This is a genomic window from Aromatoleum bremense, from assembly GCF_017894365.1.
Lineage (GTDB): Bacteria > Pseudomonadota > Gammaproteobacteria > Burkholderiales > Rhodocyclaceae > Aromatoleum > Aromatoleum bremense.
Map to the genome: position 1 here is coordinate 3906541 of NZ_CP059467.1, position 457133 is coordinate 4363673.

General features: G+C 64.9%; 411 protein-coding genes and 8 pseudogenes (2 of these 419 only partly in view). 153 read left to right on the plus strand and 266 right to left on the minus strand.

Going from position 1 to position 457133, the window contains the following annotated elements:
- From pbN1_RS18480 to pbN1_RS18490, 3 genes are all read right to left on the minus strand, one after another.
- On the minus strand, positions 1 to 206 hold the beginning of the coding sequence (locus tag pbN1_RS18480) for an alpha/beta fold hydrolase (protein ID WP_169202595.1). The gene continues 907 nt to the left of window position 1, outside the view; the window shows 206 of its 1113 coding nt (coding positions 1-206); the start codon lies at positions 204 to 206; the stop codon falls past the left edge of the window.
- 205 nt (positions 207 to 411) lie between these two features.
- On the minus strand, positions 412 to 2208 hold the full coding sequence (locus pbN1_RS18485; RefSeq protein ID WP_169202596.1) for an EAL domain-containing protein: 1797 nt from the start codon (positions 2206 to 2208) through the stop codon (positions 412 to 414).
- A 164-nt stretch (positions 2209 to 2372) separates the two neighbouring features.
- Complete coding sequence (locus tag pbN1_RS18490) at positions 2373 to 4373, minus strand: methyl-accepting chemotaxis protein (RefSeq protein ID WP_169202597.1); 2001 nt, start codon at positions 4371 to 4373, stop codon at positions 2373 to 2375.
- Between the two features lie 209 nt (positions 4374 to 4582).
- Here pbN1_RS18490 and pbN1_RS18495 point away from each other — a divergent pair, with 209 nt between their 5' ends.
- The 3 genes from pbN1_RS18495 (at position 4583) to pbN1_RS18505 (ending at position 9107) form a co-directional block, all read left to right on the plus strand.
- Positions 4583 to 4999, plus strand: a complete 417-nt coding sequence (locus pbN1_RS18495; protein WP_169202598.1) for a hypothetical protein — start codon at positions 4583 to 4585, stop codon at positions 4997 to 4999.
- 169 nt (positions 5000 to 5168) lie between these two features.
- Positions 5169 to 6431, plus strand: a complete 1263-nt coding sequence (locus tag pbN1_RS18500) for a putative Na+/H+ antiporter (protein WP_169202599.1) — start codon at positions 5169 to 5171, stop codon at positions 6429 to 6431.
- A gap of 9 nt (positions 6432 to 6440) precedes the next feature.
- Complete coding sequence (locus pbN1_RS18505) at positions 6441 to 9107, plus strand: cation-transporting P-type ATPase (protein WP_169202600.1); 2667 nt, start codon at positions 6441 to 6443, stop codon at positions 9105 to 9107.
- 92 nt (positions 9108 to 9199) lie between these two features.
- Here pbN1_RS18505 and pbN1_RS18510 read toward each other — a convergent pair whose 3' ends face one another.
- Entirely contained in the window at positions 9200 to 9340 is a 141-nt protein-coding gene (locus pbN1_RS18510; RefSeq protein WP_169202601.1) for a hypothetical protein, read from the minus strand.
- 105 nt (positions 9341 to 9445) lie between these two features.
- Here pbN1_RS18510 and pbN1_RS18515 point away from each other — a divergent pair, with 105 nt between their 5' ends.
- Positions 9446 to 9724 (plus strand): DnaJ domain-containing protein, encoded by a 279-nt coding sequence (locus tag pbN1_RS18515; RefSeq protein ID WP_169202602.1) that lies wholly within the window; start codon positions 9446 to 9448, stop codon positions 9722 to 9724.
- Between the two features lie 335 nt (positions 9725 to 10059).
- Here pbN1_RS18515 and pbN1_RS18520 read toward each other — a convergent pair.
- Positions 10060 to 11195, minus strand: a protein-coding gene (locus pbN1_RS18520; RefSeq protein ID WP_085938645.1) for an IS3-like element ISAzo18 family transposase whose coding sequence is annotated in 2 segments (ribosomal slippage) — positions 10060 to 10943 and positions 10943 to 11195 — 1137 coding nt in all. Because the reading frame shifts where the segments join, the coding sequence is not laid out codon by codon here.
- 137 nt (positions 11196 to 11332) lie between these two features.
- Here pbN1_RS18520 and pbN1_RS18525 point away from each other — a divergent pair.
- The 5 genes from pbN1_RS18525 (at position 11333) to pbN1_RS18545 (ending at position 15983) form a co-directional block, all read left to right on the plus strand.
- Positions 11333 to 11704, plus strand: coding sequence for a hypothetical protein (locus pbN1_RS18525; protein WP_169202322.1), 372 nt, complete (start codon positions 11333 to 11335; stop codon positions 11702 to 11704).
- An 11-nt stretch (positions 11705 to 11715) separates the two neighbouring features.
- Positions 11716 to 12489, plus strand: coding sequence for a hypothetical protein (locus pbN1_RS18530; RefSeq protein WP_169202323.1), 774 nt, complete (start codon positions 11716 to 11718; stop codon positions 12487 to 12489).
- Entirely contained in the window at positions 12486 to 13757 is a 1272-nt protein-coding gene (locus pbN1_RS18535; protein ID WP_210147580.1) for a hypothetical protein, read from the plus strand. Before pbN1_RS18530 ends, pbN1_RS18535 begins: the two co-directional genes overlap by 4 nt.
- A gap of 52 nt (positions 13758 to 13809) precedes the next feature.
- Positions 13810 to 15015 carry a cyclic di-GMP phosphodiesterase gene (locus pbN1_RS18540; protein WP_169202325.1) on the plus strand — a complete coding sequence of 402 codons (1206 nt, stop codon included), beginning with the start codon at positions 13810 to 13812 and terminating at the stop codon, positions 15013 to 15015.
- A gap of 140 nt (positions 15016 to 15155) precedes the next feature.
- Positions 15156 to 15983, plus strand: coding sequence for an HDOD domain-containing protein (locus tag pbN1_RS18545; protein WP_244857020.1), 828 nt, complete (start codon positions 15156 to 15158; stop codon positions 15981 to 15983).
- Positions 15984 to 16060: 77 nt separating this feature from the next.
- Here pbN1_RS18545 and glgP read toward each other — a convergent pair whose 3' ends face one another.
- The 8 genes from glgP to pbN1_RS18585 form a co-directional block, all read right to left on the minus strand.
- Complete coding sequence (gene glgP / locus pbN1_RS18550) at positions 16061 to 17767, minus strand: alpha-glucan family phosphorylase (protein WP_169202327.1); 1707 nt, start codon at positions 17765 to 17767, stop codon at positions 16061 to 16063.
- Between the two features lie 101 nt (positions 17768 to 17868).
- On the minus strand, positions 17869 to 19338 hold the full coding sequence (locus tag pbN1_RS18555) for an ATP-binding protein (RefSeq protein ID WP_169202328.1): 1470 nt from the start codon (positions 19336 to 19338) through the stop codon (positions 17869 to 17871).
- Complete coding sequence (locus pbN1_RS18560; protein WP_169202329.1) at positions 19338 to 19997, minus strand: response regulator; 660 nt, start codon at positions 19995 to 19997, stop codon at positions 19338 to 19340. Before pbN1_RS18560 ends, pbN1_RS18555 begins: the two co-directional genes overlap by 1 nt.
- Before the next feature lie 44 nt (positions 19998 to 20041).
- A complete protein-coding gene (locus pbN1_RS18565) occupies positions 20042 to 20692 on the minus strand; it encodes a tetratricopeptide repeat protein (RefSeq protein WP_169202330.1) in 651 nt (216 codons plus the stop codon).
- 15 nt (positions 20693 to 20707) lie between these two features.
- The gene (locus pbN1_RS18570; RefSeq protein WP_169118352.1) at positions 20708 to 21499 is read right to left on the minus strand and encodes an SDR family oxidoreductase; all 792 of its coding nucleotides are present in this window, start codon (positions 21497 to 21499) and stop codon (positions 20708 to 20710) included.
- 10 nt (positions 21500 to 21509) lie between these two features.
- On the minus strand, positions 21510 to 22163 hold the full coding sequence (locus tag pbN1_RS18575) for an iron-containing redox enzyme family protein (protein WP_169118351.1): 654 nt from the start codon (positions 22161 to 22163) through the stop codon (positions 21510 to 21512).
- Positions 22164 to 22174: 11 nt separating this feature from the next.
- Positions 22175 to 23653 (minus strand): AMP-binding protein, encoded by a 1479-nt coding sequence (locus tag pbN1_RS18580; protein ID WP_244857022.1) that lies wholly within the window; start codon positions 23651 to 23653, stop codon positions 22175 to 22177.
- Positions 23619 to 24311 carry a thermostable hemolysin gene (locus pbN1_RS18585; RefSeq protein ID WP_169202331.1) on the minus strand — a complete coding sequence of 231 codons (693 nt, stop codon included), beginning with the start codon at positions 24309 to 24311 and terminating at the stop codon, positions 23619 to 23621. The genes pbN1_RS18580 and pbN1_RS18585 overlap by 35 nt, the downstream gene beginning before the upstream one ends.
- Before the next feature lie 167 nt (positions 24312 to 24478).
- Here pbN1_RS18585 and pbN1_RS18590 point away from each other — a divergent pair, with 167 nt between their 5' ends.
- The 6 genes from pbN1_RS18590 (at position 24479) to pbN1_RS18615 (ending at position 29836) form a co-directional block, all read left to right on the plus strand.
- On the plus strand, positions 24479 to 25087 hold the full coding sequence (locus pbN1_RS18590) for a TetR/AcrR family transcriptional regulator (protein WP_169202332.1): 609 nt from the start codon (positions 24479 to 24481) through the stop codon (positions 25085 to 25087).
- A complete protein-coding gene (locus pbN1_RS18595) occupies positions 25084 to 26235 on the plus strand; it encodes an efflux RND transporter periplasmic adaptor subunit (protein WP_169202333.1) in 1152 nt (383 codons plus the stop codon). The genes pbN1_RS18590 and pbN1_RS18595 overlap by 4 nt, the downstream gene beginning before the upstream one ends.
- The gene (locus tag pbN1_RS18600) at positions 26232 to 27434 is read left to right on the plus strand and encodes an ABC transporter permease (protein ID WP_169202334.1); all 1203 of its coding nucleotides are present in this window, start codon (positions 26232 to 26234) and stop codon (positions 27432 to 27434) included. Before pbN1_RS18595 ends, pbN1_RS18600 begins: the two co-directional genes overlap by 4 nt.
- A gap of 1 nt (position 27435) precedes the next feature.
- Positions 27436 to 28146, plus strand: a complete 711-nt coding sequence (locus pbN1_RS18605; protein ID WP_169202335.1) for an ABC transporter ATP-binding protein — start codon at positions 27436 to 27438, stop codon at positions 28144 to 28146.
- 155 nt (positions 28147 to 28301) lie between these two features.
- Positions 28302 to 28625, plus strand: a complete 324-nt coding sequence (locus pbN1_RS18610; RefSeq protein WP_169202336.1) for a metal-sulfur cluster assembly factor — start codon at positions 28302 to 28304, stop codon at positions 28623 to 28625.
- Positions 28626 to 28750: 125 nt separating this feature from the next.
- On the plus strand, positions 28751 to 29836 hold the full coding sequence (locus pbN1_RS18615; RefSeq protein ID WP_169202368.1) for a hypothetical protein: 1086 nt from the start codon (positions 28751 to 28753) through the stop codon (positions 29834 to 29836).
- Positions 29837 to 29930: 94 nt separating this feature from the next.
- Here the strand turns inward: pbN1_RS18615 and pbN1_RS18620 are convergent, their stop codons facing one another.
- On the minus strand, positions 29931 to 30692 hold the full coding sequence (locus pbN1_RS18620; protein WP_169202337.1) for a DUF2189 domain-containing protein: 762 nt from the start codon (positions 30690 to 30692) through the stop codon (positions 29931 to 29933).
- 240 nt (positions 30693 to 30932) lie between these two features.
- Between pbN1_RS18620 and pbN1_RS18625 the strand changes: the two genes are divergently transcribed.
- A complete protein-coding gene (locus tag pbN1_RS18625) occupies positions 30933 to 31418 on the plus strand; it encodes a c-type cytochrome (protein ID WP_169202338.1) in 486 nt (161 codons plus the stop codon).
- 130 nt (positions 31419 to 31548) lie between these two features.
- On the opposite strand, the gene pbN1_RS18630 is transcribed toward pbN1_RS18625, so the two are convergent.
- From pbN1_RS18630 to pbN1_RS18735, 22 genes are all read right to left on the minus strand, one after another.
- A complete protein-coding gene (locus pbN1_RS18630; RefSeq protein ID WP_169202339.1) occupies positions 31549 to 31914 on the minus strand; it encodes a toxin-antitoxin system TumE family protein in 366 nt (121 codons plus the stop codon).
- Complete coding sequence (locus tag pbN1_RS18635; RefSeq protein WP_169202340.1) at positions 31911 to 32183, minus strand: hypothetical protein; 273 nt, start codon at positions 32181 to 32183, stop codon at positions 31911 to 31913. The genes pbN1_RS18630 and pbN1_RS18635 overlap by 4 nt, the downstream gene beginning before the upstream one ends.
- Before the next feature lie 2 nt (positions 32184 to 32185).
- On the minus strand, positions 32186 to 32743 hold the full coding sequence (locus tag pbN1_RS18640) for a nitrous oxide reductase accessory protein NosL (protein ID WP_169202341.1): 558 nt from the start codon (positions 32741 to 32743) through the stop codon (positions 32186 to 32188).
- A complete protein-coding gene (locus tag pbN1_RS18645; RefSeq protein WP_169202342.1) occupies positions 32740 to 33555 on the minus strand; it encodes an ABC transporter permease in 816 nt (271 codons plus the stop codon). Before pbN1_RS18645 ends, pbN1_RS18640 begins: the two co-directional genes overlap by 4 nt.
- Before the next feature lie 4 nt (positions 33556 to 33559).
- Positions 33560 to 34459 (minus strand): ABC transporter ATP-binding protein, encoded by a 900-nt coding sequence (locus tag pbN1_RS18650; protein ID WP_169202369.1) that lies wholly within the window; start codon positions 34457 to 34459, stop codon positions 33560 to 33562.
- 25 nt (positions 34460 to 34484) lie between these two features.
- Positions 34485 to 35771 (minus strand): nitrous oxide reductase family maturation protein NosD, encoded by a 1287-nt coding sequence (locus pbN1_RS18655; protein ID WP_169202343.1) that lies wholly within the window; start codon positions 35769 to 35771, stop codon positions 34485 to 34487.
- A 16-nt stretch (positions 35772 to 35787) separates the two neighbouring features.
- Positions 35788 to 36216: a transcription regulator gene (locus pbN1_RS18660; protein ID WP_169202344.1), complete on the minus strand. Its 429-nt coding sequence runs from the start codon at positions 36214 to 36216 to the stop codon at positions 35788 to 35790.
- A gap of 26 nt (positions 36217 to 36242) precedes the next feature.
- Entirely contained in the window at positions 36243 to 38417 is a 2175-nt protein-coding gene (locus pbN1_RS18665; RefSeq protein WP_169202345.1) for a NosR/NirI family protein, read from the minus strand.
- A gap of 221 nt (positions 38418 to 38638) precedes the next feature.
- Entirely contained in the window at positions 38639 to 40591 is a 1953-nt protein-coding gene (nosZ, locus tag pbN1_RS18670; protein ID WP_169202346.1) for a TAT-dependent nitrous-oxide reductase, read from the minus strand.
- 247 nt (positions 40592 to 40838) lie between these two features.
- Positions 40839 to 41279, minus strand: coding sequence for a hypothetical protein (locus tag pbN1_RS18675; RefSeq protein WP_210147582.1), 441 nt, complete (start codon positions 41277 to 41279; stop codon positions 40839 to 40841).
- 97 nt (positions 41280 to 41376) lie between these two features.
- Complete coding sequence (locus tag pbN1_RS18680) at positions 41377 to 42057, minus strand: response regulator (RefSeq protein ID WP_169202348.1); 681 nt, start codon at positions 42055 to 42057, stop codon at positions 41377 to 41379.
- A complete protein-coding gene (locus pbN1_RS18685; protein WP_169202349.1) occupies positions 42050 to 44005 on the minus strand; it encodes a type IV pili methyl-accepting chemotaxis transducer N-terminal domain-containing protein in 1956 nt (651 codons plus the stop codon). The genes pbN1_RS18680 and pbN1_RS18685 overlap by 8 nt, the downstream gene beginning before the upstream one ends.
- Positions 44006 to 44125: 120 nt before the next feature.
- Positions 44126 to 44824, minus strand: coding sequence for a respiratory nitrate reductase subunit gamma (narI, locus tag pbN1_RS18690; protein ID WP_169202350.1), 699 nt, complete (start codon positions 44822 to 44824; stop codon positions 44126 to 44128).
- Positions 44825 to 44833: 9 nt separating this feature from the next.
- Positions 44834 to 45376 (minus strand): nitrate reductase molybdenum cofactor assembly chaperone, encoded by a 543-nt coding sequence (gene narJ, locus pbN1_RS18695; protein WP_169202351.1) that lies wholly within the window; start codon positions 45374 to 45376, stop codon positions 44834 to 44836.
- Between the two features lie 11 nt (positions 45377 to 45387).
- Entirely contained in the window at positions 45388 to 46938 is a 1551-nt protein-coding gene (gene narH / locus pbN1_RS18700) for a nitrate reductase subunit beta (RefSeq protein WP_169202352.1), read from the minus strand.
- 162 nt (positions 46939 to 47100) lie between these two features.
- Positions 47101 to 50856 carry a nitrate reductase subunit alpha gene (locus pbN1_RS18705; RefSeq protein WP_169202353.1) on the minus strand — a complete coding sequence of 1252 codons (3756 nt, stop codon included), beginning with the start codon at positions 50854 to 50856 and terminating at the stop codon, positions 47101 to 47103.
- A gap of 57 nt (positions 50857 to 50913) precedes the next feature.
- Positions 50914 to 52617 carry an MFS transporter gene (locus tag pbN1_RS18710; protein ID WP_210147583.1) on the minus strand — a complete coding sequence of 568 codons (1704 nt, stop codon included), beginning with the start codon at positions 52615 to 52617 and terminating at the stop codon, positions 50914 to 50916.
- 27 nt (positions 52618 to 52644) lie between these two features.
- Positions 52645 to 53928 carry an MFS transporter gene (locus pbN1_RS18715; protein ID WP_169202354.1) on the minus strand — a complete coding sequence of 428 codons (1284 nt, stop codon included), beginning with the start codon at positions 53926 to 53928 and terminating at the stop codon, positions 52645 to 52647.
- Positions 53929 to 54196: 268 nt separating this feature from the next.
- Entirely contained in the window at positions 54197 to 55459 is a 1263-nt protein-coding gene (locus tag pbN1_RS18720; protein ID WP_169202355.1) for a hypothetical protein, read from the minus strand.
- On the minus strand, positions 55456 to 55671 hold the full coding sequence (locus pbN1_RS18725) for a DUF2249 domain-containing protein (protein WP_011239382.1): 216 nt from the start codon (positions 55669 to 55671) through the stop codon (positions 55456 to 55458). Before pbN1_RS18725 ends, pbN1_RS18720 begins: the two co-directional genes overlap by 4 nt.
- A complete protein-coding gene (locus pbN1_RS18730; RefSeq protein WP_169202356.1) occupies positions 55668 to 56117 on the minus strand; it encodes a hemerythrin domain-containing protein in 450 nt (149 codons plus the stop codon). The genes pbN1_RS18725 and pbN1_RS18730 overlap by 4 nt, the downstream gene beginning before the upstream one ends.
- A 160-nt stretch (positions 56118 to 56277) precedes the next feature.
- Positions 56278 to 57486 carry a BaiN/RdsA family NAD(P)/FAD-dependent oxidoreductase gene (locus pbN1_RS18735; RefSeq protein ID WP_169202357.1) on the minus strand — a complete coding sequence of 403 codons (1209 nt, stop codon included), beginning with the start codon at positions 57484 to 57486 and terminating at the stop codon, positions 56278 to 56280.
- A gap of 171 nt (positions 57487 to 57657) precedes the next feature.
- Here pbN1_RS18735 and pbN1_RS18740 point away from each other — a divergent pair, with 171 nt between their 5' ends.
- Entirely contained in the window at positions 57658 to 61320 is a 3663-nt protein-coding gene (locus pbN1_RS18740; protein WP_244857025.1) for a DUF748 domain-containing protein, read from the plus strand.
- Positions 61321 to 61393: 73 nt separating this feature from the next.
- Here pbN1_RS18740 and pbN1_RS18745 read toward each other — a convergent pair whose 3' ends face one another.
- Positions 61394 to 62665, minus strand: coding sequence for an O-acetylhomoserine aminocarboxypropyltransferase/cysteine synthase family protein (locus pbN1_RS18745; RefSeq protein WP_169202359.1), 1272 nt, complete (start codon positions 62663 to 62665; stop codon positions 61394 to 61396).
- A 265-nt stretch (positions 62666 to 62930) separates the two neighbouring features.
- Here pbN1_RS18745 and pbN1_RS18750 point away from each other — a divergent pair, with 265 nt between their 5' ends.
- Entirely contained in the window at positions 62931 to 63284 is a 354-nt protein-coding gene (locus pbN1_RS18750) for a hypothetical protein (protein WP_169202360.1), read from the plus strand.
- Here pbN1_RS18750 and pabB read toward each other — a convergent pair.
- Positions 63272 to 65188, minus strand: coding sequence for an aminodeoxychorismate synthase component I (pabB, locus tag pbN1_RS18755; protein ID WP_244857027.1), 1917 nt, complete (start codon positions 65186 to 65188; stop codon positions 63272 to 63274). The genes pbN1_RS18750 and pabB overlap by 13 nt on opposite strands.
- Positions 65086 to 66303, minus strand: coding sequence for an MFS transporter (locus tag pbN1_RS18760; protein ID WP_169202362.1), 1218 nt, complete (start codon positions 66301 to 66303; stop codon positions 65086 to 65088). Before pbN1_RS18760 ends, pabB begins: the two co-directional genes overlap by 103 nt.
- 312 nt (positions 66304 to 66615) lie before the next feature.
- Between pbN1_RS18760 and pbN1_RS18765 the strand changes: the two genes are divergently transcribed.
- The 3 genes from pbN1_RS18765 to pbN1_RS18775 all read left to right on the plus strand — a co-directional run bounded on the left by pbN1_RS18765 (position 66616) and on the right by pbN1_RS18775 (position 69593).
- A complete protein-coding gene (locus pbN1_RS18765) occupies positions 66616 to 66984 on the plus strand; it encodes a hypothetical protein (RefSeq protein WP_157866651.1) in 369 nt (122 codons plus the stop codon).
- Positions 66985 to 67100: 116 nt separating this feature from the next.
- Entirely contained in the window at positions 67101 to 67553 is a 453-nt protein-coding gene (locus pbN1_RS18770; protein WP_011239391.1) for a YaiI/YqxD family protein, read from the plus strand.
- A 228-nt stretch (positions 67554 to 67781) separates the two neighbouring features.
- Positions 67782 to 69593: a M61 family metallopeptidase gene (locus pbN1_RS18775; protein ID WP_169202363.1), complete on the plus strand. Its 1812-nt coding sequence runs from the start codon at positions 67782 to 67784 to the stop codon at positions 69591 to 69593.
- Positions 69594 to 69597: 4 nt separating this feature from the next.
- Here pbN1_RS18775 and pbN1_RS18780 read toward each other — a convergent pair whose 3' ends face one another.
- Both pbN1_RS18780 and pbN1_RS18785 read right to left on the minus strand, forming a co-directional pair.
- Positions 69598 to 70989, minus strand: a complete 1392-nt coding sequence (locus pbN1_RS18780) for an MATE family efflux transporter (protein ID WP_169202364.1) — start codon at positions 70987 to 70989, stop codon at positions 69598 to 69600.
- Between the two features lie 138 nt (positions 70990 to 71127).
- Complete coding sequence (locus tag pbN1_RS18785) at positions 71128 to 72219, minus strand: DNA-binding protein (RefSeq protein ID WP_169202365.1); 1092 nt, start codon at positions 72217 to 72219, stop codon at positions 71128 to 71130.
- 119 nt (positions 72220 to 72338) lie between these two features.
- Between pbN1_RS18785 and pbN1_RS18790 the strand changes: the two genes are divergently transcribed.
- Positions 72339 to 73454 (plus strand): site-specific integrase, encoded by a 1116-nt coding sequence (locus pbN1_RS18790; RefSeq protein WP_169202366.1) that lies wholly within the window; start codon positions 72339 to 72341, stop codon positions 73452 to 73454.
- Between the two features lie 561 nt (positions 73455 to 74015).
- Here the strand turns inward: pbN1_RS18790 and pbN1_RS18795 are convergent.
- A protein-coding gene (locus tag pbN1_RS18795) for an IS3-like element ISAzo18 family transposase (protein WP_085938645.1) occupies positions 74016 to 75151 on the minus strand; the annotation gives its coding sequence in 2 pieces (ribosomal slippage) (positions 74016 to 74899 and positions 74899 to 75151; 1137 coding nt in all).
- Here pbN1_RS18795 and pbN1_RS18800 point away from each other — a divergent pair.
- Positions 75150 to 76370, plus strand: a complete 1221-nt coding sequence (locus tag pbN1_RS18800) for an HD-GYP domain-containing protein (RefSeq protein ID WP_244857278.1) — start codon at positions 75150 to 75152, stop codon at positions 76368 to 76370. The genes pbN1_RS18795 and pbN1_RS18800 overlap by 2 nt on opposite strands.
- On the opposite strand, the gene pbN1_RS18805 is transcribed toward pbN1_RS18800, so the two are convergent.
- A complete protein-coding gene (locus tag pbN1_RS18805; RefSeq protein ID WP_169203237.1) occupies positions 76319 to 79042 on the minus strand; it encodes a PhnD/SsuA/transferrin family substrate-binding protein in 2724 nt (907 codons plus the stop codon). The genes pbN1_RS18800 and pbN1_RS18805 overlap by 52 nt on opposite strands.
- A gap of 4 nt (positions 79043 to 79046) precedes the next feature.
- Complete coding sequence (locus pbN1_RS18810) at positions 79047 to 80072, minus strand: ABC transporter substrate-binding protein (RefSeq protein ID WP_169203238.1); 1026 nt, start codon at positions 80070 to 80072, stop codon at positions 79047 to 79049.
- Positions 80073 to 80565: 493 nt separating this feature from the next.
- Here pbN1_RS18810 and pbN1_RS18815 point away from each other — a divergent pair, with 493 nt between their 5' ends.
- Entirely contained in the window at positions 80566 to 84303 is a 3738-nt protein-coding gene (locus pbN1_RS18815) for an EAL domain-containing protein (protein ID WP_169203239.1), read from the plus strand.
- 26 nt (positions 84304 to 84329) lie between these two features.
- On the opposite strand, the gene pbN1_RS18820 is transcribed toward pbN1_RS18815, so the two are convergent.
- Entirely contained in the window at positions 84330 to 84776 is a 447-nt protein-coding gene (locus tag pbN1_RS18820) for an oxidoreductase (RefSeq protein ID WP_169203240.1), read from the minus strand.
- 211 nt (positions 84777 to 84987) lie between these two features.
- Here pbN1_RS18820 and pbN1_RS18825 point away from each other — a divergent pair, with 211 nt between their 5' ends.
- On the plus strand, positions 84988 to 86763 hold the full coding sequence (locus pbN1_RS18825) for an ATP-binding protein (protein WP_169203241.1): 1776 nt from the start codon (positions 84988 to 84990) through the stop codon (positions 86761 to 86763).
- Here pbN1_RS18825 and pbN1_RS18830 read toward each other — a convergent pair.
- The 4 genes from pbN1_RS18830 to pbN1_RS18845 form a co-directional block, all read right to left on the minus strand.
- Positions 86760 to 87875, minus strand: coding sequence for an ATP-binding protein (locus pbN1_RS18830; protein ID WP_169203242.1), 1116 nt, complete (start codon positions 87873 to 87875; stop codon positions 86760 to 86762). The two genes, pbN1_RS18825 and pbN1_RS18830, sit on opposite strands and share 4 nt — an antisense overlap.
- 31 nt (positions 87876 to 87906) lie before the next feature.
- Positions 87907 to 88488, minus strand: coding sequence for a response regulator (locus tag pbN1_RS18835; protein ID WP_169203243.1), 582 nt, complete (start codon positions 88486 to 88488; stop codon positions 87907 to 87909).
- Between the two features lie 55 nt (positions 88489 to 88543).
- Positions 88544 to 89854: a response regulator c-di-GMP phosphodiesterase, NosR family gene (nosR, locus tag pbN1_RS18840; protein WP_169203244.1), complete on the minus strand. Its 1311-nt coding sequence runs from the start codon at positions 89852 to 89854 to the stop codon at positions 88544 to 88546.
- Between the two features lie 135 nt (positions 89855 to 89989).
- Positions 89990 to 90502: a CHRD domain-containing protein gene (locus pbN1_RS18845; RefSeq protein ID WP_169203245.1), complete on the minus strand. Its 513-nt coding sequence runs from the start codon at positions 90500 to 90502 to the stop codon at positions 89990 to 89992.
- Positions 90503 to 90702: 200 nt separating this feature from the next.
- Between pbN1_RS18845 and pbN1_RS21175 the strand changes: the two are divergent.
- Positions 90703 to 90762, plus strand: a pseudogene (locus pbN1_RS21175) (hypothetical protein); the annotation flags it as partial.
- An 86-nt stretch (positions 90763 to 90848) separates the two neighbouring features.
- Here the strand turns inward: pbN1_RS21175 and pbN1_RS20875 are convergent.
- A pseudogene (locus pbN1_RS20875) lies at positions 90849 to 91328 on the minus strand (BCAM0308 family protein); the annotation flags it as partial.
- Positions 91329 to 91360: 32 nt separating this feature from the next.
- A complete protein-coding gene (locus pbN1_RS18855) occupies positions 91361 to 91642 on the minus strand; it encodes a hypothetical protein (protein WP_169203246.1) in 282 nt (93 codons plus the stop codon).
- 149 nt (positions 91643 to 91791) lie between these two features.
- Here pbN1_RS18855 and pbN1_RS18860 point away from each other — a divergent pair, with 149 nt between their 5' ends.
- The 7 genes from pbN1_RS18860 to pbN1_RS18890 all read left to right on the plus strand — a co-directional run bounded on the left by pbN1_RS18860 (position 91792) and on the right by pbN1_RS18890 (position 99351).
- Positions 91792 to 92979, plus strand: a complete 1188-nt coding sequence (locus tag pbN1_RS18860) for a CapA family protein (RefSeq protein ID WP_169203247.1) — start codon at positions 91792 to 91794, stop codon at positions 92977 to 92979.
- A gap of 363 nt (positions 92980 to 93342) precedes the next feature.
- Positions 93343 to 95202 carry a molecular chaperone DnaK gene (dnaK, locus tag pbN1_RS18865; RefSeq protein WP_169203248.1) on the plus strand — a complete coding sequence of 620 codons (1860 nt, stop codon included), beginning with the start codon at positions 93343 to 93345 and terminating at the stop codon, positions 95200 to 95202.
- A 23-nt stretch (positions 95203 to 95225) separates the two neighbouring features.
- Positions 95226 to 96311, plus strand: a complete 1086-nt coding sequence (locus pbN1_RS21020) for a DnaJ C-terminal domain-containing protein (RefSeq protein WP_280516167.1) — start codon at positions 95226 to 95228, stop codon at positions 96309 to 96311.
- 110 nt (positions 96312 to 96421) lie between these two features.
- On the plus strand, positions 96422 to 96727 hold the full coding sequence (locus pbN1_RS18875; protein WP_169203249.1) for a GYD domain-containing protein: 306 nt from the start codon (positions 96422 to 96424) through the stop codon (positions 96725 to 96727).
- Between the two features lie 55 nt (positions 96728 to 96782).
- A complete protein-coding gene (locus tag pbN1_RS18880) occupies positions 96783 to 97232 on the plus strand; it encodes a CBS domain-containing protein (RefSeq protein WP_169203250.1) in 450 nt (149 codons plus the stop codon).
- Positions 97233 to 97273: 41 nt separating this feature from the next.
- Positions 97274 to 97534, plus strand: coding sequence for a hypothetical protein (locus pbN1_RS18885; RefSeq protein ID WP_169203251.1), 261 nt, complete (start codon positions 97274 to 97276; stop codon positions 97532 to 97534).
- Positions 97535 to 97818: 284 nt separating this feature from the next.
- A complete protein-coding gene (locus pbN1_RS18890; protein WP_244857030.1) occupies positions 97819 to 99351 on the plus strand; it encodes an IS1096 element passenger TnpR family protein in 1533 nt (510 codons plus the stop codon).
- A 150-nt stretch (positions 99352 to 99501) separates the two neighbouring features.
- Here pbN1_RS18890 and pbN1_RS18895 read toward each other — a convergent pair whose 3' ends face one another.
- From pbN1_RS18895 to pbN1_RS18965, 15 genes are all read right to left on the minus strand, one after another.
- On the minus strand, positions 99502 to 99975 hold the full coding sequence (locus pbN1_RS18895; RefSeq protein WP_169203252.1) for a putative toxin-antitoxin system toxin component, PIN family: 474 nt from the start codon (positions 99973 to 99975) through the stop codon (positions 99502 to 99504).
- A 2-nt stretch (positions 99976 to 99977) separates the two neighbouring features.
- Positions 99978 to 100223, minus strand: a complete 246-nt coding sequence (locus pbN1_RS18900; protein ID WP_169203253.1) for an AbrB/MazE/SpoVT family DNA-binding domain-containing protein — start codon at positions 100221 to 100223, stop codon at positions 99978 to 99980.
- A 219-nt stretch (positions 100224 to 100442) separates the two neighbouring features.
- Positions 100443 to 102638, minus strand: a complete 2196-nt coding sequence (gene katG / locus pbN1_RS18905) for a catalase/peroxidase HPI (RefSeq protein ID WP_169203254.1) — start codon at positions 102636 to 102638, stop codon at positions 100443 to 100445.
- Positions 102639 to 102683: 45 nt separating this feature from the next.
- Positions 102684 to 102980 (minus strand): hypothetical protein, encoded by a 297-nt coding sequence (locus pbN1_RS18910; protein WP_169203235.1) that lies wholly within the window; start codon positions 102978 to 102980, stop codon positions 102684 to 102686.
- Between the two features lie 57 nt (positions 102981 to 103037).
- Positions 103038 to 105110: a 3'-5' exonuclease gene (locus tag pbN1_RS18915; protein WP_169203255.1), complete on the minus strand. Its 2073-nt coding sequence runs from the start codon at positions 105108 to 105110 to the stop codon at positions 103038 to 103040.
- Positions 105111 to 105466: 356 nt separating this feature from the next.
- Complete coding sequence (locus tag pbN1_RS18920) at positions 105467 to 106273, minus strand: hypothetical protein (RefSeq protein WP_169203256.1); 807 nt, start codon at positions 106271 to 106273, stop codon at positions 105467 to 105469.
- A 166-nt stretch (positions 106274 to 106439) separates the two neighbouring features.
- Entirely contained in the window at positions 106440 to 107579 is a 1140-nt protein-coding gene (locus tag pbN1_RS18925; protein ID WP_169203257.1) for an AAA family ATPase, read from the minus strand.
- Positions 107572 to 108042 carry a hypothetical protein gene (locus pbN1_RS18930; protein WP_169203258.1) on the minus strand — a complete coding sequence of 157 codons (471 nt, stop codon included), beginning with the start codon at positions 108040 to 108042 and terminating at the stop codon, positions 107572 to 107574. Before pbN1_RS18930 ends, pbN1_RS18925 begins: the two co-directional genes overlap by 8 nt.
- A 134-nt stretch (positions 108043 to 108176) precedes the next feature.
- Complete coding sequence (locus pbN1_RS18935) at positions 108177 to 109793, minus strand: IS66-like element ISAzo19 family transposase (RefSeq protein ID WP_169204297.1); 1617 nt, start codon at positions 109791 to 109793, stop codon at positions 108177 to 108179.
- A gap of 28 nt (positions 109794 to 109821) precedes the next feature.
- On the minus strand, positions 109822 to 110181 hold the full coding sequence (tnpB, locus tag pbN1_RS18940) for an IS66 family insertion sequence element accessory protein TnpB (protein ID WP_011236213.1): 360 nt from the start codon (positions 110179 to 110181) through the stop codon (positions 109822 to 109824).
- Positions 110181 to 110486, minus strand: coding sequence for an IS66 family insertion sequence element accessory protein TnpA (tnpA, locus tag pbN1_RS18945; protein WP_169204298.1), 306 nt, complete (start codon positions 110484 to 110486; stop codon positions 110181 to 110183). Before tnpA (pbN1_RS18945) ends, tnpB (pbN1_RS18940) begins: the two co-directional genes overlap by 1 nt.
- Positions 110487 to 110560: 74 nt before the next feature.
- Positions 110561 to 111097, minus strand: a complete 537-nt coding sequence (locus pbN1_RS18950; RefSeq protein ID WP_169203371.1) for a DUF262 domain-containing protein — start codon at positions 111095 to 111097, stop codon at positions 110561 to 110563.
- 35 nt (positions 111098 to 111132) lie between these two features.
- Positions 111133 to 113967 (minus strand): DNA methyltransferase, encoded by a 2835-nt coding sequence (locus pbN1_RS18955; RefSeq protein ID WP_169203370.1) that lies wholly within the window; start codon positions 113965 to 113967, stop codon positions 111133 to 111135.
- Between the two features lie 17 nt (positions 113968 to 113984).
- Positions 113985 to 115076: a Fic family protein gene (locus tag pbN1_RS18960; protein ID WP_169203369.1), complete on the minus strand. Its 1092-nt coding sequence runs from the start codon at positions 115074 to 115076 to the stop codon at positions 113985 to 113987.
- A gap of 148 nt (positions 115077 to 115224) precedes the next feature.
- Complete coding sequence (locus pbN1_RS18965; protein WP_169203368.1) at positions 115225 to 118296, minus strand: BPTD_3080 family restriction endonuclease; 3072 nt, start codon at positions 118294 to 118296, stop codon at positions 115225 to 115227.
- A gap of 455 nt (positions 118297 to 118751) precedes the next feature.
- On the opposite strand from pbN1_RS18965, the gene pbN1_RS18970 reads away from it, so the two are divergent.
- Positions 118752 to 118964, plus strand: coding sequence for a DUF3079 domain-containing protein (locus pbN1_RS18970; RefSeq protein WP_169203367.1), 213 nt, complete (start codon positions 118752 to 118754; stop codon positions 118962 to 118964).
- A 136-nt stretch (positions 118965 to 119100) separates the two neighbouring features.
- On the opposite strand, the gene pbN1_RS18980 is transcribed toward pbN1_RS18970, so the two are convergent.
- The 8 genes from pbN1_RS18980 to sufB all read right to left on the minus strand — a co-directional run bounded on the left by pbN1_RS18980 (position 119101) and on the right by sufB (position 126413).
- Entirely contained in the window at positions 119101 to 120228 is a 1128-nt protein-coding gene (locus pbN1_RS18980) for an aminotransferase class V-fold PLP-dependent enzyme (RefSeq protein WP_169203365.1), read from the minus strand.
- 165 nt (positions 120229 to 120393) lie between these two features.
- Entirely contained in the window at positions 120394 to 120717 is a 324-nt protein-coding gene (locus pbN1_RS18985) for a Rieske (2Fe-2S) protein (protein WP_169203364.1), read from the minus strand.
- A gap of 13 nt (positions 120718 to 120730) precedes the next feature.
- A complete protein-coding gene (locus tag pbN1_RS18990) occupies positions 120731 to 121102 on the minus strand; it encodes an SUF system Fe-S cluster assembly protein (protein WP_169203363.1) in 372 nt (123 codons plus the stop codon).
- 3 nt (positions 121103 to 121105) lie between these two features.
- Positions 121106 to 121558 carry a Fe-S cluster assembly sulfur transfer protein SufU gene (sufU, locus tag pbN1_RS18995; protein WP_169203362.1) on the minus strand — a complete coding sequence of 151 codons (453 nt, stop codon included), beginning with the start codon at positions 121556 to 121558 and terminating at the stop codon, positions 121106 to 121108.
- Positions 121551 to 122837, minus strand: coding sequence for a cysteine desulfurase (locus pbN1_RS19000; RefSeq protein ID WP_244857032.1), 1287 nt, complete (start codon positions 122835 to 122837; stop codon positions 121551 to 121553). Before pbN1_RS19000 ends, sufU begins: the two co-directional genes overlap by 8 nt.
- A complete protein-coding gene (sufD, locus tag pbN1_RS19005; RefSeq protein ID WP_169203361.1) occupies positions 122813 to 124171 on the minus strand; it encodes a Fe-S cluster assembly protein SufD in 1359 nt (452 codons plus the stop codon). Before sufD ends, pbN1_RS19000 begins: the two co-directional genes overlap by 25 nt.
- Positions 124168 to 124953: a Fe-S cluster assembly ATPase SufC gene (gene sufC / locus pbN1_RS19010; RefSeq protein ID WP_169203360.1), complete on the minus strand. Its 786-nt coding sequence runs from the start codon at positions 124951 to 124953 to the stop codon at positions 124168 to 124170. The genes sufD and sufC overlap by 4 nt, the downstream gene beginning before the upstream one ends.
- A gap of 11 nt (positions 124954 to 124964) precedes the next feature.
- Complete coding sequence (gene sufB / locus pbN1_RS19015; RefSeq protein ID WP_169203372.1) at positions 124965 to 126413, minus strand: Fe-S cluster assembly protein SufB; 1449 nt, start codon at positions 126411 to 126413, stop codon at positions 124965 to 124967.
- Positions 126414 to 126776: 363 nt separating this feature from the next.
- Here sufB and pbN1_RS19020 point away from each other — a divergent pair, with 363 nt between their 5' ends.
- The 5 genes from pbN1_RS19020 (at position 126777) to pbN1_RS19040 (ending at position 132409) form a co-directional block, all read left to right on the plus strand.
- The gene (locus pbN1_RS19020) at positions 126777 to 129227 is read left to right on the plus strand and encodes a Lon protease family protein (RefSeq protein ID WP_169203359.1); all 2451 of its coding nucleotides are present in this window, start codon (positions 126777 to 126779) and stop codon (positions 129225 to 129227) included.
- Positions 129228 to 129253: 26 nt separating this feature from the next.
- Positions 129254 to 129853, plus strand: coding sequence for an isochorismatase family protein (locus pbN1_RS19025; RefSeq protein WP_169203358.1), 600 nt, complete (start codon positions 129254 to 129256; stop codon positions 129851 to 129853).
- A 4-nt stretch (positions 129854 to 129857) separates the two neighbouring features.
- Positions 129858 to 131252, plus strand: a complete 1395-nt coding sequence (locus pbN1_RS19030) for a nicotinate phosphoribosyltransferase (protein ID WP_169203357.1) — start codon at positions 129858 to 129860, stop codon at positions 131250 to 131252.
- 49 nt (positions 131253 to 131301) lie between these two features.
- Positions 131302 to 131775, plus strand: a complete 474-nt coding sequence (locus pbN1_RS19035) for a YbhB/YbcL family Raf kinase inhibitor-like protein (protein ID WP_169203356.1) — start codon at positions 131302 to 131304, stop codon at positions 131773 to 131775.
- 217 nt (positions 131776 to 131992) lie between these two features.
- Complete coding sequence (locus pbN1_RS19040) at positions 131993 to 132409, plus strand: peptidase associated/transthyretin-like domain-containing protein (protein ID WP_169203355.1); 417 nt, start codon at positions 131993 to 131995, stop codon at positions 132407 to 132409.
- A 43-nt stretch (positions 132410 to 132452) separates the two neighbouring features.
- Here the strand turns inward: pbN1_RS19040 and pbN1_RS19045 are convergent, their stop codons facing one another.
- Positions 132453 to 133190: an S-methyl-5'-thioinosine phosphorylase gene (locus pbN1_RS19045; protein WP_169203354.1), complete on the minus strand. Its 738-nt coding sequence runs from the start codon at positions 133188 to 133190 to the stop codon at positions 132453 to 132455.
- 149 nt (positions 133191 to 133339) lie between these two features.
- On the opposite strand from pbN1_RS19045, the gene typA reads away from it, so the two are divergent.
- On the plus strand, positions 133340 to 135157 hold the full coding sequence (gene typA / locus pbN1_RS19050; protein ID WP_169203353.1) for a translational GTPase TypA: 1818 nt from the start codon (positions 133340 to 133342) through the stop codon (positions 135155 to 135157).
- A gap of 121 nt (positions 135158 to 135278) precedes the next feature.
- Here the strand turns inward: typA and pbN1_RS19055 are convergent, their stop codons facing one another.
- The 8 genes from pbN1_RS19055 to pbN1_RS20890 all read right to left on the minus strand — a co-directional run bounded on the left by pbN1_RS19055 (position 135279) and on the right by pbN1_RS20890 (position 143193).
- A complete protein-coding gene (locus pbN1_RS19055; RefSeq protein WP_169203352.1) occupies positions 135279 to 136604 on the minus strand; it encodes a TRAP transporter large permease in 1326 nt (441 codons plus the stop codon).
- Entirely contained in the window at positions 136601 to 137128 is a 528-nt protein-coding gene (locus tag pbN1_RS19060; RefSeq protein ID WP_169203351.1) for a TRAP transporter small permease, read from the minus strand. The genes pbN1_RS19055 and pbN1_RS19060 overlap by 4 nt, the downstream gene beginning before the upstream one ends.
- A gap of 76 nt (positions 137129 to 137204) precedes the next feature.
- Entirely contained in the window at positions 137205 to 138230 is a 1026-nt protein-coding gene (locus pbN1_RS19065) for a TRAP transporter substrate-binding protein (RefSeq protein ID WP_169203350.1), read from the minus strand.
- A 64-nt stretch (positions 138231 to 138294) separates the two neighbouring features.
- On the minus strand, positions 138295 to 139482 hold the full coding sequence (gene pobA / locus pbN1_RS19070) for a 4-hydroxybenzoate 3-monooxygenase (protein ID WP_169203349.1): 1188 nt from the start codon (positions 139480 to 139482) through the stop codon (positions 138295 to 138297).
- A gap of 23 nt (positions 139483 to 139505) precedes the next feature.
- Positions 139506 to 140516, minus strand: coding sequence for an aldo/keto reductase (locus pbN1_RS19075; protein WP_169203348.1), 1011 nt, complete (start codon positions 140514 to 140516; stop codon positions 139506 to 139508).
- A 2-nt stretch (positions 140517 to 140518) separates the two neighbouring features.
- Positions 140519 to 141484, minus strand: coding sequence for a Gfo/Idh/MocA family oxidoreductase (locus tag pbN1_RS19080; protein WP_169203347.1), 966 nt, complete (start codon positions 141482 to 141484; stop codon positions 140519 to 140521).
- 144 nt (positions 141485 to 141628) lie between these two features.
- Complete coding sequence (locus tag pbN1_RS19085; RefSeq protein ID WP_169204311.1) at positions 141629 to 142930, minus strand: IS1182 family transposase; 1302 nt, start codon at positions 142928 to 142930, stop codon at positions 141629 to 141631.
- A 77-nt stretch (positions 142931 to 143007) separates the two neighbouring features.
- Positions 143008 to 143193, minus strand: coding sequence for a class III extradiol ring-cleavage dioxygenase family protein (locus tag pbN1_RS20890; RefSeq protein WP_244857034.1), 186 nt, complete (start codon positions 143191 to 143193; stop codon positions 143008 to 143010).
- Positions 143194 to 143258: 65 nt separating this feature from the next.
- Between pbN1_RS20890 and pbN1_RS20895 the strand changes: the two are divergent.
- Positions 143259 to 144556, plus strand: a pseudogene (locus pbN1_RS20895) (ISAzo13 family transposase).
- On the opposite strand, the gene pbN1_RS19100 reads toward pbN1_RS20895, so the two are convergent.
- From pbN1_RS19100 to pbN1_RS19130, 7 genes are read right to left on the minus strand one after another with little or no spacing between them, the layout of a single operon-like run.
- Complete coding sequence (locus pbN1_RS19100; RefSeq protein WP_169200948.1) at positions 144557 to 145291, minus strand: class III extradiol dioxygenase subunit beta; 735 nt, start codon at positions 145289 to 145291, stop codon at positions 144557 to 144559.
- Positions 145292 to 145293: 2 nt separating this feature from the next.
- Positions 145294 to 145737, minus strand: a complete 444-nt coding sequence (gene ligA, locus pbN1_RS19105) for a protocatechuate 4,5-dioxygenase subunit alpha (RefSeq protein WP_169200949.1) — start codon at positions 145735 to 145737, stop codon at positions 145294 to 145296.
- A gap of 23 nt (positions 145738 to 145760) precedes the next feature.
- Complete coding sequence (locus pbN1_RS19110; protein ID WP_169200950.1) at positions 145761 to 146675, minus strand: amidohydrolase family protein; 915 nt, start codon at positions 146673 to 146675, stop codon at positions 145761 to 145763.
- A gap of 31 nt (positions 146676 to 146706) precedes the next feature.
- A complete protein-coding gene (locus tag pbN1_RS19115; protein ID WP_169200951.1) occupies positions 146707 to 147642 on the minus strand; it encodes an NAD(P)-dependent oxidoreductase in 936 nt (311 codons plus the stop codon).
- 8 nt (positions 147643 to 147650) lie between these two features.
- Positions 147651 to 148340, minus strand: a complete 690-nt coding sequence (ligK, locus tag pbN1_RS19120; RefSeq protein WP_210147587.1) for a 4-carboxy-4-hydroxy-2-oxoadipate aldolase/oxaloacetate decarboxylase — start codon at positions 148338 to 148340, stop codon at positions 147651 to 147653.
- Positions 148341 to 148355: 15 nt separating this feature from the next.
- Positions 148356 to 149381 (minus strand): amidohydrolase family protein, encoded by a 1026-nt coding sequence (locus tag pbN1_RS19125; protein WP_169200952.1) that lies wholly within the window; start codon positions 149379 to 149381, stop codon positions 148356 to 148358.
- A complete protein-coding gene (locus pbN1_RS19130) occupies positions 149378 to 150475 on the minus strand; it encodes a 4-oxalomesaconate tautomerase (protein WP_169200953.1) in 1098 nt (365 codons plus the stop codon). Before pbN1_RS19130 ends, pbN1_RS19125 begins: the two co-directional genes overlap by 4 nt.
- Before the next feature lie 242 nt (positions 150476 to 150717).
- Between pbN1_RS19130 and pbN1_RS19135 the strand changes: the two genes are divergently transcribed.
- Positions 150718 to 151617, plus strand: a complete 900-nt coding sequence (locus tag pbN1_RS19135) for a LysR substrate-binding domain-containing protein (protein WP_169200954.1) — start codon at positions 150718 to 150720, stop codon at positions 151615 to 151617.
- Between the two features lie 193 nt (positions 151618 to 151810).
- Here pbN1_RS19135 and pbN1_RS19140 read toward each other — a convergent pair whose 3' ends face one another.
- A complete protein-coding gene (locus pbN1_RS19140; RefSeq protein ID WP_169200955.1) occupies positions 151811 to 153154 on the minus strand; it encodes an undecaprenyl-phosphate glucose phosphotransferase in 1344 nt (447 codons plus the stop codon).
- A gap of 174 nt (positions 153155 to 153328) precedes the next feature.
- On the opposite strand from pbN1_RS19140, the gene epsL reads away from it, so the two are divergent.
- From epsL to pbN1_RS19215, 15 genes are all read left to right on the plus strand, one after another.
- Positions 153329 to 154591, plus strand: coding sequence for an XrtB/PEP-CTERM-associated polysaccharide biosynthesis outer membrane protein EpsL (gene epsL, locus pbN1_RS19145; RefSeq protein WP_169200956.1), 1263 nt, complete (start codon positions 153329 to 153331; stop codon positions 154589 to 154591).
- Positions 154592 to 154788: 197 nt separating this feature from the next.
- Positions 154789 to 155220: a hypothetical protein gene (locus tag pbN1_RS19150; RefSeq protein WP_169200957.1), complete on the plus strand. Its 432-nt coding sequence runs from the start codon at positions 154789 to 154791 to the stop codon at positions 155218 to 155220.
- A gap of 11 nt (positions 155221 to 155231) precedes the next feature.
- Entirely contained in the window at positions 155232 to 156125 is an 894-nt protein-coding gene (locus pbN1_RS19155) for an EpsD family peptidyl-prolyl cis-trans isomerase (RefSeq protein WP_169200958.1), read from the plus strand.
- A 46-nt stretch (positions 156126 to 156171) separates the two neighbouring features.
- Positions 156172 to 156966: a polysaccharide export protein EpsE gene (gene epsE / locus pbN1_RS19160; protein WP_169200959.1), complete on the plus strand. Its 795-nt coding sequence runs from the start codon at positions 156172 to 156174 to the stop codon at positions 156964 to 156966.
- Positions 156967 to 156976: 10 nt separating this feature from the next.
- A complete protein-coding gene (gene epsF / locus pbN1_RS19165; protein ID WP_169200960.1) occupies positions 156977 to 158338 on the plus strand; it encodes a chain length determinant protein EpsF in 1362 nt (453 codons plus the stop codon).
- 43 nt (positions 158339 to 158381) lie between these two features.
- The gene (gene epsG / locus pbN1_RS19170) at positions 158382 to 159254 is read left to right on the plus strand and encodes a chain length determinant protein tyrosine kinase EpsG (protein ID WP_169200961.1); all 873 of its coding nucleotides are present in this window, start codon (positions 158382 to 158384) and stop codon (positions 159252 to 159254) included.
- 43 nt (positions 159255 to 159297) lie between these two features.
- The gene (locus pbN1_RS19175) at positions 159298 to 160599 is read left to right on the plus strand and encodes a polysaccharide polymerase (RefSeq protein ID WP_169200962.1); all 1302 of its coding nucleotides are present in this window, start codon (positions 159298 to 159300) and stop codon (positions 160597 to 160599) included.
- Positions 160600 to 160601: 2 nt separating this feature from the next.
- The gene (locus tag pbN1_RS19180) at positions 160602 to 161720 is read left to right on the plus strand and encodes a glycosyltransferase family 4 protein (RefSeq protein WP_169200963.1); all 1119 of its coding nucleotides are present in this window, start codon (positions 160602 to 160604) and stop codon (positions 161718 to 161720) included.
- A gap of 71 nt (positions 161721 to 161791) precedes the next feature.
- On the plus strand, positions 161792 to 162733 hold the full coding sequence (locus pbN1_RS19185) for a glycoside hydrolase family 5 protein (protein ID WP_169200964.1): 942 nt from the start codon (positions 161792 to 161794) through the stop codon (positions 162731 to 162733).
- 139 nt (positions 162734 to 162872) lie between these two features.
- A complete protein-coding gene (locus pbN1_RS19190) occupies positions 162873 to 164132 on the plus strand; it encodes a glycosyltransferase (RefSeq protein ID WP_169200965.1) in 1260 nt (419 codons plus the stop codon).
- Between the two features lie 11 nt (positions 164133 to 164143).
- Positions 164144 to 165289, plus strand: coding sequence for a glycosyltransferase (locus pbN1_RS19195; RefSeq protein ID WP_169200966.1), 1146 nt, complete (start codon positions 164144 to 164146; stop codon positions 165287 to 165289).
- Positions 165286 to 166074, plus strand: coding sequence for a WecB/TagA/CpsF family glycosyltransferase (locus pbN1_RS19200; RefSeq protein WP_169200967.1), 789 nt, complete (start codon positions 165286 to 165288; stop codon positions 166072 to 166074). Before pbN1_RS19195 ends, pbN1_RS19200 begins: the two co-directional genes overlap by 4 nt.
- A 144-nt stretch (positions 166075 to 166218) precedes the next feature.
- Positions 166219 to 167232: a glycosyltransferase family 2 protein gene (locus pbN1_RS19205; protein WP_169200968.1), complete on the plus strand. Its 1014-nt coding sequence runs from the start codon at positions 166219 to 166221 to the stop codon at positions 167230 to 167232.
- On the plus strand, positions 167229 to 168689 hold the full coding sequence (locus pbN1_RS19210; protein WP_280516190.1) for a lipopolysaccharide biosynthesis protein: 1461 nt from the start codon (positions 167229 to 167231) through the stop codon (positions 168687 to 168689). Before pbN1_RS19205 ends, pbN1_RS19210 begins: the two co-directional genes overlap by 4 nt.
- The gene (locus tag pbN1_RS19215) at positions 168686 to 169759 is read left to right on the plus strand and encodes a polysaccharide pyruvyl transferase family protein (protein ID WP_169200970.1); all 1074 of its coding nucleotides are present in this window, start codon (positions 168686 to 168688) and stop codon (positions 169757 to 169759) included. The genes pbN1_RS19210 and pbN1_RS19215 overlap by 4 nt, the downstream gene beginning before the upstream one ends.
- Positions 169760 to 169950: 191 nt before the next feature.
- Here the strand turns inward: pbN1_RS19215 and galU are convergent, their stop codons facing one another.
- The 4 genes from galU to smc all read right to left on the minus strand — a co-directional run bounded on the left by galU (position 169951) and on the right by smc (position 177720).
- Positions 169951 to 170823, minus strand: coding sequence for a UTP--glucose-1-phosphate uridylyltransferase GalU (gene galU, locus pbN1_RS19220; protein WP_169200971.1), 873 nt, complete (start codon positions 170821 to 170823; stop codon positions 169951 to 169953).
- A gap of 44 nt (positions 170824 to 170867) precedes the next feature.
- The gene (gene ligA, locus pbN1_RS19225; RefSeq protein ID WP_169200972.1) at positions 170868 to 172904 is read right to left on the minus strand and encodes an NAD-dependent DNA ligase LigA; all 2037 of its coding nucleotides are present in this window, start codon (positions 172902 to 172904) and stop codon (positions 170868 to 170870) included.
- Positions 172904 to 174013, minus strand: a complete 1110-nt coding sequence (locus pbN1_RS19230) for a cell division protein ZipA (protein ID WP_169200973.1) — start codon at positions 174011 to 174013, stop codon at positions 172904 to 172906. Before pbN1_RS19230 ends, ligA (pbN1_RS19225) begins: the two co-directional genes overlap by 1 nt.
- A 122-nt stretch (positions 174014 to 174135) precedes the next feature.
- Positions 174136 to 177720: a chromosome segregation protein SMC gene (gene smc, locus pbN1_RS19235; RefSeq protein WP_169200974.1), complete on the minus strand. Its 3585-nt coding sequence runs from the start codon at positions 177718 to 177720 to the stop codon at positions 174136 to 174138.
- A 54-nt stretch (positions 177721 to 177774) separates the two neighbouring features.
- Between smc and dapC the strand changes: the two genes are divergently transcribed.
- From dapC to pbN1_RS19265, 6 genes are all read left to right on the plus strand, one after another.
- Complete coding sequence (gene dapC / locus pbN1_RS19240; protein ID WP_169201072.1) at positions 177775 to 178971, plus strand: succinyldiaminopimelate transaminase; 1197 nt, start codon at positions 177775 to 177777, stop codon at positions 178969 to 178971.
- 13 nt (positions 178972 to 178984) lie between these two features.
- On the plus strand, positions 178985 to 179806 hold the full coding sequence (gene dapD / locus pbN1_RS19245) for a 2,3,4,5-tetrahydropyridine-2,6-dicarboxylate N-succinyltransferase (protein WP_169200975.1): 822 nt from the start codon (positions 178985 to 178987) through the stop codon (positions 179804 to 179806).
- Between the two features lie 95 nt (positions 179807 to 179901).
- Positions 179902 to 181086, plus strand: coding sequence for a PilT/PilU family type 4a pilus ATPase (locus pbN1_RS19250; RefSeq protein ID WP_169200976.1), 1185 nt, complete (start codon positions 179902 to 179904; stop codon positions 181084 to 181086).
- A gap of 36 nt (positions 181087 to 181122) precedes the next feature.
- Positions 181123 to 182277 (plus strand): succinyl-diaminopimelate desuccinylase, encoded by a 1155-nt coding sequence (dapE, locus tag pbN1_RS19255; protein ID WP_169200977.1) that lies wholly within the window; start codon positions 181123 to 181125, stop codon positions 182275 to 182277.
- A gap of 2 nt (positions 182278 to 182279) precedes the next feature.
- Positions 182280 to 183209: a 50S ribosomal protein L3 N(5)-glutamine methyltransferase gene (gene prmB / locus pbN1_RS19260; RefSeq protein WP_169200978.1), complete on the plus strand. Its 930-nt coding sequence runs from the start codon at positions 182280 to 182282 to the stop codon at positions 183207 to 183209.
- A 4-nt stretch (positions 183210 to 183213) separates the two neighbouring features.
- Entirely contained in the window at positions 183214 to 183672 is a 459-nt protein-coding gene (locus tag pbN1_RS19265) for a response regulator (RefSeq protein WP_169200979.1), read from the plus strand.
- 83 nt (positions 183673 to 183755) lie between these two features.
- Here pbN1_RS19265 and pbN1_RS19270 read toward each other — a convergent pair whose 3' ends face one another.
- The 12 genes from pbN1_RS19270 to pbN1_RS19325 all read right to left on the minus strand — a co-directional run bounded on the left by pbN1_RS19270 (position 183756) and on the right by pbN1_RS19325 (position 192485).
- Positions 183756 to 184244, minus strand: a complete 489-nt coding sequence (locus pbN1_RS19270) for a glutathione peroxidase (protein WP_169200980.1) — start codon at positions 184242 to 184244, stop codon at positions 183756 to 183758.
- Position 184245: 1 nt separating this feature from the next.
- Positions 184246 to 184440: a Fe-S cluster assembly protein IscX gene (iscX, locus tag pbN1_RS19275; protein ID WP_169117153.1), complete on the minus strand. Its 195-nt coding sequence runs from the start codon at positions 184438 to 184440 to the stop codon at positions 184246 to 184248.
- Positions 184440 to 184781: an ISC system 2Fe-2S type ferredoxin gene (gene fdx / locus pbN1_RS19280; protein WP_169117152.1), complete on the minus strand. Its 342-nt coding sequence runs from the start codon at positions 184779 to 184781 to the stop codon at positions 184440 to 184442. The genes iscX and fdx overlap by 1 nt, the downstream gene beginning before the upstream one ends.
- Positions 184778 to 186646, minus strand: coding sequence for a Fe-S protein assembly chaperone HscA (gene hscA / locus pbN1_RS19285; protein ID WP_169117151.1), 1869 nt, complete (start codon positions 186644 to 186646; stop codon positions 184778 to 184780). Before hscA ends, fdx begins: the two co-directional genes overlap by 4 nt.
- Positions 186646 to 187179 (minus strand): Fe-S protein assembly co-chaperone HscB, encoded by a 534-nt coding sequence (gene hscB / locus pbN1_RS19290; RefSeq protein ID WP_169200981.1) that lies wholly within the window; start codon positions 187177 to 187179, stop codon positions 186646 to 186648. Before hscB ends, hscA begins: the two co-directional genes overlap by 1 nt.
- 16 nt (positions 187180 to 187195) lie before the next feature.
- Complete coding sequence (iscA, locus tag pbN1_RS19295; RefSeq protein ID WP_169117149.1) at positions 187196 to 187519, minus strand: iron-sulfur cluster assembly protein IscA; 324 nt, start codon at positions 187517 to 187519, stop codon at positions 187196 to 187198.
- A gap of 16 nt (positions 187520 to 187535) precedes the next feature.
- Positions 187536 to 187916, minus strand: coding sequence for a Fe-S cluster assembly scaffold IscU (iscU, locus tag pbN1_RS19300; RefSeq protein WP_053421769.1), 381 nt, complete (start codon positions 187914 to 187916; stop codon positions 187536 to 187538).
- A gap of 25 nt (positions 187917 to 187941) precedes the next feature.
- Positions 187942 to 189153: an IscS subfamily cysteine desulfurase gene (locus tag pbN1_RS19305; RefSeq protein ID WP_169200982.1), complete on the minus strand. Its 1212-nt coding sequence runs from the start codon at positions 189151 to 189153 to the stop codon at positions 187942 to 187944.
- Positions 189154 to 189176: 23 nt separating this feature from the next.
- The gene (locus pbN1_RS19310) at positions 189177 to 190331 is read right to left on the minus strand and encodes a cysteine desulfurase family protein (RefSeq protein WP_169200983.1); all 1155 of its coding nucleotides are present in this window, start codon (positions 190329 to 190331) and stop codon (positions 189177 to 189179) included.
- Between the two features lie 9 nt (positions 190332 to 190340).
- Positions 190341 to 190823: a Fe-S cluster assembly transcriptional regulator IscR gene (gene iscR / locus pbN1_RS19315; RefSeq protein ID WP_169200984.1), complete on the minus strand. Its 483-nt coding sequence runs from the start codon at positions 190821 to 190823 to the stop codon at positions 190341 to 190343.
- A 114-nt stretch (positions 190824 to 190937) separates the two neighbouring features.
- Positions 190938 to 191705, minus strand: a complete 768-nt coding sequence (gene cysE / locus pbN1_RS19320; protein ID WP_169200985.1) for a serine O-acetyltransferase — start codon at positions 191703 to 191705, stop codon at positions 190938 to 190940.
- A gap of 51 nt (positions 191706 to 191756) precedes the next feature.
- Positions 191757 to 192485, minus strand: a complete 729-nt coding sequence (locus tag pbN1_RS19325; RefSeq protein WP_169200986.1) for an RNA methyltransferase — start codon at positions 192483 to 192485, stop codon at positions 191757 to 191759.
- 79 nt (positions 192486 to 192564) lie between these two features.
- On the opposite strand from pbN1_RS19325, the gene pbN1_RS19330 reads away from it, so the two are divergent.
- Entirely contained in the window at positions 192565 to 193371 is an 807-nt protein-coding gene (locus pbN1_RS19330) for an inositol monophosphatase family protein (RefSeq protein WP_169200987.1), read from the plus strand.
- Positions 193372 to 193813: 442 nt separating this feature from the next.
- Complete coding sequence (locus pbN1_RS19335) at positions 193814 to 195289, plus strand: SulP family inorganic anion transporter (RefSeq protein ID WP_169200988.1); 1476 nt, start codon at positions 193814 to 193816, stop codon at positions 195287 to 195289.
- Positions 195290 to 195355: 66 nt separating this feature from the next.
- Here pbN1_RS19335 and pbN1_RS19340 read toward each other — a convergent pair whose 3' ends face one another.
- From pbN1_RS19340 to pbN1_RS19355, 4 genes are all read right to left on the minus strand, one after another.
- Complete coding sequence (locus tag pbN1_RS19340) at positions 195356 to 196060, minus strand: glutamine amidotransferase (RefSeq protein ID WP_169200989.1); 705 nt, start codon at positions 196058 to 196060, stop codon at positions 195356 to 195358.
- 150 nt (positions 196061 to 196210) lie between these two features.
- A complete protein-coding gene (locus tag pbN1_RS19345) occupies positions 196211 to 197392 on the minus strand; it encodes an MFS transporter (protein WP_169200990.1) in 1182 nt (393 codons plus the stop codon).
- Between the two features lie 29 nt (positions 197393 to 197421).
- Positions 197422 to 197772, minus strand: a complete 351-nt coding sequence (locus pbN1_RS19350) for a DsrE/DsrF/TusD sulfur relay family protein (protein ID WP_169200991.1) — start codon at positions 197770 to 197772, stop codon at positions 197422 to 197424.
- 63 nt (positions 197773 to 197835) lie between these two features.
- The gene (locus tag pbN1_RS19355; RefSeq protein ID WP_210147588.1) at positions 197836 to 198492 is read right to left on the minus strand and encodes an ArsR/SmtB family transcription factor; all 657 of its coding nucleotides are present in this window, start codon (positions 198490 to 198492) and stop codon (positions 197836 to 197838) included.
- Positions 198493 to 198536: 44 nt separating this feature from the next.
- On the opposite strand from pbN1_RS19355, the pseudogene pbN1_RS21025 reads away from it, so the two are divergent.
- Positions 198537 to 198788, plus strand: a pseudogene (locus pbN1_RS21025) (YeeE/YedE thiosulfate transporter family protein); the annotation flags it as partial.
- Positions 198789 to 198865: 77 nt separating this feature from the next.
- Here the strand turns inward: pbN1_RS21025 and pbN1_RS19365 are convergent.
- Genes pbN1_RS19365 through pbN1_RS19405 form a run of 9 tightly spaced genes read right to left on the minus strand, consistent with a single transcriptional unit; the run spans position 198866 to position 207095 of the window.
- A complete protein-coding gene (locus pbN1_RS19365; protein WP_169200993.1) occupies positions 198866 to 199249 on the minus strand; it encodes a hypothetical protein in 384 nt (127 codons plus the stop codon).
- A gap of 25 nt (positions 199250 to 199274) precedes the next feature.
- Positions 199275 to 200390, minus strand: coding sequence for an NADH-quinone oxidoreductase subunit I (locus pbN1_RS19370; RefSeq protein ID WP_169200994.1), 1116 nt, complete (start codon positions 200388 to 200390; stop codon positions 199275 to 199277).
- Positions 200387 to 200851 (minus strand): hypothetical protein, encoded by a 465-nt coding sequence (locus tag pbN1_RS19375; RefSeq protein ID WP_169200995.1) that lies wholly within the window; start codon positions 200849 to 200851, stop codon positions 200387 to 200389. Before pbN1_RS19375 ends, pbN1_RS19370 begins: the two co-directional genes overlap by 4 nt.
- 2 nt (positions 200852 to 200853) lie before the next feature.
- Complete coding sequence (locus pbN1_RS19380; protein ID WP_244857036.1) at positions 200854 to 201483, minus strand: HisA/HisF-related TIM barrel protein; 630 nt, start codon at positions 201481 to 201483, stop codon at positions 200854 to 200856.
- Positions 201484 to 201539: 56 nt separating this feature from the next.
- Positions 201540 to 201992 (minus strand): DUF309 domain-containing protein, encoded by a 453-nt coding sequence (locus pbN1_RS19385; protein ID WP_169200997.1) that lies wholly within the window; start codon positions 201990 to 201992, stop codon positions 201540 to 201542.
- Positions 201993 to 202009: 17 nt separating this feature from the next.
- Complete coding sequence (locus pbN1_RS19390; protein WP_169200998.1) at positions 202010 to 202846, minus strand: TorD/DmsD family molecular chaperone; 837 nt, start codon at positions 202844 to 202846, stop codon at positions 202010 to 202012.
- A gap of 12 nt (positions 202847 to 202858) precedes the next feature.
- Positions 202859 to 205492: a molybdopterin-dependent oxidoreductase gene (locus pbN1_RS19395; protein WP_169200999.1), complete on the minus strand. Its 2634-nt coding sequence runs from the start codon at positions 205490 to 205492 to the stop codon at positions 202859 to 202861.
- A 24-nt stretch (positions 205493 to 205516) separates the two neighbouring features.
- Positions 205517 to 206374, minus strand: a complete 858-nt coding sequence (gene nrfD / locus pbN1_RS19400; protein WP_169201000.1) for an NrfD/PsrC family molybdoenzyme membrane anchor subunit — start codon at positions 206372 to 206374, stop codon at positions 205517 to 205519.
- A gap of 10 nt (positions 206375 to 206384) precedes the next feature.
- Entirely contained in the window at positions 206385 to 207095 is a 711-nt protein-coding gene (locus pbN1_RS19405) for a 4Fe-4S dicluster domain-containing protein (protein WP_169201001.1), read from the minus strand.
- 317 nt (positions 207096 to 207412) lie between these two features.
- On the opposite strand from pbN1_RS19405, the gene pbN1_RS19410 reads away from it, so the two are divergent.
- The 3 genes from pbN1_RS19410 to pbN1_RS19420 are packed head-to-tail and all read left to right on the plus strand — an operon-like array spanning position 207413 to position 211075.
- The gene (locus tag pbN1_RS19410) at positions 207413 to 208291 is read left to right on the plus strand and encodes a substrate-binding domain-containing protein (protein WP_169201002.1); all 879 of its coding nucleotides are present in this window, start codon (positions 207413 to 207415) and stop codon (positions 208289 to 208291) included.
- On the plus strand, positions 208288 to 209736 hold the full coding sequence (locus tag pbN1_RS19415) for a sensor histidine kinase (protein ID WP_169201003.1): 1449 nt from the start codon (positions 208288 to 208290) through the stop codon (positions 209734 to 209736). The genes pbN1_RS19410 and pbN1_RS19415 overlap by 4 nt, the downstream gene beginning before the upstream one ends.
- Complete coding sequence (locus tag pbN1_RS19420; RefSeq protein WP_169201004.1) at positions 209723 to 211075, plus strand: sigma-54-dependent transcriptional regulator; 1353 nt, start codon at positions 209723 to 209725, stop codon at positions 211073 to 211075. Before pbN1_RS19415 ends, pbN1_RS19420 begins: the two co-directional genes overlap by 14 nt.
- Before the next feature lie 182 nt (positions 211076 to 211257).
- Here pbN1_RS19420 and pbN1_RS19425 read toward each other — a convergent pair whose 3' ends face one another.
- Positions 211258 to 213936 carry a cation-translocating P-type ATPase gene (locus pbN1_RS19425; RefSeq protein WP_169201005.1) on the minus strand — a complete coding sequence of 893 codons (2679 nt, stop codon included), beginning with the start codon at positions 213934 to 213936 and terminating at the stop codon, positions 211258 to 211260.
- Between the two features lie 474 nt (positions 213937 to 214410).
- Here pbN1_RS19425 and pbN1_RS19430 point away from each other — a divergent pair, with 474 nt between their 5' ends.
- Both pbN1_RS19430 and pbN1_RS19435 read left to right on the plus strand, forming a co-directional pair.
- Positions 214411 to 214827, plus strand: coding sequence for an archease (locus tag pbN1_RS19430; RefSeq protein ID WP_169201006.1), 417 nt, complete (start codon positions 214411 to 214413; stop codon positions 214825 to 214827).
- A gap of 5 nt (positions 214828 to 214832) precedes the next feature.
- Positions 214833 to 216263 (plus strand): RtcB family protein, encoded by a 1431-nt coding sequence (locus tag pbN1_RS19435; RefSeq protein WP_169201007.1) that lies wholly within the window; start codon positions 214833 to 214835, stop codon positions 216261 to 216263.
- A gap of 151 nt (positions 216264 to 216414) precedes the next feature.
- Here the strand turns inward: pbN1_RS19435 and pbN1_RS19440 are convergent, their stop codons facing one another.
- The 5 genes from pbN1_RS19440 to pbN1_RS19460 form a co-directional block, all read right to left on the minus strand.
- A complete protein-coding gene (locus tag pbN1_RS19440) occupies positions 216415 to 216903 on the minus strand; it encodes a hypothetical protein (RefSeq protein ID WP_169201008.1) in 489 nt (162 codons plus the stop codon).
- 259 nt (positions 216904 to 217162) lie between these two features.
- A complete protein-coding gene (locus pbN1_RS19445; RefSeq protein ID WP_169201009.1) occupies positions 217163 to 217708 on the minus strand; it encodes an HPF/RaiA family ribosome-associated protein in 546 nt (181 codons plus the stop codon).
- A gap of 133 nt (positions 217709 to 217841) precedes the next feature.
- The gene (ftsH, locus tag pbN1_RS19450) at positions 217842 to 219728 is read right to left on the minus strand and encodes an ATP-dependent zinc metalloprotease FtsH (protein ID WP_169201010.1); all 1887 of its coding nucleotides are present in this window, start codon (positions 219726 to 219728) and stop codon (positions 217842 to 217844) included.
- An 87-nt stretch (positions 219729 to 219815) separates the two neighbouring features.
- On the minus strand, positions 219816 to 220157 hold the full coding sequence (locus tag pbN1_RS19455) for a hypothetical protein (protein WP_169201011.1): 342 nt from the start codon (positions 220155 to 220157) through the stop codon (positions 219816 to 219818).
- 31 nt (positions 220158 to 220188) lie between these two features.
- Positions 220189 to 220533, minus strand: a complete 345-nt coding sequence (locus pbN1_RS19460) for a hypothetical protein (protein WP_169201012.1) — start codon at positions 220531 to 220533, stop codon at positions 220189 to 220191.
- Between the two features lie 193 nt (positions 220534 to 220726).
- Between pbN1_RS19460 and acsA the strand changes: the two genes are divergently transcribed.
- The 8 genes from acsA to pbN1_RS19500 all read left to right on the plus strand — a co-directional run bounded on the left by acsA (position 220727) and on the right by pbN1_RS19500 (position 229753).
- The gene (gene acsA / locus pbN1_RS19465; protein ID WP_169201013.1) at positions 220727 to 222487 is read left to right on the plus strand and encodes an acetate--CoA ligase; all 1761 of its coding nucleotides are present in this window, start codon (positions 220727 to 220729) and stop codon (positions 222485 to 222487) included.
- Positions 222484 to 223458 (plus strand): pyruvate dehydrogenase (acetyl-transferring) E1 component subunit alpha, encoded by a 975-nt coding sequence (pdhA, locus tag pbN1_RS19470; RefSeq protein WP_244857038.1) that lies wholly within the window; start codon positions 222484 to 222486, stop codon positions 223456 to 223458. The genes acsA and pdhA overlap by 4 nt, the downstream gene beginning before the upstream one ends.
- Positions 223455 to 224444, plus strand: coding sequence for an alpha-ketoacid dehydrogenase subunit beta (locus pbN1_RS19475; RefSeq protein ID WP_169201014.1), 990 nt, complete (start codon positions 223455 to 223457; stop codon positions 224442 to 224444). The genes pdhA and pbN1_RS19475 overlap by 4 nt, the downstream gene beginning before the upstream one ends.
- A complete protein-coding gene (locus pbN1_RS19480; RefSeq protein WP_169201015.1) occupies positions 224437 to 225594 on the plus strand; it encodes a dihydrolipoamide acetyltransferase family protein in 1158 nt (385 codons plus the stop codon). The genes pbN1_RS19475 and pbN1_RS19480 overlap by 8 nt, the downstream gene beginning before the upstream one ends.
- Complete coding sequence (locus pbN1_RS19485; protein ID WP_169201016.1) at positions 225591 to 225839, plus strand: acyl carrier protein; 249 nt, start codon at positions 225591 to 225593, stop codon at positions 225837 to 225839. The genes pbN1_RS19480 and pbN1_RS19485 overlap by 4 nt, the downstream gene beginning before the upstream one ends.
- Before the next feature lie 55 nt (positions 225840 to 225894).
- Entirely contained in the window at positions 225895 to 226092 is a 198-nt protein-coding gene (locus tag pbN1_RS19490; protein WP_169200947.1) for a hypothetical protein, read from the plus strand.
- A 204-nt stretch (positions 226093 to 226296) separates the two neighbouring features.
- Positions 226297 to 228855 carry a DNA mismatch repair protein MutS gene (gene mutS, locus pbN1_RS19495; protein WP_425305744.1) on the plus strand — a complete coding sequence of 853 codons (2559 nt, stop codon included), beginning with the start codon at positions 226297 to 226299 and terminating at the stop codon, positions 228853 to 228855.
- Between the two features lie 142 nt (positions 228856 to 228997).
- Positions 228998 to 229753: a fused MFS/spermidine synthase gene (locus pbN1_RS19500; RefSeq protein ID WP_169201018.1), complete on the plus strand. Its 756-nt coding sequence runs from the start codon at positions 228998 to 229000 to the stop codon at positions 229751 to 229753.
- A 33-nt stretch (positions 229754 to 229786) separates the two neighbouring features.
- Here pbN1_RS19500 and dnaQ read toward each other — a convergent pair whose 3' ends face one another.
- Genes dnaQ through pbN1_RS19515 form a run of 3 tightly spaced genes read right to left on the minus strand, consistent with a single transcriptional unit; the run spans position 229787 to position 231742 of the window.
- On the minus strand, positions 229787 to 230506 hold the full coding sequence (dnaQ, locus tag pbN1_RS19505; protein WP_169201019.1) for a DNA polymerase III subunit epsilon: 720 nt from the start codon (positions 230504 to 230506) through the stop codon (positions 229787 to 229789).
- A 37-nt stretch (positions 230507 to 230543) separates the two neighbouring features.
- Positions 230544 to 231005: a ribonuclease HI gene (gene rnhA, locus pbN1_RS19510; RefSeq protein ID WP_169201020.1), complete on the minus strand. Its 462-nt coding sequence runs from the start codon at positions 231003 to 231005 to the stop codon at positions 230544 to 230546.
- On the minus strand, positions 231002 to 231742 hold the full coding sequence (locus tag pbN1_RS19515; protein WP_169201021.1) for a class I SAM-dependent methyltransferase: 741 nt from the start codon (positions 231740 to 231742) through the stop codon (positions 231002 to 231004). The genes rnhA and pbN1_RS19515 overlap by 4 nt, the downstream gene beginning before the upstream one ends.
- Between pbN1_RS19515 and gloB the strand changes: the two genes are divergently transcribed.
- The gene (gene gloB, locus pbN1_RS19520) at positions 231741 to 232532 is read left to right on the plus strand and encodes a hydroxyacylglutathione hydrolase (RefSeq protein ID WP_210147589.1); all 792 of its coding nucleotides are present in this window, start codon (positions 231741 to 231743) and stop codon (positions 232530 to 232532) included. The genes pbN1_RS19515 and gloB overlap by 2 nt on opposite strands.
- Before the next feature lie 182 nt (positions 232533 to 232714).
- Complete coding sequence (locus pbN1_RS19525) at positions 232715 to 234202, plus strand: transglycosylase SLT domain-containing protein (protein ID WP_210147590.1); 1488 nt, start codon at positions 232715 to 232717, stop codon at positions 234200 to 234202.
- 98 nt (positions 234203 to 234300) lie between these two features.
- Here the strand turns inward: pbN1_RS19525 and pbN1_RS19530 are convergent, their stop codons facing one another.
- From pbN1_RS19530 to pbN1_RS19545, 4 genes are all read right to left on the minus strand, one after another.
- Positions 234301 to 236358, minus strand: a complete 2058-nt coding sequence (locus tag pbN1_RS19530; RefSeq protein WP_169201022.1) for an ABC transporter ATP-binding protein — start codon at positions 236356 to 236358, stop codon at positions 234301 to 234303.
- A gap of 72 nt (positions 236359 to 236430) precedes the next feature.
- On the minus strand, positions 236431 to 236916 hold the full coding sequence (locus pbN1_RS19535) for an FKBP-type peptidyl-prolyl cis-trans isomerase (protein ID WP_169201023.1): 486 nt from the start codon (positions 236914 to 236916) through the stop codon (positions 236431 to 236433).
- On the minus strand, positions 236876 to 237388 hold the full coding sequence (locus pbN1_RS19540; protein ID WP_169201024.1) for a peroxiredoxin: 513 nt from the start codon (positions 237386 to 237388) through the stop codon (positions 236876 to 236878). The genes pbN1_RS19535 and pbN1_RS19540 overlap by 41 nt, the downstream gene beginning before the upstream one ends.
- Positions 237389 to 237480: 92 nt before the next feature.
- The gene (locus pbN1_RS19545) at positions 237481 to 238476 is read right to left on the minus strand and encodes an AraC family transcriptional regulator (RefSeq protein ID WP_169201025.1); all 996 of its coding nucleotides are present in this window, start codon (positions 238474 to 238476) and stop codon (positions 237481 to 237483) included.
- Between the two features lie 207 nt (positions 238477 to 238683).
- Between pbN1_RS19545 and pbN1_RS19550 the strand changes: the two genes are divergently transcribed.
- On the plus strand, positions 238684 to 239541 hold the full coding sequence (locus tag pbN1_RS19550) for a class I SAM-dependent methyltransferase (protein WP_169201026.1): 858 nt from the start codon (positions 238684 to 238686) through the stop codon (positions 239539 to 239541).
- 145 nt (positions 239542 to 239686) lie between these two features.
- On the opposite strand, the gene pbN1_RS19555 is transcribed toward pbN1_RS19550, so the two are convergent.
- The 5 genes from pbN1_RS19555 to pbN1_RS19575 form a co-directional block, all read right to left on the minus strand.
- A complete protein-coding gene (locus pbN1_RS19555) occupies positions 239687 to 243085 on the minus strand; it encodes an EAL domain-containing protein (RefSeq protein WP_244857041.1) in 3399 nt (1132 codons plus the stop codon).
- Positions 243082 to 243477: a response regulator gene (locus pbN1_RS19560; RefSeq protein ID WP_169201028.1), complete on the minus strand. Its 396-nt coding sequence runs from the start codon at positions 243475 to 243477 to the stop codon at positions 243082 to 243084. Before pbN1_RS19560 ends, pbN1_RS19555 begins: the two co-directional genes overlap by 4 nt.
- 3 nt (positions 243478 to 243480) lie before the next feature.
- Entirely contained in the window at positions 243481 to 244959 is a 1479-nt protein-coding gene (locus tag pbN1_RS19565; protein WP_169201029.1) for a PAS domain-containing sensor histidine kinase, read from the minus strand.
- 152 nt (positions 244960 to 245111) lie between these two features.
- The gene (radA, locus tag pbN1_RS19570) at positions 245112 to 246482 is read right to left on the minus strand and encodes a DNA repair protein RadA (protein ID WP_169201030.1); all 1371 of its coding nucleotides are present in this window, start codon (positions 246480 to 246482) and stop codon (positions 245112 to 245114) included.
- A complete protein-coding gene (locus pbN1_RS19575) occupies positions 246482 to 247402 on the minus strand; it encodes a LysR family transcriptional regulator (RefSeq protein WP_169201031.1) in 921 nt (306 codons plus the stop codon). Before pbN1_RS19575 ends, radA begins: the two co-directional genes overlap by 1 nt.
- Positions 247403 to 247581: 179 nt before the next feature.
- Between pbN1_RS19575 and lplT the strand changes: the two genes are divergently transcribed.
- Positions 247582 to 248832 carry a lysophospholipid transporter LplT gene (lplT, locus tag pbN1_RS19580; RefSeq protein ID WP_169201032.1) on the plus strand — a complete coding sequence of 417 codons (1251 nt, stop codon included), beginning with the start codon at positions 247582 to 247584 and terminating at the stop codon, positions 248830 to 248832.
- Between the two features lie 24 nt (positions 248833 to 248856).
- On the opposite strand, the gene pbN1_RS19585 is transcribed toward lplT, so the two are convergent.
- The 4 genes from pbN1_RS19585 to pbN1_RS19600 are packed head-to-tail and all read right to left on the minus strand — an operon-like array spanning position 248857 to position 251158.
- Entirely contained in the window at positions 248857 to 249693 is an 837-nt protein-coding gene (locus pbN1_RS19585) for a uracil-DNA glycosylase (RefSeq protein WP_169201033.1), read from the minus strand.
- Positions 249690 to 250145 (minus strand): ribosomal protein S18-alanine N-acetyltransferase, encoded by a 456-nt coding sequence (rimI, locus tag pbN1_RS19590; protein ID WP_244857043.1) that lies wholly within the window; start codon positions 250143 to 250145, stop codon positions 249690 to 249692. Before rimI ends, pbN1_RS19585 begins: the two co-directional genes overlap by 4 nt.
- Positions 250142 to 250834, minus strand: a complete 693-nt coding sequence (gene tsaB / locus pbN1_RS19595; RefSeq protein ID WP_169201034.1) for a tRNA (adenosine(37)-N6)-threonylcarbamoyltransferase complex dimerization subunit type 1 TsaB — start codon at positions 250832 to 250834, stop codon at positions 250142 to 250144. Before tsaB ends, rimI begins: the two co-directional genes overlap by 4 nt.
- A gap of 60 nt (positions 250835 to 250894) precedes the next feature.
- Positions 250895 to 251158, minus strand: coding sequence for a hypothetical protein (locus pbN1_RS19600; RefSeq protein WP_169201035.1), 264 nt, complete (start codon positions 251156 to 251158; stop codon positions 250895 to 250897).
- A 323-nt stretch (positions 251159 to 251481) separates the two neighbouring features.
- On the opposite strand from pbN1_RS19600, the gene ompR reads away from it, so the two are divergent.
- The 6 genes from ompR to pbN1_RS19630 all read left to right on the plus strand — a co-directional run bounded on the left by ompR (position 251482) and on the right by pbN1_RS19630 (position 255765).
- On the plus strand, positions 251482 to 252219 hold the full coding sequence (gene ompR / locus pbN1_RS19605; protein ID WP_053421820.1) for an osmolarity response regulator transcription factor OmpR: 738 nt from the start codon (positions 251482 to 251484) through the stop codon (positions 252217 to 252219).
- Positions 252176 to 253645 (plus strand): ATP-binding protein, encoded by a 1470-nt coding sequence (locus tag pbN1_RS19610; protein ID WP_244857044.1) that lies wholly within the window; start codon positions 252176 to 252178, stop codon positions 253643 to 253645. The genes ompR and pbN1_RS19610 overlap by 44 nt, the downstream gene beginning before the upstream one ends.
- Before the next feature lie 143 nt (positions 253646 to 253788).
- Positions 253789 to 254397, plus strand: a complete 609-nt coding sequence (locus pbN1_RS19615; protein ID WP_169201036.1) for a septation protein A — start codon at positions 253789 to 253791, stop codon at positions 254395 to 254397.
- Positions 254397 to 254696, plus strand: a complete 300-nt coding sequence (locus pbN1_RS19620; RefSeq protein ID WP_169117110.1) for a YciI family protein — start codon at positions 254397 to 254399, stop codon at positions 254694 to 254696. The genes pbN1_RS19615 and pbN1_RS19620 overlap by 1 nt, the downstream gene beginning before the upstream one ends.
- Complete coding sequence (locus tag pbN1_RS19625; RefSeq protein ID WP_169117109.1) at positions 254693 to 254956, plus strand: BolA family protein; 264 nt, start codon at positions 254693 to 254695, stop codon at positions 254954 to 254956. Before pbN1_RS19620 ends, pbN1_RS19625 begins: the two co-directional genes overlap by 4 nt.
- 26 nt (positions 254957 to 254982) lie before the next feature.
- On the plus strand, positions 254983 to 255765 hold the full coding sequence (locus pbN1_RS19630; RefSeq protein ID WP_169201037.1) for a peptidylprolyl isomerase: 783 nt from the start codon (positions 254983 to 254985) through the stop codon (positions 255763 to 255765).
- A gap of 98 nt (positions 255766 to 255863) precedes the next feature.
- On the opposite strand, the gene pbN1_RS19635 is transcribed toward pbN1_RS19630, so the two are convergent.
- Genes pbN1_RS19635 through pbN1_RS19650 form a run of 4 tightly spaced genes read right to left on the minus strand, consistent with a single transcriptional unit; the run spans position 255864 to position 260147 of the window.
- The gene (locus pbN1_RS19635) at positions 255864 to 257657 is read right to left on the minus strand and encodes an acyl-CoA dehydrogenase (RefSeq protein WP_169201038.1); all 1794 of its coding nucleotides are present in this window, start codon (positions 257655 to 257657) and stop codon (positions 255864 to 255866) included.
- A 55-nt stretch (positions 257658 to 257712) separates the two neighbouring features.
- Positions 257713 to 258378, minus strand: coding sequence for an energy-coupling factor ABC transporter permease (locus pbN1_RS19640; RefSeq protein WP_169201039.1), 666 nt, complete (start codon positions 258376 to 258378; stop codon positions 257713 to 257715).
- Positions 258379 to 258432: 54 nt separating this feature from the next.
- The gene (locus tag pbN1_RS19645; protein ID WP_169117105.1) at positions 258433 to 259395 is read right to left on the minus strand and encodes an electron transfer flavoprotein subunit alpha/FixB family protein; all 963 of its coding nucleotides are present in this window, start codon (positions 259393 to 259395) and stop codon (positions 258433 to 258435) included.
- Positions 259396 to 259397: 2 nt separating this feature from the next.
- The gene (locus tag pbN1_RS19650; RefSeq protein WP_169201040.1) at positions 259398 to 260147 is read right to left on the minus strand and encodes an electron transfer flavoprotein subunit beta/FixA family protein; all 750 of its coding nucleotides are present in this window, start codon (positions 260145 to 260147) and stop codon (positions 259398 to 259400) included.
- 167 nt (positions 260148 to 260314) lie between these two features.
- On the opposite strand from pbN1_RS19650, the gene pbN1_RS19655 reads away from it, so the two are divergent.
- On the plus strand, positions 260315 to 260917 hold the full coding sequence (locus pbN1_RS19655) for a TetR/AcrR family transcriptional regulator (RefSeq protein WP_169117103.1): 603 nt from the start codon (positions 260315 to 260317) through the stop codon (positions 260915 to 260917).
- Here pbN1_RS19655 and pbN1_RS19660 read toward each other — a convergent pair.
- Genes pbN1_RS19660 through ppx form a run of 8 tightly spaced genes read right to left on the minus strand, consistent with a single transcriptional unit; the run spans position 260914 to position 269247 of the window.
- Positions 260914 to 261684: a TatD family hydrolase gene (locus pbN1_RS19660; RefSeq protein ID WP_169117102.1), complete on the minus strand. Its 771-nt coding sequence runs from the start codon at positions 261682 to 261684 to the stop codon at positions 260914 to 260916. The genes pbN1_RS19655 and pbN1_RS19660 overlap by 4 nt on opposite strands.
- 43 nt (positions 261685 to 261727) lie before the next feature.
- On the minus strand, positions 261728 to 262528 hold the full coding sequence (locus pbN1_RS19665) for an enoyl-CoA hydratase (RefSeq protein ID WP_169201041.1): 801 nt from the start codon (positions 262526 to 262528) through the stop codon (positions 261728 to 261730).
- Positions 262529 to 262548: 20 nt separating this feature from the next.
- Complete coding sequence (locus pbN1_RS19670; protein ID WP_169201042.1) at positions 262549 to 264201, minus strand: acyl-CoA synthetase; 1653 nt, start codon at positions 264199 to 264201, stop codon at positions 262549 to 262551.
- Positions 264202 to 264247: 46 nt separating this feature from the next.
- Complete coding sequence (locus tag pbN1_RS19675) at positions 264248 to 264880, minus strand: ABC-type transport auxiliary lipoprotein family protein (RefSeq protein WP_169201043.1); 633 nt, start codon at positions 264878 to 264880, stop codon at positions 264248 to 264250.
- Positions 264881 to 264899: 19 nt separating this feature from the next.
- On the minus strand, positions 264900 to 265835 hold the full coding sequence (locus pbN1_RS19680) for an MlaD family protein (RefSeq protein WP_169117098.1): 936 nt from the start codon (positions 265833 to 265835) through the stop codon (positions 264900 to 264902).
- The gene (locus tag pbN1_RS19685; RefSeq protein WP_169201044.1) at positions 265835 to 266614 is read right to left on the minus strand and encodes an ABC transporter ATP-binding protein; all 780 of its coding nucleotides are present in this window, start codon (positions 266612 to 266614) and stop codon (positions 265835 to 265837) included. Before pbN1_RS19685 ends, pbN1_RS19680 begins: the two co-directional genes overlap by 1 nt.
- Positions 266611 to 267735: an MlaE family ABC transporter permease gene (locus pbN1_RS19690; RefSeq protein WP_169201045.1), complete on the minus strand. Its 1125-nt coding sequence runs from the start codon at positions 267733 to 267735 to the stop codon at positions 266611 to 266613. The genes pbN1_RS19685 and pbN1_RS19690 overlap by 4 nt, the downstream gene beginning before the upstream one ends.
- Positions 267736 to 267744: 9 nt before the next feature.
- A complete protein-coding gene (gene ppx / locus pbN1_RS19695) occupies positions 267745 to 269247 on the minus strand; it encodes an exopolyphosphatase (protein WP_169117095.1) in 1503 nt (500 codons plus the stop codon).
- 194 nt (positions 269248 to 269441) lie between these two features.
- Between ppx and ppk1 the strand changes: the two genes are divergently transcribed.
- Positions 269442 to 271523 (plus strand): polyphosphate kinase 1, encoded by a 2082-nt coding sequence (gene ppk1 / locus pbN1_RS19700; RefSeq protein ID WP_169117094.1) that lies wholly within the window; start codon positions 269442 to 269444, stop codon positions 271521 to 271523.
- Positions 271524 to 271599: 76 nt separating this feature from the next.
- On the plus strand, positions 271600 to 271752 hold the full coding sequence (locus tag pbN1_RS19705; RefSeq protein WP_169201046.1) for a hypothetical protein: 153 nt from the start codon (positions 271600 to 271602) through the stop codon (positions 271750 to 271752).
- 238 nt (positions 271753 to 271990) lie between these two features.
- Here pbN1_RS19705 and ssb read toward each other — a convergent pair whose 3' ends face one another.
- The gene (gene ssb / locus pbN1_RS19710; protein ID WP_169201047.1) at positions 271991 to 272446 is read right to left on the minus strand and encodes a single-stranded DNA-binding protein; all 456 of its coding nucleotides are present in this window, start codon (positions 272444 to 272446) and stop codon (positions 271991 to 271993) included.
- 92 nt (positions 272447 to 272538) lie between these two features.
- On the opposite strand from ssb, the gene pbN1_RS19715 reads away from it, so the two are divergent.
- Positions 272539 to 273093 (plus strand): hypothetical protein, encoded by a 555-nt coding sequence (locus tag pbN1_RS19715; protein ID WP_169201048.1) that lies wholly within the window; start codon positions 272539 to 272541, stop codon positions 273091 to 273093.
- Positions 273094 to 273209: 116 nt separating this feature from the next.
- Here the strand turns inward: pbN1_RS19715 and pbN1_RS19720 are convergent, their stop codons facing one another.
- Positions 273210 to 274535, minus strand: coding sequence for an IS4 family transposase (locus pbN1_RS19720; protein ID WP_169201049.1), 1326 nt, complete (start codon positions 274533 to 274535; stop codon positions 273210 to 273212).
- 144 nt (positions 274536 to 274679) lie between these two features.
- On the opposite strand from pbN1_RS19720, the gene pbN1_RS19725 reads away from it, so the two are divergent.
- From pbN1_RS19725 to pbN1_RS19755, 7 genes and pseudogenes are all read left to right on the plus strand, one after another.
- Entirely contained in the window at positions 274680 to 275552 is an 873-nt protein-coding gene (locus pbN1_RS19725) for a hypothetical protein (RefSeq protein WP_169201050.1), read from the plus strand.
- Between the two features lie 17 nt (positions 275553 to 275569).
- On the plus strand, positions 275570 to 276550 hold the full coding sequence (locus pbN1_RS19730) for a hypothetical protein (RefSeq protein WP_169201051.1): 981 nt from the start codon (positions 275570 to 275572) through the stop codon (positions 276548 to 276550).
- Between the two features lie 79 nt (positions 276551 to 276629).
- Positions 276630 to 277655 carry a DUF4433 domain-containing protein gene (locus tag pbN1_RS19735; protein WP_169201052.1) on the plus strand — a complete coding sequence of 342 codons (1026 nt, stop codon included), beginning with the start codon at positions 276630 to 276632 and terminating at the stop codon, positions 277653 to 277655.
- A gap of 7 nt (positions 277656 to 277662) precedes the next feature.
- Complete coding sequence (locus pbN1_RS19740) at positions 277663 to 278367, plus strand: macro domain-containing protein (protein WP_169201053.1); 705 nt, start codon at positions 277663 to 277665, stop codon at positions 278365 to 278367.
- Between the two features lie 129 nt (positions 278368 to 278496).
- Positions 278497 to 278871: pseudogene (locus pbN1_RS19745) on the plus strand (transposase); the annotation flags it as partial.
- 20 nt (positions 278872 to 278891) lie between these two features.
- Positions 278892 to 279386 carry an IS66 family transposase gene (locus tag pbN1_RS19750; protein ID WP_244857282.1) on the plus strand — a complete coding sequence of 165 codons (495 nt, stop codon included), beginning with the start codon at positions 278892 to 278894 and terminating at the stop codon, positions 279384 to 279386.
- Between the two features lie 16 nt (positions 279387 to 279402).
- A pseudogene (locus tag pbN1_RS19755) lies at positions 279403 to 280073 on the plus strand (IS5 family transposase); the annotation flags it as partial.
- A 291-nt stretch (positions 280074 to 280364) separates the two neighbouring features.
- On the opposite strand, the gene pbN1_RS19760 reads toward pbN1_RS19755, so the two are convergent.
- The gene (locus pbN1_RS19760) at positions 280365 to 282566 is read right to left on the minus strand and encodes a RelA/SpoT family protein (protein WP_169201055.1); all 2202 of its coding nucleotides are present in this window, start codon (positions 282564 to 282566) and stop codon (positions 280365 to 280367) included.
- Between the two features lie 94 nt (positions 282567 to 282660).
- On the opposite strand from pbN1_RS19760, the gene pbN1_RS19765 reads away from it, so the two are divergent.
- The 3 genes from pbN1_RS19765 (at position 282661) to pbN1_RS19775 (ending at position 285111) form a co-directional block, all read left to right on the plus strand.
- Complete coding sequence (locus tag pbN1_RS19765; RefSeq protein ID WP_169201056.1) at positions 282661 to 283554, plus strand: DMT family transporter; 894 nt, start codon at positions 282661 to 282663, stop codon at positions 283552 to 283554.
- A gap of 5 nt (positions 283555 to 283559) precedes the next feature.
- The gene (locus pbN1_RS19770; protein ID WP_169201057.1) at positions 283560 to 284396 is read left to right on the plus strand and encodes a M90 family metallopeptidase; all 837 of its coding nucleotides are present in this window, start codon (positions 283560 to 283562) and stop codon (positions 284394 to 284396) included.
- Positions 284397 to 284670: 274 nt separating this feature from the next.
- Complete coding sequence (locus pbN1_RS19775; protein ID WP_169117090.1) at positions 284671 to 285111, plus strand: host attachment protein; 441 nt, start codon at positions 284671 to 284673, stop codon at positions 285109 to 285111.
- 125 nt (positions 285112 to 285236) lie between these two features.
- On the opposite strand, the gene pbN1_RS19780 is transcribed toward pbN1_RS19775, so the two are convergent.
- A complete protein-coding gene (locus pbN1_RS19780; protein WP_169201058.1) occupies positions 285237 to 285716 on the minus strand; it encodes an aminoacyl-tRNA deacylase in 480 nt (159 codons plus the stop codon).
- Between the two features lie 242 nt (positions 285717 to 285958).
- Here pbN1_RS19780 and pbN1_RS19785 point away from each other — a divergent pair, with 242 nt between their 5' ends.
- A complete protein-coding gene (locus pbN1_RS19785) occupies positions 285959 to 286600 on the plus strand; it encodes a glutathione S-transferase family protein (RefSeq protein ID WP_169201059.1) in 642 nt (213 codons plus the stop codon).
- 19 nt (positions 286601 to 286619) lie between these two features.
- On the opposite strand, the gene thpR is transcribed toward pbN1_RS19785, so the two are convergent.
- From thpR to pbN1_RS19810, 5 genes are all read right to left on the minus strand, one after another.
- Positions 286620 to 287201 (minus strand): RNA 2',3'-cyclic phosphodiesterase, encoded by a 582-nt coding sequence (gene thpR / locus pbN1_RS19790; protein ID WP_169201060.1) that lies wholly within the window; start codon positions 287199 to 287201, stop codon positions 286620 to 286622.
- Complete coding sequence (gene ispF / locus pbN1_RS19795) at positions 287191 to 287688, minus strand: 2-C-methyl-D-erythritol 2,4-cyclodiphosphate synthase (protein WP_169201061.1); 498 nt, start codon at positions 287686 to 287688, stop codon at positions 287191 to 287193. The genes thpR and ispF overlap by 11 nt, the downstream gene beginning before the upstream one ends.
- Before the next feature lies 1 nt (position 287689).
- Positions 287690 to 288391 (minus strand): 2-C-methyl-D-erythritol 4-phosphate cytidylyltransferase, encoded by a 702-nt coding sequence (ispD, locus tag pbN1_RS19800; RefSeq protein ID WP_210147591.1) that lies wholly within the window; start codon positions 288389 to 288391, stop codon positions 287690 to 287692.
- 69 nt (positions 288392 to 288460) lie between these two features.
- The gene (ipdC, locus tag pbN1_RS19805; RefSeq protein WP_169117085.1) at positions 288461 to 290080 is read right to left on the minus strand and encodes an indolepyruvate/phenylpyruvate decarboxylase; all 1620 of its coding nucleotides are present in this window, start codon (positions 290078 to 290080) and stop codon (positions 288461 to 288463) included.
- 112 nt (positions 290081 to 290192) lie between these two features.
- Positions 290193 to 291221: a type I glyceraldehyde-3-phosphate dehydrogenase gene (locus pbN1_RS19810; RefSeq protein WP_169201062.1), complete on the minus strand. Its 1029-nt coding sequence runs from the start codon at positions 291219 to 291221 to the stop codon at positions 290193 to 290195.
- 243 nt (positions 291222 to 291464) lie between these two features.
- Between pbN1_RS19810 and pbN1_RS19815 the strand changes: the two genes are divergently transcribed.
- The 8 genes from pbN1_RS19815 (at position 291465) to pbN1_RS19850 (ending at position 300376) form a co-directional block, all read left to right on the plus strand.
- Positions 291465 to 292736: an MgtC/SapB family protein gene (locus tag pbN1_RS19815; protein ID WP_169201063.1), complete on the plus strand. Its 1272-nt coding sequence runs from the start codon at positions 291465 to 291467 to the stop codon at positions 292734 to 292736.
- A gap of 41 nt (positions 292737 to 292777) precedes the next feature.
- The gene (gene amrB, locus pbN1_RS19820; RefSeq protein ID WP_169201064.1) at positions 292778 to 293605 is read left to right on the plus strand and encodes an AmmeMemoRadiSam system protein B; all 828 of its coding nucleotides are present in this window, start codon (positions 292778 to 292780) and stop codon (positions 293603 to 293605) included.
- A complete protein-coding gene (gene amrA, locus pbN1_RS19825) occupies positions 293583 to 294137 on the plus strand; it encodes an AmmeMemoRadiSam system protein A (protein WP_210147592.1) in 555 nt (184 codons plus the stop codon). The genes amrB and amrA overlap by 23 nt, the downstream gene beginning before the upstream one ends.
- A gap of 107 nt (positions 294138 to 294244) precedes the next feature.
- Positions 294245 to 295318 carry an AmmeMemoRadiSam system radical SAM enzyme gene (gene amrS, locus pbN1_RS19830; protein WP_169201065.1) on the plus strand — a complete coding sequence of 358 codons (1074 nt, stop codon included), beginning with the start codon at positions 294245 to 294247 and terminating at the stop codon, positions 295316 to 295318.
- A gap of 118 nt (positions 295319 to 295436) precedes the next feature.
- Positions 295437 to 296144: a dienelactone hydrolase family protein gene (locus pbN1_RS19835; protein ID WP_169201066.1), complete on the plus strand. Its 708-nt coding sequence runs from the start codon at positions 295437 to 295439 to the stop codon at positions 296142 to 296144.
- A 44-nt stretch (positions 296145 to 296188) separates the two neighbouring features.
- Positions 296189 to 299647 (plus strand): transcription-repair coupling factor, encoded by a 3459-nt coding sequence (mfd, locus tag pbN1_RS19840; protein WP_169201067.1) that lies wholly within the window; start codon positions 296189 to 296191, stop codon positions 299645 to 299647.
- A gap of 38 nt (positions 299648 to 299685) precedes the next feature.
- Positions 299686 to 300009 (plus strand): nucleotidyltransferase domain-containing protein, encoded by a 324-nt coding sequence (locus tag pbN1_RS19845; protein WP_169201068.1) that lies wholly within the window; start codon positions 299686 to 299688, stop codon positions 300007 to 300009.
- A complete protein-coding gene (locus pbN1_RS19850) occupies positions 299993 to 300376 on the plus strand; it encodes a HEPN domain-containing protein (protein ID WP_169117077.1) in 384 nt (127 codons plus the stop codon). Before pbN1_RS19845 ends, pbN1_RS19850 begins: the two co-directional genes overlap by 17 nt.
- A gap of 57 nt (positions 300377 to 300433) precedes the next feature.
- Here pbN1_RS19850 and pbN1_RS19855 read toward each other — a convergent pair whose 3' ends face one another.
- Positions 300434 to 301009, minus strand: coding sequence for a phage integrase N-terminal SAM-like domain-containing protein (locus pbN1_RS19855; protein ID WP_342343972.1), 576 nt, complete (start codon positions 301007 to 301009; stop codon positions 300434 to 300436).
- 691 nt (positions 301010 to 301700) lie between these two features.
- Here pbN1_RS19855 and pbN1_RS19860 point away from each other — a divergent pair.
- The gene (locus pbN1_RS19860) at positions 301701 to 302201 is read left to right on the plus strand and encodes a hypothetical protein (RefSeq protein ID WP_210147593.1); all 501 of its coding nucleotides are present in this window, start codon (positions 301701 to 301703) and stop codon (positions 302199 to 302201) included.
- A 143-nt stretch (positions 302202 to 302344) separates the two neighbouring features.
- Here pbN1_RS19860 and pbN1_RS21180 read toward each other — a convergent pair whose 3' ends face one another.
- The 4 genes from pbN1_RS21180 to pbN1_RS19880 all read right to left on the minus strand — a co-directional run bounded on the left by pbN1_RS21180 (position 302345) and on the right by pbN1_RS19880 (position 304867).
- Positions 302345 to 302428, minus strand: coding sequence for a BrnA antitoxin family protein (locus pbN1_RS21180; RefSeq protein WP_210147780.1), 84 nt, complete (start codon positions 302426 to 302428; stop codon positions 302345 to 302347).
- 50 nt (positions 302429 to 302478) lie between these two features.
- On the minus strand, positions 302479 to 304179 hold the full coding sequence (locus tag pbN1_RS19870; RefSeq protein ID WP_169201070.1) for an IS1634 family transposase: 1701 nt from the start codon (positions 304177 to 304179) through the stop codon (positions 302479 to 302481).
- A gap of 120 nt (positions 304180 to 304299) precedes the next feature.
- Complete coding sequence (locus tag pbN1_RS19875) at positions 304300 to 304590, minus strand: BrnA antitoxin family protein (protein ID WP_210147594.1); 291 nt, start codon at positions 304588 to 304590, stop codon at positions 304300 to 304302.
- The gene (locus tag pbN1_RS19880; protein WP_169204201.1) at positions 304577 to 304867 is read right to left on the minus strand and encodes a BrnT family toxin; all 291 of its coding nucleotides are present in this window, start codon (positions 304865 to 304867) and stop codon (positions 304577 to 304579) included. Before pbN1_RS19880 ends, pbN1_RS19875 begins: the two co-directional genes overlap by 14 nt.
- Before the next feature lie 113 nt (positions 304868 to 304980).
- Between pbN1_RS19880 and pbN1_RS19885 the strand changes: the two genes are divergently transcribed.
- Positions 304981 to 305460, plus strand: a complete 480-nt coding sequence (locus pbN1_RS19885) for a pyrimidine dimer DNA glycosylase/endonuclease V (protein WP_244857046.1) — start codon at positions 304981 to 304983, stop codon at positions 305458 to 305460.
- Positions 305461 to 305533: 73 nt separating this feature from the next.
- On the opposite strand, the gene vapC is transcribed toward pbN1_RS19885, so the two are convergent.
- Both vapC and pbN1_RS19895 read right to left on the minus strand, forming a co-directional pair.
- A complete protein-coding gene (gene vapC / locus pbN1_RS19890; RefSeq protein WP_169204200.1) occupies positions 305534 to 305935 on the minus strand; it encodes a type II toxin-antitoxin system VapC family toxin in 402 nt (133 codons plus the stop codon).
- A complete protein-coding gene (locus pbN1_RS19895) occupies positions 305932 to 306126 on the minus strand; it encodes a type II toxin-antitoxin system VapB family antitoxin (protein WP_169204199.1) in 195 nt (64 codons plus the stop codon). The genes vapC and pbN1_RS19895 overlap by 4 nt, the downstream gene beginning before the upstream one ends.
- A 288-nt stretch (positions 306127 to 306414) precedes the next feature.
- Here pbN1_RS19895 and pbN1_RS19900 point away from each other — a divergent pair, with 288 nt between their 5' ends.
- Positions 306415 to 306987: a YIP1 family protein gene (locus pbN1_RS19900; protein ID WP_169204198.1), complete on the plus strand. Its 573-nt coding sequence runs from the start codon at positions 306415 to 306417 to the stop codon at positions 306985 to 306987.
- A gap of 482 nt (positions 306988 to 307469) precedes the next feature.
- Here pbN1_RS19900 and pbN1_RS19905 read toward each other — a convergent pair whose 3' ends face one another.
- Positions 307470 to 307841, minus strand: a complete 372-nt coding sequence (locus pbN1_RS19905; protein ID WP_169204197.1) for a helix-turn-helix domain-containing protein — start codon at positions 307839 to 307841, stop codon at positions 307470 to 307472.
- A gap of 18 nt (positions 307842 to 307859) precedes the next feature.
- On the minus strand, positions 307860 to 308162 hold the full coding sequence (locus tag pbN1_RS19910) for a type II toxin-antitoxin system HigB family toxin (protein WP_169204196.1): 303 nt from the start codon (positions 308160 to 308162) through the stop codon (positions 307860 to 307862).
- Between the two features lie 136 nt (positions 308163 to 308298).
- Here pbN1_RS19910 and pbN1_RS19915 point away from each other — a divergent pair, with 136 nt between their 5' ends.
- Both pbN1_RS19915 and pbN1_RS19920 read left to right on the plus strand, forming a co-directional pair.
- Positions 308299 to 309810: a TIGR02677 family protein gene (locus pbN1_RS19915; protein ID WP_169204195.1), complete on the plus strand. Its 1512-nt coding sequence runs from the start codon at positions 308299 to 308301 to the stop codon at positions 309808 to 309810.
- A complete protein-coding gene (locus pbN1_RS19920) occupies positions 309807 to 311054 on the plus strand; it encodes a TIGR02678 family protein (RefSeq protein ID WP_244857047.1) in 1248 nt (415 codons plus the stop codon). The genes pbN1_RS19915 and pbN1_RS19920 overlap by 4 nt, the downstream gene beginning before the upstream one ends.
- Positions 311055 to 311250: 196 nt before the next feature.
- Here the strand turns inward: pbN1_RS19920 and pbN1_RS19925 are convergent, their stop codons facing one another.
- Complete coding sequence (locus pbN1_RS19925; protein ID WP_169204314.1) at positions 311251 to 312420, minus strand: transposase; 1170 nt, start codon at positions 312418 to 312420, stop codon at positions 311251 to 311253.
- Positions 312421 to 312696: 276 nt separating this feature from the next.
- Here pbN1_RS19925 and pbN1_RS19930 point away from each other — a divergent pair, with 276 nt between their 5' ends.
- Positions 312697 to 316869, plus strand: coding sequence for a TIGR02680 family protein (locus tag pbN1_RS19930; RefSeq protein ID WP_169202094.1), 4173 nt, complete (start codon positions 312697 to 312699; stop codon positions 316867 to 316869).
- Positions 316870 to 316871: 2 nt separating this feature from the next.
- Complete coding sequence (locus pbN1_RS19935; RefSeq protein ID WP_244857048.1) at positions 316872 to 318068, plus strand: TIGR02679 family protein; 1197 nt, start codon at positions 316872 to 316874, stop codon at positions 318066 to 318068.
- A gap of 103 nt (positions 318069 to 318171) precedes the next feature.
- Here the strand turns inward: pbN1_RS19935 and pbN1_RS19940 are convergent, their stop codons facing one another.
- Together pbN1_RS19940 and pbN1_RS19945 are read right to left on the minus strand one after the other, a co-directional pair.
- Entirely contained in the window at positions 318172 to 318795 is a 624-nt protein-coding gene (locus pbN1_RS19940; protein WP_169202092.1) for a GNAT family N-acetyltransferase, read from the minus strand.
- Between the two features lie 6 nt (positions 318796 to 318801).
- Entirely contained in the window at positions 318802 to 319062 is a 261-nt protein-coding gene (locus tag pbN1_RS19945; RefSeq protein ID WP_169202091.1) for an acyl carrier protein, read from the minus strand.
- 198 nt (positions 319063 to 319260) lie between these two features.
- Here pbN1_RS19945 and pbN1_RS19950 point away from each other — a divergent pair, with 198 nt between their 5' ends.
- On the plus strand, positions 319261 to 321114 hold the full coding sequence (locus tag pbN1_RS19950) for an AMP-dependent synthetase/ligase (protein WP_210147595.1): 1854 nt from the start codon (positions 319261 to 319263) through the stop codon (positions 321112 to 321114).
- A gap of 139 nt (positions 321115 to 321253) precedes the next feature.
- Here the strand turns inward: pbN1_RS19950 and pbN1_RS19955 are convergent, their stop codons facing one another.
- The 10 genes from pbN1_RS19955 to guaB form a co-directional block, all read right to left on the minus strand.
- A complete protein-coding gene (locus pbN1_RS19955) occupies positions 321254 to 321658 on the minus strand; it encodes a cytidine deaminase (RefSeq protein WP_169202090.1) in 405 nt (134 codons plus the stop codon).
- Positions 321655 to 323040 carry a thymidine phosphorylase gene (gene deoA / locus pbN1_RS19960; protein WP_244857049.1) on the minus strand — a complete coding sequence of 462 codons (1386 nt, stop codon included), beginning with the start codon at positions 323038 to 323040 and terminating at the stop codon, positions 321655 to 321657. The genes pbN1_RS19955 and deoA overlap by 4 nt, the downstream gene beginning before the upstream one ends.
- Before the next feature lie 7 nt (positions 323041 to 323047).
- Entirely contained in the window at positions 323048 to 323842 is a 795-nt protein-coding gene (gene deoC, locus pbN1_RS19965) for a deoxyribose-phosphate aldolase (protein WP_169202089.1), read from the minus strand.
- Between the two features lie 44 nt (positions 323843 to 323886).
- The gene (locus tag pbN1_RS19970) at positions 323887 to 324582 is read right to left on the minus strand and encodes a WbqC family protein (protein WP_169202088.1); all 696 of its coding nucleotides are present in this window, start codon (positions 324580 to 324582) and stop codon (positions 323887 to 323889) included.
- A 153-nt stretch (positions 324583 to 324735) separates the two neighbouring features.
- A complete protein-coding gene (gene polX, locus pbN1_RS19975) occupies positions 324736 to 326466 on the minus strand; it encodes a DNA polymerase/3'-5' exonuclease PolX (protein ID WP_169202087.1) in 1731 nt (576 codons plus the stop codon).
- Positions 326467 to 326480: 14 nt separating this feature from the next.
- Entirely contained in the window at positions 326481 to 327017 is a 537-nt protein-coding gene (locus pbN1_RS19980) for a hypothetical protein (RefSeq protein WP_169202086.1), read from the minus strand.
- 249 nt (positions 327018 to 327266) lie between these two features.
- On the minus strand, positions 327267 to 327500 hold the full coding sequence (locus tag pbN1_RS19985) for a hypothetical protein (RefSeq protein ID WP_169202085.1): 234 nt from the start codon (positions 327498 to 327500) through the stop codon (positions 327267 to 327269).
- A 249-nt stretch (positions 327501 to 327749) separates the two neighbouring features.
- On the minus strand, positions 327750 to 327950 hold the full coding sequence (locus pbN1_RS19990; RefSeq protein ID WP_169202084.1) for a hypothetical protein: 201 nt from the start codon (positions 327948 to 327950) through the stop codon (positions 327750 to 327752).
- 29 nt (positions 327951 to 327979) lie between these two features.
- The gene (gene guaA / locus pbN1_RS19995; protein WP_169202083.1) at positions 327980 to 329557 is read right to left on the minus strand and encodes a glutamine-hydrolyzing GMP synthase; all 1578 of its coding nucleotides are present in this window, start codon (positions 329555 to 329557) and stop codon (positions 327980 to 327982) included.
- A 57-nt stretch (positions 329558 to 329614) separates the two neighbouring features.
- Positions 329615 to 331075 carry an IMP dehydrogenase gene (gene guaB / locus pbN1_RS20000; protein ID WP_169202082.1) on the minus strand — a complete coding sequence of 487 codons (1461 nt, stop codon included), beginning with the start codon at positions 331073 to 331075 and terminating at the stop codon, positions 329615 to 329617.
- A gap of 83 nt (positions 331076 to 331158) precedes the next feature.
- On the opposite strand from guaB, the gene pbN1_RS20005 reads away from it, so the two are divergent.
- Positions 331159 to 331668, plus strand: coding sequence for a DUF4124 domain-containing protein (locus pbN1_RS20005; protein WP_169202081.1), 510 nt, complete (start codon positions 331159 to 331161; stop codon positions 331666 to 331668).
- Between the two features lie 18 nt (positions 331669 to 331686).
- Here the strand turns inward: pbN1_RS20005 and pbN1_RS20010 are convergent, their stop codons facing one another.
- Together pbN1_RS20010 and pbN1_RS20015 are read right to left on the minus strand one after the other, a co-directional pair.
- Complete coding sequence (locus pbN1_RS20010) at positions 331687 to 332010, minus strand: RnfH family protein (RefSeq protein ID WP_169202080.1); 324 nt, start codon at positions 332008 to 332010, stop codon at positions 331687 to 331689.
- A gap of 2 nt (positions 332011 to 332012) precedes the next feature.
- Positions 332013 to 332450 (minus strand): type II toxin-antitoxin system RatA family toxin, encoded by a 438-nt coding sequence (locus pbN1_RS20015; protein WP_011239574.1) that lies wholly within the window; start codon positions 332448 to 332450, stop codon positions 332013 to 332015.
- Positions 332451 to 332558: 108 nt separating this feature from the next.
- Between pbN1_RS20015 and smpB the strand changes: the two genes are divergently transcribed.
- Positions 332559 to 333005, plus strand: coding sequence for an SsrA-binding protein SmpB (gene smpB / locus pbN1_RS20020; protein WP_169202079.1), 447 nt, complete (start codon positions 332559 to 332561; stop codon positions 333003 to 333005).
- Between the two features lie 81 nt (positions 333006 to 333086).
- On the opposite strand, the gene pbN1_RS20025 is transcribed toward smpB, so the two are convergent.
- The 6 genes from pbN1_RS20025 to pbN1_RS20050 all read right to left on the minus strand — a co-directional run bounded on the left by pbN1_RS20025 (position 333087) and on the right by pbN1_RS20050 (position 343253).
- Positions 333087 to 334658: a protein adenylyltransferase SelO gene (locus tag pbN1_RS20025; protein ID WP_169202078.1), complete on the minus strand. Its 1572-nt coding sequence runs from the start codon at positions 334656 to 334658 to the stop codon at positions 333087 to 333089.
- Positions 334659 to 334729: 71 nt separating this feature from the next.
- The gene (ligD, locus tag pbN1_RS20030) at positions 334730 to 337423 is read right to left on the minus strand and encodes a DNA ligase D (protein WP_169202077.1); all 2694 of its coding nucleotides are present in this window, start codon (positions 337421 to 337423) and stop codon (positions 334730 to 334732) included.
- On the minus strand, positions 337420 to 338469 hold the full coding sequence (gene ku / locus pbN1_RS20035; protein WP_169202076.1) for a non-homologous end joining protein Ku: 1050 nt from the start codon (positions 338467 to 338469) through the stop codon (positions 337420 to 337422). The genes ligD and ku overlap by 4 nt, the downstream gene beginning before the upstream one ends.
- Positions 338470 to 338669: 200 nt before the next feature.
- Positions 338670 to 340100 (minus strand): ABC transporter permease, encoded by a 1431-nt coding sequence (locus pbN1_RS20040; RefSeq protein WP_169202075.1) that lies wholly within the window; start codon positions 340098 to 340100, stop codon positions 338670 to 338672.
- A 4-nt stretch (positions 340101 to 340104) separates the two neighbouring features.
- The gene (locus pbN1_RS20045; RefSeq protein ID WP_169202074.1) at positions 340105 to 341082 is read right to left on the minus strand and encodes an ABC transporter permease; all 978 of its coding nucleotides are present in this window, start codon (positions 341080 to 341082) and stop codon (positions 340105 to 340107) included.
- Entirely contained in the window at positions 341082 to 343253 is a 2172-nt protein-coding gene (locus pbN1_RS20050; RefSeq protein WP_169202073.1) for an ABC transporter substrate-binding protein, read from the minus strand. Before pbN1_RS20050 ends, pbN1_RS20045 begins: the two co-directional genes overlap by 1 nt.
- A 153-nt stretch (positions 343254 to 343406) precedes the next feature.
- Here pbN1_RS20050 and fabI point away from each other — a divergent pair, with 153 nt between their 5' ends.
- Positions 343407 to 344198, plus strand: coding sequence for an enoyl-ACP reductase FabI (gene fabI, locus pbN1_RS20055; RefSeq protein WP_169202072.1), 792 nt, complete (start codon positions 343407 to 343409; stop codon positions 344196 to 344198).
- Between the two features lie 78 nt (positions 344199 to 344276).
- Here fabI and pbN1_RS20060 read toward each other — a convergent pair whose 3' ends face one another.
- Both pbN1_RS20060 and clpB read right to left on the minus strand, forming a co-directional pair.
- Positions 344277 to 346178 (minus strand): SurA N-terminal domain-containing protein, encoded by a 1902-nt coding sequence (locus pbN1_RS20060; RefSeq protein WP_169202071.1) that lies wholly within the window; start codon positions 346176 to 346178, stop codon positions 344277 to 344279.
- 207 nt (positions 346179 to 346385) lie between these two features.
- Entirely contained in the window at positions 346386 to 348968 is a 2583-nt protein-coding gene (clpB, locus tag pbN1_RS20065; protein WP_169202070.1) for an ATP-dependent chaperone ClpB, read from the minus strand.
- A 280-nt stretch (positions 348969 to 349248) separates the two neighbouring features.
- Between clpB and pbN1_RS20070 the strand changes: the two genes are divergently transcribed.
- Positions 349249 to 349758, plus strand: coding sequence for a phasin family protein (locus pbN1_RS20070; RefSeq protein WP_169202069.1), 510 nt, complete (start codon positions 349249 to 349251; stop codon positions 349756 to 349758).
- A gap of 113 nt (positions 349759 to 349871) precedes the next feature.
- On the opposite strand, the gene moaE is transcribed toward pbN1_RS20070, so the two are convergent.
- The 18 genes from moaE to pbN1_RS20160 all read right to left on the minus strand — a co-directional run bounded on the left by moaE (position 349872) and on the right by pbN1_RS20160 (position 369184).
- Positions 349872 to 350348, minus strand: coding sequence for a molybdopterin synthase catalytic subunit MoaE (gene moaE, locus pbN1_RS20075; protein ID WP_169202068.1), 477 nt, complete (start codon positions 350346 to 350348; stop codon positions 349872 to 349874).
- Between the two features lie 3 nt (positions 350349 to 350351).
- The gene (gene moaD / locus pbN1_RS20080; protein WP_168953506.1) at positions 350352 to 350606 is read right to left on the minus strand and encodes a molybdopterin converting factor subunit 1; all 255 of its coding nucleotides are present in this window, start codon (positions 350604 to 350606) and stop codon (positions 350352 to 350354) included.
- Between the two features lie 4 nt (positions 350607 to 350610).
- A complete protein-coding gene (locus pbN1_RS20085; RefSeq protein ID WP_169202067.1) occupies positions 350611 to 351816 on the minus strand; it encodes a molybdopterin molybdotransferase MoeA in 1206 nt (401 codons plus the stop codon).
- A gap of 3 nt (positions 351817 to 351819) precedes the next feature.
- Positions 351820 to 352317: a molybdopterin-guanine dinucleotide biosynthesis protein B gene (gene mobB / locus pbN1_RS20090; RefSeq protein WP_169202066.1), complete on the minus strand. Its 498-nt coding sequence runs from the start codon at positions 352315 to 352317 to the stop codon at positions 351820 to 351822.
- Between the two features lie 43 nt (positions 352318 to 352360).
- A complete protein-coding gene (locus pbN1_RS20095) occupies positions 352361 to 353701 on the minus strand; it encodes a hypothetical protein (RefSeq protein WP_244857050.1) in 1341 nt (446 codons plus the stop codon).
- A 32-nt stretch (positions 353702 to 353733) separates the two neighbouring features.
- The gene (yoaA, locus tag pbN1_RS20100; RefSeq protein ID WP_169202064.1) at positions 353734 to 355689 is read right to left on the minus strand and encodes a DNA repair helicase YoaA; all 1956 of its coding nucleotides are present in this window, start codon (positions 355687 to 355689) and stop codon (positions 353734 to 353736) included.
- A 188-nt stretch (positions 355690 to 355877) separates the two neighbouring features.
- Positions 355878 to 356495 (minus strand): class I SAM-dependent methyltransferase, encoded by a 618-nt coding sequence (locus tag pbN1_RS20105; protein WP_169202063.1) that lies wholly within the window; start codon positions 356493 to 356495, stop codon positions 355878 to 355880.
- A gap of 95 nt (positions 356496 to 356590) precedes the next feature.
- Complete coding sequence (gene zapE, locus pbN1_RS20110; protein ID WP_169202062.1) at positions 356591 to 357703, minus strand: cell division protein ZapE; 1113 nt, start codon at positions 357701 to 357703, stop codon at positions 356591 to 356593.
- Between the two features lie 89 nt (positions 357704 to 357792).
- On the minus strand, positions 357793 to 359223 hold the full coding sequence (lpdA, locus tag pbN1_RS20115) for a dihydrolipoyl dehydrogenase (RefSeq protein ID WP_169202061.1): 1431 nt from the start codon (positions 359221 to 359223) through the stop codon (positions 357793 to 357795).
- A gap of 80 nt (positions 359224 to 359303) precedes the next feature.
- Entirely contained in the window at positions 359304 to 360485 is a 1182-nt protein-coding gene (gene odhB / locus pbN1_RS20120) for a 2-oxoglutarate dehydrogenase complex dihydrolipoyllysine-residue succinyltransferase (RefSeq protein ID WP_169202060.1), read from the minus strand.
- 49 nt (positions 360486 to 360534) lie between these two features.
- Complete coding sequence (locus tag pbN1_RS20125; protein WP_169202059.1) at positions 360535 to 363363, minus strand: 2-oxoglutarate dehydrogenase E1 component; 2829 nt, start codon at positions 363361 to 363363, stop codon at positions 360535 to 360537.
- A gap of 140 nt (positions 363364 to 363503) precedes the next feature.
- On the minus strand, positions 363504 to 364799 hold the full coding sequence (gene gltA, locus pbN1_RS20130; RefSeq protein WP_169202058.1) for a citrate synthase: 1296 nt from the start codon (positions 364797 to 364799) through the stop codon (positions 363504 to 363506).
- Positions 364800 to 364860: 61 nt separating this feature from the next.
- Positions 364861 to 365097 (minus strand): FAD assembly factor SdhE, encoded by a 237-nt coding sequence (locus pbN1_RS20135; protein WP_053421898.1) that lies wholly within the window; start codon positions 365095 to 365097, stop codon positions 364861 to 364863.
- A complete protein-coding gene (locus pbN1_RS20140; RefSeq protein WP_169202057.1) occupies positions 365094 to 365804 on the minus strand; it encodes a succinate dehydrogenase iron-sulfur subunit in 711 nt (236 codons plus the stop codon). The genes pbN1_RS20135 and pbN1_RS20140 overlap by 4 nt, the downstream gene beginning before the upstream one ends.
- Before the next feature lie 19 nt (positions 365805 to 365823).
- Positions 365824 to 367617 (minus strand): succinate dehydrogenase flavoprotein subunit, encoded by a 1794-nt coding sequence (gene sdhA, locus pbN1_RS20145; protein WP_169202056.1) that lies wholly within the window; start codon positions 367615 to 367617, stop codon positions 365824 to 365826.
- A 2-nt stretch (positions 367618 to 367619) separates the two neighbouring features.
- The gene (sdhD, locus tag pbN1_RS20150) at positions 367620 to 367967 is read right to left on the minus strand and encodes a succinate dehydrogenase, hydrophobic membrane anchor protein (RefSeq protein WP_169118340.1); all 348 of its coding nucleotides are present in this window, start codon (positions 367965 to 367967) and stop codon (positions 367620 to 367622) included.
- Positions 367961 to 368350 (minus strand): succinate dehydrogenase, cytochrome b556 subunit, encoded by a 390-nt coding sequence (gene sdhC, locus pbN1_RS20155; protein ID WP_169202055.1) that lies wholly within the window; start codon positions 368348 to 368350, stop codon positions 367961 to 367963. The genes sdhD and sdhC overlap by 7 nt, the downstream gene beginning before the upstream one ends.
- Before the next feature lie 105 nt (positions 368351 to 368455).
- Positions 368456 to 369184 carry a GntR family transcriptional regulator gene (locus pbN1_RS20160; protein WP_169118342.1) on the minus strand — a complete coding sequence of 243 codons (729 nt, stop codon included), beginning with the start codon at positions 369182 to 369184 and terminating at the stop codon, positions 368456 to 368458.
- 219 nt (positions 369185 to 369403) lie between these two features.
- Between pbN1_RS20160 and pbN1_RS20165 the strand changes: the two genes are divergently transcribed.
- Positions 369404 to 370393 (plus strand): malate dehydrogenase, encoded by a 990-nt coding sequence (locus pbN1_RS20165; protein WP_169202054.1) that lies wholly within the window; start codon positions 369404 to 369406, stop codon positions 370391 to 370393.
- 118 nt (positions 370394 to 370511) lie between these two features.
- Positions 370512 to 371495 carry an HpcH/HpaI aldolase/citrate lyase family protein gene (locus tag pbN1_RS20170; protein ID WP_169202053.1) on the plus strand — a complete coding sequence of 328 codons (984 nt, stop codon included), beginning with the start codon at positions 370512 to 370514 and terminating at the stop codon, positions 371493 to 371495.
- A gap of 37 nt (positions 371496 to 371532) precedes the next feature.
- Here the strand turns inward: pbN1_RS20170 and infA are convergent, their stop codons facing one another.
- Positions 371533 to 371802 carry a translation initiation factor IF-1 gene (infA, locus tag pbN1_RS20175; protein ID WP_053421905.1) on the minus strand — a complete coding sequence of 90 codons (270 nt, stop codon included), beginning with the start codon at positions 371800 to 371802 and terminating at the stop codon, positions 371533 to 371535.
- Positions 371803 to 372179: 377 nt separating this feature from the next.
- On the opposite strand from infA, the gene pbN1_RS20180 reads away from it, so the two are divergent.
- Positions 372180 to 373076 (plus strand): adenylate/guanylate cyclase domain-containing protein, encoded by an 897-nt coding sequence (locus tag pbN1_RS20180; protein WP_169202095.1) that lies wholly within the window; start codon positions 372180 to 372182, stop codon positions 373074 to 373076.
- Positions 373077 to 373155: 79 nt separating this feature from the next.
- Here the strand turns inward: pbN1_RS20180 and pbN1_RS20185 are convergent, their stop codons facing one another.
- On the minus strand, positions 373156 to 373623 hold the full coding sequence (locus tag pbN1_RS20185; RefSeq protein ID WP_169202052.1) for a hypothetical protein: 468 nt from the start codon (positions 373621 to 373623) through the stop codon (positions 373156 to 373158).
- A 261-nt stretch (positions 373624 to 373884) separates the two neighbouring features.
- Between pbN1_RS20185 and pbN1_RS20190 the strand changes: the two genes are divergently transcribed.
- The 3 genes and pseudogenes from pbN1_RS20190 to gcvA all read left to right on the plus strand — a co-directional run bounded on the left by pbN1_RS20190 (position 373885) and on the right by gcvA (position 379219).
- Positions 373885 to 375681: an ABC transporter transmembrane domain-containing protein gene (locus pbN1_RS20190; protein ID WP_169202051.1), complete on the plus strand. Its 1797-nt coding sequence runs from the start codon at positions 373885 to 373887 to the stop codon at positions 375679 to 375681.
- A 438-nt stretch (positions 375682 to 376119) separates the two neighbouring features.
- On the plus strand, positions 376120 to 378093 hold the full coding sequence (locus tag pbN1_RS20195) for a putative bifunctional diguanylate cyclase/phosphodiesterase (protein ID WP_244857052.1): 1974 nt from the start codon (positions 376120 to 376122) through the stop codon (positions 378091 to 378093).
- A 227-nt stretch (positions 378094 to 378320) separates the two neighbouring features.
- Positions 378321 to 379219 (plus strand): annotated as a pseudogene (gene gcvA, locus pbN1_RS20200) (transcriptional regulator GcvA).
- 50 nt (positions 379220 to 379269) lie between these two features.
- Here gcvA and pbN1_RS20210 read toward each other — a convergent pair.
- From pbN1_RS20210 to pbN1_RS20270, 13 genes are all read right to left on the minus strand, one after another.
- The gene (locus pbN1_RS20210; RefSeq protein WP_169202049.1) at positions 379270 to 380508 is read right to left on the minus strand and encodes a CaiB/BaiF CoA transferase family protein; all 1239 of its coding nucleotides are present in this window, start codon (positions 380506 to 380508) and stop codon (positions 379270 to 379272) included.
- A gap of 323 nt (positions 380509 to 380831) precedes the next feature.
- Positions 380832 to 381905 carry a TRAP transporter substrate-binding protein gene (locus pbN1_RS20215; protein WP_169202048.1) on the minus strand — a complete coding sequence of 358 codons (1074 nt, stop codon included), beginning with the start codon at positions 381903 to 381905 and terminating at the stop codon, positions 380832 to 380834.
- 43 nt (positions 381906 to 381948) lie between these two features.
- Positions 381949 to 383235 carry a TRAP transporter large permease gene (locus pbN1_RS20220; protein WP_169202047.1) on the minus strand — a complete coding sequence of 429 codons (1287 nt, stop codon included), beginning with the start codon at positions 383233 to 383235 and terminating at the stop codon, positions 381949 to 381951.
- Entirely contained in the window at positions 383232 to 383777 is a 546-nt protein-coding gene (locus pbN1_RS20225; RefSeq protein ID WP_169202046.1) for a TRAP transporter small permease, read from the minus strand. The genes pbN1_RS20220 and pbN1_RS20225 overlap by 4 nt, the downstream gene beginning before the upstream one ends.
- Before the next feature lie 48 nt (positions 383778 to 383825).
- Positions 383826 to 384629, minus strand: a complete 804-nt coding sequence (locus pbN1_RS20230; RefSeq protein ID WP_169202045.1) for an enoyl-CoA hydratase/isomerase family protein — start codon at positions 384627 to 384629, stop codon at positions 383826 to 383828.
- Between the two features lie 11 nt (positions 384630 to 384640).
- On the minus strand, positions 384641 to 385405 hold the full coding sequence (locus pbN1_RS20235; protein WP_210147599.1) for an SDR family NAD(P)-dependent oxidoreductase: 765 nt from the start codon (positions 385403 to 385405) through the stop codon (positions 384641 to 384643).
- A gap of 1 nt (position 385406) precedes the next feature.
- Positions 385407 to 386552, minus strand: a complete 1146-nt coding sequence (locus pbN1_RS20240; RefSeq protein WP_210147600.1) for a thiolase family protein — start codon at positions 386550 to 386552, stop codon at positions 385407 to 385409.
- 19 nt (positions 386553 to 386571) lie between these two features.
- The gene (locus tag pbN1_RS20245) at positions 386572 to 386925 is read right to left on the minus strand and encodes a Zn-ribbon domain-containing OB-fold protein (protein WP_169204150.1); all 354 of its coding nucleotides are present in this window, start codon (positions 386923 to 386925) and stop codon (positions 386572 to 386574) included.
- Between the two features lie 597 nt (positions 386926 to 387522).
- Positions 387523 to 388770, minus strand: a complete 1248-nt coding sequence (locus pbN1_RS20250) for an NnrS family protein (protein WP_169204151.1) — start codon at positions 388768 to 388770, stop codon at positions 387523 to 387525.
- Positions 388764 to 389621: an ABC transporter ATP-binding protein gene (locus tag pbN1_RS20255; protein ID WP_169204152.1), complete on the minus strand. Its 858-nt coding sequence runs from the start codon at positions 389619 to 389621 to the stop codon at positions 388764 to 388766. Before pbN1_RS20255 ends, pbN1_RS20250 begins: the two co-directional genes overlap by 7 nt.
- Positions 389618 to 390409 carry an ABC transporter permease gene (locus tag pbN1_RS20260; RefSeq protein ID WP_169204153.1) on the minus strand — a complete coding sequence of 264 codons (792 nt, stop codon included), beginning with the start codon at positions 390407 to 390409 and terminating at the stop codon, positions 389618 to 389620. Before pbN1_RS20260 ends, pbN1_RS20255 begins: the two co-directional genes overlap by 4 nt.
- Before the next feature lie 10 nt (positions 390410 to 390419).
- The gene (locus tag pbN1_RS20265) at positions 390420 to 391433 is read right to left on the minus strand and encodes an ABC transporter substrate-binding protein (protein ID WP_210147782.1); all 1014 of its coding nucleotides are present in this window, start codon (positions 391431 to 391433) and stop codon (positions 390420 to 390422) included.
- Entirely contained in the window at positions 391433 to 393493 is a 2061-nt protein-coding gene (locus pbN1_RS20270) for a TonB-dependent receptor (RefSeq protein ID WP_169204154.1), read from the minus strand. The genes pbN1_RS20265 and pbN1_RS20270 overlap by 1 nt, the downstream gene beginning before the upstream one ends.
- A gap of 802 nt (positions 393494 to 394295) precedes the next feature.
- On the opposite strand from pbN1_RS20270, the gene pbN1_RS20275 reads away from it, so the two are divergent.
- The 6 genes from pbN1_RS20275 (at position 394296) to pbN1_RS21070 (ending at position 398631) form a co-directional block, all read left to right on the plus strand.
- Complete coding sequence (locus pbN1_RS20275) at positions 394296 to 394511, plus strand: DUF6746 family protein (protein WP_169204149.1); 216 nt, start codon at positions 394296 to 394298, stop codon at positions 394509 to 394511.
- 108 nt (positions 394512 to 394619) lie between these two features.
- A complete protein-coding gene (locus pbN1_RS20280) occupies positions 394620 to 395060 on the plus strand; it encodes a hypothetical protein (protein WP_169204273.1) in 441 nt (146 codons plus the stop codon).
- Positions 395061 to 395116: 56 nt separating this feature from the next.
- The gene (locus tag pbN1_RS20285; RefSeq protein WP_169204272.1) at positions 395117 to 396109 is read left to right on the plus strand and encodes a ParB/RepB/Spo0J family partition protein; all 993 of its coding nucleotides are present in this window, start codon (positions 395117 to 395119) and stop codon (positions 396107 to 396109) included.
- The gene (locus pbN1_RS20290; protein ID WP_169204271.1) at positions 396015 to 397403 is read left to right on the plus strand and encodes a Mu transposase domain-containing protein; all 1389 of its coding nucleotides are present in this window, start codon (positions 396015 to 396017) and stop codon (positions 397401 to 397403) included. The genes pbN1_RS20285 and pbN1_RS20290 overlap by 95 nt, the downstream gene beginning before the upstream one ends.
- A complete protein-coding gene (gene istB, locus pbN1_RS20295) occupies positions 397390 to 398184 on the plus strand; it encodes an IS21-like element helper ATPase IstB (RefSeq protein ID WP_169204270.1) in 795 nt (264 codons plus the stop codon). Before pbN1_RS20290 ends, istB (pbN1_RS20295) begins: the two co-directional genes overlap by 14 nt.
- Positions 398185 to 398457: 273 nt before the next feature.
- On the plus strand, positions 398458 to 398631 hold the full coding sequence (locus tag pbN1_RS21070; protein WP_342343986.1) for a DUF6746 family protein: 174 nt from the start codon (positions 398458 to 398460) through the stop codon (positions 398629 to 398631).
- Here the strand turns inward: pbN1_RS21070 and pbN1_RS20300 are convergent.
- Entirely contained in the window at positions 398582 to 399394 is an 813-nt protein-coding gene (locus tag pbN1_RS20300) for an IS5-like element ISAzo23 family transposase (RefSeq protein WP_041646779.1), read from the minus strand. The two genes, pbN1_RS21070 and pbN1_RS20300, sit on opposite strands and share 50 nt — an antisense overlap.
- Positions 399395 to 399453: 59 nt before the next feature.
- On the opposite strand from pbN1_RS20300, the gene pbN1_RS21075 reads away from it, so the two are divergent.
- The gene (locus tag pbN1_RS21075) at positions 399454 to 399543 is read left to right on the plus strand and encodes a hypothetical protein (protein ID WP_342343987.1); all 90 of its coding nucleotides are present in this window, start codon (positions 399454 to 399456) and stop codon (positions 399541 to 399543) included.
- Positions 399544 to 399607: 64 nt separating this feature from the next.
- A complete protein-coding gene (locus tag pbN1_RS20305; protein ID WP_169203606.1) occupies positions 399608 to 399862 on the plus strand; it encodes a hypothetical protein in 255 nt (84 codons plus the stop codon).
- A gap of 260 nt (positions 399863 to 400122) precedes the next feature.
- On the opposite strand, the gene pbN1_RS20310 is transcribed toward pbN1_RS20305, so the two are convergent.
- From pbN1_RS20310 to pbN1_RS20335, 6 genes are all read right to left on the minus strand, one after another.
- On the minus strand, positions 400123 to 400500 hold the full coding sequence (locus tag pbN1_RS20310) for a type II toxin-antitoxin system RelE/ParE family toxin (protein ID WP_169203605.1): 378 nt from the start codon (positions 400498 to 400500) through the stop codon (positions 400123 to 400125).
- 6 nt (positions 400501 to 400506) lie between these two features.
- Positions 400507 to 400782 carry a type II toxin-antitoxin system Phd/YefM family antitoxin gene (locus tag pbN1_RS20315; RefSeq protein ID WP_169203604.1) on the minus strand — a complete coding sequence of 92 codons (276 nt, stop codon included), beginning with the start codon at positions 400780 to 400782 and terminating at the stop codon, positions 400507 to 400509.
- A gap of 726 nt (positions 400783 to 401508) precedes the next feature.
- Positions 401509 to 403875, minus strand: coding sequence for a TOTE conflict system archaeo-eukaryotic primase domain-containing protein (locus tag pbN1_RS20320; protein ID WP_169203603.1), 2367 nt, complete (start codon positions 403873 to 403875; stop codon positions 401509 to 401511).
- The gene (locus tag pbN1_RS20325; protein WP_244857054.1) at positions 403859 to 404446 is read right to left on the minus strand and encodes a hypothetical protein; all 588 of its coding nucleotides are present in this window, start codon (positions 404444 to 404446) and stop codon (positions 403859 to 403861) included. The genes pbN1_RS20320 and pbN1_RS20325 overlap by 17 nt, the downstream gene beginning before the upstream one ends.
- The gene (locus tag pbN1_RS20330) at positions 404335 to 404853 is read right to left on the minus strand and encodes a restriction endonuclease subunit S (protein ID WP_169203602.1); all 519 of its coding nucleotides are present in this window, start codon (positions 404851 to 404853) and stop codon (positions 404335 to 404337) included. Before pbN1_RS20330 ends, pbN1_RS20325 begins: the two co-directional genes overlap by 112 nt.
- Positions 404854 to 405003: 150 nt before the next feature.
- Positions 405004 to 406179, minus strand: a complete 1176-nt coding sequence (locus tag pbN1_RS20335; protein ID WP_169203601.1) for a PDDEXK nuclease domain-containing protein — start codon at positions 406177 to 406179, stop codon at positions 405004 to 405006.
- 660 nt (positions 406180 to 406839) lie between these two features.
- On the opposite strand from pbN1_RS20335, the gene pbN1_RS20340 reads away from it, so the two are divergent.
- On the plus strand, positions 406840 to 407217 hold the full coding sequence (locus pbN1_RS20340) for an HU family DNA-binding protein (protein WP_342343973.1): 378 nt from the start codon (positions 406840 to 406842) through the stop codon (positions 407215 to 407217).
- 1079 nt (positions 407218 to 408296) lie between these two features.
- On the opposite strand, the gene pbN1_RS20345 is transcribed toward pbN1_RS20340, so the two are convergent.
- From pbN1_RS20345 to pbN1_RS20360, 4 genes and pseudogenes are all read right to left on the minus strand, one after another.
- Positions 408297 to 408806 (minus strand): PIN domain-containing protein, encoded by a 510-nt coding sequence (locus pbN1_RS20345; RefSeq protein ID WP_169203600.1) that lies wholly within the window; start codon positions 408804 to 408806, stop codon positions 408297 to 408299.
- Positions 408787 to 409866 (minus strand): helix-turn-helix domain-containing protein, encoded by a 1080-nt coding sequence (locus pbN1_RS20350; protein WP_169203599.1) that lies wholly within the window; start codon positions 409864 to 409866, stop codon positions 408787 to 408789. Before pbN1_RS20350 ends, pbN1_RS20345 begins: the two co-directional genes overlap by 20 nt.
- Positions 409867 to 410330: 464 nt before the next feature.
- A pseudogene (locus pbN1_RS20355) lies at positions 410331 to 411254 on the minus strand (IS4 family transposase); the annotation flags it as partial.
- A gap of 313 nt (positions 411255 to 411567) precedes the next feature.
- Positions 411568 to 412119 (minus strand): IS110 family RNA-guided transposase, encoded by a 552-nt coding sequence (locus pbN1_RS20360; RefSeq protein WP_342343988.1) that lies wholly within the window; start codon positions 412117 to 412119, stop codon positions 411568 to 411570.
- An 86-nt stretch (positions 412120 to 412205) separates the two neighbouring features.
- Here pbN1_RS20360 and tnpA (pbN1_RS20365) point away from each other — a divergent pair, with 86 nt between their 5' ends.
- Genes tnpA (pbN1_RS20365) through tnpC form a run of 3 tightly spaced genes read left to right on the plus strand, consistent with a single transcriptional unit; the run spans position 412206 to position 414514 of the window.
- Complete coding sequence (tnpA, locus tag pbN1_RS20365; protein WP_169203598.1) at positions 412206 to 412514, plus strand: IS66 family insertion sequence element accessory protein TnpA; 309 nt, start codon at positions 412206 to 412208, stop codon at positions 412512 to 412514.
- Complete coding sequence (tnpB, locus tag pbN1_RS20370; RefSeq protein ID WP_169203597.1) at positions 412514 to 412888, plus strand: IS66 family insertion sequence element accessory protein TnpB; 375 nt, start codon at positions 412514 to 412516, stop codon at positions 412886 to 412888. Before tnpA (pbN1_RS20365) ends, tnpB (pbN1_RS20370) begins: the two co-directional genes overlap by 1 nt.
- Positions 412889 to 412903: 15 nt before the next feature.
- Positions 412904 to 414514: an IS66 family transposase gene (gene tnpC, locus pbN1_RS20375; RefSeq protein ID WP_169203596.1), complete on the plus strand. Its 1611-nt coding sequence runs from the start codon at positions 412904 to 412906 to the stop codon at positions 414512 to 414514.
- On the opposite strand, the gene pbN1_RS20380 is transcribed toward tnpC, so the two are convergent.
- From pbN1_RS20380 to pbN1_RS20420, 9 genes are all read right to left on the minus strand, one after another.
- Complete coding sequence (locus tag pbN1_RS20380; protein ID WP_244857059.1) at positions 414511 to 414891, minus strand: aldehyde dehydrogenase family protein; 381 nt, start codon at positions 414889 to 414891, stop codon at positions 414511 to 414513. The two genes, tnpC and pbN1_RS20380, sit on opposite strands and share 4 nt — an antisense overlap.
- A 35-nt stretch (positions 414892 to 414926) precedes the next feature.
- A complete protein-coding gene (locus pbN1_RS20385; RefSeq protein WP_169203595.1) occupies positions 414927 to 415901 on the minus strand; it encodes a WD40/YVTN/BNR-like repeat-containing protein in 975 nt (324 codons plus the stop codon).
- A 16-nt stretch (positions 415902 to 415917) separates the two neighbouring features.
- Positions 415918 to 418314: an efflux RND transporter permease subunit gene (locus tag pbN1_RS20390; protein ID WP_169203594.1), complete on the minus strand. Its 2397-nt coding sequence runs from the start codon at positions 418312 to 418314 to the stop codon at positions 415918 to 415920.
- Between the two features lie 46 nt (positions 418315 to 418360).
- The gene (locus pbN1_RS20395) at positions 418361 to 420112 is read right to left on the minus strand and encodes a DUF1302 domain-containing protein (RefSeq protein WP_169203593.1); all 1752 of its coding nucleotides are present in this window, start codon (positions 420110 to 420112) and stop codon (positions 418361 to 418363) included.
- Between the two features lie 39 nt (positions 420113 to 420151).
- Positions 420152 to 421525: a DUF1329 domain-containing protein gene (locus pbN1_RS20400; protein WP_169203592.1), complete on the minus strand. Its 1374-nt coding sequence runs from the start codon at positions 421523 to 421525 to the stop codon at positions 420152 to 420154.
- Between the two features lie 71 nt (positions 421526 to 421596).
- Positions 421597 to 422049, minus strand: a complete 453-nt coding sequence (locus tag pbN1_RS20405) for a YybH family protein (RefSeq protein WP_169203591.1) — start codon at positions 422047 to 422049, stop codon at positions 421597 to 421599.
- Between the two features lie 41 nt (positions 422050 to 422090).
- The gene (locus pbN1_RS20410; RefSeq protein ID WP_169203590.1) at positions 422091 to 422459 is read right to left on the minus strand and encodes a c-type cytochrome; all 369 of its coding nucleotides are present in this window, start codon (positions 422457 to 422459) and stop codon (positions 422091 to 422093) included.
- A gap of 10 nt (positions 422460 to 422469) precedes the next feature.
- Positions 422470 to 423807 (minus strand): flavin monoamine oxidase family protein, encoded by a 1338-nt coding sequence (locus tag pbN1_RS20415; RefSeq protein WP_244857060.1) that lies wholly within the window; start codon positions 423805 to 423807, stop codon positions 422470 to 422472.
- Between the two features lie 301 nt (positions 423808 to 424108).
- Positions 424109 to 425137, minus strand: a complete 1029-nt coding sequence (locus pbN1_RS20420) for a helix-turn-helix domain-containing protein (protein ID WP_169203588.1) — start codon at positions 425135 to 425137, stop codon at positions 424109 to 424111.
- 1475 nt (positions 425138 to 426612) lie between these two features.
- On the opposite strand from pbN1_RS20420, the gene istA reads away from it, so the two are divergent.
- Genes istA through pbN1_RS20435 form a run of 3 tightly spaced genes read left to right on the plus strand, consistent with a single transcriptional unit; the run spans position 426613 to position 429075 of the window.
- Positions 426613 to 428112, plus strand: a complete 1500-nt coding sequence (gene istA / locus pbN1_RS20425) for an IS21 family transposase (protein ID WP_169204279.1) — start codon at positions 426613 to 426615, stop codon at positions 428110 to 428112.
- A complete protein-coding gene (gene istB / locus pbN1_RS20430; protein WP_169204280.1) occupies positions 428099 to 428851 on the plus strand; it encodes an IS21-like element helper ATPase IstB in 753 nt (250 codons plus the stop codon). The genes istA and istB (pbN1_RS20430) overlap by 14 nt, the downstream gene beginning before the upstream one ends.
- On the plus strand, positions 428848 to 429075 hold the full coding sequence (locus tag pbN1_RS20435) for a hypothetical protein (RefSeq protein ID WP_169204281.1): 228 nt from the start codon (positions 428848 to 428850) through the stop codon (positions 429073 to 429075). The genes istB (pbN1_RS20430) and pbN1_RS20435 overlap by 4 nt, the downstream gene beginning before the upstream one ends.
- Positions 429076 to 429250: 175 nt before the next feature.
- On the opposite strand, the gene pbN1_RS20440 is transcribed toward pbN1_RS20435, so the two are convergent.
- Positions 429251 to 429553 carry an addiction module antidote protein gene (locus tag pbN1_RS20440; protein WP_169204102.1) on the minus strand — a complete coding sequence of 101 codons (303 nt, stop codon included), beginning with the start codon at positions 429551 to 429553 and terminating at the stop codon, positions 429251 to 429253.
- 504 nt (positions 429554 to 430057) lie between these two features.
- Between pbN1_RS20440 and pbN1_RS20445 the strand changes: the two genes are divergently transcribed.
- On the plus strand, positions 430058 to 430753 hold the full coding sequence (locus tag pbN1_RS20445; RefSeq protein WP_169204101.1) for a gamma-glutamylcyclotransferase: 696 nt from the start codon (positions 430058 to 430060) through the stop codon (positions 430751 to 430753).
- 149 nt (positions 430754 to 430902) lie between these two features.
- Here pbN1_RS20445 and pbN1_RS20450 read toward each other — a convergent pair whose 3' ends face one another.
- Positions 430903 to 432105 carry a 3-oxoadipyl-CoA thiolase gene (locus tag pbN1_RS20450; RefSeq protein ID WP_169204100.1) on the minus strand — a complete coding sequence of 401 codons (1203 nt, stop codon included), beginning with the start codon at positions 432103 to 432105 and terminating at the stop codon, positions 430903 to 430905.
- Between the two features lie 31 nt (positions 432106 to 432136).
- Positions 432137 to 433657, minus strand: coding sequence for a 3-hydroxyacyl-CoA dehydrogenase (locus tag pbN1_RS20455; protein WP_169204099.1), 1521 nt, complete (start codon positions 433655 to 433657; stop codon positions 432137 to 432139).
- 293 nt (positions 433658 to 433950) lie between these two features.
- Between pbN1_RS20455 and pbN1_RS20460 the strand changes: the two genes are divergently transcribed.
- The 5 genes from pbN1_RS20460 to pbN1_RS20480 all read left to right on the plus strand — a co-directional run bounded on the left by pbN1_RS20460 (position 433951) and on the right by pbN1_RS20480 (position 438816).
- Positions 433951 to 435105: an acyl-CoA dehydrogenase family protein gene (locus pbN1_RS20460; RefSeq protein ID WP_169204098.1), complete on the plus strand. Its 1155-nt coding sequence runs from the start codon at positions 433951 to 433953 to the stop codon at positions 435103 to 435105.
- Between the two features lie 14 nt (positions 435106 to 435119).
- Entirely contained in the window at positions 435120 to 435869 is a 750-nt protein-coding gene (locus pbN1_RS20465) for an electron transfer flavoprotein subunit beta/FixA family protein (RefSeq protein WP_169204097.1), read from the plus strand.
- A 13-nt stretch (positions 435870 to 435882) separates the two neighbouring features.
- Positions 435883 to 436815 (plus strand): electron transfer flavoprotein subunit alpha/FixB family protein, encoded by a 933-nt coding sequence (locus tag pbN1_RS20470; RefSeq protein ID WP_169204096.1) that lies wholly within the window; start codon positions 435883 to 435885, stop codon positions 436813 to 436815.
- 82 nt (positions 436816 to 436897) lie between these two features.
- A complete protein-coding gene (locus pbN1_RS20475; protein ID WP_169204095.1) occupies positions 436898 to 438541 on the plus strand; it encodes an electron transfer flavoprotein-ubiquinone oxidoreductase in 1644 nt (547 codons plus the stop codon).
- A 92-nt stretch (positions 438542 to 438633) separates the two neighbouring features.
- Complete coding sequence (locus tag pbN1_RS20480) at positions 438634 to 438816, plus strand: hypothetical protein (RefSeq protein WP_210147602.1); 183 nt, start codon at positions 438634 to 438636, stop codon at positions 438814 to 438816.
- Between the two features lie 61 nt (positions 438817 to 438877).
- On the opposite strand, the gene pbN1_RS20485 is transcribed toward pbN1_RS20480, so the two are convergent.
- The gene (locus pbN1_RS20485) at positions 438878 to 440047 is read right to left on the minus strand and encodes a transposase (protein ID WP_169204314.1); all 1170 of its coding nucleotides are present in this window, start codon (positions 440045 to 440047) and stop codon (positions 438878 to 438880) included.
- A 70-nt stretch (positions 440048 to 440117) separates the two neighbouring features.
- On the opposite strand from pbN1_RS20485, the gene pbN1_RS20490 reads away from it, so the two are divergent.
- Complete coding sequence (locus pbN1_RS20490; RefSeq protein ID WP_169203564.1) at positions 440118 to 440675, plus strand: pyridoxamine 5'-phosphate oxidase family protein; 558 nt, start codon at positions 440118 to 440120, stop codon at positions 440673 to 440675.
- A 131-nt stretch (positions 440676 to 440806) separates the two neighbouring features.
- Here the strand turns inward: pbN1_RS20490 and pbN1_RS20495 are convergent, their stop codons facing one another.
- The 14 genes from pbN1_RS20495 to pbN1_RS20560 all read right to left on the minus strand — a co-directional run bounded on the left by pbN1_RS20495 (position 440807) and on the right by pbN1_RS20560 (position 455745).
- The gene (locus pbN1_RS20495) at positions 440807 to 441943 is read right to left on the minus strand and encodes an MBL fold metallo-hydrolase (RefSeq protein WP_244857064.1); all 1137 of its coding nucleotides are present in this window, start codon (positions 441941 to 441943) and stop codon (positions 440807 to 440809) included.
- A complete protein-coding gene (locus tag pbN1_RS20500; RefSeq protein ID WP_169203565.1) occupies positions 441882 to 442358 on the minus strand; it encodes a MaoC family dehydratase in 477 nt (158 codons plus the stop codon). Before pbN1_RS20500 ends, pbN1_RS20495 begins: the two co-directional genes overlap by 62 nt.
- 32 nt (positions 442359 to 442390) lie before the next feature.
- The gene (locus tag pbN1_RS20505) at positions 442391 to 443686 is read right to left on the minus strand and encodes an acetyl-CoA hydrolase/transferase family protein (RefSeq protein WP_169203566.1); all 1296 of its coding nucleotides are present in this window, start codon (positions 443684 to 443686) and stop codon (positions 442391 to 442393) included.
- Positions 443687 to 443867: 181 nt separating this feature from the next.
- Positions 443868 to 444791 (minus strand): branched-chain amino acid ABC transporter permease, encoded by a 924-nt coding sequence (locus tag pbN1_RS20510; protein ID WP_244857066.1) that lies wholly within the window; start codon positions 444789 to 444791, stop codon positions 443868 to 443870.
- A gap of 49 nt (positions 444792 to 444840) precedes the next feature.
- Positions 444841 to 445722, minus strand: coding sequence for a branched-chain amino acid ABC transporter permease (locus pbN1_RS20515; RefSeq protein WP_169203567.1), 882 nt, complete (start codon positions 445720 to 445722; stop codon positions 444841 to 444843).
- Positions 445723 to 445788: 66 nt separating this feature from the next.
- Positions 445789 to 446997, minus strand: coding sequence for an ABC transporter substrate-binding protein (locus tag pbN1_RS20520; RefSeq protein WP_169203568.1), 1209 nt, complete (start codon positions 446995 to 446997; stop codon positions 445789 to 445791).
- A 36-nt stretch (positions 446998 to 447033) separates the two neighbouring features.
- Positions 447034 to 447762 (minus strand): ABC transporter ATP-binding protein, encoded by a 729-nt coding sequence (locus pbN1_RS20525; RefSeq protein WP_244857067.1) that lies wholly within the window; start codon positions 447760 to 447762, stop codon positions 447034 to 447036.
- Positions 447763 to 447769: 7 nt separating this feature from the next.
- Positions 447770 to 448537 carry an ABC transporter ATP-binding protein gene (locus pbN1_RS20530; protein ID WP_169203569.1) on the minus strand — a complete coding sequence of 256 codons (768 nt, stop codon included), beginning with the start codon at positions 448535 to 448537 and terminating at the stop codon, positions 447770 to 447772.
- Between the two features lie 27 nt (positions 448538 to 448564).
- A complete protein-coding gene (locus pbN1_RS20535) occupies positions 448565 to 449560 on the minus strand; it encodes an oxidoreductase (protein WP_169203570.1) in 996 nt (331 codons plus the stop codon).
- A 160-nt stretch (positions 449561 to 449720) separates the two neighbouring features.
- Entirely contained in the window at positions 449721 to 450491 is a 771-nt protein-coding gene (locus pbN1_RS20540; RefSeq protein WP_169203571.1) for an enoyl-CoA hydratase/isomerase family protein, read from the minus strand.
- Positions 450491 to 451291 carry an enoyl-CoA hydratase-related protein gene (locus tag pbN1_RS20545; RefSeq protein ID WP_169203572.1) on the minus strand — a complete coding sequence of 267 codons (801 nt, stop codon included), beginning with the start codon at positions 451289 to 451291 and terminating at the stop codon, positions 450491 to 450493. Before pbN1_RS20545 ends, pbN1_RS20540 begins: the two co-directional genes overlap by 1 nt.
- Before the next feature lie 8 nt (positions 451292 to 451299).
- Positions 451300 to 452067: a glucose 1-dehydrogenase gene (locus tag pbN1_RS20550; protein ID WP_169203573.1), complete on the minus strand. Its 768-nt coding sequence runs from the start codon at positions 452065 to 452067 to the stop codon at positions 451300 to 451302.
- 21 nt (positions 452068 to 452088) lie between these two features.
- A complete protein-coding gene (locus pbN1_RS20555; protein WP_210147603.1) occupies positions 452089 to 453735 on the minus strand; it encodes an AMP-binding protein in 1647 nt (548 codons plus the stop codon).
- A 27-nt stretch (positions 453736 to 453762) separates the two neighbouring features.
- A complete protein-coding gene (locus pbN1_RS20560; protein WP_280516168.1) occupies positions 453763 to 455745 on the minus strand; it encodes an oxidoreductase in 1983 nt (660 codons plus the stop codon).
- Between the two features lie 267 nt (positions 455746 to 456012).
- Here pbN1_RS20560 and pbN1_RS20565 point away from each other — a divergent pair, with 267 nt between their 5' ends.
- A protein-coding gene (locus tag pbN1_RS20565) for an acyl-CoA dehydrogenase (RefSeq protein WP_169203576.1) crosses the window boundary here: on the plus strand, positions 456013 to 457133 show its 5' portion. It continues 676 nt past the right edge of the window; 1121 of the gene's 1797 nt are visible here — the first part of the coding sequence; its start codon is at positions 456013 to 456015; its stop codon lies beyond the right edge, outside the window.

Consider the following 457133-nt stretch of genomic DNA (forward strand, 5'->3'; position numbering starts at 1 on the left):
CGTGACTTTCCATAGACGCGCAGACGGACCGCCGGCCGCGAAAAAACAACCTCGAACCCGGTTTCCTGCCGACCGAGGTTGATGCGATCGAGCGCTCTGCCGGCGTGCCTTCGCATCTCGTCAAGCGCTTCGAACCACCACCGGACCGCGGGCGGAACGCCGGGACGAACTTCGGGGGTGTCGATGTACACGAAGGGCTCGGACATGGTGGACCGCTTCTTGATGCTCGTGCCGGCTGCGCCTGACGGGCGACCGGCCTCGCGCGAAGGAAAATGCTTCCATTGGACGGGACGTGGCACGTGAGAGTTCAGGCGCCGGCACCACGTCATCGTCGGACGGACAGAATTTCAATGCGCAGCGCGCGACGACAGCGCCACCCCGTGCGGGACGCGAAGCTTGGCCTGAATTGCGCTACGCGGTCGCCTCACGCAGCGCGATCACCTTCGCCAGGCATGCGCGATGCACACCGCTCGGCGCCAGCTTCGCGATCTTCTTCGCCGCGGCGGCAGCCGAGGCGACCTCTTCGGGGTGCCGAAACTGGCCCGGCGACACGCTGACTTCGCCCGCCGCGATTGTCGTCAGCGGGAAAAAACTCGGGAAGCCGCGGCGATCCTCGCTGTGGAAGCCTCCCTGCTGGAGCTCCCGCGGGTCGAACAGCGAGCGCGCCTCGCAATTGAACTGCTCGACGATGCGCTCGCAGCGGTCCGCCCAGTTCTCACTCTGGAACAACACCACGAAGTCATCCCCGCCGACGTGGCCGACGAAGTCCTGCGTCGGATTGCAGTGGTGCGCGACGATTTTCGCCGCCAGCTTGATCATCTCGTCGCCGCGCCAGTAACCGTAAAGATCGTTAAAGGGCTTGAAGTTGTTCAGATCGAAATAGCAGGCGGCGAACGACACGCTGGCGTGGAGCAGCCGGCCGATATGCTCCGTGAGCGGAATGTTGCCGGGCAGGAGCGTCAGCGGGTTCGCGTGGCGCGCCGCTTCGATCCGCAGCTCGGTGACCGCGCGCACGAGACTCTCGCCGGTTGCAATGCCCGCGTAACGGCCGTCTTCGGTGACGATGATGCCATCGCGCAGGTAGCGCTGATCGTCGCCGGTGAGCACGTTGATCAGCGAATCGAGCGGAGAGGAGCGTTCCGCGCAGATCGGACTCGCATTCATGAACTGCACCACCGGCCGCTTGCTGTAGAGCTCGCGGTGGAACGGTTGGATGTATTTCTCGATGAAATCGCGACGGTTCACCAGGCCCAGGGGCACGGTGCCATCGACAACCGCGACCGCATGCAAGTCCGGATTCGCGCCGAAGATGCGAAACAGCTCGCTGCTCGCGAGTTGCGGTTCGACCGCGGGGGCGGACACTTTCAGCCGGTCGACCGAATGCCCGATGCGCTGCGGGCGCGCGAGCGCCGGCAGCACCGAGATTTTTCCCGACGTCAGCACATTCACCACCGCGTCCGGCAGCGTGACGTCCGGCGCCGCGGTCGGACGGCCGATACAGTAACCCTGTGCGTAATGACAGCCGAGGTCGCGCAGCACCGCGAGTTCGGCCGCATCCTCGATGCCTTCGGCGACGAGCGGCGTGGCGAGTACTTCGGCCAGCCGCAGCACGCTGCGGATCACCTCGATCTTGCGGCTGTCGCCCTGCAGGCCCCGCACGAAATACTTGTCGAGTTTGACGATCTGCGGCTTCAGTTGCACCCACAAGCGCAGGCTTGAGCGGCCATCGCCGAAATCGTCGAGCGCGAGCGTGACGCCGAGCGCGGCGAGGGTCTTCATTGCCGCCTGCAGCCCCTCGACATCCTCGACGCGCTCGTGCTCGGTTAGTTCGAGCACGAGCCGGCCCGGAGAGAGTCCGGCCTGCTGAGCGCGGTCCAGCATCTGGCGTCCGTTGTCTCGCGCAAAGTGCTCGATCATCGATCCCGACAGGTTCAGGAACAGCTTTCCGGGCACGCCCACTCGCCCAAACGCGCTGATCGCTCCGAGGCAGGCCTCGCGCTCGAGGTCCGCCATGCGCCCGGCGCTTTTTGCGACACGCAGCAGGTCGTCGGGCGAGCGCAACGCGGAGCCGAGCGGCCCGCGCATCAGCGCTTCGTAGCCCAGCACCGACGCCCGGCCGATGTCGGCAATCGGCTGGAATTCGTATTCGAGCGCATGAGTCTCGAGGAGAGCGTCGAACAGGACAAAAAGGTCGGATTTCGAAAGCATGATGTTCCTCGAGGCAGATAAAGATCTTTCCGGGCGATCGAGCCGCGACGCGGCAAGAGGGCAGGGCATCCGCCCGCGCGCTGCCGCGACCCGCATGGGGACATCGTGCTCACGTATCGTTGCAAAGCAATGAAGGTGACGAGGAGCCTCGCGCACCGCAGTCCTCACACCCTCAGTCCGGCGACCGCGACCCGCAGGCTGTCCGAGAGCTGCAGCAGGTCGCTGATTGCGGTTCCCGTTCGGCGCGCCGTGCTGTGATTTTCGTCGGCCATCACCGCCATGGTCTCGATGCTGCATGCGATGTCGTGGCTGGCGTCGGTCTGCGCCCGGGTGACGGAGACGATATCGCCGACCAGCATCGCCGAGCGCGTGACTTCGCCGTGGATCGCGTCGAGCGCGCTCAGCACCTTCGCGAATAGCACCGAACTCTCGCCGACCCGCGCGCTGCCCTGCCGGATGCCGGCGACAACGTCCTGGATTCCGTTGCGCATCTCGCGGATCGTCGCGGCGATCTCGCGTGTGGAACTGCCGGTGCGGTCCGCGAGCTTGCGCACTTCGTCGGCGACGACCGCGAACCCGCGTCCGACTTCGCCGGCCCGCGCCGCCTCGATCGCCGCGTTCAGTGCGAGCAGGTTTGTCTGCTCGGCGATCTCCGCGATCACATGGACCACTCGATCGATGGTGCGCGAACGCTCCTCGAGCGCCAGCACCGCGGCCACGGCGGCGGCGATGTCGTCGACGATGCACTGCATGCCGGCGGCGGCCTGATCGGCGACGGCCCGGCCGTCGGCAGAAAGTTCCGCCGCCTGCCGGGCAATCCGGCTCGTGTCCTCGGCGTGCGTGGCGACCTGCTGCACGCTGACTGCGAGCGCCTGCACCGAACTCGACGAGCGGGCGGCCGATTCGCTCTGGCGGGCTGACGCCGCGGTCACCTGCGCGACCTGGTCGGTGAGCTCGCTCGCAGCTGACCGGGTATTGCCGGCCGCCCCGGCGACCTTGGCGATCAGCGCCGAAAAGCTCTCCGCCATCGCATTGAATCCGTTGCCGACGTGACCGATCTCGTCGTGCGTGCGTACCACCACGCGGGCCCGCAGGTCGCCCGCTGCCATCGCGCGAGCGGCCTCTTCGAGTTCGCGGATCGAACGCAGGATCGACGTATAGGCGCCGGCGAAGAGATACGCGATCAATGCGACGGCGATCGCGAATGCGAGCAGTGCGGACTGGAACGCGCTGCGGGTTTCCTGCTCGCGGGTGGCCATCAACTGGTCGATCCCGGGTATCAAGCGCGCGGCGAAGGCCATCCCCGCTTCGAGTGCTGCGCTGCCCTTGGCGTGGTAGGAGGCGGGGGCAATGTCGAAATCGCTTGTGTTGATCAGCTTCGTCGTCAGGTATTCCTGGACCCCGAGCGTGGCGCCGTTCAGCGCGGCGAACGGCTCGGCGAGTGCGCCCTTCAGTTCCGGGCGGATGACTCCAGTTTTCTCCACGCTGCGGTCCATCCACGTGAGCAGTGTGTCGAAACTGCCGCGAACGATGCTCATTGCCTCGCGCTGCGACATGCTGATCCGCCCGCGGGCGATGATGCCGACGCCGGCGTCGCGTGCCTGTCCGAGGTTCTGGATCAGCGGCACCAACTGCGTGTTGAGAAGATCGGTCAGGACCTGGACCCCCGCGTCGTCGTTGAGGCTCAATCCGCTCCGATCGACGACGGTCTCGCGCAGCCGGAACAGATCGCCGAGGATCGCCTCATGGGCGTTCCGGCTCGCGTCGGCATCCGTGGGGGGTGTCGCGGCGAGCGCCTGCCATTGCCGGGCGATCTGCGCGCCCTCTTGGCCAGCCAGCGGATGCTCGAACACCCCCGGTGCACCACGCTCGAACTCGATCATCGCCGCCGTCATGCGCGAGCGCATCGACGCCTCGCCGTGAATCGTCGCCAGCGACGCTGCGTAGTGATCCTGGACGCTACGCACGAGGTTGAGTAGCGGCAACTGCAGCGCAAGCCCCTCGCGCTGCCTGTCGATGCGAGCGATCGAATGCCTCGCCTCCAGCACCAGCAGCGCCGTCGCTGCGGTCAGCAGAATCGCGAAGAGCAGAAAGGTGCCGAACAGTTTCCAGCGGAAATCGAATCGGGCGGAAAGCCAGATCGCGGGGTGCAGGAGGTGCGTCATCGTGGAGTCTCTCGGACCGAGGTGAAGCGAACCGACGCCAGACTGATGGGACTGCGGGTCCGCCGATGACAGCGGGGCGAGCAGGGACGAATCCGGCACGTGGTCGCTGAGGCGCTCTGTGACCCCCATCACTCTTTGCCGGATTTGTGATTACAGCTCGCCGTGGACTCGCCACCGCGGGCTTGTCGGTACGGTGTATCAGGCACGGAATGATCAACTGGTTCGGCGCTGATTCAGTCTCTCGCCCACCGGGCACCCTCCTGCTTCTCCGGCAGGCGAAAGCGCCTCAGGATGTTCTGGTAGGTACGGTGGCTCGCATGCGGGTCGTAGCACTGGAAGACTTTCTCCTGCCGTGCGCGGACTGTTGGCGAAACGGCATCGAGCAGGACCTGTCGTTCATACTCGATGCACTGACGCATCCGGTCGGTGACGAATGCGAAGAGAATAGGCTGATACAGGCCATCGTCCCGGGGCAAATGGAAGCGCGGGACCGGAGGCACAAGTTTCTCGGTAATGTGACGAATCATGGCTGTCTGGCAGGAAGTCTCGGTTTCACCACAATAGTTGAGGAATATGACTTCCATATTAATGAAGCTGGCGGGTGGGACTTGTGCGCCATCGGTTGACGCCCGGGCGCGGTGACGCTTCGATAGCTCGCTATCTGGCCGTTCCGGAATGGGTAGGGTGCCGTTTCGAAATCAATAAATTTGCGTTAGACTCGGGCCGGGTGCTCACGCAATCAAGCGTGGCAGGTTGATGCGATGGTCGGGCCGCCACGCGGCTTTTCTACGATCCATGAACGCACCCACGCTCATTCAGTTCGTCGCCACTGCCTTGTTCGCGGTGGCGATTCTGCACACCTTCTCGACCCGAATCTTCGAGCGCCTCGCCCACACGCGGCCGACGCATGCGGGCATCTGGCATTTGTTGGGCGAAATCGAAGTGGTATTCGGCTTCTGGGCGCTGATCCTGGTTTTAAGCATGTTCGCGATCGAAGGCCCGTCGATCGCCATCGGCTACATCGACTCGCGCAACTTCACCGAGCCCTTGTTCGTGTTCGCCATCATGGTGATCGCGGCCACGCGCCCGATCCTGCAGACGGCGATGAGCGCCACGAGCCTGATCGCACGCGCACTGCCCTTGCCAGGCAGCCTGGGCTATTACTTGACGGTAATGGCGGTGGTGCCACTGCTCGGCTCGTTCATCACCGAGCCTGCTGCGATGACCCTGGCCGCCCTGATCCTGGTCAACGGCTTCTTTTCGCGAGGCATCTCGTCGCGGCTGAAATACGCCACGCTGGGTGTGCTGTTCGTGAATGTCTCGATCGGGGGCACCCTGACCCCTTTCGCTGCGCCGCCGGTGCTGATGGTCGCGGGCAAATGGGGCTGGGACATCAGTTTCATGCTGGCGACGTTTGGCTGGAAAGCCGCGATCGCGGTCGTGGTCAACGCCATCGGCGTCGCCCTGCTGTTTCGCAAGGAACTTGCCAATTTACCCTTGGCTGGCGGCAGCAAGGGTGCGGTCCCGGTGCCGCCAGCGCTGGTCGTCGCTCATCTGGGTTTCCTGGCCGGGGTCGTCGTATTCGCCCACCATCCCGCGATCTTCATGGGCCTGTTCCTGTTCTTTCTCGGCGTGGCCAGCGCCTACCAGCATCATCAGAATCCCCTGATCCTGCGCGAAGGACTGCTGGTTGCCTTCTTCCTGGCCGGCTTGGTGGTGTTGGGCGGGCAGCAGCAATGGTGGCTGCAGCCGGTGCTGATGAGCATGAGCAGCGAGGCGGTATTCTTCGGTGCAACCGCGCTGACGGCATTCACGGACAATGCGGCGCTGACGTACCTCGGCTCCCTGGTCGAAGGCTTGTCCGATGAGTTCAAGTACGCCCTGGTCGCCGGCGCAGTATCGGGGGGCGGACTCACCGTCATCGCCAACGCGCCCAATCCGGCAGGCGTCGCGATTCTCAAGGGGCACCTCGACGACGAGGCGGTCAACCCGCTCAGTCTGCTGTTGGCCGCCTTGCCGCCGACTTTCATTGCGATGCTGAGTTTTACCGTTCTCTAAGAGCGCTTCATGCCCCGACCCAGTTGGCATGCGATGAAAGCGGGCGAGGTGGCCGGGTATTTGAGAGTCGACCCTGCCCGGGGGCTCGACGAAGCGGAGGCTGCTGCACGACTGGAAATTTATGGTCCCAACCGGCCCAGTGCCGCTCCGGGACGAAGCGCATTCGCCCGATTCGTCGCTCAACTCTTTCAACCGCTGGTCCTGGTTTTGATCGTCGCGGGGTTGGTGACTACGCTGCTCGGCGAGTGGGTCGAGTCAGGCGTAATCCTCGGAGTGGTGCTGATCAATGCAGCCGCCGGTTTCATGCAGGAAGGCAAGGCCGAAGCGGCACTGCTGGCGCTTGCCAGAGCGATCGCATCGGAGGCAACCGCTTTACGTGCCGGCATGCGACGTCGGCTCGACGCGACGGAGTTGGTGCCAGGCGACGTGGTCATTCTGTCGGCCGGAGACAAGGTGCCTGCCGATATGCGCCTGCTCGGCGGTAAGGAACTGCGTATGGCCGAGGCAGCCCTCACCGGCGAATCGACTCCCGTAGAAAAGCACCTCGCCGCGCTTGCGCCCGATACCGTACTGGCCGATCGTTCCAGTATGGCCTATTGCGGCACCCTGGTCGTGGGCGGGCAAGGAACGGGTATCGTGATCGCTACCGGCGACAATACCGAGACAGGGCGCATTTCCCGTCTCATTGCCCAAACGGCCGACTTGACGACGCCGCTGATGCGCAAGATGAACGCATTCGCTCAGCGCCTTCTGATCGCGATTCTGGCCCTCGCCACCCTCACCTTCGTCATCGGCATGCTGCGGGGGGAGTCCTTCTTCGATATGTTCATGGCTGCCGTGGCCTTGTCGGTAGGCGCAATTCCCGAGGGACTGCCCGCGGCCCTGACCATCACGCTGGCGATAGGCGTGGCGCGCATGGCAAAGCGGCGCGCCATCATCCGGAAGTTGCCCGCCGTAGAGACGTTGGGCAGCACAACCGTCATCTGCTCCGATAAAACCGGGACATTGACCGAGAACGCGATGACGGTCCGCGAGATCTGGACGGGGGGCGAAACGTTTGTTGTGACTGGAAGCGGTTACAGCCCGACCGGCAGCATCGAGGAAGGCGGGGAGCCGGTTGATGAAGCAACTATCCTGAGAGAAACACTTCTGGCCGGCGTACTGTGCAACGATGCCCGGCTCGTGCACGAAGAGCGCCAATGGCGCATTGTCGGCGATCCTACCGAAGGGGCCTTGCTGGTGCTGGCGCGCAAGGGAGGCTTGGACGAAGTCACGCTGACTTCAATCTTTCCCCGGCTTGACGAATTGCCATTCGACTCGAGCCGACAATACATGGCGACCCTGCACGAACTCGAGGGGGCGCGGATCATTTACCTGAAAGGAGCGGTGGAAAAACTGCTGCCTGGATGCTCGAGCATGCTGGATCGTCAGTCGCGCGAGATGCCGGTTGACGTCGCAGGGATTCTGGCGGCTTCGGTTCGCATGGCGGAAGCGGGTTTGCGCGTCCTCGCAATGGCCCGCTCGGTAGTCGGTGCAGATCAGTCGCTGGATCAAGTGCGGATTGACGGGAACCTGGTATTCCTCGGAATCGTCGGCATGATCGATCCCCCACGTCCGCGTGCCATCGCGGCCGTACGAACCTGCCACACAGCAGGCATTCGGGTAAAAATGATCACCGGTGACCATCCCGGCACGGCGATGGCAATCGCTCGTCAGTTGAAGATCATCGACGACGGGGCCAAAGCACTTAGCGGGCGAGAACTGGCCGAACTCGACGACAGTGCCCTGCGCACGGCAGCGGCTGAAGTCGACGTGTTCGCCCGCGTCGAGCCCGAACAGAAATTGCGCTTGGTCAGGGCGCTGCAGGCCAACGGCGAAGTGGTGGCAATGACCGGCGACGGCGTCAACGACGCCCCTGCGCTCAAGCAGGCCGATATCGGCATCGCCATGGGACTGGGGGGCACAGACGTGGCGAAGGAGGCGGCAGCGATGGTGTTGACCGATGACAACTTCGCCACCATCGAGGCCGCCATCGAGGAAGGTCGCGGTATCTACGACAACGTAGTGAAGTTCATCACCTGGACCATTCCAACCAACGCCGGCGAGGGGATGGTCATCCTGGTCGCGATCCTGACTGGAAGTCCATTGCCAATCACGCCGCTGCAGATCCTGTGGATCAACATGAGCACTGCGATCCTGCTTGGACTTACGCTCGCATTCGAGCCGGCCGAAGCTCACATCATGCGTCGTCCTCCGCGTTCACCCGCAGCGCCGATTCTTGACCGCAAGCTGCTTTGGCGCATTCTGCTCGTGAGCCTGATGATGCTGGGCGCGAGCTTCGGCCTGTTCAAGTTCGCCTTGTCAAACGGCCAGTCGGCAGAGGTGGCGCGCACGATCGCTGTAAATGTGTTCGTGATGATCGAGATCACCTATCTCTTTAACTGTCGGTCGTTACAGCGGAGCGCCTGGCAGGGCGGCGGGTGGGGAAATCCGTGGCCATGGGTCGGTAGCGTCCTGATGATCGCGCTACAGTTGGCCTTCACCTACATACCGGTGTTCAACGAGATTTTCCAGACCGCACCAATCGATATGCAGGACTGGGGCCTGATTGCCCTGATCGCCTTTTGCAGCTTCGTGGTCGTAGAAATGGACAAGCGTTGGCAGAGCCGTTGGTAAGGGGCGTCAGTGAGGAAGGAGGTTTTCGGCCGCAACAGTTTGGCGGGAGTGCGGCGGGGCTCCGGCATATTCGTCAATCATGCCTCAGAGCGTTACCCTGGCACCTGCTTGCCGAAGTACAGTTCCGCGTAGGTGTTGTCCGCGATCAACGGCACGTCGTGTGCCGCGACCACCCCGAGCGCCTCCTGGAACTGGAGCGCAAGGCGATCATCGAACGGCTCACGCGCCGTCACGTTCCCGTCTCGTCGTAGGTGCCACGGAAGCTGACTCTCCCGCAAGGGTGCGATAGTTCGTTGTTATACTGACGACCATAAACCCGGCTGATTAATAATCGTAAAATGAGAGATCCCTACGAAGTCCTTGATATTTCGCCTGTTGCATCTCTTGATGAAATCAAATCGGCCTACCGGAAGGCTGCCCGTCTGTACCATCCCGACAAAAACCCCTCGGCCGACGCTGCGGCGCGTTTTCGGGAAGTGCAGACGGCTTACGAGTTGCTGGGGGACGAGGCCAGGCGTCGCGAATACGATGCGCTGCGGCGTCGCAACCTGATCGACGACCCACTGCAGGAAGCGGCCTCGCTGTGGAACACATATATCGAGAAAGTGATTACATGACGTCGTTTTATTTCGAGGATCTTTCCGAGCGCTATAACAGCGAACTGGATGATCTGCGCACCGATTCAGAAAACAGGAACGTGCTCGCCAAGAGGTGGCCCCGATTGTCTGGACAGGGAATCCGGTTCGATAAGTGGAGCCTTGCCGGTTAGGGCCGGGGGCCCGAGGTCTGGGTTGGTTTTGACTTTCTCATATTTTATAAAAATCGGTTCGAGCTCGGTGGAGCTTGTGGGCGAAGGGCTGCGCGGTGGGAAAGTCGTCAGACTTTTCCACGGCAAGCGGCCCGGTGCGCGAAGCGCATCGTCCATAAATCCACGGAGCCAGCCTTTGTGCCGTCATGCCGCCAGCGGCGTCTCATCGCGGAGCGCGCCGAAGTACGCCTGGTCGGGGGTGCGCCCGTCGTGAGCGCGGTGCGGCCGGCGTTCGTTGTAGAAGCGCAGGTAGGCGCCCAGGTGGGCCTTGGCCTCGGCGACGCTGTCATAGGCCTTGAGGTACACCTCTTCGTATTTCACGCTCTTCCACAGCCGCTCGACGAAGACGTTGTCGCGCCAGCAGCCCTTGCCGTCCATGCTGATCTGGATGCCGTTGTCTTTGAGCAGGTCGGTGAAATCGGTGCTGGTGAACTGGCATCCCTGATCGGTGTTGAAGATCTCCGGGCGGCCGTAGCGATGCAGCGCTTCGCGCACCGCATCGAGGCAGAAGTCGGTGGTCAGCGTGTTCGACAGCCGCCACGCCAGCACTCGGCGCGAGGACCAATCGATGATGGCGAACAGATACACGAAACCCTTGCGCATCGGGATGTAGGTGATGTCGGCGGCCCACGCCTGGTTGGGGCGTTCGATCTTCAGATCCCGCAGCAGGTACGGATAGATCTCGTCACCGCGGCGGCGCCGGGACGTGTTGGGCTTGCGATAGAGCGCCTCGATGCCCATGCGGCGCATCAGCGTGCCGACGTGCTTGCGCCCGATCGCATGCCCCTCGGCGCGCAGCAAATCCCGCAGCATCCGCGCTCCGGCAAACGGGTGCTCGAGATGCAGTTCGTCCATCCGGCGCATCAGCGCCAGATCGTGCGCCGACACTTCTCGCGGCGTGTAGTACATCGACGAGCGCGCCAGACGCAGAATCCGGCATTGCTGCGTCAGCGGCAGTTCATGGGTGCGGTCGATCATTTTCTTGCGCTCAGCAGGCCCGCCTTGGTGAGCGCGCTTTCTAAAAAATCATTCTCCAGCGTCAGCTGCCCGATCTTGGCGTGCAGCTTCGTCAGATCCGGTGCGGCGGTCGCGGTCGCCGAGGCGTCACCGAACACGTGCGCGGCGCGCTCCATCAACTGGCTCTTCCAGTCGGCGATCTGGTTCGGATGGACGTCGAACTGCTGCGCCAGCTCGGCCAGCGTCTTGTCTCCTTTGAGCGCGGCCACCGCCACTTGCGCCTTGAACGCCGGCGAGTGGTTTCGCCGTTTCCTTCTCGTCATGCTCTTGCTCCATTTCAGGGCCGCTCACGCGGCCATCGCTGGGGCAAGGCTACCACCTATCCGGCTGTCCGAATTTCCGGGGCCCGCTCTCCAGGCGCCTGCAGGAAAAGCGCCAGTGCCTGAAGGATCTGTTGCCGATGATCGAGGAGGCGCCGGAAATGGTCGCGCCGGCGCTGCACGGGGCCTATACGTTCAACGACCGCAGGATTCTTGACCGGGCGGCCAACAGCACTCCGGGGCTCGGTCGCTTTCCCCGCTGGGCCGAAATGGAAAAGACCCTGGACATCGAACCTTGGGCGCGTCCGCTCATCGAAATGTGCCTGCGCAACGCCGATGGCGAAGTGTTCCTCACCACGACCGCGGTGCTCGAGTGGATGCTGACCGAAGACATCCGCAGGCCTGACTCGACCTTTCACGTCGACGATGAAGATGAAGACGATACGGAAGACCTTGGCGAGGCCGGCGAAGGCTGGATGGCCGAACAAGGCTTCGATACCCCTGACCGTTGAGCATTAAATCCATGACCCACCCCGTCGTCCTCCAGACCCAAGCCCTGATCCTCGCCGGCGAAATCGCCGAGGCGGAATCCCAACTGGTCGCCATCGCGGAAGCGGGAGGCGACCAGGCGCTGGTGAGCGTCCTCGACGAGATGGAACCGAAGGATCTGCTGGCCATCATGCGCGAGTTCGACTCCAGCAAGGAGTCGGTGATCAACCTGGTGGTCAGTCCGGAACAGTTTGTCGACGCCATCCTGCTCGAACGCAAATATGGCGAGCCGATCGAAAAATACGTGCCGCGCCTGCGCAACACGATGAACGCCGTGATGCACCGGACGCCGGCGTCCTGCGCCGAGATCCTCGAATGCCTCACCGAGCGCGATGAAGGCATTCGCCTGCTGGCCGACTACTTCACCGATTACCACGATCTGCTGCAGAACTTCGCCTTCCACGGCCGGTTCGAAGAAGACTTCGATCTCGAGAAGGCGATGGCGCCGAAACGGATGCACACTTTCGATGCGGAGCAGTTCGACGACATGGAGCAGGGGCTCGAAGCCGGCGACTCGATGGAACTCGCACGTCCGGCGATGTCGCGCTCCGAAGTGGCCGACGGCGACTGGATGGAAACGGCGTGGGTTCTTCGCCACGAGTTCCAGGACAGCTTCGAATTGCTGATCATCGAAATCCAGGATCGCAGTCGTCGCGAACTGGAAGCCGCTCATGTGCCATCGCCGCTCCCGGCCGGGGAGCCGGGCGTGCCGAAGATTCCGGAAGACGAAGAAGAATCCGCCATTTGACAGGGAAGCGCGAAGCCGTCGCGCTTCGCGCGCCAGACACGATGTCCAGCAATACCGATCTCGCAACCGTCGATACCCGCCCCTATTTCGAGCAGGTGCTCCGTTATGGCTTGAGTCAGCGCCTCATCGACAGTGAGCGCCTCGCCGCCATCAGGCGTGAAGGCGCAAAGGGGGTCGTCCAGCTGGCCAGCTTTTTCGGCACGGCCAACCTTCGCCCCGAACTCGAGGCGGCGCGTACTCGCCTGGTGACGCTGGTCAGCCTGGCGCTCGAGTCGACATCCGGCGGAAAACTCGGGCCGGCCGCCGACCTGCTGCGCCAGAAAAGTCTCCTCTCGCTGTCGAAGGCCGGCGCCGACGCGCTGCGTGCCTTGCTGCGCCTGCCGGAAGACCTGATCCTGGAACCCCCGCACGCCGTCCCCCAGTTGGAAAAGCAGATGCTGTCCTTGTGGACGCTCGACGAGCCGATGACTCATGCCCGTTACCAGGAGGAACGGAACCGCCGCGAGAGCATCCTGGCCCAGCACGAGTTGAGCTATTGGCTGGCCGGAAAGCTGGGCGTGGCGCGCCAGGAACTCCAGATGAACGAGTCCTGCGAAGCAGTCATCAACAGCGCATTGTTGGTGCTCTTCGTCGAGAAGAAGCCAAAAAAGCTGTTTTCCGCTGGCCAGTTCATGGCACTCCATGCACTGGCCAGCAAGAAAAAGAAGCATGACTGCCCGGTCCTGGACGAATGGAGCGAAGAAGCTCCAGCGACGATCCAGGGCGCGCTGCGTGAAGCGCGTGAAAACTTCCTCGGCAACGTCTTGCCGACCCTCAGGACGCACCCCGCCGCGGATTTCATTCCCAGGGAAGATATCGGCGCGCTGGCAGGCGTTTTCTTCTTCACCAACAGCGGTCTCGACGAGCTGACTCACCACGACCAGGAGGCGGAAGAGGCGTGGCGGAAAATCACCGGCGGCAAGGGGGAACACCCGGACGTGATGTGCACCGTCCTGCTGATGGTCGCCACGGGCCTCGAACCCCGTCCCGGTTTGCGCAAGAAGGATGCGGTCAGCGTGTGGGAAAACTTCCGCAGCACCGGCTTCGACGAGGCGGCCGTCTCCGACTTCATCCACCGCGTCGTCCCTTTCCAGTATCAGTCCGACATCCGGCACCTGTGGGCTGAAGACCTCGGTCCGGAAGCTCGCATCGAGCTGAACGACGAGGATGAGGATCACGTACTGGCTTACCTGCACGAAACGTGCAGGGCGACTTACAAGTTGTCCTAGTCAAATATCACGAGCAAAGCCGGCGGTATCTGGCTTGAAGGGGAGAAACAGGTTGGAGAAGCGCATTCCCGTATCCGAGCTTCGGCTTGGCATGTATATCCACAAGCTGGGCGGCTCATGGCTTGATCACCCTTTCATGCGCAGCAGTTTCCTGTTGAGCGATCCGCAAGATCTCGCCACCATTCGCGAATGCGGGATCGAGGACGTATGGGTTGACTCGGCCCCGGCCGGTCCCACAGCCCGGAGCGCAGAGCCAGACTCCGAAAAATTGCCGGAGGCGTCCTCTGCGCCGTCTGGCCTTGCGGGCAGGAAAAATGGCGGCGCCGGGTCAATGGCCGATAAAGTGGTCCGCGCCAAACGCATCTGCCTCGCAGCCAAGGAACAGATCAGGGATCTGTTCCAGGAGGCGCGCCTGGGCAAGGCCATCGATCCAAACTCCACTCTTCCCCTGGTCCGGGAAATCGCCGCCTCGGTCGAGCGTCAGCCCCTCGCGCTGCTCAGCGTGGCGCGCCTCAAGACTCACGACGACTACACCTACCTGCATTCGGTTGCCGTCTGCGCCTTGATGCTGGCCCTGGCGCGACAACTCGGCCTGGACGAGAGACAAACGCGCCTGGCAGGCTTCGGCGGACTGATGCACGATCTCGGCAAAGCCGCAATGCCGCTGGAAGTGCTCAACAAACCCGGCAAGCTCACCGATGCCGAGTTCGAGCTTATAAAACGCCATCCGGCAGCAGGGGCCGAGTTGCTGCGCGCGGGCGGTGCCGAAGCGCAGATACAAGCTATTGCCCTGCATCATCACGAGAAGATCAATGGAACGGGCTACCCGGGGCGGCTGACTGGGGACGAAATCCCGTTGCTGGCCCGCATGGGCGCGATCTGCGATGTCTATGACGCGGTGACTTCGGAGCGGGCCTACAAGAAGGCCTGGGACCCGGCAGGCACGATACACAAGATGGCCCAGTGGGAAGGGCATTTCGACAAGCGTATCTTCACCGCTTTCGTCAAGACCATTGGCATCTACCCGGTCGGCTCCCTGGTGCGCCTGAGATCCCAGCGGCTGGCCGTGGTGATCGAGCCAGGAGCCGAATCCCTGCTTGCACCGAAAGTACGGGCGTTTTTCTCGTTGCGCTCCAAGGAGCCCATCCGGATGCAGACGATCGATTTGGCCGCGCGAGGATGCAAGGACAGCATCGCAGGGCCGGAAGATCCGGAAAAGTGGGGATTCCGCAATCTGGATGACTTGTGGATGCAGTAACGACGCGGATCGGCGCCGGCGATCAGCGCATCCGGCGAAAGCTTCCTTAAATTTTAAAGTAACGGCAAATGAATATTTCTTCTCCCCCCCCGGCAATCGAAATCAATAGCAGAGAGACCCAGCAGCAGCTGGATTCAAAGATGATCAAAGGGTTGATGGAGCGCGGCCTCAAGCTGCCGCCCCAGCCCCGGGTCGTCGACGAGCTGCAGAAGTGCCAGCGCCGCCAGGAGCGCAATGTGCGCGTGGTCGCACGGATCATCAGCCAGGATGCCGGAATCACCGCCATGTTGTTCCGGGCGGTCGAGTCGCCCGTTTATCGCCACCATCGGCCGTTCGTCTCAGTAGAGAAGATTGTCCAGGCTCTCGGCATCGACCAAGTGGTCAATATCGTTCAGGCGATCGCGCTGGCCACAGCCGGCAATGCGCGTACCCACCGCAAGATCTACGAGCGCTTCTGGGCCAACTCGACAGCCATCGCCCAACTCGCGATGTTGGTGGCCGAAGACCTGGTCAGCGTGTGCAACATCTTTCCAGACCAGGCGTACTTGGCCGGCGTCTTCCACGATTGCGGCGTTCCGCTGCTCATGGAGCGCTTCCCGACGTATTGTCAGGCCGCCGCCCCCCTTGATCAGCAGGCGACTTGGTTCGGCCTGACCGACGAGGATCGCAAGTACCAGACCGACCACGCTGTTGTCGGCTACTTCGTGGCGAAACACTGGAAGCTGCCTGATTTCATTTGCGACGCGATCCGTTTCCATCACGACCTGCTCCGGCTCGAAGACCACAGCGCGAGAACCATGGTGGCGATCCTGCAAATGGCCTTCCATCTTTATTGCCGCAGCCTGTATATCGAGAATCCTGAATGGCCCCATACCAGCGCCACGGTGCTCTACGAACTGGGGATGGATGAGATCACCGCCCAGGAATTCATGGACGAGATGCTGGACCGCTATAACGCAGTGCAATAGGAATGCGGAACAGCCTTCCGGAATAGCCTCTCGCAGGTCCGTTCCCGCGCCGTACCCAGGGACCACCCGGCACGTGCTCAGCGCATATAGGCCTCGGCGACGTAGCGGCGCATCATGCGGTGGCTGTTGAAGTACGCGGCGTTCTTGCTGATCGCGCCCTTCATCACCGTGATCCAGCCGCTGCGGTCGTCGCCGTTGCCGTTGCCGTTGCCGTGGTACAGCGGCAGCACGACGTTCTCGAGCTTGTCGTACAGCGACTGGGCGTCGTCCTCGCTTGTTGCGCAGTTGCCGATCGCCCAGCCGGTTACGCCCTCGATGCAACCCTCGATCCACCAGCCGTCTAGCACACTCAGGCTCGGGACGCCGTTGAATGCCGCCTTCATGCCGCTCGTGCCCGACGCTTCGAGCGGGCACAGCGGGGTATTGAGCCAGACGTCGACGCCGGACACGAGCGTCAGCGCGGTGTCCAGATCGTAGTTCGGCAGGAATGCGATCGGGATGGCGCCGTACAGGTCGCGCCTATGCGCGTGCAGTGTTTCGATCAGGCGTTTGCCTTCGTCGTCACGCGGGTGCGCCTTGCCGGCGAGGACGATCTGGAACGGATGCCGGCGGGCGATCGCCTTCAGCCGTTCGAGATCGGAGAACAGCAGGTCTGGACGCTTGTAGGCGGTCATGCGCCGCGCGAATCCGAGGATCGGCCAGTGCGGCTGCAGCGTGACGCCGCACGCCGTGCGCACCCGCTCGATCAGCTGCTCTTTGGCCTGCTGGTGGACATTCTGGATCGCCGCGTCGGCGATCCGGTCGGCGCGGGCGAGCAGTTCAGGCTCGCAGCACCACCCCGGAAGGTGCGCGTCATAGAGCTTCGCGAAGCCGGAGCTTGTCCAGCTCGCCGGATGCACGCCGTTCGTGATCGACCGGACGTGATAACCCGGAAACATCAGCCGCGACACTTCGGCATGACGCTTGGCGACGCCGTTGACGTATTCGCTGAGGTTCAGCGCGAGGTGGGTCATGTTCAGGCGCTCGGGTCCGGCGAGGGATTGGAGCATCGCGATGTCGATGAAATCTCCGAGCACGCGCTGCACGAGCTCGTACGAGAACTGGTCGTGGCCGGCGTCGACCGGCGTGTGCGTCGTGAAATTGCACAGCGTGCGCACCCGCGGGATGTCGTAGCGCTGTTCGCCGGGGCGCAGGTTTTCAGCTGCATAGGCATGACGGCGCAGCAGCTCCAGCGTCAGCAACGCCGAATGCCCCTCGTTCATGTGGTACTGGCGCAGCCGGTAGCCGAGCGCGCGCAGCATCCGCGTGCCGCCGATGCCCAGCACGATCTCCTGCTTGAGCCGGTAGGCCGCATCGCCGCCGTACAGGTAATGCGTCAGTTCGCGGTCCGCGGCAAGATTTTCGGGCAGGTCGGTGTCGAGCAGGATGACCGGTTGCCTTCCGCCCATATGTCCTTCCAGCACGTAGAGCCAGCCGCCGACCCATACGTCGCGGCCCTCGATCGGCACCGTGATTTTCGCCTCGAGCGGCCTCGCGTGCTGCGCCGGGTCCCATGGGTCGGCAAGTTCGACCTGCCGGCCGCGCCCGTCGAACTCCTGGCGGAAATAGCCTTTGCGGCTCACGAGGCTGACGGCGACGAGCGGTAGTTCGAGGTCGGCGGCGGCGTGGATCGTGTCGCCCGCGAGCACCCCGAGGCCGCCGCTGTACGTGGAGATGTCGTTGCGCAAGGCGATCTCCATCGAGAAGTACGCGATGCGCGAGCGGTCGATGAAGGATTCAGGCATCGTGCGTCTCCGTGGGCGACGGTAGGTGAAAAACAGGCTTGCGGATGAAACTCCGGGCTATCCGGCAGGCGCGCACTTCAAACCGGCAATATCGATCGGCTTCATTCTAAGCCTGAGCGGTCGCGGTGGCGGTGGCGGTGGCGGGGCAGGTCGACCTGGACGTCGAGGCCGCCGAGCTCCGCATCGCCCAGCGTGATCGTGCCGCCGTGCAGTTCGACGACGCGCTGCACGATCGACAGGCCGAGGCCGGCGCCGGTGCCGGCGCCGGTGTCGCCGCGCAGGAAACGCTCGAAGAGTCTCGCTTTCATCGCGTCGGGCACGCCCGGGCCGCTGTCCTGCACGTGCAGCGTCAGGCTTTGCGGGGCTGCCTGCAGGGTCACGCGCAGGTGGCCGTGCTCGGGGGTGTACTGGATCGCGTTGCCGACGAGGTTCTGCAGCAGCACGGCGAAGCTCGTGCGGTCGGCTTGGATGCGGTAATCGCCCGTTTCGTCGGCGACGAAGGTCAGCTCCTGCCCGCGTTCGAGCGCCAGCGGGATGATTTCCGCCAGTTCGTTGCGGATGAAGACGTGCAGGTCGAGCGTCTCCACGCCCAGCTCGACCGCGTCGGGTTCCAGGCGCGCCAGCGTCAGAAGTTGCGCGACCAGGCGGGTGGAGCGATCGACGCCGCGCACGAGCTGGCGCAAGGATTTGGCGCGGTCGGCCGGATCGGGGGCGTCGAGCGCGTTCTGCGCGTGAATGCGCAGCACCGCCAGCGGCGTGCGCAGTTCGTGCGCGGCGTCGGCGAGGAAGCGTTTCTCCCGTTCGAGCAGCGAATTCAGCTGTTGCAGCAGCCGGTTCAACGCGGCGACCATCGGCTCGAGTTCCTGCGGCAGCCGGCCGATGACGAGCGGGGCGAGATGGTCCGGGTTGCGGGCCTTGATCAGCGCCGCCATCTGCTTGAGCGGGCGCAGGCTCCAGCCGATCGCGACCCACATCAGGACGGCGAGCAGCGGCAGCCCGATCACGTCCGGCAGCAGGCTGCGCAACGCGATCTTGCCGACCAGCTCGCCGCGCACATCCTCGCGCTCACCGACGACGATCCATGACGCATCGCGCACATCCTGCAACACGAACACGCGCCAGCGATGAGCGTCGATCGGCACGTTGTGGTAGCCGACGAGCCGGCTCGGCGCCACCTTGGGCGGCGCGACTTGCGGCGGCAGCTCGGCGGCGAGCGTGGAGACGAGACGGGCGAACAGGTCGGCCGGCGCGCTGGCCGACTGCAGCACGATGCCGGCCCTGTCGTCCAGCACCTGAAACGCCAGCTTGCTTTCGTACGGATGGCCGGGTCGCTTCGCCTCCCGTGCGCTGGAAGCCTGGTTCAGCGTATGTTGCAGGGATTCGCGTGCGGACGGCGTCATGTCGCGGTCGACCATGCCTTCGAGCAACCGTGCGGTCTGAGCCAGCTGGGCGTCGAACAGCTCCTCGATCTCGTGTTGCGCGTCGGAATAGCTTTTCCACGAGATCGCCGCCATCGATGTCGCGAGCAGCCCCAGCACGAGGACCAGCGTGCGTGTGCGGATGGAGCCCATCAGGCCTTGTCGACGAGATAGCCGACGCCGCGCACGGTGCGGATCAGTTCCGGGAAGAATTTCTTCCGCAGGTGATGGATATGGACTTCAAGCGCGTTGCTCTCGGCTTCCTCGCCCCAGCCGTAGAGCACCTGCTGCAGCTTGTCGCGCGTCAGCACGCGGCCGGGTTGCGCGATCAGTTCGTGGAGCAGGATGAATTCCTTGCGCTGCAGGCTTACTGTCTGTCCGTTCCACGTTACAGACTGGCTGGCGGGGTCGAGCGTGATGCCGCGATATTCGAGCGCCGACTGCGGACGATTGAAGCTGCGCCGCAGCAGCGCCCGCAGCCTGGCCTTGAGCTCGGCGACGTCGAAAGGCTTGACGAGATAGTCGTCCGCGCCGGCATCGAGCCCGGCGATGCGGTCGGCGATGGTGTCGCGCGCAGTCAGCACCAGCACCGGGGTCGGATTCTCGGCGGTCCGCAGCTGGCGCAGCACTTCGAGCCCGTCGAGCCGGGGTAGGCCGAGATCGAGCACTGCCAGCCCGAAACTCTCATGGGTCAGGGCGTGCAGCGCGCTGCTGCCGTCCCGCACCCAGTCGACCGTGTAGCCCTCGGGCTTTAGCGAGGTGAGGATCCCCTCGCCAAGGCTCGCATCGTCTTCCACCAACAGAATCCGCATCGAGCGTTTTTCCCTTCGTGTCCTGTTCGTATCGTCGTGCCGAATCAGTGAAGTTCGGCCTCGACCTTGCTCAGCAGCGCGCGGATCTCGGCACGGCGTCCTTCGTCGGCCAGCTTCCTCCCCGGGCGATCCGGGGCCGCTTGGGCGCGTACCAGCGCTTCCCGGGCCTGAGCATAACGCTTCTGGCGAAACAGGTAATCCCCGTAGAAATAATTCGGGTCGATGCCGTTCGGGTTGAGCTCGAGCGCTTTTTGCAGCAGCGCTTCGGCCTGTTTCTTGTCGCCGAAACCGATCGGCCAGCCGGGGACCTGGTAGTACAGCGAACCGAGGCTGGTGTAGGCTGACCCGTTGAGCGCCTGCGGATCGATCGCGACGGCGGCCTCGAGGCTCGACCGGGCCTGCTTGACCAGGCTCAGCGCACCGAGCCCGCCTTTGGCGCCAGCCCAGGTGCTCAGGATGATGCCGCGCCAGATCAGCAACTCGGCCGCGTTCGGCTCCGCTTTCACCGCCTGGCCCGCCGCCTCGCCGAGCTTCTCGAAGGCGGCTTCGCGCTCGTCCTGCGGCAGCCGGTAGTTGATTTCGGCCCAGCGCGACTGCAGCTCGACGAGGTGCTGGCGGGCTTCGTCGCTGAGGGCGAAGGCTGGCAGACTGCACAGGCAGGCGAGGGCCAGGACGAGATTGCGCAGGATTTGCATTGGTGTTTTCTCCATTCAGGTTCGTGTGCGGGCAAAACGCTTGATGACGGGCAGCTGCTTGCGCAGCGCCTGGTCAACCTGTCGCGGCAGCAGGTTGTTCAGGCGCACGAAGAGCTTTTCCGGCCAGCCGAGAAAAAGCTCTTCGCGTTCGTCGCGCAGCGCCTTCACGACGGCCGCGGCGACGACCGACGCGTCGTCCATCGTGACGCCGAGTTCCGCGTTCATCGCGACGATCTCGGTACTGTTCATCGGCGTGCGCGTGGCGCGCGGTGCGATATACAGCACCTTGACGCGGGTGTCGGCGAGTTCGCGGCGCAAGGCTTCGGAGAATCCGCGCAGCGCAAACTTGCTCGCGCAGTACACGCTGAAACCGGGATAACCGATCGAGCCGAAAGTCGAGCCGAGGTTGAGCACGAGCGACTTTTCGCGCTGGCACAGCTCCCGCAGCAGGCGGTGCGTGAGTTGCAGCGTGCTGGTGACGTTGAGTCCGATCAGCTCGGCGATCGCATCCTCGTCGTGGTGTTCGAGCAGGCTGAAGCGGTTCGTCCCGGCGGCGTTGATGAGGCAGTTCATGCCGCCGAAGCGCCGCACGGCGGCCTGCACCGTGTCGCGTCCGGCAGCGGTGTGAATGTCGGCCTGGACGACCTCGACCTGGCCGGGAAAGCGCCGGGACAACGCGTCGAGCGGCTCCGGGCGGCGCCCGGCCACGAGCAGGTGGGCACCCCGGCGGCACAATTCGTCCGCTACGGCCTGCCCGATCCCGCCGCTAGCACCGGTGATCAGGACCCGGCAATCTTCGATCTTCATCGCTGTCTCCTCACGCCGCCGCAGGCAGGCTGCGGAAAATGTCGCCGTACAGGCGATAGACGACGCGCGCCGTGTGCACCACGGCTGCCTTGTCAGCCGCGTCGTCGAGGCGATTCATCAGGTTCTTGAACAGCTCGATGTGTTCCAGGTCCAGGCTGCCGTGCGAGTTGAGGTAGCTGAAGGCCTGCGGCGGCAGGCCGAGCCGGTCCTGGATGATGCCGGCGGCGCGGGTCGCGAGCGTGACGCTGGTGCCTTCGAGGACATTCACCATGCCGAAGAAGCTCACCGGGTTGTCGCGGGCGATGCGGTCGTAAACGTAGGCGACCATCAGTTCGGTGGGCAGGCTCGGTGTCGCGCGGCGCACTGCGTCGGCGTCGCCGCCGCACGCGCGGATGTCATCTAGGATCCACTTTTCATGGCCGTTTTCCTCCTCGATGTATTCGGCGACCGCCGAGCGCAGCCATTCGAGCCGCTCCGGCAGACGGGCGCCGCACGCCATCAGCAAGGGCACCGTGTGCTTGACGTGGTGGTAGGCCTGGCCGAGAAAGGCGACGTAGCTTTCCAGCTTCACGTCGCCGCTCATCGCCTGCCGGATGATCGGCGCGCTCAACAGGTGGTCGCGCTCGCTGGCGGTCTGTTCGAGCAGGGATTCGTAGAACGACATCAAGTGTCTCCTCAGAGGGTTGCGGCGGCGATGCGCCGGTCGATGGCTCCCCGGTAGCGTTCAAGCAGCGCGGAGCGCCGCAGCCGGCCGTTCGGGGTCGCGAGGCCGTTGGCCGCGCTGAAGGGTTCGTCGGCTCGCAGCCAATGGTGCACGCGGGCGTAATCTGGCAGTTCGCGGTTTACCGCCGTCACCGCGGCAGCCAGCGTGTCGTCGGAAAACCCGGGCCCGCGCGGCACAAGCACCGCGACGTTGGCGGGCAGGGCTTCGCCGTGCAGCCACGCCTGCGCGATCGGCAGCTGCTGCACGAGCTCGGCTTCGACCCACTCCGGATTCACGTTGCGCCCGTAGGCGGTGACGAACTGGTGCTTGCTGCGCCCGTGCAGCACGAGAAAGCCGTCTTCGAAATGGCCGAGGTCGCCGCTGTCGAGCCAGTCGTCCGCGGCTCCGGCTTCACCGAGGTAGCCGAGCATGCGCGCGCCGCGAACCAGCACTTCGCCGCCGGGGCCGATGCGCACGTCGGCGTGCGGCAGCGGCCGGCCGACCGTGCCGATGCGCCGCTGCTCCGGGGTATTGAGGCAGACCACCGAGGCGCATTCGGACAAGCCGTAGCCTTCGAACACCGGCAGGCCGAGCGCGTCGGCGCGCTGCAGCAGCCCGGGCGAGACGCGCCCGCCGCCGACTGCGATGAAGCGCAGCGACGCCGGCAGCGCCGCGCCCCGCTCAGCCGCGGCGACGAGCACCAGCAACAGCTGCGGCAACAGGATCAGGCTGTTCGGCTGGCTGCGCTGCAGCGCGGCGAGAAAACGCTTGACATCGAACCCGGTGGCACCGGAGAGGCCGATGTCGCCCATCGGCATCAGGTCGACCGCCGCGCCCGAAAGCAGCGGTGTGTACAGGCCGGCAATGTTTTCCAGCAGCGTCGCGAGCGGCAGCACGCACAGGTGGCGCTCGATTGCGCACGAGCGGCTTGCCTGCCACAGGCTGCATGCGACCGCCATCTGTGCCCCGGCGCCGAGGCAGACGCCTTTGGGCTGTCCGGTGCTGCCGGACGTGTAGGTGATCTTCACGGTGCCGGCGGGCAGCGCGGGCGGATGGTCGACGTGGCGTTGCGCAATCTGCCCTTCGGTCGCGCCGAAACCGGCGGGGTCGAAGGCGGTGCTGTCGTCGAGGATCAGCGTGTCGACGCCCGCGCTGTCGAGCACGTGCGCCTGCTGCGCGGCCGAGAAGAAACCCGGCAGCGGCACGCATACGAGCCCCGCCTGCAGCGCGGCGAGATCCCAAAGGGCCCAGTCGACGCCGTTGTCGAGCGCGATCGCGACGCGGCGGCAACCGGCGCTGCGCAGGCGCTCGGCGCGCAGCGCGACTTCGTGCAGCGTCTCGCGATAGCTCAGGCGACGGTCGCCCTGTTGCAGCGCGGGCCGCTCGCCCTGCGCCCGCATCGCCGCGAACAGCATTTCAGGCGACGGCGGCATCGTGAGTTCCCGTGTCATGGAGAATCCTCTGGTGGCCGAGGCGGTGATAGACGCCCTTGCTCGTCAGGCGCTCGTGGCCGGTGCGAAGGTCGCCGGCCATCAACTTCGGGTGAGTCGCGTAGTAGCTGCCCCAGTCGGCGACTTCGTCACCCATGCGCAGCGGATCGGCATCACCCAGCGACAGCGGCGTCAGGTGGAGGCGACGGACGCTGTTCAGCACCTCGGCCGTGCCGGTGAACACCACCCAGTCGAAACCGTGCGCGACCAGCAAATCGGCGAGGGCGACGATCAGCAGCCGGGCGCGCCCCGTGCCGCGGGCGGCGAGGTTGCCGACTTCGACGATGCGTTCGCGCGCCGGACGAAGGCCCGACAGGCGGGCGATCTCGGTCTCGACCGGACGATCGAGATAACGCTCGAGGAACAGCGTGTCATCGGCCGCGCTGCGCACGCCCACAACCCCGTGCAGCTGTCCGGCGTCATCCTCGAGCTGGAGCAGGGTGGGCATGAAGTGACGCACCCGGGCGCCATAACGAGCGGCGAAACGTTCGCGGATGAACGCTTGCGCGGCGGTGCAGGGACCTTCCGGCTCCCGTCCGTCGACGGCGCGCAAAGTCAGCGACGGATCGCGGCCGATTCGCGCTATCGCCTTGTAACAGCAGCCGTTTCGAGGGTTCATTTGGGCATCGCAGTCGAAGATTTGAGGCTCATTGTTGCGGCTCTGTCTTAAGCGAGCCTTAAGCGGACACCGTGCGGCGCGCCGGCAACAGTTCATCCACGTCACTCTTGCATATTCCGTCCTGCAGGATTAAGTTAGTAAGCAGTTACTTACTTAAAGGGGCGCACGTGAGCACCCATGTAAAGCATCTTCCTGCGGATGAACGGCGGGCCGGGACGGTCGAAGCCGTGGTCGAGCTGGCGGGGTCGCAAAACCCCAGCGACATCACGACTTCGGCGATTGCCAAACACATGAACCTGACGCAGGGCGCATTGTTTCGGCATTTTCCGACGAAGGACGCGATCTGGCAGGCGGTCATGGAATGGGTCGCCGAACGTCTCCTGGCGCGAATTGACCGGGCCGCACAGGGGACCGAATCGCCGCTGGCGGCAATGCAGGCGATGTTCATGGCGCACGTCGAATTCGTGGCCGAGCATCCAGGCGTCCCGCGGATGATGTTCGGCGAGCTTCAGCGCGCAGAATCGACGCCGGCCAGACGCATGGTGCAGACCTTGATCCAGCGTTACGGTGAGCGTCTGCACCGGCTCATCGAGAACGGCAAGGCCTGCGGAGAGCTGTCCGCGACGCTCGACAGCGAGGCCGCGGCCACGCTGTTCATCGGCACGATCCAGGGACTCGTCATGCAGTCGCTGCTGGCCGGCGACGTGGCGCGTATCCGCCGGGAAGCGCCGAGAGTGTTCGCGATCTACCGGCGCGGAATCGGGGCTGCGCAATGAAACGCCTGCCTCTCCAGGGCCGTACCGTCGCCCTCGTGGCGGTGATCTTTCCGCTGCTCGCGCTGTTCATCTACGTCGCGCTGCGCTCCGGCCCGTTGGCGCCGGTGTCCGTGACGATCGCAAGCGTCGAGACCCGGCCGATCACGCCGGCGCTGTTCGGCATCGGCACCGTGCAGACGCGTTACACGTACAGGATCGGCCCCACTTTTGCCGGACGGGTGAAGCGGCTGGATGTCCACGTCGGCGACCGCGTGAAGGCGGGCCAGGTGCTCGGCGAGATGGACCCGGTGGACCTCGATCAGCGTATCCGGGCGCAGGGGGCGGCGCTCAAGCGCGCCGAGGCGGCGCTGCGCGAAGCGGCGGCGCGTCAGACTTTCGCCCGCAGCCAGGCACGCCGCTATGAGCAGCTCTTCGCCGTGCGCTCGATCAGCGAGGAACTCGCGACGACGAAACACCAGGAACTGCAGATCGCCGACGCGGCGTTGTCCGGCGCCCAGGAAGAGCTGATCCGGACCCGTTCCGACGGCGAAGCCCTGGTCGCGCAGCGGAACAATCTGCGCCTGGTCGCGCCGGTCGACGGCCTCGTCGCGGTTCGCGACGTCGACCCCGGTACGACGATCGTTGCAGGGCAGTCGGTCGTCGAAGTGATCGCGCCCGAAAGCCTGTGGATCAACGCCCGTTTCGACCAGATCAGCGCGTCTGGGCTGGCCGCCGGACTTCCCGCGCGTATCGTGCTGCGCTCCCACAACGGGCAGACGTTGACCGGCCGTGTGCTGAGGGTCGAGCCGATGGCTGACGCGGTGACCGAGGAGACCCTCGCGAAAGTCGCGTTCGATTCGCGGCCGGAGCCGTTGCCACCGATCGGCGAGCTCGCCGAGGTGACGATCGTGCTGCCGACGCTCCCCGCCGCGCCGGTGATCCCGAACGCAGCGGTGCGCCGCGAAGCGGGGCAGGTCGGCGTGTGGAAGATCGTCGATGGCGATGCACGCTTCACGCCAGTGAAGCTCGGTGCCGGCGACCTCGATGGCCATGTGCAGGCGCTCGAAGGAGTCAAGCACGGCGAGCAGGTCGTCGTGTACAGCGAAAAGGCGCTTACCGCGCGCAGCCGGATCGATGTCGTCGACCACATTCCCGGAGTGTCGCGATGATCAGCCTGGCCGGCCGCGACATCCTCCATGCGTGGGGAAAATTCGTTTTTACCGGCATCGGCCTGGGATTGCTGATCGGCGTGACGCTGACCATGGCCGGCGTGTACCGCGGCATGGTCGACGACGGCTGGGCGCTGCTCGACAACAGCGGTGCCGACCTGTGGGTCGTGCAAAAGGACACGCTGGGCCCTTACGCGGAGTCGTCCAGCGTCAATGACGATGTGTACCGCAGCCTCCTTGCGATGCCCGGAATCGCGCAGGCGGTCAACGTCACGTATCTGACGATGCAGGTCCGCAGGGGGGACAGCGACGTACGGGCGATGGTGGTCGGCATCGCGCCCGGCGAGCCGGGAACTCCCGGCTGGCCGCCTTATCTCGTCGCCGGCCGGCAGATCACGCGCGGGCACTACGAGGCGGTCGCCGATATCGCGACCGGTTTCAGGGTCGGTGACCGCCTCACGATCCGCCGCAATCATTACGTCGTGGTGGGGCTGACCCGGCGCATGGTGTCGTCGAGCGGCGACCCGATGGTGTTCATTCCGCTCAAGGACGCACAGGAAGCGCAGTTCCTCAAGGACAACGACGCGATCTGGCAAAGCCGTCGGCGCACCGGCGCGAACCCGGCCTTCAACCGTCCCGGCGTGCCGGACCTGCTGGACGCGGTGATCGCCTCGCAAAGCACCAACGCTTTCGTCAATGCAGTCCTCGTGACCATCGAGCCTGGCCATGCACCGGACGAGGTCGCCCGGTCGGTGGGTCGCTGGAAGCGCCTGACGGCCTATACCCGGCTGCAGATGGAAGACATCCTCGTCGGCAAGCTGATCGCGACCTCCGCGCGGCAGATCGGCATGTTCCTCGTCATCCTCGCCGTCGTCAGCGCCGCCATCGTCGCGTTCATCATCTACACGCTGACGATGGACAAGATCCGCGAGATCGCAGTGCTGAAGCTCATCGGCACGCGCAACCGCACGATTGCCGCGATGATCATGCAGCAGGCGCTTGCGCTGGGTCTGATCGGATTCATCGTCGGCAAGATCACTGCGACGTTCGCGGCACCGCTGTTTCCCAAATACGTGCTGCTCGACCCGTACGACTCGATCGCAGGCTTTTTCGCCGTGCTCGCGATCTGCGTGCTCGCGAGCGTCATCGCGATCCGCATGGCGCTCAGGGTCGATCCGGCCGAAGCGATCGGAGGTTGACGTGAGCAGCAAGGGGATCCGTATCGAAGGCCTGAAAAAGCGTTACGGCGGGGGCGACACTGCCGTCGATGCGCTGAAGGACGTGGCGATGGACGTGGCGCCGGGAGAGGTCGTGGGTCTCATCGGTCCGTCGGGCTCCGGCAAAAGCACGCTGCTGAAGTGCCTCGGCGCGGTGATCGATCCCACTGCCGGCCGCATGACGCTGGGCGATGAAGTGATTTACGACGACGGCTGGAAAGTGCGCGACCTGCGCGCGCTGCGGCGCGACAGGATCGGCTTCGTGTTCCAGGCGCCTTACCTGATCCCGTTTCTCGATGTCACCGACAACGTGGCGCTGCTGCCGATGCTGGCCGGCGTGCCGAACGCCGAGGCCCGCGCGCAGGCGCTCGAACTGCTCACGGCGCTGGATGTGCAGCACCGTGCGCGCGCGATGCCGGCACAGCTTTCCGGCGGCGAGCAGCAGCGGGTCGCCATCGCCCGCGGACTGGTCAACCGCCCGCCGGTGATCTTGGCCGACGAGCCGACGGCACCGCTCGACAGCGAGCGCGCGATGGCCGTCATCCGCATCCTCAACGACATGGCGCGCAAGTTCGAGACGGCCGTCATCGTTGTCACCCACGACGAAAAAATCATCCCCACGTTCAAGCGCATCTATCACATCCGCGACGGCGTGACCCATGAGGAAGCGGGTGAGGGCAGGGGATTCGATTGAGCGAACGGCCCGCCGCCCTGCACCAGGCCATCGGCGGGTGTGCAAGCCGAGGAAGGGCTGCTGGGTTCCGTCGGCCTCCAGGAGTGGCGCGCCGGCTGGCGCCGTGCCTTGAAACATGCGCTAATGGTGCACCTTGAAATGTTGGCGTGATTACGATGACAGCTCCTGCGTCTCTTCCCGATGTCGAATCCGTGCGCGCACTGCTGCGCCGTGTCATCGACCCTGAGGTCGGGGTCAATATCGTCGATCTCGGGCTCGTCTACCGCATCGACGTGACGGCCGAAGAAGTGCTCATCGAGATGACAATGACTTCACCCGCGTGCCCGATGGGAGACATGATCATGGACGACATCGATGCCGTTCTCGATGCCGCGTTGCCGGAAAACCTGCGGGTGGTCGTAAAAATGGTGTGGGACCCGCCGTGGAATCCGGGAATGATGAATGCGGAAGCGCGCGAGCATTTCGGCTGGGAAAAGTGAGCATTTCCCGAAGGATTGTGTAGTAGAGATCTTGCAGGCGGAAGGCGAAGCGCAGGCTTGACTTCCCGGCCCGGCATGCCGGCGTGCTCCCGGCATCGCCAGAAAAAATAACCAGGTTCCCGATGATGCAGGATTTACGCCCGCCCGCGCGTCTTCCATTACTCGTGCTCGGAATGCTTTCGCTGGTCGGAGGCGTCCTGGCGGGGCTGTCGCGACTGGCGCTCGACATGCCGGTTTTTGCTGCGACCCAGGCCGGCCTGCACGGCGCGCTGATGATCGCCGCGTTCTTCGGCACGGTGATCAGCCTCGAGCGCGCGGTCGCTCTGGCAAGGATGTGGGCCTACCTCGCACCCGCTTGTGCGGGGACGGGCGGATTCGTCCTTCTCGCCGGGGCGCCCACGCTGCTTGCGCAGGGGTTTTTCGTTGCGGCTGCGCTGATACTCGTCCTCGGCAGCGTTCAGGTGATGCGGCGGCAAACAGTGCTGTTTACCGTCGTGCTGGCGGTTGGAGCGCTGTGCTGGCTGGCCGGTAATCTGGCCTGGCTGATCGAAAACAATGTTCAGGCCGCAGTGCCGTGGTGGCTCGGATTCCTGGTGCTGACGATTGCCGGCGAGCGCCTGGAGTTGACACGGTTCTTGCCCTCGCGACCTGCGGCGGCTCCGCTCTTCAGCGTCGCGGTCGCAGTCGTCCTGGGCGGCGCCGCGACGACGCTGTGGCGTGAGGAGGCCGGCCTGGCGATCTTTGCCGGCGGACTGCTTTTCCTGGCCGCGTGGTTGCTGCGCTACGACATCGCGCGTCACAACGCGCGCCAGAAGGGGCTGACACGCTTCATCGCGATCTGTCTGCTGTCGGGTTACGCGTGGCTCGCGGCGGGAGCCCTGTTGGGTCTGGGGAACGGTTTCGCGCCGGGCGCTGCGATGCGCGACGCCGCACTGCATGCGATTGCACTCGGGTTCGTGTTCGCGATGGTATTCGGCCACGCGCCGATCATTTTCCCCGCGATTGCGAGGGTAAAGCTTCCGTATCACCCGGTGTTTTACTTGCCGCTCGCGGCGCTGCACGTGTCGCTCGCGGCCCGCATCGCCGGAAGCGCTGGGGAGTGGTACGCGCTGCGGCAGCTGGGAGGGGTGCTGAACGGCCTGGCGTTGCTGCTGTTCATCGTGACGATGGTCACGAGCGTGCTGCGGGGACGAAAGCGGGGCAGGGCGTGAGGCTCCGGGTCCGCTGGAGGGAGATAAGGGGACGGGGTCCCCGCCCTCACCGCGGTGCAGGCTCCCGCCGTGGGCGAATCGAACGGCCGGACGATCAGGAGGGCGTCGGCGTCGCGGTCGGGAAGACCTTGCGGTAGATCGATTCGCTGGCGTAAGCCATCACGGGAAGGGCCGCCGTGAGGAGCAGGGGTATCGCAATCGACAGCATGATCGTCGACGCGAGGACGAAAGCCCACAGCATGTTCGCGACAAGGCTGTGGAAAACCGCACGAACGCTCGCATTGACCGCAACGACGAGGCCGGCCCGGCGCTCGATCAGCAGTGGTACCGCGTACGCGGTGACGAAGAACACGATCAGCGCGAAAAATCCTCCTGCGATCGACACCCCGAGATGAAACCGCAGCACAGTGCCCGACAGCGGAAGCAGCAAACTCCAGCCGGAACTGTTGTCACCGACCATGAAACTGTACAGGATGCCGGCGTCGGTCATCCAGATCACGAATACGAAGCCGCAAACCAGCATCAAGCCCCAAAGATCCCGCGGCGTATTCACAAACCCGGCGGCGATGTCTCGAATCCCCGGTTTGCCACCCCTGCGGCGCACCCTTGAAATCGCAAAAAATCCGGCCAGCAGGCCTGGGGCGATGAGCATGAATCCGCCAATAAGCGGTAGTCCCATGGGGCCGAACCCGAGGCTCGCCAGCGCGCCCAACAGTCCGAGGCCTGCAAGCATGAAAGTTCCGGCGTACACGACGCTGATCAGCGGCGCCGACAGGAATACGCGCAAACCCTCGCCCACCGCCGTGGCGATTTGCACGGGACGGATATGCTGCGGTTGCAGGCGGCTGGCATTCATCCGGGAGGCTCACAACGGTTCGGGATCAATTTCGGTCCCACGCGCTTTCACTCCACGATACACATCAATTGCGCGAGATGACTGGAAAAGTTGTAGGGTTGACGAGGCCCCGACTGGAGCGCTTGAATAGAATTTTCCGACTTGATTTACATCAACCTGGATCGCATACGTACACGATAGGATCACGGGTTTTAATTCGGGGCAATGCAAATATTCATCCCCATATAACAGGAGATTATAATGAGAAAATCCACAGTGATTCTTGCAGCATCGCTCGCCGCCCTTTTGTCCGCCTGCGGACAAAAGGAAAGCGACGTTCCTGCAGCCCCCGCGACGACCCCCGCACCCGCAGCAGCCCCTGCCGCACCCGAGGCGCCAGTGACTCCGCCTGCATCGGAAGCTCCGGCGGCTCCTGCAGCACCGGCTGCTTCCGAAGCACCCGCAGCAGCCCCGGCCGCACCGGTCGCGTCGGCAGCAAACGGGGCCAGCGTCTATAACAAGACGTGTTCGCTGTGCCATGCAGCAGGTGTGGCCGGCGCACCGAAGCCGGGCGACAAGGCCGACTGGGGCCCGCGTATCGCCCAGGGCAAGGACACCCTTTACAAGCACGCACTCGAAGGTTTCACTGGCTCGAAAGGCATGATGCCCCCGCGCGGCGGCGGTGCTTCGCTGACCGACGAGGAAGTCAAGGCAGCCGTCGATTACATGGTTGGAAAGTCGAGCTGAGTTCGACGAGGAACCACGGTCGTCGCGCCCTGCGTGACGGCCGGCAGCAAATGAGGGGCGATCCAATCGCCCCCCCTTTTTTTTGGCTGCAGCAGCGGGGTGCGCCCGCTCCTGCAGGCAGGCGCACGGCTCAGGGTTCGCTCTCGATTCCCAGCATGGGATTGTCGAGCAGCGCGTGAATCAGTTGTGCGACGTTATCGACGGGAGCCCGGTCGGGACGCGTCACCGGATCGGCGTGCACCTGACCGCCGGCGTCGTGAAGGTGGTTTGGAAAACTTGCAAGGTCGCGGTGCAGCGGGGCGGTGTCGATACCGGCTTCGGCGTCGCCGTATGTCCAGCGCAGCGAATAGGCGTCGGGCGCGGCGTAGCGGATGGTCAGCGTGACGCCGTTTTCGAGGGTCGCGATCAGTGCGTCCTGTTTCTGCTCGACGGGCACTGCGAGCCGTTCCCCGAAGTCCTTTTCGATGGCTGCCGCGAGTTCGATGTGCAGGCTCATTTGCGACCGACCTCCTTCAGGCATTCAGCAAGCATCGCGCGTACCGTCTCGCGGGTGTCGGAGAGGATGCGCGCACCGAGGTAGTGTTCATAGGCGGGATGTTCCGGAACCGCGCCGGTGTAGATCTGCTCGAGCAGCGCGATCTCGTCCGCCACGCCGTAGCCTTTCAGGATGGTGCTGCGGTTCTCGCGCAGTTCGTAGATCAGGCGCGAGAGCTGTTCGAGCTGGATCGCGTCTTCAGGCTCAAAGTCGTCGTAGAAATTCGCCATGGTCACATACCCTGGTCATGGAGCACGCCGCCGTCCAGTATTGCCATGGCAGGCGTGACGTCGGCAAATGCGAGGACCTTGCCGCCATGCTCTGTGGCGAATTTCTGCGCGTCCCCTTCGAGCGCGAACGAAGCGATCGTCGGCCCCATCGAACCGTGACGCGAGCTGCCGTGGACGTACCAAGCGGCTTTCGCGTCGATCCAGTGGTCGCGCGGTTCGGCCCAGTCAGCCTTGCCCATGTCCTGGACAAACAGTGCGCGCACCTGCCTCACCTGCTCCGGCTTGAAGTAGATCGCGAACATTTCCACCGTGTCGCAGAAGAAATCGGGTTCAGTGCGGTCGGCGTAGTGAATCTGCGCTTTCGGTCCCGGGTAGTCGGCGAGCAACATGCCGTCGAGCGTGCAGGAGGTGCTGCGGTCGATCTCGACCGGGACGAGCGGAGCAGGCCCATTGGTTTTCCCGCACGCGGCGAGCAGGGTCGCGGCAAAACAGACAACGAGCAGGTGGCGTACGAGTGAGCTGCGTAGCGGATTGGCGTGCGGGCGTCTTTGCGCGTTCATTTGCGAAATCTCCAGGTGGCGACAGCGAGCGGTGTCACGATCCATGCCAGCATCACCAGGCCGAGCAGCCAGGGCTCTGCGAGCGTGCGGGGGAAAACGGTGGCGAGTCCGTACAGCGTGCGGACGTCGTCGAGCGTGAAGATGTTGAGGATGCGGAACACATCGGCGGGGTTGAGCAGCAGTAGGTACGGGAAAATCTCGCCGCCGTAGCTGCCGCCCGTGACGACCAGGGCGCCGAGCAGCAGCAAGTCGAACACCAGCACGAAGAAGAACCAGGCCGCGATCGCGAGGCCGGAGGCGCGGGTACGGTCGGCAGCGAACACCGACAGCATTACCGCGATGCTCAGAAAAGCCATTCCGAGCAGCACCGAGCTCGCCATGAAGCCGAAATAATGGAACAGCGCGGGGAGGTCGAGTTGCGCCGACAGCACGACGGCAACGAGGCCGAAGCCGGCAATCGTCGAAAAAGCGAGCGCCGCCGCGAGGCCGAGATATTTGCCGAGCAGCAGCTCGAAGCGAGTGATCGGCATCGACAGCAGCAGGTCGAGCGAACCGCGCTCGCGCTCGCCGACGATCGCATCGAAGCCGAGCACTAGCGCGATCAGCGGGATCAGGTAGATCACGAGGCTCACGAGACTCGCGATCGTCACGCCGATCGAACGAAACCCGACCGCGCCCTGCTGCGCGCCGCCGAAATACGCGATCACCAGCGCGAACACCGTGAATACGAGTGCCACCGCGAGCACCCAGCGGTTGCGGATGCGGTCCCAGAATTCCTTGCCGGCGATCGTGCCGACCTGTCGCAGTTCCATGGGCCTAATCCGAAAAACCGAAGAACACGTCTTCGAGCGACGGCTCGTGGACGTGAAGGTCGAGCACCTTGTCGCCGAGCGACGCGAGTGCCTGCAGCACGAGCATCTTCGCGTCGCGCCGGCATTGCACGGCGACGTGATCCTCGCGCGCTTCGACCGCGGTGACCGGCAGATGCCCCAGCACCGTGCGGACGCGCTCGAAATCGGCCCGCGGCAGCCGCACGTGAAACCACAGCGGCAGGTCCATCTTCTCGCGCAGTGCCTGCACCGTGCCGATCGCTTGCACCTTGCCGGCCGCCATGATCGCCAGCCGATCGACCCGCTCCTGGATCTCGGCGAGGATGTGCGAGGTCAGGATCATCGTCACGCCGTCGGCCTTGAGGCCGCGCAGGATCAGGTAGAACTCGCGGATCGCTTCGGGATCGAGGCCGTTGGTCGGCTCGTCGAGGAACAGGAGCTGCGGGTGGCCGAGCAGGGCCTGCGCGAAGCCGAGCCGCTGGCGCATGCCTTTCGAGTATTCCCGGACGCGCCGCCTGGCCGCGTGCATGAGGCCGACGCGCTCGAGGACCGGCGCGCACGCGCTCGCCGGCACGCGCTTGAGGCGGGCGAAGAACTGCAGCGTCTCGAGGCCGGTGAGGTTGTCGTACAGCACGACGTTTTCCGGCAGATAACCGATCTTGCGCCGCACGGCGCGAAAGCCGCCGCCGCTCACCGGCGCGCCGTCGATGCGGATGTCGCCGGAGGTCAGGGGGACCAGTCCGAGCATCATCTTGAACAGCGTGCTCTTGCCCGCGCCATTGTGCCCGATCAGCCCGAACAGCTCGCCGCGGCCGACGTCGAGGTCGACGCCGTCAACGGCATGAACCGCACCGTAATGCCTGGTCGCGCCACGCACCGCGACGATCGCGGCCGGGCCGGCGCTGCTGCGCTCAGCGCGCGGCGGGGTAGTGCTTGTCACGCCATTTGCTCCAGTTCTCGTGTTCTGGCCGCATGCGCGGCTTCGGGTCGACGATGCTCGGGGCGCGCAGCAGCGGGAACTGCTGGCCGACGAGACGCAACGTCTGAACCGCGGGGCTGGCGAGCAGAAGTTTCATCATCGGGTGCTGCCAGGACAGGCGATCGACCATGTCGTTGGCCTCGTACGGCACGTCGCCGTGGCCGTCGCCATTGCGGTCCCAGCCAAGATAATTGCTCCAGTAATTGCCGTCCTTGACGCCCCACAATTCGTCGCGCGCCGCGACGTAGCGGACCTGCTCGCGATTCGTGATGAAATCGTTGCCCTCGACCTGGTTGTGCTTCGAGCCAGCCCACAGGTGCGTGCCGACGACGTTGTCGACGACGAGGTTGTTTCGCAGCACATTGAATTCGGCGTCGTAGATGAAGAAACCACGCTGATTGCCGGCGACGATGTTGCCTTCGACGACCGAGTCCTGCAGCGTGCGCAGCATGATACCGTGGTCGGAATTGCCCCACGCGCGGTTGTTCCGGACGATCTGCCGGCGCGCCATCATCAGCGCGAGTCCGCCGCGGTTGTGATAGGACTCGTTGTCCTCCCAGCGGTTGTCGTTCGAATTCATGTAATGCGTCCCGTAGCGGACGTCGTGGATGCGATTGCCGACGAATTCCGCATGGTGGGAGACGTCGACATAGATGCCGTCGCGGACGAAGCTGACGTGGTTGTTGCGGATTCTCGCCCCGGTCGTGTTGTAGAGCTGGATGCCGTTGCCGCGGCTCGCGGACCGGTAATCGCGCTTGCCGGTGATCACGTTCCCCTCGATCACGACGTCCTTGACGCCCTCGATCCACACTCCGAACAGGTTGTACGTGAGGTCGCAGTTACGCACCACCGCGCGCTCGGCGCCCGCTTTCATATAGATGCCCGCGTTCTGTTCGCCCAGTTTGTCCCCGGAGTTCGACAGGATGAGGCCTTCGATCGTCACGTCCGGTGCGGTGATGCGGATGACGTCCCCGACCCCGCCCGCGTCGAGCGTGGGGCGGTCGATGCCGCGCAGCGTGAGCGGCTTGTCGATCCGCAGTCCGCCTGGGTAATGGCCGCGGGCGAGGGTGATCGTGTCGCCCGCGGCAGCGCGGTCGATTGCCGGCTGCACCGGTTCTCCCGGCATGAGTTTCCAGGTTGCCGCATGCGCCGAGCCGCCGAGGAACAGCGCGAGCAGTGCCAGCCGCGCCGCGGCGCGGGCTCCGAAAAGCAGCTTCATTGCACTCTTGGCCGGCTCACAGCACAGGCAGGCCGAGCGACTTCAGCGCAATGAAGAGAGCCGCGCCGATCAGGAGGTTCTTGAAACCGACGTAGCAGATCATGTCCATCGTGTTCGCGACACGATAGCGCCGCCCCCACCACGGCCCTTCCTTGACGTACGGCTTCGAGCCGAGGCGCACGACGACTTCGAACACGCTCCAGCCGAACCACCAGCCGATGACCGCACCGGCGTGAAGCTGGCCCATCGCCGCGAGCACCCAGACGAGGCTGGCGGCAACGGCAAGGGCCAGGCCGGCGGCCTGGACTGCGCGCTGCTGCTGGAAACCGGCGCGGCTCCACGGCCAGAGGTGATCCCATATTTCTGCGGCAAGGTGGCCGATCACGCCTTCATGGTCCGCGTAAGGCGGCTTGGCGGGATCGGTGGGCATTGTCGGATTAACCATTTCGGACTCTCCACATCTTGCAGCGATCAGGCCGCTTGCGCCTTGTCGGCGGACACCGGCTTGATCGGAATATAGTAACCGTCGGTGCCGATCGGGGTCAGCGGCAAGCCGGCCTTGGTACGGCGCTTGCGTTCCTGCGACAGCGGCGGACACGCATGGCAATCCGTATAGAGCACCATGCAATCGAGGCAGTGCAGGCATTCGCGGTGATCGATGCGTCCATTCGCGTCGATCGCCAGCGAGCCGCAGCCCACCGCGCAGGCCTTGCAGCCGCTGCATTCCTGCTTGCGGTCGAGGCCGAACCAGCGGAACGTCGACGGCATCGCGAGCGATGCGCCGAGCGGGCACAGGTACTTGCAGAAGGGGCGCTCGGTGAAAATCGACAGGCCGAGCAGGCCGGCCGCGAAGAGCGTATAGGGCCAGCTGCGGTTGAACATTCCGACAAGGAAGGTCGTCTTGAACGGTTCGATTTCGGCGAGCTTCTCGGCGAGCCCCATCGAGAAGAAGGACACGGCGAGCAGGCTGAAAAACACTCCGTACTTCACCCACTTCAGACGGTCATGCCACTTCCGCGACAGGTGGAACTGGAAGCGCTTGAGCCCCACCGCGCCGCCGACCTTGTACAGCAATTCCGACAGCGAACCGAACGGGCACAGCCAGCCACAGAACAGCCCGCGTCCCCACATGAACACCGTCACGATGATGAAGATCCAGAACAGGAAGATGAACGGATCGGTGAGGAACAATTCCCACGTCCATTGGAACAGCAGGGCGTGGAACCATGTCAGCACCTGCGTGATCGACGGTTGCGCGAGCAGGCCGAATCCGACAAAGCCGATGCTGATGAGCCAGGCGCTGTACTTGAAGATGTTGACCGGCCACTTGTTGTTGCGGCTGGCACGACGGGTGAGGCGGTCGCGGAACCCGTAGAGCGTGCCGACGGCGACCAGCAGCGCCGCAAACAGGCCGATTTCGATGGCGCGCGCCTTCCACACGCGGACCCACGGCGCATCGGGCTTGATGACTTCGGGGCGGCCGCCTTCGAGGTAGATTTCCGGCAGCCAGTATTCGGAGTCGAAGTTCACAAAGCTGCGCGTGCCGGTCGCACGGTCGACGCGGTTGCCGAGGAACACGAATTTCCACGGGTAGGCTGCGGAGAAAGCTTTCGAGCGGATGATGAAAATCGACGACTCGTTGAATGCCGGTGCGCCGGCCGCTTCGAGACCGTAAAGATTGACCGCGTCGAGGTCGCGGAACGTGAAGGAGTCCGCGCCCTGGCGGACCTGGACGCGATCGTAGATGCCGCCCCGGACGAAACCCGAGCCCTTGAAGGATTCGATCCCCCCGGCACGAATCACGAACAGTGCGTGCTCGCCTTCCTTCAGGCGGCTCATCAGGCTGCGCCACGGGCCGTCGCCGAGAACGGCGCGGCCGACGTCCGGCTGATTGAGGTACCCGAACCAGAGATCGATGAACGGCTTGCCGCCGCGCGGCAGTCCGACCTGTTCCGGAGTCACGACGAGGCGTTGGACGCTGCCTTCATTCACCAGCTTCGTCCAGTCGGGCTTGACGCCGGTTTGGACGAACTTCGCCGGTTCGCGCACCGTCGGCTTGAGGATGCCGACCTGGCGGGCGACGTTCGTCCCGGAGGTCATCATCACCTGGTTCTGGGCGATCACGGTGACCGTCGCGCCGGAGATCGCGTCGAGGCCGATGAGGTTCTCCTCTGGACGGGACTGGCCGATCTCGATGTTGTCGCCGACGAACTTGCCGAGGTATTGCTGGTTGAAGCCGATCAGTGCCGATTCCGGAATCCCGAGCAGGAGGATCGGTTCGGAATGCTTCAGCACCTTCACGCCGGTAAAGCGACCCGCGGTGTCCATGCCAATCAGCGTGACGACCGGTTTGCCGGAGTACGCGGGGGTATCGGTGATGTCGGTCGACAGCATCACGTAGCCGATCTTGCGCTTCTGGCCGTTTTCTTCAGCGTAACCCTCGACGTACGGCGGCTGTCCCTTGCGTTCCGAGAAGGACGTCGCGCCCGGCAACACTTCCGCACAGGGCACGTAGTCGCACATCTTGGGCGAAGTGCCGAGTTCGTCCGGAAGGTTCGCCTCATACGCGTCGGCGAGGGCGACGGATGCAGGCAGGACCAGGGCGAGGGACAGCAGGATGCTACGAAATACAGCGGGGAATTTCATGATGCTTACCGTTTGGAGGGGTTTAGGGCGCAGTGTAAAAAACCCTATTCCCTGTGTAATTGTTCCTGGTCAATTAATAAATTAACGACTGCTGAAATACCAGGAAAAACAACGCTCGTTCGGGGGTCTCGAGCACCAGCGCGCTTCCGGTTCAGACGTGTGGGAGTATTGATACTGCCGGAGACGACGAGTCTCCGGCAGGTCATGCAAGATCGGAAAGCTTACGCCTCGACGATCATGCGGCTGCGCATTTCCAGATGCAGCGCGTGACAGAAGTGGGTGCAGTAGCACCAGTACACGCCGGGCTTGTCGGCGATGAACGTGACCGACTTCGTTTCCTGCGGGCTGACGACGAAATTGATGTCGTGCTTCGGGATGGCGAAGCCGTGAGTCAAGTCCTCGACCTTGTCGTGGTTGGTCAGGATGATCGTCACTTCGTCACCCTTCTTGACCCTGAATTCGCGCAGGCTGTAAGCGGGCGCCTGGCTCGTCAGCTTGACCGTGACTTTCTTGCCTTCGCGGAACACGCCGGATTCCTTCGGATCCTTCACCGCGTTCGGGAATTCGTCGAGGGTGTACACCTGGCGCGTCTTGATGATGTCGCGCCGGATGACGATCGAATCGTGTGGTTCGGACGTCACCGAATGGTCGGCGACCAGCATCATCTTGTCGCCGCTGATGTCGATCATCTGTGCCGTTTCCGGATGCAGCGGACCGACCGGCAGGAAGCGGTCCTTGGAGAACTTGTTGTCCGAGATGAAGTACTTGCCGTCCGCCTCTTTGGTCTCGCCCATCGACGTGAAGCCGTGGCCCGGCTGGTAGTGCACATCGATCCGGTCGACGACCGGAGTAGCGGTCTTGTCGCCTTGATACGACTTGATCGCTGCTTCGACGTTCCACTTGACGATCTGGCTGTCAAGGAACAGCGTGGTGTACGCATTGCCCTTGTTGTCGAAACCGGTGTGCAGCGGGCCAAGGCCGATTTCCGGCTCGGCGACGACGCATTCGCGCGCTTCCTTCACGCCGCCCTCAAACCATTTCAGGATCTGCTCATGGGAGATCACGGTCGCTGTCGGAGAAAGCTTGCCCGAGCAGGCGTAGTATTTTCCGTCCGGGCTGATATTGACACCATGCGGGTTCTTCGGAATCGGCACGTAGCAGGTCAGCGCGGTCTTCGGATCGGCGTTCGACGCCCTCAGGCCGTCGACCACGGGGACCTTGGAATCGCCGATGTAGGTGACTTTCCCCGCCTTGACTGCTTCCTCGATGCGCGCGATGTTGAAGAACAGGCACGCATCCCACTCGGCGGCCATCGTTTCTTCGTAGTGGACACCCATTTCGATGTTGTACTGGTTCGTGCAGGCAAGCTTGCCGTCGTACGAACCGGCGACGAGGTCGCAGTTACCGTCGATCAGCACCTGCCAGCGTACTTCCATCGATTCCGCGTCGACGCATGAAAACACCGAACGGTATGCGGCGACGTCGTCGAGGCCGTGCCCGTCGTTCGGCAGCGGAATCGAAAATTCCGTGCCGCAGAAGACGCGCGTGGTGTGGTTGATCGCGGGATCGACCGGGTCGCGCTTGTCAGGGAACGTGCCGTGAAAGCCCTGGACGTTTGGCAACTCGGTGATCTTGTCGCACTCCATCGTGTCAAGACGCACGCGGGCGAGCCGACCGTGGATCTTGTCGTTCACCCAGAGGTATTTGCCGTCATAGGTGCCGTCGGTATACGACGGGTGCACGTGGTGGGTGTCGCCGGTCCGATACTTCACGCTGCCGTCGGGCTTGGTGCCGATGATCGCCTTCGATTCGTTGGTGATGCCCCAGCCGACCATGCAGTCCATGTTGAACACCGGGATGCTTTTCAGCTGGCGCCCGGACGGCAGACCGTAGATGCGCACGTCGCCCGAGTGGCCGCCACTCGAGAATGAATAATAGGTATCGAGCTGACCAGGCGCGACTTCATACTTGCCGACCTCGTGGGCAGGCGCGGCTTCGGCAGGCGCCGCAGCCGCGGGCGCGGCGGACGGCGCCTGCTCCTGTTTGCACGCGGACAGTCCGACCGCTAGCCCGGCCCCGGCAAGACCGGTAAATGCTGCGGTATTGAGGAATTTTCGACGGCCGGGGTCCGGCTGGCCGTCAAGCTTTTGATCCTGGTTTTGATCCTGGCTCATGTGGTCGACTCCGTTCTACAAGATGATCAATATTCGCTGAGGCCTGCTCTCTTGCCGGGAGAGTGGCAGAGCGCACAGTAACATGCTGTTACAACAAACGTCATATTCCTTCGTGCGACGTACTAATGAAGGTGTCTAATGAGTTCCTTGATCGAGGACAAGGACGCCGGTGATGCAGAATTTGCCCGCGCTCGGCAGGGTATGGGTGGGCGTTGCTGCCGCCTGACCGGGCGCGACCCATCGGAATTCACGCTTGTGCAACGGAGACGAAAATCATCACCATGAGCGGTATCCAGAGGACCACGGCGACGCTGTATACCATGTATGTCACGTGCAGCGCCTCGAGATCGCCCCCGATTTGCAGCTCCCTGCGGATATCGCGATAAAGGGTGCGCAGCGCGACGAAATGTGCGAGCAGATGCACCGCGACGAGTGCGGCGAGGCTTGGAATCGCAAGGACGATTGCCGACGCCCAGAGCGGGGACGCAGCGCGCGCGGCGATCAGGTAAGCCTGTCCGGGCGCCGGACGCGGTTTGTCGACGGGAGTCGTGAGACGCAACATTCCGGCGAAGAGGTGGACCGAGGCTATTTCGGCGGCAAAAACCAGCAGCGCAGCCCATTCCCAATTCGACGACGCCGGGTTCACGCGGTAGATCCCGGGGTGATCGCGCATCGCCAAGACGATCATGAAGGGCGGAATCAACGCAAAAGGGAGTACCGCGCGACCGAATATAGTGAGACGTGAAGGGCCTGATGTTTCCAATCGATTCTCCGTCAACTGCGCATCAGCCCTCGGAATCCTGCACGATTCCCTGTTCAACGGCAAAAACCGCGGCCTGCACGCGACTCGTCAGGTTGAGTTTGCGCAGGATGTTCTGTACGTGGATCTTGACGGTACTTTCAGCCAATTCGAGCTGGCGCGCGATTTCCTTGTTGCTTTGCCCGCGCGCAATGAAAGTGAGGATTTCGCGCTCGCGCGGGGACAGCTTGTTGAGTTCCGATGCGACCACCGTCTGGACCGCGGTTTTCGGCGGCAGTTCGCCGCGTACGCCTTTCAGAAGTTTCCCCATCATCTGCGGCGAGATCACGGATTCGCCCGCGGCTGCCTTGTTGATGGCCGCGATCAGCGCGTCGGCCTCGATATTCTTGAGAAGATAGCCGCAGGCTCCCGCGCGCAAGGTTTCGATGAGATCCTCGGCATCTTCCGACACCGTGAGCATCAGGACGTGCGAACCCGGCGACTCTTCCGCCATCATCGCGGCGGCGTCACGCCCCGACAGGCCGGGCATGTGCAGGTCGAGCAGCACGACATCGGGCTTGAGTTGGCCGGCGCGCTTGACCCCCTCCATGCCGTCTCCGGCCTCGCCGACGATTTCGAACTCCGCATGGCGCTGCAGCAGCGACTTGATACCGCTGCGGAAAAGGGCGTGGTCGTCGACCAGGAGAACGCGGATCGGATCAGGCATCGATGAGGCTTTCCTTTTTGGTGCGGGAAAGTTCGACGCGGATTTCGGTGCCTTTGCCGCGTGCGGAACGTATCGAGAATCGCCCGCCGATGCGCAGCGTCCGCTCCCTCATGATTTCGAGCCCGATGTGGGCTTCCTGCGCCGCGGTGCTGCGGTCGGTTTCATCGAAACCGACGCCGTCGTCGCGAACGACCACCGAAAGTCCGTCGACGCCGCGGCGGATCACCACTTTCACGGATCGGGCATTCGCGTGCTTGCGCACGTTCGACAGCGCTTCCTGAACGATATAGAGAACCTGGGTCTCGGCTTCCGCATCGAGCGGAGCCGCATCACCCAGCACGTCGAGGTCGGTAGCGATGCCGGTCTGTTCGGCCAGGCGTCGCAGGGTCGCGGTGATCGCCAGGCCCAAGTCCTGTTTTTCGACGCGCGTGCGGAAATGCACCAGCAGTTCGCGCACGTCGTCATAGCTCTCCTGCACGCCCTGGCGCAGCATCGCCAGCGTGTCGCGCGCTTGGCCGGCCTCATTGCGGTCGAGCGCGTCCTCCAGCATCTGCACTTGCAAGTTCATGAAGGCGAGACCTTGTGCAATCGAATCGTGCAGTTCGCGCGCGAGCAGGTTGCGCTCCTCCGACACGGCCAGTTCGCGCCCGCTCGCCTGCAGGCGCTGATTCTCGATCGCGATGCCCAACTGCTGGCCCAGCGTTTCGAGCAGCAGCCGGTCGGAGTCGGAAAGGGACCGGGCGTCGGCGAAATATAAATTGTAGATGCCGAGGGTCTGTTTGTTCGCGGTAACCGCCGTGGCCGTGATGACCTGGAAACCCGCCCGCCGGCATACCCACAGCGTCAGGGACGGATCCGGGGCGCTCAATTCGGACACCAGTGATGTCCCGCGCCTCACCGCTTCGCCGCACAGGCATTCGCCGCATTGGAGCACCGCCTCGCGTTCGATGAAATCGCGGTCGAGTCCGTTGTGCACGGTCAGGCAGAGATTCTCGGAGCCGCTGTCGAGCAAGCGCACCGAACTCGCAGCGGCCCCGAACGTCCCCTGGACGCGCCGCAAAAAGCCCCGGCAGAGGCTGTCCACGTCATTGGGCTCACGCAGAAAAGCGCCGATATCGTAGAGGATTTCGAGTTCGCGGTTCTTTTCCTCAAGGCTGCGCGTCTTTGCCGCGACCCGCTCTCCGAGCGTGGCGTAGAGCCCCTGCAGGTGGACCGCCATGCGGTTGAAGCCTTCCGACAGTTCGCCGAATTCATCGCTCGCGAGCACCGGTACGCGGGCGTTGAAATCCTCCTCCTCCATGCGCTTCATGCCGTCCTGCAGTTCGCACACCGGCTGGATCACCAGCACGAAAAAGAAACGGATCAAAACCAGCGTACCGATGATCGCCAGCGCGATCAGGGACACTTGCGAGGCGCGCAGGATATCGGTATTGCGGGCGTAGCTGCGCTCCATCTTGAGCACGACTTCGTTGATCCCGGCGACGAAGTTTTTGACGGTGCGATCGAATTCGGGCAGACCCGCGCGGCGGCGCACGGGGTCGGGTACGGTAATCAGATCGGTAAGCACCGGGCGCAGATGCAATGACCAGAATTCAGCCATGTCGTCGAGGTCCGCGGGAATGTCGTTGTCGCGCGGAATGAAAAGCGGCCGGTGCGGGTCGCCGCGGCGAAGTTCGCCGAGCACCCGTTCGAAGTCGTCGAGTTCAGATTTCAGGGAAGCGGCAAAGGCGACCTGATCGTTCGAGGTCGCGGCCGAGCCGCGCGCCAGCAGGTGGTCGATGCGATAGGCTCGCATCCGCAGACTGCCGGCATCGTTGATCGCGGCGGCAGCCCCTTCGAGTTGCCAGGAGATGAACAGCGTCAGGCCGATCGCGGTGAGTGCGACGAGAAAAAACACCAGCAGAATGCCGGTGATCTTGGTGGCCAGACTGTTGCGCAGACGCAGCATGAACGCTCATTGCGAAAGAAGGCTAGCAGACTACGATGCAAGTCCTTCTCGAGCAAGAGCGGGCAGCACAAAAATGTGCTGCCCGGTACTACTTTCGACTTAGAGCCAGACTGTCTGGATTCAGGCTGCCTTGACCTGCCGCTTGGTCCGCACGATCTGGTAGGCACGACCCAGATAGTTGATCGGCGCGGTCCAGATATGGACGAGGCGCGAGAACGGGAACAGCAGGAAGACCGTCATGCCGAAGAACATGTGCAGGCGGAACACCGGTTCGACGTTATCGAGCAGCGCCGGCTGCGGATTGAGCGTCAGCACGCTCTGCACCCAGCCCGACAGCGCCAGCATCACGCCCGGGTTGCCATGGTTCGCATGGCCGATCGAGGTCGGCAGCGTGGACAAGCCCAGCAGCAGCGTGATCATCAGCCAAGTGATGATGAAGACGTCCATCGTACGGCTCGCCGCACGCACGCGCGCGTTGAACATGCGGCGCAACCATAGGATGCTGCCGCCGATCAGGCACATCGTGCCGAACACGCTGCCGGCGACGATCGCGAGCCACTGGTGGTCGAGATCGGAGAAGCCGAGCGCGATCCACATCGCATGGGGCAGCACCAGGCCGGCGAAATGGCCGCCGAAGATGGCCAGGATGCCGACGTGGAACAGGTTGCTCGCGACCCACATGTAGCGCTTGGACAGCAGCAGCGACGAGTCGGTCTTCCACGTGTATTGCTCGTTGTCGTAACGGATCCAGCTTCCGACAATGAACACCGTCAGCGCGATGTAGGGGTACACCCCGAAAAAGAAGTTTTGCAGATTCATGGTATCTCCTCAGGCGGCCAGGCGAGCGAGGCTGCCCTGTTTCTCGATGATCCGGACCAGCTTCGCGTGATCGCTGCCGGATTTTTCCAGGTTGTCGGCGAGCACTTTCAGCACCTTCGCGACGTCGGCGAGGAACACCCGCGCCTCGTCGAGCCCGATCGTCGATACGAACTCGAGCATCACCGGCAGGTAGTCCGGCAGTTCCTTCTCGTCGACCTTCAGCCCGTAGCTGCGGTAGAACTCGCCCAGATCGATCAGGGCGGGTCCGCGCGTCTTCTCCTCGCCGAACAGGTGGTGGGTCAGGTGCAGGCTGTGCTCGGCGGTGAGATCGAAGCACTGGACATAGTTGCCCTGCAGTTCGAGCGGCTCGGCAGCAAGCATCGCGGTGATGAATTCCGCAACCTGGCCCGCTTCGTCGGCGTCGAGGACGTTTTCTTCGTCGAGACCATTGACGAAGGCGTGGACGTCATTGCCAGCCATTTCGCGCAGCGCCGCGAGGAACTCGTCGTTCGGGTAGTCGAGGAGGGCGGAAAGCAGTCTGAAAATTTTCATCGTCATCTCCTTTAGTCGCGCGGGCCGGCGAGCGGGGCGGGTTCGCGCGACTCGGCGCTCTCCTTGCGGCGCTCCGGGAACAGCGAGTTGCGCGTCATGCCGGTCGAGGAATCGTTACCGAACGTGAAACCGTTCTGGCCCTGGAAGCCATGGTAGTCGTCGAGGCGGATTTCCTCGTGCGCAGTCGGCACGACGAAGCGGTCCTCGTAGTTCGCGATCGCCAGATAGCGGTACATCTCCTTCGCGATGTTCTCGTCGATGCCGGCGCGCGTCAGCGGTCCGACGTCCGGCTTGCCTTCGACATGGATCGAGCGCATGTAGGAGCGCATCGCCAGCAGGCGGTTGAGTGCCCCCGTGATGTATTCGGTCTTGCCCGCGGTCAGCAGGTTCGCGAGGTACTGCACCGGCAGACGCATCGCTTCGGCCTTCGGGATCACGCCGTCGGCTTCGGTCGGCAGCTTCTTCTGGTCGATCTGCGACTGCACCGGCGAGAGCGGCGGCACATACCAGATCATCGGCAGCGTGCGGAACTCGGGGTGCAGCGGGAACGCGATCTTCCACTCGACCGCCATCTTGTAGATCGGGGATTTCTGCGCGGCGTCGATCCAGGTTTGCGGCACGCCGTCCCTCAGCGCCTGCGCGATGATGGTCGGATCGTACGGGTCGACGAAGAGATCGAGGTGGGCTTTGTACAGGTCCTGCTCGTTGTTGGTCGAAGCGGCGTCCAGCAGCTTGTCGGCATCATAGAGGATGATGCCGTTGTAACGGATGCGGCCGACGCAGGATTCCGAGCACACGGTCGGCAGGCCGGATTCGACGCGCGGGTAGCAGCCGATGCACTTTTCGGCCTTCGACGATTCCCAGTTGAAGAACACTTTCTTGTACGGGCAGCCGGAGATGCACATCCGCCAGCCGCGGCAGCGGTCCTGGTCGGCGAGCACGATGCCGTCTTCCTCGCGCTTGTACATCGCGCCGGACGGGCAGGACGCGACACAGGCGGGGTTGATGCAGTGATTGCAGATGCGCGGCAGGTACAGGTGGAAGGTGTTCTCGAATTGCTTGTACATCTCCTTCTGCATGTTCGCGAAGTTGGCGTCCTGCGCGCGCGCGGCGAATTCGCCGGCGAGGTCGTCTTCCCAGTTCGGCCCCCAGGTGATCTTGTCCATCTTCTGGCCGGTGATCTGCGACACCGGGCGAGCGGTCGGCGTGGCTTCCGACAGCGGCGCGTTCTGCAGCCGGGCGTAATCGTAGGTGAAGGGCTCGTAGTAGTCGTCGATCTCCGGCATGTTCGGGTTGGCGAAAATCTGCACGATCTTCTTCAGCCGGCCGCCGGCCTTCAGTTCGAGCTTGCCGTTGACCTTCTCCCAGCCGCCTTTCCACTTTTCCTGGTTTTCCCACTGCTTCGGGTAGCCGATGCCGGGCTTGGATTCAACGTTGTTGAACCAGGCGTATTCGATGCCCTTGCGGTTCGACCAGACGTTCTTGCAGGTCACCGAGCAGGTATGGCAACCGATGCACTTGTCCAGGTTGAACACCATCGCGAATTGCGCGCGTATTTTCATTTATATCTCCAGTTCCTTTTGCCTTGTTGGCCGGATGCGGGCTATTTCGTCGCAGGTGAGGTAGGGCGGAAAAGCGAAGCGCCTTCCGCCGCGGGGCCATGCCCGTCATGCGGCGGATAGCGCCGCTACGCGGCTCATCCGCCCTACGCCCGAGCTACGAATTCACCGGGGTCCGACTCCGACCGGATTGCGTTGTTCTTCCCGCTCAGCGGTCAGCGGCCGTTCAAGCCAGTCGATGTCCTGATCGGCGACCTTGTGCAGCACCACCACCTCGTCACGCTGGCAACCGACGGTGCCGTAGTAGTTGAAGCTGTACGCGAGCTGGGCGTAGCCGCCGACCATGTTGGTCGGCTTGACGATTACGCGCGTCACGGAGTTGAGGATGCCGCCGCGCTTGCCGGTGGAAGGCGAGCCGGGGACGTTCACCGTCTTTTCCTGTGCGTGATACATCAGCGCCATGCCGCGCGGTACGCGCTGCGACACCACCGCCCGGGCCATCGTCGCGCCGTTCGCGTTGATCGCCTCGACCCAGTCGTTGTCCTTGAGGCCGATTTCCTTCGCGTCGTCTTCCGACACCCACACGTACGGGCCGCCACGGAACAGCGACAGCATGCGCAGGTTGTCCTGGTACGACGAGTGGATACCCCACTTCGAGTGCGGGGTGATCCACGACAGCGTCAGGTGCGGCTTGCGGCGCACCGAATCGGGGATCACGTTCTGCGCCTTCATGTCGACCGGCGGACGGAACGCGCAGAAACCTTCGCCGAAGTCGAGGAACCACTCGTGATCCTGGTAGAAGTGTGCGCGGCCGGTCAGCGTGCGGAACGGGATGTGCTCGTGGATGTTCGTGTAGCCAGCGGTGTAGCTGACCGTCTCCGATTCGATCCCGGACCACGTCGGCGCGGTGATGATCTTGCGCGGCTGGGCCTGGATGTCGCGGAACGTGATCTTGTCCTCGTGACGGCCGGCGTACAGGTGGTGGTGATCGATACCGGTCTTTTTCGACAGCGCCGACCACGACTTGTGCGCGACTTCACCGTTGGTTTCGGGGGCCATGCGCATCACCGCATCGCAGACCGAAATGTCTTCTTCCAGCGAAGGCATGCCGAACGAGATGCCGGGCAGCTTCACGGTGTAGTTGCACTTCTTGAGCTCTTCGTACTCCTGCTCGGTGTTCCAGTCGATGCCCTTGACGTTGTTGCCGATCTTCGTCATCAGCGGGCCGAGCGCGATGTATTTCCGGTAGGTGTTGGCGAAATCACGCTCGACGAGCTTGAGCAGCGGCAGTGTCTTGCCCGGAACCGGCTCGCATTCGCCGCGCTTCCAGTCCTTGATGCCGCCCATCGGCTGCGCCAGTTCGAACGGCGAGTCGTGCTGCATCGGCAGCGCAACGATGTCCTTGACGACGCCGAGGTGCTTCTCCGCGAGGTCGGAGAACGTCTTCGCGATCGTCCTGAAGATCTGCCAGTCGGACTTCGACTCCCAGCCCGGCGTCACGGCTTCCGACAGCGGGTGGATGAACGGGTGCATGTCGGTGGTGTTGAGGTCGTTCTTCTCGTACCACGTCGCCGTCGGCAGGATGATGTCCGAGTAGGCGCCGGTCGAGTTGAGACGGAAGTTGATGTCCACCATCAGGTCGAGCTTGCCGACCGGAGCGTCGCCGTGCCACTTCACTTCCTTCGTGCCGGCGCCGTCGCCGCCTTCCTGCAGCACGCCGTTCTGCGCGCCCAGCAGGTGCTTGAGGAAGTACTCGTGGCCCTTCGCCGACGAGCCGATGAGGTTCGCGCGCCAGACGAAGAGGTTGCGCGGCCAGTTTTCCGGTGCGTCCGGATCGGCGAACGCGACGTCGAGCTTGCCGGATTTCAGCTCATCGACGATGTACTGCGCGACACCGGCCTCATCGGTCGCGCCGGCCTTCTCGGCCGCGGCGACGAGCTCGAGCGGGTTGCGGTTGAAGTGCGGCGCCGACGGCAGCCAGCCCAGGCGTGCGGCGACGACGTTGTAGTCGGCAAGCTTGTAGCCCTTGTACTTGCCCTTCGCAGCCGGCTGCAGCAGCTCGTCGGCGTCGACCGTCTCGTAGCGCCACTGGTCGGTGTGGAAGTACCAGTACGACGTCGAGTTCTGGTGGCGCGGCGGACGCTGCCAGTCGGTCGCGAACGCGATCGGCGCCCAGCCAGCCTGCGGCCGCAGCTTTTCCTGGCCGACGTAGTGCGCCCAGCCGCCGCCGCTCTGGCCGACGCAGCCGCACATGTGCAGCAGGTTCATGATCGACCGGTACTGCATGTCGTTGTGGTACCAGTGGTTGATCGCCGCGCCCATGATGATCATCGACTTGCCGCGCGTCTTCGACGCGTTGTCGGCGAATTCGCGGCCGGTGCGCTCGATGTCCGCCGCCTTGACGCCGGTGACCTTCGCCGCCCACGCGGGCGTGTAGGCAACCGACGCGTCGTCGTACGAACGGGCGACGTTGGCGCCGCCGAGACCGCGGTCGATGCCGTACTGCGCCACCTGCATGTCGAACACCGAGGTGACATAGACGCTCTCGCCGGAGGCGAGCGTCAGCTTGCGCACCGGGACGTTGCGGTACAGCAGGCCCGGTTCGCCGGGCTGGAAGTGCGGGAAACCGACCGACACGACGTCGTCGCTGGCATTAATGCACGACAACTCGGCCTCGATCTCGTCCTGCGTCGCGGCGTTCTTCGCCAGCAGGTTCCACTTGCCTTCCTCGCCCCAGCGGAAGCCGATCGAGCCGTTCGGCGCGACATACGTCTTGGTGCGCGCGTCGTAGACGATCGTCTTCCAGTCGGGGTTGTTCGCTTCGCCGAGACTGCCTTCGAAGTCGATCGCCCGCAGGTTGCGGTCCGACACGTAGCCGTCACCGTACGGACGCAGGATCACCTGCATCGGCAGGTCGGTGTACTTGCGCGCGTATTCGGCGAAGTAGGGCTCCTGGCGATCGATGAAGTATTCCTTCAGTGCGACGTGACCCATCGCGAGGAAGGCGGCCGCGTCGGTGCCCTGCTTGACGGGCATCCACAGGTCGGCGAACTTCACGTACTCGGCGTAGTCCGGCGCCATCGACACGATCTTCGTGCCCTTGTAGCGGACTTCGGTCGCGAAGTGCGCGTCCGGGGTACGCGTCATCGGCAGGTTTGCGCCGGTGATGATGAGATACGTCGAGTTGTACCAGTCGGCCGCTTCCGGCACGTCGGTCTGCTCGCCCCAGGTCTGCGGGCTCGCCGCCGGCAGGTCACAGTACCAGTCGTAGAACGAACCGCAGGCGGCGCCGATCAGCGACAGGTAACGCGCGCCCGCCGCGTACGAGATCATCGACATCGCCGGGATCGGCGAGAAACCGTAGATGCGGTCCGGACCCCACTTCTTGATCGTGTAGATGTTCGCCGCGGCGATGATTTCGTTGACTTCCTGCCAGTCGGTGCGCACGAAGCCGCCCAGGCCGCGCACCTTGATGTACTTGTCGCGCTTGGCGTTGTCGGCCTGGATCGCGGCCCAGGCTTCGACCGGATCCTTGCCGGTCTTGCGCTCGGCACGATACAGATCGAGCAACCGCGCGCGGATCATCGGGTGCTTGATGCGGTGCGGCGAATAGAGGTACCACGAGAACGACGCGCCGCGCTGGCAACCACGGGGTTCGTGGTTCGGCAGGTCTTCACGCGTGCGCGGGTAGTCGGTCTGCTGCATCTCGAACGACACCAGGCCGTTCTTGACGAAGATCTTCCACGAACAGCCACCGGTGCAGTTCACGCCGTGCGTCGAGCGCACGACCTTGTCGTGACGCCACCGGTTGCGGTAGGCGTCTTCCCAGTTGCGATCTTCGTTCGTGACGATGCCGTGGCCGCCGGCGAACGTGTCCTTGACCTTGTCGAAGAACTTCAGGCGGTCGAGAAAATGACTCATTGCTTGCTCCTGTGAATCCGGGTTGCGTTAGCGGTTCGTTCTTGAAAAAGACGGGAATCAGGGGTTGCGGATGTAGGCGTTCTTGCGCAGGTAGAACCACCAGTTGATGACCACGCACAGCGCGTAGAACACCGCGAAGCCGTACATCGCGTTCTCCGGCGTGCCGGCCTTGATCTGGCCGCCGATCACCACCGGCGCGATGAAGGATCCATAGGCCGCCACTGCCGAGGTCCAGCCCAGCACCGGGCCGGCCTGATCGCGGTCGAACACGAAGCCGACGGTGCGGAACGTCGAGCCGTTGCCGATGCCGGACGCGGCGAACAGCAGGATGAACAGCAGCATGAAGGCCAGGAAGTAGCTCTCCGGCGTCGCCGACTGGTAGGCCAGGTGCATCACGTAGCCGGTCACTGCGGAGGTGGCCACGAGCACGATCGAGATCACCTGGGTAACGATGGAGCCGCCCAGCTTGTCGGAGATCCAGCCGCCCACCGGACGGATAAGGGCGCCGACGAACGGGCCGATCCACGCATACATCAACGCCGACGGGGCATTCGGGTTTTTCGCGTGCACCCAGGTGTTGGTGGCGGCATCGAGCACGTGCGTGTTGCCGAAGATCACCGTGATCGACAGCGGCAGCGCCATCGAAAAGCCGATGAACGAGCCGAAGGTGACGACATAGAGCGCCGTCATCGACCAGGTGTGCTTGTTGCGGAAGATGCCGAACTGCTTGTTCAGGTTGGTCTTCATGTCGCCGGTCGCGACCAGCTTCATCGCGAACAGCGTGCCGAAGATCACCAGCGGCAGCACGATCCACATGCCGTTACCCGCCAGCAGGCCCGAGCCGGTCGGAGCCGGCAGGTAGAGATACAGGCCGATGCCGGCGACGACCAGCGCCAGCGTGTACAGCATCAGGATCTTGCCCAGCGCGGCGGCGGTAGAGCCGATGTTGGGCGACACGACGAGTAGGTTGTTCATGCCGAACCAGCCCACGACGGCAAGCGGCACCAGCAGCAGCAGCCACACGAAGCCGGCGTTCTGGACGTAGGTCGGCGTGCCGGCAGCGATCTTGCCGATCAGCGTGGCCGAATCCTTCACCAGCGGAATCGCATCGCCGCCGATCGCACCGAACAGGCCCAGCGTCATCACCGCGGGAATCAGCAGCTGCGAGGTCGTGACGCCGAAATTGCCCAGACCGGCATTGAGCCCGAGCGCCGTGCCCTGCAGGCGCTTCGGGTAGAAGGTGCTGATGTTGGCCATCGAGCAGGCGAAGTTGCCGCCGCCGATGCCGGACAGCAGGGCCATCAACTGGAACACCCACAGCGGCGTGTTCTTGTCCTGCAGCGCGATGCCGGTACCGATGGCCGGGATGATCAGCAGCGCGGTCGTCAGCCACACCGTGTTGCGGCCGCCGCAGATGCGGATGAAGAACGACGCCGGGATGCGCAGCGTGGCGCCCGAAAGACCGGAAATGGCGGCGATGGAAAAGAGCTGGTCGGGCGCGAACGGGAAGCCGGCGTTGGCCATTTGCACCGTGATGATGCCCCACATCAGCCAGACGGCGAAGCCACAGAGCAGGCTGGGGATCGAGATCCACAGGTTGCGGTTCGCAATGCGGCTGCCTTCGCGTGCCCAGAACTGCGCATCCTCGGGATGCCATTCGGCGATGTCGGGACCGCGCTGGTGCTCTCCCGGACGTACGCCGGCGGTGCCGCCGGCGGCTCCCGGAGTCGCGGTAATCGGACGCAGTTTTGCAGGTGACATGGAATTACTCCTGTTTCAGGGGTTCGTTCACTTCGTTGCGGCCACGGCCGCCGTGCCGCCGTGCAGCACATCCGCCTCGCCGCCGTGCATCACGTCGGTGCGGCGCACTTCGGTCCAGTACATCCAGATCAGCGAAACCCAGGTGACGCCGTAGAGCAGCATGAACGCGCTCGAGCGCACGCCGGTCAGGTCGAGCAGCGCGCCGAACATGATCGGCAGCAGGAAGCCGCCCAGTCCGCCGACGAGGCCGACGATTCCCGACACCGCGCCGATGTCATGCGGGAACTCGTCCGAGATGTACTTGAACACCGATGCCTTGCCGAACGCCCAGGCCACGCCGACGGTGAACATCAGCACGGTGAAGAACCAGATGTTGTGGTGGATCGCGAACGTCTTCGGCCCGGCCATCGTCATGACCGTGAATTCGGTGTGCGGGTAGGACAGCAGGAACAGGCACACCCAGGACACCCACATCACCCACCAGGTGACCTTGTGCGCGCCGAAGCGGTCCGAGAACCAGCCGCCGACCGCGCGCAGCACGCCGCCGGGCAGGGAGAAGCAGGCCGCGAGCAGCGCCGCCGTCTCGAGGCCGAGGCCGAATTCCCCGACGTAATATTTCGTCATCCACAGCGCCAGCGCGACATAGCCGCCGAAAACGATCGAGTAGTACTGGCAGTATTTCCACACGCGCGGATTTTTCAGCACGCGCAACTGGTCGGAGAACTTCACGCTCGACGAGACGCGGTGCTTCGGGTCGTCGTAGGTGAAGAACCAGAACGCGATCGCGATGATCAGCATCGCCGTGGCGAACGCCTTCGGCACGAACTGCCAGCCGTAGGCGACGACCAGCGCCGGGGCGACGAACTTCGTCAGCGCGGCCCCCGAGTTGCCAGCTCCGAACACGCCCATCGCGAAGCCCTGGTTCTTGCGCTCGAACCAGCGCGCGCAGTACGCGATGCCGACCGAGAACGAGCCACCGACGAGGCCGACGAAGAGGCCGGCCACCAGGAACTGCCAGTATTGCGTCGCCTCGCCGATCAGGTAGATCGGCACGACCGTTGCCAGCATCAGCAGGAAGAACACCACCCGGCCGCCGAACTTGTCGGTCAGCAGCCCCAGCGGCAGACGCACCAGCGACCCGGTCAGCACGGGGGTTGCCGCGAGCAGGCCGAACTGGGTTTCGTTGAGGCCCAACTGCGCCTTGATCGGGATCCCGATTACGGCGAACAGCATCCATGCGGCAAAGCACATCGTGAATGCCGCGGTGCTCATCACCAGAACAGAGAACTGCTTTTGACGTTGTGAGGGCATGTTCCTTCCATCCTCGAATGCGGAGCGGATGTCGCTCCAGGCTGGGAGGAAGCGTATGCCTTGCGGGAGCCGTCCGCCATTCGCCAAAAGCATGGGAAGGGGGTAGTCCTCCGTCCCGGGAACTAGTCATTTAGGACTAGTCCCTGAGCGCTTCCCGGCGCGAGGCGATCGATCAGGGAGGGGAAAGCCGGGCGGCCCGCGGCGATCCGAGCGCCGGAATGGCGAAGGCCGCCAGGACGGCGGCCTTTGAGGATCCCCGCGCGGCGCGTCAGGTGTTGCGGGCGATCCGGTACGCGCCGAGGACGCGCATCAGGTTGGCGAACAGCAGGCCGAACTCGAGCATCACCAGCACCCCTGCGGCCCGGACGACGAGCGTGCTGCCGCTGAGCGCCGCGATCAGGAGCACTGCGAGAGCCACCGTGTGGGCGATGAGATGCTTGCGGATCGGCCCGTCCGGTTGCAGCTTCTTCATGTTCGGCGCCTTCATCCCTGCCTGCGAAAGATGCAGCCACGCGAGGAACGGAACGATCTTGTAGAGCATGCCGACAATCGCAGTGACGAAGCCGCCGTGCAGGATCAGGATGCCGGCGACTACCGGCCAAACGTCATGATCGAAGCGGTGCGCGGCGACGATGCACAGAAGTCCGGCGATCATGCACGACATCGCGAGCTGGAACGCACGCGTCGTGTTGTCCGGAACCGAACGCCGGGAGCGGCTCTGCAGGCGCAGTGTCGTGATCGCAAACGCGCCGGACAGGGCGGCCAGCACGATCGCCAGAATGAACTCGAGCGACGAGAGCCCGGCGAGCACCGCCGTGCTCCAGGCGGCAAGCGCGGCGCAGGTCAGCAGCGCCCAGTAGCGTGTGAGCCGGGCCGGATAATTCGGTGTGATCTGGAACATCGGCACGACGACCCAGCTCGTCGCCGCCAGCAGCAGGCCCGACCCGCCAAGCCACGCCCAGCCGACATGCAGCTTGACGACGGTCGCCAGCGGCAGCGACAGCCCGCCCGACAGGATCATCGCCAGCGCCATTCCGAGCGTGGCCGCGATGCCGAAGCCGAGCAACGCGAAGCGCAGGTCGCGGGGCGTGGCCTGGGCGATCGGCGTGCGTCGCAATCCATACCCCGCGGCCACCAGAAACACCCCGAACGTGATCCCCAGCAGCACGACCGCAGCCGTCAGGAACGGTGGCGAGCCGGCCCCGAGCCCCCACGTCAGGCTCGCCGCGCCCGTCGCGAGACCGACGTGAACGATTCCCGCGACGATCCGCGCGTTCGGAATCGCCGCCCCGGCCACCACTGGCAGGATCTGGAACAGGGCCCCGAACATGATGTTCAGCATGAACCCCACGGCGATCAGGTGGGTCAGCGCGAGCGCCCCGGGAGTCCATCGCGACCCGAGCAGGTCGGGAACGAAAAGGAGCACCAGTCCTGCAACCGCTCCGAACAGCGGCGCCGTCAGGAAAAACCTGAGCGGCGTCGAGAAGGTGGGCGCGGCTTCGTAGCTGAGGCTGAGGTCGGCGGTAGTCATGGGGCGACGATGTCGATTTCGACCACACCGTCGTCGCGAACCCGGCTCTCATAGCGATAGCGGTCGCGGTCGAGGATGCGGAACAGTGGATAGGGCATGCGATCGAGGAGCAGCTTCACGCCTTCCCCGGGACGCAGGTCGGCGATCGCCTCCATGACGAGTTCGAAAGGCTGTGGGGGCTCCAGCCCCCGCGCATCGATGACCTGCTTCATGCTGCCTGTTCGCGGCCCAGCTGCTTCGTGAGCGTGGGCGGGAGGTTTTCCCCCGCAAGCTGCGCATCGCACATCGGGTAGAGAACGTTCTCTTCCTTCATGTTGTGCTGCTGCATCAGGATCAGCAGCGTTTCGGCTTCGCCCGCGTAGTCGTCCTTGTCGCGCTGGGCGACCGCGTCGCGCATGCGCTCGAGCGCTTCGCGCATGTCCGCGTGCTCGCCGCGCATCACTTTGGTCGGACCTTCGGTCATGCCGGTGACGGATTCGAAACGCGGGAACAGGATCGATTCCTCGGCGGTGAAATGCGTCTCGAGTTCGGCGATGAATTTTTCCAGTTCGGCAGTCCCCTCATCCCACTTGCCGCGCGAGATGGCAGTTTCAGCACGAGCGAAGGATTCGTCGCAGCTGCGGTGATCGTGGGTCATAAGCGTGGTGATGTCGTTCATGGTCGGCGTCTCCTTTAAGGTGACCCCATTCTCCGAATTCACACACTGGCGACCTTGATTAGAGTCAAATGATCCGGGAAGCCAACTTTAATTCGTACGTTGCCGGCGTGCCCGGCAATGCAGGCGGGATTATCGCGCGAGCGTCCCGCGGGTCTCGCCGTCACACGAACTGACCGGCCGCGTGCCCGGAAGACCACGCCCACTGGAAATTGAAACCGCCGAGATGGCCGGTGATGTCCATCACCTCGCCGACGAAATGAAGGCCCTTGCACGTGCTCGCCTCCATCGTCTTCGAGGACAGCGCGCGGGTGTCGACGCCGCCCAGTGTCACTTCCGCCTTCGCGTAGCCCTGCGTGCCGGACGGCATGATCTCCCATGCCGACAATGCGGTGGCGACGGCCTTCAGCTCGGCTGGGCGGAACTGGTTCAGTGGCCGCTCCCAGCCGTGCAAGGCGCACCACGCGTGCGCGAAGCGCCGCGGCAGGCGCTCGGCGAGGAGGTTCGCGAGCAGCCCGCGCTCGCCCGCGTGCTGCTCCAGCCAGGCCTGCGCGTCGATTCCGGGCAGGAGGTTGAAACATACCGGCGCCCAGTCGTCGTCGTCGTACGCCTGCGCCTGCCAGTAGCTCGACACCTGCAGCACGACCGGGCCTGACAGTCCGCGGTGGGTGATCAGCGCGGCTTCGCGAAAGCGTCCGCCGTTACATTGCGCTTCGATGTCGAGCGAAGAGCCGGCAAACGACGCGAAGCGCTGCAGCGTCTCGGGCGGCAGCGTCAGCGGCACCAGGGCCGGGCGCGGCGGCACGATCGGAATGCCGAATTGTTCAGCGATGCGGTAACCGAACGGCGTGGCGCCGATCTTCGGAATCGACAGCCCGCCGGACGCGATCACCAGGCTGGTGCACGTATATCGTCCCCGGGCCGTATCGACCGCGAAGCGGGCGAGCGCGTCTTCCTGACGGGCGACCGCATCGACCCGCAGCGGCATCGCGAAGCGCACGCCGCCGTCTTCGCACTCGGCCCGCAGCATGTCGATGATCTGCTGCGCCGAGTCGTCGCAGAAAAGCTGCCCGAGATTGCGTTCGTGATAGCGAATGCCGTGGCGCTCAACGAGTTCGACGAAGTCGGCCGAGCCATAGCGCGCCAGCGCGGAACGGGCGAAATGCGGATTGCGCGACAGGAAGTTTTCCGGCCCGACGCGGCGGTTCGTGAAATTGCAGCGGCCGCCGCCCGAGATGCGGATCTTTTCTGCGAGCTTCTCGGCGTGATCGATGACGAGCACCTTGCGGCCGCGCCGGCCCGCCTGGGCTGCGCACATCATCCCGGCCGCCCCTGCACCGATCACAATCACATCGAAATTCAGCTCGGCCAACGGAGTTGCTCGATTCGTGGAAAGCGGCGCAGCATACGCCGCCGCGCCGGGTGCGGCAATTCACACACCACATTCACAGGCCACGCTCCGCCTGCTAGATTGCCGTCATAGACGGCGCGGGTCCGGCAACAATGAGGATAGGCTGTGGCGAAAGCGCGAGAGACTGGGGGAGTGGACGATCTTGCAGCGAAGCTGAAGAGGCCTACGCAATGGATCGTGGGTATCGTCGCGACCATCGGGATCGTCGGATTCCTGGTTCTGCCGCCAGCGGTACGTTACTTCGGTGCGCGCCTCCTCAGCGACTCGCTCGGACGCACGGTCACGATCGAGAAGGTGCGCATCAATCCCTTTGCGCTGTCCATCACGGCCAGCGGCTTCGACATCGCCGAAGCGGACGGGCAGGGCAGCGCCTTCTCGTTCGCGAGGCTGTACGCGAATCTCGAAGCCGAATCGCTGTTCCGGGGCGGCCCGGTGCTGCGCGAGTTGCGGCTCGAACGCCCGCAGGCGCATTTCGTGCGGCTCGACTCCGGGCGCAACAACTGGTCCGACGTGCTCGACCGCTTTGCCGCGAAGCCGCCGTCGGAGCAGGAGGAGAAAATGGGCGAGGCGCGCTTCTCGCTCAACAATATCCGCGTCATCGACGGGAAGCTGCTGGTCGAGGATCGTCCGGTCGGGCTCGAGCACGAACTGTCGGCAATCAATATCGGCGTGCCGTTTTTGTCGAACCTGCCGTCGAAAGTCGAGCTGTTCGTCGAGCCGGACCTGTCGGCGCTCGTCAATGGCCGACCTCTGCATGTCGCCGGGCAGTCCCGGCCGTTCGCGAAGGACCGCGAGACCGCGCTCGACATCGTGCTGGACAGTTTCGATTTCACGCCGTATCTCGCCTACCTGCCGTTCGAAGCCGCATTCAGGGTGCCTGAAGGGCGGCTCACGACGCGCTTGCGGCTGGCTTTCTCCCAGCTACCCGAGGCTACACCGAAAGTCGCGCTGACCGGCTCAGTGGAGCTTGCGGACTTGCGGCTGGAGGGAGCGAAAGGGGAGCCGATGCTGAATGTTCCGGCGCTCGCACTGAGCCTCGCCGACGTCCAGCCGCTGGTCGGCAAGTGGCATTTCGGGCGCCTCGAAATCTCGCAGCCCGAGGTCGACGTGGTCCGCCTCGCCGACGGCCAGATCAACTTCCAGCAGATCATTCCCCGTCCGGATCCCGCTGTGGCGGCCGAGCAGCCGGCAGATAGCGGCGCAACGACTGCGTCGCCGGACGAGGCAGCCAAGGATGCCGAGGCGAAGTCGCCTCCCGTATTCATGCTCGACGAGGTGAAGATCTCGGGGGCGACCGTGCGTTTCGAGGACCGCACCGCCGCGGCGCCATTTCGCACCGAGCTGAAGGATCTCGTCCTCGAAGCGAAGAATGTCGGCTCGGCGCCGGACGCCGTTGCCGAGATCGCGCTGGATTTCGTCACCGACGCGGGCGAGAAGAGCAGCCACCGTGATCGCCTGCGCCTGAACCCGTTCGAACTCGATGGCCGGATCGTCGCGGAGAACTTCCAGGCCAGCCGCTATGCGCCGTACTACGCGGCGGCGCTGCCGGGCGGCGAGATCCGTGACGGACGCCTCGACGCGACCGTCGGGTACAAGGTGAGGTTCGGCGAGAAGGAAACGGCGATCGACGTGCTCGCCGAGTCGGTCGTGCTGCGCCAGTTCGAGCTCGCGCTGAAAAGTCAGAAGCAGCCGCTCGTCAAGCTGCCGCGGCTTGCGCTCCAGACAGTCGCGGTGTCGCCGACGCAACGGACGGTGACGATCGGTGCGGTCGAATCGAAGGGCGCATCGTTCGCGCTGGTGAAGGCACGCAACGGCAAGCTGGACGCGCTCGCGCTGTTCGACGAGCCCGCCGGGCCAAAAGGGCAGACCGGCGGGCGTTCGGCGAGCGAGAACGCGAACGCGGCCGCGTCCGAAAAACCGTGGTCGCTCGCGCTCGAACGACTCGCGCTCGACGATTGGGCGGTCCGCTTCGAGGATCGCACCCAGGATGCGCCGATCGTGCTGCAGGCCATCGCGATCAAACTGAAGGCGGACGGACTCAGCACCGCAAAGGGCACCGCGACGAAATTCGAGCTCGATGCGCGCGTCAACAAAAGGGGACGGGCGGCAGTCAATGGAACAGTCGCGCTCGATCCGTTGAAAGGAAACCTTCGTCTCGATCTGCGCAGCGTCGACCTGTTGCCGCTGCAGCCCTACGTCGTCGAACAGCTCAACATCGCCATCTCGCGCGGCACCGTGACCACGCGCGGCACGCTCGCTTTCGAGTCCGCGCGCGACGGCAACGTGAAAGGGCGCTTCCGCGGCAATCTGGGTATCGCGGACTTTTCGTCCATCGACAAGAACCATGCAACCGATTTCCTGCGCTGGCGCAGCCTCGCGCTCGCAGAGGTGGATGTGCAGACCGCGCCGCTGGCGGTTTCGATCGGCGAAGTCGCGCTGACCGATTTCTATACTCGCCTGATCCTCGACGAGACCGGCCAGCTCAATCTGCGCGAAATCCGCCAGCAGCCCGAGGCAGGCCCTGCCGCCGGTGAAACGAACCCTGCGCCGGAATCCTCGGGCGGTACGACGAGCGTCGAAGTTCCGCCTCCGGCGACTCCGCCACCGCCGATCTCGATCGGCAAGATACTGATTAAGCAAGGCAACATCGCGTTCAGCGACCGCTTCATCCGTCCGAACTACGACGCGAACCTGACCGGAATGGAAGGCCAGCTGGCCGGGCTGTCGTCCGACCCGGCAACGCTGGCGCGGCTCGACCTGCAGGGCAAGGTCGATGACACTGCGCCCGTCACGATCGGCGGCGAATTCAATCCGTTCAGGGAGGACCGCTACCTCGATATTGCCGCGTCGGTGAAGGATTTCGAGCTGATCGGCGTCTCGCCCTATTCGAGCAAGTACGTGGGCTACGGGATCGAGAAAGGCAAGCTGTCGGCCGACCTGACCTACAAGATCGAGGACCGCAAGCTGACTGCGACGAACCGGCTGTTCCTTGACCAGCTCACGTTCGGCAACCGTGCGGACAGCCCGGATGCGCCGAATCTGCCGGTGCAGCTCGCCGTGTCGCTGCTCAAGAACCGGGCCGGCGAGATCAACCTCAACCTGCCGATCAGCGGTTCGCTCGACGACCCCCAGTTCAGCATCGGCGGTCTCGTCGTCAAGGCGATTCTGAACCTGATCGGCAAGGCCCTCACTGCACCCTTCGCGTTGCTCGGATCGATGTTCGGTGGCGGGGAAGAGCTGTCGCAGCTCGATTTCGCGTCCGGGCGCAGCAGCTTCGATGCTGCGGCGCAACGGAAGCTCGAGACGTTGGCGAAGGCGCTGACCGAGCGGCCGGCGCTGCGGCTCGAAATCACCGGCCAGGCTGATCGCGCCAGCGACACGGCGGGGCTGAAGAAAATGATCCTGTTGCGAATGATGAAAGCGGCGAAGCTCAAGGAATCGGTCCGGCGCGGTGACGAGGCACCTCCGCTCGAAGACGTCGTCATCGACGCGGAGGAGTATCCGAAATGGCTCGAGCGCGTGTATCGGGACGCGGATTTCAAGCGGCCGCGCAACGCGATCGGTCTGCTCAAGAATCTGCCGGAAGCCGAGATGGAAGCGCTGATGCTCGCCAATATCCCGGTCGATGACGAGGCGCTGCGCCACCTCGCGCAGGAGCGGGCGCAGTCGGTCAAGAATCGCCTGCTCGAAAAAGGCGAGATCGCTGCGAACCGGGTCTTCCTGCTGGCGCCGAAAGTCGAACCGGCGCAGGACGCGGAGGGCGGCGGGCGCAGCGCGGTTTTCTCGCTGCGCTGAAGGAATTTTCCGCCCTGGTCCGGATCGCGCCGCGCCCGGCGCCCCGACATCGGCACCCCGGGCGCGGCGTCCGTCAGGCCGCGGCGAGCGCGCCGTCGAGGTCGGCGATCAGGTCGTCGATATGCTCGATGCCGACCGACAGCCGGATCATGTCTTCGGAAACGCCGGCCTTCGCCATCTCGTCCGCCGACAGCTGGCGATGCGTCGTCGATGCCGGGTGGCACGCCAGCGTCTTGCAGTCGCCGATATTGACGAGGCGGGTGACCAGTTTCAGCGCGTCCTGGAAGCGTGCGCCGGCAGCGCTTCCGCCCTGCACGCCGAACGTGAGGATGCCCGACGCGCGCCCGCCCATGTAGCGCTGCACCAGCCCATGGTCCTCGTGATCCGGCAGGCCGGCGTAGTTCACCCAGCTCACTTTCGGATGGTTCTTCAGGAAGCTCGCGATCCTGACGCTGTTTTCGCAGATGCGGTCCATCCGCAGCGCGAGCGTCTCGATGCCCTGCAGGATCAGGAACGCATTGAACGGCAAGATCGCCGCGCCCATGTTGCGCAGCGGCACGACGCGTGCGCGGGCGATGTAGGCGGCGGCGCCGAGCGCTTCGGTATACACGACGCCGTGGTACGAGACGTCCGGCTCGTTGAGCCGCCTGAACCTCGCCTTGTGTTGCGCCCACGGGAACTTGCCGGAATCGACGATGATGCCGCCGAGCGAGTTGCCGTGCCCGCCGAGATATTTCGTCAGCGCATGAACGACGATGTCCGCGCCGTGCTCGAACGGGCGGCACAGGTACGGCGACGGGACGGTGTTGTCGACGATCAGCGGCACGCCGTTGCGGTGCGCGACCTCGGCGAGCTTCTCGAAGTCGGTGATGTTGCCGAGCGGGTTGCCGACCGATTCGCAGAACACCGCTTTCGTGCGTCCGTCGATCAGGCGCTCGAACGCTTCCGGGTCGCGGTAATCGGCAAAGCGCACCTCGACGCCGTATTGCGGCAGCGTGTGCGCGAACAGATTGTAGGTGCCGCCGTAGAGCGTGCTCGACGTGACGATGTTGTCGCCGGCTTCGGCGATCGTCTGGATCGCCGCCGTGATCGCCGCCATGCCGGATGCCATCGCCAGGCCGGCGATCCCGCCTTCGAGCGCCGCGACCCGCTTTTCGAGCACGTCCTGGGTCGGGTTCATGATGCGCGTGTAGATGTTGCCTTGCACCTTGAGGTCGAACAGGTCGGCGCCGTGCTGGGTGTCGTCGAACGCGTACGAGGTGGTCTGGTAGATCGGTACCGCGACCGCCTTGGTGGTCGGGTCGGGACTGTAGCCGCCGTGGACGGCGAGCGTTTCGAGCTTCATTCGGGAGTTCCTCGGGGGGATGACCGGAAAAGTATAACCATCGGCGTTTCGAATCCGGAACATCGATTGATGCGCGCATAGGGATCGCGAGGCACGGCGGGCGGCTCGCCGCGTTCGCTTCGCCTCGTTGCGGGGAATTCTGAAACTCCTCTTTGTCATAGTTCTTGCATTCCGGATTGCGTATTCCATACTGGGAATTCAGTCCGCTCCAGAGCCCAGCAAAGGAAAATTCAATCAGGGACCGGAGCTCACCGGGAGAGGGGAGATGGCGACATCAGGACGCATAGCGACATGGCTGGAACTCGCGGTTGCACCTCAGTGGCGGCAGACCTCATGCAGGATCCGGGTCCATGCGGTCGGCGGCAAGGAGGGGGGGTGTTTCGCGATCTCGATGAATGAGCGCTGGTTATGCTCGAGCAGCGGTGGACTCACCGTTTTCTGCGGGCTGGGCACGGCGCGGCGGTTCCTGAAACTCCTCCGGATCGAGAAATTCGAGCAGGGCGAATCCCCGGACGTATCCGTTCCGTGCGACGGTTCGCGCTACTGCCTGCGCATGGACAACAACAACGGCTTGCGACGCTGTCTGCCGAGTCAGGAGGTCGGCCGCTACGCCGCCTGATCGGGGATAACGAGGTCGACCCGGACGAGCCCGCGCACGGCGTTCGCGACGTAGATCGCTTCGGCCGCGAGGAGATCGCGGCGCGTAAGACGGGCTTCCCGCGAGCGGCCGTCGATCAGCAGCCGGCGCCGATAGACGCCATCGAGCGCGCCGCTCGCCAGAGGCGGCGTCAGCAGCATCCCGTCACCCGGGTCCAGGAACACGTTCGTGCGGGCGCCCTCCGCGAGCTCGCCGAGTTCGTTGAAGAACAGTGCGTCGAAATGGCCCTGCCGGCCGATACGCTCGAGTTCCGTGTCGTACAGCTCGCGCGCAGTGGTCTTGTGCCGCATCAGGGGATCGCGGCTCGAGATGCGGATCGGAGACACGACAACACTCGGCCTCGACCCCGCTTCCGGCTCCTCCAGCCGGGCCGAACCGATCCGGAAGCTCCCTGACGGGTTGAGCACCAGACGGACGCGATGAGCTTCGACGAGTGATGCTGCGGTGTGCATCAGTGCCGCACGGAGCGCCTCCTGGTCGAGCCGAAAGCCGAAATGCGCGGCTGATGCCGCGAGACGCGCGAGGTGCAGCGCGAGCAACGGGTAGGGCTCGGGTGAGGCGGGCTCGCAGCGCAGGGTCTCGATCAGGCTGAAACGGGGCACGAGATCGGTGAAAAAACGCCCTTTCAGCAACGATTCGTCCCACTCTCCATCGGCATACGAATCGGCAACGATTCCGCTGCCGAGGCCGAGGCGGACGTCCCCGGTGCTGCCGATCTCGATCGTCCGGATCGGCACACTGAAGCGAAAATCCCCGTCCGGTGCGATCCATCCCAACGCCCCGCAATACAGCCCGCGCGGGCCGGGTTCGAGTTCGCGAATGATCTCCATGGCGCGGATTTTTGGCGCCCCCGTGATCGAGCCGCAGGGGAAGAGCGCGCGAAAGATCGTCGACAGCGTTGCACGCACCGGCTCGGCGACGACGGTCGAGGTCATCTGCCAGACGCTGGGGTAGGACTCGATCGCACACAGCCCCGACACCCGTACCGCTCCGGGGGACGCGAGGCGCCCGAGGTCATTGCGGATCAGGTCGACGATCATGACGTTTTCGGCGCGGTTCTTTTCCGACGCGGCGAGCAGCGCGGGGTCGGAATCGCGGGGCGCGGTGCCCTTCATCGGCCGGCACGTCAGGCGCGTACCCTGGCGCTCCACGAACAGCTCCGGCGAACGCGAAAGGATCGCGCTGCCGGCGTGGCGGACGAAAGCGCCGTAGCGGACCGGCTGGGCCTCGCGCAGTCTGCCGTAGAGCGCGAGCGGGTCGCCGTATGCCTCGCCGCGGAGCGCGAAGGTGAAATTCACCTGGTAGCAGTCCCCCGCATCGATGAGGTTGCGGATGCGCGTCACCGCGGCTCGGTGTCCGGACTGCGCGATATCGCTCGCGATTGCGGCGACACCGGCAAGACGTTCGTGTTCACCCAGGGCGGCGATGGCGCGATCGAGCAGCGCGGCGGTCTGCGCCGCCGTTTTTCGCTCGGCCTGGCCGAACACCCACGCGCTCAGCAGCGGACCGGGGGCCGCCGGCAGCAACGGCGTGAGTCGGGGCTCGAGGGCATAGCCGAGCTCGTAGGTCGCGGCGAGCGCGATCCAGCCTCCGCGCGAGCGTGCCTCGTCGATCGCTTCGAAAGCCTGCGCGACGTCATCGGGACCGCTGCAGGTGATGCACGCGCGAAGCTCCGACAGCAGCAGGTCACCGGTGTTGGCGAGGTTGTCGTCGAACAGCGCGAAGGGAGCCGAATCAGGCAGCATCGGGAAAGCCGTCGGATTCAGGCCGTTACTACGGCAGTCGTGCGCAACCGCGCTTCGCGGATCGGCAGATTGACCAGCGCCGCCGCGGCTGCGAGCGCCATGTCCGCGTACCACATCCACGTGAAATCGCCGCGCTGCGTGATCGCCAGCCCGCCAAGATACGCGCCGAGGAAGCCGCCGATCTGGTGCGACAGCAGCGTCAGGCCGAACAGCGTCCCCAGGTAGCGAATGCCGAACAGCTTGCCGACGAGCGCGGCCGTCGGCGGCACAGTCGCGAGCCAGGTGAAACCGAGACCCGCGGCGAACAGGTAGAACGTCAGGTCGGTTTTCGGCATCAGCAGGTAGGCACCGACCAGCAGCGCGCGCGAACCGTACATCGCCGCGAGCACGTATTTGCTGCGATAGCGCGACACCCATGCGCCCGCATAGAGGCTGCCGACGATGTTGGCCAGGCCGATGATCGCCAGCGACCAGCTCGCCACCGACGGCGGCAGGCCGCACAGATCGACTTCGCCCGGCAGGTGGGTGACGAGAAAGGCAATGTGGAAGCCGCAGGTGAAAAAGCCCGCATGCAGCAGCAGATAGCTGCGATCGCCCATCGCGCTGCAGACGCTGTTCCACAATCCGGTGTCGTCGTGGACGTGCCGGACCGGCGCCTTGCCGGACGTCGTCAGCCTGCCGACGAGCGGCAGGGCGGCGAGCGTCATCAGCGCGAGCGCCCACATCGCCCCCGTCCAGCCGACGCCCTGGATCAATTTCTGCAGCACCGGCGCGAACACGAACTGGCCGAACGAACCGCCGGCGTTGATGACTCCGGAAGCCGAGCCGCGCGCTTCGAGCGGCAGCCGCTGGGCGGCTGCGCCGATCAGCACCGAGAAGCTGCCCGCACCCGAGCCGATCGCCGACAGCAGGCCGAGCGAGACGATCAGGCCGACCCCGGAAGTCATGAACGGAGTGACTGCGCTGCCCAGCGCCAGCACCAGCAGCCCGGCGACCAACACTTTCGCGGGGCCGTAACGGTCGGCGGCCGCGCCCGCGAGCGGCTGGATCGCACCCCACATGAATTGGCCGATCGCGAGCGCGAGACTGATCGTCGCGACACCGAGCCCCGTCGAAGTGTTGAGCGGCGACACGAACAGGCCCATCGACTGCCGGGCGCCCATCGTCACCATCAGGATGCCGGCCGCAGACAGGGTGACGATCAGCACATCGCGTTTTACGAGAGAACGAAGCATGAAGAAAATTCCAATGAAGTGCCGCGGGCGACGCCAACGTAGCACACTAACTCGCGGGTGGCGCCTGAACAGACATGTTCCTTTCCGGGGCGCCATTCCTTGTTGTTGACCGGATCGGATAGAAGCGGCACACCTTCGACGAGACGGGAAACGGCTTTGCAAAGCCGTGCTCCTGGTTCGTTTTTCCGTTTCCTGAAACAATCCAGAATTGCGCAAGCTCAATGAACCGTTCGTGCCATTCCTGCACTGTGCAGCATTTCCTCCCGCCGACTTCCCGGTGGGCTGTACACATCGGCTTGAAGGAAGACATCCGTGAAATCGACTCTCCCTGCGTTGCTCGCATCTTTCTCCGCGGTCATCCTGGCCGCATGTTCCGGTCCCACGGAATCGACCGGGCCGAGCGAGCCGGGAGCCTATGTGATGAACCTGGGGAACGGGAAAGCTGAACTGCGCATCATCCGCGCGGACCGGACGTCGATGTCGGTGCCGGGAACGTGGATGAAGGACGGCTCGATGTATCAGGTCGAGGTGGCCGGGTGCGGTGCCCTCGGCTTCAGGGAGCAGGGCCTCATTACCTACTGTGACCAGTGTGTGCAGATCAAAAAGGAACCGGACCGCTACCCGGACTGTAAAATCGCCGGCGAGTCCTTCCCCGACACGTGGATCAGCTCCGGATTCTGATTCCTCCCGGAAACAGGGAGATGGCGGAGTCAAGCTCTGACGCAGCGGGTCTGCGCACGCTCGCTGCCCAATGCAATGTATCGTGACGCCCTGGCAGTCCTGACGGGAGTACGCACATGCAGATCTGGGTCGACGCCGATGCTTGTCCGAAAGTGATCAAGGAAATCCTCTACCGTGCGGCGGAACGGACCGGCGTGCTGTTGACGCTGGTCGCCAACCAGCCGCTGTTTCCGCCACGCTCGCTGTGGATCAAGACCCTGCAGGTGCCACCCGGCTTCGACGTCGCGGACAATGAAATCGTCAGGCGGCTCGCCACGGGCGACCTCGTGGTCACTGCGGACATTCCGCTGGCGGCCGAAGTCATCGCGTGCGGCGGCCATGCGCTGAACCCGCGGGGCGAGTTCTATTCGACGGAGAACATCCGCGAGCTGCTGAACCTGCGCGATTTCATGGATACCTTGCGTTCGTCGGGCGTACAGACCGGCGGCCCGGCAGCGCTGACGCAGGCTGACCGGCAGGTGTTCGCGAACCGTCTCGACCAGTTTCTCGCCCGGATCGTGTCGGACTGAGCGAGGGGGCTGCGGGCCGCTTTCCCGGCCGTCCCTTATCCCCATGCGCCGTGGGCAGGTATGTGGACAACTTGTGGGGATGCCGGGCAGGCCGTTGAACACAAAGGAAATGTTGCGTCTGCACAAAAATGAGGCATTCGCGCCACAATTCACTCGGGAGAGCGAGGCAGGCGGTCCGGGCGCATTCCCGCGCTAGAATCCCGGGCCACCTTTTTCGCGGAATTGCACATGACCGGTCTGCCGCCCATCCGTTACACCATCGCGCCGATCCGGCCTGCCTCGCATCTGTTCGAAGTCACGTGCACGGTCAGCGATCCGGCCCCCGGCGGGCAGGTGTTCCGCCTGCCGGCGTGGATTCCGGGCAGCTACATGATCCGGGAATTTGCCCGCAACATTGTCACGTTGCGGGCCGAATGCGAGGGCAGGGCGGTTGCGGTCGACAAGCTCGACAAACACACCTGGCGCGCAGCGCACGTTGCGCCCGGTCGTGCGCTGACGCTGGTGTACGACGTCTATGCGTGGGATCTGTCGGTGCGGGCCGCGCACCTCGACCCGACCCACGGATTCTTCAACGGCACAAGCATGTTCCTCGCCGTCGAAGGGCATGCTGACCGGCGCTGCCTCGTCGAGATCCTTCCGCCGCCCGCCACAACTTTCCGAGGCTGGAAAGTGGCGACGACGCTGCCGCGGGCGGCCGGCGAGATCGGTGTCGCGATGCCGATGGGGTTCGGATGCTACCGTGCCGACAGCTACGACGAACTCGTCGATCATCCGGTCGAGATGGGAACCTTCACCCACGAGGTGTTCGAGGCGGCGGGCGTGCCGCACGAAATCGCGCTCACCGGCCGCCACGACTGCGACACCCGACGTCTGTGCGCGGACCTCGCGCGCATCTGCGCCTGGCAGATCGAGCTCTTCGGCCTGCCGGCGCCGGTCGATCGCTACCTGTTCCTGACGATGCTCGTCGGCGACGGCTACGGCGGTCTCGAACACCGCGCCTCGACCGCGTTGCTGGCGAGCCGCAACGACCTGCCATACGTCGGCATGAGCGGTCTGCCCGACGGCTACAAGGCTTTTCTCGGGCTATGCAGCCACGAGTATTTCCACACCTGGAACGTGAAGCGGATCAGGCCTGCCGCCTTCACGCCGTATGACCTGCAGAGCGAGAACTACACGCGCCTGCTGTGGGCTTTCGAAGGCTTCACGTCGTATTACGACGACCTCGCGCTCGTCCGTTCGGGCGTGATCCCGATCGAGGACTATCTCGGCCTGCTGGGCAAGACAGTCTCGAACGTGCTGCGCGGCAGCGGCCGGCTCAAGCAGAGCGTCGCCGAGTCGTCGTTCGATGCGTGGATCAAGTACTACCGCCAGGATGAGAACGCGCCGAACGCGATCGTCAGCTATTACGCGAAAGGCTCGCTGATCGCCCTGGCGCTGGACCTGCAGCTGCGTGCCGCGAGCGCAGGCAGGACCAGTCTTGACGACGTGATGCGCCTGCTGTGGCAGCGGCACGGCCGGACCGGCGTCGGGGTCGAGGAGGACGGGCTGTTCGCGCTCGTCGAGGAAGTCGGCGAACGCGACCGGAAAGGCGCGGGGCGGCGACTCGCACGCTGGCTCGCGAAAGCCGTGCACGGGACCGAAGACCTGCCGCTCGCCCGCCTGCTGAAGCCTTTCGGTGTCGCCTGCGGTGTCGAGGCGGCATCGAAAAGCCCGACGCTCGGCGCGAAGCTCGCCACGACTTCGGGCGAGGCGCAGCTCGGCAGCGTCTACGATGACGGACCCGCGCAGGTGGCGGGACTGTCGGCCGGCGACGTGCTTGTCGCGATGGATGGTCTGAAAGTGACGGGAAGCTCGCTCGAGGCGCAGCTGGCGCGTCGCAAGGCGGGCGACCGGGTCGAGATCCATGCCTTTCGCCGCGACGAGCTGATGAGCTTTGACGTCGAACTGGCTGCACCGCCGGCCGATACGGCAAAGCTTACGCTCGCCGCCAAGCCCGTGGCGGCGGCGCTGGCGCTGCGCAAAGGTTGGCTGGGCGGCTGAGCGGTCAGGCCCGTGCGGCTTGCGGGCGCCGCATCACGACGCGCAGCAGCCAGCCGAACAGCACCGACGCGAGGATCGTGGCGACGACGCTGGCTTCCCAGAAGCCGGCCACGGTAGGCGACTGCTCGCGATCGGGGGCGTGGAACGCGAGCCAGTAGCCTCCGGCCAGCGCGATCCCCCAGAAACACAGCGCGTGCAGCAGCATCGGCATGAAGGTCACCTTGTAGCCTCGCAGCGCGTGGGCCGCGACCGTCTGCACGGCGTCGAAGATCTGGTAGATGCAGATGTAGAACACCAGCCCGAGTGCCACCGCGCGTACTGCCGGGTCTTCGGAAAACAGCGCGACGACCGGCTCGCGCCCGACCCACAGCAGCACGCCGATCAAGGCGACGAGGGCGACCGTCAGACCCATTCCGACGCGGACTGTCGCCCGCGCGCGCGCCGGGTCATGCGCGCCGGCAGCCTGCCCGACGAGCACCAGGATCGCGATCGATATCGCCAGCGGAAGCATGTAGATCAGCGCGGCGAGGTTTGCGACGACGCGGTGTCCCGCCACCGCCTCGGCACCGAGCCGGGCGGCGAACAGCGCGATCAGCGTGAACGACGACACTTCGATGAACGTCGACAGCCCCATCGGGATGCCCAGTTTCAGCAGGGCAAGGAGGTCGCGCCGGCGGGGCGGCTGCCAGTTGGCAAACAGCCGGTAGGGACGGTAATCGCGGTTGTGGGCGAGGTAGCCCGCGCCGCACGCGAACGCGATCCAGTTCACGATTGCAGTCGAGATGCCGCAGCCGATCGCGCCCAGGGGGGGCAGGCCGAAGGCGCCGTGCACCAGTGCCCAGGCGAGCGGAATATGGGTCGAGGTGACGATGAAGCTGATCATCATCAGGGCGCGGGGGCGGCCCAGCGCGTTGTTGAAGGCGTAGAAAGTGCGGTACAGCAGGACCGCGGGCAGGCCGAACGCGGTCGCGAGCAGATAATCTCGGGTCTTCCCGGCCACGTCGGCAGGCACGCTGCTGAGTTCGAGCAGGAAACCGGGGAACGCGAGCAGCGCGATGCCGGGTAGCGCGAGCATCAGCGCCAGCCAGAATCCCTGCTGCAGCGCCGGGCCGATGGCGTCGACCCGGCGCGCGCCGAAATGATGGGCGACAGTCGGAGCGACCGCCTGCAGCACGCCGACGAGCAGCATCACGATCGAAATGTAGACGCCGCTGCCGACCGCAACTGCGGCCAGGTCGAGCGTGCCGTAGCGTCCGGTGATGACGGTGTCGGCAATCAGCATGCTCATCGACAACAGCTGGGCGACGAGCACCGGCCAGGCGTGATGAAACAGGCGGTAGGCGATGGTGAGCGACGACTCGGGAGCGCTCAATGGGAAAAAAACCGGGGCGGACATCGAGCGGGGTTCCCGGTCGGTTGCGGAAGAAGGCGGAGTTTAGCCAAAAAAACCATGTACATACCAGCCGCCCCGGCGGATCCAATTCCTGGTGCAGCACGCGGGCCTCTCCGGCACTGCGCCGGGAGACCGCTCCTCTTATCGCAGCGGGACTCCCCGCTTTCTTTTGGTGGTTCGGCGACGGGGATCAAGTCCGGCCGGCGAGTCTTTTTTCGACTGCTCCAGGGAACGCAGAGCCTGAACGATTTCCCCTTGGCTGGTGGTAAGGAGGAGGGCGAGTTCACCGGCGCGTGAGCGCTCGGCGTCGAGCGCAGCCTGCAGGGTTGCCTGAACCGCCTCGGCTTGCCGGAGTTCTGTCTCGAGGGTTTGCACCTTGCTTCTGGCTTCCAGAGCCTCCGCCTTTTCGGCTGCCAGAGCGTCCTCCAGCGTGACATTTGCCTGAATGGCGATTTCTCGATCAGCGCCCGCCACGGCCAGCTGCTTCGTCATGGAAGCGAGGGTGGTGTCCTGCGCAGAAACGTGCTGACGAAGTTCCGCCAGCGCGTTTTGTGCAACCCGAGCTTCGCTGCGCGCCTGATCGAAGCGAAGGAGGGCCTCCTTGATATCGCGGTCGCAACCCGACTTGACGGCGCTGATCTCGTTTTGCATGGCGACCAGCTTTTCGCCGGCTGCATCGAGCCTCTCTTTAAGCGTTTCCCGCTCCGCGTCGAGTTGCGCAATTTGTCGTTCATGACTTGCAGTCATGGACACGCGTTCCTCGGCGGTGGCGTTGAGGGCTGCTCTGGCGTCCTCCACTTGCGTCTTCAGCGTGTCGATAAGCGTCTGTTGTGTTTCGGCTGCGTCGGCTAGACGAATCCGTTGTCCAGCCAAATCGACACGTTCCTTCTCGATGCTGGAGGCTTCCTGCGCAAGGGCCTCGCGATCCTGGGTCAATTCATCCGTGCACACCTGGCGCGCCGTGGTCAAGGCCGCATTCCAAAACGTCCGGGCGGCCTGGCTGACTGCATCGGGCGCCTCGGGCGGTGCACAAAAGGCCGAAGGATCCTGAATTCGGCCACCGAGCGCCTTGAACCACGAATCCAGATGCGGTCCGACCGTGTTCGGCGAACCTCGTCCGATCTGGGCCCGGATGCGTTCGACAGTGGGCCGGAATCCCTTCAGCAACAACGTATCCGCAGCCTCCCATACATCCCGTTCTCCGACGCCGCCACGCTTCCCACTTTCGAGCATTACGCTTGACCTCCCCTCTTTCTTACATTCATTATTACATACGATAATCGAAAGTTATCGTGAGTAATAATCACAGTAGTGTAAAATACACTACACTTTACAGCATACAAACGTGAAAAATGAACCTTGACAACGACGCCCTTGACGACGACACGCTGCCTGCGCTGGCAAACACTGTTGCAGTGTTGAATCCCGACGCTCTGGCGCCGATGACGCAACAGGCTGTCGATGAAATCCTCGCCGAAGGAACGTCCGCCAACACCGATGCCAGCTACCGCGCCGCGCTTCGCTATTGGGCGGCCTGGTTTGCCTTGCGGTATCGAAAGCCGCTCAAGTTCCCGGTGCCGGTCCCGGCGGTGATCCAGTTCATCGTCGATCACGCGCAGCGAACGACCGCCGACGGACTCCGGGGCGAGTTGCCCGCAGCGCTCGACGCGATCCTGGTAGAAAAAAAATACAAGGCGAAAATCGGCCCCATGGCGCTGTCCACCCTCAATCACCGGCTGTCGGTCCTGTCATCGCTGCATAACCGCAGTCCCGAACTCGATAACCCTTGCCAAAGCCCCGCGGTGCGGGATCTCATTGCCCGCACCCGGCGTTCCTACGCAAGACGCGGCGAACGCCCCAAAGGAAAGGCCGCGCTGACCCGCGAACTGCTCGAGCAACTGGTGGGCACGTGCGACGACTCGCTCAAGGGCTTGCGGGACCGGGCGATCTTGCTGCTGGGCTGGGCGTCCGGCGGACGCCGCCGCTCCGAGATCGTGGGCCTGCGGGTGGAAGACCTGAAAAGGATCGGCGCCGACGAATTCATCTTTGAACTCGGCGCCTCGAAAACCAACCAGTCAGGAACCGTCAAGGCGGATGATCTCAAGCCCGTCGTCGGCGCGGCCGGCGTCGCCCTGGCCGATTGGCTTGCCGCGACGGGCCTGGCTTCGGGACCCTTGTTCCGCCAGATTGGCAAGAACGGAAACTTGCGCGGGGCTCTGTCCGCTTCCGCAGTGCGCACGATCGTCCAGGAGCGGTGCCTGCTTGCCGGTCTCGACGGCGATTTCAGCGCTCACTCCCTGCGCTCCGGATTCGTGACCGAGGCTGCGAAACAGCAGATTTCCCTGGGCGAAACCATGGCGCTGACCGGACATCGCAGCATACCGTCCGTGATGCGCTACTTCCGGGCGGGATCAGTCACCACAAGCAAGGCGGCCAAGCTTTTCGACGAGGGTGACAAGACCAAGTAGCTCACAGGTTTTGTCCGTGTTTCGGATGACTGTGGCGGTTATGCACGAGCGCGTACGCCCCCTCGGCCCGTGCGTCTGGGTCCAGGAATAAGCCCTTGGAATGCATCAGGATGCGCAGGAAGTGTATTAACATCGAGCCCCTGAATCGTCTTTCGACCACCATGCAACAACCGCCCTGTCCGTTGAACGATCTGGCCGAACTTCCGGGGGAAAGCCCTCATTACATACGGTCGTTGACGGAGATGGGCGAAGAACGCGAGGTCGTCGCGCACGAGGACGTCTTCGCTGCGAACGGTACGAAGCTCATTGCCAAGGGAGAGGTGGCCCCGATTGTCTGGACAGGGAATCCGGTTCGATAAGTGGAGCCTTGCCGGTTAGGGCCGGGGGCCCGAGGTCTGGGTTGGTTTTGACTTTCTCATATTTTATAAAAATCGGTTCGAGCTCGGTGGAGCTTGTGGGCGAAGGGCTGCGCGGTGGGAAAGTCGTCAGACTTTTCCACGGCAAGCGGCCCGGTGCGCGAAGCGCATCGTCCATAAATCCACGGAGCCAGCCTTTGTGCCGTCATGCCGCCAGCGGCGTCTCATCGCGGAGCGCGCCGAAGTACGCCTGGTCGGGGGTGCGCCCGTCGTGAGCGCGGTGCGGCCGGCGTTCGTTGTAGAAGCGCAGGTAGGCGCCCAGGTGGGCCTTGGCCTCGGCGACGCTGTCATAGGCCTTGAGGTACACCTCTTCGTATTTCACGCTCTTCCACAGCCGCTCGACGAAGACGTTGTCGCGCCAGCAGCCCTTGCCGTCCATGCTGATCTGGATGCCGTTGTCTTTGAGCAGGTCGGTGAAATCGGTGCTGGTGAACTGGCATCCCTGATCGGTGTTGAAGATCTCCGGGCGGCCGTAGCGATGCAGCGCTTCGCGCACCGCATCGAGGCAGAAGTCGGTGGTCAGCGTGTTCGACAGCCGCCACGCCAGCACTCGGCGCGAGGACCAATCGATGATGGCGAACAGATACACGAAACCCTTGCGCATCGGGATGTAGGTGATGTCGGCGGCCCACGCCTGGTTGGGGCGTTCGATCTTCAGATCCCGCAGCAGGTACGGATAGATCTCGTCACCGCGGCGGCGCCGGGACGTGTTGGGCTTGCGATAGAGCGCCTCGATGCCCATGCGGCGCATCAGCGTGCCGACGTGCTTGCGCCCGATCGCATGCCCCTCGGCGCGCAGCAAATCCCGCAGCATCCGCGCTCCGGCAAACGGGTGCTCGAGATGCAGTTCGTCCATCCGGCGCATCAGCGCCAGATCGTGCGCCGACACTTCTCGCGGCGTGTAGTACATCGACGAGCGCGCCAGACGCAGAATCCGGCATTGCTGCGTCAGCGGCAGTTCATGGGTGCGGTCGATCATTTTCTTGCGCTCAGCAGGCCCGCCTTGGTGAGCGCGCTTTCTAAAAAATCATTCTCCAGCGTCAGCTGCCCGATCTTGGCGTGCAGCTTCGTCAGATCCGGTGCGGCGGTCGCGGTCGCCGAGGCGTCACCGAACACGTGCGCGGCGCGCTCCATCAACTGGCTCTTCCAGTCGGCGATCTGGTTCGGATGGACGTCGAACTGCTGCGCCAGCTCGGCCAGCGTCTTGTCTCCTTTGAGCGCGGCCACCGCCACTTGCGCCTTGAACGCCGGCGAGTGGTTTCGCCGTTTCCTTCTCGTCATGCTCTTGCTCCATTTCAGGGCCGCTCACGCGGCCATCGCTGGGGCAAGGCTACCACCTATCCGGCTGTCCGAATTTCCGGGGCCCGCTCTGGGCGCGCGCATAAACCGCAGCCAGTGCGACCGGCTGAACCTGCACAAATTGCGTGTTCCGCTCGATCAGGTGCTGTCGACCGAAAACCCGGTGAATGCGGCCCAGCTCGCGAACGAGGCCAGCAAGATGCTCGCGGCAGATACGGCAATGGCCCGGGTGGCGCAGCGCACCGGCGATCCGCTGGGTTTCCGGCAAGGATTGGCAGCGCTTGCATTGCCGCGGCCGCTGGCTTTCCGGCTGACAGTGATGCGGGAAAAACGCAGCGGCCTTTTCCACCATTCCATGAATATGGCGTTGATCACCTACTCGATCGCCTCTCGCCTGGGGCTGTCGAACCGGGACAAGCAGGACTCGCTGCTGGCGGCGCTGTGTCACGACATTGGTGAAATGCACACGGATCCGGCGCTGCTGGCGCCCGGCCACCAGGTGACGCCCGGGCAGCGGCGCTTCATCCACGTCCATCCGATCACCAGCTACGTTGTGCTGCGCGACCTTCCCGGTGTGTCTTCGCACGCGATGCGGGCCGTGCTGCACCATCACGAGCGCCTCGACGGCAGCGGTTATCCATACGGCTTGCGCGCCGGGCAGATTCATCCGCTTGCCAGCCTGCTGTGTGTCGCCGAAGTGATGGAAGCTCTGGTACGCCGTTCCGAGATGCAACGACTGGACGTCCTGCTGCGGCTGAATCAGCGCCGGTTCGATCCGGCGGCTGTCGGCGCGCTGCGTGAATTGCTGCATGCCGACCCGAATGCCTCTCAAGATACGCCCTCTGACCACGACGCGACCATGCAGTTGACCCGCGTCGCCGAAGTCCTTGGAAGCTGGCCCACCCTGTGTGGTCGCCTCGACGCGCAGATCGCGCCCCCGGAACTCGCGTTTCTGAAGGAGCGGATGGCGATGCTGCGCTCATTGGTGCTGCAGTCGGGCATCAATCCTGACGACCTCGAGGCTTTGCTCGAGATTGCGCGCGAAGACAGCATCGTGCTGAACGAACTGCGGGCGACGCTCGATGAGCTGGACTGGCTGATGGCCGATATCGCGAACGAGATCGAGCGCCGGACGGCAGCGCTGGATGTTCAGTCCCGGAGCGCGGTGGAGGAACTTGTCGTGCTGCTGCGCGCCGCTTGAGATGAGTCCCGCAGGGATAGCGTGTCGAAGAACCGGTAAGTGTTCTTGCCCGCCCTCTTCGCCCGGTACATCGCTGTGTCGGCGTGGTGTACAAGCTGGTCGGCATCGACCTTGTCCTGAGGGAAAAGCGTCACCCCGATACTGGCGGAAACGCTCAGCATGAGCGTGCCGACTGGAACCGGATCGGCCGCGGCGTGGAGCAGACGCTCGAGCACCGGCTGGCAGTCCGCTGGATTGTCGAGGTCGACGAGCACGGTAGCGAACTCGTCCCCGCCGAGGCGCGCCAGCGTGTCCCCTTCCCGCAGCACTTCCCTCAGGCGCAGCGCAATACTGACCAGCAACTGGTCGCCAATGTGGTGGCCATGGTTGTCGTTGACGGCCTTGAAGCCATCCAGGTCGATATACGCTATTGCCACGTGCTGGCCGCGCCGGCTGCACTGGGCCATCGCTTGTTGCAGGCGGTCCGAGTACAGCGCGCGGTTGGGCAGGTTCGTCAGCGGGTCATGGTAGGCGATGCGCTCCAGCTGCTTCTGGTGGTCTTTCAGCGGCGTGATGTCGGTAAATAGCGCGACGTAGTTCTGGGTTCGCCCGCGGGAATCGCGGACTGCGCTGATGTCCAGCATTTCGGCATATACCTCGCCATTCTTGCGCCGGCTCCACATCTCGCCGTGCCAGTGCCCGCTTTCGAGGAGCGCACGCCATATCGCTTTGTAATACTCCTTTGGATGGAGCCCGGACTGGAGGACCTGCAGCGACTGGCCTGACACCTCGTCGCGTCGATAGCCCGTGACGGCGGTGAAGGCGTCGTTGACTTCGATGATCCTGGCCTGGGCGTCGGTGATGACGATCCCCTCCCGGGCATGCGTGAACACGCTTGCGGCGAGGCGCAGGCGGGCTTCGGTATTGCGCTTGTCGGTGACGTCGATGTGCGCGACGACCACTCCGTAAAGCGGGTGTTCCAGCGGCGTTGCGCTGACGCGCAGCCAGGTGCTGCTGCCGGGCGTGCGCACTTCCATGCTGCTGTAATGAATCGGGCGCTGCTCGGCGAGCGCGCGCGCACCGGCATACTCGGCCGGCGCCATCGGGTTGCCGTCCGCGCCGAAAACGTCCCATTCGGCGTCGCCGACAGACTGCGTGAGCAATTGCGACTTGCCGATTCCGAGCATTCGTTCGGAGGCGGAGTTGCACTCGACGATCCGCCCCTCGCGATCGGTCAGCAGGATGCCGACGGGCATGATCTCGAAGATCGTGTGCAGCCGCTCCTTGTCGTCGGCGACGAGCGCTGCGGCCTTTTTCTGCGCACTGATGTCCTGGCGCGTTCCCGACATCCGGCGCGGCTGGCCGTCGTGCGTCCACTCCACTACGCGGCCTCGATCGAGTACCCAGACCCAGCTGCCGTTCTTGTGGCGGGTGCGGATTTCGCACTCGTAGGTTTTGCTTTCACGCCTGAAGCAGCGCTCCAGCAGAGCTTTCGAGCGTTCGAGATCGTCGGGATGCGAAAGACTCCTGCCGCTGTTGATGTCGGTCGGAGAGATTTCGCCGAGCGTGTACCCGCTGATTTCTGCCCAGCGCTCGTTGAACGTAGCGAGGCCCGTCTGGACCTCCCATTCCCAGGTGCCGATATTGGTGCCCCAGATCACTTCAGCGAGACGCTGGCTCTGTTCGCGCAACCTGCGCTCGCCACGGGCCATGCGGATCGTCATGGCCGTCAGCAGCAGCAGGAGCGCCGACAGCGCGAGGATCCAGCCCCGGTAGTTTTGCCACAGGTCGATGACCGTGATCTCCGGGGCGGTGTCGAAAGGAGGCAAATGCAGCGCCTTGGCGAGCTTCTCGACCGGCAGGTAATCGGCAGCGATCGTGAAACCAGCGATGCCGGCGGCACGTGCAGCGGGATGGTCGTGCTCCAGGGCGAGCAGCGCCCCGGCGATGCGCCGACTTGCGTGGGCGTCTACATGAGGCAGCGCGAGCAGCGGCCATTCCGGATACAGGCGGGTCGATACTTGATACGGAAAACCGGGCAGATGCTGGCGGTTGATGACCTTGAAATCCGCGGGATCAATTCTGCCCGCTGCAGCCAGCGATTCGAGAATGCCGGAGCGGATGAAACCCACCTCGGACGTGCCGGACAGTACCGCGTCGATCACTGCGTCGTGGTTGCCGACTTCGACGAGTTCGGCGTCCATGGGCAGGCGGATGCCGCGCTGCAGGAGCTCGTAGGCCTGCACCTGGTGACCTGCCAGGTATTCCTGGCTGGGAATGGCGATCTTGCGGCCATCCAGGTCGTCGAGACCCTGGATGTACTTTCGTCCCGATGCGGTGATGATCACGCCTCCCAGTGAATCCGCCGCCTCGCCCACCCTGCGGCTGACCACGGTGGCCAATGCGCCGGTGAGCGCGTTCTGGGCGCGCAGGGCAAGATAGTGGCTCGGAGTCGTGAAAGCCAGGTCGAGACGATTGTTGGCCATCGCCGCTTTCATCTCGTGTTCGTCGAGCACGGCGAGGACAACCCGGGTGTCCCGCAGCTCGGTGCTCAGATATTCGGCCAGCGGCTGGTAGCTTGCTTCGACGAGGGGCTTGGGCCGATAGGCCAATACTCCCAGTGTCAGGGTTTCGCCTGCTGCGGCAGGCAGTACCGAAATCACCAGCAGGAGGGCGGCAAGGAGATATTTCATCCGCTTAAACAGATCCTGGCAGACAGCAGTCCGAGAAAAGATTCCGGCCGGAATCCGCATGCGCGAGGAGTCCCTGTTCGGTCATGAGTGCGGAGAGCACACCGGCCGCGCGCGACAGGCGTGAGCCCGACGACGCAAGAAAGGCGCGATTGGCGGAAAGCGAAGGGAGGACGACTCCTGCGAGTGCCCGGTTCGCCTCCTCCGGGCTCACGTTGTGACGCGCAGCAATGCGATAAAGCGCGTCCTGGCGGTTGCTGCGGATGTGCTCGAGCGCCTCGAAATGACTCGTCACGATCCGACGCAGCGCGTTTTCGTGCCGGTCGAGCCGGTCGCTGCGCACGGCCAGTACGTCGAAGATCGTTTCCGGAATCTGCCGGCTGTCGAACAGACGCCGCGCCCCTGCCCTCATCAGGTGTGTGGCGGTCGGCTCGTAGGTGACGACAGCATCGATTTCACCCGCCTCCCAGGCAGCGTACTGACGATTCACGGGTACGTGGATCACCGTCAGGGCGGAAGCGTCCAGCCCCGCCTCTTCCTGCATCTTGCCAAACATGAGTGCGCCGACCGCACCTTTTTCAACGCCGATCCGCTTCCCCGACAAGTCGGTGAGGTTCTTGATACCGGGGCGGGCAAGCACGACATCGGCGCCGGAAGAGACGTTGAACACCAGCACGACGGTCAGCGCAATGCCCGCGGCCCGCGCATGCAGGACTTCATCGAGCGTCAGGCAGGCGGCGTCGGCATGCCCGGTTTTGAGGGCCTGCAGCGAGTCAACCGCCGTGAGCCCTTCACGAAGCGCGACACCAGGAGGAAGGAGGTTGAAATCGCGGGCGAGATAGAGGGTTTCGTAGCCGATCCAGTGGTGGATCGCGATGACCGGCGAACGCTGAAGTGTCGCGCACGCTCCAAGGGCGGGGAGTGTCGCCAGCACGGGCAATGAAGCCAGGCCGAAAATGAATTCTCGCCGTCGCGCGTCGAGAACAAAAGGCCGGTCGCCGTCCGGCACAAAGCTAGAATTCTGATTGGACATCGTTGAAAATCTGCTGTCGGCGATAACGGTTCGGGAGCAATTCTTGGTCGATGAAGGAATGGAATGGAGCGGAGTTCTTCAATGGTGGCGTGCATGTCCAAGGTCCATCGACCAGAATAAGCGAAATAGATAATTTTGAGTGCATTTTCGGATGAGGAACCGCCGGCGCCAGGGACCGGCGGGACGGACCTTCGATATTTTCAATGCATGCGCCCTCGGCGGCGCGGGCCCGCAGGGTTGACCGACGCGGACAATCGTAGCCGAGCCGAAGTTCATGCAGGAGGAATTGTCGGGCGCGACGTGCAGGACTTCACAATTACCATCAAGGCAGTACCGTATATTGGCGCCCTCGCAGGCTGGACACACGAGTACGCCGACCTGCGGCACACGCCAGGCGTGCTTCCTGGAGCCCCCTGCCCTGTCGCCCTGCCCGGCCCCCCCTTGAAAACGGAGCCGCTGCCCTGAACCGGAATGCAAAGGACGTGGAAAGAACATGATCGGCAAGTGGCTTTCCAGAATGCACGTCCGCCTGCTGCTGCTGATCCTGATCACGGCGCTCCCTGCCCTGGCGATCATCGTCAATACGGGTCTCGAGCAACGCAGGGAGGCGAGTGCTGCTGCCGAGAAAATGGCACTGCTCACGGCGCGGCAGATCGCCACTCGCCAGCGGGACATGGTGAGCCATCTCCACCGGCTGCTCGAAGGCCTCGCGCAGTCTCCGGAAGTGCGCCAGCTCCATTCCGTCGAAGAATGCAATGCGTGGCTCGCGAAACTGGCCAGGCTCCACGAGCTGTATACGGAAGTCTTCGTCGCCGGACTCGACGGCAAGATCACCTGCCGCTCGCGGTCCTTCAGCCATACCGTCGACATCTCCGATCGCAGCTATTTCCGCCGCGCCCTGGAGCGGCGGGATTTCGCCATGGGCGATTACCAGAACAGCCGTTTCGATGGCCAACCGGTCGTCATCTCGGCGCATCCGGTGTTCGATGACGACGACGAGATCACGGCGGTAGTCGGGGTCGGCGTAACCCCGAGCGCGTTCGCCGCACTGCTGCGCGAAACCACCCTGCCCGACGGCTCGGTGGTGACGATCGTCGACAAGCAGGGCGTCATCCTCGCTCGCCTCCCCGATCCGACGGGTCTGGCCGGGAGCACGATTCCCGAACTGAGCCAGTTCAAGGCTGCGCTCACCGGCGCCGGCGACCTGCTGATGAAATCGGTATGGCTCGACGGGGTGTCGCGGATCATGGCGATCGCACCCGTGCTGAGCAGGTTCGGCGACCTCTACGTGCGTGTCGGCATTCCCTCGGCGATCGTCGAGAACGCAGGGGCCGTTGTCGCCCGGCGCAACCTCCTGCTCCTCGCCGGCGCCGCGGTGCCGCTGCTGCTGCTCGGCTGGTTCGTCGCGCAGCGGCTCGTGTTGCGGCCGCTGCAGGATCTCACCGAGACCGCAAGACGCCTGGGCGAGGGGGATCTGCAGGCTCGCACCCGCATACCTCCCGGGAGCGGCGAACTCGGAGACCTCGCCCGGACGCTGGACCAGATGGCGGACGGCATCGGACAGTCAATGGCGCGGATCGAGACCGCAGAGCGGGAGCTGCGCCGCAGCAACCGCGCGTTGCGGGTGCTCAATGAAGTCACCCGCGCGGTCGCGCAGGCCGACGATGAAGTACAGCTGATGGGGCTGATCTGCAGCGCGGCCGTGGGTGCGGGTGGTTATCGCATGACTTGGGTCGGTCTGGCCGTGCAGGATGCCGGAAAATTCATGCGGCCGGTGGCGTGGGCGGGGCATGAAGCGGGTTTTCTCGACATGGTGAAAGAGCCCCTGAACGATAGCGAAAGCGCACTGTGTCCATCGTCGATCACCCTCGGCACCGGCCGGACCTGCCTCGTCAGGGATATCGCGAACGACTGCCGCTTCGCCGCCTGGCGTGACGAGGCGCTGCGGCGCGGGTATGTCTCCGCAATCAGCGTTCCGCTGGTGGCCGACGAAGCGTTCGGCGTGCTCACGGTGCTGGCCGACGAAGCGGGGGCTTTCGACGCGGAGGAAACGCGCCTGCTGGAGAATGCCGCGCGCGAACTCGCGTTCGGCATCGTCACGCTGCGCAGGCGGGCCGCGCACGAGAAGGCCGAAGCCGCGGTGCAACTGCGCAACCGCGCGATCCAGGCGAGCTACAACGGCCTGCTCATCTACCGCTATGCGCCGCCGGCCGGCATCGTCAGCGCCAACCCGGCGCTCCTTCGGCTGCTGGGGATGGACGAAGAGCAGCTCATCTCCACGGACCTGCCGACGCTCGGACGACAGGGTTTCGACGCAGGCGACTGGGAACAGCTCGATGCGCTGGTGACTGCCCGGCGAGCCGGCGAAGTGTCGCTGAACCTGTCACGCGGCCCCCAGGACGTGGCGTGGCTTGACGCCAGCGTGACGCTGGTCGGCAACGACGCGGCCGGTGACGACCATGCGGTCATCGAATTCCGCGATGTCACGGAAAGACGCCGCTATCAGGAACAGCTGGCTTACCAGGCCAACCACGATGCGCTGACCGGCTTGCCGAACCGCAACCTGCTCGGCGACCGCCTGCAGCAGTCGCTCACGCTCGCGGCACGCAACCAGAGCGCGTGTTTCGTGCTGTGGGTCGATATCGACCGCTTCCAGGTCGTCCATGACAGCTTCGGCAACGAAATCGCCAACGCCACGCTGATCGTCATCAGCCAGCGCCTCGTCGCCGCGGCAGCCGGCTGCAGCACCGTCGCGCGGGTCGCCAGCGACGAATTCGTCCTGATCACCGAGGAGCTGCCGAGCCAGCAGGCCGTGGTGTCGCTCGCCACCCGGCTTCTCGACGCCTTGCGGACGCCGATTTCAGCCGGAGGCGAGGAACTGTGGCTTACCGGCAGCATCGGCGTCGCCGCGATGGCGGGGATCGACCTCGGCGTCGATACGCTGCTGCGCAACGCCAACGTGGCCCTGTTCCGTGCCAAAGAAATGGGGCGTGACACATTTTGCTTCTACGAGATGGACCTGAACGCGCGGGCGGCGCCGCGGCTGCGTCTCGAACTCGCGCTGCGGCGCGCCATCGAGCAGGACGAGCTGTTTCTTGCCTACCAGCCGAAGGTCGATCTGCTGACCGGCGAAGTGGTGGGCAGCGAGGCGCTGTGCCGCTGGCGGCATCCTGAACTGGGACTGGTGTCGCCGGGTGAATTCATTCCGATCGCCGAGGAAAGCGGGCTCATCCTGCCGATCGGCCGCTGGGTGCTGGAAACCGCCTGCGCCCAGGCCCGCCGCTGGATTGACGACGGCATCGACTACCGCAGCGTCGCGGTGAACGTCTCGCCGCTGCAGTTCTTCCGTGACGATCTCGTCGCCGACGTCGCGGCATTGCTGTCCCGCTATCGCCTCGAACCCGCGTCGCTGATGCTCGAGATCACCGAAAGCGCGCTCATGGGCAACCCTGCGCGGGCCATCGTGATGATGCAGCAGCTGAAGGCGATCGGTGTGAAGCTGGCGATCGACGATTTCGGCACCGGCTATTCGTCGCTCAGCGCGCTCAAGCGCTTCCCCATCGATTACCTGAAAATCGACCGCGCCTTCGTCACCGACCTCACCACCAATGCGAGCGATGCGGCAATCGCCGTGTCGATCATTTCCCTCGCCCACAGTCTCAACTTGCGCGTGATCGCGGAAGGGGTCGAAACGGAAGGGCAGGTCCTCTACCTGCGTGGCCGCGGGTGCGACGAGATGCAGGGTTACCATTTTTCCCCGCCGGTCGCGCCCGAGACGTTGGCTTTGATGATCCGGGACCACCAGCGGCTGGTTTTCCCGATGCAGATCGACCGGCCCGACCGCACGTTGCTGCTGGTCGATGACGAGCCGTCGATCCAGTCTGCGCTGCGCCGGATCCTGCGCAGCGAAGGCTACATCCTGCTGTTCGCCGGCAACGCAGCCGAAGCCCTCGATCTGCTCGCAAAGCACGCCGTCGGGGTGGTCATGTCGGACTTCCGCATGCCGGGCATGGATGGCATCCAGCTGCTCGACAAGGTCAAAAACCTGTATCCGGACACCGTGCGCCTGGTCCTCTCCGGCTATGCCGATATCGGAACCATCACCAACGCGATCAACCGCGGATCGATTTTCCGCTTCCTGCACAAACCGTGGGACGACCGCGAGCTGCTGCAGTCGGTGCGCGACGCGTTCGAGCGTTTTGACCGCCGCAGGAATACGCTGGCCGGTTGAGCGGCAAAGCCTGCTGCGGAATCCGGCTACGATTTCTCCAGGGGGCATGCCGCGGCGCACAGGAGCGCACTCGATTTGCCCCGCAGGATGTTGAGCAGTTCCGCACGCGCCCGTTCGCGTTCGAGCCCCTTGGCCACCAGCGAGTCGACCAGCTCGCTGAAACGCGCGCGCCGCCGCAGCCCCGCCTCGCTGGTGTCGCGGCGATTATTGAAGCAGTCCATCAACGTCGAGCCGCAGACGCAATTGCGGAAGAGCTCCAGGATCACCTGTCCGTCGTCGTCCGTCGTCTGCCTGAGGCCGCTCCGCCCCGAGCCGACGCGCTGCGTTTGAGCGACGTAATCGTCGACGTCCCGATAGCTTCGGCCGCACAGTGCACAATGCTTCGGAAACGTGCCCGCGGCGACCGCCTGCAGGCCGGCATAAAGCTCGGCGTCTATCGCAGAAATGTCGCACCGAACTGGTTTTTTGGTCATGTCTGTCCCCGATGGTTGTTATCGGCGACATATTAAGAACGAACGGCACGTTCCAGACAAGAGCGAAGTCGGCGGTCGCCGGGCCCGGTCCTGCCGCGCAAAGCTGCTCGACATCCACAAAAATTCATCCGTCCTGCCTGTCCTGAAATCGTGCCCCGCTGCACAGGAAATCTCCTACACTCCCCTGCTGTTTTTTTCGCCCTGATTGACAATGGCAAGACGGCTCAGCATTCGACAACGTCTCACGCTTCACGCACTCCTCACCGGCTTCGTGATGCTTTGCCTGTCGCTGGTATTCCTCTCGTCCCAATGGCACGAAAGCCGTGCGGAAAAGCGTATTTTCGACAGCGAGCTGGCGCCTGCCGCGGCCCTGCGGGACGTGGAGCGGGTGCTGCTGACGGCCCACAGTCGGATGCAGAGCGTGCTGCTCGGCCACATCACGGCCATGGCCGCACAGGAGCAACTCGTGCGCGCACGGGCGCTGATCTTCTCCGGCTGGCAAGACTATCGGCGCCAGCTTTCGAACTGGTCGCAGGACCCCGACGAGACACGGCTGATCGAGAACATCGAAAACCGGCTGCCCGAGCTGCAACGTTTTCTCGAACAGACCGACGCTGCATATCGTCGCGACGACCATGCCGAGCTTGAAAGACTCGTGAACGCGGACTGGATGGCGCTCGAGAACTCCTTTTCCAGCGCGGTCGCAAACCTGTCGGCGCTGCAGAATCACCATGTGGTGCGGGCGCGCGAGGAACTCGCGCAATCACGGCAACGTTCGCGCCTGCTGTTCGGCACCCTGCTGTTCGCGGGTGTCCTGCTCCTCAGCGGTTTCGCGACCGGATTGTCGCGCTACATCATGCGGCGCATTCTCAACATCGAGGCAGCGCTGGAAGAGGTCGCTGCCGGAAAGGCGGGGACGGTTCCCCATCACGATGGCGAGACCGAAATGTCGCACATCGCCCACGCGATCAACCGCACCGTTGCCGACCTGACCAGCAACCACGACGCGATTGCCGAACTGATGCACACGCGACAGACGATCTTGGCGTCCGTCGCACAACTGAAGGAAACGAACGCGCAGCTCGGTGAAGCCCAGAGCCAGTTGCTGCAGACGGAAAAACTCGCCGGTCTCGGCCAACTGGCGGGGGGAATCGCGCACGAGATCAACAACCCGATTGGTTTCATCCACTCGAACCTCGGCACGCTGGACAATTACCTGAAGGATCTCTTCGAACTGATTTCAGGTTACGAGGGCCTGATACATCGGGGCCTGGATGCCCGCGGGCAGGTCGAGGCAGCGTACCTGCGCGAGCGGGCCGACTACGATTTTCTTCGCGAAGACATGACCAAGCTGGTCATCGAGACGCGCGACGGCGTCCGGCGGGTCGCGCGTATCGTCGCCGACCTCAAGGATTTTTCCCGTATCGACAGCGGTGAAGATTGGACCGATGCCGATCTGCTGCACGGCCTGGAGAGCACTCTCAACGTTGTGCACGCGGCGATCGCCGGAAAAGCCGACCTGATCCGCGACGACCACCCATTACCCGCGGTCCATTGTCACCCTGGACAAATCAACCAGGTGTTCATGAATCTGTTGTTGAACGCGGCGGACGCGATCGAAACCCGCGGGACGATCACCTTGCGTACGCGCCAGCACGGCGACGAAGTTTGCGTGGAGGTGCACGATACCGGCCGCGGCATGAACACCCAGGAACGGGAACGCATGTTCGACCCGTTCTTCACCACCAAGCCGGTCGGCAAAGGGACCGGGCTGGGCCTGTCGGTGAGTCACAGCATCGTGCAGCGGCACGGCGGGCGTTTCGACGTCGACAGCGAACCCGGACGCGGTACCGCCGTGCGTCTGTGGTTGCCGGTCAGCGGCCGGCGGCGGGTCGCGGGCCGGAGGTCGGGGCGTAGCGCTGCGGTGCTGATTGCAGAATCCGGATGTTCAGGCGAGGCGCAAAAGACCTCCCGGGTTCTGTCCTAGCGTCGTTGACCGGGATGTAGCGGCAGCAGGATGCGGAACGTGGTTCCCCGGCCGGACTGACTGCGAATCTCGATGCGGCCGTTATGCCGCTTCACGATATCGGCGGAAATCGACAGGCCGAGCCCGGTTCCTTTGCCGATCGGCTTGGTCGTGAAGAACGGTTCGAAAATGCGTTGCTGCACTTCGGGCGGCATCCCCTTGCCGGTATCCGCAATCTCCACCCACGCATGCCCGTCCATCGTTCCGCTGCGCAAGGTGATCGTCCCGGAGGTTTCGATGGCCTGGGCGGCGTTTACCAGCAGATTCATGAACACCTGGTTCATCTGCGCGGGAATGCAGCGCACCGGGGGCAAGTCGCCCAACTCCCGCACCACCTCCGCCTTGTACTTGATTTCGTTCCACACGATATTGAGCGTGCTCTCGAGGCCGCGGTTGAGATCCGCGTCCTGCCACTCGCCTTCGTCGGCGTGCGAAAAATCCTTGAGGTCGGCGACGATGTGCTTGATCCGCGCCAGCCCGTCGACCGATTCGCGCAGCAGATCCGGGATGTCGGCGCGCAAGTAGTCGATCTCGGCTATCGTGCGCGCTTTTTGGGCCGTAGCACGCGCCGGGTGATCGGCGGGCAATTCGCTTTCGAGACGCTCGTAGGCCTCGATGACCCTGAACAGGCGATCCACGTACGAGGTCAGCGAACCGAGATTGGAACTCACGAACCCGACCGGATTATTGATCTCGTGGGCGACCCCTGCAGCCAGTTGTCCCACCGCAGCCAACTTCTCCGACTGCAGCAGCTGGTTCTGCGTCTGTTCGACGCGCGTCGCCGCTTCCGCCAGCACCCGGCGCTCGCGCTCGCGTTCGCACACCTGCTCTGCAAGCTGCGCGTCGAGCTGCTCGTTGGCCACGGCAAGTGCCCGGCATCGTTCGGCGAGCAGGCCGACGAGCCCCATCAAATGCGCTTCGATTCCGGTTTCGGCCGGATCTTCGCCCTGGGCATCGTCCGTGCCCCGGCCGCGCTGCAGAGCGAGGGCATTGATCCGGCCGATCGCCTCGCTGATCCGCTCGTCCGTCCGGGCAATTGCGCCCAGCTCTTCACACCATGCACCCGCTGTCATTCGCCCTGCTCCTCCCGCCCGGACTCCGGCATCAGGATTGCCTCTCGCCCGGATCGTCGAGCAGGGACTCGTCGAGCAGCACCGAACCGTCCTCCCCCCATATGACGGACGTAATGCCGGGCTCCTCGGACTCGAGGCGCTTGCGCTCGAATTCCTCGACCGACAGCGTGCCCATCGCGACACGGGCCTGATCCGCGAGGCGCTGGTTCTCCAGCGTCAGTTCGCGCAGCGCCAGCACCTGGCCGATCGCCGAAACGAGCTCGTAGTCGTTCCACGGCTTGGAGAGAAAGCGGCTGATCCCGACCTCGTTGATGGCGCCTATCAGACCATTGAGATCGGCATATCCCGAAAGGATCAGTCGCCCGGCATCGGGCTGTATTGCCTTGAAGGCTTTCAGGAAGCTTACGCCGTCCATGCCGGGCATCCGGTAGTCCGAGAGGACCAGGTCGTAGGCGGTGTGACGGGCCTTCTCCAGCGCAGCATCGGCGACGTTAAACGTATCGACGGCGAGCGGATAGATCTTGTTGCCGGCAAAGCACGGGGTCAGCGAGAGCACCCGGCGCAACGCCTTGAGGATCAACTCTTCGTCATCGACGATCAGAATGCGACTCATCAGGTCTCCGAAAAAGCGCCCATACCGGCAACGCGTGTCGCATTCTGCAGCGACATCACAGTTTGTCGCGGCGGACGTGCAGCGTCAGGGGGATGCCTTCGCGGCGGGCGTAGTCCTGGATCTGCCGCACCAAAGAGGCGTCGAGGATATATTCGGCGGCGAGCAGCAGTGTGCCGTCGCGGCCGACGAGATCGCGCGCGAGGACCATCCCCGCCTGCAGGTTGAGCACCGGCACAGCGACATCCCGCGAAGGCGGTTCCTGCGCAACTCCGCCCAGCATCTCGACGAGCGCGTCCACCACCTGCGGATCGTAGCGCCGGTTGCGCGACTGCACGAGCATCGCTTTCGCTTCATCCGCGCTCAGGCGGTTCTCGGCCAGCGTGCCGGCCTGCAATCCATCGAAGTCATTGACGACCGACAGGATGCGCGCGCCCAGCGGAATCGCAAGCCCCCGCAGACCGTCGGGAAAACCCTGTCCGTCGAAACGTTCATGGTGCGAGCGCACGATGCGCGCGGCTTCCTTCAGCTCGTCGAGCGGCATCAGCGCGGATTCGCCGGCGATCGCATGCTTGCGGTAGTACCCCATCTCGTCGCCGTTCATTTTCGAGACAGGCTTTGCGAGCAGCGTGTCGGAGAAACCGATCTTGCCGATGTCGTGCAGCAGGCCGGCAAGGAAGATGTCCTGCTGGCTCTTGGTGTCGATGTCGAGGCGGGCGGCAAGCTTGCGGGCGAGATCGGCGACCCGCCGCGAATGACCCGCGACCCCGCCTCCGCGCAATTCCATCAGGCCGGAGAAGGTCTTGATCGAGACCATGAAGTTCTGCTTGAGCCGCTCGTTGGCCTGCTTGAGCGAGTCGTTCGTCTGTTCGAGGGCGGCGGTGCGTTCCTGGACCTTGCGTTCGAGGTCGGTGTTGAGTTCCTTCAATTCATCGTTCTGCTGCTGCGTCAGTATCTGCAGCCGCGTGTTTTCCGCCTGCAGCCGCTGCCGGTCGAGCGCATCGCGAATGATCAGCGTGAGATCGTTGTCGTCCCACGGCTTGGCAATGTAGCGGTAGATCTCGCCGCGGTTGATCGCGTCGATCGTCGAGCCGACATCCGCATAGCCGGTGAGCAGCACGCGCGTGACCTCCGGCCAGCGGTTGCGCACGTGTTCAAGGAACTTGGCACCGTCCATTTCGGGCATGCGCATGTCGGAGATCACGAGGTCGATGTGTTCCCGCTCGAGAACATCAAGCCCCGCCTTGCCACTCTCGGCAAGATGCACTTTGTAGCCGGCCGGCCGCAGCAGTCGCCGGAGCGAAGAAAGGATGCTTGCCTCGTCGTCGACGAGCAGCAGGCTTGGTGCGCTGTCAATGATCTCGATCATCGGATTCGCTGTGTGTATCGCCCGCCTCGTCGCGGAGGCTTCCGGGCCGGGCTGTGGGGCGCGATTATACTCCGTCGTCACGCGCCGGACGCCCATTGGCGGCGCCGATTCGCCGCCGTGCGTCGTCGGGCGGGTCTATCTGAGCTGTCCGCGAATCTCGCCGCCCGGCCACTTCGTCGAATGCACGTTCGCGTAGGCCGTGCCCTCGCGAATTGCCGCGACGAGTTCATCGAACGCGCCAGGCTCGATCCCCTGCCCCTCCGGTCCGATGACGTCGGACGGACGGATCGTTCCGGCGATCGTCGCAGGCGGCGGTGGGCAGGCCGGCACGGGTATCGTGCTGTTGCCCAGATTGGTGCACAGAAACACGCTGATGCCGCCGTTGACGCCCCGCTGCCCGAAATGGATATGGGCCTGCGTGACGGTGCCTTCGAGCTCATCGTAGCTCAGCTCGAAGTCGATGGCCTCGCCGCGCTTGTCGAGGTGCGCCTTGAAGCGGCCCTCCCCGGTCGTCGAAACGGCTACCACCTCCTCGTAGCCGGCCAGGTGTGCGTGCAGGGTTTCGGCCCGAACCTGCGGGGGCGTGGCCACGACGACGGCGACGAGCGCCAGCGGGGATGCAAACAGGCCAAGTCTCGATCCGGTCATGTTGTTCTCCTTCATGAAGTTACCCGGCTACGGCGCGATCAGGCCGCGGCGGATCCGGGATAGCTTCACCATAGACAGCGCATCGTCATCTGCATACGGGGTTTTCGTCAGCGGCTGCAACCGGCGGGCGGAATTACCGCGATCGGGTCGGGTCGACTTTCCAGCCGGCCTTGCCCGGCGAGGAGGTCGAGATCGGCCGGATGATCGGCTGCAAAAAATCCTTCCGCTACCTGTACGACTTCGGCGACGGCTGGAGCCACCGCATCACCATCGAACAGCGCCTGCCATCGACGCCGAGCATGAGGCGGCCGGGGCGCTGCCGCCGCAATGGCCGCGCGATGACGCGCTCGATCGGATGCCCGGCCGCCTCCGCACAGGCCTCGTGCTCGACGATGCGCAGGTACTCGTCCTTCTCTGCGGTATCGAAATCACCGCCGATCAGGACCACGCCCGCCGGAAACTTGTCGCGGACGCGGCGGCAGGCCGGGCACAGGTGGGCGTGCGCGTTGGCCGGTGCCGTACCCCAGCGCCAGCGGCCGTCGTGAAAAATCGCCCCGCACTCCGGGCAAGCCGACGGTTCGCGCGGCTTGGCACGCTCCGCGTAGGGGTCGTCCCGCTGTTCCTGGATCAGCCGGTCGTGCCTGACCGGGTGGGTGGATGTTGCTTTCGACCTGTGCGAGATGATGACCTCCTCGATGTCGTGTTCAACAGCCGATACCGGACGCTCCCGCGACCGGACCATCCGCAGCGGATGGCCAACGGGGGAACGCTCCTCGAAACCGGTTCCAGTCCGGAACCTTCGCCTTCTGCCGCCGCAGGACCGCATTCGCGGCGCCTGCCGGCGCGCCGCGCACGGCCTCAGTGGTCCTCGATGCGGGGCACGCCCGCCTCGGCGGGCAGCCCCGTTTCCGGATCGATCCAGTCGGCGATGCCGACTTCATCCTCGGCCTCCTCGGTGGTCTCGCCGACCTCGACGCCGCTGTCCGCGTTGTATTCCATGTCCTTCACCGCCTCCAGCAGGGTCGCGAAGGGGCCGAACTCTTTGCCGTCTTCCGTGCTCTGCCAGTAGAAGCCGCCGGGCCGTTCGATGATGCGCGTCGTGTCGTATTCGGCGGGCGTTTGCGGAATGGGGTTTGTCATGGTGCTCTCCTTGCTATCGCTGTGCCGTCGCTGCGCCCGCGGTCGCCGGGGCGCGCCGCGGGGCCGGCCGCGGGGTTCGGACGATCGGGCGGCCGTTGCCGGCTCCCGGATCGGTGCGCATCGAAGCGCCAGGTTCTCGTGAGGTAGATATGGCCGAAGAAACGCTGCAAATCACCTTCTTCATGTGCGGTGACGTGATGACCGGCCGCGGCATCGACCAGATCCTGCCGCATCCTTCGCACCCGCAGCTCTTCGAACCGCACGTCACCTCGGCGCTCGACTACGTCGCCCTCGCCGAGCGCCGCTGCGGCCCGATCCCGCGTGCGGTGACCCCGGCCTGGATCTGGGGCGACGCGCTGGCCGTCCTCGACAGCATGCGCCCCGACGTACGCCTCATCAACCTGGAAACCGCGGTGACCGCGAGCGACGACGCCTGGCCCGCCAAGGGGATCCACTACCGCATGCATCCGGCCAACATCGCCGCCCTCACCGCGCTGCGGCCGGACTGCTGCGCCCTCGCCAACAACCACGTGCTGGACTGGGGACGCCGCGGCCTGTGCGAGACGCTCGACGTGCTCCACGCCGCGGGCATCCCCACCGCGGGGGCCGGACGCGACCTGGCCGAAGCCACCCGGCCGACCTGCATCGCCCCGCGCACGGCCCGGGCGCGTGATGACGGCGCTGGCAGCGGCCACGGCGCCGCGCCGGCTGCAACGCCGCGCGCCATGGCGGGCCCACGCGTGCTCGTGTTCGCAGTGGCCGTCGAGAGCAGCGGCGTGCCGCACGCATGGGCGGCGACGGCGGGCCGCCCCGGCGTCGCCTGGCTCGCCGCCCCGTCGCCGGCCGCGGCCGCCGTCATCCTCGACACCGTCGCCGCCCGCCGGCAGCCCGGCGACGTGGTCGTGGTGTCGATCCATTGGGGGCCGAACTGGGTGGCGCGCATCCCGACCGAGCACCGCGCCTTCGCGCACCTGCTGGTGGAAGGCGGCGTCGACGTGGTGCACGGCCACTCCTCGCACCACCCGCTCGCCATCGAGGTCTACCGCGAGCGCCTCATCCTCTACGGCTGCGGGGACTTTCTCAACGACTACGAAGGCATCTCGGGCCATGCGGCGTTTCGCCCCGATCTCGCGCTGATGTACTTCCCGGTGCTCGACGCGGGCAGCGGGCGCCTGCTGCGCCTCACCCTGGTGCCGACGCGGATCGACCGGCTGCGCGTCAATCGTGCCAACGACGAGGAAATCGCCTGGTTGCAGGCCACGCTCGACCGCGAGTGCCAGCCCTTCGGCACGCGGGTGGTGCGCGAGGGGGACGTGCTGCGGGTGAGCGGGCGGTGAGCGGTCGCATGCCGGCGTGCCAGCCGGAGCGCCCCGCATAAAGCGCTCGGCAAGCTGCAACGCGACCTCATCAGGGGCCCACGACATGGCCGCCTCCCGGCAAGACGGTACATCTTTCGCACTCGACCGCGGCGCATACTGCCGCCACTGCCACCACGTTATGCGCATCTTCGACGGGCCGGTTTGCCCAGGGTCAAAATAGTCCGTCGTACCGCAGCGCATCATGGTGAAGCGTAGAGCAGGCATCGAGATCGTGCCGCTCCTTCCTGTGCTGCAGCGGTCGCGCGGCGCAGGACCGGCACGGAATCGTGAACCGCAGCGCAATGCACGCAGGCACGCAGCGCGCGACATCGGGAGGCCATCATGGCGATCATCGGAATCGATTTGGGCACATCCAATTCCGCGGCGGCGGTGCTGCGCGGAGGCAGGCCGGTAATGATCCCCAGCGGCGAAGGCGTGAGCCTGGGCGGCAAGGCGTTTCCCAGTTACGTCGCAATCACCACCGACGGCCAGATGCTGGTGGGCGAGCCCGCCCGCCGCCAGGCTGCCGCCAACCCGCAGGGCACCGCCACCGGGTTCAAGCGCCGCATGGGCGTGCGCGAGCGGATCGCGCTGCGCGAGCGGGAGTTCTCCCCGGAACAGCTGTCGGCCTTCCTGCTGCAGAAGATCAAGCGCGACGCCGAGGCCTTCCTCGGCGAACCGGTCACCCAGGCGGTCGTCACCGTGCCCGCCTATTTCGACGACAACCAGCGCACCGCGACCAAGGACGCCTGCGCCATCGCCGGCCTGGAGGTGGCGCGGCTGGTGAACGAGCCCACCGCGGCCTCGCTCGCCTACGGGCTGGACCGCCTCGGGCAGGAGCTGCGCATCGCGGTCATCGACCTGGGCGGCGGCACGCTCGACGTGACCATCATGGAATTCGGCAAGGGCGTGTTCGAGGTCAAGGCCACCAGCGGTGACACCCGGCTGGGCGGCACCGACATGAATGCGGCGATCTTCGATGCCCTGGCCGAGCGCTTCCGGCGCGACACGGGGCTGGACGTGCGCGACGACGTCAAGGCGCGGGCGCGCCTGCTGGAGGCGGCCGAGATCGCCAAGATCGAACTCTCCACCAGCGCCACCACCCACCTGAGCCTGCCCTACATCGGGGCGACGGGCGGCGAACCGTGCCACCTCGAGATGGATCTCTCGCGCAGCGACATGGAGCGCATGGTGCGCCCCGTCATCGAACGCTGCCGCGGCCCGGTGGAGCAGGCCTTGCGCGACGCCGGGGTGAGCCCGAAGGAGGTGGACCGTCTCGTCTTCGTCGGCGGGCCGACGCGGATGCCGGCCGTGCGCAGCTTCTTCGAGGATCTCCTCGGGCGCAAGGCCGAGCTCGGGGTCGACCCGATGGAGTGCGTCGCGGCCGGTGCGGCCATCCAGGCCGGCGTGCTCTCCGGCGAGGTGAGCGACATCGTGCTGGTCGACGTCACCCCACTCACCCTCGGAGTCGAGACCCTGGGCGGGGTCGCGACCGCGCTGATCGCGCGCAACACGCCGGTGCCGGTGAAAAAGACCGAAATCTTCACCACCGCGGCCGACATGCAGACCAGCGTGACGGTCCACGTCGTGCAGGGCGAGCGCAGCATGGCCGCCGCCAACGTGAGCCTCGGCCAGTTCAACCTCGACGGCCTGCCGCCAGCCCCGCGCGGCGTCCCCAAGATCGAGGTGAGCTTCGACATCGACGCCAGCGGCATCCTCGACGTCGCCGCGCGCGACACCGCCACCGGCAAGTCCCAGTCGATCCGCATCAGCGGCTCGACCCGCCTGCCGGCCGACGCCAGGCAGCGCATGGTCGACGAGGCCGAGCGCTACGCCGAGGAGGACAAGGCCCGGCGCGCCGAGGCCGAGCAGCTCAACGACGCCGATGCCGTGTGCTATCAGGCCGAAAAGCTCCTGGCCGACTTCCCCGACAAGCTCACCGCCGAGATGAAGGACGGCATCGAGGCGGCGCGCCGTGCCACCTTTGATGCCTGCGTCAAGCACGACGCGGCCGCCGCCCGCGACAAGGCCGAGGCGTTGAAGAAGCTCCTCAAGGAGGCCGGGGCGGTGATCTACGCCCAGATGCCGGGCTCCGCCTACAAGGAATACCGCTACGACGAGGCCACCCGCCCGGGCGAGACCCCCGGCGCCGGCCACGGCACGCAGGGCCGTGTGGTGGATGCCGACTACCGCGAACGTTGAGGCCCCGCCCCGGAGGGTGATCCGTGGATACGACCGCGCGCAAGGACTACTACGAAGTGCTCGGGGTGCCGCGCGACGCGGACGAGAAGGCGATCAAGGACGCCTTCCGCACGCTGGCGATGAAGTACCACCCCGATCGCAACAAGTCGCCCGACGCGGAGGCGCGCTTCAAGGAGATCGCCGAGGCCTACGCGGTGCTCTCCGACCGCGGCAAGCGGGCGCAGTACGACGCCGGCGGCTTCGCCGGGGTGGGCGATTTCGACGCGCAGGATCTCTTCAGCGGAATCGACTTCGAAGACCTCTTCGGCGGCGGCCTCGGCGCGGGACTGGATGCGGGGCTGTTCGAGCGCTTCTTCGGCGGCCGCCGGCGCGGGCCGCGCCAGGGCGAGAGCATTCGCGTCGCGATCACGGTGCCGCTCGCCACCATCGCCAGCGGCGGCGAGGAGACCATCCGCCTCGCCCATCCGGTCGCCTGCGCCGCCTGTCACGGGAGCGGTGCCAAGGCGGGCACTGCGCCGCGCAAGTGCCCAGCCTGCCATGGAAGCGGCCGCCAGGTGCGGTCGGAATCGCGCGACGGCGTGCACGTCGAGCACGCCACCACCTGTCCCGTGTGCGGGGGGCGCGGCAGCGTCATCGACGAGCCGTGCCCGGACTGCCACGGCAGCGGCGTCGCCGAGCGCAGCGAATCCCTGGTGGTACGCATTCCGAAGGGGACGGAAGAAGGCATGACGCTGCGCATCGCGGGCCACGGACTGCCCGCCTCCGCCCCGGGCGGCGCCGCCGGCGACCTGCTGGTGACCGTCTACAGCGCGCCCGACGAACGCTTCGCGCGCGACGGCGCGGACCTGTGGCGGGAGGAGGCGATCGCCCTCACCGACGCGGTGCTCGGCGCCACGCGCACGGTTCCGACCCTGCAGGGCACGGCGTCGGTGCGCATCGCGCCGGGCACCGCGACTGACGCCGTCCTGCGGCTGCGCGGCAAGGGGCTGCCGCGGTTCGGCGAAGGCCGCCACGGCGATCTCCTGATACGGCTGCGCGTGCTCATTCCGGCCAGGCTCAGCGCCGCGCAGCGCGAGCTGTTCGAACGCCTGCGCGCCACCGGATGCTGAGCCCGCCGCGGCGCGGGAAAATCCGTAACAGATGAGCCCGGCGGCATGCGGCGCGGAGACTACGATGAAAGCAGGGGCATTCCTCCGCCCGTTTCGCAAAGGAGCCGAACATGACCACCTTCATCATGATCACCCGCCTGTCCCCCGAGGCGCTGCGCAACCCCAGGGCCCTGGAAGACTTCGAAAAGCGCGTCATGGGGCACATCCGCAACGATTGCCCGTCCGTGCATTGGCTGCACAGCTGGGCGGTGCTCGGGCCCAGCGACTACGTGGACGTCTTCCAGGCGCCCGACATCGACACCGCGATGCAGGTGTCGACCATCTTCCGCACCTTCGGGCGCGTCCATTCGGAGATCTGGCCCGCGACCGAATGGGACCGGTTCAAGGCCCTGCTCCACGCTTTGCCGGACAACTGATGACGGCGGCGCACGCGGGCCCTGTCGTTCAAATCATCGAATTTGGGAGATCATCATGGACGTTGGCGAAATCTGTACCCGGACCGTCGTATACGCGCACAGGGAGCTCGTGCTGAGCGAAGCCGCGCGGCTGATGCGCAACCATCACGTCGGCAGCATCGTGGTGGTGCAGGAGACCGACGCCGGGCGCGTCCCGATCGGCATGCTGACCGACCGCGACATCGTGATCGGGGTGGTTGCGGCGGAAGTCGATGCGCGAACGCTGTCGGTCGGCGAAGTGATGAGCGCCGATCTCGTTTGCGTGCGCGAACAGGATTCGGTGTTCGACGCCCTGCGCGCGATGCGCGGCCGCGGTATCCGTCGCGTGCCGGTCACCGACGCGGCCGGCGCACTGGCGGGCATCCTGGCGGTCGACGACGTGCTCGAGATCATCTCGGAGCAGCTGCGCGACATCGTCCGCGCGATCGGCAGCGAGCGCACCCACGAAACGCAGACCCGCGGGTGAGACGGCGTTGAGCGACCGGCTGCGCGGCCAGCATCCTCGCGGTGCCGCCGGCGCTCGGCGACACGCTCGCCGACACGCCGGCCGAATCGCTCTCCGCCGCCCTGCGCGAGCGCGTCGAGGCGCTGCGCGACGGGCACCCGCTGCGCGCTGCGGGCGGCGTCATCGCCGCGCGGCGCCTCATCCCCCGCTTCTACGAGGCACGCGGGTTCCGCCCCGCGTGGGACCACCCGGAACGCCGCCTCGCGCCACCCCGCTTTCCCCCGAGGCCCGCGCGGATGCGCGACGCCGGATTGCGGCTATGAGCATCTCCAGCACCCCCGCGACGAGCGGCGCCACCTCGACGCGCCACATGAGATGGTCGCGAAGCTTGGCCTGCGCGAGGCGGGTCACCGTAGTCCGGTGGCGAGAAAAGCACGCGGTGGAGTAAAAATCGGCAGGCGCACCCACCCCTTGCGGTAGACTTTCCGGTCGTGCCCGGCGGCGGTACCGCGCGCCGACGCCTGCGCGGGCCGGGCGCAGTCCGGCGCGGCTCGCTTCACCCGATCTTCCTTCGGCAGACACCCCCACTCGACACGAACTGATCCTCATGCATCAAGACGACACCAACGACATGGACGCGCTCCATGAACTCTTTGACTACATCATCGACGAAGGCGTCGGGGTCATCCTCGACACAGGCTCCTTCGACGCCCTGCACACCCGCCTGCGCGAGTTGATGCGGCCGTTGGCCCAAGCCATCGTCAGCGAGGCGGGCGAGGACGCCGACGACAGCCAGGTGGACCAGGCCGCCCGCGCAATCGCCACGCGCGCCGCGCTCGACCTGTGGAACCACACGCCGATTCCCGACAACCACTTCCGGCCGCACAAGATGGACAAGCCGGAGCGCAATGCCCCGTGCCCGTGCGGCTCGCAGCGCAAGTACAAGCAGTGTTGCGGGGCGGTCGAGTCGCCGAGCCTCACGCTGCCCCCGGACGAGATGGCCGCGCGGGTGCTCAAGCGCCTGCCGAAGGAGCGTATCGGCGAGATCAGCGCCCTCGGCGTGCCGGTGCAGACGCTCGGCATGGTGGCGCAGGCCTGGTTCGAGCAGGAACGATTCGACGACGTCGTCACCTTGCTCGAACCCCTGTTCAAGGATGTGCGCGGGCTCGACGAGCGCGCCGAACTGGCCGCCGACGTGCTGGGCAACGCCTGGCTCGCCCTCGGCGACGAAGCACGGCGGCTGGCGCTCATCACCACGTTGAAGCGTGCGCCGGACAAGACGCTGAAGAGCGCGGCATTTCAACGCGAGGCCACGCTGAACTGCGACCGCGGCGACTTCCCGGCCGCGTGGGCCGCCTTCGGGCAGGCACAGCGCCTGACACCGAACAACCCGGCGCTCGCTCACCTCGAAGTCCTGCTGCTGCTCGCCGAGGGTCGGCAGGCCGAAGCGCGGGCGCGGGTCGATTTTTGGGCCGCAAAACTTGCCCGCGACCCCGAGTTCGACCATTCGGAGCTCATCGGCCTGCTCCACCAGATGCTCGACGTCGGCCGGGTGGACGAGCGCCTCGCAGCGCTGCCCGAAGACTACCCGGAACGGCGCCTGCTGCTGCACATCGAACTCGAGGGCATCGAGCCGCCGATCTGGCGCCGGCTGGAAGTCGAGAACAGCCTGACTTTCGCCGAGCTGCACGACATCCTGCAGACTGCAATGGGCTGGGACGACGCGCATCTTCACGAGTTCATCGTCGGCGAGTACCGCATCGGGCCCGCGTTCGAAACCGAGTGGGACGAGCCGACCTTGCCCGGCGAAGATGTCGAGCTTGGCCAGGTGATCGGCCGCAAAAAGTCCTTCCGCTACCTGTACGACTTCGGCGACAGCTGGAGCCACCGCATCACCATCGAACAGCGCCTGCCATCGACGCCGACCGAGCGGCCCGCCGTCCTCCTCGCCGGCAAGCGCGCCTGCCCGCCGGAAGACTGCGGCGGCGTGCCGGGTTATTACCGGCTCCTCGATGCCCTCGCCAGGCCGGACAGCGAAGAAAACCGCGAAACGCTCGAGTGGCTGGGCGACTACAAGCCGGACGCATTCAGCCTCGCGAGCGTTCGCAAGGCAGTGGCGTCGCTGTTTACGTGCATCTGAGTTTCGAGCGCGCGAGGATGCGCGGCCTCAGGCGCTCGAAATCCTGTCCGAATGCTCGCCGCGCCAGAAGCGAAGCACATCGGGCGCAATGCGCATCGCCTATTGCGCCCGATGCGTCCTGATCCTCGATGACGCGCCATGCCGCCGCCGTTACGCGTCGGGTCGTCTCAGATGCTCGAGGAAGGACGCCGCATTGACGATCGGACAAATGAAACCCGCCGCCACGGCATGCAGGTCCGCATCGCCCGTCACGAGCCAAGCCGCATCGCCAGCAATCGCCAACTCGAGAAAGGGCAGGTCATGCGCGTCACGACAGGCCGGCGTGCGTGGCGGCGGATCGGGGATGGTGACCGTCTCGCAGAACGGCAGGTAATCGGCGAGCAGTTCTTCCTGCTCGGCGGCGCCCAGTTTGAACTTGGGGTAGGTCAGCACCCGCACGAGCTCGGCCGCGGTGACGCGCGAGACCAGCGGCAGGAAGTCCCCACTCTGCCATGCCCTTCGCAGCGCACCGGGAACCCCGCCGCCGAAAACCAGCGCGGACAGCACCACGTTGGTGTCGAGCACTGCGCGGGGCACGGCGGCCGCCGAGTCCCGCCCCTTGACCTGCCCCTTGACCTGCCCCATCGTCACTGCTTGCCGCGCGGCGAATCGACGTGCTCGCGCGCCCAGGCGACGGCATCGGCCACATCCTGCTCCGTAAGGTCGAGCTCGGCGAGCTTGGCGCGCACCGCGTCGGCACGCTGAATGCGCACAGGCGTGAGGATGATCTGGCCATTGCGGGCTTCCACCTCGAAGTACGGGCCGGCACCGACCGCCTCGGTCACGCTCTTCGGAAGAGTGAGCTGGTTCTTGGAAGTCATTTTGGCGAGCATCTCGGCAACCCCGTAGGTAAGGTTTCCTTACTTTATCGCCGTATGTGAATCAATGCAATGCGCTTGACGGTGCCGACACGGCCCTGACGTTGCCTCTTCGCGAATCACAAAGTCAGATGCCTTCGAGGATCGCCGGCGGGTCGCCCGGCAACTGCTCCCCGAAGCATTCCGGACGTCTGCGCAACCGCGCGCGCGGCGCCCGGAACGCCTTCCCCGGCATCACTGCAAGTCGAAGCGATCCAGGTTCATCACCTTGCTCCAGGCCGCGACGAAGTCACGCACGAATTTCTCGCCGCCATCGTCCTGCGCATAGACTTCGGCCAAGGCGCGCAGCTGCGAGTTGGAACCGAAGATCAGGTCCACCCGGGTGCCCGTCCACTTGAGTTCGCCGGTCTTGCGATCCCGCCCTTCGAAGCTGTCCCCGCCATCCGCTTTCGGCGTCCACACCGTGCCCATGTCGAGCAGGTTGACGAAGAAGTCGTTGGTCAGGGTCTGGGGCCGTTTCGTGAACACCCCATGCTGCGATTGACCCGCGTTGGCGCCGAGCACGCGCAGGCCGCCGACGAGCACCGTCATTTCGGGGGCACTCAGGGTCAGGAGCTGGGCCTTGTCCACCAGCATTTCCTCGGCCGGCACGGTGTACTGCTGCCGCTGGTAGTTGCGGAAACCGTCGGCCTGGGGTTCCAGCACGGCGAACGACTCCACGTCGGTCTGCGCCTGCGTGGCGTCGGTGCGGCCTGGGGTGAAGGGCGCCTCCACCGCGTGACCGGCCTCCTTCGCCGCCGCTTCGATCGCGGCGCAACCGCCCAGCACGACGAGGTCGGCCATCGAGACTTTCTTGCCATCCTTTTGGGCGCCGTTGAAGGCCTGCTGGATGCCCTCCAGCGCGGCCAGCACCTGGGCGAGTTGCTCCGGCTGGTTGGCCTCCCATTCCCGTTGCGGGGCCAGGCGGATGCGCGCGCCGTTCGCGCCGCCGCGCTTGTCCGAGCCGCGGAAGGTGGAGGCCGAGGCCCATGCAGTGGAGACCAGCTCGGCGACCGACAGGCCCGAGGCCAGGATCGCCGTCTTGAGCTCGGCGATGTCCTTGCCGTCGATCAGGGGGTGATCGACGGCGGGAAGCGGGTCCTGCCAGATCAGGTCTTCGGCCGGAACTTCAGGACCGAGATAGAGCGCCTTGGGGCCCATGTCGCGGTGGGTGAGCTTGAACCAGGCGCGGGCAAAGGCGTCGGCGAAGGCCTGCGGGTCCTGGTGGAAGCGGCGCGCGATAGGCTCGTAGATCGGGTCGAAGCGCAGCGACAGGTCCGCCGTGGTCATCATCGGCGGGTGCTTCGTGCCCGGGTCGTGCGCGTCCGGAATCATGTGCTCTTCCCTGACGTTCCTGGCGACCCACTGGTGGGCGCCGGCGGGACTCTTGGTCAGCTCCCACTCGTAGCCGAAGAGCATGTCGAAGTAGCCGTTGTCCCATTGCGTGGGGTTGGGCTTCCAGGCGCCTTCGATGCCGCTGGTGGTGGTGTGCACGCCCTTGCCCGAGCCGAAGCGGTTGATCCAGCCCAGGCCCTGCTCCTCGATGGGGGCGCCTTCGGGTGCCGGGCCTACCAGGGCCGGGTCGCCTGCGCCGTGCGCCTTGCCGAAAGTGTGGCCGCCGGCGACCAGGGCCACGGTTTCCTCGTCGTTCATGGCCATACGGGCGAACGTTTCGCGCACGTCATGCCCCGAAGCCACGGGATCCGGGTTGCCGTTCGGGCCTTCGGGGTTCACGTAGATCAGGCCCATCTGCACGGCGGCCAAGGGGTTCTCCAGCTCCCGGTCGCCGCTGTAGCGCTTGTCGCCCAGCCAGGTGTCCTCGTTGCCCCAGTAGATGTCCTCTTCAGGCTGCCAGATGTCGACGCGGCCACCACCGAAGCCGAAGGTCTTGAAACCCATGGACTCGAGCGCGCAGTTCCCGGCCAGGATCATCAGGTCGGCCCAGGAGATCCGGTTGCCGTACTTCTGCTTGATCGGCCAGAGCAGGCGGCGTGCCTTGTCCAGGTTGCCGTTGTCGGGCCAGCTGTTGACCGGCGCAAAGCGCTGGTTGCCGGTGCCCGCGCCCCCGCGGCCGTCGGCGGTGCGGTAGGTCCCCGCGCTATGCCAGGCCATGCGGACGAACAGGCCGCCATAGTGCCCCCAGTCGGCGGGCCACCAATCCTGCGAGTCGGTCATCAGGGCGTACAAATCCTTCTTCACGGCGGCCACGTCGAGCGTCTTGAAGGCTTCGGCGTAGTCGAAGCCCGGGTCCATCGGGCTGGAGACCGGTGCGTGCTGGTGCAGGACGTTCAGGTTCAGCTGGTTCGGCCACCAATCCCGGTTCGACCGGGCGCGGGCAGTGCTCCGGGCGCCCTGCGTGGCGGTGAACGGACATTTTTGTTCGCTGCTCATGATCTTCTCCTCTCCAAGGTGTAACAGGTGTTGCACCTTTGCACCTTAACCGGATCGGCTCGCGGTTCCCATTGACTTCGTCCAATGACGGCGATGCCCAGGCTCAATCGAGGCAGAGGGCCGCGCGGGCGGGGGGGGCGGAAGAAGCGCCCGTTCGACCAAGACACCAAGACGGCCACTGCCCCACTTCTTGAACTGCTGCTCCCGCTTCACGAGTCTGAACAGCACCGGGAATAGCCGCCGCATCGCGCCGTGCTCGTTGATGCCGGCCACGCAGGAAGTCTCGACATACTGAGCGCTGGTCTTGGCAAGGATCAGGATGCGTTCAACGCAGGATGCCATTCAAGCCCCCTCCTCCACTCAACCCGCCTTCCTGAATGCCCGTTCACCGCTCGCGAACTACATCCGCAAGTCGTCAAGGAATTCGGACGCAGGTTCCACACTGGTCACCAGCAAATGGTCGCGCGCCCGGGTGCAGGCGACGTAGAGCAAGTGCCGCTCGGTGTTGTAGACGTCCTCCAGATCGGCATCATCGGCAACGGTCTCGATCCGCGCCTGCGACGGGATTACTTCGTCGTCGCAGGCCATCACCACCACGGCACGGAACTCCAACCCTTTGGCCAGATGCATGGTGCTGATCGACACCTGCCCGCTCGTCGTTTCTACGTGTTCGTCGAGCACCCTCGCAGGTAGCCCTACCCGTTCCACCGCCGCGCAGGCCCGCGCGAGTTCCGATTCGGAACGCACGAACATGCCCATCTCGTGCGGCATTACCCCTTCAGCGGTCCGCGCAGCTAGCCAGGCGGCAACCGCGCAGCTTTCGTCATACGCGCTCGCGTAACGTTCACACACAGGCGCAGGACCGTTGAATACCGACACCGTCCCGCGCCGGTTTTCGGTGTTGCCGTCCACATCGGCCAGTTCGGGCCCCAAGAGGCGATCGGCCTGGCTGCGGATCTGGTGCGAGGTACGGTAGTTGATGTGCAGCGTTCGCGATCGGCCCCGCACGTCCACGCCGAGAGCCTTCCACGAGAATGGCTGCTGAAAGATCCGCTGGCCCAGGTCCCCGGCGAAGAACAGGCCATTGGGCCGCGCCGCCCCCACCGCCGCGAGAAAGCGCAACTGGGCGACGCTCACGTCCTGCGCTTCGTCGACCACCACGAAATCGTAGGGCGGGTGCTTGCGCGCGGCGGTGTGCTCGGCGAGCCGGCTGAAGATGCCCGCATGGGTCACCAGCCCCTCATCCTGCAGTTGCCCTCGCAGCGCATCGAAAACCGCCCACAGCGCAGTGCGCTGGGCCTCGGGCAAGCGCGTCTTGCGGCCCAGGCGCTTGATATCGCGATACGCCTCCCAACCGTCTAGTTGCCACGCATCGACGATTTCTTCCCATTCCGACAGCAGGAAGCGCGCGCTGAAGCGGTCCGCGCCGCCACTCTTTGCCGTCGCGACAAGCCGCTCGCGGATCCAGTCGCGGCTCACGATGTTCGGGCGTCCGAAATGGCGTTCGAACAGCCGCTCGCCAACCGCGTTCAGCGCATGCACTTCCAGCCGCTCCGCCAGGCGTGGCTCGTTGCTGATCATTCGCCTCAGCCTGGTGCGCAGGGCGTTCCCGAGCGTGTCGGAAAAGGTCGTCAGCAGCACCCGCGCCTCCGGGTTGGACCGGGCCAGGAACACCGCCCGATGCAGAGCCACGATGGTCTTGCCCGTTCCCGCCGAACCGGCGATCCGCGCAGGACCGGCATAGTCGCGCTCCACCCACTGGCGCTGCGCCGGATGCAGAAAGAGCATCCACTTGTCCCACGGGTAGGCGAGCGCCCGCTCCAGTTCCTCGACGTCGTTCATCACCCGGAAGCGGCGCAGCGCGTCCGGATGGCTGAAGGGGTCCGCGCCTGCCGCCACCGGGGCCGCAGGCTGAGGCGTGCCGCCGGTGGCCAGTTCCAGCAAGGCCTCCGCCGCCTCGCTCGGCAAGTGATCTACGAGTTCCAGCAGGCTGTCCTCGTCGGCCCGGCGCACGTCGTCCAGCCACTCGGCTGGCACGCCATACGACAGCAGCGCACTATCGGCGACCCCGCAGAACAAGGCCTGCTTCGTGCTGACCAGCGCTGCCGCCTCGACGTATTTCGGAACGGTGATTTCCTGCACCGTCTCGCGGATTTCGACCAACTGCGCCGCGCCGGTTGTCGGATGCGCCTCCAGCTTGCGCCGCTCGGCCCAACTGTAGGCCTTATCGTGGTGATCGACATAGCACAGCAGCAGGCTGCTCGCGGTCTTGTGCACGATGATCCGCAGATCGCTGCTCACCCGCAGCGACCAGAAGTGCTTGTCGCGCGCCTGGTCGAGCTTGTGGAAGCTCATGCCCGGGCTTGCCGGATTTAGCTGCAGGTCGAAGGCCGTCGTCTTGACCGTCTTCTGCTCCTCGCCGGTGAGCCGGGCGAGGCTGTCGGTGAAGGTGTCGGCGATGCGAAATTCCATGTCCTGCGGTTCCTGTGCTGGCCGAACTCGAAGATGACCCCGATGGCTATTACCCTCTCTATTACCCGTTATTGGGGGTAATTACCCCTTCTTCATCCATGCAGCCCCCGGCCCCCGTCCCCGACACTCGACCACGCCGGCCGCCAGCTGCTCGCGCAGAACACGCCGCACCATGTCGCGGCTCACGCCCGGGCAGGTGTGTTCGAGTTCGCTAATCGTGAATCCGCCGCCGCGCGATCGCGGCCACCACCTGATCCCGCTTGGCACCGCGCGGCGCTTTCACCTCGCCGACGCGTTCCGAAAACTCGCGATACGCGGTCTTCATAATCGACAGCACGTAGTTGATATATGGCCAGCTATTGCTTAGTGATCTTCGGGCCGACGTACACAACATAGACGGGCTCGTCCGCCCGAATCGGCCAGGAGAAGTGGACACGCAATTGCGGCGTCTGGACTTTGCCATGCCACGAACAGAACAAACTCATTGTATTGTCTGCAGGGTGTTGAAACGTCATCTCAGATCTGAACTTACTCTTCTCCTCGTCAGACGAATCGGAGAAAAGTGCACCGCGCCCCCCCTCCTCTTTCTTTCCGGTGAAGAAATCGTGATAGATCTCGTGCCCCTCTGGAGTGCGCTGTCCCGCCACATCGAAGCAGGACTTGAATCGATTCAACGTTTCGAGAACGAATAGCAGGCGTTGTGCGGCGCCTGAAACGAAGGGAAGTCCGTTTAACGGAGCAAAGGCATCCGCAGCGAACGTGAGCCGGGTGCACCGGGCAATAGCCAACGCGTCCAACTGGCTCCATGAGATCAGTGGCGCAGGTTCGGCCTGAAGAGCTGCCTCGATGGCGGCGGGCGTCCAGTGGTTCACAACCCCCGTGCTCTTCTTGTCACCGGTGTTCGATACCCAATCGACGGGCACGGGCGAAAACTCCCAGCTAGATGGCGTCAAACTCACGAGACTCTGTTTAATACCGTTCAAACAACACCAAGCTGCCTCGCCGACTGCACTGTCCGTTACGATGCTGCCATTGCACTCAATCCAGTCGTCCGGTCCATGCTTACGCGAGTCCTCCCAGAACGGCCCGTGTTGCGTAAGCCAGAGCATAAATGCACGCCGCTTTTCGAATGCCAGAGCCTGAATAGCTTGGGGCATCGTCATTGTGGCTGTCACGCGAGCGTGCGCAAGGCTCCTGTGACAATGCAGCGTTCGACCGAAGCGGAGTGAAATCTGTCGGATAACCATCAATCGCTCGATTGCCTCTGCGAATGAACCGAGGTCTGCGAACTGCCCATGGACGGATAAGTCGTTGACCAGGAGTCCCACGTCATCTCCCCCAGCCAGCAAAGTGGTTCATGTCCTTGTCGAACTGGTCGAAAAATCCATCTGGCCAGACATCAATATTGCCGGTTTTGTCCAACTGAGGACTCACGATCTGGGCTCCTTCGGAGGTACGCGAACGAAAGAAGTGAATTGCGACCTGCTCCGGCTTCAACCGCTGTGCCTTAACGGATCTCCGTACGCCATTGAGGATGTGGTCACTATGCGTTTCGACGATGACTTGGACACCTGCGCAAGAGACATCTGCCAAGAATTGGCCCATTAAAGCCTGTCCAGCAGGATGGAGATGCACCTCTGGGTTCTCGATCAAGAGTATGTCTCCCACCTTTGCAGAGAGAGCCGCTACGACAATTGGGAAAACCTGGGTAAGTCCGAACCCGACATGAATAGGGCGATGGAAATCCGTGTCATCTGATGTGCGCAGACCGAGGGTTACTGCGTTGGCCTGCGGCACCTGCTGCACAACTAGGGCACAACCTGGGAAAAACGTACCCATACGTGCCTCGACTTGCCGCAACAACGTTGCCGCGACATCGTCGATTGCGAGCTGTTGGAGCACGTGCTCGTCACGCCTCCAATGCAAAACGCTTACGGCATGCTCCCCCGCAGGCCCAACTACGGTAGCAACCTGCCGATCCTCAAGTGCATATACCTCTCGCGGCCCCACTCTTTCCGCCGTTATGTATGTGAGATCTCGCAACCGATTAGCCAACTCAAGCGTTCCGTTGCCTTCTTCGTATGGAAGCAAGTAGCGCAACTTGCCTGGTCGGTCATGTACCGAGTCACCGACAACGATTCGATCAACCGCTAGGGACATCTCGGGTCGCTCACCGGAGAACGTCCAACGACAGTTCAAGCTGTCGTCCACTACTCCGATCTCGAAACTGTGTCGTCCGTGCACCTTATCGACCACATCGGACACCGTTCCCAAAGAGATCGCACCGCCGTTCAACATAAGGCGTCTCGACCATTCGTGTTCGCGCATTGTCTGGTGCAACAATACGAGCGCCTGAAGGACCGATGACTTACCGGACGCGTTGGAGCCGGAAAGTAGCGTCAAATCGGCAAGCGGGAGCTTCAGTAGCTCAAAGCACTTGAAGTGCTGGAGATCAAGTCGATTAAGCATCGAACACCTTCCGAAATACTGCGCCCGTTACGTTGAACCGATGTTTCACTTTCTTAACGTCGTTAGGCCCGTATGTGACCGATCGAACGAACTCGTCGTCTTTCATCAATGGATAAAACTCGTTCCTGAGCTCGTCTGCGCGAGCCTCAACTACGTGTTCAGGGTAACGCGCAAGCCCAGTCGTCATTACGTCCCAAAGCGATGCATTTAGCACACTACGACTTTCCTGACCGGGGAGATGCTTCCTGAAGGCATGCCGGTCAAACACTTTGTAGTTGTTGATAAGGCCGCTTCGAAAATGAGCGGATAATTTATCGATTTCTCCTGGTGTAAGGCCATTCATCTTCTTCAATGCGCGCGCGAGAAACTCATCCATATCCCCTCTGTACTCGTCCAGCGGCTGAAGCTGGAAAGCGCAGAAACGATTGACGAACTCGCGATCTCTCATGGTCGCGGCGCTCAAGCTATTCCCTGTCGACTTAAGGAAAATCTCTGTGGACGACTCCTCCTTAAGGAAACGGGTTGCCGGGCCTGTATAGAGGGAGTTTCTCATCTGTTGCCGGGTAAGCGTAAGCGGTAACTGACGAGCGTCCTTGCCTACTTCGAGATTTCGAAGAGATCGGATCGCAGCGGGTGGGCCGCGAAGTGCTGCTTCCACAGACGGGGGGTGAGTTGCGCGACGTCGGCAGCGGGGTGTTGGCCGACACGCTGCAGCACATCGACCAGATAGTCGTACGGATCGATGTCGTGCAGCCGGCAGGTGGCGATCAGGCTCTGCGCGATACCGACGTATTTGGCACCGACCTCGGTCCAGCAAAAGAGCCAGTTGCGACGACCCATCGGCACCACGCGCAACGCCCGCTCGAGATGGTTTGTGTCGATCGCCACTTCAGGATCGCGCAGGTACACCTCGAGGGCGGCCCGGCGCTCCCGCACATAAGCCATGGCGGTGGTGAGCGGCGAGCTGGGCAGCAAGCCGTGGGTGTCGAACTGGGCATCGACCCAGGCGAAGAACTCGTGGACCACGGGCTGTGCATGCTCGATCCGGTACGCCCGGCACGCCTCGCCGACGAGCGTGGCCTCGCGGATGCGTTTTTCGACCGCATAGAGCTTGCCGATCATCTCCAGCGCCCGGCCCGCGCGCTCGGGCTCGACCGACTGGGCGTCGAAGAACTTCCTCCTCGAGTGCGCCCAGCATTGCGCGTGCGTGAGCCCGCACTTCTCGGCATAGCGTTCGTAGGCGCCATAGCCATCGGTGAGCAGCACCGCCCCCTCGGGCGGCGGGTCGGTGCCCAGGATCTGCTCGATGTGCTGCGCCTTGCGGCTCTCGCGATAGACGAAACAGATCTCGTCACGTTCGCCATAGACCGGCCAGAAGTAGCCGCCCTTCATCTTGCCGGGGCCCGCACGGCCGGCCTTGATCGGGGTCTCGTCCATCGCCTTGATGCGGCTCGCGCGGATCGAGTCGAGTTGGGCCGTAAAGATCGGTTCGAGCAGCGCGAGCGCCCCGTGGGTGAGCTGCGTGAGCCACGGGCGCGACACCCTGATGCCATTGTCGCCGAGCCGCTGGTGCTGGCGGTAGAGCGGCTGGTGGTAGCAGAACTTGTCCGTGATGAGCCCGGCGACGAAGCTCACATCGGCGCGGCTGCCGCGAATCACCCCCCCGGGTGCCGCCGGGCAGGAAATCGCCTGGGTGTCGAGGCGCTTGATCACCGGGCGCACGTACTTGAGGATCACGTAGCTGCCCGGGCGCTGCGCCAGGCGGTGACTGACCTTTTCGCCGATCACCTCGAACTGGTCGGGGGCGAGCCCCTCGGCCTCGGGGTTGGGCACCTCGATGGTCTCGACCGGCACGCGGGCCTCGTCGAAGAACAGCGCCGATGCGTCGCCCTTGGCGCAGTCGCTGGTGCGGGCCCGGCGGGTGTGGGCGGCAATGTCCTGACCGGGGGGCGGCGGCGAGGATTCGGGCACCGGCAACTCGCCCAGGCTCATCTGATGCGGGTTGGCGTCCACGAGGCGCTTCTCGCTCTTCGCCCCGAAGAGCTGGCGCCGGAACCAGTCGAGCTGGTGGCGCATCGCCTCGCATTCGCCTTTGATGACCTCGAACTGGCGCTGCTGCGCCAGATGCGCGCCCGCCAGTTCGACGACCTGATCGGCCGTCCACCGGGCGGCTTCTTCACGGGTCGGCAGCTGCGTCAAAGGCGTCGGAGGCATGGCGTCATTTTACCAAAAAAGCCAGCATTCATGCGGGTTTGCGGTGACTTGCGGGCAGCGCGAAGCGCTTTTTGAAGCGTGCCGGCTCGATGCCTTCGAGCAACAGCTTCAGCCCCGTCCAGTCCATCTCGCGGCTCGTCGCCCGCGACCAGTCCGACACGAAGCGACCCGACTCGAGCCGCTTGGCCCAGATGCAAAACCCGCTGCGGTCCCAGTACAACACCTTCATCTGGGTCGCGCGCCGGTTGATGAACACGAACAGATGCCCCGACAACGGATCCTGTCCCACGCCGTGGCGCGCCAGCGCATACAAGCCGTCGAAGGATTTGCGCATGTCGACCGGGCGCCCGTACAGATGCACCCGCACCGCGCCTTCGGGAAAGAACATCAGCCGCGCACCAGGTGCAGCACCACGCCGTCACCCAGGTCAAGCTTCAACTCCCAGCGCGAAGCGCCGCCCGAACCCAGCACTCCCAGATCGACGAACGCCTCTTGCCGAGCCGGCCCCACCGCGACGGCCTTGCCGCACACCGGCCCGACGATCGCACGCCAGCGCTGAAAGCTCGAGACGCTGATCGACTCGCGCGCGCAGAATGCCGCCACGCTCAGCCCGCTCGAACCGTGGCGGGCGAACACCTCCTGCCACTCCTCTCGGCTGCGCCGGCGCCATTTGCGCTTGAGCACCCCTGCCATGAACGATCCCTCCATTGTTGAACCTGGAGGCAATTGTCCACGTCGATCACGTGCCCTGGAATAACGCCGGTCAGTTACCGCTTACGGGTAAGCGGCACGCCGCTGTTCACACGTTCGAAGATATCCAGCCTCGCACGTTCCGGCACCTTAGCGTCAATCACATACAGCACTAGATTGCAGTCTTCGATGCGGTTCTGCAGCTTCGGGGAGAGATCTCGGAAGTGCTTTAGATGAAGCTCAGCCTGATCGGGAAGTCTCAACCGTAGATTGTTATTCACAAATCGCTGAAAAGTTGACAGTCGTTGCAGTCCGTCGACGACAACCATTCTCCCCTGTGCATCCTCGGCCAAGTAGAAAACGGGCAGCGGAATCCTCATGAGTACTGACTCTATGAGCTTACTCTGCTTATCCTCTGGCCAGATGAAGTCGCGCTGGAACTCGGGGTCCATAACAAACGACCCCTTCTCAATCCGGCGAAGAACGTCGTGGACCGTGCGATTCTCGTTGCGAATTAGAACGGTGTCTATCGGGTAATCACCCCAAGACGCGTCCTCATCACCGCCAATGCCCTCAATCTCTTCGTCGGTCGGATTAGTATTCTGAGTATTCATTGGACTCTCAAACGATCATTGTGCCGGTCGACATTCTACGCAGTTACCCGAAAGACCTTCATCACCTCATCCCCCAGGTGATTAATCACCTTCACCGCAATCCTTCCCGACTTCGGCTTCTCGAACGGCCGTGAGGTATCGCTGTTCAACGTCGCCCACGCCTCCGCATCGATCTCCGCCTTCAGCGTCGTCTTCAGCGCCTTGTACGGGTCGTTGGCGCCGAGGAAGTAGGCGTGGCGGACGAAGAAGGATTCCATGTTGTAGTCGGTGTCGATGAACCAGCAGGCAATGCCTGCGGGGCCGTCGCTGCGGACTTCGCCGGTGTTGGGGTGGAAGACGTCGACGCCGTTGACCTTGACCTGGAGCTTGCCGTCTCCGGATTCGAGGATGTCGATATCGGGCTCGCCAAAGATGACGAAGAGGTTGCCCTTGCCGGTGTTCTTGAGGTCGTCGGCCATGTGGAGGTCGGCATTCATGCGGGCTTTGAGGACCGGGATGCGGCCGAGCTTCTCGAACTCGCTGGAGTGGGCGTCGTAGTTGAAGGCGCAGGCGATGAGCACGTCGAAGTCGGCGTCGCCGGCTTCGCGGGCGGCTTCGACGAGGTCGGGGCGGGAGACGGTGCCGAATTCGGGGCCAATGAAGATGGCAGCGCGGCGTTCCTTGCCTGATTCGGGGTCGCCTTCGATGTAGCGGCCTTCGGCGCAGATCAGCTCGCCGGGCCAGGGCACGAGCGAGGTGAAGGCGATGCGATCTTCCTTGTGCGCCTGTTGTACGCCGGCGGTCTTGAGGTTTTCGAGGATCATGCGGGTGAAGTCGCGTTCCTCGCCTCCGTCGCCATAATCCGCTCCGGGTTCGGCGGTGCGGTTGTGGTCGTCGATGATGTCGCCGTTCTCGTCGACGCCGAGCATGCGGTGGGGCGACAGGCTCTCGACGGTGAAGGGGCCGGCGACGCGGACCTTCTTCCTGTCCTCGTAGGGCTTGTCGTAGAGGTATTCGGTGTCGGCCTTGGCGGCGATGGAGGCGTCGATCTCCTTCTGGCGGGCGACGCGGGCCTGCCACCAGTCGGCGTGCGCCTGCTTGGCCGTATCCGGCCATTCGGCGTCGGCCTCGAGCGTGATTTCCCATTCTTCCCAGGTTTTGCCGAGCACTTGGTTGAGCTGTTGGCGCAGCGGTTCGAGGGTCTGCTGGTATTGCTCCCAGATGACGTCGATCTCGGCGTTGTTGGCGATGGACTTCAGCGTGATGTGGGGGACGCGCTCGTAGACGAAGCCGTGGGCGATGCTGCCACGGGTGGGCTGGCTCGACGGGGCGCTGCGGGCGAGCTCGGCTTCCTTCAGCTGACCTTCGCGGCTGTCCGCGAGGAGGTAGTAGGGGTAGCGGGCGCCCATGATGCGGGCGCGGGCCAGCGCCAGGGCGACGCGGGAGGTGTCGATGGTGATCCAGCGGCGGCCCCATTGCTCGGCGACGTAAGCCGTGGTGCCGGAGCCGCAGGTTGGATCGAGTACGAGGTCGCCAGGGTCGGTAGCCATGAGGAGGCAGCGCTGAATGACCTTTGTGTCAGTCTGAACTACATACAAACGAGCGTCACCAACGAATCCACCTCCGGCGGTGTCTAGCCAAACGTTGTTTCTTTTCTGCGTTGCATAGTCCTTCCAATAACGAACAAATCGCAGTGTGTTTCCTTTCCGAATGAGGCGCGCAGCCTTCGAAAGTCGACACATATTCGCTTCGGTCGTCGTCCAGTGCCGGTTCTTTGGCACTGAGTACCGAGCCCCTTCGAACTGAAATTCATATCCCAGCGATTCAATCCAACCATCCGAATTCAATGGATTTCGAGCGAGCAACTCGCCTTGCTTCCACAACTCTCTTGCAGTCGCAGCGCCAAACTCGCTCTTCGGCCGCCGATCGAACGGCCTCACTTCCACTGTATCGAAGAACGCCAAGTCCTCGTCCGAGAGGTCCTTAACCTCAGGAACCGAACGAAACTTCAGCTCAGACTGTTTCTTCGCAAACCAGACTATGTGGTCAAAATTGGATTGCAGATAGTTTGTGTCGAAAGCGCCAGATTTCTTAAATGAAATAACAGCGACGAGATTCTCATCGCCAAACACCTCATCCATCACCGCCCGCACCCGGTGCACGTTCTCGTCCCCAATCTGCACGAAGATCGACCCCGACTCCGTCAACAAATCCCGCGCCACCGTCAGCCGGTCGCGCAGATAGGTGAGATATGAGTGAATCCCGTCGCGCCAGGTATCGCGAAACGCCTTGACCTGCTCCGGCTCGCGGGTGATGTGCTCGGCATTGCCGTCCTTGACGTCGCGGCTGGTGGTGCTCCACTGGAAGTTGCTGTTGAATTTGATGCCGTAGGGCGGATCGAAGTAGATGCATTGCACCTTGCCGCGCAGGCCTTCGCGCTCGGCGAGGCTGGCCATGACCTGCAGACTGTCGCCGAGGATCATGCGGTTGGACCAGTGGCCGTCGTGGCGGTAGAACTCGGTCTTGGCGTTGTCGTCCGGCAGGCCGTTGAAATCCGCAAAGAGGTCGGGCTGGGCGTCGGCGTATTCCGACCGCCTCTCGCTCTGTCGGCGCAGGTCGTCGATCAGCGCCTTGGGGTGGACCTTTTCCTGGATGTAGAGCGGCGGAGCGTTGACGACGAGGTCGGACCAGTCCTGCTGGTCCTTGCCGCGCCAGACAAGTTGCGGGTCAAGATCGCGGTTGCGGCGCTCGTAGGCGACGCGCACCGCCGAGCGCTCGTCCTTCTGCATCACCGACTGGTATTCGGCGGTGGGGATGTTGCGGCGGGTCGCGTCGTCGTGGGTGAGGGTGTCGACGGTCAGCGGCGCCGACTTGTTGTTCTGCTTCGCCATGGATTGGATTCCGGTACTCAGGTCGTGCTGTCGCGTTGCATGACGGGTGCCGTCAGGATCGCGTAGAGCGGGGTGTTGATGTAGTAGTTGGTGCGCCCGATCCTGCGCTTTTCGAGTAGCCCGTCCGCCGCCAGCGTGTCGAGATACTTGGTGGCGGTCAGCCGCGACACCTTGAGATCGTTCTGCAGGAACTCGATCTTGGTGTACGGGTGGGTGAACAGATTGTTGATGAGATCCTGGCTATAGAAGCGGTAGTTCGAGCGGATGCGGTGCTTGACGTCGAGCAGCGTCGTCCGGATCGCGTGGATGGTGGCGATGGTCTCGGCCGCGGTTTCCTCAACCGCGGTGAGCATGTACATGACCCACTCCTCCCAGCTGTCGCGATCCCGCACCTCCTGCAGCAGCCGGTAGTAGTCCGGCTTGGTGCGGACGATGTAGCGACTCAGGTAGAGCACCGGAATGTCGAGCAGCCCCTGCTTGACGAGATACAGGACGTTGACGATCCGCCCGGTGCGGCCGTTGCCGTCGTAGAAGGGGTGGATGCTTTCGAACTGATGGTGGATCAGCGCCATCTTGATCAGGGGGTCGGCATCGAACGCAGCCTCGTCGTTGATGAAGCGCTCGAGGTCGTCCATCAAGCCGGTAATGTGCTCGGGGTGCTGCGGCGGGGTATAGACAACCTCACCCATGCCGTTCTTGAGCGCGGTTCCGGGCAGCTTGCGGAACCCGGCATGGTTGCACTCGAGCTCGGCCTGAACCTGCAGGATGTGGTTGTTGGTCAGCAGGCCGGTCTCACGCACCAGCTGGTAGCCCTGCCACAGTGCCTGGCGGTAACGCAGGACTTCCTTGGTTGCCGGCGATGCGCCATCGTCTGCAGCGGCCTCGTCCTTGAACAACTCGTCATGCGTGGTGACGATGTTTTCGATCGCGGAGCTATCCTTGGCTTCCTGGATGCCGAGGGTGTTGATCAGGATGCCCTGGTGGGGGATGGTCGCTGCGACGCCCTTCAGTTCGGCCAGTTGACGGCTGGCTGTGGCGAGCTTCTTGAGAATGGCGGGGGTATCGAAGCGACCCGGGACGAGCGCCTGGAGCGGTGCGAGATCGATCATCGTTGCAGCCCCGTACACTGGACGTATATAGGAAAAGCCGGATTCCTATATACGTCGTTCTCGACTTGTATAGAAAGGCGCAGTTCTCGATACACGTCGCGCCAGGAGGCCCCGGAGATTCGGCACACGCTCCGACTATTGGCAGCGCTCATTGGACAGCCTCGCCGGCGACTGCGTCGATCATCCGCTCGAATTCCGCCTCCACCTTCTTGGCGAAGTCGTCCTGCATCTGCCAAACGTCGGTGAACTCGGCGAAAGCCCAGCGGCCGTACTTGGTAAGGTTGTTCACGCCGGGCACCCAATAGGTGTCCATGGTGGCCTTCTTCTCCTTGGCGTCCTCGCGGCGGTAGCCCTTGATCTCGACGACGAGGTGCAGCGGGTCGCTCATTTGGCCGCTCTCGCCGCTACCGTCGTCGACGAGGACGACGAAGTCCGGCAGGTACTTGCGCGTTTCGGAGCCGTAACGGTAGGGCACCTCGAGGCCGAGATTGTGGTTCTTGACGTAGGCCAGCACCTTCGGGTGCGCCTCGGCGACGCGACAGAATTCGGCCTCCCAGTCGCTGTCGAGGATCACCCAGTTGAGGTGGCTGCGGCGCGGGTCGGTTTGCCAGCGCTCGGTCTTCGAGGTATTGAAGCTGACGTGCGCGGTGGAGCCGGTGGGGTTGTAGGGGTCGAGCACGGCCTTGATCGGGCGCTCGCCTTCTAGCGCGCGGGTGATACCGGCGGTGATGCGCTCGCAGGCCATGTCGGCGAGTTCCTGGTACATGAGCTGGGCAGGGTAAGTCCCGCCCTTGCACTCCAGGCAGGCGTCGAGCCATTGCTTGGTGATGCGCTTCAACTGGCCGAAGAGGTGGAGCTTGGGCTCCTCGCCGTGATCGCGCCACTTGTTGTAGAGCAGGCGCTTGGTGAGGTGCATCAGCAAGGTGGAATGACGCATGTCGCCGAGGTGTTCCACCGAGAGCACGACGCTCTCGCCGATGATGCCGCGGTTCTCGTTCTGGGTGGGGCCAACCAGGTCGGGGGTGAGCACCATCACCGAGTCATCGTTGAAGACGGCAGTGAGGCGTTCTTCGGGGAGTTCGACGCGATAACCTTGGACGCGCGGAAAGCGGATTTCGAGCGCATCGCGATCCGGTCGCATCGCCTTAACATGAACAGTTTCGCGCGGCGGCTGTGGTGGCGCAACGACCGGCTTGGCGGTGAAATCGAAGGGGATGCCGAGCACGTCGGCGTACTCGGTGTTGAAGAAACCCTCTTCGTTGAGATCGTAGGACTGGCGGCGCAGTGCGCGGCCGATGACCTGCTCACACAGCAACTGGGTGCCGAAGGCGCGCACACCCAGCACGTGGGTGACGGTGTTGGCGTCCCAGCCTTCGGTAAGCATCGACACCGACACTACGCAGCGGATGGATTCGCCGAGTCGCCCTTCCTTGCCAACGGTGTTCATGACCTCGCGCAGCAAGTCCTGGTCGGTGATGTTCTCGGCGCGCTGACGGTCGCCGGTGCGCTTGATGATCTCGCGGCGGAAGCGCTCGATCTCGTCGGTGGCCATCTCGCGAAAGTTCTTGTCCAGCGCTTCGCCGGATTCGAGTTGTTCGCTGTCGATCAGCAGGGTGCGCGGGCGGGCCAGCGGATTGCCGTGCTCGTCGAAGTTGCGGAACAGCGGCAGACGGCCGTTCTCCGGCGTTGCCGAACCGTCATCGTTCTCCCGCATGAAGCCGGAGATGTAGTCGTACACCAGCTTGGAGGTTGAAGTGTTGTTGCAGACGACGATGAAGCAGGGCGGCACGCGGATGCCCGCTTTCTCCCAAAGCTCGTAGGTCTTCTGGTAGTGGCCGTAGAGGGCTTCGAGCGCGGTCTGCAGTTCCACCGGCAGGCTGAGCGGGTCGAGCGTCTTGGCCTTGCCGCGGCCCTTCTTCGGCATGCGGCTGCGGATGTGTTCCCACAGGTTGCGAAACTTGGGCATTTCGCCGCCGGGAATGTTGTCGGCGACCGGCACGCGCGGCAGCTTGACGATGCCACACTCGATCGCGTCCATCAGCGAAAAGTCGCTCATGGTCCAGGGGAACAGGGTGCCCTCGGCATAGCCGGAACCGCGCAGGAAAAACGGCGTGGCGGAGAGATCCATTACCCGGGCAATGCCGAGCTTGCGCTTGACCGCTTCGAGGCCCGAGATCCACAGGCGGGCGGCCTCGTTATTGTGTTCGGCTTCCTTCTTCTCGTCGCCCTTCAGGTCGTCGCCACCGAGGGTGTCGGCCTTCTCGCGATAACAATGGTGGGCTTCGTCATTGATGACCATGACGTTCTTCATGCCCATCAGTTCGGGTATGACGCGCTGGAGCATCTGCCCTTCGGTTTCGAGTGTGTCAAGGGGCGCACCGTCGCGGCCCTGCAGCAGCAGCCGGCCACCCTTCGACAACGGCATGCGCTCGCGCAGCTTGAAGGCGTGGTAGTTGGTAATGACGATCCGGGCGCGATCCAGTTCGCCCAGCATGTCGCTGGGCAGAAGCTCGCGACTGGCGTAGTAGCTGTCGGGGTCGTTGGGCTGCAACACGCGCAGGCGGTCGCGGATGGTCAATCCCGGGGCAACGAGCAGGAAACCGCGGGTGAAGCGGCGGCTGTTGGGATAGCGGACGGCATTGATGGTTTGCCAGGCAATAAGCATGGCCATCACCGTGGTCTTCCCTGCGCCGGTGGCGAGCTTGAGCGCGAGGCGCATCAGCTCGGGGTTGGCTTCGGCGTTGGCGTTGGCGAGGTGATCGAGGAAACGTTGCCCGTTCTTGCCGATCTGCGGGGCGACCTCGGTCAGCCAGATGGCGGTTTCGACGGCCTCGATCTGGCAGAAAAAAGGGCGGATACCGCTGAAGGGGTGATGCCGCCAGTGTTGGAGGAGGCGAGCCGTCTCGGGGGTGACGCGCCAATCACTGGGATTGGGTAGCTGGCGCCACTTGTCGACTTCCGCACGCACTGCGTTGATCGTGGCAGTGTGGTCGTATTGCTGAGCTTCGGAGGAAAGCCCCTTGCCCTCGTCGAACAGCAGCGCCGCCTGCTGACCGCCTTTTTGCTTACGGGGCTTGGGTATCGGCGTGATGAACTCGGCCCGGCGCCGGCTTTCGACGATTCGTTGGGTCGGCTGCCCCTGCTCGTCCAACTCCCAGTGGCTTGCCGGATAGCCGTAGGGCGAGTTGAGGATGGGATGTTCGAAGAATGGATTATTCATGCGCGCTTGCGGTCATCCGTTCGCAGGTTTCTACCTCGCGAGACACATTTACGGGGATCTCGCGATCGTTGCGGAATGGAATACCAGCGTCCGCTTCGTTCAGCGCCAGCAATTATGCCAATGTTTATCGCGTACCCCCGAAATTCCCTTACCCGTTCATGCGCCTCGTATCCTCCGGCCACAAGAAGCAGGGGCCGAACTTCGAACTCATCCGAAACTCCGGCACGCCATCAGGATGAATCGCTCACCCGTCCGACATCATTTTTTTGTGGAAACGGGATGAATAGTACATAACCGCAATCGAGTTTGAACGGCACAAAGTCACGGCGGGGCGGACTGGCTGGGGCGCCGGCGGGCCGCCAGTGCCGCCTTTCTTGACGTCACTCAAGTACTTGTCCGCTTGGCCGAGTATCTTGCTCACCACATCCCGCCCTGCCCGTCCTGTCACCCCGAGAATGGCCAAGAAATTCCCGCTGCATCCCAAACATCCCGAACGCATCTGCTGGGGGTGCGACAAGTATTGCCCGACGGATTCGCTTGCGTGTGGGAACGGCTCCGGGCGGACGATGCACCCGGCGGAGATGCTCGGCGACGACTGGTACACCTACGGCGACTGGGACCTGGAGCCCGCCGAGGAAGCGAAGAAGCCGGAGGACAGCTCGTCCTGATAGCCGGGTAGCCGCCAGAAGGTTTCCGGCACGATGCCCAGATCGGCCGTCGCCGGGGGGCGCTTCGGATTGAAGGGTTCGTCGTCGCTGCCGGTCCACGACGGCATGACCAGCGTGCCGTCGGGGCCGAGGCCGGTCAGCCGGCGCGGTTCAGCGCCTCATCGAGGTAGCGGACGGTGCGCTCGACGTCGTGCAGCTTGTCCAGGCCGAAGAGGCCGATGCGGAACGTGCGGAAGTCCGCCGGTTCGTCGCACTGCAGCGGCACCCCGGCGGCGATCTGCAGGCCCTGTGCGGATAATGCCCGGCCGGACTGCATTTCCCCGTCGTCGGTGTAGCTGACCACCACGCCGGGCGCCTGGAACCCTTCGGCGGCGACGCTCCTGAAACCTTTGCGGGTCAGCAGCGCACGCACGCTGTCGCCCAGTTCCTGCTGTTCGCGGCGCACCTTGTCGAAGCCGTAGTCGCGGGTCTCCTTCATCACGTCGCGAAGCGTCGTCAGCGCGTCGGTCGGCATCGTGGCGTGATACATGTGGCCGCCGTTCTCGTAGGCTTCCATGATCTGCAGCCACTTGCGCAGGTCGCACGCAAAGCTGGTGCTCGTGGTGGTCTCGATTTTCGCGCGGGCGCCTTCGCCCAGCATCACGAGCGCGCAGCACGGCGAACCGCTCCAGCCTTTCTGCGGCGCGCTGATCAGGATGTCGATGCCAGTGGCCTGCATATCCACCCAGATCGTGCCGGACGCGATGCAGTCGAGCACGAACAGGCCGCCGACCGAATGAACCGCGTCGGCGACCGCCCGCAGGTAGGCGTCGGGCAGCATCATGCCGCTGGAGGTCTCGACGTGCGGGGCGAAGACGACGTCGGGCTTCTGCTCCCGTATCGTCCGGACGACTTCCTCGACCGGAGCCGGTGCGAACGCGGCCTGCGGCCCGTCCTCGACGGGGCGCGCCTTCAGGACGATCGATTCGGCGGGGATGTTCCCCATGTCGAAGATCTGCGTCCAGCGATAACTGAACCAGCCGTTGCGGATGACGAGGCACTTGCGGCCGGTGGCGAACTGACGGGCGACGGCTTCCATGCCGAAGGTGCCGCTGCCGGGGACGACGATCGCGGACTTCGCGTTGTAGACTTCCTTGAGCATGCGCGAGATGTCGTTCATGACACCCTGGAAGGCCCGCGACATGTGATTGAGCGAGCGGTCGGTATAGACCACCGAATATTCGAGCAACCCGTCCGGGTCGGGATGGCGCAACAAGCCTGGCACAGTGAGCTCCTGCAAGAGAAACGGAAAGGACGGGGCGAGGATACCCGGACTAACTGCCGCGGACCATCCCCTGCCGGCGGCTACGGGGGGCACGGGCTGTTGGCGATGCGTGGCGGGCGGGCGAAGTCCCGCGGCGAGGGGTCTCGCCGCCGGTGACGAAGGCATTCACGTTCCGCTGTCGGCGTCGATCTGGACGATGCCGCGTACGACGCGGACCGCGAAAGTCGCGACCGGCTCGTAAGCGGGGGGCGACAGCGCCGCGCCGGTCCGCAGCGAGAAGTGCGCGCCGTGGCGCGGGCAGATGACCTCATCGCCTTCGACGACGCCCCACGACAGGTTCTCGTCCTCGTGGCTGCAGCGGTCCTCGAGCGCGTGGAACTGCCCGCCGGCATTAAACACCGCGATCTGCCGGCCGTCATCGAGCATGACCACCCGGGCGGAACCTTCCGGGAAATCGTCGACCGCGGCGACGTCGAGCCAGAGTGCCATGTCGCGTTTGCGCTCAAAGTAGCCCGAGTTCGAAAAGCGCGATCTCGCTCATCAATTCGCGCGACCACGGCGGATCCCAGACGAGTTCGACATGCGCTTCCTGCACCCCTTCGACGGCCTTCACCGCCTCCTCGACGGTGCCGGGAAAAGTCGCCGCGACCGGGCAGCCCGGCGCGGTCAGCGTCATGCGGATGTCGACCCTGCCGCTCGCGTCGTCGATATCGAGGCCGTAGATCAGCCCCAGATCGTAGATGTTGACCGGGATTTCCGGGTCGTACACGGTGCGCAGCGCAGCGATGACATCGGTGCGCAGTTCTTCGCCCGGCGCGCTGCCCTCGCCTGCCGTCTGCTTTTTATCCTGGTGCAGCCAGTCGAACACGCTCATATATCACGCCTCCGTCGACACCGGCTGCGTGTCGCCGCGCAGCGCCGCCTGCAGCGTGTGCCAGGCAAGGGTCGCGCATTTGACCCGCATCGGGAACTCCGCGACGCCGCCGAGCACTTCGAGCTTGCCCAGCGCAGGCCCGCCCTGCTCCGCGGCATGGCCGGTCACGAGCGCATGGAAGGTGTCGAACATTGCCGCCGCCTGCGCTGGCGTCTTGCCTTTCAGCGTTTCGCTCATCAGCGACGCCGACGCGATCGAAATCGCACACCCGGCGCCTTCGAAATGCACGTCCTCGATGACGCCGTCGCGCGTTTTCAGGTGCAGCGTGATCCTGTCGCCGCACAGCGGGTTGAAGCCTTCCGCGTGCCGGTCAGCGTCCGGCAGCGGACCGAAATTGCGCGGCCGCCGGCCGTGATCGAGGATCACTTCCTGGTACAGGTCGCGCAGCTCACCCATCGAACACCTCCCGCACGCGGCGCAAGGCGGCAAACAGCGCATCGACCTCGTCGTGCGTGTTGTACATCGCGAACGACGCGCGCACCGTCGCCGGCAGGCCGAAGCGCTCCATCAGCGGCATCGCGCAGTGGTGCCCGGTGCGGACGGCGACCCCTTCGTGGTCGAGGATCGTGCCGACGTCGTGCGCATGGATGTCGTCGAACACGAACGACAGGATCGCGGCCTTGTTGCGTGCGGTGCCGACGAGGCGCAGGCCCGGCATCGCGCGCGCCTGCCGGGTGGCGTGCTCGAGCAGCGCGTGTTCGTGCGCGGCGATCGCGGCGATTCCCGTTTCCTCGACGTAGCGGATCGCCGCGCCGAGCGCGATCGCGCCGGCGATGTCCGGCGTGCCCGCTTCGAACTTGTACGGCAGCTCGTTGTACGTCGTGCCCGCGAAGCTCACCTGCCGGATCATGTCGCCCCCGCCCTGCCACGGCGGCATCGCGTCGAGCAGCGCAGCCTTGCCGTACAGCACGCCGATGCCGGTCGGCCCATAGAGCTTGTGCGCCGAGAACGCGTAGAAGTCGCAGTCGAGCGCCTGCACGTCGACCGCGACATGCGGCACCGCCTGCGCGCCGTCGAGCAGCACCGGCACGCCGCGCGCGTGCGCCATGTCGATGAGCTCGAGCACCGGGTTGATCGTGCCGAGCGCGTTCGACACATGCGACAGCGCGACGATCCGCGTGCGGTTCCCGAGCAGATGCTCGAACTCCGCGACGAGCAGTTCACCCTCGTCATTGACGGGCGCGACTTTCAGCACCGCGCCGCTCCGCTCGCAGGCGAGTTGCCACGGCACGATGTTCGAGTGGTGTTCCATTGCGGTGATGAGGATCTCGTCGCCCGGGCGGAAACGTCCGCCGAAACTGTTCGCGACGAGGTTGATCGCTTCGGTCGTGCCGCGCACGAAGACGATCTCCTCGCGCCGCGCGGCGTTCACGAAGCGCTGCACCGTGTCGCGCGCGGCCTCGAAAGCGTCGGTCGCCTCCTGGCTCAGGCGATGCACGCCGCGGTGCACGTTCGCGTTGAGTTGGGCGTAGTAATGCGCCTGTGCGTCGATCACGCAACGCGGTTTCTGGCTCGTCGCCGCGTTATCGAGATAGACGAGCGGCTTGCCATTGACCTCGCGGGCGAGGATCGGGAAGTCGGCGCGCAGCCGGGCGACGTCGAGCGGCGGGGCGATCCCGCCCGCAGCGGGTGCCGCGACACGCAGCGCGTTCAACTCGTTGGCAGAAGTTCGCATTCCAGTTCCCCCATGTCCTCAGGCAGTTGTCCGGGCAGGAGCGTGGACAGCCGCGCCCGCAGCCCGGCGTGAGTAATATCACGAAGCACGTCGGCCGCGAACGCGTGAATCAGCAATCCGCGCGCCGTCGCCGCGTCGAGGCCGCGTGCGCGCAGGTAGTGCAGCCGGTCGGCGTCGAGCTGTCCGACGGTCGCGCCATGCGCGCATTGGACGTCGTCGGCCCAGATTTCCAGTTGCGGCTTGGTATCGACCTCGGCGCCATCCGACAACAGCAGGTTGTGGTTCGACTGCTGCGCGTCGGTGCGCTGGGCGCCGGGGCGCACGATGACGCGGCCGTTGAAGACCGCGCGCGACGCGTCGTCGAGCACGCCCTTGTAGAGCTCGCGGCTCGTGCCGCGCGGGCGGGCGTGATCGATGCAGGTGTGGTGATCGTGATGCTGGCGTGCGCTGCCGACATACAGCCCGGCGAGCTTCGCGTTGCAGCCTTCGCCGTCGAGCCGGGTCGCGATGTCGTTGCGCGCGAGCTGGCCGCCGAACGCGAACGAATGCGACGCGAAGCGACTGTCCGCCGCCTGGATGGTGTGGATGCCGGCAATATGGAAACCCCGCCGGCTCTCCTGTTGCACTTTCGCATGCGTGACGCGCGCACCCGCGCCGGCGTCGATCCGGGTGAGCGCGTCGGTGAGGTAGACCGCGTCGTCGCTGCCCGCGTAATGCTCGATCACCGTTGCTTCGGCGCCCGCCCCTGCGCGCACGACGGTACGCGGGAAGCTCGCGAGATCCATGCGGGTGGCGACGAACAGCAGGTGGACCGGCGCGTCGACCGCAACGCCGGGCGCAAGGTCGATATACGCGCCGTCCGTCCAGAACGCCGCATTCAGCGCCGCAAAACCGTTCGCCTCGGCCTCCGGATCGGTGTCGAGAAGCTCTGCCGCGACCTCCGGGCGAGTCGCGACCAGTTCCGCGAGGCTGCCGACGTCGGCACCACGCGGCAGCGAGGCGACATGCGACAGCCCCGGCGCGTAGCGGCCATCGACGAACACCAGGCGGTGCGTGCCGTCGAGCGCGTGACGCGCGAGTTCGCGCTCGGCGACGCCATTGCCGAGGCCTGAAAACCGCGTGCCGTCGGCCACGACGTCGAACAGCCGCCGCTCGAGCGCCGACAGGTTCGTGTATTTCCAGTCTTCCTCGCGGGTCGTCGGCAGGCCGAGTTCGGCGAAGCGCTCGATCGCCGCGTCGCGCAGGCGCTGCAGCCAGGGCAGCGACGCGCCCGGAAGCCGCGCCCGGTGCGCGGCGAACCGGCCGAGATAGTGCTCGCGCGCGCCGGTCGTCATGGCCGGGCTCCTGCGGCCGTCTCCAGCGCTTTCGCCTCGACCCAGCCGTAGCCGCGCCGTTCCAGTTCGAGCGCGAGCTCCGCTCCGCCGGACAGCGCGATGCGCCCATGCGCCAGCACGTGTACGCGGTCCGGCCGGATATGGTCGAGCAAACGCTGGTAATGCGTCACGAGGATCATCGCGCGCTCGGGGCTGCGCATCGCATTGACGCCGTTCGCGACGACTTTCAGCGCGTCGATGTCGAGCCCGGAGTCGGTCTCGTCGAGGATCGCCAGCCGCGGCTCGAGCACCGCCATCTGCAGGATCTCGTTGCGCTTCTTCTCGCCGCCGGAGAAACCTTCATTCACCGCGCGGTACAGCAGGCTCTCGTCCATCTGCATCAGGCGCAGCTTCGCTTTGACCAGCGCGAGGAAATCCATCGCATCGAGCTCCGCTTCGCCGCGGTGCTTGCGCGCGGCGTTGAGTGCCGCCTTCAGCAGATAGATGTTCGCGACGCCGGGAATCTCGACCGGGTACTGGAACGCGAGGAAGATCCCTTCGCGGGCGCGCGTCTCGGGTGGCAGATCGAGCAGGTTCGCGCCGCGGTAAAGGACCTCGCCCGCGGTCACGATGTAGCCGTCGCGTCCGGCGAGCACGTGCGCGAGCGTGCTCTTGCCCGAGCCGTTCGGACCCATGATCGCGTGCACTTCGCCCGCCTGCACGCTGAGGTCGAGGCCGCGCAGGATCGGCCGCTTTGTCGTCCCCTCGTCCACCGTCACGTGCAGGTTGCGGATCTCCAGCATTTCTCACTCCTTCACCCGATGCTGCCTTCGAGGCTCACGCCGAGGAGCTTCTGCGCTTCCACCGCGAACTCCATCGGCAGTTCCTTGAACACTTCCCTGCAGAAACCGGAAACGATGAGCGACACCGCGTCCTCGGCGCTGACGCCGCGGCTCTGGCAGTAGAACAGCTGGTCCTCGCCGATGCGCGAGGTCGAGGCTTCATGCTCGACGCGCGCGGTCGCGTTCTTCACCTCGATGTACGGAAAAGTGTGCGCCGCGCAGCGGTCGCCGAGCAGCAGCGAGTCGCACTGCGTGTAGTTGCGCGCGTTCGCCGCGCTCTTCGCGACCTTCACGAGGCCGCGATACGCGTTGCTGCCGTGGCCGGCCGAAATGCCTTTCGACAGGATCGTGCTCTTCGTGTTGCGGCCGAGGTGGATCATCTTCGTGCCGGTGTCGGCCTGCTGCCAGTGGTTCGTCAGCGCCACCGAATGGAATTCGCCGACCGAGTTGTCGCCTTGCAGGATCACGCTCGGGTACTTCCACGTGATCGCCGAGCCGGTCTCGACCTGCGTCCACGAGATCTTCGAGTTCGCCTCGCGGCAGTCGCCGCGCTTGGTGACGAAGTTGTAGATGCCGCCCTTGCCTTCCCTGTCGCCGGGATACCAGTTCTGCACCGTCGAATACTTGATCTGCGCGCCTTCGAGCGCGATCAGCTCGACGACCGCCGCGTGCAGCTGGTTCTCGTCGCGCATCGGCGCGGTGCAGCCTTCGAGGTAGCTCACGTACGCGCCGCGGTCGGCGATGATCAGCGTGCGTTCGAACTGCCCGGTGTTCTTCGCGTTGATGCGGAAATACGTCGACAGCTCCATCGGGCAGCGCACGCCCGGCGGGATGTAGCAGAACGAACCGTCCGAGAACACCGCCGAATTGAGCGTCGCGAAGAAGTTGTCGGTGTAGGGCACGACCGAGCCGAGATACTGCCGCACGAGCTCCGGGTGGTGCTGCACCGCTTCCGAGAACGAGCAGAAGATGATGCCCAGCTCGCCGAGCTTTTCCTTGAATGTCGTCGCGACCGAGACGCTGTCGAACACCGCATCCACCGCGACGCCCGCGAGGAGTTCGCGCTCCTCCAGCGGCACGCCGAGTTTCTCGTAGGTGCGCAGCAGCTCCGGATCGACCTCCGCGAGGCTCTTCGGCCCGTCCGTCCTCGACTTCGGCGCTGAGTAATAGACGATGGCCTGGTAGTCGATCGGCGGGTGGTGCACCGCCGCCCAGCGGGGTTCGGTCATCGTCAGCCAGTGGCGAAAGGCTTTGAGCCGCCAGTCGAGCATGAAATCCGGCTCGTTCTTCTTCGCCGAGATCAGGCGGATCACGTCTTCCGACAGTCCGGCCGGCGCGCTGTCGACTTCCATCGGCGTGTAGAAGCCATGCCGGTAGTCCTGACTGATCAGTTCATCGAGTTGAAACGCCTGATTGCCCATCTTTCCACCCCGCTTCATGCCGGTGCTTCGAAGGCGGACCGCACCTCGCGCCCGCGCGAGGCCGGATCGGGACGGACGCCGGCTGCGCGAACGCCGCGAGCCTCACCCCTTCGACGGCGCGGCAGCCGCTGAAATTCCCATCATCGTCGCCTGCGAGCCGTCCGCCCGCTGGCCGAAAGTGCGGTGGAATCATGGACAACGCCGCGAAAATCCAGTACGACTATCCGCGCGTGCCCCGGATCGAATATTTGCGGCAAGCGCGGCCAGGCCCGCCTGTCGTCATCGCGGTGAGGTGCAAGCCGGCGATTCGCAAGCGTCTTGCGCACTGCACGGCCCCTCGTCCGTTCAAGGAGAATCGCCACCATGCCGGAAGTTCCGCCGCTCGACCCGCAAATCCTCTACACCCGATGCGACCCTCGCCTGTTCGATTTCGAGACGACCGAAAATTTGCCGGAACCCGACGAGGTCTTCGGGCAGGCCCGCGCAGTCGATGCCGTGCAACTCGCCATCGAGATCGATGCGCCCGGCTACAACCTGTTTGTGCTGGGCGAGCCAGGCAGCAACCGGCATGGCGCGGTCCGCCGCATTCTCGAAGCCCATGCGGCCACCCGTCCGTCGCCGGGCGACTGGTGCTACACCAACAACTTCGCCGAGCCGAACCGGCCGCACGCACTGCAGTTGCCCGCCGGCCGGGGCGTGCAACTGCGTGACGACATGCAGCGCTTCGTCTCGGAGCTCGGCCAGGCGATCGGCGCAGGTTTCGACAGCGAGGAATACCGCGCGCGCGTCGAGGCAATCCAGGAGGAATTCAAGAAACGCGAAGAGCTCGCATTGAGCGAACTCGGCGACGCTGCCCTCGCCGAGAGCGTCGCCTTTGTGCGAACTCCTCAGGGCTTTGCGTTCCTGCCGATGAAGGACAAGGACACACTCGATCCCGAAGCTTTCGCGAACCTGCCCGACGACGAGCGCGAGCGCCTCGGCCATTCGATCGAAGCACTGCGGGAACGCCTGCACAAGCTCCTGCAACAATTTCCGCGCTGGCGCCGGGAGATGCAGGTGCAGGTTCGCGAGGCCAGCCGCGAAACGCTGAAACTCGCGGTGGGACACCTGATCGAGGAGATCAAGGAGCACTATCCTGACCTCCCCGCGGTGCAGTCGTTTCTCGACGACGTGCTGTGCGACGTTGTCGAAGTCGGCCAGGAGCTACGCGAGCAGGCGGCGAAAAGCGGCGATGCCGCGGCGTCCGAGGGCGGCATTTCGGCGCAACGCTACCAGGTGAACCTGATCGTCGACCAGGACGCGCGTCCTTTTGCACCGCTGGTGTTCGAGGATCACCCGACCTATCCGAACCTCGTCGGCCGTATCGACCAGTTCGCGCACATGGGCATGCTGGTGACGAACTTCACGCTGATCAAGCCGGGTGCGCTGCACCGCGCCAATGGCGGTTACCTGATGCTCGACGCGGAAAAAGTGCTGATCCAGCCCTACGCGTGGGAAGGCCTGAAGCGTGCGCTGAAGTCGCGCCGGATCCGCATCGAATCACTCGCCCAGGTATTGGGCTGGGTCGGCGCCCTGCCCCTCGAGCCGGACCCGATCCCGTTGTCGGTCAAGCTGGTCCTGTTCGGTGAGCGCCGGCATTATTACCTGCTGAAGGCACTCGATGCGGAGTTCGCCGAGCTGTTCAAGATCGCCGCGGACTTCGAGGACACGGTCGAACGCAATGTCGACAACACGCAGCGCTATAGCCGGATGCTCGGGGCGCTCGTGCGACGTCAGGGCCTGAAGCCGCTCGCATGCGGCGGCGTGGCGCGGCTGGTCGAATATGGTTCCCGTCTCGCCGGCGACGCCGGAAAGTTGTCGACCCGGACACGCGATCTCGCCGACCTGCTGCAGGAAGCCGACCACTACGCCGGCAAGGCGGGCCGGCAGACGGTGCTGCGTGACGACGTGGAAGCGGCGCTGGCCGCGCGGGTGCGCCGCGCCGACCGGCTGCGGGACTCGGTCTACGACGCCGTACTGCGGGAAACGGTATTGATCTCGACGAGCGGCAGCCACGCCGGGCAGATCAATGGACTGGCGGTGATCGATCTCGGTGATTTCAGGTTTGCGCGCCCGATGCGCGTCACCGCGACGGCCCGGGTGGGCGACGGCGATGTCATCGACATCGAACGCAAGGCCGAACTGGGCGGCTCGCTGCACTCGAAGGGCGTGATGATCCTGTCGGCGTTCCTCGCAGCGCGCTATTCACGCAACGCGCCGCTGTCGCTGTCGGCGAGTCTGGTGTTCGAGCAGTCCTACGGCCCGGTCGAAGGCGACAGCGCGTCGCTCGCCGAACTGTGTGCGCTGCTCTCCGCCCTTTCGGGCGTACCGATCAGGCAGTCCCTGGCTGTGACCGGGTCGGTGAATCAGCACGGCAAGGTGCAGGCGATCGGCGGTGTGAACGAGAAGATCGAAGGGTTTTTCGACATCTGCAAGGCGCGCGGCCTGAGCGGCGAGCAGGGAGTCCTGATCCCGCAGGCCAACGTGAAGCACCTGATGCTGCGCGCCGACGTCGTCGAGGCCGCCGCGGCCGGCCGCTTCGGCGTCTACGCGGTCGCGGACCTCGATGAGGCGATCGGCCTGCTGACCGGCATCCCGGCAGGCGTGGCGGATGCAGCGGGCGCATATCCGCAAGGATCGGTCAATCACCGCATCGAAGCGCGGCTCGCACAGTTCTGTGCACTGCGCGAAGAGTTCGGTGCCGGCGACCGCCGGCGCAAGGGCAGCAACGCCACGCGATCGCGCGGGCAGGAGTCGGGTGGCGGTCTACAGTAAGAGCGTCACCCACCGGGAGGCTTGCCATGCAGGGCACGGACGTATCGATCGACTTGAAGGCAGGCGATGCGCTGGTACTGGTCGACGTTCAGCGGGATTTCCTTCCCGGCGGCAGCCTTGCGGTGCCCGGCGGCGATGAAGTCGTACCGCCGTTGAATCGGCTGATCGCCGGTTTCGTGCGCCGTGGCCTCGCGGTCATCGCCACGCGCGACTGGCATCCGGCCGGCCACTGCTCGTTCCGCGACCGCGGCGGCCCTTGGCCCCCGCACTGTGTTGCCGACAGCCCCGGAGCCGCTTTCCCGCCGGAGCTGGCGCTGCCCGCCTCGGCCGCCATCGTGTCCAAGGCCACCGCCGCAGACGCCGATGCGTATTCCGGTTTCGACCGCACCGACCTCGACGAACGCCTGCGCGCCGCGGGCGTGCAGCGCCTCTTCGTCGGTGGGCTGGCGACCGACTACTGCGTGCTCAACACCGTCAGGGACGGGCTCGCAAAGGGATACGCGGTGATGTTGCTGACCGACGCGATCCGTGCCGTCGAGGCTGCGCCCGGGGACGGCGCGAAGGCGATTGCGCAGATGCTGCGGCTCGGCGCCCTTCCTGTCGCGAGCGGCGCTGTGGCCGTTTGATGCCATGACCGATCTGCCTCCCGCGCCCGCCCTGTTGACCGATCTCTATCAGCTGACGATGCTGCAGGCCTATTTCGACGGCGGCATGACGCAGACCGCGGCGTTCGAGTTCTTTGTCCGCAAGCTGCCCCCGCAGCGCAATTTCCTCATCGCGGCCGGCCTCGAGCAGGTGCTCGACTACCTCGAAACGCTGCGCTTTTCCGACGCCGAACTCGAGTGGCTTGCCGCCTGCGGCCGCTTCCGGCAGGAGTTCATCGACCGGCTCGCGGCGCTGCGCTTCACCGGCGACGTCGACGCGATGGCCGAAGGCACGGTGTTCTTCGCCGACGAGCCGATCCTGCGCGTGACCGCCCCGCTGCCGCAGGCGCAGCTCGTCGAAACGCGGATCATCAATCTGCTGCAGTACCAGAGCATGGTCGCGTCGAAGGCGGTGCGCTGCGCGATCGCCGCCGGAGGCCGGCTGCTCGTCGACTTCGGGCTGCGTCGCGCGCATGGCGCCGAAGCCGGGCTGCTGTCGGCGCGCGCGAGCTACCTCGCCGGTTTCAGCGGCACCGCGACGGTGCTCGCCGGCGTCAAATGGGACGTTCCGCTGTACGGCACGATGGCCCATTCCTTCATCCAGGCGCACGAGGATGAAGTGTCCGCATTCGAACATTTCGCGCGCTCGCAGCCACGCGCGAACACGATGCTGATCGACACTTACGACACCGAGGCGGCGGCCCGCCAGCTCGTGGCGTTGGCCCAACGGCTGCGGCCGGATGGCATTGCGATCCAGGCGGTGCGCATCGACAGCGGAGACCTCGCGGAACTGGCACGGCGCGTGCGCGTGATTCTCGATGCCGGCGGACTGGACGGCGTACGGATCTTCGTCAGCGGCAATCTCGACGAGCATGCGGTGCGCGACCTCGTCGCCGCGCAGGCGCCGATCGACGGCTTTGGCGTCGGCACGCGGATGAACACCTCGGCCGATTACCCGTATCTCGACTGCGCCTACAAACTGCAGGAATACGCGGGGCAGCCACGACGCAAGCGCTCCGAAGGCAAGGCCACGTGGCCGGGACGCAAGCAGGTCTACCGCAGCCATGACGCGCAGGACCGTTTCAGCGGCGATCTGCTGACCACCGTGGATGAGCCCGCTTCCGGCGAACCGTTGTTGCGGCCGATGATGCGCGCGGGCAGCCGGCTGGAGGCGGCGCCTGCGCTGGCCGCATTGCGCCGGCACGCCGCCGCCCAGGTCGCGGCGCTGCCCGACGCGCTGCGCGGGCTCGATCCGGCAGCGCCCTATCCGGTCACAGTGGCCGACCGGCTGCGTGCCCTTGCCGACGCCGTCGACCGGCGGGTGCGCCGTGGGCAACAGGGATCGGCATCCCCCGCTCCCGACGCACCGGATCACCCCTGACGGGCGAGTCGCAAGCCGGTCCACGTAACCAACAACCGGAGCCACGAACATGAGCCTGAATCTGAGTTCCACGGCGTTTCCCCACGGCGGCGCCATTCCGGCCACCTACACTTGCGACGGGCGGGACGTGTCTCCGCCCCTGGGCTGGTCCGGCATCCCCGAAAACACTCGCAGCCTGGCGCTGATCGTCGATGACCCCGATGCGCCGGATCCGGCCGCCCCCCAGCGGACGTGGGTGCATTGGGTGCTGTACAACCTCCCGCCGACAACGGCCGGCCTGCCCGAAGCCGTCGCCATGGCCGATCTGCCGCCCGGCACGCGCGAAGGGACGAACGACTGGAAGCGCACCGGCTACGGCGGCCCTTGCCCGCCGATCGGCCGGCACCGCTACTTCCACAAGCTCTACGCCCTCGACGTCGTCCTCGCCGCCCTCGGCGCACCGACGAAGGCCGGCTTGGAACACGCCATGCAGGGCCACATTCTTGCCCAGGCGGAACTTGTCGGAACGTACCAGCGGCCGTGAGCCTGGGCGAAGGCCGCGGGCCATGCCGTGCAGGCGAATTCAAAATCGAGGCGACCGGAACTCGCCTTCGGCCGGCCAGTCGCATGAAGACGCGAGCTGTGGCCCTGCCGGAGGGTTGGATATACCGCGCCCCGATTTCCGTCGCGGCCGGCGCGCTCGGCCGCACGCGGCGGCGGAGCGCGTCGTTCGGGCGATTTCCACCACAGGAGGTATCCCGATGAACAAACACAAAATCGCCGCCGGTCTGCTGGTTCTCGCCGCCGGGTTGTGGGGCGGCGCCGCAACGGCGCAGGAAGCGGGTCCGGCACTCGACGTGCGGGAGTTCGAGGGGGTGCGCTACATGACCGGCGGCGTCGGCGAGGAGGAGCGCAACCAGCTTCTCGCGTCCGCGCAGGACTTCAGCATGAAACTCGTTTTCGCCGAAAAATCAGGCGATTATCTCGCTGACATCAACGTCGCGATCGCCGATTCGGCGGGCCGCAAGGTTCTCGAAGCGAGAGCCGACGGTCCGCTCATGCTGGCGCAACTGCCTCCCGGCAACTACCGCGTCACGGCGATGGCGAACGGACGCGAGCAAACCCGGAACGCCAGCGTTGCGCGCACCGGACAGCAATCGCTGACCTTCTACTGGTAGCCCGGACGATGCCGGCGCGCGCCCGGGCGGGCACGTGCCGTCGTCAGGACTTGCAGACTTCCTCGAGGACGCGGCGCACGCGCACCATCGCATCCTGCAGTACCACTTCGATGCTGTCGAAGAGGATGCCCCTCTCGCTCGCGCCGCGCCCGGCGGCGTAGTTCGCGATGACATTGATCGCGGCATAGGGCAGGCTGATTTCGCGCGCGAGCGCGGCTTCGGGCATCCCGGTCATGCCGACCAGTTCGGCACCATCGCGCTCGAGCCGGTTGACCTCCGCCGCCGTCTCGAGGCGCGGCCCCTGCGTCGCGGCGTACACGCCGCCATTGACGATGTGTTCCCCCGTCGCCATGCCCGCGGCGAGAATCCGCTGGCGCAACGGCTCGTCGTACGGATGGGTGAAATCGATGTGATGCACCCCCTCGTCGCCACCCTCGAAGAACGTGCTCTTGCGTCCCCACGTGTAGTCGATGATCTGGTGAGGCACGACCAGTGCGCCGGGGCCGAAATCGTCGCGGATGCCGCCGACCGAGGCCACCGAGATGACGCCGGTCGCCTTGACATGCTTCAGCGCCCACAGGTTTGCGCGGTAATTGACCAGATGCGGCGGGATCGTGTGTCCATAGCCGTGGCGCGCGAGAAAGACCACCGGCCGCTCGCGCAAGCGGCCGAACGTCAGCGCTCCGGACGGTTCTCCGTAAGGGGTGCGTACCACTTCGCGGCGGGCGATCTCGAGCGTCGAAAGCTGCGTGAGTCCGCTACCGCCAATGATTGCGAGCATCGGGTCGGTCTCCAGAAAAACGGCGCCGATTCTAGCATGAGCCCTGCCGCCCCCTCGCTCGCGCCCCGCACGAAAAGGGTGAAGGGCGCGATGCTGCAATGCGGCGTCCGTGCTAAAATTAAAAACTTTTCAAAGACTTCTGGACCCAAATGTCCCGCTCCATCCGCAACATCGCCATCATCGCCCACGTCGACCACGGCAAGACCACGCTCGTCGACCAGCTCCTGCGCCAGTCCGGCACCTTCCGCGAGAACCAGCAGGTTTCCGAACGGGTGATGGATTCGAACGATCTGGAGAAGGAGCGCGGCATCACGATCCTGTCGAAGAACTGCGCAATCCAGTACGGCGACACCCACATCAACATCGTCGACACCCCGGGACACGCCGACTTCGGCGGCGAGGTCGAGCGCGTGCTGTCGATGGTCGATGGCGTGCTGCTACTGGTCGACGCGGTCGAGGGCCCGATGCCGCAGACGCGCTTCGTCACGCGCAAGGCGCTCGCGCTGGGCCTGAAGCCGATCGTCGTCATCAACAAGATCGACCGCCCGGGCAGCCGCCCGGACTGGGTCATCAACCACACGTTCGATCTCTTCGACAAGCTCGGCGCGACCGAAGAGCAGCTCGATTTCCCCGTGGTGTATGCGTCGGCGCTCAACGGCTACGCGATGCTCGACGCGAACCAGCCCGGGACCGACATGACCCCGCTGTACGAAGCGATCCTCGAGCACGTGCCCCAGCCCGAAGTCGATTCCGACGGCCCGCTGCAGCTGCAGGTCTGTTCGCTCGACTATTCGACGTATATCGGCCAGCTCGGCATCGGCCGCATCAAGCGCGGCCGCATCCGTCCGAACCAGGAAGTCGTCGTGATGTACGGCGACGAGAACCGCGGCCGCGCCAAGATCGGCCAGGTGCTGACCTTCAAGGGCCTCGAGCGCACCCAGGCCGAATCGGCCGAAGCCGGCGACATCGTGCTGGTGTCGGGCGTCGATCAGGTCAATATCGGCGTCACGCTGTGCGATCCCGAGAAACTCGACGGCATGAAGCCGATCGCGGTCGATGAACCGACGCTGACGATGAACTTCATGGTCAACTCGTCGCCGCTGGCCGGGCGCGAAGGCAAGTTCGTCACGAGCCGCCAGATCCGCGAGCGGCTCGAACGCGAACTGCTGAAGAACGTCGCGCTGCGCGTCGAATACACCAACGACTCGGACGTGTTCCTGGTTTCGGGCCGCGGCGAACTGCATCTGACCATCCTGCTCGAGAACATGCGCCGCGAAGGCTTCGAACTCGCGGTCGGCCGTCCGCGCGTGGTGTTCCGCGAGATCGACGGCGTCAAGTGCGAGCCGTATGAAATGCTCACCGTCGACGTCGAGGAAGACCACCAGGGCGGCGTGATGGAAGAACTCGGCCGGCGCCGTGGCGAGCTGCAGGACATGCAGTCCGACGGCAAGGGCCGTGCCCGCCTCGAATACCGCATCCCCGCCCGCGGCCTGATCGGCTTCCAGGGCGAGTTCCTGACGCTGACGCGCGGCACCGGCCTCGCGAGCCATGTCTTCGACGACTACGGTCCGATGGCGGGGCCGATGGGCGAGCGGCGCAACGGCGTGCTGATCTCGCAGGACAACGGCCACGCGGTCGCCTACGCGCTGTGGAAGCTGCAGGATCGCGGCCGGATGTTCCTCACGCACAACGACCCGGTGTACGAAGGCATCATCATCGGTATCCATTCGCGCGACAATGATCTCGTCGTCAATCCGATCAAGGGCAAGCAGCTCACCAACGTGCGCTCTTCGGGCACCGACGAAGCCGTGCGCCTGATCCCGCCGATCCAGCTGACGCTCGAGTCCGCGATCGAATTCATCGCCGACGACGAACTCGTCGAGATCACGCCGAAGTCGATCCGGCTGCGCAAGCGTTACCTGACCGAGAACGAGCGCAAGCGCGCGGCGAAGGCCGACAACGCCTGATCGATCGGCCTCGCGCATGAGGATCGCGAAGGGGAGGCACCGGCGGGTGCCTCCCCTTCGTTCTTTCAGCCTTCGCCCGACTCGCCTGCCGATGCACCCATCGGCCGGAACCGCCGCCCCGTCAGGCCAGCAGGCGCAACAGGAACAACGAGAGGCCCGGGAACAGCACGAGAATGACGATGCGCGCGAGATCCGACGCAAGAAACGGCATTACCCCGCGGAAGATCGTCGCCATCGGGATATCCCGCGCCACCCCGCTGATGATGTAGACATTCATCCCGACCGGTGGCGTGATCAGGCCGATCTCCATCACCACCAGCGCCACCATGCCGAACCAGATGGCCTTGTCTTCGAGCCCGAGGCCCCAATAGTCCAGGCCGAGCACGATGGGCAGGAAGATCGGCACGGTCAGCAGGATCATCGACAGGCTGTCCATCACACAACCGAGCAGCATGTAGATGATGATGATCACCATCAGCACGGTGAAGGGACCAAAGCCCATGCCCTGCACCCATGCAGCCGCCTCGGCCGGCATCTGGCTCACGGCCATGAAGGAGTTGAGCATATCGGCCCCGAGCAGGATCAGGAACATCATGCCCGTCCCCGTGGCCGTGCCGTAGAAGCATTGGATCAACCCCTGGCCCTTCAGCCCGCCCGACTTCCATGCCGTGACACCGGTGGCAAGCACGCCGATCGATGCGGCTTCGGTGGGCGTGAACAGCCCGCCGTAAATGCCGCCGATCACCACCACGAAGATCAGCAGCACCGGCCAGGTGTCGATCACCGTGGAGAGCCGCTCGGCCCAGGTATGCCTGGGCGTGCCTGGTCCGCCCGCCGCCGGGTCGACCCGGGTGACGATCGCGACCACCAGCATGTAGCCCAGCGCCGCGAGGATGCCGGGGATGAAGGCCGCGACGAACAGCTTGGCGATGTTCTGCTCGGCAAGGATCGCATAGATCACCAGCGGCACCGAGGGCGGTATCAGGATGCCGAGGGTGCCGCCCGCGGCGAGCGAGCCGGCGGCGAGACCGGGTTTGTACTGATGACGCTTGAGTTCCGGCAGGACCACGTGCGACATCGTCGCCGCGGTCGCCAGCGAGGAGCCGCAGATCGCGCCGAAACCTGCGCAGGAGGCGATCCCGGCCATCGCCATGCCGCCGCGCCAATGGCCGATGAAGGCATTGGCGGCGCGGAACAGCGCACGCGACAGGCCGCCGTGGGTGGCGAACTGGCCCATCAACAGGAAGAGCGGCACGACCGACAGGTCGTACAGCGAGAAGCGGCCGTAAGGCGCGTTCTTCAGGTAGGCGAGCAGCGGGTCCCAGCCCGACACCCAGATGTAGCCGATGGCACCGGTGAGAAACATCGCGATGCCGATCTGCACCCGCAGCGCCAGCATGGCCATCATCGCCGCGCCCATGGTCAGGCCGATTGCCGTTCCGGTCATGATTGGTGCTCCTCCCGGGCGAGTTCGTGCACGAAGCTCTGGAGTGCGGCGATGCCGAGCAACACGAATGAGGGCGAAACCGGGATATAGCCCCACCATACCGGCAGCGCGATCACCATCGACGTTTCACCGTATTCGCGCATTTCCAGCATGCCCTCCCAGATCCGCCACGCGAGGAAAAAGGCCGAGCCCGACAACAGCAGCGCCGCGACCGCATCGAGAAAGCGCTTGATCGCCGCAGGCGCCCACAGGGTGAAGAAATCGACGAACACATGCCCTTTCTTCAACTGGCAATACGGCAGGCACATCGCAATCCCCATTGCCGACAGCATCTGCACCAGCTCGTAGTCGCCCGGCACCGGCAGGTTGAACAATGCCCGCCCGAGCACGCTGGCGACCGACATGACCGCCTCGACGATGAACAAGGCACCGCCGAGTATCGCGATGGCTCGGCATGCCAATTCGACGGCCTTGGCGACCGGCCCGATGGCGACAGCCACCGGATGAACCATGGACTGCGCCATGAGCGCCTCTCCCGTTCGATAAAAAAATCGCCCTTGACCGGCGGCGCAAGGCGCTGCCACCGGCCCGCGGCAACGCTCACTTGGAATACTGCTTCACCAGCGCGGCGGCTTCATCATGGAGCTTCTTGCCATCGGCGCCCTTCGCGGAGATTTCCCTGATCCACTCGTCGGCGACCGGCCGGGTGGCGGCCTGCCATTTCGCCATCTCCGCGGCGGGAAGCTGGTAGACCGTGTTGCCGTGCGCCACCGCGGCTTCGCGCCCGGCTGCGTCGGCGCCCTTGAACTGGGCGGCCACCCAGGCCGAGACCTCGCGGCCGCTGTTGTCGTCGATGACCTTCTTCAGCTCGGCGGGCAGGCTGTCGTATTTCTTCTGGTTCATGACGAAAATCATCGTCGCGGTGGTCATCGCATACTCGCCGCCCGCCTCGGCGTGGAACCGGGTCAGCTCATGGGTCTTGGTTGCGGGTACCACTTCCCATGGGATCAGCGCGCCTTCGATCACGCCTTTGGCGAGGCTCTCGGCCATCTGCGGCACCGGCATCCCCACCGGGGTCGCACCGAGCGAGGCGAGCAGCTTGTTGCCGAGGCGCGACGGGGCGCGCACCTTCATGCCTTTGATATCGTCCAGGGTGTTCACCCGCTTGTCGCGGAAATGAAGCTGGTTGGGGCCGTTCACCCAGACGGCGATCGGCTTGAGGCCGGCGAACTCGTTCATCGCGTTGTTCTGCACGAAGTCCCACATCGCCCGCGAAGACGCCTCGTGGGTAGTGGTGAAGAACGGCAGCTCGAACACTTCCGAGACCGGGAAGCGCCCCGGCGTATAGCCTGGCAGCGTCCACACGATGTCGGCCACGCCGTCACGGGCCTGATTCAGGAGCTGCGGCGGCGTGCCGCCCAACTGCATCGCCGGGTAGATCTGGCACTTGAGCTTGCCCTGGGACTCGGCGGCGATCTTGTCGCACCACGGGGTGATGAACTTGGTGTGCGCCGGCGACACCGGCGGCAGGAAGTGCGCGACCTTCAGTACGACCTCCTGCGCCTGCGCGGCGAAGGGAATCAGGGTGGCGGCGACAATGCCGAATGCCAGGCTGCGAATTTTCATTGGTGTCTCCTCATCAACGGCTGCGAATCACGAAAGGCCCCAGCCGGGGGATTCCGGGGGATTGTTACTTGAATGTCGGATCGAACGGCAGCCCGACGTAGTTCTCCGCGATGGTGGTCTTGCCCGCGGTCGAACTCATCAGGTACTCGAGTTCGGCAAGCTGGATCTTGTGCTCGATCGGGTCGTCGTTGAACTTGTGCGAGATCGACGTGAACCACCACGAGAAGCGCACCGCAGCCCAGACCCGGCGCAGCGCGGTTTCCGAGTAGCGGTCGAGCAGGTCGCTGCGGCCCTCGTCATAGAAGGCGATCAGCGCGGTCGCCAGGTAGTACATGTCCGAGGCGGCGAGATTCAGGCCCTTGGCGCCGGTCGGCGGCACGATGTGGGCCGCGTCGCCGACAAGGAACATGTTGCCGAAGCGCATCGGCTCGGTGACGAAGCTGCGCAGCGGGGCGATGCTCTTCTCGATCGACGGGCCGGTCACCATCTTCTGCGCGATGTGCTCGGGGAGCCGCCGGCGGATCTCGTCCCAGAAGCGCTCGTCCGACCAGTCCTCGACCTTTTCGTCGAGACCGACCTGGAGGTAGTAGCGGCTTCGCGTGTGCGAGCGCATCGAGCACAGCGCGAAGCCGCGCCGGTGGTTGGCGTAGATGAGCTCCTCATGCACCGGCGGCGTATCCGACAGCAGGCCCAGCCAGCCAAAGGGGTAGATCCGCTCGTATTCGGTGATCATCTCGCGCGGCACCGCGGCGCGCGAGGCGCCGTGATAGCCGTCGCAGCCGGCGATGTAGTCGCAGGTGACGATCTGCTGCCTGCCATCCTTGACGAATTCCAGTTTCGGCTTGCCGTCGAGGTAGCCGACCGGATGCACGTCGCGGGCCTCGAACACCACGGTGACGTTCTCGTCCTTCAGCACCGCGTCGTAGAGGTCGCGCGTCAGCTCGGTCTGGCCGTACACCATCACCCGCTTGCCGCCGGTCAGCGCAGCCATGTCGATGCGTTCCTCGCGGCCGTTGAAGGCGAGCACGATGCCGTCGTGCACCAGGCCCTCGCGATCCATGCGCTCGCTCACCTTGGCGCGGCGCATCAGATCGACCATGCCCTGTTCGAGGATGCCGGCGCGGATGCGCGCTTCGACATATTCGCGGGTCTGCCGCTCGAGGATGATGCTCTTGATGCCCGCGAGGCTGAGCAGGCGCGCGAGGCACAGCCCCGAGGGGCCGCCGCCGATGATGCCGATCTGGGTTTGCATGGTGTCTCTTTCCACTGTTTTCATCAGAACTCCTCGGTATCGATGTCGGCCTGCGCCGCCGCGTTGTAACGCACGCCGGCCACGGTGCGCTGATTGATCAGCGCATCCAGCCGCGCCACGCTATCCGCGCCGAGTGCAACGCCGGCGGCGCCGAGGTTCTCTTCCAGGTGGTCGATGCGGGTGGTGCCGGGGATCGGCAGGATGTGCTCGCCCTTTGCCAGCAGCCAGGCGAGCGCGAGCTGGGCCGGCGTGCAGCCGAGTTCCTCGGCGATCGCGGCGTATTCCTCCAGCAGGCGCAGGTTGGCGGCGAAGTTCGCCCCCTGAAAGCGCGGCATCGCGCGACGCAGGTCCCTGGCGTCGAGGGCGTCGACGTCGGCCGGGTCATGCAGCGCCCCGGCGAGAAAACCCCGCGCGAGCGGGGCGAAGGCGACGAAGACGACGCCCAGTTCCCGGCATGCATCGAGCACCGCGATCTCGGCGTTGCGCGTCCATAGCGAGTATTCCGTCTGCACCGCGGCGACCGGATGTACCGCATGGGCGCGGCGCAAGGTGTCCGCGGACACTTCCGACAGACCGATCGCGCGGATCTTGCCCTCGCGCACGAGATCGGCGAGCGCGCCGATGCTGTCCTCGACCGGCACCTGCCTGTCCAGACGATGCAGATAGTAGAGGTCGATCACCTCCGTCTGCAGCCGCCCGAGCGCCTCTTCGCAGGTACGCTTCAGTGTCGCCGGACGCCCGTCGATGGCCCGCTTGCCGTCCACGCCGGTCATGCCGCACTTGCTCGCCAGCGTGAAGCGCGAGCGGTGGCGCCCGAGCACCTTGCCCACCAGCGTCTCGTTCGCACCGAAGCCGTACAGCGCGGCGGTGTCGAAATGCGTGACGCCAAGATCGAGCGCCTTCAACAGCAGCGCCTCCGCCGCCTCGGGCGATGGCGGCACGCCATAGGCGTGGCTCAGGTTCATGCAGCCCAGGCCGATCGCCGACACGGCGAAGGGCCCGAGGGCGCGCTGCGGAAGCTGCGATCCGCTCATCGTCAGACGCCCGCGGCCTCGAGCTGCTGCTCGAGCTGGTGCAGCACGCGGTAGCACGGCAGCACCTGCGCGACGCTGGCGTTGGGCTCGCGGCCTTCGCGGATCGCGGCGAAGAACTCGCGGTCCTGCAGCTCGATGCCGTTCATCGACACGTCGACGCGGCTGACGTCGATCTTCTCTTCCTTGCCGTTCATCAGGTCGTCGTAGCGGGCGATGTAGGTGCCGGTGTCGCCGATATAGCGGAAGAAGGTGCCGAGCGGACCGTCGTTGTTGAACGACAGCGACAGCGTGCAGATCGCGCCGGTCGAGCTCTTCAGCTGAATCGACATGTCCATCGCGATGCCCAACTCCGGATGGATCGGCCCCTGGATCGCGTTGGCCTGCACGATCTCGCCACCGCTCTGGTACGCGAACAGGTCGACCGTGTGCGCGGCGTGGTGCCACAGCAGGTGATCCGTCCAGCTGCGCGGCTGGCCGAGCGCGTTCATGTTCGTGCGACGGAAGAAGTAGGTCTGCACATCCATCTGCTGGATGTTGAATTCGCCCGCCCGGATCTTCTTGTGCACCCACTGGTGGCTGGGGTTGAAGCGACGGGTGTGGCCGACCATCGCAACCAGCCCCGTTTCCTTCTGCATGCGGGCGACTTCATCCGCGCCCTTCAGGGTGTCGGCGAGCGGAATCTCGACCTGCACGTGCTTGCCGGCCTTCAGGCACTGGATCGACTGGTCTGCGTGCATCTCGGTCGGCGTGCACAGGATCACCGCATCGACTTCCGGCAGCGCGAGGCTGTCGGCCAGGTCGGTGGCGATGTGGCCGATGCCGTACTTGTCGGCGACTTCCCGGGTCTTGTCCAGATCGCGGCTCACCAGCGAGACGACCTCGACGCCGTCGATGTTCGTGATGCCGTCCAGGTGCTTGATGCCGAATGCGCCGGCGCCGGCCAGCGCGACCTTGATCGTGTTGGTCATGTCAGAGTTTGTGAATCTTTCGTTCGCAGGACCGATTAGACGCGCGAGCGAGGTTGACGCCGTTTTGCTTGGCGCGAGAGGTTTTTTGCATCATTTGTAGCGCTATCGACCGTTCATTTGGCGTTTTTCCCCATTTTTCGCCCCTTAAACCCCGATTCCGGGAACTGCGGACGCACCTGTCCCTAGCCCGAGCAATTCCGGTGCGAGGCTGACCATGCGCATCAGGTTGTGCGCCAAAGCAAAGATCAGCATCACACACTTGACCTTCGCCAGACCCCGCACCCGGAACTGCTGCAGGCCGCGGTTGCGGCTGTGCGCATTGACGCATTCGGCCGTCGCCGCTCGCCGCTTGTAAATGACCTTGGCCTCGTCCGTGCCCATCCGCTGCCGCCAGGCCGCCACCGCTTCGCTGTCGCTGGCCTTCGCCTGGTGCGGATCGACCGCCTTGTCCTTGGGTTGCGGCACCGGCCCATAAACGACGGTGCTTTGGCTCGCCTGCTCGATCTGCTCGTGCCCGACGTAGCCGCCATCGACCAACCAAGCTTCGGGCAGCTGACCGCAGCGCGCGGTGACCTGCTCGATCATCGGCACCATCTGCCCTTGGTCGCTGCCGACGGTGGCCACCTCGACCCCCACGATCACCAGCGAGTCGGCGTCGCTCGCCAGTTGCGGGTTGTACGCCGGCCGAAAGCCGCCGTCGCCCATCTTCATCACCGTCGCTTCGGCATCGGTCATCGACGCGCGCGCCTGGTCGGGGTTTTTGCCTTGCCGCTGCTTGATCGCTTCGATCTCGGGCAGCCGCGCCAGCGCCTTCTCAAGACGCGCTTCACGCTCTTTCGCCGCCCGTAGCCGGGCCGCTTCCCGCGCCCGTTCGGCCTGCGCCGGGTCCGCCTCCGCCTCGGCTTTGAGCCGCGCCACGGCCGCGCGCGCCGCCTCCAGGTAGCCTTCGAGCTTCTCCTTGCGGCGAAACGAGCCCGCCCCGGCGCTCGCCCGCACCCGCATCCCGTCCTGCGCCACCTGTTTGAGCTTGACCACCCCGGCCGCCATCAGGCTGGCGATGCTCACACTCAGCAACTCGTCCAGCCCTTCGCCCTGATCCTTGCGAAAGTCCGAAAGGGTGTGGTGATTGACCTGAACACCGCCGCACAACCAGCGGTAGGCGTCATGCGATTCGAGCAGCCGTGACACCGCCCGCGCGCTGCCCACCCCGTCGAGCGTGGCGTACAACCACAGCGCCAGCAAAATCTCCGGCGCGATTGCCGAGCGGCCCACCCCGCCATCGACCGCACGAATCCCGGCGTAGAACCGTGACAGGTCTTGCCGCTCGACGTACGCCCACACCAGGCGCGCCCGATGCCCCTCCGGCAGCAGTGACTCCAGGTCACTCGCCCGAAACTCCATCTGCCCCCGGTTGGGCCGCAGCACCCGTGCTCGCGTCTTCGTCATCGGCGCAAATCCAGACCTCGTAGCAAGACCTGATTATACCAAAGACATATAACTGGCCGGGGATTTTTCACAGCCTCTCAGTTGTTCTCCAGGATCAGGTGTCCGACCGCGGTATTCGAGGCGGGCACGTGGTAGAAACGATGCTTCACGGTCGGCGCGGGGCCGCCGGCGACATCGCTCATCGCGCCGCGCGCGATCAGCCACATCACGAGTTCGACGCCTTCGGAACCGGCCTCGCGCACATAGGGGACGTCGGATAACAATTTCCCGTTGAGGGATCGCAGAGCGGGGATTGCGGTCACACCTTCCAAGCGGTTGGAGGTGCGCCATGTCTCACTTTGTCGTTCATGTTTGTAGTTGCCCGGCCTGCCAGTCGGAAGCGGAAGAGCACGCGGTGACGCGCGCGCTGCATCATCAAGCCAATCTGTTCGTGAGTCGCCTGGACGAGCAGCAACGGCGCTGGTATTGCGCGCTGGAATCGAAACGCCTCGGTCATGGGGGCGAGCAGTTGATCGCTCGCATCACCGGCGTCAGCGAGAAGACGATCCGCCGCGGTCGGCGGGAGCTTGCAGCCGAGCTGGCCGAGTGTCCCGTTGGCCGAATCCGGCACGCCGGCGGGGGTCGCCCCGCCGCCGAAGTCCGCGATCCCGAGCTGGAGAGTACGCTCGAGCGCTTGCTCGCCCCGGAGACGGCTGGCAATCCGCAGGGGCGCGGCAAATACAAGCGTAGCTCGTTGCGCCAGCTGAGCCGTCGCCTCGCGCAAGGCGGGCATCGAGCCAGCGCCGATACGGTTGGGCGCCTGGTCAGAAAGCTCGGCTATTCGCCGCGCGTCAATGCCCGGCGCAAGGAGGCAAAATCGTCGCCACCGGAACGCGATGCCCAGTTCAACTACATCGATGAACGAAAGGAAGAGTTCCTCGCGAAGGGTGAGCCGGTGATCAGCGTCGACACGAAAAAAAAGAGTTGATTGGCAACTTCAGGAATGCCGGGCAGACTTGGTGTCGAGAGCCAGAAGCCGTGCTGGTGCATGACTTTCCGCAAGATGCCGTCGGCCGGGCCATTCCATACGGCATCTACAGCCTCAATGACAATCACGGGTATGTGGGCGTCGGCGACTGCTTCGACACGCCGCGCTTTGCCGTGGAAACCATTCGTGACTGGTGGGGATACGAAGGCTATCGCCATTACCCGCAGGCGAAGCGGCTCCTGATTCTGGCTGATGCGGGCGGTTCGAACAGCTGCCGCTCGCGGGTCTGGAAAGCCCAGCTCCAGGAACAGCTCTGCGATGGCTGTGGACTGGATGTTACGGTTTGTCATTACCCGACGGGCTGTTCGAAGTGGAACCCGATCGAGCATCGGCTGTTCAGTCAGATCAGCCTGAACTGGGCGGGCAAGCCGCTGCGCAGCTTCGAGATGCTGACGAGCTACATCGCAGCGACGAGCACGCGAACCGGGCTCACGGTCACCGGAGTGCTCAAGCGCGGCGGCAACGAACTGGGCGAGCGCGTTACCGACGACGAAATGAAGCGGCTTCGGCTGACCCGACATTCCGTCTGCCCGCAGTGGAACTACACGCTGCGGCCCCGCAATCCGAAGGCACGGCGCTGGGCGAAAATAGGGAGGTAATTATCCGGCGTCCCCATAGTCGATGTGCGGCACCTGCGACAGCTCGGCCGGATCGGCGATCAGGCGGTCGAGGAAGGCGTTGTCCCACTCGCGGTTGATCAGGCCGGCGCGCGCGCCCTGCAGCTGGTGGCTCATGCCGCCGGTGCCCCAGATCTGCACCTTCAGGTCCTGGTCATAGGACTCGACCGCGCGGCGGATCGCCTGGCCGAGCTGGAAGCAGCGGCGGCCAGACGGCACCGGGTACTGCACGACGTTGACCGCGAACGGGATCACCGGGCAGGGCCAGGAGGGAGCGCCCCCACGCTCGGCTTCGCCTTGCTGCGGTTCCCCGCACAGCAGCGACAGCGGCACGGTGAGGCCATGATCGACGTCCATCTTGTTGACGATCGTGAGGTCGAAGTCGTCCTGGATCACGCTCTGCGCGATATGCGCGGCGAGTTCCGGATGGCCGATGACCTTCGGCACCGGACGAGGGCCCCAGCCTTCATCGGCGGGCATGAATTCAGCGGCGCAGCCGATCGCGAAGGTCGGGATGAAGTCCAGGCTGAACGCGGTCGCGTGGTCGTTGTAGACGAGGAAGATCACGTCGGGCGTGTTCTCCTTCATCCACTGCTTCGACGGCTCGTAGCCGGCGAAGAGCGGCTGCCAGTAGGCTTCGCCGGTCTTCTTCATGTCGATCGCGGCGCCGATCGCCGGAACGTGCGAGGTGTAAACGGATGCGGTGATTCTTGCCATCGTCAGGCTCCCTTGTTCTTGCCGGCGGCGCCCTGCGGCTGGCGATGTTCCTGGGCGTCGCCGTCTTCGCCGATGTAGCGGTTGCCTTCGATCGAGCGGCCGCCCCTGATCATCATGTCGCGGTATTCCTCTTCGGTCATGCCGGTCATGCTGCCCGCCATCTGCTGGAAGCTCTTGCCGTCGGTGGCACCGATCTTGGCGAGGAAGTAGATGTTGCCGCCGGTGCGCATGCACCAGTTGAGGTCGCGCGCGAGGACGGCCTGCTTTTGCTCCTCGGTCATCGGCCACTCGTCCAGGTAGGCGCGCTCGTCGGCCTTGAAGCGCTCGCGGTTCTCGGCCTTCATCAGCGACATGCAGAACTGGTTGAGCCAGTAACCCTTGCGCGACTGATCGGCATCGAAAATGATCGTGCCGGGAATGTCCCTATAGGGCTTTTCGAGTGCCATTCCGGTTCTCCTCCTCTAAAAAATCAGACCTCTTCGGGCCAGTACAGGCGCATCGGGTTGTCCACCAGCAGCTTCCGCTGCAATTCGGCGGTCGGCGCGACATGCGGGATAAAGTCCACCAGCAGGCCGTCGTCCGGCATATGGTCCTTCAGGTTCGGATGCGGCCAGTCGGTGCCCCACAGCACGCGGTCGGGGAACGCCTCGACGATACGCTTCGCGAACGGCACCACGTCGCGGTAAGCGGCCCGCTCGCCGTCCAGCGCCTGCGGCCCGGTCACCGACAGCCGCTCCGGGCAGCTCACCTTGGACCACACGTTCGGGTTGTCGCGCATGAACTTCACGAACAGCTCGAACTCCGGCCCATCGACGGGCTTCGTCACGTCCGGACGGCCCATGTGATCGACGACCACCGCCGTCGGCAGCGCAATGAAGAAATCCCACAGCTCGGGCAGATCCACCGCCTCGAAATAGATCACGACATGCCAGCCCAGCGGCGCGATGCGGTTGGCGATCTCCAGCAGCTCGTCCTTCGGCGTGAAATCCACCAGCCGCTTGACGAAATTGAAGCGTACCCCGCGCACGCCGGCGGCATGCAGATCCTGCAGTTCCCGGTCGGTGATCGTGCGACGCACCGTCGCGACGCCGCGCGCGCGGCCATCCGAGTTGACCAGCGCATCGACCATCGCGCGGTTGTCGGCGCCGTGGCAGGTCGCCTGCACGACCACGTTGCGTGCGAAGCCGAGATGGTCGCGTAGCGCGTACAACTGCGCCTTGCCCGCATCGCAGGGCGTGTACTTGCGCTCTGGCGCATAGGGGAACTCGGCGCCCGGGCCGAAGACATGGCAATGCGCATCGACCGCGCCCGCCGGCAACTGGAAGCGGGGCCTGGAGGGGCGCGCGTACCAATCGAGCCAGCCGGGGGTTTTCTGGAATTCCATGATTGTCCTTTGATTCAGCCGGCCGGCGGCTTCAGACCTTGCCGTCCGGTCTTGCCGACGCGAGGATGCGGTCGGCTTCCGTCCGCCAGTCGGGGCTGCGGGCAAAGCTCTGGTCGGCCCGGTCGCCGAACACGCCCGCGTCGGCCTGATCGGCCATCCACGCCTGGCGCTCGGCGGTGCCGGCGGCGCACCACGGCTCGAGGCCGGCCTCCCGCACCGTCTGCGCCACTTCCCGCATTTCCTCGGCGCGGCGCCGGCCGTGCTCGATGACCCGCTGGAAGAAGTAGCTCGCCTGCTGTTCCCAGTCGATGTCGGGAAAGGTCTCGTACAGCGAGGCGACGACCGCATCCTCGACGCCGTAGGCGCGCGCGGCGGTGAAGCTCTCGATGACCATTGCTTCGAGCCCCTTGATCATCACGCTGCGGCACATCTTCGTCGCCGAGGCGACGCCGAGCCGCTCCGACGCGAGCTTCGCGGAAAATCCAAGCGCATCGAGCGCCGGCAGCAGCAGGGCGGCGTTCCCGCCGCCGAGCCGCAGCGGCACGCGGATGCGGTAGGGCGGCACCGAAGTCATCACCGCGCCTTCGACGTAGCGCCCCCCTGCCCCGTCGATCAACCCGGCGGCGCGGATCTTGGCACCGGGCGAAGCGGAGTTGAAGTCAAGGAAGAAGCTGCCCGGCCGCAGCGCCGACGCGCACGCTTCGGCCACCGCCACGGTCTGGCTGGCGGTCACCGCGGACACGATGAGGTCCGCCTGCGCGGCCAGTTCGGTGTGGGACGCGGCCAGCGTCACGCCGTGCCGCGCGGCGTGCTCGCGCAGCGGCGCTTCGAGCGGGCCGCCGAGCTTGAGGTCGCAGGCGACGATCCGCACGCCCTGCGCGCGCAGATCTTCGGCGAGGATGCGCCCGACCTCGCCGTAACCGACGAGGCCGACGCACCAGTGCAGAGGATTGGTGGGCGCGCTCATGGCGGACGTCAGTCGACGTACTTCAGGCCGGCCTTGGCGAGCGGCTCGCGCAGGGAGTACATGTCGAGCCCGAGTTCGCCGGCGGCAAAACGCGCGCGCTTGGCGGCTTCGTTGGCTTCGCGCGCTTCGGCGGCGGCGGCCACCTGGGCGGCGACCGCGCGTGGCACGACGACCACGCCGTCGTCGTCGGCGATGATGACGTCACCCGGCGTCACCAGCGCCCCGGCACAGACGACCGGCACGTTGACCGAGCCCAGCGTCGCGCGCACACAGCCTTTGGCGCTGATCGCGCGCGAGAACACCGGGAACTGCATCGCGGTGAGGTCCTTCACGTCGCGCACGCCGGCGTCGGTGATCAGGCCGCGGGCGCCGCGGGCGCGGTAGGACGTCGCGAGCAGGTCGCCGAACATGCCGTCGGTGCTGTCGGCAGTGCAGGCGACGACTGCGACGTCGCCGTCCTGCAGCTGCTCGGCCGCGACGTGCAGCATCCAGTTGTCGCCGGGCTGGGCGAGGATCGTCACCGCGGTGCCGCACACGTAGGCGCCGGTGTAGATCGGCCGCAGGTAGGGCCTCATCAGGCCGGCGCGGCCCATCGCTTCGTGGATCGTGGCGACGCCGAACTTCGACAGGCGTTCGACGGTGGCGCGGTCGGTGCGCTCGATGTTGCGCCTGACGATGCCGAGATTATTCAGGGACATAAGGATGGTCTCCGGTTACAGGCCCTTGGCCTTCAATGCGGCATCGAGCCGCGGATAGACGCGGCGGGCGTTGGCCTCAAAGATCTTGAAACGGTCTTCGGCGCTGATGTTGGCGGTCTCGATGTAACGCCTGGTGTCGTCGTAGTAGTGCCCTGTCTCCGGGTCGATGCCGCGCACCGCGCCGATCATCTCGGAGGCGAACAGCACGTTGTCGACCGGGATCACCTTCGTCAGCAGGTCGATGCCCGGCTGGTGATAGACGCAGGTGTCGAAGAAGATGTTGTTGAGCAGGTGGTCCTTCAGCAGCGGCTTCTTCAGCTCCTGCGCGAGGCCGCGGAAACGGCCCCAGTGATAGGGCACCGCGCCGCCGCCGTGGGGGATCACGAACTTCAGCGTCGGGAAATCCTTGAACAGGTCCGAGGTCAGGCACTGCATGAAGGCCGTGGTGTCCGCGTTCAGGTAGTGCGCGCCGGTGGTGTGGAAGCAGGCGTTGCAGCTCGTGCTCACATGCACCATCGCCGGGATGTCGTGCTCGACCATCTTTTCGTAGATCGGATACCAGTGGCGGTCCGACAGCGGCGGCTCCTTCCAGTGGCCGCCGGACGGGTCCGGGTTCAGGTTGATGCCGACAAAGCCGTATTCCTTCACGCAGCGTTCAAGCTCCGGAACGCAGGTCTTGGGATCGACGCCGGGCGACTGCGGCAACATCGCCGCGCCGATGAAGTTGTCCGGGAACAGTTGCGCGACGCGGTAGCACAGTTCGTTGCAGATCGCCGCCCAGGTCGAGCTCGCGTTGAAGTCGCCGATGTGGTGGGCCATGAAGCTCGCGCGCGGCGAGAAGATCGTCAGGTCGGAGCCGCGCTCCTTCATCAGGCGCAGCTGGTTCTGCTCGATCGTCTCGCGCAGTTCGTCGTCGCTGATCTTCAACTCCGACGCGCGGGGGGCGACCGACGGGTCCTCGAGGCCGGCGATCTGGCGGTTGCGCCACGCTTCGAGCGCCTTGGGCGCGGTGGTGTAGTGGCCGTGGCAGTCGATGATCATTGTTTGTCTCCTTCCTTGTTCCACACGGTGGCGGGAATCATCACTTCGCCGCGCATGATGAGACGCGCAGTACGCAGCAGCGCCGCGCGCGTGACGTTTTGCGGATCGGCGGGATCGATTTCGAGCTCCACGGAGAACTCGCCGGTCGGATGCTCGACCGACACCGTCTTGGGGTTGCCTTCCGGCACCACCGCGATGCCCTGTGTCACCGCCCCATCGAGCACGCAGGCGGTAGCGACAGTGACCGCTGCGAGCACGCCGATCGCGTCGTGGCACACATGCGGGATGAAGCTGCGCGTGGCGAGGCTGCCGCCGTTGCGCGGCGGCGCGATCAGCGTCATCTTCGGATAGTTCCTGGCCGTCACATCGCCCAGACCCATCGCATGGCCACACGCGATGCGCAGCCGCTCGAGGCGGGCCTTCAGCTCGCGGTCGGCGTTGAGCTCGGCCACGCTCTCGTAGCCGCTGCGGCCGGCATCGGCGGCGCGGAAGATCACCAGCGGCATGCCGTTGTCGATGCAGGTGACTTCGATGCCGTCGATGACGTCGCGGACATGGCCGGTGGGGAGCAGTCCCGAGCACACCGAGCCGGCGGTATCGAGAAAGTTGATCTTGATCGGCGCCGAGGTGCCCGGCACGCCGTCGATGCGCGCATCGCCCTCGTAGCTCACCTGCCCGCCCGGCGTCTGCACGGTGATGTCGCACTGCATGTCGGTGTTCAGCGTGAGCACGCGCAGCGTGGTGGTGCCGCCCTGCGGCTGCACCATACCGGTCTCGAGCGCGAAGGGCACCACTGCGGCGAGCATGTTGCCGCAGTTCGGCGTGGTATCGACCGTGTCCTTGTCCGGCTGCAGTTGCGCGAACAGGAAGTCGAGATCGACGCCCGGCACGCCGCTCTTGCGCACGATGCCAACCTTGCTGGTGAGCGGATGGGCGCCGCCCAGACCGTCGATCTGGCGCCGGTCGGGCGAACCCATCGCGGCGAGCAGCACGCGGTCGCGCAGCGTGGTGTCGGCGGGCAGGTCGGCCGCGTCGAAGAACGGCCCGCGCGACGTGCCGCCGCGCATGAAGAGAGTTGGGATGGCGGTTTGCATGAGTCCATTCTGGTCCCGCCAACCAGAACTCGACAGACCTCTAGCGCTCTAGCTGTTATCGCATTTTGCGATATATAAAGCCAAGCTATTCCGGAATCGCTTGAGCGTCCGCGACCAATCGGACGGCGTGTTGCGCACTGCGGCCGGCAGGGGAAACAGGCGTTGATCGCGCCATCAGCTATTCAATTTCGCGATATCAGCTGCTATATTCTCAACATTTTACGATCGACTGCGCTCCCGCCATGGATCTCAAACAGCTTGAATATTTCGTGCGGGTGGCTGAACTCGGGAGCTTCACGCGCGCCTCGATCGAGTTGAACATCGCCCAGCCCGCATTGAGCCGACAGGTGCGCCTGCTGGAAGTCGAGTTGCGCCAGAACCTGCTGATCCGCAACGGGCGCGGCGTCACCACCACGGACGCGGGCAAGCTGCTCCTCGAGCACGGCCGCGGCATCCTCCATCAGGTCGAACGTGCGCGCGAGGAGCTGACGCGCGTGCGCGGCGCGCTTGCCGGGCGCGTGGCCCTGGGGCTACCGCCGAGTCTGTCGAAGGTCCTCACCGTTCCCCTAACGCGCATCTTCCGGGCCCGCCTGCCCGAGGCCTCGCTCTCGATCAGCGAGGGGCTGTCGGCCAACATGCAGGAAGCGCTGATCAACGGGCGGCTCGACATCGCCCTGCTGTACAACGCCGCCCCGTCGCTCGATGTCGACACCACGCCGCTGCTGGAGGAAGACCTGTTCCTGGTGCAGTCCCGGCGCGGCGCGGACTCGTCCGCCCCGATCCCGCTGCGCGAGGTCGCCGATCTGCCGCTGGTGATTCCCAGCCGGCACAACGCGATTCGCGTGCTTCTCGAAGCCGAACTCGCCAGTCTGGGCTGCCGCCCGCAGATCGCGCTCGAGATCGACAGCATCGCGGCGATTCTTGACCTGGTCGCCGATGGCGCGGGCAGTGCGGTGCTCTCGATGAATGCCGTCACGTCCCTGGGGAAACCCGGTGCGTTCGTCGTACGCCCGATCGTGGAGCCGCAGCTGCACAGCAAGCTCTCGCTCGCGGTGAGTTCGCGGCGACCCGCCACGCTCACGCAGCAGGCGATGATCGAGCTGATCCGCCACACCGCAGCCGAGCTCCTGCTGCCTGTGTGACCCGACCGCCGGCCGGCACCATGCCGGTCGCAGCCGCCACCGGGTTGCCCCGGCGCAGCGGTCGTCGTCTCCCGGACAGGCGCAATCGGGCAGAAGACATTTCACGGCGTGGCCAACGCGTCCCCGATAGTTGTATACATCCAACGCAATCGAGGCCGATGTCCGTTTCCACGATCTGGTGCATTACTACGCGTTAATACGCGTGCGCGTCACGAATCACGAGCCGGATCGTCATCAGGATGATCTTCAGGTCCAGTGACAGCGACCAGTGACGCAGGTAGTCGAGGTCGTATTCGATCCGCCGCGCCATTTTTCCCACGGTGTCGGTTTCGCCCCTGCAGCCGTTTACTTGCGCCCAGCCGGTGATGCCGGGTTTGACCTTGTGGCGGATCATGTAGCCTTTGATGACTTGCCGGTAGGTCTCATTGTGCGCCACCGCGTGCGGACGCGGCCCGACGATGCTCATGCGGCCCTGCAGCACGTTGATGAACTGCGGCAGTTCGTCCATCGAGGTGCGCCGCAGCCAGACGCCGAAACGCGTCACGCGCGTGTCTTCCCTGACGGCCTGGACGATCTCCGGGCCATCCTCGCAGACCGTCATCGTGCGGAATTTGTAGACCAGGATCTTGCGCCCGTCGAGCCCGTAGCGGTTCTGCTTGAAGATGACCGGCCCTGGCGAGCCGAGCTTCACGCCGATCGCGATCAGCACCATCAGCGGGGCGATGAGGATCAGGATCGCGGTCGCGAGGACGATGTCGGACAGCCGCTTGACGAGCCGGTTGACGCCGGTGAAGGGCGTCTCGCAGACCGCGACGACCGGTGTGCCGGCAAAATGATCGACGCGGCCCTGGATCAGGTCGGTCACGAACATGTCGGGTACGAAGAAGATCGACGCGGTGGTGTCCTTCAGGTCGTCGAGGATCCGCAGGATACGCGGCTGGCTCACCATCGGCAGCGCGATGTAGATATGGCCGACGGCATGCTCCTTCGCGTAGGCGGCAAGCTCGCGAAGATGCCCGAGGCGTACGCCCGTGGTCGTCCCGGACGTGCGTGCGGGGGTTCGGTCGTCGAAGAATCCGAGCAGATGCACACCGAGAAAAGGGTTTTCCTCGATGCCGCGCGCGAGTTGCATCGCGATGTCGTTCGAGCCGACGATCACTGCGCGGCGTTGCGTCCCGGCCCTCGACATGAGCCGCGGCAGCGCAACGCGCGACACCGCGTGCGCCGCGATGAGGGCAAGCGGCGTGCCGGCGAGCCACACCGCCAGCACCGGCACCGCAAAATAATGGATATAGCCGGTGACATACCCGAACAGCACCAGCGCGCCTGCGATCAGCAGCCAGTTGAGCGCCGTCCTGCGCACCATCACCCGCCTTCCGTCACGCAGGTGGCTGTCTCCGGGAAACGTCAGTGAAAACGTCAGGAGCGCGAGAATCACATAGTGGCTGTCGGGAACGACCTCGTAGAAATATGCCGAAGCAAATAGCAGACCGACCGCGATGAACGGGTCGACGACCGATTCGATTATGCTTGCCATCGAAAAACTCCCGTAGAAAAACGCGGCATTCGTCTCCGCGACGGGAGCCGATTCGGGAGGATGAGTGAAGATCGACGAGTTCGGCACGGCTTGCTCCTGACACAGGCCGAGGCGGACGCGCCTCCGAGTGGATTATTCATAGCATCACCCACCAGCCAGGGGAGCTTGCGAGTCATGACGGATGTAACAATTCTTTATCGTGCCCGGGCGCGGACTTCCTGCCGGGTTCACGGCTCGCGCCGCCGGGCCGCACGCCATGTCTTGCACGTGCTCGCCGCGACCTGGGCGCTCCACGGTTGCGCTGCCGCAGCCGCGGCGGACGACGTGGAGGCGGAGGAAGGTTTCACGGTGGGGCTCGGGCACTCCGTCTCTCGGGAAGACAATCTGTTCCGGCTGCCCGACGACGTCCGGCCCCCGGAAGGAGGATCGAGGAGCGATCGCATCAGCCGCACGACAGCCGCGCTGGGATTCGAACACACCTACAGCCTGCAGCACGTCATTGCGGGAGTGGAGGTGACCCACCGCAACTACGATCGACACAATCAGCTCGACCGCACGACCGCCAGCGGCACGCTGCGCTGGGACTGGGCGGCGGGACGGCATTGGACGGGGACGGCGACACTGCTGCAGCGCCAGGCGCCGCGAAGCTTCGCCGATACCGACCGGCGCATCCGCAGCATCAACACGCTGCGCAGGATCGGGGCCGACGCGGACTACTGGTGGCATCCCGACTGGTCCTTTCTCGTTGGTGCGGAACACACGCGCAGCCGCTATTCGGATGAGCGTTCGGACGCTTCGGAATACGACGAGACCGCAGTCGAAGCGGGGATCGGATACCGCCCGAAGTCCGGCAACCGGCTGTCACTGGTGGCCCGCCAGGCCGACGGCGACTATCCGAATCGCACCCCTTCCGCACGGGTCGATTCGGGCTACGAACAGCGCGACGTGCGGCTGCGGGGAAGCTGGGTATTGTCGGGAATCAGCAGTTTTTCCGGCTACGTCGGCTACACCCGGCGGGAATACGAACACGTGAGCAGCCTCGACTTCAACGGGCCGACCGCGCGCATCGCGTTCGGCTGGGAGCCGACCGGCAAGTTGTCGTTCCAGGTCATTGCGCGACGGGAGATCGGCTCCGAATACGAAGTCATCGACAACTACGTCGTCACCCGCGGAGTCGCCGTCGAGGGGACGTGGAAGGCCACCGACAAAATCACCGTCGGCGCGCGCGGCGAGCAATATCGCAGGGGCCGCGGCGACGTCGAGCTGTCGGCACTCGACGACGACCGAACGCGGGTTTACGGCCTGAGCGTCGGCTACGCGCCCTTGCGCAAACTGACGATCACGGCATCGGTGCAGCGCGCGAAACGCTCGGCGGCCGGGGAGCGGTTCGACTACACGGCGAAAATCCACGGGATCGACGTAAGGCTCGACTTCTGACCTGCCCGTTTGCGCGTCTTTGGGGCTCGCGACGCGTCTTCGGAGAGCAGGCCAGCCCGCCGCGCAATAAAAAAGTTTCGGAATATTTCTGAGCCGGTCTTCGGCTAAATCCAAGTAAAAAGCATTTACGTTTTATCACTTTCAGGAGCTTGGGAAGCGGCGGCGGATCACTACTCTTATCTGCGTGAGGTGCCCATATGGCGATCCTGTGCAGAGTGTTCCGTATCCTGGTTGGGGCGATCTTCATCTGGATTTCGTATCCGGCCCAGGCAGTCCGGACGATTGAACTTGTTCCTGACGAGGAATTGGCTCTCGTGACCGGGGGAGCCGGGTGGGTTCCCGCATCATCGTCGGCCCTGGCGCCGCTTTCCGGCAGCTCCGGGGACGCCGATGTCTCCTTCGCATTACTGGAGCGGGAACAGGCGAAGCCCGCCGCGGCGCTGCGCGCTGCGGGCGACGTCTGGCGCCTCGACGAACCGGAGGTCGTCGACATTCCGGGAATCCTCGACGACTCGCGCCCTGCCAGCCGCGCATACCGCTCGCGGCGCGCCGATGGCTGGATTGCAGAAGCGATTGCCGCGCTGGCAGTCGGTGCACTCGTGGCGCGGCGTCGGCTGGGCAGGCATTGAGGCGCAAGGACATGCCGCCAAAGCGGAGTCCCGCGGGCCCGGCGGTCGCCGCAGTCCTGGCGATCGTGCTCGCGGCGTGTTACCCGGCGCCTCCCGAAGATGTCGCGGCGCGCGTCAACGGGACGGTGATTTCGGCCGCGGAGCTCGATCTCACACTGCAGCACATCGGGGTGGCGCAACACGACCACGAGATTCGTCGGCGCCAGCTGGAGAAACTCGTCATCGAGGAACTGCTGGCGCAGCAGTTCCTGCGCAGCACTCCCGGGAGTGCCCGGGTGGACGAATTCGCGGTGAGCGCGGCGCGGCGCGAGATCCTTGCGCGGCGCTACATCACCGACCTCGTCAATCGCATTCCGCCCCCGCAGGACGCCGAGATCGAGGCGTTTTACCAAGCCAATCCGGCGATGTTCGGGCAGCGGCAGATATTTGCACTGCGGGAGTTCGAAATCTCCGCGCCGGCATCGAGGGAAACGGAACTGCGCCGGCACCTCCGCGCGGTGCACTCGCTCGAAGAGTTTGCGGACTGGCTGCGCCGCGAGGAGTTGCCTTTCGTCATCACCGAAGCCGAACGCGGGGCGGAGGAGTTTCCACCGGAGGTGGCGGCGCAACTGGCGACGCTGAAGGAAGGCGAGGTCGCACTGCTGTCCGCCCCCACCGGCCTGCGCGTGATCGAGATTGTCCGCGCGAGCGCCTCCGCGCTCGACGAGAACGCCGCACGGCCGCTGATCGAGCACCGCCTGTGGACCGAGAAACGGATCGCGGCAGTCGACGCCGAGGTTCGCCGCCTGAGCCGGATGGCGGCGATCTCGATACTGGACGGCACCGGCCGCAAGGACGCCGGCGGCATTCCAGGGCTTTCCCCGGGAACGGCGGCAGTGCTGGCGCCGGCGCTTTCGTTCCCGTGAGCGCCGGCGCAGCGAAGGTTCGACAACAGGCGAAGGAGACAGAGCAATGCGAGGGCTGGCGAAAACAGCGGCAATCTGCGTCGTGACGGGATGGGCGGTCTGTGCGTCGGCGGGGGGCGAATACCTGCTTTCCCCCGGGGACGTGATCCGCATCACCGTCTTCGAGAATCCCGATCTGACGACGGAGGCGCGCGTCTCCGAATCCGGCCAGGTGTCGTTTCCACTGGTGGGCGCGACACAGGTCGGCGGCATGAGTGTCGCCGCGGCCGAGAAACGGATCGCGGGCGGGCTCAAGAAAGGCGGTTATGTGCTGGAACCCCAGGTGATCATTTTTCCGCTCGAGATCCGCGGCAACCAGGTATCGGTACTGGGCCGTGTCAATCGCGCCGGCCGCTTCCCGCTGGAGACATCGAACATGCGCGTCGCCGACCTGCTCGCGCTCGCGGGTGGAGTCGCCCCCGATGGCGCCGATGTCGTGGTCCTGACGGGAATGCGCGACGGGCAGCCGATGCGCCAGGAGATTCCGCTGACGCAGCTTTTCTCGCGCGATCCGGCCGCCAATGTCGAACTGGCCGGCGGAGACATCCTGTTCGTCGACCGGGCGCCGATTTTCTACGTCTATGGCGAAGTCCAGAAACCCGGCGCCTACCGCATCGAGCCTGGCATGACGCTGATCCAGGCGCTCGCGACCGGCGGCGGCCTGACGAACCGCGGCACGGAACGCGGTATGCAGGTCCATCGCCGCGACGCGTCCTCCGGCAAGGTCGATGTGCTGTCGATCGACCGCAACGCTCCGCTGCGCGCGGACGACGTGATCTACGTGAAGCAGAGCCTCTTCTGAGGACGCGGCCATGACGATCCGCCAGATTTTCGTGATCCTGCGGGCGCGCAGCCGGCTGATCCTCGCGGTGTTCATCGCCGTGGTTGCGCTCGGCGCCGTCGTCGCGGTGATCCTGCCGCGCAACTACACCGCGAACGTGGCGCTCGTCATCGACGCCAAGTCCGCCAATGCGCTGCTCGGGCAGATGCTGTCATCGCAGATGCTGGGCGGATACATGGCCACGCAGGTCGACATCATCGGCAGCCGGCGGGTCGTCGAGCGTGCCGCGGCTGCGCCGGAAGTGGCCGACGACGAGGCATTGCGCGCGGCCTGGCGGGCGGAAACCGGGGAGGAAGTTGCATTCCCGCTGTGGCTCGCCGATGAAATCGAGAGCAATCTCGACGTCCAGCCTTCGCGCGACAGCAACGTCGTGCAGATCGCCTACACATGCGCGGTCGCGGAGCAATGCGCAAACGTCGCCAACGCGGTGGCGAACGCGTACATCGCCACCAATCTCGAAATGAAGGTGCAGCCGGCGCGGCAATACGCGCAGTGGTTCGAATCGCGCAACTCGAGCCTGCGCGAGACCGTCGAAGCGGCGCGCCGCAGGCTGTCGGACTATCAGCGCGAACACGGCATCGTCACGACCGACGAGCGGCTCGATGTCGAGACCGCACGCCTCGACGAGCTTTCCCGCCAGCTCGTCGCGGCGCAGTCGGACCGCAGCGACAGCCGTTCGCGGCGCAATCAGTCCGGTAGCGGCGAGATGCTTCCCGAGGTCGTGCAAAGTTCGCTGCTCGCCAGCCTGAAAGGCGAACTGGCGCGGCTCGAAGCGCAGCGTGACCAGGCCACCGCACGGCTGGGGCCCCGCCACCCTGAGATCGTGCGGGCCGATCGCGAGATCGCCTCGCTGCAGCGGCGCATCGCGCTCGAGACGAGCCGCATCGTCGGATCGATCGACACGACCGACCGGGTGAACGCGGGCCGCGTCGCCGAAATGCGCCAGGCGGTGGACGAACAGAAAGCGAAGGTGCTCAAGCTCAAGGCGCAGCGCGACCAGATCGCGGTGCTGCAGAAGGACCTCGACAGCGCGCAGCAGGCCTACGACGTGGTCAATGGGCGCCTCGCCGAAACGAACCTGGAAAGCCAGGCACAGCAGACGAACGTCTTCGTGCTCGCATCCGCGGCACCGCCACGCCTCCCCTCGTCGCCGCGGCGCGCGCTGATCGTCGCTTTGGCGGCCGTGCTCGGCGCGCTGCTCGGCGTGAGCCTTGCGCTCGGCCTCGAGATGGTCCGGCGCCGCGTGCGATCCGCGTCGGACGTCGTCGATGTGCTCGGAATTCCGGTGCTGGGCGCGTTGCCGCGCGCCAAAAACACCCTGCTGCTGCGCTAGCCCGTCGAGCGCGCACCGTCTCCGACCTGAACCGGGAGCTGCAATGGACGCGACACCGAACATCATGGACATGAGGCCCGCCGCCGAAGAGCAGTCGATCGGTGCGATTCTCGTCGAAACCGGCCGCCTCACGGCCGAGGACACCCAGGTTGTGCTGCGCGAGCAGAAGGCAAAAGGCGTTCCGTTCGGCGTGGCGGCGATCGAGCTCGGGCTGATCAGCCAGGCGGACGTCGATTTCGCGCTCGCGCGGCAGTTCGACTATCCGTACCTGCCGGCGCGCAGCGGCATCGTCGCGCGCGAGGTTGTCGCCGCGTATGCCCCGTTCGGGCCGGTCGCGGAGAGCCTGCGCCAGTTGCGCAGCCAAGTGTCGCTGCGCTGGGCGAACAGCCGCTACGGCGCGCGGGCGCTGGCGCTCACCGGCGTCAATCGCGGCGAAGGACGCAGCTTCGTCGCCGCGAACCTTGCGGTGGTGTTCGCGCAGATGGGCCTGCGCACGCTCCTGGTCGACGCCGACCTGAGGCATCCGACACAGCACACGCTGTTCCACCTCGACAACCGCTTCGGGCTGTCGAACATGCTCGCGGGGCGCGTCGGCAGCGAAGCGATCGTGCGGATCGGCGCGCTGCGCAACCTGTTCGTGCTGCCCGCCGGCCCGACGCCGCCGAATCCGCAGGAGCTGCTCGCGCGGCCGCTGCTCGCCAAGCGCCTGCGGGCGCTGGAGGACCTGTTCGACGTCGTGATACAGGATACCTCGGCGGCCCGCGTCGGCGCGGACGCGCAGGTCGTCGCCGCCGCAAGCGGCAACACGATGCTGGTCGTGCGCAAGAATATGACGCCGTTGAAGGAACTACGCGAATTCCAGGTGTCGCTCGAAGCGAGCGGCAGCCGGATACTCGGCGCCGTGGTGAACGAATGACGCTGCGCCGGCACATTTTCCGTCGCGGGCGGAATGGCGTGCGATGCTGACCGCGCTCTATCCCGGAAAGCTGCCGTCTGCAGCAGTGTCACGAGGCCGCTCCGGCGAGCCTGCGCTTCGCTACGTGAATGCGCTGATGCTGGTTGCCGTCAGCCACCAGTTGTGGCTGTGCCTGCTGTACACGCAGTTCGGCATCGGCGGAAAGAGCACCGTGATGATCGCCGAAATTCTCATGCTCGCAGCCGCCCTGCCGCTGCTGTTGAAGCGCCTGCCGCTGGGGTTCTACCTGGCCGCAGCGCTGCTCGTTGCCAACGCCGTCACGCTCGCGCTGCTGCGCGACTCGCTCGACCCGAAGCCGCTGCGCGATCTCCTCGTTCCGCTGGTCTTTCTCGGCGTCGGCATGAGCGTGGGCGGCGAAGGCAACGCCGACCGCCTGCTCAAGCGCGTCGTGTGGCTGGTCCTCGCCTTCGCGATGTTCGAATTCATGGCGCTCGGCGTGTTCACGCGCTTCTTCGACATCCAGTCGTTCTATTTGGCACGCGGCGTCGGCGCCCCCGAAATGGGCCTCTACCGGCCGGACAAGCTCGTTGCGAGCGGCATGCGTCCGGACGCGATCGGGCGCATGCTGGCTGCGTTCCTCGGCCCGCACCGGGTTTCATCGATCTTCATCGAGCCGGTGTCGCTCGGCAATTTCGCGGTGATCTGCGCAGCCTGGGGCCTGGCGAAAGCACGCGAACAGTGGCGGGAGGCAGCCTTCTTCGTCGCCGCCGCGGTCGTGATGACGGTGCTGAGCGACTCGCGTTTCGCCACGCTGACGATCGGCGTGCTGCTCCTGCTGCGGCTGGTGCCGCTGCGCGGCGCCGAAACGCTCCTGATGCCCCTCCCGTTCCTGTGCGTCGGCGCGCTGGCGCTCGTCGCCTTTGCGACTGGCGGTGAGTATTCCGACTCCCTCGTCGGGCGCCTCACGCTGACCGGCAGGACGCTGATGACGATGGGCGGCGGCGAGCTGTTCGGGTTCGATCAGCCTGCACAGCGTTATTTCGATATGGGATACCCCTACGTACTGGCCAATTTCGGCCTGTTCGCGTGTCTGCTGCTGTGGGCCGCCTTCTGGCTGCTGCCGGCGCAAGGAACCGCCACCACGCGCCGCTTCCATGCGTTTGTTGCCATATATCTGGTGCTGATCCTGTGCGTCAGCGGCAATTCGGCGTTCGCCTTCAAAACCTCCGCCGTGCTGTGGTACCTGCTCGGCAGCCTCGTGGTCAGCAGTCAAACCCCGCTCCGCAAATCCGTCGGGGCGGTGGCGTCCGCCGAGCGACGCGGCCTCGACGGGCCCGGAGGATGAACATGCGGATCGCGCACGTCGTCCGCCAGTACCACCCGTCCGTCGGCGGCATGGAGGACGTCGTGCGCAATATCGCCCGGCACCAGCTCGAATCGGGGTTCCGGCCGGTGGTCGTCACGCTCGACCGGCTGTTCCGTGATCGGGAGCAGGTGCTGCCGGCGCAGGACGAAGTGGATCGGGTGCCGGTGCGGCGCCTGTCCTACGCCGGATCGTCCCGGTATCCGCTGTGTCCGCAGGTGCTGCGGCTACTCGGCGACGCCGACGTGATCCATGTGCATGGCGTGGACTTCTTCTTCGACTACCTCGCAGCGACGCGCTGGCTGCATCATCGTCCGCTGGTCGCCTCGACTCATGGCGGCTTCTTCCATACGCACTTCGCGGCGTCGCTGAAGAAAGTCTTTTTCCACACCGTGACGCGGAGCAGCGCGCGGGGCTACGACCGCATCATCGCGACCAGCGACAGCGACGGGCGGATCTTCGCGCCGATCGTCGGCAACGGGCGGCTGCAGGTCATCGAAAACGGCGTCAACGTCGGCAAGTTCCGCGCTTGCAGTGCATCGGACCCGGTGCCCACGCTGATCTACTTTGGCCGCTGGTCGGAAAACAAGGGCCTCCCTGCGGCGCTCGATCTGCTCGCGCGACTGCGCCGCACCGACCCGGCCTGGCGGCTGATCGTCGCGGGGCGCGAGTACGACTACTCCGCCGCCGCGCTGCGTGCCCTGATTGCCGCGCGGAATCTCGCGGCGGCAGTCGAGGTCGTGCCGAATCCGGCCGACGCCGAGCTGGCGGCGCTGATCGGACGCGCGAGCTACTTCATCTGCCTGTCGCGCCACGAGGGCTTCGGGCTGGCCGCACTCGAGGCGATGAGTGCCGGGCTGGTGCCGGTTCTGAGCGACATTCCGCCGTTCCGCTCGCTCGTCGAGCGCTCGCAGGTCGGCGTGGTCGTCGAAAGCGGCAGGGAGGACGACGCTGTCGCGTCGCTGAACCGGGAACATCGCTTGCCCCGCGAGCGCCAGTGCAGACGGCGCGAGCGGGCGATCGCGTTCGCCGAGCCGTACGACTGGCGGCATGTGGCGGGCTGCTACCTGCGCGTCTATCGAGAAGTGGAGAGGGCGACATGAGCATACGGCGGCTGCGAAGGGTTGCAATCGCAGGAGGTTTTCTTGCGGCGTCCACCTCGTGGGCGGGGTGCGTGGATGTCAGCCCCCTGACCGGCGTCAATATGGCCGGCGCGGAATTCAACTCGAAGCGCCTCCCCGGCACGATGTACAAGGACTACGTCTATCCCACGGCGCAGGATCTGGGCTATTTCGCATCGAAAGGCGCGACCGTGATCCGGCTGCCGTTTCGCTGGGAACGGGCCCAGCCCAGCCTCATGGAAGCACTCGATGCGGCGCAGATGAGCGCGATCGCGAAAGTCGTCGCCGCTGCGGCCCCGCTCGGCCTGTGCGTGATTCTCGATGCGCATAATTACGGCACGTATCACGGCAAGACGATCGGGTCCGCGGAAGTGCCCACGGCGGCGTTCTTCGATTTCTGGACCAGGATGGCCCAGCGCTTTCCCGATGCCTCGCAGGTCGCGTTCGGCCTGATGAACGAGCCGAAAGCATTGCCGATCCCGCAGTGGGCGGAGGTCGCGCGAGGAACCGTCGCGGCGCTGCGCGAGGCCGGCGCGGACAACCTGATCCTGGTTGGGGGCGGGCGGTGGAGCGGCGTCCACGAGTGGTTCAAGCAGTTTTCCGGCGCCTCGAACGCGCAGGCGTTCGCCGACTTGCCGGACCCGCTCGGCCGCACGCTCATCGAAGTCCACCAGTACGCCAATCTCGGCTATTCCGGCACGACCACCGACTGCCTGCCGCCGTCGCATTTCGACCGGATGTTCGCGTCGATCTCGGACTGGGCCCGGGCGAACGGACACAAACTCTTCCTCGGCGAATTCGGAACGCCTGGCACTCCCGAGTGCCTCGCAACCCTCGATCGCCTGCTGGCGCTGGGGAGCAACCGCGACGTCTGGCGCGGCTGGGCCGTGTGGGCGGCCGGGCGCTGGTGGGGCAGCTATCCGTTGAGCATCCACCCGAAGGACGGCGTCGACGCGCCGCAGATGAGCGTCGTGTCGCCATACCTCGGAAAATGAGTAGTGGCGATGATGCTCGCCGTGACCGTCGGCCTCGCCACCGCCATCGCCGCGGTGGTCCACCTGCCGCCCCTCGGCCTGACCACCGCCGAACGCCATATCGGAGCACCGGCGCGGAACTGAAGAGGCCTGTATCCCCGTGAAAATTGCCTTTTTCACCGCCCGCTTTCCGGTCTTGTCCGAGACCTTCGTGATTCGTCAGGTCGCGGGGCTGAAGCGACTCGGCCATGACGTCAGCGTCATCACCGCCGAATGGGGCGACCCAGGGCTCGCGCACGCGGTCTATTGCAACAACGAGTTGGGCAAGCATGTGCGCGCGCTTCGAATGGTCCACGGGCTGCGCTGGCGGATGCTGACGCTTGCCCGCTTTCTCGTCGGGAGCCTTGTCAGCACGGCGGGGCTGCGCCGGCTCGGCGTCGCTCTGCGCGCCGCGCTGACCGGCAGCTCCGCGGCCCTGCTGGATATCGCCGCCCAGACTCCGCACGGTTCGATCGGCCATTTCGACGCCATCGTCGCGCACTTCGGACCAATGGGCGTGCGCGCGATGTATTTGCGCGAGGCCGGGCTCGTCGAAGGGCCGATCGCAACGATCTTCCACGGCCACGACATGAGCGACCGGAACACGGTCGCGCGCCACCTCGGCAATTACCGGCGGCTGTTCGCCGACACCGAACGCATGTTGCCGATCAGCGCCCTGTGGGGACACCAACTGCAGAAGTGGGACTGCCCGCCGTCCCGCATCAAGGTGCTGCGCATGGGCGTCGATGTCGATGCGCTGCCCGCGCTGCCGCCCGAGCGCCCGCTCGGACGCCCGCTGCGCGTGCTCAGCGTCGCACGCTTCACCGAAAAGAAAGGGCTCGACTACGCCATTCGCGGGGTCATCGGCGCACGGGCCGATGTTCGCCTCGAGATCATCGGCGGCGGCCCGCTGGCAGCCGAATTGCGCGCGCTCGCCGCGCCGGCCGGCGAGCGCGTCGGTTTTCTCGGCGAGCAGCCGCAGCAGGCGGTGTTCGCCGCGCTCGCGCGCGCCGACGTCTTTCTGCTGCCGTCAGTGACCGCTGCCGACGGGGATATGGAGGGCATTCCGGTCGCGCTGATGGAAGCGATGGCGAGCGGAACGCTCGTACTGACGACGCGGCACAGCGCCATCCCCGAGCTCGTCGAGCATGGGGTCTCCGGTCTGCTCGTCGACGAGCGCGACGCCGGAGCGATCAGCACGTGGGTCGAGCGCATCGCTGCAGGAGCCGTCGATGCCGTCGCGATGCGCACTGCGGCGCGGTGCAAGGTCGTGCGCGAATTCAACAATGCCCTGCTCGATAAGGAGCTCGCGCGACACTGTGCCGAACTCGGCTGCGTGTCCGCGAAGCCCGATGATCAATGCGTGGCGGCCAAGGTATGAAGGAGTCCGGCATGAATCGAGACCTGCAGGATGCAATGCGCGGCCCGGAAAGCTTCCTCGTCCTCTCCGCGCACGACTACCGCTCGCCGCGCAAGGCGAACATTCACTTCATCACCGAGCAGCTCGCCAAGCGCGGACCGACGCGTTTCTTTTCGCTGCGTTACAGCCTGCTGTCGCGCTACACGGCAGATCAGCGCCTGCTGATCGACGGGTGCGCGAACCGCGTCGAACGGCATCGCGGCGTCGATTGCTTCCTGTGGAAAACGCCGGTGCATCCGTTCAACACACGCCACGCGCTGCTGCGGCCGATCGAGGCGCTGATGTTTGGCTGGTATGTACGGGCAGCCAGCCCGGTGCTGTTGCGCTGGATCGCCGAGGCGAGCGTGATCCTCTTTGAGAGCGGCACCGCCCCGGTGTTCTTCGAGCTCGCGAAGCGGATGAATCCCGCGGCAAAGACGGTTTATATCGCCTCCGACGACCTCGACACGATCAACTCGGCCGACTATGTCAAGCGCACCTTCCGCCGCATCGCGCCGTCGATCGACATCATCCGCCTGCCCTCCCGTGCGCTCGCGCGGACGATCCCGAACACTGGCAACCTTTATTTCATCCCGCACGGCATCGATCCGGGGCTCGCGTCGCACGGCGATCCCTCCCCGTACGGCCAAGGCATTCACGCGGTGTCGGTGGGTTCGATGCTGTTCGACGCGGAGTTCTTCGTCTGCGCTTCGCGCCGTTTTCCGCACATCAGTTTCCATGTCATCGGCTCGGGCCGGCCCCGGTGCGCCGACTACGGCGGCAACGTCATCGTCCATGACGAGATGCCGCACGCCGACACCGTGCGCTTCATCAAGCATGCGCACTTCGGCATCGCGGCCTACCGAACGGCACAGCTGCCCGATTATCTCGCCGACACGTCGATGAAGTTGATCCAGTACGACTTTCTCGGCCTGCCCGCGGTGTGCCCACACGAGGTCGTCGGCGACTATCGCAGCCGCTTCGGCTACCGGCACGGTGACGAGGAGTCGATCGTCGCAGCGATCAAGGCCGCTCTCGAGGCGCCGCGCGGACCGAGCCGCGCGCACCCTAGCTGGTCGGACGTCGCCGATCGCGTCCTTCAGCCGAGCCGCTATTCAGATACCCGGATACGCCCATGAACTCCATGACACAACCCATCGAGACCCTGTCGATTGCCGGCTTCCCTGTCCTGCACAGCAGCGCATCGGCGTTGAGAAAACGCATGCTCGCGGTGCTGGAGGGCGGCGAGCAGACGGTGCTGTTCTTCGCCAACACCAACTTCATTGTCCAGTGCGCGCAGCTGCGCGAGCGTATGCACGCGCCGGACATCCTGATCGCGAACGACGGCGTCGGTCTCGACATCGCTGCACAGATGATCCACCACCACCGCTTCGTCGAGAACCTCAACGGCACCGATTTCATCCCGCCGCTGCTCGAGCGGGCGAAGCGTCCGGTGTTTCTTCTCGGCGCGCGTCCGGGCGTGGCGCGGCGGGCCGCGGACCGGTTGCGCAGCGAGCACGGGGTTACGGTCCTCGGGGTGTGCGACGGCTATGCGGGAACGGCCGACCCGGAACGCCTGATCCGGTGGATCAACGAGTCGGGTGCCGAGGTCGTCCTCGTCGCCTTCGGCAATCCGCTGCAGGAGGAATGGATCCTGCGGCATCGCGCACGTCTCGATGCGCGCCTGCTGATCGGGGTCGGTGCGCTGTTCGATTTCCTCGCCGGCGACAAGGCACGCGCGCCCGACATCGTCCGGCGCCTGCGGCTCGAATGGCTGTATCGCCTCGGCCGGGAGCCGCGCCGGCTGGCGCGGCGCTACACGATCGACATCGCGCGCTTCCTCGTGTTGTGCCTCGCCGCCGACAAGGAAACGGCCCGCGCGTCGGAGAGCTTGAAGTCCGGTCAGACCGGGCGGGGCATTTAACCCAAGTTTGAAAAGCCCCGCCGCAGTAACCTGTGGTCGCCCCCGCCGCTCCATCGTTGGCAGGCATCGAGCGCATCGCTCGTGTCTCGATCAGCAGATGGAACGGTCGCAAGCCCACGCTCACTTCGGACAGATGGAGCATGTATGCTGGTGTCAGTCATCATTCCGGCGTTCAATGTCGCCGGATGCCTGGATCGCGCGATCGATTCGGTGCTCGCACAGACCATCGCGGACTTCGAGATCATCGTGGTCGACGACGCCTCGAGCGATACGACCGCGGATCTCGTGCGGCGGCGCGCAGCCGAGGATTCGCGGATACGCTTGCTGCAGAACCCGGCCAACTCCGGGCCCTCCGTCGCCCGCAATCGCGGCATTGCGGCTGCCCGGGCGAAGTGGGTGGCGATACTCGATGCGGACGATGCCTATGAGCCGGACCGGCTCGCGGCCCTGTGCGCGATCGGCGAGGCCGAGCAGGCGGCGCTGGTTGCCGACAACCTCGTTCTCTACGATGCGGCCGCCGGATTGCGCATCGGCGTCGGGTTGGAGGACCGGAGCGAAGGCGCGGTCGAGACGGTCAGCGTCGAAGACTTCCTGCGCAACTGCATCACCGGCCGCTCGCCCTTCGACCTCGGACAGTTGAAAGGGTTGATGCGGCATGACTTTCTACTCGAGCACGAGCTGCACTATCCGGACGATCTGCGGCATGGCGAGGATTTCGATCTGTACGCGCGGCTGCTGCTGGCAGGTGGCCGATTCGTGCTGATCGGCAAACCGTATTATCTGTTCACGCAGCGTGTCGGCAAGGTTAGCGCCAAACCGTCGGGGTTCTCCCGCACCATCGCCAACTACGACGGCATGCGCAACGCGACGCTGGCGCTGCTGTCGCATCCGGCTGTTCGTGGGAATGCGGTACGCGAGGATTTGCTACGGGCCCGAGCAAATGCGATCCGCTGGCACAAGAGCGGCACCGTTTTAGGGGGCTTGCTGCAGAGCCGTGATGTTCCCGGGCTGCTGCGCGCTTGCCTGATGGATTGGCGGATAGGCGCGGTGCTCGTGCGCAAGCTGGCCGGCCGGTTGAGCCGGGGCGCGTTCGCTTCGAGCATGCAGAGCATGCTCATCGCGGCCGTCGCAGTCCGATTGCTGGACGACGCGGCATGACCATAGGCCGGGTCTTCTTTTCGAGCATCGTCTGGAGCTCCGCTGCCGATATCGGCCAGCGGGCGTTCTCGTTCCTGATATTGCTGATCCTGGTGCGGCTGCTCACGCCGCAGGAATTCGGCACGGCGGCGACGGCGTTGATGATCATCCAGCTGCTGCAACCGGTCAGCCGCTTCGGCCTCTACGATTACCTGATCTTTCGCGAAGAAGCCGACGAGGCCGTCAAAGGCGCGGCCTGGCTGACCTCGGTCGTGTTTGGGCTGTCAGCTTCGGTCCTGCTGTTCGCGCTCGCCGGGCCGATAGCCCAGGCATTCTCCGATGCGCAGTTGGCCCCCGTGCTGCGCGCCTTGAGCCCCGTGTTCCTGCTGCGCTCGGTCAGCTGCGTGCACGAGGCCATGCTGGCCAAGCAGTTCGGCTTCAAGTCCCTGGCGGTGAGAACGGTGAGTGCCGTGTTCGTCGCCGGCGTGATCGCGATCGGCCTCGCCTATTCGGGATGGGGCGTCTACAGCCTCGTGATCCAGCAACTGGTGAGCGCCTCGGTGTCGAGCGTAGTGTTGTGGCTCTCCTATCGCTGGTGGCCGCGCTTTGCCGGTGCCAGGGCGAACTTGCGGACCGTGGTTGCCGGCGGCTGCAAATACACGATCGCGCAACTGTTCTCGTCGCTGAACAACACCGTCTATGGCCTGGCCATCGGGTTTTTCGTCAGCACCGAGGCGGCCGGTGTGTTCCGTCTCGCATGGACCGGGCTGGACCTGTGCATTCAGCTGACGATCCGCCCGTTCGCGCAGGTGGCGCAGCCGTTATTCGCGCAGATGCAGGCCGATCGCAAGCGCCTCGGCGAAGCTTTCATCAAGGTATGTCAACACTGTGCCGTGGTGACATTCCTGGTGTTCGGATGGATGGCGGTCATGGGACCGGAGGTGGGCACGTTCGCTTATGGCGCCCGCTGGGCCGGTGCCGGCGAAGTGCTGTCCATCATTTGCTTCGTGGTGTTCCCCGCGACGCCGAATTACCTGATCGCCGTGCTGCTCAACGCCGTGGGACGGCCGGACCGCGTCTTGACGCTCTCGGCGGTGCAATCCGCACTCAGCGTGCTGTTCGCCATCGTCGCCGTGCATTGGGGCATGACCGGCATTGCCGTCGCCTTCGTGCTTCGTGCACTGATCACGACGCCGCTGGGGTTTGTCTTCCTCAAGCACAGCGCCGACGTCGGCGTGCTGGATATCGGGCGTGCGCTGGCGGCGCCCGTCATCGCCGCGACCCTGACGATGCTGGCCATCGTGGCGGCCAAACATTTCGCCCCGCCGTTCCACGCGGTGCTGCTGACCCTCATCGTCAGCGGCATTGCCGCCGTAGCGATTTACGGCACGACCCTTTTCCAGTTGCAGCGAGAATTGCTGATGAACCTGTGGTCCCTGTTCAGCCACAAGCTGGGCCAAGCGAGCGTGCCGAAATGAAGCTGTTCCACTGGGCGTCGAGCCACGGCAATTTCGGCGACGACATGAACCTGTTCCTCTGGGAGCATTTCCTGCCCGGCGTGTTCGATGGGAATGACGATGCGATGTTCATCGGCATCGGTACGATCCTGTCTGCCGATATTCCCAAGGCGCGTCACCGTATCGTGATGGGCAGCGGTACCGGTTACGGGCGCTTGCCCGCCGATCTCGACGATGACAGCTGGCGCATCTATGCCGTGCGTGGACCGCTCACCGCCCGGGCGATCAACGCAGATCCGAAGCTCGCGGTGGCCGATCCGGCGATTCTTCTGCCGCTGCTGCCGGAGTTCGCGCCGGCCTCGCGGCGCGGCGTCGCCTTCGTGCCGCACTGGACGACGGCGAAGGGAGGCATCTGGCAAACGGCCTGCGCTCGCGCCGGTTTCGATTTCATCGATCCGCGGCATGAAGCCAAGCGTGTGATTCGGCAGATCGCTGCGGCGCAGCTGGTGATCGCCGAGTCCATGCACGGGGCGATCGTCGCCGATGCGTTTCGCGTTCCCTGGATCGCCGTCGTCAGCGGCCGTGACACCCCTTTGAAGTGGCACGACTGGGCGTTGGCGCTGGCCATGGAATATCGGCCTTACGAGGTGGGACAGTTGAGCGTGATCCCGATGGTTCGCGACGGCCGTCGAGAGGTATCTTCGGTCCGCGCGGAGATGAGTGCGCAGGAGTACGCGTCGAGCGTCGATGCAGCGGTCAGCAGCTTCGTACAACGCTCCTCACGGCCGGCGGCAGTCGTCCGGCCCGGAGCTCGAGCGCGCGTCAAGGCAGGTATTTGCCGCCTCCTGGACCGCGCCGGTCATTCCATGCTCGCGGATCGGGGAGCGCGGATGCTGACCCAGATCAGCAAGCTCCCGCCACGGCTCAGCGCTGACGGTGTTTTGCGTGACAGACAAGCCGAGCTCGTGAGGCGAATCGAATCGTTTCGCGAGGATTTGAGCGCGGGAGCGTTCTCGGCCTCGCGGCCTCTAGACCCTCCGGGACGAGCGATGAACCCGGCGACGCCGCAGGTCTTGCAGAACGGACGATGAATCCGTTGTGTGCCGAACTGGTAGTTGCTGAGCGCATCCGTGCCGCTCGGGAGTCGGCGACCGGGCGCGGGAGCTTCGGGCGCGAGCGCCGTCAGCGCGGAGCGCGCGAAAGCAGCTTTGCCGGCTACTCCCGCGCGGGGTGAAAATCGCAACCGCCAGTGCCATCCGGGCGCCGGCCGCCGCGCGCGGTTTCAGCTCCGGGTGGCCAGATACGCCGCAAACTCTTCGCCGATCTCGGGATGGCGCAGACCGAGTTCGATGGTCGCTTTCAGGTAGCCGAGCTTCGAGCCGCAGTCGTAGCGCACGCCTTTGAACTGGTACGACAGCACCGCCTCGTCCTTCAGCAACGCGGCGATCGCGTCGGTCAGCTGGTACTCACCCCCCGCGCCCGGCTGCAGCGCGCGAATGTGGTCGAAGATGCGCGGCGTCAGGATGTAGCGGCCGACAACCCCCTGCGTCGTCGGCGCCTCTTCCGGTTTCGGTTTTTCGATGATCCCGGTCACCCGCTGCACGTCACCCTGCTGCCCCTCGGTGCTGACGATGCCGTACTGACGCGTCTCTTCGCGCGGCACGTTCATCGTGCCGAGCACCGAACAGCGGTTGTAGTTATAGACGCCGACCATCTGCTCCATGATCGAGGCCGAGCCCGGGTTGTCGAGCAGGTCGTCGGCGAGGATCACCGCGAACGCTTCGTCGCCGATGACCGGTGCAGCGCACAGCACCGCGTGGCCGAGGCCGAGCGCTTCCGACTGGCGGATGTAGATGCAGTTCACGCCCTTCGGCACGGTGCGCTGCACCAGCGCGAGCATTTCCTTCTTGCCGCGGGCTTCGAGCTCGGTTTCGAGCTCGTAGGCCTTGTCGAAGTGATCCTCGATCGAGCGCTTGGTGCGCCCGGTGATGAAGATCATGTCGGTGATTCCGGCCGCGACGGCTTCCTCGACCGCGTACTGGATCAGCGGCTTGTCGACGATCGGCAGCATCTCCTTCGGGCTCGCCTTGGTGGCCGGCAAAAAGCGCGTGCCCATGCCGGCCACCGGAAATACCGCTTTCGTGACTTTCTTCATGTCGTGACTCTCCCTCTTGAATGTTCTGGACGGGCCGCCGCCCGTCATGCTGGCTGTTCGAGCAGGCGGCGCAGGCCGTCTTCGTCGAGGATCGCCACGCCGAGCTCCTGCGCCTTCGCGAGCTTCGAGCCGGCCTCGGCGCCGGCGACCACGTAATCGGTCTTCTTCGACACCGCGCCGCTGACTTTTCCGCCATGCGACTCGATCAGCGCCTTCGCGTCGTCGCGGCTCATCGTCGGCAGCGTGCCGGTGAGCACGAAAATCTTGCCGCTCGCGCGGCCCTCAGCGGCCACTGCGGGCGCGCCCTCGTCCCAGTGCACGCCGGCCGCGCACAACTGCTCGATGACCTCGCGGTTGTGCATTTCGGCGAAGAATCCGACGATGCTGTGCGCGACGATCGGCCCGACATCCGGGACCTGCTGCAGGCGCTCGACATCGGCGTTCATCAGCGCGTCGAGCGAACCGAAGTGGCGCGCGAGTTCCTTCGCCGTCGCCTCGCCGACGTTGCGGATGCCGAGCGCGAAGATGAAGCGTGCGAGCGTCGTATGGCGGCTCTTCTCGATCGCCGCGAGCAGGTTCGCCGCCGATTTGTCCGCCATCCGCGGCAGATTCGCGAGCTTCACCAGCCCGAGCCGGTACAGATCGGCCGGTGTCCTGACGATGCCATCATCGACGAGCTGGTCGACGAGCTTGTCGCCGAGCCCCTCGATGTCCATCGCGCGGCGGCCGGCAAAATGCAGCAGCGCCTGCTTGCGTTGCGCCGGACAGAACAGCCCGCCCGAGCAGCGCGTCACCGCCTCGTCGGGCTGCTTCTCGGCGTGCGAGCCGCACACCGGGCAGATGTGCGGCATCACGAACGGGCGTTCGCTGCCGTTGCGACGCTCGACGACCGGCGCGACGATCTGCGGAATGACGTCGCCCGCGCGGCGCACGATGACCTGGTCGCCGATCAGCAGCCCCTTGCGCTGGATTTCCTCTTCGTTGTGCAGCGTCGCGTTCGTCACCGTCACGCCGCCGACAAAGACCGGCTTCAGCCGTGCGACCGGGGTCAGCGCGCCGGTGCGCCCGACCTGGATCTCGATATCGACGAGCTCGGTGATCTCTTCCTGCGCCGGATACTTGTGCGCGACCGCCCAGCGCGGTTCGCGCGTGACGAAACCGAGGCGGCGCTGCAGATCGAAGCGATTGACCTTGTAGACGACGCCGTCGATGTCGTAGGGCAGGCTGTCGCGCGCGGCGGCGATGCGGTCGTGGAACGCGATCAGCCCGTCCGGCCCGGACGCGACGACGCGGTGCTCGCATACCGGAATGCCGAGCGCATCGAGCGCGTCGAGCATCTCGCCCTGCGTCGCCGGCACGTCCCAGCCGCCGATCTCGCCGAACCCATACGCGAAGAACGACAGCGGTCGCCGCGCGGTGATGCGCGCGTCGAGCTGGCGCACGGCGCCTGCCGCCGCGTTGCGCGGGTTGACGAACACCTTGCCGCCGGTTTCGCTCTGCCGCGCATTGAGCCGTTCGAACGCATCGCGCCGCATGTAGATCTCGCCGCGCACCTCGATCAGCGCCGGAGGCCGGCCGGCGAGCCGCAACGGGATCTGCCGGATCGTGCGCACGCTGTGCGTCACGTCCTCGCCGGTGTAGCCGTCGCCGCGGGTGGCTGCGCGCACCAGCATGCCGTTTTCGTAGCGCAGGCTGATCGCGAGGCCGTCGAACTTGAGCTCGCCGAGGTATTCGACCGGCGGCGCGTCCGGGCCGAGTTCGAGCGCGTTGCGCACGCGCGTGTCGAACGCGATCACGCCGCCGCTGGTGGTATCGGTCTCGGTGCGGATCGACAGCATCGGCACCGCGTGGGGCACCGGCACGAGCCCCGGCACCGGCGCCCCGCCGACGCGCCGGGTCGGCGAATCGGGCACGAGCAGCTCGGGGTGCCGGCGTTCGAGTGCCTCGAGTTCGCGGAACAGGCGGTCGTATTCCGCATCGGGAACCGTTGGCGCGTCGAGGACGTAGTACGCGTGGTCATGCGCTGCGAGCTCCCGCCGCAGCTGCGCGGCGCGCTCGAAGTCTTCAGGCGAAGCGGACATCAGGCGGAGAACAGGCGCAATGCCAGCGGGCTGCCCGCGGGGACCTCGGAATCGGCCATCTGCGCCTGGAATTGCTGGATCTGCGAACGGATCAGCAGCGCCGCGTCCGGTCCGAACGGTGCGCGATTGTCATCGACGACGCTGCCCTGCAGCGCGTCGGCCATATGGCTCGCCTGCTGCATCATGTGGTCGAACACGACGACGCCGTTGGCGACGCGCGGCACGTCGATGACGAACGTCAGGCCGTTCGTCATCAGGTTGCGCATCTCGTCGGCGGCGAAGAGCACGGGCTCCATGTTGCACAGCGTGAACAGCGTGTGGCCGCTTTCGTCGCGGGCGTGGAACGCGCCGTCGTCACCGATCGTCATGCCGCTCGCTTCGGCCAGCGCGCGGATCTTCGTGCCGGCGAAAGGCTGGTTGTGGCTGACGATGTTGACGCCGATCTGCACGTCGACGCCGGCGCAGAACTGGTCCAGGTCAGCGGCATTGCGCAGCGCTTCGGCGCGCGTCGGCAGATCGGTCGGCACCGCGAGGAACTGGTCCGCGACGCGCTGCACGCCGCCCGAAAAGTACATGAAGTCGTTTTCGCCGATCGCCCCGTGCCGGTCGACGAGCTGCATCGCCACGCAGAACCAGTGGAACGCCCCGGCGGAATGCGCGGTCAGCGGGCGCCACAAATTTTCGGCGTCGTCGAAGGCGAACCAGCGCACCGGCTTCGCGATCCCCTGCAACTGTTCGCTTTGCGCGGCCCACAGGCGCGGAGCGTCGAGCAGTTCGATCGATTCGATGCGGATCACGCAATCGATGCGCGGATCGATTGCGGCCGGCAGTCCCGGCGTCACCCGCCCCACCGGGCTGTGCGCGGCCGGATGGCGGATCGCCGGAGCGGGATTCGCATCGGGGGAGGGAGACTCGGTCGTCCAGGGTTCGACGCGTTCGTCTTGCGGCGCGGCCTCGTGCGGTTCGAGCAGCACGTCGCGGTGCTCGGACTTGAAGGCCTGCTCCGCCTGCCGCCGATGCTTGCGTTCCTGCCACTTGTTGTACGCGATGATGCCCACGACTGCCGTCATGCCGAGCGCGGCCAATCCGATCTGCAATTCGCTGTCCATCTTCATTCCCGTTGTGAACGCTTCACCGCCGCCCGGCGAGAATCGTCACCAGTTGTCCTGTAAACAAAAAGAATCGGTCGCCGCCGCCCAGTCGTGCGGGCAGGCCGGCGTCCGTTCGTGTGTCAGGCTGCCGCCGGCTCGGCCAGGCGCAGCGCCTCTTCGATATCCACTTCCACGACCCGCGAAACGCCCTGTTCCTGCATCGTCACGCCGACCAGTTGCTGCGCGATTTCCATCGTGATCTTGCTGTGGCTGATGAAAACGAACTGTGTTTGCGATGACATGCGTTTCACCATCTGGCAATAGCGTTCGGTGTTGGTATCGTCCAGCGGTGCGTCGACCTCGTCAAGCATGCAGAACGGCGCAGGGTTGAGCTGGAACATCGAGAATACCAACGCAATGGCCGTCAGCGCCTTCTCGCCGCCGGAAAGCAGGTGTATCGAGGTGTTTTTCTTGCCCGGCGGCTGGGCGACGATCTGGATTCCGGCGTCGAGAATCTCGTCGCCGGTCAGCACCAGCCGGGCCTGGCCGCCGCCGAACAGCTGCGGGAACAGCGTGCCGAAATGCTGCGTGACGGTATTGTAGGTGTCCTGCAGCTGCTCGCGCGTTTCGCGGTCGATGCGGCGGATCGCGTCCTCGAGGGTGGCGATCGCCTGGCTCAGATCCTCGTTCTGCGCGTCGAGATAACCCTTGCGCTCCTGCGCGCTGCGCAACTCGTCGAGAGCCGCGAGGTTGACCTGTCCGAGTTCGGCGATCTCGCGCGCCAGCCGCGCCACTTCGCGCACCAGCGCGGTCTCGCGCAAGTCGCCCGTGAGCAGCGGCTGGAGCGCCGCTTCGTCGGCCTGCGCCTCGGCGAGGCGCTCGTCGAACTGCGCGGCGGCAAGCTCCGCCGCCTGGACACCCAGTCGCAGCTCGGCGATGCGGCTGCGCGCGGGCGCCGCCTCCTGCTCGGTGCGCAGGCGCAGCTCCTCGGTCTGCTTGAGCAGGGACGCGGTCTGTTCGAGCGCGTCGCGTCGCGCCGCGAGCGCCGTCTCGCGGCTGTGGCGCAGCGTCAGCGCTTCCTGCAGCGCCTCGTGGCTGCGGCTGCAGTCGGTCGCGTTGAGTTCACGTCGGCGGGCATCGAGCTCGGCGGCGATGCGGTCGAGCTGTTCGGTCGCAAGCTCCGCGTTGCGGGCGATGTCATCGAGCTTGCCGGCGCATTCGCGCTCGGAGAAGCGCGCTTCCTGCAGATCCCGCGCCGTCGCCTGGTCGAGCGCGCGCGTCTCGCGCAGCAGGTTGTCGCGCTCGGCGAGCACTTCCATCGCGGCGTCGAGCCGCTCGCGCTGCAGTTCGGCCAGCTCGGCCGAACGCGCCTGTTCCGTTTCGGCACGCGCGAGCTGTTGGCGCTCGGCGGCTTCGAGGTGCACAAGGTCGTCGAGATCGCGCGTCAGCTGGGCGCGGCGCTCGTCGGCGCGCTGGCGCGCCTGGGTCAACTTCAGCAGCGCGACCTGTTCGGCGTGGATCTGCTGCTGCATCGATTGCAGCTCGCGCCGCAGCGCGTTGCCGCGCTCCTGCAGGTCCGCCGCGATCGCTTCGGCTTCCAGCAGCACGTCGTGCGCCTGCTGCGCCCCGGCTTCCAGCTCGCGCTGGCGATCGGCCAGCGTGTCGATTTCACGCTGGCGTTCCATGACGCCGTGGGTGCGGCTGTCCGGAGCGTAATGGACGAGCGCGTGGCGCGTCAGGATCTGCCCGCGCGGACCGACGATGCAGGTGCCGGGGGCGAGTTCGGCGCGCCGGCCGAGCCACGGTTCGAGTGCATCGACGGCAAAACAGCCGTGCAGCCAGTCGGCCAGCGCGGCATGCAGTGCCGCTTCCGGCATGTGCACCCGGTCGATCAGCGCGGTCGCCCCGGAGGGGGGTTCGACCGGCGGGAGTTTCGCGCCGTCGCCCGCGAACGCGACCGCGAACGCCGCCGGTGGTGCCTCGTCGAACATCGCGCGGGCCGCGGCGTCGACGCTGCCGGTGAGCGCCGCGAGCCGTTCGCGCAGCACCGCCTCGACGGCGGTCTCCCAGCCGGCGTCGACGCGCAGTTCCCGCCACAGCGGCGCCAGCTCGGCGAGGCGGTGACGCTTCAACCAGTCGCCGAGCTGCCCCTGCGACTGCACTTTCGCCTGCAGTTGCACCAGCGCGTCGCGCCGCGCGCGCAGTTCGGTCAGCCGGCGCTGCACCTGGCGTTCGTCATCGAGCGCGGCCTTCAGCGCCGCCTGAGCCTGAGGCAGACGCGCTTGCGTCTGCGCGAGTTCCTGCTGGCGCGCGTCGTGCTCGTCGCGCAGGGTGTCGAGCCGGGCTTCCTGCTGCGCGAGCGCCGCCTCGTCCGGACCCTCGATGGCGCCGCTGTCGCCCAAGAGGCGCGCCCGGCGCTGCGCGAGCGCGTCGAGCGCGCGCAGCGCGTTTGCCCGGTTCGCCTCGCCGACGCGCAGCTGCTGCTCGGTCTGGCCGAGCTCGCGGCGTGCGGCGGCGACGGTGGCGTCTGCCGCCTGGCGCGCCGATTCGGCCTCCGGCAGGCGCTCGGCGACTTCGGCATGGCGTGCTTCGGCCTGCTCGGCGCGCAGCCCGGCGTTGTCCAGCAGGGCACTCCAGCGCTCGCGGTCGCTGCCGAGCGCTTCACTGCGCGCGCACCAGTGCGCTTCGTCGGTCGCAAGCTGGGCGAGACGGGCTTCGAGGCGCTTGCGCGCGTCCTCGAGATGCCGAAGCTCGGCTTCGAGGCGGCTGACTTCGGCGGAAATCGCGAACAGGTCGCTCTGGGCGGCGTGCATCGCCTCGGATGCCGAAAAATGCGCTGTGCGGCCGGAATCGACCGCGCTTTCGAGTTCCTGCAGGCGGGCGCTGTCGGCTTCCATCTTCGCCGACAGCTGATTGAGTTCGCTCTGCAACCGCGCCTGTTCGGCGCGTGCGTCGTTGCGCTTGAGCAGCCACAACAGCTGCTGCCGCTCGGTATGCGCTGCGCTCAGCGCGCGAAAACGGGCCGCGATCGCGGCCTGCGTGTCGAGGTGGCTGATGCGCTCGCCGAGCTCCATGCGGATGTCGTCAAGCCGGGCGAGATTGTCGCGCGCGTCGGACAGCCGGCCTTCGGTTTCGCGGCGCCGCTCGCGGTATTTCGTGACGCCCGCGGCCTCTTCGAGAAAGCCGCGGATTTCCTCGGGCCGTGCCTCGATGATCCGCGAAATCATGCCCTGCTCGATGATCGCGTAGGCGCGCGGCCCGAGCCCGGTACCGAGGAACAGGTCGATGACGTCCTTGCGCCGGACATGGACGTTGTTGAGGTAATACGTCGATTCGCCGCTGCGGTCGAGCACGCGCTTGACCGAGATTTCGGCATAGCGCGACCACTGTCCCGCTGCGCGCCCTTCGGCGTTGTCGAACACCAGTTCGACGCTCGCCCGCGACACCGGCTTTCTCGTCGTCGAGCCGTTGAAGATCACGTCCTGCATCGACTCGCCGCGCAGCGCGCTCGCGCGCGTTTCGCCGAGCACCCAGCGCACCGCGTCGATGATGTTCGACTTGCCGCAGCCGTTCGGCCCGACGACCCCCACGAGGTTGCCGGGAGTAAGGACGGTGGTCGGGTCGACGAAGGTCTTGAAACCGGCGAGTTTGAGCTTGGAAAGACGCACGTCGGAACGGGGGTGAACGGTCGGTTCAGGGCTGTCGAAAGCGCGCCATGATAACATCCCCGATCCACGGCCCCAGTGGCCGACGCCCTGAAATATGCCGACACAATCGACGTGAATCCGAACCTCGACCGACTGCAGTCCTACCCTTTCGAAAAATTGCGCAAGCTGTTCGAAGGACTCGCCCCGCCCGCCGGCCTGGACACGATCCGGCTGTCGATCGGCGAGCCCCGGCACGCGACGCCGGCCTTCATCACGCAGGCGCTGATCGACAATCTGGACGGTCTCGCCCGTTACCCGACGACCCAGGGCAGCGACGTGCTGCGCGGCGCCATCGCAGGCTGGCTCGAGCGGCGCTATGCGCTGCCCGCGGTCGACGCCGCGGCCCAGGTGCTGCCGGTCAATGGTTCGCGCGAGGCGCTGTTCGCGTTCGCGCAGTGCGTCGTCGACAGCCGCGGCGGCGCAGCGAAGGTGCTGTGCCCGAACCCGTTCTACCAGATCTACGAAGGTGCCGCGCTCCTGGCCGGTGCCGAACCGGTGTTCCTCAACAACTTGCCCGAAAACCGTTTCGGCTCGGACTTCGATTCGCTGTCGGAATCGGTGTGGCGCGACGTCCAGCTGGCGTTCGTCTGCTCGCCGGGCAATCCGACCGGACGCGTGCTGTCGTTGCAGGAGTGGGCGCGCCTGTTCGAGCTTTCCGACCGCTACGGCTTCGTGATCGCCGCGGACGAATGCTATTCCGAGATCTATTTCGACGAGAACGCGCCCCCGGTCGGCGCGCTGCAGGCCGCGCGCGAGCTCGGTCGCGGCGATTTCCGCAATCTCGTGACGTTCTCGAGCCTGTCGAAGCGCTCGAACGTGCCGGGCATGCGCTCCGGATTCGTCGCCGGCGACGCCGCCGTGCTCAAGGCTTTCCTGCGCTACCGCACCTACCACGGCTGCGCGATGAATCCCGCGGTGCAGGCCGCTTCGGTCACCGCATGGAACGACGAAGCGCACGTCGTCGACAACCGGCGGCTGTACCGCGAGAAATTCGATCGCGTCACCCCGCTCGTCGCGCGCCACCTGAAAGTCGAGCGGCCCGACGCCGGTTTCTACCTGTGGGCGCAGACGCCGATCCCGGACACCGAGTTCGCCCGCCGCCTGCAGGGTGAATATAATGTCACGGTTCTGCCGGGCAGCTTCCTCGCCCGCGAGGCGAACGGCGTCAATCCGGGCGCCGGCTTCGTGCGCATCGCTCTCGTCGCCCCGACTGCCGAATGCGTCGAGGCGGCCGAGCGCATCGCCGCTTTCTGCCAATCTCTCCCATAACGGAAAACTCCCCATGCAAGACCTGCAAAAGATCATCGACGATGCGTTCGAGAACCGCGCGAACCTCTCCCCTTCCGCCGCGCCGGCGGCCGTGCGCGACGCGGTCGCGTCGGTCATTGCCGGCCTCGACGCCGGGCGCCTGCGCGTTGCCGAGAAGATCGACGGCAACTGGACCGTTAACCAGTGGATCAAGAAGGCTGTGCTGATCTCGTTCCGCCTCGCCGACAACGAAGTCATGGCGGGCGGCACGAACCAGTATTTCGACAAGGTGCCGACGAAGTTCGGCGACTACACGCCGGAGCAGTTCCGCGAAGGGGGCTTTCGCGTCGTGCCGCCGGCCGTCGCGCGCCGGGGCAGCTTCATCGGCAAGAACGTCGTGCTGATGCCGTCGTACGTGAACATCGGCGCCTACGTCGATGAAGGCACGATGGTCGATACCTGGGCGACGGTCGGCTCGTGCGCGCAGATCGGCAAGAACGTGCATCTGTCGGGCGGGGTGGGCATCGGCGGGGTGCTCGAACCGGTGCAGGCCGGGCCGGTGATCATCGAGGACAACGTGTTCGTCGGGGCACGTTCCGAAGTCGTCGAAGGCGTGATCATCGAGGAGAACGCGGTGCTGTCGATGGGCGTGTATATCGGCCAGAGCACCAAGATCTACGACCGGGCCAGCGGCGAGATCACCTATGGCCGCGTCCCGTCCGGTGCCGTGGTCGTGCCGGGCAGCCTGCCGTCGGCCGACGGCAAGTACAGCCTGTACTGCGCGGTGATCGTCAAGCGCGTCGATGCGCAGACGCGCGCCAAGACCGCCATCAACGAACTGCTGCGCGGCGCCTGATCCCTGCCTTGCGCTGCTGCTGATCCGGCCGGACGGGCGGTCCGGCCGGTTCCACTGTTCGCACCTCCCCCTTTCCGCCCCGGAGGCCCGCCGCGATGATTTTCGACAAACTGTTCCAGCTGATGGCGGAAAAGCTCGCATCGGATATTTTCATTTCGGCCGGCGCCCCGATCAACATCAAGATCCAGGGTGTCACGATGCCGATCAACCAGCAGGTCATGGAACCCTCCATGATCAAGCGGATGATCTACGAGATGATGACGCCGGAGCAGATCGACACGTTCGAACGCGTGAGGGAGCTCAATCTCTCGTTCGGGCGCCGCGAGCTGGGCAACTTCCGCGTCAACGTGTTCTGGCAGCGGCACAGCATCGGCGTCGTCGTGCGTTATATCCAGGGCGACATCCCGACGCTCGAATCGCTCGGTCTGCCGCCGGTGCTGTCCGAGGTGGTCACCGAGAAGCGCGGACTGGTGCTGGTCGTCGGCGCGACCGGCTCGGGCAAGTCGACAACCCTCGCGTCGATGATCGATCACCGCAACATGAACCAGTCGGGGCACATCCTGACTGTCGAGGATCCGATCGAGTACCTCTTCAAGCATCGCAAGTCGATCGTCAACCAGCGCGAAGTCGGGATCGACACCCACAGCTGGCACGACGCGCTGCGCAATGCGATGCGCCAGGCACCCGACTGCATCCTGATCGGCGAAATCCGCGATCGCGAGACGATGCAGGCGGCGCTGGCCTATTCCCAGACCGGCCATCTGTGCCTCGCGACGCTGCATGCGAACAACGCCTACCACGCGCTCAACCGCATCGTGAATTTCTTCCCGCTCGAGAACCGTTCGCTGCTGTTCCTCGACCTCGCGGTGGCGCTCAAATGCATCGTCTCGCAGCGGCTCGTGCGCAAGCCCGACGGCGTTCGCGTTCCGGCGGTCGAGATCCTGATGAACACGCGGCACGTCGCCGACCTGATCGAGCGCGGCGAACTGAACGAGGTCAAGGAGGCGATGCAGCAGAGCCTCGCGCCGGGATCGCAGACCTTCGAGCAGGATTTGTACCGGCTCTACCATGAAGGCACGGTGACGTTCGAGGAAGCGCTCGCGAACGCGGACTCGCCGACGAACCTCTCGTGGCTGATCAACAACGCGCAATTCGACAACGTGCCCGATCCGCGGGACGGCAGTAACGGTCCGCCCATTGTCGATTTCACGCGGAAAGAGCCGGAAAACCGGTCTTTCAGTGATTTCGCGCTGCACCTCGACGACAGCGTGAAACCTTGAACGACACCACGACGACACCACGAATTCCCGAAAACAATGACTTCTGCTTCATCCGGTGACACTTTCAGGTTCGCCTGCGAACTCATCTCGCGCCCTTCCGTTACCCCCGACGATCGCGGCTGCCTCGACTTGATCACTGCCCGCCTGACGCCGCTGGGTTTTCGCTTCGAGCGCATCGACAGCGGCGGAGTCTGCAACCTGTGGGCGCGGCGCGGCGACACTGTGCCGGTGCTGTGCTTCGCGGGGCACACCGACGTCGTGCCGGCCGGCCCGCTCGAGGGGTGGGATTCGCCGCCGTTCGAGCCCACTATCCGTGGCGGCCAGCTGTTCGGCCGCGGCGCGGCGGACATGAAGACTTCACTCGCCGCCTTCGTCACAGCGATCGAACGCTTCGTCGCAGCACACCCGGACCACGCTGGCTCGATCGCATTGCTGCTGACTTCCGACGAGGAAGGCATCGCGACGCACGGCACGGTCAAGGTCGTCGAGGCACTCGCGGCGCGCGGCGAGCATCTCGACTATTGCATCGTCGGCGAGCCGACTTCGGTCAATACGCTCGGCGACACGATCAAGAACGGGCGGCGCGGCTCGCTCTCCGGCTCGCTGCGGGTCAAGGGCGTTCAGGGGCATGTCGCGTACCCGCAACTCGCGCGCAACCCGATCCACGAATTCGCCCCGGCGCTCGCCGAACTGGCGAGCATTCGCTGGGACGAAGGCAACGAATTCTTTCCGCCGACGACCTGGCAGGTGTCGAACATCCACGCCGGCACCGGCGCGAACAACGTCATTCCGGGGACGTGCGAAGTGCTGTTCAATTTCCGCTTCGGCTCGGTCAGCAGCGCCGACGAGCTCAGGCAGCTCACCCACGCCGTGCTCGACCGCCATGGACTCGACTATGAACTCGACTGGCACCTGTCGGGAAAACCGTTCCTGACCAGCCGCGGCAAGCTCGTCGAGGCGCTGTCTGGCGCGATCCACGACACGGCCGGGGTCGAAACCGAACTGTCGACGAGCGGCGGCACCTCCGATGGTCGCTTCATCGCCGACATCTGTAGCGAGGTCGTCGAGTTCGGACCGGTCAATGCAACGATCCACAAGGTCAATGAGAGCGTCGCCCTCGACGCGATCGAACCCCTTTCCGCCATCTACGAGCGCACGCTGAACGCGTTGCTGCTGCCCAACCGAGACTGAAGATGTCCGACATCCACGACGACACTGAACATGAACACGAACACGGCCCGCTTGGCGAACTGGTCACGCTGCGCGACTGGCTACGCTACGCGGTCACCCGCTTCAATCGCGCCGGCCTGTTCTTCGGTCATGGCTGCGGCGATGCATACGACGAAGCCGTGTGGCTGCTGCTGCACACGCTGTCGCTGCCGCTCGACCGGCTGGAGCCGTTCCTCGATGCCTGCATCACGGCCGACGAGCGGGAGTCGCTGTTCGCGGTCATCGAGCGCCGCGCCGCGGAGCGCGTGCCGGCTGCGTACATCACCGGAGAAGCCTGGCTGGGCGACTTCCGTTTCCAGGTCGACGAGCGCGTGATCGTTCCCCGCTCCTTTTTCGCCGAACTGCTCGAGGACGGTTTCGCCCCGTGGATCGACGATGCCGAAGAGGTCACTTCGGCGCTGGACTTGTGCACGGGCTCGGGCTGCCTCGCGATCCTGATGGCGCATGCGTTCCCGAATGCGCAAATCGTCGGCGCCGATCTTTCCGACGAGGCACTGGAGGTCGCGCGCGCGAACGTGTCCGACTACGATCTCGACGACCGCATCGAACTGTTGAAAAGCGACGTGTTCGACGGCCTTGCCGGCCGCACCTTCGATCTCATCATCAGCAATCCGCCGTACGTCACGGCGAACGCGATGGCGACGCTGCCGCCCGAATACCTGCACGAGCCGCACATGGCGCTCGCGGCCGGCGAAGACGGGCTCGACATCGTCCGCCGCCTGGTCGCAGGCGCGAAGGCACACCTCAGTCCGGGTGGCGTGCTGGCGGTCGAGGTCGGCCACAACCGGCACCTCGTCGAAGAAGCCTTCCCCGACCTTTTGCCGGTCTGGCTTTCGGCCAAGGGAGGCGACGACATGGTTTTCGTGCTGCGCGCCGACGAATTACCGGAGTAAGAAAATGCCTGCCGAACGCCCGATCCTGCTCGTTGAAGACAATCCGGACGACGAAGCCCTGATGTTGCGGGCCTTCAGCAAGAACAGCATCCGCAATCCCGTCGTCGTCGCGCGCGACGGGGTGGAAGCGATCGACTATCTGTTCGGTACCGGCAGCTTCCAGGGCCGCGACCTTTCGCTGATGCCGTCCGTAGTGCTGCTCGACCTGAAGCTGCCGCGGATCGACGGCCTCGAAGTGCTGCGCCGGATGCGGGCGGACGAACACACGGGCTTGTTGCCGGTGGTCGTCCTCACCACCTCGCGCGAAAGGCAGGACATCCACGAAGCCTACCGGCTCGGCGCGAACAGCTACATCCGCAAGCCTGTGGATTTCGAGCGTTTCATCCAGACGGTCGGGCAGATCGTCACCTACTGGCTGGTGCTGAACGAAACCGCGGATCCTTCCGGCAACAGTCTTTACTGACGCGCGTCTGCGCCCCTGCCAACCCGGCTTGGTTCGTGAGGCAGGGTGAACAGCGCGGGGCGCGGGAACCGGCCGCATGCGAACTACAGCAGCGCTTCGATCCGGTCTGCGATGCTTTCCGGTTTCGTCGCCGGGGCGAAACGCGCGGCGATCTGGCCGTTGCGATCGACGAGGAACTTGGTGAAGTTCCACTTGATCGCTTCGGTGCCGAGAATGCCGGGCGCGACCGACGTGAGATGCCGATACAGCGGATGCGCATTGTCGCCGTTCACGTCGATTTTTTCGCTGAGCGGGAAGCTGACGCCGTAGTTCTTCGCGCAGAACGCAGAGATTTCTTCAGCGCCGCCCGGCTCCTGCCCGCCAAACTGGTTGCACGGAAAACCGATCACCGCAAAACCGCGCGGCGCGAACCTGTCGTGCAGTTCCTGCAGCGCGGCATACTGCGGCGTGAAGCCGCATTCGCTCGCGGTATTGACGATCAGCAGCACCTTGCCGCGAAATTCCGCGAGCGGCATCGGCGCGCCGTCGAGCCGCCTGGTTTCGAAATCGAACACGCTGGCCGGGGCGTTCATTTCAGGCCACCTCGTCTATCCACGCCTGCTGGATGGCTTCGAGGACGCGCTCGCCGCAATGCTTCGGGTCGTCGTCGAATTCCGGCAGCGCGATCGTCCACTGCATCAGGTCCACGAAATTGACTTTCGCCGGGTTCGTCTCGGGATGGCGTTCGGCGAGCTGGATCGCGATCTCCTGCACTTCGGTCCACTTCATCAGTGTTTGCCCTCCCGGGCCATGTTGATCGTGTAGCGGGGAATCTCGATCACCAGCGGCGTCTCGCCCACGATTGCCTGGCAGGACAGACGCGACTGCGGTTCGAGCCCCCACGCCATGTCGAGCAGGTCTTCCTCGGTTTCCTCGGCTTCGGGCAAGCTATCGAAGCCTTCGCGGACGATGACGTGGCAGGTTGTACAGGCGCAGGATTGTTCGCACGCGTGTTCGATCTCGATGCCGTGCTCCAGCAGGCTGCTGCAGATCGATTTGCCGGGCTCGGCCTCGATGACGCTGCCGTCCGGACAGAGCTCGACGTGGGGTAGCACGATGATCTGGGTCATACCTGGATCTCATCAACCTTTTGGCCGGCCAGCGCCGAACGGATGCTGCTGTCCATGCGGCGGGCGGCGAATTCATCGGTGGCACGGGCAAGCGCCTCAATGCCCTTCTTGACCGCGCGCGGATCGTCGCCCGTCGCCAACTGCTTCAGTTCGGCGATCGCCGCTTCGATGGCCGCGCGCTCGTCGGCGTTGAGGAGCGCACCGTCCTGCTCCAGCGCGTGGGTTGTTGCCTCGATGACGCGTTCGGCCTCAACCTGCTGTTCGCGCAGGGCTCGCGCATGCATGTCGTCGCCGACGTGTTCCACACCTTCCTTCAGCATGCCCGCGATCTCGTCGTCGGTCAGGCCGTACGAAGGTTTCACCAGGACGCTCGCCTCGACGCCGGACGACATTTCGCGCGCGGACACCGACAGCAGCCCGTCGGCATCGACCTGGAACGCGACCCGGATGCGCGCGGCGCCCGCGACCATCGGCGGAATGCCGCGCAATTCGAAACGTGCGAGCGAGCGGCAATCCTTGACCAGCTCGCGCTCGCCCTGCACGACATGGAAAGCCATCGCGGTCTGTCCGTCCTTGAACGTCGTGAACTCCTGCGCCCGCGCGATCGGGAGCGTCGAATTGCGCGGCACGACCTTTTCGGTCAGCCCGCCCATCGTCTCCAGACCGAGCGACAGCGGAATCACGTCGAGCAGCAGCCACTCGTCGTCGTCCTTGCGGTTGCCGGCGAGCACGTTGGCCTGGATTGCCGCGCCGAGCGCGACGACCTTGTCGGGATCGAGGTTCGTCAACGGCTCTTGCCCGAAGAATTCCGCGACCGCGCGCTGCACCTGCGGCATCCGCGTCGCGCCGCCGACCATCACGACGCCCTTCACCTCTTCCGGCCCGAGGCCCGCGTCGCGCAAGACCTTGCGCATCGGCGCCATGGTCTTGGCGATCAGGTGCTGCGTCATCGTCGCGAACTCGTCGCGCGTGACGACCAGATTGACCTCTTCGCCCGACGACAGCTTCGCCCGGATCGGCGCTTCCTCGCTCGCGGTCAGGAGTTCCTTCGCTTCGCGCGCCTTCATCAGCAGGCGGCGCGCGTCGTCGCTGGTCGGCGGCTCGATCGCGGCCTTGTCGAGGATCCAGCAGAACAGGCGGTGATCGAAGTCGTCGCCGCCGAGCGCCGCATCGCCGTTGGTCGCCAGCACCTCGAAGATGCCACGCGACAGCTTCAGGATCGACAGGTCGAAAGTGCCGCCGCCCAGGTCGTAGATCGCGTAGACGCCCTCGGAGGCATTGTCGAGCCCGTACGCGACCGCAGCCGCGGTCGGTTCGTTGAGGAGACGCAGCACGTTCAGCCCGGCGAGCTTCGCCGCGTCCTTCGTCGCCTGCCGCTGGGCATCGTCGAAATACGCCGGCACGGTGATGACCACGCCGGTCAGCGGACCGCCCAGGCTCGCCTCGGCGCGCGCGCCGAGCACCTTCAGGATTTCAGCGGAGATCTCGACCGGCGTCTTCACGCCCTGCACGGTGCGCAACCGCACCATGCCGCCCGCGTCGATGAAGTCGTACGGCGTCGATTCGACGTGCGAGACGTCCTTCAGGCCGCGCCCCATGAAGCGCTTCACCGACATGATCGTGTTCTTCGGATCGGTGGCGTGGGCAGCAGCCGCGGTGTGGCCGACTTCGACCCGCCCATCGGCGTGGTAGCGCACGATCGACGGCAGCATCGCGCGGCCCGCCTCGTCGGCGAGGCACACGGCGATGCCGTTGCGGACAGTCGCTACGAGAGAATTGGTGGTACCCAGGTCTATTCCAACCGCGAGCCGGTGCTTGTGCGGCTCGGCGGACTGGCCGGGTTCAGCGATTTGCAGAAGGGCCATCAGGTCTCCAGCGCCTCGAGGGCGTCGTCGATCTCGTGTTGGATTTTTTCCATGAACATCAGCCGGCGAACGATTTCGGCAGCCGCCGCGAAGTCATGGCGCTCGTCGATGGTGCGTTCGAGTTCGTTGAACACTTCCCGCGCGTGATGACGCAGCCGGTGATGCAGCTGCGTGAGCTCGTGCCCCTCGCCGGCCGCGCGCGCCTCCTCGACCGCTTCGCGCCACTCCATCTGTTCCATCAGGAACGCGGAGGACATCGCGGTGTTGGTGTGCAGGCCGGCGTCGACGCCAGCGAGCTCGAGCAGGTATTGCGCGCGTGGAAGCGGCTTGCGCAGTGTCCGAAAACCTTCGTTCACCCGTGTCGCCCATTGCATCGACAGGCGTTTCTCCACGTCCGACAGGTGCGCGAAACGGTCGGGATGAACCTGCCCCTGCAGATCGTGATAGGCCATCTCCAGCGCCGCTTCGTCAACGCGAAAACGCCGCGGCAGGCCGAAAAGCGCGAAGAAATCCTGTTGCAGGTCGATGCTCATGGGCTTTGCTCGCAGTTCAGACGTTGAAGCTTTCGCCGCAACCGCAAGCGTCCTTGACGTTCGGGTTGTTGAACTTGAAGCCTTCGTTCAGGCCTTCGCGGACGAAATCGAGTTCGGTGCCGTCGAGGTAGGCGAGGCTTTGCGGGTCGACGATGACTTTGACGCCATGACTTTCGAAGATCAGGTCCTCGTCATGCATCTCATCGACGAACTCGAGCCGGTAGGCCATGCCCGAACAGCCCGAGGTCTTGACCCCTAGGCGGATGCCGACACCCTTGCCGCGCTTGGCCATGAATTCCGACACATGCTTGGCCGCGTTGGTGCTCAGTGTGACGCTCATCGTTCAGTCTCCCGAATCAGCCTTGCTTCTTCTTGTAGTCCGCCACTGCCGCCTTGATCGCGTCTTCCGCAAGGATCGAGCAATGGATCTTGACCGGCGGCAGCGCGAGTTCCTCGGCAATCTGGGTGTTCTTGATCTCCAGCGCCTGCTCGACGGTCTTGCCCTTGACCCATTCGGTCACCAGCGAGCTCGACGCGATCGCGGAACCGCAACCGTAGGTCTTGAATTTCGCGTCCTCGATGACCCCGTCCTTGCCGACCTTGATCTGCAGCTTCATGACGTCGCCGCACGCGGGCGCGCCGACCATGCCGGTGCCCACGCCTTCGTCTTCCTTGCCGAAAGCGCCGACATTGCGAGGATTCTCGTAGTGATCCAACACTTTTTCGCTATATGCCATGTTGTTTTCTCCTGGGGGATTTCGTTCAGTGTGCAGCCCACTGCACGCTGTCCAGATCGACGCCGTCCTGCACCATTTCCCACAGCGGTGACAGTTCGCGCAGCTTGCCGATCTTCTTGTGCAGCAGGTCGATCGTGTAGTCGACTTCTTCTTCGGTGGTGAAGCGCCCGATCGTAAACCGGATCGAGCTGTGTGCAAGCTCGTCGTTGCGACCCAGTGCGCGCAGCACATAGGACGGTTCGAGGCTCGCCGATGTACAGGCCGAACCGCTCGACACGGCGACATCCTTGATCGCCATGATCAGCGATTCGCCTTCGACGTAGGCGAAGGAGATGTTGAGATTGTGCGGCACACGATGTTCGACGTCGCCGTTGATGTAAGTCGCGTCGATGTCCTGCAGGCCTTTCATCAGGCGGTCGCGCAGCGCACGGACGCGCTCGTTCTCGGTCTTCATTTCCTCGCGCGCGATACGGAAGGCTTCGCCCATGCCGACGATCTGGTGCGTCGCGAGCGTGCCGGAGCGTAGTCCGCGCTCGTGGCCGCCGCCGTGCATCTGCGCTTCGAGGCGCGCGCGCGGCTTGCGCCGGACGTACAGCGCGCCGATGCCTTTCGGGCCGTATGTCTTGTGCGCCGAGAACGACATCAGGTCGACTTTCAGCTTCGACAGGTCGATATCGACCTTGCCGGTGGCCTGCGCCGCATCGACGTGGAAGACGATGCCTTTTTCGCGGCAGATCTCGCCGATCTCCGCGATCGGCTGGATCACGCCGATCTCGTTATTGACGAACATCACCGACACCAGAATGGTATCGGGCCGGATCGCATCCTTCAGTGCCGACAGGTCGACGAGGCCGTTTTCCTGCACATCGAGATAGGTCGCTTCGAAACCCTGGCGCTCGAGTTCGCGGAACGTGTCGAGCACCGCCTTGTGCTCGGTCTTCAGCGTGATGATGTGCTTGCCCTTGCCCTTGTAGAACTGGGCCGCCCCTTTGATCGCGAGGTTGTTCGACTCGGTCGCGCCCGAAGTCCATACGATTTCCTTGGCATCGGCATTGACCAGCCGGGCCACCTGCTCGCGCGCATCTTCGACGGCCTTTTCAGCTTCCCATCCGTACGCGTGGGAGCGGCTGGCCGGATTGCCGAAATGCTCGGTGAGCCACGGGATCATTGCCTGCGCCACGCGCGGATCGACCGGCGTCGTGGCGGAATAGTCCAGGTAAATCGGAAACTTGAGCATCGGGTTCCTCCGTCGATCTGCGTTCAAGATTGGACCGCCATTGCGGTCAGTTTATTCAATTCGTTCGTCAGGCGTTCGAAGGCTGCGAGGAAGCCTTCCACATCCGCCATGCTCGTGTCGCGGCCGAGGCTCACGCGCACCGCGCCCCGCGCGGCGTCGCGTTCGATGCCCATCGCCAGCAAGGTATGCGACGGCTCGGGGTTGGCGCTCGAGCACGCCGATCCGCTCGCGCACGCGAAACCCGCGCGGTCGAGCTTCGCGACCAGGGTTTCGCCATCGAAACCGTCGGCGGTGAAAAACGTCGTGTTCGGCAGGCGCGGCGCGGCGGCCGAGAAAATTCTCATACCGCTCGCGACGAGACCCGCTTCCAGCCGGTCCCGCAATCCGGCCAGGCGCCGTGCTTCGTCTTCGAGCCGCGCCGTCGCACGTTCGCAGGCGACGCCGAACCCGACGATCGCCGCGACGTTCTCGGTCCCGGACCGCAGGCCGCGTTCCTGGCCGCCTCCGGCGATCAGCGGCGCCAGCTCGATCCGCTTGTCGATCACCAGCGCACCGGCACCGAGCGGACCGCCGATCTTGTGTGCCGACAGTGTCATCGCGTGCACGCCGAGCGCACGGAAGTCGACGGGAATTTTGCCGAGCGCCTGCACCGCATCGCTGTGAAACCACGCCTCGGCCGTTCTTGCATCGTGCGCCAGGGCGGCGACATTCTGCAGCACCCCGGTCTCATTGTTCGCCAGCATCACCGAAACCAGCGACGGCTTCGCATCGAGCACCGCCTTCCAGTCGCCGCCATCGATTCGCCCCGCGGCATCGACGGCGATTTCGCGCAGCATCCAGCCATCGCGCCGCAGCTGTTTTGCCGGCTCGCGCACGCAGGGATGCTCGATTGCACTGATCGCAATGAGGCCGGGCTTCATCAGCGCCGCGGCCCCCTTGATGAAGAGGTTGTTCGCTTCGGAACCGCAACTCGTGAAAATCACTTCGGTCGCATGCGCGCCCACTGCAGCTGCCACCCGAGCGCGCGCCTCGTCGATCGCGGCCCTCGCCTGTCGCCCGTACTCGTGCCGGCTCGATGCGTTGCCGAAACGGCTGTCGAGCCACGGCAGCATTGCCGCGCGTACCGCGGGATCCAGCGGCGTGGTGGCGTTCCAGTCGAGGTAGACGGGTGCGAACATCGCTTTCGCTTACGCAGCCGCCGCTTCGCGCAACGAAATCATCGCGCGCCGCCGGACGTCCTTCAGCACGCTCGTGTCCGTTTCGGCCTTGACCTCGCGCAGCACCAACGCACCCAGCGTCACCGAATCGAGATATTCGTACATCCGCTTGTTCAGGTTCGCCCACAGATCATGAGTCAGGCAAAGTTGTTCGTCGTGGCAATTCTGCCTGCCGCCGCACTGTGTCGCATCGAGCGGTTCATCGACGGCGACGATGATGTCTGCGACGGTGATCCGGGTCATGTCGCGTGCAAGCCGGTAGCCGCCGCCCGGGCCGCGTACGCTCGACACTAGCTTGTGGCGACGCAGCTTTCCGAACAGCTGCTCGAGATAGGACAACGAAATTTTCTGGCGCTCGGCAATGCCGGCCAGCGTTACCGGACCTTCGGTCTGGCGCGATGCCAGATCGATCATCGCCGTTACCGCAAATCGTCCCTTGGTGGTCAGTCTCATGTTGGCTCCTCGCATGGCGGAGATTGCCGCCCGGGTAAATACCCGAACGTTTCACTCAACTATACGTAACCCGACAAAATCGGTCAACTACTCCAGAACCGGATCGCGACCCGCTCAATCAACCATTTTCGAGAGGCGCTGGGCGTCGAACTGGTCGCTCTGCTCGATCGTCGAATCCAGCCTCACGCCGGCTTTTTCGAGCTGTTCGACGAGTAGCTGAATACGACGATCGGTTTCGACCGCGTGATCCAGCAGACCGTGCATCGCCTTCGCGATCGGGTCGTCCATCTGCTTGGTCACGCCATATGCCGAGAAGCCCATCTGCTCGGCCTTCTGCTCGCGCGCCTTGTCACGCGCATCGGTGCGTTCCGGGTCGATGATGCGGGCAGGATTGCCGACCGCGGTGGTTCCGGCCGGCACCGGCTTGACGACGACGGCATTGGAGCCGATGCGCGCGCCATCGCCGACGGTGAAGCCGCCGAGCACTTTCGCGCCGGCGCCGACGACGACGCCCTTGCCGAGCGTCGGGTGGCGCTTCGTACCGCGATACAGCGAGGTTCCGCCGAGTGTGACTGCCTGATAGATCGTGCAATCGTCGCCGATCTCGGCGGTCTCGCCGATGACCACGCCCATGCCGTGGTCGATGAACACGCGCCGGCCTATCGTCGCCCCGGGATGGATCTCGATGCCGGTCAGGAAACGCGAAACGTGGCTGACGAAACGGCCGACCCAGTGTAGCTCACGGGTCCACGCCGCGTGTGCGAGGCGGTGGAACATGAGCGCATGCACGCCGGGATAACAGGTCAGCACTTCCCAGGTCGAGCGGGCGGCGGGATCGCGTTCGCGAACGCTGGCCAGGTCTTCGCGCAGGCGGCTGAACATGGGTGATTTGCTCCAGGAAACTTCGTTGCCAGTAATGAATGTCCGACTAGTTTAGTCGGGTTTGCGTTCGAGTGCACCCACGATGCCGCGGAGGATATTCACTTCCTCTTTTTCGAGCCGCACGCGCCCGAACAGGCGCCTGAGGCGCTGCAGCAGGCGCTTGGGGTTGGCCGGGTCGTAGAAGCCGCTCACGGTCATTGCGCGCTCGAGATGACGGTGAAAGCCCTCGATTTCCTCGAAGGTCGCGAGATCGGGCAAGGGTTCGGCCGGCGGGGTCGGCGACAGCGCCGCCATTCGCAGCTCGTAGCACAGCAGCTGCACCGCCGCACCGAGATTGAGCGACGAAAACGCCGGATTCGCCGGGATCGACACCGGCATCGAGCAGCGTTCGACTTCGTCGTTCGTCAGTCCGCTCATCTCGGTGCCGAACACCAGCGCGACGTCCCCCTTTCCGGCAAACGCGACAAGTTCGGGCGCCGCTTCGCGCGCGCTGCGAACCGGGACCGACCGCTCGCGCCGCCGCGCGGTGATCGCCGCGGACAGGATCGTGCCTTCGAGCGCCTCTTCGAGCGAAGCGACGACGTAGGCGCTCTCGAGCACGTCGGTCGCGCCGGACGCACGGGCGTCGGCCACGGGATCGGGAAACGCAGACGGCGCGACGAGATACAGACGGGTCAACCCCATCGTTTTCATCGCACGCGCGGCGGCGCCGATATTGCCGGGATGGCTCGTGCGTGAAAGCACGATACGGATACGGTCAAGCGCGATGGCGCCGTTCATATTAAAATCTTATGTTTTTTCGAATTTTCTTAAGCGGAGGCCCCTTCCGGGCAACCTTCCGCAAGCGAGACCGACGCGCATGCATCCCACCCTGACCATCGCAGTGAAAGCCGCCCGCCGTGCGGGTACCGTCATCAACCGGGCCTCGATGCAGCTGGACATCCTGACCGTCCAGACCAAGTCGCCGAACGATTTCGTCACCGAAGTGGACCAGGCCGCCGAGGCGGCCATCATCGAAGTGCTGCGTGACGCCTACCCGGAGCACGGCATTCTAGCAGAGGAGTCCGGGGAGTCCGCCGAGTCGGCGAACAGCGAATACCAGTGGATCATCGATCCGCTCGACGGCACGACGAACTTCATCCACGGCTTTCCGCAGTACGCAATCTCGATCGCGCTGGCGAAGAACGGAGTGCTCGAGCAGGCGGTCGTCTATGATCCGACGCGCAACGAGCTCTTCACCGCGACGAAAGGCCGCGGCGCCTTCCTCAACGACCGTCGCATCCGCGTGTCGAAGCGCACGCGGCTGAACGAGGCGCTCATCGGCACCGGCTTCCCGTACCGCGAATTCGACAACATCGACGCGTACCTGGGAATGTTCAAGGACCTGACGCAGAAGACCGCCGGCATCCGCCGCCCCGGTGCCGCGGCGCTCGATCTCGCCTACGTCGCGTGCGGCCGACTCGACGGTTTCTGGGAAATGGGCCTGCAGCCCTGGGGCATGGCGGCGGGCGCGCTAATGATCCAGGAAGCCGGCGGACTCGTCAGCGACCTCGCCGGCGAAGCGGCGTACATGGAAACCGGCAACGTCGTCGCCGGAACGCCCAAAGTGTTCGGCCAGCTGCTGCAGGTGATCCAGCCGCATCGCACGGCGTCGACCCGAGCCTGATCAGGCAGCGCACCCTGCAGTCCGGCAGTGTGTCGACCGATTCGCTGGAGAGGAAGCAGCCCAACCCTCGTCTTCGCGTTTGTCGGCTCGGGGTCGCTCAAGAAAGCGGAAATCGTACGTTATCGACTGGGCGATGAGGAATGCGCCAGTTTGCTGCGGGGCAGCAGGGCCGAGTACAATTGTCCGAACATTTATCTTTACACGCAAATCGGAGCTTTTACCGGTGTAGACCTCTTTCCTCCCTGCGAGTCAGCCACATTCCCATTCACTCGCGCGAGGCTACATCCCGATCGGCGGCGTTTTCCTTCGTCTTCGCTACCTGCGAACGCTTGAGCTTTTCCTTTTCCTGTCGGCACCGACAGCGAAAGGCCAGCCCTGATCGGCCTGTTTTCCCCAATGGCCGCAGCCTCGTAGCGGAACAACGACGGACGTCATCAACACCATGAAGTCATTACAACAAGACTGGTTTTCCAATGTCCGCAACGATCTGCTCGCCGGCCTCGTCGTCGCGCTTGCACTGATCCCCGAGGCGATCGCCTTCTCGATCATCGCCGGCGTCGACCCCAAAGTGGGGCTATACGCATCGTTCTGCATCGCCACCGTCATCGCCTTCACCGGCGGGCGGCCCGGCATGATCTCGGCCGCGACCGGCGCGATGGCGCTGGTGATGGTGACGCTCGTGCGCGATCACGGCCTGCAGTACCTGCTCGCCGCAACGGTCCTCACCGGCGTGCTGCAGATCGTCGCCGGCGTCGTGCGCCTGGGCGCGCTGATGCGCTTCGTGTCGCGCTCGGTGATCACCGGCTTCGTGAACGCGCTGGCCATTCTGATCTTCATGGCGCAGTTGCCCGAGCTGACCAATGTGACCTGGCATGTGTATGCGATGGTCGCAGCGGGCCTGGGCATCATCTATCTGTTCCCGTATCTGACGAAGGCGGTGCCGTCGCCGCTGGTGGCGATCGTCGTGCTGACGGGAGTCGCGCTCGCGCTCGGGCTCGACATCCGCACCGTCGGCGACATGGGCGAGCTGCCCAACAGCCTGCCGCTGTTCCTGATACCCGATATTCCGCTCACCTTCGAGACGCTGCGAATCATCTTCCCGGTGTCGGCGACGCTCGCCGTCGTGGGTCTGCTCGAATCGATGATGACCGCGTCGATCGTCGATGACCTGACCGACTCGAACAGCAACAAGAACCGCGAGTGCGTCGGCCAGGGTGTCGCGAATATCGCGTCGGGCTTCATCGGCGGCATGGCCGGCTGCGCGATGATCGGCCAGTCGGTGATCAACGTGAAATCCGGCGGCCGCGGCCGGCTGTCGGCGCTCGCCGCCGGCGTGTTCCTGCTGTTGCTGCTGGTGCTGGTCGGCGACTGGGTCGCGCGCATCCCGATGGCGGCACTCGTCGCGGTGATGATCATGGTGTCGATCGGCACCTTCAGCTGGGCCTCGATCCGCAACCTGCGCGAGCACCCGAAAAGCTCCAGCGTCGTGATGCTCGCGACGGTGGCCGTCGTCGTCGCGACCCACGATCTGGCGCAAGGCGTGCTCGTCGGCGTGCTGCTGTCCGGGTTCTTCTTCGCGCACAAGGTCGGCATGGTGCTGCACGTCGGCTCGAAGGCCGAAGACGAAGGCCGCGTGCGCACTTACCGGATCACCGGCCAGGTGTTCTTCGCGTCCGCGGACCGCTTCGTCGCGTCGTTCGACTTTCGGGAAGTCATCGAGAAGGTGCGCATCGACGTTTCACGCGCGCATTTCTGGGATATCACGGCGGTCAGTGCGCTCGACAAAGTGGTCGTGAAGTTCCGCCGCGAAGGCACCGAGGTCGAAGTCATCGGGCTCAACGAGGCGAGCGCGACGATGGTCGACCGCTTCGCGGTACACGACAAGCCGGACGCGGTCGAATTATTGATGGGACATTGAGGAGATGAATATGAGGAACTTCCCCGCCGGTTCGTGAGCCGGTTTACGACGATGCGCCAACCTTGATCACAACCCAACCCTGTCGAGCCAGTCGGCGAAACAACGTGCCCCCTGCGCCTCCAGGGTAGGTGCGAGGCGGGCACAATCGGCGCGCAATTCAGGCACCGACAGCCCGGTCGCCGTAAGCTCGCACGCATGCCCGACGAGCCAGCGTTCCATTTGGGTTGTCTGCGCTTCCGGGTGGCACTGGAAGGCCAGCGCGTTGCGCCCCCAGGAAAACGCCTGATGGCGGCAGACGTCGGTGGACGCGAGCAAGGTCGCCCCGGCGGGTAGATCGAAGGTGTCGCCGTGCCAGTGCAACATCGAGGTCAGTGCCCCGCCCAGGTGCGCGAGGGGCGAGTCGCGCCCGGCCTCGGTCAGCTGCAGCGGCGTCCAGCCGATCTCCTTTGCAGGCCCCGGATAGACGCGAGCCCCGAGGGCTCGAGCCATCATCTGGGCGCCGAGACAAACTCCCAGCGTTGGCCGTTCGGCTTTCAGTCGCCCTTCGAGCACGCGCAGTTCATCGAGGATGAAGGGATAGCTGGCCTCGTCGTACGCACCGATCGGGCCTCCCAGCACAATGAGCAGATCGGGGTCGCACGGGTCGAAGCGAGACAGGTCATCGACGCCGGCCTCGAGGTAGCGCAGCGCGATGCCGCGCTTGGCGAGCACGGTGGCGAAGGAGCCCATGTCTTCGAAGGTGACATGGCGAAGAGCGATGGCGGATTTCATTGGCGAACTTTCCTCGACGGGCGATTAATGACACGTGTGTATCACAAGATACACCCTGTATCCAGCCTTGCGACGGCATTCCCGGCACGCTGCCGCGGTAGATCACGCCCCCGCAATCGGCCGAGACCGCCGAAGGCCGCGAGACGTTCCTCAGGCAGGTACCGCCACCGCTCGCAATCGCCGCTCGATACCGATGGCAGCCACCAAGGCAAGGATCAGCAGTGGCACTACGGCCAAGTTGAGGGTAGCCCAGCCGAAGCGGTCATAGAGCCAGCCCGCCGATAGGGTCGCGAGCGCCACCAGGCCGAATATCGAGAACTCGTTGATCGCCTGGACCTTCAACTGTTCCGACGGACGGTACGTCTGGGTGAGCAGCGCGGTACCCCCAATGAAGGCGAAGTTCCAGCCGACGCCCAGCAGGATCAGCGCCGACAGGAAATGCAGGAACTCGACACCGAGCAGCGTGATCGCGACATGCACCAGCAGCAGGACGAACCCGATCTGCATGATGCGGGGTGCACCATGACGCTTGATGAGACTGCCGGTGAAGAACGACGGCGCGAACATCCCGACAACGTGCCACTGAATCACTGGCGTGACACTGGTGGCGGACAACCCACAGCCCAGCATCGCCAAGGGGGTCGCCGTCATCACCATGATCATCACGGCGTAGCCGACCGCCACCCCGAGCACCGATGCACGCAGCGCCGGTTGCGCAAGAATCTCGCGCAGCGGCCTTGCCACACCGCCCGCCGCGACCACCACGGGTTTGAGCCGAACGCACGCCAGTAGCGCCAGCGCGATCACGCTGAGCGCCGCTTGGGCGAGATACGAACCGACGAACAATCCGCTGACAAACCAGTCCCGCCCCCATTGCCCAAGCTGCGGGCCGAGAAAGGCGGCGATGACGCCGCCCGCCACAACCCACGAGATCGCTTTGCCGACGTGAGCGGGGTCGACCGCTTCAGCTGCGGCAAACCGATAGTAGTTGGCGAAGCCCTGGTAGCTGCCGAGCAGCAGGTGGCCCAGGACGAAGAGCTGGAACGAATGCTGTTGCAGGCCGAACGCCGCGACCGCACTGCCGGCGACACCGAGCGTGGCGCCGATCAGGAAACCCGTGCGTCGTCCGAAGCGGCGCATCAGCATCGCCGCCGGTAACGATGCGATTGCGGTGCCGATCACCATCACGGCGACCGGCAGCGTCGCGAGACTCTTGTCCGGGGCGAGTGAACTCCCGAGAATTGCCGCCAGCGTCATCGACATGACGATGGCCGAGAGCATCATGGCCTGGCTCGAAGCCAGGAGGAGGATATTGCGGCTGCCGGGGAACATCCGGGCTCCTTTCCTGATCGTGCAAAAGTTCAGAACACCAGCACCTTGTCCGCCTCGGCGGTCCACTGGGCTAACTCGTTCAGCGTCGAGCGCCGGGCGCCTTTGGCTATTTCCGCATCGGTCAGCCCGCGCGCATCCATGCAGGTTCCACACAAGGCCACCTCGCCCTTGCGCAGCACCTTTCCGAGCATGAGCTGAATGTTGTAATAGCCCTCGGGAACCTTCTGGCCAGCTTTGGCACAGCCCACCGCATCAGCCATCAAGAAAACCCGTACCTGCTGATCCTCGCGGCCGGCGAGCGCCCCGGCGAGCCGCAGTGCGTTGTAGGCCCGTTCATTGCCGTAGGGCGCATCGTTGATGATGAAAAGAGTGTTCGGCATGGCATTGCTCCGTTGTCGTGCATTTGAAGTGAGCGTGACAGGCGAGCCGCAGTCCTTGGCCTATCAGCGATTGCCCGCCGCCTCCACCGGAAGGCCCGCTGCCGCCCATTCGCTGACGCCGTCAGGAATTTTGCGAACCCGGTAACCCCTCGCAGCGAGCAAGGCCACGGCCTCGTCCGACAACAGACAGAAAGGGCCGCGGCAGTAAGCGACGATCTCCTTGTCGAGCGGCAACTCGGCGAGGCGACGTTCGAGCTCGGCGATCGGCATCGACCGTGCGAAAGGCAGATGCGCGGTCTCGTACTCGTTATGGGGCCGCACATCGATCACGACGACTTCGCCGCGCTGCGCGCGCTCCAGTAAGGCCTGGCGACTCACAGCCGCAAGGCGGGCGGGATTGGTCACCATCTGGTCGAGCGCGACGCGCAACTCCACCAGGTGCTCTTCGGCAACCTCGCGCAGCATGACCCAAAGCCGGGCGACGTCCTGGCCGCTGAGGCGGTAGATCACGAACTTGCCGTCGCGACGTGATGCCACCAGGCGTGCATCTTTCAAGGCTTTCAGGTGCGCGCTGGTGAGCTTGACGTCAACCGATAGCTCGCCAGCAAGTGCCTCAACGGATTTTTCGCCTTGCGCCAGCAACTCAAGCAGTTCCAGCCGCTTCGGACTGGAAACCGCTTTGCCGATTCGGGCCACCTGTTCGTAGAGCAAGTCTTTCAAGAGTCTTTGTTCCATACGCACAATCTAACGGTCTGGCGAATGTTGTGCAACCTATTACGCATGAAGTCCGTAGGGCACGGTTCCGCTTTCGTGGGTCATCTTCGGGCGCACCGCACGCTGCGCCCCGTCGCGGCGGGGGTCAGTCTCCTGCTCGGCGCGGTGCGCCGGCGCTCGCGGCGGGCGAGGCTTTCGGACAACCGCTCGGGTCGGCGGCCGCGCCGGTCGCGGTGCAAATCGCCGTCGGTGCGTTCCTCTTCGGCGTCGGTATACAGCTTGCCGGCGGCTGCGGCTCGGGTACGCTGTACACGCTACGCTTGGCGGCGGCAACGCCCGAAACCGTTGCTCTCCGGATATTGGAGCGACGTCTAAGGGACTATCGCACCAACTCCCGATGCCGCAACGCAGCTTCGTCCACTGCTTGCTCGAGAGGCATCCCCTGCTCCACTCCATCCATGATCATCCGTTGCAGGATGGCCCCGAGCATCTCGACGTTGGCAGCCATGAGCGGTTCGACCTCGCGCAGAAATTCACATGTAGGCGGATCGTAAGCGTAGGGCGCGAGAAATTCGTCAAGCATGCGCCCGGTAGCGAACGCATAGCACATGTCGTAGATCAGGTTGAACGTACGCCGAAACTGCAACTCGTTGCTGTTGCCCACATTCATGCGGATTTCCTCGCCAAGGTCACGACGAAAATCCGCCAGCATGTAGCCCACCCTCGCCTTGACGACATCTTCTGCGGTGAATTCCCATTCCATGACGATTTCTCCTCGTGGCCGGGTCTCAGCCAAAGATGGCGGTGAACGCATCCTCGTCGTCGCGACAGATCGGACACGTTTCCTGCAGGGTATGCGATACGAAGTGCCGGTCGCAACGCGCGCAGCGTTGCTTCGACATGGCCAGCAATACCCGGGCAGGCTGTTCCGGCCGGGCGTCGAAGACCGCATCGGCGTCGAGCACGCGGGGCTGGCAGACCTCCAGACAAACGGCGCAACCGACGCACCGGTCGGTGGCGAACTTGAGTTGCCAGTCGGCAGGCGACTCCTCGATCTCGATTGCACCGGTCGGACAAACTCGAAAACAGGCTTCGCAGAGGATGCAGCCGGGCTGCAGCGACAATGCCATCAGTGGCAGCGCTTCGTGAAGGGGGAGCGAAAATGGCCGATCATCTCTGCGCTGGCACACGATCTGCAGCAATTCGCGTCGCTCAGGCAGCGCGTAGGCGCCAGGCCGTATCGCCTTGTCGGGGGCAGGCAGCGAAGATGGGGTCGGTTCGGTCGTCTGAGCCAGCTCATCGGCCCCGCGACCGACCAGGCGGCGGAACCATTGTCGGCGGCTCGCCGCGAAGCCGCCGCCTCCCTCGATGGTCGGCAGCGATGTACTTCGAGACTCCACCTCCGGGGCGACCCAGTCGACGCGGGCATCTGCTGTTCCGGCGGCTTTTGTCAGAACCTCGCAGGCCTCCAGATTGAGTGCGAGCTGCGCAGCCCCCCGGGCACCATGCGCGCACTCGCTGCAATGGGAAGCGCCGCGCATCGTCACCGGAATTCGGCGCTTCGCCAGATACGCCAGGCTGGCCGCGTCGACCGCGCCAAGACAGGGCACGACCGCGTCGGCGACGGCGCCGGAAGGCGCGCAGGCTATGGTGAAATGGTCCTGGCGAATCGCCTGCCGCAACATGTCCACCGGCTTGAAACCGCCACTTGCCAAGGCGCCGGTGGGGCAGGCCGTTACGCACAGCGCGCAGTTCTGGCAGCGAGCGAAGTCGATGGCGACGCCCTCGTCGGACAGGGTAATCGCCTCGTGCGGACAGGCCTCCGTACAACGGCGGCATTCGCTGTACCGAAAGCGGTAGCGGGTGCAGCGGCTGGCGCGAAACTCAGGGTAGGCGATGCTCACTTGGGCGCCGTCCGTAGTTGCTGCAAGGCCGGCCCCTGCTCGCAGGTGTTCTTCGGTATGACGAACTGAACCGCCCTCCCCCCGGGCGGCTCTGCGCTGATGGCGCTGACGACACGCTCCCAGACGCCAACACCCCCCTCGACCGCGAAGACGGTCTGGCCGGGGTGCGCGAAGGCAATCGTCTCGGCGACGCGCAGAGCCCTGTCATCATCATCGGCCACCACCACCACCGAGGCGGTCGGGTTGATCCTGATGCCTTCCCTATAGACCAGCGCCTCCGCGATCGCGCGGGATTGTCGCTGCGCGTCACCGCGCGCATCGATCACGCAACACGGCGGACTGGCACGCAATGCCAGCTTGAGCTGGGTCTCGTTGCGCAGGCTTGCCGCCGCCTGAGCGTGCGCCGTAACAGCCATGAAGGTGGCGACAATCAGGGTATGAATGATGAATTTCGCCCGCATGGTCATGCATCCTCGACAGCAGGTGAGACGGCGTCGGACGGCGACAAGGCCGGCAGCAACTCGGCACGTCGCGTAAAGAGACTCGGCGACAGCGCGATCTGCGCCGCCTTGCCGTATGCCACCCAGTCGGCGAGCGCCGGGTCGGATTGCCGACGCGGCGCAATCCACAGACGATCGCCCAGATCCTCGACCAGGCCTGCGCACAGGTTGAGATCGGTGTCGTCGCCGATGTCGACCTGCACGAGCGCCATCGAGGCGCCCCGCTTCTTCATCTCGCCGAGCCACCAGTTCGCCCGGATACCGGTTGCACTGGCGTCGGCGCGCAGGATCTCCCAGCCCGCTTCGCACAGTGATGGCGTCACGACGCGAAAATCGGCATTGGATACCGTGTCGAATGACCACGTGATCTCCATGCGACGCGCGGGAACGAAAACACCGATCCGCTCGGCGCCAAACCGCGCAACGAGCCTCGGGATCAGTTCCGAGTCGCGCAGCGCGGCCTCTCCGAGCAACACCCGCGCAGCGCCGGCGGTCAGCAGCTCACTTGCCCGCGCCTCGCCTTCAGCGGGCACGATGATCGCAACGGCCGAGGCGAGCCATGCGCCGACGGCATCTCCATCGATGATGAACAATTTTGCATCGACATCAGGCGGAGCCTCGGAGGCGCCGGCAAGGCATGCACACCGGATCATGACGACAGCGCTCCGCTGTGCTCTAACTTCGCATACACAAAGGGAAACATCGGATTCTCGCCTTCGGCCGGCAGCGACGCAATCAGCGGGCGCAGCTCCTGCAGCGAGCCGACGATCGGATCGATCCGCACACCCAGAAAGTGCGGCCGGTATTTGCCGAGCACCACGAGCGCGTCGTCCAGCAACAGCAGCGCGCCCTCCTGGTTGTGGTTCTGCGTGAAGAACAGCGCAAGCGTAGCAAACGCAAGCCCCTGCAGAAACTCGGCCTCGGGGTCACGCGTGCCCAGCACGCTGTTGCGGATCAACCTCGACCAGCGTTCATTGAGCAGGTCGTGCAGCGCGCCGAGTTCGTTGCCGTTCCACAGCGCAGCGACTTCCGTCCAGTTGATTTCCGACAGCACCTGGCGATCGGGCGCAAGAATGGGTCGGGTTTGAAGATCGAGCAGCATGGTCGGGTCCCTCGCCGTCAACGCAGGTCGTGAAGCGTATGCACGGGGGCCGCACGGCTCGGGCCCGTTGGTGCCCCTTCGCAACTGTTGCAGACGGGCTCGTCGGGGTTGAACTCCACCCGGATCTCGGCCTTCGGCACGACTGCCCTACCGTGGTCGAGATCGTCGATGCGCAGCCCCATCGCCACGATTTCCTCGTCCGCGAACCCACCCAGGAAATGTGCCATCTCGCGGTAGAAGGAGTGCTCGGCGGCCTGCTCGATCAAGCGCGCATAGCCGCGCACCCAGCGCCCCGGATGCTGCGTCCAGAATCGCTTCACCTCGCGTTCCAAGCGCCGGTAACCGGCCTCGTCGCCGCGCGCGAGTGCCAGGCTGCAGCGCTCCAGCAACTCGGCAACGAACATGAGCTCGACCCCAAGCTGGTCCGGAAACACCTCGAAGCGGCCCTTGTGCAACGCGAAGCCCCACTTTGTGTAGGTCTGCTCGACCTTGAAATGCGGATCCTGTTTGTAGCGTCCGGTCAGCCGCACCGACTCGACTGGCGGGAAGCCGCCGGTCGCCGCGAATAGCGTCGTGTACTCGCACGCCAGACGCTCGACCAGGGACTCAGTGTCCGGCATGGTGAAATCCGCATCGAATCGCACCCCCGCGCCGGCAAGGCTTTGCAGCACCTCCGGCCGGCGCATCGCCTGCACGAACGACGGCCCCGGTTCCTCGACGAAAGCGCCCGCCAGCAACCGATACACATCCGCGCGGGCCGCACACTCGGCGCCCAGCTCAGCGGGCAAAAGGCGTGGTCCGGCGAAGTCGACCGATACGCCGTCGTCTTCGATCGCAAGCAAGGTTTTCAGCATGGTGCCTCCTGTTCAGTGTCCGCCGGACGCCTTGGGCTTCACGCTTTCCGGCCCCGCCCAGGCCGCCATCTCGGGGTGCATCTTGCGATGCAGGTCCCCGGTGTACGCGTAGCGCATGGTTTCCTTGTAGGCCGCGTAATGCTTGTCCCAGTCGCCATGGATGTCGCCGTACTTGTCGTCCGGTCCTGCCTTGCTGACCTTCACCACGGTGTCGTACCAGCCCTGCGAGCCGCCGATCGGATCCGCGACCACCGGGATGATCGCATTCGGATGCACGCCGCGGTCGTCCCACCATACGTTGTTGAGGTCGGGATCATCGGTGCCACCGAAGGCCGGCTTGTCCTTCAGCCTCAGCGTCGCCAGCCTTCCATATTCCCAGTGGCCGAAACCGGTCGCGATCGAGATCACCTTCGGGTGGATGCCTTCGGTGACGTAGGCCTTGGTGATGAGATAGCCGACCGGGCTCTCGACCCGCACCAGGTCGCCGGTCCTCACGCCGAGCTTCTTTGCCGTCTCCGGGTTCATCCAGGCCGGGTTGCTGTGCGCGATCTCGGCCAGCCACTTCACCGCCGCCGTGCGGGATTGCTTGTGCACGTTGAGCTTGAAGGTCGACAGGATCATCTCGTCGTCCTTCATGGATTCGTGCCACGGGATGCGCTTGAAGGTGGGCATCGGATTGAAACCGTACTCGGCCCACTCATCGACACGCACGTTGATCAGCCGGTTGCCGGTGGGGAAGCCCACGTAGTCGCGGCCGTTCCGGCGGATGCCGATCGCCTTGCCGTTCTTCGTGATCAGTCCGTGCGCGTCCACCATCGCGCCTTCCATGTCGGTGGCCGACAGTTCCTTCTTGTACAGGCCGTACTCGGCCTGGATCTCACGCCCGGTCTTGTCGGTGACCTTGCCGGTCTTGGGGTCGAGCGTGCCGTAGATCGGCCACACACCGTGCTTCTTCAGAAAGTCGAGCCCGCCCGCCTCCTTCAGCCCGGGCACGTTGTCGAAGTGGTGGCGCATGTAGTCCTCGCCATCCTTGAACTCCCAGAACTGTTTCATGCCGCGAGAGCCGTCCGGGTCGAGCTTCCAGATGATGTCGCGCAGCAGAACACGGTTCTCGCGCGATTCGCCGAGCGACTTGTGCACCGGCTGGCGGATGCCCAGCCACGGCCACAGCGAGTTCGGCATCGACTCGGGCTCCCAGCGCTCGAGGTAGGGGCAGTCGGGCAGGATGATGTCGGCCAGCGCCGTCTCCTCACCCATGTGCGAGCTCATCGAGATGAAGTACGGGATCAGCTTCTCGTCGCGGTACAGCTTGCCCCACACCGCCTGCGCGCCCGGGTTGGTGTAGACCGGGTTGTCCTGGTAGGTGAAGGCGACGTTGATCTTCTGCCGCCCCTCGGCGATCCAGAACGGCACCAGGTGGCTGACCTTGTGCGCGGCGAGCGGATACTCGGGAGGGTGCGCGAGCACCGAATCCTGCTTCGGTCCCGGCGGCTGCGGCATGGGCTGCGGCCAGCCCATGCCGCGCGGCAGACAGTAGCCGCCACGCTTCTCCACGTTGCCGGTGATGATCGGCAGCATCATGCAGGCCTTTTCGTTGTAAGAGCCATACAGGTGCTTGGCCGGGCCGCGGTAGGTGAATAGCGTGGCCGGTTTGGTGGCGGCGAACTCGCGTGCGATGCGTTCGATCGTCTGCACCGGTACGCCGGAGATCTTCGACGCCCACTCCGGCGTGTATTGGGCGTAATGGGCCTTCAGCTCATCGACCGTAACGTTCGTCCAGGTGTTGATGAAGTCGCTGTCCTGCATATCCTCGCGCAGGATCACATGTCCAATCGCCAGCGCCACCGCGCCGTCGGTCGCCGGGAACACCGGGATCCACTCGTCCGAGAAACCCGCGGTGTTCGACAGGCGCACATCGAAGGTGACGATCTTCATGTGGTTGTCGACGCGGCCCTCCGTGACCCGCTGCGACAGCGGATTGTGGAAATACGAGGCCTCGAGCACGTTGGAGCCGAAGTTCAGCACGTACTTGGCGTTGGCGAAGTCGGGCGTTTCGATGTCCGGCCCCCAGGTCGGCTCCTGGCCAACTTTCTTTGACGATTCGCACACCGAGGTGTGATTGAGCACGGTCGCCGAGCCGAGCGTCTTCATGAAACGCTCGAGTGTGCCGCCGGTGCGGTTGCGCCCCCACTTCAGCATGATCGTGTTGGGGTCTTCCTTCAGCGCGGCATCGAGCTTCCCGGCGACCTCGGTGAGCGCCTCGTCCCAGGTGATGCGCTTCCACTTGCCCTCGCCGCGTGCCCCGACCCGCTTGAGCGGATACAGGATGCGATCGGGGTCGTAGCTGTACCACATACCGGAGTTGCCCTTGGCGCACAGGCGGCCGCGCGTCGAGACGTGTTCCGGATTGCCTTCAAGCTTCACGACGCGATCGTTTTCCACGAAGGCGATGGCGCCGTCCTGGATGTTGCAGACATGGCAGTTAACCGGGATCGCCTTGCGCTCGGCGGCGTTGGTCGGGCTGAAATCCTTGCCCCCCAGTTCGTTTTCCATTGCGTGCAGCAATCGGGGTGCGGCGGCTGCCGCGGCCGTGGTGCCGGCACTGACCTGCAGGAAGGTACGGCGGGTGATTTTCGGGAAGTCCATTTCGAGATCTCCTTGCCTGGCCGGTCAGTACAGGGTCTGCAACTGTTGGGGGCCCATCAGCAGCGCGTAACGCAGCGCCGCTCCGCCCGCGAGCACAAGCAGGCCGGCCAGCACCACACCGAACTGCTGGCGGCCGAAAGGCGCGAGCAGCAGCACGATCGGCGCCGCCGTGCCGGCAACGATGCCGATCCCGACGAAGATCAGCCCCATCGTGCCAGTCGTGAGGATCAGGTAAGTCAGCTCCTGCGCCGAGCCACCGTGGTGGGTCGTACCGAGGATGGATACCAGCATCACGCCGACCGCGCCGGTCGACCACAGCAGGTATTGGCGCAGCGTGGCCTGGGTCGCGGCGTTGCCGCCGGCGAGCAGGGACGCCACCGCGGAGCCCGATGCGATTGCCATCGCAACGAACAACACCGGGATGATCGGCGTGTTCCACACCGGCCGCGACTGATGTACGGTGAGGTCGAAGCCGGTGTAGATCGGCAGGCCGAGCGCCAGCAGCGCTGCAATCCCCGCCATCCACCTGCCGCCCCCGCCGTTGCCCTTGCGCAGCATGAACAAATAGACCACCAGCGCGATGCCGAAGCTGACGATGTTCAGCGCCCCCCAGGCCAGCGGCGAGCCGAAGTTGAGATAGAAAGGATTGAGGATATTGAGAAAGCGCAGGGGCTGGGACAGATCCGCGATCAGCAGCAAGCCGCCGATCGCCAGCAGCACGAGCGCCCCCCAGGCCGAACTCGCCCGGATCGGCTTCAGCGCCTCGTTGTGCCACGACAGGAAGGACAGGAAGGTCAGGCCGGCAACGATGCCGATGACGAAGAAGTAGATCGCGTAGGTCGCATGCCACGACACATCGTGGAACCAGACGTAGTCACCCATGGTTGTCTCCTCAGATGTTGAAGTGGCGCTTGAACGCGGAACGCTCCTGCTCCATCACCTCGGGTTTGCGGTAGGCGTCGCGCGGGAACTCGGTCGCGTTGCGATCGGCGCCGATGTAGAACACATGGGGCTTCGTGCCTTCCTCCGGTCGCAGCACCTGCGTGGCGTTGGTCGCCACCAGATAGGAAACCTCGCTGTTCGGATCGTTGAGGTCGCCGAAGATGCGCGAGCGCCCGATGCAGGTCTGCACGCAAGCCGGCACCAGGTTCTGGGTGACGCGGTGGAAGCAGAAGGTGCACTTGTCGACGACATTCGTGATCGGCGTGTAGGTGCGGTGCGAAGGCAGCATGAAGCGGGCGTTGTACGGACAGGCGGCCATGCAGCTGCGGCAGCCGATGCAGCGCTCATAGCGCTGCAGCACGAAGCCCCCATCCTCGACCTTGTAGGTGGCTTCGACGGGGCAGTTGCGCACGCACGGGGGATCGTCGCAGTGGTTGCACAGTCGCGGCAGGAACTGCTTTTTTACGTTGGGATACTTGCCGACGACCTTGTACGGTACCCAGGTGCGATTGACTCCGAGCGGCGTGTCGTACTCCGCCTTGCACGCCACCTGACAGGCCATGCAGCCGATGCAACGACGGGTGTCGACCACCATCGCAAATCGACGCTTGCCCGGCGCCTCCCTGGTCTCGATGGGCGAGACCCTGAGTTCTTCACTCATGCTTTCACCTCCGTTGAATGCCGCCGCGTGCTCCGCGTTCGAGATGGCGATTTACGGCTCGCGATCGCCTTGCCGCGAACGCATAGCGCCTCCCTCCATGCCGGAACATGTGCAATAACCGGACCATGAACAGGGAAATAGGCCAAAGGTCTTGGCGGGTAAGGGATCGCGAAAATCACCGCCCCGACGCCCCCGCGACCGGCGTTACGGCGCCGTAACATCGCTGTCGATTGCTGTGCTGCAAGCTGTTACCGCTGCGTAACGGCGCGCCACTCGCGTGCTGACAGGACACAGGATCGGCGCCTATCATCCTCGCCATGGACAGGGACGTTGCCCTTCTTGAAGCCTGCGGCCGGCGCGCATTCCTGCGCGGCGTCGGTGCTTTGGCAGCGCTGACGGTGCTGCCCGCCCATGGCGCAGACATCCCAGTGCGCATCGGCCTGACACCGGTCTTTCTCGACGACCAGATGAGTTTCCTGAGCCAGTGGAGACGCTGGCTGGAGGTGAAGCTCGGGAGCACCGTCGTGTTTGTCCAGCGCGGCAGCTATCGCGAAGTCATGGACCTGCTTCGCGCCGGCAAGCTCGATTTTGCCTGGGTGTGCGGTTATCCCTACGTGCGCCACCGCCAGGAACTGAAGCTGGTGGCTGTGCCGCTGTGGCGGGGCGGGCCCTACTACCAGTCCTACCTCATCGTGCCAGCCGAGGACACCCGAACCACGACGCTCGCCGGGCTGCGCGGCAAGGTATTCGCCTACTCCGACCCCGATTCCAATTCCGGCTATCTCTACCCGCGCTACCTGCTCACCACGCAAGGCGAGAATCCCGACAATTTCTTCTCGCGCAGTTTCTTCACCTGGGCGCACCGCAAGGTGGTCGAGGCGGTCGGCATTGCGCTGGCCGAAGGCGGGGCAGTCGACGGCTATGTCTGGGAGACGCTCGCCGAATTGCACCCGGACCTTACCCGGACCACGCGTGTGATCGAGCGCTCGCCGCCGCTCGGTTACCCGCCTTTCGTCGCCCGGTCGGACATTCCGACGGTCGAACTGGCGCGCTTTCGTGCCGTCTTGCTGGGCATGACGGCCGATCCCGAGGGCATGGATCTGCTCCAGCGCCTGCGCCTCGACGGCTTCATCCCGGGGGAACCGGAGCTGTTCGACGAGATTGCACGCATGGCCGCGCGCGTGAAAAATCCATGAGGACGCTCGCCGACCTGTCACTGCGCTGGAAGATTCCGCTGCGCGTCGTGGCGGCAGTCCTGGGCACGGCGCTCGCGGTCACGGTCGCACTGGTCGCCCGCGACTATGACATCGTGCGCCAGAATCTCGAAGGCCACGCACGCAGCATGGGACGGGTGCTGGCGCATACGCTCGTCATGCCGGTGCTGCACGACGACATCTGGCGTGCCTACGAGATCCTGCAGTCGGCTCATGAGCCCAACCCCGCCGCACCGGAACTGCAGGCGCTGGTCGTGCTGGTGACGGACGCGGATTATCGCGTCTTCGTGTCGACCCGGCCGCGCGCGTTCCCCATCGGCACCAGCGCCGCCGCGCCGGGTGGTGCCTACGGCTTGTTGCGCGCCGAACTCTCGCGCGGCAGTCCGACCGATCAGCGCATCCTCGAGTCTACCGACAGCCTGCTGTTCTTCATCATGACGCCGCTGATCGCGGACGGCGTCGCACTCGGCCACGTCATTCTCGCCTACGCCAAGCCGGCGCTGCTTCCCCGTTTCCTCGGCCAGGTCGGACGGGCAGCCTGGGTCACCCTGGTGGTGCTTCTCATCCTCCTCCCGGTGTCCTGGGTGTGGGCCCGCCGCACCGCGCAGCCCCTGCTGCGCCTGGCGGGAGCGATGAAGCAGATCCCGCTCGAGCTCGAGGCGGCCCGGCTCGCGGACCTTCCGCGCAGCGGCGACGAGATCGGCCAGCTCGGTGAAGCCTTTCGCCGCATGGTGGCGGAGATGCAGGTCAAGCAGGAGATGGAACGGCAGATGCTCAGCTCGGAGCGGCTCGCCGCAGTTGGCCGCCTCACCGCAGGCATCGCGCACGAGATCAACAATCCCCTCACCGGCATGCTCACGGCGATCAACACTTTCCAGCGCCATGGGGCGGATCCGCAGCGCGCCGAGCGTACGCTGTCGCTGCTGCAGCGCGGACTGACCCAGATCCGCAACACCGTCAGCGCGCTGCTGGTGGAAGCGAAAGTCGAAGACCGCTTCTTCGCCCCCGAGGACATCGACGACCTGTTGATTCTGGTCGAAGCCGAAGCCCATGCGCAGGCCGTGCGCATCGTCGTCGACGGGCGCATTGCCGAACCCGTTCCACTCCCGGCGACCCTGCTGCGGCAGATCGTGCTCAATCTGCTGCTCAATGCGGTCGCGGCGGCGGGTGAAGGCGGCACGGTGCGCCTCAACGCATACACTTCGCCACAGGGGCTGACGCTCGCCGTCTTCAACGACGGCGCGCATATCGAGCAGCAGGACATGGCCTACCTGTTCGAGCCCTTCGCGACCGGACGGGAGACGGGACACGGCCTGGGTCTGTGGATCGTGTATCAGATCACCCGACAGCTCAACGGCGAGATAGCGGTTGAAAGCGAACCCGACGCCACGACCTTCACCATCGAGATTCCCTATGGCAAATCCTAGCGAGACGCGGTCGAGGCTCTGTCTGATCGAGGACGACGAGATCATCGGCGAATCCCTCACCGACCGCTTTCGGCTCGAAGGTTTCGATGTCGATTGGTGCCATACCGGCGCCGACGCCAGGGCTGCGCTTGCCGCGCACCGCCACGCGGTGGTCGTCAGCGATATCCGGCTGCCCGACTGCAACGGTGGCGACCTGTTTCTCGATTTGCTCGCATCGGCGCCAATGCTGCCACCCTTCCTGTTCATGACCGCCTTCGGCAGCATCGATCGTGCAGTCGAACTGATCAAGGCCGGCGCCGCAGACTACATCACCAAGCCCTTCGACCCGGATGCGCTGATCGTCAAGGTGCGTGCGCTGGCCGATGGCTACGGTGCGCGACAGCCCTTGGCGAGTGCAGAGGTCCTGGGCGTGTCACCCGCGATGCGGCGGATCGCCGAATCGCTGCCCCGCCTCGCCCGCCATGCCGACAGTCTGCTCATCACCGGCGAGTCGGGCGTCGGCAAGGAACACGTGGCGCGTCTGTTCCACCGCTACGCTGCCGGTCCGCAGGCACCGTTCGTCGCAGTCAATTGCGCCGCAATACCGGACACCCTCCTCGAGGCGGAACTGTTCGGCTACGAGAAGGGGGCATTCACCGGTGCGACCAAGGCGAGGCGCGGCTATTTCGAACAGGCGGGCGGAGGCACCGTGTTTCTCGACGAAATCGGCGACATGCCCCTCTCGATGCAGGCCAAGCTGTTGCGCGTACTGCAGGAACACAGGCTGCAGCGCTTGGGCGGCGAATCACCCATCGCCGTCGACTTCCACCTGGTCTGTGCGACGCATTGCGATCTCAGGGCAATGGTCGACGAAGGCCGCTTTCGCGACGATCTCTACTATCGCATCCATGTAATTCATCTGCGCATTGCGCCGCTGCGCGAGCGCCGGGAGGACATTCCCTGGTTCGTGCATCACTTCGTGGACGCGTTCAATCGCGCCCACCCCGAGGAAAAGCGGCGCATCGACCCGCGCACCGAGGAAGCACTCACCCGCTACGCCTGGCCGGGAAACGTCCGCGAACTGAAGCATGCGGTCGAGCGCGCCTGCATCCTGTCTCCTGGCCCGCTCCTCGGCGCCGATGCGTTCTTCGGCGAGGGGCTGGACGCCGGCGCGGACCAGCCCCCGCCTTCACGCCCGCTGGCCGACTACCTGATGGATTGCGAACGCGATTACCTGCGCATGGTCCTCGAGCAGCATGGCGGTCACATGACCCACACCGCCGAGGCGCTTGGCATCACGCGCAAGACGTTGTGGGAAAAGCTGCGCCGCCTTGGGCTGCAGGCGCACGAAGACCTCTGATCAGTCAGCGCCTCTTTCCTGCTTGCCAAACTCGTGCTGCCGGCGCTGACACCGCTCGGTGCGGCGACTTTCACGCGCAAGGTGGCGCTGAACGAGCCGCGGCCAGATCGCGGCAACCGCTCGCGGGCCGATGGCGGCTATAGAGGGCAGCGGCTGGACCCGATTGCGCCAACAGGAACAGATCACCGGAACGCTCGGCGCGCCCGCCGCCGCGCCCAGGCCTTGCGCCCCTCCTCCAGTCCCGCCATCGCCAGCGCCAGGGGCAGCATCGCCAGCCACACCTGCGCCCCGAGCGGTTCGGTGCCGAACAGGCGATTGCCGAGGGGGAGGTAGACGACAGCCAGGATCAGCGCCAGCTCGAAGACCAGCCCCCACAGCAGGAGAGGGTTGGCGCGCAGCCCCGGCGGCCAGGCCGGACGCCGCGCATCACGGCACAAAAAGAGATTGGCCACTTGCATGACCACGATGGTGGCCAGGCAGGCGGTGGTCGCTTCGCGGTAGAGCGGATCGAGGCGGTCGAGCACCTCGCCCCAATGCCATCCGGTCGCCAGCAGCAGGCCGAAAAACACGGCCAAGGCGGCGGCGGCCTCCATCACGCCGAGGAAAAGGTAGGCGCGGGCGACGAGCGGCCCGTCGAGCAGGCGCGCCGAGCGCGGCCGCGGGGGCCGCTTCATAGTCTCCGCATGAGGCGGCTCGACGCCGAGGGCGAGCGCCGGCAGCATGTCGGTGCCGAGGTCGACGGCGAGGATCTGGATGACGGTGAGCGGCAGCGGCACCCGGAACAGCGCGAAGGCGAGATAGGGCACGATCTCCGGGATGTTCGAGCTGAGGATGTAGGTGAGGAACTTACGCAGGTTGTCGAACACCGCGCGCCCCTCCTCCACCGCGCTGACGATGGTGGCGAAGTGGTCGTCAAGGAGCACCATGTCGGCGGCCTCCTTGGCCACGTCGGTGCCGCTCCTGCCCATGGCGATGCCGATGTCGGCAGCACGCAAGGCCGGTGCGTCGTTCACGCCGTCGCCCGTGACCGCCACCACTTCCCCCTGCGCCTGCAGCGCCTGCACGACGCGCAGCTTGTGCTCCGCGCTGACCCGCGCGCAGATGAGCTGTCGCGCTTCCACTGCCAGTTGCAGCTGGGCGGCGTTCATCCGCGCGATGTCCTCGCCACGCAGGATGCGGGGGGTGGCGTCGGTGAGGCCGATCTCGCGGGCGACCGCGAGCGCGGTGGCCGGGTGGTCGCCGGTAACCATGATTACGCGGATACCCGCCTCGCGGCAGCGTGCGATGGCCTCACCGACGTCGGCACGGGGCGGATCCTCCAGGCCGGCGAGGCCTTCGAGGATGAGCTCGCGCTCGGCGCTTTCGTCCGTCACCACTTCGCCCTCGGCCAGCGTGCGGCTGGCCAGCGCGAGCACGCGCAGGCCGCGCTGCGCCATCACCTCCAGCGCCGCACCGATTTCGGCCTCGGCGAGCGGCGCCACGCCGCCATCGGCCGTTCGCTGGCCGGTGCATGCGGGCAGCACCGCCTCGGGCGCGCCCTTGCAATAGAGGTGCGAACCGTCAGGCCGGACGCAGACGACCGACATGCAGTTGCGGCCAGCCTCGAAGGGCAGCTCCGCGAGCCGGGTCGCCGAGCCCGCGATCCCAGCGCGGGCGGCGCATTCGACCAAGGCGATCTCCATCGGATCGCCCGTCCACCCGGCCTGCCTGTCCGGCGCCGGCCGCAGGCTGTGGCAATCGACAGCCACGGCCAGGAGCGCAGTCATGGCCGGCGCGGCGGCGCAGCCCGACACGGCGGCAGGCTCGCATGCCGTCCCGCCCGCCGCCAGGGTGACCACGCGCATGCGGTTTTCGGTGAGCGTGCCGGTCTTGTCCGTGCAGATCACCGTCGTGGCGCCGAGGGTCTCGACGGCGGGAAGATGCCGCACCAGGGCATTGCGCCGCGCCATGCGCTGGGTCGCCATGGCGAGGGACAGGGTCACGGTCGGGAGCAGCCCTTCGGGGACGTTGGCGACGATGATGCCGATGGCGAACAGCGCGCTGTCCCAGAACGGCACGCCGAGCGCGCGGCCGACGAAGAAGAAGAGCACGCCAAGCGCCGTCGCCGCGACGGCGACGAGCCGCGACATGCGCTTGATCTCCAGGGTGAGCGGCGAAGGCCGCTCGGCGGTGCGCTGGGTGAGATGGGCGATGTGGCCGAATTCGGTGCGCATGCCGGTGGCGAACACCACCGCGCGTCCGTGGCCGGCGACCATGGAGGTGCCGGCAAGCACCAGGTTGTGCGCCTCCGCGGCGCTCGCCGCCGCCACCGACTCGGCGACCCGGCTCACCGGGCGGGATTCCCCGGTCAGGGTCGCGGCATTGACGCGCACCCCGATGGCGTCGATGAGGCGGCAATCGGCGGGGACGCTGTCGCCCGCTTCGAGCAGGATCACGTCGCCCGGCACCAGGGTGGCGGCCAGCGCGTCCGTCAACTCACCGCCGCGCCACACATTGACGCGCTGCGGCAGCATGGCGCGCAGCGCCGTGATGGCCCGTTCGGCGCGATAGCTCTGCCAGAACGAGAAGCTGCCGTTGAGGAGGATCACGGCGACGATGGCCACGGCCAGCTCCGCCATGCCCTGTCCGGGATCGAACCGGTCTGCCACTACCGCCAGGACGGCGGCGAACCACAGGATGAGGGCGAAGAAATGGACGAACTCGCGCCCGAAAGCCCATGCCGCCGACTCGCGGCCAAAGGCTTCGACGCGGTTCTCGCCGAACATCGCCAGCCGCCGCGCGGCTTCGGCGGCGCTCAGTCCGGCGGGGGCGCTGTCGAGCCCCCGCAGCACCACCTCCACTTGCCCACGCCAGATGTCCATCGGGTCTCCCCGTTGTCGCCGTCATCCTTCACGCACCGCCCGAACGCCGTCCGCTGCGCGGGGCTCCGTACCCAGCTTAGTACGCCGCGGCGGGCGACTGGTCGCCCCGCGTGGACATCACCAAAACGGACGATGAGTTCGTCGTCAAGGCTGAACTCCGAATGGGCACGCCCGAAGGTGCGGAACACAGCCGAAACCTGCATCGCGGTGTCGATGTCCGGCGCCTCGAAGACGTCCACATAGTCGCAGGGCCCGAGCACTGCCCAACAGTGCAGCCAATGCGTCGACGGCCGCGCCACGGGCTTGCCTAGCCGGACGGCATTCCCCTCGGCGCATCAAACGGCATCGGCGTCGCAGCACCGCCCCGAGGCGTCGACTAGCATGAGAGGAGCGCCCAAGTTCCGGCTCGCCCGCTGCGGGTGATCTCGCCACTGCGGGTGATCGACCAGACCGTCCTCCGCGACAGGTGCCAGCATGAAAGCGGGATGGGAACATTTTCCTCATGATGCGGACGTGGGCGTCCGAGGAATGGGCGCCACCAAGGCGCAGGCCTTCGAGCAGGCGGCGATGGCGCTGACGGCGGTCGTCAGCGACCCGGGCGCAGTGCAGCCGCGCACGGCGGTCGCCATCCGCTGCCGGGCGCCCGATGACGAGCTGCTGTTGGCCGAATGGCTGAACGGCGTGATCTACCAGATGGCGGTGCGAAACATGCTGTTCAGCCGCTTCGAGGTCCGCCTGGACGACGGGCAGCTGCAGGGCGTTGCCTGGGGCGAGGGTGTGGACGTCGGGCGCCATCATCCCGCCGTGGAAATCAAGGGTGCCACCTACACCGCCCTGCGCGTCGCCCGTGAGGCGGATGGGTGGCTGGCCCAGACTGTACTGGACGTGTGAGAGCCATGGAACTCGACCTGTTTGCGCGGCGCTCCGATTATCAATGGGAAATCCCGCCCCACGGCGCGATGCGGGTGCCGGGCGTGATCTACGCCGACGAGACGCTGATCCGCGCGATGGACCACAAGGTGTACGAGCAAACGGTCAATGTCGCATGCCTGCCGGGGATCGTGCGTGCCGCCTATGTGATGCCCGATGCGCACTGGGGCTACGGTTTTCCGATCGGCGGGGTGGCCGCCTTCGACCCCGACGAAGGTGGCGTGGTGTCAGCCGGCGGGGTCGGATTCGACATCTCTTGCGGGGTGCGCTGCCTGCACACGGGGCTCACCCGCGACGACATCCTGCGGGTGCAAAAGCCGCTGGCCGACCGCCTGTTCCAGTGCATTCCCGCCGGGGTCGGCAGTTCCGGCGCGATCCGCCTCGACAGCCAGGAGATGGACGCCATGCTGGCCGGCGGAGCGAAATGGGCGGTCGAGCGCGGCTGGGGCGAGCCCGCCGACCTCGAACGCATCGAGGAAGGCGGCCGCATGAAGGGCGCACGCCCGGCGGCGGTGTCGCAGCAGGCCAAGAAGCGCCAGCGCGACGAGATGGGCACGCTGGGCAGCGGCAACCATTACCTGGAGATCCAGGAAGTTGTCGCCATCTACGACCGGCCCGCGGCGGCAGCCTTCGGCCTGATCGAGGGCGCGACGGTGATCATGGTCCACTGCGGCTCGCGCGGACTGGGCCACCAGATCGGCACCGAGTTCCTCAAGCAGATGGCAATCGCCGCGGCCGATCACGGCATCATTCTCCCCGACCGCGAGCTCGCCTGCGCGCCGATCCAGTCGCCGCTGGGCCAGGAATATCTGGGCGCGATGCGGGCAGGGATCAACTGCGCCTTGGCCAACCGCCAGATCCTCACCCAGTTGGTACGCCAGGTCTTCGCGGAACTGCTGCCGGCGGCGCGGCTGTCCCTGCTCTACGACGTCTCGCACAACACGTGCAAGGTGGAGACCCACCGGGTCGACGGCCGTATGCGCGAGCTCTACGTCCACCGCAAGGGGGCGACCCGCGCCTTCGGCCCTGGCCACCCCGACCTGCCGGAGACGCTGCGTGCGAGCGGCCAACCGGTCTTGATCGGCGGCTCGATGGGCACCGGTTCGTACATTCTGCGCGGCGTCGCGGAGTCCGAAGAGCTCGCCTTTGCCTCGGCCTGCCATGGCGCGGGGCGCGCCATGAGTCGCCACCGCGCCCAGCACACTTGGCACGGCCGCCAGGTGATCGACGATCTCGCGGCGCGCGGCATTCTCATCCGCAGCCCAACGCAGCGCGGCGTGGCCGAGGAAGCCCCTGACGCCTACAAGGATGTCGGCGCTGTGGTCGACGCTGCCGAGGCGGCCGGCCTCGCGCGCAAGGTGGCCCGGGTCGCGCCGCTGATCTGCGTGAAGGGCTGAGGCTGCGACGGTCCTGCCTTTGTCGCCCGCGACGCAGTTGCCACGGCAGTTCATGCGGCGAGCGAAGTCGGCCGAGGCAGTCGGGAACGAAGCCAATTGGGCACGCCGTTACGCCCCCGGGAGCGAGCACCGGGCTCACCCGACGAGGCCCTCACTCGAAGCGCAAGAGGTTCTCCGCGGGCGTGTCCTCTCCGTAGCGGTCGATGAGCGCGTCAATCTCCGCGAGCAGCGTCTGGTCGTCGTCGTCATCGATGACGCCCTTCCCCGCGAGCCGCGCAACCCACCCGTCCGCGACGGCCGCCCGCATGCCGCCGAGGGTGGGAACGACATCGGCCTCGCTCACGTCCAGCAGCGTTTCGATGAACTGCGACAGGTCCTCACTGGCCTTGACGCTCACGAAGTCGGCCGCCGGCGCATCGGCGCCGAACTCCTCGATCAGGGCTTCGATCTCGCTCGCCAGTGATTCACCGTCTCCGAACCGTCGCGGCTCCACGCCCTGGGCCCTGGCCACCCCGAGAATTCGCTGACGGACGAACCCTAGCGTCAGGGGCGTATCCATGTCCGGATGGTCGAGCAGCGGTGCGATGAAAGCCGAGAGCTCTTCGCTCACGCGGCTTTCGACTTCGTGTGGTAGAGGCATGGTGGCATTCCCTCGCGTTCGGTCACTTGGCGGCTCCGTTCGCCGCAGATCGCTGCTGCCCGTTTCCAGGATAGACGGGAACTAGCAGAACCGCGTCGGCGCCCATGCGGTCCCTCACAGCGTCTGCACGAACGCGCGAACACCGCCCAGCAGCATCTCGACGGCGCCTCGCCACACCTCGACAACCGCCACCCGCGGGACGCTGAACCCGCAAGCAACCATTGTCGGCCGACGGCTCGCTCGACTGAAGCTAGCCATCTCAGTGGGACGAATGCGAATGCACGCGGACGCGATTGGCCTGCAGACCATCGCCCGCCGTCTCCTCCAGGAACACGACATCATCGCCCACCTCGAGGGCCTCGAAGTCCGGATGCACGACGTTGTAGCGGTGAAAATAGAGTTCGGTGCCGCCCATGTCTTCGATGAAGCCGTAGCCTTCATCGCCGAACAGGCGGACGATCCGGCCACGCGACTCCGGCTCGTGAGCCTTTACGTCGCCGCGCTGGCGGCGGGCGTAGTCCTCCAGCCGGCGGCGGGCGTGGTCGAACGCGTCGCGAATGGCGACGTAGACATCTTCCGCATTATCCCGATTGACCACGATCTCCGAGCCCGGGACGGTGAGATCGACGCGCACGTTGTGGAGCCTGCCGTGGCGCTTGTGCTTGCAGATCATCCCGACGGTGACGCGGCAGCTCATGATGCGCTCGTAGAACTGGTCGAGCTTGGCGACCTTGTCGCGGATGGCGGCCTCGATCGCGTCGGAGTGGGGCATGTCACGAAAGACGATGTGGGTCGGTATTTGCATGATGTTCCTCGCTTTCAATGCTGCGCTCTGAGTACGCCCTTCGCCTGGCGGTGCAAGCCGCGGGGGCCGGCGCCGACTCTCGACCTTCCGGTTCACCCCGTGTTCGACCGGGCGGCGCGCAACCGCCCGCTTCTCAATGCGCTTTTTGCGCGCCTCGCTTAATGGCCGGGGACGTGCGCCGGCCGAGCAGCGCTTCGATCCGCGCCCGGTCGATATCCTCCTCCCGTTCCAGCGCTTCGACCAGACGGCCGAGCGCTGCGGCATGCTGCCGCAGCGCCTCGCCGATGCGCTGCTCAGCTTCCTTGAGGAGCGTACGCACCCCTTCGTCCACGGCCTGGGCCGAGGACTCCGAGAAGCGGCGCGGCTGGGCGATCTCGCGCCCGAGAAAGGGATGCTCCTCGCTATCGCGCAGATCGACCGGCCCCACCGCCTCCGACATGCCCCAGCACGCCACCATGGAGCGGGCCAGGGCGGTGGCCTGGCGGATGTCGTCGTCGGCCCCCGAGCTCACCGTGCCGAGCAGCAGGCGCTCGGCGGTGCGGCCGGCGAGCATCACCGCCAGGCGGTCACGCAGATAGTCTTCCGGCAGGGTGTGGCGCTCGTGCTCGGGAAGCTGCAGGGTGCCGCCCAGCGCCCGTCCGCGCGGAACGATGCTGACCTTGTAGAGGGGATCGGCGTGCGGCAGGAAATAGGCCACTACGGCGTGGCCCGCCTCGTGCACGGCCAAGCGATGGCGCTCGTCGGGCTGGATGGCGAGCGTCCGGGTGCTGCCCAGGACCACCTTGTCGCGCGCTTCCTCGAAGTGGCGGTGGCCGACTCGTTCCTGTTCCTCGCGCGCGGCGAGGATCGCCGCCTCGTTCACCAGATTGTGCAGATCGGCGCCGGAAAAGCCGGGCGTGGCGGCGGCGATCTCCCCCAGCTTCACGTCGGCGCCCAGCGGCACCTTGCGCGAATGGACGGCGAGGATGGCCTCACGGTCCTTGCTGTCGGGCAGATCGAGCACCACATGACGGTCGAAGCGCCCGGGGCGCAGCAGCGCCGGATCGAGCACGTCGGGGCGGTTGGTGGCAGCCAGCACGATGACCGCCTCGTGCGGCGCGAAGCCGTCCATTTCGGCCAGGATCTGGTTGAGTGTCTGCTCGCGCTCGTCGTGCCCGCCGCCGAGCCCCGTGCCGCGGGTACGGCCCACGGCGTCGAGCTCGTCGATGAAGACGATGGAAGGCGCCTGCTTCTTGGCAGCAGCGAAGAGATTGCGCACGCGCGAGGCGCCCACGCCGACGAACACCTCGATGAACTCGGACCCCGAGATGGAAAAGAACGGCACCCCCGCCTCCCCCGCCAGCGCCCTGGCCAACAGCGTCTTGCCCGTTCCGGGCGGTCCCATCAGCAGCACCCCGCGCGGCATCTGCGCCCCCAGGCGCTCGAACTTGCCGGGATCGCGCAGGTAGGCGACCAGCTCCTGGACGTCGCGCTTGGCGCTCTCCTGGCCGGCGACGTCGGCGAAGGTCGTCTGTGGCCGCTCGGCGGTGCGGACCACGCTCTGCAGGAAGCGCCGCAGCTCGCCCCCGCTGCCCAATCCCCCGCCGACCAGGCGGCTCGCGCGCCAGAACGCCAGGAAGAAGAAGCCGAGGAGCAGCAGCCAGGGCAGCCAGTAGATCAACAGCCCCCAGCCCTGCGCCGACTGCACGTTTACCTGAACATCGGCGTCCTCGAGGGCCGGCAGCAGCGTGCTGTCGCCCATCGCGGGGACACGGGTGGTGAATCGATCGGTCTTCCCGCCGTCGGGGCCGATCGGCCGTTCCTCGCGCAGACGGCCGGATATCCGGTTCTCCTGCATGGTCACCTCCGCCACCTGGCCAGCGGCGATGCGACGCTTGAAGTCGCTGTAGCTGATCTCCTCGATGCCGGCGCCCGAGAGGATGATCCGCAGCAACATGAACAGCGCCAGCATCGCGACGAAATAGGCCAACGGCCGCCAGGGCGGGATCTCCGGGAAGGTGGGCTTTTCGGGCGCCGGCATGTGGGGACGGGAGAGAATTGGTCGTGGGTGATCACCGCCAGCCGGGAGGCCGAATCGTCACCCGCGCGCGCGCTTCCGCGGCTGCGACTATGAGGGAGATGCCGCGCCGCACTGCTCGCTCCGAACGCTGATGTCGATCACGGGGCTCGGACTGGTCACGCGCACCTCGAATTCCGCACCGCCGAGAAGGGCCGACAGCGACGCCAACTCAGAAAGACTGTCGATCCCGCAAACCCGCTGCAGCAACTCGCTGCCACCGGCGATGTCAAGCAACTCGGGGCTGCCCCGCCCACCCCTGCCGAGACCGCGCCACAACGCGTGGTGGTACTCCGGCGGAAGATGAATCTCGGCGCGCCCGTATTCACGCAGTGCGGCCTCCACCGATGCCAGCGAGGCGCTGCCTCTCCAGGTGACCTTGGTCTCGATCATGGCGCCCATCCAATGCCGGTCGGCGGGTCGGTCAGGGGTGGTGCGGTCCGACGTCCCTGTTTCGCGGCGCGCTCGCGTGCTCCCAGGGATGCTGATCCACGCGATCGGCGAGCACGCAGCACTTGGCGCTCCCCTGGGCGCGGTCGAATGCGTTGCCCATGTTGAACGCCCGGAGGTTCTCGATCGTCTCCGGCCCGCCGGCGCTGGTGATTTCCACCTTCCAGCCAAATTCGGAGTTCTCCCGCCCATAGTGCTCGCGTCTCATCCACGCGCCGCACTCGTCCAGGCGCCACACGGACGGATCCTGATCGGTGGAAGCCCTGGCACGCTCCCATACTTCCTGAACAAGCTTCTCGCTGAAGGCCATTTCGCTCACCCCTCCACCTCGACTCGCGCCCCCCGCCGCGCACCTCGTTTCTTACCACTTTAGCAGGCTGTCGGACTATGCCACCCGCGGAGGGGTAGTCCGACAGCCTTTGTGACCGAGCGCAACACTTGGTGGCGGAAATTCTGCTATAGATTTCAACATTGGCACCCGCAGCCGACGCCGATTTTCGAGGAGGAGGAGCATGCGGTGGCAAACCATCGAAAAGTCGCCCGGGGCCGACGCGCTCGCGCCCAATCTGGCCGACTACGAACGCACCCGAGCCGGCTTCTCCTGGGCCGAGGCCCGCGGCGAGCTCGACGGCCTGCCCGGCGGGCGGGGTCTCAACATCGCCCATGAGGCGGTCGACCACCATGCCGCGGGCACCCGTCGCGATCACCTCGCCCTGCGCTGGCTGGGGGCGAACGGCGAGGTGCGCGACTTCAGCTACGGACGCCTCGCCGAGCTCTCCAACCGTTTCGCCAACGTCCTCCAAGCGCTCAAGGTGGGCAAGGGCGAGGGGGTGTTCGCCCTCACCGGCCGCATCCCGGAGCTCTACGTCGCCGCCCTCGGCACGCTCAAGAACGGCTCGCTGTTCTGCCCGCTGTTCTCGGCCTTCGGCCCCGAACCGGTCCACGCCCGCATGAGCATCGGCGAGGCCCGTGTCCTGGTCACCACCCCGGCGCTGTATCGCTCCCGCGTGGCCGGGCTGCGCGAGCGGCTGCCGCGGCTGGAGCACGTGCTCCTCGTCGGCGGTGGCGCCGCGGCGCAGGACGTGCCGGGCACCCGCGATCTCGACTCCCTCATGGCTGGCGCGAGCGCCGAGTTCGTCATCCCGCCCACCGACCCCGAGGACTGGGCGCTGCTGCACTTCACCAGCGGCACCACCGGACGCCCCAAGGGCGCGATCCACGTCCACGCCGCCGTACTCGTCCACCATCTCACCGGCCGCTACGCCCTCGACCTGCACCCGGAGGACGTCTTCTGGTGCACCGCCGACCCCGGCTGGGTCACCGGCACCTCCTACGGCATCATCGCGCCGCTCACCAACGGCGTCACCAGCATCGTCGACGAGGAGGAGTTCGAGCCCGAACGCTGGTACGGCATCCTCCAGGACCAGAAGGTGACGGTGTGGTACACCGCCCCCACCGCCATCCGCATGCTGATGAAGTACGGTGACGAGCTCGCCCGGCATTACGACCTGTCCCGCCTGCGCTTTCTCGCCAGCGTCGGCGAACCCTTGAACCCCGAGGCCGTGGTGTGGGGCGCGGAAGCCTTCGGCCATCCCTTCCACGACAACTGGTGGCAAACCGAGACCGGCGGGATCATGATTTCGAACTACGCCGCGATGGCGGTCAAGCCCGGTTCCATGGGCAAGCCGCTGCCGGGCGTGGAGGCGGCCGTGGTTCGCCGGCGCGAGGACGGTGGCATCGACACCTTGGCGCCCGGCGAGCAAGGCGAGCTCGCCCTGCGCCCGGGCTGGCCTTCCATGTTCCGCGGCTATCTCCACGAGGAGGCGCGCTACGAGAAGTGCTTCGCCGGCGGCTGGTACCTCACCGGCGATCTCGCCCGCTGCGACGAGGACGGCTATTTCTGGTTCGTCGGCCGTGCCGACGACCTGATCAAGTCCTCGGGCCATCTGATCGGCCCGTTCGAGGTGGAGAGCGTCCTGATGGAGCACCCCGCGGTGGCCGAGGCGGGCGTGATCGGCAAACCCGACCCGATGGCCGGCGAGGTGGTCAAGGCCTTCGTCGCGCTGAAGCCCGGCATCGACCCCGACGAGGCGCTGCGCCGCGAGCTGCTCGGCTTCGCCCGCAAGCGCCTGGGTGCGGTGGCGCCGCGCGAGCTCGATTTCCAGCCCAGCCTGCCCAAGACCCGCAGCGGCAAGATCATGCGCCGCCTCCTCAAGGCGCGGGAGCTCGGACTGCCCGAGGGCGATCTATCCACGCTGGAGGCGGAAAAGTGAACCACCACCATGCTCTCGCGCTCCTGCAGGGGATGCTGCGCATCCGCCGCTTCGAAGAAAAGGCCACCGAGCTCTACACCGAGGAGAAGATCCGCGGCTTCATGCATCTCTACATCGGCGAGGAGGCCGTGGCGGTGGGCGCGATGCAGGCGATCGGGCCCGACGACGCCGTGGTGTCCACCTATCGCGAGCACGGTCACGCCCTGGCGCGCGGCATCCCGGCCGGAGCGATCATGGCCGAGATGTACGGCAAGCAGGAGGGCTGCAGCGGGGGCCGCGGCGGCTCCATGCATCTCTTCGACCGCGGCCGGCGCTTTTATGGCGGCAGCGCGATCGTCAGTGGCGGCCTGCCGCTGGCGGTGGGGCTCGCCCTGGCCGACAAGATGCAGGGGCGGCACCGCGTCACCGCGTGCTTCTTCGGCGAAGGCGCGGTGGCCGAGGGCGAGTTCCATGAATCGATCAACCTCGCCGCGCTGTGGCGTCTGCCGGTGCTTTTCCTGTGCGAGAACAATCTCTACGCGATGGGCACGGCGCTAGCGTGCTCCGAGTCGCAGACCGACATCCGCCTCAAGGCCGCCGCCTATAACGTGCCGGCGGAGTCGGTGGACGGCATGGACGTGGAGGCGGTCGAGGCCGCCAGCCAGCGGGCTGCGGGAGCGGTGCGCAACGGCGACGCCGGCCCCTACTTTCTGGAATTCCACACCTACCGTTTCGTCGCCCACTCGATGTTCGACGCCCAGCTCTATCGCGACAAGGCCGAGGTCGCGGAATGGAAGACGCGTGACCCGATCGCGACCTACATTCCGCGCCTGCAGGAAGAGGGGGTGCTCGACGACGCTACGCTCGCGCGCATGGAGGCCGAAATCGCCGCCGAAGTGGCCGAAGCGGTGGCCTTTGCCGAGGCGGGCAGCTGGGAGCCGCCGGCCACGCTGACCCGCCATGTCTACAGCGCCGAGGGCTTGGCGCCATGACCGCGACAGTCCGCACCACCTATCGCGAGGCCGTGCGCGAGGCGATCCGCGAGGCGCTCAGGCGCGACGACCGGGTGTTCCTGATGGGCGAGGACGTCGGCCGCTACGGCGGCTGCTTCGCCGTGAGCAAGGGCCTGCTGCAGGAGTTCGGGCCCGAGCGCATCCGCGACACCCCGCTGTCCGAATCCGCCTTCGTCGGCGCGGGGATCGGGGCGGCGCTGGGCGGGATGCGGCCGATCGTCGAGATCATGACGGTGAACTTCTCGCTGCTCGCCCTGGACCAGATCGTGAACAACGCCGCCACCCTGCTCCACATGTCCGGCGGGCAGTTCTCCGTCCCGCTGGTGATCCGCATGGCCACCGGGAGCGGCCACCAGCTCGCCGCCCAGCACTCGCACAGCCTCGAAGGCTGGTACGCCCACATCCCCGGCATCAAGGTGCTCACGCCAGCCACCCTGGAGGATGCTCGCGGCATGCTATGGACCGCCCTCGAAGACCCCGACCCGGTGCTGATCTTCGAGAACACCGTCTTGTACAACACGGAAGGCGAGCTCGCCGCCGACGCCGGCGCAGTGGACATCGACCGCGCCGTCGTGCGCCGGGCCGGCCGCGACGTGAGCCTCTTCGCCTACGGCGGCGGGCTGCGCAAGGCCCTTGCCGCCGCCGAACAGCTCGGGGTCGAAGGCGTCGAGGCCGAGGTGGTGGACCTCAGGTGCCTCCGCCCCCTGGACGGCGCGGCGATTCTCGCCTCGGTCGCGCATACGCGGCGGGCGGTGGTCGTGGACGAGGGCTGGAGAAGCGGCGGCATCTCGGCCGAAATCAGCGCACGCATCATGGAGGGCGCCTTCTACGAGCTGGATGCGCCGGTGGCGCGGGTGTGCGGGGCCGAAGTGCCGATACCCTATCCCCGCCATCTCGAGCAGGCCGCCCTGCCCCAGGCCGAAACCATTGTGCAAGCGGTGCAGGAGATGCTGGGCCATGGCTGAGTTCCGCATGCCTTCGCTCGGCTCCGACATGGAAGCCGGCACTCTGATCGAATGGCGGATCAAGCCCGGCGACAGCGTGCGCCGGGGTGACGTCGTGGCGGTGGTGGAAACCCGGAAGGGCGCCATCGAGGTGGAGATATTCACCACCGGGGTGGTGGAGGAGATCCTGGTCCCGGTGGGCGAGCAGGTGCCGGTCGGCACGCCGCTGGCGGTCATCCGCACGGAAGACGAGGAGCAGGCGCCGCCCTCTGCCGAAGCCGCAAGCGGCACGACAGTGTCGGCGCCCCCAACTTCGCCGGCCGCGACGACGGCACCGGCCGCCGCGGGCGCCACGCGACTCCGGGTCTCCCCGGCGGCGCGCAAGCGCGCGGCCGAGCTGGGCGTGGACCTCGGGCGGCTCGCCGGCAGCGGCGCAGCCGGCGCGATCACCCTCGACGACGTCGAAAAGGCCGCCGTCGCGCGCCCGCCGACGCGCCCTGCCGATCGCGCAGCCGGCATGCGCCAGGCGATCGCCGCTGCCATGGCGCGGTCCAAGCGCGAGATCCCTCACTACTATCTCGGCACCTTCATCAACATGCGCCGCGCCCTCGATTGGCTGCGCAGCGAGAACGAGCGGCGCGCCGTCCCCGCGCGATTGCTGCCGGGCGCCCTGCTGCTCAAGGCGATGGCGCTGGCCTTGCGACAGGCGCCGGAGCTCAACGGGTTCTGGGTGGACGGCGAGTTCAAGCCCGGCGCCGGCATCCATCCGGGCTCCGCCATCGTCCTGCGTGGCGGCGGCCTGGTCGCGCCCGCGGTTCATGACGCCGACAGCAAGTCGCTCGATGAAGTCATGGCAGCGCTGCGCGATCTGGTCCAGCGGGCTCGCGCCGGCGCCCTGCGCAGTTCCGAGATGAGCGACGCAACCATCACCGTGACCAGTCTTGGTGAACAAGGCGTGGAGATGGTGTTCGGCGTGATCTACCCGCCACAGGTGGCGCTGGTCGGTCTGGGGCGGATCGTGGAGCGGCCGTGGGTGGTGGACGGTCAGGTGGTGGCGCGGCCGCTGATGCAGGCCACGCTGTCAGCCGACCACCGGGTCAGCGACGGCCACCGCGGCGCGCAGTTCCTGGCGCTTTTGGATCGCCTGTTGCAGGAGCCGGAACGACTATGAACGAGGTACAGATCAGAGACATCGTCCTCGATGCCCTCAGCGCGGTCGCACCCGACGCCGACACCTCCAGCCTCGCACCCGACAAGAGCTTCCGCGATCAGCTCGATTATTTCGACTCGATGGACTTCTTCAATTTCGTCGTCGGCCTGCACAAGGCGTTCGGCATCGACATCCCCGAGGCCGACTATCCACGGCTCTCGAACCTGGACGCTTGCACGCGCTATTTCAAGACGAAGCTGGGATAGTCGCCATCCATGGAGCGCGACCCTGTCGAAATGCGTGGGGCAACGCACATCAACCATGGACATCGCCTTCTACGGCGCCACACGGGAGGTCACGGACGACCTCACCTACAACCGGCAGGACTTCTGGGCCACCACGTCGAACAAGCAGCTCAACTTCGTCCAGCACATCCGCACCATGCTCAAGGTAACATGCTGCCCCGGTTCACGCTTGCCGAGACAGACCGTGTCGCAGGTCGGGAAGCGGTTTGTTTGACGGCCCGCCAGGGCGACGCCCACTCCGCGGCGGCGGCCATCGTTCCCGCAAAGCTACGCCGAACCGGCAAGTATCAACGGACGTTGTCGGACTTCGCTATGCGCACCCCGCACATGGCATATTCAAATATCAAGATATTTTCGCGAATTGATGGAAAAATCACCTAATAATCAATCGCCTGAAGCATCCAACTTCAGTCCAATGATGCAGCAGTATCTCCGCATCAAGGCGCAGCATCCGGACACGCTGCTGTTCTACCGCATGGGGGACTTCTACGAGCTGTTCTTCGATGACGCGGAGAAGGCCGCGCGGCTGCTCGACATCACGCTGACGACGCGCGGGCAGTCGGCCGGCACGCCGATCCGGATGGCCGGTGTGCCGTTCCACGCGGTCGAACAATACCTTGCGCGGCTCGTCAAGCTCGGCGAATCGGTCGTGATCGCCGAACAGGTGGGCGAGCCGGGAGCGACGAAGGGGCCGATGGAGCGCGCGGTGAGCCGCATCGTCACGCCCGGCACGCTGACCGACGCGGCGCTGCTCGACGATCGCGCCGACTCGCTGCTGCTCGCGGCGAATCTGCACCGCGGCGTGCTCGGCCTCGCGTGGCTGAACCTCGCCAATGGCGACCTGCGGGTGATGGAATGCTCGGCCGAGCAGTTGCAGGCGCAGTTCGAACGGCTGCGCCCAGCCGAGGTGCTGGTGCCCGACGGGCTGGCGCTGCCGCTGGTCGAATCGCTGTCGCCGGTGCTGCGCCGGCTCGCCGACTGGCAGTTCGACTCCGGCAACGGCGAGCGCCTGCTGACCGGGCACTTCGGCACGCGCGACCTGGCCGGCTTCGGCGCCGAAGGCCTGCCGGTCGCGCTCGCGGCCGCAGCGGCGCTGTTCGAGTACGCGCGCAGCACGCAGCGCCAGAGCCTCGAGCACGTCACCGGACTGCGGGTCGAGCGTGAAGCCGAATACCTGCGGCTCGATGCGGCGACGCGGCGCAACCTGGAACTGACCGAGACCCTGCGCGGCGAAGCCTCGCCGACGCTGTTGTCGCTGCTCGACTCGTGCATTACCAGCATGGGCTCGCGCTGGCTGCGGCATGCGCTGCATCATCCGCTGCGCGACCGCGCACTCGCCGCGCTGCGCCACGGCGCCGTCGGCGAACTCGCCGGATCGGATCCCGGTGCCCCGGCGGACACCGGTGATGCACGGATGCTCGGCGAGGTCCGCGCCGCGCTGCGCGGGGTGGCCGACGTCGATCGCATCACCGCGCGGATTGCGCTGCGCAGCGCGAGGCCGCGCGATCTCGCGGCGCTGCGCGACAGCCTCGCGCGCCTGCCCGAACTGCATACTGCGCTCGGCACCTCGCAGGCTCCGCTGCTCGGCGACCTGCTCGGGGCGATCGCGGTGCCGGATGACGCGCTCGACCTGCTCGTGCGCGCCGTCGCCGCCGAGCCGGCCGCCGCAGTGCGCGACGGCGGCGTGATCGCTCCCGGTTTCGACGCGGAGCTCGACGAGCTGCGCGGTATCCAGTCGAACTGCGGCGAGTTCCTGCTGGCGCTTGAAGCGCGCGAACGCGAACGCAGCGGCATCACGAACCTCAAGGTCGAGTTCAACAAGGTACATGGCTTCTACATCGAGGTGAGCCACGCGAACACGGGGAAAGTGCCGGACGACTACCGCCGCCGCCAGACGCTGAAGAACGCCGAGCGCTACATCACGCCGGAACTGAAGGCGTTCGAGGACAAGGCGCTGTCGGCCCAGGAGCGCGCGCTCGCCCGCGAGAAGCTGCTCTATGAAGCGCTGCTCGAAGCGCTCGCCGCGCATATCCCGGCGCTGCAGCGCATCGCCCGCGCGCTCGCGTGCCTCGACGGTCTGGGCGCGTTCACCGAAGCTGCCGTGCGCCACGGCTACGTCTGCCCGCAGTTTTCCGAGCAGCCGGGCGTCGATATCACCGGCGGGCGCCATCCGGTCGTCGAGCGGCAGGTCGAAGACTTCATTTCGAACGACTGCCGCCTCGCCCCGACCCGCCGCATGCTGCTGATCACCGGGCCGAACATGGGCGGCAAATCGACCTTCATGCGCCAGGTCGCGCTGATCGCGCTGCTCGCCCACGTCGGCGCCTTCGTGCCGGCGCAGAGCGCACGCCTCGGCCCGCTCGATGCGATCTTCACCCGCATCGGCGCGTCCGACGATCTCGCGTCCGGCCGCTCGACGTTCATGGTCGAGATGACCGAGGCGTCGGCGATCCTGCATGGCGCGACCGAGCAGAGCCTCGTGCTGATGGACGAGATCGGGCGCGGCACCTCGACCTTCGACGGGCTCGCGCTGGCATTCGCGATCGCCCGCCACCTGCTCGAAAAGAACCGCTGCCTGACGCTGTTCGCCACCCATTACTTCGAACTCACCCGCCTCAACGGCGACTACCCCGAGTGCGCGAACGTGCATCTCGACGCCGTCGAGCACGCGCACCGCATCGTGTTCCTGCACGCGGTCGAGGACGGACCGGCGAGCCAGAGCTACGGTATCGAGGTCGCGGCGCTCGCCGGCATTCCCGGCTCGGTCGTGCGCGACGCCAAACGGCGCCTGCGCGCGCTCGAGAACCGCGAGGTCGGCAATGGGCCGCAGGCGGACCTCTTTGCCGCGCTGCCGGACCGCGAACCCGACACGCCCTCGCACCCGGCGCTCACCGCGCTGGCCGAACTGGACCCTGACACCCTGAGCCCGCGCGAGGCGCTCGAGCGCCTGTACGCGCTGAAACGGATGACCGCATGAGCACTTCGCCGGGCCGCCCCAAGAAGCGCTCAGTCCCGCTTGGCGGGGTGGAGCGGGGGTTTCGCGGAGCATGCTCCGCGCCCGCGGAACGGGCCGGCTGTGCCAAGCCGGCCCTCCGCGCGCGTAGCGCGAGGGTGCTCCAGTGAGCACCCCGATCGACATCAGCGAAGATCGCGGCGTCCGCTATCTTCATTTCGGCTCGGAGTGGGTCCAGGGCGCAATGCGCATCCGCCGGCCGCACGCACTCGAACTCGCCTACACGCGCGAGATGATGGCCGGTCTGCTGCTGCGCGACGCCGACGAATGGCCGCGCAACGCGCTGGTGATCGGCCTCGGCGCCGCCTCGCTGGTGCGTTTCCTGCATCGCCACTGCCCGCAGACGCGCATCCAGGTCGTCGAGATCGAACCGCAAGTCGTCGCGGCTGCCCGCCAGTTCTTCCGCCTGCCGGACGAGGATGCACGTTTTTCGATCCACGTCGGCGACGGCGCCCGCTACGTGATCGAAACCGACCGGCGCTTCGACCTGATCCTCGTCGATGGCTTCGACCGCCACGCGCGGGCCGGCGCGCTCGACACCGCGCCGTTCTACGCCGCGGCGCGTGCGCGCCTGTCGGACGCGGGACTGATGTCGACGAACCTCTTCGGTCGGTCGCGCGGGTTTCGCGCCAGCGTCGAGCGGATCATCCACGCATTCGAGAACCGCGCGATCGCGTTTCCGTCGTGCGACAGCGGCAACGTCGTCGCATTCGGCGCGCAAGGCGAAGAGATCGCCGTGCCGGTGACGGAGTTGCGCGAACGCGCCCGGGCCTTGAAGGACCGCACCGGCCTCGACCTCGGCCCGACCGTCGCCCGGCTCGAGCAGGCGGGCAGCCTGCCTGGCGGGCGGCTCATCCTGTAGCCGCGCCTGCGGTCGCTTCAGGCCCTCGTCCTGTCAGGCGGCGGCCGCTTCCGGCTCGGGCGCGATCCACAGGCAGGTGCCTTTCGTCGCTTTCGCGATGTCGTGAAGCACCCGGCCATGTTCAGCCAGCTCTTCGCCGCTCGCGCGGAGCACTTTCAGCGGGGGCCGATCGACGAGCACGCCGCCGGCTTCGGCGCTGCCCGGCACGGGCTCCTCGAGCGCCATGATCAGGCTCTCCTGGCCGCGCGTCATCGCCAGGTAGACTTCGGCGAGCAGCTCCGCGTCGAGCAGCGCGCCGTGCAGCGTCCGCGACGCATTGTCGATCTGGTGCCGGTCGCACAGCGCGTCGAGCGACGCCTTCTTGCCCGGGTTCTGCTCCTTCGCCATCTTCAGCGTGTCGATGACCCCCGCGCAAAGGCTGTCGAGCTTTCCCCGCCCGAGCCGCGACAGCTCGTGGTTCAGGAAGCCGACGTCGAAGTTCGCGTTATGGATGATCAGTTCCGCGTCACGGATGAAATCCTCGAACTCGGCCGCGATGGCGCTGAACGTCGGCTTGTCGGCGAGGAAGTCCTCGGTGATGCCGTGCACCGCGATCGCCTCGGCATCGATGCCGCGCTCCGGGTTGATATAGACGTGGTAATGCCGCCCCGTCAGGTTGCGGTTCAGCAGCTCGACGCAGCCGATTTCGATGACGCGGTCGCCGTTGCGCCAGTCGAGGCCGGTGGTTTCCGTGTCGAGGACGATCTGTCTCATGCGTTTTCCCCAATATTGTTCCAGGCGCCGCGAAGCTTCAGCCTGCGACGCTCGTGCCTTGCCGGCGCACCGCGTCGACGCCGCGGCGCGCGAGTTCGTCGGCGCGTTCGTTCTCGACATGGCCGGCATGGCCCCGGACCCAGATCCACTGGACCTGGTGACGGCTCGCGGCCTCATCGAGCGCGCGCCACAGGTCCTCGTTCTTCACCGGGGCTTTCGCCGCGGTCTTCCACCCGCGCGCCTTCCAGCCGTGGATCCACTCGGAGATGCCTTTCTGCACGTACTGGCTGTCGGTATGCACGCGGGCGACGACCGGACGCTTGAGCAGTTCGAGTGCCCGGATCACCGCGAGCAGCTCCATGCGGTTGTTCGTCGTGTGCGGTTCGCCACCCCAGATTTCCTTTTCGTGAGCCCCCGAGCGCAGGATCGCGCCCCAACCGCCGGGCCCCGGATTGCCGCTGCAGGCGCCGTCGGTGAATATCTCGATCTGATCGGTCATTTAGTCTTTTGTACTCCGCCCGTCACCTGCCGGCCGCGCTGGGCCACCGGCGAGAGCCGTTTCGCTGCGGCGCGACGATCGCGCCAGTTGGGGGTGATCAGGCGCATCCCCTGCACCCGCTTGATTCCCTGAATGATGTAGGTGCCGCCGAAGATCGGCCACCAGCGGTCCCCGGCCTTGTCGATGAATCGCCAGCGTTCCAGCCATTTTCCGCTCGTCACCGCCGGCGCGTAGCAGCCGAAACTGCCGGACTGGGTTTCGAACCCCAGCAGCGCGAGCCAATCCTTCGTGCGGCGCACGGACAGATACTGTCCACGCCACGGAAATGCCCCGTCGCCGCGAGCCAGCAGGCGGCGCAGGCCCCACAGGCTGAAGGGGTTGAAGCCGCTGATGATGACGCTGCCCTCGGGCACCAGTACGCGTTCGACCTCGCGCAGCACCTGATGAGGGTTCGGCGAAAACTCGAGCACGTGCGGCAGCAGCACCAGATCGAGCGTGGCGGTGGCGAACGGCAGCGCTTCCGCGTTGGACATCACTTCGGCCTCGCCCAGCCGGGCGCAACGGAAGCGGAACGGCATGCGGTTGCCGCGCAGGAACTCGTGCTCGGGCAGCCCGATCTGAACTGCGTTGTAGCCGAAAATATCGGCCACCATGACGTCGAACCTGGCCGATTCCCACTGCAGCAGGTATTGTCCCTGCGGGGTTTCAAGCCAGTCCGACAGACTGAGGATGGACATGAACGATCAGCACTCAAAAATCGGCAGCATCGAAATTATCCCTCTCCCGGCGTTCCGGGATAACTACCTGTGGCTGCTGCGTCGCGGCCAGCTTGCAGCAGTCGTCGACCCGGGTGACGCAGCAGTCGTCGAAGACGGCCTCGCGGCGCAGGGGCTGGATCTTTGCGCGATCCTGCTGACCCATCACCATGCAGACCACGTCGGTGGCGTCGCCGAGCTGATCGCCAGCCGCGACATCCCGGTGTTCGGCCCAGCTGCAGCCGACATCCAAGGTGTGAACCATCCTGTTGCGGAAGGCGACGAAGTCAGTCTCAACCCGCTCGGCATCCGCTTGCGCGTGCTCGAAGTGCCCGGCCATACCGCGAGCCACGTCGCCTATCTCGCGCCGGGCATCCTGTTTCCCGGCGACACCCTTTTCAGCGCCGGCTGCGGGCGGCTGCTCGGCGGCACTGCCGCGCAACTTCACGCTTCGCTGCGCCGCCTCGCAGATCTGCCCGGCGACACCGCCGTGTATTGCACCCATGAGTATACGCTCGCCAACCTCGCGTTTGCGCGTGTCGCCGACCCGGGGAATCCCGAGCGGGACGAGTGGCTCGTCGAATGCGAGGCGCGGCGCGATGCCGGGCGGCCGACCCTGCCGACCACCATCGAACGCGAGCGGCGCGTGAACCCCTTCCTGCGCACGGGCGAACCGGCAGTGATGGGCGTGATCGCCGACCGCACCGGCGTGCGTCCGCACGACTCGCTCGAATGCTTCACGGCATTGAGGGCCTGGAAGGACGTTTTCTGAGCGCCCCCAGGAAACGGCTTTGCCGTTTCCGCCCCCCGAGGGGGACAAGAAAACTTGGGGCGGCCCGGCGTTTTCTGAGGCGAAAAACCGCTGTCCGCGCCCCGTCATCGACACCGGTTTGACGCCCCCCCGCCCCTGCCCTAGAGTCCACCCTCTTTTTCCTCTCCCGGGGCGCCGGCTCGATGGCGATTCCTTTCGCAAGCCTCCTGTTTCTCGTGTTCCTGAGCATCGCACCGGGGTCTGTCCGGGCGTCGGCGGATTCGGCGGCGCCGACTCTCTTGCCGGAGCCGGGCGCGACCAGTCTCATCGTCGGCGATGACGCCGCTCCGGGCGGCCTGAAGGCTCCTCTCGGGCCGGTCCTCGAGCTGACGGATCCTCCGCTGCGCGTGCTCACGCTCGACCTCACCCGTGACGCCAATGACATATGGGACCGCATTCGCCGCGGTTTCGGCATGCCGGACCTGGACAGCGGGCTGGTCGCCGAACAGCAACTCTTCTACATCAACCGCCCGGGTTTCCTGAAAAAGGTTTTCGAGCGCGGCGGGCGCTATCTCTACCACATCGTCGACGAACTCGAACGCCGCGGCATGCCGACCGAGCTCGCGCTACTGCCGATGGTCGAAAGCAGCTACAACCCGATGGCCTATTCGCGCTCGCACGCGTCGGGGCTGTGGCAGTTCATCCCCTCGACGGGGCGGAACTACAACCTCACGCAGGACGCGTGGGTCGACGAGCGGCGCGACGTGATCGCTTCCACCGCAGCGGCGCTCGACTACCTGCAGGCGATCTACGACATGCACGGCGACTGGCATCTCGCGCTCGCCTCGTACAACTGGGGCGAAGGCGCGGTCGGCCGCGCGATCCAGCGCAACCTGGACGACGGGCTTCCGGCCGAATACAGCCATCTGCGCATGCCCGGGGAAACGCGCAACTATGTGCCGAAGCTGCAGGCGCTGAAGAACATCGTCGCGCAGCCCGAGCTGTACCGCTTCGAACTTCCATACGTGCCGAACAGCCCCCACTTCGTCACTGTCGATACTCCTGCGACGATCGAACTGGCCACCGCCGCCCGCCTTGCGGGGATGCCGCTCGACGAGTTCCTCGCCCTCAACCCCAGCCACAAACGTCCAGCCGTCACCGAAGGCAGTGCGCTTGTCGTGCCCGTCGATCGCGCCGAACAGTTCCAGCTGCGGCTCGCCGAACATCAACGCAACGGGACGCAGTGGCGCACCTACGAATTGCAGCGCGGCGAGACGCTCGCATCCGTGGCGCGGGATTTCGGCCTGTCGCTGAACCAGCTCTACCAGATCAACCGGCTCGATGCGCGCAGCCGTGTAAGCCCCGGCTACTCGCTGCTCGTCCCTGAGGGCGTCGATCCGGGCAATGCGCCCACCGATGCGCTCGAACAGGCGGGATCGCCGGGGCGCTCGATCGTCCCGCGGCTGGCTGGCGGCAAACCCGTCAAAATGGATGCCAAGGGCACGGAAAAGCCGACCGCGACGAAGGGCACGAAACCGGCGGCGAAGAAGGGGGTCAAGCGGCCTGCCGGCAAAAGCTCAGGGACTTCGGCGAGGAAAACTCCAACCACGTCGGCAGCAGCGAAAAAAATGAGCGGCCAGCCGGCGAAGCCGACGTCCGGCAAGAAGCAGCCGCAAAAAAACCAGCGCTGAGGCCAGAGTGGTCAAATCGTGCGCCTGCAACGGACATTGCGGGCGGCAAAGGCAAGTGCCGGGACGGGCGGGAGCCCGAATCCCTGACTGCTGTCCGCTCAGCGCGGCCAGTGGCAGCGGACGACCTGCCCTGCGCCACGGGCGGTCTCGCCCGGATACTGCGCCCGGCAGATGTCGGTCGCATGGGCACAGCGCGGATGGAAGTGACAGCCGGAGGGTGGATCGAGCGGCGACGGCAAGTCGTCGCCCGGCGGCGCTGACCGGACGCCTGGCGCTTCGTCATCGATGCGCAGCACCGCCGCGAGCAAGGCCCGGGTATACGGATGGGCGGGCGCGGCGAGCACGCGTTCGACCGGGCCGCGCTCGACGATCCGTCCGAGATACATCACCGCGACGTCGTGCGCAAGCCAGCTCACGACCCCCAGGTTATGGGTGATGAAAAGATACGCGAGGTCGAACTCGCCCTGCAGCTCGCGCATCAGGTTGAGGATCTGGGCCTGCACCGAGACGTCCAGCGCGCTCGTCGGCTCGTCGCAGACGAGCAGCCGCGGTGACACTGCCAGCGCGCGGGCGATGGCGATGCGCTGGCGCTGACCGCCGGAAAACTCGTGCGGATAGCGCAGCTTCATCGCCGGGGTGAGTCCGACCCGCTGCAGCAGGTCGTCGATGCGCCGCGCGCGCGCTGGGCCGTCGGGTTCGACGCCGAGCGCGAGCATGCCTTCTTCGATGATCTGGCCGACGCGCATGCGCGGGTTCAGCGACGCGAACGGATCCTGGAACACCATCTGGAACGAACGGCGCAATGGCCGCAGCGCTGAGCGCGACAGGCCGGTGATCGGCGAACCGTCGAGAAAAACCTGGCCGGCGCTCGGCGCGACGAGCTGCAGGATCGCCTTGCCGGCCGTCGTCTTGCCGCAGCCGGACTCGCCGACCAGCGCCAGCGTTCGGCCCGGGGCCAGCGTCAGGCTGACGCCGTCGACCGCCTTGATGCTTCCGACCTGGCGTCGCAAAAGGCCTTTTCGCACGGGAAAATGCACTTTCAGGTCGCGCACGTCGAGCAGCAGCGCGGGTGTCGGGCGGTGCGGGGTGGCGGTGAATGGGACCGCTACGGGCGTCGCTGCGGCGGCCGCGGTCCGGCCAGCCGAATAAAGATGACAGCGCACCGCCTGCCCGTCGCGCCTCTCCCAGACGGGTGCTTCGCGGCGGCACACGTCGAAGGCTTCGGGACAGCGGTCGGCGAAACGGCAGCCGACGAAGTCGCGGTCGAGCGCCGGGACGTTGCCGCCGAGCGCCGCGAGCGGACGCTGGCGCTGCGCGTCGGTCGGCAGCGCCGCGAACAGCTTGCGCGAATATGGGTGCAACGGGCGGCGAAAAAAATCGCTGCGATTTCCCGTTTCGACCAGTTCGCCCGCATACATCACGCCGATTCGCTGCGCCATCCGCGCCACCACGCCGAGATCATGCGTGATCAACAGCATTCCCATGCCGCGCTCGGCCTGCAGGCGGGCGAGGAGATCGAGCACCTGCGCCTGGATCGTGACATCGAGCGCAGTGGTCGGCTCGTCGGCGACCAGGAGTTCCGGCTCGCCGGCGAGTGCGATGGCGATCATGACCCGCTGCTTCATGCCGCCGGAAAACTGGAAAGGGTAATCGTCGAGACGCCGTCCCGCGTCCGGGATCCCGACTGATTCAAGCAGCCGGCGCGCTTCGGCGCGCGCGGATGCACCATCGAGGCCGCGATGGTGCGCGAGCACCTCACCGATCTGGCTCATGACCGTCATCACGGGGTTGAGGCTCGTCGAAGGCTCCTGGAAGATCATCGCGATCTGCCCGCCGCGCACTTCGCGCATGCGCGCCTCCGTCAGGCGCAGCAGGTCGCGCCCGGCAAAGCGTACCTCGCCGCTCGCGATGCGCCCGCCGTCGGGCAGCAGGCGCAGCAGCGCCAGCGCCGTCATCGATTTGCCGCAGCCCGATTCGCCGAGCAGCGCAAAGGTCTCGCCGCCTGCGATCGAGAACCCCACGCCGTCGACCGGCCGTACCGGACTTTCGTCCGGCCCGATCAGCACGCGCAGCTCGCTCACCTCCAGCAGCGGGGCCTGCAGTTCGCGCGGCGGTTCGGCACCAGGGCGGCCGGTTTTATCGATCGTTTCGGTCATCGCCGTAGGATAACGGAGCAGACAGGAAAAGGGCCGCTTGCGCGGCCCCCTTGGTGCGGGATCAACCGATCATCAGTGGTGGTGTCCGCCGGCCCCGTGAACGTGACCATGCGAGAGTTCTTCGGCGGTTGCCGGACGCACCCCTGCGACGGTGACCTCGAACACGAGGGCCGTGCCGGCGAGCGGATGATTGCCATCGACGACGACCTTGCCTTCGGCGATGTCGGTGATGCGGTAGATCATTTCCTCTTCGCCGTCGTCGCTGACGCGCTCGAACGACATGCCGACTTCGATGTTGTCGGGGAACTGGCCCACTTCCTCGACCAGCACCAGCTCTTCGTCGTAGTCGCCAAAGGCGTCTTCGGGCTGCAGCTTGATCTTGAGCTGGTCGCCGACCTTCTTGCCGTGCAGCGCTTCTTCCAGCGCCGGGAAGATGCCGTCGTAGCCGCCGTGGAGGTAAACCAGCGGTTGCTGACCGTCGTCGATCATGGTGCCGTCGGGATCGACGACGGTGTAGTTAAGCGTTACCACGCTGTTCTTGACGATTTCCATGTGCATTCTCTGTTTGCAGTTTCCTGACCAGTTCGAAAACCCCCGCCACGTGGCCGCGGGGTGAAACGTCGTGGAGCATGTGGCGGATGACGCCTTCCTTGTCGATCACAAAAGTCGTCCGCATCACCCCCATCTTCTTCACACCGTCGACTTCCCTCGGCTGCCACACGTGGTAGAGCCGGCAGACCTCCCTCTCGACGTCCGAGAGCAGACGTACCGACAACCCGTGCTGGTCGCGAAACTCGGCGTGGGTCAGGCAATCGTCGGGACTCACACCGACCACGATGCAGTCGTGACGGCCGAACTCGTCTTCATGATCGCTGAAGTCGGCCGCCTGACGCGTGCATCCGGGGGTGTTGTCGCGCGGATAAAAGTAGAGGACCACATGATGCCTGCCGCGTTCCGCGGAGAGGTCGAAAACCTCCATCTCCGCATCCGGCAATGAAAACGCTGGCGCCATCTCACCGATCTGCAGCATGTGATCCCCCTGACGTGCGAAAGATTCTAACGGAGAGCCGAAGCGAACTCTACCGGTAACCGGAGCGGACTGCAGCGCCCTGAAAAGTCTTTTCAACGGGTGCTGCGACGCCAGGTGGCAGGCGGCAGGCCGACCAGGCGCTTGAAAGCGCGCGAGAACGCGGCTTCCGATTCGTAGCCGACATCGAGCGCGATCGAGGCAACGGTGCGGCCGGTTTCGCGCAGCAAGCGCGAACCGACCTGGATGCGCCAATTCGCGAGGTAGTGCATCGGCGGTTCGCCGAGGAACTGCACGAACCGCTCATGCAGCGCGGAGCGGGATAGCCCGACCTGCTGGCCGAGTTCATCGATCGTCCACGGACGCTCGGGGTATTCATGCAGGAGAGCAAGAGCGCGGCCGACGTAGCGGTCGCGCAAACCGGCCAGCCAGCCGGTCGCGTCTTCCGGCAGGCCGTCGAGATAGCGCCGCGCGGTGTCGACGAACATCATCTCGGCCAGGCGTTCGAGCACTGCATCTGCACCGGGACGGCGCTGCGTGGACTCCTGCGCCGCCTGGTCGATGACGCGTGCGATGGCCCCTCCAGCTCGCGCCGCCGGCAGGTGCAGCAGGCGTGGCAAGGCCGCCACCAGCGGGTTGAACGGCCGCAGGTCGCAACCGAGGAATCCGCACACCAGGATGGTGTCGGCGTCGGCGATCGGTGCCGCAGAGCCGGGTTCCCTGACGCCCCGGTGGTAGGCGACGGGCATCGGCCGGGGTTCGTGCCGCGTGGCGAAGACCCAGTCGGCGCCCAGCCGTGCGGGCTCCACGCCCGGGGCGCTGGACATGACGTGGGCGTCGCCGTGGGGAAACATGACGATATCGCCGACCCCGAGCCGGACCGGCGCAAACCCGCTGACAGCCGCCCAGCCGGCGCCCTTGGCGACCATGTGGAACTCCATGACGTGCTCGGCGCCGGGCAGCACTGCCGCCGCGATCTCCCGTGCGGGAGGCGCTTCGGCGGCCCAGTCCTCCCAGCAGCTGACGTAGTAGAAGACCGCGCCACGCAGGCGAACGGCACGCAACAGATCGGACAGCGTATCTCGGCTCATGGCGTTGTTCCGGCCGGCAATGCTTGGGCTCCGCAGTGCCTTCGGATCGACAGGCGGTCAACCGCGGACGCACGAGCAAATTTGCCCGACTCTCAGTGAAGCATCAAACGCGGCGCGGCGAAAGAATGACTGCGTCGGAAGGTGATGTTTGCCACGCCGACCCGGGCCCGCAGAGGACCGGCTTTCCCCGATCGACAGGAGACCATCATGAACGCACCCATCGCCCTGTGCCCCTCCGGCCAGTCCATTGCGGTTCCGCCGTCACCCGACCTCGAAGCGATCAAGCTGCGCCAGCAAGCGACCTGGGCAAGCGGAGATTACGGATTCATCGGCACGCGCCTGCAGATCGTCGGCGAATCGCTGGCCGAGGCCGCCGACCTGCGCGCGGGCGAGCGCGTGCTCGACGTAGCCGCCGGCAATGGCAACGCAACGCTGGCTGCGGCTCGGCGCTTCGCCGAAGTGACCTCGACCGATTATGTGCCGCACCTCCTCGACCAGGCTGCCACGCGTGCACGCGCCGAGGGTCTGGCGGTGGATTTCCGTGTCGCCGACGCCGAGGCCCTGCCCTTTGCCAACGGCAGCTTCGACGTCGCGCTGTCAACGTTTGGCGTGATGTTTACGCCCGACCACGACCGCAGCGCCGGCGAATTGCTGCGCGTGGTTCGCCACGGCGGGCGCATCGGCCTCGCCGCCTGGACTCCAGCCGGATTCATCGGCGAACTGTTCCGCGTGATCGGCGCCCACGTTCCACCCCCGGCAGGCGTCCGCTCGCCGCTGCGGTGGGGCGACGAGCCGTACCTCGTCGAGTTGTTCGGCCGTCACGCCATCGACATCCGCTGCGGGCGCCGGTCGTTCAACTTCCGCTTCCGCTCCCCCGCGCACTGGATCGAAGTCTTCCGCACCTGTTACGGCCCGACGCACAAGGCCTTCGCGGCGCTGGACGGCGACGGGCAGGCGCGGCTCCACGCCGATCTGCTGCAACTGCTCGAATCCCGAAATACGGGCGGGGTGGACTCGCTGGTGATCCCGGGCGAATACCTCGAAGCGGTGATCACGCGGCAGTAGCGCAGCGGCGGAAAACACGCCCGTCCCGCGTTTCGCCCGATGCCCGGCGCGATCTGCGCCAGTCATCGAGGGGCCGTGACAAGGGACGGGAAACGAGGACCGGGCCGGCGAGACGGCAACGAACAGGAAACGAGCCGGAGCGAATTCAATGGCTCTTGTGATCGAGCCTTTTCCGGCTGCGCAGGAAGTCCACAACCTGGTCGGGGGGCAGCGGCCGGCTGATCAGGTAGCCCTGCAGCTCGTTGCATTTGAACAGGCGCAGGAACTTCGCCTGTTCCTCCTCCTCGACGCCCTCGGCGATCACCTTGAGATCCAGCGAATGGGCAAGCGAGATGATCGTCGCCACGATCGTCATGCTCTCGGGCGTCGTCGCCATGGTCTCGATGAAGGACTTGTCGATCTTCAGGGCGCCGACCGGCAGCTTCGCGAGGTAGCCCAGAGACGAGTACCCGGTGCCGAAATCGTCGATCGCGATATCTCCGCCCATGAGCCGGATCTCGGTCAGCTTCGCGATGTTTTCCTGCATCTCCGTCATCACCATGCTCTCGGTGATCTCGAGATCCACATGCCGCGCATCGCCATTGGCTTCCTCGATCGCGCAGCGCACGGATTCGACGAAGTTCTTCTGCTGCAACTGGATCGCGGACACGTTGACGGCAATGCGAGGCGGTTCGATCCCCGTTTTCCGCCAGTCATGCGCGTCAGCCAGCGCCTTGCGGATCGCCCATAGCCCCACCTGCAGGATCATGCCGGTCTCTTCAAGGATCGGAATGAACTTGTCCGGCTGCACCAGGCCGACCGTCGGGTCGTTCCACCGCATCAGGGCTTCGAGTCCGGTGACGAGGCCGGTTGCCCCGGACACTTTCGGCTGGTAATGGAGCACGAATTCGTCGCGCTCGAGGGCCTGGCGCAGGCGGTTTTCGAGCATCAGCGATTCGGCCACGCGGGCGTTCATTTCCGGCCCGTAGAACAGGTAATTCATCCCCGAACCCTTGGCCTTGCGCAACGCCGCCTCGGCATTCCTGAGCACGGTATCGGCGTCCTGGTCTTCGTCGGTCGCGACCGCGATCCCGGCCGACGCGGCCACGCGCAATTCGTGCTCGCCGACGACGATCGAGCTGCTGAACACGTCGACGGCGAGCTGTTCGATCAGGTGCGCGATTTCGGTGACCTGCCGGTTGTCGCTGACGATGCCGGCGAAGTGGTCGACGGCGATGCGGGCGACGTCCATCGGATTGGGCCAGGCTGCGCTCAGCCGCTGCCCGACCTCGCGCAGCACCGCGTCGCCGATCTGGCGGCCGAAGGTTTCATTGATGTTGCGGAAGCGGTGAATGTTCCACACCACGACCGCGACGCGCTCGCCCGGGTGCTGCCGGACACTTTGCAGCGCCTGGGTCAGGTGTTCGAGCAGATGGGCGCGATTCGGCATGCCGGTGAGGAGATCGTGGTACGCGACGAATGCGAGACGGTCCTTCTTCGCGATGAATTCGAGCGCGAACGACACGTCGCCGGCGAGCTCTCCGAGGAGCTGCAGTTCGTCGCCGGCGAAAAAGCCGGGCTCCGGGGCATAAAGCACCAGCACCGCCGCGACCTTCCCTTCGGAAAAAAGCGGCAGCGCGATTTTCGAGCGGTATCCGTAGCGCTGCGCTTCGGACAATCCTGTCATGCTCACACCTGATGCCGGTATGTCGTTGATGAACACCGGAACCCCGGCGCGCACCGCCTCTCCGACCGGATCGCGGGTTTCTCCCGCAGTGGAGGCGGCGAGTTCCCGGGCCGCAACCGCGTCGTCGCCTCCAGCCCACGCCACCGGAGTGACTTGCATCGTCGCCGGGTCGAGTTCGCCGATCCACGCGATGCCGAACTCCCCGGCATCGACGGCGATGCGGCAAGCCTCATCGAACAGCGCGTCGCGGCTGTGAATGCGCACGATCGCGGAGTTGATGCCGCTCAGGACGGCATACACGCGCGTGAGGCGGCGAATGCGCTGTTGCTGCTCGCTGCGTTCGAGAAACTGCCCGATCTGGCCGCCCAGCGAAGCCAGCGTATCGGTCAGCCGCGAATCTTCATCCTGATATTCGCGGCTGAAGACTTCGAGCACCCCCGCGACCTCCCCGCGCACGACGATCGGAAACGCGCCTCCCGAGCGCAGCCCCGCGTCGAGTGCCTCGAGGGACCAGGTGCAACCGAGACTCGGTTCGATTCGCGCACGCCACAGCGGCCGACGCGACGACCAGACGTTGCCGGGAGCCCCCCTGTCCGGTTCGAGCACCATCCGGCATGTCTTCGCCACCCATTCGCCGCACAGTTCCGTTGGCTGGCACCACGCCCCAAAGCAGCGCAGTAAGCCCGCGCGTTCATCCACCTTCCACAACGCGCCCGCCGCGAACTCGAGCTTTGCGCAGATCGCCTGCAATACCTTCAGCGCGACTTCGTCGAAGCTCACCGCTTCACCGAGGATGCGCGCCACCTCGTATTGCGCGCTCAAATGCCGCTGCGCGCGTTCTCGCGCCACGATCTCCACTTCGAGTTCGAGGGCATGCCGGCTTACCTGCCGGTACAGGCTGCCGTTCTCGTAGATCCGTCCGACCTGCGCGGCGAGGATGCGCAGCAATTTCTCGTCGTCCGCGGTGAAACCGCCCTCCCCCTGCTTGTTGCCGAGGCATAGCCAGCCGTAAACCTTGGTCAGCGACGTGAGCGGTGCGGCGAGGACGGAACGCAGTGGCGGATACTCTGCCGGCAGGCCGGTTTCCACGCCGCGCTCGGCGGGAAATTCGTAACGCTCGGCCTGTTGCTCGCGATAGACCCGGCCGAGCAGGCCCTCATCCAGTTGCGCCGCTCCCATCGTCGCGACAACTTCCGGCGAAATGCCGGAATGAACGGTGTAGGCCAGCGCCTCGCTGTCCGTACAGCGTGCGACGAGGCTCCCATAGTCCGCGCCGATGAGCTGCCGGGCCCGCTTGCAGACGTGGTCGAGCAGTTGAGCCAGATCGCGCTGCGACGCGAGTTGCAGATTGAGCTCGATCAGCGCCTCGAGCTTGGCGCTTGCCGCCTGCAGCTCCGCGACTTTCTCTGCGAGCTTGCCAGTCATCAGGTGCAGGTGCCGGCGATCGAACTCGGGCTCCGGGAGCGTCACGGCCAGCATGCTGGCCGGCTGTTCGAGGGCTTTCGTCACAACCCGGATGACATCTTCCGGGTCGGACGGCTTGGTCAGGATATCGACGACTCCGCACGCCTTCGCGAGCCGTTGCGCGTCGTCCTCGAGATAGTAGGCGGTGTAGAAGATCACCGGCGTCTCGGTGATCGCCGCATCGGCGCGCAACTGCCGCACAAATTCATAGCCATCCACCTTCGGCATCAGGATGTCGCAAATCACCAATGCAGGCTTTTCCTCACGCACCAGTCGAAGCGCCTCCGCGCCGTCCGCTGCCTCGATGACGCGATGATTCAAGGCCTTGAGAATCGTCGCTAGCAACTCCCGGTTGTCAGGCATGTCATCGACGACGGCGATAGTAGCCATGCTCGAGTACCGTCCTCCAATCACCGGCCGCCATGCTGCTTGCGCAGCGACAGCGGCAGATACTGTTCGATCAGTGCGACGAACTCTTCCGGCTCGATCGGTTTCGACAGATAACCGTCGAACCCCGCGGCAAGCACCTGCTCCCGGTCTCCGATCATCGAAAACGCGGTAACTGCGACCACCGGGATGGCCGACAGGGCGGGCTCGCTCTTGAGCTGCCTCACCACTTCATAGCCGTTCTTCTTCGGCATCTGGAGGTCGCAGATGATCAGGTCCGGCGTGTCGCGGCGCGCGAGATCGAGCGCCGCCTCCCCGTCCTCGGCCGAAAGGATGTCGTAACCGTTTGCCGCGAGAAGGTAGCGCAGCAGTTCCAGGCTGGCAGGATGATCTTCCGCGATCAGTATTCGTGCAGTCACTTTTCAGGGCTCCGGCAAAGTCAGGGTGAAGACGCTGCCTGTACCCAGCGTGCTCGTACAATTCAGCTCGCCCCCGAGCAGCGCGGCGAGCTTGCGACTCAGATGCAGTCCGAGACCGGTGCCTTCGACTCCCTTTGTCCGCGACGCCTGCCCCTGGACGAAGGCTTCGAACAACGAGGAAAGCTCCTGCTCTCCGATTCCCGGTCCGGTATCGCTGACCAACAGCACAAGCCTGCGCTTTTCGCCCGAATCGTCGAGCGCCAGGTCGATCCGGACGCTGCCGTGCAGGGTGAACTTTATGGCGTTGCCAACGAGATTAATAATAATTTGACTCAGGGTGCGCCGATCGGTTTCGAAGACGATCGCTTCGACCGGCATCGCGACGATCAGTTCGAGCCCCTTTGACAGCGCCTGCGGGCGCAGCGAAGCAGCGATTTCGCCGACCAGCGCGCCGCAGTCGGTCGGCTCGAAATTGAGTTCGACCTTGCCGGCCTCGATCTTCGCGAGATTCAGCAAATCGTTGATCAGCGCCAGCAAGTGGCGCGCGTTGTTGCGGACGATCTCGAGCTGACGGGTCTGTTCGGAATTGAGCTCGCCCGGCAGCTTCATCAGCAGCGTGCCGGTGAAGCCGATGACGGCGTTGAGCGGCGTGCGCAGCTCATGGCTCATGCTGGCAAGGAAGCGGTCCTTCGCGCGGTTGGCCGCGAGTAGTTCGAGATTCTTTTCCTGCAGCGCCTGCTCGAAACCCCTGCGCTCGCTGACGTCGCGGATCGCACTCATGACGACCGGCGTTTCCTCGGTCTTCAGCGGGCTCAGGCTGATCTCGACGGGAAATTCCGCTCCGTCCTTGCGCAAGCCGTACAGTTCCAGCCCCGCGCCCATCGCCCGGGTGCGGGGAGCCGAAAAATAATGCGACCGGTGGCCCTTGTGCGCGGCGCGAAAACGCTGCGGCAGGAGGTCCTCGATCGGGCGCGCGCGCAGTTCGTTGGGATCGTAGCCGAAGAGCCGCTCGGCCTGCCTGTTCGCGATCAGGATGTGGCCCGTAGGATTGACGATGAGGATGCCGTCGGGCATCGAATCGAGCAGTTCCCGGAACTTCGATTCGAGCGACTTGCTGTCGCGTTGCACTTTCAGCTGTGTGACGTCTTTTTCCGAGAATAGCAGGTACAGTTCGCCCGGCGCCCCCTGCCCGACCTTGCCTGAAATGACGACGTACATTAGCGTGCCGTCGTTGCGCCGGCGCAAGGCCTCGAAGGTGCCGCGCCCGCGTTCGCTCGTTTCGGCGATGAAATGGTCTTGCTCCGCATCGCTGCCCGGCACTGTCACGAGCTCGTGGATCCTCGTGCCGATAGCTTCTGTGCGCGAGTAGCCGAACATCCGTTCGGCGCCGTCGTTCCACTCCAGCACCTTGCCCGCGTGATCGAGCATCATCAGCGCATCGGGGTCATCCGCGATCCATCTGTAATCGACCTGGTCGGGCATTGCTCCCTCCAAAAGGTGGCACGCCGGCCGCGAGGGGACCCCCTGCTGGAAAGCGAACCGCGGCCGTGGTGCACAGCTTATTCAGAAACGGGACGGCAGACCGTAACAAATCACCGCCCCGCGGATGAGGTGAGGCGAGGCGCGAGCGATCGTCAGCCTTCGAGTTCGCGAGCGCGGTCGATCGCCTCCTCGATGCGATCGACCGCGATCACCCGCATGTCGCCGAGCGGCTGACGCGGAGCGTTCGCCTTGGGGATGATCGCGGCGGTGAAGCCGAGCTTCGCCGCTTCCCGGAGCCGCTCCTGGCCGCGCGGCGCGGGACGGATTTCGCCCGCCAGCCCGACCTCGCCGAATACCACCAGTTCGCGCGGCAGCGGGCGGTTGCGCAGCGACGACACGATCGCCAGCAATACCGCCAGATCCGCGGCAGGCTCGGCGATTTTCACCCCACCCACCGCGTTGACGAACACGTCCTGATCGAAGCACACGACCCCGGCGTGCCGGTGCAGCACGGCGAGGAGCATCGCCAGCCGGTTCTGTTCGAGGCCGACCGACAGCCGGCGCGGATTCGGGCTGTGCGCCCCGTCGACGAGCGCCTGGATCTCGACGAGCAGCGGACGCGTGCCTTCCTGCGTGACCAGCACGCAGCTGCCCGACACCTGCTGGCTATGCTGCGACAGGAAAAGCGCCGATGGATTGCTGACGCCGCGCAGCCCGCGCTCGGTCATCGCGAACACGCCCAGTTCATTGACCGCGCCAAAGCGATTCTTGAACGCGCGCACCAGGCGAAAGCTCGAATGGGTGTCGCCTTCGAAGTACAGCACGGTGTCGACCATATGCTCGAGCACGCGCGGGCCGGCAAGGGTGCCGTCCTTCGTCACGTGGCCGACCATGATCATGCAGGTGCCGCTCTGCTTCGCGTGGCGGGTCAGCTGCGCGGCGCATTCGCGCACCTGCGCGACCGAGCCGGGCGCCGACTGCAGCACTTCGGAATACACCGTCTGGATCGAGTCGATCACCACGATGCGCGGGCGTTCGTCCCGTAGCATCGCCAGGATCCGCTCCAGGTTGATCTCCGCGAGCAGTTGCAACCCAGCGGGATCGAGTTGCAGGCGCTGCGCGCGCAGCGCCACCTGTTCGCCCGACTCCTCGCCGCTGACGTAGATCGCCTTGTGCCGGGCGGCCAGCACCGACAGCGCCTGCAGCAGCAGCGTCGATTTGCCAATGCCGGGGTCGCCGCCGATCAGCACGACGCCGCCCGCCACCAGCCCGCCGCCCAGCACCCGGTCGAACTCGTCGATCCCGGTAGGGGTGCGCGGCTCTTCGCGCGGCTCGAGATCGGCCAGCGTCTGCAGTTGCGCAGTACTGCCGGCCAGCGCCGCAAAACGACTGCCACCGCCGCCGGCTTCGGCCACGGTTTCGACGAGCGTGTTCCACGCCTTGCACTGCGGGCACTGCCCCTGCCAGCGCGGCGCCTGCGCGCCGCATTCGGTGCAGCTGAAGACCGTCTTCGCTTTTGCCATCACTCGCGTCCGGGCAAGGCTCTGGCCATCGCGGAGAGCTCCGCGACGGCGTGTTCCGCAAACGTCGTGATGAGGCTCGAGCGGAACTTGTCCTTCGGGATGATCACTTCGAGCGGCGTGTACTGCTTCGGTTCAAGCGGCACGGAAACCAGCCGCCCTTCCCCGATGTCGCGCTGGATCGCGGCAAACGACGCGATCGCAAAGCCGATGCCTTCGGCAGCCAGATATTTGACGGTCGCAAGGCTGCCGAGCTCGGCGCAGATATTGACTTCGTCGAGGCCGATTCCGGCTGCGGCGAAGAACTGCTCGGCCAGTTCGCGGATCGCGTTGCCCGGATCCCGCGTAATGAAAGCATGGTCGAGCAGATCGTGCGCGGTGAGCCGCGTCTTCGACGCGAGCGGGTGTCCCGGGCGGCAGATCACGAACAATTCGTCGTGCGCGGCGGTAAAGCGTTCGATCGCCGGCTGTTCCGCCACGATCTCGATCAGCCCGAGGTCGAGCTCCCGCGCCGCGACCCGGTCCTCCGTGAGCTGCGAATTGCCCACCACGACCCGTGGAATCACGCGCGGATATTTATGCTTGAAGCGCTCGAGCAGCTTCGGCAGCCAGTACGCGGCGATCGTCGTGCTGGTGCCGATGCTCAGCGTTCCGCCCAGTTCGTCGGTCAGCTCCGACACGCGCGACTCGAGCTCCTCCGACAGATCGAGGATCCGGTCGGCATACGCGAGCACGACTTCGCCGGCCGTCGTAAGGGTGACCTTGCCGTGCCCGCGTTCCAGCAGGCGGGTGTTGAAGTGTTCCTCGAGCTGCTTGATCTGGAACGTGACCGCCGGCTGGGTCATGAAAAGATGTTCGGCTGCGCGGGTAAATGAACCGTGCTTGGCCACCGCGCTGAATACCTGCAGCCTGCGATCTGCCATCCCCGCCTCTCCATAAGTCATGTTTATATACTGTATTAAACCACATGCCACCGCCCCGCTGGCTACCCTACCTGGTTGCGCCCGATCTCCGAACAGGGCAGGCCTTGTTTCGAATCAAAACAATTCAGCCCTGTCGTGATATAAACCGCCCTTTACTCGCGTGACGGCGCCTCCCTCCGATGCCGCTCGGCTTCTACATCATCATGGCAGCGCAGTTTTTTTCCGCGCTGGCCGACAATGCCTTGCTGATCGTTGCAATCGCGCTTCTCCGTGAAATGGCGGCCCCGGAACAATTCGAGCCGCTGCTGAAACTGTTCTTCACGGTTTCCTATGTCGCCCTCGCCGCATTCGTCGGCGCCTTCGCGGATTCGATGCCGAAGTGGCGCGTGATGCTGATCAGCAACACGATCAAGATCGGCGGGTGCCTGATGCTGTTCCTGGGTGCGCATCCGCTGCTCGCGTACGCGGTGATCGGTCTGGGCGCGGCGGCCTACTCGCCGGCGAAGTACGGCATCCTTACCGAATATCTCCCGCACCGGCTGCTGGTCGTGGCCAACGGCTGGATCGAAGGCCTGACCGTCGGCGCGATCATCCTCGGCACCGTGCTCGGCGGCCTCCTCATTCGCCCCGATGCATCGGCCTGGCTCGCGAGCCTGGACCTGCCGCTGGTCAACGGCACATTCAGCGCCACGATCGCGGTGATCGGCCTGTTCTACGTGGCGGGCGGAATCTTCAATTTCTATATTCCCGACACCGGCGTCGACCACAAGCCGCTCAAGAACAATCCGGTCTACCTGATCCATGATTTCAACCATTGCCTGAAGCTCCTGTGGCGCGACAAGCTCGGCCAGATCTCGCTCGCGGTCACGACGCTATTCTGGGGCGCCGGGGCGACGCTCCAGTTCATCGTCATCAAGTGGGCCGAACATAACCTGGGGTTCAATCTCTCGCAGGCCTCGATGCTGCAGGGCGTGGTCGCGATCGGGGTGGCGCTGGGGGCGGTGATGGCGGCGAAGATGATCAGCCTGCGTCGTTCCGTCAGCGTGATTCCGCTGGGAATCGCGATGGGACTCGTGGTGATGGCGATGGTCACCGTCACCCACGCGACGCTCGCGATGCTGCTGATGGTGCTCGTCGGCGCCCTCGCCGGATTTTTCGTCGTGCCGATGAATGCGCTGCTGCAGCACCGCGGCCATATCCTGATGGGCGCCGGGCACTCGATCGCGGTGCAGAACTTCAACGAGAATCTGTCGATCCTGGTGATGACCGGCCTTTATGCGGTGCTGATCATGTCGGGACTGTCGATCCACATCGTCATCGTGATGTTCGGGCTGTTCGTCGCGGGAATGATGCTGCTGGTCAAGTGCCACCACGAACGGAACCAGCGCGAATTCGATTCAGTCGCGCTGCTCGACGAACACAAGCACTGAGCAAGCCCTCCGCGACTGTTTTCGTCAGGCCGGCGTCGTTTTTTCCATCAGCTCCCGGGCAAAGCACAAGTCTTCCCAGACTTTCGCCTTGTCCCGCTGATTGCGCAGCAGGTAGGCCGGGTGGTAGGTCACGACCACCGGTGTCCCGCGATACCTGAAAACCTGTCCGCGTGCCGCGCCGATTGCCACATCGACGCCGAGCAGCGCGCGCGCCGCCGGACGACCCAGCGCAACCAGCAGGCGCGGCTGCACCAGTGCGATCTGCCTGGCGAGATAGGGCGCGCAGGCCTCGATCTCGTCGTTTCCCGGGGTGCGGTTGTGCGGCGGCCGGCACTTGACCGCGTTCGCGATATATACCCCTTCGCCCCGCTTCAATCCGATCGCCGCCAGCATCGCGTCGAGGAGCTTGCCGGCAACGCCGACGAACGGTTCGCCGCGCAGGTCTTCTTCCGCCCCGGGCCCCTCGCCGACGAACATCCAGTCCGCCAGCCGATCGCCGACACCCGGCACCGCCTGGCGACGCCGCTCGCACAGGCGGCATGCCGTGCACGCACGGATGTCGGCCTCGAGCGCTTCCCAGTCCAGGGTTTCGATCCGCCCGGCGCGCTCGTCCGTGGAATCGGCCGCATGGGCGACCGCAACGGGCGCCGGCTGCGGCGCAGGGACCGGCTGCGGCCGATGCGAGGCCTGTCGTTCCCGCGTGGAGACGTCGCCGGCTTCCCTCGCGGGCGGGCGCGCCGCAGCCGGTTCTTCCGGCACTGCTTCCGGCTCGTCCGCCTGCAGCGCCTGCGACGTTCCGCGCCGCCGCCACAGCGGCGCGAGGCCCATTTCGCGCAGTACCGCATCCCGACGCTCGTTCATAGTTCGAGCCGCATCACGATCGCGTCCTCGCGACCGCCCTCGCGGAGCGCGTAGTAGCCCTTGCGCCGTCCGATCGGCTGAAAGCCGTGCGAGCGATAAAGCGCGAGAGCCGCTGAATTCGAGGGGCGCACTTCGAGAAAGAACTGTGACGCACCGCATCGCCGCGCTTCGGCAAAAAGATGCCGCAGGAGGGCCGTGCCGAGCCTCGCGCCCTGAAACTCGCGCGCCACGCTGATGTTGAGCAGGTGCGCTTCATCCAGCACCATCAACATGACGGCATACGCAACGGGGGATCCGCCCACGCGCATCACCCATGCGCTATGCCCGGCAGCCAGCGAGTCAACGAAGTTTCCGCGGGACCACGGGAAAGTGTGAAGTACGGCTTCGTGGTCGACGACCCAATCGAGATCGCGATCGGTCATCGGGGAAAAATCGGACGCCGCGGCGTTCAAGCGCGTCCTCCCCGTGCGAGGCGTTCGGCCGTCGTGAGCGCGACTTTGTCGCGCACGTACAGGGGGACGGCGTATTCGGGCGCCAGCAGCCGGCCTTCGCGGACCTCGCGAGCCGCCAGCCGGGCAACATCCGCTGCCTGGGGAACGGCCGTCGAATTGCGGCCCCACAAGCGGGCGATGACGGACGCCGGAATGCCTGCCTCATGCACGCGCAGCGCCGAGCCGATGCCGAACCACAGTTCGCCGGCAGGCAAAGCCAGTTGCTGCGGCGGTGAGCAGACGGGAACCTGCACCTCGATCGCCCGTTCGTCGTCTATGCGGTATGCCGCCGAATACACTTCGCCCATGCGGGCATCGGTTGCGACGAAAACCGTGCTCCCTTCACCCTGCAACGCCAGCGCCGCGAGGCTGCATATCGGCACCACCCCGATCCCGGCTCCCATCCCGAGACCCTGCGCGACCCCGCACGCCAGCCTCAAACCGGTGAAGGCACCGGGTCCCGCGCCGAATGCGATCGCATCGAGTGTGGCGATCGGTAATCCGGCCTCCCCGAGCAGCGCCCGAAGCGTCGGCAGCAGGTACTCCGAATGATTGGCATGCCCTTCGAGGCGGCGTTCGACGATGTCGTCGTCGACCAGCAGGGCGACGCTCGCGTGTTCACACGAGGTCTCGATGGCGAGGATTTTCATAGGCCGGCATTTTACCGGCAGCGGCGGCCGACAAGTGAAATGAGCGTCGACGGAAAGTGTCTATCGGGCGGCAGCCCTTCGGCTCTCATAGACGCCACGCATCGCCTCGCGTAATTCCCGGTTCAACGCCTCGCGTTCATTCTGGGACAAGGGCGGCCGCTCACGCTCTGCGCCGGGGAGGTCCGCGCCGCTGATCAATGCGCGTCTGAGTTCGGCCCGGCGCAGATCCTTCGGGCTTTGCAGGGTGGCCAGCGGCTCCTCCGCGAGCACCCCGGGCACGGCTTGTGCGAATACCGGATCCCACGCGCCGAACGCCACGGCCATGGCCAGGATCGACAGTGCTGGTCCACGCCCCCACGCGTGCAGGTGAACCGAAGCCCCAGCCCGACAACCGGATGTCGCGGGATCTGATGCCAATCTCGGATGTGTCATGATGATGATCTCCAGCCTCTTCACGGGGGCGACTTTTGCGTACCCGAAAAATACTAGGAATTACCCGTGCCGTGGGAGATGTCCGTGCGCGTTTCGGACCATGCTGTAACGGGGTGTTGCCTATTCCACACCACCTTACGAAGCGTTACTCCGGTACCCGGCATGGGCTGCCGAAGCGCTAGCATGCCAAATGTTCAAAGGATAGGATGCGACTTATGAACGCTAAAATCCGATATAGAGTGTTACTCGTCGACGACGACGCGCGGCTGCGCGATTTGTTGTCGAGATACCTGCAGGAGCAGGGTTTTACGGTCAAGGCGGTGGTCGACGCGCCGTCGATGGACCGGGCGCTGCATCGCGAGCATTTCGACCTGATGGTGCTCGACCTGATGCTTCCGGGCGAGGACGGCCTGGCGATCTGCCGGCGCCTGCGTGCCGATGAAAACGCCATGCCGATCATCATGCTCACGGCAAAGGGAGACGATGTCGATCGGATCATCGGGCTCGAAATGGGTGCCGACGACTACCTTGCCAAGCCCTTCAATCCGCGTGAACTGGTGGCCCGCATCCACGCGGTCATGCGCCGCCAGCCGCCGAGCCTGCCCGGTGCGCCGACGAGCGAGGATGAAATCGTCAGCTTCGGGCGTGTGCGCGTCAATCTCGGCGTGCGCTCGCTGACGCGTGACGACGACGAGATCGCACTCACGACGGGCGAATTCTCGCTGTTGAAGGTACTCCTCCAGCATCCGCGGCAACCCCTGTCGCGCGACAAGCTGATGGAACTCGCGCGCGGGCGGGAGTACGGCGTTTTCGATCGGGCGATCGACGTGCAGGTGAGCCGGCTGCGCAAGCTCGTCGAGGACGATCCGGCGAAACCTCGTTACATCCAGACGGTCTGGGGTTTCGGCTATGTATTCGTTCCCGATGATACAAAAGCTGCAAGCGAGAGCTGAACATCATTCGCGTCCGGCCGGGTGGACCGGCATTCGTGAGGCCATCAGCCAGGCGGTGAACGATCTTCCGCCGCGCACGCTGCTGTGGCAGACCTTTCTGCTTATTGCCCTCCTGCTGACGCTCGCGCTGGTGGCCTGGTCGCAGATCTTTCGCCATTTCGAGGAGCCGGTGCGCGCACGCGATCTTGCGCAGATGGCGACGAGCGTCGTGAACCTGACCCGCACCGCGCTGATCAACGCGGACGTCGAGCGCCGTACCGAATTGCTCATCGACCTGGCGGCGCTCGAGGGGATCCGGATCTACCCGGCCGAACCTTCCGACGAACTCCTTCCGCTGCCCGACAACCGCGCCATGCATCTGCTGACCGAAGAGATTCGCCGCCAGCTCGGCGCTCACACGCGGTTTGCCTCGCGGTGGAAAACGCTCGACGGTTTCTGGATCAGCTTCAGGCTCCACCCCGAAGACAAGGAAGATTTCTGGGTCATGCTTCCGTCCGAGCGGCTGCAACAGACCGAGGCGATCGAGTGGCTGACGTGGGGAGGCGGTGCGCTCCTCGTCGCGCTGCTGGGCGCCTACCTGATCGTTTCCCGGATCAGCGTCCCGCTGCGCAACCTCGCCCGCTCGGCGCGCGTCGTCGGCAGCGGTCGCACGCCGCCGCACTTGCCCGAAACAGGCCCGCAGGAAATTGCCGCAGTGGCGAAAGCCTTCAACCAGATGGCAGGGGATCTCGCCCGCACGGACGCAGATCGCGCGCTGATTCTCGCCGGCGTCTCCCACGATCTGCGTACGCCGCTGGCACGCCTGCGGCTCGGCGTCGAAATGTCGGGGGCGCCGGAAACCGAGGTCGCCGCAATGGTGGCCGACGTCGAGGAGATGGACCGGATCATCGGCCAGTTCCTGGATTTCGGGCGCGGAGAACCGCAGGAGCCGATGGAGGCGCTCGACCTGCCGGGCCTCGTACGGGACCTCGTGGAACCTTATCGGTTGCGCGGCATCGATATACGCGCGGACCTGCCCGAGAAGCTGGTCCTGCCCGCCCGAAGCCTGTCGCTGCGGCGGGCGATCGCCAACCTCATCGACAACGCCATCCGCTATGCGGGCGAGAACCATCCCATAGATATCAAAGTGAACAGCACCGAGGGAGAGGCGACGATCGAAGTCGCGGATCGCGGGCCGGGCATTCCGGAGAGCGAAATCGAGAGGATGCGCCACCCCTTCACGCGGCTCGAGAACGCGCGCTCGAACACCAAGGGCGCCGGCCTCGGCCTCGCGATCATCGAACGCATCATCCGCTCGCACAACGGGCGACTGGACCTGGGGCGCCGCCTCGGCGGCGGATTGCTCGCGGTCCTGCATCTTCCGCTGGAAAAACGCCGTCTCGGCACGAGGATGCGCGGGCCCGAGCCGGATGACACTCCGGCATGAGCCCCCGCGTCCGGTCGTCGCTATCGGTACCGGCTGTCGCCGCGGCACTGCCGTCCTGCCCGGCGATCGGCGTTGATCGGCCAGGAGTCCATCAACCCAAAGCTCAGCCGGGTACAACGGACAAGTGGCTATAATCCTGCCGCATGAAAATTCTCTTCGATCTGCTCCCGGTCATCCTCTTCTTCGTCGCCTACAAGATCGCCGGCGCGAACCAGCCCTTCGCGCACGAGCTCGCGTCGCGCTGGCTCGGCGACGGCATTGTCGTCACGCAGGCCCCGATCCTGCTGGCAACCGCGGTCGCGATCCTGGCTACGGTCGCCCAGATCGCCTGGGTATGGATGCGGCACCGCAAGGTCGACACGATGTTGTGGATCAGCCTGGCCATCATCGTGGTGTTCGGGGGTGCGACGCTGTTTTTCCACAACCCCACCTTCATCAAGTGGAAGCCGACCGCGCTGTACTGGCTGTTCGGCGGGACCTTGACGGTATCGGCCGTGATGTTCCACCGCAACCTGATCCGCAAGATGCTCGAAGCCCAGGTTCGGCTGCCGGACCCCGTCTGGGGACGCCTCAACCTCGCATGGGCCGGGTTTTTCATCCTCATGGGCTTTCTCAATCTGTACGTTGCATACAACTTTTCCGAAGAAACCTGGGTCAATTTCAAACTTTTCGGCGGCATGGGCCTGATGCTGCTGTTCGTTCTTGGCCAGGGCTTCTATCTGTCCCGACATATCCAGGAGGAAACCACCTGATGCTTTACGTACTTCTCGGCGAAGACGCGCCGGGTTCGCTTGAGGCGCGCATGAGCGCCCGTCCGGCCCATCTGGCCCGGCTGGAGGGATTGCGCGACGAAGGACGCCTGCTGATGGCAGGCCCGATGCCGGCGATAGACTCCCCGGATCCCGGCCCGGCCGGTTTCTTCGGCAGCCTCGTCGTCGCCGAGTTCGCCTCGCAGGGCGAGGCCGAGCGCTGGCTGGCCGACGATCCCTACGTGAAACAGGGCGTGTTCGCGCGGATCACCGTGAAACCCTTCAAGAAGGTGCTGCCTTGACCACGATTGACCAAATCCGCGAACGCCTTGCGGTGCTCGATCCGGTGTCGATCGAGATCGACGATGACAGCGCGTTGCACGCCGGCCATGCGGGAGCGAGAAGTGGCGGCGGCCATTATCGTCTGACCATCGTCGCCGAGTGTTTCAAGGGCAAGAACACTGTTGCCCGTCACCGCCTTGTCTATGACGCGCTCGGCGATCTGATGCGCACGCGCGTGCACGCGCTCGCCGTCCGCGCCCTGACGGCCGATGAAGCATGAATTCAACCCACCCGGAAGGAACCTTGATGAAACGTTTTCCCAGCCGCCTCGCCCTCGGTCTCACGGCCGCCCTGTTGGTCCACGCAGCGGGCGCGGCTACCCCGGTTGCGACCGTAAACGGCGCCCCGATCCCTTCGTCCCGCATGGACGTCATGATCAATGAGCAGCGTGCGCAAGGCGCCCCCGACGGCGCGGAACTGCGCGAGGCCGCTCGCGAGCAGCTCGTCCGCCTCGAAGTGCTTGCACAGGAAGCGGCAAAGAAAGGCCTCGACAAGAAGCCGGAAATCCAGGCTCAGATGGACCTCGCCCGCCAGGGTGTGCTGATCCGCGCGTACATGCAGGACTTCGTCAAGACCAATCCCGCCACCGATGCCGATCTCCGCAAGGAATACGAAAGCATCAAGGGCCAGATGGGTTCGAAGGAATACAAGCCGCGTCACATCCTCGTCGAAACCGAAGAGGAAGCGAAAGCGATCATCGGCAAGCTGCGCGCCGGCGAGAAGTTCGAGGCGCTCGCCAAGGCGTCGAAGGATCCCGGCTCGAAGGACAAGGGCGGCGAACTGGGCTGGAGCAACCCGGGGATGTTCGTCAAGCCGTTCTCGGAAGCGATGGTCAAACTCGAGAAGGGTCAATACAGTGCGACGCCGGTGAAGAGCGATTTCGGCTATCACGTGATCCAGCTCGACGACGTCCGCGACCTGAAAGCGCCTGCTTTCGAAGAGGTCAAGCCGCAACTCGAACAGCGCCTGCAGCAGAAGAAAATCGAGAAGCACGTCGCCGACCTGAGGGCCAAGGCGAAGGTCGAGTAACCACGACCGGGCGTGATAAGGGCCGGTTTCTGCACAGGCAGACCGGCCCTTTCGTTTCAAGGCGGGCGCGGCACAGCCGCGCCGCCATCAAGTCACGTTCAGAAGTGCGCTTCGTCGAGAGCCAGCGCGCCAGCGGCCCCGTTCACCACGGCGTACGCCAGCGCCGGAGCGAGCGACAGGACGTGGTCGGCGTAAAAACGCGCCGTCACGATCTTCGTCCGGTAGAACACATCGTCCGACCCGGCCGTGATTCTGGCCTGCGAGGCCAGCGCCGCGCGCGCCATTTGCCATCCGCCCCCGACGATGCCGAGCAGCTTCAGGAAAGGCACCGAGCCGACCGAAGCCGCCTTGATGTCGTTGTTGTACGTCGCGAGGATGTAGTCCACCGCCGCCTCGACCGCCGCGATGCCGGCGTCGAGCGATTTGCGGATCGCCGCAAACGCTTCGCCCTGCTGGTCGGCAAGTTGCGTCTGGACGGCACGCATGTCGCTGATCAGCGCTCTGATCGTCACGCCGTTCTCACGTGCGATCTTCCGCCCAATCAGATCGTTCGCCTGGATTGCCGTCGTGCCTTCGTAGATCGTCGTGATCCGTGCGTCGCGCAGATGCTGCGCCGCCCCGGCCTCTTCGATGAAGCCCATGCCGCCGTGCACCTGCACGCCCGTCGATGCGATGTCGATCGAATTCTCGGTGCACCATCCCTTGACGACCGGAATCATCAGGTCGACGAAAGCCTGCTTCTGTGCCCGCACCGCAGCGTCGGGATGCCGATGCGCGAGGTCGGTCGCCGCGCCGACGACGTAGGCAAGTGCCCGCATCGCCTCGGTCTGCGATTTCATCGACATCAGCATGCGGCGCACGTCGGGGTGATGGATGATCGACACCTTCGGTCCGCCGCGCACCCCCGCTTCGGGGCCCTGCACACGATCCTTCGCGTAGGCCAGGGCATGCTGGTAAGCGCGCTCGGACAACGCCAGGCCTTCCATGCCGACTGCAAAGCGCGCCTCGTTCATCATGATGAACATGTATTCGAGGCCGCGGTTCGCCTCGCCGACCAGCGTGCCGATGGCACCGCCGTTGTCGCCGAACGCGAGCACGCAGGTCGGGCTCGCGTGGATGCCGAGCTTGTGCTCGATCGAGACGCACTGCACGTCGTTGCGCGCGCCGGGCGTGCCGTCGGCATTGAGCAGGAACTTTGGCACGACAAAGAGCGAAATCCCCTTCACGCCTTCGGGCGCGTCGGGAAGGCGCGCAAGCACCAGGTGAATGATGTTGTCGGTCAGGTCGTGCTCACCATAGGTGATGAAGATCTTCTGCCCGAAGAGGCGGTACGTGCCGTCGCTCTGGGGTTCGGCGCGCGTGCGCACCGCAGCCAGATCGGAACCCGCCTGCGGCTCGGTGAGGTTCATCGTGCCGGTCCACTCGCCGCTGATCATCTTCGGCAGGTAAGCGGTCTTCTGCTCGTCGCTGCCGCGCAGCGCGATCGCCTCGATCGCACCGTTGGTCAGCATCGGGCACAGCGAGAAGGCCATGTTCGCCGCCTTCCACATTTCCATGACGACAGTCGAGAGCAGCTTCGGCAACCCCTGGCCGCCGTATTCCGGATCGCCTGCGACCGCAGTCCACCCGGCCTCCGAGAACTGGCGATAGGCCTCTCTCCAGCCGGGCGCCGTCGTGACCTTGCCATGATCCCACTTCGCACCCTCCTGGTCTCCGATCCGGTTCAGGGGCGCCAGAACGCCGCTGGCGAACTTGTTCGCTTCGTCCAGGATCGCATCGACCAGGTCGCTCGACACCTCTTCGCAGCCAGGAAGCTTTGCGACTTCTTGCAGTCCGGCCAGTTCGTGCATGACGAACTGCATGTCGCGAACAGGTGCAGTGTATTGGCTCATTTTTCTAACTCTCCAGTACTTTGTTGTAATTTGCGGCTCTTGCTGCCGCATCGGGTTACTTGTCGATCAGATAGCGGCGGTCATCGAACGCCACCACCCAGTCGGGCCGGTACACCACTATCAGCGTGATCGCCGCCCCGCTCATCCAGGCCTCCGCAAAACCGAGCAACAGGAGGTAAGGAAGATAATCGCTGGCCAGAAACGCAAATGAATAGGCACTGCCCGCTACCATCGCCGCGGCTGCAAGGACTCCCTGCAGCATCGCCGTGACCGCAGAGCCGATGAATGCCACGACGAAGATGAACACGAACAAATGCGCCGGCAGGCGACGTTCCACCGTGCGCAGCCACAGTTGCGCGGCGAGCACCGGCGCTACGCCCATCAGCAGGAAATTGAGCGGCCAGGCTTGCCACTCGAGGGCCCCGTTCAGGGTAATCCCGGCCAGCGCCAGCCCCAGCGCGACGATCGCGAGCCGGGGACCCAGCGCGAGGGTGGTGGCCATTGCGCCGAGCAAATGGAGATTCAGGCCGGGCTTGACGCCGGCCCTCAGGCTCCACAACAGGATCAGGCTTACGACGAAGCCGAGCAGCAGGTTCAGCTGCGCCGGCGCTGCGAGGTGTTTCCATCGGATCGTCGTGGCGAGGTGATGGAACACGAACAGCGAAAGGATGAGCGAAATCCAGTGCCAGGAGGCGGGGAACAGCGAGACAGGGAGGTCCAATCTCGCTGCTCCCCGTGCGGGTCCGGGTCCGGATCCGGTTTCGCTCGCGCGGCGTCAGCCTACCGCGTTGGTCAGCTCGGGGACGATCTCGAACAGATCGCCAACGAGCCCGTAGTCGGCGACCTGGAAGATCGGCGCTTCCGGATCCTTGTTGATCGCGACGATGACCTTCGAGTCCTTCATGCCCGCCAGGTGCTGGATCGCGCCCGAGACGCCGACCGCGATGTAGAGCTGCGGCGCGACGATCTTGCCGGTCTGGCCGACCTGGTAGTCGTTCGGGGCGAAACCGGCATCGACCGCGGCGCGCGAGGCGCCGAGCGCGGCGCCGAGCTTGTCGGCGAGCGGCTCGAGCAGCTTGTGGTAGTTCTCGCCGCTGCCCAGACCCCGGCCGCCGGAGACGATGATCTTCGCCGCACCCAGTTCGGGGCGCGCGCTCTTCGTGAGCTCGCGCCCGACGAGCTTCGCCACACCCAGGTCGGGCCCCGCGACGAGTGCTTCGACCGCGGCGCCGCCCTCATTTGCCACTGCCGCCGCTTCGAAGGCGGTCGTGCGCACCGTCAGCACTTTCACGCGATCGGCGCTCTTGACGGTCGCCAGCGCGTTGCCGGCGTAGATCGGGCGCTGGAAAGTGTCGGCCGCTTCGATCGCGACGACGTCGGAGATTTGCGCGACGTCGAGGAGTGCCGCCACGCGCGGGGTCACGTTCTTGCCGTACGAGGTGCCGGGCGCGACAAGGTGCGAGTAGTCGCCGGCCTTATCGGCGATGAGAGCGACGACGAGCGCCGCGACGTTCTCGGCGGTCTGCGCGTCGTAGTGCGCGGCATCGGCGACACGCACCTTGGCCACGCCAGCGAGCTTCGCGGCTTCTGCCGCGGCCGCAGCGCAGTTCGCGCCCGCGACGAGGACATGCACTTCGCCTCCCGCCGCCTTGCCCAGCTCGGTGGCCGCGGCCACGGCGTTCAGGGTCGCGGCCTTCAGGCTCGCATTGTCGTGTTCAGCAATAACCAGAATCGCCATGTTCAGATCACCTTCGCTTCGTTCTTGAGCTTGTCGACGAGCTGCGCGACGTCGGCGACGCGCACGCCGGCGCTCCTCTTCGCCGGTTCGACGACTTTCAGCGTCGCCAGGCGCGGTGCGACATCGACGCCGAGTTCGGCGGGCTTGACCGTGTCGAGCGGCTTCTTCTTCGCTTTCATGATGTTCGGCAGCGTCGCATAGCGCGGCTCGTTCAGGCGCAGGTCGGTCGAGACAACCGCCGGCAGCTTGATTTCGAGGGTTTCGAGGCCGCCGTCGATCTCGCGCGTGACGGTCGCAGCACCATCGGCAACGACGAGCTTCGACGCGAAGGTAGCTTGCGGCCAGTTCATCAAGGCGGCCAGCATCTGGCCGGTCTGGTTCGAATCGTCGTCGATCGCCTGCTTGCCGCAGATCACCAGCTGCGGGGCTTCCTTGTCGCACAGCGCCTTCAAGAGCTTTGCGACGGCGAGCGGCTGCAGTTCAGCGTCGGTCTCGACGAGGATGCCGCGGTCCGCACCGATCGCCATCGCCGCGCGCAGCGTCTCCTGGCACGCGGCGACGCCGCAACTCACCGCCACCACTTCGGTCGCAATACCGGCTTCCTTCAGCCGCACCGCTTCTTCGATTGCAATCTCGTCGAACGGATTCATCGACATCTTCACGTTGGCGATATCCACGCCGGTGCCGTCGCTCTTGACGCGCACCTTGACGTTGTAATCGACCACGCGCTTAACGGGTACCAGGATCTTCAATGCCGCGCTCCTTAATCTATCTGGTCAGTGTTTTTATGGGTCCGGGCATTATGTCACTGCCCGAAATCGAATGACACCTTGACCGCCGCTCAAAAAAATCGTTCCATACGCATCGGTATGGATGCGTACGGTAGCGTATGGTCCAGGATTCGTCAATACTATCCCGTATGGAAAACGTCGTGAACAAACCCCGGGTTCAACTCGACCGCGATGCATGGGTCGTTGCCGCCACCGACGTGCTCGCCGAGGAAGGCATCGCCGGTCTGCGCGTCGAGGTGCTGGCCAAGCGCCTGAAAGTCACGAAAGGAAGCTTCTACTGGCATTTCCAGGATCGGCGCGACCTGTTGATGGCCGTGTTGCAGACCTGGCGCGACGGCCGGATCCGCGACATCGTCAAGCAGACCCGAGCGGACCCCGGGCGCGAGCTGGAGCAGATTTACTACGTCATCGACATCTACAGCACAAGCCGCAGCCGCCGCGGCGCGATGATCGAACTGGCGGTGCGGGACTGGGCGCGGCGCGATCCGGAAGCCGCGGCGATCGTCGCCGAAGTCGACGACATCCGCCTGCGCTGCGCGCGCGACCTGTTTCTCGCGTGCGGCGTGCCGATGGAAGAAGCGTCGAGCCGCTGCATGCTGCTCTATGCCTACGTATTCGGTATTTCGCTGATGATCTATGACAAGTTCGACAGCGACGTGGCGCGCGTCAAGCGCGACATCGCCGATCTCATCGCCCAGTCCGCAAACATGACGAAAAGGCAGTCGGCCTAAAGCCTTCCGGCAAACACCGAAACTGCGTTGCGGCCCGTTGCTGCAATCACCTCGCCGACCGGAATCCCCCTCAGGTCGGCGAGAATCCGGGCATAACGCAGCAGGTTATACGGTTCGTTGCGCCGCCCCTGCGCCCAAGCGGGGGACATGTCCGGCGCGTCCGTTTCGAGAACGACCGCGTCCAGGGGCAAGGTCGCCGCGAGTGCACGGATGCGCCGTGAGCCGTCGAAACTCATCGCCCCACCGAAACCCAGCTTGAAGCCCATCGCGATGAACGCGTCGGCCTGCTGCCGGCTGCCATTGAAGGCATGCGCGATGCCACCGCGCACCCCCCCGTGTCGCAAGTGCTTGAGGATTGCGTCGACCGCGCGTCGCACATGCAGGATCACCGGCAACTCGAAGCGGCGTGCGAGCTTCAGTTGCGCGACGTAGAACTGCTCCTGCCGGTCCCTGTTGCGCTCGTCGCCGGCAACGAGGAAATCGAGTCCGATCTCGCCCACGGCGATGGCGTCGCCCTTGCTCAGACGATCCTCGAGAATCGCCAGATCGTCAGGCCCTGCAGCGTCGACGTATAGCGGATGGATGCCGCACGCATACCGGATGTCGGGATGCGCCGCGGCGAGCGCCGCGACGCGATCGAAGTTCGCGACCTCGACGCCCGGGACGACAAAACGCGCTATGCCGGCCGACCGGGCCGACGCGAGCACGGCCTCGCGGTCGTGCTCGAATTCCTCGGCATCGAGGTGGATATGGGTGTCCACAAGCATCGGGGTGTCGACAGGCACCGGCACGCCCGTCGTCCGGGCGGGCTCAGCGCCCGCGCCACTGCGGCTTGCGCTTGGCAACGAAGGCATCGATGCCCTCCGCGGCGTCCTCGGTCATCATGTTGCAGGCCATCGTCTCGGCAGCCATCTGGTAAGCGGCCTCCATTCCCATCTCGAGCTGGCGGTAGAACATCTGCTTGCCCATCTGCACCGCGACGGGCGACTTTGCGCAGATCGACGCGGTGAGTTTCGCGATCTCGTCGTCGAGTTGCTCGAGCGGCACGACGCGATTGACCAGCCCGCGGCGCTGCGCTTCATGCGCATCGATGAAATCGCCGGTGACCAGCATCTCGAACGCCTCCTTGCGCCCCATGTTGCGCGACAAACCCACGCTGGGTGTCGCGCAGAACAGGCCGACGTTGATGCCCGACACGGCGAACCGCGCGACGTCGGCGGCCACCGCGAGGTCGCACATCGACACCAGCTGGCACCCGGCTGCGGTCGCGATGCCGTGCACCCGCGCGATCACCGGCTGCGGCATCTCGGTCAGCTTCACCATGAACCGGCCGCACAGGCGAAACAGCGCCTGCTGGAACTCGAGCGCGGGGTTGCCGCGCATCTCCTTGAGGTCGTGGCCGGCGCAAAACGCCTTGCCTTCGCCGGACAGGACGACCACGCGCACGCTGGCGTCTGCTGCAATGGCGTCGATCTCGGCGATCAGCGCTTCGAGCATCGCCTGCGACAGCGAATTGAACTGGCCGGGCCGGTTCAGTACAAGGTACGCCACGCCGCCTTCATCGCGGCGCAGCAGCAGGGTTTCGGCATCGGATTGCGGGACTGCGCTCATTTCTGTTCCTCCCCGTGGGTCTATTCGAAGGACTGGGTCGATTTCGCCTGCTCGCGCAGCACGAACTTCTGGATCTTGCCGGTCGAAGTTTTCGGCAACGGCCCGAAGATGACTTTCTTCGGCGACTTGAAGCCGGCGAGATGCTCGCGGCAGTGCGTGATCAGCTCCGCTTCGGTCACCGTCGCCCCGTCGCGCAGCTCGACGAAAGCTGCCGGCACTTCACCCCACTTCGGATCGGGCAGCGCGACGACCGCCGCTGCCATCACCGCCGGATGCTTGTACAGCGCATCCTCGACTTCGATCGACGAGATGTTCTCGCCGCCGGAGATGATCACGTCCTTCGAGCGATCCTTGATTTTGACGTAGCCGTCGGCCTGCATCACCGCCAGGTCGCCGGTGTGATACCAGCCGCCGCGAAACGACTCCTCGGTCGCGTCGGGGTTCTTCAGGTAACCCTTCATCACGAGGTTGCCGCGGAACATGATCTCGCCCATCGTCTGGTTGTCCCAGGACACAGGCTCCATCGTCTGCGGATCGAGCACCGTGATGCCCTCCTGCGCGTGATAGCGCACGCCCTGACGCCCGTTCAGCGCGACCTGCTCGGCCAGCGGGAGATCCTTCCACTCGTCGTGCTTCGCGCAGACCGCAGCGGGACCGTAGGTTTCGGTGAGGCCGTACACGTGGGTCAGGTCGATGCCGATCTTCGCCATGCCTTCGATCACCGCGGCAGGCGGCGGCGCGGCCGCGACGAGGCCGTACACCTTGTGGTCGATGCCTTCGCGCCAGGATTCAGGCGCATTTGCGAGCAGCGAATGGACGATCGGCGCGCCGCAGTAATGCGTGACGCCGTGCTCGCGGATCGCCTCGAAGATCAGGCGCGCATCAACCCGGCGCAGGCACACGTTGGTGCCGGCGTTGGCCGCCATCGTCCACGCGAAGCACCAGCCGTTGCAGTGGAACATCGGCAGCGTCCACAGATACACCGAATGCGACGGCATGCCCCAGCTGACGATGTTGCTCATCGCGTTGAGGTACGCGCCGCGGTGATGATAGACGACGCCTTTCGGATTGCCGGTGGTGCCGGACGTGTAGTTCAGCGAGATCGCGTGCCATTCGTCGGCGGGTTGCTCGAAGGCGAAGTCCGGGCTGCCCGTCTCGAGCAGCGCCTCGTATTCGAGCGTGCCGACGCGCTCCCCCGGCCCGCTGTATTCCGGATCGTCGACGTCGATGACGATCAGGTCCGGCCGGTTCGCGAGTTCGATCGCCTTCGCCACGACCCGGGCGAACTCGCGGTCCGTGATCAGCACCTTCGCTTCGGCATGGTTGAGCATGAACGCGACGGCTTCGGGCTCGAGGCGCGTGTTGATCGTGTTGAGTACCGCACCCGTCGCCGGCACGCCGAAATGGCATTCGAACATTTCCGGAGTGTTGTTGAGGACGACCGCGACGGTATCGCTCTTCCCGACGCCCAGCTGCTTCAGCGCCGATGCCAGACGACGGCTGCGCGTATAGCTTTCCAGCCACGTGTACCGGCGTGCGCCATGGATGACGGCGATCCGGTCCGGATAAATGTAGGCGCTGCGCTCGATGAACGTCAGCGGCGTGAGCGGGACGTAATTGGCGGCATTCTTCTCCAGACCAATATCGTAGGGTGACGATTCGCTTTCGGTCATTTCTGCTCCGCTGTCATGATTATTGCAGTGAGGTGGACGCTGGCCGCTAGCGCCTGCAGCGTCCTGGAGTATTCAATCCCTGTGCCCTTTCAGGGTCAAGGCTCGCCAGCCAGATCGAAACGTCATACGCCAGCCGCTGCACGGCCCGCCGGAAGGCGATCACGCCGCCGGCCGCATCCGGGGTTGGCGCCGGTTCGCTGACGACGAGCGTGCGATGCGACAGTTCGGCGTCGCTGCGCGGGACGAGGAGCGCAGCACGGGCGACAATCTTCGCGTGGCTGCTTTGTTCACTGTCGAACACCTGCACGAATTCGTCCAGCTCGACATGCAATCGACATTCACCGTCGGCGCTCCGGTTCGCCGTCAGGGCGCGGTCGAGTGCAACGCGCAGCATTTCGGCCGGCTCCGCGACCCAGCGCGTCTCGGAATACGCTTCCCGCTGCGCCGGTTGTCGATAATCGATCCGGTACTGCATCGCGCCGGTCGACAACCATGACGGCGCACGCACTTCGACGCGCGCCGGCGGGAATTCCAGCGCCGGCTCGACCGGCTCCGCGAGCCCCAGGTCGAAAAAAGTGAAGCGCTCGGCCGGCACGCCGAGGTTGCCGCATCCTCCCAGGGCCGCCGCGAGCGCCAGCACGAGCAGACCCGATCGTCCTGCCTTCATAGACATCAACATTGCGCAGTTTCCTGTCCGGTCATTTCCGTTCCGGTTCGAACCCGTCCTCGCCGGGGCCCGGAGGGCGGCGCGAGCGGCCGCTCAACAGCATCTGCGGCGACGCCTGGACCTCTTCGATCAGGCTTCCGAGCCGGCGCGAGGTTCCGGTCAGCTCTTTCAGCAGCGCATTGAGCTGGGGCAGCGTGTTGTCGATCAGCCCTTCGCCGGTCGCGGCCGTCGCCGCGTCGAGGTTCTCCGCTGTCGACTGCAGGCGCGCCATCAGCGCGCGCATTTCGGCGACCGCCGGCACGACGTCGCCGCTTGCCTGCTCGAGGTTCGCGAGTGTCGCGGCGAATTTCTTCAGATTGTCCTGGTTCAGTGCGGAGCGGATCGCCTCGAGCGTTGCGGGCGCGTCGGCAAAGGTGCGGTCGATCCCGGCCGCGGCCGAATCCAGACGCTGCAATGTGTTGCGCAGCCGTCCGAGGTTGTCGTCGCTGAGGAATTGCGCGAGCTGGTCGGCGATCATCGTCACCCGCCTCATCGCATCCAGCGTGCTGTCGGTCAGCTGCTCCATCAGGCCCGGCTCCAGCACCAGCCGGGGCGGGTCGCCGGTCAACGGCACCGGGTTCTCGCCGCTGTCGTCGAGCTGCACGTACGCGATCCCCGTCACGCCCTGGTAGCCCAGGCGCGCACGCGTGCCGCGGGTGATCGGCAGATCCTCGCGGATGCGGATGTCAACGAGGATCTTTGAGGAGTCCTGCGGATCGATCCGGATATCGGTCACCTTGCCAGCCGGCATGCCGCGATAGCGCACCTGTCCTTCGACGTTCAGGCCGGTGACGCTGCCGCGCGATTCGAGAACGTAATCCCGTGTCGGCTGCCGCCCGTCGGAGAACCACCACAGCGCGAGGACCAGTGCAGCACCGAGCAGCAGCGCGAACACTCCGGCGGCGAGCGCGTGAGCGCGGTTTTCCATCAGGTTCCCCCCCTGCTCCGTGCGATTGCCCGCCTGCCGAATTCGCCACGGAAAAAGCTCGCGACGAAAGGATGATCAAGTTCCATCGTTTTCTCCTGTGAGGCGTAGCTGAGAATGCGCCGTTCCGCGAGGATCGCCACCTTCGACGACAGTGCCGCCAGGGTGTCGATGTCGTGCGTCACCAGCACCACCGTCAGCCCAAGCTGGGCCTGCAGCGAGCGGACGAGTTCGACGAACGCCGCGCTCCGGTCCGGATCGAGCCCGGCGGTAGGCTCGTCGAGCAGCAGCAATTCGGGTTCCAGCGCCAGCGCACGGGCGAGCGCGACGCGCTTCACCATGCCGCCCGACAGTTCGGCGGGCATCAATAGCGCGGTCGACGGTTCGAGCTCGACCATCGCGAGCTTCAGCGCAACCAGATCGCGGATCTCCTTCGGCGTCACAACATGCAGTTCGCGCAGCGGAAACCCGATGTTCTCGGCGACGTTCAGCGCCGAGAACAGCGCCCCGTGCTGGAACAGCACGCCGAAGCGCCGCCGCCGCGCCCGCTGCTCGCGAAGGCTGCCCGAGAACAGCGGCTCGCCGAACAGCGAAACCTCCCCGCGCGCCGGGCGCGTCAGCCCGATCATGTGCCGCAGCAGCGTCGTCTTGCCGCTGCCGGACCCGCCGACGAGAGCCACGACTTCGCCGCGGGCCACTGACAGGTTGATTCCGTCGTGCACGAGATTGCTCCCGAAGCGGGTGACGATGCCGCGCAGCTCGATGACTGGTGCGCCGCTCATCCGGGCACTCCGATCGAACGCGTCGCAATCGCGAACACCGCGTCGATGAGGATCACGACGGTGATCGCCGAGACCACCGACGCGGTCGTGTTGGCCGACAGGCTCTCCGTATTCGGCCGCACGCGCAGGCCGAAATGACAGGCCACGAGCGCGATGGACAAGCCGAAAACCGCGCCCTTCGCGAGTCCGATGTAGAGGTTCGCAACGGGTACGACGCGCGGCAGCGTGTCGAGGAAAAAACCAAAGCCGAGATCGAGTTGCACCCATGCCGACACCATACCGCCGAACAGCGCGACGGCCGATGTCCACAGCACGAGCAAGGGCATCGCCACCGTCAGCGCGACCACTTTCGGCAAGACCAGGCGCACCGTGCGCGAAATGCCCATCGCCGACAGCGCATCGAGCTCCTCGGTCACGCGCATCACGCCGAGCTGTGCGGTCATCGCCGACCCCGAGCGCCCGGCCACCAGCACCGAAACGAGGACCGGTCCGAGTTCGCGGACAATGCCGAGGCCGAGGATGTTGACGATGTAGATGTCCGCGCCGAAAGCCCGCAGTTGCAGCGCCGAAAGGTAAGACAACACCACGCCGATCAGAAAGCCGACGAGCGCTGCGACCGGCGTGGCCTTGGCGCCGACCTTGTAGAGATTCGCCGAAATTTCGCGCAGCGGCCAGTCGCTCGGGTGGCGCAGCAGATACGCGATGTCCAGGCACAGCTGTCCCGCCAGTCGCACGAATCCGGCGAGATGATTGGCAAAACCCAGGAGCGCCGCGCCGAGCGCGACGATGGCGTCGGTCAGCGTGAAGGCCCGCGCTTCGGGCAAGGGCTCGGCGGCCGTCGCCGCGATGCGGCCGATCACCGCGCGCAGCTCGTCGTCCGCGCTCAGATCCTCGGGCCACTGTTCGCGCCACGCGTGCCACAACAGCGTCGCGCCGAAGCTGTCGAGGCGCGTTACGCCGTCGAGTTTCCAGCTGGCGCCCTGCCCGGCACGGGCAAGCAGGCGGCGGAATTCGTCGGCGCGCGGTGCGAGCGCGCGCAGCGTCCAGTCACCCTCCAGCCGGCACTCGGGCCTCGCACCACTTCCGGCCGACGGCCCGCAGCTTGCGGTGGGCGCGCGCACGATCCGGCGTCAGGCGACCAGCGCCCGGCCGGGCGGCGTGCGCAGCACGAGGCTGCGTCCGACCGACAGCCACTGCCGCTGCTCTTCCTCGATCGCAGCCGCGGTCAGCGGTAGCTTCTGCAGCCAGCCGTCGCGAGCGGTGACGATGAAGCCGCGCCCGTCGCGTTCAATGTCGATCGGCGGGATGCCGCGTCCGTCGCGGGCGCGATGGACGATCACCGCGAGGCGCAGGCACACGATCAGCAGCCAGTCGCGGCTTTCGGGATCGATCGCCGCCACCCGTTCCAGTTTTCCGCGATGCGCTAGCACGATCCGCGCCAGGCGGCCCTGATCCATGCGCGAGAAGCCCGGCATGTCGGCATTAGCGAGGATATAGGCGCTGTGCTTGTGGTAGCTGGAGTGCGCGACCGAAACCCCGACTTCGTGGAGCATCGCCGCCCAGCGCAGGAAGCGGCGGTCCGGGTGGTCGCTTTCGGCAGCTTCGGGAACCAGGCGCGACAGCAGGTGGGAAGCAGTGTCGGCAACGCTGGCACCCTGCTTGCGATCCGTTCCATAACGAGTCACGAACGCGTTGACGGTCGCATCGCGCAAGTCGTGGTGGTGGTAGCGGCCGAGCAGATCGTAGAGCACGCCCAGACGCAACGCCCCTTCCGAAAACACCATGTGCTCGAGGTCGAACTCCTTGAACACCGCCGACATGATCGAGAGCCCGCCGAGCAGCACCGGCAGGCGATCGCCCTTGAGGCCCGCCAGATCGGCGCGATCGATGCTGCCGGCCCGCAGCATCGCCGCTTTCAGCCGCTCCAGTCCGTCGCGCGTGATCCCGCTTTCCGAGAATCCGTTCTGCTCGAGAATCTCGACGAGCGCCTTGGCCGATCCGCTCGACCCGACGGCCACTTCCCATCCGGTCTCGCGGTACGAATGGGCGATCGCCTGGAGCTCGCGCCGGGCCGCCAGTTCGGCTTCCCGCAAGCCGCGCTTGTCGATCCGCCCGCCCGGAAAGTACTGCAGGCTGAAGCTCACGCAGCCCATGTAGAGGGACTCGAGATGGATCGGCTCGAAGCTCTTGCCGATGATGAATTCGGTCGACCCGCCGCCGATATCGACGACGAGCTGCTGGCGGTGCGGGTCGGGCAGCGTATGCGCGACCCCGACGTAGATCAGGCGTGCTTCTTCGCGCCCCGCGATCACCTCGATCGGCACCCCGAGCGCCGCTTCGGCACGAAGGAGGAACTCGGGCGAGTTCTTCGCCACTCGCAGCGTGTTGGTCGCCACCGCCCGTACCGCGTCGGGCGGAAAACCGCGCAGACGCTCGTTGAAGCGTTGCAGCGCGATCAGACCGCGCTGCTGGGCCGCGACATCGAGCAGCTTGTCTGCCGACAGGCCGGCGGCGAGGCGGACCGCTTCCTTGAGTCCGTCGAGCGGATAGATCTGATCATTGACGATCCGGCCCACCTGGAGCCGGAAACTGTTGGAACCGAGGTCGATCGCTGCGATCAGTTCTTGCATCATCGTGTAGGCACGCAATCGCGCAGGTCGAAGTGGCCGACATTCTACCACCCGGCCCCGCGGCACAAGCTGCGCCCGATGCGGGCGAGGGTTCCGCGTGAATTCGCGATTGTCATGGCTGCCGGCGCACGTTCATGCATTTGCAACACATTTGTCACATAATCGCGGCAGGCACACCCCCAGCCATAATGAGACCCATGCACAGGCCCCCACTAAGCCAGCTTTTCCCCACCGAGCATTTCATCAATCGGGAGCTGTCTCTTCTCCAGTTCCAGCGCCGGGTGCTGGCCCAGGCGGCCGATCACACCGTTCCGCTGCTCGAGCGCTTGCGCTTCCTGTGCATCGTCTCGAGCAATCTCGACGAATTCTTCGAAATCCGGGTGTCCGGCATCAAGGAACAGATCCGCCTCGGCAGCCGTACCGCGGGCAATGACGGCCTGCTGCCGACCGAGTTGCTCGACCGCGTCAGCCTCGAGGTCCACAGCATCATCGCCCAGCAGTACGAACTGCTCAACGAAGACATCCTGCCGGCGCTCGAAGCCGAAAGCATCGTGTTCCCGCGCCGGCACCTGTGGACCGACGCCCAGCGCGCGTGGGTGCGCGATTATTTCCTGCGCGAAGTGATTCCGGTACTCACTCCGATCGGCCTCGATCCGGCGCATCCGTTTCCGCGCGTGCTCAACAAGAGCCTGAATTTCGCCGTCGAACTCGAAGGGCTCGACGCCTTCGGCCGCGATTCCGGCACGGCGATCGTCCAGGCGCCGCGCGCGTTACCGCGGGTGATCCGGCTGCCGCGCGAAATCTGCGAGCACGAATACACCTTCGTCTTCCTGTCGTCGGTCCTGCATGCGCATGTCGGCGAGCTGTTCTCCGGGATGCGCGTGCTGGGCTGCTATCAGTTCCGCGTCACGCGCAACTCCGACCTGTTCGTCGACGAAGAAGAAGTCAAGGACCTGCGCGTATCGCTGAAAGGCGAACTGCAGCAGCGTCACTTCGGCGACGCCGTGCGGCTGGAGATTGCCGACAACTGCTCGGAAAAAATGGCGGCGTTCCTGCTGCAGCACTTCCGGCTCGGCCCCAAGGATCTCTACAGCATGCCGGGCATCGTCAACCTGGTGCGCCTGATGCAGGTGACGGACTGGGTGAACCGTCCCGACCTGAATTACCCGCCTTTCCTGCCGGGCCTGCCGAAAACGCTCGAAAAAGGCCGCGAGATCTTCGACGCGATCCGCAAGCAGGACGTGCTGCTGCACCACCCGTTCCAGAGCTTCACGCCGGTGATCGACCTGCTGCGGGCAGCGGCCGACGACCCGCAGGTGCTGGCGATCAAGATGACGGTGTATCGCACCGGGACCGATTCCGTGCTGATGGAACATCTCGTGCGCGCCGCGCAGAAAGGCAAGGAAGTAACCGTCGTGCTCGAACTGATGGCACGCTTCGACGAAGAGGCGAACATCAACTGGGCAAATCGCCTTGAAGAAGTCGGTGCTCACGTCGTCTACGGCGTGTTTGGCTACAAGACCCACGCAAAACTGCTGATGCTGGTCCGCCGGGAAGAAGACGGGCTGCGCCGCTACGTGCACATGGGCACCGGCAATTACCATCCACGCACGACACGCTTCTACACCGACTTCGGCCTGCTCACGTGCAACGAGGAGATCGGCCAGGACGTCGCCGAAGTCTTCAAGCAGCTTACCGGGCTGGGCAAGGCGAGCACGCTGAAGCATCTGTGGCAGGCGCCGTTCGCGCTGCAGTCGAACGTCGTCGCCGCGATCAACGCCGAGGCAGAACTCGCGCGGGCGGGTCGCCGCGCCCACATCATGGTGAAGATGAACGCGCTGCTCGAACCGGAAACGATCGAGGCGCTCTATGCCGCCTCGCAGGCCGGCGTCGACATCGACCTGATCGTGCGCGGGCCGTGCGCGCTGCGGCCGGGCGTCGCCGGGCTGTCTGAGAATATCCGCGTGCGCTCGGTCATCGGCCGCTTCCTCGAACACCATCGGATTTTCTATTTCCGCGCCGATGGCGAAGACCAGGTTTACCTGTCGAGTGCCGACTGGATGGACCGCAATTTCTTCGGTCGCATCGAGATCGCGTTTCCGGTGCTCGACCAGCGCCTGAAACGGCGCGTGATCAAGGAAGGCCTGCGCGCCTACCTCGGCGACAACTGCCAGGCCTGGGAGATGCTCGAAGACGGGCGCTATCGCCGCAAGACGCCGCGCGGCGTGCGCCGGGCCGCGCAGATGATCCTGCTCACGGAACTGTCGGCAAGCCGCTGACGCGCCGCTTTGCGAGTCAAGCGAGGTAATGAAAACGTATGCACTACGTTATTACCTGAGGACAGGAGACCCGATCATGTCGGAAGAAGTCCTTCTGCTGACCTCGTGGCTTAAGGCGTTGTCCGGCCGAATTAGCACGTTTCTCTGCGCGGCGAGCTCGCAACTGGGCTTCAAAGCCTCAAGACTTCTCGCAGAAAAGGATAAGACTCAAAAGCCGCGCGCGAAGTAGGGCGCGTTCCGTCTCAGCCCAACGGTCGCTCAGGGCAATTACTAAAAAGTCTGATGGAGCAGCCGATTGCTCATGAGGCGCCAATCCGGCGAAGAGCGAGCGTCGGCTCGTCGCCGAGCGCCTTATCAAAGATGGGTTGGCGACACCGCGTTCGAGCAGCGAAACATAGGTCCGATCGACGCTCAGCGCGAATGCCTCCTGCGAAAGAGTAGAGCGAATTGACTAACCCTCACTTGCATCAGAACGGCACATCCAATTCGTCGAATACGCCGAAATCGGGCTTGTTACGCGGGGCCTTGGGCGCCGCTACGCGCGAGGAGGCTGCCGTCTCCTTCCTTGGTTCCTGATTGTCACCCCCTTGCGCTGCCCGACCGAGCATCTTCATCTCCTGTCCGACAACTTCAGTCGTGTAGCGGTCCTGCCCGCCCGCGTCCTGCCACTTGCGCGTTCTGACGCTGCCCTCGACAAACACTGCCGCGCCCTTGCGCAGATACTCGCCGGCGACTTCGGCCAGGCGCCCGAATAGCGCCACCCGGTGCCACTCCGTCGCCTCCTTCTGCTCCCCGTTGCGGTCCCGGTACCGCTCTGTCGTCGCCAATCGCAGCGTGCACACCGCCTCGCCGCCTGCGCTAAGCCTAAGCTCCGGGTCTGCGCCGAGTTTGCCGACCAACAACACCTTGTTCACTGACGCCATATCCATCCCCTTCCGTTCCTGCCAATCATCCTGTCGCTGAGCAGAATCTATGTGCATAATCGAAAAGGGGTAACGAAAACCGTAGGGGAAAAATGCGCATCGCCCGTGAAGTCATGGCCCAATGGCAGTCGACCGCCGAAAGCACGCCGCTGACGGTCGGTCTGATTCCGCCGCGCGACTACACCGGGATAAGCACGCAGGATGCCCAGCTGCGCATCTGGCTACCGGACCCGGCGCGGCAGGCGCTTTCGGAGATCTGCGAACGGATGGGAGTGTCGATGACGGTATATCTCACCGAGTTCTTCGCGACCTACCTGTTCGGCATTCACGAACTGATCCGCATGCAGGACGCGCAGGAAGGGCTATACAAGCCGCAGCCGGTACCGCGTGGCAGCGCGATGACTGTAGTGGGCGATGTCGGTGAGTCCGACGAGCCGGGGCCCGAGTTCGACGAGCCAGTACCCGAAATGGGGAAGAACATCTTTGCCTTGAAGCTGTTTCTGCCAGCCAAAATCAAGGACGGGCTGCAGCGCCGGGCAGATCATGCGCAGGTACCGTTGGGGCGGTTTACACGGGCGATGATCTGCGCGCATCTGTTCGGCCGGGATATGGGGGCGAGGCGGATTATGGAGTGGGAGGGTGCGTGATGTCTGTTGCGGCACCAGTCTGAATTGCCGGTCGTGTTGCGCCCCCTACTCGTGCCGTGAACGCGACAGATGATCTCGTAGAGGCGGTTCCTTCAATGCATTCCATTACACACAACTCAATCGTCATCATGATCGCCGCGCGCGTATTTGAGCCCTGCCGCGAAGTCCATGACGCGCTGAAGGCCGGTCCAGATCGTCTTCACGCCGGGCTCGCCATCGCCCTTGCGCGCGAGAAAGCCGCCGAGCATCGCCACCAGCCGGATCACTTCGTTGAGCGGCGGCGGCGTTTCGGGCGGACGGCGCTTGTTGAGGATGAAGGCAGCCTCCCATTCGTCGCGTTCGAACAGCAACTCGGCTTCCAGCTCGGGGCACGTGCGCCCCAGCCCCATCAGCCGGGCGATGCGCCACGACACCACCATGAACAGCGTCAGCGCCCGCTCCAGGCGCGGCATCGTCGCCAGTTGCAGCGCCTCGACCTTGCAGCCGTTCTTGAGCACGTGGAAGAACAACTCGATCTCCCACCGCGCCCGATACCAGTCGATCAGTTCAGTCGCCGCTTCGAAGCCGGCCGCCTCGCGATTGCTCAGCAGCCGCCACTCGATCGGCTTCACGCCCGCTGGTGCGCCGATCTCAAAGGCGATGACGCAGGTCGCCTCGACGCGACCTTCCCCCGCTTTCAACGTGACGCGCGACGACCACACCTGCTGTCGCACCGCGCGCGCCTTCTGCCCTTTGCGAGAAGGGATCGTGAAGCGGATTTCACCGAGCGGCTCACCGGCCCTGACGCTGGCCCAGAGTTTGTCGCCGCCGGGCAGCGCACGGTTGTGCTGCGAACGCAGCAGCCAGTCGGCCGGACAGCCGAGATCGCGGGCACGCATCATCAAGGCGATGATATCGGCCTCACGATCCGCGACATACACCAAGCGGGTGTCGGGCAACTCGGCCGCCCGTTCGGCGATGCGCTCGTAGCCTTCGATCCAGCGCACGCTCTCGGTGATGCCGCCGCGTGGGCCATCGTCGGCCTTGGGTTCGCGCGCCCACATCCACGCGTCGAGCACGCCCAAGGGCTCGCGCGCAGGCGACACGGCGTAGGTCGGGTGCAGATACATCCCGCGCTGCGCTTCAAACGACAGCGGTCCCAGTCCTTCGATCGCCTGGCCATTGAAGTCGAGTTCGGTCGTGTCCTGGATGCACAACACGACCGGGTGGGCCGCCATGCGCGCGTGGGTTTGCGTCAGATGCGGCGCCAGGATGTCGGCCCATTCGATGTCGTCATCCGACAGCAACCGGTACGCCGCCTGCGTCTCCGCCCAGCCGCCACAGGCCGCAGGAATGCTGGCCGTCGGCTGCGCCGCCAGCCGTTCGGCCAGCAACACGGCACGTCGGTTCAGGCGTTGGTCGCCCAGGTCGATGGTTTCAAATTCGTCGGCAGCCCAGCTCATGATTCGTGTCGTCAGATCGGAACGGAACGGAACGGAACGGAACGGAACGGAACGGAACGGAACGGAACGGAACGGAACGGTCAGGAGCTTACGCAATGACGTTCGCGTTGTGTGTAATGGAATGCCTTCAATGGGGTACGCCGTATGGACCAAGAAAAACATGCAAGACTTTTTGCCGAACTTAAGCTCGCCTTGTCCCGTACGGGCTCCAGTGATCTTCAAGCGTGGGGAAAGGTTTCAGCCGCGCGTCTCCCCACGATTGGCAAGCGCCGTCTGAAGAACCTTGGGAGTCTCCTTACCCAGGTTGCCGATTCGGCCGGGGACGAGTTACGTGGCGCGATGATCGCGTGGCAACAGGGGCGCTTGAGTGGTCACCTTGAGCATCGGGTTGCATCGGGAATCGACGGAACACTCGATCTTTGCAGAAGCGCTTGGTGTACCGTCGGAACCCTCGGCCGGGCCCTGCTCGACGACCCAAAGAACAACGCGCCTGGGGTATTAGCACTCTCCCTCGGCTTTCTCGCAGGTTCGGGGGGCGCGGATGGCAACGGCGGCATCCCCGACACGGACATCGCAATGTTCGGCATCGGCGACCACCGCTCGCTGTTCACCCACTCCATCATTGCCGGCATCGTTGTGGAGGGCGCGATCCTTTCGCTCGCTGACCTCGCTGATGTGGTTTGCGACAAACTCCCAGTTGGCCAGCGCAGCTCTTTTTGGGACCGTCTGACTGAAGTCAAGGGGCAGTTAGCGCATCAACTTGCGACTGGCGCGAGCGTGGGCATCGCCTACCATCTCACGGTCGACGCGACCCTTCAGCCCGCAGCCTACAAGGATTTACCGTTCTCAATGCCACTCGAGGCACATCAATTGTTGTTCGCGGTAAATGCTGCCGCGGAGGGGAAAGATGCAGCCATGCGTGTCGCGACGGTCGGAGAGCGTACGACGGGTGTGGTGGTGGATGGATTCGGCGCGCTGGGTGCTGGCGTTAAGGCACTTCTCGGCACGAAAACATAGCGGCGGGAGATTTTCCGATGGGAATCATTACTGACATTCTCGAAACGCTTGCGGTCGGGGCAGTCAAGGTGGCAATAGCTGGTGGCGGCGCACTGGCTCGCATCGGCGCACGTGTCATAGCTGAAGCTCGCCCCCGCATTGCCGCCGCGGTCAGAGCGGTTCGGGATGACTGGCAACGTCGTCAGGCGGATCGATGGGAAACATCGACCTCGTCAGCGGATGTCCGCGACGAACTTCGGGAAATCAATGACCGATTGGCACGACTGGCTATGAGGGCGCGGGGTTCGGGCCTTACTCCCGATGAACGTTCACAGAAGGAGAAATGGATCTATAGACGAGGTGATCTGCTGGCTGCTCTTCAAGGGAGTGACGAACAGCGAATCGCTGAGTCTATCGCCGACGACCATCGATCTGAGTACGATGCGCTGACCATTTCAGACCGGACCACGCACTTGCTGCAGTCGACTGTCGGCCAAACCCTCTACGGGAAAAAGTGCCCGAAATGTGGTTGGCCGATGCAATTGCAGTGGAATCGTCGCCTCGAGGCAATCGGCGCCCACGACATGGGATGGGGATGCACGGGTTGGTACTGGACTCGGAACGGTGTAGGCCATCGTTGCGAGCATTGGGAATCGTTGGCTCCTCAGGACTACGATGTCTTTGCTCGCGCACGACGCCCAGAATTTTCTGATCTGACTCCTGCACAGTTTTCAGGGCTTGTTTTAGGTCATTCAGATCAGGTCATTACCCGGATGGACGATGTTCGTAACGACAAAGCGTTGCGTGGGAATGTTGAAGCGTATCGTTGCCCGGTTCACGGCGAGCCGATGGTTCTACGGAAGAAGAATCAACATTTAGGGCGACTCATGGATATGTATTTTCTGGGTTGCCCGCGCTGGAAAATGGATGGTCACGGGTGCGAATACATGGTCAAACTTAAGTCGCCTGCGCAACTTCATGCATATCTTGAGGCATCCACAGGCGAAGGGGTGATTTAAAACATTCTAGCATTAACAGTGCTGACTTGTTGCGTGATTGCAGCGAACTTAGTGTAATTGGTCATCGTAGGGAGGGCTAATGGAGTGGATTATTGGTTTATTTGTTGTGTGGCTCATCGGGGAGATGACAGGCGCTTCGTCGAAAGGAAAAAGAAGCGGTGAGGCGAGGGACAAAAATAATGCGGTAAAAGGTAATACTGAGCGTTCAGAAGAAGCAGAAAAGAAGAGTGCTATAGAGAGAGCACGAAGGCTAAAGGAGCTTGAGGAGGAGATTTCGAAGCCTGTTAGTCCTCCTACCCCACATGATTCGCAGCCAAATATACAGGTTCCTGATAGGCTGTTGCAATCTCATGTTGAGAAGCTTCCGCGAACAAAGGATTTAAAATGTTTTGAGGTTTCGGATGGAAATAGCGATTTAGAGTGTCAACCCAAGGAAGGTTCCAGCATCCGCTGCAAAGATCTTTCTGCCTCTGTTCAGTTGAACGGACCCGAAGGTGGGAGCAAACTCGATTTAAAAGAAACCGTCGCTTCACATTTTAGTGTGTTCGGAGTTTTCTCGCTGTGGCACATAACGCACCGCAATAATCTTAAAACAATTCTTAGTAGCGGAATTTTGAGCAACAGCGGGGCATTTTCTGAATTTCAACCAACTGATATCTCTAATCACGAAGTTCAAAAATGGAGAGATAGGGTTGACCCGTTTTACAATAGGGCCGTCCATGACTACGCTCCGCTGTATATAAATGTCAGAAATCCAATGCTGTATGTCAAAAAGCATGTGCAAAACGAGCTATGCCTGATTGAAGTGTCGCTTTCTCTGCTTGAGAGTAGTGAGTTCGTATTTACGGATGGAAATGCAGCTTCACGCGATACTAAATTCTATAAAGACGTTAAGGATCTCGCTTTTCTTCCTTGGGATGTGATAAGAGCGTCGTACTGGAACGACTTTCCAGATGGGAAGCGAAAACGCTGCTCCGAGGTTTTGGTATATCCGTACGTGGATCCAGCGCACATTGTGAGAATTCATTGCGCATCGATGGAGACGCTTGGGGTCGCAAAGAGCTACAACTGCGACGCAGTGATATCTAAGAATATGTTCTTTTAGGAAGATTATGGGCGTTATTGTAATAAGCGGAAATATATTCACAAGCAAATGCCAAACTATCGTAAACACGATTAATTGCGTCGGTGTAATGGGTGCTGGCATTGCGCTAGAGGTTAGACTGCGTTATCCGGATTTGTACGAGAAGTATGTAAAGTTGTGTACGGAAAAGAAAATAGATATCGGTTTGCTCTGGGTGTACAAGGCGCCGGATAGATGGGTTCTAAATTTTCCTACGAAGCGTCATTGGAAGTATCCGTCTAAGTTGGAGTATTTGCATGCGGGTTTGAAAAAGTTTGTTGAAACTTACGAGGACCGTGAGGTGAAGTCTATTGCATTCCCTTTGCTTGGAGCCGATAAGGGCGGCATAGCGCAAGATGTCAGTCTGGAGATAATGCTAGGTTATTTGAGCGAACTCAACATTGATATTGAGATATACAAATACGATGCATTGGCTAAGGATGACCTCTTTGAGAGGGTGAAGTCGTGGTTGCTGTCACAGGACCCGGGAGTAATTGCGGAGGTCGCAGGGGTACGAAGGAATTATGTAGAGAGGCTGATTGAGGCTGTTTGTGACCCGAAAATTGTTCAGCTAAATCAGATCGCAAAAATAGACGGAATTGGTATCAAGACCCTTGAGGGAGTATTCAAGTTGGCGCGAAGCGTGCCTATTGCGACTGAATCGGCTATGCCTGGTCAGCAGTCACTACTCTGAGAGAGCGCCTCCTCTTATTGAGGGTTGATGTAGTCTTCTCGGGTTTGACTGTGGGGCACCTCGAAAAAACTCGGTTCGTCCGCCCTTGGTAAAATTACATCGTCCTGAAACCTGCTCCAGCCCACTCCGATGAAACCGCGAAGCGCCATCAAGACCGATCTGTTCGCCGACGAACACCACCGCAAGAAGATCGACTCGCTGGGCGACCCACTGGTCGAGATTGAGCCGCACATCGACTTTGCAGCGTTGGCGGCCGAGGTTGATCAGGTGGCGCCGCGTCCGATGAGTGTGCAGGGCGGCCGTCCGCCGTACCCGACCGAAACGATGGTGCGCATACTGGTGTTGAAGCGCCTGTACAACCTCTCGGATGAGCAGATGGAGTACCAGTTGCTCGACCGCATGAGCTACAAGCGCTTTTGCGGACTGGCGAACGCGACGAACGTCCCGGACCGCACCACCGTGTGGATCCCGTCTATCGGAATCGCCCCAACCGGCTGCGCTGCTGGGCGCACTTGCTGCGCAAAGTGCGCGGCCTGGCCGAATCGACCGACCGACGCGCAGCGGGGATCGGCACCGAGATGGCCGGGATCCTGAAGCGATTGCAGGCAGCGGTGTACGCCGCACGGGCCACCTCGCCACCGCTCCCGCAATGTCATGCAGCCGACATTGCGCAGTTACGCCGGCTGTGTGAACGCCACCGCGACGACCCCCATGCGGTGGTGGGCAGTCTCGCCCGCGAATTCCTCAACGACTGGGACGTGATTCTGCGCCCGCTCGACGAGCCGCACCTGCCGCTGACGAACAACGCGGCCGAGCAGGCGCTGCGCCACTGGGTGATTGCACGCCGCATCAGCCACGGCACGCGATCGGCCACCGGCTCGCGCGCCTTTGCCCTGCTGGCCAGCGTGATCGACACCTGCCGACGCCGCGGGGCCTGCGCCTGGCGTTTCCTGGGGGCCGTCATTCACGCCGCACGTCGGGGTCTCGCACTGCCGTCCTTGCCGACGGCTGCGGCATAGGGGACTGAACGGTTACGGCGCGAAGGCCCTATTCGATGGCGTCTCGGCGCAGCTGCTCAAGAAGGGTTTCATCGCACGTGGCGGTCAGATCATCGACGCCACCTTGGTGCCTGCTCCCAAGCAGCATAACCGCCGCGGCGAGAAGGAACTGATCGAGCAAGGCGCGATGGCTGCCTCGTGGCGCCCGGCGAAGCGGCGCCAGAAGGACACCGACGCGACCTGGACGAAGAAGCACGGCAAGAGCCACTTCGGCTACAAGCTCTCGATCAACGTCGACAAGAAATACAAGATTATCCGCCGGATCGAGACCGACACCGCCCGCACGACAGCCAGCACTTTGACAACGTCTTCGACACGAGCAACACCAGCCGCGATGTCTATGCCGACCGGGGCTACCCGTCCGAGGGTCGTGAAGCGTGGTTGAAGGAGAACGGCTTCCGAAACCAGATCCAGAGGAAGGGCAAGCGCAACAAGCCGTTGTCCGAGTGCCAGCAGCGGCGCAACAAGCGCATCGCCAAGACGCGTGCGCGGGTCGAGCATGTGTTCGGAGCCATCGAGCAGATGGGCGGCAAAATGCTGCGCACCATCGGTCAGGCGCGGGCAAGCTTTGCGATGGCGATGATGGCGGCCTGCTACAACTTGAAGCGGCTGGTCTATTTCCAGGAGGCCGGAATCGAGGCCTTCTGACGCCAGAAATGGGCTGAATCGCTGGTAGCCGAGGTGATTCTAGGCAAAAACGGGGCAACGCCGCAGTGAAAAGCGGTGATTTGCTGAAGAAATTGAACCGAATTGGGTCGCGATCATCGTTGCGCGGCAGGATTCATTGAAAATCTCGGGTTATTCGAGGTGCCTACCAGTCTTGACTATATCTCTCTTCGTGCGAACGTGACTGAAATGCCTGATCAGGTCGACTGGAATACGCACGATTGCGCCTCACCAACATTTTCCGGATGGCGGCTGGTGACACGAGAGTTGGGTCTACCTGCGTTGCGCGTCGATGACGTCGGGCACTTCGCGGATCAGCGTGATCGCGCGCTGCACTTGCGCGACGCCGCCGACTTCCATCGTGAAGCGCATGTACGCCACCCCCTTCTTTGTCAGCGTATTGACCGCGATGACGTTGAGCTTTTCGCGCGACAGCACTTCGGAGATGTCGCGCAGCAAGCCCTGGCGGTCGGCCGCCTGCACGGCGATGTCGACCGGAAACACCGACTGGCGGTTGTTGTACGCCTGCTCGCCCCAGTCCGCCTTGATCACCCGCTCCGCGTGGCTCTTCGCGAGGCGCTGGAAATCGCGGCAATCGACGCGATGGATCGAGATGCCACGACCGCGCGTGACGAACCCTTCGATCGCGTCCGGCGGCGCCGGCTTGCAGCAGCGTCCGAGCGAAGTCAGGAGCTTGCCGACTCCGACGATCAGGATCTTGTCGCTCGAATCACCGGCGCGGCTCTGGCCGATCACCATGCCGGAATCGGCCGCCTCCGGCGCGGGCTCCCCGGTGTCGCGCAGCGCGAGATGGACCGCGCGCGGCCCCACTTCGCCGCGGCCGGCCGCGACGAACATCGACTCGGCGTTCTTGAAGCCGAGCTTGCCCGCAATCTCGTCGATGTTGGCCTGGGATTGCCCCTCGCGCTGCATTTCCTTCGTGATGACACTGCGCCCGCGCGCGAGCAGCTCGTTCTCTTCGAGCTGATTGAAGTACTGCTTGATCTTGGTGCGCGCGCGGCCCGTCGCGACATAGCCCTGCGTGGCGTTGAGCCAGTCGCGCGACGGACCGCCCTCCTTCGCCGCGGTGATCTCCACCGTCTGGCCGTTCTCGAGCCGCGTGTTGAGCGGCACCAGGTGCCCGTCGACCTTGGCGCCGCGACAGTGGTGGCCGAGGTCGGTGTGCAGGCGGTACGCGAAATCGATCGGCGTCGCACCGCGCGGCAGATCGACGACCTTGCCCTGCGGCGTCAGCACGTAGATCGCGTCGTCGAGCGAGGCGCGCTTGAACTTCTCGACCCAGTCGGCCGAATCTGCAATCTCGTCGCGCCACGACAGCAGGCTGCGCAGCAGTGCGATTTTCTCGTCGTAATCGCCGCCGTGCCCCTTGCCTTCCTTGTAGCGCCAGTGTGCCGCGACCCCGAGTTCAGCATGCTTGTGCATGTCGTGCGTGCGGATCTGCACTTCGACTGCGCGACCATCGCCGGCGAGCACCGCGGTGTGCAGCGACTGGTAGTTGTTGCCCTTCGGCTTCGTGATGTAGTCGTCGAACTCCTGGCCGATCGGCTGCCAGATCTGGTTCACGATGCCCAGCACCGTGTAACAGTCGCGCACGCTGTCGACCAGCACCCGCAGCGCGCGGATGTCGTACACCTGCGAGAAGTCGAGCCGCTTCGCGCGCATCTTGTTGTAGATGCTGTAGATGTGCTTCGGCCGCCCATACACCTCGGCCTTGATGCCGACCGCGGCGATTTCGCGCTTGAGCCGTTCGATCGCTTCCTGGATGAAGTTCTCGCGCTCGACGCGACGCTCGTCGAGCATCTTCGCGATCCGTTTGTAAGTCTCTGGCTCGAGGAAGCGGAACGACAGGTCTTCCAGCTCCCACTTCAGCTGCCACACGCCGAGCCGGTTCGCCAGCGGGGCATAGATGTCGAGGCTCTCGCGCGCGACGTCGGTGCGGACTTCGCCTTTCTGTTCGGTGAAATAACGCAGCGTCTGCGTGCGGGACGCAAGCCGCAGCAACACGACGCGGATGTCCTCGACCATCGCCAGCAGCATCTTGCGCAGCACTTCGGTCTGCGCGCGGATCTCCGGTGCCGTCGCGGTCGCCGTCATGCGTGTGAGCAGGCGCAGGCCGTTGAGTTTGCGCAGGCCCTCGACGAGACGCGCGACCCCCTCGCCGAAGCGCGCCGTCACCGTCTCGATCGGGTCCTCGACGTAGTCGCCGACGGCGAACAGTAATGCGGCCACGCGCGTTTCGACGTCGAGCCGCAGCGACGCGGCGATCAGCGCCATCCCTATCGCGTGGGTCCACACCGACTCGCCGGTGCCGAGCACGTGGTTTTCGTAGACGCCCTCGGCCAGTTCGAGGGCTTTTTCGATCAGTGCGCGATCGTCGGCGCCCAGACCATCGGCGAGCAACTCGACCGGCGGAACAGCGTCGTTCTGTGAAATGGCATGCGTGACGGAGACCATGGGCGGATTATCCCATATCGGCTCTCATCTTCGCCCGGCTGCAGACGATTCCGCGCTGTGCCATCATCACCGGCCTGCCACGGTGACAAGACCAATGAAAAAGCGCTTTGCCAGCCCCTATCTGCTCCTGACGCTGACTTCGCTGTTCTGGGCGGGCAACATGGTGATCGGCCGTGGCCTGCGCGAAGCCGTTCCGCCAATGACCCTCGCCTTCTGGCGCTGGACCATCGCATTCGCGCTGACGCTGCCGTTCGCGCTGCCCCATCTGCGCGCGCAATGGCCCCGCCTCAAGGCGCACTGGCGTGCGGTCGTCGTGCTCGGCTTCATCGGCGTCGGCTGCTACAACACCTTCGCGTACATCGCGCTTCAATACACCACCGCAACCAGCGCGACGCTGCTCAATTCGTTCACGCCGGTGGCGACGATTGCGCTGGCGTTCCTGCTGCTCGGCAAGCGGCTGACGCGCCTCGAAGCAGCCGGCGTCGTCGTGTCGCTCGTCGGCGTGATGATCATCGTCGCGCGCGGCAGCCTCGCGACGCTGCTCGGCTTCAGCCTCAACACCGGCGACCTGTGGATGCTGCTCGCGGTGCTGACCTGGGGCCTCTACACGGTCGGGCTGCAATGGCGGCCCGCCGGCATCGATCCGATGCTGATGCTCGCCGCCTTCACCGCCGTCGGCGTCGCGGGGCTCGCGCCGCTGTATGCGTGGGAGATCGCCGGGGGGAGGCTCATCGATCCGTCACCGGCAGCGTTCGCGGGCATTCTCTACACCGGCATCTTTCCCGGCTTTCTCGGCTACGTGTTCTTCAACGCCGGCGTTGCGGCAGTCGGGCCGAGCCGCGCGTCCCTGTTCATCCACCTGATGCCGGTGTTCACGGCGCTGCTCGCGGCGATCTTTCTCGGCGAGCGGCCGCAGCCGTTCCACTTCGCCGGAATCGCGCTGGTTTTCGCCGGCATTTTCCTGACGACGCGCAAACCCGCCGGCTGAACACGATGCTGAATTTCCTGCGCAAATGGCGGAAGGCACGCCGGCTGGCCGCGATACGGGTGCCGGACGCGTTATGGACCGGCGTCGAGAAGAAGCTGCCATTTCTCGACTATCTTGAACCTGCCGACTGCGAGCGCCTGCGGCAGCTCGCGCGCGAGTTCCTCGCGGAAAAGCAGTTCCACGGCGCCCACGGCATGGCACTCACCGACCAGGTGATGCTCGCGATCGCCCTCCAGGCCTGCCTGCCGATCCTGCACGTCGGTCTCGATGCCTACCGCGGCTGGGTCGGCGTCGTCGTCTATCCCGGCGATTTCGTGATTCCGCGGCATGAAACGGACGACGCCGGCGTCGTGCACGAATACGACGACGAAGTCCTCGGTGAAGCGTGGGAAGGCGGCCCGGTGCTCGTGTCGTGGCATCGCGAGGGCGAAGGGCCGGAAGGCGTAAACGTCGTCATCCACGAGTTCGCACACAAGCTGGACATGCAGAACGGCGACGTCGACGGCTTGCCGCTGCTGCCGCGAGGCATGAGCAGAGCGGCCTGGGCCAACGTGTTCACCGACGCCTACCGGCGTTTTTGCGGACAGGTCGACGCGGGCGAGGAAACGCTGCTCGACCCGTATGGCACCGACAGTCCGGGCGAGTTCTTCGCGGTCGCCTCCGAAGCGTTCTTCGAGACCCCCTGCCTTCTCGAGCAGGAACTTCCCCGCGTGTACGAACAGCTGTCGCGCTTCTACAGGCTGGACCTCGCCGCCGGCGAGCGCCGCGTCCGCGACGAACGGCGACGCCATTGCGGGGTCCAGCCACGCACCGTCGATGGGTCCGGTTCCGGTCGATCATGAACGCCCTCAAGCGCCTGCTCATCGTCTATCGCCCCCAGTCGGGCGACCGGTGGGGCGATGAGAACATTCTGACCGATCGGGCTCCGAAAATATTCCAAATGATTAATAAATAAATTCATTGGAATAGTACTCCTCCAGGACAGGCGTCATTGGCGGGCCCGGAGTGATCGGTTGACGCTCACAGCAAAATGCGTTTGCTACGTATCTGGCGTCCGTCTAAGCTGGAAGAGCCATAACCGGCAGACCACCCGATCTATCTTTCGGAGGACGATTCATGGTTATAACCTGGATACTGGTTGCCAATGCCAGCCTGGCGAAGCTCTATGCAAACCTCGGTCCGAACAAGGGACTCACACTGGTGAAGGAACTGATCCATCCGGAAAGCCGACAGAAGAATTCCGAACTTGTGACCGACCGTTCCGGCAGCATGGCGTCGGTAGGCAACGGGCAAGGTTCGAGACAGCCGCAAACCATCCCCAAAACCCACGAAGCAAAGGTGTTCGCGCAACAACTTGCGCAGGAACTGTACCTAGGGCGAGCCAAGAACGAGTTCAGCCGTGCAATCGTATTCGCGCCGCCCGCCTTCATGGGCATGCTCAATTCGGTGCTCGACACGCCGACAGCGCAGCTGATCACCGATCGTTTCGAAAAGGACTACACGAAGGAACCCGAGCCCGTGCTGCGCGAGCGGCTGGGGTCGTGCCTGTTTCTCTGAATTCCTGACCAAGCCTGATTCTTCGAACGTCTCTGTTCATGAGACGATGGGGTCGCACCATGCGTGACCTCGAAGAGCCGCGGGGCGCCTGGCGCCCCGCATTCATTCGGCTCGAAGGCGGCCGCTCAATGCCGCCAGTAATGCTCGCCGAACCGGATGTGCTTCGCCTCTTCCATCATCCTCATGAAATCCTCTCCACTCATCTGGATCAGCTTCTCGTGATCGCCACCCTCGAAGTAGATCTCCGGCTGCTCGGCCAAGGTGTCGTCGACGACCATCCGCATGCCATACGCGCTGCCGACGGGCGGGACCGCGCCCGGTTCGCAATCGGCGAACAGGGCGGACAGTTCGTCCTCGGACGCCAGGCGCAAGTTGCTCTGCATCGCCTTGCTGAGCCAGCCGAGCTGCACGTGCTGGGTGGACGGCAACACGGCCATCAGGAAGCCGTCATCGTCTTCGAGCACGACCGATTTCGCCAGGCAATTGCCGGGTACCCGCGCCAGCTGGGCGGTTTCCATGCTGTTGTGGGAATGCGGATGCGTCAGGACGTCGTACCGCAAGCCGTGTTCGCTCATGTACTCCTGGAGTTTTGATGCGATTGCCATGATGGTTCTCCTGGATTCAGGATCCGGGCAGCGGGTCTTGTTGTCGCCCTCGAATGGGACTTTCAACGCGCTCCGCCTACCCCCTGCGGCCCCTCATTTTCTGCCGATATTTCATTTTAGGACGCAACACGGCATCCTGCACTGCAGGCAGGCCGCCCATACGGTTGCCGGGCGGAGTCGCCCGCCGCAGGGGCGGGATGCGCAAGACGTTTGCAGGTCTCCAAAGCGTGGGAGGTTCGGAAATGGCTCTTTGTTTCTACTACGGCGCCGGTTCGCCTTATGCTTGGCGCGTCTGGCTGGCACTCGAACACAAGCATCTGCGGTACGAACTCAAGGCGTTGTCGTTCGATGCGGGAGACCTGAAAAAACCCGAGTACACGGCGATCAACCCGCGCCAGAAAGTACCGGCAATCGTCGATGACGGGCTCGCTCTCTATGAGTCGGCGGCGATCCTCGAATATCTCGACGAACGTTACGACGAAACGCCGCTGCTGTTTCCGGGCGACATCCGGCAACGCGCGCTGATCCGCCGCATGGTCCGCGAAGCCGACCAGTATCTGGCGAACCCGCTGGAAGAACTCGTCGCAAGTGTGCTCTATACGCCGAAAGCGGAATGGCAGCAGGAAACGATCGCACGCTCGCGCGACGCCTTCACGCGCGAACTCGGCCTGTGGGAAACGATGATCGCGGGCGACACGCTGGCGGGCGAACTGTCCGCGGCGGACTTCACGCTCTACCCGTTGATTGCGCTGGCGCTGCGAATCGAGAAGAGGAAGCCGGACGTGGAAATCGGCGCACGGATCGGCCCGCGGCTTGCAGCGTGGATGAAGCGGGTCGAAGCGCTGCCATACTTCGCTCGCACCTGGCCGGCCCACTGGGCCTGAAACGATCGCGGGAGCGGCGTCAGCCGCTTTTCCCGGCGCACCGGTCGCCCTCGCCCTCTCCGGCTCGCCATTCCCTGAGCGTCCGATAATGTGCGCCGGCGCTGGTCTGCAAGGACTCGACGAGGGCGAAGCCGCCCACGCGCCAGTCGATCGGTTCCACGCAGCGCGCGGAAACCTGCGTATGCGCCTTGCGCAGCAGCGTCACGTGCGGCGCGAACGGGCGCCGCTCGACGGCAAAACCGGCGGCTTCAAGCGCGCCGTTGAGTCGCTCGACGAGTCCGGCCAGCGGCGCGGGACAGATCTGCGCGCCGGCCCAGACGATGCGGTTGTGGCGCCAGCCACCGAGGCAGTCCAGCCGCAGCGTGAACGGGGTCGCCTCGACGCAATTCCCGACCGCGATCAGGTCGGCGAGGCGCTGCGGCGACACGTCGCCGATGAACGCGAGCGTCAGGTGCAGCGTCTCGCATCGCGTCCGGCGCCCGGCACATTCCGCGTGCGCCTCGGCGCCGAGTTCATGCAGGCGCCTCGCGACGCGGGCGCCCGGCCACAGCGCGAAGAATACGCGTGAAGTTTTTCCCGTCGCAGCGGGATCAGGTTTCATCGCCCTGTCGCATCAGCAGCGCGACGACCTGGGCCGCGATGCCCTCGCCGCGACCGGTGAAACCGAGCTTTTCGGTCGTCTTGCCCTTGATATTGACCGCCGCCGGGTCGATGCCCAGGTCGGCGGCGATGTTCGCGACCATCGCCGGCGCATGAGGGAGGATCCGGGGCGCCCGGCAGATCACCGTCGCGTCGACGTTCACGACGCCGAAACCCGCGGCCCGCACGGCCGCAAACGCTTCGCGCAGCAGCATGCGGCTGTCGGCGCCCGCGTGCGCCGCGTCGGTGTCGGGAAAGAGTCGCCCGATGTCGCCGAGGCCGGCGGCGCCGAGCAGCGCGTCGGTCAGCGCGTGCAGCAGGACGTCGGCGTCCGAATGCCCGAGCAGGCCGCGCTCGAACGGGATGTGCACGCCGCCGACGATCAGCGCCCGCCCCGGCACCAGCGCATGCACGTCGAACCCCTGGCCGATACGGAATGGAGCTTTCACTTCAGCCTTCCCGGTTCGTGAGGATCCACTCGGCCAGGTGCAGGTCGAGCGGATAAGTGACTTTCAGGTTCGTCGCGTCGCCCTCGACGAGTCGCGGATGCAGGCCCGCGGCCTCGATCGCGCTGGCCTCGTCCGTGACGTGCGTCGCCGCTTCCAGCGCGCGGCGCAGCATCACATGGCGGAACATCTGCGGCGTCTGCGCCTGCCACAGGTTTTCGCGCGGCACGGTGGCGAGCACCTGCCGGTGTTCGCCGGCGCGCTTCAGCGTATCGGCGACCGGCACGGCGAGCAGGCCGCCGACCTCGTCGCGCGCGAGTTCCCGGATCAGCTTCTCGATGTGCCACGGCGCAAGGCAGGGGCGCGCGGCGTCGTGCACCAGCACCCAGTCCGATGGCTCGACCTCATGGGCGGCCGCGCGCAGCCCTGCGAGCACGCTGTCGGCCCGCGTCGCGCCGCCGCAAAAAAGCGGCACCAGCTTCGGGCCGAGCGAGGACCAGTCGTGACGACGCCACTCGGCGTCGTCGACCGAAAGCACGACGAACACTTTGTCGATCGCCGGCGCGGCACACAACACGGCAAGCGAATGGAAAATCAGCGGCTTGCCGAGCAACGGAAGATACTGCTTCGGCCGGGACGCTGCCATGCGGCTGCCGTTGCCGGCCGCCGGGACGATTGCGAAATGACGAGGCTGAAAGTTCTGCATGGCGCGGATTCTACCCGCGCGATGCCGGCTCCCGCCAAGACAACCCCTCGCCCGGCGCCGGCGCCGCTGTTATTTCTGCGACAACCGCTTCACGCCGGCGACGAAGCGCGACAACGTGTCCGAAAGCACGCCGCGCGGGATGATCGCCTCGATCAACTGAAAACGTCCCCGCGTCGCCAGCGCATGGTCGAGCGCCGCCTTCAGTTCCGCGCGCGTACCGACCCGCACCCCGTCGCCGCCGAGCCCGTCCGCCATCGCCGCGAAGCCCCAGTCGTCGAGGTTGTTGAATGCCGATTCCGGCTGGAAAGTGCGCAGCATCTCCCAGGAAGAATTGTTGAACACGATCACGATCGGATCCCAGCCGTAGCGGCGGCAGTTGCCGAGTTCCCAGCCGGTCATCTGGAACGCGCCGTCCCCGACGAGGATCAGCGGCCGCTCACCGGATGCTGCCTGCAGCCCGAGGCCGGCGGGGACGCCGAATCCCATCGTCGCGTAGTAGCCCGGCGCGACGAGCGCGGTCGGCTCGATGTCCATCGCGGTGAACAGGCAGTCTCCGACATCGGCCGCGATCGGCATCCGGCCGTGGGCGTCCATCAGGTCGTTGATCGCCAGCGCGATGTCGTTCGGGGTGATCGACGCGTCGTCGGCCTGCAGCCCGCGCGGGTAGTGTGGCGGATCGAAACGCACCGCGGGGGCAGGCCCGTCGAGGCGCTCGAGCAGGGCGTCGACCAGCGCCGCGAGCGGCACCTCCGGATACGTGTGGTAGCCGAGTGTGACACGACGGTCGAGCGCCTGGATCGTCTTGCGCAGGTCGATCTGCTTCGACGACACGCCGAAATTCGTGTCCGAGATGATGACGCCGAGCAGCAGCAGCGCATCCGACTGCTCGACGAGATCGGTCACTTGCTGCTGTCCGGCAACGCCGAGGTAGGTGCCCACGAGCGGCGCATCCGTTCCGGCGAGCAGCCCGCGGCCGAGGATGCTGGTCACGACCGGCACTCCGAGCCGTCGCGCGAGCTCCGCCGCCTTGGCTTCAAGCCCGAAGCGGCGCACTTCGACCCCCACCATCAGCACCGGCGACGTGGCGCCGCGCAGGCGCACGAGAATCTCGTCCACGCATGCCGATAACACTTCACGGTCCGGCGCGGGAGGCACGAGCGGGATCACCGGCTCGCACGGCACGCCGACCATGTCGCGCGGCAGCTCGATGTAGACCGGCCGCGATTCGCGCAGACAGCTCGCCAGCACGCGCGCGATTTCGCGCGGAGCGCTGCGCGCATCGGTCAGACGCGCCTGGTCGCAGGTGATCTCGCGATAGATCTCGAACTGCGAGTCCAGCGTTTTGGCCTGATGATGAAGCAGCAGCCCGGAACGTGACTCGCCCGCGCCGGGCGCACCGGAAATGACGACGACAGGCGATTTTTCCGCATACGCACCGGCGACCGGGTTCACCATGTTCAGCGCACCCGCTCCGTAGGTCACCGCAGCGACGCCCAGGCAGCAGCGATAGCGCGCCGTCGCATCCGCCGCGAATCCCACGCCCGGCTCGTGGCTGAGCGTGTGCAGCGGCAGGATGCCGGACTCTTCGATGACCTTGAAGAACGGCAGCGCGAAGTCGCCGGGAATGCCGAATATCTCGCGTGCGCCGTGATCGCGCAGCGCGGTTAGCAGGGCCTGGGACAGGTTCATGACAGTCATCCGTATCGGGTTGGAGACGTCAGAATACGCGCGCTTGCCGAGCAGGGAATTTCGTTTTTTTGGGCTTTTGCGCAACTTCGTGTCGCGCACTACGCGGCGCCCCTCAGCCGAACCGCTCGCCCCAGTAATTCGCCACCTCCAGCATCCGGTTCGCGTAGCCCCATTCGTTGTCGAACCACAGCAGCAGGTTCGCGAGGCGCGGGCCGTTGATGCGCGTCTGGCTGCCGTCGACGATGACCGAGTGCGGGTTGTGGCTGAAGTCGATCGATGCGTGCGGATCGATGGAATAGGCGATCAGGCCCGGCTGCGCCGCTGCGGCTTCCGAGAGAAGCAGGTTGATTTCCCGGGATGTCGCGTCGCAGCCGAGTTCGACGACGACGTCGATCGCCGAGACGTTGAGGATCGGCACGCGGATCGCCTTGGCCTGCACCCGTCCCGCCAGTTGCGGCAGGAAGCGTTCGACGCCCTGGGCGAGCCCGGTCCCGACCGGAATCATCGACTGCATGGCCGAGCGCGTCCGCCGCAGATCCGAATGGTGATAACCATCGATGAGCGGCTGGTCGTTCATCACCGAATGCAGCGTCGTCAGGAAAACATGGCCGATGCCGAACGCGCGGTGCAACTGGTCGAGGACGGGTACGACCGCGTTCGTCGTGCACGAGGCGTTGGACACGATGCGCTGATGGCTGCCAAGCTCGCCGTGGTTGATGCCATACACGACCGTGAGATCGACGTCCTGCGCGCTGCGTCCGGGCTGCGAGATCAGCAGCCGTTCGCACCCCGCGTCGAGGAAGCGATCGAAATCATGGCGTTGCGTGTAGCAGCCCGAGCATTCGATCAGCAGGTCGACGCCGATCCCCTTCCAGTCGACCTCCTCGGGCACAGAGGCATGCGTGACGCCGATCTCGCGCCCGTCGACGATCAGGCAATCGGCTCCGGTCCCGATTTTTCCCGGGAAAACGCCGTGCGTGGAATCGAAGCGCGACAGGTAGGCAATGGTCGCGAGGTCGGCCGGCTCGTTGATCGACACGATCTGCAGCGTGTTCTTCAGCGGCGACTCGTACAGCGCGCGCAGGAAACAACGCCCGATCCGGCCATAACCGTTGATTGCGAGACGCAGCGAGTTGCTCATTTCGCGTCTCTCGCCAGCCAAAAAAATGAATCCACTCATGCTCCATTATGTCTGCTGAATTACGGCGAATCGACGAGGTCGGTGCGCGAACCGCCAGAATACACGTAACGATTCGGCCACGGCATCGTCGCGGGCCTCTGTCGCACGGCGCACCGTTTCACCGTCCGCATGAATCGAATAGAGTAACGAACCAGTCGGCATGCAATACCACGAAGACCTGCAAGAAAAACCGGGAGTGACGGCATGCCTTTCTCGAAGCCTTTCGACGCGGCACAGATTCAGGCTTTCCTGATCGCGATCGGGATCGGGCTGCTGATCGGCCTCGAGCGCGAGCGCGTCGCTTCGGCCCGCGCCGGCCTGCGCACGTTCGGACTGGTCGGCCTGCTCGGCGCGCTGATCGGCATGCTCGGCGAGCATTTCGACAGCGTCGCGCCTTTCGTATTCGGCCTCGCGATCGTCGGGGTGATGATCATCGCAGCCTATCTTCGCCATCCCGACGCGACCGATCCGGGCACCACCTCGGTCGCGGCCCTGCTGCTGTGCTACTGCCTCGGCACGGCGGTGTGGCTCGGCCATGCGACGATCGCGGTGATGCTCGCAGTGGCGACGACGATCCTGCTGTATTTCAAGGCCGAGCTGCGCGGCATCGCCACCCGGCTCGAGTCGAAGGACTGGATCTCGATCATCCAGTTCAGCGTGCTCTCGCTCGTGATCCTGCCGATCCTCCCGGACCGCCCGATCGATCCCCAGGGCGCAGTCAGCCCCCGCCAGGTGTGGTGGATGGTGGTGCTGATATCGGGACTCGGCTTCGCCGGCTACGCGATCCTCCGGCTTGTCGGCGCGCGCTATGGAGCGGCGCTGGTCGGCATCGCCGGCGGCCTCGCGTCGAGCACCGCGACGACGCTGATCCATGCCCGCAACAGTCGCGTCACGCCGGCCTCGGCCCCGGTGGCGGCGCTGGTGATCGTGCTCGCGAACGTCGTCATGATGATCCGGATCGCGCTGATCGCCGCAGTCGTTGCACCCGGGCTCCTCGCCAAGCTCGCGATCGTGGTCCTGCCGGGGCTGGTGCTCGGCATGGGAACGCTGATCTGGGATTGGCGGATTCCGGCCGGCAGCGAGGCGGTGCTCCCGCAGACGCGCAACCCCACCGAGCTGCGCGCGGCGCTCGGTTTTGGTGCGCTGTACGCGGTCATCCTGTTCGTTTCGGCGTGGCTGTCCGACATCGCCGGCACCCACGGCTTGTACGCGCTCGCTGCCGTGTCGGGCCTCGCCGACATGGACGCAATCGCGTTGTCGAGCATGCGCCTGTTTTCCCTCGAGAAACTCGCTGCCGACGCGGCAGCGATCGCGATCGGCGTGGCGATGATGGCCAATCTCGGCTTCAAGACGGTGCTCGCCGTCGTCCTCGGCGGACGCGAGCTGGGCAAGAGGATTTTCCGCGGCATGAGTGCAATCGGGTTCGGCCTCGCAGCCGGCACCGCCTGGCACGCGCTATCCGGCACCGGCCTATAATTGCAGCAGGTTCCTGTGCTCGCACCCCAACGAGGAATTCCATGGCCACTGCTTCGATTCGGCCGGCGGCGGTTGCCGGCTACTTTTATCCGGACGATCCGCACGCATTGCGCGCGCAGATCGGAGAAATGCTGGCGGCTGCCGTGCCGCTCGAAACGGTGTCCGCACCGAAAGCCCTCATCGTGCCCCATGCGGGCTACGTCTATTCGGGCCCCGTCGCGGCGTCGGCGTACGCGAATCTGGCCGGGCTGCGCGACGTGGTACGCCGCGTCGTGCTCCTGGGCCCGGCGCACCGCATGGCGGTCAGGGCGTTCGCCCTGCCGGCCGCGCAATTCTTCTCGACGCCGCTCGGGCAGATCCCCATGAGTCGCGGCGACTGGGAGGCGCTCCAGGCGCGCCCCGACGTCGTCGTCGACGATCGCCCGCACGCCGCCGAACATAGTCTCGAAGTCCAGCTGCCTTTCCTGCAGACGGTGCTCGACGCCTTCGAACTGGTTCCGCTGCTCGTCGGGAACGCCAGCACCGAAGCGGTAGCGGAGATCATCGAAACGCTGTGGGGCGGCCCCGAGACGCTGATCGTGATCAGCTCCGATCTGTCGCATTACCACCCGTACGGCCAGGCACAGAGCTGCGACCGCGCCACGGTCGACCAGATCCTGACGCTTCGCAGCGGAATCGACCACGAGCAGGCGTGCGGTGCGACGCCGGTCAACGGTTTGCTGCGCGCCGCGGCACAACACGGCCTGGAGCCGCACCTGCTCGACCTGCGCAACTCGGGCGATACCGCCGGCGACCGCTCCCGCGTCGTCGGCTACGCCAGCATCGCGTTTTCGCAGTCCCACGCTCATGCCCACGCTGCCCGACACTGAACTGGGCCGGACGCTGCTCGCCCACGCACGCCGCGCCCTCGAACGGCACTTCGGACTCACGGACGAACCGCTCGCCGACGACGCGCGGCTCGCGCAACGGGGCGCGACCTTCGTGACGCTCAAGCTCTACGACGCGTTGCGCGGCTGCATCGGCAGCCTGCGCCCGCAACGCGCCCTCGGCGAAGACGTCGCCGCCAACGCCGTGGCCGCCGCCACGCGGGACACGCGCTTTCTCCCGGTTTCGGCTGACGAATTGAACGACATCCGGATCGAAGTGTCTTTGCTATCGGAACCGCAGTTCCTCGAATTCACCGACGAAGCCGATCTGCTGCGCCAATTGCGGCCCGGCATCGACGGCCTGATTCTTTCCGGCGGCTGCCGCAGCGCGACTTTTTTGCCGCAGGTGTGGAACCAGCTTCCGGAGCCGCGCGAGTTCGTCGCGGCGCTCAAACGCAAGGCCGGACTGGCGCCGGATCACCCCACGGGCAATCTTCTGGCCGCGACCTACACCGTCCGTAAATGGTGCGAATGACGCGGCCGACAACCCGGTTGGGGAATCGAGACACGGGCGGCGGTGCGCTTTCACCTTTTGATGGCCGCGGCGGGCTGCGATGGCCGGCTGCGGCGGTGAGAATACGGATGAACCATCCAGGACGCCATTGGCACAAGCTCGACGACGGCCGCATCCAGTGCGATGTATGCCCGCGCTACTGCAAACTCCATGAAGGCCAGCGCGGCGCGTGCTTCGTGCGCATGCGCGAGTCCGACGCCATCGTATTGACCACCTACGGGCGCAGCTCCGGCTTCTGCATCGACCCGATCGAGAAGAAGCCGCTCAATCACTTCTATCCCGGCACCAGCGTGTTTTCGTTCGGCACCGCGGGCTGCAACCTCGCGTGCAAGTTCTGCCAGAACTGGGACATCTCGAAGTCGCGCGACATGGACCGGCTGATGGACCAGGCGTCTCCTGACGAGATCGCCCGGACCGCGGTCGAGTGGGGTTGCCGCAGCATCGCCTTCACGTACAACGACCCGGTGATCTTCGCCGAATACGCCGTGGACGTCGCCGATGCAGCGCACGCGCTCGGCCTCAAGGCCGTTGCCGTCACGGCCGGTTACGTCACCGAAGTCGCGCGCGGCGACCTTTTCTCGCACATGGACGCGGCCAACGTCGACCTCAAGGGTTTCACCGACGAGTTCTACGTCAAGCTGTGCGGCGCGCACCTGCAGCCGGTGCTCGACACGTTGAAATGGCTGGTCCATGAAACCGACGTGTGGGTCGAGATCACGACGCTGCTGATCCCTGGCGAGAACGATTCGGACGCCGAGCTGCAGGCGCTCTCGAACTGGGTCGCGAAGGAACTCGGGACCGAAGTGCCGCTGCATTTCACCGCCTTCCATCCGGATTTCAAGCTCACCGACACGCCGCCAACACCGCCCGCGACGCTGACGCGCGCGCGCCGCATTGCGCTCGCGCAGGGCCTGCGGCACGTCTATACCGGCAACGTGCATGACGTCGATGGCGGCACGACGCGCTGCACCGGATGCGGCAAGGCAGTCATCGAGCGCGACTGGTACGAGATTCTCGGCTATGCGCTCGACGACAGCGGCGCATGCCTGGCCTGCGGGACGCCACTGGCCGGCCGCTTCGCCCGTTTCGAGCAACCGTTCGGCTCGCGCCGGATTCCGGTCCCGATCCACCGCGTGGCCTGATAGCCGATGTTGCCGCGCTACCCGCACCGTGCCATGCTCGCCGCCTGCGCCCCGGCGTATTGACAGCCGTATTGACAGCCGTATTGACAGCCGTATTGACAGCATTCCCAGGCCCGAAGTGAAGCTGCGCCACACCACCATCAGCATTCCCGCCGAGCGCGTCTGGCTCGACGGCGAGCTGTCGCATGCGCCGACCGTGCGGGGCCTGGCGGTGATTCTTCGCCCGTCGGGAAGCACGCCGACCCAGTCGTGCGAAACGAAAGTCGCCGCCGCGCTGCAGGACGCCGGTTTCGCGACGCTGATCATCAACCTGCTGACGCGCTACGAAGAGACGCGGGACGCCGATGCGCGTTTCAATGTCCCGAAGCTGGCAAACCGCATCCTCGCCGTGGCCGACTGGATCGGCCACCAGCCGCCGCTCACCGGCCTCGCGATCGGGCTGGTCGCCTCCGGCACCGGCAGCGGCGCGGCGATCCGGGCGGCATGGAAAGGCCCCGGACGCTTCGCGGCGATCGTGTGCCGCGCCGGCCGCCCGGACCTTGCCGGCGCGACGCCGCTCGGCACGCTGACGGTGCCTGTGCGCATGATTATCGGCAGCGAAGATCTCCACCTCGGCATGATCCTGCGCGCCTGGGAGCACATCCGCGCCCCGCGCGACTGGAAACTCGTCGACGGTGCCGGCGAAGACTTTGCCGAACCGGGCGCACTCGACCGCTTCGCGCTGCTCGCGGCGGAGTGGTTGCGCACGAAGTTGCCGCCGCCCGTTGCCGATGAAATCGAGCGATCCGGCCAGTCGGACAAGCCCGCTTCGTCCCATCCCCTATAATTCCGCCCTTACCCGTCTCTCCGCGGTCTCGCCGCGCCCGTCCGATGTCCCGACCGCTCGACCCCCTGCTGCCCCAGCTCACGGCGCTTTCCCTTCCGAAGCCCGGCATGCGGCTCGATCTGCCCGCGCTCGCCGGTTCGTCCGACGCGCTGGCGATCGCCCAACTCGCGACGCGCGGCCCCTGCCTGCTGCTGGTGACCGCGAACCCGCTCGACGCCCAGCGCCTGCAGGACGAGATCGCATGGTTCGCGCCCGCGCTGCGCACGCACCTGCTGCCGGACTGGGAAACGCTGCCCTACGACAGCTTCTCACCGCACCAGGACCTGATCTCGGAACGCCTGTCGACGCTCTACGCGGTGAGCCGCGGCGAGGCCGACGTCGTGCTCGTGCCCGCTTCGACCGCGCTGTACCGCATGGCCCCGCCGGCCTTTCTCGCCGCCTACACCTTCTTCCTGAAGCAGGGTGCGAAGCTCGATGTCGACCAGTTGCGCACCCAGATGGCGGTCGCCGGCTACACGCACGTGACGCAGGTCGTCAGCCCGGGCGAGTTCTCGGTGCGCGGCGGGCTGATCGACCTGTTCCCGATGGGCGCGCCGCTGCCGTTTCGCATCGACCTCTTCGACGACGAGGTCGAGAGCATCAAGACCTTCGACCCGGACACGCAGCGCACCGTCTACCCGGTGCCGGAGATCCGCATGCTCCCGGCGCGCGAATTCCCGATGGACGACGCCGGCCGCACGCGCTTTCGCAGCCGCTTCCGCGAAGCGTTCGAAGGCGACCCGTCGCGCGTGTCGCTGTACAAGGATGTGTCGAACGGCATCGCACCGGCCGGTATCGAGTACTACCTGCCGCTGTTCTTCGACGAGACGGCGACGCTGTTCGACTACCTGCCAGCCGACGCGGCAATCGTGCTGCACCGCGATGTGCCGGCCGCGATCGACGAATTCTGGCGTGACACCCGCTCGCGCCACGATTTCCTCAAAGGCGACCGCACCCGCCCGGTGCTGCCGCCCGAGGCGTTGTTCCTCGGCCAGGAAAGCTTCTTCGCTGCGCTGAAGGACCGCCCGCGGATCCAGATTTCAGCCGAAGCCGCCCGCGAGGTGTCACCGGCCGCCACTCCCCTCCCCGACGTTTCCGTCGAACGCAAGGCGACCGATCCACTGCATCGCCTGAAGGATCTCCTCGTGGGCGACTGGGCGCGCGGCGGCGGCCGCGTCCTCGTGCTCGCCGACGCACCGGGACGGCGCGAGACGATTTCCGAGTTCTTCGGCGAATACGGCCTCCGGCCGGCAGCCAGCGCGGATTTCGCCGGCTTCCTCATATCCGGCGAGCCGCTCGCGCTTGGCGTCGGGCCGCTCGCGAACGGCTTCCTGCTGCCGGGCGCGAAGATCGCGATCGTCACCGAGTCCGAGCTTTACGCGACCACCGGCCGCACCCGCGTGCGCCGCGACGCGCGCAAGGCCGCGACGATGGAAGGCTGGCTGCGCGACCTGTCCGAACTGAAGCCCGGCGACCCGGTCGTGCACGTGTCGCACGGCATCGGCCGCTACCTCGGCCTGATCCACATGGACTTGGGTGAGGGTGAGACCGAGTTCCTGCATCTCGAATACGCCAACGGCGACAAGCTCTACGTGCCGGTGTCGCAGCTGCACGTCATCACCCGCTACGCCGGCGCCGACCCCGAAGCGGTCGACCTGCACCGCCTCGGCTCCGGCCAGTGGGAAAAGGCGAAGAAGAAAGCGGCGCTGCAGGTGCGCGACACCGCGGCCGAACTCCTCGCGCTGTACGCGCAGCGCGCCGCCCGCCCCGGCCATCGCTTCGACTTCAAGCAGCACGACCTCGACGCGTTCGCCGAAGGCTTCGGTTTCGAGACGACACCCGACCAGCAGGCGGCGATCGACGCGGTTGTCGCCGACATGAAATCCGGCCAGCCGATGGACCGGCTGGTGTGCGGCGACGTCGGCTTCGGCAAGACCGAAGTCGCGCTGCGCGCCGCGTTCGTTGCCGTCGCCGACGGCAAACAGGTGGTCGTGCTGACGCCGACGACGCTGCTCGCCGAACAGCACTACCAGACCTTCGCCGACCGCTTCGCCGACTTCGCGATCCGCATCGCCGAACTGTCGCGCTTCAAGAGCGCGAAGGAACAGGCCGACGCACTGAAACAGCTCGCCGAAGGCAAGGTCGACATCATCATCGGCACGCACCGACTGCTGCAGAAGGACGTCAAGTTCAAGCGCCTCGGCCTCGTCATCATCGACGAGGAACACCGCTTCGGCGTGCGCCAGAAAGAAATGCTGAAGCAGCTGCGCAGCGAGATCGACATCCTGACGCTGACCGCGACGCCGATTCCGCGCACGCTCGGCCTCGCGCTCGAAGGCCTGCGCGAGTTCTCGGTGATCGCGACCGCGCCGCAAAAGCGCCTCGCGATCAAGACTTTCGTCCACCGTCACAGCAAGGGAATCATCCGCGAAGCGGTGCTGCGCGAGTTCAAGCGTGGCGGACAGGTGTATTTCCTGCACAACGAGGTCGACACGATCGACAACGTGCGCGACGACCTCGCCGAACTGCTGCCCGAAGCGCGCATCGTCATCGGCCACGGCCAGCTGCCGGAACGCGAGCTCGAACGCGTGATGCGCACCTTCACGCAGCAGCGCGCGAACCTGCTGCTGTGCACGACGATCATCGAGACCGGCATCGACATCCCGACCGCCAACACCATCATCATCAACCGCGCCGACCGCTTCGGCCTCGCCCAGCTGCACCAGCTGCGCGGCCGCGTCGGCCGCAGCCACCACCAGGCCTACGCGTATCTCCTGACCGACGCCCACGCGAAGCCCACCGCGCTCGCGCAGAAGCGCCTCGAAGCGATCACGATGATGGAAGATCTCGGCTCCGGCTTCTACCTCGCGATGCACGACCTCGAGATCCGCGGCGCCGGCGAAGTGCTCGGCGAAAACCAGTCCGGCGAAATCCAGCAGGTCGGCTTCAGCCTGTACACCGAAATGCTCAAGCGCGCGGTGCGCGACCTGCAGGCCGGCAAGGAGCCGGACCTGACGCAGCCGCTCGACGTCGTCTCCGAGATCAACCTGCACACCCCGGCGCTGCTGCCGAACGACTACTGCCCCGACGTGCAGGAACGCCTGACGCTCTACAAGCGCCTCGCGAACTGCGAATCCGACGGCGACCTGCGCAACCTGCAGGAAGAACTCATCGACCGCTTCGGCGAGCTGCCGCCGCAGACCCAGGCGCTGATCGAGACCCACCGCCTGCGCCTGCTCGTCAAACCGTTCGGCGTCGCGAAGCTCGACGCGAGCGACGCGCAGATCAGCGTCCAGTTCGACTCCGACGCGCCGATCGACCCCGCAAAAGTCATCTTCCTGATCCAGAAGGACCGCAACACCAAGATGTCCGGTCCGGATCGGCTGATCCGCAAGGCGAGCCTGCCGAATCTCAAGCAGCGCGTGCAGGGGGTGAAGGAGCTGCTCGAGGCGGTGAAAGCGTAAAATGCCGTTCAGCACCACAGCCCTCGCGAGGAACGACAATGTTGACCGACGAATCGATCTCTAAGGCCGTGCGGAGGCTGGTAGGGGCGGCTCATGCGCCAACGCGAGTCATCGTCTTCGGTTCCTACGCTCGCGGCGACGCGACAGAGGAATCCGACCTCGACCTCATGATGATCGAGCGCGAAATCCCCGACGCCACCGCAGAATATATGTGTCTTCGCGACGCCCTCGGCAGCCTCGGCGTCGGCGTGGACCTCATGCTTCTGACCGAACCGGAATTCGCGCAGCGCAAGGATTGGTGGAGCACCCCAGTGTATTGGGCGGCGCGCGAAGGCCGGGTGCTTTATGAATCCGCACACTGAACAGGCGAATGAAATCTTTCGCGCAGCGGTGCGCGACCGGACGACCTTCCTGATACTCCGCAAGTCGGCCGAGTCGCCCCACGAGTCGATGCTGTTCCACGCGCAACAGGCGGCGGAAAAGTTCATCAAGGCAGTTCTCGTGCAACGGGGCGTGTTTTTCCGTCGCACCCACGATCTGCTCGAACTCGCCGCGCTCTCCGGGCAGAATCAGATTGATCTGCCTGTGTCACGCGACCTGCTCACGCGCCTGACCCCCTACGCCGTCGAGTTTCGTTACCTCGGCGTGCACGCTCCGAACGTTACAGCCGAAGAAGCCGAGTCAGCTGTCGTAGCTCTCGAACACTGGGCGGCCGCTTGCCTTCAGTGAGAGCGAAGACGTGCCACGAGTGAATTGAGCGTGCCTCATGGCGCTCCGCAGTTCGGGTCAATGCAGCAGGGACACGATCAGGTTCAGCGGATCGTCGGCCGCCGCGATTAGGCGCTGCACCTCGGCACGCAACAGCACCGACGGCAGACGCGCTGGCCGCTTCGCACGCGTCACCTCGTCGAGCCACGGCAGCGGCTGCTCGAGCACCTCGCGGTACAGAAACAGGATCGCCGACAGCGCCTGCCCCTGCGTCGCCGCGCTCACGTCGCGCTCGACCGCGAGCGACGTCAAAAACGCCTCGACCTCGCGCCTGCCCATGTTGGCGGGATGGCGCCGCCCGTGATGAATGATGTATCGTCTGATCCATCCCAGATACGCCTTTTCGGTACGCACGCTGTAATGCTTCAACCGTAGGCGCTCGCGCACGAGATCGAGCAGCCGCGGCGCCCCGGTTGCAACGGGCGAGGGGGACGGAGAGAGGGAGGACGGATTCTCCACGATATCGGACACCATGACATATGGGAGCCAGAATGCCACCTTGCAAAACAGCGGCTTGTCAGCGGCCGGCGGGATATCCGCAGTGTCCGATAGCACTTTTATCCCGACACTTGGTGTCGACCATACGTTAGGCATATAGAACCCATGTCTCCTGAACTAATCTTCGGTGCCGTAGTTGTTGCAGTGCTTGTGCTGTCTTTTGTAAGCAAGCTTCTTCCCAAACCTCAGCCCAAGGAGAAGCATTTTCAATGTGCACGCTGCGGGGCAATCTCACGACACACAGAGCGCACTATCGAGGCTTGGCGCAACAACAAAACCAAGTTTTTCTGCCAAACCTGTCATGGCAAGTGGCTTAAAAGTCAGCCCCCCCAAGCACGTGAGCAGTATTCATCTCGGGGCAACGGCGGCGCCCCTTCCGGCTGCCTTGGTGTGCTGGTACTTTTTGCAGTTGTCCCGCTTGCTGGGTATTTCTTGGTCCGCACATATGCCTAACATTCCGGTCAAGGCCGCTCCCTCCGGTCGCTGGACGCTGCGCGATAAAGCGTCGCGCAGCGCCCCTTACCTAGCACGTTAGGTTGCAATGACGCATCAATGTCCAATTTGCGGAAAAACCTTAGAAGCGGTCGCTCGCTATCCTCGCTATGTATGCGGAGGCTGCGCGGCAAGGGCCACATCAGCTGACGGCCGGCTCCTGGAGTTCTTTAATCTTGGTCTATCTGGCGGTTACGGCGCTGCTATTGCAGACAATAAAAGCAAATACGATAGCCATGACTGCTTCATAGACGGCCACCCATGCCGAGCCGATGAGGCGCACTTTGGAGGAATCGTGATCGAGCTCAATCAGCCAGAATCTCGCTGGTCAGGGCTCAGTGACAAAGAGCTCCTTTCAAATTATTGCTTGCTCATGTCAGCGCTCAAGGAGCGAGGCGTTATTCGCAGTTCAAATAATCCTGTTGCTGATTACACTGAATCCTTGGTATCAAAAGTACTCGGGCTTTCGCTTGTGGGTCAATCGCAAGCTGGCTTCGATGCTACTGATCCAAGTGGGCGTCGATACCAGATCAAAGGGCGTCGGCTCACAGCGCACAATACTTCGCCGCAGCTCAGCGCAATTCGCAACCTTGACCAAAGGCCATTTGACTTTTTGGCAGCGGTTGCATATGACACCAACCTCTCCGTTCTCTACGCAGCACTGATTCCCATTGAGGTCGTCGCTGAGTTGAGCCGCTTCTCAAAGCACAGCAATAGTCACGTGCTGATCTTTCGGCGCAACATACTGGATAACCCACGTGTCACAAACATCACTCAGTCGCTGGCAGCAGCCTAACGATTAAGGTTATGTCGTGATCGCGAAGCGAGCCACGACATGAACCGATTGTTGAACAAGCCCGGTCAACAACTGCTTACAGCGGACCGTCAAAATGCTGCACATTTTGCCGTCCGCTGAAGCGCCACGTTATGCCCCAGACATTACGTTGCGGAGTGAGTCTTGAGCCAGTCGCGTAGCGCCGCATTCATGCGTGTCTGCCAGCCGGGGCCACCCGAGTTCGACAGTTAATCTCGTAACTATCTGATTTAGTTAAGCACGATTTTCAAACGTGCCCCTACAACAGCGTCAGCTGCTGCGGTGCGACCGGTTTTTTCACCCGAAGGGCACTGAGGACCTCGTTCTGGTGTGCGTTGATGGAAGACACCCCGGTTACCGGCTCGGAGCCGCCGAGTCGGACGCGGTGATGCTGGATGCGATGCAGTTGCTCGAGCGCGCGCTCGGGGGTGAGGCTGGTGTGCGCCGCACGAAGGCGCGTGCGCATGATCCGGTGAAGGATGAGCGCCATGAAGCAGATCGAGGCGTGCGCGCGAATGCGCTCGGGCAGCCGGTGATAGACCGGCCCGATCTCGATCTCGGATTTCAGCACCTTGAAGCCGCGTTCGATGTCGGCGAGGGCCTTGTAGCGGGTGAGGACCTCGGCGGGGGCGAGCTCCTGCGCGTTGGTCACGAGCAGGAGCTTGCCGTCCATGAGTTTGGCCAGTCCGCGGGCCGTCTCATCGATCTCGTAGCAGAAGAGCTCGGCCTTGAGATCGACGCGGATGATCTTGGACAGATGCGCTTCGCACACCGCGTGGTAGAAGCGCGCCTTCGCGCCGCTGTCCGACAGCTTGCGCCCGCGGTGCTTGACCCCGCCGTCCTGCTCGACGAGCTTGCCCGCCCATTGCTCGCCTTGGCTGACGAGCGCGGCGATCTGCTCGTTGCGCCGCGCCGTCTGCTGCGCCGCTGTGGCCGGATCGTGGGCAATGATGAGCCGGCGCGCCTGCCAGGCGAGCTCGCCGGTCACCTCCTCGGCGGCCTGCGCGCAGTGCGCGCGCTGGAAGGGGTCGAGCAACTCGGCGAACTCGTGATAGCGCCGGCCCGGAACGGCGATGATGAATTCGAGCGGTGCGCCGTTCGCCAGTCGCACCGCCTCCAACGCCTCCAGGTTGTCCAGGCTCAGCAGCCCGCGGTCGGCCACGAGGATGAGCCGGCGCACTTCGGGGAAGCGCTCGAGCACGGTGGCGAGCGTGGGGAGCAGCGTCGTCGTCTCCGCGGCGTTGCCCGCGAACACCTCGTGGTAGATCGGAAGCCCGTCGGCCGTCTGTACCACGCCGAGCATGAACTGGCGGGCAATGAGCCCCTCTTTCGCCATGCCGAAGGCGCGCACGTCGCCGGCCACGGTCGTGAATCCCTCGGCGCGGATCGTGGTGAGATCGTAGAAGACGACCGACAGGTCCTGATCGACGAGCGGGCGCAGCAGGCCGGTCACCACCGCATCGACCGCCGCCTGGTGATCCATCAGCGCGTCCATGCTGCGCAGCAGTTGCTGATGCGTAACGGTTTTGACGTCGACCTCGGGCAGCGCCACCGTCTCGAGCCAGCGCAGCACGCCGAGCTTGGAGTCCGGATCGCACAGGCGGTTGAGCACCATCACGCGGATGAGCGCCTCGACATCGGTCGTGTGGCGCGTACGGCGAAACACGCGACGCAGCGCCCCGAAGCCCAACTCCTTCCACAGCTCGGTAAGGGCCCACACGTCGCCCAGCGCGCGGGCCGATTCGAACGCGACCGAAGGGGGTGCAGGGCGCTCACCCAGGGGTTCTCGGCCGGAGACCTTGAGCAGTCCGTTGATCACGGAATCAAGCTCACCGCCCACCTGGTCGAGTCGGCCAAGGGTCGCCACAGTGCGCTTCTTCACCCGGCCGGCATCATCCCGGTAGGACTCGACGAGTTGGACGTAGCGGCGGCCGCCGGAGGTGGTGATCTTGACGAACATGCCGCCACTTTAGCAGTACTGCATCCGCCGTCAAGAAAGGTAGTTTATGTTACAAACGTGCCACCACAAGACTTTTGGGAAAAACGGGCTGAAACCCGCATGACTACTGGGGCGGGTTTCTCAAAAACGGGCATTTTGGGCCTGAACTGTCGAACTCGGGGGGCCAGCGGCACGGAAGGCGGCGAGGACGTCTCGGTCGAAACGAATCGTAGTCGACTCTTTGTCACTTCCAGTGGGCCGCCCACGTTGCTTACGGTACGCCTCGATTCCGGCCTGCATTTCTTCACGTGTCAGCGGCCGTTCGTCCTCGTTCTTGCCGTCCCAGACATACGGCGTCCCGGCTCGTACTTTCGCCAAGTCGGTGTTGCTTTCGCCGCCTTTGCGAGTGGCGTGCATCTCATTGGTTGCCATTGAAGTCCTCTTCGAGCCAGCCATGGTAAGCGCTCCTTTCCTCTTCACTCGCTGGTCGGAAACTGACAATCCGCAGGGCATCTTCGCGAACCGTATGCACCACCGTCAGCACTGCCAGCACATCGAACGACTGTATCCGCTGTTCGCTGCTTCGCGCACTCTCCACATCGAGGCGATAGGGGCTCTCCGGCACCATCACTGCATCGACGAAGACCAACCCATGCTTGTTGAGGTTGGCTTGCCGCTTGGCTTCATCCCAAAGAATGTGCGTGCTCATCGGCTTTATTGTGGTAACAGTAATTGTGGAAGTCAAGAATTTGCGTTACTACGCAAACCGAGGCATAACCCTGCGGTCCACCCGCCGCTACGCGATAAAGCGGCGCAGCGCCGGTGACCTCCACATTCGACACCCCCATGCGACTCTGGTCATTGCATCCAAGGTATCTCGACCCGCAAGGCCTGGTCGCGCTGTGGCGGGAAGCGCTTCTCGCCCGTGCCGTGCTGCGGGGCGAGACGAAGGGCTACCGCAATCATCCGCAGTTGGACCGCTTCCGCAGCCATGCGGCCCCCGTCTGCGCCATCAGCACGTATCTCGCCGGGGTGTATAGCGAGGCCGTCGCGCGCGGCTATTCGTTCGACAGCAGCAAGATCGACAGCGTGCAAGCGTGCGTGCAGTTGCCAGTCACGGATGGGCAAATCTCATACGAGTGGCGGCACCTGCTGCAGAAGCTGTCCAGGCGCAGTCCTGCACTCTACGAACATTGGCGCAGTTGTCATGAGCCGGAATGTCACCCTCTCTTTGTCGTTCGTCAGGGGCAGATCGAGCCCTGGGAGCGGCAATCCGACCCTGCGGGGACGAACGCTCGATGAAGCAAGCGCCAGACAATCCGGCCCAGCGGACAAGCAGCCAGCTGCGCTGTCTGCCTACCTCTGACCTCCGTCGTTAGATTTCGGTGAGGGCGGATCGGAGGCCCAAGTGCTCGACAAACGGCTCAAAGTCCCTGTCGCTGTACAGCAAATCCAGCCCGCTTTCTATGCATCGGGTCGCAATCACGGCATCAATCGTTTTTCGCACCGTTACTCCCAGAGCTCGCAGCGAACGAAAGTTCCTGGCTGCTTGAATGGCAATTTCTTGCCCTCCCAGGTCAACCACGATCAGCGAAGTCATGAGTGCTCTGGCTTTATTGAAGTCGCGCTCGCTCGTGAAGCCCTGCAGCACCTCGGTCAGAATCAAGTCCCCTGTGGCAATGGGTTCTACCCCAAGCAACGAGTCCAGTTTTTCCGTTGGGGGCGTAACGGTTCCCCGGAAATAGTCGATCCAAACGCTGGAATCGACCAAAATCACTTGTCCGTCCTCATCGCGTCAAGATCTCCCTGCCAGTCGAGCTTTCCGCGAAACCGGCGAATCTCTTCCTGCTGTCGAAGGCGAAGCAGCGTCCGAAGGCCAAGCTCCACCGCTTCACGCTTGGTTTTCAGTCCTGTTGCGCGAAGTGTCTCGTTCATGAGCTTGTCGTCAATCACGATGTTGGTACGCATGATGTGTATCATTCCATTACTATATACACATCGTAGTCTTTGGCGGCCCTCTGCGCAACCTCGTTCGACAGTGCCAAGATCGACAGCGTACAAACGTGCGTGCAGCTGCCAGTCACGGGCATCGCCCCGTTTTCGCTTCGGATTGCGGGAAGCGGCGATTGCCCCGCGTGCGTTCATTCCTTGCGATTCCAGAAGCGCCGAGTAGTATTCCAACTGCACCTGCTGGAATGTGCATCACTCGGCGCGCCGCGCGCCCCAGGGTCCAAACGGCATAAGGAGTAGAGAACCATGAATCTGATGCAATATCCGATGATGCTCTTTTCGACCCATCGCGGTTGGGACGATGTGCAGCGCAGGCACCCGAGTCAGAGGAAGCTGTTCCTGATGCTCGTGTTGCCGTTGTCGATCCTTCCGCCGGTGATGATTTTGCAGGCGGCATCGGGCGTCGGCGCTACCGTCTTTCCGGGCGCACCGTTCGGCGCCTGGATGCTGGGTGCGCTGCTGTTCTTCATCGCGGAGCAGATCAGCGTTCCGCTGATGGCCGGAGTGATCCGCAGGGGCTGCGTCGCCAAGGGGGCAAGCGGCGATCTGGGCGGCGCGTATGCGGTGGCGGGGATCGCACCGGTGCCGCTGTGGCTTTCATCGCTGGCGCTGCTCGCCGGTGAAATCTGGGTTGTCGTGCTCATCGCGTTCGCAGCGCTTCTCGCATCGGGTGTCCTGATCCACCACGGTGTCGAACGGCTGCTCGGCGTCGAAGAGGACGTGAATGCCAGCGACGTCGCGGTCCAGGTCATCAGCCTCGGCGTGCTCGCGTGGGGGGCCCTGGTGTTGGTCGCAGCCACGCCGCTGCTCCTGTCGTAGGGGAGCCTGCCGGGTGTCAGCGACCGGCATATAGGATCCACTTTGTGATCGGCGTATAGGAGCCAGTGTCATCCAGTCCTCGTCACCGGTGGCCCCGGCAGCGGCAATACGACGATAGCCCTGGCAAAGGCCCAGCGCGTCATAGCAGTGGGCCTGCCGCCGGGCCAGACTATGCTGTTCTCAGTTTTTCGCGTGCTTTCCGCTCACCTTCCACTGTGACAGCGGCCTTCCCCGAATTGGAGGCGGGTCGGCTTCCGCAGTACTCTTTTTCGAGGCCTGCTCGGCGTTCACTCATGTTACGGCCTGCATGCTCGCCAAGTTCCTTACAGAACCCTCTGCACTGATGGCTTCAGCCGCTTCGTTACCTCATCAACGGCCATACTTTTTGGACATTCCGCTGATACCGTAGGCGATACCGTCAACATGCCGTCCGGCTGGGAGCGGAAGTCGAGACAAGTGCATCTCGCGCCAGCATCATCAAGTCAGCCCGCAACGGTCTCGGCAATCAGAACCTCGGCCGGAATGCCCAGGCCTTGGTGCAATCTACGGATCATGCCCAGTGTCAAGGGGCGCTTGTGGTTCAGGATTTCGTAGACACGGTTGCTCCGGCCGATGAACGGTTCCAGATCCTTCACCGACAGGCCGCTTTGCTCCATCCGGAACTTGATCGCTTCGACCGGATCCGGCGCGCCAATGGGAAAGTGCTTGGCCTCATAGGCTTGCACCAAGGTGGTCAGGATATCCAGGCGGTCTCCCTCCGGGGTACCCGGCTCGGGGTCGAACTCCATCAAGGCCGAAATTTCCTTCAGCGTCGCCTTGTAATCGACTTCGGTATGAATAGGGCGGATGTCCATGTGGTCCTCCATGGTCACTCAGACCATTTCAACGGTTTCTGCGTCCACTTCGTCGTATTCCTTGTGGGTACCGACGAATTTCACGTAGACGATCTGCAACCTGTAGGCGATCGCCACGATCAACCGGTAGTCGTTGCCTTTAATGTTGAAAACGACGCGCCGGTTCTTGAGGATGCTGGCGCTGCCGTACTGCGCTTTGATGTCCGATGGCTGAGTCCAGGACGCTTTGGTCGCTTCCTCAAACCAGGCCTTCAAAGGCTGCTCGGCGTCCGGATGAAGTTTCCAGAAGTCTCGAAGTGTGGAGACGGCTATCACTCGCATCAAAATCACTTTAGTCCCAATTTGGGACTGGCGCAAGTGGCACCGGGGTGTCAACCCGGTAGCGGGAACGCATATACTCGACAATCGCACGCATTGTTGCCAACATCGGACGAAGAAAACCCTCAGAATCCAATCCATGCTATTCACGGGCACATCGGCCGAGCTGTTCCGACACGTCAGTGCGGACAAGGCCGGCATCTACCGCAGCATCATGGAGAGCTTCGCCGCGGCAAAACGCCAGTTCAGGCTCCACATGCGACCTGACGAGGTGCTGGCCGAAGCCCGGTGGACCGATGGCGTACCGAAGCTCGAAGAGGTGCAGGTCGCGCTCGCCCAACTCGTCGATTGGGGCAACCTCGAATCGCAACCCGACACGGCACGCGTAGCGAGCATCGGCGACTTCTACCGGGCCCGCTTCCTCTACCGCCTGTCGCATGGTGGCGAGGCGGTCGAGACGGCGCTCGCCGCCTTCGCCAAGGCGCTCGGCCGGCGGGCCGAGTTGCAGACCATTGCGCTCGAAGACATCGCCAGCCGGCTGAAGACCCTGCTCGCACTCGCCGACGCGTCGACGCCCGATGCGGCGAAGGTGCACGAAACCTTGCGCGATCTGGTGCGTGTGTTCGAGAGTCTGGCCGACAACGCCCAGGCCTTCATGGCGGGCATGGCGCGCAGCATCGAGCTGCAGCAGGCCGATGCCACCGCGGTGGTGGCCTACAAGAAGCGGCTGATCGACTACCTCGAACGTTTCATCGGCGACCTGGTCGGGCGCTCCGGTGAGATCGCGCAGCACATCACCTTGCTCGACCTGCGGATCGATCCGCTGCTGTGGGCGGCCGCGCAACGCGAAGCGCGCGACGCGGCGCCCGGCGATTCACTGGCGCAGGCCGACGCGCTCGCGCAGCGCCAGCAGGCCTGGCGCGAACGCTGGAAGGGCCTGCGTGGCTGGTTCGTCAGCACGCAGCATGAACCGCCGCAGGCCGAGGTGCTGCGCTCGAAGGCGCGGGCGGCGATTCCGCAGCTGCTGGCGGCGGTCGCGGCGCTCAACGAGCGGCGCAGCGGGCGCAGCGATCGTTCGGCCGACTTCCGCGTGCTGGCCGGCTGGTTCGCGGCATGCGCCGACGATGACGAGGCGCACCGCCTGGGCCGCGCCGCGTTCGCCCTCAACCCGGCGCGGCATTTCTCGCTGAAGCCGGGCGCCGGCCACGAACTGCCCGCCACCACGCCGTGGGCCGAGGCGCCGCCGCTGCGCATTCATCCACGCTTGCGCGAGTACGGCGAGGCCGCCCCGCGCGGTCCGCTACCCAGGGTGCGCGAGCGCAACGAGGAACGCGCCCTGCTCGCCCGCCAACTGGACGAAGAGCACCGGCAGGTCGACGCCGCACGCGAGCGCCTGGCCACGGGCCGCAGGATGCGTCTGTCCGAGATCGGGCGGCTCGACCCGCACGCCTTTGCGCTGTTGCTGAGCCTGCTCGGCGAGGCCCTGACCGCGCAAGCCTCGCCCGACGACGTGGTCGAGCGCCAAACCGGCGACGGCCTGCTGCGCATTCGCCTCGAGCCGCTGGATGCGCACACGCATGCCGAAGTGGCCACCGATGCCGGCGTGTTCGCCGGCCGCGACCACCACATCACGATCACCGCCACGCCATGACGCCGATGAAGTTCGACAGCGCCGCGATCGGCGAGCAGCAGGCCCGCCACCAGCGCGAGGAGTTTACCGGTGCGCTGCGAGCCCTGCTGATGACGCCGCTGATGACGCCCGCGCAGGGCGGGTTCGCCGCCGTGCGCCGCCATGCCGACGCGCTGCGCGAGTGGTTCGTCCGCGAGGCCGGCTGGCCCCTGCACATCGAACGCGATGCGGCGCGCCTGTACAAGCGCCCCGCCGATCTCGACGACGCGACACGCGGGCTGCCCGGCTACGAGCGGCGCCGCTACGTGTTGCTGTGCCTCGCCTGCGCGGCGCTGGAGCGGGCCGATCCGCAGATCACGCTGCGGGTCCTCGGTGACCGGCTGCTCGCGCTGGCGGCTGACCCCGACCTCGCCGCGCTCGGCTTTACGTTCACGCTCCAGGCGCAGCACGAGCGGCGCGAACTGGTCGCCGTCTGCAAAACGCTGCTCGAACTCGGCGTACTGCAGCGCGTGGCCGGTGACGAAGAGGGCTTCGTGCGCGGCGGCGCGGAAGGATCGGACGCCTTGCACGACGCGCTCTACGACGTCCAGCGGCGCCTCCTCGCGGGGGTGCTCGCGGCATCGCGCGGCCCATCCACGTGGCCGGCGGACGAAGCGCCGGCGACCCTCGAAGCGCGGCTCGCCGCGCTGGTGGCGGAACACGTTCCCGACAGCGACGAAGGCCGGCGCACGGCCCTGCGCCACCACCTGGCGCGCCGGCTGCTCGACGACCCGGTGATCTACTTCGACCGCCTCGATGCCGAACTGCGCGCCTACTTCATGAACCAGCGCGGCACCATGGCCGCGCGCCTGTGCGAAGCCACCGGGCTGGTGGCCGAACAGCGTGCCGAAGGCCTCGCGCTGGCCGACGAAGACGGCGAGCTGACCGACGTGGCGATGCCGGCCGAAGGCACCGAAGCGCATGTCACCCTGCTGGTCGCAGAGTTCCTGACCGCACGCACGGCCACCAGCGTGAGCGAGGCCGAGGTCGCCGCGTTCATCGCCTCTGCCCGCCAACGCTTCGGTAGCTTCTGGCGCAAATCGGCCCGCGAAGCCGGCTCCGAGCACGAGCTGGCGGCGACGGCGCTCGCACGCCTGCAACGCCTGCAGCTGGTGATGCGCGACGGCACCCAGGTGCGAACGCTGCCGGCACTGGCGCGTTTTGCGGTCGGCGAGGCCGAGATCAAGCCGGCGGCACCCGCCACCACCGGCAACCTGTTCGATTGAGATGAGCCTCTTGCAAAAGTCCGACTTCGGAAATGTGAAAGTGAGGCGTTCGCTCGCCGGGAGCGCGATTTTCGCATTGGCGGCGTCGGCAGGGCTTTTCGGCTAGGTCATTGGCATGGTTTTGCGATTTTTTGACGCAGGGAGTCCTGCCTCATTGATGGCAGTGATGTCAGGGCAGGCGTTGCGGTGCGCAGTGTCATTGTCGCAATCGCATCAACTGGTCGGCGGACAGCGCCAGGACACCGAACATCAGGTGCCCCATGACCTTGGTGCCGCCCTTGACCCGGACGGAGTTACCGCCGAACTCATCCTTGAGCCGCGCATTGCTGCGCTCGGCGACAGTGCGTTCGTTGTAACGGATCGCGTCGGCCGGCTCGAACGCCTCTTTCTTGCCGCCGCGCGGATTGTGGTCAATCAATGGGACATGGCCCAGGCTGCGGCAGTGCTCATGCAACTCGAAGCTGCAATAGGCGGCATCCATGACGTCGTAGAGATTGGTGACACGCTGCGCGCTGATCAGCGACAAAGGAATGGCGGCGCGGCTGTCGTGCATCGAGGCCGACGACAGCAGCGCCGCAATCGGCACGCCACAGTCGGCGGTGTCCAGGTGCAGCTTGTAGCCGTTCCAGCTGACTTTGTACCCCTGGGCATTGCACTTGGTGCCGCGGTCGCACACCGCGGGGATGTCCTCGAGCATCTGCGTGAGGCTCTGCTGGCGTTGGCGCTGGATGGGCGAAACCTTGGCGGGGGCACGGACTTCGCCGCGCCGGGGGCGGCCGCGTTTCTTCGCGGGGACCGGGGGCGTTGGCGCGGGGGTTTCTTCCTCGGCCATCAGGGACCATTGGGCCGCAGGCGCCGGTGTCGCCGCCGCACCCCTGGTGTGGGCCGGGCGCTCGCGTGCTTCGATCGCGGTGCCGTCGCGGCTGAGGTGCCCGATCAGCGCCCCCCCGAGGTGTTCCTTGATGAGCGCCTCATGCACCCGTTCGGCCAGACACCTCTCGGCAAACTCGTCGAAGGCGCGCGAGAAGGTGGCTTCGGAGGGCAGCTTCCGGCACGGCGGGAAGCCACAGATGCGCCGCAGCACACGATCGACCATCAGGCGCTCGATCAGCCCCACCGTGGTCGTCAGTCCCAGCACCGCCTTCGCCACGAAAGCGTTTGCCAGCCAGGCCCGCTCACAGGGCGGGCGCCCCACGCCACACCACGTCGTCGCCGTGAATTCCTCGATGCGCACCCATTCCAGGGTGTGGATGACCCGCTCCAGCTTCGGCGTCAGCGCCCCCACCTCGTTCTGCAACTCGGGCAGCAGTTCGTGCTGAATCACGTTCCAGCGTTGCAGGATCAGTTTGCGTTGGGTAGCATGCATAGGGCGGGCGTTATGATGTTTGGCTTGGTAACCGCATCATGCCAGAAATGGCCGCCCGCCCTCTCCGCCTTTGCCTCCCGCCGCAAAAAATCCCCCACGCAGAGCTCCTTTTGCAAGAGGCTCAGATGAAACAACCCCCACGCTCACTTCGTTCGAGGAGGGTCGGCTTTGCACAGCCGACCCGTTCGGCAGGCACGGCGCATTGCGCCGCGAAACCCCTGCCTCACCCCCCCGAGGGGGCTTCAGTCTCCTTGAGGCGGCTCGGCGGAGACTGAAATGACCTGCCCCTTGGATTCTCCGGATACCCTGATCGACCTTGCGCCCGCTCTGCCGGCCGCCGCCGCCCGCCCGGCACTGCCGGTGCCTACGCTGGCCCGCTGGCAACCGCTGCGACTCGGCCTCGTCGAGCTCTTTCACTACGACAGCGAGGAATTCTGGTTCCGCGACGGCCACCTGCTGCTGCGCGGCAACAACGGCACCGGCAAGTCGAAGGTGCTGTCGCTGACCCTGCCGTTCCTGTTCGATGCCCAGCTCAAGCCCTCACGCATCGAGCCCGACGGCGATGCCGGCAAGAAGATGGCGTGGAACCTGCTGCTCGGCAAGCTCGACCGGCGCATCGGCTATGCGTGGATCGAATTCGGTCGGATCGCCGACGATGGCGAGCCCGACTATCTGACCCTCGGCTGCGGACTCTCTGCCGTGGCGGCGCGGGCACAGGTCGATGCGTGGTTCTTCATCCTCGAAAGGCGACGCATCGGCGAAGACCTGTGGCTCACCAGCCCAGCGCGCAACGTACTTACCCGCGAGCGGCTGAAGGAGTCCTTGCAGGATCACGGCCAGGTGTTCGATACCGCCACCGCCTACCGCCGCGCCGTCGACGAGCGGCTGTTCCAGCTCGGGGCCGCGCGCTATGCGGCCTTGATGGACACGCTGGTCCAGTTGCGCCAGCCGCAGCTCTCCAAGAAGCCCGACGAAGGCAACCTCTCCGATGCGCTGACCGAGGCGCTGCCGCCAATGTCGGCAGACCTGCTCACCGACGTCGCCGACGCGCTGAACCAGCTCGAGGAATACCGCCGCGAGTTGCAGGATTACGAACTCCTGGCGAAAGCGGTCGGAACGTTCAACCAGCGCTACCAGCGTTATGCCGCGACCAACGCGCGGCGCCAGTCCCGCGCCCTGCGCAGCGCGCAAACCGGCTACGACGGCGCCAGCCGCAACCTCAACGAAGCGCGTGCTGCCTGGCAGGTCGCGCGGGACGCCGAGAGTGAGGCGCGCAGCCGCGCCGAGGCCGCCGAAGCCGCACTGCAGGCCGGCCGCACCCGGCTCGAGCAGTTGCAGGCCGACCCGGCGATGAAGGACGCGAACCGCCTGGCCCAGGCCGAACGCGACGCCCAGGCACGCGCCGCCGACCTCGCCACCGCGACGCGCATGGCCGGTGAGGCGGCGACCCGCTTCGAGCGTGAAGGCCGCGCGCTGCAGGAACGCAGCACACGCCGGACGCTGGCCGAAAAATCCCTCGCCGCGACGCGCGAAGAGGCCGCCGCCGGCGCACTGGCCAGCGGCATCGGCGAGCCGTGGCAGCTCAATCCACTGGCGGCGCTGCCGGCAGCCGAGGTGGCGACGCTCGACACCCTGCCCTTCGACACCGCCCGCAACGATCTGCGCCGCGCCACGGCGACGCGGCGCGAGCAGCTCGCGCTGGTGCAGCGCCGCGTCGGCGACGCGGTGCAAACCGAGGCGGCGCATGCCCACCGGCAAGAAGCCCGCGACGAACGCTTGGACGAGACCGAAGCCGTCGCGGCCCGGCGCAGCGCGGCCGACGCCACGGTCGAGGCCGAAGGCAGCCGCCTGATCGAGGCCTGGCAGGCGCACTTCGCGAGCCTGGCCGAGTTGCAGGTCATTGATCCGCCCTTGCCCGCCCTGACGCTGTGGGTCGGCAGCCTGCAAGGCGACAATCCGGCCCGCGCCGTATTGCTGCAAGCCCAGCAGCGCGCCGCCGACGTACTGGCACAGCTGCGCGCCGGCCACCTCACCGCGCAGCAGACACTGCGCGATGAACAGGTCGCGCTGGATGCCGAGCGCGAGCGGCTGGTGCAGGGTGAAGATGCCACGCCGCCGGTGCCGCCTACCCGTGCTGCCGACGCACGAACGCAGCGCGCCGGTGCGCCGCTGTGGCAGTTGGTCGATTTTCGCGAGCACGTCGGCGCGGCCGAGCGGGCCGGCCTCGAAGCCGCGCTCGAAGCGGCGGGCCTGCTCGACGCCTGGGTCACCCCCGACGGCCGGCTGCAGTCCGCCGGCGGAGCGCCGCTGCACGACACCCAGTGGCTCGAGCGGCCGCGCCAGGGCGCTTCCCTCGCCGCGTGGCTGGCACCGGCCGCCGGCGCAGCACCCGCCGACGTCGATGCCGCGCTGCTGACACGCCTGCTCGAAGGCATCTCCTGCGCCGCCGATGACGACGGCCAGGCCGAAGGCTGGATCGCGCCCGACGGCCGCTTTCGCCTCGGCGCACTGGCCGGGGCCTGGCACAAGCCGCAGGCCGCCTACATTGGCTACGCCGCTCGTGCCGCGGCCCGCGCGCGGCGACTCGCCGAGATCGCGCTGCGTCTGCAGGAGATCGCCGAGGCATTGCGGGCGATTGACCTCGACCTCGCCGCGCTCGCGCAGCGCCAGACCCGGGCGGCCGCCGAATGGCAGGGCGCACCGTCTGACGAGGCCTTACGCACCGCCCACGCCGACGCCGCGGCGCGCGAACGCGAGTTCCAGGCCGCCCGCAGTCGGCTCGACGAGGCCGAACGCCAGCTGCGCATCGCGGCCGACGCCTTGCAAACCTGCCGCGACGCCCTGGCGGCGGACGCGGCGGACCTGCGCCTGCCGACGACCACCGCGGCGCTGGATGCTGTTGGCGTCGCACTCGCGCACTTCGGCGAAGCCCTGCACGCGCTCTTCCACGCGGCGCACGAACTGCGGCTGGCGGCGAGCGAACTGGCGCAGCAGCAGGCGCGCAGTGAGGAAGCCGAGGCCGATGCGCGCCAGCTCGCCGAGCAAGTCGCCGAGCGCCGCCTGCAGGCCTTTGATGCGCAGGTACGGCTCGCCACCTTGCGCGAATCGATCGGCGCCCAGGTGGACGAACTCCACCAGCGCCTGCGCGAGGCGCGCAACGCAGTGACCGCGGGCGAGAGCCAGTCGAAAGCCGCCGGCGAAGCCTGGCGCGCGGCCGGCGAAGCGCGCGCCCGCGGCGAGCAGAAGATGCAGGACGCCGACGCCACCTTGCAGGAGCGCGCCGATGCACGCCAGCGCGCCATCGCACAGTTGCAGGGCTTCGCCGCCACCGGCTTGCTGTCCGCGGCGCTGCCCGATGCCGAACTGCCCGGCCTGGCTACACCGTGGACGATCGAGCCGGCGCTCACCCTCGCCCGCCGCACCGAGCAGGCGCTGGCGCACGTGGCCGACGACGACGAGGCGTGGACGCGCATCCAGAGCCAGATCTCGCACGATTACGGCGAACTCGGTCGCGCGCTGACCGCGCTCGGCCAGCAGGCGCAGGCCGACACCAGCGACTACGGCATGGTCGTCAGCGTCGTCTATCAGAACCGCCCGCAGCGCCCCGACCAGCTCACCGCCCGACTCGACGCCGAGATCGCCCAGCGTCGCGAACTGCTGACGGCGCGCGAGCGCACGCTGCTCGAAAACCACTTGCAGGCGGAGATCGCCGCCGAAGTACAGCGGCTCATGCAGGCGGCCGAGCGCCAGGTCGACGCGATCAACAAGGAACTGCACAAGCGCCCCACATCGACCGGCGTCAAGTTCCGCCTGCTGTGGCAGCCGCTGCCGGAGGGCGGCGAAGGCGCACCGGTCGGCCTCGAGGCTGCGCGCAAGCGGCTGCTCAACACCAGCACCGATCTGTGGTCGGCCGAAGACCGGCGGGTGGTCGGCGAGATGCTGCAGCAACGCATCGCCGCCGAACGCATGCGGGCCGACGCGACCGGCGGCAGCCTGCTCGAACAGCTCGCCCAGGCCCTCGACTACCGGCGCTGGCACCGCTTTCGCGTCCAGCGCTGGCAGGACGGCGAGTGGCGCCCACTCTCCGGCCCGGCCTCGAGCGGCGAACGCGCGCTCGGCCTGACGGTGCCGCTCTTCGCCGCGGTGTCGAGCTACTACAGCCAGGGGGGTTATGCCTTCGCGCCGCGCCTGGTGCTGCTCGACGAGGCCTTCGCCGGCATCGACGATGCCGCCCGCGCGCACTGCATGGGCCTGATCCACGAGTTCGACCTCGATTTCGTCATCACCAGCGAGCGCGAGTGGGCCTGCTACGCGGAGCTGCCGGGCGTGGCGATCTGCCAGCTGCAGCGGCGCGAAGGGGTCGATGCGGTGCATGTTTCCCGCTGGACCTGGGATGGTCGCGCCCGGCGGCGTGAAGACGACCCGGATCGACGCTTTCCGCCTGAATGACCATGGACGCCCGCCTGCAACGGCTGCTCGGCGGCGAAACCCTCGCGGGGCTGCGCAAGCGGCTGCGCCAACGCTATGAGCGCGGCGCACCGGCCGACATCTTGCGTCTGGGCGCGCTGAGCGAAGCCGAACATGCCGCCCTCGCGGCGCTCGCCGGCCGCCCGGCGCGCCATGTGCGGTCGATGCAGATCGACGTGGCGCGGATCGACGCCGCGCTCGCCCGGGCGGGTCTCGCCTTGTCCTTGCGCGATGCCCTCGAGCAGCTCGACGGACCGATCATCGACACGGCGGCCCAACGCCTGCGGGTTCGCTCGCAATGGCAGCAGGTGGTCGAGGGCTGCGAACACCCCGGCTTGCGTTCGGCGCTCCAGACATCCATCGGGCTCGGACTCTTGAAGCGCTTGTGTGCCAGCCTGTCCGAGGCCGGCACCCGCCTGGTCCTCGACGCCGATCAAGTGTTGCGGCGGCTGCCCGCAGCGGGCATGCCGCGGGCGCAGCTGGCCGTTGCCGCGCTCGGTGATGCGCACGCACTCGACGCCGGCAGCCCGGTCGGCACGCTGGTCCTCGCGGCGCTACGCCATGGGGCCGCAGCCCCTAACGACAAGGACGGCGACGGCGAACGGGCACGGGACCTGTGGGCCGCGGCCGGCGTGCTGGTCAACGAACTGGCACGACCGGCGCTGGCCCTCAACCTCCCCGGGCCGACGTGCGCCGGATCGGGCGAACCGGCCTATCTCTCGCTGCGCTGCCTGGTACGATCGCCACCGGCTTGGGCTGTCATGGATCGCCCGGTCTTCGTCTGCGAGAACCCGAACCTGCTCGCGATCGCCGCTGACCAGCTGGGGCCGCGCTGTGCACCGCTGGTGTGCACCGACGGCATGCCGGCTGCAGCCCAGCGCACCCTGCTCACGCAATTGCGTGCCGCCGGAGCGATGCTGCATTACCACGGCGATTTCGACTGGCCGGGCCTGCGCATCGGCAACTACATGGTCCGCGAGCACGAAGCCCGGCCGTGGCGCTTTTCGACCGCCGACTATCTCGCCGCCGTCGTCGGCGCGCCACGCCCAGGTCGCACCCTCGACGACGCCGCCGTCAGCGCGCTGTGGGACGACACACTCGCGGGCGCGATGCTCACCAAACGGCTGGCGATCGACGAGGAAGGGCTCGCCGACGTGCTGCTCGACGACCTGCGCCACTGATTCCAGTTCGACGACGGTCTGCGCGGACAGGCCCGCAAACACCTCGTCGGTCGTGATCGGCATGTCGTCCATGACATCGGTCCTTCGGCGCACTCGGGGCTGGTCAGGCATGCTGCGGTCCAATGTCGCCGTTTCGCGGCCCGCCTGCCCGCTCTCTGGCCTGCTGGGGTGTTTCCCCTTTGGTCATCGGCTGACCCGGCTGCAAGGCCCGCCACACGTGGATCGTCTGGGGATCGTCGGTCACGCGGTGAGCCTCGAATCCGAGCTGGCCGGCAAACTTGAGCATCTTGTGGTTGGAGGCCAGAACGAAGCCTTCCATGCTCTTCAGCCCCCGCGCTCGCGCGGCGTCCATCAGTGCGAGCATCAGCACGCCCGCCACGCCGCTGCCTTGCCAGGCATCATCGACCGCTACGGCGAACTCGCAGCTGTCTGCGGTCGGTCCGACGACATAGCGGGCCACGCCGACCTCGACTTCGCAGCCGTCGCGGCGTACCACCGCCACCAGAGCGAGATGGTGCTCGTAGTCGATCTCCGTCAGGTATTTCAGCTTGCTGGCAGGCAGCTCCGTTAGGGTGACCATGAAGCGCGCGTAGCGCGAGTCGCGCGACAGGTGGCGCACGAAATCCTGCTCCATGGGTGTGTCCTCGCGACGGATCGGACGGATCGTGACCTGACTGCCATCGAAGAGGGTGCGCTCGTGAATCAGTTCGGCAGGATAGTCGGCCATGGTGTCTTACTCGTGGCGCGCCTGCGCCAGTCGGGCGCCCAGGTATGCGACGATCTCGTCCAGGCTCGTCAGCCGACCGTAATCGGCCTCGGGGATGTCCACGCCGAGCCGCTCGTGCAGCCCGGCAATCACGTTCAGCCAGTCCATTGAATCGAGGTCGAGCTGAACGCGCAGCGGGCGATCCGTCCGGATGCCGCCGGTGTCCAGATTGGGCGCAATGGTCTCGTGACTTGCCAGCACCGCAGCACGAATCTCTTCCGCTCTCATGGTCTCTCCTCGCATTGCAGGATAGACGGGCCGCCATTACTTGACATACTTTACATCACTGACCCGGCGCTCGAAATCGTGGGCAGACGAGCCGACCAGGCGATTGAGTCGGCGTGGTGGCAGCGGTCCCGGGCGCAAGCTACCGCATTGGCGGGGCCGCTCGAACGATGACTGGACGTACGCTCGGAGGGTGCTCGCATGAGGTCCGTGACAGGCAGAGATCTCGCCGCGCAGGCGCCGGAGCTGACCGCCTCGGCGCAGATGACTCTCCCGGAAGCCTTCGCGGCGCGCGTCCGTGCCACGCCGTCAGCGGATGCGTACATCCAGCACGATGCCGCTTCGGGCGTCTGGCGCACGTGGTCCTGGGCGGCCATTGGTGCAGAAATGGAGCGCTGGAGGCGCGCGCTCGCGGCGAAATCCATCCCCGCCGGCGAACGCGTGGCCGTGATGCTGCCCAATTGCATCGAATGGGTCTGTTTCGAGCAGGCAGCCCTGGCCCTGGGCCTGGTGGTGGTCCCGCTGTACCTCACCGACAATCCTGGCAACTCGGCCCATGTTCTGGCCGACTCGGGCGCGTGTCTCCTGCTGCTGGACAGCGCTGGCCAGTGGATGCGGCTAAGACCGCTTCGTGCCGGTTTCCCGATCCTGCAGCGGGTGCTCTGTCTTCAACACCGTCCGGGCGAGCTCGATGACAGCGATCGGACGCTGATTGGCTGCGAGCAGTGGTTGGCCGCGCATGAGGGCAGTCCACCTCCTCCGCCCGGAACGAGTGGCGCCGCGGCGCTTGCCACGCTGATCTACACGTCCGGCACGACCGGGCCCGCCAAGGGCGTGATGCTGAGCCACGCCAACATCCTCTCCAACGCCCTTGCCGTGCTCGAGGTCGTCCCGGTTGTACCCGCCGACCGCTTCCTCTCGTTTCTGCCGCTGTCGCACGCCTTCGAGCGGACCGTGGGCTACTACATTCCCATGCTTGCCGGAGCATGCGTCGCGTTCGCGCGATCACTGCAGGACCTTCCGGAGGACTTGGTCGGCATAAAGCCGACCGCGTTGACCTCGGTACCCCGGATCTACGAACGCATGTTCTCCCGCATTGAATGCGAGCTCGCGCAAAGGGGGCCGATCGCGCGAACGGTGTTTCATCGGGCGGAGATGGCTGGCTGGCGCCGCTTCGTTGCCAGCCAGCCATGGGGCGACGGCAGGGCGATGTTCGCGCGACTGGAATGGGCATTGGCCGGCCGCCATTTGGCGCGGAAGATCGCCGCCCGACTCGGCGGCCACGTGCGGGTGGCGGTGAGCGGGGGTGCGCCGCTGGCGCTGCCGGTCGCGCGCCGATTGCTCGCGCTGGGCGTCCCGCTGATCCAGGGCTACGGCCTGACGGAGGCGGCGCCCGTGGTGAGCGCCAACCGCCTCGACGACAACCTGCCCGAGTCCGTCGGCCGGCCTCTCCCGGGAGTCGAGATCAAGCTGGACGCCGGCGGCGAGCTGCTCGTTCGCGGCCCCAACGTCATGATGGGCTACTGGAACAATCCGACCGCCACCGCGGCGGCAGTGGACGGCGAGGGCTGGTTGCACACCCGAGACCTCGCACGGATCGAGGATGGCCGGGTGTTCATTCACGGGCGAGTGAAAGAGATCATCGTCATGTCCACCGGCGAGAAGGTCTCGCCCTCCGACATGGAGGCCGCCCTGGCCGGCGACGCGATGTTCGAGCAGACGTTGATCGTGGGCGAGCGGCGCCCCTTCCTGGTCGCCTTGCTGGTACTCAATCCCGTCATCTGGCGGTCGCTTGCGCGCACGCGAGCGATCGCCGATCCCGATGACCCGGCCGCGCTGCGAGAGCGGGCCGTGCTGTCCGCAATCTGCGACCAGGTCAACCACCGGCTGGCGGGATTTCCGGTGTGGGGACGGGTACGCAGGGTCCACCTGACCCTTGCGCCGTGGACCATCGAATCCGGTCTCGTTACGCCGACCATGAAGCCCAAACGGCGTGAGCTGGAGCAACGCTTCGCCGAGGAGATCGCGGCGCTGTATCGGCATCGTGCCATTTGATCTGCCGGTTCCTCACCTCGGGTCACCCGAGCCGAGAAGTGATCCGTGCCACCGGAAGACCGCTCGGAGGCGGCCCCATGCAAAGCGCGGCGCCATCCCAGGACATACCAAGACGTATGGCCGATTTCCCGCAACCACTTCACTCGCACCGCGGATAAGCCGTGAACGGACCCGGCAACAACGCCCCGGCCGTGGTGGCATGCTGCAGGCCTTGCAAGTTGGCAAGCAGTACCGGCAGTTGCGCCCCGCCCAGCTCGATCATTACCTGGCGGCACGCGCCACAAGGTGCGACCGGCTGCGCTGTGTCGGCAATCACCGCCATTTGGGCGAACTCGCCCGGTTTGACGCCGCCGGCGATAGCGGCGAACAAGGCGGTGCGTTCGGCACAATTAGTCAGGCCGTAGGAGGCGTTTTCGACGTTGCAGCCGTGGAACACGCGGCCGTCGTGCGTGGCCACGGCGGCGCCGACGCGGAAGTGCGAATACGGCGCATAGGCCCGCTCGCGCGCGAGGTGAGCGGCTTCGAGGAGCTTATCCGGACTCATGATCCTTTCCCCGTCGGGTGCGCCGGCGTGACGCGTCCCGCAATCGCGCTGGGCGCTCCTACGAGTTGCGTCGTGTCGGACAAGGTATAGGCGGCCTGCACCGCAGCGATCGCCGTTCGCGCAGCCTGTTCGCTGCGCGCGTGGACCAAGCCCAGGTGCGCACCGGGATCGAGCACTGCCCCCAACGGCGCGAGCTCACTCAAGCCCACCGCATGGTCGATGCGATCTTCGGCGCGACGCCGGCCTCCACCCAGCTCCAGCACCGCGAGGCCGAGCGCACGCGTGTCGATGCGCGCGACGCGCCTGTGGTTGGGGACGCGCACTCGCTCCGGTACGGGGACAGCACGCACGATCGGCGCCCGCTCGAGGTAGTGGTCCGTCCGCTCGAAAAGATCGCCGGGCCCCCCCAAGCCCTTCACCATGCGCGCGAAGCGCTCGGCGGCCTGGCCCGAGCGCAGCGCCTCGTCCAGCCGGCACCGCGCCTCGTCCTCGGTGACCGCCAAGCGCACCTGCAGCAGCAGCGTCGAGCCCAGCGCCCGCGTCACCTCATCCAGCCGTGCCGGCCGCGCGCGCCCGGCCAGGTAATCGAGCGCGGCACGCACCTCGATCGCGTTGCCGGCACAAGGTGCCAAGGGCTGGTCCATGTCGGTGAGCAGCGCCACGGTCGGCAAACCCGCGCCCGAGCCGACCTCGACAAGGGTCTCCGCCAGTCGCTGCGCCTGATCGAACCCGCGCATAAAGGCGCCCGAGCCGAATTTCACGTCCATCACCAGCGCATCGAGTCCCGCGGCGAGCTTCTTCGACAAGATCGAGGCGACAATCAGCGGAATCGATTCGACCGTGGCCGTCATGTCACGCACCGCGTAGAGCCGCCGGTCGGCCGGCGCCAGCTCGTCGGTCTGCCCGATGATCGCGACGCCGGCCTCGCACACGACCCGGCGCAGCAGCGCGATCGGTGGCGTGCTGGAATACCCGGGAATCGACTCGAGTTTGTCGAGCGTGCCGCCGGTGTGCCCCAGACCGCGACCGGAGATCATCGGCACGAACGCGCCACAGGCGGCGAGCATCGGCGCGAGAACGAGCGATACGGTGTCGCCCACCCCACCGGTGGAGTGCTTGTCCACCACCGGGCCCGCAAGGCCCGCTTCGCACCAATCGAGGACGCGGCCGGAGTCGCGCATCGCCAGCGTCAGCGCCACGCATTCGTCCGTACTCATGCCCCGCCAGCACACCGCCATGGCCAGGGCCGCGATCTGCGCATCGCTCACGCTCGATCGGGTGACCCCCTCGATGAACGCCCCGATCTCTTCCGCGCTCAAGACGGCGCCGTCGCGTTTGCGCCGAATGATCTCCTGTGGCAGCCAGGCGCCCATCGTGGTCATCTCGTGGTCACCTCGTGGGTCCGCGTCGCGCGGACGTCGGCGCGCCGTCGAGCACCGCGAGCAGGACCGGCAGCAGGCTCGATGCGCCGAAGCGCAGATGCCGCGGCGATAACCAAGCCGCACCACAGGCCCGTGCGGCCAGCGCCGCGTAGCACTCCACGTCTTCGATCGTGACCACGCCGCCGGAGACCTTCAGCCCGACCTGCCCTTCGCCGGCGCGGATCACCTCGAGCATGCACGCCACCGCCTCGGGTGTGGCGTTGATCGGCACCTTGCCGGTCGACGTCTTGAGGAAATCGGCGCCCGCCTCGATCGCGAGCTCCGCCGCGGTCCGAATCCAGCGGGGTTCGCGCAGCTCGCCGGTCTCCAGAATCGCCTTCAGCAATACGGGTGCGCCCCCCGCGTCGCAGGCTTGGCGGCAGCGTCGCAGCACGCGCATGGCGCGCGGCGCATCGCCCGCCAGCAGGGCGCGCCACGGCAGCACCGCGTCGATCTCGTCGGCGCCGTACGCGATGGCCTGGCGGACCTCGTCGGCCACCGCATCGGCCTCAGCCGTACCGTGCGGGAAGTTGACCACCGTCGCAACGCGCACACCGGTCGCCCCACGCCGCGCCAGCGCGCGCTTGGCCGCGGGCACGAAGCGCGGATAGACGCATAAGGCCGCCGGCACGCCATGCGGCGTCATCGCCTGCGCCGCCAAGGCTTCGATGCCGGCGTCGGTGTCGTCGGCCCTGAGCGAGGTCAGGTCGAGGCAGGAGAGCGCTAGTCGTGCGAGCTCCGGACGCGACAATGCTGGCTCCATCTCCCGCTCCTCGATGCAGATAATCGACGCGCAGGTCTATTGGATCAACGAGCGCGGCCGATGATGTCCAGGCTCTTCGGACCGCAATTCAGGAGCAGATCCAGAGCCGATAGGTTGTAGCGAAACTCGCCCCACAATTGCGGATAGACGGGCGGAGAGAAACGAGCCGATGCCAGAGCAATTCCGCCTCCCCGCAACTCGTCTGCATCGAGGAATTTCTCGACAAACGGCAGCGCGAGATAGGTATCCGCATTGAGCGCCTGGCAGATCGACACGAGCAAGCGGGTTGCCCTGCCTGAAACCCCGAGCTCCGACTGCAGCATAAGCTTGCCCGGGAGTCCCAAGGCGTTCCACAGGAAGCGGACGCGGACGAAAGCTACATTGAGATCGATGAGCCGCGTCCCACCGCGTGCGTGAATCGCTTCGATGGCCGGCAGATGCGCGTCCAGATACGGCGCATGGGCGTAATTCTGCCGAATGCCGAGCAGGTGCGTTCTGCGCCAGTCCGTTTCGTCGCAGACCTCGACGTCGCGGATGCGCTGCTTGCCCCTGCCCGTTCTTCGCACCGGTACCGTCAGCCACAGCTCCCCCTGCTCCGACTTCAGCCGGTTTCGATTCATCCAGCCGCGCCCGAGGGGAAACTGGACCTCGTCGAGCAGGACAGTGGTGTGGGCCTGCAACCCTTTGTAGAACAGGCCGGGCCACGGTAGGAAGATTGGCTGATGGGTTGTAACGACCATGACGCACGACTCCACGGCGAGTCCTTTTCACAGTATCGGCCAGAACCGACAGTCGGCCAATGGTGGTGTCCTTCGGCTTGCTGGCGGCTGATCCGGATCAATCCCGCGCTCGCACGGCTGCCGATAGAGATCCACGGCCCACGGTCGCGCACTTCAGGCCCTGAGCTTTGCCAGAAAGCGCGTCAACTGCGCCAGGGGCCGGGCATTGAGGACGTCTTTCGCCTCGATCCAGCCGCGGCGCGCCTGGCCCACGCCAAAGCGCAGATTGGCGAAATCGAGCGTGCTGTGGGCGTCCGAGTTGATCGCTATCAGCACGCCCGCTTCATTGGCGGCCCTGCATTGGGTGTCGAGCAGGTCCAGGCGCTCCGGGTGGGCGTTGACCTCCAGGGCGCAGCCACGCGCCTTCGCGTGCCGGATGATCCGCGTCATGTCGACGTCGTAGGGAGCACGCCGGTCGATCAGCCGTCCGGTCGGATGCGCCAGGATGCCGAAATATCGGTTGTCCATCGCGCGCAGGATGCGTTCGGTCTGCCGCGTGCGCGACAGATCGAACGCCGAGTGCACGGCGCCGATCACCACGTCGAGCTTCGCCAGGGCCGAGTCGGGCAGGTCCAGCTTGCCGTCGTCGAGAATGTCCACCTCGATGCCCTTGAGCAGGGTAATGCCCTTCAGCTCGCCATTCAGCTCGTCGATCTCGTCGCATTGGCGCAGCAGCCGGGCGGCGTCGAGACCCTTCGCCATGGCGAGGCGGCGCGAATGCTCCGTGATGGCGATGTACTTCAATCCCGCAGCTCGCGCCGCGTCGGCCATCTCGCGCAGGGTTCCCCGCCCGTCGGTGGCGACCGTGTGCACGTGCAGATCCCCCTGGAGATCCGACAATTCGACCAGCTTCGGCAAGGCACCGGCCCTTGCCGCCTCGATCTCGCCGCGGTCCTCGCGCAACTCGGGCGCAATGAAGGGCAGCCCGACCGTCCGATAGACGGATTCCTCGGTTTCGCCGGCAATGCGCTTCGAATCCCGGAACACGCCGTACTCGTTGATCTTCAGGCCCCGCTCCTGGGCGAGGCGCCGGATGTGGATGTTGTGCGCCTTGGAGCCGGTGAAGTAGCACAGGGCCGAGCCGTAGCTCGCCTCCTCCACCAGGCGGACATCCACCTGCAGCCCGTTGCGCAGCACCACGCTCGCGCGGGTTGGGCCGATGGACAGCACCTCGGCGACGTCCTCGTAGGCCTTGAGGCGCTCCATGACGTCGCTTCCCCGTCCTGCGGTGACGAGAACGTCCAGGTCGCCGACGGTCTCACGCATGCGTCGGAAGCTGCCTGCGATCTCCACGCGCCGGGCGGCGGCCGCGCTCTTTCTCAGGTAGGCCGTCAATGCTTCGGCGTACTGCCCGGCAACCGCCAGCCTGAATCGCCGCTCCGTCCCCATCCGGGCTTCGACCGCCTGGAGAATCTTGGCCTCGGTCTTATCGCCGAAGCCCGGCAGCTCCCGGATGCGACCGTCGAGGGCGGCGCGATGCAGTTGCTCCAGGGTCTGCACGTCGAGCGCGTGCCAGAGGGCGCTCACGCGTTTCGGGCCGAGGCCCGGCAAGTGCAGCAGCTCCGTGATCGCCGGCGGCAGCTGCCGGCGCAGCTCGTCGAGCAGCTGACACTTGCCGGTAACGGCGATCTCGCGGATCTTGGCGGCGAGGTCCGCGCCGATGCCCGGCAGGTGCGGGATCTCTTCGCCGGCCTCGGTCATGGACGCGAAGCTGCGCCCGTACTCGCCCACGCTGCGCGCGGCATTGCGGTAGGCGCGGATGCGGAACGGGTTGGCGTCCTGTATCTCGAGGAGATCGGCAATCTCCTCGAGCACGGCGGCGATGTCGGCGTTCTGGACGGGCATCGGGTGTCTGGAGGTCAGCGGTCGCGATAGTCCAGTGGCCAGCGCGGCATCAGGTAGTCGAGCACGTTACCGTCGAAGTGGGGGGAAAAGTAGCGCCACACGGCCGCTCCCTTCTGCAGCTTGCCCAAAGCCTGGGGCTTGATCGCCACTTCCCCGAAGGGCAATTCCATGTCGCGGTAGGCTTCGACCTCCCGGGCCGCGCTCGGATCCTCGGGAAAGAACAGCCACTCCTGGTCGAACACGTCCTGGAGCCGGTCCAATTCGGGGATCCAGTCCTGCGGCACCGGCAGCCCCTTGTCGAGCCCCGGCTTACGCTTCGAGTAATCGAAGCGCCAGCCGCCCTGGAGATCATTGCCATCGGTTGCGAGAAAGCCACCGGGGGCGGGTGAGTAGAACTTCTCCAGCTCAAAGAAGGCCGCCCGGTGTTGCGAATCCGTGGCACCGATGAACCAGCCGAAGACGTCTTGCCCCTCCACCACGTAGAACAAGGCACACAAGAGGCCGGCGCCGCGCGGCGCGAACGCGAGGAAGGTCTCAGGAGTTCCTCTCACGGTCCACCTCCTCGAGAGAACGGGTTCACTGTTTCATTCTGGTCGACTGCCGAGGAAACACAGGGCGAATCCTTCGGTGCCTTGATCTTCGTCAGCCGCAGGCTCCGCTCCCCCGCGCATTCGGGAGAAGTGACGCTCGTCGATCCTCGCGCGCTCGAGTCGGAGCGCGGCGTCGATGTGGTCGATGCCGGCGAGCGACTGTCGACCGGTGCCAGGCGCGAGGCGGCTACGCAAGCCTGAACGCCACTCTCACCTGCGCTTGCTGCACCCCGCGAGCCTCTCCTGCAGCAGCGCCACAAGCCGGATGCGGAGGATCGGGGCATCTTCGGTGACCGCCGGAAGTGCCTCGCCGAGGAGGATCGTTTCGGCCTGCCACGCGCCGTCGAGGGCGCACTCCACACACAGCTCCCAGCCGCGCTCCGCGTGCTCGACCGCGAACAGGAAGGCCTCCAGGCCCAGTTGTCGAGAAACGGAGGATGCCATGAACAAGCGCCGACTGACTATCACCCTGCGCCCGGACTGGCGCGCTGCGCTCCGAAAAGTCGGCGATGACCAGTTCTGCCCCAATCGGAACCTCGAAGGCTCGCTAAGGCTAGTCTTGGCTTCGAGCCGGCTACCGTAAGCGGCCATCATGATTCGGCGCCGGCCACCGGCCTCGTTTACCGTCAAATCGTCTCTGTTGGCAATATCTCGGATACCCTTGCCGCGACTGGGATTGCGCCGCGGTTACTGTCAAATATGACTAACAGATGATGACGGTAAACGAGCAATCACCGTACAAGCCGCGGGGTGTACCGTCAAAATTACCGTCAATTTGATCCGGCCTTCATCGACGGTCGACACCGTGCCAGAAAGCAAGAACCCCAGCGCTCGCTGGGGCTCCTGCTCGTTGATGATTCGTTCCGCATCATCAACTATATCGTCGTAAGACATTGATTTTTATCTATTTTTCATCCCATCCGTCATTCCCACTCGATTGTCGCCGGCGGCTTGCCAGAGATGTCGTACACGACGCGGTTAATGCCGCGGACCTCGTTGATGATGCGGTTGCTGACCTTGCCGAGGAGGCTGTGCGGCAGTTCCGCCCAGTGCGCAGTCATGAAGTCCTGCGTCTCCACCGCACGCAGCGCCACCACATATTCGTAGGTGCGGCCGTCACCCATTACGCCGACGCTCTTCACCGGCAGGAACACCGCAAAGGCCTGGCTGGTCTTGTCGTACCAGTCGGCGGCGCGCAGTTCGTCGATGAAGATCGCATCGGCGCGGCGCAGCAGGTCGGCAAATTCGTGCTTCACTTCGCCGAGAATGCGCACGCCGAGGCCGGGGCCGGGGAAGGGGTGGCGGTACACCATCTCGTGCGGCAAGCCGAGCGCGATGCCGAGTTCGCGGACCTCGTCCTTGAAGAGTTCGCGCAGCGGCTCGAGCAGCCTCAGGTTCAGCGTCTCGGGCAGGCCGCCGACGTTGTGGTGGCTCTTGATCGTATGCGCCTTGCCGGTCTTCGAGCCAGCCGATTCGATCACGTCCGGGTAGATCGTGCCCTGCGCGAGCCATTTCGCCTCAGCTCCGTTGGCTCGCAGCTTTTGCGCCTCGGCCTGGAACACCTCGACGAACTCGCGGCCGATGATCTTGCGCTTCGCTTCGGGGTCCGTCACGCCTTTCAGATGCCCCATGAACTGCTCGGTCGCATCGACATGGATGACCTTGACGCCGAGGTTGCGTGCGAAGGTCAGCATCACCTGCTCGGCCTCGTTGAGCCGCAGCAGGCCGTTGTCGACGAACACGCAAGTCAGCTGCTCGCCGATCGCTCGATGCAGCAGCGCCGCGACCACGGAAGAATCGACGCCGCCGGACAGGCCGAGGATGACCTCTTCCTGGCCGACCTGCGCGCGCACCTTCTCGATCGCCTCGTTCGCGTAGTCGGGCATGTTCCAGTCGTGCCCGCAGCCGCAGATCTCGTGCACGAATCGGGCGATCATCTCCTTGCCCTTGATCGTGTGCGTGACCTCCGGGTGGAACTGCACCGCATAGAACTTGCGCACCTCGTCGGCCATGCCGGCGACCGGGCAGGATTCGTTGCTGGCGATGACCTTGAAGCCCGGCGGCAGCGCCGTGACCTTGTCGCCGTGACTCATCCACACGTCGAGCAGGCCATGGCCTTCGTCGTTGGTGCGGTCCTCGATGCCGCGGAAGAGTTCGGAATGGCCGCGGGCACGGATCTCGGCGTAGCCGAACTCGCGCTTGCCCGAACTTTCAACGGTGCCGCCGAGTTGCTGGGCCATCGTCTGCATGCCGTAGCAGATGCCCAGCACCGGCACGCCCAGCTCGAAAACCGCTTGCGGCGCGTGCCAGCCGACCGCTTCATAGACCGAGTTCGGGCCGCCCGAGAGGATCACGCCGGCCGGCGCGAACTCGCGGACGAAGTCGTCGGAGACATCGAACGGATGGATCTCGCAATACACCTGCTGCTCGCGCACGCGCCGCGCGATGAGTTGGGTGACCTGGGAACCGAAATCGAGGATGAGGATTTTTTGGTGTGCCATGACGGGACCGGAAATGAGAAGGGCGGCCGCAGCCGCCCTGTGAACGTCTGAGCCGAATCAATCGACGTGGTAGTTCGGCGCTTCCTTCGTGATCTGCACGTCGTGCACATGCGATTCGCGAACGCCGGCGGAGGTGATCTCGACGAATTGCGCCCGCTCGTGCATCGCGGCGATGCTGTCGCAGCCGAGGTAGCCCATCGACGCGCGCAGCCCGCCGATCAGCTGGTGGATCACCGCGGTGACCGGGCCCTTGTACGGCACGCGACCTTCGATGCCTTCGGGCACGAGCTTGTCGGCGTTGCCGTCGGACTCCTGGAAATAGCGGTCGGCCGCCCCCTGCTGCATCGCGCCGAGCGAACCCATGCCGCGGTACGACTTGTATGAACGGCCCTGGTACAGCACCGTCTCGCCGGGCGCCTCTTCGGTGCCGGCGAACAGGCCGCCGAGCATCACGACGTTGGCCCCGGCGGCGATCGCCTTCGAGATGTCACCTGAATAGCGGATGCCGCCGTCGGCGATCAGCGGAACGCCCGTGCCGGCGAGCGCCGCCGCGACGTTGTCGATCGCGGTGACCTGCGGCACGCCGACGCCGGCGACGATGCGCGTCGTGCAGATCGAGCCGGGGCCGATGCCGACCTTGACCGCATCGGCACCGCAATCGACGAGCGCCTTCGCCGCCGCGGCGGTCGCGATGTTGCCGCCGATGACTTCAACGTCGGGGAAATTCTTCTTGACCCAGCGCACGCGATCGAGCACGCCCTGCGAGTGGCCGTGAGCGGTATCGACGACGACGACGTCGACGCCGGCCTCGACGAGTGCTTCGGCCCGCTCCTCGGTGCCGGCGCCGACGCCGAGCGCCGCGCCGACGCGCAGGCGACCGAGATCGTCTTTCGCCGCCAGCGGATGTTCGGTCGACTTCATCATGTCCTTGACGGTGATGAGCCCGCGCAGCTCGGCCGCGTCGTTGAGCACCAGCACGCGCTCAAGGCGGTGCTTGTGCATCAGGCGGCGCGCTTCCTCGAGGCTGTCGCCCTCCTTGACGGTGACGAGGCGCTCGAACGGCGTCATGATCGCCGACACCGGCTGGTCGAGATTGGTCTCGAAGCGCACGTCGCGGTTCGTCACGATGCCGACGACACGCCTGCCTTCGACGACCGGCAGGCCGGAGAACTTGTGCAGACGGGTCAGCGCCATCACGTCGCGCACGCTCATCGTCGGCGGAATCGTGATCGGGTCCTTCAGCACGCCGGACTCGAAACGCTTCACCTTCGCGACCATCGCGGCCTGCTGCTTCACGGCGAGATTCTTGTGCAGGATGCCGATGCCGCCTTCCTGCGCCAGCGCGATCGCGAGGCGGGATTCGGTCACCGTATCCATGGCGGCCGAAACGAGGGGAATGTTGATCCGGATGTTCCGCGTCAGTTGCGCCTTGAGGCTGACATCGCGCGGCAGAACGGTCGAGTGGGCGGGTACGAGAAGGACGTCGTCGAACGTCAGCGCCTTCTGAATCACTCGCATGGCTTCTTTCCTTTCGGCCAAATCCGTATTATACAGATCGCGCCCACACGTTGTAAGCGGCGCTTCCAGACGGAGTCCGACCGATGCGCCGCGCCAATCTCTTTGTCATCAGCCTGCTGGTGGCCCTGCCCGCCGCGGCCGAGATCTATCAGTGGCGGGATGCTCAGGGCCGCGTCCACTATTCCGACACGCCGCCCGCAGGCGAAAACGCGACGACACTGCGTCCGGCCGCCCCACCGGCCGTTCAGCCGGATGCCGTCGAACAAGCGGGCAAGGATGTGTCTGCCGCAACCGAAGTCGACCGGACCGCGACCGAAGCGGCAAGACCGAAGACGCTGGCCGAACGGGAACTGGAGTTCCGGCAACGCCGCGCCGCAGCGGCCGAAGCCCGCGCGAAAGCGGAACAGGAACGACAACGATCGACCGAGCGACAGCGCGATTGCGAGCAGGCGCGCAATCAGCTCACCGCGCTCGAATCCGGCCAGCGCCTCGCGCGCTTCAATCGCGACGGCGAACGCGAAGTGCTCGACGACGCCGGCCGCGTCGACGAGCTGGCGCGGACGCAGAAGTTCGTCGAATCAGCCTGCAGGTAACGCCCGGCGACCTCGGCGTTACTCCTCGCCTGCCGGCCCGCCGCCTTTTTTCATGACCTTGCCTTCCTCGGCGCGCTTCTTGCGCACTGCCTTCGGGTCGGCGATCAGCGGACGGTAGATTTCGACGCGGTCGCGGTCGCGCAACGGGGTGTCGAGCCGGGTCAGCTTGGCATAGACGCCCACCTTGTTCGGCCCGTCGAGGTCGATTTCCGGATGCTTGGCAAGAATCCCCGACGCTTCGATCGCATCGCGCACGGTCGCACCTTCCGGCACGCGCACTTTCAGTAATTCCTGCACCTGCGGCAACGCATAGGTGACTTCGACATTGATCAGATCGGCCATGCTCAGCTCTTTGGATAGACTTGGTGCGCCCGTTTCACGAACGAATCGACGAAAGTGTTCGCGATGTGATTGAACACCGGCCCGAGCGCCTTTTCCAGCAGCCGGTTCGAAAATTCGTAGTGCAGATTGAACTCGACCTTGCACGCGCTCTCGCCCAGCGGCGTGAAATGCCAGTTGCCGTCGAGATGCTTGAACGGACCGTCCCTGAGCCGGATCAGCATTTTCACCGGCGCGAGCTTTTCGTTCTGCGTGCTGAAATGCGCCTTGAGCCCGTGATAGTTGATATGCAGCGTCGCGACGGTAACTTTTTCGGTGCGCGCATGCACCTCCGTGCCGCCACACCACGGCAGGAATTGCGGGTAATCCTCGCAGCGGTCGACGAGTTCGAACATCTGCGCGGGGGTGAACTCGACCAGGACCAGCTTCTTGACGTCAGCCATTGGGGATAGGGACGGCCTCGGCGCCGAACTGCTAAAATCCGCGATTCTACCGCAAGCCGCGCGGCCGGCACCGGCCTGAAGTACACGCCAAGGATCCACGACAAACCCATGAGCATCATCGACAACCGCAAGGCCTTCCATGACTACTTCATCGAAGAGAAGTACGAGGCCGGGCTCGTCCTGGAAGGGTGGGAGGTCAAGGCGATCCGGGCCGGCCGCGCGAACATCAAGGAGGCGTACGTGATCCTGCGCGGCGGAGAGCTGTTCATCCTCGGCATGCACATCAGTGCGCTGCAAAGCGCCTCGACTCACGTCAAGACAGACCCGGTGCGCACACGCAAGCTGCTGATGCACGCGAAGGAGATCGCGAAGCTGATCGGCAAGGTCGAGCGCGCCGGCTTCACGCTGGTGCCGCTCGACCTGCACTATGAGAAGGGTCGCATCAAGGCGACGATCGGGCTGGCGAAAGGCAAGAAGCAATACGACAAGCGCGAATCCGAGAAGGAACGCGACTGGGAGCGCGACAAGGCGCGCCTGATGCGCGTGAAGACTTGAACGTCGCGCGCGTTTCGCGCACGACCGCACGACCGCCTTCATCGACAGCCACGGTGACGAGGCGGAACCGGGCCCGCACCATCATGAGCTACACGACAGCATCGAACAGCCGGCGCGGTTGCGCGCCCAGTCCGGACGCCTGGCGGCGAAGCGCTCGCGCCCCGGCTGCTCATCGTACGGGTGGCGCATGACGTCGAGCAGCTCGGAAATCAACGCATAGTTCCCCTGTTCGGCTGCATCGATGGCTTCCTGCGCAAGGTAATTTCGCAGTACAAAACGCGGATTGGCCGCGTTCATCCGTGCGCGGCGCTGATCGGCAGGCGTTCGGTCGTGCTTCGCCCGCCTCGCGTACGCAGCGAGCCAGCTGTTCATTTCAGCTTCGGCGGCGGCGGCTTTCTCGGCCGAATAGAACGCCTCCCGCACCGGATCGATCGATGGCGCCTCGAGGTCGAGCGACGCGAGGCCGCGGAAGAACATCGTCATGTCGACCTCGGCCCGCGTCAGCAGGCCGTGCAGCGTATCGACGAGCGCCACATCCTCGTCGCCGAGCGCCTCGAAGCCGAGCTTCGCGGCCAGCATGCGGCGGTTTTCTTCGTCGAAGACCTGCGCGTAGAGGTCCAGTCCGTTGTGCAGCGGTTCGACGGCGCCGAACACGGGATACAGCGCATTCGCCAGCTGGAGCAGGTTCCAGTGCGCGATGTGCGGCTGGTTGCCGAAACGGTAGCGCCGACCGCCGGCATCGGTCGTGTTCGGTGTCCAGCCCGGATCGAAATTGTCGATCCAGCCGTACGGGCCGTAATCGATCGTCACGCCGAGGATCGACATGTTGTCGGTGTTCATCACGCCGTGCACGAAACCGACGCGCATCCACTGGACGATCATTCGCGCCGTGCGTTCGCACACCGTGCGGAACCACTCGGCACGACGCGCCGCCGGTTCGCCGGCGAGCTCGGGAAAGTCGCGCGCGATCGTGAAATCGACGAGGCGCGTCAGCAGCGCCTCGTCGCCGCGCGACGTGAAGATCTCGAAATTGCCGAAGCGGATGAAGGACGGCGCGACGCGGCACACGACCGCTCCCGGCTCAGCTTTCGGCCGGCCGTCATAGAACATGTCCCGGACGACTTTTTCGCCGGTGCCGACGAGGCACAGCGCGCGCGTCGTCGGCACGCCCAGGTGGTGCATCGCTTCGCTGCAGAGGAATTCGCGGATCGACGAGCGCAGCACCGCGCGGCCGTCGGCGTGGCGCGAATACGGCGTGGGGCCGGCACCCTTGAGCTGCAGCTCCCAGCGCCCGGTGTGTCCGTCGCCCCGCGTAGTGACCGTTTCACCGAGCGTGATCGCGCGGCCGTCGCCAAGCTGGCCCGCCCAGTTGCCGAACTGGTGGCCGCCATAACAGGCGGCATACGGCTCCATTCCGGGCATCAGCGCGTTGCCGGCAAAGACCGCGGCGAATTCGGGCGAGCGCACGTCCGACTCGTCGAACCCCAGCAGCGCCGCGACTTCGGGCGACCATGCGATCAGATGCGGCGCGCTGACCGGCGTCGGCATCACGCGCGAGTAGCAGGCGCCGTGGACCTGGCGCACGCCCGGCGACGGGTTCGGATCACCGGGCAGTTCGTGGACGAAACGGTTGTCGAAGACGAGATTTTTCATGTAGCTGGCGGGTTCCGCGGGTGGTTTCAATCAGAGTCGCGTTGCTCCGCTTGGTTCGGTGTCTTGCGCGGCTACGGCGGCGTCTCGCCGAGCGCCTCCCACATCTTGTGGGTCAACATGAAGCGTTGCTTCGCATAATCGCGCCATGGATCCTCGCGCAGCCGTGCGAGCCGGTCCGCAACGGTGAGGATCGTGAACGCGCCGGGCTTCAGTTCCGGCCCGAGCTCGTCCCACGCGAGCGGGGTCGATACCGGAGCGCCGGGACGCGCCCGGGCAGCATACGCGCAGATCGCGGACGCGCCCGCCTCGTTGCGCAGGTAATCGACGAAGATCCGTCCGGCCCGGCGGTTCTTCGCCATGTTCGCGGTGAAGCGATCCGGCAGGATGCGTGCGAGGTGAGTCGCGACCGCTTTCGCAAAGCGCTTGACGTCGCCCCATTGGGGGCCACGGCGCAAGGGCACGACGACGTGCAGGCCCTTTCCGCCGGTCGTCTTCAGGAAACTCGCGAGCCCGAGCTCCCCGAGCAGCCCGCGCACCAGCTGCGCCGCTTCGGCGACCCGCTCCCACGCCAGCTCCGGCCCTGGGTCGAGGTCGATCGTGATCCGGTCCGGCCGGTCCGCGCGCGGCATCGTCGAGCCCCAGGTATGGAATTCGACGACGCCGCGCTGGACCATGCCGATCACCCCTTCGAGATCCGTCACGTACAGATAGCTGCGGCGGTCTTTCGCAGACGCTTCCCAGATGAAGCTTTCGACCCCACCCGGCCGCTCCTGCCCCATATGCCGCTGGAAAAAACACTCCGCCTCGCTGCCATCCGGGCAGCGCAGCAGGCTCAGCGGGCGGCTGACTACGTGCGGCAGCAGCCATGGCGCGATGTCCTCGTAGTAATGGGCGAGATCGGCTTTCGTCAGACCCGCATCCGGCCACACGACGCGCTCCGGGTGCGTGATGACGATGCCGGTAACGCGCACTTCACCCGACTCCGAAGACGCCCTCGGCTTCGCCGGCCCGCTGCGCTCCATGGACGGTTTTTTCTTCTGCCGTCGCGGCGACTTCGCCCGCGACGGCGGTTGTTCCGCTTGCGCTGCCACCTCCGGACTTAACGGGATCTCGTCTTGCACCGTATTGGCCGGCTTGTCCTCACGCAATCCGGCGAATGCCGCCTGGCGCAGCAGGTTGTCGCGCGTCCAGCCAGCGTATTCGACCTCGGCGACAAGCGTCGGACGCACCCAGTGCTGGCCCGCGCCACGCGGCTTGCGCGCGAACGGCGAGTCCTTGCGCGCGAGCGCGGCAAGCTGGCGGGCGAGCCGGTCGAGCGTTGCCCGATCGAAGCCCGTGCCGACCTTGCCGGCATAATTCAGGGCGCCGGCGTCGTCGTACAGCCCGACGAGCAGCGCGCCGAAGCCCTCCCGGGCGCCCCCCGGATCGGTGTAGCCGCCGATGACGAACTCCTGCCGCGGCCGGCATTTCAGCTTGATCCAGCTGCGACTGCGGCCCGACACGTAGCGGGCGTCGCCGCGCTTGCCGATCAGCCCTTCCAGACCAAGGCGACAGGCCTGCTCGAGCGCGGCACCGACATCGCCGGCGAAATGCTCGCTGTACACGATCGCCCCGCCCTCGCCACTGGCGAGCGCAGCGGCGAGCCGGCGCTTGCGCTCGGCGAGCGGCAGGGGCGCCAGCTCGTCTCCGGACAGCCACGGTGCGTCGAACACGTAATAGACGATGCGGCCGGACGAACCCTGTTCGAACACGTTCTGCAGTGCCTGGAAGTCCGGCAAACCATTGTCGCCATTGACGACGATCTCGCCGTCGAGCCAGCTGTCGTCGAGCTTCAGCGCAGCCAGCGCCTTGGCAAGCTGCGGCATGCGGTGCGTCCAGTCCTGGCCGGTGCGCGTGTAGAGCGTAACGGTTCCCGCCTGGAGACGCGCCATCACGCGATAGCCGTCGTACTTGATCTCGTAGACCCAGCCTTCCCCCGACGGCGGCTCGTCCACGAGGGTTGCGAGCTGTGGTGTGACGAAAGCGGGCAGCGCGGCGTCGCGGCGTTTTGCCGTTTTTCCTTCGGCTGCGGGTGCGCCTGCCCGGGGAGCTTTGCGCGTTCGTCGACTTTCGGCGGAGGTAGAGGCGGCTTTCGTTGTCCCCGCTTCGCGCCGCCCGGCCCGTTCGTCCACGTGCTTCACGCTGCCGGGCCGGGTCAGGGTGATCTCCGCCTCGTCGCCGACACGGGCCTCGTCGTCGTCCTCCTTGATCAGCAGCCAGTTGTGATGGCTTTCGCTGTCCTCTTCTCCCGCCCGCGCACGCATCCTCACGAGCGTCCAGCCCCCGTTCAGCTTCTCGCCGTCGAGATGGAACTTCAGCTTTCCGCGGGCAAGGTCCGCACCGACGTCGGGCGAGTCGGTCGACCAGTGCCCGCGATCCCACAGGACGACATCGCCTGCGCCGTACTGTTTGGCTGGAATCACGCCTTCGAAGTCGCCGTAGTCGAGCGGATGGTCCTCGGTCTCGACGGCGAGCCGACGCTCGGATGGGTTGAGGCTCGGACCTTTCGGCACCGCCCAGCTCTTGAGCACGCCGTCGAGTTCGAGACGGAAATCGTAATGCAGGCGGCGCGCAGCGTGACGCTGGACCGTGAACGTCGGCCCGCCTCCGGCCTTGACCGCAACCGTATCGCCGCCCGGCTCCGGCGTCGTGCCGAAGTCCCGCATCGCGCGGTAGCGCGCGAGCGGATCACCTGCGCGGTCCTTGTCGGATTCGCTTCGCTTCATGCGCGCCGACGCCGGGTTTCAGCCGCCGGCCGACCTCCACCGTCCTTGCCCGGCTCGCCGGCGGGATTGCGGGACGTAGGCTTCCCGGCGCCAGTGCTCCGTCCGGGAGGCACCGGTTTCGTCGCCGACGCCCCGCTCCCGGCGGACTTGCGCGCAGCAGTGCGCGACGGTCGCGGCGCAGAATCCTCGTCGGCGCCCGCCCCCTCCTCTTCATTTTCGCTGCGCGCCTTGCCAGCGGCGCGCCTGGGGGAGCGTCCTTCGAGGCTGCGCTTGAGCAGCGCCATCAGGTCGACGACCTCCGCCCCGGCCTCGGCCGGCTCCTTCGCCCGCGTTTCCGCGAGGACGTGCGTGCGCCCGGATTCGATCTTGGCCTCGATGCGTGCCATCAGGTCATCGCGGTGGGTGTCGCGGTACTGTTCGGGCGCCCAGTCCTCGACCATGTCTTCAACTAGGCGCTCGGCCATCTCGAGCTCCCGTGCGGTCACGCCGAGCTTCTTCAGGCTCTCGTCCGGCAGTTTCAGTTCGTCCATCGAGCGGATCTCGTCGGCGAAGCGCAGCGTGTTCATCAGCAGCACCGCGCCGACCGGGATCACTGCCGCCAGATGCTGGCGGCTGCGGATCACGACCAGCGCAAGCGCGACTCGGCGGGTCGCACGCATGGTCTCGCGCAACAGCGCATACCCTTTCTCGCCACGGCGCCCGGGCTCGAGGTAGTACGGCGTGTCGAAGTAGTAAGGCGGGATGTCGTCCTGCGACACAAAGCCGACGATCTCGACTGTCTGCGTCGCTTCGACGTTCGCCTCGCGGAAGTCCTCGTCGGTGACGACGACGTACTGGCCGTCCTCGTACTGGTAGCCCTTGACGATGTCCGACGGCGACACCGGCTCACCGGTACGCTTGTTGATGCGCTGGTAGCCGACCGGGGCGAAATCGCGGCGGTCGAGCAGGTCGAGGTCGAGCCGGTTTGCCGTGCTCGCGGGGTAAAGAGCGACCGGGACATGAACCAGACCGAAGGCGATGGCGCCTTTCCAGACCACCCTGGGCATGATTGCTCTCCTGCATGCGGCGAGCGCGTGCGGCCGTAGGCCGGATTGCACGCGCCGGGATCGGGAATACAACGGAGCAATCGACGTTCCCCGGAAGCCTGGATCACCGCGGCGTTGGCGAGAAGAACGGGGCGGCGCTGCGAACTTCAGCCGCGCTGCGAACCTCAGCCGCGCTGCGAACCTCAGCCGCGCTGCGAACCTCAGCCGCGACGCGGATCGAACGCGTCGCGCACGACGTCGGCGAACAGGTTCGCCGACAGCACGAGCACGAACATGAACGCGAACGCCGCGAGCAGCGACCACCACACCATCGGCTCGCGGGCGAGCTCGGCGCGCGCCATGTTGATCATCGTGCCGAAGCTGATCGTGCCCGGGTCGACGCCGATGCCGACGTAGGACAGCACCGCCTCGGCGAGCACCAGCCCGGAGAAATCCATCACGAGCGCGATCATCACGATGTGCATGACGTTCGGCATGATGTGGCGGCGCAGGATCGCCGCCGTGCCGACGCCGAACGCGCGCGCGGCATGCACGTAGTCGAGCTCGCGCAGCTTCAGCGTCTCGCCGCGCAGCAGCCGGCACAGCCCGGTCCAGCTGGTGATGCCGAGGATCAGGCACAGCGCCAGCAGCCGCGCATCGGCGCGCTCGGCGGCGGTCGCGAACCACTGCGGGTTGGTGTCGATGACGACCTGCATCATCAGCACCGCCGCAGCGATCAGCAGCACGCCGGGGATCGCGTTGAGCACCGTGTAGAGGTACTGGATGACGTCGTCGACCCAGCCACCGAGGTAACCCGCCATGATGCCGAGCGCGACCGCGAACGGCAGCATAACCAGCGTCGTCAGCGTGCCGATGATCAGCGCCGTGCGCACGCTCTTCAGCGACAGGTAGAGCACGTCCTGACCGACCTTGTCGGTGCCGAACACGTGGTAGTGCGAGCCGAGCGCGACTGCCGCGCCGGCCACGAGCAGGATCGCACCGAGCGTGACGAGCGCGGCCCGCCATGCGAGCACGGTTTCGCCACGCACGAGCGCGGAAGTGGCTTCCGTCCAGCCTCGATCGCGACGGCGCGCGAGAGAGGCCGTCACCGCGATCACCGCGATCAGCCACAGGCCGAACGCGGCAGCGGCGCCGTTGCCGAGACGTGTGGCGATGTCCTGCGGGCGCTCGCTTTCGGGATCGTCCAGATGCGCCGCGCCGTATTTCAAACGGGGATGAATGCGCGTCTGTCCGCCATCCGGCAGCTCGACGGTTTCGCGTGCGTACAGTTCGCCGGCGAAGGGCGCCGAGTAGGTTTTTTCGAGGCGGGTGCGCAACGGTGCAAGCAGCGCATCGAGCGCGCTCAGGACTTCGGACGAATACGCGACGGCCTGGGAATCCGCCGCGGCGTCATCGTCATCGACGGTGGACGCCGGCAGCGACGCGCGGTAATGCAGGCTGTCGGCGAGCCCGATCGCGAGGAACGCCAGCAGGATCGTCGCCGTGGCCATCCCCGTCGCGCGGCTGCCGACCTTGCGCCACGCGGCGCGCAGGGGCTCGCTGCGCCGCACGTACACGATCGTCACGAGTCCCAGCGCAAGCAGCACGAAAAACAGCGCATCGGTCCACAACAGCACGAAACGAAAATCCATGCGCCTACTCCAGCCTTACGCGCGGATCGACGAGCGTGTAGGAAATGTCGGTCAGTAGCAGGCCGACGATGTACAGCACCGAACCGATGAACACCATCGCGCGCACGACGGCGAAGTCCTGCGCGTTGATCGCGTCGATCGTGTAGCTGCCCAGGCCTGGAATGCCGAAGAACGACTCGACGATCAGGCTCCCCATGAACAGCAACGGAATGACGACGACGACGCCGGTGAGGATCGGGATCATCGCGTTCTTCAGCACGTGGCGGAACAGCACCGCCAGTTCCGACAGGCCTTTGGCGCGGGCGGTGCGCACGTAGTCCTTCGAGATTTCCTCGAGGAAGATCGTGCGATACCAGCGTGCGTTCGCGCCGACACCGGCGACGATACTGATCAGAACCGGCAGCACGAGGAAGCGCGCCGCATCGAGCCCCGGCGCGTAGCCCGAGATCGGCACCAGCGCCCACACTTTCGACACCAGCCACTGCCCGCCGATGATATAGAACAGGCTCGATATCGACATCATCGCGACGCACAGCACGACGCCCCAGAAGTCGAGATAGCTCGCGCGGAAGAACACCAGCATCAGCGCGAACGACACCGAGACGAACAGCCCGAGGACGAAGGTCGGCAGCGCGATCGCGAGCGACGGGCGCATGCGGTCGCGGATCTCCTGCGCGATGTCGCGGCCGTCGTCGGCGCGGCCGAAGTCGAACGCGAACATGCGCAGCGACTCGTCGAAGAAGATCGTGTCGGTCAGCTTCTCGCGGCCACTCGCCTGCGTGTTGACGAACAGTGGCCGGTCGTAGCCGCGCTCGGCCTTCCAGCGTTCGATCGCCTCCGGCGTCACGCGCTTGACGCCCAGATGCATGCGCGCCATGTCGTCGGGCGAATTGACGACGAAGAACAGCGCAAAGGTGATAAGGTTCACGCCGATCAGGATCGGCAGCGCGTACAGCAGGCGGCGGACGATATACGCGAACATCAGGCGACGCCTCCGACGCCGGTCGCGCGTTCGCGCCGGCGGTAATGCAGGAATGCGGGCGCCACGATGACGACGAACAGCAGCGCGACGAGCCCGAGCGGCCACACGACGGGCTGGTTCCACTGCGCGCGCAGCGCCTGCCGGCGTTCGAGGTCGACGCGCTGATACTTCAGCGTGTTGCGGATCATGCTGCCCGGCTTGCGGTTCTTGACCCAGCCGTGCTGCAGCGAATAGGCCTTCGGGTGAAAGCCGAAGATCCACGGCGCGTCGTGCTGCAGGATCGCGACCATGCGGTCGATGATCTTCTGGCGCTCGGGTCCGTCGGGCATCCCCTTCATCTGCTCGAACAGTCTGTCGTACTCGCCGTTCTGGTAGTTCGCCGCGTTCTGCCCCGACTCCCTGACCTTGGCTTGCGGGCCGTGCAGCAGGAACAGCATGTTCTCCGGGTCGGGATAGTCGGCGTTCCAGCCGAAGAAGAAGAGCTGCGCATTGCCTTCGCGGATCTTGTCCTGGAAGCGGTTGTAGTCGGTCGGGCGGACGACGAACTGCACGCCGAGTTCACGGAACTGCTTCGCGAGCCAGTCCGAGCGCGCCTTGTCGCCGAGCCCGCCCGGCGTCGTGTCGAGGTTGATGATCAGCGGTTCGCCGGTCTTCGCGTCGCGCCCGTCCGGATAGCCGGCCTCGGCGAGCAGCCGCCGCGCGACGTCCTTGCTGCGGCGCACGGCCTTGCCGTCGCGCCATTCATAGACGACCGGGTTGATGCCCGCCTCGCCGTCGCGCGCGCCGAAAATGCCCGGCGGGATCGGATGCATCGCCGGCACGCCGCGGCCGTTGAGGAAGATCGACACGAACTCCTCCATGTCGAGCGCGATCGAGATCGCCTGGCGCAGCTTGCGCGCGCGCTCGCGCCCCGCCGCCGTGTCGCCGCCGCCGACGACCGGATCGAGCATGTTGAAGCCGAGGTAGAACACCGACGGCGACACCGAGGTCAGCAGCTCGATGCCGCGCTCGACCATATCGTCCGACAGCACCACTTCCCCCTGGCTGCTCATGTTGACGGCCTGGTCGAAGTTCTCCGACGACACGCCGGAGGCGTCGTAATAGCCCTGCAGAAACTTGTTCCAGTACGGGATTCCTTCGCGTTCGCGCGAAAACACGACCTTGTCGAGGAACGGCATCGGCTTGCCGCAATCGGCCAGCAGTCCCGCGTCGCGGTCTGCCGGATCACCCTCGCACGGGTAGGGATCGCCGCGGTAGTTCGGATTCCTGACCAGCACCATGCGCGCGTTCGGGTTGTTCTCGGCGAGCATGAACGGACCGGTGCCGATCGGCCACCAGTCGAGCGTCAGGTTGCGCTCGGCCATGCCCGGCTGACCGAAAAAGCGGTCCGCCTCGGGCGGCACGGGCGCGAAGAATGGCATCGACAACCAGTACAGGAACTGTGGGTAGGCGCCTTTCAGCGTGATGCGATAAGTGTGGCGATCGACGACTTCGACGCCCGGCAGCGCGTGCGCGGTAAGGTCGATCCAGCCCGGGTTGCGCTGTGCCTCGTCGGCAAGGCGCTTTTGCAGCACCTTCAGGCCGGGGATGTACTCGGCCATCAGCTCGAAGATCGGCGAATGCAGGCGCGGATGGGCGAGGCGCTTGATCTGGTGGACAAAGTCGCCCGCTTCGAGCTCGCGCGTGCCGGTTTCGGGAAAATCCCCGAGGTCGCGCACGCCTTCCAGCTCATCCGGGTCGAGCTCGAGGTAGCGCGGACTGCCGTCGTCGGCTTTGGCGAAAGCCGGGTGAGGCTGATAGAGAATGCCGGGCGCGATGCGGATCTCGTACTCGCTGCGGTCGACGCGCCCGGCTGGCGCATCGGCGGGAAGCTCGCGGCCGCGCGCATCGTAGCGGCGCACGACGGGCAGCTGCGCAGCGCTTCCGGGGATCAGCGTGTAGGGCCGCTCGAGGTAATGGTATTGCAGCGGCGGTTCGTAGATCTGGTACAGGAACGCCGCCTCGTCCTCGCTGTACGACTGCACCGGGTCGAGGTGTTTCGGGCGATCGGTGAACGCGGTGTACATGACGTTCTGGTCGCGCTCGGCGACCGGATAGGGGTCGTTCCACACCTGCCCGCACGCGGCGAGCAGGACGCATGACAGCAGCAGTAGGCAGGCGCGCGAAAACATGCGCCGATTCTACCTGCTGCGGCAGCCGCGCCGCGCATATCGCCCGCGACGCGGTTTCGGCGCCAGGGCCCCCGCCTGGGGGTTGTCGAAACGCACGTCGAACGGCGGACCCAGCTATAATCGGCGCCTCAACAAGACGGAGCATTATCAAAAATGGGCTTTCTCGCCGGAAAACGGATTCTGATCACCGGACTGCTCAGCAATCGCTCGATTTCCTACGGCATTGCAAAAGCGATGCACCGTGAAGGCGCCGAACTCGCTTTCACGTACCAGAACGAACGCTTCCAGGAGCGTGTGGCGAAAATGGCCACCGAATTCGGTTCCGACCTGATTTTTGCATGCGATGTGCAGGACGATGCCGAAGTCGCAGACCTGTTTGAACAGCTCGGGCAAAAATGGGACGGCCTGGACGGCCTCGTGCACTCGATCGCGTTCGCACCGAGCGATGCGCTCGAAGGCGATTTCCTCGACGGATTTTCGCGCGAGGCGTTCCGCATTTCGCAGGAAGTCAGCACGTGCAGCTTCCCGCTGCTCGCGAAAGCGGCCCGCCCGATGATGAAAGGCCGCAAGGGCGCGCTGCTGACGATGTCCTACCTCGGTGCGGTGCGCACCATGCCCAATTACAACATCATGGGCCTGGCGAAAGCGAGCCTCGAAGCCTCGGTGCGCTACCTCGCGGTCTGCCTCGGCCCTGAAGGAACGCGGGTCAACGCCATCTCCGCAGGCCCGATCAAGACGCTCGCCGCGTCGGGCATCGGCAACTTCAGCAAGCTGTTGTCGTTCAACGAGCACAACGCCCCGCTGCGCCGCAACGTGACGATCGAGGAAGTCGGCAACGCTGCCGCTTTCCTGTGTTCTGACCTCGCCAGCGGCATGACCGGCGAGATCATGTACGTGGACGGCGGCTTCAACACGACCGCGCTGGGCAACTCCGAACAGAACTGATCGCGGCTTCGCGCAGCGAAAAAAGCCCGGCCAGATCGCGCCGGGTTTTTTTTCGGCCCCGAAGGGGCCCTCCTGCCGTTACGGCTGCTGTGCCGTCCGCAGCGCCGCTTCGTTGATTTCGACCTCGTACCGCTCCCGCAGCGACGCGAGGAAAGCGTTGAAATCGCGCTCCGCGATCAGCCGCTGGTACTGCTGCGACACGGCCTGCAGGCGAGGATCGTCCTTTGCCAGTTCGGGCCGCGTCACACTCTCGATGCGGAATACCGAATACCCGCCCTCCGGCATCGCCACCCCCGCGTACGCCGGCAGCTTGCTCTCCGCGGCACCGAACACCGCATCGATCGCCGCCGGAGCGAGTTCCGGACCTCCCCTGCGCACGACGCGCGCCTCGCTCCACGCCCCGCTCGCCTGTTCACCCTTCGCGAGCGCCGCCAGCGCTGCTTCACCGCGGACGACGGCGAGTTTGCTCGCCTCTTCGGCACGCAGCTGTTTCTCGGTCGGAGCCTTGACCTCTTCGAACGGCAGACGCTGCGCCGCTTCGAAATCGCGCATCCGCGCTGACACGAGGGTGCCGCGCGACACCTCCACCGCCTCGACGTTGCGGCCGTTCTTCACCGCTTCGTCCGAAAACAGCGCGCTGAGGAGCTTTTCGTTCTTGAAGCCGCCGATCGATCCTTCATCGCGGGAGATCCAGTCCGTCTGGCGAATCTCGAGGCCCAGCGCCTCGGCGGCCGGCTGGAGGCTGTCCGCCTGCTCATAGACGAGGTTGGCGAACTGCTCGGCCTGCTCGGCGAAGCGACGGCTCGCCGCCTGTCGCTTCAGCTCCTCGGCAATCTCGTCGCGAACTTCTTCGAACGGACGGGCCTTCGCGGGCTTGACGTCGACGACCTGGATGATGTGAAAACCGAAATCCGACCGGACCACATCGCTGATCAGGCCTTTTCCGAGGCTGAACACCGCGTCCTCGAACGGCTTGACCATCGCCCCGCGGCCGAAGAACCCCAGTTCGCCGCCGCGCGCCGCCGACCCCGGATCCTGCGACTCGGCCTTCGCTAGTTCCGCGAAGCGCTCCGGATTCGCACGCACCTCGGCGAGCAGCGCCGCCGCCTTTTCACCTGCTTTTGCGACCTCTTCGGCCGGCGCATCGGCTGCCGCCGCGACCAGGATATGGCGTGCGTTGCGCTCTTCCGGCTGGCCGAAGCGCGCAGTATTTGCCTCGTAGAACTTGCGGATCTCGTCGTCGGACACCGAAACCTGCTTCAGCAGCGCGTTTTCGTCGAACACCAGAAATTCCGCGCGCAACCGGGCCGGGCGCTCGAAGCGCTCCGGGTTCGCATCGTAGTATTTCTTCGCCGCATCGTCCGGGAGCTCGACCTGGGCAAGGAGTGCGTCAGGTGAGAATTTCAATTCGCTGACCTTGCGTTCTTCGAGCTGTGCCTCGAGGAAACGTTGCACGGACGCCTGGGCCGTGAAAGCGGATTGACCGACCGCCAGCGCAACCTGCTGGATGCGCAGATCCTGCCCGAGGCGCGCCTCGAACATCGCCGGCGTCATCCCCTGCGCCCGCACCGCGGCCTCGTAACGCTCGAGCGAAAAACGTCCGTCCTCCTGGAACGCCGGCACCGTCGCGATGACCTGCTGCAGTTGCTGCTGCGTCACGATGATGCCGCTGTCCGCGGCGTGCATTGCCAGCAGGCGTTGGTTGACGAGGTTCTCCACCACCGAGCGGCGCATTGCTTCCGATTCGAGCATCGCCCTATCGACCTGCCCGCCCATCGACTGACGCAGCCGGTCCTGCTGATCACGCAACGCCTGGTCGAATTCATTCATCGATATTTTCGACCCGCCCACCGTCGCCACCTCGTTCCCGCCGGGCCCGTCGGTGAAGTATGAATCGAGCCCGAAGAAAGCGAACGGGACGATCAGCAGCGCCAGGATGATCTGGGCGATGCGCTTGTTATTGCGGACGGCATCAAACATCGTGTTTTTCCGTGGAAACCAGGGGAAGGGCGTTCGGCCTGCGCCGAAAACGCAAAGGCGGCATTATCGCATCGCTGCGGGCGGCAGGCCACCGCGGCGACCGGCGTCGCGGGCAACGATAACGAAGCGCCGGAAATCCGTGCTTCCCGGGACGGCGCCGGCGACGAGGAAGCTCGCCGCCGGGCGGTACGAGGGTGCCGGTTTTCGTCAGCTGCCCTTCGCGAAGACTATCCGGCCGCCTTCGACGTCGACAAGCACCTTGTCCTTTGCGCCGAACAGCCCCTCCAGGATCGCTTTCGCAAGCGGATTTTCGATGCGCTCCTGGATCGCGCGCTTGAGCGGGCGCGCCCCGAACACCGGATCGAAGCCGGCCGACGCGAGCTCCGCGAGCGCCGCCTCCGACACCTCCATCGACATGTCCAGCCGCGCCAGCCGCTTGTCGAGGTACTGCAGCTGGATGCGCGCGATGCGCGCGATGTGCTTCTCGTCGAGCGCGTGGAACACCACCACCTCGTCGATGCGGTTGACGAACTCCGGGCGGAAGTAGGTCTTGACCTCGGCCATCACGGCCAGCTTGATGACCTGGTAATCGTCGCCCGCCATCTGCTGGATCATCTGGCTGCCGAGGTTCGACGTCATGACGATGACAGTGTTCTTGAAGTCGACAGTGCGTCCCTGCCCGTCGGTCATGCGCCCGTCGTCGAGCACCTGCAGCAGTACGTTGAAAACGTCCGGGTGCGCCTTCTCCACCTCGTCGAACAGGATCACGCTGTAGGGCTTGCGGCGCACCTGCTCGGTCAGGTAGCCGCCCTCCTCGTAACCGACATAGCCCGGCGGCGCGCCGATCAGGCGGGCGACCGAGTGCTTTTCCATGAATTCGCTCATGTCGATGCGGATCAGGTGCTCTTCCGAATCGAACAGGAACTCGGCGAGCGTCTTGCATAGTTCGGTCTTGCCGACGCCGGTGGGGCCCAAGAACAGGAACGAGCCGTACGGGCGGTTCTCGTCCGAAAGGCCGGCGCGCGAGCGGCGGATCGCGTCTGCGACGAGGCGCACCGCCTCGTCCTGGCCGACGACGCGCTGGTGCAGCCGCTCTTCCATCTTCAGCAGCTTCTCGCGCTCGCCCTGCATCATCTTGCTGACCGGAATTCCGGTCGCGCGCGACACGACTTCGGCGATCTCCTCGGTGCCGACCTCGGTGCGCAACAGCTTGAACTTGCGCTCGCCGCCGCCCGCAGATTCGGCCACCTTCAGCTGCGCCTCGAGCTGCGGCAATTTGCCGTATTGCAGCTCGGCGAGCTTGTCATACTGGCCCTTCCGCTGCATCTCGGCCATCTGCGTGCGCAGCGCCTCGATCTCCTCCTTGATGTGCTGGCTGCCCTGCACGCTCGCCTTCTCCGAGCGCCAGATCTCCTCGAGGTTTGCGTACTCCCGGCCGAGCTTGTCGATCTCGTCGCGGATCAGCACGAGGCGCTTCTGCGACGCCTCGTCGGTTTCCCGCTTCACCGCTTCCTGCTCGATCTTGAGCTGGATCAGGCGACGCTCGAGCTTGTCCATGACTTCCGGCTTCGAGTCGATCTCCATCTTGATTCGCGCCGCGGCCTCGTCGATCAGGTCGATCGCCTTGTCGGGCAAGAACCGGTCAGTGATGTAGCGATGCGACAGCTCCGCCGCGGCGACGATCGCCGGGTCGGTGATGTCGACGCCGTGGTGCAGCTCGTATTTTTCCTGCAGGCCGCGCAGGATCGCGATTGTCGACTCGACGCTCGGCTCGTCGACGAGCACCTTCTGGAAGCGCCGTTCGAGCGCGGCATCCTTTTCGATGTACTTGCGATACTCGTCGAGCGTCGTCGCGCCGATGCAGTGCAGCTCGCCGCGCGCCAGCGCCGGCTTCAGCATGTTGCCGGCGTCGATCGCGCCTTCGGCCTTGCCGGCGCCGACCATGGTGTGGAGCTCGTCGATGAAGACGATGATCCGCCCTTCTTCCTGCGCGATCTCCTTCAGCACGGCCTTGAGCCGCTCCTCGAATTCGCCGCGGTATTTCGCCCCCGCGAGCAGCGCCGCCATGTCGAGCGACAGCACGCGCTTGCCCTTGAGCGTTTCGGGAACCTCGTCATTGACGATACGCTGCGCCAGGCCCTCGACGATCGCGGTCTTGCCGACCCCCGGCTCGCCGATCAGCACCGGATTGTTCTTCGTGCGCCGCTGCAGGATCTGGATCGCACGCCGGATCTCGTCGTCACGCCCGATGACCGGGTCGAGCTTGCCCGCACGTGCGCGATCGGTGAGGTCGAGACAGTACTTGTTGAGCGCCTCGCGCTGTCCTTCGGCATCCTGGCTGCCGACGCCGGCACCGCCCCGCACCGCGGCAATCGCCGCTTCGAGCGGCTTGCGCGACAGGCCGTGCTCCTTCAGCAGGCGCCCGGTCTCGCCCTTGTCCTCGGCGAGCGCCAGCAGGAACATTTCGCTGGCGATGAACTGGTCGCCGCGCTTCTGCGCTTCGCGATCGGCGAGATTCAGGAGATTCGAAAGGTCGCGCCCGATCTGCACCTCGCCGCCGTGTCCCTCGACCTTTGGCAGCCGCGTGAGCGCCTTGTCGAGCGCAGCCTTGAGCGGCGGCACGTTGACGCCGGCACGCTGCAGCAGCGAGACGATGCCGGCATCCTCCTGGCTGAGCATCGCCAGCAACAGGTGCTGGGGCTCGATGAACTGCTGGTCGTTGCCGACTGCGATGCTCTGCGCATCGGAGAGGGCCTGCTGGAACTTCGTCGTGAGCTTGTCGAAGCGCATGGTGGGCGTTCCTTGTTCTGAATGGATTGCCATCGAAGATGGGGGCACGGACAACAAAGTCAACGGTCTGCGAAAGCCGATGACCACGTCCGGCCAACGCCAGGGGGAAGCGTGCGGGCAACTGTTGCTGCGGTGCAACGGATACAGGCAGTGCGGTATTACGCCGACTCCATCCTCCTGTAATATGTCCGGATGCCGGGGCGAGGAAGCGGCGCCGCATGTACGGCGCCGACAGCGCTTGGTAGTTCCAGTGTCAAAACTTTGCGCGTGGAGGAAGAATATGGCAATCAAACAGGACCAGATCAACGAGCTTCAGAAGAAAAATCTCGAAGCGGCGGTGCGTCTGGCGCAGATGTCGATCGAAAACTCGCAGCGCATCATGGAACTGCAGGTTGCGGTTGCGAAGAGTCTGTTCGAAGAAGGGGTGGAGAACGCGAAGGCGCTTTCCAGCGTCAAGGATCCGAAACAGGCGATCGAACTGCGCACGCAGTACGCGCAGAGCACGACGGAAAAGATGCTGTCCTGCGCACGTGAAATGGCGGAACTGACGAACCGCACCCAGGCCGAAGTCGGAAAGCTCGTTGGCGAACAACTGTCCACCGGCGGCAAGGACATGTTCGAGGCGATGCAGAAGATGTTCACCGGCATGCCGATCACCGACCAGAATGCGATGACCGCGCTCCAGACCGCAATGGACACGACTCGCTCGGCCTTCGAGCAGATGACGCGGGCTTCGTCCGAAGCGTTCCAGATGTTCACGCAGCCGGCTGCCACCAAGACCAAGAAGTAAGGCCGGCCCGTTTTTGCGACAACGGCGCCCATGGGCGCCGTTTCTCCGTCGTTTTCCCGCTGTCTCCAGATTCCACCCGCGGCCTCCTTTCCCGCCGCGAATGCGCAGGCGGGTCAGTCCCCCGGGCGCGACTCCGACTCCGTATCCCAACGCGCCGCTGCGCTGTCGTCGCTGTCCCGCGCATCGACCCAATGCGCACCGCCCGGTGTTTCCTCGAGCTTCCAGAATGGCGCGCGGGTCTTCAGATAGTCCATGACAAATTCGCATGCGGCGAACGCCTCGCCGCGGTGGGCTCCGGCGACGCCGACGAAGACGATGCGGTCTCCCGGCTCGAGCCTGCCGTAGCGATGGATCACGCGGACGCCGTCGAGTTGCCAGCGCCGGCGGGCTTCACCGACGATGTCTTCGAGCGAGCGCTCGGTCATTCCCGGATAATGCTCGAGGGTCATCGCCGCGACTTCGGCACCGCCGCTGACGTCCCGTACCAGCCCGACAAAGCTCGCCACGGCCCCGACCTCGTAGCGCCCCTGCGACAGCGCGGCAATCTCGGCACCGACATCGAAATCTGCTTGCTGGACGCTTACCGACATGTTTCAGCCTCCGGTGACCGGCGGAAAGAATGCGATCTCATCGCCGGGCCCGACCGGATCGGTCGGACCCGCCATGCGCTGATTGCGGGCGGCGCGCACGTTGCGCCCTTCTGCGAGCGCGTCCCACTTGTCGCCCCGGTCGGCAAGGAAAGCACGCAGATCGCCGATCGTGGCGACCCCGGAGGGCAGCACGAATGATTCTTCGGCACGCCCGACGGCGTCCCTGAGCGACGCGAAATAAAGGATTTTGACGTTCATGGTTTCAGTATAACAACTCGCCATAAGGCAGAAAGCGGACCGTCTCGCCGCGCGCGATCGGCGTGTCGGCCGGCACATCGACGAGCCCGTCGGCCCACACGATCGACGACAGCGCCGCAGCGCCCTGGTGAGCATACAGCTCGACGCCTCCCGTGTCGTTGAAGCGCGCGCGCAGGAACTCGCGGCGGCGATCCGGCCGCGGCCAGTCGAAATCCGCCCGCAGCGCGATGGCCCGCGGTTTCAGCGCGCTCGCCCCCTGCGTCGCGAGGATGAAGGGCCGCACCATCATCAGGAATGTCACGAAGCTCGACACGGGGTTGCCCGGCAGGCCGATGAACGCGGCCGCTCCGACGCGCCCGTACGCGAGGGGCTTGCCGGGTTTCATCGCGATCTTCCACAGGTCGAGCGAGCCTTCGGCTTCGACTGCGGGCTTCACATGATCTTCTTCGCCGACCGAGACGCCACCGCTCGTGAGGATCAGCTCGTGCCCCTGCGCGGCGTCGCGCAACACCGCGCGCGTTGCCTCGAGACGGTCCGGCACGATGCCGAAATCGGTGACTTCGCAACCGAGCTGCAGCAGCAGCGCGCGCAGCTGGAAGCGGTTGGAGTTATATACGCCGCCCGGTGGTAGCGGTTCGCCCGGCATGACCAGTTCGTCGCCGGTGGAAAACAGCGCGACGCGCATCCGTCGCACGACCGGCAGCTGCGCGATGCCAACCGAGGCGGCGAGACCGAGTTCTTGCGGGCGCAGCCGCGTGCCTGCCGCCAGGACCGTATCACCCCGGGCGATCTCGCTGCCCGCCAGTCTTACCGCCTCGCCGGCGCGGGGTTGATGGTTGATCACCACTGTCTCGCCCTGGTGCTCGCACATCTCCTGCATCACGACGACGTCGGCGCCGGGGGGTAGCGGTGCTCCGGTGAAGATGCGCGCGGCCGTGCCCGCTCGAAGCGGATGGCCGACACTGCCCGCGGGAATCCGCTGCGACACCGGGAGGGACGCCCCGGGGGCCGCGACGTCGGCTGCGCGCAGCGCGTAGCCGTCCATCGTCGAGGTGTCGAGCGCGGGCACCGAAACCGGAGAATGCAGATCGGCGGCGAGAACCCTGCCCTGCGCGACGAAGGTGTCGGCCATGTCGATTTCGCGGATCGGCTGGGCCTTGCGGATCAGCGTCGCGAGCGCTTCGTCAAAGGAGAGCATGTTGGCGTTCATGATTTACGTGGGTAAACGTGAATAAGCGAGAATGAATTCGGCAATCGCGGCGCCGTCGTCGAGCGCGAGCGTCGGCAGCGGACAATCGATCCCGGCGTTGGTCGCGACCGCGACCACGTGGGGATTGTCGGCCCAGAGCGGCGGCTTGCCGTGCGCCGGACGATGCACTTCGATCTTCGGCACGGCGGCGGCCTTGTAACCCTCGATCAGGACGACGTCGCACGGCGACAACAGACGCAGCTGCTCTTCGAGCGTCGGCTCGGGCGCGCCGCGAAGCTCGTGCATCAGCACCCAGCGATCGTTCGACAACATCAGTACCTGACTGGCTCCCGCCTCGCGATGGCGAAACGAGTCCTTGCCGGGGCGGTCGAGGTCGAAGCCGTGGTGTGCGTGTTTGATGACGGAAACCGAGATCCCGCGTGCGGTGAACTGCGGGATAAGTTTTTCGATCAGCGTGGTCTTGCCGCAACCGGACCAGCCGGCGATGCCGAATACGATCATCAGTGGTTCGCTCGATTTAAATGTTGAGGAGAATACAACATGCTCAGGATTGTGCGCAGGGAAGCGCCACCACCGCGGCGAACCCGCCGCCGGGGGTGCGGAAATTGGTCGTCTGGCCGCGATACAGCCGCGCCACGAGGAGTTGCACGCGACCGCGGTACACGTAATTTCGCAGGTCCATCTTCAGATCTGTCGCGACACCGCCGACCGACAGCCGCCGCGCGCCCGGCGGCACGAGGCGCTGCGCGATGTAGTCGCCGGCGAGGATCTCGTCGAACACCCTGCGCGTCAGCTTGTCGCCGCGATATGTCGCGCGACTGCCGAAACCCGATGCGGGTTTGAAGAACAGATCCCGGCGTCCGCGCCACAGCGCCTCGGCATCCTCCGGCCGGACCTGGCGGGTGGCCGGGATGCCAGCGGCGAGCACCGAACGGGTGTCGGCATCCGCGCCGATCGCCCGGAGCGTCGCGTCGTCGCTGAGCAGCGCCAGATTGCGCTTGTCGGCGTACAGCGCATGCGCGCGCGGGTGTGGGGTAATCACCGTCGCCTGGGCGGCCCATGCCTGGGCAAGCGCCGCGCTTTCCGGCTCGGTCAATGCGAAGTCGGTAAGGCGGTTGTAGACGAGATCGACAACGGTTTCACCGAGCCACAGGCGCCCGTCGGCGAATTCGAGCTCGGCCGGATCGCAGATGAACGCGGCCAGCCCGTGGCGTTCGAACAGGCGCTGGAACAGCACGAATTCGGGCAGCAGGTACTGGGATTGCGGTTCGCGATCGACGATCACAACCGTCTGCAACACGCGGTCGCCGCGCATCGCGCGCCATTCGCTGCGGAACATGTCGATGAACGCGGCTTCCGGGTCGCACGGCCCGCCCGCGGCCACTGCCGCTTCAAGCGGCGCGACCGCGGCGCAGCACGCCCGCTGGGCGCGCGCGAGCGCAACATTGAGCAGGGCGCCGCCGGCGTTGGTGTTGATTTCGATGAGCTGCGGCCCTTCGGGGCCGAGGTGAAAGTCGTAGCCGAGAAACACGCCCGCCGCCGCGGTTTGCTGCCGCGCCGCCGCGGGCGCATAGGCGAGCGCGAGCGCCTCCCAGCCGGGCAGTGCGACCACGCGCTCGACTGCGGCGATGATCTGCGCCATGCGCGCCTGATGATGCGCAGCGACGAAGGCGACCGAATCGGCAAACAGGTGCGGACGGGTCGAGACGATCATCGACAGGAGCGCACCGTCGCGCGCGTCCCGTTCGAGTTCGCTGCGCAGGCGTTCATGATCTAGCGAGACGCACTGGCAGCCGCGATTGAGGCGCTCGGCGACGTCCAGGCAATCGCCGTCGGACAACGCGCGCAGCAGCGGATCCAGCCCGGCGTCGACAGCTGTACTCATTGGTGTCTCCATCGTGTCCCCCACCCTGCGACTCACATGCCCGGGGGTGGCGGCAGTTGTTCGAGAAACGCGACCGCCTCGGCCTCGAGGCGGGTGCGGCGCATCGGCGGCAGGCTGCGCCAGATGACCTTGCCATAGGGCTTGTCGATCATCCGCGGGTCGCAGATGCATAGCACGCCGCGGTCGCGTTCGCTGCGGATCAGACGGCCGGCGCCCTGCTTCATGTTGATCACCGCGCGCGGCAACTGGTAATGCATGAACGGGTTGCGGCCGCTCTTCTGCAGGTGCTCGACGCGTGCCGCGAGTACCGGATCGTCCGGCGGCGCGAACGGCAGCTTGTCGATGACGACCAGCGACAGCGCATCGCCCGGCACGTCGACACCTTCCCAGAAACTCTGGCTTGCGACGAGCACCGCATTGCCGAGGCGGCGGAAACGTTCGAGCAGTTCCGTCCGTGAGCCTTCACCCTGCAGTAGCATCGGCAGCTTGTCGCCGGCGCGCTCGAGGCCGTCGGCAAGCAGGCCGTGGATGCGCCGCATCGCGCGCAGCGAAGTGCACAGCACGAACGTCCGCCCGCGCGCCGCGCGTATCAGCGGCAGCACGGTCCTCGCGACGGCTTCGACATAGTCCGGATGGTTCGGGTCGGGCAGACCGGCCGGGGCATACAGCAGGGCCTGCTCGGCGTAGTCGAACGGGCTGCCCCACACTTCGGTCAGCGGTGGCGGCTCGAGCCACGACAGCCCCAGTTCGTCGCAGTAGTGGCCGAAGTCGCTGCCCACGGCGAGCGTTGCCGAGGTGAAGATCCACGCTCGCGGATGGCTCTCGAGCTGGCGGCGGAACACCTGCGACACGTGCAGCGGCGTTGCGTTCAGCGCGGCCGACTGTGTGAACACTTCGACCCAGCGGATCAGCTCGGCCGAATCGGGCGCGCGCCAGCGCCCGAGCCGTTGCTGGATTTCGTCGGTGCGGCGCAGGCAGTTCGCGAGCCCTTCCGAACGCTCGGCCTGCGTACCGAGGATCGCGGCGAAGCGGCCCAGTTCGTCGTCGAGCGCCTTCAGCGCATCGTCGAATTGCGGCAGCGTGGCGGCCTGCGCGGCCGAGAGTCGCGCCGGCTCCGGACCGAACGCAAGCCGCAGGTCGCGCGCCGCCTTCTCCAGCGCGCGGCTCGCGTCGATCAGTTCGCGGCAGTCGCGCGCACCGGCGAGGGTTTCGGAGCGCGTGTCGCGCGCGAGTTCGAGCAGCTGTGCCGTCGACACGTTCTCGCCGAAGAACAGGCTCGCCGTTTCCGGCAGCTGGTGCGCTTCGTCGAAAATTACCGCGTTGCACGCGGGCAACAGCTCGCCCATGCCTTCGTCGCGCAACATCACGTCGGCGAAGAACAGGTGGTGATTGACGACGACGACATCGGCGTCCATGGCGGCACGCCGCGCCGAAAGTACGAAGCATTCCTTGACGTTCGGGCATTCCTGGCCGAGACAGTTGTCGCGCGTCGAAGTGGCTGCCAGCCACGCGGCAGAGTCTTCGCGCACTTCCGTGCATTCAGCCTTGTCACCGCTGTGCGTCGTTTTCGCGAAGCGCGCGATCGCGCGCAAATCGACCGCATCCTGCGCGGTGAGGAAGCGGCCATCATGCGAATTGCGTTCGAGGTGGTACGGACAGACGTAATTCGCGCGGCCCTTCAGCAGCGCCACGGTGACCGGCACTTTCAGCGCGGCGCGCACCGTCGGCAGGTCGCGATTGAAGAGCTGGTCCTGCAGCGTCTTGGTGCCGGTCGACAGGATCACCTTGCCGCCGGACAGGAGCGCCGGCACCAGATACGCGAACGTCTTGCCGGTGCCGGTGCCGGCTTCGGCGACGAGAACGCGGTTTTCCTCCAGGGCTTCGGCGATGCGCCGCGCCATCTCGAGCTGTTGCGGACGCGGCCGGAACGACGGCACTGCCATGGCAAGCAATCCATCGGGAGAAAAGGCGGAATCGATATCTGGCATGGCGCAAAACCGGAGCAGTCGGCAATGCTATCACCTGTGGATGGCGCAGGACGGCTTTCGCCCCGGGCCGCTTCAGCAACGCACACGCCAGCGGGCCGCCGATCGGTTGATGACGGCCGATTGGCGCTACGCGACCGGCGTACGAACGACGCCGGCCCGCGTCGACGATCCTTGCCGCCGTCCCCGGCTCAGGCGCGATTACGAAAACGCAACAGCGTCCAGTATCCGAAGGCGTTCACCGGAGTGGTTTCGGTCAGCTCGAGATGCGTCAGACCGATGAACGCATCGAGCGGAAACAGCGGCCGGAACCCGAGCGAACGCGCGAGCGGCGCGAGGCTGCGCTCGATGCGCGACGCGAAACCGTTGCTGCGGGTGAAATGATTGACGACGACGACTTCGCCGCCGGGCCGGCAGACCCGCTCGAGTTCCTGCATCATCACGGCCGGATCGGGGACCACCGATGCGACGTACAGTACGCTCACCTTGTCGAAGCTCGCATCCGGAAACGACAGCCGCTGCACATCCATCGCCATCAGCGCGACATTGCGCAGATCGTGGCGCTGCACCTGGATGCTCGCGCGTGCGAGCATGTGGGGGGAAAGGTCGATGCCCGTGACCCGCGCGTAGCGGGGGTAATGACGCAACGACAGACCGGTGCCGACGCCGACTTCGAGGACCTCCTCGCCCGGCCGGCAGTTCAGCGCCTGCACCAGCCGCCGCCGCCCGGGCTCGAAAACCGGACCGAACAGGATGTCATAGACCGGGGCATAGCGACGGTAGGCGGCGGTAATGGCTTGCTGGTCCATGTCACTCGCAGCGGGTCGGATGATCAGCTCATGTTAGCAGCCGCCCGGGGATTATGCGCGCTCAAGCTGGTGCGAGGCGGGTGCGTCATGCACAGTCACTCCACGCGGTGGGCCTCAGCGAGGTAATCGCGGCTGCGCATTTCCATCAGCCGACTGACCGTGCGGACGAATTCGTGCGCGTTGTGACCGGTCGTGTACAGCTCGTGCGCCTCGACTTCGGCGCTCATCACGAGCTTGACGCGATGATCGTAGAGGACGTCGACGAGCCACGTGAAACGCCGCGCTTCGGACGCATTCCCGGCGCTCATGCGCGGCACGCCGGAGAGCAGCAGTGTGTGGTGCTCGCGGGCGATTTCGAGATAGTCGTTCTGCGACCGCGGCCCCCCGCACAGCGTCGTGAAATCGAACCAGATGACGCTGGGGGCGCGACGCACCACCGGCAGCTGGCGGCCGAGTAGGTCGATCGCGCCGGTTTCGCCGTCGCTCGCGGCCAGGCGGCGGAAATCCTCGCGCATCTTGCGCTCGGCCGCGTCGTCGTCGGGAACGAGGTAAATTTCGATTTTCTCCAACGTGCGCAACCGGTAATCGGTGCCATGGTCCACCTCGATCACGTCGAAGCGGCGCTTGATCATCTCGATCGCCGGCAGGAAATTGATGCGCTGCAGCCCGTTCGGGTAGAGGCCGTCGGGCGGATAGTTCGAGGTCATGACGAAGATCACGCCGCGCGCGAACAGCGCGTCGAGGAGACGCCCGAGGATCATCGCGTCGGCGATGTCGGAGACGTGGAACTCGTCGAAGCACAGCAGGCGCGTCTGGCGCGCGATACGATCGGCGACGCGCTGCAGCGGATCGGGCGTGTCGTTGAAGTTCTTCAGGTCATTCTGCACTTCCTGCATGAACGCGTGGAAATGCACGCGGCGCTTGCGCTGGTACGGCACCGCGTCGAAAAAGCAGTCCATCAGGAAGCTCTTGCCGCGCCCGACGCCGCCCCAGAAATAGACGCTACGTGGCAGCCGCGGCCGGGCGAGGAGCTTGCGCAGCGTCCCGCGGCGCGCGGCCTTGAACCCGATCAGGTCGGTATAGAGCTGCTGCAGGCGCTGCACGGCGGCCCGCTGCTCGGGGTCGGATCTGTAGCCACGGACCTTGAGCTGCGCCTCGTAGGCATCGAGCATTCCGTGCTGTGCGACTTTGAGAACACGATGGGGCATGGAGGCACTGAAAAAAGCGATGTTCGGAAACGAAATCAGGGGTGGCCAGGATATTCCCGCGCCACCCCTGTCTTGCGGCAGGCCGACGATTAGAAATGCAGCGGCCGCTTGTCTACCGCCAGCGCCGCTTCATGCACGACTTCCGACAGCGTCGGGTGAGCGTGGCAGATGCGCGCCAGGTCTTCCGCAGCACCGCCGAACTCCATCGCGACGACCGCCTCGGAGATCAGCTCCGACGCATTTGCGCCGATGATATGCACGCCGAGGATGCGATCGGTGTTGGCGTCGGCGAGCATCTTGACGAAACCCGTCGGGTCGCCGGAACCCAGCGCGCGCCCGTTCGCCATGAACGGAATCTTTCCGGCACGGTAGGCAACGCCTTCGGCTTTGAGCTGTTGCTCGCTCTTGCCGACCCATGCGATCTCGGGCGACGTATAGATGACGCCGGGGACGGTGTCCAGATTCGTGTGGCCGGCCTGCCCGGCGATGATCTCGGCGACCATCACCGCCTCTTCCATCGCCTTGTGCGCGAGCATCGGGCCGCGCACGACGTCGCCGACGGCGTAGACATTCGGCAGGTTCGTGCGGCAGTGCCCGTCGACGACGATCTGGCCACGATCACTGACGTCCAGCCCGACCGTGCTCGCGTTCAGGCCGTCGGTGTTCGGAACGCGACCGACCGAGACGATCAGCCGCTCGCATTCGAGCGTCGCTTCCTTGCCGTCCTTGCCGGTGTAGGCGATCGACACGCCGTCCACGCCGACCTTGGTCTCGCCGATCGTCACGCCGGTCTGGATATCCAGCCCCTGCTTCGTGAAGACTTTCAGCGCTTCCTTCGCGACGTCCGCATCGGCGAAGGGCATGAAGTCGGGCAGCGCTTCAAGGACCGTCACTTCCGCGCCGAGGCGGCGCCACACCGAGCCCATCTCGAGGCCGATGACGCCCGCGCCGATGACGCCGAGCTTCTTCGGCACCGAATCGAAATCCAGCGCGCCGACGTTGTCGCAGACAATCTTGTTGTCGACCGGGATGCCGGGCAAGTGGCGCGGCTTCGAGCCGGTCGCGATGATGACGTGCTTGGCTTCGACGGTTTCCGCGCCGACCCTGACGACATACCCTGCCGGCCCGTTGCCTGCGAAGCTGCCGTGTCCGGCGAGGAAAGTGACCTTGTTCTTCTTGAACAGGCCCTTGATGCCGCTGGTGAGCTGGTCGACGACCTTGTTCTTGCGGCCGATCATCACCGGCACGTCGATGCTCACCTTGCCTTCGAGCCTGATGCCCTGGGCCGGAAACGCGTGCTCGGCTTCCTCGAACAGATGCGAGGTGTGCAGCAGCGCCTTCGACGGGATGCAGCCGACGTTCAGGCACGTGCCGCCGAGGCGCGGCTCGCCTTTCGGGTCGGCATAAGGATTCGATTCCGCGCACGCGGTCTTGAAGCCCAGTTGTGCAGCGCGAATCGCTGCGACGTATCCGCCCGGTCCGCCACCGATGACGAGGACGTCAAATTGCTTGTCAGCCATTATTCACTCCGGAGAAAGGGAACAGCGTGGCGGGTCGGCACGGCGAAGCTGCCGCGCCGGTCCGCCACGCAGCCGGTCAATCAGACGTCGAGGATCAGACGGGCCGGATCTTCCAGCGCTTCCTTCATCGCCACCAGGCCGAGCACCGCTTCGCGGCCGTCGATGATGCGGTGGTCGTAGGACAGCGCCAGGTAGTTGATCGGGCGGATGACGATCTGGCCGTTCTCGACGACCGGACGGTCCTTCGTCGCGTGGATGCCGAGGATCGCGGACTGCGGCGGGTTGATGATCGGCGTCGACAGCATCGAACCGAACACGCCGCCGTTCGAGATCGAGAACGTGCCGCCGGTGAGCTCTTCGAGCGACAGCTTGCCGTCCTTCGCCTTCTGGCCGAATTCGGCGATCTTCTTCTCGATGTCGGCGATCGACATCTGATCGGCGTCGCGCAGGATCGGCACGACGAGACCACGCGGGCTGCCGACGGCGATGCCGATGTCGATGTAGCCGTGGTAGACGATGTCGTTGCCATCGACCGACGCGTTGATGATCGGGTAACGCTTGAGCGCGGTGACCGCCGCCTTGACGAAGAAGCCCATGAAGCCCAGGCGCACGCCGTGCGCCTTCTCGAACTTGTCGCCGTACTGCTTGCGCAGCGCCATCACCGGCGCCATGTTGACTTCGTTGAACGTCGTCAGGATCGCGTTTTCATTCTTCGACTGGATCAGGCGCTCGGCGATGCGCGCACGCAGGCGCGTCATCGGCACACGCTCTTCGGCACGATCGCCGGTCGGAACCGCGGCTGCGGCCGGCGCAGCGGCGCGCGGCTGGGCGGCAACCGCGTCTTCCTTCGTCACACGACCGCCGCGGCCGGTGCCGGAAACGTCCCCGGCAGCAACGCCCTTCTCCTCGAGGATCTTGCGCGCAGCCGGGCTCGGCGCTCCGCCGGTGGCCATCGCCAAAGCCGGTGCCGGCGCGGCAACGGCCTGGACCGCCTCGACGCGCTTGGTCCCGGCCGGCGCTTTCGCTTCGGTGTCGATCTGGGCGATCAGGTCGCCGCTGGTCACGTTCTCGCCGTCGGCCTTGACAATCTTCACCAGCACGCCGTCGGCCGGTGCCGGGGTTTCCAGCACGACCTTATCGGTTTCGATATCGATGAGGTTCTCGTCGCGCGACACCGCGTCGCCTTCCTTCTTGTGCCACGACACCAGCGTGGCCTCGGATACGGATTCCGACAGTTGCGGCACTTTCACTTCAATCAACATGAATTTCTCTCCCCGTGTTGTCCGGTATTGTTCAATGTTATGAGTTCAGTCAGTCCTGGATCGGGCCGAAGGCGTTCTCGATGACCGCTTTTTGCTGCGCGTTGTGCTTCGCGTAGTAGCCGACCGCCGGCGATGCGGCCGCCGGACGCGACACCAGCAGAAGCTTGCGCTTCGGTCCGAGCACATTCACGAGGTGCTGGCGCGACGCGAGCCAGTACCAGGCGCCCTGGTTGCGCGGCTCCTCCTGTGTCCAGACGATTTCCCGGGCATTCGGGAACTGGTCGACGGCGGCCCCGAAGGCAGCGGCCGGGAACGGATAGAGCTGCTCGATGCGCACCAGCGCGGTGTCCTTGATGGCGTTCTCTCGGCGATAGGCGAGCAGTTCGTAGTAAAGCTTGCCTTGGCACAGCACCACCCGCTTGACCTTCTTCGGGTCGAGCGCCTCGGTCTCGCCGATGACGGTGCGGAATTTTCCGCCCTCCAGTTCGGCCAGCGTCGAAGTGGCTTCCTTGTGGCGCAGCAGCGACTTCGGCGTGATGATCACCAGCGGCTTTCTGACCTTGCGCAGCATCTGCCGGCGCAGCAGGTGGAAGATCTGCGCAGGGGTCGTCGGCACGCAGATCTGCCAGTTGTTCTCGGCGGCGTTGTTCATGAAGCGCTCGATCCGGGCCGAGGAGTGTTCCGGGCCCTGGCCTTCGTAGCCGTGCGGCAGCATCAGCGTGAGCCCGCACAGGCGGCCCCACTTCGCTTCGCCGGAGCAGATGAACTGGTCGAGCACGACCTGGGCGCCGTTGACGAAGTCGCCAAACTGGGCTTCCCACACGACGAGCTCGTTCGGCTCGGCGGTCGCATAGCCGTACTCGAACGCGAGGACAGCCTCTTCCGACAGCACCGAATCGAAAATCTGCAACGCGCCCTGGCCGTCCTGGATATGCTTCAGCGGCACGTAAGTGCCCTGGTCCCAGCGCTCGCGCTTCTGGTCGTGCAGCACCGCGTGGCGGTGGAAGAAGGTGCCGCGGCCGACGTCCTCGCCGGAGATGCGCGCGCCGAACCCTTGCGCGAGCAGGCTCGCGTAGGCGAGGTTCTCGCCCATCCCCCAGTCGAGCGACAGGTCGCCCTGGCCCATCGCGGCACGGTCTTCGAGAATCTTCTTGACCCGCGGGTGCAGGCTGAAGCCTTCGGGCAGCGTCGTCAGGCGCTCGGACAGGCGCTTGAGTTCGGTCAGCGGAATGCCGGTCTCGCCCTCGTCGGTGTAGGGCTGGCCGATGTAGGGCGTCCAGTCGACGGCGTACTGGCGGTTATGGCCGGACAACACCGGGTTGTACAGCAACTGGCCCTTGTCCAGATGCTCGCGGAAGTCCTTGATCATCTTTTCCGGCTCGTCGGGCGCGCACGTCCCTTCGGTCACCAGCCGCTCGGCGTACAGCTTGCGCGTGCCCGGGTGGCTGGTGATCTTGCGGTACATCAGCGGCTGCGTGACCATCGGCTCGTCTTGCTCGTTGTGGCCGAGCTTGCGGTAACAGACGATATCGACGACGACGTCCTTCTTGAACTCCTGGCGGAACTCGACGGCCAGCGCGGTCACGAACGCGACCGCTTCAGGGTCGTCGCCATTGACGTGGAAGATCGGCGCTTCGACCATCTTGAAGATGTCGGTGCAGTAGAGCGACGAGCGGTAGTCGCGCGGGTCGGACGTCGTGAAACCGATCTGGTTGTTCACGACGATATGCACCGTGCCGCCGGTGCCATAGCCGCGCGTCTGCGAGAAGTTCAGCATCTCCTGGTTCACGCCCTGGCCCGCCACCGCGGCGTCGCCGTGGATCAGCACCGGGATCACCTGGCTCTTCGCCGTGTCGTTGCGGCGCACCTGGCGCGCGTAGACCGAGCCCTCGACGACAGGATTGATGATCTCGAGGTGCGACGGGTTGAACGACAGCGTCAGATGCACCGGGCCGCCCGGGCTCATGACGTCGGACGAGAAGCCGAGGTGATACTTGACGTCGCCCGCGGTGAGATCGGCCGCGGCCTTGCCTTCGAACTCGGCGAAGAGCATCGACGGCGACTTGCCCAGGGTATTGACGAGCACGTTCAGCCGCCCGCGGTGGGCCATGCCGATGACGATCTCCTGCGCGCCGAGCGTGCCGCCGACGCGGATCAGCTCGTCCATCGCGACGATCGTGGATTCGCCGCCTTCGAGCGAGAAGCGCTTCTGGCCGACGTATTTCGTGTGCAGGAATTTTTCCAGCGTCTCGGCGGCGGTGGTGCGCTCGAGGATGCGCTTCTTCATCTCGGCGGAGAAGCGCGGCGTACCGCGGACACTCTCGAGCCGGCTCTGGATCCAGCGCTTCTGGCCGGTATCCGAGATGTGCATGTATTCGGAACCGATCGAGCCGCAATACGTCTGGCGCAGCGCTTCGAGAATTTCGCGCAGCGTTGCGTGATCGGCAGAAAAACCGTGGAACGACCCGACGTTGAAGCTCTGGTTGAGGTCCGCTTCGGTAAAGCCGTAGAACGACGGCTCGAGTTCGGCGAGTTGCGGCCGCTCGGTGCGCTTGAGGGGATCGAGATTCGCCCAGCGGTTGCCGAGGAAGCGATAGGCGTTGATCAGCTGCAACGTGCTGACCTGGCGACGATCGTCGCCGCCCGCGGTCACGGTGCGCACCGGGCCGCGCTTGGCGAGTTCGGTGAATGCCGCGATGACCGGACCATGCGCGACATCACGCACCGCAGCACCAGCCTGCGCCTGCAGTGCGTCGAAATAGCCGCGCCAGGCTTCCGGCACCGCAGCCGGGTCGGCGAGGTAATTCTCGTAGAGCTCTTCGATGAATGGCGCATTCGCGCCGAACAGGTACGAAGTCGATCGGAGCTGCTTCATCATGTTGATTGCCACCTGTGTGTCTTGTTATCGCTGCAATCGGCGAATTGCTCCGGCGGCCCCGAAAAAAACGGGATGGCCACATCGCGCCATCCCGTCGAGGTCGTGGTCGGACTGGTTCGCCGCCTCTCCCTTTTCGTCTCTTACGGACGTTGCTCAAGCACCGGTACGTCGCGCCGTGCCGCGCCGACATACAACTGGCGCGGCCGACCGATCTTGTATTCCGGGTCGGTGATCATCTCTTCCCACTGGGTGATCCAGCCGACGGTCCGCGCCAGCGCGAAGATGCAGGTGAACATCGACGTCGGGATGCCCAGTGCCTTCTGCACGATGCCGGAGTAGAAGTCGACGTTCGGGTAGAGCTTCTTCTCGACGAAGTACTGGTCTTCGAGCGCGATTTTCTCGAGTTCCATCGCCAGCTTGAAGAGGCGGTCGTTCTCGAGGCCCAGCTCGCCCAGCACGTCGTAGCAGACCTGGCGCATGAGCTTCGCGCGCGGGTCGAAGTTCTTGTAGACGCGGTGGCCGAAGCCCATCAGCTTGAAGCTGTCGTTCTTGTCCTTCGCACGCGCGATGTACTCGCCGACGCGCGATACGTCGCCGATTTCCTCGAGCATGTTGAGGCACGCTTCGTTCGCGCCGCCGTGCGCCGGGCCCCACAGGCAGGCGATGCCGGCCGAGATGCACGCGAACGGGTTCGCACCCGACGAGCCCGCCAGGCGCACCGTCGAGGTCGAGGCGTTCTGCTCGTGGTCGGCATGCAGCGTGAAGATCGTGTCGAGCGCGCGCACCAGCACCGGGTTCGGCTCGTACTTCTCGCACGGCGTGCCGAACATCATGTGCATGAAGTTCGCCGTGTAGTCGAACTCGTTGCGCGGGTACATGAACGGCTGGCCTATGCTGTACTTGTAGGCCATCGCGACGATCGTCGGCAGTTTCGCGATCAGGCGGTTGATCGAGATGTTGCGGTGCTCCGCGTCGGAAAAGTCCAGCGCTTCGTGATAGAACGCCGACAGCGCGCCCACGACACCGACCATCACGGCCATCGGATGCGCGTCGCGACGGAAGCCGGTGAAGAACTTCGTCATCTGGTCGTGCAGCATCGTGTGGTTCTTGATGGTGTTCTCGAACTCCACTTTCTGCGTCCCGTTCGGGAGCTCGCCGTTCTTCAAGAGATAGGCGACTTCGAGGAAGCTGCACTTGTCGGCCAACTGCTCGATGGGATAACCGCGATAGAGCAGTTCACCCTTGTCACCGTCGATGAACGTAATCGTGGACTTGCAGCTCGCGGTCGACAGGAAGCCCGAGTCGTAAGTGAAGAAACCGGTCTTGGCCCCCAGCGTGCGGATATCGATGACATCATTGCCATGGGTGCCGGTCATTACCGGGAATTCGACGGTTTTGCCATCGACGGTTAGCGTTGCAGTGCGTTCAGTGCTCATAGGTCATCCCTTTTGCTTGCCGGTAGTAACTACTAGCTCCCTGTAACGAACGCCCTGCTGGTCATTGCTGACGCAACAGGCCGATCATCTCCTTCCACCGGTCGTTCCCGCAGGGCTCGCTGCCGTTGACCATAGCCCAAAGCTCATGGTCCTCGCAGCGCAGCAAGTCCTCCAGATCCGCCAGTTGACCGTCCGTGAGACGGTCGAAATCCCTTTCCAGAAAGCGTGCGAAGACAAGGTCGAGCTCGAGAAAAGCCCGACGGCATTGCCAGCGCAAGCGTCCCCGGTTGATGCTCATACCGCCCGGCTGACCATCATGTCCTTGATCTTGCCGATCGCACGCGTCGGATTGAGATTCTTCGGACAGACGTCGACGCAATTCATGATGCTGTGGCAGCGGAACAGGCGGTACGGATCCTCGAGGTTGTCGAGGCGTTCGGTCGTGGCCTCGTCGCGTGTATCGGCGAGGAAACGATACGCCGCCAACAGGCCCGCGGGGCCGACGAACTTGTCCGGGTTCCACCAGAACGACGGGCACGACGTCGAGCAGCATGCGCACAGGATGCATTCGTAGAGGCCGTTCAGCTCTTCGCGCTCTTCGGGGGACTGCAAGCGCTCGCGATCGGGCAACGGAGTGTCGTTGATCAGGTACGGCTTGATCGAGTGATACTGCTTGAAGAACTGGGTCATGTCGACGATCAGGTCGCGGATCACCGGCAGGCCCGGCAGCGGGCGCAGCACGATCGGCTGCGGCAGGCCATCGATGTCAGTCAGGCACGCGAGGCCGTTCTTGCCGTTGATGTTCATCGCGTCCGAACCACATACACCTTCGCGACACGAACGGCGGAACGACAAGGTGTCGTCCTTCGATTTCAGGCGAACCAGCGCGTCCAGCAGCTTCTTGTCGGACGGTTCGAGTTCGAGAGTGTAATCCTGCATGTACGGCTTGTCGTCCTTGTCCGGATCGTAGCGGTACATCTTCAATTTGACGGTGCGCTTGCTCATTTCTGTCCTTCTCCCGCGCTCAGTAGGTGCGTTTCGCGAGTGCGATCGGCTCGACATCCTGCGACAGCGGCTTCATCGTCACCGGCTTGTAGTCGAGCCGGTTGCCTTCGCTGTACCACAGGGTGTGCTTGAGCCACTGGTTGTCGTTGCGGCCGTTGGGGAATTCCGCGGTGTCGGGCGCATCGTCACGCACATGCGCGCCGCGCGATTCCTTGCGCGCCTCGGCCGAGACCATCGTGGCCTTGGCCACTTCGATCAGGTTGTCGAGTTCCAGCGCTTCGGTCCGCGCCGTATTCCACACCTTCGACTTGTCCTTGATCTCGGTGCGCCTGGAACGTTCGGCAACTTCCTTGATCCTGGCGACGCCTTCCTTCAGCAGGTTATCGAAGCGGAACACGCCGGCGTGCTTCTGCATCGTGCGACGCATCTCAAGGCCGACTTCGAACACGCTCTCGCCGTTCTTCTGTCCCTCGAGGCGGGCGAGCCGCGCAAGAGACACGTCGGCGGCGTCCGCGGGCAGCGGCTTGAGGCTCAGGTCGCCGCTCTGGAAGTCCTCGACGACCGATTCGCCCGCCGACTTGCCGAATACCAGCAGGTCGAGCAGCGAGTTCGTGCCGAGCCGGTTCGCGCCATGCACCGAGGCGCACGCGCATTCGCCGGCAGCGTAGAAGCCCGAGATCGGCGCGTTCGGATTGCCGTCCTTCGGCGCCACGACCTGACCCTTGTAGTTCGTCGGAATGCCGCCCATCTGGTAATGCGCGGTCGGCACGACCGGGATCGGTGCCTTGATCGGGTCGACGCCGGCGAACTGGATCGAGATCTCGCGGATGCCCGGCAGCCGCTTCATGATGGTTTCCGGCGACAGGTGCGTGATGTCGAGCAGCACGTGATCCTTGTCCGGACCGCAGCCGCGACCTTCGTTGATCTCGGTCACCATCGAGCGCGACACGACGTCGCGCGACGCGAGATCCTTCAGGTTCGGCGCATAGCGTTCCATGAAGCGCTCGCCGGAGGCATTGCGCAGGATGCCGCCTTCGCCGCGCACGCCCTCGGTGATCAGCACGCCCGCACCGAACACGCCGGTCGGGTGGAACTGCCAGAACTCCATATCCTCGAGCGGAACACCCGCGCGCGCCGCCATGCCGAGGCCGTCGCCGGTGTTGATGAACGCGTTCGTCGAGCTGTGGAAAATGCGTCCCGCGCCGCCGGTCGCGAAAATCGTCGCCTTCGCGTGGAAGATACAGACTTCGCCGGTTTCCATCTCGATTGCGGTCACGCCGAGCACGTCGCCGTCGGCGTCGCGGATCAGGTCCAGCGCCATCCATTCGACGAAGAATTGCGTGTTCGCGCGCACGTTGCGCTGGTACAGCGCGTGCAGCATCGCGTGGCCGGTGCGGTCGGCCGCCGCGCACGAGCGCGACACCGGGGCCTGGCCATAATTCTGCGAGTGGCCGCCGAACGGCCGCTGGTAGATCTTGCCGTTGTCGGTGCGGTCGAACGGCATACCGTAGTGTTCGAGTTCGACGACGACCTCGTTCGCCTTGCGGCACATGAATTCGATCGCGTCCTGGTCGCCCAGCCAGTCCGACCCCTTGACGGTGTCGTACATGTGCCAGTGCCAGTTGTCCTCGGTGGTGTTGCCGAGCGAGGCGGCGACGCCCCCCTGGGCCGCGACGGTGTGCGAGCGCGTCGGGAACACCTTGGTCAGCACGGCGGTTTTCAGTCCGGACTCGGAAAGTTGCAGGGCGGCACGCAACCCTGCTCCACCGGCACCCACGATGACCGCGTCAAAAGTACGCTTTGCGACGTTCACGCTCACAGCCTCCAAAGAATCTGGGCAGCCCATCCGGCATAGCCGACGAGCACGAAGATCGTTACCACATGCAGGACCAGGCGGACGCCGACCGGGTTGATGTAGTCCATGAAAATGTCCCGCACGCCAATCCATGCGTGATAGAACAATGCGAGGAAGAACAGGAACGTGAAGAAGCGCATCACGCCGCCGCGGAACAGGCCGGACCACGTTTCATGGTTCATTTCCGGCAGGCGGAGCGCGGCAATCGCGAACAGGATGGTGAAGGCCACCATGAACACGGCCGTGGCACGTTGCGCAATCCAGTCGCGCAGGCCGTAGTGAGCACCGACAACGATACGCTTTACCATAACTTCACCCCGATGATGATGGTCAGCGCGATGCTCACGACCAGCACGATGCGCGAACTGTTGCGGGCGGACTTGAGGTCGGTCCCCTTGTGCAGGTCGAGCAGCAGGAAACGGATGCCGGCGCAGAAGTGGTGCAGGTACGCCCACAGCAGGCCGAGCAGCAGCAGCTTGGCGAGCGGGTTCGCCACCACACTCTTGTATGTTTCAAAGGACTCCGGCGATCCCAGGCTGCGGTCGAACAGGAACAGCAGGAACGGCAGCATCAGGAACAGCCCTGCTCCGCTCACCCGATGAAGAATCGAGACGAAACCCGGCAGCGGGAGCCGGATTTCGTGCAGGGCCAGGAATTTTGGCCGCTGCTTGCGCACTATGGCTTCTGACATATTGTTTTACCCCCTCGATGAGCGTCGGTTTCCCGACGCGGTTCTCCCAGATTGCAAGGAGCCGGGATTATATACGCGGAACATGCTCCGCCCGATCCCGCCCCGTCAGTTCAGTTCATTCAGATAAAAATGCTCCGCGGTTGAATAAAGGCCGCGCCGCCACTCGACGGGCCGGTCTCCGTACGTATAGGTGACCCGCTCGACCGACAGCAGCGGCGTTCCTTCGGGCACTTTGAGCGCCTCGCTCGTCGAGCGGTCCGCCGCCACGGCACGCAGGCGTTCCTGTGCGCGGATCATGCGCAGGCCGAAACGGGTTTCGAACAGGCTGTAGAGCGAGCCGCTCCAGCTTTGCAGCACTTCCAGCGTGAGCCCCGGGAACACTTCGCCCGGCAGGTAGATCTCGTCGATGACGACGGGCTTGGCGGCGAATTTCAGCAAACGACGGACGATGATGATCGGATCGCCGAGCTCGATGCCCAGCATGCGCGACGCTTCCTGCCCCGCCTTCGCCCGCCAGCAGTCCATCGGCACGCTCTGCGGAGGCGCAAGATCGCCATCCATCGGCACGAGCCGCAGGAAGCGGAACAAAGCCCGCGGGTCGTTATGGGACGCAACGAAGGTGCCTTTTCCCTGCTTGCGGATCAGCAGGTTGTCCGCCGCCATTTCATCGATGGCCTTGCGCACTGTGCCTTGCGAAACGCTGAAGCGGGCAGCGAGTTCCTGCTCGCTCGGAATCACTTGGCCGGGACGCCACTCGCCAGACTCGAGCGCCTGCAGGATCAGGCTCTTGATCTGCCGGTAAAGTGGACTGAATGTGGGGGATTCCTGTGCCATTCGCGCATTTCATCATAAAAGTTTTCCAGCGTCCATCATCTGTCTCGTGTCTTATATAAGACACGAGAGGTGAATTGACATCGGCGATACTTGCTTCTAACATCTTTTGGCCCCGGCGGCTGGCTTTACCAGGCACCCGAGTCGAACGCTGAACTGAAATCGCGGGCGACAGACCAATTATTCTCACTGTCTTCAATTCGCTTTAGAGGGAGTACTCACATGAGCAAAGCCCCCGTGCGCGTCGCCGTCACCGGCGCCGCCGGCCAGATCGGCTACAGCCTGCTGTTCCGCATTGCCAGCGGCGAGATGCTGGGCAAAGACCAGCCCGTGATCCTGCAACTGCTCGATCTTCCCCAGGCCCAGAAGGCGGTGAAGGGCGTGATGATGGAACTCGAGGACTGCGCGTTCCCGCTGCTCGCCGGAATGGTTGCCACCGACGACCCGAACGTCGCATTCAAGGATGCGGACTACTGTCTGCTCGTCGGCGCTCGCCCGCGTGGCCCCGGCATGGAGCGTGCCGACCTGCTGACCGCCAACGGCGCGATCTTCACCGTGCAAGGCAAGGCGATCGCCGAGAACGCGAACGAGAACGTCAAGGTGCTGGTCGTCGGCAACCCCTGCAACACCAACGCCTACATCGCCGGCGCCGCTGCGCGGAAAGTCGGCCGCACCAACCCGAACAACTACCACGGCATGCTGCGCCTGGATCACAACCGCGCGCTGTCGCAACTCGCGGCGAAGACCGGCCGTCCGGTGTCGAGCCTCAAGAAGATGGTCGTGTGGGGCAACCACTCGCCGACGATGTACGCCGACTACCGTTTCTGCACGTCGAACGGCGACTCCGTAAAAGCGCTGGTGAACGACCACGCGTGGAACAACGACGTGTTCCTGCCCACCGTCGGCAAGCGCGGCGCCGCAATCATCGACGCGCGCGGCCTGTCGTCGGCTGCCTCCGCCGCGAACGCCGCAATCGACCACATGCACGACTGGGCCCTCGGCTCCGATGACTGGGTGACGATGGGCGTGCCGTCCGACGGCTCCTACGGCATCCCGGCCGGCATCGTGTTCGGCGTCCCGTGCGAGTGCAAGAACGGCGAATTCAAGATCATCCAGGGGCTGGAGATCGACGAATACTCGCGCGAAAAGATCAACAAGACCCTCGGCGAACTCGAAGACGAGCGCGCGGCAGTCGCCGACATGCTCAAGTAACCGTTTCCGGTTCTTTGCGAGAAAATGCCGCGGGTCGATGCCGCGGCATTTTTTTTGATGTTGACGTGCTGCGATTCCTCCGAGAATCCGGCTTTCTTCAAGCCAACCGAGATCTGCCATGCGACACCCTGCTGACGTCCTGTTCGCCGGCGAAAAGCCGTTTCCCGTCCTCACCGCGGTCGATCACTACGCCGGTTCGGAAAAACTGATGAGGAAAGCGCTGGCGCTTCAGCACGAAATGGGTCCGGTCTTCGATCTGACCTGCGACTGCGAAGATGGCGCGCGCACCGGCGCCGAAGCCGAGCACGCCGAAATGGTCGCCGAGATCGTGGTATGCGGCGACAACCGCTACGGCCGCGTCGGCGCGAGAATCCATGACGTCACGCACCCCCACTGGCAGCGCGATCTCGAGATCCTCATTGCCCGCGCCGGCAGCCGGCTCGCGTTCGTCACGTTGCCGAAAGTGCGCTCCGCGGCCGATACGCGGCACCAGATCGAAACCCTGCGCAGACTCGAGGCCGCCGCCCGGACCGGACGGGAAATTCCAGTCCACGTCCTGATCGAGACGCACGGCGCCCTGCGCGAAGCGTGGGATATTGCGGCACTGCCGGGAGTCGAATCACTCGACTTCGGCCTGATGGATTTCGTCTCCGGCCACCACGGCGCGATTCCCGGCGCCGCGATGAAAAGCCCGGGCCAATTCACGCATCCGCTCGTCGTTCGCGCGAAGGTCGAAATTGCCGCCGCGGCGCTCGCCAACGGCGTCGTTCCATCACATAACGTGACGACGGAACTCAAGGATATGGAACTCATCCGTCACGACGCCGAACGGGCGCGACGCGAATTCGGATACCTGCGGATGTGGAGCATCCATCCGAATCAGATCCTTCCGATCATCGAAGCGATGCGGCCGGATTTTTCCGAAGTAGAAGAAGCGAGTGACATTCTCGCCGCCGCCCAGGAGGGCGGCTGGGGCCCGATCCAGCATCGCGGAAAGCTCCACGACCGTGCCTCCTACCGCTACTACTGGGAATTGCTGCAGCGTGCACGCTCAACCGGCATGGTCCTGCCGAACGAAGGGATGCGCCGTTTTTTCTCGTAGTCCCGACATGGCAGCACATTTGCCGCCATGATTGCCATCAGCGGCGGCGAAACTGCTGGGGCGGAGCACCTGCCCCCGCCGGCCGCTCGTCCTTGTGACGGAAGCTGATGCGCGCTTTGGTCAGGTCATACGGAGACAATTCGACACTGACCTTGTCTCCGGCGAGGATGCGGATGCGGTGTTTGCGCATCTTTCCCGAAGCGTAGGCCTGTACCTCGACTCCATTCTCGAGCGTCACGCGAAAGCGCGTATCGGGCAGCACTTCGTTGACAACCCCTTCCATTTCCAGCAGCTCTTCTTTGGCCATTTCCTTTTCCTTTCAATCATCCATCCGGCGAGGGATTCCCACGCGTTCGCCCCTCCTCGCCCGTCGTCCGGACATTCCGCATTCCGGGGAACGCCCGCGCCGCCAGCGCCCGCCCAGCTCGTGTCGAGCGTTGCGAGGAAGCCCTTTCGGCGAGGAGGACGACAGATCCGACACCGGTGCGGCGCCCGATCTGTCGAGGCGTTGAGAATACCGGGACATGGGAGGTGGCACAGGGCGCCCGCTGCGGTCGTATATGCCGGCGCTTGGGTTATCGCGATCACTATACAGGATTACCCCGGAGCTCCCCAAGTGTAAGCAAGAGCCCAGCGTCGGCAGAAGGACGCAGAAGTGAGGGCCAATTCCTTATAATTCGCCCCATGACCCACGCTCAGCCTCACCCGCCCGAACGCACTGTGCTTTTTGTGGATCTCGCCGGGAGCACCCGCCTTTATGAACGCGTCGGCGACTCTGTGGCATTCCGGCTGGTCGATCACTGCCTGCAGGAAATGCGCGCCGAAATCGAACGGCGTCGCGGACGGGTCGTCAAGCACACCGGAGACGGTCTGATGGCAGTCTTCGGCGAAGCCGATCACGGCTGCGAGGCTGCGCTCAGAATTCACCAGGTGGTGCGGGAGCTACCGCTCTCGGCCGGGCAGAAACTGGCGGTGCGCATCGCGTTTCACTACGGACCCGTCGTCGAAAACGACAGCGACGTGTTCGGCGACACGGTCAACATCGCCGCGCGCCTGCTGGAACTCGCGTCGCCCGGGCGCGCCATCACGTCGCTGGAAACGGCCCGGCAACTCAGCGCCGAGTGGCGCCCGCTGCTCCGCCCGCTGCAGGCACGCAGCCTGCGCGGCGCTTCACGGCTGACCGAGCCCTTCGAACTGCTGTGCGGCGGGGCGGCAGGCGACCTGACTGTGGTGCAGACGGTCGACTTCGACGCCGAGGAAAAACCGGAGCTGCGGCTTTATCTGGGCACGCAGTCGCTTGTGCTCAATGCACAGATGCCAAGCGCGCGGCTTGGCCGGGATCCCTTGTCGGACCTGCGGCTGAGCGATACCCGCGCATCGCGCCAGCATGCCGAAATCGAGCTGCGCGGCGACAAGTTCGTGCTTGTCGACCGCAGCAGCAACGGTACTTTCGTATTGATAGACGGCGAAAAGGAATTCGTGCTGTCGCGTGAGGAAGTCGTCCTCAGGAAACAGGGGCACTTTGCCCTTGGCAGGACGTGCACCGACAATCCGCACCTTATCGGCTTCGTCTGCATCTGAGACGGAAGCTGGCAGTCCCGCCGAGCGCCTTGGCTTCAATGATCCCGGCGTTCTGGCTGGGACGTCTGTCGCGGCCGGTTTACCCCTGCGTTCTGCGATCCTCGTCCGGACCGGCTGAATCTTCTCCGTCTTGAGACTCGGCATCCTTGCTGCTGCGACGGCCGACGATCGCATGGAGCGAAATCACGTCCGCGCCCCCAATCGGCCAGGGCATCGGCACCCGCATCGAGATGCGTGTCGCTTCGGCTCCGGGCTGGTCGGTCTTGCGGCGCAAGGGGATGACTTCGGCTTCGAGATGCGGAATCCACGGCATATCCGACGCACGGCGCAGATCCTCCTTTCCGGTGACGGGACGTCCTAGTGTCCTGAACCCGACACTCCAGAAACGCTGGGTTCCTTGGAGCCATACGTCGAACCATTTCATCCCTTCGAGCATCGCCGATTCCGACCACTTTACCCACAAGGCCGGGTCGACGCCGGGTCGGTCGCCCGAAACACTCTCCCGTTCCCCAGCGCGTCTGCGCTTTTCATCTGCTGCGCTCTTCATTGCGGCTCCGAGTTACTGGATAGTTTCCCCCAAGCATAAACATTGCGGCTTCCGCGCGAAAGATCTGATTGGTAACAGGCAGAAGCGGCCCTGCAGCAAGCTTCGGCCGTGGCGTCCGGCAGACGACGGCTGATGTATTCCCCCTGTCAGCGCGGCTGCGCGGCGGTCAGGCCAATACGCCCTGCTTCCTGTACGTTCTGCCAACGGGTGGCAACATAGAGCAGTTCGTCCATGCGGCCTCGAGAAGAACAATAATTACGGATGCCCGGTGATACCCTGAAACACGCCTCGACGCCGCGCCGACTGTCGGCGTTAACAGGCCTGTGGCCGTTCCTGCAGCCCTATCGGGGGCGAATTGCGCTGGCCTTCATCCTGCTCTGCCTCGGTTCGGCAATCATCCTGCTGCTCCCGCTGGCGTTCGGCGACCTCATCGACCTGGGGTTTGGTGCAAGGGCGCAGGCCGGCGACGGTCTGCTCGGTGGGCTGAACCTGAACGGGCATTTCATCGCCCTGTTCGGATTGGCGAGCGCCTGGGCACTGGCGGTGTCCGCCCGCTACTACACTGTGTCGTGGGTCGGCGAGCGGGCAACCGCCGATCTGCGCTGTGCGGTATATATGCGCGTACTGTCCCAGTCGCCCCAATTTTTCGAGACCTTGCAGACCGGGGAAGTCCTGTCCCGGTTGACCGGCGACACGACGCTGATCCAGACCGTGATCGGCAGTTCCGTGTCGATGGGCTTGCGCAGCCTGTTCCAGTTCACCGGTGGCATGGTCATGCTGGCCGTCACCAGCCTCTACCTGTTCTCCTTGAACCTGGGCCTCATGGCCTTGCTGACGCTGCCCATCATCGTTATCGGCCGCAAGGTCAAAAGACTTTCGCGCGAATCCCAGGACAGGATTGCCGATGCCTCGGCACTGGCCGGTGAAATCCTCAATGCCATGCCGACGGTACAGGCCTATACGCAGGAGCGGCACGAAGCCGAACGCTTTGCCGCTGCCGCGGAAACCGGGTTCACGACGGCGATCCGGCGCACGCGCGTGCGCGCTGCGCTCACGACTTTGATCATCACCGCGGTGATGGGAACGATCATCTTCGTGCTGTGGATCGGCGTGCGCCAGATGCATGACGGCATCCTGACCCAAGGCCAGTTGGCGTCCTTTGTCCTTTACGCGGCACTCGTCGCCGGCGGCGTCGGAACCATGGCAGAAGTGTGGGGCGACGTCATGCGCGCGGCCGGAGCGGCAGAGCGCCTGCTGGAACTGCTGCACGCGGACTCCGCCATCCGCGAGGAGGCCCGGCCACAACCGCCCGCGCGTCCAGCGCAGGCGGCGATCAGTTTCGAGCACGTGACGTTCTGCTATCCCGCTCGCCCGCACCCGCATGCGCTCGACGACATCTGCCTGACGATTGCGCCGGGCGAGAGCGTCGCGCTTGTCGGCCCGTCCGGCGCGGGCAAGACGAGCATGTTCCAGGTCCTGCTGCGCTATTACGAAATATCCGGCGGCGCCATCCGGATCAACGGACAAGACATCCGCCAACTGAGTCTGCACGACCTGCGCAAAGGCATCGCGATCGTGCCGCAAGACCCGGTGATCTTTTCCGCCAACGCGCTGGAGAACATCCGCTACGGCCGCCGCGCGGCGAGCGACGCGGAAGTCATCGCAGCGGCCCGGGCAGCGCTGGTCGATGAGTTCATCGAGCGACTGCCCGAGGGCTACCAGACATTCCTCGGCGAGCGCGGCACCCGCCTGTCCGGGGGACAGCGCCAGCGCATCGCGATTGCGCGCGCGATCCTGAAAAGCGCGCCGATGCTGCTCCTCGATGAAGCCACCAGCGCTCTCGATGTGGAATCCGAAATCCTGGTGCAGCAAGGACTCAACGCCGCCATGCAGGGGCGCACGACGCTGATCATCGCCCATCGGCTTGCCACGGTGCAAAAAGCCGACCGAATCGTGGTGATGGATCGAGGCCGCATCGTCGAGACTGGCACCCCGGAGGATCTACGTCATCAGGGCGGCCTTTACGCGCGTCTGGCAGCGCTCCAACTTGACCTTTGACCCTTCCCGGCCTCGCGGCGGTTCGAGCGGTAGCGCGAATTGGGCTTGATATAAGGAAGCCGACTCGCGGCTCGGGAGGTCGTACGGTCGAGGCCCGAACTACCCGAGAGAGACAGAAGCGGCCCTTGTCATGCCACACACATCCTCGCGTCGCCGCAACCCGTACAACAAGTGCCTCGCCCGTGCAGTCGCCCCAAACTTGCGAACCGGCCCCCGTGCAGACTTGCTCCTGCGCATCACCGCCGCAACGGCTGCAGCCGGCAGGAAACTGCAGAGCCGATCGCCTAAAAATGAACGGCCCGCTCACCGGTGGGCCGTTTTGCAAAACGATCTACCGCAATCCGGACGATTTGGAACTAGAATTTTTGTAAACGTCAGGAAACAAGCCGCCCTGCGCGGCGGCCCTTCCGAGGCCGTCCGGCGCGGGGGGCGCAGTCCGTGCAGAGCGTACCGGATTCGCACGAACGAGCTGCCGGGTGGGCACCGTCCGGCCGCTTTCCTCTGCTTCTTCGCCGAAAGGGGTGGACCATGGATAGTTGGCCCGACAGTGTCTCGCTCGACGAGTACAAACGTCTGTATCGGGCGCTGCGCACCCTCAGCGCCGGCAACCGCACGCTCGCCCGCGCGCGCGACGAAGAGACCCTGCTCCACGACATGGTGCATGCGATCGTGGAACAGGGCGGCTACCGCATGGCGTGGATCGGCTATGCCGACCATGACGAGCACAAGACGATCCGCGTCATGGCCCACGCAGGTGTCGAGGAAGGGATCTTCGAAACCTTCCCTCTGTCCTGGGCCGACGAGATCAGGCATCCGACCGCGCTCGCGCTCCAGAGCGGTGCGCCGCGCGTGGGGCATCTGGTGCAGGAGGATCCCGCGCTCGCGCACCTACACGCCGAGCAGCGCAAGCGCGGCTACGTGGCGGTGAGCGCCTTCCCCCTGGTCATCGACGGCCGGATCGGCGGCAACCTCAGCATCATCGCGAGCGAAGCCGATGCCTTTCGCGAGGAGGAGGTGAACGTCCTGGGCGAGCTCGCCGAGGACGTGGCCTTCGGCATCGCCGCGATCCGGTCGCGCAAACGCCAGGAGGAAGCCGAGGCGGCCCTGCGCCACATGGCGCTGCATGACGGCGTAACCGGTCTGCCCAACCGCGTGCTGTTCCGAAGCCGCCTGGAAGCGCTCGCTCACGAGGTTTCTCCGACCGTGCACCCCTTCGCGGTCGCCCTGCTGTCCGTCGATCAGTTCCGCGAGGTGAACGAGATGCTCGGGCCCGATCAGGGGAACGCGCTGATGCTCCAGGTGACTCGCAGACTGGAGGGGGCGATCGACGGCGCGGATCTGCTCGCGCGGGTGGGTGACGACGAGTTCGCGCTGCTGTGGTGCGACACCGATGCGGACCGGGCGATGCGCAAGGCGACACGCGTCCTGGCCCTGCTCGACGAACCGCTTTCCCTCGCGGAGCTTGCGGTGGATGCACGTGCCCGGCTCGGCATCGCGCTCTTTCCCGGACACGGCACGGAGCCGGACGCGCTGATGCGACGCGCCGCGGTGGCCGCGCGTGAAGCGAGACACTCCGCTGCCCGCTGCGCCGTCTTCACTGGCGATCTGGACCGCGAATGCAGCCGGAACCTGGCGCTCATCGCGGAACTCCACCGGGCGATCGCGGGCGGCCAATTGCGGCTGTATTGCCAGCCCAAGGTCGACCTCGCCTCGGGCGCAGCTTGCGGGGCCGAGGCGCTGGTGCGCTGGGCACATCCGGACCAGGGCCTCATCGGGCCCGACCGTTTCATCAAGCTGGCCGAGAACGCCGGTCTGATCACGCCGCTTACCGACTGGATGCTTGGTGCGGCCTTCCGCCAGCTCTACGCCTGGCAGGCCGACGGCCTCCACATTCCGCTGGCCATCAACCTCTCCGCTCGCGACCTGCTCGATGCCCGCCTGGTCGAGCGCATCCACGGGCACTTTCTCACTTGGGGCGTGGAGCCCGCGAACGTCCAGTTCGAGCTCACCGAGAGTGCCCTCCTCGAAGACCCGGATCGCTCCCTCGAGACGCTGAATGAATTGAAGGACATGGGCGTGCAACTGGCCGTCGACGATTTCGGCACCGGTTACTCCAGCCTCAGCTACCTGCAGCGCCTGCCGGCAGATTCGATCAAGATCGACCAGTCCTTCGTGAGCCGGATGATGGCGCACGAAGGTTCGGACGCCATCGTGCGCTCCACCATCGACCTCGGACACGACCTCGGGCTCGGCGTCACCGCCGAGGGCGTGGAGGATCTGGAGACGTGGCGCCGCCTGACCACGCTCAAGTGCGATCTCGCGCAGGGCTACTTCGTCAGTCCGCCACTGCCGGCCGCGGCATTCGCAGCCTGGCAGGTGCCGGCGGGGCTGCGCCAGATGGCGGCCCACTAATCTTCCGCTTCCGATGGCGGGGGCCGTGACGGCCGACGACGCCCCGGGGACCGGACTCACCCGGTCACGTCGTCGTGGTCGGTCGACACCGCGAGCCCCTTCCACTGCTCGAGGTCGCGCTCGACGGCGCGGCGCTTCATCGACTTCGCGGTGTTCCGCCTTCATTCTGCCGGCCATCCGTAGCGCTTCGATTGAGAAAACCTCAATCGCGTGCCAGACTCGAAACCATGGACCGCCTGCCTCCACTCAACGCAATCCGCGCTTTCGAAGCCGCGGCGCGACACCTCAGCATCACGGTCGCGGCCGAGGAGCTGTACGTGACGCCCGGCGCAGTGAGCCGCCAGATCCGCTCGCTCGAGGAATCGCTCGGAGTGCAGCTGCTGCATCGCGGGCATCGCCAGATCACGCTTACCAGCGCGGGGGAGGACTACTACCGGGCGGTGACGAAGGCGATGGACGCGTTGCGTGAGGCAACTCGCCGCCTCACCAAACGCGCCAAGCGCAAGCAACTCAAGATCCGCGCCTATACAACCTTCGCGATGCGCTGGCTGATTCCGCGGCTGTCCAGCTTCCATGCGGCAAATCCCGGCATTGAGGTGCTGCTCACCGCCTCGCTCGACCCGGTGGACTTCCGCAAGGAAGACATCGACGGCGCAATCCGGCTGGGCGACGGCAAGTGGAGCGGGGTGAACGCGTTTCGACTGGTGCCGAACATCCTGCTCCCCGTGTGCAGTCCGCGCCTGCTCGCGGCGGGCGCCAAGGTCAGGAAGCCGGCTGATCTGCAGCAGCAGACGCTGCTGCACTCCATCGCCCCGACGACTGGCGCTACTGGCTGGAGGCCGCGGGCGTGGAGCGGGAGGTCGACGCGCGCGGCGGCATGACCTACCAGAGCTCCGCCATGGCCTACGCGGCTGCCGTGGAAGGCCAGGGGTTCGCCATCGCCCAGCACTTCCTCGTTGCCGACGACCTCGCTTCGGGCAGGCTGGTCGCCCCCTTCCGCCAGACGGTCGACATGGGCGACTTCACCTATTACCTCCTCACCCCGGCCAATCGCAAGGAAAGCGCCAGCATGGCGACATTCCGGACTTGGCTCCTTGAGCAGTTCCGGCCGACCGAACCGGGTTGACCGCAGCCGCAGCCGCCGCGCGAGGGGCGCGGCAAGGGGCTCCGAAGCGCTCACCCTGCGGCCCGTCGCGCCGTCGCCATGTCCTGCGCGAGCTCGGCGCAATGGATGGCGCCCCACTCGTGGAGCACATCCACGTCCTCGTTGCTGTAGCCGGCCGCGCACAACACCGCGCGCGTGTCCTGCCCGCAGGCCGGCGCGGGGCGGCTCGGCAGTGTGTTCGACTCCGCGCTGTTGATCGGAAAACCGGGCATCCGGATGGTGCCGAGCTGCGGATGGGCGAGCTCGCCGATCATCCGGTTGGCGGCGACCTGCGGGTGCGCCACGACATCCTCGTAGGTCGCGACGCGCGCGCACAGGATGTCGGCGTCCTTCAGCGTCGGCAACCAGTCGGATGTCGTGCGCGTCTTGAAAACACGCGTGAGCGCCTCGACCATCCGCACCCGGTTCGCGACCCGCAACGGCGAGGTGGCGAAGCGGGGATCGTCCGCAAGCCCCGGCAGACCCAGCAGTTTGCACAGCCGCAGCCAGCGCTCGGGCGTGTAGGCGGCCACCATGATCCAGCCGTCGGCGGTCTCGAAGGCCTGGTTCGGCGCCGAGTACGGCGCAGCGCTGCCTGCGCGCACCGGCAGTTCGCCGTCCGCGAAATGGCTCGCGAGCGACGACTGCTGCAGCGCCAGCGCCGAATTCAGGAGATTCACGTCGAGATGACCGCCCCGCCCTTCGCGTTCGCGCTGCGCGAGCTTGGCGAGGATTCCCATGCAGGCCACGTAGCCCGTCATCACGTCGACCACCGGCGCCTGGACCTTGCAGGGCTCGCTGTCCGGTATCCCGATGAGGCTCATGAGCCCTGAATCAGCCTGCACGATGCCGTCCACGCCGGCGCGCTCCGCATAGGGGCCGTGCTGCCCGTAGGCGGAAATCGAGCAGTAGATGAGCGACGGGAAGGCCTCGGCGAGCGCCTCGTGGCCCAACCCGAGCCGCGCCATCACGCCGGGCCGCATGCTCTCCACGACGACGTCCGCCTGCGCGATCAGCCGTTTCGCGACCGCCACGCCGTCGGCCGCCTTGAGGTTCAGCGCCACGCCCAGCTTGTTGCGATTGAAGGCGTGAAAGAGCGCGCTGTCGTCGCCGATCCATGCCGGCCCCAAGCCGCGCCCGAGCTCCCCCGCGGGAGGTTCCACCTTGAGGACACGTGCGCCCATGTCAGCCATGAGCATGGTGCAGGTCGGGCCGGCGCCGATCTGCGTGAAGTCGATAACGGTCATGCCGTCCAGAGCATTGTGCAGCATGTCAGCGCTCCCGGGTCCGGATGCTTCGTTTGAAGGCGCCTTGCGCGGTCGCGACCGGCGAATTGGTTTGCGATGACATGGCGGTCTCCTCATTGAATTGAAATGCCACGATTCCGTCGCATCGGATCGGTGGTTCAATGATTGCGGCCGCACAGAATCCGGTAAACTGATATTTGCAGCAACGACGGTTGAGATTTTCTCAATCGGATTCTTGTGACGATGGCGCGCCGAGAGGCGAAAAGCAAGCGGCGGGATCCCGAATGGAGATCCCGCCGCATCCCATCCCGGCGACCCGGTCCGGGCCGCCGTCCGAAACGATGAGCTCACCTGCCGTTCATCAACGCCTCCCGATACGCGTTGAGCGTGGCCGTTCCCGGCTTGCGCCGCTTGTCCAGGTCCGCCGCCCAGGCATTGGCGACCTCGTCCGCAACCCGGATGAATGCCGCCTCGTCATCGCTCTTGAACGCCACCAGTCGCACCCCCGCGGCCTTGAGCCGGTCTGCCGCGGCGCGCTCCTCGTCGTCGAACGCCTTGCAGCCGCTCTCGACAATGCGGTCGCCCGCCTCGGACAGGATCTGCTTCACTTCCGTCGGCAGCTTTGTCCATTTCCGCTCGCTGATCGAATAGGCCACGATCACCGTCCCGAAATTGCCGCCCACCGTCGCAGTCTTCGTGAGACTCGTGAGCTTGTACGACTCCACGCTGACGAACGAGAACAGCGTGCCGTCGATCGTGCCGCGCGACATCGACTCGTAGATCTCCGGCGGCGCCATGCGCACGGGGACGGTGTTGAGCTTGTCGAGCGTCATGTGCTGCGCGCCCCCGCTGGCCCGCAGCTTGGCACCGCCGAGATCCTTCAGCGTGGCGATGTCCCTGGAGCTGCCGAGCACGGCCTGGTACGGCGGCAGCGCCGCGACGAAGAGCGGGCGGATGCCGTTCGGCTTGAACTCGTTCGCATACAGGTGCCCCCCCTCCTTCGCCAGCGACCAGTACGCCTGCATCACCTGGCAGGCGCTCGTCGACGCCCCGGGCAGCTCCGCCACCGCGGAGAGCGGCATCTTCTCGGAGATGTAGGCGGGCCCGACGTAGCCGATGTCGATCACGCCGGTCTGGGTGAGAGTTAGCATGTCCTTCGCCTTGCCCACCTGTTCGGCGGGAAAGTACTTGAAGTCGATGCGACCGTCGGAGAGCTCGCCGACGAGCTTCATCCACGGCTTGGTCATCTTCTCCGCGATGATGTGGCCGGCCGGCAGCGAATCGGCCAGGCGGAGCTCGATCCTGTCCTCGGCGGCTTCACCCCGTACGGCGAAGGCCAGCAGCGGCAGGGTTGCGAGCAGGAGGGTCCGGCGCCAGGCGCGCGCGCCGCCGGTGGGAATGGGAAGCTTGATGGAATGCATGGTGAGTCTCCTCGGAGGGGTTGATTGGCGTTTGCATAACGCCTTATTGCATGTGGGACGGCAGCCACAGGATGAGCTGCGGGAACGCGAGCAGCAGCGCGATCGCGGCGACATGGGCGATGACGTGGGGCGTGGTGCCGCGGAACACCTCGCCGACGGGCCGTCCCGAGTAGCGCGACACGATGAAGCAGTTGAGCCCGACCGGCGGCGTCACCATCCCCATTTCAGCGACCACGATGATGAGCACCCCGAACCACACGAGGTCGAATCCGAGCGACTGCACCAGCGGCACCACGATCGGCACGGTGAGGATGAGGATGGCGATCTGGTCCATGAACGCCCCGAGGATCAGATAGCCCAGCAGCAGCAGCACGAGAATCAGCCAACGCGAGGTATCGAGGCTGCCGACCCACGCCACGAGATCCTGCGACACCTGGGTGAGCGCGAAGAAATAGCCGAAGATGCTGGCGCCGAGAAGGATCATGATCACCATGCACGAGCCGTGCGCGGCCTTGGTCACCGCCAGGCGCAGCCCTTCGGCGGTCAGGCGGCCGCTGCGCCAGGCGAGCAGCATGGCGACGAAGGCGCCCAGTGCGGAGGCCTCGGTCGGCGTGGCGATACCCGAATAGATGATTCCGGTCACGGCGGCGAAGAGCGCAATCATCGGACCGACCACGCGCAGCAGCTGGAAGCGCTCGCGCAGCGGCACCGGCGACGACGTGGGCGCATGCGACGGATTGCGCCAGGCGAGGAACCACACCGTTCCAACGATGACCAGCATTACCAGGAGCCCCGGGATCACCCCGCCGATCAGGAGCTTGCCGATGTTCACGTCGGCGATGAGCCCATACACGACCATCGCGATGCTCGGCGGAATCAGCATCGCCAGCGTGCCGGAGATCGCCACGACGCCGGCCGCGAGCTTGGGCTCATAGCCGTGCTTGAGCATCGCGGGCAGGCTGGTGGCCGAGAGCGTCGCCGCCGAGGCAGTGCTCGTGCCGCAGATCGCGCCGAAGCCCGCGCCAGCGAGCGCCGTGGCCATGCCGAGGCCACCCCGGATGCTGCCGACCCAGGCCGCGGCGGCGCGGAAGAGCGCGTCCGCAACCCCGCTCAGCAGCACGAATTCCGCCATCAGGATGAACATCGGGATGGTGATCAGCTCGTAGGACGAGACCACCGACAGCGGCGTGGTCTGCAGCACGCCAAAGAGCGCGTCGGTGCCCGCCGTCAGCAGCAGTCCGAGGGACCCCGCTGCGGCCATGGCGAATCCGACCGGGGTGCCGATCGCCAGCATGGCGAAGAGCGCGGCGATGACAAGTGCGGTGCTCATTGTGCGAGCTCCTCTGCATGACGATGAGTAATCCCCTCGGTGGCGGAAACCGGTGCTTTCGCGGCGGCCGGACCGAAAAGGTTTCGAACGAACTGAAGCGCCAGGCGCAGCACGAGGAACGCCGAGCCGATCGGGACGATGATCGCGGACAGCCACATCGGCCAGGGGATGTTCCCCGCCAGGACCTCGTCGTTGGCGAAGTTCTCCCACGCACGCTCGGCTCCGATGTAGACGATCAGGGAGAACATCACGAGGCTGACCCCAGCCGTGACGAGGTCAGCGGCACGCCGCGCGCGGGGGCCCATCCTGGCATGCAGGATGTCGATGCCGACGTGAGCATTCTCCCGATGCGCATCGCTGAGGACGAAGTAGAAGACCCCCGCCATGAGATAGAGCGCGATCAGATCGTAAGCCCACGCAAACGGGCTGTTGAACAGATAGCGCATCGCGACATCGGCGGTCACCACCAACATGATCGCCAACATGAAGCCCACGGCGACGAGCGCAACCGCCCGCTCGAGCGCCTTCAGGCCTTTTTCCATTCGCATCAACATTTTTGTCTCCTCCGGCCCTGCCGGACTGGTTCGGGATTACCGCCCGTGGAAGGACGGTTGCCTCTTCTCGGCGAAGGCCCTGCGACCTTCCACGCGATCCTCGGTGTCTCGAAGTACGCCCCAGTGGAGCTCGGTCAACAGCTGGGCGTCGGTTTCGCTGAGGTGGCCGGTCTGGCGCGACAGTTTTTTGACCGCCTGCACCGCGAGCGGTGCGTTCACCGCGATGCGAGCGGCAAGCGACAGCGCCCGGTCCAGCAGGGCGTCGCCGTCGACCGTCTCGGTCACCAGCCCGATCCGTTGCGCTTCGGCGGCACCGATGCGCTCGCCCGTAAGCACCATCTGCATCGCATGGGCGGAAGGCACGGCCTTGAGCAGGCGATGCAGGCCCGAGACCGCGGGGATCGACCCGACCGCCACCTCCGGCAGGCCGAAGCTCGCGTTGGCCGAGGCGAGCCTCAGATCGCACTGCAAGGCGATCTCCAGACCGGCGCCGAGGCAGTGGCCGTTCACCGCGGCGATCACCGGCTTCCACAGGCCGAGGTCCGTGAGATCCATCAGCCGGATGTAGAGGCCAAGCTCCGCGGCGCGCTCCGGCGCCTGGAAAAGTGCCTCGGGGTAGCTCGCCGATGACGATTGCGTGCCCTTGAGGTCGGCGCCGGCGCAGAAGGCGCGTGTGCCGGCGCCGGTGAGCACGGCGACGCGCAAGTCGTCGCGGTCGCGCACCTCGGCGAGGCGCCCGCGCAGTTCGTGCAGGTCGGCGACGTCCAGCGCATTCGATGCCTCCGGCCGGTCGATGGTGAGGACGGCCACCGGGCCGTCGGTCTCGAATCGGATGCTCATGGCCGCCCTCCTCACACGCTCGGCGACGACAGGCTGCGCCCGCCGCACACGTAGAGCGTCTGCCCGGTGACGTAGGACGAGCGCGGGTCGAGGAAGAAGGCCACCGCGTTGGCGATGTCGTCGGCCGTGCCGATGCGCTGAACCGGCACCGACTTCTGCAGCTTTGCCTGGACCTCGGGCGCGAAGTTGCGGAAGAGCGGCGTGTCGATGATGCCCGGCGCCACGGCGTTGACCGTCACTCCCTTGGCGGCGAACTCGATCGCCAGCGAACGGGTGAGGCTCACCACCCCGCCCTTGGCCGCCGAGTAGTTCGCCTGCCCGAAGCCGCCGAGCCAGGCGCGCGAGGAGATGTTCACCACCCGGCCGTAGCCGCGCTCGATCATCCCCGGCAGCACCGCGCGGCAACACAGGAACTGCGAGCGCAGGTTGGTATCGATGACGAGATCCCAGTCCTCGTCGCGCATGTTGAGAAAACGCATGTCGCGCACCGCACCGGCGTTGTTCACCAGGTAGTCGATGCGCCCGGCCTGCGCGGCGATGTCGGCGAAGGCGGCGTTGACCGCCGCCGAGTCGGTGAGGTCCACCGTGGCGCCGATCGCCTTCAGGCCCTCGTCTGCGAGTCCGCTGACCGCCTCGTCGAGGGCGGCGCCGTCACGGTCGAGGAGCGCCACGGTGAGCCCTTCGCGCGCGAGTTGGGTCGCGATGCCGAGGCCGATGCCGCGGGCGGCGCCTGTTACCGCGGCGACGTGGGTGGAGTCGAAGCGTTGCATGTCCATGTCACACCCCCAGCAGATGAACCGACGAGGCGGCATGGTCGACGCCCGCAATGCCGCCGCCGGTGCATTGGGTGAGGCCCACGCGCGCGCCTTCGACCTGGCGCGCGCCGGCACGCCCCTGCAGGTGCCACATGATCTCCACCATCTGCGCGACGCCGGTCGCACCGAGCGGATGGCCTTTCGCCAGCAGTCCGCCGCTGGGGTTTACCGGCACGCGCCCGCCGAGCTGCGTGGCGCCGGACTGCAGGAAGGGAACCGCTTCGCCGTGCGGCGCGAGACCCAGCGCCTCGTAGTAGAGGAGCTCGGCGATGGTGAAGGCGTCGTGGAGCTCCACCACGTCCACGTCCCGCGGACTCAGGCCCGCCTGCTCGTAGGCCTGGCGGGCGGCGCGGGCGGTGATCTCGGCGTCGAGGATGTCGTCGTCGGCCTGCTCCCGGATGCCGGACACCACCACCGACGACAACACCTTCACGGGTCGCGCCTGTGACGGGCGCCGCGAGCTCAGCACCACCGCGGCCGCCCCGTCGACCTGCGAGGGGCAGCACTGCAGCAGCGTCAGCGGATCGGCGATCATGCGCGAGGCGAGCACCTCTTCCACCGTGGTTTCGCTGCGCTGCTGGGCATATTCATTGAGCGCGCCGTGGCGCCGGTTCTTCACCGCCACGGCGGCGAGATCGGCGGGGCTCGCATTGCGCTCGTGGAGGAAACGCGTGCCGCGCATCGCATACACCGCCGGCAGCACCATGCCGGCCTTCGCGTAGAGCTCGGTCTTGTGGTCGTTGCGCTGCATCGGGATGGTGCCGCCGCCCAGCGCGGTGAGCTGCTCGATGCCGAACACCAGCACGGTGTCGTACTGTTGGGCGAACAAGGCGTGCCGCGCGAGATGCACGGCGGTGGCGCCGCTCGCGCAGGCGTTCTCGATGTTGTAGACGGGGATCCCGTCGAACCCGAGGTCGCGCACGATGAGCTGCCCCAGGATCATGCCGCCCAGCACGTTCGCGCAGTAGATGGCCTGGATGTCGTGCGGCGACACACCGGCGTCGTCCATCGCCTTGAGAATGGCCTGCTGCGCGAGCTCGGGGGCGAGCACACCCGGATGGCGGCCGAAGGGCGTCATCGCGCCCCCGCTGATGTAGATGTCTTGCATGGTCATTGCCTCGGTGGGGTCAGGCCGGGATGGCTTCGAAGACGTAGCCGAACGCCTCGTCCGGCCGCGGCAGGTAGCGGTCGCCGATCGCGGGATGGTCCTTGCCCTGCAGCCGTCCGAAGAGGCGGACCGGGCCGGGGAAGTCGACGAAGCCCAGTGCGAAAGGCAGCTGGCCGCTCTTGGGGCTGGGGTGGATGACGGTGTAACTGTAGACGACGCCGACGCCCGCCATCGGGACCGTGTCATGGCGCGCCGCGAGCGGCGAGGCCGGGGGCAAGGCGGGGAAGATCAGCTCGGCGGTTTCGCGATCACGCGATGCGAGCAGTTGGGGGGCGGAGTCGTGACTCCAGAGTGGGTAAGCTTGGACTGACACCTCAGTCTCCTCGTCGAGTTGGATTGCATCGGCCCCTTGCGGGACTGCTGCAATGGTTGTCGCTCAGCCCAAACCCCACAAACGATATTTCCACCCTCTTAGATTGAGATTTTCTCAATCACTATCGAATCGCCCGGCATACTCAACGCATGAGGATTTATGAATCGATCAGCATGCTTTGAGCCCTGGTGGTCGGCTTCGGCTACGCGCCTGTCACGCCGGCGGTCAGCCACATGCTCGCGCTATCCACCCGCGCGAAACCTCGGCTTGGTACTTTCCGTGAAAGCAGACCGGGGTCGTCGCCGGCCGCTGGCTCGGCTCGGCTCGGCTCGGCTCGGTCAGGATGCTCGTGGTCCTCGCGCTCGCGACGACTGCAGGCGGAGTCATCCTCTCGGGCATGCCCACCGCATTGGGAAGCTGGCTGCCGATGATCATCGGCAGCATCGTCAGCGCATGTGCGCTTGGGCGGAATGGGACCTTCTTGGCCGAGGTCGCCCGCCAGGCACCCTCCGGCACGGCAGGACGGGGCAACTTGCGATTGAAGGGCCTGCCCGGTCCGTGCACGAGCAGCCTGCTATCGTCCCCAAAAAGGGGGCTTCAGTCGCCCTGAGGTTCCGGCGGCCCCTCGCAGCCGACGCCGCCGTTCGCGCGCGCCCGAACGAACAGCGGCCCGAGATAAGCGCAGCACAGCGCAAACGCCAATACCCACGCGACGCTTGCGGCGCTCATCCAGGCAGCACCATGGCTGCCCGCTCCGCCCGCGACAGCGCGCATGACGGCAGCGGCGACGAGCAACCCGGCGCTGGCCGGAATCCACCGTCGCTCGTCGAGCGGGTAGCCGCCGTGGGTGCGCCCGGCGATGCAGACGACGACGAATACGCTCAGGCCGAGTGCCCCCACGGTAAGCAGGTGACGCCCGCTGCTGACGGCGCTGTCGCCGCTGATCAGCGCGAACCCGATCAGGCCGAAGCCGCCCGCCATCAGGACATACACCAGATACAGCATCAACGGCCAACGCCGGAAAAGCGGGCGGCCGACGTGCCAGTCGTTGAGCAGATTGAAGAGCGCCGCCGACGCTGCGAGGGCCAGCCAGCCGCCGAGCCGCGCGCCCGGCGCGACGAACTCGACGGCGGTGTACAGGCCGATGCAGACGATCGCCAGATTGCGCCGCGGCGGGCGGGCGCGATATTCATCCCGCACGGTGCCGCCCTTTTCGCGCCACGTGTCGATCGACGCATTGACGATACGCATCGAGATACGGCTCAGCGCGACGACGATCAGGATCATCAGCACTCCGACCGTGGCGTGGAGCCAGCGCGCCGGCGAGGCGCCGCTCAACGCGTCGGCGTAAAAGCCGGCGACCAGCAGCGTCAGCGCGATCAGCGCCCAGAGAAAAGACAGGTGGCGTCGCTCGGGGTGACGCCACAGGCGCGGGGCGAGCAGGAAGATCAGGCCGGCGAGCAGCGCGAGATGGGCGAGCGCCGAGACGATCAACGCGCCCGCGCCGACTGCCCCCGACAACCAGAACGCCACGCGCCCCGTCAGCCACGACACCGCGAGCAGACGCACCGCGTGCGAGCCGATCGCAGGGCTGCGGGTGAATTCGGGCACCGCGGTGAGCGCGAAGCCGGCGACCGCCGCGAGTCCGAAGCCGAACAGCAGTTCGTGTGCGTGCCAGATGAAGGTCCCCCCGGGGGTGGCGGGCAGCGGCACGCCCCAGGCAAGGAAGACGCTCCACGCAAGAACGAGCAGCGGCGCCGACAGCACGGCGAACAGGAAGAAGGAGCGGAAACCGCACATCCAAACGGGGTGATCGAGGGACCACAGGCCCCGCAGGATCAACATGAACTTGCCCTCCTTGCCTTCGCGGTCGACTCCCACCCTTCGCCCGGCAAGTCTGCGGTAGGCAGGGCCTGTTCCGCGGCGCGCGCGTGAAACGCTGTGCGGCGCGCTGGGGGCACGGGCCCGAGACCAAAACTCTGCCGCACCGCCGGCACCTGCAGCAGCTCGGCCGTCCGGTGATACGTGTGCGGTTCGTCGCGTGTGCTCGCGGGGGTCGGTAGATCGACGCGGTACACGATGCGGCCGGGTTCGGGCGCCATGACGAGAATCGTGTCGGCGAGGCGGACCGCTTCCATCAGGTCGTGGGTGATCATCAGCACCGCGAGTCCGTGCTCGCGCTGGTGGTCGAGAAGCAGGTGGTGCAGCTGGCCTTTCAGGCCGATGTCCAGCGCCGAGAAAGGTTCGTCCATGAGCAGCAGGTCGGGCGCGAGCACCAGCGCGCGGGCCAGTGCAACCCGGCTCTGCATGCCGCCGGAGAGCGCGTGCGGAAACTGGTCCAGCGCGAGGTCGTCGAGGCCGACCGCACGGGCCATCGCCGCACTGCGGCGGATTCGCTCGGTGGACGGGACGCCGGCGGCTCTCAGGCCGAGCGCGATGTTGTCCCGCGCCGTCTTCCACGGCAACAGCCGAGGTTGCTGGAACATCACTGCCGGACGCGCGAAGCCGTTTTCGAGCTGGCCGCGCTGCACCGGCACGAGCCCGGCGCACAGGTGCAACAGCGTGGTTTTGCCGCAACCCGAGGGGCCGACCAGCGCCATCACCTGCCCGGCCTCGAGCGTGAGATCGATGTCGTCGAGCACCGTTTTCAGCGCGTAGGCGTGAGCGAGCCCGGCGACGGCAAGACGAGAGCTCATGCAGTATTCTCCCGCCAGCGCTCGACTTCCCGCTTGATCGGTTCGAGCACGAGGTATTCGACCGCCAGCAGGCTCCCGACGACCGCGCAGATCCACGCCAGCGTGCCGGCGGTGTCGAGGTGCGAGCGCGTCACCGCGAGCGCGGCGCCGACGCCGTCGCTCGACGACAGCAGCTCGGCCATCACGACGACTTTCCAGGCGGTCCCGAGCGCGGTGATCCACGCCGGGAAAAGATACGAGACGACGTGCGGCAGATAGAGGTCGGAAAATTTCATCCGCGCGGGCAGCCGAAACGCATGCGCCATGTCCTTCAGGTGATGGTCGAGCGTGCGCGTGCCCTGCAACGCGCCGACGAAGATCACCGGAAAGCACGCGACGACGACGGTGAACACGGGCGTCCCGTCCGAGGCGCCGAACCACAGCATCGCGAGCACCAGCCACGCGATCGGCGGCGTGCCGAGCAATACCGTGACGAGCGGCCGCGACATCATCGAAGCGGTCACCGACACTCCGGCGGCGAGTCCCAGCGCAGTGCCGATCGCGACCGCGATCGCAAGCCCGATCAGTGCGCGTCGCGCGGTGACGGCAAGCTCCGGCCACGCGGCTCCAGTCGTGACGAGGTCGGCGAGCGTGGCGAAAGTCGTCAGGGGATCGGGCAGGATCAGCGACCCGTAGATCGCGCTGCCCCCTTCCCATGCAGCCAGCAGCAGCAGCAGGCTCGCGATCGCGCCCCATCCGCTCCACAGGTAGGCCGGCAAGCCGCCGAGCCACGCTCGCAGCAGCATCATGAGCGCACGCTCACGGCCTGCACTCCACGCATTTGCCGCCGTAGAACGCGTCACCCGGCAGCTTGCCCCCGATCAGCGCGGGGTTGCGCGCTTTGAGCTGTTCGAAGAAGAACGCGAGCGCATCGCGCGCCTGCATCGCCGGCACGGCGTCGAGCTGGCTCACGCCGATCGCGTCGGAAACGGCTTCGGCGCTGAGGATGTCGATGTGCTTGGCGACCATCCGGCCGCATTCGAGGGCGTGCGTCCGGCACCACGCGAGCGACGCGGCATAGGCGGCCTCGATGCGCGCGAGGACGTCGGGTTGCTCGCGCACGGCACCGACCGCGGCAATGCCGGCCTGCGGGATGCGGGTGCTGCGCGCATACAGACGCCCCCATTCCTGCTGAAAATCGACACTGCGGTGCAGTTCCGGCGCAACGAGGCCGAGCGGGAAGGACTTCGTCTTGCGCAAGGCCATCGACACCGCCGGCTCGGCCAGCAGCGCATGGTCCACGCGCCGCATCACGAGCAACTGCATTGCGTCGACCGGGGTCGCAACATAGCGCAGGCGGAAATCCTTGCGTACGTCGAGGCCCTGACGCGCGGCGAGGAGCTGGAACATGATGTCGGGCATGTCGCCGCGGAACGGCATCGCGATCTCCTCGCCGCGGAAGTCGGCGAGCGTCTTCCTGTCCGGCGAGCGTGACACCATCCACAGCGCCCCCCACGTCGACACGTTGAGAAGCGTGACGGGCGCGCCGCGGTTGTGCAGATTCGCGGCGACGTTGGTCGGCATCGCCAGGACGTCGGCCTGGCCGTCGAGCGCCATCGCGCGCAACTGGTCCGGGTCGCGCCACTGGACGAAAGTGACCGATTCGGCGAGATCGGCGAGCGCGCCGGTCTCGACCATGTGGATCAGCGGCGCCGACACGATCGCACCAGGACCGCCGAGGACGAGACGCGGCAGCTTGTCGGCGTGCGCGGCAAGCGGCGACAACAGCGCGGCGAGCAGGCCGAAGACGTGGACGAAGCGCCGGATTTCCATCAGAACTGCCCCTGCCACGACACCATCAGGCTGCGGCCCGGCGCGTCGATTTCCACCCCGGACACACCTTCGGCCAGGTGCTCGTGGTACGGCTTGTCGAAGGCGTTCTTGAGGGCGACGCGCACGCGCTGGCGCTGTCCGTGCCAGGTCGCGCCGAAGTCCGCGGTCGCGAAGCCGGAAGTCTCGTTCTCGGAGCCGGCGGCGAAGACGGTGGCGACGCGGTCCTGCTTGCGCACGAGACGCAGCGTCGCGTCCGCGCTCCACGCCGCGGCCACCCTGCCCTCCCAGCCCAGCGACATTTCGTCGGCCGGCATCTGGAACAGCGGCTCGTCGAGGTCCTCGTTCTCGCCGCGCACGCGCGAGTACGCAGCCGTCAGCCATTGCCCCCGCACGGCCTGCCAGCGCGCCTCGGCTTCGACGCCGACCAGCGTGGCGCGGCCGAGATTGAACGTTTCCTTGCAGGCGCTGGCGTTGGCCGCCGGGCAGCGGTTCGTGCCGGGCGCACCGGAGACGTTGCGCCCGGTGATGTAGTCGGTGATGCGCGTGCGATACGCGGACAGCGCGTAGCTCAGGTCGTCGTCGGCGCCCTTCAGGCCGATTTCGAACTGGGTGGCGATCTCCGGCTCGATCCGCGGGTTGCCAACAAAGTAATAGCCGTCGCTGCGCGGCGAGGACTCGAAGCGCTCGCGCATCTCGCCCGCACGGAACGCCCGCGAAACGTTGGCATACGGCCGGAGGAGCTTCGACACTTCGTAGATCGCCCCCAGACTGCCCGAAGTCGCGCTGTCGCTGCGCTCGAGGCCCCGCGTGATCGCGCCGTTGTTCACCGAATCCGCGTCGCCTTCGACCCAGTCGCGGCGCAGCCCGGCGAGCACGTTGAGGCGGCCAAAGCGCATGTCGTCCTGCACGAACACTCCCACCGCCTCGATGCGCCCGTCGTCGAAAGGATCGTTGCGGACTCTCGCAAACGTCGGCGGGCTACTGAGGAAACGCTCGGGCGACGCTTCCATCTGCCACGCATTGACGCCGAAAGACAGCAGATGGTCCGGGTGGGCGAGCCAGTCGGCGCGGGCGTCGAGTCCGTCGGTGGCGAACGTGACGTCGGTGTCGGAGAAGTCGCGCCCGAACGGTCCCTTCGCGCGCGCGGCGATCTCGCGCTCCATCTCCTGCCGATACACGCGAACGTCGACATTCACCGGCGTGTCGCCCGAACCGCGCCGGCTGTAGCCGACCTCGACGAGTTCGCGGGTCAGCGACGGCGAGTGGATGATCGAGCTGCGGATCTGCGGATGCGGATGCGGCTTGATCGAGCCCGGGTACCACACGTCGCGATCCTCGTGCTGCTGCAGCGACAGCCGCAACTGCTGGGAATCATCGAGGCGAAAGCGGTACTGCGCGATGAAACTGTCCGAATCGTAGCCGGTGCGGTCGACCTCACCGTCGGGGGCGCGGTAGTCGTCGATCCGCGCGAGCGACGCCCCGAGCATCAGCGCGTGATCACCGCCCGACGCGTTCATCACCGCGGTGCCGCGCACGCCGTCGTTCGCGGTTTCGAACTCGGCGCCCGCGCGTGTCTGCACCCCGGCTTCGAAGCGCGCCTGCGGGAGGAGGACGTTGATCGCACCGCCCAGCGCCCCGGTCCCGTACAGGACCGAAGCCGGGCCGCGCACGACCTCGATGCGCTCCGCAAGCCCGAGCGACATGAAGGACGCAATTGCGCCGGCGGGCTGGGCCGAATTGAGCCGCATCCCGTCGACGAGAAGGACCACGCTTTCCTTTTTCAGACCGCGGATCACAGGATTCTGCCCCTGCGCGCCATCGCTCGCGACCGCGAGGCCGGGATGGCCGCGCAACGCTTCGCCGACATTGTCCGCACCGCGGTCGAGCCACTCCTCGCGCTCGACCGCCGTCACCGAGGCCGGAGTTTCGGCGTTCGCCGAAGCGTAGCCTTTGGCCGTCACGGTCACCTCGGAGAGGTGCGCCGCTTCATCGGCGTGCGAAAGGGAGGAAAGAGCGCAGGCGAGCGCGGCGTACAGTACGCCCGGACGGAGAGTCGGCATGGAGGTTCCCGGTTGGAAACGGTGCTGGCTCGCGTCGTGCTGGCTGACCGTATGTTGCAAAGAGTTGCAATAATTCTACGGAAACGCCAATCATTCTCAATTGATTTGTATCAAAAACAGCACTTCACCTCGACATTGCGTTGCCGGGCTTACCCCACCCTTCTCGCGCGTCGACTACTCACTCGGGCACCTACACCAATGAGCCCCCCTTCAGCCGGTAGGCCGCCCCTGCCTTTTCCCTCGCCGCTGCCGACACCGCTTGACAAACCGTCCTACGTACCTAAACTTGCGAATAATTCTCATTTGCGAATACCCATAACATGTCTGCGACAGGTCTCCCGCAACCCGCTTTCCCCGACCTGGCGGTCCTCCTCACCGGAACGCTGGCCCATCTCTCCAACCCTATTCATGCGGGCGGAGCGCGCTCAGTCCATTGCGCCCGCCTGTTGCTGCTCCACAGGATGGATCACCGGCCCGCGTTCGATCGCGCCTTGCTCGACTCCCGCCGGACGTTCGAACTGGAAATCACCAAGGCATGGGCGGCCGCGCAATAAGCATGAAGCGGAAGTCCTGCGCGGCGCTCGTGCCGAATTTCGAGAGCGCCTCGGTGGCGTTGTTTCGTGAGCTTGCCCGGGGTTTCCGGGTTCCGAACCCACTTGACATTCACCTATCCCAATCACTGCAAGGAGCACCCCTTGTCTCGCATACGCCACCCGGCCAGAGCTCGCGGTCGCAGCGCTGATCCACTCAGTAAGACGAATGCGACTTACTCTCGTTATGCACAAAGTCCTGGGAGCAAAGAATGAAGAAACCCGCGGTCATCGCAGCGACCATCGCCCTCCTCGCGTTCGTTCCGACTGCCTTCGCCGCCGGAGCGGGCGAACCGGTTGGACATTACAAAGGCGAGCCAGCAAAGACGCTTCCTGAAGCCGTAAAGAACTTTTCCGAATACAACGCCAAGCTCGAGGCCATTCTCCCTCAGCGCTCACCAGAATTGACCCGGCTTCCGCTCAAGTAATTGACCCAGCAATCTGAGGTAGGGTCGCCGCCGTGACGGCGGCCGATTGATCTATTTGGCCCGCCTGTCGGACGCTCTCTGGAGGGTTCCCTCGGCAGAGGTCCGTCCATGCAGAGCAAACAGTGCGCTGGCTGCGGCAAGTTATTCCATCCCCGGCCGCAAACCCCCCGGCAAAGTTACTGCGCGTCGGCGGCGTGCCAGCGGGAACGGCGACGTCGCTGGCAACTGGCGCGGCGGCAGAGCGATCCCGAGTACCGAGAGAATCAGGCGCGGGCGCAGGCGGCGTGGGCCGCACAGCATCCCGATTACTGGCGCGAGTACCGGCGTTCGCATCCGGCGTACAGCGACCGTAACCGCCGCCAGCAGCAGGCGCGCGACGCGAGGCGGGCGGCACGCGTTCTTGCAAAGATGAACGTGTGGACGCGTGAAACGCCCGTGCCCTCAGGGATTTACCGGCTGAGCCCGGCCACGCGTGACGATCTTGCAAAGATGGACGCGTGGATGGTTCGAATCACTGCGGTTTCAAGCCCTTACGCACCCTCCGGCTGATCTTGCAAAGAGAGGACGTCATCGCCATTCGCAGCGCGGCTGGGTAGGGTTCGGTCATGGACACCCCGGCCCCCCAGATGCCTGAAGTCGATCTGCACCGCCTCGATCTGCGCTTCGCCGACGCGCGGCTGCTCGAGCCGCGCGCGATCGAGGCCCTCGCCCGCTCGATCGAGCAAAGCGGCCAACTCATTGCGTGCATCGCCGTCCCCGACGCCGACAGCCAGCGCCTGATCCTGGTCGACGGCTACCGGCGTGTGCTCGCCCTGCGTCGGCTCGGACGGGACACCGCGCGGGTGGAAGCCTGGGCGTGCGATCTCGCGCAGGCCCTGTTGACGATTCTCGCGCAAGCCGGCCGCCGACCTTTCGCGGCGCTGGAAGAGGCTCTGCTGCTGCAGGAACTCGTGCGCGGCCAGGGGCTCTCGGAGCGCGAGGTGGCGCGCCGCTGCGGCCGCGACGTGAGCTGGGTCAGCCGGCGTCTGGAGCTCGTCTGCGGCGTGCCCGAAGCCGTGCTCGCGGCCGTGCGCCAGGGCACGGTTTCGACCTGGGCGGCGACACGGGTTCTGGCCCCGTTGGCGCGCGCCAACACCGCGCAGGCGACGCAGCTGCTCGCTGCGCTGGCGGCGACGCCGCTGTCCACCCGAGAGCTGCAGGTCTGGTTCCGGCATTACCTGACGAGCCCGAGTGCCGCCCGCGAGCGCATGGTGGCCCAGCCGCGCCTGTTCATTCAGAGCCTGCGCGCGCAGGAAGAAGAGCTCGCCGATACGCGCCTTCGCGCCGGGCCGCACGGCCAGTGCGCGGCCGATGTCCGGCAACTCTTGGCGCTGATCAGGCGGCTGCGTAGCCGGCTGCCGAGCCTGTCCCGCGAAGTGCTTCCCGAATCCCTTCTCGGCGCGCTCGCTCACCTGCGCGCCGCCCTCGATGCGCTGCACTCCGAGCTTGCGAGGAGCCTTGACCATGACGCCGAGCCAGATTCGCGATGCCGTCCGAACCCTGCAAGCCCAAGGCAAGAGCCTGCGCGAGATCAGCCGTGTGCTCGAGCTATCGCGTAATACCGTGCGCCGGATCGTGCGCCCCGACGATCCGGCGCGATCGGAAGACGCATGCCCGGGTGTGCCGCGGGCCTATTTGAAGTCGGCCTTCGAGCGCGCCCAGGGCAACGTCGTGCGCGTGGCCGAACTGCTCGCCGCCGAGTACGAGCTCACCGTCTCGTACAGCACGCTGACCCGCTGGGTTCGCGAGGCCGGACTGCGCGCACCGCCCCCGCGTGCCGGGCAATACTTCTTCGCGCCGGGCGAGGAAATGCAGCACGATACCTCGCCGCATCGCGTCACCCTGGGCGACAAGACCGTGACCGCGCAGTGTGCCGGTCTCGTGCTCGCCTACTCGCGCCGGCTGTTCATCCGGTATAGCCCGCGTTTCACGCGCTTCGAAGCCAAGGAGTTTCTGCTCGAGGCGGTGCGCTTCATGGATGGCGCTTGTCCGCAGTGCATCATCGACAACACCAGCGTGATGCTCGCCGCCGGCGCCGGAGCGGATGCTGTCATCGCGCCCGAGATGGCGGCCTTCGCCCGCACGCTGGGGTTCGAATTCCGTGCGCACCGGGTCAATCATCCCGATCGCAAGGGGCGGATCGAGCGCAACTTCTTCTTCGTCGAAACCAATTTCCTGCCCGGACGCCGCTTCACCGACTTCGACGACCTGAACCGCCAGGCGCTCGCCTGGTGCCAGGAGGTGGCCAATGCCCGACCGAAGCGGTCTCTGGGGATGTCGCCGGAAACCGCCTATGTGCTCGAGAAGCCGTATTTGCGGGCGCTGCCCGCGGTGCTGCCGCCGGTCTATGAGGTCTTCGAGCGGGTAGTGGACCTGAACGGCTATGTCTCGCTCGAGGTCAATCGCTACTCCGTGCCGGAGCGTCTGGTCGGGCAGGCGGTGACGGTCTACAAATATCCGGCCCGCGTCGACATTCATCATCGCCATCGCGTGGTGGCGACCCATCTGCGGCTGATCGGCCAGCGCGATGCGCGCAGTACCGACGCCGCGCACCATCCCACCCCCGTCAGGGCCAGCCGCACGCCGGCCCTCGAAGCGCAACTGCGCGACGACAGCCCCGAGCTCGAGGCCTATGTGCGGGCCCTCAAGCAACGCGGTCAGGGCCGTGGGGCCCGGGCCTTGCGACGCCTGCTCGAGCTCCAGCGCACCTATCCCGGGGAAGCCTTTCTGGCGGCCGTGCGCCAGGCGGCGCACTACGGGCTGTACGATCTGGGGCGGCTTGAGAAACTCATCCTGCGCGAGGTCGCCGGCAACTTCTTTGCGTTGAACGACGCGCTCGATGACGACGCGTGAGCAGATCCACGCCCAGCTCGCCCAGCTGCGGCTGCGCGGCATGGCCGCCGCCCTCGATGCCGAATTCGAGCGCGCCGAGCGCGAAGGCGCGCCGCCGGCCGAAGTCGTCGGGCGCTTGCTGGCGGCCGAAGCGGCCGAGCGGCGCGAGAAGAGCCTCGCGTACCGACTGACGCAAGCGAAGCTGCCCTGGCGCTGGACGCTCGATTCCTTTCCCTTCGACCGCCAGCCCGGGGTCGATCGGGGCCAGATCCGCGCCCTGGCCGGACTCGACTTCCTGCGCCGCAACGAGAACATCCTGCTGATCGGCCCGCCGGGGACCGGCAAGACCGGCATCGCGCTGGCGCTTCTGCGCGAGGCGTGCCTCAATGGCCACGCCGCGCGCTTCTACAAGGCCCAGGTCCTGCTCGACGAGCTCTATGCCTCGCTCGCCGATCGCTCGACACCGAAGCTCCTCGCGCAACTCGCCCGCTTCCAGCCACTGCTGATCGATGAACTGGGCTATCTCACCCTCAAGCCCGAGCAGTCCAATGCCTTCTTCCGGCTGATGGATCAGCGCTACGGGCGCGTCTCGACGCTGATCACCACGAACTTGGAACCGAGCGCCTGGTACGAGTTGTTCGCCAACAAGGCCCTTGTCGACGCCTTGCTCGACCGGCTCCAGCACCGCTGCATCACCATTCGCATCGACGGACCCTCCCTGCGAACCCCAGTGCCGCACTCGCCGCCGACGAACAAGGGCGCGTCGAAATCGGCGCCCCTCCCGTGCGCACCCGCGGCATAACCCGCCCCATCATTCCCTGCGCAAACCCTGGGGCGCTACCCCAGACCCCGCACTCGCCGTGAGGCAGACGCCGGGGATGGAAAAATCCCATCCCCGGCGCTGCCACGAGCGTATCTCCCCTCCAAGGCGTCAAGGGCTTTCGCGGCATAAACGCGGCGATAAACCCGCCGCATTTATTCCACGGTCCCTTGACCCCTTTCCGGGTTGTTCACTGCGCACTGGCCGGGTCCGTTCTGATAAGCAGAAATGGGTCAGTTTCCGTGAGCGTCGAGGATTCTCAAGGGCAATGTCAGCGATGCAGCGATGGCCGACGTGCACGAGTTGACGTACACGCTGGAAAACGCACTGGGGAAAATGAACGAGGAATTGACGAAGCTCGCCGAGACACTAGAGCGTGTTATGAACTTGCTTCCAGTGCCAGCCAGAACGCGGCCTTGGGCAGCATGAGGATGCAGAAGACGACGAAATGCAATCCGGCCAGCACTTGCGGCATCCGCTCGAAATCCCGACTCAGTCGTCTGAATCGGGACAGCCACCCGAAACTGCGCTCGACGACCCAGCGTCGGGGCAGCAATACAAATCCCTTCTTCGCCTCGGGAAGTTTGACGATTTGAAGATCGATACCCGCCGCCTTGGCCGCTTTCCGAGCTTCGTCGCCCGTGTAGCCCTGGTCGGCCCACGCCACTTTGACCGTTTCGCCCGTGGCTTGCTGCACCGCCTCGCACAGGTCCTTGACCTGCGCGCGCTCCTGTTCATTGGCCGGCGTGACGGTCAGCGCAATGAGTTGCCCCAGCGTATCCACGGCCATATGTACTTTGCTGCCCCGACGCCGCTTGTAGCCGTCGTAGCCGGCACGCGGCCCGCTTTCGCAGCTGCTTTGCAGCGTTCGCCCATCGAGAATCACGGCACTGGGCTGGGCCTTGCGACCGTCGCCGACTCGGATGATCGAACGCATGTCGCTCACCATCGCCTCGAAACAGCCCGCATCGTTCCAGCGGCGAAACTGCTGATACACCATCTGCCAGGGCGGAAAATCATTCGGCAAGAGTCGCCATGGCGCGCCGGCCCGAGCCAGCCAGCGCAACGCGTTGAACACTTCGCGCAAGGGGTAGCTGCGCTGCGGCGCCTGCTCGGTCATCAGCGTCAGATACGGCGCCACGAAATGCCATTCCTCTTCACTGACATCGCTCGGGTAGGGTTTTCTGCTCACAGTGATCAAAAAACATCAACTATATCAGCTGCATAAGTTCATAACACGCTCTAGAGAAGCTGCATCAGGCGTCCGAAAAGCTGGATCGGGAAGGCGTCATCCAGCATGGCGACGAATATCTTTCAGTTTCCCGGCAGGTCATAAAGTAGATGACTGCGGAACTCATCAGCCCCGGCTCCAGCGAGCCGCTACTTCATCCCGAAGGCGCTGCGCATGCTACGTTCAGGAACGGGACTGGAGGTTGTTCGCGATGCCGGAGGCGAATACAGCTGGGGCAAGACGGCAGCGCCGGCTGCTAGAGAAGCGACGCTGCAGGCGGTGAAGGTGACCATGATTCGCCGTTGCTTCTGCGCGTTGCGATCTCACACCGATACACCAAAAGAGCTGCACATACTTGAAGCCTTGGGGCGACATACCGGGATCGAACCGGTGACAACTGGAGCCACAATCCGTCCGACAAATATTTAATATCAATAGTTTAGGCTCGAAATTTCGTAAGAACATCGCCTCTACAGGCCAATGTTGGCGCGAAACCGCATCGCGATCTTATGAAGAACAAGGGGGCGATTCGTTAAATACGATCGCATAAGCCGACCGCTGTTGCAGGCGCACTCTCCCGGTCCAACGTCCCTCCCCCCGTGTGAGTTTGGACGGCAGTAACGGGCGCCTGCGTCCGCTGCCCGACGCGCGCGCGCCGTCACACGGCTACCCAGGCTGAACCCGCCTGCTCAAACCATGTAGCTCAATTGCCGGTGGTGCCGCAACGCCAACAGCACCACCCGGTCGCTCGAATGCGCGTACAGCACCACATGCTGTTTGAGCACGTATTCGCGCAAGTGCGGCAAGCCGACCTCGTGGGCCAGCGCTTCGACCTTCCGCGCTCGGATCCGCGCTTGAACGGACCGACCGCCGAGAAACCGCGCCGGGCGACCGCCTGCCGGGGCCCAGCGCAGCGTCTCGACCATCTCGCGCAATTCCGCCCGAAGCGCACGAAAACGCTCCGCGGCGGAGGCCTCGTCCTGTTCGGCGAAGAACGCCCGCGCTTCGTCCAGGCCGGCGGCGAAGTTCGGCGTGGCAACGACCTTGGCCCGCTGAGGTAACGTCACTGCCAATCAATCCGCGAGCAGGCGCTCGAGATCCGCTTCGGTGCCAACGTGGCCATCAAAGACTTGGCGCAGTCCGATCTCAGCCTCGTCGAGTAGGACCAGGCTCGCATGCTCCTCTTCGAGCGCGTGGTAGTAGTCGAGCTTGCGCGCATCGACGATCGCTACATAGCTCGCACCGTTCTTGGTCAAGACCTTTTCCGCCCCGCCGCCGACCACCTCTTCGGCAAGCTCAGTCAGCCGAGCCCGAGCCTCGCTGATGGGGACCACATCGCTGGCACGCATCACCGCCTCCTTAACGTATTCGTTAATTTCTACTGTAACGGACGACAATCGCAATGGAAAGTTCGGCCGCGGAGGAGTCCCCACTGCGCGAAGCCTGAGGGTGCGCTCGAGCTCGCTGCACCAGGTTGCTTTCCTCGTCCCACTGACGGATTTGAAGATCGATTTTCGATGCAGGGTGCCTCGGTGTTTTTACGGAACGCAACGCAGTCCAGCGTAAGCGACGGCGGCTGGTTCCTCGGTCGACTGCGAGCTCGGCTCGATCCTCAGTGACAGTTGGTGTAACGCCACCGCCGACCTTCGTCTGTCGCTGCTGCGGCGGCGGCGCCATGCTTGTCGTCGAGATCATGATGCGTCGACAGCCGATTCGCGCTCCGCCATGGTGCACCGCCTGCAGTTCTCTCGTCACACGACAGCATCGGCACCCGAGTTCCCGGCGCCGGGAGCGGCCGGCTGTTGCTCGATGCCGTATCGCCATAATTCGCCGCCTCCGGCACGTGTGATCGTGGCGCCAATAACCGCCCTCGGTGTCGATCTGTGCGTTGCCGATGGTTCGATGCGCCAATCATCGGTCATCCCAGGAACAGCGGCTGACGTCAAATCCCAATAGGCCGCAGCCTGCCCAAACCGCGCAGCAGGATCGATTATCTGCCGTTCGCGTTGGGCGAAACGGTGGTCCGAATGGACTCCCGAGCCTACTTGCATTGGTGCGGGCTGCTGCGGGATTGCTCATACATCCAGACGATTGGACGAGTCTTCACAGCCCACCCGATACCCCATCGCCCGGTATCCGCGCCGTCGCTTGTCCCACATCCGAAGCAGCGCCGGGTGACCGGTGTCCACAAAATCGATGATCCGCACGTCGGTCTTGCTGGCGTGCTCGCGATGCAAGCGTCCAGCGTATTGCTGCAGCGTACCTTTCCAGGAAACTGGCATGGCCAGTACCAGCGTATCCAGCGGCGGGTGGTCGAACCCTTCGCCGACCAGCTTGCCGGTCGCCAAAAGGATGCGCGGCGCGTCAGGCGACAGTGCGTCCAGTTCCGCGATAAGGGTCGCGCGCTGTTTTTTCGACATCCGGCCGTGAAGTACGAATGGTGCAGGTACTTGGCCCTCCAGCGCAGACAGAATCGCGTCGAGGTGTTCGGTACGCTCGGTCAGGACGAGCACCTTGCGGCCCTGCTCGAACGCTTCCCTTACTTCGGCTGCGATGGCGTCGGTGCGCCCTTGGTCATTGGCCAGATGCCGGAACACCTTCTGAATGCCAGCCTCCGGTGGCAGATCAATCCGTGAGATGCGTGAGCGAGGCTCCACCTCCAGATCGTGGGGTGCGCCGGCAGGCTTCGCCGCCGTGTAACGGATCGGACCGCACTGCATGAAGATGATCGGCTGCTGACCATCGCGGCGGATGGGCGTCGCGGTCAGACCGAGCACGTATTTGGCCTTTGTCCGCTTCAGGATCGCGTCGAAGGAAACGGCACCGACGTGGTGGCACTCGTCCACGATCACCTGGCCGTAGTTTTCGACGATTGGATTGACTTCGCCCTGCCGGGAGATTGACTGCATTACGGCGATGTCTATCTTGCCGGTGGGCTTGGCCTTGCCGCCACCAATGGTGCCAACCACGCCTTTGCCGAGGCCGAGAAAGGCCTGCAGCCGCTCCTGCCACTGCTTCAACAACTCGGTGCGGTGTACCAGTACCAGCGTGTTGACGCCCCGACGCGCGATCATCGCGGCGGCCGTAACTGTTTTGCCGAAGGCCGTCGGCGCGCAAAGCACGCCGGCATCGTGATGCAGCATTGCTGAGACTGCTGCTGCCTGGTCGATGCGCAGGCTGCCGACAAAAGCCACGTCAATCGGCTCGCCACCGAAACGCTCATCTTGCAGTTCACAGGCGACGCGGTTGTCGCGCAGCAAGGAGAGGGCCGCATCGAGACAGCCGCGCGGCAATGCGATGTGCTGCGGGTAGTTCTCGGCGCAGCTGATGACGCGCGGCTTGTCCCACACCGACATCCGCATCGCCTGGGCTTTGTAGAACTCGGGGTTCTGGAAAGCGGCCAACCGGATCAGGCGGTTGGCCAGCGCCTGCGGCAGCCCGGCCTTCTCGAAATAGATCAAGTTTGCCAGCGTCACGGTCAATGACTTCGGCATCAGACCTGCCAGCTTTTGGGCCGACTTGTTCTCGCGTTTCCACGGAGTAGCCAAGTCCTCATCGTCGATGAAGGTGACGTCCAAGGGATGGACGCCGCCCGTTGTTCGTAGGATGGTCGGCTCAATGTCATGCGCCGCCATTGGCTGAATGGCTGACAGGAAGGCCCATTGATCCGGATGCGGACGCAACTCGGCGTCAACGAACACGCTGCAACCCTTTTCGCGCGGCCATTTCTGCAGTGGCAAGGCGATCAGGTTGCCAAAGCCACCCTTGGGCATCGTGTCCTGATTGGGAAACAGCCGGTCGTAGGATTCGAGCTTCAGTTGCCGGGTACGCGAGCAGGTATGGCTGATGACCGCCGTACCCAGTCGCCTTGCATCGCGCGCCGAAACGTGGGTGGCGAAAAAGACCCACGCGTGCGCCCCCTTGCCGGACCGGGAAATCTCCAGCGCCACCGGTACACCCAGTTCGTGGCACGACAGCATGAACGCACGCGCATCGTCCCGCCACTCCGCCTCGTCGAAATCGACCGCTAGGAAGTAGCAGGTGTCGTCCTCCAGCAGCGGATACACGCCGACCGTGTGCCCACCGGCCAGATGGTCGTAGATCACCGCATCGGAAAGCGGGATCAGCAGACGGTGGTCGCAGTCGCCGCACTTGATGCGCGGCTTCTCGCAAACACCGGCGCGCCACTCGTTGGCGCAGGCCGGCGCGTAACCGGACTTGCCGGTAGTCTTGCTTTCCCACCGGATCGGGTAGACATCGGTGCGCCCGCGAAACAGGCGGCGAAACAGTGCAACCTTCTCTTCGGTGGACAACCTCGACGGCTCGGGTGCCGACGGCAACGGCTGCCGCGACGGGCGCCACTCGATGCCGTGGGATTCGAGCAGCGCAATCAGCCTGGCGTTCTCGGCCTGTAGCGCGGCCTTTTCATCGCGATCCGCCATCGAATCCGTACTCAGCGAGGAAGTCGTCCATCTCGTCGCCGACGCCATAGCCGAAGTTGTGGCTAGTGTGACGCACTGCGTCGAGGCGCTCCATCAGTTCTGACCCACCTTCAGGGAGCAATCCGATAGCCTTCAGCGGGTGCTCGAACATCCGCACCAACGCATCGAAGTAGCCCTCGTCCTGCAGGCCGACATCGTTGCTGAATCCTGCCGCCCGCTCACAATAGAACACCATCAGCTCGGCCAAGCCCTCCGGCTGACCGATGGCTTTTTTGTAGTCCGAGATCGCCTTCTTGGCCTTGGCGACCGAGGTGTCCTGGTTCTTGAAGACATCCGGCCAAAGCCAACGGTCTATGGTGGTCTTGTACGGCTTCAGCACATCGTCGCCAAGGGCAAAGCGGGCGTGCAGGAAAGCCTGGTTGTCCTTGTTGGCAGCGTACAGATCCTGGATTAACCCGATCAGTCCGACGCGATCGAAGTCGGCGAGTTTGGCCTTGACGTCCTGGCCTTGACGTCCGTCCAGTTCGGCTGCGATTTCTTGGATCGGTTCATGTCGATGCTTCGGTGGCAAACACCCGCCCCCCGCGTTGCCGGCAGCAGCGCGGCGTTGGTTTGGCAGATGGCGGCGTGTTTGGCCTTGAGGACGGCAACCTCGGCCTTCAGCCGGTTGAAGGTTTGCTGCTTGGCCAGTGGCGGCACGGGCATTTCGATCTTGCCGAGATTGCCCAAACCCAGGGTGCGATTGCGATCCGCCGTGCCCGGAGACGCGAGACCACCCTTCTCCAAGCCATCCTCGCTCAGCAAGTAGTAGACAAGGAAGCCCGCAGTCGCGAGTGCGGGGTCGGGAACGCAAGTGATGTAACGGTGAGAGGCGATGCATCGTTCGTGTTCGTCGCCAGCAAGCGCCATTGCACCTTCCCAAGCCTTGATGTTGCTCAGACCAAGTCGCCCCCCTTGATCTAAACGGGCTTTTGCCACGTCGCCTCGGCACCGTCGAAGTCCGGTTTCACGAACAGGCCCTAGCTTCGCTGTCAATCGTGACTTCGCGCCGCACCAAGGACACGACGTCCGACAGCAGTAGGTACTGGGTATGACTATCCTCGCCGAATTGGACCTTTAGAGGCGCGTTCATGTCTCGCTCCCCGATTGACTATTTCGCTGGATCCGCCGAGCCTCCAACTCGCGCCGCGTCTTGTCCAGTTCCTCGGCCAGCAGCTTTTCATCCGGTAGCACGGTCTGGTATTCGGCGGCCAACACCTTGTTGGGCAGGCCCTCTAGCGCGTAATGGGCTTCGGCGGCGCCTTTCTCGGCGCACAGGATCAGGCCCACGGGAGGGTTCTCGCCGGGCATCATCCAGTGCTCGCGGGCGTAGTTCAGGTACAGGTGCATCTGGCCGGCATCGGCATAGCCGAACTTGTCGACCTTGAGGTCGATGACCAGCAGGCACTTGAGACGGCGGTGGAAAAACAGCAGGTCAACGCGGAACCAGCTGTCGTCGATGCGCAGCCGCCGCTGACGGCCGACGAAGGCAAAGTCATCGCCCAGTTCCAGCAGGAAATCGGCCAAGTGCTGGATCAGCGCTTCTTCGAGGTCAGACTCGGAGTATTCGTCCTTGAGGTTCAGGAACTCCAGCACGAAGGGGTCTTTGATGGCCTGTTCGGGCGTGAGCGCGTCACCGGGTTTGGCCACTTCTCCCTTTTCCAGCATCGCCGCCTTGTCGTGCGACAGGGCGGTCCGCTCGTAGAACTGACTGCCGATCTGGCGATTCAGCTGGGGAACGCTCCAGCCGCCACGCAGGGCTTCCGTCTCGTAGAAGGCGCGGGCTTGAGGGTTCTTGACCGAGAGCAGCCGTACGTAGGCCGACCAGGGCAGTGGAAAGGCTTGGGCCAGCGCGGCCAGATCGGGCACTGCTGCTGGCGAGGATGTAGTCACTTCGCCGGCCGAAATTGCAGAAGGCGTCGGGAGAATGTGGCCGAGCCGAGATTTTGCAGACGGTGTCTGCAAAATGTGCGCAGCCGGCCACGTCAGATAGAAGGCCCGCATCTGCGTCAGGTTGCGCCAGCCGAAGCCACGCCCGAACTGGCGGGTCAAGTCGTAGCCGAGTCGTTTGATCAGGGCCTGCCCGTAGGCGGCCCGTTCCTTCCCGCCCTGCTCGAACTCGACGATGCACCGGCCGATTTCCCAGTAGGTGGCAGTCATTAGTGCATTGACGCTGCGGGCGGCGGCGCGACGGGCGGTTTCCAGCAGGGCGACAATGTCGCCGTGGATGCCGGCGTAGTCGGCGCTAGCCGGTAAATCAGTCATGCCTGCACCTCGTTGACCAATGCCTCGATCTCGCCCAGCAGGCGTATCACTTCGGCCTCGGGGCTACGCATGGAGGCGATCAGGTCTTTCGGATTGGCTTCTCCCCAGGAAGCTCAACCCACGCTCCGGGGGCGACGAATACCGACAACGCAGCGCTTCATCTTGGATGTCCTGATCAGTTCGGCATAAGGTATGCCATTTTATCAATGTGGCACGACTGAAGCTAATCTTTGATGGGCAGTCTGGGCTTCTTGATCGAGCATCGCCCAAGCAAACGGCGGGTAACTGGCGCATTGGAGACGTAATGTGGAGGACGTCGCACCGGATGCATGGCCGACGACCAGAAGTTGGAGCGACTCCCCCGCCCCACTTCGTTTGACATTACCGCGCAAGAGTTCATTCGGGCGCACCTTGCTTTCCTGCCCTACCCTCCGCGGCAAAGCCCCCCGCCGCTCGGCCGTAACCGGGCGCATTAGCGCCTGACTTACCTGACTCACCCGTTGCGCCGCGAACGCGTCGACGGCGTTCTCGACGGCGCCGCGCCGCCTCCCGTCGCCCCACCTTGTCGCCATCGGCGAGGCGGTGCTTGCTGCAGCTGCCGAAGGCACCCATTACTATGCGCTCGGCAACATCCCTCCATGTCGCGCGAGTCGCCCCACCATGACGCTCACCAAAGCTGATCTCATCCAAGACATCGCCGCCGCCATCGGTCTCAACAAGCGAGAAGCCGCCGAAAGGGTCGAAGCGTTCTTCGAGGAGATTGCCGGCGCACTCGTCAGCGGGCAGGAGGTCAAGTTGTCGGGCTTTGGCTGCTTTCAGGTGCGTGAAAAGCGCGCACGTCCCGGACGAAAACGGGCGAAACCGCGTTCATCAGCGCGCGCCGCGTGGTGGTATTTCACCCCAGTGACAAGCTCAAACTTGCAGTTGGCTGCGGCAATCGGCCATCGGGGGCAGTCGGTACGGCGACCGCACCGAGTGGTGCGACGCGGAGCTCTTTGCGTGAGGTCGAGGAATTCATGTAAGTCGCCAGCGGAGTGAGGACCAGTACCCGCGAACCGCAAGAGGGGCGCCTTTGATACTTGATCCGAAGACCACGAGCACACTGCATCCCCTCTGGTCGGCCGAGGCGCGATTCGACGGGTCCGGCGGGCGGACATTGCTCGCCTCTTGTCTCGCGACACCCACCTCTGTTCGGCCAAGCGGGACTGAAGATACTCGTCGGTGATTCGGGCATTTCGGAATACAGCGCCGTTGAAATTCCCCAAGGGAAGGTAGCTGTCCCAATCAGCGCCCCACCCTTCAACGGTTTCGTAATGTGCGGGATGTTCCGCTCGGCCGTCGCGGCGAGGAGCTCGTCGCAGTCGGGTCCGCCTGCCAAGTGCTCACGCGGAGTTGGGGTGGGGCCTCAGCAGAAGAGAGCGACGTACCTGAGGGGTCAAGCGTCTCGGGTCGTTCGCTTGATCCGATGCGCCCCAGCTTTGGGGGAAATCCTGGAGGTCAAAAACGACCTGCTCACCGGAAAGCACCGATCCAGATGTATCGCTCATCGTCATGCCCGGCACAAGTCGGGACGGGGGGCTGAGAGCGGTGTGATGAGAAGTTTACGCGGATTCAGGACCGCGGCGCACAGGAACCGGAGAGCTTCGCTCCTGTGCTCGCGTCTGCCAAAACAGGCACTTACAGCGCAATTCGTAATTTTCATAAGATGCCAAAAGCATCTCGAAAACGCGTAAGTGCTTGAATTTTGGGGCGACATACGGGAATCGAACCCGTGACAACTGGAGCCACAATCCCCATCAGTTTTCTTATAAATCAATCACTTGAGCGTGTTTTCAATCTACAATCTCCACTCATCTGTGGCCCCGGAAGCCGCGTCAGCGCTGATGGCGCCACAGTTTTGTAGAACGGTTTCGGCGCCCTTCTGCACGCGCTGAACGGGTTCCCAGGCAGGCGCTTTCGAACCCGACTCGCACACCGGACAAATCATTCTAGACGCACAGTGCGCGATCGCAACTGACGCTCACCGTTCTGCGTCGTGCCGGAAGCGAGTAACAGCTTTGTGCCCAGTCACTCGTCAATCCGGCTTCGTCAGGACCCAGTCGATAGCCGCCACTTGACTAGCGCAACGCGTTCAGCCTTTTCTCGGCTTCGGGCCACGGTAATCGACGCTTGCCCGACTTCATTTTGTCGAGCGCCTTGAAAGCGTCGTCTACCGTCAGCAGCTGATTTTCAATCATGGCGCACAACAGACCAATGGTGCCCATGACGTTGACTTGCTCCTTGTTGGCAACAAATCGCAGATTGGTGTCACCGGTCAATAGCGTGCAGGCTTCCTGCTTCGCAAGCGCCAGTGCCAGGTAGTCGTTATGACTTGGCTTGGGGCCGCTTTTTGCTGGAAGCAGGTGATTGTGCTGGCCCGGCAACTGCTGGGCATACGCCACAAAGTCGCCGCTGACCTCCATGATCTGCAAGCCCAGATCTTCAAGTTCTGGACTACCCGGCTCAATTTCTTCGTAGTACAGCAGATCAGGAATGCCGAACTGCATCGGAAGCTGAAAGAGCGTACCCATCAACGCTCCAGCTTCCATGTCGATCAAGATGTTGGCATCACTGATGAGCAACCGCATCCGAGGACTCCAACTGGCGTTCCTTGTGGAAGCGCATCATCGGGATGCCCAGCAATTCTGCAGCCTTGCCCTCGGAGATGTATTGCTCGGCCAAGGCGCGGTACACTAACTGATCAAATAGTCGTGGATGCTCTTGCGGCAGCGGGGCGCCCGGCTCGTTTTTGCGCCAGCCCTTTGCCGAAAACCGCTTGAACATCGAAAGGTGAGCGGCATCGGTGATCACGCCACACTGTTTTGCTCGCTGCAGCCATCCGGCCATGGATAGGCCGAACTCGTGTTTGAGCACATACAGCTCTTGCCATTCCAGCGCATGGCGCTGCTGCCCAAGCAACTGAAGCACCGCAACACGCGGAGCCAAGAATGCACCGGCGAATCGGTCGCAGGCTTTCTCTTCGTCGATGCCGTTAGCCAGTCGTCCCTCCAGCAGCAGATGCCCCAGTTCATGAGCCAGCGTAAACCGCTGCCGATCACCGGGCCAGCGCTTGGAAACGGCTACGACCGGATACTTCCGGCCATCTTCCGTTCGCGCCTTGGCAGTCAAGCCAGAGAACCCCGGGTTCTCTTCATCGACCACGATGACCAACAAGCCGAACCCTTCGAGGGTGTCGGTGAGGTCGGCAATCGGGTTCATGCCCAACTGCCAAGCGTTGCGGACCGTATTCGAGAACGCGTCGATCTCATCCAGCGACGCGATGTGTTCAGGAAGGGCAGCAGGAGGTGCAAACGCCGGGAACGGCAGCTCGGGAAAGGCACCGAGCAACTCCACGCGTTTTTCTACCAACTCGACGACCTTGATCTTCAGCGCATCCTGCGCCGTCTTGCCAAAGGTCGAGAGCTTGCGGAACTCGGGCTGCAGCAGTTCGACCGTATGCGTACGAAAAAAATACTCCGTACGGATTCCACAGGCGCGGGCCAGTTTGAGAAGCTGAGAAGACGATGGGGTCAGAAGACCCTTTTCGTACTTCTGGATGGCGGTGTGAGAAACACCCACCTTTTCACCCAAAGCACCCAGGGTCAGACCTGCCGCCAGTCGTGCTTGACGAATGCGATCTGCAATCATGACGCCTCCGTGGGCTTGGTTTAAATCGTTTCATATTATAAAGCATTTTTAAACCAACAAGAACCCGGCGCCCGCCCGTCCGCGACCCCGCGTACCTCGATCGACGACACTTGTACTTGAAGCGGTCGCTCAACTGGCTGCTTGCCGGAAACCTGCATCGGCAGCAGTGGCCGAAAGTGTGAGTTCGAGTTCGGCCGCGGAAGGCAGACGGTGTCGATTGAGGCGCGAGTAGCGCTGAGAGCGAAGCGGCACGATGGCGGCCCGAAGGACCGCACCCGTGATTGCTCCGGCGAGTGTCTCGCCAACCAGAGCCCGTGCACAGGCGATCACAGCCTCAAGTTGATCGGCGTCAGCGCAATCCTGCAAGCGCTGCGTGGCGCAACATGACACCGAAGCCGAGTGTCAGCGACCGGCATATAGGATCCACTTCGTGACCGGCGTATAGGCATTCCATTACACACATCTCAAAGCTCGCCGAACTCTCGGGCATGACGCAGGCCGGCGGCGAAGTCGGTGACGCGCTGTAATCCGGACCAGATGGTCTTCACGCCCGGCTCGCCGTCTGCTTTACGGCCGAGGAATCCGCCGAGTCGCGCGATGAGGCGGATGACGTCGTTGAGTCCGGGCGGGGCCGCGGGCGGCTTCTTGCCGTTCAGGATGTAGGCGGCCCGCCATTCGTCGTGCTCGAAGAACAGGGCCGCATCCAGGTCCGGGCAATTGCGTCCCATGCGCATGAGGAACGCAATGCGCCAGGCCACCACCATGTACAGCGCCAGCGCGCGCTCCAGGCGCTCGACCCGGCCCAGTTGCAAGGCTTCCACCCGGCAACCGTTCTTGAGGACATGGAAATAAAGTTCGATTTCCCAACGTGCCCGGTACCAGTCGATGAGCATACGCGCCTCGTCCAGACCAGTGACCGGCCGGTTGCTGAGCAGACGCCACTCCAGCGGTGCCACCCCGGCAGGCGGCGCGATCTCCCGGGCCACCAGGCCCGTGACCTCGACTTTCCGACCGCTCTGAGGGTCCCGCAGCGTCACGCTCTCCACCCACATCGCCTGCCGCACTTCCCGTGCCGCCTGCCCACGGCGTGCGCTCAGGGTGAAGGCCACGTCCCCCAATGGCGTGCCCGACGTCAGGCGCTCCCACAGTTTGTCGCCCTCCGGCAATGCCCGGTTATGCTGGGCGCGGACGAGCCAGTCCGCGGGCGTGCCCAGGTCATGGGCACGCAGCATCAGGGCAAGGATGTCGGACTCCCGGTCAGCCACATACACCAGGCGCGTGTTCGGCAACTGCGCCGCCAGTTCCGCCACCCGTTCGTAGCCCTCCCCAAGGGACTTCCCGTCAACCCCTTCCTTGCAGACCGGCCGCAGGCCGGGCCGACCATAGTCATGCGTTCATCTTCATCTCCTGCTGATCACGCCCAGGCGTGACCGAATTTGGACTGCCGGCGTCGCAATGGACAAGGACAGAACAGACTGCCTTTCCCCAATCGGCCTTGTTCGGCGCATCGGCGCCGGGGCCCTGCGATTAACCGCACCGGCTGGCCTCTATCAATCCTCGGCGCGACCGGGGCGCGGGGATCAACCGCGACACCCTGTGTGGTCGGCCATTAGGCTACCCAGGCTCTCAGCCGGTCGGTCTGACCTGTTTGTCTATCGCGTGCGCGCAGTCACGGAAACACCTGCAAAGAACGCCGATGGTTCAGGATGCCGATGGTTCGACCGAGTCATGCCATTGGCGCCATGCCTCGGGGTTGTAGGCTTCGCCCTTGGCAAGCACTGCCCACAACTGGCGAGCATGCTTGTTGGCGATCGCGACCAGGGTCTTGTGGTATCCGACGCGTGCGTTGAGCGTCACGATCCACTGCTGCAATCGCGTGAGCGCCTCGGGCGTATTGCGCGCCTTGCGCAGGGTGGCCGTGAGAACGCTGCGCGCCCCCTGCACGAGCAGCGTTCGCAGGTAGTCGTCGCCGCGCCGGGTGATGCAACCGAGCTTCGGCTTGCCGCCGCTGGAGTGCTGGCTCGGCGTGAGCCCGAGCCAGGCGGCGAACTGGCGGCCGTTGTGGAACATCGTCGCGTCGCCGACGCTCGCCACCACAGCATCGGCAGTGAGCAGCCCCACGCCGGGCAGCTCACGCGCCCGCCGGGCGGCCGCATCGTCGGCTTGTTGGGCCGCAATCTGCCGGTCGCACTCGGCAATACGGGCATCGAGCGCGTCGAGTTGGTCGCGCACGCCCTGGATCAGGTGGCGGATCGTAACCGGTCACTGACCGGCGCCCTTCCTTGCTCACGCGAGCCTCGAGACAATCGCCCTGAACTCACTGACAGGGAGCGAACCGGATGTCTCACCCCACTCTGACCCCACGCAAACACCGCAGCCCAGGGCAATGGGCCGAGCTGTTCGCGCGCTTTGAACAGTCCGCCCTGTCGGTATCTGCGTTTTGCGCGCGCGAATCGATCAGTGTCGCCAACTTCTATCGCCAGCGGGGACTGCGCGGGGGATCGGTGTGCGCAAAGCCGCCCGCACCGCAATCTCAGCCCGGGTTCGTTGATCTGGGCATGATCGGTGCTGCCGGGGGCGAACGCGCTCGCCTCGAACTGAAGATCGATCTGGGTGAAGGCTTGGTGCTTCATCTGGTACGCGGCTGATGTTCTTCCCGGAAGGCACCGTTCGTGTCCACCTCTATGGTGAGCCGGTCGATATGCGCCGCTCGTTCGATGGGCTGTACGCGCTGACCAAGCACAAGCTCGGGTGCGATCCGCTCTCGGGCGAGTTGTTTGTGTTCATCAACCGTCGCGGCACACAGATGAAGGTGCTGTATTGGGATCGCACCGGCTTTTGCGTCTGGGCCAAGCGTCTCGAGCAGGGTCGGTTCGTGTCGGACTGGTCGCACATCGCCACCGGTGAGTTGGACTGGACGGGACTGAAGTTACTGCTCGAAGGGATCGTTCCTGGACGCTTTAAAAAGCGTTTCAAGCATGCTCGCGAATCGGCTAAAACCCTTATGCATGCTGGACTCTGAGGTATAATTGCAGCCATGACAGCCGCGCAAACGAGCTCGATCCCGACCCCTGGCGAAGCCGCCCGGATGACGGCCGAGCAGGTCGTCGAGCTGTCCCGGGTCAATGTGCAGTTGCGCCACGAACGCGACACCCTGAAGCATCAGCTGGAGTGGTTCAAGCGCCAGCTCTTCGGCACCAAGAGCGAAAAACGCCTGCTACCGCCCAACCCCTCGCAGCTCACCCTGGGCGAGCTCCCGATCCCCGAATCGGCGCCCGAAGTGCCGGGCAAGCAGGTCGCCGGGCACACCCGGCGTGCGCGCACCACGGACTGTGCCGAGCCCGATGACGGGCTGTTCTTTGATGAGCAGCGAGTCCCGGTTCAGACGATCCAGGTGCCCGCCCCTGAAGTCGAAGACTTGTCGCCCGAGCAGTATGAAGTCATCGGCGAGAAAGTCAGCCATCGCCTGGCACAGCGCCCCGGCAGCTACGTGGTCCTCAAGTACGTGCGCCCGGTCGTCAAGCTGCGCGACACCGAAACGATTCACTGCGCGCCGGCCCCGGTGGGGGTGATCGAAGGCAGCCGGGCCGATGTGAGCTTCATCGTCGGGCTCTTGCTCGACAAGTTCCTGTGGCACCTGCCCTTGTATCGCCAGCACCTGCGCCTGACCGATGCGGGTATCCGCGTGAGTCGGGCCTGGCTCACCCAGCTTGGCGCCAAGACGAGCGCACTGCTCGAGCCGATCTACGCGGCGCAGCTCGCCTCGATTCGCACCTCCCGGGTCAAGGCGATGGACGAGACACCGATCAAGGCGGGACGGGCCGGACCCGGCAAGATGAAGGGGGGCTACTTCTGGCCCATTTACGGCGAACGCGACGAGGTGTGCTTCCCGTTCTTCGACTCTCGAGCGCACAGCAACGTCGAGACCGTGCTCGGTCTCGAACCCGGCAAGGGCAGTGTGCTGCTCTCCGATGGCTATGGGGCCTACGAGGCGTACGCCCAAAAAACCGGTATCACGCATGCTCAATGCTGGGCCCATTGCCGACGCGAGTTCTTCGAGGCGCAAGCCGTGGAGCCGACCGTGGGGTCCGAGGCGCTCGAGCGCATCGGCGCACTCTATGCGGTGGAAGAGCACATCCGACAAAAGAAGCTCAAACCCGAGGCCAAGCGAGAATACCGACTCACCCACGCCAAGCCGATCGTCGAGGGCTTCTTCGCGTGGGTACAGCACACACTGGACAAGCACGGCCTGCTGCCCGCCAACCCGATGACCAAAGCGCTGGCCTACACGCACAAACGACGGGTCGCCCTTGAGGTCTTTCTGACCGACCCCGCGGTGCCGGTCGACACAAACCACCTCGAGCGGGCACTCAGACCCATTCCGATGGGTAGGAAAAATTGGAATTTCTGTTGGACCGAGCTCGGTGCCAAGCACGTCGGCATCCTGCAAAGCCTGCTCACGACCTGCCGACTACACAACGTCGATCCCTACGACTATCTGGTCGATGTGCTCCAACGCATCGACCAGCATCCCGCCGCCAGCGTCGATCAACTCACGCCCCGGCTCTGGAAAGAGCACTTCAGCAAGCAGCCCCTGCGCTCTGATCTACACCAACTCGGCATGGGGCGCGAGACGCCGGTCAGTTAGCGGTTACCTTCGACGGGCAGTGAGAGATCGGCCGTGACGTGCGTCCACGCGATCGCACCACCCACTTCCATCCCAGCGCCGATGCCATTCAAGCCGCCCAGGGGCTTGCCACTTTCCTTGGTGACCAGTTCCATCAGGTTCGCCATGTCCTCCTCGATGGCGATCCCCAACGCATGCAACAAGTCCTGGCGACGCTTGTCCGGCGTGCGGCTCCAGGCCGAAAAGGCAGCGCGGGCGGCGGCAACGGCCTGATCCACATGCGCCGGATTCCCTGCCTGCACGCGGGCAAACGCCTGTCCGCTTGCCGGATTGATGACGTCGAACGTGGCCTCGGCCTTCACGTGCTGGCCGTTGATGATCATGTCGAATACTTGCATTGCCTCTCCTCGCTTCGTTTGTCGAATGTCTTGTCTCATTGCGGGGCCACGATGCCGGCACGCGAAAAGAACACCGCGTGGTTCGGATCGGTGCCGACAGCGGCGGTAAGCGACAGGCGGTCCGGACGCTGGCGCGCCTCGAAACTCACCCCGGCATCACGGCTTTCGAGCGTCAGGCCGTCGAGCCCGACGGCAAGCACCCGGTCTGCGAGCGGGACGACCGCGGTGATCGAACTCTGCGTGCCGGTGTCGACCTTGTGCCAACTGTCTCCACCGTCGGTGCTGCGATACAGGCTGCCGCGCAGGCCGGCCACCAGCAGCGTGCCATCGGCGAGTGCCGCGCCGCTCCAGAAAGAGCCCCGGTAGCCGGTCGGCCGGTAGGTCCAGGTCAGCCCGTGATCTGCGGAGCGCAGTACCGTGCCACGCTCGCCGACGACGAAGAGTTCGCCGCGTCGATCCGCAAAGACGTGCATCAGATTGCGGTCGGCGCGCGTGTCATTCGGCGGAGGCGGCAGGCTGACCTTGTCCCACGTCTTGCCGCCATCCGCCGTCCTGAGCAGCAGCGACCAAAGGCCGACGGCGGTGCCGTGCTGCGCATCGCTGAAATGCACCGCGAAGAGCGGTCGATCCTCGGAAGTCTCGACGCGCTGACTGGTCCAGGTTTCGCCGCCGTCGTCGGTATGCAGGATCACGCCCCAGTGGCCGACCGCCCAGCCGTTGCGCTCGTCGGCAAACGACACGCCGGTCAGGGTGGCATTCACCGGCACTTTGGACGCCTGTCGCCAGCTGCTTCCCTGGTCTTCCGACAGCAGCACGACGCCGCGATCCCCCACTGCCACGAGGCGCTGGCCGGCCTGCGTTGTCGCGAGGATCATCGATCGGCTCGCCGACGCCGACCGTTCGGCCACATGCGGCACGACGCCGGTGCCTTCCGCCGCCCATCCTTGGAGAGTCACTGTGGATGCGGCGAGGATCGCGGTCGCACCGAGCATCATTTGATATTTCTTCATCATCACTTCTCTCCGCTCAGTGCGCCAGGATGCCGGGCGCACGCACGGCTCCGCGGCGGGGGAAAAGTCTTTCGAGCCACACGGCCAAGGCCGGCAGCGCCGTCATCGCCATCACCATATTGACCATGAACATGAAGGCCAGCAGCTTGCCCATGTCGGCCTGGAACTTGAGCTCCGAGAACATCCACGTCGCGACACCGACTGCGAGCGTGATCGCAGTAAAGATCGTGGCGGTACCGACTTCGAGAATTGCATGTTCCAGCGCCTTCACTATGTTCTGCCCTTGCGCGAGGTGGAGCTGCAATCGGTTGTAGATGTAGAAGGCGTAATCGACGCCGATTCCGACCGCCAGCACCATCACCGGCAGCGTCGCGACCGTCAGCCCGATTTCCAGTTCCTTCATGAACCAGTAGCCGATGAAGGTGCCAACCGTCAGCGGCAGGCAGCACGCGATCACGGCTCGGAAGTCGCGATACACGAGCGCAACGAGGATGACGATCGCCGCATACACGTAGAGCATCATCGGCAGCTCCGACTTGTGCACTTCTTCGTTCACCGCCGCCTGCACGCCGGCGTTCCCCGACGCGAGACGAATGCTGATGCCGTCTTCCCGATAGCGCTCGCGGAAGGCCTTGACCTCGCGGATCACGCGCTCGATCGTCGTCGCCTTGTGGTCGGTCAGGAACAGATGCACGGCGGTCATGCTGCAGTCCTTGTTCATGAAGCCGCGCACCCGTCCGATCTCGGTCGCGAGCGACGCGTAGTTGCCTGGATCGATCGGCACGACGGACATCTTGGGATTGCCTTCGTTGTAGCCCTCGTTGTACGTGCGCAGCTGGCCGGAGAACGACAACGCCGAAAGCACGCCCGGCATGTACTGCATCGCTGCGACAAAGCGATCCTGGTAGAGACCGACCGCGACGTTTTCACAGGAGTCCGGCGGAGCTTCGAAGATCACCGACAGCCAGTCGAGCCCGGTGTCGTAGCTGGTCGAGATCGCCACCGCGTCGCGATTGAACCGTGCCTCGGGCCGCAGCTCCGGCGCGCCGGCCTGGACGGTACCGACGACGCGATCGCTGCTCTGCCATACGGCCAGGGCGAACATGACCACAGTGATGCCGATAACGACAGCCGCGTTGCGCGGCTCGGCCACGCGCGCCAGCGAACGCAGCCACGTCGAACGCCGCTCGCGCTTGACCATGGCGCGATCGGCGTAGTCCTTCGTGAAATGGCACAGCGACGCCGCGAGGGGCAGCATCACGAGATTCGTGACGATCTTGTAGCCCACGCCCAGCGACGCGGTGATCGCCAACTCCCGTACCATCGGGATCGGGATCAGCACGAGCGTGACGAAGGAAACAAAGGCCGTGACGAGCGCCAGCGTGCCCGGGATCAGCAGACCGGTGAAGCTCGCGCGGGCCGCCGTCTCGGTCGTCCTGCCATGCGAGAGCTCACGCACGATGAAGTTGATCTGCTGCACGCCATGCGAGACGCCAATCGCGAACACGAGGAAGGGCACCAGCACTGCCAGCGGATCGAGGCCGTAGCCCAGCAGCTTCAACGTCCCGAACTGCCACACCAACGAAGTCAGCGAGCAGACGATCGGCAACAGCGTGAAACGCACGGACTGACAATACCAATACACCGCGAGCGCCGTCAGCAGCAGCGCAATCGCGCAGAATTCCAGCACGGCGGAGGCCCCGTCCGCGATGTCCCCGATCTGCTTCGCAAAGCCGATGATCTGGATCTCGAAGTCGGCATCCTCGAACTTGCTGCGCAGCTGCTCTTCCAGGATGCGGTTGTAGGCGACATAGTCGATCCTGTGGCCGTCGCGATCATGCTCGAGCAGCTCCGCGACGATCATCGCGCTCGTCTGATCGCGTGCGACGAGGGTGCCGACAAAGCCGCCCTGGCTCGCAGCGCGCTGGATAGCCTCGATGACCTCGGCAGTCAGGTCCTTCGGCGTGATCGTGCCGGCGATCAGCGGATCGGCCCGGAAGCCGTCCTCGGTGATCTCATTGACGAACGAGTTCGGCGTCCATAGCGACTGCACACCGAGCCGGTCGATATTCGGCAGGAAGCTCACCGCCTGCGTGACCTCATAGAGCCGCCCGAGCGCCGCCGGCGTCCAGATCGTGCCCTTGCGCGCCTTCACGACAATGTTCAGCCGGTTGGCGCCGAGCACGTCATCGCGGTATTGGTTGAAGGTCTGGATGTACTCGTGCCCGACCGGCATCTGCTTTTCGAAGCCGGCGTCCATGCGCAGTTGCAGCGCGAACCACCCCATGACGGCGGTGAACAGCCCAAGCAGGAGGAGAATACTGCGGCGATGCCGGAAGCAGATCGCCTCCAGTCGCCGCAGGTTGCGCGTGAGAAAGCCATCGACGTCGTCGACGCTCATTGGATTCAACATGATCTTGTAGTCGTTCTCTGTGGGATTGGGTGCGTACGCGCTTTCGTCAGAAATTGCGCGAGATAAAGCCGCCGATGAAGTCGCGGTCCCGGAAGGGCGAGCTGACCGGCATGTCACCGCCCCAGAACTTTGTGTAGTTGATGCCCGCCTGCCAAGTCGCCGGATTGCGGTTGAACAACACGTAGAAGTTCGCCGGCTTCGCCCCCTCCATCCAGTTCGCCATGAAGTTCGGGGTGTTGCCCTTCACCGCGTGTGACAGGAAAACGCCCGGAATCACCTGCCAGCCGGGAATCAGCGTGCTGTCGTAGGTCAGGCTGAAATCGAACATGTAGCCCCACGAGAGTTCGTCGCCGACGCCCTTGAACGCCCTGGTCGAATCGAGATATGTCCACGCGCCGGCCGCCGGCAACTGCTGATACGTCACGCCATTGCGGCTACGCGTAAAGACCTTGCTCGAATTCACGCCGGGATAGGCGATCGCCACCGCCTCACCGAGAAAGGTGCCGGTCTGCGCACCGACGAGGTCGAGGAACCAGCCGTGGTCGCTCGGCGTGAGGCTGAGGATGCCGGTCAGGTGGAGCTGGTAGCGTTCCTTGTCGATCGATCCGTTGCATTGATCGACGGCCGCCAGTCCCCCGGTCGCAGGGTCAAGGCACACGCTCGTCGACACGGCGTCTTTCGGGCGGTAGGACAACTCTGCGCCGACGGCCCAGTTCCCGATCGACGTGTTCGCGCTGACGCCATACAGCTCGCGATCCTCGAGGAAATACACCTTCGTCGTGTTCTGGGCATTCCAGTACTGGAAGTTCGGCGTCTTGTCGTGGAAGCGTTGGTAATACACGCCGAAATCGGTATCCCAGCCTTCCGGCCGGAATTTCAGCGACACGCCGTACTGCCCCCCGTTCCGCGGATCGATGTCCTTCCCGACGCGCATGGCTTCGCCGGAAGCCAGCATCGCGGCGTGTGCAGCCTGCAGCGACTGGCCGAACAGCGGATCGCCGGGCGTGCGGATGCGGCTCGCAGCATCCGGCGTGAAATACAGCAGGTTATCCCGCCCCTTGTCGAAGGTATCGCCCATCGAGAAGTAGGTGCCCGACGGCGGAAACTCATACTGTTTCCACTGGAACTGGTAGTAGGCCTCCAGGTTCACACCCCGACCGAGACCGCTGGCAACGCTCACCATCGGCGACGGAAGGAAGGCTTCCTTCAGCTGCACGCCGGGCGACGACAGCCGCTGCAGGTCCATCGCGACGTTGGAATTGATGCCGCCGACCATGAACAGGCTCTCACCCCAGCTCACGACCTGATTCCCCAACCGCACCCGCCCACGCTGGTCGCCGACGTTGAATTCCTTGCTGACCCACAAGTCGTAGAGGCGCGCGTACCGGCCGACCGCGCGCCTCGCCTCGCTATCGAGATCGGTGCGCGCAGTGTCGTCCGCAACAAAGTCGTAGAGCCAGCCGACACGCCCCATGAACTTCCATGCGTCGGGGAAGCTCAGCAGCAGTTCGTGCGAGCCCTTCAGGTGCGTCGTGAAGAAGTCGCCCTTGTCATAGTTCAGATTGCCGTCATCGGCATTCCCCCACTGCACGGTATTTGCCCGCGCGCCGCAGCTCGTCGATGGATCGCCGATATGGTCGCAACGCTGGCTTTCGACGCGCTGGCCAAAGCCGAGCGTCAGTGTCGAGTCGAAAGATCCCTTGACCGAATCGGTCTCGAACTGGAACGCGTGCGCCGCAGGGGCGCAGAGGCCCGCCATGGCGAGACCCAGCACCTTCCGCTTCAGATGCATGCTCATCTTTTTTCCTATGTCGGATTGCCCGTACGGGCGGAAGAGTCAGCGGTCGCTGATTGCGCGGAGGTTGTCCGGCGTGTAGAAGTCGTCGCGGTGCCTGGGATCGTTCGGCTCAGTCGCCCACATCATGTCCTGGCCGGCCCCGAGGGTTGCCTGGTCATACAGCACGCGCCCGGAAGCGAGGTCGTACTGGACGAAGGCCGGGTTGTCGCAGGAGCCGGTCTCGGCGACCGGGATCAGGAAGCTTTCGCGAACCTTCCAGAGTTTGCCCTGGGCGTCGTAATCCTCGGCCGCCATCAGCGCCCACGAGTCTTCATCGACGTAGAAGCGACGCTTCGGTGCGACGTGGCGCACCCCATCCTTGCTGGTGGCCTCGATGACCCAGACACGATGCAATTCATAGCGCGTCGCCTTCGAATCGACACCGTCGGGACTCACCACCTTGCGACGGTCAGCGGCGGGGTCGTACATGCCGAAGGCGTTGTAGGCCACATACATTTCCTTCTTGCCGACGAGCTTCCAGTCGAAGCGATCCGCGGTACCGTTGAACACCCGCGGCTCATCCATCGTGTACTGGTTTTCAAAGCCGATCTGCGGTGCATCGTAGGCATAGCTGGGCATGCGACGGACGCGGCGTTGGCCGGGGAAGTAGTAGAAGGTGTCGCTCGCCTTGCTGGTGTAGGAGGTCACGAGCAGCGCCTGGCCGGCCAGTGCCGTCGGCGACGCGTAGGCGAAATAGGTGTTGTATTCGACGGGCGGCAGTTCGCTGAGCTTGTGCGAGCCTTTGCGTCCCCACGGGTAATAGTAGCTTTGCGTCGACTTCGCCTCGATCCAGTCCCCGCCGCTTGCGCGCGGCGACAGCATCGTCCATTGCGCTGGCATCGTGACGCCGACGCCGGCGTACTTCATCTTGGCGTTCCACAGCACCTCGATGCCGCTCTTCGGCACCGGGAAGGGGATGCCCGGGACCATCGCCTCGGCCAGACTCCAGCCGTCTCCGCCGATCTTCGCCGTGGCGGTGTTCTTCTTCGTGTTCTCCTGAACGAAGTCCGGCGCAGAACAGTGACGGCGCGTCGGATACACGTCGAGCCGGTAGTTCTTCAGCGTCTTCAATAGGGCATGCTGACCTTCGCTGAGCTTGTCGGCATATTTTTCGACGTTCGTCGCGTCGATCGTGAATAGCGGCTTATCTTCACGAAACTTGAAGAACTGCGCGCGGGGCTTGCCGTAGGTCCAGCCGGCATTGAGGGCTCCGCCGTCCTGCCAGGCCGGAATCGCGCTGTCCTTGCTCCCGGCCTTCTCTCCGCCCAGCGGGGTCAGGTCCTTGCCGAGGCCCTCGGCGTCCTGGCTTGCTGCAATCGCGCCGCTCGCCAGCAAGGCCAGCGTGAGTGCGCTCAGGGTATTGAATCGGTTCATCTCTTGTCTCCTCCGCATCTTCGTGCGTACTTGTCGTTTTGGTCGGGCGCCTTGGCACCCGCTTGTCGGGCTTACATGCTGCCCATCGTGTAGCTCTCGGCGACGACGCGCCAACCGGCCTGGGTCTTCTTCCACACAAACAGGGCGCGCACCTGGTAATCGGCTGCCGCGGCGTCGGCGGGACTGCACTGGTAGGTCACGAAGGAATAGCCGAGATCGGCCGACGCCTGGCGTGTGGAATCCGGCCGGATCGTGCAGCTGCGCGTTTCCTTCACGATGCCGTTCACCACCGGCCGCAGTGCGTCATGTCCGCGCAGCGTCTCCTTGGAGCCCTCGCCGACCACGACGGCTTCCGGGCTGTAGAACTCCGTCAGCCACCGCGCGCCGTCGCGCGCCTGGATCGCGGCTTCGACGGCGCGGTAACGTTGTTCCACCGCCTTGGCGAAGTCCTGCTGGCCGGCGGCATGCGCGCCGGTCACCACGCTGAGGGCCGCGAACACTGCGGCGATCGTCCTGTTCTTCATGCTGAGTCGCTCCTTAGTTGTGCGGGATTCGGGGCGGGCCATCAATGCAGCCCCTTCAACGCATCGATGACTTCCTGGCGGGCTGCCGGGTCCTTCAGGCCGGCGAAGGCCATCTTGGTGCCGGGGGCGTACGCCTGCGGCGCTTCGAGCCAACGGTGCAGCGTCTCCTCGGTCCACACGCCGCCGAGCTTGCGCAGGGACTTCGAGTACACGTAGCCCGCTGCGCCGGCGACGGGGCTGCCAAACACGCCGTTCAGATTGGGACCGACCGCATGCGCCGCACCCTTTTCAATCGTGTGGCAGGCGACGCATTGTGCAAACGCGCCAGAGGCGGCTTGTGCCCAGACCACGGGAGTCGCTTCGAGTGCGAGGAGCGCCAATACGACATGGGGAATGGCTCTGAGCTTCATGTGACGTCCCTCATACGTTCTGCCGCAGCACTGCCGCCACGCTTTGGGCGACCTGCAAGCCGGATTCGATGGCACCATCGATAAAGCCGCGCCACCCGGAGGCGATATCGGCGCCCGCAAAGAAGAGGCGCCCCTCGCGCGCCCGGAGGTCGCGCATGTAGCGGCTGAACTGCCTCGGCTTGTAGGTGCACCAGGTGCCGAGCGAATAGGGATCGAGGTGCCAGTCGTAGGCCAGGACTTCGGTGACCGAGACATTGGGCAGAAACTTGCGGATGAAGGGCTCGACGGACTTCGGGTCGTGGACGTCGAACCCTTGCGCGGCGGGTACGCCGAATCCGATCAGGGTGCCGCCGTCCTTGCCTTCGTGATCGGTAAAGATGAGGTTCAACGGTTCCGAGTCCGGGGCCAGCATCATCACCGACCCCAGTTCGCCCTTGACCTTGATGTACACCTTGTGGCCGGCACCCGCATGGTGCTCACGTGCCATCGCCTGTTTCCCTTCGAGCAGGGCCGGCTGGAAGTCGATGGCGTTTACCGTATTCACGGGTACCGCCATCACGACGAAGCGGGTATCGATTCTCTCGCCCGACTCGGTCGTGATGCTGACCCCGTTGGCGCCCTGCTTCACTTCGGACACCGCCGTCGACAGGCGCACCTGGAAGCCGCCGTCCGCGACCATGCGCTCGATCAGCGCCGATGTTCCGTCTTTCAGCTTGTAGTGCGCACAGGCGTCGAACAGACGCATCAGATCGCGATCGGCGAGCGTCCACCATCGCAGCATTTCCGTGTACGCGCCTTCGCCCGTGCGGTTGTGGCAATTCGTCGCCATCAGGCCGCCGAGGAGGTCGCGCTGCAAGGGAGGCAGTTCGAGCTGCTTCATGCGGTCCGCGATCGAAAGGCCGTCGAGCTTCACCCCCGCGTCCGAGAGATAAGGCAGGTAAGGCCGCGCGAACACCTTTTCCGAGCCTTCATGGAAGCGGTTGTTCGCGTCGATGAGGAGCTTCAGGCTCTCTTCGACCGGCACTTCCTGAACCTTGCCGCCGGACATCCACATCACCCGCTGCGGATTGGCACTCCCTGGCGTTTCTGCCAGATCGAGTTTGTAGCGCATGATCTCTGCCCACACGTGCGGCTGCGACCAATGCACCCAGGTACCGCCCAACTCTACTTTCTTGTCACCGAAGTGGGTGTAGAACGTCCGTCCGCCCAGCCTGTTTCGCGCTTCGAGCAGCAACACCCGTGCGCCGGCATGGGCCAATTCACGCGCGGCCGTCACGCCGGCAAAGCCCCCACCGACGACGACGACGTCCGGTTTGCCGCCGTTGGCCGCAGCCGCAGACGCTCCCATCGGCAAGAGCGACCCCGCTGCTGCCGCAGACGCGACCTTGAAGAAATTTCGTCTGGATCCGGCTCTCGAAGCCGATGCAGCGCTATCGTGGTCAGCGGTCGGACGGCCGAAAAATGGCTTGCCCATCAAGTTTTGTCTCCTCGATCGGAGCTGGCGCATGGATGCGCATCAGCCCGTTTTTGTCGCTCGCTCGTCGGCGAGTCGTGATGAGGAGACTAATGGGGGAGGTTCAGGTGGCGGTATCCGTTATCAGCACGAAATTCATGCTGCACCACAACAATCCCTGAGCCGCGCCGTCGGGTCAGTTGTGGGCTGCGGGCAGAATCAGACCGCGCCCATGCACGCGCTGCCGGGTTTCAGAAGGCAGCTCACCGAACAAGGTCCGGTAGTATTCGGCAAAACGCGGCAAGTGCCAGAAGCCCCAGCGCGCAGCGATGTTTGCGATCGACTCGGAGGAGTCCGTTGTAAGACGCCGGATGTCGCGACGCACCGCGTTCAGACGAACGTTGCGCAGGAACTGTACCGCCCCCATCCCCGTGAGATCCTCGAAGGCGTACTGGAGCGAGCGTCGAGAGACACGGAACAACTGGCACAAGTCGGAGATATTGAGGGGGTCCTTCGGGCGATCGAGCGCATATTCGCGCACGGAACGCACGATCCACGCCTTGGCGCTCGGATGGAGACTGCACGTGAGCTTCCGCGCACCCAGGTCGAGTGTTTCAACCGCCATCGCGAGAACACAGTCACGCATCGCCTTCCGGCTCGCTTCGATGCGGAGCAGGTCGGGGTGGCGTTCGACGGCTCGCACAATCTCCGTGAGTGCGCGACGAAGTCTAGCGGCCTGCTGTGGCCGCTGACGGATCAAGGGCTGAGGGACAAGCACCTCCGCGAGCTGCGGCGAATCGGCCGAAGCAAAGCCTTGCAGCAACTTCTCGGACACCGTGGCCGAAACCATGTCCATCGCGCCACGGCAAAAAATTTCGAACTCTCCGCCACCGGGAAGGTAAGTAACCACACCGTCGTCGAGCGGCACTCCATAGTAAAGGCCAGCGCCGCCGCTCGCCATCGGCACACCGAACGAAACTACGCCCCCGACATTGCATCCGGCAGTCCAGACTGACTGGCTGCCGAGCTCCCAGAGAATCTCAAGCCCCTCGTCGACCCAGATCTCCCGAATTCGCCCTTCGAAGCGACCAGGAGAAAGCTGCTCATACACGGCTTCCCAGGCTTCCAGCCCCCGCCCGAATTCCGTCACGTCATCGACGGAAGCAAGGCGAAGCCCACCTTGGATGCCAAAGGATGACGAGGTTTCAACGTTCTGCGCGTTCATTCGCGACCGTATCAAGGGCAACTTATTCAAGTTGCAAATCGAGCATTCAAGTCAAACCGGCGCCGGCTCACTTGAGCCGTAATTTCGCCACCCCAATACTGACCTGTGCAAGGCGGTCCTCGCCCGCCGGAACAAGCTCACCCACCCGGAATGCGAGAGCGCCTACACGATGCCATCGAATACCATAGCACGGTTATCCGGGTGGCAGTCCAAGTGCTGGCTAGGCGAATAACTGGTCTTCTGTGGCGGAGATTCAGTCTACAGCTACAAGAGAATGCACAAATCATCCGACCGCATAGAGGTCAAGAAGACACGTCCGGCGTTGGTGCTACTCGGCGTAGGACGCCACGTCTTCGACACGGCCGGCGCCGGCAAGAAACGCTGGCGCGGATCGCGTCAGAAAAGGAAACGGCCCGCTCATTGGCGGGCCGTTTTGTAGAACGTTCTACAATCACTTTGGATAGCCTGAATGGGCTAAGTGCTTGAATATATGGGGCGACATACCGGGATCGAACCGGTGACAACTGGAGCCACAACTCAGTTGTCACTCCTAAGTGACTGTTTTTATTGATCACGCACACCGCGCGTCCGTTGCAAATGCATGGTGTCAGCAGTATGGGGCTTCATGAAGTCACGCAAATCTCACGCAGGTGTGAATGGCGGTCGAAATGCGCGTAAATCTGGCGCCGTGACATTGGCGGCGGAGCCGGTAGCGGTGTTTTGATTTACCGGGGATTCCGGTTTCAGGCGTGGTTCTGAATGGTGCGGCAGAGGGCGCGTTGGAAGGAGCCCGTAGGGCGACTGGAAACGCGCCCTTTGCCGCGCGGCCCCCGACGGGGAGCGGCAAGCGACAGGGATGACAGCTGAGTTCGAGATGCGGTAGAAAGACTCCGCCGAAGAGAACAGGCACGACGCCGGCCCAAACCGCCAAGTTCACACCGATGTCGTGCCCCACACCGTGCCGGGCACGGGTGCAGGGTGAGTATTCCACGAGTCGGAAGCCCCTGTCGACAGCTCCTTGGCGTGACTTGGACCGCCAATGGAATCCACGGGCCGATTCTTCCTCTGCGCGCGCTGCCGCGTGCAGGTATTGATTTGCAGCCCCTGCGACCATGGCCAGATCTACTGCGCCGGCGGCTGCGCGCCGACGGCGCGGCAGGACTCGATCCGCAGAGCGGGTCGGCGCTACCAAACGAGCCGCCATGGCCGCTTCACCCATGCCGAACGCAGCCGTCGCTACCGTGCGCGACAGAAGAACGTGACGCATCAGGGTTCCCCCGCGCCGGCGGCCGATGATCTACTGGCCGTGAGCTCGACGCCCATGGCGACGGCGTCATCGAAGGTGATCCAGACGACGTCCACGTCACAACACTGTCATTTTTGTGACTGTCCGTGTTCGGCGTTGGTCCGAATCGGCCCCTTGCGCCGTCGAGTTCCTCACACCGTCTGCCGACTAGATCGAAGAGGAACTGACCGTGACCATAGCCCCTGAGCTCGAAGCGCATATCCTTCGCTACTACCACGTCGAGAAATGGCGAACCGGCACGATCGCCCGCCAATTGCGCGTGCATCACGGCACGGTGCGCCGCGTCCTGGCGCAAGCCGGGCTGCCCAGGACCGGCGGCGTGCAGCGCCCGTCGCAGCTCGACGCCTACCTGCCCTTCATTGGCCAGACGCTGGAGAAATTCCCGACGCTGACCGCCAGTCGCCTGTACGCGATGGTGCGCGAACGCGGCTATGGCGGCGGCCCCGACCACTTTCGCCACCTGATTTCCCTGCATCGGCCTCGGCCGAAAGCAGAAGCCTTCCTGCGCCTGCGCACACTCGCCGGTGAGCAAGGGCAAGTCGATTGGGCGCACTTCGGTCACCTCGAGATCGGCCGTGCCCGCCGGCCGCTGATGGCCTTCGTCCTGGTCCTGTCCTGGTCGCGGCGCATCTTCCTGCGTTTCTTCCTCGATGCGCGCATGGAGAACTTCCTGCGCGGCCACGTCGGCGCCTTCGCCGCCTGGCAAGGGCTGCCGAGAGTCCTGCTCTACGACAATCTGAAGAGCGCCGTGCTCGAGCGCCAGAATGACGCCATCCGCTTTCACCCGACGCTGCTCGCGTTCGCCGGACACTACCGCTTCGAGCCGCGGCCGGTCGCCGTTGCGCGAGGAAATGAGAAGGGGCGGGTCGAACGGGCGATTCGTTATGCCCGCGAGAGCTTCTTCGCCGCCCGCAGCTTCGCGGACCTCGATGATCTGAACGCCCAGGCGCAAGCCTGGTGCGACGGCCAGGCGGCCGATCGGCCTTGCCCAGAGGAGCGCTCGATCAGCGTGCGCGAAGCCTTTGCCCGCGAGCAGCCCCGCCTGCTCGCGCTGCCGGAGAACCCCTATCCGACCGATGAGCACTTGACGGTGACGGCGGGCAAGACGCCGTACGTGCGCTTCGACCTCAACGACTATTCGATTCCGCACACGTATGTGCGGCGGCTGCTGACGGTCCGCGCCGATCCCTCGCGCGTGCGCGTCCTCGACGGCGGCGAGGTGCTCGCCGATCACCCGCGCAGCTACGATAGCCGAGACCAGATCGAAGATCCGGCCCACATCAAGACGCTGATCGAGCTCAAGCGCGAAGCCCGGCATCACCGCGGTCAGAACCACCTGGCTCAGGTCGCACCGGCGAGCCGGGACCTCTTGCTCAGCGCCGCCGAACGCGGCGCCAACCTCGGCACGATCACCTCGGGTTTGCTGCGGCTCCTCGATCGCTACGGCGCCTCGGAATTGCAGGCGGCCATCGTCGAGGCGCTGGCCGGTGGCGTGCCGCACCCCAACGCGGTGCGCCTGGCGCTCGAGCGCCGGCGGGAGGCGCGCCACGAGGCGCCCCCGGTCGCCACCTGCCTGCCGCCGCACGTCAAAGACAAGGACGCACCGGTCCAGCCGCACCGACTCGATACCTACGACACCCTCACTGGAGAGGACGATGAGCACGCTTGAAGCGTTGCGCCAGCGCGCGCACGCGCTGCACCTCCACGGCCTGCTGGCGCACTGGCCGGACGCGGCCACGGCGGGCTGGGTCGAGCCGCTGCTGCAGTGGGAAGAGGACGAGCGCAGCCGGCGCAGTCTCGAGCGCCGGCTCAAGGACGCGCATATCGGCCGCTTCAAGCCGCTGTGCGATTTCGATTGGCTCTGGCCCCGGCGCTGCGACCGCGCGGCGATCGAGGAACTGATGGCGCTCGACTTCCTCAAGGAATCGGCCAACGCCGTGCTGCTCGGCCCCAACGGCGTCGGCAAATCGACCTTGGCGAAAAATATCGCCCATCAGGCGCTGATCCACGGCCGCACCGTGCTCTTTACGACCGCCGGCCAACTGCTCGGCGATCTGGCCGCGCTCGATAGCGATTCGGCACTGCGCCGGCGACTGCGCCACTATGCCGCGCCGGATTTGCTGGCCATCGACGAGGTCGGCTACCTCTCCTATTCGAACCGCCACGCCGATCTGCTCTTCGAGCTGATCAGCCGCCGTTATGAGACGAAGAGCACGCTGGTCACCACGAATCGACCGTTCGCCGAATGGTCCGAGGTCTTTCCCAATGCCGCCTGCGTCGTCTCGCTCGTCGATCGCCTGGTGCACAACGCCGAAGTCATTGCCATCGACGGCGACTCCTATCGCCTGAAGGAGGCCAAGGAACGCTCGGAGCAACGGGCAAAGCAACGACGGAGGGCGAAATCATGAAGCCCTGGCTCCTGCCCTCCGGGCACCAGCGCGGCATCCCCTTCATCGTGCCCGACCACTGGACGCCCGAGCAGGCACTGGCCGTCGTCGAGTTGCTCGACGATCTGCGCGAACGCATCTGGGCGCATTACCAGATCCCGCTTCACGAGCTTATGCGTGAGGAGTACGCACCAACCCACGCCCCTGATCTGCGCCACACCGATACCGACGACCCGCCATTCTGACGACTGCCCGGCATCGCAACGCCAAACCACAAGGGGCCTACGAAGGCCCCTTGTGCTCTTTGCCGTCCGCACAGCATTTCGTCGCCAAGTAGCAGCGGATTTACACCGCCGCTAACAGCAGGGTTTCAGGCCTGTCGTCAGGTAACTACGCAGCAGATGCGCGGCGCGGCAGCGATCAGCCCGGCGTCTGGCGTGGTGCCGCATGCAGTTGTAGGCCCAACGCGTGCGTCACCTTGAGGATGGTGGCGAAGCTCGGATTGCCCTCGCCGGAAAGTGCTTTGTACAGGCTCTCTCGCCCTAGACCGGTTTCCTTGGCCAGTTGGGTCATGCCCTTGGCGCGGGCAATGTCGCCCAGCGCCTTGGCGATGAAGGCCGCATCGTCCCCGGCTTCTTCCAGGCAAGCCTCGAGGTAGAGCGCCATTTCCTCCTCGGTCTCGAGGTGCTCCGCCGTGTCCCATTTGCGCAATTTGAGTGCCATCGCCTTCTCCTACAGTTCCCGTGCCAGCTTCATAGCGGTCTTGATGTCCTTGGCCTGGGTGGATTTGTCGCCACCCGCCAGCAGGATCACGATCGGCGAACCAAGCGTCGAAGAGCTCAGTGGTGAGAATGGTCTTCATACTGATGATTGTATATTTTGGGATACGAATAGGCAAATGTGCCGGGAGCTAATTGAACAGCTAGCTCGGAGATGCTCAGCCAGTCACATGCTCAGCGGACGCCTGGAACGTCCGACGGCTCCGAGCCGTATGCGCTCAGACCGACGCATGGGACCGACTCTTCGGGCACACTTCATGGCGAAATCTCTCCGCGAGGAGTCGATGCCGACGATAGTCAGTCGCTAAGGTAAATTAAGGCGTGAGGCAGCTTGATGAGCGAATCAGCTCGACATGACGAAGGCAATAATTCGCAAGTACCGTGGCGATCTCGGCGTGCTTGGGGCCATTCGGTTTCCTTTACGAGCGTCGCATCAGAACGTTGATCCATGACGATCCTGACCCGCAAGAATCTCATCGACGGCAGCTTCCGCGGCAGCCTCGACATGCCGTCCCATCTTTCCCGGAGCGACGCCGACCTCGATCGCTCGCTCGACGAAATACTGCAGGCGCGGCCCGACGGCGCGATCTGGGTTTTCGCCTATGGCTCGCTGATATGGAACCCGCTCCTCGCCTTCGCCGAGCAGTGCACGGCAACGCTCGATGGCTGGCACCGAAGTTTCTGTGTGCGCTCGATTTCCGGGCGGGGCCGCCTAGAGTGGCCCGGCCGGGTGCTCGCGCTCGAACCCGACGGACAGGTGCAGGGGGTGGCGCTGCGCCTGAACGATGATCAGGCCGCCGCCGAGCTTCGCTTGCTGTGGACGCGCGAAATGGGCAGCGGTGTATACCGCCCGCTTTGGTCGCAGGTGACCCTCGGCGACGGCCGGGAGGTCGCGGCGATCGTTTTCGTCGTCAATCCGGAGCAGCCGCTGTATGAGCCCGATGCGACGGTCGCCACGGTCGCGCGGATCGTCGTAGAAGCCGCTGGCGTCTTCGGTCGCAACGCCGACTACCTTCATGCGCTCGACGCCGCGCTCGCCGATCGCGGGCTACGGGACCCGTATATCGACGCGATCGTTTGCGCGCTCACGCGGGGAAAGGACGGGACGCCGCAGCCCGCGCAAATAGCTCCCCCGCCTGTTTAGCTGGGCCGCCGGAGGTCGCCCCGCTTCCGGCACACCCCGCAGATCCTCGCAGCGGCCAATTCTGACGCAAGAGCGTGTCAAAGAAACGCGGGGCGATTCAGTTCAGGACATGAAGGTTGAAATGTGCTTCAGGCACATGAAGTCGTTGCTCACACGCGTTCGATGACGACAGCCAGTCCCTGGCCAACGCCGATACAGAGGCTCAGCACGGCGTAACGTCCGTTTCGTCGCTCCAACTCGCGGGCAGCGGTCAAGGCTAGGCGGGCACCGGAAGCGCCGAGCGGATGGCCGACGGCGATCGCCCCGCCATTCGGGTTGACTCGCGGATCGTCAAACGCGACGTTCATCAATTTCAGGCATCCCAGGACCTGGGCGGCAAAGGCTTCGTTGATTTCGATGATGTCCATGTCGGCCAGTGTCAGACCGGCTCGCGCCAGGGCCTTTGGGATGGCATAGGCGGGGCCGATGCCCATCACCCGCGGCTCGACGCCCGCTGCGGCACCGGCGAGGATGCGTGCCATCGGTTTGACGCCGGCCTTCTCCCCCACGGCACGGTTCCCGATCAACATCGCCACCGCACCATCGTTCACGCCGGACGCATTGCCGGCGGTCGTGACCCCACCCTCAAACAATTCCTTCAGGCGGGAGAGCGATTCGATGGTGCTTTCCGGGCGCGGATGTTCGTCCTCGGCCACGATGCGGGGAGGCGTCTTGCGACTGGTCGCCACTTCCACCGACATGATCTCCCCGGCCAGGAAACCGCTGCTCTGGGCCGCAGCGAACTTGGCCTGTGAAGCGGCGGCAAAGCGGTCACTGTCTTCGCGGGTCAGACCAAGATCGCGGGCGACGTTGTCCGCCGTTTCCGGCATGGTGTCGCCGCCATAGCGGCGAGTAATCTCCGGGTTGGGAAAGCGCGCCCCGATGGCCGAGTCGAACACTTTGAAGTCGCGTCCGTAGGCGCTCTCGCTCTTGGCGACGACAAAGGGTGCCCGGCTCATGCTTTCGACACCACTAGCGAGATACAGATCGCCTTCGCCGCTGGTGACAGCGCGCGCGGCATCGAGAACAGCGGCCAGGCCGCTGGAACAGAGGCGATTGACCGTCTGGCCCGGCGTGGTAACCGGAAGGCCGGCCAGCAGCGCTGCATGCCGGGCGATGTTGCGGCTGTCTTCACCGGCCTGGCAGGCGCAGCCGAGAATCACGTCCTCGATTTGTTCGGCGGCGAAGGGCGAGTCGGCGAGCAGTTTGCGCATCACCGCGGCAATCAGGTCGTCCGGGCGCACCGGCGCAAGTGCGCCGGCCTGACGACCGAAGGGAGTGCGAAGACCAGCGTAGATATAGGCATCAAGCATGATTATTTCCCAGAGGTATGTAAGCGGAAACTCAGTTTTCCGGAGTGAGCAGGGACACGCCGAGGAGTGCGCGACGCGTCAGCCAGGGGCTCGGTCGATAGCGCGGATCACGGTAGAAATCGAAGAGGCCGTCGAGGATGCGCAACACAGTGCCGGCACCGAGCCGGTCGCCCAGAGCCAAAGGGCCGAGCGGGTAGCCGAGACCGAGCGTGACGGCGCGGTCGATGTCCTGGGGGGTCGCGATCCCCTGCTGGGCAATGTCGCAGCCGATGTTCACTATCGCTGCCACGACCCTTTGCGAGACGAAACCCGGGCTGTCATGGATGACGGCCACTGCCGCCCCATCGGCGGCGAACAGGGCATGAGCCGCGTCGCGGTAACGGGTGGCAGTCACCGGCGTCGTCATCAGCGTCCGGCAGCCGTCCAAGAACAAGGGATCGAGGGCAACGCACCGGGTCGGGTCGATGCCGGCGGCAACAGCCACGGTCGTCGCATCCTGTCCTACCGGCAGCACCAGACACAGCGAGTCCGGACATGGGCGCTTACCGTGATCGCGTTCGACGCCCAAGCGATCCAGCAACTCGACGACTTGCGGGTATGCGGCGCTGTCATCCTCGCCCAACCAGACGGATAGATGGTCGCGCGGCGGAACAGCAGGGGGCGCCACTTCTTCCTTCCTGCCATCGTCATAGCGGTAAAAGCCCCGCTGACTCTTGCGCCCGAGCAGCCCGGCCGCGAGCCGCTGGCGGGCGATCGGTGACGGGCGAAAGCGCGGCTCCTGATAATACTGCTCGTAGATCGACTCCATCACCGGCAGGGAAACATCCAGACCAGTCAGGTCGAGCAACTCGAAAGGCCCCATGCGGAAGCCGGCGCCGAGTCGCAGGATCCGGTCGATCTCGGGGTACGGGGCGACGGTCTCGCCCAGCAGACGCAAGGACTCCGTGAGGTAGCCCCGACCCGCATGATTGACGATGAAGCCGGGGGTGTCGCTGGCGCGGACCGGAGCATGCCCCATGCGCTTTGCCATCCCGGTGAGTTCATCTGCGACGGCGCTGTCAGTCAGCGGCCCGACGATGACCTCAACGATCTTCATTAGCGGTACCGGACTGAAGAAATGGAAACCGGCAACGCGACCCGGATTTCGACAAGCAGCAGCGATGGCGGTGACGGAGAGCGACGAAGTGTTGGTCGCAAGGATGCAGTCGTCGGCGACCACGGCCTCCAACTGCAGGAAGAGCTCACGCTTGGCGTCGAGCTTCTCGATGATCGCTTCGACCACGGCGGTGCACGACGCAAGGTCGTTCAGCCCGGCGGCGACCGTCAGACGCTCGGCCCCTGCCTGGAGCTCTGCCGTCGTCAGCTTGCCCTTCGACACCAGCTTGTCGAGGGTGGCGATGATCGCCTCCCGGGCCTCCTGCCCTGCGCCCGGACGGCTGTCGTGAAGAATGACGGGGATGCCGCCCTGCACAGCAATCTGGGCGATTCCGCGGCCCATCAGGCCGGTGCCGACGATGCCGAGCAGTTCCGGCTTGCGAGACGTGTGGGTCATGGTTCAGCGTCCTGTATATGCGGGTTTGCGCTTCTCGACGGGGACGCACTCAACCTGCGCTTCGTTGGTTTGCAAGGGGCCACTCCGACTGACTTGATAAACACCACAACAGACTACTCAAAGAATATTTTTGTATCAAGTACTTTACACACTTCAAGCAATAGTCCAAGATTCAGCTGTGTATTTGCATCAACCCGTAGATACTTATAGAGCCACATCGGGCTTAAGCAGGCTCGTTATTTCAAACGCGTCGGCAGCACGATGGGCCGGCTCAGAACCAGGCGGAAAGATCAATGATTCGCGACCAGGAAACCCTTACCCTCTTGCTCGACACCCTGTCTCGTTTCGTGCGGGAGCGACTTGTCCCGGCAGAGAATCTCGTTGCCGAAACCGACGAGATTCCGCCCGACATCGTCGCCGAGATGCGTGACCTCGGCCTCTTCGGCCTGTGCATTCCCGAGCAGTACGGCGGCCTGGGACTGACCATGGAAGAGGAAGTCCTGGTCGCATTTGAAATCGCCAGGACATCACCCTGCTTCCGCTCGCTGATCGGTACCAACAACGGCATCGGCTCACAAGCGCTCATCGTGGATGGCACCGAAGAGCAGAAGAACCACTACTTGCCCAAGCTCGCATCAGGCGAACTGATCGCCTCGTTCGCGTTGACTGAACCGGGGTCCGGGTCCGATGCGGCTTCGCTTCGTACCACGGCGGTGCGCGATGGAGACTTCTACGTGCTCAATGGCACAAAGCGCTTCATCACCAACGCCCCGGAAGCAGGTATTTACACGGTCATGGCGCGGACCAACCCCGACAACAAGGGCGCCGGCGGGATCTCCGCGTTCATCGTCGAAAAGGGCACCCCCGGCCTCAGCCTTGGCAAGCCCGACAAGAAGATGGGACAAAAAGGGGCCCACACCTCGGACGTCATCTTCGAAAACTGCCGGGTCCCGGCCGCCAACATGATCGGCGGGAAGGAAGGCGCGGGTTTCAGAACGGCGATGAAGGTGCTCGACAAGGGGCGGCTCCATATCGCGGCCATTTGCGTCGGAGCGGCGGAGCGGATGCTCGACGACGCGCTGCACTATGCGATGGAGCGGCAACAGTTTGGCCAACCGATCGCTGAGTTCCAGCTCATCCAGGCGATGCTCGCGGACAGCAAAGCGGAGATCTACGCCGCTCGTTCGATGATCCTCGACGCGGCGCGTCGTCGCGACAACAAGGAGGACATCTCCACGGAAGCGTCCTGCTGCAAGTTGTTCGCCTCCGAGATGTGCGGCCGCGTTGCGGATCGCGCAGTGCAAATCCATGGCGGTGCCGGCTACGTCTCGGACTACGCCATCGAGCGCTTTTATCGCGATGTTCGCCTCTTCCGCATCTATGAAGGCACGACCCAGATCCAGCAACTCGTCATTGCACGCAACATGATCCGCAACGCCAGCGCGTAAACAAGGAATTCCCCATGAAAGTCCTCGTACCTGTCAAACGTGTCGTCGACTACAACGTGAAGGTTCGCGTCCAAGCGGATGGCAGCGGAGTCGATCTCGCCAACGTCAAGATGAGCATGAACCCGTTCGACGAGATTGCGGTGGAAGAAGCCGTGCGACTGAAGGAAGCCGGTGTCGCGACCGAGATCGTTGCAGTCTCCTGTGGCACCACGAGCTGCCAGGAAACTCTGCGCACGGCGATGGCGATCGGCGCAGACCGCGGAATCCTGGTCGAAACCGACGCTGAACTCCAGCCCCTGATCGTTGCCAAGCTCCTCAAGGCGGTGTGCGAAAAGGAACTGCCGCAACTGGTCATCTGCGGCAAGCAAGCCATCGACGATGACGCCAACCAGGTCGGCCAAATGCTGGCTGCCCTGCAGAACTGGTCACAAGCAACCTTCGCCTCAAAGGTAACGATCGACGATGGTACGGCCATTGTCACCCGCGAAATCGATGGCGGCCTGGAAACACTGGCCATCACTTTGCCTGCAGTCGTGTCCACTGACCTCCGCTTGAACGAGCCGCGTTACGCCACCCTGCCCAACATCATGAAGGCCAAGAAAAAACCCCTCGATTGCTTGAAGCCGGCCGATCTCGGCATCGACGTGGAGCCGCGGCTGACTACGCTCAGGGTCGTTGAACCGCCCAAACGTGGTGCGGGCATCAAGGTGGCCGATGTCACCGAACTCGTGAATCGACTTCGAAATCAAGCAAAAGTGATCTAAGGAGCGGACGACCATGACCATTCTCGTCATTGCCGAACATGACAACACCGCCTTCAAGGCCGCCACGCTCAACACTATCGCCGCAGCACAAAAGATCGGCGGCGAGATTCATGTGCTGGTCGCAGGCGCCAATTGTGCAGGCGTTGCGCAGCAGCTCGCTACGGTTCAGGGCGTCGCGAAAGTAAGGCTGGCAGATGCCGCTCATTACGCGTCGCACACCGCCGAGAACCTGACGGCGCTGATCCTCGCCAATGCGGCGGGCTATAGCCACGTGCTGGCCCCAGCGACGACTTTTGGCAAGAATCTGCTGCCGCGTGTCGCCGCCTTGCTCGACGTCGCACAGATCTCTGAAATCATCGGCGTCGAATCGCAAGATACCTTCGTGAGGCCCATTTACGCCGGCAACGCGCTGGCTACGGTAAGAAGCGCCGATCCGGTGAAGGTCATCACCGTTCGCACCACTGCCTTTGATCCCGCCGGGACGGGCGGCGCGGCACCGGTGGAAGATCTCGCTCCAGCAGCCGACACCGCGCAAAGCCGACTCCAAAGCCGCGAGCTCACGAAATCCGAGCGGCCAGAACTGGGCGCCGCCACGATCATCGTTTCCGGCGGCCGAGGTCTCGGCAATGGGGACAACTACCGCAAGCTGCTCGAACCGCTCGCCGACAAGCTGGGAGCCGCGCTGGGCGCTTCGCGGGCGGCAGTGGACGCCGGTTTCGTACCCAATGACTATCAGGTCGGGCAAACCGGCAAGGTGGTTGCCCCGCAGCTATATATCGCTGTCGGGATTTCGGGGGCCATCCAGCATCTCGCCGGAATGAAGGATTCGAAGGTGATCGTCGCCATCAACAAGGATCCTGACGCTCCCATCTTCCAGATCGCCGATTACGGACTGGTTGGGGATCTGTTCGAAACCGTCCCCGAGCTGGTCAGCGCCCTCTCCTGACCGAATCCCTGCCGGTGCTCCTCTCCTCCAAGTCCGGCATTTAGCCCGGCCGCACGGCCGGGCTCTTTTTTCGAGGGAAACCATGCAACGGGAATCCATGGCGTTCGATGTCGTCGTCGTCGGCGGCGGCCCCGCAGGCCTTGCTGCCGCCATTCGACTGAAACAGCTGGCGGTCGAACACGAATCGGACTTGTCGGTCTGCCTGATCGAGAAAGGTGCCGAGATTGGGGCCCACATCCTCTCCGGCGCCGTCATGGATCCGCGCGCCCTGACTGAACTGCTGCCCAACTGGAAAGAAGACGGCGCCCCGCTGAACGCACCAGTCTCTGAAGACCGTTTCTTCGTCCTTACCGAAACTGGCGCCGTCAAGGTACCGAACGGGCTGTTACCGAAGTCTCTCCGCAATCACGGGAACTACGTCATCTCTCTCGGCAACGTCACTCGCTGGCTCGGGCAGCAGGCCGAGGCACTGGGTGTCGAGATCTACCCGGGGTTTGCCGGCGCCGAAATGCTATTCGATGAAAGCGGAGCGGTGAAGGGTGTGGCCACAGGCGACATGGGTCGTCTGCGGGACGGATCCGAAGGCCCGAATTTTCAGCCGGGAATCGAGCTGCACGGCAAATACACCTTCCTCGCTGAAGGTTGCCGCGGCCATCTTGGCAAGCAGTTGCTGGCGAAATTCAACCTGAACGCAGATGCGGATCCGCAAACTTACGGCCTTGGTATCAAAGAGCTCTGGGAACTCGAACCGCAAAGGCACCAAGTCGGCCTCGTCCTGCATAGCGCGGGTTGGCCGATGGAACCGGACACTTACGGCGGCGGCTTTCTCTACCATCTCGAGAACAATCAGGTCGCTGTGGGCTTTGTCGTCGGGCTGGGCTACTCCAATCCCCACCTGTCACCTTTTGAGGATTTCCAGCGCTACAAGACGCATCCGGAAATTCGCAAATTCCTCGAAGGCGGCAAGCGCATCGCTTATGGCGCCCGGGCGCTCACCGCAGGCGGCATTCAGTCCCTCCCCAGACTCACCTTTCCCGGCGGAGCCCTGATCGGCGACGACGCGGGCTTTCTCAATGCCGCCCGTATCAAGGGCTCCCACTGTGCTATCAAATCCGGCTCCCTCGCCGCAGAGGCGTGCTTCGCGGCCCTTGCCGCCGGACGCCAGCGCGATGAACTGGATGCTTACCCTGAAGCCTTCAAACAGAGCTGGCTTTATCAGGAACTCTACCAGGCTCGCAACTTCAAGCCGTGGATGGCCAAGGGCTTCAAGATCGGTTCCATCATGTTCGGCATCGATCAGCTTGTTTTCCGCGGGAGTGCCCCATGGACCTTGCGCCACAAACTTCCCGATCACGCCAAGCTCAAGCCGGCTCACGAATGCCCGAAAATCGACTACCCAAAACCGGATGGGGTGATCACCTTTGACCGCCTATCGTCGGTCTTCCTGTCCAATACCAACCACGAGGAAGACCAGCCCTGCCATCTCCAACTGAAGGATGGCAGCGCGCCCATCCGGATCAACCTGAGGAACTACGACGCCCCCGAACAGCGCTTTTGTCCGGCCGGCGTCTATGAAATCCTCGGGCAGAAGGAGGGGCGGCCGCGTTTGCAAATCAACGCCCAGAACTGCGTACATTGCAAAACCTGCGACATCAAGGATCCCACTCAAAACATCGACTGGGTGACGCCGCAAGGTGGTGAAGGTCCGACCTATCCGAACATGTAATAAGAGCTCGCTACCCTTACTGAGATCTTTGGACCCACCAGAACAAAGCAGGCGACCTCGAAACTTAACAATGCGACAACGCGGAGTGGTCAATGGGACAGCGATTCAACAAGCTCTCTGAAAAGCATATTCAGTTCATTACTGAGCCTCTTGCAAAAGTCCGACTTCGGAAATGTGAAAGTGAGGCGTTCGCTCGCCGGGAGCGCGATTTTCGCATTGGCGGCGTCGGCAGGGCTTTTCGGCTAGGTCATTGGCATGGTTTTGCGATTTTTTGACGCAGGGAGTCCTGCCTCATTGATGGCAGTGATGTCAGGGCAGGCGTTGCGGTGCGCAGTGTCATTGTCGCAATCGCATCAACTGGTCGGCGGACAGCGCCAGGACACCGAACATCAGGTGCCCCATGACCTTGGTGCCGCCCTTGACCCGGACGGAGTTACCGCCGAACTCATCCTTGAGCCGCGCATTGCTGCGCTCGGCGACAGTGCGTTCGTTGTAACGGATCGCGTCGGCCGGCTCGAACGCCTCTTTCTTGCCGCCGCGCGGATTGTGGTCAATCAATGGGACATGGCCCAGGCTGCGGCAGTGCTCATGCAACTCGAAGCTGCAATAGGCGGCATCCATGACGTCGTAGAGATTGGTGACACGCTGCGCGCTGATCAGCGACAAAGGAATGGCGGCGCGGCTGTCGTGCATCGAGGCCGACGACAGCAGCGCCGCAATCGGCACGCCACAGTCGGCGGTGTCCAGGTGCAGCTTGTAGCCGTTCCAGCTGACTTTGTACCCCTGGGCATTGCACTTGGTGCCGCGGTCGCACACCGCGGGGATGTCCTCGAGCATCTGCGTGAGGCTCTGCTGGCGTTGGCGCTGGATGGGCGAAACCTTGGCGGGGGCACGGACTTCGCCGCGCCGGGGGCGGCCGCGTTTCTTCGCGGGGACCGGGGGCGTTGGCGCGGGGGTTTCTTCCTCGGCCATCAGGGACCATTGGGCCGCAGGCGCCGGTGTCGCCGCCGCACCCCTGGTGTGGGCCGGGCGCTCGCGTGCTTCGATCGCGGTGCCGTCGCGGCTGAGGTGCCCGATCAGCGCCCCCCCGAGGTGTTCCTTGATGAGCGCCTCATGCACCCGTTCGGCCAGACACCTCTCGGCAAACTCGTCGAAGGCGCGCGAGAAGGTGGCTTCGGAGGGCAGCTTCCGGCACGGCGGGAAGCCACAGATGCGCCGCAGCACACGATCGACCATCAGGCGCTCGATCAGCCCCACCGTGGTCGTCAGTCCCAGCACCGCCTTCGCCACGAAAGCGTTTGCCAGCCAGGCCCGCTCACAGGGCGGGCGCCCCACGCCACACCACGTCGTCGCCGTGAATTCCTCGATGCGCACCCATTCCAGGGTGTGGATGACCCGCTCCAGCTTCGGCGTCAGCGCCCCCACCTCGTTCTGCAACTCGGGCAGCAGTTCGTGCTGAATCACGTTCCAGCGTTGCAGGATCAGTTTGCGTTGGGTAGCATGCATAGGGCGGGCGTTATGATGTTTGGCTTGGTAACCGCATCATGCCAGAAATGGCCGCCCGCCCTCTCCGCCTTTGCCTCCCGCCGCAAAAAATCCCCCACGCAGAGCTCCTTTTGCAAGAGGCTCTACTGAGCAAAGGATTTTCTTCGTCGCAACGGCCACAGGCGACAGCCGGGTGAACGTTTCACCCAAAGGGATGGATTCACTGAAGGTGCTCGATGCCAACCGGATCGCCTGGCTAAATGTGACCGGCAGCGGCAATGAAACATCCGCGCACGTGCAGCAAGCTCCCAGGATGACCATCATGTTTTGCGCCTTCGATGGCCCTCCCCTGATTCTGCGGGCTTACGGGAAAGCAAGAGTCATCCATCCGGGCGATCCCGAGTGGAACGACCTCCATGCCACGTTCAACCCCCTCCCCGGAGCACGTCAGATTTTCGACGTCGCGATCGACCTGGTCCAGTCTTCCTGTGGAATGGCTGTTCCAAAATTCTCCTACGTGGGTGACCGAGAATTGCTCAACAACTGGGCTACACACCAAGGGATAGAGGGCGTGCGGCAGTACTGGACGGAGAAGAACCAACTGAGTATCGATGCCATTCCGACCCATATCGTCGAAAAAAGCGGCTAAAGTCGCCGCGGCCCACCATAGTCCCCGCCGTCTACCGACATCGCTGAGCAGCGAAGGTAACGGACGGCTTGCGATTGCCCGAAGGATCTACACTGATTGAAGTGGCATCGCGGGGACACGTTCAATCAAGATTACGTGCGGTCGGCAAGTCGATACCAATTTACGCCAGACGCATCACTCCTGACCGCCACCTCGCCTGCCTCGATCAACTGGTTCAGACAGGCAATCGCCTCACCGGTGGCGAGACTGAGCAGGAACGGATCCGACTGAACATTACGTGAAAACAACACTTCGAAGAGGTCTGTGACCCGTTTGGGCACTAGTAGCGCTTCCCGCAGGCGATCCAGGCCCCTGTGCTGACTGTTTTCGAGCTCGCTTAGCCGCGTGTGAAGCCCGTGGAAAGGTTCGTCATGTGCAGGCAAGACGAGTACGTCGTCGGGGACATGCTTCCTGATATAGGCGAGAGACGCGAGCCAATCGGACACCGGATCTGCGTTGGGCTCCATGGGATGGACCGAAACGTTCGAGGAAATCCTGGGTAGTACCTGGTCACCGGAAACCAGGAGCTTCAAGTCAGGGCAATACAGGCATGCATGCTCCGGTGAATGCCCACTCCCTACAATCACTTTCCACTCGTGCAGGCCGATTCTGAGGTGTTGCCCGTCATGTATCCGCTGATAACTATCAGGAAGAGGATACATCCACTTCCCGAAGTCACCGAAGCGTGCCCGATAGTTTTCCAGCGCGGCATCAGTCCAACCGGCAGCACGATAGAACCGGACTCCGTCCGTCGGGGCCTCTTTCCCGGTGTCCGCGGCCAGAACTCGACAGGTCAGAAACTCAAGTCGCGTCATCCATAACGGGCACAGATATCTTCGGGTGATCCAGCCAGCCATCCCGACATGATCGGGATGCATATGGGTCACAAAAACACGGGTTACCGGAAGACCGTTGAGCGGACCATCGAACAACTTGCACCAGGCTTCCGCGGTCTGCGGCGTACGCATTCCCGTATCGACAATTGCCCAGCCGTCTCCGTCCCTGATTGCCCACACATTGATGTGGGCAAGTGCGAGCGGGAGCGGCATCCGAATCCACAGCACTCCCGAGGCAACCTCCTGCACCTCACCTGGTCCGGGAGGGGATGAGCATCGATACTCGAGACTTTGAGCTTTCTCCTGTTCTTGCAGGCCGGTTCTCTGATCCTTATTGCCCATTTCTCCCCCGATCTGATTCGGTTTTACCCCTACGCAGGACGAGAAGTCCATGGTCGCCCTCGCCGACGACTTCGTCCCGTTGATTCAGCATGCTGATGTATTCGATCACCATGCCGCGCGCCGCGCTCTTCGTCTCCCGCTTGCTCTCGACACGAACCTTCACACGAACCGTGTCGCCGATGTGGATCGGATTGGTGAAGCGATAGTTCCAATAAAGCGAAGCCGTATAGGCCACATTCATGAACTCCGGAATGCGGAACTTCATCCCTTCGGTCAATGCAAGCCCGAGCAGTCCATGTGCAATTCGCGTCTTGTACGGCCCTTTCCTGGCGTACTCCTCATCCGTGTGCAGGGGAAACCAATCGCCCGACAGGGCGGCAAAGCCGACGATGTCGGCTTCGGTAATCGTCCTCCCAGGCGACAAGTACTCGCCACCCACCACAATGTCCTCAAAGTACTTTGCCACATTCGCTCCTCGTGATTGGAAGCCCCGTCGGGTCAGAGCAGCCGCATCTTCCTGGCCGCTTCCCGCAGTTCATGGCGGAAATCCGGATGTGCGATGTTGATGAGGGCCTCGGCGCGTTGCTTGGCCGTCTTTCCTCGCAGTTCGGCAACACCAAACTCCGTGACAACGTAGTTCACGTCGTTCTTGCTCGTGCTTACATGCGTTCCCGGAGACAGCGTGGGAACAATGCGCGAGATGGAGTCTTCCTTGGCGGTCGACGGCAATACGATGATCGCCTTGCCGCCGTTCGATCGATTGGCCGCACGCACGAAGTCGCTTTGCCCGCCCGTGCCGGAAATTGGGGTGAATCCCAGGCTTTCGGACCCGCATTGGCCGATCAGGTCCACCTGCATCGTTGCGTTGATCGCAATCAGGTTGTCGTTCTGGCCGGCAAAGTAAGGATCATTGGTGAAATCCGAGGGGTGAATTTCGAGTCCGGGATTGCGGTGCATGAACTCGTAGAGTTTCTTCGACCCAAGCGCGAAGGTGGCCAGCGTTTTTCCATGGTGGTAGTTCTTGCGCCGATTCGTGACGACGCCCGCCTCGATCAGGGTCATGATTCCGTCACCGAGCATTTCGGTATGAACCCCCAGATCGCGCTTGTTCGTCAGTTGCATTACGACCGCATCCGGAATCGCCCCGTAGCCGATTTGGAGGGTCGCCCCGTCCGGAATCATGTCTGCCACATATTTCCCGATCGCTTCCTGTACGGGGCCGATCTTCGGCAAGCCGACTTCCGGGATCGGATCCTCGCCTTCGACGATGGCGGCGACCTGGGAAACGTGAACATGACAGTCCCCGTGGACAAACGGCACGTTCGGGTTCGTCTCGATAACGACAGCACGCGCGCGCTCGATCGCCGCCATCGTGTAATCGGCCGCGAGCCCGAGGGAAAAGTAGCCGTGCTCGTCCATCGGAGACGCGAGCGTGAAAACCACATCCGCGGGCGTCAGCCCCCGCGCAATGAGTACTGGCAGTTCAGAGAAGTAAGCCGGGAGGTAATCGTTCCACCCCTCCTGCCCGCCCGGACGGGAAGCCGGTCCGAAAAAGTAGGCAATGTGTCGAATGTGCTCCGAGGTTGCCGGATCGACATAGTCGTACTTCTTCAAGGGAAGGATCTGGGCCACCTTCACATCGAAAAAGCTCCGACGTTGCTCCGACAATGCAGTCATGAGCCGAACAGGCTCCGCTGGCCCCGTGGGCAGAACGATCGTGTCTCCATTCCTGACAACACGAATGGCATCCTCCGCGGCCAAACGCTTCTTCAGATACAGTTCCTTGAATGACATCTTGTCTCCAGACTCATTAGTAATTATTGATGAGGGGCCGTACGCTCCGGACACCCGAGTCGTCGCCTGACCGGCGAGTTCAGGACGTAGTCCGCCCTGGGTTCCCGGCATCGAAGCGCCCCTGAAGACGCTTCGATGCCTCGATCCCATACGCAATTTGCTGAAAGTGAGATTGCTGCGGCTAGCTGACGCCAACCCGCTTGAGCAGCGCCTTGAACTCACCGACGATTCCGCGCCGGAGGGTCAGCACACACAGCACGAAGATGGCCCCCATGATCACGCTGACCCAGGATCCGACCTTGTCCGACAGTTCGCTCTCGAGCGTGACCACCAATGCCGACCCGACCAAGGGCCCGAAGATCGTTCCCAGGCCCCCGAGCAGGGTCATCAGCACGACCTCACCGGACATATGCCAATGCACGTCCGTGAGTGAAGCGAGCTGAAACACGAGGGTCTTCGTTGCGCCGGCCATGCCCGCCAGGGCGGCCGAGATCACGAAGGCGACAAGCTTGAACCTGCTCACGTCGTATCCCAGCGAGATCGCCCGCGCCTCGTTCTCGCGGATCGCCTTCAGGATCTGGCCGAAGGGGGAATGGATGGTGCGATGGACGACGAAAAACCCGAAGCAAAACACGGCATACACCAGGTAGTACATGGCCATGTTGCTCGAAAGGTCGATCACCCCGAGAAGATGTCCCCTCGGCACCCCCTGGAAACCATCTTCGCCTCCGGTCGCCCTGACCTGGAGCACCAGGAAGAACACCATCTGGGCAAGTGCCAGCGTGATCATCGCGAAATAGATACCGGTGCGCCGGATTGCCAGAACTCCGAAGAGCCAGCCGAGCAGCCCCGCCGCGAGCGTTCCCGAAATGATCCCCAGTTCCGGTGTCACGCCGACGTCGCGCATCATCATCCCGCAGACGTAACCGGAAACTCCGAGAAATGCGGCATGGCCAAAGGACAGCAGCCCGATGAAGCCGAGGAGCAGGTTGAAAGCGCACGCGAATAACCCGAAGCACAGCACCTTCATCAGGAACGTCGGGTAGATGGCGAACGGGGCGACCAACCCGAAGACGAAGAGAATCGCGAGCGTCGCTCGCGTCATTGTTTCTTGACTGGATCTGTTCCGAATCATGACTACCTCCCGGCTCGAATCAGGATCTACCGAATAGACCGGCAGGACGAATGAACAGCACGATGACCATGACAACAAACACCACGATGCTGGATCCCTCGGGATAGACCACCTTGGTCAGCCCTTCGATGACCCCGAGCCCGAGTCCCGTGAAGATCGAACCCAGGATCGACCCCATCCCGCCGATGACGACCACCGCAAACACAACGATGAGCAGATTCGATCCCATGACCGGACTCACCTGAAAGACCGGTGCGGCAAGAACGCCCGCAAAGGCGGCCAGTGCGACGCCGAACCCGTACGTGAGGGTAATGAGGACGGGTACGTTGATCCCCAGGGCCTGTACGATCTGCGGGTTCTCGGTGCCCGCGCGCAGGTAGGCGCCGAGCTTCGTCTTCTCGATCATGAACCACGTGCCGAAGCAAACCGTCAGGGCGGCGACAACAACCCAGGCGCGATAGGTCGGCAGGAACATGAACCCGAGCGGAATGCCTCCCGCCAACGCCTCGGGAACCTCGTAGCTTTGGCCCGAGATCCCGAACTGATCGCGGAAAACACCTTCGACGATCAATGCCAGCCCAAAAGTCAGCAGCAGACCGTACAAGTGGTCGAGCTTGTACAACCTCCGAAGGAGGATGCGCTCGATGGCGACGCCAAATGCCCCTACAAGTACCGGCGCGATGACAAGCGCACCCCAATAGCTGATGCCGAACTTCGTCAGCGCGATCCATGCGACGAAGGCCCCCATCATGTACATGGCGCCATGCGCGAAGTTGATGATGTTCAGCAATCCGAAAATGATCGCGAGGCCGAGGCTCAGGACGGCGTAGAACGAGCCGTTGATCAACCCCACCAACAACTGGCTCGCGAGCACCGCGGTCGGCATTCCGAGTATTTCCATGAGAATCCCCCTGCCCGGCATGGCTCACCATGCCAGGCATCCAAGATGGCAGCGCTAATTTCGTGATTACTTCTTGATCAGCGGGCAGCGCGAATCGGCCAGCGACTGGAACGCTTCGTCGCCGGGGATCGTCGCTTTGATCGTGTAGTAATCCCAGGGATACTTGGACTCGGAAGGCTTCTTGACCTGGACGAGATACATGTCGTGCACCATCCGGCCGTCGTCGCGAATCTTGCCGCCCCAGGCGAAGAAGTCGTTGATCGGCGTCTTCTTCATCTGCGCCATGACTTTCTGCGTGTCATCGGTCCCGGTGGCCTTGACCGCCTTCAGGTACTGGTAGACCGCCGAGTACTGGGCGGCGTGGATCATGGTCGGCATCTTCTTCTGCTGCTCGAAGAAGCGCTTGGACCACGCCCGCGTCTCGTCATTGCGGTCCCAGTAGAAGCCGGTGGTCAGGTACATCCCCTGTGTGTTCTTCAGACCCAGCGAATGCACGTCGCTGATGAAGATCAGCAGGCCGGCGAGCGATTGCGTCGGCGTAATGCCGAATTCGGCGGCCTGCTTGATCGAATTGGCCATATCCGCACCCGCGTTGGCGAGACCGATGACCTGGGCGCCGGAAGCCTGAGCCTTCAGGAGGAACGACGAAAAGTCGCTGCCGGGGAACGGGTGCCGGGCGTTGCCCAGGACTTTCCCCCCCTGTGCCGTGACGACCGCGCTCGCATCCTTTTCCACCGTGTGGCCGAATGCATAGTCCGCGGTCAGGAAAAACCAGCTCTTGCCCCCCTGCTGCGTCACCGCCTTCGCCGTGCCGTTGGCCAGCGCGTAGGTGTCATAGCCATAGTGAATCGTGACGTCGTTGCAATTTTCATTGGTAATCGAGCTGGCCGCCGGAGCGGTCCCGAGCACGAGCCGATTCTTGTCCTTGGCGACCTTCATCACGGCGAGTGCCACGGGGGTCGTGACGACATCGGAGACCGTATCGACGCCCTCGCGCTCGAACCATTCCCGTGCCTTGGCGGACGCGATGTCGGCCTTGTTCAGGTGGTCTGCGGTGACCATTTCGATCTTGAACGCCGGCTTTTCGGCTGCCACAAAATCCTCGATGGCCATCTTCGTCGCCAGCACCGAACCGTGGCCCGCGAGATCCGAATACTGCCCGGACAGGTCCGTCAAAACGCCGATCTTGACGACGCTATCGGAAATCTGTGCCTGAGCGAGCCCGGACATCGCCAACAACGCGACCATGCCCGCGGCAATTTTTTTCGCTTTCATCTTCTGTCTCCTTTGGTATGGGAAAAGAACCCGGCGTCAGACGCCGAGTGTTTGCTGCAGCCAATCCATCTTTTCCGGCAGCTCTTCGCGGGGGATCGTCGCCACCAGTTCGCCGTGCTCCAGCACGTAATGACGATCGGCCAATGGCGCCGCGAAGCGGAAGTTCTGCTCCACCAGCACGATGGTGTAGCCGCGCTGCTTGAGCACCGTAATGACTTCCCCCAGGCGCTTGACGATCACCGGTGCAAGCCCCTCGGTTATCTCGTCCAGAAGCAGGAGCTTTGCCCCGGTTCGAAGGATCCGCGCCATCGCGAGCATTTGCTGCTCACCGCCCGACAGCTTGGTTCCCGGGCTGTTTCGGCGCTCCTTCAGGTTGGGGAACATGTCGTAGATCTCGTCGACCGACATACCGCCACTGGCGACGACAGGCGCCAGCGTGAGGTTTTCCTCGGTCGACAGCGAGGCCAGAATTGCCCTTTCCTCGGGGCAGTAGCCGACCCCGCGCCGTGCAATTCTGTGTGTCGCCTCGTCGATGATCTGGTTGCCGTTGAGCATGATCGATCCGGTGCGCCGACCGACGAGGCCCATGATCGACTTGAGGCTCGTCGATCGACCCGAGCCGTTGCGGCCGAGAAGCGTCACGCACTCACCCTTATGAACGGTGAGATCGATACCATGCAGGACGTGCGATTCGCCGTAGAAGGCGTGCACGTCGGTCAATCGCAGAAACTCGGGTTGCGGCTGAAATGCGCTTGTCATGGTCATTCCCCGATCAGTGATGAGCGTCGCTCATGTCGTCGGAGCCGACATATGCTTCGAGCACCTGCGGATTCTTCGAAACCTCGTCGTAGCTTCCTTCGGCCAGGACCGAGCCACGCGTGAGGACAGTGATCCGGTCGCACAGGTCGGCGACGACCGAGAGGTTATGCTCGACCATCAAGATGGTTCGGTTCGCGGAGACTTTCCGGATCAGATCGACCACGCGGGAGATGTCCTCTTGCCCCATCCCTTGGGTCGGCTCGTCGAGCAGCATCAGCTCGGGCTCGAGGGCCAGGGTCGTGGCAATCTCCAGGGCACGCTTGCGCCCGTACGACATCTCGGCGGTGGTGGTGTCCGCGAAGCGCCCGAGGCCCACTTCGTCCAGCAGAGCCATGGCTTCGTCGTTCAGTTTCGAAAGGGACTTCTCGGACTTCCAGAAATGGAGCTCGGTACCGAGCTTCCGCTGCAAGCCGATGCGAACGTTCTCGAGCACCGACAAGTGCGGGAAGGTCGCCGAGATTTGAAACGACCGCACGAAACCCCGCCTGGCGGACACCGCCGGCGCTTCATGGGTGATGTCCTCACCCTTGAAGTGGATGGTCCCGGAGCTGGGCGGGAGAAACTTCGTGACCAGGTTGAAGAACGTGGTCTTCCCTGCGCCGTTGGGGCCGATCAGGGCGTGAATCGATCCACGGCGCACCTTCAGGCTGACGTCCGAGACCGCGGCAAAACCTTTGAAGTTCTTGCTGAGACCTCGTGTCTCGAGTATGAATTCGCTCATTGTCTCCTCCAGCGATCTTTGTCTTGTTTATGCGGAAACCCGGACAACGGTGCGGCCCTTGACCCGTCCTGCGACGAAGTCGTCGAAGCAGGTCGGCAGGGCCTCCAGGTCGATCACCCGCGTCACGTCCATCAGATGGCGCGGTTTGAGGTCGCTGGCCAGCCGGTCCCAGACCCGCTTGCGGGTTGGGTAGGCGATGAAGCCGGAATCGATTCCGAGGAGGCTGACGCCACGGAGAATGAAGGGAAACACCGTGCTTTCGAGCTTGAAGCCTGCGGCGTTTCCGACGCAGGCCACGGTGCCGGCCCGCTTCATTGTCGCGATGAGCCAGTTCAGGACCGGACCACCGACGTTGTCGATCGCCCCTGCCCACTGACTCGCTTCCAGCGGCCGGATATTGTCGAGATCGATCGCGGACGTGAGCCTGACCTCGGAAGCGCCAAGCATTTCCAGGTACTCGGTCTCGGTGTCTTTTCGCGTCAAGCCGACAACGTGGTAGCCGAGACGCGAAAGCATGTCGATCGCGAGCCCTCCAACGCCACCGGTTGCGCCGCTGACGACGACCGGGCCATTCGCCGGGGCAAGCCCGTTGTGCTCCATCCGCACGATGGCCAGTGCCGCCGTAAATCCAGCCGTTCCCAAGGCCATCGCTTCAAGGAGATCCAGGCCGCAGGGCAGGGGAACCACCCAATCCGCCGGCACACACGCGAATTCGGCATAGCCGCCGTGATGTGAAACCCCGATGTCGAACGCGGTCGCCACCACCTTGTCGCCCGGTGCGAACCGTGAATCCGTACTGGCCACCACCTCGCCGGCCATGTCGATGCCGCCGACACAGGGGAAGCGACGCACGATCCTCCCGGCACCGGTCGCAGCCAGCGCGTCCTTGTAGTTCACGCTCGAGTAGTGAACCCGGATAGTGACCTCGCCATCGTCAAGGTCTTCGGGTGCAAGCTGCGTCAGCCGGCCGGCAACGGTGCCGTCATCGGCCTTGTCGATCAAATATGCTCTGAAGGCGCTCATGCTGTGGTCCATCATTCGAGTGATCGGGACATCCCGAAAAGAAAGGTGGGAGGAGACCACCTCCTGGCGTCGGGCAAAGCGATCCCCTCCGGGCAGTAGCCGGATCGAAAAAACTACGGGGGGCCGCCAGGGCCGGGGGAGATCCTTCTCGGCGCGATGCTTAGGTGCCGGCAAACTCCGGTTTGCGCTTTTCCAGGAATGCCCGGACGCCCTCCCCCGCATCGCCGGTTTGCGTCGACGCCGCAAAGAGCGCCGCTTCGGCCTCGAAGCCCTGCGTCAGGGGCAAATCTAGCGCGCGAGCCACCGCCTGCCGCGCCATCAGGAGCGAAGCGGGTGGCGGACTCCCCAGGACAGTTGCGAAACTCAGACCGATGGCAATCGGGTCGTCGCCCTCGTCGATCTTGCTGACCAGCCCGATCCGCTCAGCTTCCGCGGCATCGAGAATCCGACCGGTTGCGATGATCTCGAGGGCTCGTGAGGCGCCAACGAGCCGTGGCAGACGCTGCGTGCCGCCGTAGCCTGGGATCAATCCAAGCTTGATCTCCGGGAGAGCGAATCGAGCTTTGGGGGTTGCCACCCTGAACGTACAGGCCATCGCCAATTCGAATCCCCCGCCAAACGCCACGCCTGAGACGACCGCAATGGACGGAATCGGCAGTTCATCAAGCTTGGCAAAGGTGAGCTGTCCGAGTTGCGCGAACGCCTTCTGGTCCGCAGAATTCTTGCCCAGAATCTCCTTGACGTTGGCTCCTGCGCAGAACGCCTTGCTTCCTGCGCCGACAACAATCAGAAACTTCGCTTCCGATTGCCGGACTTCGTCGATGAGGGCTCCGATGCGCTGAATCATGTCGCCGTTCAGCGCATTCAGGGCTTCCGGCCGATTCAGGGTGATGACGGCGGCGTTGGCCCGGTACGTCAGCGTGGCGCTCATCACTTGCCCTCGCCTTCCTTCCCGACATCACGGAAGCGCGGCTTGCGCTTTTCCAAGAACGCGGCCACGCCTTCATGCGACTCCGCGGTGCCGTAATAAAGGCTGAGCGCCTGCATGCCGAGACCGCCGATGCCACGGATCGAGTCGCTATCGGCGTTGAACGAGCGTTTGGCAATCGCCAGAGCGGTTGGGCTCATGGCCATGATTTCCTCGCACCAGCGGTCCACTTCGGCGTCGAGTTCGGCCGCCGGAACCACGGCATTGACCAGGCCCATCGCCAAGGCTTGCTGGGCGGTGTAGCGACGGCACAGGAACCAGATTTCGCGTGCCTTCTTTTCACCGACGACGCGGGCGAGCAAAGCGGTGCCGAATCCGGGATCGACTGAGCCGACCTTGGGGCCCACCTGTCCGAACTGGGCCGTCTCCGAGGCGATCGCGAGGTCGCAGCAAGTGACCAGCACATTGCCCCCGCCGATCGCATAGCCGTTGACCCGGGCGATCACCGGCTTCGGCACTTCGCGGATCAAACCCTGAAGCTCCTCGACCGGCAAGCCGATCAGGCCGCGGCCGTCGTAGCCGCCGTCATGCGCCGACTGGTCGCCACCGGTGCAGAAGGCCTTGTCGCCGCTGCCGGTAAGGACCACCACGCCGATTGAACGATCCCACGCAGCCTTGTGGAGCGCATCGATCAGTTCGTCGCAGGTCTTGCCGCGGAACGCGTTGTATTTCTCCGGGCGGTTGATCGTAATCCGGGCAACGCCCGCGGTAACTTCGAAAAGGATGTCGGTATAGTCGCTCATGATATTCCTCAGCCGTGCATGGTCAGACCACCGGACACGCTGATAACCTGGCCGGTAATGAAATTGGCGTCGTCGCTCGACAGGAAGGCGACCATGCCTGGAATGTCTTCAGGCTGCCCGACGCGCTTGAGCGGGATGGCGCGAATCAGACCGTCATAGATCTTCTTGCCGACATCGCCTTCGCCGACAAAGGAGCGAAGAATTGCCGTATCCGTCGGTCCAGGGCAGACCACATTGACGCGCACGTTGTGACGAGCAGTTTCGCGAGCCAGCGTTTTGCTGAATGCAATGATCCCGCCCTTGCATGCGGAATAGACGGACTCACCGGAGGAGCCCACACGGCCCGCGTCAGAGGAGATATTGACAATCTTGCCGCCCCCCTTCGCGATCATGATGGGCAAGACGGCATGCTGCAGATTCAGGGGACCCATCAGGTTAATATCCACCAGCTTCTGCCAGAAGTCCGGGCTCGTTTCGACGAATGGCTTAAGCACATCCCAACCGGCGTTATTCACCAGAACATCGATACGACCGAGGCGCTCCGTCACCTCGCCAATTTTCGCGGCCACGCCAGCATGGTCGGTAATGTCCATCACCAAGGGCGTGATCTGCCCTTCGAACTCCTTCAGGCGATCGGTCAGTGCCAGCAGGGATGCCTCATTGATGTCGCAGGCAACTACATTGGCGCCTTCTTCGCAGAAGCGCTTGACCAGCGCTCCGCCGATCCCGCCACCCGCGCCGGTGACGATCACTACTTTTTCCTTAAGACCACGCATTCTTGCTGACTCCTTTGCTATTCACGCTTTACGCGCCGAGATGACTTCTGCCGCGTGGGCACGAAGCTTGAATTTCTGCAGCTTTCCCGTTGCCGTTCGGGTAATCGGCTCGAAGATGATGTGCCGTGGGACTTTGAAGCCCGGCAACTTGGTGCGGCAGAACTGAATCACGTCCTGTTCGGAGACCTTGCCGACGTGCTCGGGTCTGAGATCGATGATTGCGCACGGCACCTCGCCCCACTTTTCGTCGGGAACCGCAACCACGGCGACCTCCGCAATCGCCGGGAGGGTGTAGAGGACGTCTTCGAGTTCGAGCGAGGAAACGTTCTCGCCACCGGAAATGATGATGTCCTTGGAACGATCCTTGATCTCGATGTAGCCGTCCTCATGCATGACGGCGAGGTCACCGGTGTGATACCAGCCGTCGGCAAAGGCTTCCCGGGTTGCGGCGGGGTTCTTGAGATAGCCCTTCATCGCTAGGTTGCCCCTGAACATCACCTCGCCGATCGTCTTGCCGTCACGCGGAACGGACTCGTACGAGTCGGGGGCGCAGACGATCATTTCATCCGCAACCACCGTCCGTACCCCCTGACGGCCGAGACGGCCCATCCGCTCCGTCAGATCCAGGCCTTCCCAGCTCTCCTGGGATTGGCAAAGGGTCGTAATTCCGTGCATCTCGGTCATGCCATAGACATGGAGCACCGAAAAGCCCATCTCGACGACTTGTTGCAGGACTGAAACCGGCGGAGACGCCCCGGCGCACACCACCTTGATCGGCTCGTCAGGAGCTTTCCAGGACGCCGGCTTGCCCGCGATCAGAAAGTTCAGAACCGTGGGAGCACTGCAGAAATGGGTGACCTGATGCTGCTCGATCGCCGCGAAAATGTCGCTGGCGGCAGCTTTGCGCAAGCAGACATGCGTGCCCCCGACCGCGGCCAGTGCCCAGGCATAGCACCAGCCGTTGCAGTGGAAGAGCGGCAGCGTCCACAAATAGACGGGCCGCCGCCCCGCCAATTCCGCATTGATGATCTGGCCCAGGGAATTCAGGTAAGCCCCGCGGTGATGGTAGACGACCCCTTTCGGATTGCCAGTCGTGCCCGAGGTGTAGTTCAGCGCGATGGCTTCCCATTCCTCTTCGGGATAGCGAACGGAGACGGTCCGGGGCGCCGACTCGAGGAAGTCCTCGTACTCGATCTTCCCGATCAGATCGGTCGATCCGGCGTCACTGTCCGCGATGTCGATGACCGGAATCGGCATGCCGCTCAGGGCGATCGCGTCCCGAGCCACCTTGGCGAATTGCTGATCGACCAGCATTACCTTCGTCTCGGAGTGCTCCAGAATGAAAGCAACTGCCGCTGCATCGAGGCGAATGTTGATGCAATTGATGACGCCACCCGAAAGCGGAACACCGAACTGTGCCTCGACCATCGCCGGAACATTGGGGGCCATGATCGCAACCGTGTTACCGCGTTCGACCCCGGAAGCGATCAGCGCGCGGGCAAGTTTATGGCAGCGATCCGAATACTCGGCCCAGGTGTACCGACGGTCCTTGTAGATGACCGCAGTACGATCCGGAAATACCTCGGCAGCGCGCGTGAGGAAGCGAATTGGCGTCAGCGCCTGGAAGTTGGCCTGGCACTTTTCGAGATCGGTATTGAATTTGTGCATGGTTTGCATCCCCGGAATTGCTCGCCCTTAGATCGAAACGGCGAGGCGGGTCGCCTGATCGATCGCCCTCAGGGCGTCCAGCTCGCTGGCAACGTCGGCCCCGCCAATCACATGGAATTTGACGCCGGCTTGATCGAGCTCGGCATAAAGTTCCCGGTTCGACACCTGGCCGGCACACAGGATGACGTTGTCGACTTGCAGCACGTGCGACTCGCCATCGACCGAGTAATGCAGGCCGTGGTCATCGATCGCGCTATAGGACGCGCCGGCAGTCATCGTCACCTTTGCCTTGCGGAGGCGGGCCTTCAGGATCCAGCCGGTGGACTTGCCGAGGTTCTTGCCCAGCGTTTCCGTCTTGCGCTGGAACATATGGACGGTCCGGATCGGCGCGTGCTCGGCCGCGGGCAAAAGACCGCCCGGGGTCGCGTTGGTCGCATCGACGCCCCATGCCTTGAAGAAGCTCGAAGGCTTGAGACCCTCATCGTGATCGCCAAGCAGAAACTCGGCGACGTCGAATCCGATCCCCCCTGCGCCGATGATGGCGACGGTATTACCAACGGTCGCGCGCCCCGTCAGCACATCGATATAGCTGAGGACTTTCGCGTGATTGATGCCGTGAATGTCGGGGGTACGGGGAAGCACACCGGTGGCGATCACGACTTCATCGAACTTCCCGCCGCCCAGGTCATCGACCGTGGCTTTCTTCCCGAGTTGGATCTTGACCCAGTTCTTTTCCAGCATGACCCGGAAGTAGCGAAGCATTTCGTTGAACTCGCTCTTGCCCGGGACCGCCTTGGCCATGTTCAACTGCCCGCCGAGTTGGCTGGCCGCCTCGAAGAGCGTGACGTGATGACCGCGCTCGGCGGCATTGACCGCAAACGCCATTCCCGCCGGCCCGCCACCGACCACCGCAATTCGCTTTGCCTCCGCAGCCTTGCCCGCCTTGAACTCGATCTCGCGACCCGCTCGGGGATTGACCAGGCAGGTCGCCGTACGGTCGGTGAAGATGCGATCCAGACATGCCTGATTGCACGCGATACAGGTGTTGATTTCCGTGCTCAGCCCGAGGCGCGTCTTCCTCGCGAAATCGGGGTCGGCCAGAAGCGGCCGCGCCATTGACACCAGGTCCGCCGCACCGGATGCGATGATCTCTTCGGCCGTCTCCGGCATATTGATCCGGTTGGACGCCATCACCGGAATCGACACCGCATCCTTGACGTTCCTCACCGCAGAAATCCATGCGCCACGCGGCACCGCAGCCGCCATGGTGGGCACCCCGGATTCATGCCAGCCCACGCCGATATTGATGAGATCGGCACCCGCGGCTTCGACCCGACGTGCGAACTCGGCGATCTCGGGGCCGGTCATGCCGCCATCCATCAGGTCGATGGCCGAGATTCGGTAGATGACCATGAAGCCACTGTCCACGCGTGCCCGGACCGCCTTGATGATCTCCAGCGGAAACCGGAGGCGTTTGTCGAAGCTGCCGCCGAATTCGTCGTCACGATGATTGGTGATTGCCGCCGTGAACTCGTTGATCAGGTAACCCTCGGAGCCCATGATCTCGACGCCCTCGTAGCCGGCCTCCTCGGCCAGATAAGCGGTGTGGGCGTAGCTCTCGACCAGCTCCCAGACTTCCCGGGTGCTCAAGTCGCGCGGCGGGAAGACGTTGATGCGCGCTTTTCCCAACGATGGCGCGACACACGTCGGCACCTTTGCATAGCGCCCGGCGTGCAGGATCTGCAGAACGATGCGTCCACCGGCCTTGTGCACCTCGGAGGTGACCAGTCGATGCTCGGGGAGCTGATCCACGCTGTTCAGCACCGGTGCATCCTTGTCCATTACTCCTTCCGGCGTAGGTGAATAGCCGCCGGTGAGGATGAGACCGATCTCACCCGCAGCCCGGGTCGCGTAGAACGCCGCAAGCCGCTCATGGGGACGATCGAGGGTCTCGAGGCGCGTGTGCATCGCACCCATGACCATTCGATTGGGTAGCACCGTGTCCGCCACGCGGAGCTCGGAAAGGAGGTGAGGAAAGGTCATGGTTTGTCTCCGTGGTTGTATTTGTCAGCCTCGGGTTCATCTTGGATCCGTGCGGTATTTGTGTCAAGTACTTGATAGATATTTTTCTCAGATGTAGAGTTGCATTGCGTTTTAAGGCGATACATCTATACCGCTATATCAAGGCGTTTACTCATAAACCTCACTCTCCCTTCAACATGCGACACGGGCTCGCGCGCGTTCCGGTCATGTTGCCCACCAGCTCACGGATCCCTTATGAACGAATACATCGCCCCGCTACATGAGATGCGCTTTCTGCTTCATGACATGGCCAGCCTCGATGAAGTCGCAGGACTCCCTGGCTATGAAGAGACATCGCCAGACCTGGCGGATGCCATCCTCGAAGAGGCGGGGAAGTTCGCTAATGGCGTTCTGTCCCCCCTCAATCGCAGCGGCGATATCGAAGGCGCGCGGTGGCAGGCTGATGGCGTTCGCATGCCCGGCGGGTGGCGCGAGGCGTACAAACTGTTCAGCGAGAGCGGCTGGACCTCGCTTGCCTCGCCGAAGGAATCAGGCGGCCAAGAGCTTCCGCAACTGCTGTCGACCTTCGTCGAAGAGATTTGGAATGGGGCAAACATGGCTTTCGCCCTCTCCCCCATGCTGACTCGCGGCGCCCAGCAGGTACTCGAACTTCGAGGGTCCGACTACCTCAAAAGAACATTCCTGCCCGCGATGGTGCGTGGCGAATGGACCGGCACGATGGTGCTCACGGAACCGCAGGCCGGATCCGACCTTGCAGCCATTCGCACACGCGCCATCCGCCAAGCCGATGGCACCTACCGGCTGCATGGCCAGAAGATTTTCATCACCTACGGTGACCACGACATGGCGCCCAACATCGTGCATCTGGTCCTTGCGCGAGTCGAAGGCGCACCGGCAGGCAGCAAGGGCATCTCCCTGTTCGTCGTACCCAAGATCCTGGTCGATGCGGACGGCTCGCTCGGCGCCCCCAACGATGTCCGCTGTGTTTCGATCGAACACAAGATGGGGATCCACGCCAGCCCGACCTGCGTAATGGCCTTTGGCGACAACCAGGGGGCGACCGGATACCTCGTCGGCGAAGAAAATCGCGGCCTGGACAACATGTTCATCATGATGAATGCGGCTCGATTCGCCGTTGGCCTCGAGGGACTGGGTATCGGCGAGCGTGCCTATCAACGCGCCCTCGCCTATGCGAAAGAACGTATCCAGGGCTCGGAACTCGGCGACAAGTCGGGCACGAGGGTGCCTATCGTGCGGCATCCCGACGTTCGACGGATGCTCCTGTCGATGAAATCCCGCATCGAGGTCATGCGCGCCCAGGCGTGCTCGATTGCGGTTGCCATGGATGTCGCCGC

Bases quoted from the DNA above. Each gene is read 5' to 3' on its own strand.
- pbN1_RS18485 (WP_169202596.1), bottom strand. From the start codon at position 2,208: ATGCTTTCGAAATCCGACCTTTTTGTCCTGTTCGACGCTCTCCTCGAG.
- pbN1_RS18490 (WP_169202597.1), bottom strand. From the start codon at position 4,373: ATGACGCACCTCCTGCACCCCGCGATCTGGCTTTCCGCCCGATTCGAT.
- pbN1_RS18495 (WP_169202598.1), top strand. From the start codon at position 4,583: ATGATCAACTGGTTCGGCGCTGATTCAGTCTCTCGCCCACCGGGCACC.
- pbN1_RS18500 (WP_169202599.1), top strand. From the start codon at position 5,169: ATGAACGCACCCACGCTCATTCAGTTCGTCGCCACTGCCTTGTTCGCG.
- pbN1_RS18505 (WP_169202600.1), top strand. From the start codon at position 6,441: ATGCCCCGACCCAGTTGGCATGCGATGAAAGCGGGCGAGGTGGCCGGG.
- pbN1_RS18515 (WP_169202602.1), top strand. From the start codon at position 9,446: ATGAGAGATCCCTACGAAGTCCTTGATATTTCGCCTGTTGCATCTCTT.
- pbN1_RS18525 (WP_169202322.1), top strand. From the start codon at position 11,333: ATGATCGAGGAGGCGCCGGAAATGGTCGCGCCGGCGCTGCACGGGGCC.
- pbN1_RS18530 (WP_169202323.1), top strand. From the start codon at position 11,716: ATGACCCACCCCGTCGTCCTCCAGACCCAAGCCCTGATCCTCGCCGGC.
- pbN1_RS18545 (WP_244857020.1), top strand. From the start codon at position 15,156: ATGATCAAAGGGTTGATGGAGCGCGGCCTCAAGCTGCCGCCCCAGCCC.
- glgP (WP_169202327.1), bottom strand. From the start codon at position 17,767: ATGCCTGAATCCTTCATCGACCGCTCGCGCATCGCGTACTTCTCGATG.
- pbN1_RS18555 (WP_169202328.1), bottom strand. From the start codon at position 19,338: ATGGGCTCCATCCGCACACGCACGCTGGTCCTCGTGCTGGGGCTGCTC.
- pbN1_RS18560 (WP_169202329.1), bottom strand. From the start codon at position 19,997: ATGCGGATTCTGTTGGTGGAAGACGATGCGAGCCTTGGCGAGGGGATC.
- pbN1_RS18565 (WP_169202330.1), bottom strand. From the start codon at position 20,692: ATGCAAATCCTGCGCAATCTCGTCCTGGCCCTCGCCTGCCTGTGCAGT.
- pbN1_RS18570 (WP_169118352.1), bottom strand. From the start codon at position 21,499: ATGAAGATCGAAGATTGCCGGGTCCTGATCACCGGTGCTAGCGGCGGG.
- pbN1_RS18575 (WP_169118351.1), bottom strand. From the start codon at position 22,163: ATGTCGTTCTACGAATCCCTGCTCGAACAGACCGCCAGCGAGCGCGAC.
- pbN1_RS18580 (WP_244857022.1), bottom strand. From the start codon at position 23,653: ATGACACGGGAACTCACGATGCCGCCGTCGCCTGAAATGCTGTTCGCG.
- pbN1_RS18585 (WP_169202331.1), bottom strand. From the start codon at position 24,311: ATGAACCCTCGAAACGGCTGCTGTTACAAGGCGATAGCGCGAATCGGC.
- pbN1_RS18595 (WP_169202333.1), top strand. From the start codon at position 25,084: ATGAAACGCCTGCCTCTCCAGGGCCGTACCGTCGCCCTCGTGGCGGTG.
- pbN1_RS18600 (WP_169202334.1), top strand. From the start codon at position 26,232: ATGATCAGCCTGGCCGGCCGCGACATCCTCCATGCGTGGGGAAAATTC.
- pbN1_RS18610 (WP_169202336.1), top strand. From the start codon at position 28,302: ATGACAGCTCCTGCGTCTCTTCCCGATGTCGAATCCGTGCGCGCACTG.
- pbN1_RS18615 (WP_169202368.1), top strand. From the start codon at position 28,751: ATGCAGGATTTACGCCCGCCCGCGCGTCTTCCATTACTCGTGCTCGGA.
- pbN1_RS18620 (WP_169202337.1), bottom strand. From the start codon at position 30,692: ATGAATGCCAGCCGCCTGCAACCGCAGCATATCCGTCCCGTGCAAATC.
- pbN1_RS18625 (WP_169202338.1), top strand. From the start codon at position 30,933: ATGAGAAAATCCACAGTGATTCTTGCAGCATCGCTCGCCGCCCTTTTG.
- pbN1_RS18630 (WP_169202339.1), bottom strand. From the start codon at position 31,914: ATGAGCCTGCACATCGAACTCGCGGCAGCCATCGAAAAGGACTTCGGG.
- pbN1_RS18635 (WP_169202340.1), bottom strand. From the start codon at position 32,183: ATGGCGAATTTCTACGACGACTTTGAGCCTGAAGACGCGATCCAGCTC.
- pbN1_RS18640 (WP_169202341.1), bottom strand. From the start codon at position 32,743: ATGAACGCGCAAAGACGCCCGCACGCCAATCCGCTACGCAGCTCACTC.
- pbN1_RS18645 (WP_169202342.1), bottom strand. From the start codon at position 33,555: ATGGAACTGCGACAGGTCGGCACGATCGCCGGCAAGGAATTCTGGGAC.
- pbN1_RS18655 (WP_169202343.1), bottom strand. From the start codon at position 35,771: ATGAAGCTGCTTTTCGGAGCCCGCGCCGCGGCGCGGCTGGCACTGCTC.
- pbN1_RS18660 (WP_169202344.1), bottom strand. From the start codon at position 36,216: ATGGTTAATCCGACAATGCCCACCGATCCCGCCAAGCCGCCTTACGCG.
- pbN1_RS18665 (WP_169202345.1), bottom strand. From the start codon at position 38,417: ATGAAATTCCCCGCTGTATTTCGTAGCATCCTGCTGTCCCTCGCCCTG.
- nosZ (WP_169202346.1), bottom strand. From the start codon at position 40,591: ATGAGCCAGGATCAAAACCAGGATCAAAAGCTTGACGGCCAGCCGGAC.
- pbN1_RS18675 (WP_210147582.1), bottom strand. From the start codon at position 41,279: ATGATCGTCTTGGCGATGCGCGATCACCCCGGGATCTACCGCGTGAAC.
- pbN1_RS18680 (WP_169202348.1), bottom strand. From the start codon at position 42,057: ATGCCTGATCCGATCCGCGTTCTCCTGGTCGACGACCACGCCCTTTTC.
- pbN1_RS18685 (WP_169202349.1), bottom strand. From the start codon at position 44,005: ATGCTGCGTCTGCGCAACAGTCTGGCCACCAAGATCACCGGCATTCTG.
- narI (WP_169202350.1), bottom strand. From the start codon at position 44,824: ATGAATCTGCAAAACTTCTTTTTCGGGGTGTACCCCTACATCGCGCTG.
- narJ (WP_169202351.1), bottom strand. From the start codon at position 45,376: ATGAAAATTTTCAGACTGCTTTCCGCCCTCCTCGACTACCCGAACGAC.
- narH (WP_169202352.1), bottom strand. From the start codon at position 46,938: ATGAAAATACGCGCGCAATTCGCGATGGTGTTCAACCTGGACAAGTGC.
- pbN1_RS18705 (WP_169202353.1), bottom strand. From the start codon at position 50,856: ATGAGTCATTTTCTCGACCGCCTGAAGTTCTTCGACAAGGTCAAGGAC.
- pbN1_RS18710 (WP_210147583.1), bottom strand. From the start codon at position 52,617: ATGTCACCTGCAAAACTGCGTCCGATTACCGCGACTCCGGGAGCCGCC.
- pbN1_RS18715 (WP_169202354.1), bottom strand. From the start codon at position 53,928: ATGCCCTCACAACGTCAAAAGCAGTTCTCTGTTCTGGTGATGAGCACC.
- pbN1_RS18720 (WP_169202355.1), bottom strand. From the start codon at position 55,459: ATGACTACCGCCGACCTCAGCCTCAGCTACGAAGCCGCGCCCACCTTC.
- pbN1_RS18725 (WP_011239382.1), bottom strand. From the start codon at position 55,671: ATGAAGCAGGTCATCGATGCGCGGGGGCTGGAGCCCCCACAGCCTTTC.
- pbN1_RS18730 (WP_169202356.1), bottom strand. From the start codon at position 56,117: ATGAACGACATCACCACGCTTATGACCCACGATCACCGCAGCTGCGAC.
- pbN1_RS18745 (WP_169202359.1), bottom strand. From the start codon at position 62,665: ATGAAGCTCGAAACGCTCGCCGTCCACGGCGGCTACAGTCCCGACCCG.
- pbN1_RS18750 (WP_169202360.1), top strand. From the start codon at position 62,931: ATGGCGACATCAGGACGCATAGCGACATGGCTGGAACTCGCGGTTGCA.
- pbN1_RS18760 (WP_169202362.1), bottom strand. From the start codon at position 66,303: ATGCTTCGTTCTCTCGTAAAACGCGATGTGCTGATCGTCACCCTGTCT.
- pbN1_RS18770 (WP_011239391.1), top strand. From the start codon at position 67,101: ATGCAGATCTGGGTCGACGCCGATGCTTGTCCGAAAGTGATCAAGGAA.
- pbN1_RS18775 (WP_169202363.1), top strand. From the start codon at position 67,782: ATGACCGGTCTGCCGCCCATCCGTTACACCATCGCGCCGATCCGGCCT.
- pbN1_RS18780 (WP_169202364.1), bottom strand. From the start codon at position 70,989: ATGTCCGCCCCGGTTTTTTTCCCATTGAGCGCTCCCGAGTCGTCGCTC.
- pbN1_RS18785 (WP_169202365.1), bottom strand. From the start codon at position 72,219: ATGCTCGAAAGTGGGAAGCGTGGCGGCGTCGGAGAACGGGATGTATGG.
- pbN1_RS18790 (WP_169202366.1), top strand. From the start codon at position 72,339: ATGAACCTTGACAACGACGCCCTTGACGACGACACGCTGCCTGCGCTG.
- pbN1_RS18800 (WP_244857278.1), top strand. From the start codon at position 75,150: ATGCTCTTGCTCCATTTCAGGGCCGCTCACGCGGCCATCGCTGGGGCA.
- pbN1_RS18805 (WP_169203237.1), bottom strand. From the start codon at position 79,042: ATGAAATATCTCCTTGCCGCCCTCCTGCTGGTGATTTCGGTACTGCCT.
- pbN1_RS18810 (WP_169203238.1), bottom strand. From the start codon at position 80,072: ATGTCCAATCAGAATTCTAGCTTTGTGCCGGACGGCGACCGGCCTTTT.
- pbN1_RS18815 (WP_169203239.1), top strand. From the start codon at position 80,566: ATGATCGGCAAGTGGCTTTCCAGAATGCACGTCCGCCTGCTGCTGCTG.
- pbN1_RS18820 (WP_169203240.1), bottom strand. From the start codon at position 84,776: ATGACCAAAAAACCAGTTCGGTGCGACATTTCTGCGATAGACGCCGAG.
- pbN1_RS18825 (WP_169203241.1), top strand. From the start codon at position 84,988: ATGGCAAGACGGCTCAGCATTCGACAACGTCTCACGCTTCACGCACTC.
- pbN1_RS18830 (WP_169203242.1), bottom strand. From the start codon at position 87,875: ATGACAGCGGGTGCATGGTGTGAAGAGCTGGGCGCAATTGCCCGGACG.
- pbN1_RS18835 (WP_169203243.1), bottom strand. From the start codon at position 88,488: ATGAGTCGCATTCTGATCGTCGATGACGAAGAGTTGATCCTCAAGGCG.
- nosR (WP_169203244.1), bottom strand. From the start codon at position 89,854: ATGATCGAGATCATTGACAGCGCACCAAGCCTGCTGCTCGTCGACGAC.
- pbN1_RS18845 (WP_169203245.1), bottom strand. From the start codon at position 90,502: ATGACCGGATCGAGACTTGGCCTGTTTGCATCCCCGCTGGCGCTCGTC.
- pbN1_RS18855 (WP_169203246.1), bottom strand. From the start codon at position 91,642: ATGACAAACCCCATTCCGCAAACGCCCGCCGAATACGACACGACGCGC.
- pbN1_RS18860 (WP_169203247.1), top strand. From the start codon at position 91,792: ATGGCCGAAGAAACGCTGCAAATCACCTTCTTCATGTGCGGTGACGTG.
- dnaK (WP_169203248.1), top strand. From the start codon at position 93,343: ATGGCGATCATCGGAATCGATTTGGGCACATCCAATTCCGCGGCGGCG.
- pbN1_RS18875 (WP_169203249.1), top strand. From the start codon at position 96,422: ATGACCACCTTCATCATGATCACCCGCCTGTCCCCCGAGGCGCTGCGC.
- pbN1_RS18880 (WP_169203250.1), top strand. From the start codon at position 96,783: ATGGACGTTGGCGAAATCTGTACCCGGACCGTCGTATACGCGCACAGG.
- pbN1_RS18890 (WP_244857030.1), top strand. From the start codon at position 97,819: ATGCATCAAGACGACACCAACGACATGGACGCGCTCCATGAACTCTTT.
- pbN1_RS18895 (WP_169203252.1), bottom strand. From the start codon at position 99,975: ATGGGGCAGGTCAAGGGGCAGGTCAAGGGGCGGGACTCGGCGGCCGCC.
- pbN1_RS18900 (WP_169203253.1), bottom strand. From the start codon at position 100,223: ATGCTCGCCAAAATGACTTCCAAGAACCAGCTCACTCTTCCGAAGAGC.
- katG (WP_169203254.1), bottom strand. From the start codon at position 102,638: ATGAGCAGCGAACAAAAATGTCCGTTCACCGCCACGCAGGGCGCCCGG.
- pbN1_RS18910 (WP_169203235.1), bottom strand. From the start codon at position 102,980: ATGGCATCCTGCGTTGAACGCATCCTGATCCTTGCCAAGACCAGCGCT.
- pbN1_RS18915 (WP_169203255.1), bottom strand. From the start codon at position 105,110: ATGGAATTTCGCATCGCCGACACCTTCACCGACAGCCTCGCCCGGCTC.
- pbN1_RS18920 (WP_169203256.1), bottom strand. From the start codon at position 106,273: ATGACGATGCCCCAAGCTATTCAGGCTCTGGCATTCGAAAAGCGGCGT.
- pbN1_RS18925 (WP_169203257.1), bottom strand. From the start codon at position 107,579: ATGCTTAATCGACTTGATCTCCAGCACTTCAAGTGCTTTGAGCTACTG.
- pbN1_RS18935 (WP_169204297.1), bottom strand. From the start codon at position 109,793: ATGCCTCCGACGCCTTTGACGCAGCTGCCGACCCGTGAAGAAGCCGCC.
- tnpB (WP_011236213.1), bottom strand. From the start codon at position 110,181: ATGTTCTTTCCCGAAGGCGCGGTGCGGGTGCATCTGTACGGGCGCCCG.
- tnpA (WP_169204298.1), bottom strand. From the start codon at position 110,486: ATGGCAGGGGTGCTCAAGCGCAAATGGCGCCGGCGCAGCCGAGAGGAG.
- pbN1_RS18950 (WP_169203371.1), bottom strand. From the start codon at position 111,097: ATGAATACTCAGAATACTAATCCGACCGACGAAGAGATTGAGGGCATT.
- pbN1_RS18955 (WP_169203370.1), bottom strand. From the start codon at position 113,967: ATGGCGAAGCAGAACAACAAGTCGGCGCCGCTGACCGTCGACACCCTC.
- pbN1_RS18960 (WP_169203369.1), bottom strand. From the start codon at position 115,076: ATGATCGATCTCGCACCGCTCCAGGCGCTCGTCCCGGGTCGCTTCGAT.
- pbN1_RS18965 (WP_169203368.1), bottom strand. From the start codon at position 118,296: ATGAATAATCCATTCTTCGAACATCCCATCCTCAACTCGCCCTACGGC.
- pbN1_RS18970 (WP_169203367.1), top strand. From the start codon at position 118,752: ATGGCCAAGAAATTCCCGCTGCATCCCAAACATCCCGAACGCATCTGC.
- pbN1_RS18985 (WP_169203364.1), bottom strand. From the start codon at position 120,717: ATGGCACTCTGGCTCGACGTCGCCGCGGTCGACGATTTCCCGGAAGGT.
- pbN1_RS18990 (WP_169203363.1), bottom strand. From the start codon at position 121,102: ATGAGCGTGTTCGACTGGCTGCACCAGGATAAAAAGCAGACGGCAGGC.
- sufU (WP_169203362.1), bottom strand. From the start codon at position 121,558: ATGGGTGAGCTGCGCGACCTGTACCAGGAAGTGATCCTCGATCACGGC.
- pbN1_RS19000 (WP_244857032.1), bottom strand. From the start codon at position 122,837: ATGCGAACTTCTGCCAACGAGTTGAACGCGCTGCGTGTCGCGGCACCC.
- sufD (WP_169203361.1), bottom strand. From the start codon at position 124,171: ATGACGACCGGCGCGCGCGAGCACTATCTCGGCCGGTTCGCCGCGCAC.
- sufC (WP_169203360.1), bottom strand. From the start codon at position 124,953: ATGCTGGAGATCCGCAACCTGCACGTGACGGTGGACGAGGGGACGACA.
- sufB (WP_169203372.1), bottom strand. From the start codon at position 126,413: ATGGGCAATCAGGCGTTTCAACTCGATGAACTGATCAGTCAGGACTAC.
- pbN1_RS19020 (WP_169203359.1), top strand. From the start codon at position 126,777: ATGCCGGAAGTTCCGCCGCTCGACCCGCAAATCCTCTACACCCGATGC.
- pbN1_RS19025 (WP_169203358.1), top strand. From the start codon at position 129,254: ATGCAGGGCACGGACGTATCGATCGACTTGAAGGCAGGCGATGCGCTG.
- pbN1_RS19030 (WP_169203357.1), top strand. From the start codon at position 129,858: ATGACCGATCTGCCTCCCGCGCCCGCCCTGTTGACCGATCTCTATCAG.
- pbN1_RS19035 (WP_169203356.1), top strand. From the start codon at position 131,302: ATGAGCCTGAATCTGAGTTCCACGGCGTTTCCCCACGGCGGCGCCATT.
- pbN1_RS19040 (WP_169203355.1), top strand. From the start codon at position 131,993: ATGAACAAACACAAAATCGCCGCCGGTCTGCTGGTTCTCGCCGCCGGG.
- pbN1_RS19045 (WP_169203354.1), bottom strand. From the start codon at position 133,190: ATGCTCGCAATCATTGGCGGTAGCGGACTCACGCAGCTTTCGACGCTC.
- typA (WP_169203353.1), top strand. From the start codon at position 133,340: ATGTCCCGCTCCATCCGCAACATCGCCATCATCGCCCACGTCGACCAC.
- pbN1_RS19055 (WP_169203352.1), bottom strand. From the start codon at position 136,604: ATGACCGGAACGGCAATCGGCCTGACCATGGGCGCGGCGATGATGGCC.
- pbN1_RS19060 (WP_169203351.1), bottom strand. From the start codon at position 137,128: ATGGCGCAGTCCATGGTTCATCCGGTGGCTGTCGCCATCGGGCCGGTC.
- pbN1_RS19065 (WP_169203350.1), bottom strand. From the start codon at position 138,230: ATGAAAATTCGCAGCCTGGCATTCGGCATTGTCGCCGCCACCCTGATT.
- pobA (WP_169203349.1), bottom strand. From the start codon at position 139,482: ATGCAAACCCAGATCGGCATCATCGGCGGCGGCCCCTCGGGGCTGTGC.
- pbN1_RS19075 (WP_169203348.1), bottom strand. From the start codon at position 140,516: ATGAGCGGATCGCAGCTTCCGCAGCGCGCCCTCGGGCCCTTCGCCGTG.
- pbN1_RS19080 (WP_169203347.1), bottom strand. From the start codon at position 141,484: ATGACCAACACGATCAAGGTCGCGCTGGCCGGCGCCGGCGCATTCGGC.
- pbN1_RS19085 (WP_169204311.1), bottom strand. From the start codon at position 142,930: ATGACGAAGACGCGAGCACGGGTGCTGCGGCCCAACCGGGGGCAGATG.
- pbN1_RS19100 (WP_169200948.1), bottom strand. From the start codon at position 145,291: ATGGCAAGAATCACCGCATCCGTTTACACCTCGCACGTTCCGGCGATC.
- ligA (WP_169200949.1), bottom strand. From the start codon at position 145,737: ATGGCACTCGAAAAGCCCTATAGGGACATTCCCGGCACGATCATTTTC.
- pbN1_RS19110 (WP_169200950.1), bottom strand. From the start codon at position 146,675: ATGGAATTCCAGAAAACCCCCGGCTGGCTCGATTGGTACGCGCGCCCC.
- pbN1_RS19115 (WP_169200951.1), bottom strand. From the start codon at position 147,642: ATGAGCGCGCCCACCAATCCTCTGCACTGGTGCGTCGGCCTCGTCGGT.
- ligK (WP_210147587.1), bottom strand. From the start codon at position 148,340: ATGTCCCTGAATAATCTCGGCATCGTCAGGCGCAACATCGAGCGCACC.
- pbN1_RS19125 (WP_169200952.1), bottom strand. From the start codon at position 149,381: ATGATCATCGACTGCCACGGCCACTACACCACCGCGCCCAAGGCGCTC.
- pbN1_RS19130 (WP_169200953.1), bottom strand. From the start codon at position 150,475: ATGCAAACCGCCATCCCAACTCTCTTCATGCGCGGCGGCACGTCGCGC.
- pbN1_RS19135 (WP_169200954.1), top strand. From the start codon at position 150,718: ATGGATCTCAAACAGCTTGAATATTTCGTGCGGGTGGCTGAACTCGGG.
- pbN1_RS19140 (WP_169200955.1), bottom strand. From the start codon at position 153,154: ATGGCAAGCATAATCGAATCGGTCGTCGACCCGTTCATCGCGGTCGGT.
- epsL (WP_169200956.1), top strand. From the start codon at position 153,329: ATGACGGATGTAACAATTCTTTATCGTGCCCGGGCGCGGACTTCCTGC.
- pbN1_RS19150 (WP_169200957.1), top strand. From the start codon at position 154,789: ATGGCGATCCTGTGCAGAGTGTTCCGTATCCTGGTTGGGGCGATCTTC.
- pbN1_RS19155 (WP_169200958.1), top strand. From the start codon at position 155,232: ATGCCGCCAAAGCGGAGTCCCGCGGGCCCGGCGGTCGCCGCAGTCCTG.
- epsE (WP_169200959.1), top strand. From the start codon at position 156,172: ATGCGAGGGCTGGCGAAAACAGCGGCAATCTGCGTCGTGACGGGATGG.
- epsF (WP_169200960.1), top strand. From the start codon at position 156,977: ATGACGATCCGCCAGATTTTCGTGATCCTGCGGGCGCGCAGCCGGCTG.
- epsG (WP_169200961.1), top strand. From the start codon at position 158,382: ATGGACGCGACACCGAACATCATGGACATGAGGCCCGCCGCCGAAGAG.
- pbN1_RS19175 (WP_169200962.1), top strand. From the start codon at position 159,298: ATGCTGACCGCGCTCTATCCCGGAAAGCTGCCGTCTGCAGCAGTGTCA.
- pbN1_RS19180 (WP_169200963.1), top strand. From the start codon at position 160,602: ATGCGGATCGCGCACGTCGTCCGCCAGTACCACCCGTCCGTCGGCGGC.
- pbN1_RS19195 (WP_169200966.1), top strand. From the start codon at position 164,144: ATGAATCGAGACCTGCAGGATGCAATGCGCGGCCCGGAAAGCTTCCTC.
- pbN1_RS19200 (WP_169200967.1), top strand. From the start codon at position 165,286: ATGAACTCCATGACACAACCCATCGAGACCCTGTCGATTGCCGGCTTC.
- pbN1_RS19205 (WP_169200968.1), top strand. From the start codon at position 166,219: ATGCTGGTGTCAGTCATCATTCCGGCGTTCAATGTCGCCGGATGCCTG.
- pbN1_RS19210 (WP_280516190.1), top strand. From the start codon at position 167,229: ATGACCATAGGCCGGGTCTTCTTTTCGAGCATCGTCTGGAGCTCCGCT.
- pbN1_RS19215 (WP_169200970.1), top strand. From the start codon at position 168,686: ATGAAGCTGTTCCACTGGGCGTCGAGCCACGGCAATTTCGGCGACGAC.
- galU (WP_169200971.1), bottom strand. From the start codon at position 170,823: ATGAAGAAAGTCACGAAAGCGGTATTTCCGGTGGCCGGCATGGGCACG.
- ligA (WP_169200972.1), bottom strand. From the start codon at position 172,904: ATGTCCGCTTCGCCTGAAGACTTCGAGCGCGCCGCGCAGCTGCGGCGG.
- pbN1_RS19230 (WP_169200973.1), bottom strand. From the start codon at position 174,013: ATGGACAGCGAATTGCAGATCGGATTGGCCGCGCTCGGCATGACGGCA.
- smc (WP_169200974.1), bottom strand. From the start codon at position 177,720: ATGTTATCATGGCGCGCTTTCGACAGCCCTGAACCGACCGTTCACCCC.
- dapD (WP_169200975.1), top strand. From the start codon at position 178,985: ATGCAAGACCTGCAAAAGATCATCGACGATGCGTTCGAGAACCGCGCG.
- pbN1_RS19250 (WP_169200976.1), top strand. From the start codon at position 179,902: ATGATTTTCGACAAACTGTTCCAGCTGATGGCGGAAAAGCTCGCATCG.
- dapE (WP_169200977.1), top strand. From the start codon at position 181,123: ATGACTTCTGCTTCATCCGGTGACACTTTCAGGTTCGCCTGCGAACTC.
- prmB (WP_169200978.1), top strand. From the start codon at position 182,280: ATGTCCGACATCCACGACGACACTGAACATGAACACGAACACGGCCCG.
- pbN1_RS19265 (WP_169200979.1), top strand. From the start codon at position 183,214: ATGCCTGCCGAACGCCCGATCCTGCTCGTTGAAGACAATCCGGACGAC.
- pbN1_RS19270 (WP_169200980.1), bottom strand. From the start codon at position 184,244: ATGAACGCCCCGGCCAGCGTGTTCGATTTCGAAACCAGGCGGCTCGAC.
- iscX (WP_169117153.1), bottom strand. From the start codon at position 184,440: ATGAAGTGGACCGAAGTGCAGGAGATCGCGATCCAGCTCGCCGAACGC.
- fdx (WP_169117152.1), bottom strand. From the start codon at position 184,781: ATGACCCAGATCATCGTGCTACCCCACGTCGAGCTCTGTCCGGACGGC.
- hscA (WP_169117151.1), bottom strand. From the start codon at position 186,646: ATGGCCCTTCTGCAAATCGCTGAACCCGGCCAGTCCGCCGAGCCGCAC.
- hscB (WP_169200981.1), bottom strand. From the start codon at position 187,179: ATGAGCATCGACCTGCAACAGGATTTCTTCGCGCTTTTCGGCCTGCCG.
- iscA (WP_169117149.1), bottom strand. From the start codon at position 187,519: ATGAGCGTCACACTGAGCACCAACGCGGCCAAGCATGTGTCGGAATTC.
- iscU (WP_053421769.1), bottom strand. From the start codon at position 187,916: ATGGCATATAGCGAAAAAGTGTTGGATCACTACGAGAATCCTCGCAAT.
- pbN1_RS19305 (WP_169200982.1), bottom strand. From the start codon at position 189,153: ATGCTCAAGTTTCCGATTTACCTGGACTATTCCGCCACGACGCCGGTC.
- pbN1_RS19310 (WP_169200983.1), bottom strand. From the start codon at position 190,331: ATGTTCGCACCCGTCTACCTCGACTGGAACGCCACCACGCCGCTGGAT.
- iscR (WP_169200984.1), bottom strand. From the start codon at position 190,823: ATGAGACTGACCACCAAGGGACGATTTGCGGTAACGGCGATGATCGAT.
- cysE (WP_169200985.1), bottom strand. From the start codon at position 191,705: ATGTTCAGCCGCCTGCGCGAAGACCTGGCCAGCGTTCGCGAACGCGAT.
- pbN1_RS19325 (WP_169200986.1), bottom strand. From the start codon at position 192,485: ATGAACGGCGCCATCGCGCTTGACCGTATCCGTATCGTGCTTTCACGC.
- pbN1_RS19330 (WP_169200987.1), top strand. From the start codon at position 192,565: ATGCATCCCACCCTGACCATCGCAGTGAAAGCCGCCCGCCGTGCGGGT.
- pbN1_RS19335 (WP_169200988.1), top strand. From the start codon at position 193,814: ATGAAGTCATTACAACAAGACTGGTTTTCCAATGTCCGCAACGATCTG.
- pbN1_RS19340 (WP_169200989.1), bottom strand. From the start codon at position 196,060: ATGAAATCCGCCATCGCTCTTCGCCATGTCACCTTCGAAGACATGGGC.
- pbN1_RS19345 (WP_169200990.1), bottom strand. From the start codon at position 197,392: ATGTTCCCCGGCAGCCGCAATATCCTCCTCCTGGCTTCGAGCCAGGCC.
- pbN1_RS19350 (WP_169200991.1), bottom strand. From the start codon at position 197,772: ATGCCGAACACTCTTTTCATCATCAACGATGCGCCCTACGGCAATGAA.
- pbN1_RS19365 (WP_169200993.1), bottom strand. From the start codon at position 199,249: ATGGAATGGGAATTCACCGCAGAAGATGTCGTCAAGGCGAGGGTGGGC.
- pbN1_RS19375 (WP_169200995.1), bottom strand. From the start codon at position 200,851: ATGCGGGCGAAATTCATCATTCATACCCTGATTGTCGCCACCTTCATG.
- pbN1_RS19385 (WP_169200997.1), bottom strand. From the start codon at position 201,992: ATGCTGCTCGATCTTCAAACCCGACCCATTCTTGCGCCCGATCGCCAG.
- pbN1_RS19390 (WP_169200998.1), bottom strand. From the start codon at position 202,846: ATGCTGAAAACCTTGCTTGCGATCGAAGACGACGGCGTATCGGTCGAC.
- pbN1_RS19395 (WP_169200999.1), bottom strand. From the start codon at position 205,492: ATGGACTTCCCGAAAATCACCCGCCGTACCTTCCTGCAGGTCAGTGCC.
- nrfD (WP_169201000.1), bottom strand. From the start codon at position 206,374: ATGGGTGACTACGTCTGGTTCCACGATGTGTCGTGGCATGCGACCTAC.
- pbN1_RS19405 (WP_169201001.1), bottom strand. From the start codon at position 207,095: ATGAGTGAAGAACTCAGGGTCTCGCCCATCGAGACCAGGGAGGCGCCG.
- pbN1_RS19410 (WP_169201002.1), top strand. From the start codon at position 207,413: ATGGACAGGGACGTTGCCCTTCTTGAAGCCTGCGGCCGGCGCGCATTC.
- pbN1_RS19415 (WP_169201003.1), top strand. From the start codon at position 208,288: ATGAGGACGCTCGCCGACCTGTCACTGCGCTGGAAGATTCCGCTGCGC.
- pbN1_RS19420 (WP_169201004.1), top strand. From the start codon at position 209,723: ATGGCAAATCCTAGCGAGACGCGGTCGAGGCTCTGTCTGATCGAGGAC.
- pbN1_RS19425 (WP_169201005.1), bottom strand. From the start codon at position 213,936: ATGGACATCTGGCGTGGGCAAGTGGAGGTGGTGCTGCGGGGGCTCGAC.
- pbN1_RS19430 (WP_169201006.1), top strand. From the start codon at position 214,411: ATGAAAGCGGGATGGGAACATTTTCCTCATGATGCGGACGTGGGCGTC.
- pbN1_RS19435 (WP_169201007.1), top strand. From the start codon at position 214,833: ATGGAACTCGACCTGTTTGCGCGGCGCTCCGATTATCAATGGGAAATC.
- pbN1_RS19440 (WP_169201008.1), bottom strand. From the start codon at position 216,903: ATGCCTCTACCACACGAAGTCGAAAGCCGCGTGAGCGAAGAGCTCTCG.
- pbN1_RS19445 (WP_169201009.1), bottom strand. From the start codon at position 217,708: ATGCAAATACCGACCCACATCGTCTTTCGTGACATGCCCCACTCCGAC.
- ftsH (WP_169201010.1), bottom strand. From the start codon at position 219,728: ATGCCGGCGCCCGAAAAGCCCACCTTCCCGGAGATCCCGCCCTGGCGG.
- pbN1_RS19455 (WP_169201011.1), bottom strand. From the start codon at position 220,157: ATGATCGAGACCAAGGTCACCTGGAGAGGCAGCGCCTCGCTGGCATCG.
- acsA (WP_169201013.1), top strand. From the start codon at position 220,727: ATGCGGTGGCAAACCATCGAAAAGTCGCCCGGGGCCGACGCGCTCGCG.
- pbN1_RS19475 (WP_169201014.1), top strand. From the start codon at position 223,455: ATGACCGCGACAGTCCGCACCACCTATCGCGAGGCCGTGCGCGAGGCG.
- pbN1_RS19480 (WP_169201015.1), top strand. From the start codon at position 224,437: ATGGCTGAGTTCCGCATGCCTTCGCTCGGCTCCGACATGGAAGCCGGC.
- pbN1_RS19485 (WP_169201016.1), top strand. From the start codon at position 225,591: ATGAACGAGGTACAGATCAGAGACATCGTCCTCGATGCCCTCAGCGCG.
- pbN1_RS19490 (WP_169200947.1), top strand. From the start codon at position 225,895: ATGGACATCGCCTTCTACGGCGCCACACGGGAGGTCACGGACGACCTC.
- mutS (WP_425305744.1), top strand. From the start codon at position 226,297: ATGCAGCAGTATCTCCGCATCAAGGCGCAGCATCCGGACACGCTGCTG.
- dnaQ (WP_169201019.1), bottom strand. From the start codon at position 230,506: ATGAGACAGATCGTCCTCGACACGGAAACCACCGGCCTCGACTGGCGC.
- rnhA (WP_169201020.1), bottom strand. From the start codon at position 231,005: ATGACCGATCAGATCGAGATATTCACCGACGGCGCCTGCAGCGGCAAT.
- gloB (WP_210147589.1), top strand. From the start codon at position 231,741: ATGAACGATCAGCACTCAAAAATCGGCAGCATCGAAATTATCCCTCTC.
- pbN1_RS19515 (WP_169201021.1), bottom strand. From the start codon at position 231,742: ATGTCCATCCTCAGTCTGTCGGACTGGCTTGAAACCCCGCAGGGACAA.
- pbN1_RS19525 (WP_210147590.1), top strand. From the start codon at position 232,715: ATGGCGATTCCTTTCGCAAGCCTCCTGTTTCTCGTGTTCCTGAGCATC.
- pbN1_RS19530 (WP_169201022.1), bottom strand. From the start codon at position 236,358: ATGACCGAAACGATCGATAAAACCGGCCGCCCTGGTGCCGAACCGCCG.
- pbN1_RS19535 (WP_169201023.1), bottom strand. From the start codon at position 236,916: ATGCACATGGAAATCGTCAAGAACAGCGTGGTAACGCTTAACTACACC.
- pbN1_RS19540 (WP_169201024.1), bottom strand. From the start codon at position 237,388: ATGCTGCAGATCGGTGAGATGGCGCCAGCGTTTTCATTGCCGGATGCG.
- pbN1_RS19545 (WP_169201025.1), bottom strand. From the start codon at position 238,476: ATGAGCCGAGATACGCTGTCCGATCTGTTGCGTGCCGTTCGCCTGCGT.
- pbN1_RS19550 (WP_169201026.1), top strand. From the start codon at position 238,684: ATGAACGCACCCATCGCCCTGTGCCCCTCCGGCCAGTCCATTGCGGTT.
- pbN1_RS19565 (WP_169201029.1), bottom strand. From the start codon at position 244,959: ATGCCCGACCAGGTCGATTACAGATGGATCGCGGATGACCCCGATGCG.
- radA (WP_169201030.1), bottom strand. From the start codon at position 246,482: ATGGCAAAAGCGAAGACGGTCTTCAGCTGCACCGAATGCGGCGCGCAG.
- pbN1_RS19575 (WP_169201031.1), bottom strand. From the start codon at position 247,402: ATGGCAGATCGCAGGCTGCAGGTATTCAGCGCGGTGGCCAAGCACGGT.
- lplT (WP_169201032.1), top strand. From the start codon at position 247,582: ATGCCGCTCGGCTTCTACATCATCATGGCAGCGCAGTTTTTTTCCGCG.
- pbN1_RS19585 (WP_169201033.1), bottom strand. From the start codon at position 249,693: ATGAACGAGCGTCGGGATGCGGTACTGCGCGAAATGGGCCTCGCGCCG.
- tsaB (WP_169201034.1), bottom strand. From the start codon at position 250,834: ATGAAAATCCTCGCCATCGAGACCTCGTGTGAACACGCGAGCGTCGCC.
- pbN1_RS19600 (WP_169201035.1), bottom strand. From the start codon at position 251,158: ATGGCCGTGGCGTTCGGCGCGTGGGATCCGGTATTCGCACAAGCCGTG.
- ompR (WP_053421820.1), top strand. From the start codon at position 251,482: ATGAACGCTAAAATCCGATATAGAGTGTTACTCGTCGACGACGACGCG.
- pbN1_RS19610 (WP_244857044.1), top strand. From the start codon at position 252,176: ATGTATTCGTTCCCGATGATACAAAAGCTGCAAGCGAGAGCTGAACAT.
- pbN1_RS19615 (WP_169201036.1), top strand. From the start codon at position 253,789: ATGAAAATTCTCTTCGATCTGCTCCCGGTCATCCTCTTCTTCGTCGCC.
- pbN1_RS19620 (WP_169117110.1), top strand. From the start codon at position 254,397: ATGCTTTACGTACTTCTCGGCGAAGACGCGCCGGGTTCGCTTGAGGCG.
- pbN1_RS19630 (WP_169201037.1), top strand. From the start codon at position 254,983: ATGAAACGTTTTCCCAGCCGCCTCGCCCTCGGTCTCACGGCCGCCCTG.
- pbN1_RS19635 (WP_169201038.1), bottom strand. From the start codon at position 257,657: ATGAGCCAATACACTGCACCTGTTCGCGACATGCAGTTCGTCATGCAC.
- pbN1_RS19645 (WP_169117105.1), bottom strand. From the start codon at position 259,395: ATGGCGATTCTGGTTATTGCTGAACACGACAATGCGAGCCTGAAGGCC.
- pbN1_RS19655 (WP_169117103.1), top strand. From the start codon at position 260,315: ATGGAAAACGTCGTGAACAAACCCCGGGTTCAACTCGACCGCGATGCA.
- pbN1_RS19660 (WP_169117102.1), bottom strand. From the start codon at position 261,684: ATGCTTGTGGACACCCATATCCACCTCGATGCCGAGGAATTCGAGCAC.
- pbN1_RS19665 (WP_169201041.1), bottom strand. From the start codon at position 262,528: ATGAGCGCAGTCCCGCAATCCGATGCCGAAACCCTGCTGCTGCGCCGC.
- pbN1_RS19670 (WP_169201042.1), bottom strand. From the start codon at position 264,201: ATGACCGAAAGCGAATCGTCACCCTACGATATTGGTCTGGAGAAGAAT.
- pbN1_RS19675 (WP_169201043.1), bottom strand. From the start codon at position 264,880: ATGTTGATGTCTATGAAGGCAGGACGATCGGGTCTGCTCGTGCTGGCG.
- pbN1_RS19680 (WP_169117098.1), bottom strand. From the start codon at position 265,835: ATGGAAAACCGCGCTCACGCGCTCGCCGCCGGAGTGTTCGCGCTGCTG.
- pbN1_RS19685 (WP_169201044.1), bottom strand. From the start codon at position 266,614: ATGAGCGGCGCACCAGTCATCGAGCTGCGCGGCATCGTCACCCGCTTC.
- ppx (WP_169117095.1), bottom strand. From the start codon at position 269,247: ATGATGCAAGAACTGATCGCAGCGATCGACCTCGGTTCCAACAGTTTC.
- ppk1 (WP_169117094.1), top strand. From the start codon at position 269,442: ATGCACAGGCCCCCACTAAGCCAGCTTTTCCCCACCGAGCATTTCATC.
- pbN1_RS19705 (WP_169201046.1), top strand. From the start codon at position 271,600: ATGTCGGAAGAAGTCCTTCTGCTGACCTCGTGGCTTAAGGCGTTGTCC.
- ssb (WP_169201047.1), bottom strand. From the start codon at position 272,446: ATGGCGTCAGTGAACAAGGTGTTGTTGGTCGGCAAACTCGGCGCAGAC.
- pbN1_RS19715 (WP_169201048.1), top strand. From the start codon at position 272,539: ATGCGCATCGCCCGTGAAGTCATGGCCCAATGGCAGTCGACCGCCGAA.
- pbN1_RS19720 (WP_169201049.1), bottom strand. From the start codon at position 274,535: ATGAGCTGGGCTGCCGACGAATTTGAAACCATCGACCTGGGCGACCAA.
- pbN1_RS19725 (WP_169201050.1), top strand. From the start codon at position 274,680: ATGGACCAAGAAAAACATGCAAGACTTTTTGCCGAACTTAAGCTCGCC.
- pbN1_RS19730 (WP_169201051.1), top strand. From the start codon at position 275,570: ATGGGAATCATTACTGACATTCTCGAAACGCTTGCGGTCGGGGCAGTC.
- pbN1_RS19735 (WP_169201052.1), top strand. From the start codon at position 276,630: ATGGAGTGGATTATTGGTTTATTTGTTGTGTGGCTCATCGGGGAGATG.
- pbN1_RS19740 (WP_169201053.1), top strand. From the start codon at position 277,663: ATGGGCGTTATTGTAATAAGCGGAAATATATTCACAAGCAAATGCCAA.
- pbN1_RS19760 (WP_169201055.1), bottom strand. From the start codon at position 282,566: ATGGTCTCCGTCACGCATGCCATTTCACAGAACGACGCTGTTCCGCCG.
- pbN1_RS19765 (WP_169201056.1), top strand. From the start codon at position 282,661: ATGAAAAAGCGCTTTGCCAGCCCCTATCTGCTCCTGACGCTGACTTCG.
- pbN1_RS19770 (WP_169201057.1), top strand. From the start codon at position 283,560: ATGCTGAATTTCCTGCGCAAATGGCGGAAGGCACGCCGGCTGGCCGCG.
- pbN1_RS19775 (WP_169117090.1), top strand. From the start codon at position 284,671: ATGGTTATAACCTGGATACTGGTTGCCAATGCCAGCCTGGCGAAGCTC.
- pbN1_RS19780 (WP_169201058.1), bottom strand. From the start codon at position 285,716: ATGGCAATCGCATCAAAACTCCAGGAGTACATGAGCGAACACGGCTTG.
- pbN1_RS19785 (WP_169201059.1), top strand. From the start codon at position 285,959: ATGGCTCTTTGTTTCTACTACGGCGCCGGTTCGCCTTATGCTTGGCGC.
- thpR (WP_169201060.1), bottom strand. From the start codon at position 287,201: ATGAAACCTGATCCCGCTGCGACGGGAAAAACTTCACGCGTATTCTTC.
- ispD (WP_210147591.1), bottom strand. From the start codon at position 288,391: ATGCAGAACTTTCAGCCTCGTCATTTCGCAATCGTCCCGGCGGCCGGC.
- ipdC (WP_169117085.1), bottom strand. From the start codon at position 290,080: ATGAACCTGTCCCAGGCCCTGCTAACCGCGCTGCGCGATCACGGCGCA.
- pbN1_RS19810 (WP_169201062.1), bottom strand. From the start codon at position 291,221: ATGAGCAACTCGCTGCGTCTCGCAATCAACGGTTATGGCCGGATCGGG.
- pbN1_RS19815 (WP_169201063.1), top strand. From the start codon at position 291,465: ATGCCTTTCTCGAAGCCTTTCGACGCGGCACAGATTCAGGCTTTCCTG.
- amrB (WP_169201064.1), top strand. From the start codon at position 292,778: ATGGCCACTGCTTCGATTCGGCCGGCGGCGGTTGCCGGCTACTTTTAT.
- amrA (WP_210147592.1), top strand. From the start codon at position 293,583: ATGCCCACGCTGCCCGACACTGAACTGGGCCGGACGCTGCTCGCCCAC.
- amrS (WP_169201065.1), top strand. From the start codon at position 294,245: ATGAACCATCCAGGACGCCATTGGCACAAGCTCGACGACGGCCGCATC.
- mfd (WP_169201067.1), top strand. From the start codon at position 296,189: ATGTCCCGACCGCTCGACCCCCTGCTGCCCCAGCTCACGGCGCTTTCC.
- pbN1_RS19845 (WP_169201068.1), top strand. From the start codon at position 299,686: ATGTTGACCGACGAATCGATCTCTAAGGCCGTGCGGAGGCTGGTAGGG.
- pbN1_RS19850 (WP_169117077.1), top strand. From the start codon at position 299,993: ATGAATCCGCACACTGAACAGGCGAATGAAATCTTTCGCGCAGCGGTG.
- pbN1_RS19855 (WP_342343972.1), bottom strand. From the start codon at position 301,009: ATGCCTAACGTATGGTCGACACCAAGTGTCGGGATAAAAGTGCTATCG.
- pbN1_RS19870 (WP_169201070.1), bottom strand. From the start codon at position 304,179: ATGTTCGTCAAGATCACCACCTCCGGCGGCCGCCGCTACGTCCAACTC.
- pbN1_RS19875 (WP_210147594.1), bottom strand. From the start codon at position 304,590: ATGGCAACCAATGAGATGCACGCCACTCGCAAAGGCGGCGAAAGCAAC.
- pbN1_RS19880 (WP_169204201.1), bottom strand. From the start codon at position 304,867: ATGAGCACGCACATTCTTTGGGATGAAGCCAAGCGGCAAGCCAACCTC.
- pbN1_RS19895 (WP_169204199.1), bottom strand. From the start codon at position 306,126: ATGCGTACCAACATCGTGATTGACGACAAGCTCATGAACGAGACACTT.
- pbN1_RS19900 (WP_169204198.1), top strand. From the start codon at position 306,415: ATGAATCTGATGCAATATCCGATGATGCTCTTTTCGACCCATCGCGGT.
- pbN1_RS19905 (WP_169204197.1), bottom strand. From the start codon at position 307,841: ATGGACATCCGCCCTATTCATACCGAAGTCGATTACAAGGCGACGCTG.
- pbN1_RS19910 (WP_169204196.1), bottom strand. From the start codon at position 308,162: ATGCGAGTGATAGCCGTCTCCACACTTCGAGACTTCTGGAAACTTCAT.
- pbN1_RS19915 (WP_169204195.1), top strand. From the start codon at position 308,299: ATGCTATTCACGGGCACATCGGCCGAGCTGTTCCGACACGTCAGTGCG.
- pbN1_RS19920 (WP_244857047.1), top strand. From the start codon at position 309,807: ATGACGCCGATGAAGTTCGACAGCGCCGCGATCGGCGAGCAGCAGGCC.
- pbN1_RS19925 (WP_169204314.1), bottom strand. From the start codon at position 312,420: ATGCATGCTACCCAACGCAAACTGATCCTGCAACGCTGGAACGTGATT.
- pbN1_RS19930 (WP_169202094.1), top strand. From the start codon at position 312,697: ATGACCTGCCCCTTGGATTCTCCGGATACCCTGATCGACCTTGCGCCC.
- pbN1_RS19935 (WP_244857048.1), top strand. From the start codon at position 316,872: ATGGACGCCCGCCTGCAACGGCTGCTCGGCGGCGAAACCCTCGCGGGG.
- pbN1_RS19940 (WP_169202092.1), bottom strand. From the start codon at position 318,795: ATGGCCGACTATCCTGCCGAACTGATTCACGAGCGCACCCTCTTCGAT.
- pbN1_RS19945 (WP_169202091.1), bottom strand. From the start codon at position 319,062: ATGAGAGCGGAAGAGATTCGTGCTGCGGTGCTGGCAAGTCACGAGACC.
- pbN1_RS19950 (WP_210147595.1), top strand. From the start codon at position 319,261: ATGAGGTCCGTGACAGGCAGAGATCTCGCCGCGCAGGCGCCGGAGCTG.
- pbN1_RS19955 (WP_169202090.1), bottom strand. From the start codon at position 321,658: ATGAGTCCGGATAAGCTCCTCGAAGCCGCTCACCTCGCGCGCGAGCGG.
- deoA (WP_244857049.1), bottom strand. From the start codon at position 323,040: ATGACCACGATGGGCGCCTGGCTGCCACAGGAGATCATTCGGCGCAAA.
- deoC (WP_169202089.1), bottom strand. From the start codon at position 323,842: ATGGAGCCAGCATTGTCGCGTCCGGAGCTCGCACGACTAGCGCTCTCC.
- pbN1_RS19970 (WP_169202088.1), bottom strand. From the start codon at position 324,582: ATGGTCGTTACAACCCATCAGCCAATCTTCCTACCGTGGCCCGGCCTG.
- polX (WP_169202087.1), bottom strand. From the start codon at position 326,466: ATGCCCGTCCAGAACGCCGACATCGCCGCCGTGCTCGAGGAGATTGCC.
- pbN1_RS19985 (WP_169202085.1), bottom strand. From the start codon at position 327,500: ATGGCATCCTCCGTTTCTCGACAACTGGGCCTGGAGGCCTTCCTGTTC.
- pbN1_RS19990 (WP_169202084.1), bottom strand. From the start codon at position 327,950: ATGTCTTACGACGATATAGTTGATGATGCGGAACGAATCATCAACGAG.
- guaA (WP_169202083.1), bottom strand. From the start codon at position 329,557: ATGGCACACCAAAAAATCCTCATCCTCGATTTCGGTTCCCAGGTCACC.
- guaB (WP_169202082.1), bottom strand. From the start codon at position 331,075: ATGCGAGTGATTCAGAAGGCGCTGACGTTCGACGACGTCCTTCTCGTA.
- pbN1_RS20005 (WP_169202081.1), top strand. From the start codon at position 331,159: ATGCGCCGCGCCAATCTCTTTGTCATCAGCCTGCTGGTGGCCCTGCCC.
- pbN1_RS20010 (WP_169202080.1), bottom strand. From the start codon at position 332,010: ATGGCCGATCTGATCAATGTCGAAGTCACCTATGCGTTGCCGCAGGTG.
- pbN1_RS20015 (WP_011239574.1), bottom strand. From the start codon at position 332,450: ATGGCTGACGTCAAGAAGCTGGTCCTGGTCGAGTTCACCCCCGCGCAG.
- smpB (WP_169202079.1), top strand. From the start codon at position 332,559: ATGAGCATCATCGACAACCGCAAGGCCTTCCATGACTACTTCATCGAA.
- pbN1_RS20025 (WP_169202078.1), bottom strand. From the start codon at position 334,658: ATGAAAAATCTCGTCTTCGACAACCGTTTCGTCCACGAACTGCCCGGT.
- ligD (WP_169202077.1), bottom strand. From the start codon at position 337,423: ATGAAGCGAAGCGAATCCGACAAGGACCGCGCAGGTGATCCGCTCGCG.
- ku (WP_169202076.1), bottom strand. From the start codon at position 338,469: ATGCCCAGGGTGGTCTGGAAAGGCGCCATCGCCTTCGGTCTGGTTCAT.
- pbN1_RS20040 (WP_169202075.1), bottom strand. From the start codon at position 340,100: ATGGATTTTCGTTTCGTGCTGTTGTGGACCGATGCGCTGTTTTTCGTG.
- pbN1_RS20045 (WP_169202074.1), bottom strand. From the start codon at position 341,082: ATGTTCGCGTATATCGTCCGCCGCCTGCTGTACGCGCTGCCGATCCTG.
- pbN1_RS20050 (WP_169202073.1), bottom strand. From the start codon at position 343,253: ATGTTTTCGCGCGCCTGCCTACTGCTGCTGTCATGCGTCCTGCTCGCC.
- fabI (WP_169202072.1), top strand. From the start codon at position 343,407: ATGGGCTTTCTCGCCGGAAAACGGATTCTGATCACCGGACTGCTCAGC.
- pbN1_RS20060 (WP_169202071.1), bottom strand. From the start codon at position 346,178: ATGTTTGATGCCGTCCGCAATAACAAGCGCATCGCCCAGATCATCCTG.
- clpB (WP_169202070.1), bottom strand. From the start codon at position 348,968: ATGCGCTTCGACAAGCTCACGACGAAGTTCCAGCAGGCCCTCTCCGAT.
- pbN1_RS20070 (WP_169202069.1), top strand. From the start codon at position 349,249: ATGGCAATCAAACAGGACCAGATCAACGAGCTTCAGAAGAAAAATCTC.
- moaE (WP_169202068.1), bottom strand. From the start codon at position 350,348: ATGTCGGTAAGCGTCCAGCAAGCAGATTTCGATGTCGGTGCCGAGATT.
- moaD (WP_168953506.1), bottom strand. From the start codon at position 350,606: ATGAACGTCAAAATCCTTTATTTCGCGTCGCTCAGGGACGCCGTCGGG.
- pbN1_RS20085 (WP_169202067.1), bottom strand. From the start codon at position 351,816: ATGAACGCCAACATGCTCTCCTTTGACGAAGCGCTCGCGACGCTGATC.
- mobB (WP_169202066.1), bottom strand. From the start codon at position 352,317: ATGATCGTATTCGGCATCGCCGGCTGGTCCGGTTGCGGCAAGACCACG.
- pbN1_RS20095 (WP_244857050.1), bottom strand. From the start codon at position 353,701: ATGAGTACAGCTGTCGACGCCGGGCTGGATCCGCTGCTGCGCGCGTTG.
- yoaA (WP_169202064.1), bottom strand. From the start codon at position 355,689: ATGCCAGATATCGATTCCGCCTTTTCTCCCGATGGATTGCTTGCCATG.
- pbN1_RS20105 (WP_169202063.1), bottom strand. From the start codon at position 356,495: ATGGACCAGCAAGCCATTACCGCCGCCTACCGTCGCTATGCCCCGGTC.
- zapE (WP_169202062.1), bottom strand. From the start codon at position 357,703: ATGCCCCATCGTGTTCTCAAAGTCGCACAGCACGGAATGCTCGATGCC.
- lpdA (WP_169202061.1), bottom strand. From the start codon at position 359,223: ATGGCTGACAAGCAATTTGACGTCCTCGTCATCGGTGGCGGACCGGGC.
- odhB (WP_169202060.1), bottom strand. From the start codon at position 360,485: ATGTTGATTGAAGTGAAAGTGCCGCAACTGTCGGAATCCGTATCCGAG.
- pbN1_RS20125 (WP_169202059.1), bottom strand. From the start codon at position 363,363: ATGATGAAGCAGCTCCGATCGACTTCGTACCTGTTCGGCGCGAATGCG.
- gltA (WP_169202058.1), bottom strand. From the start codon at position 364,799: ATGAGCACTGAACGCACTGCAACGCTAACCGTCGATGGCAAAACCGTC.
- pbN1_RS20135 (WP_053421898.1), bottom strand. From the start codon at position 365,097: ATGAGCATCAACCGGGGACGCTTGCGCTGGCAATGCCGTCGGGCTTTT.
- pbN1_RS20140 (WP_169202057.1), bottom strand. From the start codon at position 365,804: ATGAGCAAGCGCACCGTCAAATTGAAGATGTACCGCTACGATCCGGAC.
- sdhD (WP_169118340.1), bottom strand. From the start codon at position 367,967: ATGGTAAAGCGTATCGTTGTCGGTGCTCACTACGGCCTGCGCGACTGG.
- sdhC (WP_169202055.1), bottom strand. From the start codon at position 368,350: ATGTCAGAAGCCATAGTGCGCAAGCAGCGGCCAAAATTCCTGGCCCTG.
- pbN1_RS20160 (WP_169118342.1), bottom strand. From the start codon at position 369,184: ATGGCACAGGAATCCCCCACATTCAGTCCACTTTACCGGCAGATCAAG.
- pbN1_RS20165 (WP_169202054.1), top strand. From the start codon at position 369,404: ATGAGCAAAGCCCCCGTGCGCGTCGCCGTCACCGGCGCCGCCGGCCAG.
- pbN1_RS20170 (WP_169202053.1), top strand. From the start codon at position 370,512: ATGCGACACCCTGCTGACGTCCTGTTCGCCGGCGAAAAGCCGTTTCCC.
- infA (WP_053421905.1), bottom strand. From the start codon at position 371,802: ATGGCCAAAGAAGAGCTGCTGGAAATGGAAGGGGTTGTCAACGAAGTG.
- pbN1_RS20180 (WP_169202095.1), top strand. From the start codon at position 372,180: ATGACCCACGCTCAGCCTCACCCGCCCGAACGCACTGTGCTTTTTGTG.
- pbN1_RS20185 (WP_169202052.1), bottom strand. From the start codon at position 373,623: ATGAAGAGCGCAGCAGATGAAAAGCGCAGACGCGCTGGGGAACGGGAG.
- pbN1_RS20190 (WP_169202051.1), top strand. From the start codon at position 373,885: ATGCCCGGTGATACCCTGAAACACGCCTCGACGCCGCGCCGACTGTCG.
- pbN1_RS20210 (WP_169202049.1), bottom strand. From the start codon at position 380,508: ATGCTGCACAATGCTCTGGACGGCATGACCGTTATCGACTTCACGCAG.
- pbN1_RS20215 (WP_169202048.1), bottom strand. From the start codon at position 381,905: ATGCATTCCATCAAGCTTCCCATTCCCACCGGCGGCGCGCGCGCCTGG.
- pbN1_RS20220 (WP_169202047.1), bottom strand. From the start codon at position 383,235: ATGAGCACCGCACTTGTCATCGCCGCGCTCTTCGCCATGCTGGCGATC.
- pbN1_RS20225 (WP_169202046.1), bottom strand. From the start codon at position 383,777: ATGGAAAAAGGCCTGAAGGCGCTCGAGCGGGCGGTTGCGCTCGTCGCC.
- pbN1_RS20230 (WP_169202045.1), bottom strand. From the start codon at position 384,629: ATGAGCATCCGATTCGAGACCGACGGCCCGGTGGCCGTCCTCACCATC.
- pbN1_RS20235 (WP_210147599.1), bottom strand. From the start codon at position 385,405: ATGGACATGCAACGCTTCGACTCCACCCACGTCGCCGCGGTAACAGGC.
- pbN1_RS20240 (WP_210147600.1), bottom strand. From the start codon at position 386,552: ATGCAAGACATCTACATCAGCGGGGGCGCGATGACGCCCTTCGGCCGC.
- pbN1_RS20250 (WP_169204151.1), bottom strand. From the start codon at position 388,770: ATGTTGATCCTGCGGGGCCTGTGGTCCCTCGATCACCCCGTTTGGATG.
- pbN1_RS20255 (WP_169204152.1), bottom strand. From the start codon at position 389,621: ATGAGCTCTCGTCTTGCCGTCGCCGGGCTCGCTCACGCCTACGCGCTG.
- pbN1_RS20260 (WP_169204153.1), bottom strand. From the start codon at position 390,409: ATGATGCTGCTGCGAGCGTGGCTCGGCGGCTTGCCGGCCTACCTGTGG.
- pbN1_RS20265 (WP_210147782.1), bottom strand. From the start codon at position 391,433: ATGGAAATCCGGCGCTTCGTCCACGTCTTCGGCCTGCTCGCCGCGCTG.
- pbN1_RS20270 (WP_169204154.1), bottom strand. From the start codon at position 393,493: ATGCCGACTCTCCGTCCGGGCGTACTGTACGCCGCGCTCGCCTGCGCT.
- pbN1_RS20275 (WP_169204149.1), top strand. From the start codon at position 394,296: ATGAAGAAACCCGCGGTCATCGCAGCGACCATCGCCCTCCTCGCGTTC.
- pbN1_RS20280 (WP_169204273.1), top strand. From the start codon at position 394,620: ATGCAGAGCAAACAGTGCGCTGGCTGCGGCAAGTTATTCCATCCCCGG.
- pbN1_RS20285 (WP_169204272.1), top strand. From the start codon at position 395,117: ATGGACACCCCGGCCCCCCAGATGCCTGAAGTCGATCTGCACCGCCTC.
- pbN1_RS20290 (WP_169204271.1), top strand. From the start codon at position 396,015: ATGACGCCGAGCCAGATTCGCGATGCCGTCCGAACCCTGCAAGCCCAA.
- istB (WP_169204270.1), top strand. From the start codon at position 397,390: ATGACGACGCGTGAGCAGATCCACGCCCAGCTCGCCCAGCTGCGGCTG.
- pbN1_RS20305 (WP_169203606.1), top strand. From the start codon at position 399,608: ATGCTACGTTCAGGAACGGGACTGGAGGTTGTTCGCGATGCCGGAGGC.
- pbN1_RS20315 (WP_169203604.1), bottom strand. From the start codon at position 400,782: ATGCGTGCCAGCGATGTGGTCCCCATCAGCGAGGCTCGGGCTCGGCTG.
- pbN1_RS20320 (WP_169203603.1), bottom strand. From the start codon at position 403,875: ATGGCGGATCGCGATGAAAAGGCCGCGCTACAGGCCGAGAACGCCAGG.
- pbN1_RS20335 (WP_169203601.1), bottom strand. From the start codon at position 406,179: ATGACTGATTTACCGGCTAGCGCCGACTACGCCGGCATCCACGGCGAC.
- pbN1_RS20340 (WP_342343973.1), top strand. From the start codon at position 406,840: ATGACGCTCACCAAAGCTGATCTCATCCAAGACATCGCCGCCGCCATC.
- pbN1_RS20345 (WP_169203600.1), bottom strand. From the start codon at position 408,806: ATGCGGTTGCTCATCAGTGATGCCAACATCTTGATCGACATGGAAGCT.
- pbN1_RS20350 (WP_169203599.1), bottom strand. From the start codon at position 409,866: ATGATTGCAGATCGCATTCGTCAAGCACGACTGGCGGCAGGTCTGACC.
- tnpA (WP_169203598.1), top strand. From the start codon at position 412,206: ATGTCTCACCCCACTCTGACCCCACGCAAACACCGCAGCCCAGGGCAA.
- tnpB (WP_169203597.1), top strand. From the start codon at position 412,514: ATGTTCTTCCCGGAAGGCACCGTTCGTGTCCACCTCTATGGTGAGCCG.
- tnpC (WP_169203596.1), top strand. From the start codon at position 412,904: ATGACAGCCGCGCAAACGAGCTCGATCCCGACCCCTGGCGAAGCCGCC.
- pbN1_RS20380 (WP_244857059.1), bottom strand. From the start codon at position 414,891: ATGCAAGTATTCGACATGATCATCAACGGCCAGCACGTGAAGGCCGAG.
- pbN1_RS20385 (WP_169203595.1), bottom strand. From the start codon at position 415,901: ATGAAGAAATATCAAATGATGCTCGGTGCGACCGCGATCCTCGCCGCA.
- pbN1_RS20390 (WP_169203594.1), bottom strand. From the start codon at position 418,314: ATGTTGAATCCAATGAGCGTCGACGACGTCGATGGCTTTCTCACGCGC.
- pbN1_RS20395 (WP_169203593.1), bottom strand. From the start codon at position 420,112: ATGAGCATGCATCTGAAGCGGAAGGTGCTGGGTCTCGCCATGGCGGGC.
- pbN1_RS20400 (WP_169203592.1), bottom strand. From the start codon at position 421,525: ATGAACCGATTCAATACCCTGAGCGCACTCACGCTGGCCTTGCTGGCG.
- pbN1_RS20405 (WP_169203591.1), bottom strand. From the start codon at position 422,049: ATGAAGAACAGGACGATCGCCGCAGTGTTCGCGGCCCTCAGCGTGGTG.
- pbN1_RS20410 (WP_169203590.1), bottom strand. From the start codon at position 422,459: ATGAAGCTCAGAGCCATTCCCCATGTCGTATTGGCGCTCCTCGCACTC.
- pbN1_RS20415 (WP_244857060.1), bottom strand. From the start codon at position 423,807: ATGGGAGCGTCTGCGGCTGCGGCCAACGGCGGCAAACCGGACGTCGTC.
- pbN1_RS20420 (WP_169203588.1), bottom strand. From the start codon at position 425,137: ATGAACGCGCAGAACGTTGAAACCTCGTCATCCTTTGGCATCCAAGGT.
- istB (WP_169204280.1), top strand. From the start codon at position 428,099: ATGAGCACGCTTGAAGCGTTGCGCCAGCGCGCGCACGCGCTGCACCTC.
- pbN1_RS20435 (WP_169204281.1), top strand. From the start codon at position 428,848: ATGAAGCCCTGGCTCCTGCCCTCCGGGCACCAGCGCGGCATCCCCTTC.
- pbN1_RS20440 (WP_169204102.1), bottom strand. From the start codon at position 429,553: ATGGCACTCAAATTGCGCAAATGGGACACGGCGGAGCACCTCGAGACC.
- pbN1_RS20445 (WP_169204101.1), top strand. From the start codon at position 430,058: ATGACGATCCTGACCCGCAAGAATCTCATCGACGGCAGCTTCCGCGGC.
- pbN1_RS20450 (WP_169204100.1), bottom strand. From the start codon at position 432,105: ATGCTTGATGCCTATATCTACGCTGGTCTTCGCACTCCCTTCGGTCGT.
- pbN1_RS20455 (WP_169204099.1), bottom strand. From the start codon at position 433,657: ATGACCCACACGTCTCGCAAGCCGGAACTGCTCGGCATCGTCGGCACC.
- pbN1_RS20460 (WP_169204098.1), top strand. From the start codon at position 433,951: ATGATTCGCGACCAGGAAACCCTTACCCTCTTGCTCGACACCCTGTCT.
- pbN1_RS20465 (WP_169204097.1), top strand. From the start codon at position 435,120: ATGAAAGTCCTCGTACCTGTCAAACGTGTCGTCGACTACAACGTGAAG.
- pbN1_RS20470 (WP_169204096.1), top strand. From the start codon at position 435,883: ATGACCATTCTCGTCATTGCCGAACATGACAACACCGCCTTCAAGGCC.
- pbN1_RS20475 (WP_169204095.1), top strand. From the start codon at position 436,898: ATGCAACGGGAATCCATGGCGTTCGATGTCGTCGTCGTCGGCGGCGGC.
- pbN1_RS20480 (WP_210147602.1), top strand. From the start codon at position 438,634: ATGGGACAGCGATTCAACAAGCTCTCTGAAAAGCATATTCAGTTCATT.
- pbN1_RS20485 (WP_169204314.1), bottom strand. From the start codon at position 440,047: ATGCATGCTACCCAACGCAAACTGATCCTGCAACGCTGGAACGTGATT.
- pbN1_RS20495 (WP_244857064.1), bottom strand. From the start codon at position 441,943: ATGGACTTCTCGTCCTGCGTAGGGGTAAAACCGAATCAGATCGGGGGA.
- pbN1_RS20505 (WP_169203566.1), bottom strand. From the start codon at position 443,686: ATGTCATTCAAGGAACTGTATCTGAAGAAGCGTTTGGCCGCGGAGGAT.
- pbN1_RS20510 (WP_244857066.1), bottom strand. From the start codon at position 444,791: ATGACGCGAGCGACGCTCGCGATTCTCTTCGTCTTCGGGTTGGTCGCC.
- pbN1_RS20515 (WP_169203567.1), bottom strand. From the start codon at position 445,722: ATGGAAATACTCGGAATGCCGACCGCGGTGCTCGCGAGCCAGTTGTTG.
- pbN1_RS20520 (WP_169203568.1), bottom strand. From the start codon at position 446,997: ATGAAAGCGAAAAAAATTGCCGCGGGCATGGTCGCGTTGTTGGCGATG.
- pbN1_RS20525 (WP_244857067.1), bottom strand. From the start codon at position 447,762: ATGACCATGACAAGCGCATTTCAGCCGCAACCCGAGTTTCTGCGATTG.
- pbN1_RS20530 (WP_169203569.1), bottom strand. From the start codon at position 448,537: ATGAGCGAATTCATACTCGAGACACGAGGTCTCAGCAAGAACTTCAAA.
- pbN1_RS20535 (WP_169203570.1), bottom strand. From the start codon at position 449,560: ATGAGCGCCTTCAGAGCATATTTGATCGACAAGGCCGATGACGGCACC.
- pbN1_RS20540 (WP_169203571.1), bottom strand. From the start codon at position 450,491: ATGAGCGCCACGCTGACGTACCGGGCCAACGCCGCCGTCATCACCCTG.
- pbN1_RS20545 (WP_169203572.1), bottom strand. From the start codon at position 451,291: ATGAGCGACTATACCGACATCCTTTTCGAAGTTACCGCGGGCGTTGCC.
- pbN1_RS20550 (WP_169203573.1), bottom strand. From the start codon at position 452,067: ATGCGTGGTCTTAAGGAAAAAGTAGTGATCGTCACCGGCGCGGGTGGC.
- pbN1_RS20555 (WP_210147603.1), bottom strand. From the start codon at position 453,735: ATGCACAAATTCAATACCGATCTCGAAAAGTGCCAGGCCAACTTCCAG.